402 protein-coding genes and 5 pseudogenes (2 of these 407 only partly in view) are annotated in these 461,373 nt (G+C 71.0%); 138 read left to right on the top strand and 269 right to left on the bottom strand.

Going from position 1 to position 461,373, the window contains the following annotated elements:
- Window positions 1-534, top strand: partial view of a GlxA family transcriptional regulator gene (locus IU476_RS03010; protein WP_324193835.1) — the 3' portion only. The gene continues 486 nt to the left of window position 1, outside the view; the window shows 534 of its 1,020 coding nt (coding positions 487-1,020); its start codon lies beyond the left edge, outside the window; it ends in the stop codon at window positions 532-534.
- Window position 535: 1 nt separating this feature from the next.
- Here IU476_RS03010 and IU476_RS03005 read toward each other — a convergent pair whose 3' ends face one another.
- The 4 genes from IU476_RS03005 to IU476_RS02990 form a co-directional block, all read right to left on the bottom strand.
- Entirely contained in the window at window positions 536-3,103 is a 2,568-nt protein-coding gene (locus IU476_RS03005; RefSeq protein ID WP_195096203.1) for an ATP-binding protein, read from the bottom strand.
- A gap of 229 nt (window positions 3,104-3,332) precedes the next feature.
- The gene (locus IU476_RS36965; RefSeq protein ID WP_324193834.1) at window positions 3,333-4,862 is read right to left on the bottom strand and encodes a DUF4153 domain-containing protein; all 1,530 of its coding nucleotides are present in this window, start codon (window positions 4,860-4,862) and stop codon (window positions 3,333-3,335) included.
- Window positions 4,863-5,449: 587 nt separating this feature from the next.
- Window positions 5,450-6,472, bottom strand: a complete 1,023-nt coding sequence (locus IU476_RS02995) for a HAMP domain-containing sensor histidine kinase (protein WP_228823149.1) — start codon at window positions 6,470-6,472, stop codon at window positions 5,450-5,452.
- Window positions 6,473-6,525: 53 nt separating this feature from the next.
- A complete protein-coding gene (locus IU476_RS02990) occupies window positions 6,526-7,227 on the bottom strand; it encodes a response regulator (RefSeq protein WP_195096201.1) in 702 nt (233 codons plus the stop codon).
- Between the two features lie 259 nt (window positions 7,228-7,486).
- On the opposite strand from IU476_RS02990, the pseudogene IU476_RS37360 reads away from it, so the two are divergent.
- Window positions 7,487-9,182: pseudogene (locus IU476_RS37360) on the top strand (dihydroxyacetone kinase family protein).
- Window positions 9,183-9,195: 13 nt separating this feature from the next.
- Here the strand turns inward: IU476_RS37360 and IU476_RS02975 are convergent.
- Window positions 9,196-9,600 (bottom strand): GtrA family protein, encoded by a 405-nt coding sequence (locus IU476_RS02975; protein ID WP_195097390.1) that lies wholly within the window; start codon window positions 9,598-9,600, stop codon window positions 9,196-9,198.
- 506 nt (window positions 9,601-10,106) lie between these two features.
- Here IU476_RS02975 and IU476_RS02970 point away from each other — a divergent pair.
- Window positions 10,107-10,568 carry an SPW repeat protein gene (locus IU476_RS02970; protein WP_195096196.1) on the top strand — a complete coding sequence of 154 codons (462 nt, stop codon included), beginning with the start codon at window positions 10,107-10,109 and terminating at the stop codon, window positions 10,566-10,568.
- Between the two features lie 69 nt (window positions 10,569-10,637).
- Here IU476_RS02970 and folE read toward each other — a convergent pair whose 3' ends face one another.
- Window positions 10,638-11,231 (bottom strand): GTP cyclohydrolase I FolE, encoded by a 594-nt coding sequence (gene folE, locus IU476_RS02965; RefSeq protein ID WP_195096194.1) that lies wholly within the window; start codon window positions 11,229-11,231, stop codon window positions 10,638-10,640.
- A 215-nt stretch (window positions 11,232-11,446) separates the two neighbouring features.
- Between folE and IU476_RS02960 the strand changes: the two genes are divergently transcribed.
- On the top strand, window positions 11,447-12,136 hold the full coding sequence (locus tag IU476_RS02960) for a helix-turn-helix transcriptional regulator (protein ID WP_195096192.1): 690 nt from the start codon (window positions 11,447-11,449) through the stop codon (window positions 12,134-12,136).
- Between the two features lie 16 nt (window positions 12,137-12,152).
- Here IU476_RS02960 and IU476_RS02955 read toward each other — a convergent pair whose 3' ends face one another.
- Window positions 12,153-12,713 (bottom strand): TetR/AcrR family transcriptional regulator, encoded by a 561-nt coding sequence (locus IU476_RS02955; protein WP_195096191.1) that lies wholly within the window; start codon window positions 12,711-12,713, stop codon window positions 12,153-12,155.
- A 108-nt stretch (window positions 12,714-12,821) separates the two neighbouring features.
- Here IU476_RS02955 and IU476_RS02950 point away from each other — a divergent pair, with 108 nt between their 5' ends.
- The gene (locus IU476_RS02950; protein ID WP_228822972.1) at window positions 12,822-13,370 is read left to right on the top strand and encodes a cupin domain-containing protein; all 549 of its coding nucleotides are present in this window, start codon (window positions 12,822-12,824) and stop codon (window positions 13,368-13,370) included.
- A 153-nt stretch (window positions 13,371-13,523) separates the two neighbouring features.
- On the top strand, window positions 13,524-15,248 hold the full coding sequence (locus IU476_RS02945) for a sensor histidine kinase (RefSeq protein WP_195096190.1): 1,725 nt from the start codon (window positions 13,524-13,526) through the stop codon (window positions 15,246-15,248).
- Between the two features lie 16 nt (window positions 15,249-15,264).
- On the opposite strand, the pseudogene IU476_RS37355 reads toward IU476_RS02945, so the two are convergent.
- The 3 genes and pseudogenes from IU476_RS37355 to IU476_RS02935 all read right to left on the bottom strand — a co-directional run.
- A pseudogene (locus IU476_RS37355) lies at window positions 15,265-15,822 on the bottom strand (Rv1733c family protein); the annotation flags it as partial.
- A 219-nt stretch (window positions 15,823-16,041) separates the two neighbouring features.
- Window positions 16,042-17,268 (bottom strand): cytochrome P450, encoded by a 1,227-nt coding sequence (locus IU476_RS02940; protein ID WP_195096189.1) that lies wholly within the window; start codon window positions 17,266-17,268, stop codon window positions 16,042-16,044.
- A 43-nt stretch (window positions 17,269-17,311) separates the two neighbouring features.
- A complete protein-coding gene (locus tag IU476_RS02935; protein ID WP_228822971.1) occupies window positions 17,312-17,908 on the bottom strand; it encodes a TetR family transcriptional regulator in 597 nt (198 codons plus the stop codon).
- A 106-nt stretch (window positions 17,909-18,014) separates the two neighbouring features.
- Here IU476_RS02935 and IU476_RS02930 point away from each other — a divergent pair, with 106 nt between their 5' ends.
- The 4 genes from IU476_RS02930 to IU476_RS02915 all read left to right on the top strand — a co-directional run bounded on the left by IU476_RS02930 (window position 18,015) and on the right by IU476_RS02915 (window position 19,845).
- On the top strand, window positions 18,015-18,185 hold the full coding sequence (locus IU476_RS02930; RefSeq protein ID WP_228822970.1) for a hypothetical protein: 171 nt from the start codon (window positions 18,015-18,017) through the stop codon (window positions 18,183-18,185).
- 91 nt (window positions 18,186-18,276) lie between these two features.
- Window positions 18,277-18,711, top strand: coding sequence for an SRPBCC domain-containing protein (locus tag IU476_RS02925; protein WP_195096188.1), 435 nt, complete (start codon window positions 18,277-18,279; stop codon window positions 18,709-18,711).
- A complete protein-coding gene (locus IU476_RS02920) occupies window positions 18,701-19,033 on the top strand; it encodes an ArsR/SmtB family transcription factor (RefSeq protein WP_195096187.1) in 333 nt (110 codons plus the stop codon). Before IU476_RS02925 ends, IU476_RS02920 begins: the two co-directional genes overlap by 11 nt.
- A gap of 26 nt (window positions 19,034-19,059) precedes the next feature.
- A complete protein-coding gene (locus IU476_RS02915; protein ID WP_195096186.1) occupies window positions 19,060-19,845 on the top strand; it encodes a DUF899 domain-containing protein in 786 nt (261 codons plus the stop codon).
- On the opposite strand, the gene helR is transcribed toward IU476_RS02915, so the two are convergent.
- Together helR and IU476_RS02905 are read right to left on the bottom strand one after the other, a co-directional pair.
- Window positions 19,840-21,984 carry an RNA polymerase recycling motor ATPase HelR gene (helR, locus tag IU476_RS02910; RefSeq protein WP_195096185.1) on the bottom strand — a complete coding sequence of 715 codons (2,145 nt, stop codon included), beginning with the start codon at window positions 21,982-21,984 and terminating at the stop codon, window positions 19,840-19,842. The two genes, IU476_RS02915 and helR, sit on opposite strands and share 6 nt — an antisense overlap.
- Before the next feature lie 366 nt (window positions 21,985-22,350).
- Complete coding sequence (locus IU476_RS02905; protein ID WP_195096184.1) at window positions 22,351-23,124, bottom strand: VOC family protein; 774 nt, start codon at window positions 23,122-23,124, stop codon at window positions 22,351-22,353.
- A 157-nt stretch (window positions 23,125-23,281) separates the two neighbouring features.
- On the opposite strand from IU476_RS02905, the gene IU476_RS02900 reads away from it, so the two are divergent.
- Window positions 23,282-23,857: a dihydrofolate reductase family protein gene (locus IU476_RS02900; RefSeq protein WP_195096182.1), complete on the top strand. Its 576-nt coding sequence runs from the start codon at window positions 23,282-23,284 to the stop codon at window positions 23,855-23,857.
- Here the strand turns inward: IU476_RS02900 and IU476_RS02895 are convergent.
- Complete coding sequence (locus tag IU476_RS02895; RefSeq protein ID WP_195096181.1) at window positions 23,839-24,549, bottom strand: helix-turn-helix domain-containing protein; 711 nt, start codon at window positions 24,547-24,549, stop codon at window positions 23,839-23,841. The two genes, IU476_RS02900 and IU476_RS02895, sit on opposite strands and share 19 nt — an antisense overlap.
- A 93-nt stretch (window positions 24,550-24,642) precedes the next feature.
- Between IU476_RS02895 and IU476_RS02890 the strand changes: the two genes are divergently transcribed.
- Entirely contained in the window at window positions 24,643-25,587 is a 945-nt protein-coding gene (locus tag IU476_RS02890) for an NADP-dependent oxidoreductase (RefSeq protein WP_228822969.1), read from the top strand.
- A gap of 43 nt (window positions 25,588-25,630) precedes the next feature.
- Here the strand turns inward: IU476_RS02890 and IU476_RS02885 are convergent, their stop codons facing one another.
- On the bottom strand, window positions 25,631-26,041 hold the full coding sequence (locus tag IU476_RS02885) for a winged helix-turn-helix transcriptional regulator (RefSeq protein ID WP_195096180.1): 411 nt from the start codon (window positions 26,039-26,041) through the stop codon (window positions 25,631-25,633).
- A 270-nt stretch (window positions 26,042-26,311) separates the two neighbouring features.
- Between IU476_RS02885 and IU476_RS02880 the strand changes: the two genes are divergently transcribed.
- Window positions 26,312-27,160 carry a pentapeptide repeat-containing protein gene (locus IU476_RS02880; RefSeq protein ID WP_195096179.1) on the top strand — a complete coding sequence of 283 codons (849 nt, stop codon included), beginning with the start codon at window positions 26,312-26,314 and terminating at the stop codon, window positions 27,158-27,160.
- A gap of 62 nt (window positions 27,161-27,222) precedes the next feature.
- On the opposite strand, the gene hemB is transcribed toward IU476_RS02880, so the two are convergent.
- The 7 genes from hemB to IU476_RS02845 all read right to left on the bottom strand — a co-directional run bounded on the left by hemB (window position 27,223) and on the right by IU476_RS02845 (window position 66,948).
- Entirely contained in the window at window positions 27,223-28,200 is a 978-nt protein-coding gene (hemB, locus tag IU476_RS02875; RefSeq protein ID WP_195096178.1) for a porphobilinogen synthase, read from the bottom strand.
- Window positions 28,197-28,988, bottom strand: a complete 792-nt coding sequence (locus tag IU476_RS02870; RefSeq protein WP_195096177.1) for an aspartate/glutamate racemase family protein — start codon at window positions 28,986-28,988, stop codon at window positions 28,197-28,199. The genes hemB and IU476_RS02870 overlap by 4 nt, the downstream gene beginning before the upstream one ends.
- Window position 28,989: 1 nt before the next feature.
- Window positions 28,990-30,141, bottom strand: coding sequence for an FAD-dependent oxidoreductase (locus tag IU476_RS36960; protein WP_324193833.1), 1,152 nt, complete (start codon window positions 30,139-30,141; stop codon window positions 28,990-28,992).
- Window positions 30,138-30,845 (bottom strand): maleate cis-trans isomerase family protein, encoded by a 708-nt coding sequence (locus IU476_RS35845; protein ID WP_195096176.1) that lies wholly within the window; start codon window positions 30,843-30,845, stop codon window positions 30,138-30,140. The genes IU476_RS36960 and IU476_RS35845 overlap by 4 nt, the downstream gene beginning before the upstream one ends.
- A complete protein-coding gene (locus IU476_RS02855) occupies window positions 30,842-31,168 on the bottom strand; it encodes a glutamyl-tRNA reductase (protein WP_195096175.1) in 327 nt (108 codons plus the stop codon). Before IU476_RS02855 ends, IU476_RS35845 begins: the two co-directional genes overlap by 4 nt.
- A gap of 187 nt (window positions 31,169-31,355) precedes the next feature.
- Entirely contained in the window at window positions 31,356-51,929 is a 20,574-nt protein-coding gene (locus tag IU476_RS02850; RefSeq protein WP_195096173.1) for a non-ribosomal peptide synthase/polyketide synthase, read from the bottom strand.
- Window position 51,930: 1 nt separating this feature from the next.
- Window positions 51,931-66,948 (bottom strand): non-ribosomal peptide synthetase, encoded by a 15,018-nt coding sequence (locus tag IU476_RS02845; protein WP_228822968.1) that lies wholly within the window; start codon window positions 66,946-66,948, stop codon window positions 51,931-51,933.
- Between the two features lie 865 nt (window positions 66,949-67,813).
- On the opposite strand from IU476_RS02845, the gene IU476_RS02840 reads away from it, so the two are divergent.
- Both IU476_RS02840 and IU476_RS02835 read left to right on the top strand, forming a co-directional pair.
- Entirely contained in the window at window positions 67,814-68,686 is an 873-nt protein-coding gene (locus IU476_RS02840; protein WP_195096171.1) for a YdcF family protein, read from the top strand.
- 22 nt (window positions 68,687-68,708) lie between these two features.
- Complete coding sequence (locus tag IU476_RS02835; RefSeq protein WP_195096169.1) at window positions 68,709-69,506, top strand: putative protein N(5)-glutamine methyltransferase; 798 nt, start codon at window positions 68,709-68,711, stop codon at window positions 69,504-69,506.
- Window positions 69,507-69,509: 3 nt separating this feature from the next.
- Here the strand turns inward: IU476_RS02835 and IU476_RS02830 are convergent, their stop codons facing one another.
- Window positions 69,510-70,367 carry a LysR family transcriptional regulator gene (locus IU476_RS02830; RefSeq protein ID WP_195097380.1) on the bottom strand — a complete coding sequence of 286 codons (858 nt, stop codon included), beginning with the start codon at window positions 70,365-70,367 and terminating at the stop codon, window positions 69,510-69,512.
- Window positions 70,368-70,437: 70 nt separating this feature from the next.
- Between IU476_RS02830 and IU476_RS02825 the strand changes: the two genes are divergently transcribed.
- The gene (locus IU476_RS02825) at window positions 70,438-71,445 is read left to right on the top strand and encodes a bile acid:sodium symporter family protein (RefSeq protein WP_195096167.1); all 1,008 of its coding nucleotides are present in this window, start codon (window positions 70,438-70,440) and stop codon (window positions 71,443-71,445) included.
- A gap of 1 nt (window position 71,446) precedes the next feature.
- Here IU476_RS02825 and IU476_RS02820 read toward each other — a convergent pair whose 3' ends face one another.
- From IU476_RS02820 to IU476_RS02810, 3 genes are all read right to left on the bottom strand, one after another.
- On the bottom strand, window positions 71,447-71,893 hold the full coding sequence (locus tag IU476_RS02820; RefSeq protein WP_195096165.1) for a hypothetical protein: 447 nt from the start codon (window positions 71,891-71,893) through the stop codon (window positions 71,447-71,449).
- A gap of 145 nt (window positions 71,894-72,038) precedes the next feature.
- Complete coding sequence (locus tag IU476_RS02815; protein WP_228822967.1) at window positions 72,039-73,997, bottom strand: CocE/NonD family hydrolase; 1,959 nt, start codon at window positions 73,995-73,997, stop codon at window positions 72,039-72,041.
- Between the two features lie 44 nt (window positions 73,998-74,041).
- Window positions 74,042-75,262, bottom strand: coding sequence for a winged helix-turn-helix domain-containing protein (locus IU476_RS02810; RefSeq protein ID WP_195096163.1), 1,221 nt, complete (start codon window positions 75,260-75,262; stop codon window positions 74,042-74,044).
- A 103-nt stretch (window positions 75,263-75,365) separates the two neighbouring features.
- Here IU476_RS02810 and IU476_RS02805 point away from each other — a divergent pair, with 103 nt between their 5' ends.
- Complete coding sequence (locus IU476_RS02805) at window positions 75,366-77,036, top strand: FAD-binding dehydrogenase (protein ID WP_324193832.1); 1,671 nt, start codon at window positions 75,366-75,368, stop codon at window positions 77,034-77,036.
- Window positions 77,037-77,067: 31 nt separating this feature from the next.
- Here the strand turns inward: IU476_RS02805 and IU476_RS02800 are convergent, their stop codons facing one another.
- A complete protein-coding gene (locus IU476_RS02800) occupies window positions 77,068-77,751 on the bottom strand; it encodes an HAD family hydrolase (protein WP_195096159.1) in 684 nt (227 codons plus the stop codon).
- 76 nt (window positions 77,752-77,827) lie between these two features.
- Between IU476_RS02800 and IU476_RS02795 the strand changes: the two genes are divergently transcribed.
- Entirely contained in the window at window positions 77,828-78,631 is an 804-nt protein-coding gene (locus IU476_RS02795) for an ABC transporter ATP-binding protein (RefSeq protein WP_195096156.1), read from the top strand.
- 19 nt (window positions 78,632-78,650) lie between these two features.
- Here IU476_RS02795 and IU476_RS02790 read toward each other — a convergent pair whose 3' ends face one another.
- A complete protein-coding gene (locus IU476_RS02790; RefSeq protein WP_195096154.1) occupies window positions 78,651-80,126 on the bottom strand; it encodes an amino acid permease in 1,476 nt (491 codons plus the stop codon).
- Window positions 80,127-80,353: 227 nt separating this feature from the next.
- Here IU476_RS02790 and ggt point away from each other — a divergent pair, with 227 nt between their 5' ends.
- Window positions 80,354-82,288, top strand: coding sequence for a gamma-glutamyltransferase (ggt, locus tag IU476_RS02785; protein ID WP_195096152.1), 1,935 nt, complete (start codon window positions 80,354-80,356; stop codon window positions 82,286-82,288).
- A gap of 65 nt (window positions 82,289-82,353) precedes the next feature.
- Here ggt and IU476_RS02780 read toward each other — a convergent pair whose 3' ends face one another.
- The 4 genes from IU476_RS02780 to IU476_RS02765 form a co-directional block, all read right to left on the bottom strand.
- Complete coding sequence (locus IU476_RS02780; RefSeq protein ID WP_195096149.1) at window positions 82,354-82,863, bottom strand: PH domain-containing protein; 510 nt, start codon at window positions 82,861-82,863, stop codon at window positions 82,354-82,356.
- 1 nt (window position 82,864) lies between these two features.
- Entirely contained in the window at window positions 82,865-83,365 is a 501-nt protein-coding gene (gene ribH, locus IU476_RS02775; RefSeq protein ID WP_195096147.1) for a 6,7-dimethyl-8-ribityllumazine synthase, read from the bottom strand.
- Between the two features lie 43 nt (window positions 83,366-83,408).
- Entirely contained in the window at window positions 83,409-84,659 is a 1,251-nt protein-coding gene (locus tag IU476_RS02770; protein ID WP_195096145.1) for a bifunctional 3,4-dihydroxy-2-butanone-4-phosphate synthase/GTP cyclohydrolase II, read from the bottom strand.
- An 80-nt stretch (window positions 84,660-84,739) separates the two neighbouring features.
- The gene (locus tag IU476_RS02765; RefSeq protein WP_195096144.1) at window positions 84,740-85,348 is read right to left on the bottom strand and encodes a riboflavin synthase; all 609 of its coding nucleotides are present in this window, start codon (window positions 85,346-85,348) and stop codon (window positions 84,740-84,742) included.
- A 463-nt stretch (window positions 85,349-85,811) separates the two neighbouring features.
- Between IU476_RS02765 and IU476_RS02760 the strand changes: the two genes are divergently transcribed.
- Entirely contained in the window at window positions 85,812-86,282 is a 471-nt protein-coding gene (locus IU476_RS02760; protein ID WP_195096143.1) for a hypothetical protein, read from the top strand.
- Window positions 86,283-86,295: 13 nt separating this feature from the next.
- On the opposite strand, the gene rpe is transcribed toward IU476_RS02760, so the two are convergent.
- Complete coding sequence (gene rpe, locus IU476_RS02755) at window positions 86,296-86,958, bottom strand: ribulose-phosphate 3-epimerase (protein ID WP_195097378.1); 663 nt, start codon at window positions 86,956-86,958, stop codon at window positions 86,296-86,298.
- Window positions 86,959-87,114: 156 nt separating this feature from the next.
- On the opposite strand from rpe, the gene IU476_RS02750 reads away from it, so the two are divergent.
- Genes IU476_RS02750 through IU476_RS02740 form a run of 3 tightly spaced genes read left to right on the top strand, consistent with a single transcriptional unit; the run spans window position 87,115 to window position 90,568 of the window.
- On the top strand, window positions 87,115-87,537 hold the full coding sequence (locus tag IU476_RS02750; protein WP_195096142.1) for an ATP-binding protein: 423 nt from the start codon (window positions 87,115-87,117) through the stop codon (window positions 87,535-87,537).
- Entirely contained in the window at window positions 87,537-88,481 is a 945-nt protein-coding gene (locus tag IU476_RS02745) for an RNA polymerase sigma factor SigF (protein ID WP_324193831.1), read from the top strand. Before IU476_RS02750 ends, IU476_RS02745 begins: the two co-directional genes overlap by 1 nt.
- Window positions 88,482-88,492: 11 nt before the next feature.
- A complete protein-coding gene (locus IU476_RS02740) occupies window positions 88,493-90,568 on the top strand; it encodes an NAD(+) synthase (protein WP_195096141.1) in 2,076 nt (691 codons plus the stop codon).
- A gap of 30 nt (window positions 90,569-90,598) precedes the next feature.
- On the opposite strand, the gene IU476_RS02735 is transcribed toward IU476_RS02740, so the two are convergent.
- The 8 genes from IU476_RS02735 to IU476_RS02700 all read right to left on the bottom strand — a co-directional run bounded on the left by IU476_RS02735 (window position 90,599) and on the right by IU476_RS02700 (window position 102,796).
- The gene (locus IU476_RS02735) at window positions 90,599-91,939 is read right to left on the bottom strand and encodes a M1 family metallopeptidase (RefSeq protein ID WP_195097376.1); all 1,341 of its coding nucleotides are present in this window, start codon (window positions 91,937-91,939) and stop codon (window positions 90,599-90,601) included.
- Window positions 91,939-95,787 (bottom strand): Pls/PosA family non-ribosomal peptide synthetase, encoded by a 3,849-nt coding sequence (locus tag IU476_RS02730; protein WP_228823137.1) that lies wholly within the window; start codon window positions 95,785-95,787, stop codon window positions 91,939-91,941. Before IU476_RS02730 ends, IU476_RS02735 begins: the two co-directional genes overlap by 1 nt.
- A gap of 444 nt (window positions 95,788-96,231) precedes the next feature.
- Window positions 96,232-97,542, bottom strand: a complete 1,311-nt coding sequence (locus IU476_RS02725) for an RsmB/NOP family class I SAM-dependent RNA methyltransferase (RefSeq protein ID WP_195096140.1) — start codon at window positions 97,540-97,542, stop codon at window positions 96,232-96,234.
- 388 nt (window positions 97,543-97,930) lie between these two features.
- The gene (fmt, locus tag IU476_RS02720) at window positions 97,931-98,854 is read right to left on the bottom strand and encodes a methionyl-tRNA formyltransferase (RefSeq protein ID WP_195096138.1); all 924 of its coding nucleotides are present in this window, start codon (window positions 98,852-98,854) and stop codon (window positions 97,931-97,933) included.
- Complete coding sequence (gene def, locus IU476_RS02715) at window positions 98,854-99,444, bottom strand: peptide deformylase (protein ID WP_195096136.1); 591 nt, start codon at window positions 99,442-99,444, stop codon at window positions 98,854-98,856. The genes fmt and def overlap by 1 nt, the downstream gene beginning before the upstream one ends.
- Window positions 99,445-99,522: 78 nt before the next feature.
- Window positions 99,523-100,545 carry an esterase/lipase family protein gene (locus IU476_RS02710; protein WP_195096134.1) on the bottom strand — a complete coding sequence of 341 codons (1,023 nt, stop codon included), beginning with the start codon at window positions 100,543-100,545 and terminating at the stop codon, window positions 99,523-99,525.
- 60 nt (window positions 100,546-100,605) lie between these two features.
- Complete coding sequence (locus IU476_RS02705) at window positions 100,606-101,265, bottom strand: PadR family transcriptional regulator (RefSeq protein ID WP_438943962.1); 660 nt, start codon at window positions 101,263-101,265, stop codon at window positions 100,606-100,608.
- Between the two features lie 100 nt (window positions 101,266-101,365).
- Window positions 101,366-102,796, bottom strand: coding sequence for a carotenoid oxygenase family protein (locus IU476_RS02700; RefSeq protein ID WP_195096132.1), 1,431 nt, complete (start codon window positions 102,794-102,796; stop codon window positions 101,366-101,368).
- Between the two features lie 71 nt (window positions 102,797-102,867).
- On the opposite strand from IU476_RS02700, the gene IU476_RS02695 reads away from it, so the two are divergent.
- Window positions 102,868-103,557 carry a TetR/AcrR family transcriptional regulator gene (locus tag IU476_RS02695; protein WP_324193830.1) on the top strand — a complete coding sequence of 230 codons (690 nt, stop codon included), beginning with the start codon at window positions 102,868-102,870 and terminating at the stop codon, window positions 103,555-103,557.
- Between the two features lie 4 nt (window positions 103,558-103,561).
- Here the strand turns inward: IU476_RS02695 and IU476_RS02690 are convergent, their stop codons facing one another.
- Window positions 103,562-104,146 (bottom strand): TetR/AcrR family transcriptional regulator, encoded by a 585-nt coding sequence (locus IU476_RS02690; RefSeq protein ID WP_195096131.1) that lies wholly within the window; start codon window positions 104,144-104,146, stop codon window positions 103,562-103,564.
- A gap of 79 nt (window positions 104,147-104,225) precedes the next feature.
- Between IU476_RS02690 and IU476_RS02685 the strand changes: the two genes are divergently transcribed.
- A complete protein-coding gene (locus IU476_RS02685; protein WP_195096130.1) occupies window positions 104,226-105,062 on the top strand; it encodes an SDR family oxidoreductase in 837 nt (278 codons plus the stop codon).
- Window positions 105,063-105,088: 26 nt separating this feature from the next.
- On the opposite strand, the gene IU476_RS02680 is transcribed toward IU476_RS02685, so the two are convergent.
- Window positions 105,089-105,772 carry a response regulator gene (locus IU476_RS02680; RefSeq protein WP_324193829.1) on the bottom strand — a complete coding sequence of 228 codons (684 nt, stop codon included), beginning with the start codon at window positions 105,770-105,772 and terminating at the stop codon, window positions 105,089-105,091.
- Window positions 105,769-106,941 (bottom strand): sensor histidine kinase, encoded by a 1,173-nt coding sequence (locus IU476_RS36665; RefSeq protein ID WP_324193828.1) that lies wholly within the window; start codon window positions 106,939-106,941, stop codon window positions 105,769-105,771. Before IU476_RS36665 ends, IU476_RS02680 begins: the two co-directional genes overlap by 4 nt.
- A 143-nt stretch (window positions 106,942-107,084) precedes the next feature.
- On the opposite strand from IU476_RS36665, the gene IU476_RS02670 reads away from it, so the two are divergent.
- Together IU476_RS02670 and IU476_RS02665 are read left to right on the top strand one after the other, a co-directional pair.
- Window positions 107,085-107,765 carry a VC0807 family protein gene (locus tag IU476_RS02670; RefSeq protein WP_195096124.1) on the top strand — a complete coding sequence of 227 codons (681 nt, stop codon included), beginning with the start codon at window positions 107,085-107,087 and terminating at the stop codon, window positions 107,763-107,765.
- A 192-nt stretch (window positions 107,766-107,957) separates the two neighbouring features.
- Window positions 107,958-109,022 carry a methyltransferase gene (locus tag IU476_RS02665; RefSeq protein ID WP_195096122.1) on the top strand — a complete coding sequence of 355 codons (1,065 nt, stop codon included), beginning with the start codon at window positions 107,958-107,960 and terminating at the stop codon, window positions 109,020-109,022.
- Window positions 109,023-109,252: 230 nt separating this feature from the next.
- On the opposite strand, the gene IU476_RS02660 is transcribed toward IU476_RS02665, so the two are convergent.
- The 14 genes and pseudogenes from IU476_RS02660 to pyrR all read right to left on the bottom strand — a co-directional run bounded on the left by IU476_RS02660 (window position 109,253) and on the right by pyrR (window position 125,494).
- The gene (locus tag IU476_RS02660) at window positions 109,253-111,691 is read right to left on the bottom strand and encodes a primosomal protein N' (protein WP_195097370.1); all 2,439 of its coding nucleotides are present in this window, start codon (window positions 111,689-111,691) and stop codon (window positions 109,253-109,255) included.
- Between the two features lie 105 nt (window positions 111,692-111,796).
- Window positions 111,797-113,011 carry a methionine adenosyltransferase gene (metK, locus tag IU476_RS02655; protein WP_195096119.1) on the bottom strand — a complete coding sequence of 405 codons (1,215 nt, stop codon included), beginning with the start codon at window positions 113,009-113,011 and terminating at the stop codon, window positions 111,797-111,799.
- A 271-nt stretch (window positions 113,012-113,282) separates the two neighbouring features.
- Window positions 113,283-114,506, bottom strand: a pseudogene (gene coaBC, locus IU476_RS02650) (bifunctional phosphopantothenoylcysteine decarboxylase/phosphopantothenate--cysteine ligase CoaBC); the annotation flags it as partial.
- A gap of 68 nt (window positions 114,507-114,574) precedes the next feature.
- Window positions 114,575-114,928: a DNA-directed RNA polymerase subunit omega gene (rpoZ, locus tag IU476_RS02645; RefSeq protein WP_438943975.1), complete on the bottom strand. Its 354-nt coding sequence runs from the start codon at window positions 114,926-114,928 to the stop codon at window positions 114,575-114,577.
- A gap of 2 nt (window positions 114,929-114,930) precedes the next feature.
- Complete coding sequence (gmk, locus tag IU476_RS02640) at window positions 114,931-115,512, bottom strand: guanylate kinase (protein WP_195096112.1); 582 nt, start codon at window positions 115,510-115,512, stop codon at window positions 114,931-114,933.
- A 7-nt stretch (window positions 115,513-115,519) separates the two neighbouring features.
- Complete coding sequence (gene mihF / locus IU476_RS02635) at window positions 115,520-115,837, bottom strand: integration host factor, actinobacterial type (protein ID WP_068018717.1); 318 nt, start codon at window positions 115,835-115,837, stop codon at window positions 115,520-115,522.
- Window positions 115,838-116,443: 606 nt separating this feature from the next.
- Window positions 116,444-117,268, bottom strand: coding sequence for an orotidine-5'-phosphate decarboxylase (gene pyrF, locus IU476_RS02630; protein ID WP_195096110.1), 825 nt, complete (start codon window positions 117,266-117,268; stop codon window positions 116,444-116,446).
- Complete coding sequence (locus IU476_RS02625) at window positions 117,265-117,576, bottom strand: hypothetical protein (RefSeq protein ID WP_195096108.1); 312 nt, start codon at window positions 117,574-117,576, stop codon at window positions 117,265-117,267. The genes pyrF and IU476_RS02625 overlap by 4 nt, the downstream gene beginning before the upstream one ends.
- Window positions 117,577-117,645: 69 nt before the next feature.
- Complete coding sequence (gene carB, locus IU476_RS02620) at window positions 117,646-120,954, bottom strand: carbamoyl-phosphate synthase large subunit (protein WP_195096106.1); 3,309 nt, start codon at window positions 120,952-120,954, stop codon at window positions 117,646-117,648.
- Window positions 120,954-122,051 (bottom strand): glutamine-hydrolyzing carbamoyl-phosphate synthase small subunit, encoded by a 1,098-nt coding sequence (gene carA, locus IU476_RS02615; protein WP_195097367.1) that lies wholly within the window; start codon window positions 122,049-122,051, stop codon window positions 120,954-120,956. Before carA ends, carB begins: the two co-directional genes overlap by 1 nt.
- Before the next feature lie 11 nt (window positions 122,052-122,062).
- A complete protein-coding gene (locus IU476_RS02610) occupies window positions 122,063-122,572 on the bottom strand; it encodes a PH-like domain-containing protein (RefSeq protein WP_195096104.1) in 510 nt (169 codons plus the stop codon).
- A complete protein-coding gene (locus IU476_RS02605; RefSeq protein WP_195096102.1) occupies window positions 122,572-123,900 on the bottom strand; it encodes a dihydroorotase in 1,329 nt (442 codons plus the stop codon). The genes IU476_RS02610 and IU476_RS02605 overlap by 1 nt, the downstream gene beginning before the upstream one ends.
- Window positions 123,897-124,862 carry an aspartate carbamoyltransferase catalytic subunit gene (locus tag IU476_RS02600; protein WP_195096100.1) on the bottom strand — a complete coding sequence of 322 codons (966 nt, stop codon included), beginning with the start codon at window positions 124,860-124,862 and terminating at the stop codon, window positions 123,897-123,899. Before IU476_RS02600 ends, IU476_RS02605 begins: the two co-directional genes overlap by 4 nt.
- Window positions 124,859-125,494 (bottom strand): bifunctional pyr operon transcriptional regulator/uracil phosphoribosyltransferase PyrR, encoded by a 636-nt coding sequence (pyrR, locus tag IU476_RS02595; protein WP_195096099.1) that lies wholly within the window; start codon window positions 125,492-125,494, stop codon window positions 124,859-124,861. Before pyrR ends, IU476_RS02600 begins: the two co-directional genes overlap by 4 nt.
- 232 nt (window positions 125,495-125,726) lie before the next feature.
- Between pyrR and IU476_RS02590 the strand changes: the two genes are divergently transcribed.
- A complete protein-coding gene (locus tag IU476_RS02590) occupies window positions 125,727-126,593 on the top strand; it encodes an alpha/beta fold hydrolase (RefSeq protein WP_324193827.1) in 867 nt (288 codons plus the stop codon).
- Between the two features lie 7 nt (window positions 126,594-126,600).
- Here IU476_RS02590 and IU476_RS02585 read toward each other — a convergent pair whose 3' ends face one another.
- Window positions 126,601-127,812, bottom strand: a complete 1,212-nt coding sequence (locus IU476_RS02585; protein WP_195096097.1) for a pyridoxal phosphate-dependent aminotransferase — start codon at window positions 127,810-127,812, stop codon at window positions 126,601-126,603.
- 92 nt (window positions 127,813-127,904) lie between these two features.
- Here IU476_RS02585 and IU476_RS02580 point away from each other — a divergent pair, with 92 nt between their 5' ends.
- Window positions 127,905-128,489 carry a winged helix-turn-helix transcriptional regulator gene (locus IU476_RS02580; RefSeq protein WP_195096096.1) on the top strand — a complete coding sequence of 195 codons (585 nt, stop codon included), beginning with the start codon at window positions 127,905-127,907 and terminating at the stop codon, window positions 128,487-128,489.
- A 78-nt stretch (window positions 128,490-128,567) separates the two neighbouring features.
- Here IU476_RS02580 and IU476_RS02575 read toward each other — a convergent pair whose 3' ends face one another.
- Together IU476_RS02575 and IU476_RS02570 are read right to left on the bottom strand one after the other, a co-directional pair.
- The gene (locus IU476_RS02575; RefSeq protein ID WP_195096095.1) at window positions 128,568-129,245 is read right to left on the bottom strand and encodes a YbdD/YjiX family protein; all 678 of its coding nucleotides are present in this window, start codon (window positions 129,243-129,245) and stop codon (window positions 128,568-128,570) included.
- 85 nt (window positions 129,246-129,330) lie between these two features.
- A complete protein-coding gene (locus IU476_RS02570; protein WP_195096094.1) occupies window positions 129,331-130,215 on the bottom strand; it encodes an ANTAR domain-containing protein in 885 nt (294 codons plus the stop codon).
- A gap of 268 nt (window positions 130,216-130,483) precedes the next feature.
- Here IU476_RS02570 and IU476_RS02565 point away from each other — a divergent pair, with 268 nt between their 5' ends.
- Both IU476_RS02565 and sigJ read left to right on the top strand, forming a co-directional pair.
- Window positions 130,484-130,963 (top strand): GAF domain-containing protein, encoded by a 480-nt coding sequence (locus IU476_RS02565; protein WP_195096092.1) that lies wholly within the window; start codon window positions 130,484-130,486, stop codon window positions 130,961-130,963.
- Between the two features lie 131 nt (window positions 130,964-131,094).
- Window positions 131,095-131,985, top strand: coding sequence for an RNA polymerase sigma factor SigJ (gene sigJ, locus IU476_RS02560; protein WP_195096089.1), 891 nt, complete (start codon window positions 131,095-131,097; stop codon window positions 131,983-131,985).
- Between the two features lie 29 nt (window positions 131,986-132,014).
- On the opposite strand, the gene IU476_RS02555 is transcribed toward sigJ, so the two are convergent.
- Window positions 132,015-132,962, bottom strand: a complete 948-nt coding sequence (locus tag IU476_RS02555; protein WP_195097365.1) for an AraC family transcriptional regulator — start codon at window positions 132,960-132,962, stop codon at window positions 132,015-132,017.
- Window positions 132,963-133,068: 106 nt separating this feature from the next.
- On the opposite strand from IU476_RS02555, the gene IU476_RS02550 reads away from it, so the two are divergent.
- Entirely contained in the window at window positions 133,069-134,070 is a 1,002-nt protein-coding gene (locus IU476_RS02550; protein WP_195096087.1) for a zinc-dependent alcohol dehydrogenase family protein, read from the top strand.
- A 10-nt stretch (window positions 134,071-134,080) separates the two neighbouring features.
- Here IU476_RS02550 and IU476_RS02545 read toward each other — a convergent pair whose 3' ends face one another.
- From IU476_RS02545 to IU476_RS02525, 5 genes are all read right to left on the bottom strand, one after another.
- A complete protein-coding gene (locus IU476_RS02545; protein WP_195096085.1) occupies window positions 134,081-134,740 on the bottom strand; it encodes an SGNH/GDSL hydrolase family protein in 660 nt (219 codons plus the stop codon).
- A gap of 23 nt (window positions 134,741-134,763) precedes the next feature.
- A complete protein-coding gene (locus tag IU476_RS02540; protein ID WP_195097364.1) occupies window positions 134,764-136,182 on the bottom strand; it encodes an MFS transporter in 1,419 nt (472 codons plus the stop codon).
- 159 nt (window positions 136,183-136,341) lie between these two features.
- Window positions 136,342-136,482: a hypothetical protein gene (locus tag IU476_RS02535; RefSeq protein ID WP_228822960.1), complete on the bottom strand. Its 141-nt coding sequence runs from the start codon at window positions 136,480-136,482 to the stop codon at window positions 136,342-136,344.
- A gap of 125 nt (window positions 136,483-136,607) precedes the next feature.
- Entirely contained in the window at window positions 136,608-137,114 is a 507-nt protein-coding gene (locus IU476_RS02530) for a nitroreductase/quinone reductase family protein (RefSeq protein WP_195096083.1), read from the bottom strand.
- A gap of 2 nt (window positions 137,115-137,116) precedes the next feature.
- Window positions 137,117-137,794 (bottom strand): HD domain-containing protein, encoded by a 678-nt coding sequence (locus IU476_RS02525; RefSeq protein WP_195096080.1) that lies wholly within the window; start codon window positions 137,792-137,794, stop codon window positions 137,117-137,119.
- A gap of 138 nt (window positions 137,795-137,932) precedes the next feature.
- Between IU476_RS02525 and IU476_RS02520 the strand changes: the two genes are divergently transcribed.
- Window positions 137,933-138,628: a winged helix-turn-helix transcriptional regulator gene (locus IU476_RS02520; RefSeq protein ID WP_195096078.1), complete on the top strand. Its 696-nt coding sequence runs from the start codon at window positions 137,933-137,935 to the stop codon at window positions 138,626-138,628.
- 159 nt (window positions 138,629-138,787) lie between these two features.
- Window positions 138,788-139,984 (top strand): glycoside hydrolase family 76 protein, encoded by a 1,197-nt coding sequence (locus tag IU476_RS02515; RefSeq protein WP_195096075.1) that lies wholly within the window; start codon window positions 138,788-138,790, stop codon window positions 139,982-139,984.
- A gap of 3 nt (window positions 139,985-139,987) precedes the next feature.
- Here the strand turns inward: IU476_RS02515 and IU476_RS02510 are convergent, their stop codons facing one another.
- From IU476_RS02510 to IU476_RS02495, 4 genes are all read right to left on the bottom strand, one after another.
- On the bottom strand, window positions 139,988-140,311 hold the full coding sequence (locus tag IU476_RS02510) for a DUF1048 domain-containing protein (protein ID WP_195096073.1): 324 nt from the start codon (window positions 140,309-140,311) through the stop codon (window positions 139,988-139,990).
- Window position 140,312: 1 nt separating this feature from the next.
- The gene (locus IU476_RS02505) at window positions 140,313-140,669 is read right to left on the bottom strand and encodes a DUF1048 domain-containing protein (RefSeq protein WP_195096071.1); all 357 of its coding nucleotides are present in this window, start codon (window positions 140,667-140,669) and stop codon (window positions 140,313-140,315) included.
- Entirely contained in the window at window positions 140,666-140,974 is a 309-nt protein-coding gene (locus IU476_RS02500; RefSeq protein ID WP_324193826.1) for a PadR family transcriptional regulator, read from the bottom strand. Before IU476_RS02500 ends, IU476_RS02505 begins: the two co-directional genes overlap by 4 nt.
- Before the next feature lie 141 nt (window positions 140,975-141,115).
- Window positions 141,116-141,592, bottom strand: coding sequence for a hypothetical protein (locus IU476_RS02495; RefSeq protein ID WP_195096067.1), 477 nt, complete (start codon window positions 141,590-141,592; stop codon window positions 141,116-141,118).
- A gap of 156 nt (window positions 141,593-141,748) precedes the next feature.
- Between IU476_RS02495 and IU476_RS02490 the strand changes: the two genes are divergently transcribed.
- The 3 genes from IU476_RS02490 to IU476_RS02480 all read left to right on the top strand — a co-directional run bounded on the left by IU476_RS02490 (window position 141,749) and on the right by IU476_RS02480 (window position 143,858).
- Window positions 141,749-142,369, top strand: a complete 621-nt coding sequence (locus tag IU476_RS02490; protein ID WP_195096065.1) for a class I SAM-dependent methyltransferase — start codon at window positions 141,749-141,751, stop codon at window positions 142,367-142,369.
- Window positions 142,370-142,435: 66 nt separating this feature from the next.
- The gene (locus IU476_RS02485; RefSeq protein ID WP_195096063.1) at window positions 142,436-143,062 is read left to right on the top strand and encodes an alpha-ketoglutarate-dependent dioxygenase AlkB; all 627 of its coding nucleotides are present in this window, start codon (window positions 142,436-142,438) and stop codon (window positions 143,060-143,062) included.
- Window positions 143,063-143,144: 82 nt separating this feature from the next.
- Window positions 143,145-143,858 carry an HD domain-containing protein gene (locus tag IU476_RS02480; protein ID WP_195096061.1) on the top strand — a complete coding sequence of 238 codons (714 nt, stop codon included), beginning with the start codon at window positions 143,145-143,147 and terminating at the stop codon, window positions 143,856-143,858.
- 94 nt (window positions 143,859-143,952) lie between these two features.
- Here the strand turns inward: IU476_RS02480 and IU476_RS02475 are convergent, their stop codons facing one another.
- Both IU476_RS02475 and IU476_RS02470 read right to left on the bottom strand, forming a co-directional pair.
- Complete coding sequence (locus tag IU476_RS02475; RefSeq protein ID WP_195096059.1) at window positions 143,953-145,182, bottom strand: FAD-dependent oxidoreductase; 1,230 nt, start codon at window positions 145,180-145,182, stop codon at window positions 143,953-143,955.
- 13 nt (window positions 145,183-145,195) lie between these two features.
- Entirely contained in the window at window positions 145,196-145,753 is a 558-nt protein-coding gene (locus IU476_RS02470; RefSeq protein WP_195096056.1) for a DUF4334 domain-containing protein, read from the bottom strand.
- 256 nt (window positions 145,754-146,009) lie between these two features.
- Between IU476_RS02470 and IU476_RS02465 the strand changes: the two genes are divergently transcribed.
- Window positions 146,010-147,149, top strand: coding sequence for a serpin family protein (locus IU476_RS02465; RefSeq protein ID WP_195096054.1), 1,140 nt, complete (start codon window positions 146,010-146,012; stop codon window positions 147,147-147,149).
- Window positions 147,150-147,201: 52 nt separating this feature from the next.
- On the opposite strand, the gene IU476_RS02460 is transcribed toward IU476_RS02465, so the two are convergent.
- The 4 genes from IU476_RS02460 to IU476_RS02445 are packed head-to-tail and all read right to left on the bottom strand — an operon-like array spanning window position 147,202 to window position 149,713.
- Window positions 147,202-147,459: a YciI family protein gene (locus IU476_RS02460; RefSeq protein WP_195096052.1), complete on the bottom strand. Its 258-nt coding sequence runs from the start codon at window positions 147,457-147,459 to the stop codon at window positions 147,202-147,204.
- Entirely contained in the window at window positions 147,459-147,968 is a 510-nt protein-coding gene (gene nusB, locus IU476_RS02455) for a transcription antitermination factor NusB (protein ID WP_195096050.1), read from the bottom strand. The genes IU476_RS02460 and nusB overlap by 1 nt, the downstream gene beginning before the upstream one ends.
- Before the next feature lie 10 nt (window positions 147,969-147,978).
- Window positions 147,979-148,542, bottom strand: coding sequence for an elongation factor P (gene efp / locus IU476_RS02450; RefSeq protein ID WP_195096049.1), 564 nt, complete (start codon window positions 148,540-148,542; stop codon window positions 147,979-147,981).
- A 49-nt stretch (window positions 148,543-148,591) separates the two neighbouring features.
- Window positions 148,592-149,713, bottom strand: a complete 1,122-nt coding sequence (locus IU476_RS02445; protein WP_195096048.1) for a M24 family metallopeptidase — start codon at window positions 149,711-149,713, stop codon at window positions 148,592-148,594.
- Window positions 149,714-149,911: 198 nt separating this feature from the next.
- Here IU476_RS02445 and IU476_RS02440 point away from each other — a divergent pair, with 198 nt between their 5' ends.
- The 5 genes and pseudogenes from IU476_RS02440 to IU476_RS02420 all read left to right on the top strand — a co-directional run bounded on the left by IU476_RS02440 (window position 149,912) and on the right by IU476_RS02420 (window position 155,117).
- Complete coding sequence (locus IU476_RS02440; RefSeq protein ID WP_195096047.1) at window positions 149,912-150,352, top strand: prepilin peptidase; 441 nt, start codon at window positions 149,912-149,914, stop codon at window positions 150,350-150,352.
- A gap of 250 nt (window positions 150,353-150,602) precedes the next feature.
- The gene (gene aroC / locus IU476_RS02435) at window positions 150,603-151,808 is read left to right on the top strand and encodes a chorismate synthase (RefSeq protein WP_324193889.1); all 1,206 of its coding nucleotides are present in this window, start codon (window positions 150,603-150,605) and stop codon (window positions 151,806-151,808) included.
- A 2-nt stretch (window positions 151,809-151,810) separates the two neighbouring features.
- Window positions 151,811-152,323 (top strand): annotated as a pseudogene (locus tag IU476_RS35835) (shikimate kinase); the annotation flags it as partial.
- 1,198 nt (window positions 152,324-153,521) lie between these two features.
- Window positions 153,522-154,658, top strand: coding sequence for a 3-dehydroquinate synthase (gene aroB, locus IU476_RS02425; RefSeq protein WP_195096039.1), 1,137 nt, complete (start codon window positions 153,522-153,524; stop codon window positions 154,656-154,658).
- Window positions 154,659-154,769: 111 nt separating this feature from the next.
- Window positions 154,770-155,117 carry a hypothetical protein gene (locus IU476_RS02420; RefSeq protein WP_195096037.1) on the top strand — a complete coding sequence of 116 codons (348 nt, stop codon included), beginning with the start codon at window positions 154,770-154,772 and terminating at the stop codon, window positions 155,115-155,117.
- 3 nt (window positions 155,118-155,120) lie between these two features.
- On the opposite strand, the gene IU476_RS02415 is transcribed toward IU476_RS02420, so the two are convergent.
- The 8 genes from IU476_RS02415 to IU476_RS02380 form a co-directional block, all read right to left on the bottom strand.
- Window positions 155,121-155,594, bottom strand: a complete 474-nt coding sequence (locus tag IU476_RS02415; protein WP_228822959.1) for a B-4DMT family transporter — start codon at window positions 155,592-155,594, stop codon at window positions 155,121-155,123.
- Window positions 155,595-155,665: 71 nt separating this feature from the next.
- Entirely contained in the window at window positions 155,666-156,478 is an 813-nt protein-coding gene (locus tag IU476_RS02410; protein WP_195096033.1) for a shikimate dehydrogenase, read from the bottom strand.
- Entirely contained in the window at window positions 156,468-158,036 is a 1,569-nt protein-coding gene (locus tag IU476_RS02405; RefSeq protein ID WP_195096031.1) for an endolytic transglycosylase MltG, read from the bottom strand. The genes IU476_RS02410 and IU476_RS02405 overlap by 11 nt, the downstream gene beginning before the upstream one ends.
- Window positions 158,029-158,643 carry a Holliday junction resolvase RuvX gene (gene ruvX / locus IU476_RS02400; protein WP_195096029.1) on the bottom strand — a complete coding sequence of 205 codons (615 nt, stop codon included), beginning with the start codon at window positions 158,641-158,643 and terminating at the stop codon, window positions 158,029-158,031. The genes IU476_RS02405 and ruvX overlap by 8 nt, the downstream gene beginning before the upstream one ends.
- Window positions 158,643-161,309 carry an alanine--tRNA ligase gene (alaS, locus tag IU476_RS02395; RefSeq protein ID WP_195097362.1) on the bottom strand — a complete coding sequence of 889 codons (2,667 nt, stop codon included), beginning with the start codon at window positions 161,307-161,309 and terminating at the stop codon, window positions 158,643-158,645. Before alaS ends, ruvX begins: the two co-directional genes overlap by 1 nt.
- A gap of 147 nt (window positions 161,310-161,456) precedes the next feature.
- Window positions 161,457-162,800: a replication-associated recombination protein A gene (locus IU476_RS02390; protein ID WP_195096027.1), complete on the bottom strand. Its 1,344-nt coding sequence runs from the start codon at window positions 162,798-162,800 to the stop codon at window positions 161,457-161,459.
- Window positions 162,797-163,033: a hypothetical protein gene (locus IU476_RS02385; protein WP_195096025.1), complete on the bottom strand. Its 237-nt coding sequence runs from the start codon at window positions 163,031-163,033 to the stop codon at window positions 162,797-162,799. The genes IU476_RS02390 and IU476_RS02385 overlap by 4 nt, the downstream gene beginning before the upstream one ends.
- 56 nt (window positions 163,034-163,089) lie before the next feature.
- Window positions 163,090-164,259: a phosphotransferase family protein gene (locus IU476_RS02380; RefSeq protein ID WP_195096023.1), complete on the bottom strand. Its 1,170-nt coding sequence runs from the start codon at window positions 164,257-164,259 to the stop codon at window positions 163,090-163,092.
- Between the two features lie 229 nt (window positions 164,260-164,488).
- On the opposite strand from IU476_RS02380, the gene IU476_RS35830 reads away from it, so the two are divergent.
- Entirely contained in the window at window positions 164,489-165,619 is a 1,131-nt protein-coding gene (locus IU476_RS35830; protein WP_228822957.1) for a DUF2189 domain-containing protein, read from the top strand.
- A gap of 3 nt (window positions 165,620-165,622) precedes the next feature.
- Here IU476_RS35830 and IU476_RS02370 read toward each other — a convergent pair whose 3' ends face one another.
- Window positions 165,623-166,582 carry a DUF389 domain-containing protein gene (locus tag IU476_RS02370; RefSeq protein ID WP_195096021.1) on the bottom strand — a complete coding sequence of 320 codons (960 nt, stop codon included), beginning with the start codon at window positions 166,580-166,582 and terminating at the stop codon, window positions 165,623-165,625.
- Between the two features lie 104 nt (window positions 166,583-166,686).
- Window positions 166,687-168,471, bottom strand: a complete 1,785-nt coding sequence (gene aspS, locus IU476_RS02365; RefSeq protein ID WP_195096019.1) for an aspartate--tRNA ligase — start codon at window positions 168,469-168,471, stop codon at window positions 166,687-166,689.
- Window positions 168,472-168,636: 165 nt separating this feature from the next.
- On the opposite strand from aspS, the gene ypfJ reads away from it, so the two are divergent.
- Window positions 168,637-169,557, top strand: a complete 921-nt coding sequence (ypfJ, locus tag IU476_RS02360) for a KPN_02809 family neutral zinc metallopeptidase (protein ID WP_195096017.1) — start codon at window positions 168,637-168,639, stop codon at window positions 169,555-169,557.
- 78 nt (window positions 169,558-169,635) lie between these two features.
- On the opposite strand, the gene IU476_RS02355 is transcribed toward ypfJ, so the two are convergent.
- The 4 genes from IU476_RS02355 to IU476_RS02340 all read right to left on the bottom strand — a co-directional run bounded on the left by IU476_RS02355 (window position 169,636) and on the right by IU476_RS02340 (window position 174,870).
- Complete coding sequence (locus IU476_RS02355; RefSeq protein WP_195096015.1) at window positions 169,636-170,715, bottom strand: 2-oxoacid:ferredoxin oxidoreductase subunit beta; 1,080 nt, start codon at window positions 170,713-170,715, stop codon at window positions 169,636-169,638.
- Window positions 170,712-172,568 carry a 2-oxoacid:acceptor oxidoreductase subunit alpha gene (locus tag IU476_RS02350; RefSeq protein ID WP_438943974.1) on the bottom strand — a complete coding sequence of 619 codons (1,857 nt, stop codon included), beginning with the start codon at window positions 172,566-172,568 and terminating at the stop codon, window positions 170,712-170,714. The genes IU476_RS02355 and IU476_RS02350 overlap by 4 nt, the downstream gene beginning before the upstream one ends.
- A gap of 255 nt (window positions 172,569-172,823) precedes the next feature.
- Window positions 172,824-173,846: an Rv2578c family radical SAM protein gene (locus IU476_RS02345; protein WP_195096013.1), complete on the bottom strand. Its 1,023-nt coding sequence runs from the start codon at window positions 173,844-173,846 to the stop codon at window positions 172,824-172,826.
- Between the two features lie 31 nt (window positions 173,847-173,877).
- On the bottom strand, window positions 173,878-174,870 hold the full coding sequence (locus tag IU476_RS02340) for an NAD-dependent epimerase/dehydratase family protein (protein WP_195096011.1): 993 nt from the start codon (window positions 174,868-174,870) through the stop codon (window positions 173,878-173,880).
- Window positions 174,871-175,083: 213 nt separating this feature from the next.
- On the opposite strand from IU476_RS02340, the gene IU476_RS02335 reads away from it, so the two are divergent.
- A complete protein-coding gene (locus IU476_RS02335) occupies window positions 175,084-175,410 on the top strand; it encodes a type VII secretion target (protein ID WP_195096009.1) in 327 nt (108 codons plus the stop codon).
- Between the two features lie 3 nt (window positions 175,411-175,413).
- A complete protein-coding gene (locus IU476_RS36660) occupies window positions 175,414-177,054 on the top strand; it encodes a hypothetical protein (RefSeq protein WP_195096007.1) in 1,641 nt (546 codons plus the stop codon).
- Window positions 177,055-177,061: 7 nt separating this feature from the next.
- Here the strand turns inward: IU476_RS36660 and IU476_RS02325 are convergent, their stop codons facing one another.
- Window positions 177,062-178,858, bottom strand: a complete 1,797-nt coding sequence (locus tag IU476_RS02325; protein ID WP_195096005.1) for a hydroxysqualene dehydroxylase — start codon at window positions 178,856-178,858, stop codon at window positions 177,062-177,064.
- Window positions 178,851-180,281, bottom strand: coding sequence for an NAD(P)/FAD-dependent oxidoreductase (locus tag IU476_RS02320; RefSeq protein ID WP_195096003.1), 1,431 nt, complete (start codon window positions 180,279-180,281; stop codon window positions 178,851-178,853). Before IU476_RS02320 ends, IU476_RS02325 begins: the two co-directional genes overlap by 8 nt.
- A 198-nt stretch (window positions 180,282-180,479) precedes the next feature.
- Between IU476_RS02320 and IU476_RS02315 the strand changes: the two genes are divergently transcribed.
- Together IU476_RS02315 and IU476_RS02310 are read left to right on the top strand one after the other, a co-directional pair.
- Window positions 180,480-181,127, top strand: a complete 648-nt coding sequence (locus tag IU476_RS02315; RefSeq protein WP_195096001.1) for a TetR/AcrR family transcriptional regulator — start codon at window positions 180,480-180,482, stop codon at window positions 181,125-181,127.
- 257 nt (window positions 181,128-181,384) lie between these two features.
- Window positions 181,385-182,257 (top strand): TIGR03619 family F420-dependent LLM class oxidoreductase, encoded by an 873-nt coding sequence (locus IU476_RS02310; protein ID WP_195095999.1) that lies wholly within the window; start codon window positions 181,385-181,387, stop codon window positions 182,255-182,257.
- Between the two features lie 22 nt (window positions 182,258-182,279).
- On the opposite strand, the gene IU476_RS02305 is transcribed toward IU476_RS02310, so the two are convergent.
- The 3 genes from IU476_RS02305 to hisS all read right to left on the bottom strand — a co-directional run bounded on the left by IU476_RS02305 (window position 182,280) and on the right by hisS (window position 185,373).
- Complete coding sequence (locus tag IU476_RS02305; RefSeq protein WP_195095997.1) at window positions 182,280-183,287, bottom strand: malate dehydrogenase; 1,008 nt, start codon at window positions 183,285-183,287, stop codon at window positions 182,280-182,282.
- A 97-nt stretch (window positions 183,288-183,384) separates the two neighbouring features.
- Window positions 183,385-184,029: a hypothetical protein gene (locus tag IU476_RS02300; protein WP_324193825.1), complete on the bottom strand. Its 645-nt coding sequence runs from the start codon at window positions 184,027-184,029 to the stop codon at window positions 183,385-183,387.
- 66 nt (window positions 184,030-184,095) lie between these two features.
- On the bottom strand, window positions 184,096-185,373 hold the full coding sequence (hisS, locus tag IU476_RS02295; protein ID WP_195095993.1) for a histidine--tRNA ligase: 1,278 nt from the start codon (window positions 185,371-185,373) through the stop codon (window positions 184,096-184,098).
- 123 nt (window positions 185,374-185,496) lie between these two features.
- On the opposite strand from hisS, the gene IU476_RS02290 reads away from it, so the two are divergent.
- Both IU476_RS02290 and IU476_RS02285 read left to right on the top strand, forming a co-directional pair.
- Complete coding sequence (locus IU476_RS02290) at window positions 185,497-186,369, top strand: peptidylprolyl isomerase (RefSeq protein ID WP_195095991.1); 873 nt, start codon at window positions 185,497-185,499, stop codon at window positions 186,367-186,369.
- 393 nt (window positions 186,370-186,762) lie between these two features.
- Window positions 186,763-187,320, top strand: coding sequence for a hypothetical protein (locus tag IU476_RS02285; protein ID WP_195095989.1), 558 nt, complete (start codon window positions 186,763-186,765; stop codon window positions 187,318-187,320).
- Between the two features lie 81 nt (window positions 187,321-187,401).
- Here IU476_RS02285 and IU476_RS02280 read toward each other — a convergent pair whose 3' ends face one another.
- From IU476_RS02280 to IU476_RS02200, 17 genes are all read right to left on the bottom strand, one after another.
- Window positions 187,402-187,797: a DUF4913 domain-containing protein gene (locus tag IU476_RS02280; RefSeq protein ID WP_324193824.1), complete on the bottom strand. Its 396-nt coding sequence runs from the start codon at window positions 187,795-187,797 to the stop codon at window positions 187,402-187,404.
- A complete protein-coding gene (locus IU476_RS02275; protein WP_195095987.1) occupies window positions 187,794-189,653 on the bottom strand; it encodes a type IV secretory system conjugative DNA transfer family protein in 1,860 nt (619 codons plus the stop codon). Before IU476_RS02275 ends, IU476_RS02280 begins: the two co-directional genes overlap by 4 nt.
- Before the next feature lie 37 nt (window positions 189,654-189,690).
- Window positions 189,691-190,227 (bottom strand): hypothetical protein, encoded by a 537-nt coding sequence (locus IU476_RS02270; RefSeq protein ID WP_324193823.1) that lies wholly within the window; start codon window positions 190,225-190,227, stop codon window positions 189,691-189,693.
- 92 nt (window positions 190,228-190,319) lie between these two features.
- Window positions 190,320-192,014, bottom strand: coding sequence for a peptidoglycan DD-metalloendopeptidase family protein (locus IU476_RS02265; protein WP_195095985.1), 1,695 nt, complete (start codon window positions 192,012-192,014; stop codon window positions 190,320-190,322).
- Window positions 192,015-192,093: 79 nt separating this feature from the next.
- Window positions 192,094-192,402 (bottom strand): transposase, encoded by a 309-nt coding sequence (locus IU476_RS02260; protein ID WP_195095983.1) that lies wholly within the window; start codon window positions 192,400-192,402, stop codon window positions 192,094-192,096.
- A 241-nt stretch (window positions 192,403-192,643) separates the two neighbouring features.
- Window positions 192,644-195,943 (bottom strand): hypothetical protein, encoded by a 3,300-nt coding sequence (locus tag IU476_RS35820; RefSeq protein ID WP_228822952.1) that lies wholly within the window; start codon window positions 195,941-195,943, stop codon window positions 192,644-192,646.
- An 84-nt stretch (window positions 195,944-196,027) separates the two neighbouring features.
- On the bottom strand, window positions 196,028-197,521 hold the full coding sequence (locus IU476_RS02250; RefSeq protein ID WP_195095980.1) for an SCO6880 family protein: 1,494 nt from the start codon (window positions 197,519-197,521) through the stop codon (window positions 196,028-196,030).
- A complete protein-coding gene (locus tag IU476_RS02245) occupies window positions 197,518-198,996 on the bottom strand; it encodes a hypothetical protein (protein ID WP_195095979.1) in 1,479 nt (492 codons plus the stop codon). The genes IU476_RS02250 and IU476_RS02245 overlap by 4 nt, the downstream gene beginning before the upstream one ends.
- Entirely contained in the window at window positions 198,990-199,829 is an 840-nt protein-coding gene (locus IU476_RS02240; protein ID WP_195095978.1) for a DUF8175 domain-containg protein, read from the bottom strand. Before IU476_RS02240 ends, IU476_RS02245 begins: the two co-directional genes overlap by 7 nt.
- A complete protein-coding gene (locus IU476_RS02235; RefSeq protein ID WP_195095977.1) occupies window positions 199,823-200,674 on the bottom strand; it encodes a DUF8175 domain-containg protein in 852 nt (283 codons plus the stop codon). Before IU476_RS02235 ends, IU476_RS02240 begins: the two co-directional genes overlap by 7 nt.
- 76 nt (window positions 200,675-200,750) lie before the next feature.
- Window positions 200,751-201,392, bottom strand: coding sequence for a DUF8175 domain-containg protein (locus IU476_RS02230; RefSeq protein ID WP_228822951.1), 642 nt, complete (start codon window positions 201,390-201,392; stop codon window positions 200,751-200,753).
- A 12-nt stretch (window positions 201,393-201,404) separates the two neighbouring features.
- Window positions 201,405-201,665, bottom strand: coding sequence for a hypothetical protein (locus IU476_RS02225; RefSeq protein WP_195095976.1), 261 nt, complete (start codon window positions 201,663-201,665; stop codon window positions 201,405-201,407).
- Window positions 201,665-201,961: a hypothetical protein gene (locus IU476_RS02220; RefSeq protein WP_024805544.1), complete on the bottom strand. Its 297-nt coding sequence runs from the start codon at window positions 201,959-201,961 to the stop codon at window positions 201,665-201,667. Before IU476_RS02220 ends, IU476_RS02225 begins: the two co-directional genes overlap by 1 nt.
- Window positions 201,958-202,644, bottom strand: coding sequence for a hypothetical protein (locus tag IU476_RS02215; RefSeq protein WP_228822950.1), 687 nt, complete (start codon window positions 202,642-202,644; stop codon window positions 201,958-201,960). The genes IU476_RS02220 and IU476_RS02215 overlap by 4 nt, the downstream gene beginning before the upstream one ends.
- Complete coding sequence (locus IU476_RS02210; RefSeq protein WP_195095975.1) at window positions 202,641-203,519, bottom strand: MinD/ParA family ATP-binding protein; 879 nt, start codon at window positions 203,517-203,519, stop codon at window positions 202,641-202,643. Before IU476_RS02210 ends, IU476_RS02215 begins: the two co-directional genes overlap by 4 nt.
- A gap of 15 nt (window positions 203,520-203,534) precedes the next feature.
- Window positions 203,535-204,494, bottom strand: a complete 960-nt coding sequence (locus tag IU476_RS02205) for a DUF8176 domain-containing protein (RefSeq protein ID WP_195095972.1) — start codon at window positions 204,492-204,494, stop codon at window positions 203,535-203,537.
- 54 nt (window positions 204,495-204,548) lie between these two features.
- The gene (locus IU476_RS02200; RefSeq protein WP_228822949.1) at window positions 204,549-206,144 is read right to left on the bottom strand and encodes a cutinase family protein; all 1,596 of its coding nucleotides are present in this window, start codon (window positions 206,142-206,144) and stop codon (window positions 204,549-204,551) included.
- Between the two features lie 785 nt (window positions 206,145-206,929).
- On the opposite strand from IU476_RS02200, the gene IU476_RS02195 reads away from it, so the two are divergent.
- Window positions 206,930-207,829 (top strand): DMT family transporter, encoded by a 900-nt coding sequence (locus IU476_RS02195; protein WP_195095969.1) that lies wholly within the window; start codon window positions 206,930-206,932, stop codon window positions 207,827-207,829.
- Window positions 207,830-207,861: 32 nt separating this feature from the next.
- On the opposite strand, the gene IU476_RS02190 is transcribed toward IU476_RS02195, so the two are convergent.
- From IU476_RS02190 to IU476_RS02160, 7 genes are all read right to left on the bottom strand, one after another.
- On the bottom strand, window positions 207,862-208,605 hold the full coding sequence (locus tag IU476_RS02190) for an SDR family NAD(P)-dependent oxidoreductase (protein WP_195095967.1): 744 nt from the start codon (window positions 208,603-208,605) through the stop codon (window positions 207,862-207,864).
- A 108-nt stretch (window positions 208,606-208,713) separates the two neighbouring features.
- Entirely contained in the window at window positions 208,714-211,005 is a 2,292-nt protein-coding gene (locus tag IU476_RS02185) for a RelA/SpoT family protein (protein WP_438943973.1), read from the bottom strand.
- 582 nt (window positions 211,006-211,587) lie between these two features.
- Window positions 211,588-212,367, bottom strand: coding sequence for a DUF1460 domain-containing protein (locus IU476_RS02180; protein WP_438943972.1), 780 nt, complete (start codon window positions 212,365-212,367; stop codon window positions 211,588-211,590).
- Between the two features lie 164 nt (window positions 212,368-212,531).
- Entirely contained in the window at window positions 212,532-213,047 is a 516-nt protein-coding gene (msrA, locus tag IU476_RS02175) for a peptide-methionine (S)-S-oxide reductase MsrA (RefSeq protein ID WP_195095965.1), read from the bottom strand.
- Window positions 213,044-213,499: a peptide-methionine (R)-S-oxide reductase MsrB gene (gene msrB / locus IU476_RS02170; RefSeq protein WP_195095964.1), complete on the bottom strand. Its 456-nt coding sequence runs from the start codon at window positions 213,497-213,499 to the stop codon at window positions 213,044-213,046. Before msrB ends, msrA begins: the two co-directional genes overlap by 4 nt.
- Window positions 213,500-213,557: 58 nt before the next feature.
- Window positions 213,558-215,147 carry an ABC-F family ATP-binding cassette domain-containing protein gene (locus tag IU476_RS02165; RefSeq protein WP_195095960.1) on the bottom strand — a complete coding sequence of 530 codons (1,590 nt, stop codon included), beginning with the start codon at window positions 215,145-215,147 and terminating at the stop codon, window positions 213,558-213,560.
- Between the two features lie 196 nt (window positions 215,148-215,343).
- Window positions 215,344-215,787 (bottom strand): nitroreductase/quinone reductase family protein, encoded by a 444-nt coding sequence (locus tag IU476_RS02160; protein ID WP_195095956.1) that lies wholly within the window; start codon window positions 215,785-215,787, stop codon window positions 215,344-215,346.
- 172 nt (window positions 215,788-215,959) lie between these two features.
- On the opposite strand from IU476_RS02160, the gene IU476_RS02155 reads away from it, so the two are divergent.
- Window positions 215,960-216,268 carry a hypothetical protein gene (locus IU476_RS02155; RefSeq protein ID WP_195095954.1) on the top strand — a complete coding sequence of 103 codons (309 nt, stop codon included), beginning with the start codon at window positions 215,960-215,962 and terminating at the stop codon, window positions 216,266-216,268.
- A gap of 7 nt (window positions 216,269-216,275) precedes the next feature.
- Here the strand turns inward: IU476_RS02155 and IU476_RS02150 are convergent, their stop codons facing one another.
- The 7 genes from IU476_RS02150 to IU476_RS02120 form a co-directional block, all read right to left on the bottom strand.
- Window positions 216,276-216,665 (bottom strand): hypothetical protein, encoded by a 390-nt coding sequence (locus tag IU476_RS02150; RefSeq protein WP_195095953.1) that lies wholly within the window; start codon window positions 216,663-216,665, stop codon window positions 216,276-216,278.
- Between the two features lie 87 nt (window positions 216,666-216,752).
- On the bottom strand, window positions 216,753-217,325 hold the full coding sequence (locus tag IU476_RS02145; RefSeq protein ID WP_195095952.1) for an adenine phosphoribosyltransferase: 573 nt from the start codon (window positions 217,323-217,325) through the stop codon (window positions 216,753-216,755).
- 34 nt (window positions 217,326-217,359) lie between these two features.
- On the bottom strand, window positions 217,360-219,063 hold the full coding sequence (locus IU476_RS02140; RefSeq protein WP_195097347.1) for an ABC transporter substrate-binding protein: 1,704 nt from the start codon (window positions 219,061-219,063) through the stop codon (window positions 217,360-217,362).
- Between the two features lie 204 nt (window positions 219,064-219,267).
- Window positions 219,268-220,458, bottom strand: coding sequence for a protein translocase subunit SecF (secF, locus tag IU476_RS02135; RefSeq protein WP_195095951.1), 1,191 nt, complete (start codon window positions 220,456-220,458; stop codon window positions 219,268-219,270).
- 2 nt (window positions 220,459-220,460) lie between these two features.
- A complete protein-coding gene (secD, locus tag IU476_RS02130; RefSeq protein ID WP_195095950.1) occupies window positions 220,461-222,260 on the bottom strand; it encodes a protein translocase subunit SecD in 1,800 nt (599 codons plus the stop codon).
- A gap of 145 nt (window positions 222,261-222,405) precedes the next feature.
- Window positions 222,406-222,837 carry a preprotein translocase subunit YajC gene (yajC, locus tag IU476_RS02125; RefSeq protein WP_195095949.1) on the bottom strand — a complete coding sequence of 144 codons (432 nt, stop codon included), beginning with the start codon at window positions 222,835-222,837 and terminating at the stop codon, window positions 222,406-222,408.
- A 103-nt stretch (window positions 222,838-222,940) separates the two neighbouring features.
- Window positions 222,941-224,434: a flavin-containing monooxygenase gene (locus IU476_RS02120; RefSeq protein ID WP_195095948.1), complete on the bottom strand. Its 1,494-nt coding sequence runs from the start codon at window positions 224,432-224,434 to the stop codon at window positions 222,941-222,943.
- 70 nt (window positions 224,435-224,504) lie between these two features.
- On the opposite strand from IU476_RS02120, the gene IU476_RS02115 reads away from it, so the two are divergent.
- Both IU476_RS02115 and IU476_RS02110 read left to right on the top strand, forming a co-directional pair.
- Window positions 224,505-225,137, top strand: a complete 633-nt coding sequence (locus tag IU476_RS02115; protein WP_438943971.1) for a TetR/AcrR family transcriptional regulator — start codon at window positions 224,505-224,507, stop codon at window positions 225,135-225,137.
- A 74-nt stretch (window positions 225,138-225,211) separates the two neighbouring features.
- Complete coding sequence (locus IU476_RS02110) at window positions 225,212-226,189, top strand: DUF8017 domain-containing protein (RefSeq protein ID WP_195095945.1); 978 nt, start codon at window positions 225,212-225,214, stop codon at window positions 226,187-226,189.
- 6 nt (window positions 226,190-226,195) lie between these two features.
- Here the strand turns inward: IU476_RS02110 and ruvB are convergent, their stop codons facing one another.
- The 4 genes from ruvB to IU476_RS02090 form a co-directional block, all read right to left on the bottom strand.
- A complete protein-coding gene (ruvB, locus tag IU476_RS02105) occupies window positions 226,196-227,281 on the bottom strand; it encodes a Holliday junction branch migration DNA helicase RuvB (RefSeq protein WP_195095944.1) in 1,086 nt (361 codons plus the stop codon).
- A gap of 9 nt (window positions 227,282-227,290) precedes the next feature.
- Complete coding sequence (gene ruvA / locus IU476_RS02100) at window positions 227,291-227,896, bottom strand: Holliday junction branch migration protein RuvA (protein ID WP_195095943.1); 606 nt, start codon at window positions 227,894-227,896, stop codon at window positions 227,291-227,293.
- Window positions 227,893-228,462 carry a crossover junction endodeoxyribonuclease RuvC gene (gene ruvC, locus IU476_RS02095; protein ID WP_195097345.1) on the bottom strand — a complete coding sequence of 190 codons (570 nt, stop codon included), beginning with the start codon at window positions 228,460-228,462 and terminating at the stop codon, window positions 227,893-227,895. Before ruvC ends, ruvA begins: the two co-directional genes overlap by 4 nt.
- A 205-nt stretch (window positions 228,463-228,667) precedes the next feature.
- On the bottom strand, window positions 228,668-229,177 hold the full coding sequence (locus IU476_RS02090) for an O-acetyl-ADP-ribose deacetylase (RefSeq protein ID WP_195095942.1): 510 nt from the start codon (window positions 229,175-229,177) through the stop codon (window positions 228,668-228,670).
- Window positions 229,178-229,278: 101 nt separating this feature from the next.
- Between IU476_RS02090 and IU476_RS02085 the strand changes: the two genes are divergently transcribed.
- Both IU476_RS02085 and IU476_RS02080 read left to right on the top strand, forming a co-directional pair.
- Entirely contained in the window at window positions 229,279-229,593 is a 315-nt protein-coding gene (locus tag IU476_RS02085) for a DMT family transporter (protein ID WP_195095941.1), read from the top strand.
- Window positions 229,594-229,678: 85 nt separating this feature from the next.
- Window positions 229,679-231,109 (top strand): alpha/beta hydrolase, encoded by a 1,431-nt coding sequence (locus IU476_RS02080; RefSeq protein WP_195097342.1) that lies wholly within the window; start codon window positions 229,679-229,681, stop codon window positions 231,107-231,109.
- Here IU476_RS02080 and IU476_RS02075 read toward each other — a convergent pair.
- A complete protein-coding gene (locus tag IU476_RS02075) occupies window positions 231,095-231,301 on the bottom strand; it encodes a hypothetical protein (protein WP_195095940.1) in 207 nt (68 codons plus the stop codon). The genes IU476_RS02080 and IU476_RS02075 overlap by 15 nt on opposite strands.
- A 198-nt stretch (window positions 231,302-231,499) precedes the next feature.
- On the opposite strand from IU476_RS02075, the gene IU476_RS02070 reads away from it, so the two are divergent.
- Window positions 231,500-231,775, top strand: a complete 276-nt coding sequence (locus IU476_RS02070) for a YggT family protein (protein WP_195095939.1) — start codon at window positions 231,500-231,502, stop codon at window positions 231,773-231,775.
- Between the two features lie 2 nt (window positions 231,776-231,777).
- Here IU476_RS02070 and IU476_RS02065 read toward each other — a convergent pair whose 3' ends face one another.
- Genes IU476_RS02065 through IU476_RS02050 form a run of 4 tightly spaced genes read right to left on the bottom strand, consistent with a single transcriptional unit; the run spans window position 231,778 to window position 235,899 of the window.
- The gene (locus IU476_RS02065) at window positions 231,778-232,908 is read right to left on the bottom strand and encodes a hypothetical protein (RefSeq protein WP_195095938.1); all 1,131 of its coding nucleotides are present in this window, start codon (window positions 232,906-232,908) and stop codon (window positions 231,778-231,780) included.
- 44 nt (window positions 232,909-232,952) lie between these two features.
- Window positions 232,953-233,825: an ABC transporter permease gene (locus IU476_RS02060; RefSeq protein WP_195095937.1), complete on the bottom strand. Its 873-nt coding sequence runs from the start codon at window positions 233,823-233,825 to the stop codon at window positions 232,953-232,955.
- Window positions 233,822-234,628, bottom strand: coding sequence for an ABC transporter ATP-binding protein (locus IU476_RS02055; protein ID WP_195095935.1), 807 nt, complete (start codon window positions 234,626-234,628; stop codon window positions 233,822-233,824). Before IU476_RS02055 ends, IU476_RS02060 begins: the two co-directional genes overlap by 4 nt.
- Window positions 234,625-235,899 (bottom strand): amidohydrolase, encoded by a 1,275-nt coding sequence (locus tag IU476_RS02050; RefSeq protein ID WP_195095933.1) that lies wholly within the window; start codon window positions 235,897-235,899, stop codon window positions 234,625-234,627. The genes IU476_RS02055 and IU476_RS02050 overlap by 4 nt, the downstream gene beginning before the upstream one ends.
- A 170-nt stretch (window positions 235,900-236,069) precedes the next feature.
- Between IU476_RS02050 and IU476_RS02045 the strand changes: the two genes are divergently transcribed.
- Window positions 236,070-237,356: an amidohydrolase family protein gene (locus IU476_RS02045; RefSeq protein ID WP_195095931.1), complete on the top strand. Its 1,287-nt coding sequence runs from the start codon at window positions 236,070-236,072 to the stop codon at window positions 237,354-237,356.
- Here the strand turns inward: IU476_RS02045 and IU476_RS02040 are convergent.
- From IU476_RS02040 to IU476_RS02020, 5 genes are read right to left on the bottom strand one after another with little or no spacing between them, the layout of a single operon-like run.
- Entirely contained in the window at window positions 237,332-238,138 is an 807-nt protein-coding gene (locus IU476_RS02040; protein ID WP_195095929.1) for an ABC transporter ATP-binding protein, read from the bottom strand. The two genes, IU476_RS02045 and IU476_RS02040, sit on opposite strands and share 25 nt — an antisense overlap.
- A 13-nt stretch (window positions 238,139-238,151) precedes the next feature.
- Window positions 238,152-239,060 carry an ABC transporter permease gene (locus tag IU476_RS02035; protein ID WP_195095927.1) on the bottom strand — a complete coding sequence of 303 codons (909 nt, stop codon included), beginning with the start codon at window positions 239,058-239,060 and terminating at the stop codon, window positions 238,152-238,154.
- Window positions 239,057-240,025, bottom strand: coding sequence for an ABC transporter substrate-binding protein (locus IU476_RS02030; protein WP_195095925.1), 969 nt, complete (start codon window positions 240,023-240,025; stop codon window positions 239,057-239,059). Before IU476_RS02030 ends, IU476_RS02035 begins: the two co-directional genes overlap by 4 nt.
- 9 nt (window positions 240,026-240,034) lie before the next feature.
- Complete coding sequence (locus IU476_RS02025; protein WP_195095923.1) at window positions 240,035-241,207, bottom strand: amidase family protein; 1,173 nt, start codon at window positions 241,205-241,207, stop codon at window positions 240,035-240,037.
- A complete protein-coding gene (locus IU476_RS02020) occupies window positions 241,204-242,340 on the bottom strand; it encodes an acetamidase/formamidase family protein (RefSeq protein WP_195095922.1) in 1,137 nt (378 codons plus the stop codon). The genes IU476_RS02025 and IU476_RS02020 overlap by 4 nt, the downstream gene beginning before the upstream one ends.
- Window positions 242,341-242,556: 216 nt before the next feature.
- Here IU476_RS02020 and IU476_RS02015 point away from each other — a divergent pair, with 216 nt between their 5' ends.
- Window positions 242,557-243,246, top strand: a complete 690-nt coding sequence (locus tag IU476_RS02015; RefSeq protein ID WP_195095921.1) for a FadR/GntR family transcriptional regulator — start codon at window positions 242,557-242,559, stop codon at window positions 243,244-243,246.
- Between the two features lie 52 nt (window positions 243,247-243,298).
- On the opposite strand, the gene IU476_RS02010 is transcribed toward IU476_RS02015, so the two are convergent.
- Together IU476_RS02010 and pdxT are read right to left on the bottom strand one after the other, a co-directional pair.
- Complete coding sequence (locus tag IU476_RS02010; protein WP_195095920.1) at window positions 243,299-244,051, bottom strand: YebC/PmpR family DNA-binding transcriptional regulator; 753 nt, start codon at window positions 244,049-244,051, stop codon at window positions 243,299-243,301.
- A 106-nt stretch (window positions 244,052-244,157) separates the two neighbouring features.
- Window positions 244,158-244,775 (bottom strand): pyridoxal 5'-phosphate synthase glutaminase subunit PdxT, encoded by a 618-nt coding sequence (gene pdxT / locus IU476_RS02005; RefSeq protein ID WP_195095919.1) that lies wholly within the window; start codon window positions 244,773-244,775, stop codon window positions 244,158-244,160.
- A gap of 240 nt (window positions 244,776-245,015) precedes the next feature.
- Between pdxT and IU476_RS02000 the strand changes: the two genes are divergently transcribed.
- A complete protein-coding gene (locus tag IU476_RS02000; protein ID WP_195097340.1) occupies window positions 245,016-246,701 on the top strand; it encodes an APC family permease in 1,686 nt (561 codons plus the stop codon).
- Here the strand turns inward: IU476_RS02000 and IU476_RS01995 are convergent, their stop codons facing one another.
- Both IU476_RS01995 and IU476_RS01990 read right to left on the bottom strand, forming a co-directional pair.
- Window positions 246,702-247,358: a response regulator gene (locus IU476_RS01995; RefSeq protein WP_195095918.1), complete on the bottom strand. Its 657-nt coding sequence runs from the start codon at window positions 247,356-247,358 to the stop codon at window positions 246,702-246,704.
- On the bottom strand, window positions 247,355-248,545 hold the full coding sequence (locus IU476_RS01990; protein ID WP_195095917.1) for a sensor histidine kinase: 1,191 nt from the start codon (window positions 248,543-248,545) through the stop codon (window positions 247,355-247,357). The genes IU476_RS01995 and IU476_RS01990 overlap by 4 nt, the downstream gene beginning before the upstream one ends.
- Before the next feature lie 109 nt (window positions 248,546-248,654).
- Here IU476_RS01990 and IU476_RS01985 point away from each other — a divergent pair, with 109 nt between their 5' ends.
- Both IU476_RS01985 and IU476_RS01980 read left to right on the top strand, forming a co-directional pair.
- A complete protein-coding gene (locus IU476_RS01985) occupies window positions 248,655-249,350 on the top strand; it encodes a GAP family protein (RefSeq protein ID WP_195095916.1) in 696 nt (231 codons plus the stop codon).
- 113 nt (window positions 249,351-249,463) lie between these two features.
- Complete coding sequence (locus tag IU476_RS01980) at window positions 249,464-250,432, top strand: Acg family FMN-binding oxidoreductase (RefSeq protein WP_195095915.1); 969 nt, start codon at window positions 249,464-249,466, stop codon at window positions 250,430-250,432.
- Here IU476_RS01980 and IU476_RS01975 read toward each other — a convergent pair whose 3' ends face one another.
- Both IU476_RS01975 and IU476_RS01970 read right to left on the bottom strand, forming a co-directional pair.
- On the bottom strand, window positions 250,433-251,080 hold the full coding sequence (locus tag IU476_RS01975; protein ID WP_195095913.1) for a response regulator: 648 nt from the start codon (window positions 251,078-251,080) through the stop codon (window positions 250,433-250,435).
- Window positions 251,081-251,243: 163 nt separating this feature from the next.
- On the bottom strand, window positions 251,244-252,065 hold the full coding sequence (locus IU476_RS01970; RefSeq protein WP_195095911.1) for an acyl-CoA thioesterase: 822 nt from the start codon (window positions 252,063-252,065) through the stop codon (window positions 251,244-251,246).
- 118 nt (window positions 252,066-252,183) lie between these two features.
- Here IU476_RS01970 and IU476_RS01965 point away from each other — a divergent pair, with 118 nt between their 5' ends.
- The gene (locus IU476_RS01965; RefSeq protein ID WP_195095909.1) at window positions 252,184-252,789 is read left to right on the top strand and encodes a nucleoside/nucleotide kinase family protein; all 606 of its coding nucleotides are present in this window, start codon (window positions 252,184-252,186) and stop codon (window positions 252,787-252,789) included.
- A gap of 179 nt (window positions 252,790-252,968) precedes the next feature.
- Here IU476_RS01965 and IU476_RS01960 read toward each other — a convergent pair whose 3' ends face one another.
- Entirely contained in the window at window positions 252,969-253,634 is a 666-nt protein-coding gene (locus IU476_RS01960) for a lysophospholipid acyltransferase family protein (RefSeq protein WP_195095907.1), read from the bottom strand.
- Between the two features lie 107 nt (window positions 253,635-253,741).
- Here IU476_RS01960 and IU476_RS01955 point away from each other — a divergent pair, with 107 nt between their 5' ends.
- Both IU476_RS01955 and IU476_RS01950 read left to right on the top strand, forming a co-directional pair.
- Window positions 253,742-254,302 (top strand): TetR/AcrR family transcriptional regulator, encoded by a 561-nt coding sequence (locus IU476_RS01955; protein WP_195095905.1) that lies wholly within the window; start codon window positions 253,742-253,744, stop codon window positions 254,300-254,302.
- Window positions 254,303-254,442: 140 nt separating this feature from the next.
- Complete coding sequence (locus IU476_RS01950; protein WP_195095903.1) at window positions 254,443-254,628, top strand: hypothetical protein; 186 nt, start codon at window positions 254,443-254,445, stop codon at window positions 254,626-254,628.
- Between the two features lie 116 nt (window positions 254,629-254,744).
- Here the strand turns inward: IU476_RS01950 and IU476_RS01945 are convergent, their stop codons facing one another.
- Window positions 254,745-255,746, bottom strand: a complete 1,002-nt coding sequence (locus IU476_RS01945; protein ID WP_195095901.1) for a LysR family transcriptional regulator — start codon at window positions 255,744-255,746, stop codon at window positions 254,745-254,747.
- A 151-nt stretch (window positions 255,747-255,897) separates the two neighbouring features.
- On the opposite strand from IU476_RS01945, the gene dnaE reads away from it, so the two are divergent.
- Window positions 255,898-259,437 carry a DNA polymerase III subunit alpha gene (dnaE, locus tag IU476_RS01940; RefSeq protein WP_195095899.1) on the top strand — a complete coding sequence of 1,180 codons (3,540 nt, stop codon included), beginning with the start codon at window positions 255,898-255,900 and terminating at the stop codon, window positions 259,435-259,437.
- 7 nt (window positions 259,438-259,444) lie between these two features.
- Here dnaE and IU476_RS01935 read toward each other — a convergent pair whose 3' ends face one another.
- A complete protein-coding gene (locus tag IU476_RS01935) occupies window positions 259,445-260,521 on the bottom strand; it encodes a hypothetical protein (RefSeq protein ID WP_324193821.1) in 1,077 nt (358 codons plus the stop codon).
- Window positions 260,514-261,416: a hypothetical protein gene (locus tag IU476_RS01930; protein WP_195095897.1), complete on the bottom strand. Its 903-nt coding sequence runs from the start codon at window positions 261,414-261,416 to the stop codon at window positions 260,514-260,516. The genes IU476_RS01935 and IU476_RS01930 overlap by 8 nt, the downstream gene beginning before the upstream one ends.
- A 29-nt stretch (window positions 261,417-261,445) precedes the next feature.
- Here IU476_RS01930 and IU476_RS01925 point away from each other — a divergent pair, with 29 nt between their 5' ends.
- Both IU476_RS01925 and IU476_RS01920 read left to right on the top strand, forming a co-directional pair.
- Window positions 261,446-261,613: a hypothetical protein gene (locus tag IU476_RS01925; protein ID WP_195095895.1), complete on the top strand. Its 168-nt coding sequence runs from the start codon at window positions 261,446-261,448 to the stop codon at window positions 261,611-261,613.
- A 229-nt stretch (window positions 261,614-261,842) separates the two neighbouring features.
- Window positions 261,843-262,325: a hypothetical protein gene (locus IU476_RS01920; protein WP_195095893.1), complete on the top strand. Its 483-nt coding sequence runs from the start codon at window positions 261,843-261,845 to the stop codon at window positions 262,323-262,325.
- Here the strand turns inward: IU476_RS01920 and IU476_RS01915 are convergent.
- The 3 genes from IU476_RS01915 to IU476_RS36655 form a co-directional block, all read right to left on the bottom strand.
- Entirely contained in the window at window positions 262,256-263,143 is an 888-nt protein-coding gene (locus tag IU476_RS01915; protein ID WP_195095892.1) for an IclR family transcriptional regulator, read from the bottom strand. The two genes, IU476_RS01920 and IU476_RS01915, sit on opposite strands and share 70 nt — an antisense overlap.
- A gap of 235 nt (window positions 263,144-263,378) precedes the next feature.
- Window positions 263,379-264,281, bottom strand: coding sequence for a pyridoxal 5'-phosphate synthase lyase subunit PdxS (gene pdxS / locus IU476_RS01910; protein WP_195095891.1), 903 nt, complete (start codon window positions 264,279-264,281; stop codon window positions 263,379-263,381).
- 138 nt (window positions 264,282-264,419) lie between these two features.
- A complete protein-coding gene (locus IU476_RS36655; RefSeq protein ID WP_267466397.1) occupies window positions 264,420-264,551 on the bottom strand; it encodes a hypothetical protein in 132 nt (43 codons plus the stop codon).
- Window positions 264,552-264,590: 39 nt separating this feature from the next.
- Between IU476_RS36655 and IU476_RS01905 the strand changes: the two genes are divergently transcribed.
- A complete protein-coding gene (locus IU476_RS01905) occupies window positions 264,591-265,571 on the top strand; it encodes an alpha/beta fold hydrolase (protein ID WP_195095890.1) in 981 nt (326 codons plus the stop codon).
- Window positions 265,572-265,583: 12 nt separating this feature from the next.
- Here the strand turns inward: IU476_RS01905 and IU476_RS01900 are convergent, their stop codons facing one another.
- Window positions 265,584-266,012: a pyridoxamine 5'-phosphate oxidase family protein gene (locus IU476_RS01900; protein ID WP_195095889.1), complete on the bottom strand. Its 429-nt coding sequence runs from the start codon at window positions 266,010-266,012 to the stop codon at window positions 265,584-265,586.
- Window positions 266,013-266,276: 264 nt separating this feature from the next.
- Between IU476_RS01900 and IU476_RS01895 the strand changes: the two genes are divergently transcribed.
- The gene (locus IU476_RS01895; RefSeq protein WP_195095888.1) at window positions 266,277-266,654 is read left to right on the top strand and encodes a hypothetical protein; all 378 of its coding nucleotides are present in this window, start codon (window positions 266,277-266,279) and stop codon (window positions 266,652-266,654) included.
- Window positions 266,655-266,661: 7 nt separating this feature from the next.
- Here the strand turns inward: IU476_RS01895 and IU476_RS01890 are convergent, their stop codons facing one another.
- From IU476_RS01890 to IU476_RS01845, 10 genes are all read right to left on the bottom strand, one after another.
- Window positions 266,662-267,696 (bottom strand): NUDIX hydrolase, encoded by a 1,035-nt coding sequence (locus tag IU476_RS01890; protein WP_195097336.1) that lies wholly within the window; start codon window positions 267,694-267,696, stop codon window positions 266,662-266,664.
- Window positions 267,696-268,820, bottom strand: coding sequence for a glycosyltransferase family 4 protein (locus IU476_RS01885; protein WP_195095887.1), 1,125 nt, complete (start codon window positions 268,818-268,820; stop codon window positions 267,696-267,698). Before IU476_RS01885 ends, IU476_RS01890 begins: the two co-directional genes overlap by 1 nt.
- Window positions 268,817-269,845, bottom strand: a complete 1,029-nt coding sequence (locus tag IU476_RS01880) for a phosphatidylinositol mannoside acyltransferase (RefSeq protein ID WP_195095885.1) — start codon at window positions 269,843-269,845, stop codon at window positions 268,817-268,819. The genes IU476_RS01885 and IU476_RS01880 overlap by 4 nt, the downstream gene beginning before the upstream one ends.
- 36 nt (window positions 269,846-269,881) lie before the next feature.
- Window positions 269,882-270,550 (bottom strand): phosphatidylinositol phosphate synthase, encoded by a 669-nt coding sequence (gene pgsA, locus IU476_RS01875; protein ID WP_195095883.1) that lies wholly within the window; start codon window positions 270,548-270,550, stop codon window positions 269,882-269,884.
- Between the two features lies 1 nt (window position 270,551).
- Entirely contained in the window at window positions 270,552-271,175 is a 624-nt protein-coding gene (locus IU476_RS01870) for an ATP adenylyltransferase (protein WP_195095881.1), read from the bottom strand.
- Window positions 271,172-273,229 carry a threonine--tRNA ligase gene (gene thrS, locus IU476_RS01865; protein ID WP_195095879.1) on the bottom strand — a complete coding sequence of 686 codons (2,058 nt, stop codon included), beginning with the start codon at window positions 273,227-273,229 and terminating at the stop codon, window positions 271,172-271,174. The genes IU476_RS01870 and thrS overlap by 4 nt, the downstream gene beginning before the upstream one ends.
- 133 nt (window positions 273,230-273,362) lie before the next feature.
- Window positions 273,363-274,025 carry a (2Fe-2S)-binding protein gene (locus tag IU476_RS01860; RefSeq protein ID WP_228822947.1) on the bottom strand — a complete coding sequence of 221 codons (663 nt, stop codon included), beginning with the start codon at window positions 274,023-274,025 and terminating at the stop codon, window positions 273,363-273,365.
- 112 nt (window positions 274,026-274,137) lie between these two features.
- Window positions 274,138-274,533, bottom strand: coding sequence for a TIGR02611 family protein (locus IU476_RS01855; protein ID WP_195095877.1), 396 nt, complete (start codon window positions 274,531-274,533; stop codon window positions 274,138-274,140).
- 67 nt (window positions 274,534-274,600) lie between these two features.
- Window positions 274,601-276,823 carry a SulP family inorganic anion transporter gene (locus IU476_RS01850; RefSeq protein WP_195095875.1) on the bottom strand — a complete coding sequence of 741 codons (2,223 nt, stop codon included), beginning with the start codon at window positions 276,821-276,823 and terminating at the stop codon, window positions 274,601-274,603.
- Between the two features lie 294 nt (window positions 276,824-277,117).
- Window positions 277,118-279,322: a SulP family inorganic anion transporter gene (locus IU476_RS01845; RefSeq protein WP_195095874.1), complete on the bottom strand. Its 2,205-nt coding sequence runs from the start codon at window positions 279,320-279,322 to the stop codon at window positions 277,118-277,120.
- A 463-nt stretch (window positions 279,323-279,785) separates the two neighbouring features.
- On the opposite strand from IU476_RS01845, the gene IU476_RS01840 reads away from it, so the two are divergent.
- Window positions 279,786-281,375, top strand: a complete 1,590-nt coding sequence (locus IU476_RS01840) for an amidase (RefSeq protein WP_195095873.1) — start codon at window positions 279,786-279,788, stop codon at window positions 281,373-281,375.
- 75 nt (window positions 281,376-281,450) lie between these two features.
- On the top strand, window positions 281,451-283,166 hold the full coding sequence (locus tag IU476_RS01835; RefSeq protein WP_324193820.1) for a GAF domain-containing sensor histidine kinase: 1,716 nt from the start codon (window positions 281,451-281,453) through the stop codon (window positions 283,164-283,166).
- Between the two features lie 18 nt (window positions 283,167-283,184).
- On the opposite strand, the gene IU476_RS01830 is transcribed toward IU476_RS01835, so the two are convergent.
- Window positions 283,185-283,925, bottom strand: coding sequence for a glucose 1-dehydrogenase (locus IU476_RS01830; protein WP_195095872.1), 741 nt, complete (start codon window positions 283,923-283,925; stop codon window positions 283,185-283,187).
- A 110-nt stretch (window positions 283,926-284,035) separates the two neighbouring features.
- Here IU476_RS01830 and IU476_RS01825 point away from each other — a divergent pair, with 110 nt between their 5' ends.
- Window positions 284,036-285,115, top strand: coding sequence for an NAD(P)H-dependent amine dehydrogenase family protein (locus IU476_RS01825; protein WP_195095871.1), 1,080 nt, complete (start codon window positions 284,036-284,038; stop codon window positions 285,113-285,115).
- A 60-nt stretch (window positions 285,116-285,175) separates the two neighbouring features.
- Here the strand turns inward: IU476_RS01825 and IU476_RS01820 are convergent.
- The 6 genes and pseudogenes from IU476_RS01820 to IU476_RS01795 all read right to left on the bottom strand — a co-directional run.
- A pseudogene (locus IU476_RS01820) lies at window positions 285,176-285,946 on the bottom strand (SAM-dependent methyltransferase); the annotation flags it as partial.
- A gap of 51 nt (window positions 285,947-285,997) precedes the next feature.
- Window positions 285,998-286,981 carry a glycine betaine ABC transporter substrate-binding protein gene (locus IU476_RS01815; RefSeq protein WP_195095870.1) on the bottom strand — a complete coding sequence of 328 codons (984 nt, stop codon included), beginning with the start codon at window positions 286,979-286,981 and terminating at the stop codon, window positions 285,998-286,000.
- A complete protein-coding gene (locus IU476_RS01810; protein ID WP_195095869.1) occupies window positions 286,978-287,715 on the bottom strand; it encodes an ABC transporter permease in 738 nt (245 codons plus the stop codon). The genes IU476_RS01815 and IU476_RS01810 overlap by 4 nt, the downstream gene beginning before the upstream one ends.
- A complete protein-coding gene (locus tag IU476_RS01805) occupies window positions 287,712-288,995 on the bottom strand; it encodes an ABC transporter ATP-binding protein (RefSeq protein WP_195095867.1) in 1,284 nt (427 codons plus the stop codon). Before IU476_RS01805 ends, IU476_RS01810 begins: the two co-directional genes overlap by 4 nt.
- Window positions 288,995-289,636 (bottom strand): ABC transporter permease, encoded by a 642-nt coding sequence (locus IU476_RS01800; protein WP_195095865.1) that lies wholly within the window; start codon window positions 289,634-289,636, stop codon window positions 288,995-288,997. Before IU476_RS01800 ends, IU476_RS01805 begins: the two co-directional genes overlap by 1 nt.
- A 166-nt stretch (window positions 289,637-289,802) precedes the next feature.
- Window positions 289,803-290,744 carry a TauD/TfdA dioxygenase family protein gene (locus IU476_RS01795; protein WP_195095863.1) on the bottom strand — a complete coding sequence of 314 codons (942 nt, stop codon included), beginning with the start codon at window positions 290,742-290,744 and terminating at the stop codon, window positions 289,803-289,805.
- A 135-nt stretch (window positions 290,745-290,879) separates the two neighbouring features.
- Between IU476_RS01795 and IU476_RS01790 the strand changes: the two genes are divergently transcribed.
- The 3 genes from IU476_RS01790 (at window position 290,880) to IU476_RS01780 (ending at window position 294,664) form a co-directional block, all read left to right on the top strand.
- The gene (locus tag IU476_RS01790) at window positions 290,880-292,379 is read left to right on the top strand and encodes an aldehyde dehydrogenase family protein (protein ID WP_195095861.1); all 1,500 of its coding nucleotides are present in this window, start codon (window positions 290,880-290,882) and stop codon (window positions 292,377-292,379) included.
- A 96-nt stretch (window positions 292,380-292,475) separates the two neighbouring features.
- Window positions 292,476-293,828 carry a lanosterol 14-alpha demethylase gene (gene cyp51 / locus IU476_RS01785; protein WP_195095860.1) on the top strand — a complete coding sequence of 451 codons (1,353 nt, stop codon included), beginning with the start codon at window positions 292,476-292,478 and terminating at the stop codon, window positions 293,826-293,828.
- A complete protein-coding gene (locus IU476_RS01780) occupies window positions 293,825-294,664 on the top strand; it encodes an SDR family oxidoreductase (RefSeq protein ID WP_195095859.1) in 840 nt (279 codons plus the stop codon). The genes cyp51 and IU476_RS01780 overlap by 4 nt, the downstream gene beginning before the upstream one ends.
- Window positions 294,665-294,731: 67 nt before the next feature.
- On the opposite strand, the gene IU476_RS01775 is transcribed toward IU476_RS01780, so the two are convergent.
- The 7 genes from IU476_RS01775 to IU476_RS01745 all read right to left on the bottom strand — a co-directional run bounded on the left by IU476_RS01775 (window position 294,732) and on the right by IU476_RS01745 (window position 301,865).
- Window positions 294,732-295,958, bottom strand: a complete 1,227-nt coding sequence (locus tag IU476_RS01775; RefSeq protein ID WP_195095858.1) for a cytochrome P450 — start codon at window positions 295,956-295,958, stop codon at window positions 294,732-294,734.
- A complete protein-coding gene (locus tag IU476_RS01770) occupies window positions 295,955-297,595 on the bottom strand; it encodes an acyl-CoA synthetase (RefSeq protein WP_195095857.1) in 1,641 nt (546 codons plus the stop codon). The genes IU476_RS01775 and IU476_RS01770 overlap by 4 nt, the downstream gene beginning before the upstream one ends.
- Window positions 297,596-297,619: 24 nt before the next feature.
- Window positions 297,620-298,861, bottom strand: a complete 1,242-nt coding sequence (locus IU476_RS01765) for a hypothetical protein (RefSeq protein WP_195095856.1) — start codon at window positions 298,859-298,861, stop codon at window positions 297,620-297,622.
- Window positions 298,861-299,415, bottom strand: a complete 555-nt coding sequence (locus IU476_RS01760; RefSeq protein WP_195095855.1) for a nuclear transport factor 2-like protein — start codon at window positions 299,413-299,415, stop codon at window positions 298,861-298,863. Before IU476_RS01760 ends, IU476_RS01765 begins: the two co-directional genes overlap by 1 nt.
- 3 nt (window positions 299,416-299,418) lie before the next feature.
- Window positions 299,419-299,637: a ferredoxin gene (locus IU476_RS01755; protein ID WP_195095853.1), complete on the bottom strand. Its 219-nt coding sequence runs from the start codon at window positions 299,635-299,637 to the stop codon at window positions 299,419-299,421.
- On the bottom strand, window positions 299,634-300,845 hold the full coding sequence (locus tag IU476_RS01750) for a cytochrome P450 (RefSeq protein WP_195095852.1): 1,212 nt from the start codon (window positions 300,843-300,845) through the stop codon (window positions 299,634-299,636). The genes IU476_RS01755 and IU476_RS01750 overlap by 4 nt, the downstream gene beginning before the upstream one ends.
- Before the next feature lie 144 nt (window positions 300,846-300,989).
- Window positions 300,990-301,865, bottom strand: coding sequence for an SDR family NAD(P)-dependent oxidoreductase (locus IU476_RS01745; RefSeq protein ID WP_195095851.1), 876 nt, complete (start codon window positions 301,863-301,865; stop codon window positions 300,990-300,992).
- Between the two features lie 89 nt (window positions 301,866-301,954).
- On the opposite strand from IU476_RS01745, the gene IU476_RS01740 reads away from it, so the two are divergent.
- From IU476_RS01740 to IU476_RS01730, 3 genes are read left to right on the top strand one after another with little or no spacing between them, the layout of a single operon-like run.
- The gene (locus IU476_RS01740) at window positions 301,955-303,421 is read left to right on the top strand and encodes an aldehyde dehydrogenase (protein WP_195095850.1); all 1,467 of its coding nucleotides are present in this window, start codon (window positions 301,955-301,957) and stop codon (window positions 303,419-303,421) included.
- 35 nt (window positions 303,422-303,456) lie between these two features.
- The gene (locus IU476_RS01735; RefSeq protein ID WP_195095849.1) at window positions 303,457-304,206 is read left to right on the top strand and encodes an SDR family oxidoreductase; all 750 of its coding nucleotides are present in this window, start codon (window positions 303,457-303,459) and stop codon (window positions 304,204-304,206) included.
- Entirely contained in the window at window positions 304,203-305,075 is an 873-nt protein-coding gene (locus IU476_RS01730) for an NAD(P)-dependent oxidoreductase (RefSeq protein WP_195095848.1), read from the top strand. Before IU476_RS01735 ends, IU476_RS01730 begins: the two co-directional genes overlap by 4 nt.
- A gap of 164 nt (window positions 305,076-305,239) precedes the next feature.
- Here the strand turns inward: IU476_RS01730 and IU476_RS01725 are convergent, their stop codons facing one another.
- The 3 genes from IU476_RS01725 to IU476_RS01715 all read right to left on the bottom strand — a co-directional run bounded on the left by IU476_RS01725 (window position 305,240) and on the right by IU476_RS01715 (window position 308,263).
- Entirely contained in the window at window positions 305,240-305,656 is a 417-nt protein-coding gene (locus tag IU476_RS01725; RefSeq protein WP_195095847.1) for a hypothetical protein, read from the bottom strand.
- Window positions 305,657-305,773: 117 nt separating this feature from the next.
- Window positions 305,774-306,574: an SDR family oxidoreductase gene (locus IU476_RS01720; protein WP_195095846.1), complete on the bottom strand. Its 801-nt coding sequence runs from the start codon at window positions 306,572-306,574 to the stop codon at window positions 305,774-305,776.
- A 105-nt stretch (window positions 306,575-306,679) separates the two neighbouring features.
- Window positions 306,680-308,263: a GMC oxidoreductase gene (locus IU476_RS01715; protein WP_195095844.1), complete on the bottom strand. Its 1,584-nt coding sequence runs from the start codon at window positions 308,261-308,263 to the stop codon at window positions 306,680-306,682.
- Between the two features lie 227 nt (window positions 308,264-308,490).
- On the opposite strand from IU476_RS01715, the gene IU476_RS36955 reads away from it, so the two are divergent.
- The gene (locus IU476_RS36955) at window positions 308,491-309,156 is read left to right on the top strand and encodes a TetR/AcrR family transcriptional regulator (RefSeq protein ID WP_324193819.1); all 666 of its coding nucleotides are present in this window, start codon (window positions 308,491-308,493) and stop codon (window positions 309,154-309,156) included.
- A 103-nt stretch (window positions 309,157-309,259) separates the two neighbouring features.
- The gene (locus IU476_RS01705; RefSeq protein WP_195095843.1) at window positions 309,260-310,591 is read left to right on the top strand and encodes a lipase family protein; all 1,332 of its coding nucleotides are present in this window, start codon (window positions 309,260-309,262) and stop codon (window positions 310,589-310,591) included.
- 59 nt (window positions 310,592-310,650) lie between these two features.
- On the opposite strand, the gene IU476_RS01700 is transcribed toward IU476_RS01705, so the two are convergent.
- The 4 genes from IU476_RS01700 to IU476_RS01685 form a co-directional block, all read right to left on the bottom strand.
- Window positions 310,651-311,487: a mycofactocin-coupled SDR family oxidoreductase gene (locus IU476_RS01700; RefSeq protein ID WP_195095842.1), complete on the bottom strand. Its 837-nt coding sequence runs from the start codon at window positions 311,485-311,487 to the stop codon at window positions 310,651-310,653.
- 2 nt (window positions 311,488-311,489) lie between these two features.
- Complete coding sequence (locus IU476_RS01695; RefSeq protein ID WP_195095841.1) at window positions 311,490-312,770, bottom strand: cytochrome P450; 1,281 nt, start codon at window positions 312,768-312,770, stop codon at window positions 311,490-311,492.
- A 195-nt stretch (window positions 312,771-312,965) separates the two neighbouring features.
- Window positions 312,966-313,490, bottom strand: coding sequence for a hypothetical protein (locus tag IU476_RS01690; RefSeq protein ID WP_195097328.1), 525 nt, complete (start codon window positions 313,488-313,490; stop codon window positions 312,966-312,968).
- Window positions 313,491-313,948: 458 nt separating this feature from the next.
- The gene (locus tag IU476_RS01685) at window positions 313,949-314,665 is read right to left on the bottom strand and encodes an enoyl-CoA hydratase/isomerase family protein (RefSeq protein ID WP_195095840.1); all 717 of its coding nucleotides are present in this window, start codon (window positions 314,663-314,665) and stop codon (window positions 313,949-313,951) included.
- 88 nt (window positions 314,666-314,753) lie between these two features.
- Here IU476_RS01685 and IU476_RS01680 point away from each other — a divergent pair, with 88 nt between their 5' ends.
- From IU476_RS01680 to IU476_RS01670, 3 genes are read left to right on the top strand one after another with little or no spacing between them, the layout of a single operon-like run.
- Window positions 314,754-316,301, top strand: a complete 1,548-nt coding sequence (locus IU476_RS01680) for an AMP-binding protein (protein ID WP_195095839.1) — start codon at window positions 314,754-314,756, stop codon at window positions 316,299-316,301.
- A gap of 38 nt (window positions 316,302-316,339) precedes the next feature.
- Window positions 316,340-317,536, top strand: coding sequence for an amidohydrolase family protein (locus IU476_RS01675; protein WP_195095838.1), 1,197 nt, complete (start codon window positions 316,340-316,342; stop codon window positions 317,534-317,536).
- The gene (locus tag IU476_RS01670; RefSeq protein ID WP_195095837.1) at window positions 317,533-318,954 is read left to right on the top strand and encodes a FadD3 family acyl-CoA ligase; all 1,422 of its coding nucleotides are present in this window, start codon (window positions 317,533-317,535) and stop codon (window positions 318,952-318,954) included. Before IU476_RS01675 ends, IU476_RS01670 begins: the two co-directional genes overlap by 4 nt.
- 6 nt (window positions 318,955-318,960) lie before the next feature.
- Here IU476_RS01670 and IU476_RS01665 read toward each other — a convergent pair whose 3' ends face one another.
- Together IU476_RS01665 and IU476_RS01660 are read right to left on the bottom strand one after the other, a co-directional pair.
- Window positions 318,961-319,974: an alpha/beta hydrolase gene (locus IU476_RS01665; protein ID WP_324193818.1), complete on the bottom strand. Its 1,014-nt coding sequence runs from the start codon at window positions 319,972-319,974 to the stop codon at window positions 318,961-318,963.
- 201 nt (window positions 319,975-320,175) lie between these two features.
- On the bottom strand, window positions 320,176-320,829 hold the full coding sequence (locus IU476_RS01660; protein WP_195095836.1) for a TetR/AcrR family transcriptional regulator: 654 nt from the start codon (window positions 320,827-320,829) through the stop codon (window positions 320,176-320,178).
- Window positions 320,830-320,943: 114 nt separating this feature from the next.
- Between IU476_RS01660 and IU476_RS01655 the strand changes: the two genes are divergently transcribed.
- On the top strand, window positions 320,944-321,906 hold the full coding sequence (locus IU476_RS01655) for an SDR family oxidoreductase (RefSeq protein WP_195095834.1): 963 nt from the start codon (window positions 320,944-320,946) through the stop codon (window positions 321,904-321,906).
- Between the two features lie 19 nt (window positions 321,907-321,925).
- On the opposite strand, the gene IU476_RS01650 is transcribed toward IU476_RS01655, so the two are convergent.
- From IU476_RS01650 to IU476_RS01635, 4 genes are all read right to left on the bottom strand, one after another.
- Complete coding sequence (locus tag IU476_RS01650) at window positions 321,926-323,083, bottom strand: thiolase C-terminal domain-containing protein (protein ID WP_195095832.1); 1,158 nt, start codon at window positions 323,081-323,083, stop codon at window positions 321,926-321,928.
- Between the two features lie 172 nt (window positions 323,084-323,255).
- Window positions 323,256-324,431: a Zn-ribbon domain-containing OB-fold protein gene (locus tag IU476_RS01645; RefSeq protein ID WP_195095831.1), complete on the bottom strand. Its 1,176-nt coding sequence runs from the start codon at window positions 324,429-324,431 to the stop codon at window positions 323,256-323,258.
- Between the two features lie 20 nt (window positions 324,432-324,451).
- On the bottom strand, window positions 324,452-325,660 hold the full coding sequence (locus IU476_RS01640; RefSeq protein ID WP_195095828.1) for a CaiB/BaiF CoA transferase family protein: 1,209 nt from the start codon (window positions 325,658-325,660) through the stop codon (window positions 324,452-324,454).
- Window positions 325,657-327,123, bottom strand: a complete 1,467-nt coding sequence (locus IU476_RS01635) for an aldehyde dehydrogenase family protein (RefSeq protein ID WP_195095827.1) — start codon at window positions 327,121-327,123, stop codon at window positions 325,657-325,659. The genes IU476_RS01640 and IU476_RS01635 overlap by 4 nt, the downstream gene beginning before the upstream one ends.
- Before the next feature lie 275 nt (window positions 327,124-327,398).
- Between IU476_RS01635 and IU476_RS01630 the strand changes: the two genes are divergently transcribed.
- Genes IU476_RS01630 through IU476_RS01600 form a run of 7 tightly spaced genes read left to right on the top strand, consistent with a single transcriptional unit; the run spans window position 327,399 to window position 333,244 of the window.
- Window positions 327,399-328,106, top strand: coding sequence for an SDR family NAD(P)-dependent oxidoreductase (locus IU476_RS01630; RefSeq protein ID WP_195095826.1), 708 nt, complete (start codon window positions 327,399-327,401; stop codon window positions 328,104-328,106).
- A gap of 42 nt (window positions 328,107-328,148) precedes the next feature.
- Window positions 328,149-328,343 carry a ferredoxin gene (locus IU476_RS01625; protein WP_195095825.1) on the top strand — a complete coding sequence of 65 codons (195 nt, stop codon included), beginning with the start codon at window positions 328,149-328,151 and terminating at the stop codon, window positions 328,341-328,343.
- 24 nt (window positions 328,344-328,367) lie between these two features.
- Complete coding sequence (locus tag IU476_RS01620) at window positions 328,368-330,050, top strand: thiolase C-terminal domain-containing protein (RefSeq protein ID WP_195095824.1); 1,683 nt, start codon at window positions 328,368-328,370, stop codon at window positions 330,048-330,050.
- A 25-nt stretch (window positions 330,051-330,075) separates the two neighbouring features.
- The gene (locus IU476_RS01615) at window positions 330,076-331,041 is read left to right on the top strand and encodes an alpha/beta hydrolase (RefSeq protein ID WP_195095818.1); all 966 of its coding nucleotides are present in this window, start codon (window positions 330,076-330,078) and stop codon (window positions 331,039-331,041) included.
- Window positions 331,041-331,568: a DoxX family protein gene (locus tag IU476_RS01610; RefSeq protein ID WP_195095816.1), complete on the top strand. Its 528-nt coding sequence runs from the start codon at window positions 331,041-331,043 to the stop codon at window positions 331,566-331,568. The genes IU476_RS01615 and IU476_RS01610 overlap by 1 nt, the downstream gene beginning before the upstream one ends.
- On the top strand, window positions 331,568-332,386 hold the full coding sequence (locus tag IU476_RS01605) for an NAD(P)-dependent oxidoreductase (RefSeq protein WP_195095814.1): 819 nt from the start codon (window positions 331,568-331,570) through the stop codon (window positions 332,384-332,386). Before IU476_RS01610 ends, IU476_RS01605 begins: the two co-directional genes overlap by 1 nt.
- A 57-nt stretch (window positions 332,387-332,443) precedes the next feature.
- A complete protein-coding gene (locus IU476_RS01600; protein WP_195095812.1) occupies window positions 332,444-333,244 on the top strand; it encodes an NAD(P)-dependent oxidoreductase in 801 nt (266 codons plus the stop codon).
- A gap of 38 nt (window positions 333,245-333,282) precedes the next feature.
- Here the strand turns inward: IU476_RS01600 and IU476_RS01595 are convergent, their stop codons facing one another.
- Window positions 333,283-333,471 (bottom strand): ferredoxin, encoded by a 189-nt coding sequence (locus IU476_RS01595; protein WP_195095810.1) that lies wholly within the window; start codon window positions 333,469-333,471, stop codon window positions 333,283-333,285.
- A complete protein-coding gene (locus IU476_RS01590; protein ID WP_324193817.1) occupies window positions 333,468-334,763 on the bottom strand; it encodes a cytochrome P450 in 1,296 nt (431 codons plus the stop codon). Before IU476_RS01590 ends, IU476_RS01595 begins: the two co-directional genes overlap by 4 nt.
- A gap of 145 nt (window positions 334,764-334,908) precedes the next feature.
- On the opposite strand from IU476_RS01590, the gene IU476_RS01585 reads away from it, so the two are divergent.
- Together IU476_RS01585 and IU476_RS01580 are read left to right on the top strand one after the other, a co-directional pair.
- A complete protein-coding gene (locus IU476_RS01585) occupies window positions 334,909-336,057 on the top strand; it encodes an acyl-CoA dehydrogenase family protein (protein ID WP_195095808.1) in 1,149 nt (382 codons plus the stop codon).
- Between the two features lie 35 nt (window positions 336,058-336,092).
- Window positions 336,093-337,343 carry an acyl-CoA dehydrogenase family protein gene (locus tag IU476_RS01580; protein WP_195095807.1) on the top strand — a complete coding sequence of 417 codons (1,251 nt, stop codon included), beginning with the start codon at window positions 336,093-336,095 and terminating at the stop codon, window positions 337,341-337,343.
- Window positions 337,344-337,365: 22 nt separating this feature from the next.
- Here IU476_RS01580 and IU476_RS01575 read toward each other — a convergent pair whose 3' ends face one another.
- Genes IU476_RS01575 through IU476_RS01565 form a run of 3 tightly spaced genes read right to left on the bottom strand, consistent with a single transcriptional unit; the run spans window position 337,366 to window position 340,564 of the window.
- On the bottom strand, window positions 337,366-338,133 hold the full coding sequence (locus IU476_RS01575) for an enoyl-CoA hydratase/isomerase family protein (protein ID WP_195095806.1): 768 nt from the start codon (window positions 338,131-338,133) through the stop codon (window positions 337,366-337,368).
- The gene (locus IU476_RS01570; protein WP_195095805.1) at window positions 338,133-339,401 is read right to left on the bottom strand and encodes an acetyl-CoA hydrolase/transferase family protein; all 1,269 of its coding nucleotides are present in this window, start codon (window positions 339,399-339,401) and stop codon (window positions 338,133-338,135) included. Before IU476_RS01570 ends, IU476_RS01575 begins: the two co-directional genes overlap by 1 nt.
- Window positions 339,398-340,564: a CaiB/BaiF CoA transferase family protein gene (locus IU476_RS01565; protein ID WP_195095804.1), complete on the bottom strand. Its 1,167-nt coding sequence runs from the start codon at window positions 340,562-340,564 to the stop codon at window positions 339,398-339,400. The genes IU476_RS01570 and IU476_RS01565 overlap by 4 nt, the downstream gene beginning before the upstream one ends.
- A 112-nt stretch (window positions 340,565-340,676) precedes the next feature.
- Here IU476_RS01565 and IU476_RS01560 point away from each other — a divergent pair, with 112 nt between their 5' ends.
- From IU476_RS01560 to IU476_RS01540, 5 genes are all read left to right on the top strand, one after another.
- Window positions 340,677-342,233 (top strand): class I adenylate-forming enzyme family protein, encoded by a 1,557-nt coding sequence (locus tag IU476_RS01560; RefSeq protein ID WP_324193816.1) that lies wholly within the window; start codon window positions 340,677-340,679, stop codon window positions 342,231-342,233.
- Entirely contained in the window at window positions 342,230-343,000 is a 771-nt protein-coding gene (locus tag IU476_RS01555) for an SDR family NAD(P)-dependent oxidoreductase (RefSeq protein ID WP_195095802.1), read from the top strand. Before IU476_RS01560 ends, IU476_RS01555 begins: the two co-directional genes overlap by 4 nt.
- 146 nt (window positions 343,001-343,146) lie before the next feature.
- Window positions 343,147-344,130 carry an acrylyl-CoA reductase (NADPH) gene (gene acuI, locus IU476_RS01550; RefSeq protein ID WP_195095800.1) on the top strand — a complete coding sequence of 328 codons (984 nt, stop codon included), beginning with the start codon at window positions 343,147-343,149 and terminating at the stop codon, window positions 344,128-344,130.
- A gap of 13 nt (window positions 344,131-344,143) precedes the next feature.
- Complete coding sequence (locus tag IU476_RS01545) at window positions 344,144-345,337, top strand: FAS1-like dehydratase domain-containing protein (protein ID WP_195095798.1); 1,194 nt, start codon at window positions 344,144-344,146, stop codon at window positions 345,335-345,337.
- 28 nt (window positions 345,338-345,365) lie between these two features.
- Complete coding sequence (locus tag IU476_RS01540) at window positions 345,366-347,057, top strand: class I adenylate-forming enzyme family protein (protein WP_324193815.1); 1,692 nt, start codon at window positions 345,366-345,368, stop codon at window positions 347,055-347,057.
- Between the two features lie 64 nt (window positions 347,058-347,121).
- On the opposite strand, the gene IU476_RS01535 is transcribed toward IU476_RS01540, so the two are convergent.
- From IU476_RS01535 to IU476_RS01510, 6 genes are all read right to left on the bottom strand, one after another.
- Entirely contained in the window at window positions 347,122-347,469 is a 348-nt protein-coding gene (locus IU476_RS01535; protein WP_195095797.1) for a hypothetical protein, read from the bottom strand.
- A gap of 87 nt (window positions 347,470-347,556) precedes the next feature.
- A complete protein-coding gene (locus IU476_RS01530; RefSeq protein WP_438943970.1) occupies window positions 347,557-348,720 on the bottom strand; it encodes an acyl-CoA dehydrogenase family protein in 1,164 nt (387 codons plus the stop codon).
- Window positions 348,720-349,913, bottom strand: coding sequence for an acyl-CoA dehydrogenase family protein (locus tag IU476_RS01525; RefSeq protein WP_195095795.1), 1,194 nt, complete (start codon window positions 349,911-349,913; stop codon window positions 348,720-348,722). The genes IU476_RS01530 and IU476_RS01525 overlap by 1 nt, the downstream gene beginning before the upstream one ends.
- The gene (locus IU476_RS01520) at window positions 349,910-350,686 is read right to left on the bottom strand and encodes an enoyl-CoA hydratase/isomerase family protein (RefSeq protein ID WP_195095794.1); all 777 of its coding nucleotides are present in this window, start codon (window positions 350,684-350,686) and stop codon (window positions 349,910-349,912) included. The genes IU476_RS01525 and IU476_RS01520 overlap by 4 nt, the downstream gene beginning before the upstream one ends.
- Window positions 350,687-350,771: 85 nt before the next feature.
- Window positions 350,772-351,713, bottom strand: a complete 942-nt coding sequence (locus IU476_RS01515; RefSeq protein WP_195095793.1) for an acyl-CoA dehydrogenase family protein — start codon at window positions 351,711-351,713, stop codon at window positions 350,772-350,774.
- A 190-nt stretch (window positions 351,714-351,903) separates the two neighbouring features.
- Window positions 351,904-353,073 carry an acyl-CoA dehydrogenase family protein gene (locus IU476_RS01510; protein ID WP_195095792.1) on the bottom strand — a complete coding sequence of 390 codons (1,170 nt, stop codon included), beginning with the start codon at window positions 353,071-353,073 and terminating at the stop codon, window positions 351,904-351,906.
- A gap of 95 nt (window positions 353,074-353,168) precedes the next feature.
- Here IU476_RS01510 and IU476_RS01505 point away from each other — a divergent pair, with 95 nt between their 5' ends.
- The 8 genes from IU476_RS01505 (at window position 353,169) to IU476_RS01470 (ending at window position 364,255) form a co-directional block, all read left to right on the top strand.
- Window positions 353,169-353,999, top strand: a complete 831-nt coding sequence (locus IU476_RS01505) for a FadR/GntR family transcriptional regulator (protein ID WP_324193813.1) — start codon at window positions 353,169-353,171, stop codon at window positions 353,997-353,999.
- A 438-nt stretch (window positions 354,000-354,437) separates the two neighbouring features.
- The gene (locus IU476_RS01500; RefSeq protein ID WP_228822945.1) at window positions 354,438-356,033 is read left to right on the top strand and encodes an SMP-30/gluconolactonase/LRE family protein; all 1,596 of its coding nucleotides are present in this window, start codon (window positions 354,438-354,440) and stop codon (window positions 356,031-356,033) included.
- A 7-nt stretch (window positions 356,034-356,040) separates the two neighbouring features.
- Window positions 356,041-356,886: an SDR family NAD(P)-dependent oxidoreductase gene (locus IU476_RS01495; protein ID WP_195095788.1), complete on the top strand. Its 846-nt coding sequence runs from the start codon at window positions 356,041-356,043 to the stop codon at window positions 356,884-356,886.
- Window positions 356,887-356,907: 21 nt separating this feature from the next.
- On the top strand, window positions 356,908-358,290 hold the full coding sequence (locus tag IU476_RS01490; protein WP_195095786.1) for an aromatic ring-hydroxylating oxygenase subunit alpha: 1,383 nt from the start codon (window positions 356,908-356,910) through the stop codon (window positions 358,288-358,290).
- Between the two features lie 55 nt (window positions 358,291-358,345).
- The gene (locus tag IU476_RS01485; RefSeq protein ID WP_195095784.1) at window positions 358,346-360,172 is read left to right on the top strand and encodes a flavin-containing monooxygenase; all 1,827 of its coding nucleotides are present in this window, start codon (window positions 358,346-358,348) and stop codon (window positions 360,170-360,172) included.
- A gap of 32 nt (window positions 360,173-360,204) precedes the next feature.
- Window positions 360,205-361,116: an SDR family NAD(P)-dependent oxidoreductase gene (locus IU476_RS01480; RefSeq protein ID WP_195095783.1), complete on the top strand. Its 912-nt coding sequence runs from the start codon at window positions 360,205-360,207 to the stop codon at window positions 361,114-361,116.
- Window positions 361,117-361,124: 8 nt separating this feature from the next.
- Window positions 361,125-362,831 (top strand): thiamine pyrophosphate-binding protein, encoded by a 1,707-nt coding sequence (locus IU476_RS01475; protein WP_195095782.1) that lies wholly within the window; start codon window positions 361,125-361,127, stop codon window positions 362,829-362,831.
- A complete protein-coding gene (locus IU476_RS01470) occupies window positions 362,831-364,255 on the top strand; it encodes an aldehyde dehydrogenase family protein (protein ID WP_195095781.1) in 1,425 nt (474 codons plus the stop codon). The genes IU476_RS01475 and IU476_RS01470 overlap by 1 nt, the downstream gene beginning before the upstream one ends.
- Window positions 364,256-364,326: 71 nt before the next feature.
- Here IU476_RS01470 and IU476_RS01465 read toward each other — a convergent pair whose 3' ends face one another.
- The gene (locus tag IU476_RS01465; RefSeq protein ID WP_195095780.1) at window positions 364,327-364,773 is read right to left on the bottom strand and encodes a MarR family winged helix-turn-helix transcriptional regulator; all 447 of its coding nucleotides are present in this window, start codon (window positions 364,771-364,773) and stop codon (window positions 364,327-364,329) included.
- A 102-nt stretch (window positions 364,774-364,875) separates the two neighbouring features.
- Between IU476_RS01465 and IU476_RS01460 the strand changes: the two genes are divergently transcribed.
- Complete coding sequence (locus IU476_RS01460; protein WP_195095779.1) at window positions 364,876-365,778, top strand: MBL fold metallo-hydrolase; 903 nt, start codon at window positions 364,876-364,878, stop codon at window positions 365,776-365,778.
- Here IU476_RS01460 and IU476_RS01455 read toward each other — a convergent pair.
- From IU476_RS01455 to IU476_RS01410, 10 genes are read right to left on the bottom strand one after another with little or no spacing between them, the layout of a single operon-like run.
- Window positions 365,767-366,939 (bottom strand): acyl-CoA dehydrogenase family protein, encoded by a 1,173-nt coding sequence (locus tag IU476_RS01455; protein ID WP_195095778.1) that lies wholly within the window; start codon window positions 366,937-366,939, stop codon window positions 365,767-365,769. The genes IU476_RS01460 and IU476_RS01455 overlap by 12 nt on opposite strands.
- Before the next feature lie 2 nt (window positions 366,940-366,941).
- Window positions 366,942-368,486 carry an aldehyde dehydrogenase gene (locus IU476_RS01450; protein ID WP_195095776.1) on the bottom strand — a complete coding sequence of 515 codons (1,545 nt, stop codon included), beginning with the start codon at window positions 368,484-368,486 and terminating at the stop codon, window positions 366,942-366,944.
- A 30-nt stretch (window positions 368,487-368,516) separates the two neighbouring features.
- The gene (locus tag IU476_RS01445; RefSeq protein WP_195095774.1) at window positions 368,517-369,752 is read right to left on the bottom strand and encodes a metal-dependent hydrolase family protein; all 1,236 of its coding nucleotides are present in this window, start codon (window positions 369,750-369,752) and stop codon (window positions 368,517-368,519) included.
- Window positions 369,749-370,081, bottom strand: a complete 333-nt coding sequence (locus IU476_RS01440; RefSeq protein ID WP_195095772.1) for a hypothetical protein — start codon at window positions 370,079-370,081, stop codon at window positions 369,749-369,751. Before IU476_RS01440 ends, IU476_RS01445 begins: the two co-directional genes overlap by 4 nt.
- On the bottom strand, window positions 370,078-371,349 hold the full coding sequence (locus IU476_RS01435; RefSeq protein WP_195095770.1) for an aromatic ring-hydroxylating oxygenase subunit alpha: 1,272 nt from the start codon (window positions 371,347-371,349) through the stop codon (window positions 370,078-370,080). The genes IU476_RS01440 and IU476_RS01435 overlap by 4 nt, the downstream gene beginning before the upstream one ends.
- A 28-nt stretch (window positions 371,350-371,377) precedes the next feature.
- Window positions 371,378-372,217 (bottom strand): TauD/TfdA dioxygenase family protein, encoded by an 840-nt coding sequence (locus IU476_RS01430; protein WP_195095768.1) that lies wholly within the window; start codon window positions 372,215-372,217, stop codon window positions 371,378-371,380.
- Window positions 372,218-372,260: 43 nt separating this feature from the next.
- Window positions 372,261-372,599: a hypothetical protein gene (locus IU476_RS01425; protein ID WP_195095766.1), complete on the bottom strand. Its 339-nt coding sequence runs from the start codon at window positions 372,597-372,599 to the stop codon at window positions 372,261-372,263.
- 5 nt (window positions 372,600-372,604) lie between these two features.
- Window positions 372,605-373,885 carry an aromatic ring-hydroxylating oxygenase subunit alpha gene (locus IU476_RS01420; RefSeq protein WP_195095764.1) on the bottom strand — a complete coding sequence of 427 codons (1,281 nt, stop codon included), beginning with the start codon at window positions 373,883-373,885 and terminating at the stop codon, window positions 372,605-372,607.
- Window positions 373,882-374,496: a carboxymuconolactone decarboxylase family protein gene (locus IU476_RS01415; RefSeq protein ID WP_195095761.1), complete on the bottom strand. Its 615-nt coding sequence runs from the start codon at window positions 374,494-374,496 to the stop codon at window positions 373,882-373,884. Before IU476_RS01415 ends, IU476_RS01420 begins: the two co-directional genes overlap by 4 nt.
- Entirely contained in the window at window positions 374,493-375,317 is an 825-nt protein-coding gene (locus IU476_RS01410; protein ID WP_195095759.1) for an SDR family NAD(P)-dependent oxidoreductase, read from the bottom strand. The genes IU476_RS01415 and IU476_RS01410 overlap by 4 nt, the downstream gene beginning before the upstream one ends.
- 316 nt (window positions 375,318-375,633) lie before the next feature.
- On the opposite strand from IU476_RS01410, the gene IU476_RS01405 reads away from it, so the two are divergent.
- Window positions 375,634-376,281: a TetR/AcrR family transcriptional regulator gene (locus tag IU476_RS01405; RefSeq protein WP_195095757.1), complete on the top strand. Its 648-nt coding sequence runs from the start codon at window positions 375,634-375,636 to the stop codon at window positions 376,279-376,281.
- On the opposite strand, the gene IU476_RS01400 is transcribed toward IU476_RS01405, so the two are convergent.
- The 11 genes from IU476_RS01400 to IU476_RS01350 form a co-directional block, all read right to left on the bottom strand.
- A complete protein-coding gene (locus tag IU476_RS01400) occupies window positions 376,241-377,392 on the bottom strand; it encodes an acyl-CoA dehydrogenase family protein (RefSeq protein ID WP_195095754.1) in 1,152 nt (383 codons plus the stop codon). The genes IU476_RS01405 and IU476_RS01400 overlap by 41 nt on opposite strands.
- A gap of 13 nt (window positions 377,393-377,405) precedes the next feature.
- Window positions 377,406-378,551 carry a thiolase family protein gene (locus IU476_RS01395; RefSeq protein WP_195095752.1) on the bottom strand — a complete coding sequence of 382 codons (1,146 nt, stop codon included), beginning with the start codon at window positions 378,549-378,551 and terminating at the stop codon, window positions 377,406-377,408.
- Window positions 378,552-378,554: 3 nt separating this feature from the next.
- Entirely contained in the window at window positions 378,555-379,382 is an 828-nt protein-coding gene (locus IU476_RS01390) for an enoyl-CoA hydratase/isomerase family protein (RefSeq protein WP_195095750.1), read from the bottom strand.
- 196 nt (window positions 379,383-379,578) lie between these two features.
- On the bottom strand, window positions 379,579-380,811 hold the full coding sequence (locus IU476_RS01385) for a CaiB/BaiF CoA transferase family protein (protein ID WP_195095747.1): 1,233 nt from the start codon (window positions 380,809-380,811) through the stop codon (window positions 379,579-379,581).
- On the bottom strand, window positions 380,811-381,575 hold the full coding sequence (locus IU476_RS01380) for an SDR family NAD(P)-dependent oxidoreductase (protein WP_195095745.1): 765 nt from the start codon (window positions 381,573-381,575) through the stop codon (window positions 380,811-380,813). The genes IU476_RS01385 and IU476_RS01380 overlap by 1 nt, the downstream gene beginning before the upstream one ends.
- Window positions 381,575-382,768: an acyl-CoA dehydrogenase family protein gene (locus IU476_RS01375; RefSeq protein WP_228822944.1), complete on the bottom strand. Its 1,194-nt coding sequence runs from the start codon at window positions 382,766-382,768 to the stop codon at window positions 381,575-381,577. Before IU476_RS01375 ends, IU476_RS01380 begins: the two co-directional genes overlap by 1 nt.
- A 23-nt stretch (window positions 382,769-382,791) precedes the next feature.
- On the bottom strand, window positions 382,792-383,160 hold the full coding sequence (locus IU476_RS01370; RefSeq protein ID WP_195095743.1) for a hypothetical protein: 369 nt from the start codon (window positions 383,158-383,160) through the stop codon (window positions 382,792-382,794).
- Window positions 383,157-383,912 (bottom strand): ABC transporter ATP-binding protein, encoded by a 756-nt coding sequence (locus tag IU476_RS01365; protein ID WP_195095741.1) that lies wholly within the window; start codon window positions 383,910-383,912, stop codon window positions 383,157-383,159. Before IU476_RS01365 ends, IU476_RS01370 begins: the two co-directional genes overlap by 4 nt.
- Window positions 383,909-384,622: an ABC transporter ATP-binding protein gene (locus IU476_RS01360; RefSeq protein ID WP_195095739.1), complete on the bottom strand. Its 714-nt coding sequence runs from the start codon at window positions 384,620-384,622 to the stop codon at window positions 383,909-383,911. The genes IU476_RS01365 and IU476_RS01360 overlap by 4 nt, the downstream gene beginning before the upstream one ends.
- Entirely contained in the window at window positions 384,600-386,723 is a 2,124-nt protein-coding gene (locus IU476_RS01355) for a branched-chain amino acid ABC transporter permease (protein ID WP_195095737.1), read from the bottom strand. Before IU476_RS01355 ends, IU476_RS01360 begins: the two co-directional genes overlap by 23 nt.
- Before the next feature lie 16 nt (window positions 386,724-386,739).
- Window positions 386,740-388,119: an ABC transporter substrate-binding protein gene (locus tag IU476_RS01350; RefSeq protein WP_195095735.1), complete on the bottom strand. Its 1,380-nt coding sequence runs from the start codon at window positions 388,117-388,119 to the stop codon at window positions 386,740-386,742.
- A 307-nt stretch (window positions 388,120-388,426) separates the two neighbouring features.
- On the opposite strand from IU476_RS01350, the gene IU476_RS01345 reads away from it, so the two are divergent.
- The 4 genes from IU476_RS01345 (at window position 388,427) to IU476_RS01330 (ending at window position 392,058) form a co-directional block, all read left to right on the top strand.
- On the top strand, window positions 388,427-389,695 hold the full coding sequence (locus IU476_RS01345) for an aromatic ring-hydroxylating oxygenase subunit alpha (RefSeq protein WP_195095733.1): 1,269 nt from the start codon (window positions 388,427-388,429) through the stop codon (window positions 389,693-389,695).
- Window positions 389,679-390,029, top strand: coding sequence for a hypothetical protein (locus tag IU476_RS01340; protein WP_195095731.1), 351 nt, complete (start codon window positions 389,679-389,681; stop codon window positions 390,027-390,029). The genes IU476_RS01345 and IU476_RS01340 overlap by 17 nt, the downstream gene beginning before the upstream one ends.
- 36 nt (window positions 390,030-390,065) lie before the next feature.
- Window positions 390,066-391,193: an acyl-CoA dehydrogenase family protein gene (locus IU476_RS01335; protein WP_195097323.1), complete on the top strand. Its 1,128-nt coding sequence runs from the start codon at window positions 390,066-390,068 to the stop codon at window positions 391,191-391,193.
- Between the two features lie 64 nt (window positions 391,194-391,257).
- Window positions 391,258-392,058, top strand: a complete 801-nt coding sequence (locus tag IU476_RS01330) for an acyl-CoA dehydrogenase family protein (RefSeq protein ID WP_195095729.1) — start codon at window positions 391,258-391,260, stop codon at window positions 392,056-392,058.
- Window positions 392,059-392,364: 306 nt separating this feature from the next.
- Here IU476_RS01330 and IU476_RS01325 read toward each other — a convergent pair whose 3' ends face one another.
- Complete coding sequence (locus tag IU476_RS01325; protein WP_195095727.1) at window positions 392,365-392,859, bottom strand: MTB12 C-terminal domain-containing protein; 495 nt, start codon at window positions 392,857-392,859, stop codon at window positions 392,365-392,367.
- A 49-nt stretch (window positions 392,860-392,908) separates the two neighbouring features.
- Window positions 392,909-393,694 (bottom strand): enoyl-CoA hydratase, encoded by a 786-nt coding sequence (locus IU476_RS01320; RefSeq protein WP_195095725.1) that lies wholly within the window; start codon window positions 393,692-393,694, stop codon window positions 392,909-392,911.
- A gap of 205 nt (window positions 393,695-393,899) precedes the next feature.
- Between IU476_RS01320 and IU476_RS01315 the strand changes: the two genes are divergently transcribed.
- Both IU476_RS01315 and IU476_RS01310 read left to right on the top strand, forming a co-directional pair.
- A complete protein-coding gene (locus tag IU476_RS01315; protein WP_195095723.1) occupies window positions 393,900-394,559 on the top strand; it encodes a TetR/AcrR family transcriptional regulator in 660 nt (219 codons plus the stop codon).
- Between the two features lie 38 nt (window positions 394,560-394,597).
- Complete coding sequence (locus IU476_RS01310) at window positions 394,598-395,413, top strand: acyl-CoA thioesterase (protein ID WP_195095721.1); 816 nt, start codon at window positions 394,598-394,600, stop codon at window positions 395,411-395,413.
- A gap of 484 nt (window positions 395,414-395,897) precedes the next feature.
- Here IU476_RS01310 and IU476_RS36950 read toward each other — a convergent pair whose 3' ends face one another.
- Window positions 395,898-397,370, bottom strand: coding sequence for an ROK family transcriptional regulator (locus tag IU476_RS36950; protein WP_195095720.1), 1,473 nt, complete (start codon window positions 397,368-397,370; stop codon window positions 395,898-395,900).
- 213 nt (window positions 397,371-397,583) lie between these two features.
- Between IU476_RS36950 and IU476_RS01300 the strand changes: the two genes are divergently transcribed.
- The gene (locus IU476_RS01300; protein WP_195095719.1) at window positions 397,584-398,171 is read left to right on the top strand and encodes a hypothetical protein; all 588 of its coding nucleotides are present in this window, start codon (window positions 397,584-397,586) and stop codon (window positions 398,169-398,171) included.
- A gap of 5 nt (window positions 398,172-398,176) precedes the next feature.
- Here the strand turns inward: IU476_RS01300 and IU476_RS01295 are convergent, their stop codons facing one another.
- The 9 genes from IU476_RS01295 to IU476_RS01255 form a co-directional block, all read right to left on the bottom strand.
- The gene (locus IU476_RS01295) at window positions 398,177-398,437 is read right to left on the bottom strand and encodes a hypothetical protein (RefSeq protein WP_195095718.1); all 261 of its coding nucleotides are present in this window, start codon (window positions 398,435-398,437) and stop codon (window positions 398,177-398,179) included.
- Window positions 398,438-398,601: 164 nt separating this feature from the next.
- Window positions 398,602-399,999, bottom strand: a complete 1,398-nt coding sequence (locus IU476_RS01290; protein WP_195095717.1) for a glycosyltransferase — start codon at window positions 399,997-399,999, stop codon at window positions 398,602-398,604.
- Window positions 399,996-400,745 carry an HAD-IA family hydrolase gene (locus IU476_RS01285; RefSeq protein ID WP_228822943.1) on the bottom strand — a complete coding sequence of 250 codons (750 nt, stop codon included), beginning with the start codon at window positions 400,743-400,745 and terminating at the stop codon, window positions 399,996-399,998. The genes IU476_RS01290 and IU476_RS01285 overlap by 4 nt, the downstream gene beginning before the upstream one ends.
- On the bottom strand, window positions 400,735-401,631 hold the full coding sequence (locus tag IU476_RS01280) for a class I fructose-bisphosphate aldolase (RefSeq protein WP_324193811.1): 897 nt from the start codon (window positions 401,629-401,631) through the stop codon (window positions 400,735-400,737). The genes IU476_RS01285 and IU476_RS01280 overlap by 11 nt, the downstream gene beginning before the upstream one ends.
- 3 nt (window positions 401,632-401,634) lie before the next feature.
- On the bottom strand, window positions 401,635-401,934 hold the full coding sequence (locus IU476_RS01275) for a MoaD/ThiS family protein (protein WP_195095714.1): 300 nt from the start codon (window positions 401,932-401,934) through the stop codon (window positions 401,635-401,637).
- 5 nt (window positions 401,935-401,939) lie between these two features.
- Complete coding sequence (locus tag IU476_RS01270) at window positions 401,940-403,319, bottom strand: formylglycine-generating enzyme family protein (RefSeq protein WP_195095712.1); 1,380 nt, start codon at window positions 403,317-403,319, stop codon at window positions 401,940-401,942.
- Window positions 403,306-404,916, bottom strand: a complete 1,611-nt coding sequence (locus tag IU476_RS01265) for a phosphoglucose isomerase-related protein (protein WP_195095701.1) — start codon at window positions 404,914-404,916, stop codon at window positions 403,306-403,308. Before IU476_RS01265 ends, IU476_RS01270 begins: the two co-directional genes overlap by 14 nt.
- A gap of 342 nt (window positions 404,917-405,258) precedes the next feature.
- The gene (gene meaB, locus IU476_RS01260; protein ID WP_195097319.1) at window positions 405,259-406,119 is read right to left on the bottom strand and encodes a methylmalonyl Co-A mutase-associated GTPase MeaB; all 861 of its coding nucleotides are present in this window, start codon (window positions 406,117-406,119) and stop codon (window positions 405,259-405,261) included.
- A 101-nt stretch (window positions 406,120-406,220) separates the two neighbouring features.
- Complete coding sequence (locus IU476_RS01255) at window positions 406,221-407,366, bottom strand: thiolase family protein (RefSeq protein ID WP_195095699.1); 1,146 nt, start codon at window positions 407,364-407,366, stop codon at window positions 406,221-406,223.
- 119 nt (window positions 407,367-407,485) lie between these two features.
- On the opposite strand from IU476_RS01255, the gene IU476_RS01250 reads away from it, so the two are divergent.
- Entirely contained in the window at window positions 407,486-408,250 is a 765-nt protein-coding gene (locus IU476_RS01250; protein WP_195095697.1) for an SDR family NAD(P)-dependent oxidoreductase, read from the top strand.
- 73 nt (window positions 408,251-408,323) lie between these two features.
- Here IU476_RS01250 and IU476_RS01245 read toward each other — a convergent pair whose 3' ends face one another.
- From IU476_RS01245 to IU476_RS01235, 3 genes are read right to left on the bottom strand one after another with little or no spacing between them, the layout of a single operon-like run.
- Window positions 408,324-409,091: an enoyl-CoA hydratase/isomerase family protein gene (locus IU476_RS01245; protein ID WP_195095695.1), complete on the bottom strand. Its 768-nt coding sequence runs from the start codon at window positions 409,089-409,091 to the stop codon at window positions 408,324-408,326.
- A gap of 2 nt (window positions 409,092-409,093) precedes the next feature.
- Window positions 409,094-410,182, bottom strand: coding sequence for an acyl-CoA dehydrogenase family protein (locus tag IU476_RS01240; RefSeq protein WP_195095693.1), 1,089 nt, complete (start codon window positions 410,180-410,182; stop codon window positions 409,094-409,096).
- A complete protein-coding gene (locus tag IU476_RS01235) occupies window positions 410,169-411,074 on the bottom strand; it encodes an acyl-CoA dehydrogenase family protein (protein ID WP_195095691.1) in 906 nt (301 codons plus the stop codon). Before IU476_RS01235 ends, IU476_RS01240 begins: the two co-directional genes overlap by 14 nt.
- A gap of 115 nt (window positions 411,075-411,189) precedes the next feature.
- On the opposite strand from IU476_RS01235, the gene IU476_RS01230 reads away from it, so the two are divergent.
- Both IU476_RS01230 and IU476_RS01225 read left to right on the top strand, forming a co-directional pair.
- Complete coding sequence (locus IU476_RS01230) at window positions 411,190-412,218, top strand: ferredoxin--NADP reductase (RefSeq protein ID WP_195095689.1); 1,029 nt, start codon at window positions 411,190-411,192, stop codon at window positions 412,216-412,218.
- Window positions 412,219-412,303: 85 nt separating this feature from the next.
- On the top strand, window positions 412,304-412,480 hold the full coding sequence (locus IU476_RS01225; protein ID WP_195095687.1) for a hypothetical protein: 177 nt from the start codon (window positions 412,304-412,306) through the stop codon (window positions 412,478-412,480).
- Window positions 412,481-412,522: 42 nt separating this feature from the next.
- Here IU476_RS01225 and IU476_RS01220 read toward each other — a convergent pair whose 3' ends face one another.
- From IU476_RS01220 to IU476_RS01200, 5 genes are all read right to left on the bottom strand, one after another.
- The gene (locus IU476_RS01220) at window positions 412,523-413,611 is read right to left on the bottom strand and encodes a CaiB/BaiF CoA transferase family protein (RefSeq protein WP_324193810.1); all 1,089 of its coding nucleotides are present in this window, start codon (window positions 413,609-413,611) and stop codon (window positions 412,523-412,525) included.
- Between the two features lie 31 nt (window positions 413,612-413,642).
- Window positions 413,643-414,599: an LLM class F420-dependent oxidoreductase gene (locus IU476_RS01215; RefSeq protein ID WP_195095684.1), complete on the bottom strand. Its 957-nt coding sequence runs from the start codon at window positions 414,597-414,599 to the stop codon at window positions 413,643-413,645.
- Window positions 414,600-414,636: 37 nt separating this feature from the next.
- On the bottom strand, window positions 414,637-415,053 hold the full coding sequence (locus tag IU476_RS01210) for a cobalamin B12-binding domain-containing protein (protein ID WP_195095680.1): 417 nt from the start codon (window positions 415,051-415,053) through the stop codon (window positions 414,637-414,639).
- Window positions 415,053-416,630 carry a methylmalonyl-CoA mutase family protein gene (locus IU476_RS01205; protein ID WP_195095679.1) on the bottom strand — a complete coding sequence of 526 codons (1,578 nt, stop codon included), beginning with the start codon at window positions 416,628-416,630 and terminating at the stop codon, window positions 415,053-415,055. The genes IU476_RS01210 and IU476_RS01205 overlap by 1 nt, the downstream gene beginning before the upstream one ends.
- Before the next feature lie 99 nt (window positions 416,631-416,729).
- Window positions 416,730-417,875 carry an XdhC family protein gene (locus tag IU476_RS01200; protein ID WP_324193809.1) on the bottom strand — a complete coding sequence of 382 codons (1,146 nt, stop codon included), beginning with the start codon at window positions 417,873-417,875 and terminating at the stop codon, window positions 416,730-416,732.
- Window positions 417,876-418,157: 282 nt separating this feature from the next.
- On the opposite strand from IU476_RS01200, the gene IU476_RS01195 reads away from it, so the two are divergent.
- The 5 genes from IU476_RS01195 to IU476_RS01175 are packed head-to-tail and all read left to right on the top strand — an operon-like array spanning window position 418,158 to window position 422,798.
- A complete protein-coding gene (locus IU476_RS01195) occupies window positions 418,158-420,506 on the top strand; it encodes a xanthine dehydrogenase family protein molybdopterin-binding subunit (protein ID WP_195095678.1) in 2,349 nt (782 codons plus the stop codon).
- Window positions 420,503-421,378 (top strand): FAD binding domain-containing protein, encoded by an 876-nt coding sequence (locus IU476_RS01190; protein ID WP_195095677.1) that lies wholly within the window; start codon window positions 420,503-420,505, stop codon window positions 421,376-421,378. Before IU476_RS01195 ends, IU476_RS01190 begins: the two co-directional genes overlap by 4 nt.
- Window positions 421,371-421,850 (top strand): (2Fe-2S)-binding protein, encoded by a 480-nt coding sequence (locus IU476_RS01185; protein ID WP_195095674.1) that lies wholly within the window; start codon window positions 421,371-421,373, stop codon window positions 421,848-421,850. Before IU476_RS01190 ends, IU476_RS01185 begins: the two co-directional genes overlap by 8 nt.
- A gap of 10 nt (window positions 421,851-421,860) precedes the next feature.
- The gene (locus IU476_RS01180) at window positions 421,861-422,538 is read left to right on the top strand and encodes an SRPBCC family protein (protein ID WP_195095672.1); all 678 of its coding nucleotides are present in this window, start codon (window positions 421,861-421,863) and stop codon (window positions 422,536-422,538) included.
- Between the two features lie 26 nt (window positions 422,539-422,564).
- Window positions 422,565-422,798: a hypothetical protein gene (locus tag IU476_RS01175; protein WP_195095670.1), complete on the top strand. Its 234-nt coding sequence runs from the start codon at window positions 422,565-422,567 to the stop codon at window positions 422,796-422,798.
- Between the two features lie 178 nt (window positions 422,799-422,976).
- On the opposite strand, the gene IU476_RS01170 is transcribed toward IU476_RS01175, so the two are convergent.
- Window positions 422,977-423,483 carry a hypothetical protein gene (locus IU476_RS01170; RefSeq protein WP_195095667.1) on the bottom strand — a complete coding sequence of 169 codons (507 nt, stop codon included), beginning with the start codon at window positions 423,481-423,483 and terminating at the stop codon, window positions 422,977-422,979.
- The gene (locus IU476_RS01165; protein WP_195095666.1) at window positions 423,480-424,085 is read right to left on the bottom strand and encodes a TetR/AcrR family transcriptional regulator; all 606 of its coding nucleotides are present in this window, start codon (window positions 424,083-424,085) and stop codon (window positions 423,480-423,482) included. Before IU476_RS01165 ends, IU476_RS01170 begins: the two co-directional genes overlap by 4 nt.
- 227 nt (window positions 424,086-424,312) lie before the next feature.
- Here IU476_RS01165 and IU476_RS01160 point away from each other — a divergent pair, with 227 nt between their 5' ends.
- From IU476_RS01160 to IU476_RS01140, 5 genes are all read left to right on the top strand, one after another.
- A complete protein-coding gene (locus IU476_RS01160) occupies window positions 424,313-425,482 on the top strand; it encodes an amidohydrolase family protein (protein WP_195095665.1) in 1,170 nt (389 codons plus the stop codon).
- Between the two features lie 2 nt (window positions 425,483-425,484).
- Complete coding sequence (locus tag IU476_RS01155) at window positions 425,485-426,717, top strand: M24 family metallopeptidase (protein ID WP_195095664.1); 1,233 nt, start codon at window positions 425,485-425,487, stop codon at window positions 426,715-426,717.
- The gene (locus IU476_RS01150; RefSeq protein ID WP_195095663.1) at window positions 426,707-427,828 is read left to right on the top strand and encodes a M24 family metallopeptidase; all 1,122 of its coding nucleotides are present in this window, start codon (window positions 426,707-426,709) and stop codon (window positions 427,826-427,828) included. The genes IU476_RS01155 and IU476_RS01150 overlap by 11 nt, the downstream gene beginning before the upstream one ends.
- Window positions 427,829-427,965: 137 nt before the next feature.
- Entirely contained in the window at window positions 427,966-428,946 is a 981-nt protein-coding gene (locus IU476_RS01145) for an enoyl-CoA hydratase/isomerase family protein (protein WP_195095662.1), read from the top strand.
- 70 nt (window positions 428,947-429,016) lie between these two features.
- Entirely contained in the window at window positions 429,017-431,482 is a 2,466-nt protein-coding gene (locus tag IU476_RS01140; RefSeq protein WP_195095659.1) for a CaiB/BaiF CoA-transferase family protein, read from the top strand.
- A gap of 28 nt (window positions 431,483-431,510) precedes the next feature.
- On the opposite strand, the gene IU476_RS36945 is transcribed toward IU476_RS01140, so the two are convergent.
- The 4 genes from IU476_RS36945 to IU476_RS01120 form a co-directional block, all read right to left on the bottom strand.
- On the bottom strand, window positions 431,511-432,530 hold the full coding sequence (locus IU476_RS36945; protein ID WP_324193808.1) for an NADP-dependent oxidoreductase: 1,020 nt from the start codon (window positions 432,528-432,530) through the stop codon (window positions 431,511-431,513).
- Between the two features lie 9 nt (window positions 432,531-432,539).
- Window positions 432,540-433,121 (bottom strand): GNAT family N-acetyltransferase, encoded by a 582-nt coding sequence (locus tag IU476_RS01130; protein ID WP_195095656.1) that lies wholly within the window; start codon window positions 433,119-433,121, stop codon window positions 432,540-432,542.
- A 12-nt stretch (window positions 433,122-433,133) separates the two neighbouring features.
- Entirely contained in the window at window positions 433,134-433,346 is a 213-nt protein-coding gene (locus IU476_RS01125; RefSeq protein WP_195095652.1) for a DUF397 domain-containing protein, read from the bottom strand.
- 281 nt (window positions 433,347-433,627) lie between these two features.
- The gene (locus tag IU476_RS01120) at window positions 433,628-433,936 is read right to left on the bottom strand and encodes a hypothetical protein (protein WP_195095650.1); all 309 of its coding nucleotides are present in this window, start codon (window positions 433,934-433,936) and stop codon (window positions 433,628-433,630) included.
- A gap of 161 nt (window positions 433,937-434,097) precedes the next feature.
- Here IU476_RS01120 and IU476_RS01115 point away from each other — a divergent pair, with 161 nt between their 5' ends.
- Window positions 434,098-435,267 (top strand): helix-turn-helix domain-containing protein, encoded by a 1,170-nt coding sequence (locus IU476_RS01115; protein WP_195095648.1) that lies wholly within the window; start codon window positions 434,098-434,100, stop codon window positions 435,265-435,267.
- Window positions 435,268-435,368: 101 nt separating this feature from the next.
- On the opposite strand, the gene IU476_RS01110 is transcribed toward IU476_RS01115, so the two are convergent.
- Complete coding sequence (locus IU476_RS01110; RefSeq protein ID WP_228822942.1) at window positions 435,369-435,932, bottom strand: hypothetical protein; 564 nt, start codon at window positions 435,930-435,932, stop codon at window positions 435,369-435,371.
- A gap of 34 nt (window positions 435,933-435,966) precedes the next feature.
- On the opposite strand from IU476_RS01110, the gene IU476_RS01105 reads away from it, so the two are divergent.
- Entirely contained in the window at window positions 435,967-436,380 is a 414-nt protein-coding gene (locus tag IU476_RS01105) for a VOC family protein (protein WP_195095646.1), read from the top strand.
- Window position 436,381: 1 nt separating this feature from the next.
- On the opposite strand, the gene IU476_RS01100 is transcribed toward IU476_RS01105, so the two are convergent.
- Complete coding sequence (locus tag IU476_RS01100; protein ID WP_195095644.1) at window positions 436,382-437,506, bottom strand: ferritin-like domain-containing protein; 1,125 nt, start codon at window positions 437,504-437,506, stop codon at window positions 436,382-436,384.
- Entirely contained in the window at window positions 437,503-443,403 is a 5,901-nt protein-coding gene (locus IU476_RS01095) for a type I polyketide synthase (RefSeq protein ID WP_195095642.1), read from the bottom strand. Before IU476_RS01095 ends, IU476_RS01100 begins: the two co-directional genes overlap by 4 nt.
- 417 nt (window positions 443,404-443,820) lie before the next feature.
- Between IU476_RS01095 and IU476_RS01090 the strand changes: the two genes are divergently transcribed.
- On the top strand, window positions 443,821-445,134 hold the full coding sequence (locus tag IU476_RS01090; protein ID WP_195095630.1) for a cytochrome P450: 1,314 nt from the start codon (window positions 443,821-443,823) through the stop codon (window positions 445,132-445,134).
- A 19-nt stretch (window positions 445,135-445,153) separates the two neighbouring features.
- Here IU476_RS01090 and IU476_RS01085 read toward each other — a convergent pair whose 3' ends face one another.
- The 6 genes from IU476_RS01085 to IU476_RS01060 form a co-directional block, all read right to left on the bottom strand.
- Window positions 445,154-445,987 (bottom strand): ABC transporter permease, encoded by an 834-nt coding sequence (locus IU476_RS01085; RefSeq protein WP_195095625.1) that lies wholly within the window; start codon window positions 445,985-445,987, stop codon window positions 445,154-445,156.
- Entirely contained in the window at window positions 445,984-446,721 is a 738-nt protein-coding gene (locus tag IU476_RS01080) for an ABC transporter ATP-binding protein (protein ID WP_195095621.1), read from the bottom strand. The genes IU476_RS01085 and IU476_RS01080 overlap by 4 nt, the downstream gene beginning before the upstream one ends.
- A 15-nt stretch (window positions 446,722-446,736) precedes the next feature.
- Window positions 446,737-447,219 (bottom strand): MTB12 C-terminal domain-containing protein, encoded by a 483-nt coding sequence (locus IU476_RS01075; RefSeq protein ID WP_195095616.1) that lies wholly within the window; start codon window positions 447,217-447,219, stop codon window positions 446,737-446,739.
- A 103-nt stretch (window positions 447,220-447,322) separates the two neighbouring features.
- Window positions 447,323-448,135 carry an SAM-dependent methyltransferase gene (locus IU476_RS01070; RefSeq protein WP_195095615.1) on the bottom strand — a complete coding sequence of 271 codons (813 nt, stop codon included), beginning with the start codon at window positions 448,133-448,135 and terminating at the stop codon, window positions 447,323-447,325.
- 85 nt (window positions 448,136-448,220) lie between these two features.
- Window positions 448,221-449,288, bottom strand: coding sequence for a hypothetical protein (locus tag IU476_RS01065; protein ID WP_195095614.1), 1,068 nt, complete (start codon window positions 449,286-449,288; stop codon window positions 448,221-448,223).
- A gap of 88 nt (window positions 449,289-449,376) precedes the next feature.
- Window positions 449,377-449,664 carry a hypothetical protein gene (locus IU476_RS01060; RefSeq protein WP_195095612.1) on the bottom strand — a complete coding sequence of 96 codons (288 nt, stop codon included), beginning with the start codon at window positions 449,662-449,664 and terminating at the stop codon, window positions 449,377-449,379.
- A 125-nt stretch (window positions 449,665-449,789) separates the two neighbouring features.
- On the opposite strand from IU476_RS01060, the gene IU476_RS01055 reads away from it, so the two are divergent.
- Both IU476_RS01055 and IU476_RS01050 read left to right on the top strand, forming a co-directional pair.
- Window positions 449,790-450,377 (top strand): dihydrofolate reductase family protein, encoded by a 588-nt coding sequence (locus IU476_RS01055; protein ID WP_195095610.1) that lies wholly within the window; start codon window positions 449,790-449,792, stop codon window positions 450,375-450,377.
- Window positions 450,374-450,787 (top strand): VOC family protein, encoded by a 414-nt coding sequence (locus IU476_RS01050; RefSeq protein WP_195095608.1) that lies wholly within the window; start codon window positions 450,374-450,376, stop codon window positions 450,785-450,787. Before IU476_RS01055 ends, IU476_RS01050 begins: the two co-directional genes overlap by 4 nt.
- Window positions 450,788-450,833: 46 nt before the next feature.
- On the opposite strand, the gene IU476_RS01045 is transcribed toward IU476_RS01050, so the two are convergent.
- Window positions 450,834-451,214: a winged helix-turn-helix transcriptional regulator gene (locus IU476_RS01045; protein ID WP_195095606.1), complete on the bottom strand. Its 381-nt coding sequence runs from the start codon at window positions 451,212-451,214 to the stop codon at window positions 450,834-450,836.
- A gap of 69 nt (window positions 451,215-451,283) precedes the next feature.
- On the opposite strand from IU476_RS01045, the gene IU476_RS01040 reads away from it, so the two are divergent.
- Complete coding sequence (locus IU476_RS01040; protein WP_195095604.1) at window positions 451,284-451,937, top strand: nitroreductase family protein; 654 nt, start codon at window positions 451,284-451,286, stop codon at window positions 451,935-451,937.
- Here IU476_RS01040 and IU476_RS01035 read toward each other — a convergent pair.
- Together IU476_RS01035 and IU476_RS01030 are read right to left on the bottom strand one after the other, a co-directional pair.
- Window positions 451,903-452,241: a DUF222 domain-containing protein gene (locus IU476_RS01035; protein WP_195095602.1), complete on the bottom strand. Its 339-nt coding sequence runs from the start codon at window positions 452,239-452,241 to the stop codon at window positions 451,903-451,905. The two genes, IU476_RS01040 and IU476_RS01035, sit on opposite strands and share 35 nt — an antisense overlap.
- Window positions 452,242-452,285: 44 nt before the next feature.
- Window positions 452,286-453,194 carry a LysR family transcriptional regulator gene (locus IU476_RS01030; RefSeq protein ID WP_195095600.1) on the bottom strand — a complete coding sequence of 303 codons (909 nt, stop codon included), beginning with the start codon at window positions 453,192-453,194 and terminating at the stop codon, window positions 452,286-452,288.
- Window positions 453,195-453,265: 71 nt separating this feature from the next.
- On the opposite strand from IU476_RS01030, the gene IU476_RS01025 reads away from it, so the two are divergent.
- The gene (locus IU476_RS01025) at window positions 453,266-453,679 is read left to right on the top strand and encodes a nuclear transport factor 2 family protein (RefSeq protein ID WP_195095598.1); all 414 of its coding nucleotides are present in this window, start codon (window positions 453,266-453,268) and stop codon (window positions 453,677-453,679) included.
- A 15-nt stretch (window positions 453,680-453,694) separates the two neighbouring features.
- On the opposite strand, the gene IU476_RS01020 is transcribed toward IU476_RS01025, so the two are convergent.
- Entirely contained in the window at window positions 453,695-454,801 is a 1,107-nt protein-coding gene (locus IU476_RS01020; protein WP_195095597.1) for a LuxR C-terminal-related transcriptional regulator, read from the bottom strand.
- Window positions 454,802-454,961: 160 nt separating this feature from the next.
- On the opposite strand from IU476_RS01020, the gene IU476_RS01015 reads away from it, so the two are divergent.
- Window positions 454,962-456,416: an FAD/NAD(P)-binding protein gene (locus IU476_RS01015; protein ID WP_195095596.1), complete on the top strand. Its 1,455-nt coding sequence runs from the start codon at window positions 454,962-454,964 to the stop codon at window positions 456,414-456,416.
- Between the two features lies 1 nt (window position 456,417).
- Here IU476_RS01015 and IU476_RS01010 read toward each other — a convergent pair whose 3' ends face one another.
- The 6 genes from IU476_RS01010 to IU476_RS00985 form a co-directional block, all read right to left on the bottom strand.
- Window positions 456,418-457,620, bottom strand: a complete 1,203-nt coding sequence (locus IU476_RS01010; protein ID WP_195097308.1) for a cytochrome P450 — start codon at window positions 457,618-457,620, stop codon at window positions 456,418-456,420.
- A gap of 75 nt (window positions 457,621-457,695) precedes the next feature.
- On the bottom strand, window positions 457,696-458,934 hold the full coding sequence (locus tag IU476_RS01005; RefSeq protein ID WP_195095595.1) for a cytochrome P450: 1,239 nt from the start codon (window positions 458,932-458,934) through the stop codon (window positions 457,696-457,698).
- 11 nt (window positions 458,935-458,945) lie between these two features.
- Window positions 458,946-459,140, bottom strand: a complete 195-nt coding sequence (locus IU476_RS01000; protein WP_195095594.1) for a ferredoxin — start codon at window positions 459,138-459,140, stop codon at window positions 458,946-458,948.
- 13 nt (window positions 459,141-459,153) lie between these two features.
- Window positions 459,154-460,419 (bottom strand): NAD(P)/FAD-dependent oxidoreductase, encoded by a 1,266-nt coding sequence (locus IU476_RS00995; protein WP_195095593.1) that lies wholly within the window; start codon window positions 460,417-460,419, stop codon window positions 459,154-459,156.
- 47 nt (window positions 460,420-460,466) lie between these two features.
- On the bottom strand, window positions 460,467-461,117 hold the full coding sequence (locus tag IU476_RS00990) for a TetR/AcrR family transcriptional regulator (protein ID WP_195095592.1): 651 nt from the start codon (window positions 461,115-461,117) through the stop codon (window positions 460,467-460,469).
- A gap of 116 nt (window positions 461,118-461,233) precedes the next feature.
- Window positions 461,234-461,373, bottom strand: partial view of an SDR family NAD(P)-dependent oxidoreductase gene (locus IU476_RS00985; protein ID WP_195095591.1) — the end only. Its footprint extends 697 nt past the window's final position; the window shows 140 of its 837 coding nt (coding positions 698-837); the start codon falls outside the window, past its right edge; it ends in the stop codon at window positions 461,234-461,236.

The raw sequence follows: 461,373 nt of genomic DNA, 5'->3' as shown, positions 1-461,373 counted from the left end.
GGCGACATCTGGACCGGCGCGGGAATCAGTGCGTGCCTGGATCTTTCGCTCGCGCTCGTCGCGGAGGACCTCGGCGAGGACGTCGCGCTGCGGGTGGCGCGGCAGCTGGTCATGTACCTCAAGCGGCCCAGCGGCCAGAGCCAGTTCAGCATTCCGCTGGAACAGGTATCGACCACCCGCCGCCTCGAGGACCTGCGCCACCACATCCTGCGCCACCTGGGCGACCGGCTGACCGTCGCCGACCTCGCCGCCCACGCCCACCTCAGCGACCGGCACCTGACCCGCCTGTTCAAGACCGAACTCGGCATGACGCCGTACGCCTACATCGAGTCGCTGCGCGTGGAAACCGCACGGGCGCAACTGGAAACGACCGACGCGAGCCTGGACCGCATCGCCGCCCGCTGCGGCTTCGGCACCACCGACACCCTCGTGCGCGCCTTCCGCCGCCGCCTCGACACCACGCCCGCCGAATACCGCCGCCGATTCCGCACTCCGGGGGCGCCGGAGCGCCCGGCCCGGCCCGCATACGCGTGACTCACGCGGGCGACGGCGAGCAGTCCGCGACGCCGCGCGCGGCCGACTCGGGCAGGAAGCGGCCGATGTGCCCGCGCGAGGCGATCTGCAGTTTGTGCAGGATCGCCGCCATCTGAGCGTCGACGGTGCGGCGCGAGACGCCGCGGCGGGCGGCGATGGCGGAGTTCGTCCACCCGGCCGCGACCAGCGTCGCGACCTCCTTCTCGGCCGCGGTGAGATCGTCCCACCGCGGGCACAGGTCGTGGCGGCCGCGCACCGGCGCCGGCGCGGTCTCGACGGTCAGCGCGCCCAGCGCCAGCCGGTGCACCTCGTGCGACTCCGGCCGCAGGGCCGCGCCCTGGCGCTCGGCGGCCTCGAACGCGCTCTCCCCCAGCACGTCCCGGGCGAGCCGGACGGCCTCGGTGGCCAGGTCGTCGAACGGCCCCAGCTGCGCGAGGTCGACGCCGAGCCCGGCCCGCAGCGTCCGGGTGCCACCCGCGAGCAGCGCGATCTCCAGGGCCACCGCCGTGGTGCGCCGGTCCGCCGCGCGGCCGCCGCCGGTGCGGTCGGTGATCATCCGGGCCAGCGACCACGCCCGGAACTGCACCGCCCACAGCGCGGCCCACTGTTCGCGGGTGTGCAGGACGTGGGTGAGCACCGACCGCTGCACCGCCAGCGCCTCGTCCGCCCGGCCGAGCCGGGTGAGCGTGAGCGACCAGGTCAGCTGCGCCCACAGCCGGGTCCACGAAACACCCACCACCGCAGTGCGATCCAGGTACCGCCGGACCAGCTCGCACGCCTGGTCGCGCGGGCCGAGCAGGGCGGCGGCGAGCGCCGCGAACTGCTGACAGGGAATCGCGCCCGAGACGTTGCCGGCCCGGTCGAACTTCTCCCGGGCCCGCTCGAGCACCGTCACGGCCACCGGCTGCTTGCGGGCGAGCATCAATTCGACGCCCCAGGCGAAGTCGACGACGGCGGGCAGGCCGAGATCGGTCTCCGGCGTCTGCCGCCAGTCGCCGTCCGGCGCGGCCCCGCAGGCGCGGACGCAGTCGTCGAGCAGGGTCTCGGCGTCGCGGGTCTCGCCCTGGCACAACATGATCCACACCAGCAGCGCCATCGCCGTCACCCGCGCTTCGGCCGGTTCCGGGGTGCGGGCGCCGGTCGCGGTCAGCGCGCGCTGGGTCCACAGCCGCATCTCGCGGAAGGACCCTTTGACGAACGGCAGGCGCAGCACCAGCAGGCCGACGCAGATCTCGAGGCCGTGCACCGGGTCGCCGCCCGGGGCCAGGCTGCGCTCGATCGCGATGACGATGTTGTTCCACGCGGCCGCCGCCCAGTCCAGCAGTTCCCCCTCGTGCGGCCCGAAGTAGTGCGCCGCCGCGTGTAATACCTTGTCCCGGTAGTAGTTCCGGTGCCGTGCGGCGCAGCGCTCGTACTCGTCCGCGCCGGGCGCCGACCGCTCCCGCAGCCGCTGCTGGGCGTAGACGCGCAGGTTCTCCGACAGCGAGTAGCGCACCGTCGCGGTCCCGATGTGCCGCGACACCAGCGACTGGTCGGCCAGCCGCTCCAGCGCGGCCTCGGTCTCCGCCGCGCTGAGAGTGACCGGGCCGCAAGCGATTCCGGGTGCCTCCGGCTCGTCCGCGTCCGCGCACACCGCCCGGATCGCCTCGAGGTCCGCGCCGACGTCGAAGGTCGCCGCCGCGGTGTCGGGCGTCGTGTCGTAACCGCTGGCGAACACCGACAGCCGGTCGAAGAGCAGCTTCTCCTTCTCCCCGCACAGCGCGTAGGACCAGCCGATGACGTCGCCGATGCTGCGGTGCCGCTCCTCGCCGCCGTGGGCGGGCGCGGGCCGCCAGCTCAGCCGATGGTCGCTGCCCGGGTCGCCGAGGTGCTCGGCGATCACGGCCAGCGGCTGACGCACGAGACGGCCGGCCGCCAGGCGGATGAACAGCGGGTGATAGTCCATCAGACGGCAGATCCGCGCCGCGATGCGCAGGTCGTCGGCGCCGGTGACCGGCTGCCCGGTCAGTTCGGCGCGGGCGCGGAACAACGTCAGCGCCTGCGCGGGCGGCAGCGGCGGCACCGCGAACCGGTACTCGTCGACCCAGTCGATCGCCTCCCGGCTGGTGGCCAGCACGCACAGGGTGGGTATCGCGTCGAGCAGCCGGGCGATGATCCGGCCGGCGCCGGTCGCCACGTGCTCGCAATTGTCGACGACCAGCACGGTCTGCGGCGGGCGGCCGGTGCCGTCGGCCGCGGACAGCGTCGTGGTCAGCGCCGCCCACATCGACCGGCCCGAGTAGTCGGTCGCCACCACCGAGCGGGCGATCTCCTCCTCGACGGCCGCGTCGCCGCAGTCGGCGGGCAGCCGGGCCAGCCGCGCCCAGTGCACGGGCGTGTTCCGGGCCTTCTGCAGCCGCCGGGTGGCCTCGGCCGCCAGGCGGGTCTTCCCGATTCCGCCCGGGCCGAGCAGGGTCACCAGCCGCGTCTTGCGCAGCAGCAAGGTGACGATCGCGTCCAGTTCGGACTCCCGCCCCACGAAATCGTCTGCCGAGGTCGCGCTTTCGCGCGCGTCGTAGCTCGCCGACATGCGTTCGACACTAGCCGCCGCGAGGTACCGATGCCGGGCGGCAACTCGTCACTAGCGGGAGGTCACAGCCGTACACGCGCGATCTCGGCCGATTTCTACCTAAGCACTTCGCGCGCCCGGCCAGCTACCTATGCGGTGGCCCTCGAACCGGGGCGCGCCGTGGCCTCGCGACGCCCCTGCTCGGAGCCGGTGTCGCGGAACGGTATTCGGCGACGCCGGCACGCCGGGCTCAGCGGGCGCGGGAGCGGGACAGGTTCCAGCTGTTCCAGGTGTCGTCGTCGAGGCGGTGGCGCAGCCGGTCGCGCAGGTCGGCGCGCATCGGGGCCGGGAGGCGGTCGACGGCGGGGACGATGTCGGCCGAGAGCCCGGCGAGATAGCCGGTGTCGAGTTCCTCGCCGTGCTGCCACCGGTCGATATTGCGGTCGGCGATCAGGCCCTCCGGGTTCAGCGTCGCGAGGGCGAGCAGGGTGGCCATGGCGGTGCCGACCGTGACGCGCGGCAGCCAGGTCAGCTCGAGACGCACCACCGCGACGAGCACCAGAACGTACACGACGCCGAGCCACAGCTCGCAGGTCTCGACCAGCAGTCGCAGCACGGTGAAGCCGTAGGCCTGCTGGTAGGTCCACATGCGCCCGAGCGCGGAGGCGAGGATCACCAGGGTGAGCACGGTGACCGCGCACAGCAGCACCCGCAGCCACCGCCGGTCCGCGGCCGCCTCGCGTGCGGCCCAGCGCAGGACGGACAGGATGACGGCGAGCGTGAGGACGGTGACCGCGGACAGCTGCCAGAATCCGCTGCGCGCGTACTCGGCGTAGGTCAGTCCGGCGGTGCGCTGCACGTAGTCGTCGCCGCCGAACAGCGCGACCAGCTGGGCCGCGACGAACGCCGCGAACAGCACCGTCAGCGCGCCCACGGGCAGACCCCATTCCGCCCGGCTCCACGTCCGGCCCGGAACCCGCACGCGCGCACCGGCTTCCGGCGGCGGCCCGGCGAGCAGGTACATCGCGCCGATGCTCGCGGCCGCCGCGGCCGCGAACACCGCGAGCCAGGCCACCACGGAACCGGCGTCCCAGCGCGGCACCAGTCCCCCGACGAGCGCCCCGAACGTGGCGTCGGCGCTGCCCAGCAGCGGCACGAACACCACCAGCAGCGCCGCGGTGACGGCCGCGGAGATCCCGACGCGCCGCGGCCGCGACCCCGCGCCCGCACGCACCCGGGCCAGCGCCCCGAACGCCCAGGCGAGCCCGCCCGCCGCCGCCCACGGCACCGCTATCGCGTCGTAGAGCACGCCGTACACCGAGCGCCGCCCCACCACCGCCAGCGAACCGGCCACCGCCGCCGCGACCACACAGAGCGCGAACAACCACGGCGCCGCCCGGAAGGCGCCCACCGCCAAGAGCGCGGCCGCCGCCCCCGCCCACCACAGGCGTTCCCACGGCCGCCGCTGCGCGGCCGCACCCTCCGGCACGGCACTCCGGGCACGGCGATGCACCACCGTCACCGCGCCCGCCACCGCGACACCCGCCGGCAGCCAACCGAGGCCGGGCCGGTCGATCGGAACGGCCACGGCGGCAACGACTCCCGCGATCCCAGCAGCGGGCAGCACGCCGGGCGGACAGGCCACCCGCCGCCAGCGCGGCGGCAGCGCGTCCGGCAGGCGCATCGGATACGGCGGCACCGCACCCGGCGGCTCGCGGTCCCCGGCCTCGGTTGCGGCATCATGCGCACCCGCAGCGTGGGCGAGCCGTTCCGCTGCCACCGAAAATGGATCTGCCCAAGCCGATTTCGGCGGTTGCGGGACGGTCGTCGTCGCGCTCCGCGACGGGCCGTCCGCCGTCGAGCCCAAGGCAACGGCTACCTCATCTAGACCCGGGGCCGTCGATTCCCCTGTCGCAGTGCGCTTCTCGTACGCGGTATGTTTCTCCTCCGCAGCAGGATTCTGGCTCGCGGCAACTTTCTCACCCGCAGCGGGACTCTCGCCCGCAACCGGATTCTCGCTCGCTGCGGCCTTCTCGCCCGTCGTGGGATTTCGGCCCGCGCCGGGATCCTCGCTCCCCGCGAGATCGTTGCGCGCAGCGGGACTCTCGCCCGCAACTGGATTCTCGCTCGCAGTGGGATTTCGGCCCGCACTGGGATGCTCGCCCTCCGCGAGGTCCTTGTGCGCAGGGGGATTCTCGTTCGCAACAAGGTTCTCGGACGCAGCGGGATTCTCGCTCGCACCAAGGTTTTCGGACGCAGCGGGATTCTCGTCCGATGCTGGTTGTTCGGGCATGGGGGCCTCCTGAGGGTGTGCGTGATCGACCCGGGGCACGACCGGTGCCCGGGTTGGGGAATGGGTAGGGGTGGTTAGGGTTTCGGGGCTGCGGCGGCGGGCAGGATTACGCGGATGCGGGAGCCGGGGTCGGCGACGGCGATGCTGCCGCGGTGCAGGTCGACCACCCAGCGCGCGATGGCGAGGCCGAGGCCGGTGCCGCCGCCGTCGGTGCGGCCGCCGCGGGTGAAGCGGTCGAAGACACCGGCGCGTTCGGCGGGGGGAATGCCGGGCCCGTCGTCCTCGACGTCGATGACGAGATCGTCGCCCGCGGCGTGCGCCCGCATGCGGACCTCGCCGCCCGCCGGACCGTGACGGGCGGCGTTGTCGAGCAGGTTCAGCAGCACCTGGTGCAGCCGGGCGCGGTCGGCGTACACCGTGGCGTCCGCCGGGTCGACCGCGGCGCGGAAGCCGATGCCGCGTCCCAGCGCGGCCGTCATCACCTCGGCCTCCGCCACCACGTCCGCGAAAAGCGCGGCGACGCCGATCTGTTCGCGTTCCAGCGGCATGGCGCCCGCCTCGATGCTGGAGATGTCCAGGAGTTCGGACACGAGCCGGCCGAGCCGCTCGGTCTGCGCGAGCGCGGTCTCGAGAGTCTTGGGGTCGGGCTCGGACACCCCGTCGACGAGGTTCTCCAGCACGGCGTTCAGCGCGGTGATGGGGGTGCGCAGTTCGTGGGAGACGTTGGCGATCAGGTCGCGGCGCTGCTGGTCGGCGGCGGCGAGGTCGGCCGCCATCTGATTGAACGCCACCGCCAGGCGGCCCACCTCGTCGCGCGAGGACGCGCGCACCCGGGTGGTGTAGTCGCCGTGCGCCATGCGCTGCGCGGCCGCGGTCATCTCGCGCAGCGGCCTGGTGATGCCGTGCGCGAGGAACTGCGAGCTCACCAGCGCGATGACCATCGCGGCGAGGGTGGTCATCGGCGGCAGCCAGCCGATGCGCAACCGGAAGTACCCGAACGCCAGCCCGCCCGCGAAAATCATCAGCACGGCCAGTTTGAGTTTCACCGACCGGATCCGGTCCAGCGGCCGGGGCAGCGCGTCCGCGACACGGTCCAGTACCCGCCGCACCCGCCCCTCCCGATCGGCGGCCGGGCGGGCGGCACTCGCGGTCACCGTGTCTCCAAGGCGTAGCCGACGCCGTGCACGGTGCGGATAAGATCCGCACCCAGCTTGCGCCGCAACGCTTTCACGTGACTGTCCACCACGCGCGTGCCCGCCGCGTCGGCCCAGTCCCACACCTCCTCGAGCAGCCGTTCCCGGGCGAGCACCACGCGGGGCCGGCGCGCCAGCCGGGTGAGCAGGTCGAATTCCAGGGGCGTCAGCTGGGCCTCGGTCCCGGCGCGCCACACCCGGCGCTGCTCGGTGTCGATGCGCAGATCGCCCGCCACGAGGATCGCGGCGTCCTGTGCCCCGGCGCGGTCGACGCGGCGCAGCAGCGCGTGCACGCGCGCCGTGAGCACCCGCAGCGAGAACGGTTTCGTCAGATAGTCGTCCGCGCCGACGCCGAGCCCGACGAGCTGGTCGGTCTCGTCGGCCCGCGCGGTGAGCATGAGCACGGGCACGGGCCGCCCGGCCTGGATGCGGCGGCACACCTCGAGTCCGTCGAACCCCGGCAGCATGACGTCGAGCACCACCAGATCCGGCGCGAAGGTATCCGCCGCGGCGACCGCGCCGGGCCCGTCGTGCGCCACCCCGACCGTGAACCCCTCGGCCCGCAATCGCGCCGCCACCGATTCCGCGATGGTGACCTCGTCGTCGACGACCAGAATCCGCCGCGCCGCCACTCCCCCGCCCGGGCCGTTCTCTTCCATGCCTGGGACCCTAGCCACCCACTGTGGAGAGAACCGGTACCAAGTTGTGGAGATTCCGTGTGCCGCACCCGAACACATCTCGCCGCCGACCGACACCAGTGGGTTCTCATGTTCAGATGCGCATATAAACGTAGCGGTCTGAAAAACGGAATCGCCCTCGCGGCACGGGCCACAGCCGGTGTTCGGGGTGTAGTCGTAGTAGGTGGCGAGGGTGAGCACCCCGGCCCGGAGTCGACAGCTGATCGAAGGAGAGCAGCCTATGCGCCGACAGATCGTCAACCGACCCGACGATGCCCCCGAGGAGGCACTGGAAGGACTCGCACTCACCCACCCCGCGCTGATCGCCTACGACCGGAAGGCCGGGCTCGTCACCCGGGCCACGCCCGCGCGGGACAAGGTCGGGCTCGTCTCCGGCGGCGGGTCGGGGCACGAACCGCTGCACGCGGGCTTCGTCGGCGTGGGCATGCTCGACGTCGCCGTCCCCGGCGCCGTCTTCGCCAGCCCAACCGCACTCCAGGTGCACGAGGGGACGGTGGCCGCCGATTCCGGGCGCGGCGTCGTGCAGATCGTCAAGAACTACACCGGCGACGTGCTCAACTTCGCGATCGCCGGCGAACTCGCCGGGGACGACGACGCGGTGCGGACGGAGGTCGTGCTCGTCGACGACGACCTGGCCACCCAGTCCGACGAGGACACACCCGGCCGCCGCGGCACCGCGGCGGTGCTGGCCGTGGAGAAGATCTGCGGCGCGAGCGCCGAGGCGGGCGCCGCGCTCGACGAGGTCGCCGCGCTCGGCAGGCGGGTCGCCGGCAACGCGCGGACGCTCGGGTTCGCCCTGAGCGCCGGCACCCACCCCGGCAGCGCCGAACCGGCGTTCACCCTGGCCGCCGACGAGGTGGAACTGGGCGTCGGGATCCATGGCGAGCGCGGCACCGGCCGGGTGCCGTTCGCCGCGGCCGACGCGCTCGTCGCGCAGGTCCTCGAACCGCTGGTCGCCGATCTGGGACTGGCCCGGGGCGCGGCGGTCGTCGCGATCGTGAACGGGCTCGGCGGCACCTATCCGATCGAACTCGGGATCGCCGCCCGGGCCCTGCACCTGTTCCTCGCCGATCGCGGCATCGCCGTCGCCCGCTCGCTCGTGGGCAGCTACGTGACCTCGCTCGATATGGTCGGGCTGTCGATCACGCTGCTGCCCGCCGACTCCGACCTGCTGCCGCTGTGGGACGCGCCGGTGCGCACGCCCGCCCTGACCTGGTGAAGGACCGACGATGACCGACGAACTCCTGCCCGCCGGCTTCGGCCGCCGCTGGGCCGCGTGCCTGTCCGAGACCTTCCGCGACCAGACCGGCGTCCTCACCGACCTGGACCGCCGCAGCGGCGACGGCGATTTCGGCGCCAATCTCGCCGCGGCCGTGCGGCGCGCCCGGGAGAACATCGAGGCCGACGATCCGCAGGACTACCGCGAGTGGCTGACCGCGGTCTCGCGCGGTTTCCTCGGCACCGGCGGCACGAGCGGTCCGCTGTTCGGCATGTTCTTCCGGGAACTCGCGCGCTGCGCGGACGGCCCCGAGCCCCGGCTGGCGGAGCTGTCCGCCGGGCTCAGCGCGGGCTTGGCGACGGTCCAGCGCTACGGCAAGGCCGAGGTCGGCCACAAAACCATGGTGGACGCGCTCAGCCCCGCGGCCGACACACTGAAATCCTTGGCCGCCAACGGTTCCGAGCCCGCCGAAGCCCTGGCGGCGACCGCACGTTCGGCCGTGGCGGGCGCGTTGAGCACCGCGGGGCTGCGCGCCAAACGCGGGCGCGCCAGCTATGTGGGCGAGGTCGCGCGCGGCGTACTCGATCCGGGCGCGGCGGCCTCCGCGCTGATCCTCCAGGCCGCAGCCGCGGCGGTGACCGAGCCGCCCGCGCCGATCGATACGAGCTGGCTCACCGCCTCCGGCACGGAGGAGTAGTCGACGCCGTGGCCTACCGGTTCTTCGCGAAGACCAGACCCCGCAGCGCGAGGAACCGCAGGCCGCCGACCGCCGCCATGACCGCCAGCGCCGCACCCGCCTGCCCCGCGCCGCCGAGTCCGGGCGCCCAGGCGTCGAGACCGGCCAGGGCCGCCGTGCTGATCAGCAGACCGAGCAGCGCCAGCCCGCCGCCCTCGCACTGCGCGGTGCGCCACCCGACCCGTCCGGCGGCGTGAAAGGTGAGCTGCCGGTGCAGTTCGTTCGCGATCACCGTGCTCACGAGCGAGCCCGCGACATTGGCGACCAGCGGACCCGTCGCGTGCAGGACCGCGAACAGCAGCACGTACGCGATATTGCTGGCGCCGCCGACCAGCGCGAACCGGATCAGCTGCGCGACGGCGTGCTCGCCGCGCAGCATCCCCGCCGCCCGCGCCGAGAACCGGTGCGCGCGTGGGATTCCGCGCGCGGCACGGGACAGGTCGACGCCGGAGCGGTAAGGGGCGATCCGGTAGGTCGGCGTCCCGATGGCGGCCAATGCTGTGCTGTTCACACGGGATACCGTCGCGAACCCCGCTGACACCGCCCTGACCCCGGACTGACACGACCACTGACAGGCGACGCCCGGCGGGCAGCGTGCGCACACCCGCACCGGGCGCGCACGGCGCGGACGAAACGCCGTCGCGTCGTGGCCGTCCTACCCTCCCTCCTAGCGGCACACCCGTCCCACACCGGCAGTTCTGCCACGAAGTCGTTCCGTGTCGAGGGCGCGCCCGCCCCGGACGTCCCCGGCGAAGAGTCGGCAAATACGCAGCGGCACAACGGAATATCGGCTCGCCGCCGGATTCGAGTCGCCGCGAGCGGGTAGACCGAGACTGCCGTCCTCGGGGACGGTGCACCGAACCTGGTTGGGAAGGAGATTCCGACATGGTCAACGACACACGCTCCACCACCTACGACCCCACCCACCCCACCGTCCGCGGCCGCGGCGGCGCGCCCGGTAGCGCGCCGGCGGTCACGATCGACGGGCTGGTGCTGCTGGCCGGGCTGTTCACCGCCATCACGCCGTGGGTGGTGGACGATTTCGCCGACGCTCAGCGGCTGGTGATCCCGAACCTCGTGCTCGGCCTCGCCGTGGCCGTGATCGGCCTGGTGATGACCGCCGCACCCGCGCACGGCTTCCGGCTGAGCTGGGTACTCGTCCCGATCGGCGTCTGGGAGATCGTCACCCCCTGGATCGTCGGTCAACGCCCGGACGGCGTGGTCTGGACGAATGTCGTACTGGGAGCGATCATCACCGCTCTCGGCCTGGCGGCCGCGGGCGTGCTGGTCACCGCCATGGCGACGCTGCGCCGCCCGCACCACGCCCAGGCACAGCCGAGTCACTGACATCCGCCGCCGAGCGGAAAGGTGACGACGTGGACCGCGCACCGCGAGTGCGCGGTCCACGCTCGCGTCCTACGGGGCAATCCCGGTGAGCGAGAAGAACTCCTGGCGGGAGCGGGCGTCGGCGCGCAGCGAGCCGAGCAGCGTGGAGGTGACGGTCGTGGTCCCCGCGGCCTGCACCCCGCGCAGGGTCATGCAGGTGTGCTCGGCCTCGATGACCACGCCCACGCCTTTGGGCTGCACATGTTCGGCCAGCCAGTCGGCGACCTGTTTGGTCAGCCGCTCCTGCACCTGCGGCCGGCGTGAGAAGTGCTCGACGACGCGGGCCAGTTTCGACAGCCCGAGGATGCGCTCGCCCGGCAGGTAGCCGACGTGCGCGACGCCCACGAACGGCAGCAGGTGATGCTCGCACACCGACCGCAGCGGGATGCGGCGCGCGAGCACGAGTTCGTCGTAGCCCTCCTCGTTGGGGAAGGTCGTCAGGTCGAACGGGCGCGGGGTGAACAGTTCGGCGTACGCGCGGGCCATCCGCCCCGGCGTGGCCTGCAGGTGTTCGCTGTCCAGCCGCACACCGAGCGCGGTCAGGAAGGTGCGCGCGGCGTCCTCGGCGACGGTCAGATCGACGCCGCCGGTGTCGTGGACGACGCGCAGTGCGGGTTGCGACATGCGTTCAGCTCCTTCCCGCGCCGAGAACCGGGTGCCGGACCAGAGCCGCGATGCCCATGATGACTCCTGAGAACGAGTGAGGTGGGTCGACGCCGCGCAGGCGCGCTCCATTACACCAACCGATATTGGTGTAATCGCGAAGAGGGGTCAAGAACTCCATCTCATTCCCGTACAGGATTCATTCCACCCCATGGAATGGGCGCTATCGTAGGGCGGTGACCAGTGAAGCCGCCATCGGCGCCATCGCCGCACTGGACGATGATCTGCGCCGGAACATGTACCGGTTCATCCGGCGCGCCGGGCGGCCGGTGACCCGCGACGAGGCCGCCGAGCAGGTCGGCATCTCCCGCAAACTCGCGGCCTTCCACCTGGACAAGCTCGTCGACGCCGGGCTGCTGCGCGCCCGCTACGAGCGCCCCGGCGCGAGCCGCCGCGTCGGCCGGGCGCCGAAGGTGTACGAGCCCGCCGAGACCGAGGTGCGGGTCAGCATCCCCGAACGCCGCCACGAGGTGCTCGCCGACATTCTGGTGCGGGCCGTATCGACCGAGTCCACCGCCGAATCCGCGCGCGCGGCCGCCCTGCGCGTCGCCGCGGACCGTGGCTCCGAACTCGGCCGGGAGCTGCGCGACCGCCTGCGACCCGGGCGGCTGGGTGCCGAACGCGCCCTCACCCTGCTGACCGGCACGCTCGCCGAGCAGGGCTTCGAGCCCGCCCGCACCGGCCCGGCCTGTCTGCGGCTGCGCAACTGTCCCTTCCACCCGCTCGCCGCGCAGGCCCCCAAGCTGGTCTGCGCGCTCAACCACACCTATCTGACCGGGCTGCTGCGCGGCCTGGAGGCCGACGCCGTCCACGCGGAACTTGCGCCCGCGGCCGGCGAATGCTGCGTCGAGATCCGTGGCCGCTGACCGAGCCGCGGCCTTGTCACGACGGCAGGAAGACCGCGACCGCCTCGTCGGAAAGCGCTGTGGCGCGGGCGAATTCCTCGTCGGTCTGCGCCAGGTGCAGCAGGCCGAGGATGGCGGCGTAGGCGATGCGTGCCCGGTCCGCCGCGCGTTCGGGCGACAGGCCGAGTTCGCGGTAGGTGCGCGTCAGGAAGTCCAGCCGGACGCGGTTCACCCGGCGCAGCGCGTCCGCGACCCGCGGGTCGCCGCGGTCGCCGAGCAGACTCACCTGCACCGACGGCGTCAGCGGCTGCACCGACCGCACGACCGCGGCGAGCAGTTCGCGCAGTCGCCGCGCCGGATCGGCGATCGCGTCGAATTCGGCGAGCCCGTCCGCGCCGTGCCCGCGCACCCACTCCGCGAGCGCCGCCTCGATCAGCTCGTCCCGGTTGCGGTAGTGCGCGTAGAAGCTGCCTTTGGTCACGCCGAGGGTCCGGGCCAGCGGCTCCACCGCGACACCGGCCAGTCCGCCGGCGGCGATCGCGCGCAGCGCGGCCTGGGCCCAGTCCCGGGCGGACAGCCGGGTCGACTCGTTCACCACGCGCCAAAGAATACGCCGGGGTATTGACGGTCCGGTGAGCGCGGGATACGGTACCGTATCCATACGGAACCGTATCCATACGTGACAGTATCAAGAGGCGATATCCAGATGAAGCACATGGCAATCCGCCGCGTGGTGACCGGGCACGACGCGGCAGGCAAGGCCCGCGTGGTCGACGACAGCGCGGTCGAGCCCCTCACCACCGACCTGATGCCCGGCTACGCCGTCTACCGGCTGTGGGGGCGCGACGAGCGGCCCACGTTCCCGGACGACGGCGCGCCGCGCCCCGCCGACGCCTACTACCCGCCGCCGAGCGGGTCCCGGTTCATGATCAACACGATCCCGCCGGGCGACCCGGTCCCCCCGCCCGGTCTCGACACCGCGGCGGCCCTGGCGGAGGTCGAGCGGCGGATGCCCGGCGCGATGGCGGTGCTGGAGCCCGGCACGCCGGGAATGCACACCACCGACAGCCTCGACTACGTCCTAGTCGTCTCGGGCGAGATCACCCTGGAACTCGACGACGGCGAACAGCGCGTGCTGCGGGCCGGTGATGTGGTGGTACAGAACGGAACTCGGCACGCCTGGCGCAACCACGGTAACCGGCCCTGCACGATCGTCGGGGTCGCCGTCGGCGCGGACCGCGTCCGCACCGCATAGGGCTTCCCCTCGCGCCGAAGGGGATTCGCGCCGCGGCCGATCGGGAACGCAACGGACATGAGATGCCGAGGTGACCGAGCGGAGTGACGCGTCCCGCTCCCCCGCGTAGACTGTGCCGTTCCGAGTGCTGCTCGAACGAATACGGGTGCCGAGATGACCGAGGATTCGCGCACCGGTTCCTACTCTCTGCGGCAGACCCTCTCGCAGCTGCGGTTGCGCGAACTGCTCACCGAGGTCAAGGACCGCGTCGAGGAGATCATCGACGCCCGCGACCGGATGGACGGGCTGGTCGACGCGATGCTCGCGGTCACCTCCGGCCTCGACCTGGACCACACGCTGCGCACCATCGTGCACACCGCGATCAGCCTCGTCGATGCCCGTTACGGGGCGCTCGGGATCCGCGGCCACGGCGAGCATCTCGCGCAATTCCTCTACGAGGGCATCGACGAGCACACCCGGGCGCTGATCGGCGACCTGCCCGAGGGCCACGGCGTGCTCGGCCTGCTGTTCAGCCAGCCCAAACCGATCCGCCTGGAAGACCTTGCCGCGCATCCGTCGTCGGTCGGCTTCCCCGCCAACCATCCGCCGATGCGCACGTTTCTCGGTGTGCCCGTGCGCATTCGGGACGAGATCTTCGGCAACCTGTACCTCACCGAGAAGTCCGGCCGCCAGCTCTTCACCGAGGACGACGAGCTGATCGTGCAGGCGCTCGCGGCCGCCGCGGGCATCGCGATCGAGAACGCGCGGCTCTACGAGTCCGCCCGCGCCCGGCAGGCCTGGATCGCCGCTACCCGCGACCTCACCACCGAATTCCTCGCCGGCACCGGCTCCGAAGAGGTGCTGGCGCACCTGGTGGACCATGCCCGGCAGCTGACCCGCTCCGACAGCGTCCTGCTGGCCTCGGTCACCGAACCCGGCCTGCCGACCGACGAGATCACCGAACTCGTCGTCACCCACGCGGCGGGCGGCGCGGCCGAGTGCCGCGGCCGCGTCCTGCCACTCGACGACTCCGCGGCCGGCACGGCGTTCCGGCGCCGAGGCGCGCTGCGCCTGCGCGACGTCCGCGAGGGCGGTCTCGCCGACCTGCTGCCCGCGGCCGGGGCCGCCCTGGTGCTGCCGCTGCACACCCCGGACGAGGCGCTCGGGCTGCTGGTCACCGCCCGGCCGCGCGACGCCGCACCGTACGAGAACGAGATTCTCCAGCTGGCGGCGGCCTTCACCGACCAGGCCGCCCTCGCGATGCAGCTGGCCGGAACCCAGCAGCGGATGCGCGAACTCGACATCCTCACCGACCGCGACCGCATCGCCCGCGACCTGCACGACCACGTCATCCAGCGGCTGTTCGCGATCGGGCTGTCGCTGCAGGGCACGGTGCCGCGCACCCGGGTTCCCGAAGTGCGCGAACGACTCTCGGACGCCGTCAACGATCTGCAGGACGTGGTGCAGGAGATCCGGACCGCCATCTTCGACCTGCACGGCAGCGACGCCTCCAGCACCCGGCTGCGCCAGCGCCTCGAAGCGGCGGTCCGCGGACAGGCCGCCGGGACGCCGGTCCGGACGTCGCTGCGGATCGTGGGCCCGCTGTCGGTGGTGCATCCCGAGTTGGCCGACCACGCGGAGGCGGTGGTGCGCGCGGCGGTCGGCCGGGCGCTCGGGCCCGCCGCGGCGTCCACGATCGAGGTCGAGGTCGAGGTCGCCGACAATCTCACCGTCACCGTGTGCGACGACGGCCGCGGCGACCTCACTCCGAGCGGATCGGCCGATCTCGCGCGCCGCGCCGAGTCCTGCGCCGGCGAATTCGCCGTGCGGCCCGGCGCGCCAGACGATTCCGGGCGGCCTCGCGGCACCCGGCTGTGCTGGTCGGCTCCGCTGCATTGAGGCGGTCGGCCCGCCGCCACTCGCGCGCCCAGACGTCGCGGTGCCGGCGGTCGCACAGCCGGGCGGTCAGCCACGCCAGCGCCACCGACCAGACCCAGATCTGCGCCAACATGCCCGCGCCGTAACCGATTCCGCGCCACGCGGCGGCGCCCGGCGGCAGCGGCGGCGTGGTGAGGCGGCCGTCCGGCCCGGTCCACAGCGCCAGCCGGTCACCGGGTTTCGCGGTCCCGGCCACGGCGGCGGTCGCCTCGCCCTCGACTCCGTTCCGCTCCCACCGCACCGCGGCTTCGTATCGGTCGTTGTCGGCGACGGCGTCCGTCGGCATTCGTTCCGGTTCGGTCAGGACCCGCGCTGTCACAACGGTTTTCGCGGAGTTCTCGGCGGCGATCTCGACCCGGGCATCGGTGTAGCGGGCGGTGCCCATCGCCGCGCACACCGGCACGGCGGCGAGGATCGCGACGACCGCCACGAGCCGCACCGCGCCGTCCAGCCGGTCGGTCGGCCGCAGCAGCGGACTGCGGCTCCACGGCGCCACGCGCCACAGCCGCGGTACCACAGCGGGACACCACGACATTCGCGGCGCGGCCGGGCGCGACGGACTCACAGCGGCCGCGCGACCACGCACACCGTGTCGTGGTCGGGAGGAATAGACAGGGGGGCCACCGCTTCGCATCCCTTCCGCGTCGTCGTCCGTGCTCCGATCCAGCATCACCCCTGCCGGACGGCCACCGAGACGGCCGAAAGTCCTCGCCGGGCGGGCCGTCCGACCGCACCCGGACACCCACCCCGCGGGTCAGCCGACGGTGATCGGCAAGGTCTCCCAGCCGCGCACGGTCGTGGTCGACGACAGCGTGATCTCGTCCCACGCGACGTCCCAGCGCGGGAACCGGGCGAGCAGTTCCTCCAACGCGACCTTGGCCTCGAGCCGGGCCAGCGCGGCGCCCAGGCAGAAGTGGGTGCCGAGACCGAAGGTGCGCAGATTGCTGATCCTGCGGTGGATGTCGAAGCGGTCGGGGTCCGGCCAGCGGTCCTCGTCGCGGTTGGACGAGGCGATCAGCAGCATCATCGCGCTGCCCGCGGGCACGGTGCGGCCGTACAGTTCCACGTCGGTCGTCACGTAGCGGGCGATGGCGTGCCCGGTGGGTTCGAAGCGCAGAGTCTCCTCGATCGCGTTCGGGATCAACCGCGGGTCGGCGACGAGTTCGGCGCGCTGGTCGGGGAATCGGGCGAGCAGCGAACCGAGCCAGCCGATCAGCCGGGCCGTCGTCTCGTTGCCCGCGCCGGCCACGACGGAGATGTAGGTCAGGATCTCCTGGCGGGTCAGCGTCCGGGTCGCTCCCGCGGTGTCCACGAATTCCGCGTTGAGCAGTTCGGTCATCAGGTCGTCGGAGGGGTGGTCGGCGCGCCAGTCGATGTAGTCGGCGAACTGTTCGGCGTGCGGGATCGCCGCGTCCACCCGCATCTGCTCGCCGGGCGTGGTGCGCAGGTTCGCGTCGGCGCGGTCGCGGACCGACTCCTGGTCGGCCTCGGGGATGCCGAGCAGCATGCCGATCACGCGCATCGGCACCTCGTTGGCGAACTCGGTCATGAGGTCGAACCGCCGCGCCCCGGCCAGCCGGTCGAGCGAGCGCACGCACATCTCGCGGATCCGCGGCTCCAGCGACAGCACCCGGCGCGGGGTGAACACGCTCTTGAGCAGTCCGCGGTGGATGTCGTGGGCGGGCGGGTCCTCCATCAGCAGGGTGCCGGGCGGAATCTCGATGCCGGCCTTGATGATCTCCAGGATCGGGCCGCGCGAGGAGGAGAAGGTCGTCCAGTCGAGCAGGGCGCGGTCGATGTCGTCGAAGCGGCTCAGGACATAGAAGTCGTGAGTGTCGTTGTAGTACAGCGGCGCCTCGGCTCGCAGCCGCCGGTAGATCGGATAGGGGTCGCGGGCGATCGCGGGGTCGAACGGGTCCCAATAGACCGGGCTCGCGCCGTCTGACGGCAAAATACCCTGGAGCGGTTGCGTTTCGGTCATGATGCCTCCGTGGGCCGGGTGAAAAGGGTTGGGGCGGAGCTGTTCAGCGGGTGGCGTCGTAACCGGCGGTCATCCAGTACAGGGCCCGGTCGATCGCGGGCACGAGGTCGGTGACCTCGATCTCGCCCGCCGCGCACCGGCCCATCAGCCCGTACACCAGGCTGTCGAGGATCGCGTAGAGGTCGTGGATGAAGTCCATGTCGACCTCGGCCAGCACCTCCATCGCCGCCGGGAACACGGCGTCGATGCCGTTGTTCTCCAAGGTCTGCCCGGCGGCCGAGGCGCGGGCGCGGAAGTACGCGGCGAGCAGGCCGGGGTGGCGCTCCCACGGCTCGAAGACCGGGCGCAGCACCCGCATCATCCCGGCGTGCAGCGATTCGCCCGGGCGCGCGGCGAATTCCGGCACGCCCGCGTAGCAGTTCTCGGCCATCCACCAGTCCAGCGCCGCGAGGATGAGCTCGTCGCGGGTGCCGTACAGCTTGTAGATCTTGGTCAGCGAGACCCGCGCCTGCCGGGCGACCTCACGCACCTGGATCGCGTCGTAACCCTCGGACTCGAGCAGCTTCACGACGGTCTCCCGGATGCGTTGTTCGCCGTGTCCCAGGGCCGTTTCCATGACCGAGTCGCGCCGTCCACTCATCCCGGCCTTCCTCTCCGCACACCGGCCGCCACACTCGCGGCAGGGTAATGAGATTACCGTTAGAGAAGATCATCAATACGCTAATCGGAAATTACATTCTCAGTCGGTGGTGGGTTCAGCCCCGACCGCGGTCCCCTTGCTGCGCGAATTGGTCGAAACCAGCCCCGCCAGCGTCGGAAAGCGTTTCGTCACCACGGGTTTGGCCACCGCGCCGACCCCGGAGGGCGTCGCCGCCGCGGCGGATCGCATCGCCGTCTTCCGCGTCGACCCGGCCTGATCCGGCGACGGCTCAGCCGATCGGGACCATTGACGCAACTCAACGGTTGCAATAGTATCGCAACCGTTGAGTTGCTACTTATGGAGGTGTCATGGGATTTCCCGATCGCATCGAGCGGACGATCGAGCTGGCGCACCCGCCGGCGAAGGTGTGGGCGGCGCTGACGACGGCCGAGGGGCTGGGCACGTGGTTCGGCGACGAGGCCGGCATCGAACTGCGGCCGGGCGGCAAGGCGTGGATGCGCTGGGACGAGGGCGGCCACGTCGCGGACATGCGGGTGGAGCGGGTGGAGGAACCGCACGTCTTCGGATTCACCTGGCACATCTTCGGGTTGCCGGAGGAGGACCCGCGCCGCACCTACGTGGAGTTCACGCTGGAGCCGGTGCCGACCGGCACCCGGCTGACCGTGGTCGAGACCGGTTTCGCGCAGTTGCCGGAGGACGCGTACAAGACGGCGTTCGAGGGCAACACCCGCGGCTGGCGCAACGAACTCGGTGAACTGGCCGACTACCTCGATGCGGCCTGATCAGGAGGCGGTGGCCGAACAGGTCTTCGTCGCGCTGGCGGACCCGAGCCGGCGCGCGATCCTCGCGGAGCTGGCGACCGGCGGGCCCGCCACGGCGACCGATCTGGCCGCCCGGCTGCCGATCTCCCGGCAGGCGATCGCCAAGCACCTGGCCCTGCTGTCCGAGGCCGGCCTGGTGACCGCCGAGCACGGTGAGCGCCGCCGGGTGCGATACCGGCTGCGTTCCGCGCCGATGCGGGTGGCGCAGCGATTTCTCGCCGCGCTGGCGCGGGACTGGGACGGCCCACTCACGGCGCTGAAGGACAGTCTCGACCGAGGCTGAGCACGATCCGAATCAGGAGTACCACCATGCAGACACCGCCGATCGTTTCGCGGAACGACTGGGAGACAGCGCGTCTGGCGCTGCTGACGAAGGAGAAGGAGGTGATGCGGGCGCACGACGCGCTGGCGGCCGAACGCCGCCGGATGCCGTGGCTGGCGGTCGAGGAGCAGTACGCGTTCGAGGGGCCCGAGGGCCCCACGAACCTGCTCGGCCTGTTCCAGGGCCGCCGGCAGCTGATCGTCTACCGCGCCTTCTTCGAGCCGGGCGTGCTGGGCTGGCCCGAGCACGCCTGTCGCGGCTGTTCCATGATCGCCGACCACGTCGGCGAGCTCGCGCACCTCAACGCGCGCGACACCACCCTCGTCTTCGTCTCGCGCGCACCGCAATCCGCGATCGCCCGGGTGAAGGAGCGGATGGGGTGGTCGCGGATCCCCTGGTACACCCTGACCGACGCGTTCGACAAGGACTTCGGTGTCGACGAGTGGCACGGCACCAACGTCTTCTTCCGCGACGGCGACAAGGTTTACCGCACGTATTTCGTCAACCGCCGCGGCGACGAGTACTTCGGCAACACCTGGAGCTACCTGGACCTGACGGCCCTCGGCCGCCAGGAGGACTGGGAGGATTCACCGGAGGGCTATCCCCAGACACCGGCTTACACCTGGTGGAATTGGCACGATGAATACGCCGCCCCGGTCGACGCGACCGCCCCGGACTGGCAGGACAAGGTCAGCGCCGCCATCGACCGGGGCGAAGCCGGCCGCCCGAAAACCCCGGCGCCGCACGACTGCTGCGCGCACCCGGAGTCATGAGCTGGTCAGGACGACCAGTTGCCGGGTCGCCCGGGTCATGGCGACGTAGCGGTCGACCGCGCCTTCGATGCCCGACCCGAACGCGTCCGGGTCGACGAGGACGACCAGATCGAACTCGAGTCCCTTCGCCAGCTGCGGGGTCAGGGATCGGACCCGCGGCGTCGCCCGGAACGCCGGATCGCCTATGACACAGGCGATTCCGTCCGGATTCGCGGCGAGCCAGGTATCGAGGACCGAGCGCAGCTCCGACGTGCGCCCGTGCACGACGGGAATGCCGCTGCGGCGGATGGAGGTCGGCACGTTGGCGTCGGGCAGCGCGGCGCGGATGACCGGTTCGGCTGCGGCCATGACCTCTTCCGGCGTCCGGTAGTTGATGCTCAACTCGGCGATCTCGCTGCGCTCCAGGCCGACCCGCGCGAGCCGTTCCCGCCACGACTCGGTGAAGCCGTGCCGGGCCTGGGCGCGATCTCCGACGATGGTGAAGCTGCGGGACGGGCAGCGCCGCAACAGCATTCGCCATTCCGCGTCGGTGAGTTCCTGGGCCTCGTCGACGACGATGTGGGCGAACGGACCGGCCAGCAGGTCCGGCGCAACGCTCGGTAGCGCGGCCTCGTCGACGAGCAGCTCCTGCAGGTCGCCGTGCCGCAGCTGGGTCATGAGACCTTCGCCGTCGTCGTAGTCGTGCGAGGCGATGAGGTCGTCGATCACGCTGGACATGCGTTCGCGTTCGGCGGCGACGGCGGCGGCGTGCCGGCGCTGCCGGCGGGCCGCGTCCGGATCGCCGAGCCGCTGCCGCGCCGCGTCGAGCAGCGGCAGATCGGCGACCGTCCAGCGCTGGGCGTCGGGGCGTTGCAGCTTGGCGACCTCGTCGGGCGTGAGCCAGGGCGCGCACAGGCGCAGGTAGGCGGGCACCGACCACAGGTCCGCGACGAGGTCGGCCGCTTCGATCAGCGTCCAGGATTCGTCGAGCGCGGTGCGCAGTTCGTCGTGCCGCCGCAGCGCCTGCCGGAGCCGGGCGGCCGGGACCGCGCCGTCGCACTTGTCGACCAGGATCGTCAGCAGCAGCTCCCAGATCTGTTCGCGCGCTTCGTTGTGCGGTGTGCCGGGTTCCGGCGCGTCGAACGCCTCGGCCCAGTCGTCGGGGGTGAGGACGAGGTCGAGCCAGTCGGTCGCGACCGTCATCGGCTCGGTGGGCGGCTGCTCGTAGAACCGCACGGCGGCCTCGACGGCCCGCACCATGTCCGCGGCGGCCTTGAGGCGGGCGACGTCCGGGTCCGTTTCGGGCCGCGCGTCCGCGCCCTCGGCGACGAGGTCGCGCAGCGTGCACAGTTGCGCGCTGTCCTCGCCGAGGCTGGGCAGCACATCGGCGACATAGGCCAGGTAGGGCTCGTGCGGGCCGACGAAGAGCACGCCGTGCCGGAGGCGGGGGTCGGAGTAGATCAGGTAGGCGGCGCGGTGCAGTGCGACGACGGTCTTGCCGGTTCCCGGGCCGCCGTCGACGACGAGGGCGCCGGCGGAGCCCGCGCGGATGATGGCGTCCTGATCGGCCTGGATGGTGCCCAGCACATCTCGCATCCGAGCCGAGCGAGTGCCGCCGAGGCTGGCGATGAACGCGGACTGGTCGTCGAGTGCGGCATGGTTGCGCAACCCGTCCGCGGTGAAGACCTCGTCCCAGTAGTCGCTGATCCGGCCGCGGGCCCAGCGGTAGCGGCGGCGGCTGACCAGGCCCGCCGGGTCGGCGTGGGTCGCGGCGAAGAACGGCTCGGCCGCCGGCGAGCGCCAGTCGACCAGCAGCTGGCGGCCCGCGTCGCCCATCAGGCCGAGCCGCCCGATGTACACCGGCTCGGTGTCGTCCGCCCGGACGATGCGGCCCAGGCACAGGTCCAGGCCGAAGCGGCGCAGCGCGCGCAGCTCACCCGACAGCCGCCGCACCATCGCGTCCCGCTCCACGGCCTCCTGCCCGGCCCCGGCGGGCGCCTTGCGCGCGGCGTCGAGGCGGCGGGACAGGTCGGCGACGGAACGGTCGAGGCTCGCCGCGATGGCCGCGAAGTGTTCTTCGTCGGCGGCGATCAGCGCCGGATCCGCCTTCGCGGCGAGATTGGCGGGCAGGTCGAACACGCTGGCGGTCACAGGGGTCAAATCGTCGGCTCCGATCCATGATTTCGTGCGCGGGCCCTGCGGTTGGCACACCTGTTTCCGCAGGTCCCGGCGTAGGCGGGTAATTGTGCGGCACCACCCGGGCCTTGCCGCAAGCCCCCCTGTGCGCTATATGTTGAACATGAGGGGGTTACTCCCCTCCACTCCCCTCCCCCGTTCCCCCAGTGGATTCACTCCGGCCGTACGCTCACCTGATCCAGGGGCGAGACAGCGGCGATCACGACTCGGTGACCGCTACCTGATTTGGTGCCGAAACGTATTGCACCACAGCGGTTCTCGTGAAAGGACAGCCAGCGCAGTCCCGGGATCGGGCCGGTTGCCACCCGCAGCGAACAGCCGACGGGCCGCTCAGAGTATTTGGCTGAGTGCGAGGACGGCGCCGCCCGGGTCGGCCAGCACGGCGTTGCGGAAACCCGGCGCGTCCGTCGGGGGCATGAGGATCGTCCCGCCCAGTGCCACGGCGCGCTCGGCCAGCGCGCGGGTGTCGGCGACCCGCATGTTCACGGCCCAGTGCGGCGGCACTCCCGCCGCGGGGTCGGCACCCGTGGCGACCGCGACGACATCGTCGGGCAGCGTCGGATCCGCCGCTCGGCGCACGCTGCCGGGCAACCGCCACAGGGTGCGGCCGGTGCCGGGCCCCGCCTCGAGCCGCCACCCGAACACCTTGGCGTAGAACACTTCCCCACCGGCGAGATCCGGGGTGTGCAGTGCGCTCATCTGCCACGCGCCCGGAACGTCCACGGCCTCAGCGAACGTCGGCGCGACACCTTCGCACACCCCGATCGCCGCGCCGCTCGGATCCGTGAAAAGCGCTGTGGGCCAGACTGTCCCGGTGTCCGGCAGCAAGTGTCCCCCGGAGGCCTCGACGATCGCCGTGGTCTCGTCGAGGTCGGCCACCCGCACATACGTCACCCAGGCACCACGATCGAGCCAGGCCGGGGCCGGGCCGACACCGGCCACGCGTCGTCCGCCGAGCCGGGCGACGTGGTGGCCGTCGGCGGTCGGCGCGTCGAACTCCCAGCCGAACAGGCCGCCGTAGAACGCCACCGCGGCGTGCGGGTCGGGCTGCAGCGTGCCGACCCAGCAGGGCGCACCCATCGGATACGAGATTTCGTCGGTCATCGCGCGCCTCCTGCTTTGCCCACCAACATATTCGGTAGGGGATGATGCGTCATATCGGTGGACGGTGAATCTTTGTCGGTTTCGTCCAAGACTGTGGGGCCGGCTGTTCCTATGCTGACCGCAGGCCCGATTCGAGGCCGGTACTCAGGAGGAAAAGATGGCACGCGAACTGGTCTACACGGGTTTCATGTCCCTGGACGGCGTGGTGGACTCGCCGGGCGGAAAGGTCGAGGGACACCGCAGCGGCGGGTGGGTGATGGACACCGAATTCGTCCCCGAGGCATTCGCTCTCAAAGGGGAGGAACTCGCCGACACCACCGCGCTCATGTTCGGTCGCCGCAGTTACGAGGCGTTCGCGCCGACCTGGCGCGACTCCGAAGACCACGCCGCGTATAAGGAGCTGCCCAAATACGTCGTCTCGTCCGGACTGACCGAGGACGCGCTGATCGACGGCTGGGGCGAGATCACGATTCTGCGCAGCACCGAAGAGGTCGAGAAGCTCAAGCAGTCCGACGGCGGGCCGATCTACATTCACGGCAGCGCGGAACTGGCCCGGCGGCTGGGCGAGGCCGATCTGATTGATCGGTACAACCTGCTCGTCTTCCCGGTGCTGCTGGGCGCGGGAAAGAATTTGTTCACCCGAGCGGACCGGGACAAGCAGTCCCTGCGGCTGCGGGATTCGGCGAGCTATTCCAACGGAGTCACCAAACTCGTCTACGAGGTGGTGCGCTGACCGGGATCGAGTGCGATCGCGCCGCCGGTCCCGGCCCGCAATTGCTGGGCGGTCCGCCCGACGTACCGGCGCAGCGCACGGGCGAGATGGGGTTCGTCGTAGTACCCGAGTTTGTCGACGACCTGGGCGGCCGTCGCACCGGAGGTCAACAGGATCGCGGCGGTCCGGGCCCGCCCGATCTGCCGGACCCCGCCCTGCGTGAGCCCGGTCGCCGCCCGGAACCGACGCTCGAGCGTGCGCTCGCCGACCTCCGGCGCCGCCCCCTGTAGCGTCGCCGCGACCAGCGGGTCGCGGACCACTACCCCGTCGCGCACGAGCCGGGCGACCAGCGCCTCCGCGTCGTCCGGCCGCGGCGTCTCCCGATGGACCCCGTCGAGGAAGAAGGTCCGGCCGGTCACGTCGGGCAGCACGATGCCGCCGTCGAGCAGCGCGGACGTCGCGGTGGTGCGCAGCGAGGTGCCCACGGCGAACTGGATTCCCACGAACCGGGCGCCCTCGGGAACGGGCGCGGTACCGGTCCGGGTCTCCGGCCCGGTGATCGCCGCCTGGGCGTGCCCGGCCTGCTCCCAGAACACCAGCCCCCAGGTCTCCGAGGCGACCGAGGTCATCTCCGAGACCTCGTCGCTGCGGCAGGTCCACACCGACTCGACCCACGGCGAATCCGACCCGCGCGTCTCGAAATCCAGCCCCACCTCGAAAATCTTAGGCCGACGAACCCGCGTGCGCCTTAGGCACCTCGAAGTGCGTACTTCCTGGTGGAGAGCGGCGCTTCATAGATTCGGGGCATGGCAAAGCAGGAGACGATGCGGGCCGTGGTCGCTCGCGGTTACGGCGGACCGGAGGTGCTCGAGGTCGTGGAGGTCCCGATCCCCGCACCGGGTCGCGGGCAGGTGTCGATTCGCGTCGAGGCCGCGGCGGTCAATCCCGTCGATCTCGTCACTCGCTCCGGCGATCTGGCCGCCGCGGGACTGATGGCCCCGCGCGACGTCACCGGGATCGGCTGGGACGTCGCGGGCGAGATCGCTTGCCTGGGAACAGATGTCACCACGTTCGAGGTGGGGCAGCCGGTCATCGGACTGCGGGATCTGCTCGATCGCGCGCTCGGCTGCTACGCGGAGTACGTGGTGCTCGACGCCGACGCGATCGCGCCCGCTCCGGAGGGAATTCCCGCCGTGGCCGCGGCGACATTGCCGTTGAACGGCCTGACCGCCGTGCAGTCGCTGGACCTACTCGGTGTGGACGACGGGGACACCGTGCTGGTCACGGGCGCCGCGGGTGCCGTGGGCGGTTTCGCGGTCGAACTCGCGGCGCGGCGCGGCCTGCGCGTGGTGGCGCTCGCCGCCGCCGCGGACCACGACTGGCTGCGCCGGGCGGGCGCCGAACGGGTGGTGGACCGGGACGCCGGCGAAGTGGCCGACGAGGTGCGGCGGCTCGTCCCACAGGGAGTGGACGGCGCGATCGATACCGCCGGGCTCGGTGTCCGCGCGCTGGCCGCCGTCCGGACCCGCGGCGCGTACGTCACCGTCGCCGGTAGCCCACCGCCGATTCCCTTGCGGGGCATCACCGTTCACCAGCAATGGATCAGCGCCGACGGCGCCGCCCTGGCCGACCTCGCCGACGCGGGCTTAACCCTGCGAGTCGCGGACACGCTGCCCCTGGACCGGGCCGCCGACGCGCACCGGCGGTTGGCGGCCGGTGGATTGCGCGGCCGTCTCGTGCTGACCCCGTGACCCGCGCCGTGGAGGCCCGGCCGGAAACGCAACGGCCGCATCGCTATTCGGCCGCTTCGGCGGCGCTGTCGTAGCGGCCGCGCGCGGCCAGCACCTCGTCCATATGCGCCTCCGCCCACGTCTTGATCGCACACATCACCGGAAGCAACGAACGCCCGAGCGGTGTCAGCGCGTAGTCCACGCGCACAGGGACGGTCGGGGTAACCGTCCGCGAGATCAATCCGTCCCGCTCCAAATTCCGCAGCGTCTGCGTGAGCATCTTCTGACTGACACTCGCCAACCGCCGCCGAAGATCGCCGTAGCGCTGCGGCCCGTCGGCCAACGCGTTGACGACCAAACTGACCCATTTGTCGGCGATCCGATCCAGCAACCCACGCGCCGGACACTCCGCCAGATAAGCGTCATAAGCCGCACTCGCCGCCCTACGCCGCTCCGCAGCCGTCCGCGTAACCATGCCCATCCTCCCGAGAACCAACCCGGCCCCGACCCTAATCCAGGCATGCCCGGTACCCCTAGTAACGGTTGACCGGCCTGGCGTGGTCTATGGATCATCAACCGAGTGGTATCGAAAACGACGGCGGCACCGGGGCGGCGCCGGGTGAATCGGGTTACCGCATCGACACGGCCGAACACCCGCCGCGCGCGAATGCGACGGGCACGACGCACAGTCTTCAGGTGGGGTGGATGGGCGAAACTTGGCGCGTTCGCCACAACTCTCGCCGCGGTGGGGGCGCTGTGGTTCACGAGCCAGTCGCTGAAGGCGACGAATGATCAACTGGGCCTGGCCAGACAGACCGCGACGACGGATCGATTCGCCAAAGCGGTCGAGCAACTCGGTAACGGCAGCTTGGACATCCGCCTCGGCGGAATCCACCTGATGGAACGGCTCGCCGCGGATTCACCGAATGATCGGCCCGCGATCTATGGCGTCATGACCGCCTTCGTTCGCACCCACTCGCCGAATGTGCCCGAGTGTGATCGCGAACTCCGCGCGGAGCTTCCCATAGACATCGGTGCGGCTCTCACGGTGATCGCGAAGAGGGATCCGGTCGACGCCGGGCCGATTGATCTTTCGCACAGCTGTCTGGCAGGCGCGGACCTGCGCGGAGCAACCTTGCGCGGCGCGAATATTCGCGGGTCGAACCTCGATCTCGCCGAACTCCGCGGCGCCGATCTGTCCGCCGCCGATCTGGACAACGCTCGATTGCTCGGGGCCCGAATGAATTCGGCGAACTTGACCGCGGCCCGCCTGAACTTCACGGACCTGCGTGGCGCCGACCTCACCGACTCGGCGTTGAACCGCGTCACCGCGTACCGCGCGAAACTGTGGCACGCCGACCTGATCGGCGCGCACCTCGACGACGCGTACTTCGCCGAAGCCGACGTCCGTGGCGCGACGTTCGAGCGCCACACCGATCGGGGGACATCGATCCCGGCGTTCGCCCTCGACGACTCCGAGCCGACGACGAGAACCTGCCAGGACGTAACGCTCGGCGGCGCGATGTTCGGTGGAGTCGGATTCGACGAGAAGACCGTGTGGCCCAAGGGGTTCACGCCCGCCGCCTGCCGGTGACACCTCAGCGACGGGCTCGGTGAAGAGCCCATGGCTTCGCGCTGCAAGCCGAGATGGGTTGCCTAGGTGCGCAGGCGGTCGGCGACCTCGGTGGCCCAGTAGGTGAGGATGATCTGGGCACCGGCTCGGCGGATCGCGACGAGGCTTTCCTCGATGGCTCTTTCGCGTTGCAGGATGCCGTGGCGGGCGGCGATCTCGATGGCGGCGTACTCGCCGGAAACCTGGTAGGCGGCGACCGGCACGTCCGCGGTGTCGGCCACGCGGCGCACCACGTCGAGGTAGTGGCCCGCGGGTTTGACCATGACCAGGTCGGCGCCCTCCTCGCGGTCGAGGCGTACTTCGCGCAGCGCCTCCCGGAGGTTGGCGGGGTCCTGCTGGTGCGTGGATCGTGCTCCGGTGAACGAGGATTCGACGGCCGTGCGGAACGGGCCGTAGAAGGCGGAGTCGTATTTGGCGGCGTACGCGAGGATGGTGACGCGCTCGTGGCCGGAGGCGTCGAGGCCCGCGCGCAGGGCGGCGACCTGGCCGTCCATCATCCCGCTCGGCGCCACCACGTGGGCTCCGGCGCCGGCCTGCGCCGCCGCGACCCGGGCGTAGGCGGCGAGCGTGGCGTCGTTGTCGACGTCGCCGTCGTCGCCGAGCAGGCCGACCTGGCCGTGGTCGGTGTACTCGTCGAGATTGACGTCGCCGATGACCACGGTCGCGTCGCCCACCTCGGCCGCGACGTCGCCGATCGCGAGCTGGGTGATGCCGCGCTCGTCCCACGCGCCGCGGCCGTCGGGGTGTTTGCGTTCGGGCACACCGAAGATCATGAGTCCGCCGACGCCGGCCTGCGCGGCCGCCGCGGCCGCTTTGCGCGCACTCTCGCGGGTGTGCTGGACCTGGCCGGGCATGGCCGGAATCGGCCGGGGCTCGTCGATGCCCTCGCGCACGAACAGGGGTTGGACGAGGTCAGAGGGGTGCAGCCGATGTTCGGCCACCAATGCGCGCAGCCCGGTGGTGCGGCGCAGTCGCCGCGGGCGGTCGGCGGGGAAACTCATACTTCGCACTCCAGAATCTGCGCTATGTGCGCCATCAGGTCGGGGGACGGCTGCCGGTGCCAGTAGCCGGTGGTGGCCTCGGCGGTGATGCCGAGCGCGCGGAGTTTCACCAGGTGCTCGGCGGTTTTGACGGCCAGGCCGCCGGGGTCGACGACCGGCAGTCCGCACAGCTCCCGGATTTCCAGGTGGACGAGAAGTTCGTTGGGTATGCCCTCGGCGGGCACCAGCCACTGCGCGCCCGCCGCGGCCGCGCGCTCGGCGGCGGCGGTGTAGGCCGCGACGAACGGACCGAAATCGCCTGCCAGCGCGCGGGATACGAGCGCCGGTCCGTCCTCGACCACGTCGTAGGAGGCCAAGGCGGCGCCCGCGGCGGCGATATTGTCGGTGATCGGCTCGACCAGATGCGGAATGAACCCGATCAGACCGAGCCGGTGCCGCTCCTGCCGCGCGAGCTGCCAGGTGGCCTCGCCGTACCCGACGACCGGAATGGTCGTGCGCACCCGGGCCGCCGCCAGCCCGGGGTCCTGGCCCGCGCCGGTGATCCACGCCGCGCAGCCGTCGCGTTCGGCGGCGACGGCCGTGCGCGCGAAGTAGTCGGCGAACAGGAGTCCGATCTTGCCGTACCCGACCAGGTCCTCGGGTAGTTCGGTCGAGTAGAGCCGCGGTGGCAGCGTGCGGATCTCGATCTCGGTGGTGGGATCGGAGACCTTCGCCAGATGGTCGGCGTACAGCTTGTCGAGCAGCGGAGCGCGCCCCTCGACGGCATGTTTCTGGAACCGTATTCGCATGTCAGGGTTTCCTCAGCGGGTGCGGGGCGGTGTCGAGCATGGCGGCGTTCACGAGGTAGTCCCGAGTGGCCGCGCGGTCGGCGGCGACGGCGGTGAGCGTGGCGACCGCCGCGCGCAGCCGCCCCGGGTCGCCGTCCTGCACACCGGCGACCCTGGCTTCGCTGGCCGGGACGACATGATCCACCAGCACCGCGCGCCGCCGCCGCGACCACTCCGACAACGCTTCCGGCGCAACGTGTTCCGCGAGCACGTCGGCCAGCGTCCGGCCGAGATCGACCGCGTCGTGGATACCGGCGTTCATATTGAGACCGCCCGCGGTCGAGGTGAGGTGCGCCGCGTCGCCCGCGAACAGCACCCGGCCGTGCCGGAACGAGTCCAGCACGCCGCTGGCGAGGCGGTAGCGGTGCACGTCGAAGACGTCCAGGGTGGCCAGGTCGAGCCCGGCCACGCGGCGCGGCGCGGGCTCGTCGGGGGCGAGCCGCAGAATCACCCGCCAGTGGCCGGGCAGCCGCAGCAGGCTGCACGACTGGATCGGGTCACGCACGTAGGTCACCGGCGCCAGGCCCGGGAGCAGGTCGTCCAGCGGTGTGCGGGTGAAGATCCGCAACGCCTCCGTCGGGTAGACCGACCGCGGCGCGGCCACACCCAGCGCGGCGCGGACGGTGCTGTGCGCGCCGTCCGCGGCGACGAGGTACCGGGCGGACCGGTGCGCACCGTCCGCGACGCGCACACGCACGAATTCGCCTGTGTCCGTGACCGTTAGCACCTCGACGCCGAATCGGAGATCGACTTCCGAACGGGTCTCGAGGGCGGCGAGCAGCAGCGCGACCAGCTCCGACTGCTCGACGTGCAGCCGATAGGGGTACCGGGTCAGCCCGGCCAAGGTGGCCATCGCCATCTCGGCGAGTACCGCTCCGGACAGGTCGCGCCACTGCAGGCGGTCCACGACGACGCCCCGCCGCACCAGGGCCGCCGCCACCTCCAGCTCGTCGAGCAGGTCGAGAGTGGCCGGGTGGAAAGTCGCGGCGCGCGAACGCGTCACGGGCCGCGGCTCGCGCTCCAGCACCGATACCCGCACCCCGGCACGGGCCAGCATGAGGGCCGCGACCAGCCCGACCGGCCCGGCACCGACGACGATCACCGCGGCGGTCACGTCGCGACCCGGTCGGCACCGGCGCACCCCAGGCGGGCGGGCAGCCCGGCACTGTTCAGCGCCCACCACACACTGCACGTGTTGGAGGACAATACGATTCGCTCCGCGCGCGCCGTCAGCAACTCGATCGCGCGCAGCGTGCGCATGCCGGTGCCGGTCAGCAGCAGTGCCGCGTCCCGTGGCGGCGCGGCCTGCTCGACCTGGGCGACGAGCTGGTCCGTGTCGACCTCGTAGGGCGCGAAGCGGGTCCCGGCCCGGACCGCGACCACCCGGGTGATCCGCAGGCCCGCCGCCGTCCAGAACCGCTCGGCGCACGCGGTCAGCCACGGCTGGTACGGCGAGACCAGCACGAGTTCGTCGACGCCGAGGTGTGCCAGCGCGCACCTGATGGCCTCCGTGGCCGAGGCGACCGGCAGCCCGAATTCGGTACTCAGCTCGGCACATTCGCGGCGGTCGTCGGCCGGGCCGAGCAGATAGCGCGAGCCGCTGCACGCGCTGACGAAGGCGTCGAGCCGCAGCCCGCCGAACGAGCGGATCGTCTCGGGCAGCGCGGCGTTGTACCCGGACAGGCGCGCCGCCAGCGCGCGGCCGGGCTGTACCGGGAAACGGGTGACGTGCAGATCCGCCCGCGCGCCGAGCAGCCGTGCGAACTCCGGCTCCACCGCCGGATTGGCCGGGGGAACCGCCACACCCACCGCGGTCACGGCGTGCCTCCCGGCTGGTCGTGGACGAAGAGGACGCGAAGGGTGTCGGCGAGCCGGGCGTCGCGGGCCACCCGCGTTCCGAGGTCGCCGAAGAGGCCATCGATCACCCGCTGGATGGCGCGCGCCACTTCGGCGCGGGCCTCGGCGTCGAGTCCGGGCGCCCGGGTGTCCAGGCGCCGCAGTTCCGCCTCGCAGACCGCGCCCAGCCAATGCCGCAGCGACGACAGCGTTTCCGTGGCGTCCCCGTCCGCCCGCCGCTCCCCCGGTGTCGGTGACCTCCGCGCGCCACGAGCGACGACAGGGTCCGACAGCGCCGCGCTCATCGGCGGTCCGGTCGCGACGCCGTGCCTCGAGGGTCCGCGGGTATGCGTCTCACGGGTAGGTCCTCCACTCCCGGCCGCGATGCGCCGGAGGTCGAAGGTTCGACGCCGCTGCCACGACCCAGTCTCGGGCACCGTCGGACCGGGCAGGTAGTAGGGAAATCCCGCTATTGCACTCCCTACGGGAAAGCTACAAGAGGTCGTGCAGGAGGCGGCCTACCGCGTTCATGTTCTCGGGGCGGTCGAAATCGCCGTGGGCGCAGTCGACTTCGAGTACGTTGATGCGCCCGCCGATATGGGGATGCCATGCCTGTTCGAGGTCGGCCGCGGCGTCGGGGAGCCGGTTGCCGTCGGCGTCGAGGGTGGCGCCGACGATGGTCAGGTCACCGTCGTAATGGGGTGAGGTATAGCCCTCCAGCAGTCTGCTGTTGTTGATGAGGACCCGCGCCGCGCGTTGCGCCAGTTCCTGAACGACCGGGGCCTCGAGGTGCTCGCCGAATCGGTCGGCCATCCATTCCTGAAGGGCGGCCATGGCTTCCTGTTCCGAGGCGTCCGGTTGGTCGTCTGCCGGGACCGGCGGTTTGCTGTCGACGACCCCGAGAAATCCGATCGCCTCGCCGCGTTCGGTGAGACGCTGCGCCAGCGCGTGCGCGACTATTCCGCCGTAGGACCAGCCCACCAGAAAGTACGGGCCCGCACTCTGCGTGGTCAGGATTCGGTCCGCGTAATCGTCGATCATCTCCTCGAACGAGACGGCCAATGCCCCGCCGTCCAGCCCGCGCGATTGCACGGCGTGCACGGGCCGGTCGGGCAGGTGCGGTCCGAGGTGCTGGTAGAACCAGCCGAGACCGCCGCCAGGCGGCAGGCACCACAGCGGTTCCCGGGAACCGGAATCCTTCAGCACGAGCACCGGATCGAAATCGGTGCCGAATTCCCGGCCGTCGTCGAACCGGGCCGCCAATCGGGCGACCGTCGGCGCGTCGAATATCGTCCGGACCGGGACCTCCACGTCCAGTGCCGCCCGAATCCTGCTGGTGAGTCGAGTCGCCAGCAGGGAATGTCCGCCCAGCGCGAAGAAGTCGTCGTCGACGCCGACGCGGTCGAGGCCCAGAATTTCGGCGAACAACGCGGCCAGCACGCGCTCGCGTTCCGTGCTCGGCGGCCGGTATTCGTTCGCGGTGCCGAATTCCGGGTCCGGGAGGGCTTTGCGGTCCGGTTTGCCGCTCGACGTCAGCGGCATCGAGTCGAGCACCATCACCACCGCGGGCACCATGAATTCCGGCAGCCGCTCGGCGACCCATCCGCGCACGTCGGCGGCCAGCAATCCGGCCCGGGGATTGGTGGCGTAGGCCGCGACATCCGCGCCCACCGCGTGCGGCGGCAGATAGATGTCGGTGAGCGGCTGCCCGGCGGTAGCCGCGGCGTCGAGGAAGACCGCGTCCATCCGGTCGCTGTCGGCGGACCAGGTCACGGCCGTGCGATACCCGAACCGCTGTCCCAGGGCGTGCAGATCCTCGGGCAGCAACGCCTGTTCCGGCCGCTCGTCGAGGGGGCCGAGGAGGCCTTCGAAATCGACGGGTATCGAGCCGAGATGCGGAATGCCCGTGACGCGAACACCTTCGGGCCGCGGTGTTTCCAGGAGCGTCCGCAACCACGGGTGGTCGCGGAACTCGATTGCGGGCAACTCGGCTACCGATATCCGCGCCGATCCCGGCTTGCGCAGGACCACGTCGTAGCGGTACCGAGTCAGCTCGTTCACGGCGTAGCCACGCTGCAACTGGATATCGACGGCGTCGAAATCGCTTGCGCCGCGGCACAAACCCACGAAATATTCGGGCGAGAGCAGCAATTCCTGCTCGGCCGCGATATCCCGGCGCACCCGGTCGCGGACCTGCTCGGGATCGGCGGCACCGGTGCGCGCGACCTGCACCGCGGTGGCGAATTCCGCCAGCAGGGCGGCATTGCGGACGTCGCCGACGAAGACCGCGCCGCCGGGAACCAGCAGTTTCTCCAGGCGTTCGAGGACTGTCCGGAGATATCCTTCGCCGGGGAAATACTGCACCACCGAGTTCAGCACCACGGTGTCGAAGTAACCCTCGGGCAGGCCGTCGGTGTCGTCGGCGGCTCGCAGGTTCAGAGTGACGCGCGCGCCCCACTCGGCGTCCAGCGCGTCGAGTCGTTTCCGGAGCGTAGCGATGGTGGCGGCGGAGAAGTCCGTCGCCCAATACTCTTCGCAGTCCGGGGCCAGCTGCGACAGCACCAGGCCCGAACCCACACCGATCTCCAGGACGCGCCGCGGCGACAACTCACGAATGCGCTCGACCGTGGCCGCGCGCCATTCCCGCATCTGCTCCAGGGGGATCGGTTCCCCGGTGTAGCTGCTGTTCCAGCCGCCGAAATCCGCGCCGAACGCCGGGCTGTCGCCGGCCTCCCCGGCAACCGTGTACAGGTCGTCGTACACCTGCTGCCACTGCCCCACCAATTCGTCCTGGCCGACCGCCGGCCCGGACTTGTCGGCGACCACATATCCGACCAGTCGCTTGTCGCCGCGCCCGGAGTCGCGCGCCACCACCACGGCCTGCGCGACCGAAGGGTGTTGCGCCAGCGCGTTCTCCACCTCGCCGATCTCGACCCGGAAGCCACGGATCTTCACCTGATCGTCGGCACGGCCGACGAACTCCAGCTGTCCCGCGGCATTCCACCGCACCACATCGCCCGTGCGATACAGCCGCCCGCCGGAATCGAACGGGTCGGCCACGAACCGCGCGGCCGTCGTCGCGGGCCGGTCGTGATATCCGCGCGCCACCTGCGCGCCCGCCACATACAATTCCCCGGCCACTCCGACCGGAACCGGGGAAAGCCCCGAATCCAGCACATACACGCGGGCATTGCCGATCGGGGTGCCGATCGGAACGACGGCACCGGTGTCGTCGCGACCGTCGTACGCGGTGACGTACACCGTGGTCTCGGTGGGGCCGTAACCGTTCACCACGGCGATATCCGGATACTCGGCGGCCAGCTCGCCGAGCACGCTCGCCGGCAGTTCCGCGCCGCCGGAGACGATGCGCGTCAGCGTGCGCAACGGCCTGCCGGGCAGGGTCCCGGCATGGTCGAGCAGCGCCGACAGCAAGGGCGGCGTCACGAACAACCCTGTCACCGAACGGATTTCGACCAACCGCGTGAGCTCCGCCGGATCGGAACGCCGCTCACCCGCGACCACCAGCGCGGCGCCACCGCACAGGGCGGGCCAGATCTCGAGGGTCGAGGCATCGAACGCCATCGACGAATGCATCAGCATCCGTTCCCCGGCACGCACCGGCGCGGCCTGCGCGAGGAAGCACACCACATTGCGGTGCGTGACCTCCACGCCTTTCGGCACACCGGTGGAGCCGGAGGTGTAGATCAGATACGCCAGATTCCCGGGCCGCACCGCCGCGGCCGTGCCGCGCCCCTCGACCTCCGCGCTCTCGAGCATGTCCACATGCAGGCGCTCAATGTCGTTGTCCGGCAGCGTATCCGCGGTGCCGGAGTCCGTCACGACGAGCACGGGGCGCGCGTCGCCGAGGATGAAGGCCAGCCGATCCGACGGATATGCCGGGTCCATCGGCAGATACGCGCCGCCGGCCTTCAGCACGGCCAGCACGGCCGCGAGGAAGTCCGCCGACCGCGGCAAGGCCACGGCGACAACGGTATCCGGCCCGACACCCCGAGAGGCCAGGAGGCGCGCGAGCCGTTCGGCCCGCCGATCGAGTTCGCCATAGGACATCTCGTCGTCGCCCTGGATCACCGCGAGCGCCGCCGGGGTCCGGGCGGCCTGGGCCTCGAACAAGCCGATCAGGGTGGCCTCGGCGGCGATCGGGGCGGCGGTGTCGTTCCACCGCCGCAGCACCGTCTCGCGCTCGTCGTCGCGGAGGACATCGACCGACCCGACCGGCACGTCCGGATCCGAGACCAGCTGCCGCAGCAGCCGCACTAGCCGAGCGGCCATCGCCTCGACCGTCGACCGGTCGAACAGGTCGGTCGCGTACTCGACGAAGCCGTTCCACGCGTCCCCGGCCGGGGCGTCGGCGATATTGAAGAACAGGTCGAAGCGCGCGGTCGCGACGGCGGCGGGATAGGGCCGCAGTTCGACCTGCGGCAACGCGACCGTGGGCAGCGCGTTGTTCTGGAACGCGAGCGTCACCTGGAACAGCGGGTGCCGCGCGGCCGAGCGGACCGGGTTGAGCAATTCGACCAGCAGCTCGAACGGCGCGTCCTGATTCTCGTACGCGGCCAAGGCCTTCGATTTGACCTGGCGCAGAATATCGGTGAACGCCGACGCCGCGGCCACTTTCGCCCGCAGCACCCAGGTGTTGACGAAGAACCCCACCAGGTCCGCGACCGCCTCGTCGGTGCGCCCGGCGATCGGCGAGCCGATCGGGATGTCCTCTCCCGCACCGAGTTTGGCCAGCAGGACGACCAGCGCCGCTTGCAGCGCCATCGAGACCGTCGCGCCCTCGCGAGCCGCCAGGCGTTCCACTGCCGCCCTGGTCTGCGGGTCGATGTCGAACAGCACCAGATCCCCGCGATAGGACGCCACTCGGGGCCGCGGCCGGTCGGTGGCCAGCCCCAGTTCCTCCGGCAGTCCGTCGAGTTCGCGCCGCCAGTACTCGAACTGGCCGGAGACGACGCTGGCGGGGTCGTCGGTGGAACCGAGCCATTCCTGTTGCCACAGCGTGTAATCCACGTACTGCACCGGCAGCGGCGCCCAGTCCGGCGCGTGCCCGCGCAGCCGTGCCGTGTAGGCGGCGGCCAGGTCGCGCAGCAGCGGCGTCATCGACCAGCCGTCGCCCGCGATGTGGTGGATCAGCAGGACCAACACGCTCTCGTCGGGAGCGACCCGGAAGACGCTGGCCTGCAACGGAATTTCGGCGGACAGATCGAATCGTCGCCCCATCGCAGTGGTCACCGCGGCGTCCAGCGCGCCGGGGTCCACGTCGGCGACGGTCACCGGCGGCTCGACGGTGTCGGCGTCGAGCACCCGCTGCGACGGCACCCCGTCGACCTCGGCGAAAACCGTGCGCAGGCTCTCGTGCCGAGCGATGACGTCGCCGAGTGCCGCCGCGAACGCCACCGGATCGAAGACGCCGGTGAGGCGGGCGGCGAGGGGAATGTTGTAGGTGGCCGACGGGCCTTCGAGCCGGTGGATGAACCAGAGCCGCCGCTGCGCGAACGACAACGGCACGACCTCGGGCCGGGGCCTGGGCGTCAGCGGCGGGCGCACCTGCGCGTGCGCGTCCAGCCGGGTCGCCAGGTGCGCCACCGTGGGCGCGTCGAAGACCGTCCGGATGGACACCTCGGTCGCCAGTTCCGCCCGGATCCGGCTGACGAGGCGGGTGGCCAGCAGCGAGTGGCCGCCCAGTTCGAAGAAGTTGTCGTCCACGCCGACTCGATCGAGTCCGAGTACCTCGGCGAACAATTCGGCCAAGACCCGCTCGCGGTCGTCGCCCGGGGCGCGGTATCGCGCCGAGGAGGCGAGTTCGGGCCGCGGCAGTGCCGCGCGGTCGAGTTTTCCGTTGGCGGTCAACGGAATCGACTCGATCACCGTCACCACGGCCGGCACCATGAATTCCGGGAGCCGGTCGGCCACCCACCGGCGGACCTCGCCGCCGTCGACCGGACTGCCCGCTTCGGCGACGACGAAGGCGATCAGCTGTTTGCCGCCGGAACCGGTGTCGCGCGTGGACACCACGGCCTGGGCCACCGAACGATGCTGCGCGAGTGCGGCTTCCACTTCTCCCGGCTCGACCCGGAAGCCGCGGATCTTCACCTGGTCGTCGACACGGCCTACGAATTCCAACTCCCCCAACGCATTCCACCGCACCACATCACCGGTGCGATACAGCCGCCCGCCCGAGCCGAACGGATCCGCCACGAACCGCGCCGCCGTCAACGCCGCCCGGCCGAAATAGCCTCGAGCCACCTGCTCCCCCGCCACAAACAGCTCACCCTCCACACCCACCGGAACCGGCCGCAACCACGAATCCAGCACGAACACACGCACGTTCCCCAGCGGACGCCCGATCGGAACGGTCGCGCCCGCAACGGTTTCCGTGGCGTCGAAGGCCCGGCCGACGGCGAAGGTCGTCGTCTCGGTCGGCCCGTACACGTGCACGAGGCGCGTTCCCGGCGAGTTCCGCAGCGCTCGCCGGAAGACCTCCGGCGGCATGTCCTCGCCGCCGGTCCACACCTCCCGGAGTCGAGCGAGCGACTCGGGATGCTCGTCGGCGAGGATCTCGAACAACCGGGTGGTGAAGAACGCCGCCGTGACCGTGTGCGCGGTCAGCAACCGGGCCAGTGCCGCGACGTCGGCGTGCGCCGCGGGGGCGACGACCACGCGGCCGCCGCCGAGCAGCGGCACCCAGATCTCGTAGGTGGAGGCGTCGAAGGCGACCGAGGAATGCATCAGCACGCGGCCGTGCGCCTCGCCCCGCCACCCGGGTCCGGCCGCGAACGCCACCACGTTCCGATGAGTCACCGCAACGCCTTTGGGCGCGCCCGTGGAGCCGGACGTGTAGATCAGGTAGGCCAGGTGCTGCGGGCGCACCGCCACGACGGGAACGGCACCGGGCACGTCGTCGGTGTCCACGGCGTCGAGCCGCAACCGCGGTATCCCGTTGTCGGGCAGGATGTTCGCGCCGTCGCGGTCGGTGACGACGACCACCGGGGCGGCGTCGGCGAGCACGAACGCCAGCCGATCGGACGGATAGGCCGGATCGATGGGCAGATATCCGCCCCCGGCCTTCAACACCGCCAGCAGCGCCACGATCAGTTCCGGCGATCTCGGCAACGCCACCGCGACCACGGCGTCGGCGACGACCCCGTGCGCGATCAGGTCGCGGGCAAGCCGATCGGCCCGGCGGTCGAGGTCGCGATACGTCAGCTCCGTGTCGCCGCACGCGACCGCCACCGCGTCCGGGGTCGCCGCGACCTGTTCCCGGAACCGCCCGACCACCGTGGTGTCGGGAATCTCGGCGCGCGCCTCGTTCCACCGATGCAGCACCGATTCGCGTTCCCCGTCGCCGAGCACGTCGATCGACCGCAGCACGATATCCGGATTCGACGCCAGCTGTTCGAAGATCCGCGCCAGTCGCCGCGCCGTCGCCTCGGCCGTGGCCCGCTCGAACGTGTCGGTGCGGTATTCGAGATGCACGCGGACGGTCGCGGCGGCATTGACGACCAGTGTCATCGAATAGTGCGACGGCGTCTCGGAATTCACGTCCTCGATGGCGATGCCGCTGTCGGCCGCGCCCTGCCCGATGCCCGCCTGGTCGACGGGATAGGACTCGAAGCCGATGAGCGTGTCGAACAGGACGGGCAATCCCACGCCCTGCTGGATGTCGCTCAATCCGACATGGTGATGATCGAGCAGAGCGGCCTGCCGGGCCTGTAGATCCGTCAGCACGTCGGCGAGGGTGTCGCGCGGGCCGAACCGCATCCGGACGGGCACGGTGTTGATGAACAGGCCGACCATCGAATCCACGTCCGGCACGGCGGGCGGACGGCCCGAGACGGTCGCCCCCGCGAGGACGTCGCGGCGACCGGTGGACACCGCCAGCAGCAGTCCCCACGCCGCCTGGACGACGGTGTTCATCGTGACCCCGAGCGCCCTGGCCCGCCGGCCCAGCGCCGAGACCGTCTCGGCGGTCAAGTCTACGTCGACGCGTTCGACCCCGGAGGACTCGGAAGCGAGTGCGCCACCGGGCATTCCGATGCTGTCGGCGAGAAGCGTGGGTTCCTCGACCCCGTGGAGTTCGCGCACCCATGCCGCGATGCCCGCGTGGTGGTCCTGCCGGTGCAGCCACCGCAGGAAGTCTCGATAGTCGGGGGCTGCGGGCAGGCGGGAGTCACCATCGGAACCGTAGAGCCGCAACAGGTCCCGGATCACCAGCGGCAGCGACCAGCCGTCGAGCAGTACGTGATGTGCGGTGACCACCAGTTCGGATCGCAGCTCGGCCGTCCGGACGAGCGTCAGCCGCAGCAGCGGCGGGGTGGTCATGTCGAAATGCGCATTCCGATCCGCGTCCAGCAGCTCCCGCAGCGCCGCGGCCCGGCCTGCCTCGTCGAGATCCCGGAGATCCACCGCGCGCCAGGGCAATTCCACTTCGTCGAGCACCACCTGAACCGGCGCACCCGCGGAATCGGACGCGAAACCGACCCGCAGCGTGGGATACCGGTCGAGCACGCCCTGACCCGCGGCGCGCATCCGGGCCGGATCGATCCGCCCGGCCAAGCCGAACACCACCTGCATGTGATAGGCGTCGAAGCCGGTGTCGGCGAGCCCGTGGTGGAACAGCAGCCCCGACTGCATCGAAGTCGGCGGCCACACGTCCGCCAGGCCCGGGTATCGCCGTTCCAAGGTCTGGATTTCGTTGTGCGTCAGCTCCACCAGCGGCAGGTCCGTCGGCGTCAATCCGCCCGCGCCGGGTGTCGCGGCGTGGTGTGCCATCCCGAGCACCGCGTCGCGCCACAGCTCGGCCAGCTCCCGCACCTCGGGCCGCGTGAGCACGCCCGCGGGTGCGGCGAAGACCGCCCGCAGTTCCGGTCCGGCATCGGTGCCGACCACCATGGCGCTCACCTCCAGCGCCGACAGCACCGGCATCGCCGCCAGCGCGGGGTCGAGGGGCGTGATCATCGCTCCGGCGTCGGACGAAGGCAGCCAACCGGTTTCGCGCGATCGCCGCTCACCCAGATCCGCCGAGTCGAACCGGCCGAGGTAGTTGAACCCGATCTGCGCGGCCGGGAACTCGCGCAACTCGGCCGCGGTCTCGGGGTTCAGATAGCGCAGCAGTCCGAAACCGATGCCTTTGTCCGGCACCGCCCGCAGCTGCTCCTTGATCGACGCGAGCAAGGTGCCCGCGGCGTCGCCGCCCGCGCGGAGTCCGTCCCAGTCCGTCGCGGCGGCCTTCAGCCGTACTGGGTACACGCTGGTGAACCAGCCGACAGTGCCCGACAGGTCGGCCCCCTGCACGGTATCCTCCTCGCGCCCATGGCCTTCCAGTTTCAGCAGGACCGACTCCTCGGACACGTCGCGCGCCGCGCGCCAGCGGACGAGCGCCGCCGCCAGGGCCGCCAGCAGCCCGTCCTCGACGCTGCCGTGGAACGCCGCGGGCAATCGGGACACCAGGGATTCGGTCTCGGCCACCGGAATCGGCACCTCGACGTGCTGGAGCGTGGCCAGGACATCGACCTCGCGCGACAGCGGCCGCGCGCCCAGCAGCGGATCTGGACCGTCGAGAACCGCACGCCACCACGGGAGTTCGGCCACCCGCTCCGGCCGGGCCGCCGCCTCGGCCAGCCCGTGCGCCCAGCGCCGCAACGACGTTCCAGGCGGCGCGAACACCGGCTCCGCTCCGGCCGAGACGGCCTGCCAGGCGGAAGCCAGGTCCGGCAACAGGATTCGCCACGACACACCATCGACCACCAGATGATGCGCCACGATCGCCAGTCGTCCCGCCCGCTCCGGACCGGCGTCGAACCACACGAACCGCATCATCACCCCGGCCGCCGGCGCCAACCGGCCGACCGCCGCCTCCAGCTGCGCGGCGAGCGCGTCCGCGGCCGGGGGCTCGGCGACCTCGACCCGATGCAGCCACGTCCCGGCATCCACCGAACCGGGCGGGGCGATCTCGAGTCCCGGGCCCCGCTCGTCGTCGACCAGCCGCGACCGCAGCGCGTCGTGCCGATCGAGCAGCGCGGTCAGTGTCGCCACCAAGCCCGCGCGGTCGACACCCACCGGCAGGTCGAGCACCATCGACTGGTTGAAACCGTCGAAACCGGCTCCCAGCTCGCGCACGAACCGTGCCACGGGCAGCAGCGGCAGCCAGCCCACCGCCGCGCCCTCGGGTTCGCGCGGCACCGGATCCGTCGCGCGGCCGCCGGCGACCGCGGCCAGAGCGGCGACCGTCCGCCGCTCGAACACCTCCCGCGGGCTCACGACCACGCCCAGCGCCCGTGCCCGCGACACCACCTGGATGGAACGGATACTGTCCCCGCCCAATTCGAAGAAGCTGTCGTCCGCCCCGACCCGCTGCACTCCCAGCACCTCGGCGAACACGGCCGCCAGCACCTGCTCCTCGGTGGTGTGCGGCGCCCGGTAGCGGGCGGACGACGCCACTTCCGGGGCGGGCAGGGCGCGGCGGTCGACCTTGCCGGTGGCGGTCAACGGAATCGAGTCGAGCACCGTCACCACACTCGGCACCATGAACTCCGGCAGCCGCTGGGAGACGAACTCGCGCAACCTGATTCCGTCGAGCCCGGCCGCGCCGGTGTGGCGGGGAACGACATAGCCGATCAGCTGTTTGCCGCCGGTGCCGGTGTCCAGCGCGGTGACCGCGGCGCGGGCGACCGAAGGGTGCTGCGCCAGTGCGGCTTCCACCTCGCCCGGCTCCACCCGGAAGCCACGGATCTTCACCTGGTCATCCGCGCGGCCCGCGAACTCCAGCTGCCCCCCGGCATTCCACCGCACCACGTCGCCCGTGCGGTACAGCCGCCCGCCCGTACCGAACGGATCCGCCACGAACCGCGCCGCCGTCAGATCCGGCCGGCCGAGATAGCCCCGAGCCAGCTGTGCTCCGGCCACATACAGTTCGCCCTCGACGCCGACCGGGACCGGCCGCAGCCACGAATCCAGCACGTACACACGGGTGTTCGCCACCGGGGCGCCGATCGGCACCGTGCCCTCGACGTCGTCGGGGACGGCGAACGACGTCACGTCGACCGTCGCCTCGGTCGGGCCGTAGAGGTTGTCGATCCGGCCGCCGCACACCGAACGCACCGCGTCGACCAAGCTCGCGGTGAGCGTGTCCGCGCCCGTGTTCACCTGCGTCAGACTCCGGAAGGGCTTGCGCTCCAACGGCTCCGCGTACTCGACGAGTGCCGACAGCAGCGGCGGCGTCGCGAACATCCGCGTGACGGACCGCGTGTCGATCAATCGGATGATCTCGGCCGGATCGGAGCGCCGCTCGGTCGCCATCACCAGGGTCGCGCCGCCGCACAACGCGGGCCAGATCTCATACGTCGACGCGTCGAACGCCACCGACGAATGCGCCAGCACCCGCTCCCCCGGCCCCGCCGACCATGCCTGCGCCACCAGGTTCACGACGTTACGGTGCGTGATGCCAACACCTTTCGGCGTGCCGGTGGACCCGGAGGTGTAGAGGACATACGCCAGGTTCCGCGGGTGCGCCGCGGCCGGGCGCGCTCCGCCGTCCGCCACGCCGAGGTCGTCGAGATACAGGTGCGGTACGGCGTTGCGCGGCAAGCGATCCGCCGTCGGCCGGTCGGTGACCAGCACGACCGGGTCGGCGTCCGCGAGGACGAACGCCAGCCGATCCGCGGCGTAGGCGGGATCGACCGGCAGGTACGCGCCACCGGCTTTCACCACCGCCACCAGTGCCACGAGTAGTTCCACGGACCTCTCCAGCGCCACCGCCACCAGCGTGTCCGGGCCGACGCCGCGGGTGACCAGTGCGCGCGCCAGCTCGGCGGCCCGGGCATCGAGGCGCCGGTACGTCAGCTCGGTGTCGCCGCAGACGACGGCCACGGCGTCGGGAGTGCGGGCCACCCGCGCGTCGAACAGTCCGGCGAGCGTGGTGTCCGGCAGCTCGGCGGCGGTCTCGTTCCAGCGGCGCAGCACCACCTCGCGTTCGTCGCCGAGCAGGTCGATCGCGCCCACCGGCACGGTCACATCCGACGCGACCTGCTCGAATATCCGCACCAGCCGCCGCGCGACGGCCTCGATCTCGGAGCGGCCGAACATGTCGGTGCGGAATTCCAGGCGCAGCGTCAGATCGGGGGCCGCCCCGGCGACGACGGTCAGCGGGTAGTGCGTCGGCGCGGTGGGCCGCAGCTCGGTCAGCTCCAGGCCGCTCGCGGCGACGGCCGCGCCGATTCCGGACCGGTCGACGGGATAGGACTCGAAGCCGATCAGGGTGTCGAACAAGGCGTTCAGGCCGACGGCTCGGTGAATCTCGCTCAGACCGACATGGTGGTGGTCCAGCAGGGCGACCTGGCGGGACTGCAGATCGGTCAGCACGTCGGCGAGGGTGTCGCCGTGCTCGAACCGCACCCGCACCGGCACGGTGTTGATGAACAGGCCGACCATCGAGTCCACGCCCGGCAGCGCGGGCGGCCGCCCCGAGACGGTCGTGCCGGCCACCACGTCGCGGCGGCCGGTGGACGCGGCCAGCAGGATGCCCCACGCCGCCTGCACGACCGTGTTCACCGTGACCCCGAGTTCGGCGGCCCGCCCGCTTAGCGCCCGCGCGGTCGCCGCGGGCAACGGCACCTCGACCTTCTCGACCGCCGCGGGCACGGCGTCGTCGACGCCACCGGCGAGCATCGTGGGTTCTTCGAAGCCGTCGAGTTCCTCGGCCCAGGCCCGCAGTCCCGCACCGGAATCCGAGCGGCGCAACCACGCCAGGAATTCGCGATAGCCGGGTACCGGCGGGAGATCCGCGGGATCGCCGCCGGAACCGTAGAGGCGCAACAGGTCTCGGATGAGCAGCGGCAGCGACCAGCCGTCGAGCAGCAGGTGGTGGGCGGTGAACACCAGTTCCGAGCGTCGCTCGCCGGTCGGCACCAGGGTGAGCCGCAGCAGCGGCGGATTCGCCACGTCGAAGGGCGCGTGCCGGTCCTCGGCCAGCAGCGGCTCGAGCGCCGCGGCCCGCTCCTCCTCGTCGTAGTCGCGCAAATCGACTACGCGCCAGGGCAATTCGACCTCGGACACGACCACCTGCACCGGAGCTCCGCCCGCGTCCTCGGCGAAGCCGACCCGCAGATTCGGATACCGGTCGAGCAGCGCCTGCCCGGCCGCGCGCATCCGGTCGGGGTCCACCGTTCCGGTCAGGCCGAACACCACCTGGAGATGGTAGAAGTCCGGACCCTTGCCTGCCAGTGCGCGATGGAACAGCAACCCCGCCTGCATCGAGGTCACCGGCCAGACCTCCGCCAGACCCGGATACCGCCCCTCGAGGACGTCGATCTCGTGCTGCGCCAGCCGCACCAGCGGCAGGTCCGACGGCGTCAGGCCGCCCGCGCCCGAGCCGACGGCGTGCCGGGCGATGCCCAGTGCCGCGGACCGCCACAGCTCGGCCAGCTCCTCCGTGTCCGCCGGAGCCAGTACGCCCGACGGCGACGCGAACACCGCCCGCAGGACCGGACCGGCGGCGGTGTCGACGACCATCGTGGTGACGTCGACGACGGCCGGCGCGGGCATGGCCGCGTCCTGCGCCGCCGCGGGTTCGCAATCCCCTTGGGCCGGAGTCCATCCCGCACCTCGCAGTCGACTCGGGAGCAGGTCTGTCGAGGTCAACCTGCCGAGGTGGTTGAACCCGAGCTGCCCGGCCGGGTACGGCCGCAGTTCCGCGGCGGTGTCGGGGTTCAGGTAGCGCAGCATCCCGTAGCCGATGCCCCGGTCCGGCACCGCGCGCAACTGCTCCTTGGCGGACTTGATCGAGGCGCCCGCCGCGGGGCCACCCGCGCAGAGCTGGTCCCACGCGGCCGCGTCCGCACCCAGCCGCACCGGGAAGACGCTGGTGAACCAGCCGACGGTGCCGGACAGGTCGGCGCCCGGCACGGTGTCCTCCTCGCGGCCGTGTCCTTCGAGCCGGATCAGCACCGATTCCTCGGACACCCCTCGCGCGCGCCGCCAGGCCGTCACCGCCGCCGCCAGCGCGGCCAGCAGGCCGTCCGCCGCGCCGCCGTGGAACACCGCGGGCAGTGTGGTCGTCAGCGCCTCGGTCTCGCTCGCGGGTAGTTCGACCACCGTCCGGTGCACGGTGCCCATGACATCGAGGCGCGGGTCCAGCGGCCGGGCGCCCAGCATCGGGTCGGGTCCGTCGAGAACCGAACGCCACCAAGGCATCTGCTCGGTCAGCGCGGGCGTGGCGGCCCGTTCGGCCAGTCCGTGCGCCCAGCGCCGCATCGAGGTGCCCGCCGGCGACCACACCGGCCGCGACCCGGACGACACCGCCTGCCACGCGAAGACCAAGTCCGGCAGGAGGATTCGCCAGGACACGCCGTCGATCACCAGGTGGTGGGCGATGATCGCCAGGCGGCCGGAGCGCGCCGGACCGGCGTCGAACCAGACGAATTGCAGCACGATTCCGGCCGCGGGAGCCAACCGGCCGACCGCGGCGTCCAGGTGTCCGGCGGCGACGTCGGGACGCAGACGCTCGGTCGCGTCGACGCGGTGCAGCCATGTCGCGGCGTCGACCGAACCGGGTGGGGCGATCTCGAGTCCCGGGCCGCGCTCGTCGTCGACCAGCCGCGCCCGCAGGGCGTCGTGCCGGTCGATCACCGCCGTCAGCGTCGCCACCAGACCGGCCCGGTCGATGCCCACCGGCAGTTCCAGGGTCATGGACTGGTGGCAGCCGTCGAACCGACCGCCCAGCTCCCGCACGAATCGCGCGGCCGGGAGCAACGGCAGCCACCCCACCGCGTCGCCGTCCGGCTCGTCCGCCACCGCGTCCGCGGGCTCCGCCGCCACCTGCGCCAGGGCCGCCACGGTCCGGCACTCGAACACCTGCCGGGGGCTGACTTCGACGCCGAGTGCGCGCGCCCGGGACACCACCTGGATGGAACGGATGCTGTCCCCGCCCAATTCGAAGAAGCTGTCGTCCGCCCCGACCTGTTCCAGTCCGAGCACCTCGGCGAATACGGTGGCGAGCAGCCGCTCGCGCCGGGTGCGCGGCGCGCGGTGCGGGGTCGACGCGATGAACTCCGGTTCCGGCAGCGCGGCGCGGTCGAGTTTTCCGCCGGTGGTCAGCGGCATCGACGCGAGCACCGTCACGGTCGCGGGCACCATGAATTCCGGCAGTCGCGCGGCCGCGAACCCGCGGACGTCCGCGCCGTCGACCGCCTCGCCGGTCACGTAGCCGATCAGCTGGGTCGCGCCGGTCCCGGTGTCGCGCACCACCACCGCCGCCTGCGCCACCGAAGGATGTTGTGCCAGTGCGGCTTCCACCTCGCCGGGCTCGACCCGGAAGCTGCGGATCTTGACCTGATCGTCGGTGCGGCCGACGAATTCCAACTCCCCCGCGGGATTCCACCGCACCACGTCGCCCGTGCGGTACAACCGCCCGCCCGGATCGAAGGGGTCGGCCACGAATCGCGCCGCGGTCAGCGCGGCCCGGCCCCGGTAGCCGCGGGTCACCTGGGCACCGGCCACGTACAACTCGCCGGGCACCCGCGCCGGGACGGGACGCAGCCGGGAGTCCAGGACGTAGACGCGCGTATTCGCCACGGGCACACCGATGGGCACGACGCCCGTCACGTCGTCGGGCACGCGCGACGCCGTCACGTGCACCGTCGCCTCGGTCGGTCCGTACAGGTTGTCGACGCGGATCTCGCCCCACTGCGCGCGCAGGGATCGCACCAGTGCCGCGGACAGCGCGTCGGCACCGCTGCTGATCCGCCGCAGGCTCCGAAAAGGATTGTCGGGCAACGACTTCGTGTAATCCAGCAACGCCGACAGCAAGGGCGGCGTCGCGAATATCTCGGTCAGCGCCCCGGTCCGCGCCCACCGGGCGATCTCGGCCGGGTCCGAGCGCCGCGCGCCCGCGACCACCACGGCCGCGCCGCCGCACAGGGCAGGCCAGATCTCGTAGGTCGAGGCATCGAACGCCACCGAGGAATGCGCCAGCACCCGGTCCCCGGCGCTCACGGGCCACGCGTGCGCGATCAGGTTGACGACGTTGCGATGCGTGACCTCCACGCCCTTCGGGCGGCCCGTCGAACCGGAGGTGTAGATCAGGTACGCCAGCTGCCCCGGCCGCACCGTCGCGAGCCCATCGGGGGCGAGCCCCGCGGTGACGTCGAGGGCGTCGAGACACAGTCGCGGTAAGTCGTTGTGCGGCAGCGCTTCCGCGGTAGCCGTGTCGGTGAGGACGACCACGGGCGCGGCGTCGGCCAGGACGAAGTCCAGGCGGTCCGGCGGATCGGCCGGATCGAGGGGCAGGTATCCGCCGCCCGCCTTCAGCACCGCCAGCAATGCCACGACAAGATTCGCGGAGCGCGGCAATGCCACCGCGACAACGGCTTCCGGGCCGACGCCGCGCGCGCTCAGCGCGTGCGCGAGCGCGTCGGCCCGGGCGTTCGTCTCCCGGTAGGTCAGCTCGGCGTCCGCGTCGACGACCGCGACGGCGTCCGGCGTCCGAGCGGCCTGCGCTCGGAACAGTTCGACCAGCGTAGTGTCGGCGATCTCGGTGGTCGTGTCGTTCCACCGCCGCAGGATCAGGTCCCGTTCGTCGGCGGCGAGCACGTCGAGGGATCCGATCGGCACGCCCGGTTCCCCGGCCAGCTGCCGCAGCAGCCGCACCAGACGTCCCGCGAGGGCCTCGACCGTGGACCGATCGAACAGCTCGGTGGCGAATTCGACGAGCCCGCCCCAGTCCTGCCCGGCCGGGGCGTCGGCGATGGTGAACGACAGGTCGAACCGCGCGGTGCCGGTGGACGCGGCATAGGGTTCGACACCGGCCCCCGGGAGTTCCAGCCTGGGCAGCGTGTTGTTCTGGAATGCCAGCAGTACCTGGAACAACGGGTGGTGCGCCGCCGAGCGCGCCGGATCGAGCAATTCGACCAGCAATTCGAACGGGACGTCCTGATTCTCGTACGCCCCCAATGCCTTCGCCTGCACCTGCGCCAGCAGCTCGGTGAACGACCCGTCCGGGTCCACGTGCGCCCGCAGCACCCAGGTGTTGACGAAGCAGCCGACCAGCTCGGTCAGCGCCTCGTCGGTGCGACCGGCGATCGGCGAGCCGATCGGGATGTCCTGTCCCGCACCGAGTTCGAACAGCAGCACTGACAGGGCCGCCTGCAGGACCATCGACGCCGTCGCGCCCTCGCGGGCGGCCAGGCGTTCCACCTCGGCGCGCGTGTCGGCCTCGATGCCGAAAGCCACCACGTCCCCGCGGTAGCCGGCCGTCCGGGGGCGGGGGCGATCGGTGGGCAGCCGCAGCTGCTCGGGCACACCCGCCAGTTCCTGCCGCCAGTACTCGAACTGCCTCGACAGCACGCTGTCCGGGTCGTCCGCCGAGCCGAGCAATTCCCGTTGCCACAGTGTGTAATCCACGTACTGCACCGGCAGCGGCTCCCAATCCGGCGCACCGCCGCGGCTGCGTGCCGCGTAGGCGGTCGACAGATCGCGCAGCAGTGTCGCCGCCGACCAGCCGTCGGCGGCGATGTGGTGCAGCAGCAGCACCAGTACGCAGTCGCCGTCCGCACGGAAGACGGTGGCGCGCAACGGAATCTCCGACGCCAGGTCGAATTCGTGGCGCACCGCCGCGGTGACCGCCGCCGCGAGTTCGGCCGCGGTCGTCTCGGTGACCGTGAGCGGCGGCCGGGCGCGGTCGGCGGCCCGGATCCGCTGGGCGGGCACGCCGTCGACCTCGGCGAAGACCGTGCGCAAACTCTCGTGCCGGGCAACGACATCCCCGAGTGCGGCCTCGAGCGCCGGGATGTCCAGCCGGCCGATCAGGCGTGCCGTCACCGGGATGTTGTAGGTGGCCGACGGTCCTTCCAGCCACTGGATGAACCACAGCCGCCGCTGCGCGAACGACAGCGGGATCGGTTCGGGCCGCTGCCGGACGGTCAAGGCGGGGCGGACCTGAACGTCGCTGTCACACCGTCGCGCGAGCCGCGCGACGGTCGGAGCGTCGAACACCGTCCGAATCGGCACCTCGATGCCCAACGTCGCCCGGATCCGGCTCACCAACCGCGTAGCCAGCAACGAATGCCCGCCCAAGGCGAAGAAACTGTCGTCCACCCCCACCCGGTCGACCCCGAGAACATCGGCGAACAGCTCGGCCAGAATCCGCTCGCGCTCGCTGCCGGGTGCCCGGTACGCCACCGCGGAGGCGATCTCGGGAACGGGCAGCGCGTCGCGATCGACTTTTCCGTTGAGGGTCAACGGGATCGAGTCGACCACCAACAAGGCGGCCGGGACCATGAAGTCCGGCAGTCGCCCGGCGGCGAACTCGCGCACCCGGTTTCCGTCGAGTGCGCCGGACGCCGCGTCCGCGACCACATAGGCGACGAGCCGCTTGTCCCCGGATACGGTGTCGCGCAACAACACCACGGCCTGCGAGACCGACGGGTGCTGCGCCAGTGCGGCTTCCACCTCACCGGGCTCCACCCGGAAGCCGCGAATCTTTACCTGATCGTCGGCGCGGCCCACGAACTCCAGCTCGCCGGTAGCGTTCCACCGCACCACGTCACCGGTGCGATACAACCGGCCGCCCGTGTCGAACGGGTCGGCCACGAACCGGGTCGCGGTCAGATCCGACCGGCCGAGGTAGCCGCGCGCCAACTGCGCTCCGGCCACATACAACTCGCCCGCGACGCCGACCGGTACCGGTCGCAACGACGAATCCAGCACGTACACACGGGTGTTCGCCACCGGAGTGCCGATCGGCACCGTCACGTCCACCCCGTCCGGCACGACCGCGGACGTCACGTCGACCGTCGCCTCGGTCGGGCCGTACAGATTGTCGATCCGCACACCGGGGCACAGGGCCCGCACCACATGGACCAGTCCCGCGGTGACGGTGTCGGCGCCGGTATTCACCTGCGCCAGAGTGCGAAAGACGGGCTCCGGCAAGGATTCCGCGTGCTCGGCCAGTGCCGACAGCAGCGGCGGCGTCGCGAACATCTTGGTCACCGACCGCGTCCCGGCCAGCCGCGTGATCTCCGCCGGGTCCGAACGCCGCTCGGTCGCCATCACCAGGGTCGCGCCGCCGCACAACGCGGGCCAGATCTCATACGTCGACGCGTCGAAAGCCACCGACGAATGCGCCAGCACCCGCTCCCCCGGCCCCGCCGACCACGCCTGCGCCACCAGATTCACCACGTTGGCGTGGGTGACAGCAACGCCTTTCGGCCTGCCCGTGGACCCGGAGGTGTACATCACGTAGGCCAGATTCCGCGGGCGCACCGCGACATCCGGTGCGGGCGCGGCACTCTCGGCCGCGTCGAGGCGCTCGACGTAGAGCGGTGCCGCCGTCGGCGGCAGCGTGTCCGCCGTCGCCGGATCGGACACGACGAGGACGGGTTCGGCGTCGGCGAGGATGAACGCCAGCCGCTCGGAGGGATACGCCGGATCGACCGGCAGGTACGCGGCCCCGGCCCGCAGCACCGCCAGCAACGCCACGATCAGCTCCGCGGACCGCGGCAATGCCACCGCGACCACGTCGTCGGGTCGCACGCCGCGCGCGACCAGGTCCGCGGCCAGCCGCGCCGCCCGGACATCCAGGTCCCGATAGGAGAGCGCGTCGTCACCGCACAGCACGGCGGCCGCCGCCGGTGTCCGCGACGCCTGGGCGCACACCAGCTCCGGCAGCGTGGCGTCCGGGACCTCGACGGCCGTGTCGTTCCATCGGCGCAGCAGCAGGTCGCGCTCCGCGTCGTCCAGGACATCGATAGCGCCCACGGCGACATCCGGATTCGCCGTCGCCCACCGCAGCACGCGCACCAGCCGGGCCGCGATCGCCGCCACCGTGGATCGGTCGAACAGGTCCGTGGAGTATTCGACATGGGCGTTCCAGCCGCCGGTCGCGGGTGCGTCACCGATGTTGAACACCAGATCGAACTGGGAGGTCAGGGCGTCCAAGGGATACGGCTCGAAGACGATTCCCGGCAGCTCCAGCGCCGGCGCGGCATTGTTCTGGACGCTCAGCAGCACCTGGACCAGCGGATGGTGCGCCGTGGAGCGGACCGGGTCGAGCATTTCGACCAGCAGCTCGAACGGCAGGTCCTGATTCTCGTAGGCGGCCAGGGCCTTCGCCTTGACCTGGCCTAGAATGTCGGTGAAGCGCGCCCCCGGCGTCACCTCGGTCCGCAGGACCCAGGTGTTGACGAAGAATCCCACCAGCTCGGTCAGCGCCTCGTCGGTCCGTCCGGCGATCGGCGAGCCGATCGGAACATCCTCTCCCGCACCGAGTTTGGCCAGCAGCACGGCCAGGGCCGATTGCAGGACCATCGACACCGACGCCGCCTCGCGGGCGGCCAGGCGCTCCACCGCGGCACGCAGGTCGGCGTCGATTCCGACGACCATGACGTCCCCGCGCGAGCCCGGCTGCCGAGGCCGGGGGCGATCGGTCGGCAGGCACAACTGCTCGGGCAGTCCCGCCAATTCGCGCCGCCAGTACTCGAACTGCTGGGACAGCACGCTGTCCGGGTCGTCCGCCGAGCCCAGCAGCTCCCGCTGCCACAGCGTGTAGTCGACGTACTGCACCGGCAGCGGCTCCCAGTCCGGCGCACCGCCCCGGCTGCGTGCCGCGTAGGCGACCGAGAGGTCCCGCAGCAGCGGCGCCATCGACCAGCCGTCCCCGGCGATGTGATGGATCAGCAGCAGCAGCACGTATTCGGCTGTGCCGCATCGCAGGACGGTGACTCGCAGCGGGATCTCGGCCGCCAGATCGAACGGGTGCCGGGCCGCCTCGGCGATCACCGCGTCCGCCTGGTCGGCGGCCACGTCGGCCAGCGTGATCGGGACCTCGACGCTATCGGCGTCGAGCACCTGCTGGGCGGGCACGCCGTCGACCTCGACGAAGACGGTGCGCAGGCTCTCGTGCCTGGTCACGACGTCAGCGACGGCGGCGGCGAAGGCCGATTCGTCGAGCGCGCCGCGCAGCCGGACGGCCACGGGCATGGTGTACGCGGCGGACGGGCCGTCCAGCCGGTCGATGAACCACAGCCGACGCTGCGCGAACGACAGCGGGATCATCTCAGCCCACCTCCCTGTTCATCCTGCGCAGCGCCGGTCGCCGCGAGGGGGCCAGCTGTTCCCACCGCTGCGCGAGCTGCGCGACGGTCGGCGCGTCGAAGATCACCCGGACCGGGACCTCGACGCCGAGCACCGCCCGGATCCGGCTGACCAGCCGGGTCGCCAGCAGCGAATGACCGCCCAGCGCGAAGAAGCCGTCGTCCATGCCGACCCGGTCGCGACCCAGGATCTCGGCGAACAATTCGGCGAGGACCCGTTCCCGTTCGGTGCTGGGCGCGCGGTAACGCACCGATGACTCGAATTCGGGATCGGGCAGTGCCGCGCGATCGAGCTTTCCGTTGGCGGTCAACGGGATCGCGTCGATCACCATCACCACCGCGGGCACCATGAACTGCGGGAGCCGCTCGGCGGCGAGCCTGCGCAGGTCGACGGGCAGCAGCACGTCCTGGGGGTGGTTCACGTGCGCGGCCGGAGTCGTCACGGCGGCCGCGGGCAGGTAGACGTCGGTCAGCGGCCGGTCCTGCGCGGTGGCGGCGTCGAGGAAGATCGCGTCCATCCGATCGGGTTCCGCGGACCAGGTCACCGCGGTGCGGTACCCGCTTCTCCGGCCGAGCTGATACAGGTCCTCGGGCAGCAGCCCGGACCCGTCGGGGTCGTCGAGGAGATCCGCCGAGACGGGGCGGCCCGCCCGGATCCGCCGGACGGCCTCGGCCTCGCCGCGCAGCCCGGCGCGCGGAATCCCGGTGACGCGCAGGCCTTCCGGATGCGGTTGCGCCACCAGATCGCACAGCCTCTGGCGGTCGTGGAAAGCGACGGCGGGCACGGTGGCGAGCGACAGCGGCTGCGCCGGAGCCTTGCGTAGCACGACGTCGTAGCGGTACCGGGTCAGTTCGTTGACCGCGCGGCCGCGCTCGAGTTCGATGTCGACGGCGGCGAAACCGTCCGCGTCCCGGCACAGGCCCAGGAAGTATTCCGGGGCGATCAGCAGTTCGCGTTCGGCGGACATGGCGCGGCGCACCCGATCCCGGACGAGTTCGGGGTCCTCGCCGCCGTGGCGGGTGATCTCGATCGCGGTGGTGAATTGTTCCAGCAGAGCGAGATTGCGCACGTCGCCCACGAAGACAGCGCCGCCGGGGGCCAGCACTCGCAGCACCCGTTCGAGGACGCGGCGCAGATAGGCCTCGCCGGGGAAGTACTGGACGACGGAGTTCAGCACCACGGTGTCGAAATGGTTGTCCGGCAGGCCGTTCATGTCGTCGGCCGCTTGGGCGCTCGCGAAGACGCGGCCGGCCCAGTCCGCGCCGAGCTCGTGCAGCCGGTGCCGCAGCGTGGTGACGGTGGCGGCGGAAAGGTCTGTCGCCCAGTACTCTTCGCAGTCCGGCGCGAGCTGCGAGAGCAGCAGCCCCGATCCCACGCCGATCTCCAGCACGCGCCGCGGCGACAACTCCCGGATTCGGTCGACCGTGGCCGCGCGCCATTCCCGCATCTGTTCCAGGGGGATCGGTTCTCCGGTGTAGCTGCTGTTCCAGCCGCCGAAATCCGCGCCGAACTCCGTCCCGTCCTTGCCGTTGCCGACGTACAGGTCGTCGTACACCTGCCGCCACTGCCCGACCAGATCGTCCTCGCCGAGCGGTGGCCCGGCCCGGTCGGCGACGACGTACGCGATCAGCTGCTTGTCACCGGAGCCGTTGTCGCGGGCGGTGACCACGGCCTGGGACACAGAAGGGTGTTGCGCCAGTGCGGCTTCCACCTCCCCCGGCTCCACCCGGAAGCCACGGATCTTCACCTGATCATCGACACGGCCCGCGAACTCCAACTCTCCCACCGTGTTCCACCGCACCACATCACCCGTGCGATACAGCCGCCCACCCGAGCCGAACGGATCCGCCACGAACCGGGCCGCGGTCAATCCCGCCCGACCCGAGTAACCCCGAGCCACCTGCGCCCCCGCCACATACAACTCACCCTCCACACCCACCGGCACCGGCAACAACCACGAATCCAGCACGAACACACGCACATTCCCCAGCGGACGCCCGATCGGCACCGCACCGTCGATGCCCGCGACGACTTCGTGCTCGGTCACGCAGGCCGTCGTCTCGGTGGGGCCGTAGCCGTTCACGATCCGGGCTCCGGCGTACTTTGCGTGCAAGGCGCGCACGACGTCGGCGGTCAGCTCAGTACCGCCGGCCACGACCCGCTCCAGTGTTGCTAGTGGTGCGCCGGGCATCGATCCGGCGTGGTCGAGCAGGGCCGACAGCAGCGGGGGGGTCGCGAACATGCTTGTCACCGACCGGGTCTCGATCAATCGCGTGAGCTCCGCCGGATCCGAGCGTTGCGCGCCGGTCAGCACCACCGTCGCGCCGCCGCACAGCGCGGGCCAGATCTCGTAGGCCGAGGCGTCGAAGGCGATCGACGTGTGGGCCAGCACCCGCTCCCGTGCGCTCATCTCCCACGCCTGAAATACCAGGTTCACCACGTTGGCGTGGGTTACGCCGACGCCCTTCGGGACACCGGTGGAACCGGAGGTGTAGATCACGTACGCCAGATTCCCCGGCCGCACCGCGACCCGGTTCCCGCTGCCCGCGCCGTCCGCGGGCGGGGCGTCGAGGTACAGGTGCGGTGTGGCGGTGCGCGGCAAGGTGCCCGCGGTGGCGGAGTCGGTCACGACGACGACGGGCGCGGCGTCGGTGAGGACGAATTCCAGCAGACCCGGCGGGTAGGACGGATCGATCGGCAGGTACGCGCCACCGGCTTTCGACACCGCCAGCAGTGCCACGATCAGCGCCGCCGATCGGGGCAGGGCCACCGCGACGACGGCGTCCGGCCCGACCCCGCACGCGATCAGCCGCCGCGCCCAGTCCTCCGCGCGGGTGTCGAGTTCCCGGTACGACAGGCTCGCGTCCGCGCCGGCGACCGCGACGGCATCCGGTGTCCGGGCGGCCTGCGACTCGAACAACCCGGCCAGGGTGCTCTCGGCGACGGGCACGGCGGTGTCGTTCCGCCGCCGCAACAACAGGTCCCGCTCGCGGTCGCCGAGCACGTCGATCGCGCCCACCGGCGTATCCGGGGCCGACCCGATCCGGCGCAGGATCCGGCGGAACCGGTCGGCCATGGCCTCGACGGTGGGCCGATCGAACAACCCGGTCGCGTACTCGACGAGCGCGTCCCATTCCCGGCCGGCCGGGGCGTCGGTGATGTTGAAGAACAGGTCGAACCGCGCGGTGGCCGTGAACGCCGGGTACGGCTCGATCCGCACGTCCGGCAGTTCCAGCACCGGCAGCGTGTTGTTCTGGAAGGCCAGCGACACCTGGAACAGCGGATGATGCGCCGCCGAGCGCACCGGATTGAGCAATTCGACCAGCAATTCGAACGGAACGTCTTGATTCTCGTACGCCGCCAACGCCTTTCCACGCAGCTGCGCCAGCAACTCGGCGAACGACGACGCCGGATCCACCCGCGCCCGCAGCACCCAGGAATTGACGAAGAATCCCACCAGGTCGGCCAGGGACTCGTCGGTGCGCCCCGCGATCGGCGAACCGATCGGAATGTCCTCGCCCGCACCGAGTTTGAACAACAGCACGGCCAACGCCGACTGCAACACCATCGACACCGTCGCACCCTCACGCGCCGCCAGCCGCTCCACCGCCGCACGGGTTTCGGCATCGATGGTGAACAGGACCATATCGCCGCGATAGTCGGCGACCCGGCCGCGCGGCCGGTCGGTCGGCAACCGCAACTGCTCCGGCACCCCGTCCAGCTCGCGACGCCAGTATTCGAACTGCTCGTACAGCACGCTCTCGGGATCGTGCGCCGACCCGAGCAGATCCCGTTGCCACAGTGTGTAATCCGCGTATTGCACCGGCAGGGGTTCCCACTCCGGCGCGTGCCCGCCCAGTCGCGCCGTGTACGCGGTGGCGAGGTCGCGCAGCAGCGGCGTCATCGACCAGCCGTCGGCGGCGATGTGATGGATCAGCACCACCAGCACGCAGTCCCGCTCGTCGACGCGAATGACGTCGGCGCGCAGCGGTATTTCCGTGGACAGCTCGAATCCGTACCGCACCGCGGCGGTGACCGCCGCGTCCAGTACGGCGGCCTCGACGTCGGTCACGGTGACCGGTGGCTCGACCCGCGCCGCGTCGAGCACCCGCTGTGCGGGCGTGCCGTCGTCCTCGACGAAGATCGTCCGCAGGCTCTCGTGCCGGGCGAGCACGTCACCGAGCGCGGCCCGGCAGGCGGCCGCGTCGAACGCACCGCTCAACCGCACCGCGAGGGCGATGTTGTAGGTCGCCGAGGGCCCCTCCAGCCGGTGGATGAACCACAGTCGCCGCTGCGCGAACGACAGTGGCACCGACTCGGGCCGGGTCCGCGCGGCGAGCGGCGGGCGCACCCGGGCGTCGGTGTCCAGCTCGGTCGCCAGCCGCGCGACGGTCGGCGCGTCGAAGACGGTCCGGATCGGCACTTCCACCCCCAGTACCGCCCGGATGCGGCCGACCAGGCGGGTCGCCAGCAGCGAATGGCCGCCGAGCGCGAAGAAGCTGTCGTCCACGCCGACCCGGTCCAGCCCCAGCACCTCGGCGAACAGGTCGGCCAGCAGCTTCTCCTCGACGCTGCCGGGCGCCCGGTACTCCACGGTCGAGGCGAACTCGGGATCCGGCAGGGCGCCGCGATCCAGTTTCCCGCTCGCCGTCAACGGCAGCGCGTCGATCACCATTACGGCCGCGGGGACCATGAACTCCGGCAGTCGTGTGCCCGCGAATCGGCGCACGTCGGCCGCCAGGAGACCGACCTGCGGATTGTTGGCATGCTCCGCCGGGCTGCCCACCGGTCCGGGTGGCACGTAGACGTCGGTCAGCGAACAGCCTTCGGCGACTTCGCTTTCGAGGAACACCGCGTCCATCCGGTCCGGTTCGCTCGACCAGGTGACCGCGGTGGCGTATCCGCAGCACCGGCCGAGCGCGTGGATGTCCTCGGGCAGGAAACCGCCGCCCGGCCGCTCGGTGGTGGTCGACAGGACGCCTTCGAAACCGACGCCGCAGGTCTCGATGTCCGTGCCGCCGTTGCGGATGCGGCGGGCGGCTTCGACCTCGCCGAGCAGCCCGGCATGCGGGATGCCGGTGACGCGCAGGCCCTCGCCGCGGCGATTCAGGAGCAGTTCGCGCAGCCGGTCCCGCCCGCCGAACTCGACCTCCGGCATTCCGGCGGCCGACAGCGGCCGCGACGGCGCCTTGCGCAGCACGACGTCGTAGCGGTAGCGGCTCAATTCGTTGACCCAGTGGCGGCGTTTGAGTTCGATGTCGACGGCGTCGATCTCGCCTGTCTCGCGGCGCAGGCTCAGGAAGTATTCGGGGTCGAGCAGGAGTTCCTGTTCGGCGGCCATATCCCGGCGCACCCGCCGGGCGAGGGTCGTGATGTCGCCCGTCCCGTGCCGTGCGAGCTGGGCCGCGGTGGCGAATTCCGGGAGCAGCGCCAGATTGCGGACGTCGCCGACGAATATCGACCCACCGGGAGTCAGCAGCCGCAGCGCCTGCCCGAGCACGCCGCGCAGGTACGCCTCGCCGGGGAAGTACTGGATCACCGAATTCAATACCACTGTGTCGAAATGGTTTTCGGGCAGCCCGCGGGTGTCCGCGGCGGTCCGGACCTCCAGCTGTACGCGCGCGGTCCAGTCCTCCCCGAGGTCACGCAGCTGCCGTTCGAGGGTGGCGATGGTCGCGACGGAGAAATCCGTCGCCCGATACTCTTCGCAGTCGGGTGCCAGGCGCGACAGCAGCAGGCCGGTGCCGACACCGATTTCGAGCACTCGCCGCGGCCGCAGTTCCCGGATCCGGTCGACGGTCGCGGCCCGCCATTCCCGCATCTGCTCGATCGGAATGGGCGCGCCGGTATAGCTGCTGTTCCAGCCGGAGAAGTCCGCGCCGAACGCGCCCGCCGCGCCGGTGTCGCCGGGGGCCTCGATGCCGGAATACAGATCGTCGTACACCCTCCGCCACTGACCGACCAATTCGTCCTCGCCGACGGCGGGCCCGCGGCTGTCGGCGACCACGTACGCGACCAGCTGCTTGCCACCGGTGTCGGTCTCGCGCGCCACCACCACCGCTTGCGACACCGAAGGGTGTTGTGCGAGTGCGGCTTCCACCTCCCCCGGCTCGACCCGGAAGCCACGAATCTTGACCTGGTCGTCGGCCCGTCCGCCGAATTCCAGCTGTCCCTGCGGGTTCCAGCGCGCCACGTCGCCCGTGCGATACAACCGGCCGCCCGCACCGAACGGATCGGCCACGAATCGCGCGGCGGTGAGCGCGGCCCACCCCCGATACCCGCGGGCCACCTGCGCCCCGGCCACATACAGTTCGCCCGGCACTCCCACCGGGACCGGCTTCAGCCACGAATCCAGCACGTACACCCGGGTATTGGCCACCGGCCCACCGATCGGGACCGTGCCGGTCACGTCGTCGGGCACGAGCAGTGACGTGACGTCGACCGTCGCCTCGGTCGGCCCGTAGAGATTGTGGACGCGCACGCCCGCGCGGGCCGACCTGAGCGCATCGACCACGTCGGCGGTGAGGGCGTCGGCACCGGTATCGATCCGGGTCAGGCTGCCGAAAGGGTTGCCGGGCAGGGTGTTCAGGTGGTCCGTGAGCGCGGACAGCAAGGGCGGGGTCGCGAACAGGTGTGTCGCCGACTTCGCCTCGACCAGTCCGATGATCTCCGCCGGATCCGATCGCCGCTCGGTCGCGACGACCACCGTCGCGCCGCCGGCCAGGGCGGGCCAGATCTCGTAGGTCGAGGCGTCGAACGCCACCGACGAATGCGCCAGCACTCGGTCCCCGGGCGCTACCGCCCAGGCCTGAGCGATCAGATTCACCACGTTCCCGTGCGTGGCCCCGACGCCCTTCGGCACACCGGTCGATCCCGAGGTGTAGATCACGTAGGCCAGGTGCTGCGGGCGCACCGCGACCGCTCGGCGATCCCGCTCCGCGTGGCCGTCGGCCGCGTCGAGAAACAGCCGCGGTATTCCGTTGTGCGGCAGGGTTTCCGCGGTGGGCCGATCGGTCACGATCACGACCGGCTCGGCATCGGCGAGAACGAACGCCAGCCGGTCGGACGGATACGCCGGGTCGATCGGCAGATACGCGCCGCCCGCCTTGGCCACCGCGACCAATGCCACCAGCAGGTCCGCGGACCTCGGGAGCGCGACGGCCACGGCCGTGTCCGGGCCCACTCCGCGAGAGTTCAGGAGGCGCGCCCACCGTTCGGCGCGGCCGTCGAGTTCCCGGTAGGTGAGTTCGGTGTCGCCGCAGCTCACCGCCACAGCGTCGGGGCGGGTCGCGACCTGGGTCTCGAACAGGCCGACCAGCGTGGTGTCCGGGACCGCGACCGGCGTGTCGTTCCAGCGGCGCAGGACCAGGTCGCGCTCGTCGGGATCGAGCACGTCGACCGATCCGACCGGCGCTTCCGGCGCGGCCGCGACCAGCCGCAGCACTCGCACCAGGCGTCGCGCCATCGCCTCGACGGTGGACCGCTCGAACAGCTCGGTCGCGTACTCCACGAAACAGTCCCACTCCCGGCCGGCCGGGGCGTCCGCGATATTGAAGAACAGATCGAAGCGGGACGTGCCGGTGGACGCGGGGTACGGCTCGGACCGCACCCCGGCCAGATCCACGGCGGGCAGGGCGTTGTTCTGGAAGGCCAGCGACACCTGGAACAGCGGATGATGCGCCGCCGAGCGCACCGGATTGAGCAATTCGACCAGCAATTCGAACGGAACGTCTTGATTCTCGTACGCCGCCAACGCCTTTCCGCGCACCTGTGCCAGCAGTTCGGTGAACGACGCGGCCGGGGCGACTTCGGTTCGCAACACCCAGGTGTTCACGAAGAAACCGACCAGGTCGGCCAGGGATTCGTCGGTGCGCCCCGCGATCGGCGAACCGATCGGAATGTCCTCGCCCGCACCGAGTTTGAACAACAGCACGGCCAACGCCGACTGCAACACCATCGACACCGTCGCGCCCTCACGCGCCGCCAGCCGCTCCACCGCCGCGCGGGTCGGGCGGTCGATGGTGAAATGGGCCAGGTCACCGCGATAGCTCGCGGTCCGTGGTCGCGGTCGGTCGGTCGGCAGCCGCAACTGCTCCGGCACGCCGTCGAGTTCGCGCCGCCAATACTCGAACTGCCGGGACAGCACGCTGTCCGAATCCGTCGCCGAGCCCAGCAGATCCCGTTGCCACAGGGTGTAATCCACGTAGTGGACGGGCAGCGGTTCCCAGTCCGGCGCCCGGTGCTCGAGGCGGGCCGCATAGGCCTGCGACAGATCGCGCAGCAGGGGCGTCAGCGACCAGCCGTCCCCGGCGATATGGTGCATCAGCAACACCAGGACGCACGCGTCGGAGTCGCGGCGAAAAACGCTGGCGCGCAGGGGAATCTCCGTGGACAGGTCGAATCCGTATCGCGCCGCCGCGGTCACCGCGGCGTCCATGTCCGTCGCGGCCGTGTCGGTCACGGTGAACGGCACTTCGGCGCTGCCCGCTTCGAGTACGCGCTGCGTGGGTTCGCCGTCGGCGTCGGCGAAGATCGTGCGCAGGCTCTCGTGCCGGGCGACCACATCACCGACGGCGTCACGCAGGGCCGCGATCTCGGCACCGCGCAGGTCCACCGCCAAGGCCATGTTGTAAGTGGCGGAACGGCCTTCGAGCCGATGGATGAACCACAGCCGCCGCTGGGCGAACGACAGCGGAATCGGTTCCGGCCGCTGCCGGACGGTCAGCGCGGGACGGACCTCGACATCGGTGTCACATCGTTGCGCGAGCCGCGCGACGGTCGGAGCGTCGAACACCGTGCGAATCGGCACCTCGACACCCAACGTCGACCGAATCCGGCTCACCAATCGCGTAGCCAGCAACGAGTGCCCACCCAAGGCGAAGAAGCTGTCGTCCACCCCGACCCGGTCGATTCCCAGAATGTTGGCGAACAACTCGGCGAGGACCCGCTCGCGCTCGTTCTCCGGCGCGCGATAGTCGGCCGTCGCGGGAAATTCCGGATCGGGCAGGGCGGCACGGTCCACTTTCCCGTTGGCGTTCAACGGAATCGAGTCGACGACCGTCACCGCGGCCGGGACCATGAACTCCGGCAGCCGATCCGCCGCCCACCGGCGCACCTGTCCGCTGTCGACCGGGCTGCCCGCGTCGGGGACCACATACGCGAATAGTCGTGTGCCGCCGGAGTCGGTGGCGCGGGCGGTGACCGCGGCTTGCGTCACCGAAGGATGCTGCGCCAGTGCCGCTTCCACCTCCCCCGGCTCCACCCGGAAGCCACGGATCTTCACCTGGTCGTCGGCGCGGCCGACGAACTCCAGCTGCCCCTCGGTGGTCCACCGCACCACATCACCCGTGCGATACAACCGGCCACCCGAACCGAACGGATCGGCCACGAACCGCGCGGCGGTCAGCGCGGGCCGGTCCACATAGCCGCGCGCCACCTGCGCACCGGCCACGTACAGTTCGCCCGCTACGCCCGCCGGAACCGGACGCAACGACGAATTCAGCACGTACACACGGACGTTGGCCAGCGGTGTGCCGATCGGCACCGAGCCCTCGGGCGGTATCCCCGCCGCGAACATCGTGGCGAAGACCGTGGTCTCGGTCGGGCCGTAGCCGTTGGCGATCGGGGCGACGGCGCTCATTCGACGCGCGACCGAGGAGGTCAGTTCCGCGCCGCCGGCGATCAGCCGGGTCAGGCTTCGCAAAGGCTTTCCGGGCACCGCCTCGGCCCGATCGAGCAGCGCCGAGAGCAAGGCCGGGGTGGAGAACATCTTCGTCACCGACCGCGTGTCGACGAGCCGCACGATCTCGGCCGGGTCCGAGCGCCGCTCCGTGGCCAGCACCAGTGCGCCGCCACTGGTCAGCGCGGGCCAGATCTCGTAGGTGGAGGCGTCGAAGGCGATGGACGAATGCGCCAGTACGCGTTCCCCCGGCCCGGCCGACCAGTCTTGCGACACCAGATTCGCCAGGTTCCGGTGCGTCGTGCCCACGCCTTTCGGCACACCGGTGGAGCCGGAGGTGTAGACCACGTAGGCCAAGTTCTGCGGATGTGCCGCGGCCGCCCGGCCCGCCGTCCGGGCCTCCGTGTGATCGACCGTCTCCAGGAACAGGCGCGGTATTCCGTTGTCCGGCAGCGTATTCGCGGTGGCGTGGTCGGTCACGACGGCCACCGGCGCGGCATCGGCGAGGATGAGCGCCAGCCGTTCGGAGGGGTAGGCCGGATCGATCGGCAGATACGCGCCGCCGGCCTTCAGCACCGCCAGCAGGGTCACGATCAGGTCGGCCGACCGCGGCAGCGCCACCGCGACCACGGCGTCCGGGCCGGTGCCGCGCGCGGTCAGCAGCCGTGCCAGACGGTCGGCACGGGAATCCAGCTCCCGATACGACAGGGCCGCGTCGCCGCAGTACACCGCGACCGCGTCCGGGGTCCGGGCGGCCTGCGCGTGGAACATCTCGACCACGGTGCCGTGAGCGATGTCGGCGGTCGTGTCGTTCCAGCGGCGCAGGATTCGTTCGCGTTCGTCACCGCCCAGCACATCGATCGAGCCGATCGCGGCCTCGGGGTCGGCGGTCAGCTGCCGCAGAACCCGCACCAGGCGGTCCGCCATCGCCTCGACCGTGGCCCGGTCGAAGAGGTCCGTGGCGTACTCGACGAACCCGTCCCATCCGATCGTGCCGGGGGCATCGCCGATATTGAAAGTCAGATCGAACCGGGAGGTCGTGGTGGTGAGCGGCCGGGGCTCGACGTGGACGTCCGGCAGATCCAGTGTGGCGAGGGTGTTGTCCTGGAAGGACAGCAGGACCTGGAACAAGGGGTGGTGTGCCGCCGAGCGGGCCGGATTGAGCAGTTCGACCAGCAGCTCGAACGGCGCGTCCTGATTCTCGTACGCGGCCAGCGCTTTCGCACGCACCTGGGCCAGCAGCTCGGCGCAGGTGTCCGTCGGGGTGACGCGCGCCCGCAGCACCCAGGTGTTGACGAAGAACCCGACCAGATCGGCCGCGGCCTCGTCGGTACGCCCGGCGATCGGCGAGCCGATCGGGATGTCCTCCCCGGCACCGAGTTCGGACAGCAGGATCGCCAAGGCCGACTGCAACACCATCGCGACCGTCGCACCCGCGCGAACGGCCGTGCGCTCCACCGCGTTCCGGGTTTCGGGGTCGATGCCGAACAGCACCATGTCGCCGCGGTAGCTCGCTACTCGCGGGCGCGGGCGGTCGGTCGGCAAGGGCAGCCGCTCCGGCAGCCCGTCGAGTTCGCGCCGCCAGTACTCGAACTGGCGGGACACGACGCTGCCGGGGTCGGTGGCCGAGCCCAGCCATTCCTGTTGCCACAGCGTGTAATCCACGTACTGCGCGGGCAACGGCGCCCACTGCGGCGCCCGCCCCGCTCGCCGCGCAGCATACGCGGTCGACAGGTCGCGCAGTAGTACCGCCGCCGACAGCCCGTCTCCGGCGATGTGGTGGAGCAGCAGGACCAGCGCGTGGTCGCCGTCGCCGCAGCGAAAGACGCGGGCGTGGACGGGGATCCGGGTGGAGAGGTCGAATCGGTGCTCCATCGCCGTGGTCACGGCGGCGTCCACGGCCTCGGCTGCCACCTCCGAGATGCGCACCGGCGGTTCCACACTCGCGGCGTCGAGCACGCGTTGCGCGGGCACACCGTCGATTTCGGGGAAGACCGTGCGCAGGCTCTCGTGCCGGGTGATCACGTCACCGAGCGCCGCCGCGAACGCCGCCGGATCGAAGTCACCGGTCAGGCGGGCGGCCACCGGGATGTTGTAGGTGGTCGACGGGCCTTCGAGCCGGTGCAGGAACCAGAGCCGCCGTTGCGCGAACGACAACGGGACGACTTCCGGTCGCGGCCGCGCCGACAACCCCGGGCGCAGCCGCGCGTTCGCGTCCAGGCGGGTCACCAGCTGCGCCACGGTCGGGGCGTCGAAGACCGTCCGGATGGGCACCTCGATGCCCAGCACCGCGCGGATCCGGCTCACCAACCGGGTGGCCAGCAGCGAGTGCCCACCCAGCTCGAAGAAGCTGTCGTCCACGCCGATTCGCTCGAGTCCGAGGACCTCGGCGAACAGTTCGGCCAGCACTCGCTCGTGCTCGCTGCCCGGGGCTCGGTACCGCGCCGACGACGCGAACTCCGGATCCGGCAGGGCGCGCCGATCCACTTTCCCGTGGGCGGTCAGCGGCATCGAGTCGATCACCGTCACCACCGCCGGGACCATGAACTCCGGCAGCCGGTCGGCCACCCACCGGCGCACCGCGCCGCCGTCGACCGAGCCGCCGCGGTCGACGACGACGTACGCGGCCAGCTGGGTGTCGGCGCCGAGGTCACGGCCGGTCACGACGGCCTGCGTGACCGAGGGATGCTGTGCCAGTGCGGCTTCCACCTCGGCCGGTTCGACCCGGAAGCCGCGGATCTCGAGCTGGTCGTCGGCGCGGCCGACGAACTCCAGCTGCCCCTCGGTGGTCCACCGCACCACATCACCCGTGCGATACAACCGGCCACCCGCATCGAACGGATCGGCCACGAACCGCGCGGCGGTCAGCGCGGGCCGGTTCACATAACCGCGCGCCACTTGCGCACCGGCCACGTACAGCTCGCCCGGGACCGCCGCCGGGACCGGCCGCAACCACGGATCCAGCACGTACGCCCGGACATTGCCCAGCGGACGCCCGATGGGGCTGACGCCCGGAATGTCCGGCACCGTCGCCAGATCGAGCCTTGTCACGTGCACCGTGGTCTCGGTGATGCCGTACATGTTGATCAGAGCCGTGCCGTCACCGCCGTCGGCCGCGAACCACGGCCGCACGTGCGTGTCGTGCAGCGCCTCGCCGCCGAACACCACCATGCGCAGCGCGGAATCGGTGCTGCCGCAGCGCGATCGAGCTTCCGCCAATGCCTGGAACGCGGCCGGGGTCTGGTTGAGAACGGTGATCCGCTCGTCCACCACCAGCTCCCACAGCTGCGCGGGGGCACGCACGACCTCCCACGGCACCACCACGACCCGGCCGCCGTGCAGCAGCGCGCCCCAGATCTCCCAGACCGAGAAGTCGAACGCCTGCGAATGACACCACGCCCACACGTCGTCGCGGCCGAATTCGCACCAGGCGGCGGTACTGCGGAACAGCGAAACCGCATTGCGGTGGGTGACGCCGACGCCCTTCGGTGTTCCGGTGGAACCCGACGTATAAATCACATATGCCAGATTTCCGGGGCGTGGTGTGCGCCGCGCTGCCGGTCGGCTCGGCAATTCCCGGTCGTCCTCGTCGAGGAGGACGACCGGAATTCCGGTGTCCGGCAGGGACTTCGCGGAGATCCTATCGGTGAGCAGCACGACCGGCGCGGCATCGCGGAGAACGAATGCCGACCGATCCGCCGGATAACTCGGATCGAGCGGAAGATAGGCGCCGCCCGCTTTCAGCGCCGCCAGCATCGCGACGACGCATTCCGCCGACCTCGGCAGCGCCACCGCCACCACGTCGTCCGGGCCCACACCCTGGGCGGTCAATGTCCGTGCGAGACGCTCCGCTCGCGCGTCCAGCTCGCGGTAGGAAAGCTCGACGCCGCCGGAGATCACGGCCACCGAATCCGGTGCCTGGCGGGCCCGCTCTTCGAACATTTCCACCAGCGTGGCGTCCGTATCGATCGGCACCGCCGTGTCGTTCCACAGTTCGGTGACCACTCGCCGATCGTCGCCGAGAATATCGACGTCGCCGATCGGCACCTCGGGATCGGACATCGCCTGCCGCAGATAGCGCACGACGAAACCGAGATAGGTGCGCAGATCGGCGTCGGTATACGTGCGGGCATCCCCTTCCAGCCGCAGATATCCTCCGCGGTCCGACCCTTTTTCGTAATGGAAGACGATCGACAGATCTCCGCTGTTGCCGGCCGAGTACAGCTGGAGATCCGCGGTGCCACCGGTCATTCGCAGCGCGCCGAAGAACGACATGACATTGACGACCGGGCCGAACGGATTGCCGCCGGTATTCGGTATCCGCCTGTCCCGCAGGATGTCCGGTATGCCGTAGCGCAGGTGCGCCTTGGCGTCGGAAATCGTGCCCTCGATCCGGGCGGCGAGTTCGCCGAGCGTGAGCTCCCGGCTGGAACTGATGGGCAGCGGGACGGTGTCGGAGAGCTGGCACGGCGTCCGGCCGGCGCGGCCGACCCGGTTCGACACCGGCAGCTGCAGGCAGAACTCGTCGCGCAGCGAACAGCGCTGGATGGCGGCCGCGGCGACGGACATGATCAGGTACGGCAGCTTGACCTGCGCGGATCGCGCCGAGTTCAGCAGTTCGCCGAGATCTGCGGCGCTGAAGCTGTAGGTGCGGCCGAGGCGTCCGGGCTCCGCGTCGGCCGCGGCGTGGCCGGGCAGTCGCAGCGGATCGATATCGGCCTTCATGCGCCTGCGCCAGTATTCCCGGTCGAGCGCCCACTGGTCGCGGCGATAGGCGCGATCGTCCTCGACGATCTGCTCGATGCCCACGAAACCGGAAGGCTCCAAGGGTGTTTCGGCCGTCAGCGCACCGTACACGTCCAGCACGCGCTGCGCCCAGGCCACGACGCCCACACCGTCCATGATGATGTGGTGGAAACACACCGACAGGAAATAGCGGTCGTCGCCGACGCGCAGCAGTGCGACCCGCAGCAGCGCGTCGCGCTCCAGGTCGAAACCCGACTCGCGACTGCGGGCCATATGCTCGAAGGCGGCCGCCACCGGATCCCGCTCCGCGGTCAGATCGACGTAGGCAGGCGCCCAGTCTCCGATATCCCGGGGCACGGCCACGAGCTCACCGCCGTCGCGCACGAAATTGACCCGCAGCGCCTCCGACTCGCCGAATACCTGACGTACCGCGGCATCGAGGTGATGGCGGTACAATGCGGCTCGTATATCGATATAACAGAGACAATTATTGGGAATATCCGACAATTCGTGAGCTAACCAGAGTTCATTCTGAATCGAAGTCGAACTGTACATGGCCGACCTAACTCGTGGATTGCATGTCGAACACGCCGTCGCAGTGGGGGTTCCGCACAGAGCCGCTGGATTACACGAGTAATCCAGTGAGCGCATACCGGTCGGCACGAATTGTCCTGCCGCACATAACCGGAGGAGTATTCAGGAAGAGAACACGATCGAGTGAGCTGTGGTGTAGCAGAGGAAGTTACTACCGGTCGTCACATCATGGTCGGTGGGCGAATACTCGGCACGATCGGCGACAATCCCGGGCTACCTCGGATCGCGCCGCTATCACGATAGCAGAGCGTCCGCAGCGCGGGCGAAGACGACACAGCCGGTGTCGCCGGTTCGGCGCGGCGGTCGTCGACACATTCCCGGACGACCGTCCAGGACGGTGCTCGCGTTCTGCGCTCCCCTCCGGAACTCCTTTCGGCTGCGCATCTCCGGCCCCGCCGTTGGAACCCCGTCTGCGCTCCAGAGTTCCTCTCACGCACCGATATGTCAAGGCGCTCAACCCTATTCAGGGTGCAGCCCAAACCGGACGTCATGTCGATCACTGCCGACCTCGACGACCGGTCGGCGGATGTCGCCAGAACGGGGCGGATGCCCGCTCGACGGCAGGCGAGGACGCCTCATACGCGCCCGCCGGCCCGGACAGTGCGTCACCCGCCCGCGTCGAGCGATCGCCGAAGGACGAACCCGCTCGACGCCATGAACACGCCATTTGTGGGCGCTCACGCCTTTCCGCCCGTTACGGCTGGAAATCTCACACCGTCAAATCCGCGCTCTTCCGCGCGGTCGGTCGTATCGTTGGCTCGATTGTCCACAGGCAATTGCCAGCAACACGCGCAAGACCCGCTCCTCCGGAAAGGTGTCGACTGCAGTGAAAATCGCCAGGCGTTTCCGATATCTCGCCGCGACATCGACGGCCGTTCTCGTGCTCGCCGGTCCGGCCGCGGCCACGGCCACCGCCGCCGACGGCCCCGCGCCGCTCTACAACTCCGCTCAGGCCCACTTCCTCAGTGGCAACGACCCCGCCGGGCTGGCCGACCTGCGCGCGCTGCTCGACGGCACGCCCGACGACGCGCAAGCCCTTGCGCTGCAGGCCATCTGGTCGGACTATGTCGGCGACCTGATCACCCGCGAGGACGCGCTGAACCGGCTCGGCGGCCTCGACGGCGGCATGGCCCAGGGCACCCGCAACCTGCTCGGCGCCATCAGCGCCGCCGTCGGCACCCTGCCCAATCCGCTGCCCGCGCTGATCGGGCCGCAGACCGGCATCGTGGTGCTCGGCTACGGACTGCTGCCCGACGGCGCGCTGCGTCCCGAACTGGTCAACCGCCTGCAGGCGGCGTGGCTGCAGGCGATCGCCGCGCCGTGGTCGCCGATCGTGGTGACCGGCGGCAACCCGCAGAACGGCGTGCCCGAGGCGGTGGCGATGGCGGGCTGGCTGATCGGTCACGGCATTCCCGCCAACCGGGTGCTGGTGGAGGACCGTGCCGGGTCGACGGTGCAGAACGCGCTGTTCGGCAGCCGGATGCTGCGCGACGCCGGCGCCACCAGCGCGGTCGTGGTGACCTCGCCGAACCACATCCGCCGCGCGGTCGCGGACTTCATCGTCGCCGGCACCCAGGTGGTCGGCGCGATGACCTCCACCGACCAGCTGGTGTCGCAGCTGCCGCCGCCGAACCGGGCCGCGCAGCGCGGCATCTACCTCGACGCCACCCGCACCTTCCTGCTGCCGTCGGAGCGCTGAGCGTCCGGCGGACAATGGGCGGATGATCGACACCGCCCCGGAGGCCGTCGTCGCCGCCTTGCGTGCCGCCGGTTGTGTTTTCGCCGAAGACGAGGCCGCCCTGCTGCTGGAGGCGGCCTCGTCGCCCGCCGAACTCGACGCTTTGGTAGCCCAGCGAATTTCCGGCATACCGCTCGAACATGTGCTGGGCTGGGCCGAATTCCGGGGATTGCGGGTCGCGGTGACGCCCGGTGTTTTCGTGCCCCGGCAACGCACCGGATTCCTGGTCGAACTGGCCGTCGAATTCGGTCGCGGCGACCATTCCCGCGTGGTGCTCGATATGTGTTGCGGCTGCGGGGCGCTCGGACTGGCGGTGGCGACCGAGCTGGCGCGCAACGGCATCCGGGTCGAGCTGGCGGCGAGCGATATCGAGCCCGCCGCGGTGGCCTGCGCCCGCCGCAACCTCGAGCCGCTGGGCGCGCGGGTCTACGCGGGCGACCTGTTCGCCGCGCTGCCCGCGAACCTGGCCGGTCGGGTGAACGTGCTGCTCGCCAACACCCCCTACGTGCCGACCGCGGCGATCGCCGACATGCCGCCCGAGGCGCGGGACCACGAGCCGCGCACGGCCCTCGACGGCGGCGGCGACGGACTCGACCTCGTCCGGCGGGTGGCCGCGGGAGCACCGGCGTGGCTGGCGCCCGGCGGCCTGCTGCTGGTGGAGTCCAGCGCCGCGCAGGCGTCGGCGGTGGCGGAAGTCTTTGCGCGCCACGGACTGTCGCCGGTCATCGCGGAGTCCGAGGAGCTGTACGCGACCGTCGTCACCGGCCGCCGGGCCGACTGACCGTCACACCCGCTGGAGGCGGCGGGCGCCGGCCTTGATCGCCGCGCACAGCGCCCGCTCCGGTTCCGGCAGGCGGCTGCGGCGGCGCAGCAGGACGAACTCGAGTTCGCCGAGTTCCGGCAGCAGTGGATCCTCGACGGTGAAAAGCCCTGCGGGCAGCAGGCTCTCGGCATGGACGATCAGACCCAGCCCCGCCAGCACAGCCGCGCGCAGACCCAGCTGACTGTCGCTGGTGCACGCGATGCGGCAGGTGCGGCCCTCCCGTTCCAGCGCCCGCAGGGCGATGTGGCGGGTGATACTCGGCGGCGGATAGGTCACCAGCGGCACGGGATCGGCGAAACCCGTTGCGCCGGAACGGCCCGCCCAGACCAGGCGATCGCGCCACAGCAGCTCCCCGTGCCGCTCGCCGGGCAGCCGCTTGCCGACCACCAGGTCCAGTTCGCCCGCGGCCATCCGGGTCTTCAGGTTCTCGCTGAGCCCCACGGTCAGCTCGAGGTCGACGCCCGGGTGGCTGCGCTGGAACTCGAGCAGCACGTCGGGCAGCTCCCGCGCCACGACGTCGTCGGAGGCGCCCAGCCGGATCAGTCCGGTGAGCCGCGACTCGGAGAAGTAGCGCTGCGCCTGTGCCTGCGCGTCGAGGATGGCGCGGGCGAAGCCCACCATGGCGGCGCCGTCGGCGGTGAGCGCGAGATTGCGGGTGTCGCGGCGGAACAGCTCCCGCCCGGCGGCCTGTTCGAGGCGGGCGATGTGCCCGCTGACCGTCGACTGGCGCAGCCCGAGCAGCCGGCCCGCCGCGGTGAAGCCGCCCGCCCGCTCGACCGCGAGAAAGGTGCGCAACAGCTCGGGATCGAACACATTGATCACGATACTCGTTCGGAGATATCGATTACGCCGCCTACCGCGATCAACAGTACGGCCATACTGTACAGGGGTGAAGTTTCTCGCCAAGCTGCGCGTCGACGCCTTCGTGCTGGGTCTGCTGGTCAGCGTGCTGCTGGCGGTCGTGCTCCCGGTGCGCGGCGACGCCGCCGACGTCCTGGCCTGGGCCACCAAGATCGCCATCGGCGTGCTGTTCCTGTTGTACGGCGCGCGGCTGGAGCCGCGGGAGGCGCTGGCCGGGCTGCGGCACTGGCGGCTGCACGCGAGCGTGCTCGCGGTGACCTACCTGGTGTTCCCGCTGCTCGGCCTCGCGCTGCGGGTGCTGGTGCCCGCGGTGCTCACCGACGACCTCTACACCGGCGTGCTGTATCTGTGCCTGCTGCCCTCGACGGTGCAGTCCTCGATCGCGTTCACCTCGATCGCGCGCGGCAATGTGGCGGGCGCGGTGGTGAGCGCGTCGCTGTCGAATCTCGTCGGCGTCTTCGCGACACCGCTGCTGGTCATGCTGCTCATGCACACCGCGGGCGGCGCGTCGGTCTCCCCCGCCGCGATTCTCGCGATCGTCGTGCAACTGCTCCTCCCCTTCGTCGCGGGCCAGCTGCTGCGCCGCCGGCTGCGGCCGCTGCTGCGGCACGCGACGGTCACCCGCGTCGTGGACCGCGGGTCGGTGTATCTGGTGGTCTACGCCGCGTTCAGCGCGGGGATGGTGGAGCACATCTGGAGCGGGCTGTCGCCGTGGTCGCTGGCAGCCGTGGTGGGCGTGTGCGTGGCGCTGCTGGGTGTGCTGCTCGGGCTGACCTCGGCGGGCAGCCGGCTGCTCGGTTTCGGCCGCGCCGACCGCATCGTGGTGATCTTCTGCGGATCGAAGAAGAGTCTCGCGACGGGGCTGCCGATGGCGACGGTGCTGTTCGCCGGGCATCCGGTCGGGTTGATCGTGTTGCCGCTGATGATCTTCCACCAGATCCAGCTGTTCGTCTGCGCCGCGCTGGCGGCGCGCTGGGGGCGGGCGGCCGAACGCGCTGCGGCGCAAGCTGTGTCGCAGCCCGCCGCCGCGGCCTGAGTCACATGCCGCGCACGTATCGCAGCGTGTCCTCGACGGCGGCGAGGTCGAGATCGGAGTTCGGGTCGCTGGCGAGGAAGTCGCGGAATTCCTGCATCGACTCGTCGAGCGTGCTGCGGCGGGCCAGTTTGATCAGTTCCTGCCGGACGTAGTCGCCCAGCGGCGCGCCCGCGGCGGCGGCCCGGCGGCTCAGCACACTCCACGCGTCGGCGGGCAGGTCGTAGGTGTGGATCAGGGCCATGGCGCCCTCGTCGAGCATGGGTGTGGGGTGCTCGGGCCGCTCGCTCTCCAGGAATTCGACGACCGAATCCAGCGGCACGCGGCGCCCGGCGAGCCCCGTCAGCTCGTTGCGCACGTACTCCAGTACCGGCAGCCCGGCATAGCGAGCGCGGCGGCGCAGCACCTCGGCGGTATCGGCGGGCAGATCCTCGATCTCGATGCGCGACATGGCTGCCACGCTATGCGCGCGGCCATCGGCGGGCAAGCGTCGCGGGCGCGTTCGGCGTGCCGCGGGCCACGGGCACCGCCGGACCGGAACGGCGCGAAAAACGTTCTCGCACAGCGGTACCACTATGGACCCGCGGCCCGCACGGTCAGCGCGTCAACGGAAAGGTGGTGGTGCCGCTGTCCCCGGCGGGGATGATCGGCAGCACCACCGACGACGGATGCTCTGCGTCGTGCAGGATCGTCTGCGTGGCGCCCTGGGTGGCGGCGGTGCTCCCGAACGGCTCGCCGGTGTTGGGATTCGGCGCGTACTGCGGGAAGTCGCTGCTCGAGATTTCCAGGCGCAGCCGCGCGCCCGCCGGCACCTGGTAGCTGGTGGGCCAGATCTTGATCGTGTACCGGTAGGGCTGCCCCGGCACGATCGGCGTGGGGTGCTCCAGGGAGTCGCGGAACGCCGCGCGGATGATGCCGTTGTTGAGGTTGACGGTCGACCCGTCGGGGGCGACGGCCACCAGCTTCGCGGTGAAGTCGGTGTCGGGGGCGGTGGAGGCGGCCCACAGGGTCACCTCGGTCGGCCCGGTGAGTTCGGTGTCCGCGGGCATCGGGGCCGTGGTGTAGGTGAGCACATCGGACCGCTGTTCCACCGCGCCCTGATCGAACGGTCCCTGCGGGCCGGTCGACGCGCCGCAGCAGGAATGGCCGCCCGCGCTGGGCACCGGGTTCAGCGGGTCGTAGTAATACCGGTCCGGCTGCTGCGGATCCTTCGGCGCGGCCTCGACCAGCGCGCCCTGCCGCCCGCCGAGCCCCGGGCCGCCGGGCCCGGACAGGTAGTAGGTGGTCCACCGCGTATTCGGCAGCGGCCACGCGGACGCCGTCTTCCACCGGTTCGCGCCCATCACGAAATAGTCGACGGCCGGCTGCCCGGACACCTTCGTGTCGGCGCCCTTCAGGAACCGGTCGAACCACGCCAGCATCAACTCGTTGATCGGGCTGTCCCCGGCCGGGCCCGCGGCCATCTTCGGCGCCCCGACGCCGCTGCCCGGACGACCCCACCCGACGTGGTCCCACGGCCCGATGACCAGGCGCTGATTGCGCCGCGCGTCCTCCGACCCGCCGCGACTCACCATGCCCGTGAAATTCTCGATGCCGCCGGTGAGGAACGCGTCGTACCAGCCCTCGACGTCGAGCACCGGCACCCGCACGTTCTCGTAGCGCTCGCGGATGCTCCAGCGCCGCCAGTAGTCGTCGCGGGCCGAGTGCCGGATCCAGTCGTAGAACCACGGCGCGACCACCGGGTCGTCCGGCCGCAGCGGCGGAAACTGTTGGTAGGGGCGGTAACCCAGCCACCGGGTGTAGTCGGTGCCGTCCGCGAGGAGCTGTTTCGCCGTGGCGGTGTCGCCGCGGTTCTCGGCGGCGGTGCGGCCGATCGTCTCCATCGCCCACGGTTCGACGAAGGCGAGCCGGAACGCGCCGCCGTCGTAGGTCCAGCCGTCGTAATAGTCCGAGGCGGTGTTGGCGGGCACGATCGTCGCCAGGTGCGGCGGCGTGCGCACGGCCGCGAGCCATTGCGTGGCACCGACATACGACGACCCGTACATGCCGACCTTGCCGTTGGAGCCCGGCAGCGCCGCCGCCCACTCCACCGCGTCGTAGCCGTCGTCCAGGTCGTTGCCGAACTCGGTGAACGTGCCGCCGGACTTGCCCTGGCCCCGGATGTCCTGCACGACAACGAGATAGCAGTGCGAGGCAAACCAGTCCGGCGACCGGTACCGGTAGGGCTGGATCTGCGCGGCGTCCTTCCCGTACTGGGTGCGCATCAGGATCACCGGCACGGGATCGGCTGTGCGGGGCCGATAGACGTCGGACTTCAGCACCACACCGTCGCGCATGGCGGCGGGCACGTCGGCCTGCTTCTCGACCGCGCAGGGCCCCTGACCTCCCGCGGGCGGCCAGGCACCGGCCGCCGGAGCGGGCTGCGCCCCGGACGACGGCGCGGACCCGCCCTGTGTGGACTCCGATCCCCCGCATCCGGCGGCGATCAGCACCGCGGCGCCCACCAGGGCGCACATCCGGACGATTCGACTGCGCCGCAGACGGTTCGACGACATTCGACAGACGGTAGCACCGGACCGCCGCCCCCGGAGGCCGATCATTACGGCAGCGCCGCCCGCAGCGCCGCGGCCAGATCACCGCGCTCGCCCGCCTCGACGGTGTCCAGCTCCAGCCAGTCGGCCATCTCCCGCAGCGACCGCGCCAGCGCGGCGGCGACAGAGGGCGAGTCGCGGCCGGGCTCGGCGAAGGCCGCGGGCACCTGGAGACGACCCGAGGCCCGATCGGCACGCAGGTCCACCCGGGCCACGAGTTCGCCGTCCAGCAGGAACGGGAAGACGTAATAGCCGTGCACCCGCTTGGCCTGCGGGGTGTAGATCTCGATGCGGTAGTGGAAGTCGAAGATCCGCTCGGTGCGGGCGCGGAAGAAGATGAGCGGATCGAACGGGCACAGCAGCGCGCCGCCCGCCACGCGGCGCGGCGTCCGCGCACCGGTACGCAGATAAGCCGTCCGGTCCCAGCCCGAAACCTGTACCGGCTCCAGCTCTCCCGCGTCCACCAGGTCGGCGAGGGCGGGCTCGGTCTGGCTGCGGTGCAGCCGGTAGTAGTCGCGCAGGTCCGGCTCGGTGGCGATGCCGAGCGCGGTGGCCGCGCGGCGTACCAGCTCGCGCACCGCGTCCGCCTCCTCGACCTGCCGGGCCAGCACCTCGGGCGGCAGCACGCGCTCGGTGAGGTCGTAGTAGCGCTGGAAGCCGACGCGCTTGTCGACCGACAGCTCGCCGGTGGCGAACAGCAGTTCGCACACCACCTTGGTGTCGCTGTAGTTCCAGCCCCAATGGTCTTTGCTGCGCGGCCGTTCCAGCTCGAGATGCTTCTCCACCTCGCCCGCCGTCGACGGGCCGAGTTCGCGCACCGCCTCGAGCACGTCTTTGGGCAGGCGGGGAGTGCGCTCGACCACCCGCGCCGCACCGCCCCAGCGGCCGTTGCGGAAGCGCGCCATCCGCCAGCGCAGCAGCGGCCAGTCCTCTACCGGAACCAGCGCCGCCTCGTGCGCCCAGTACTCCACCAGCCGCCGCGGCCGCCGCGCGTTGTGACTCCAGGCCAGCTCGTCGAGCAGGGTGCGGTCGTAGCCGCCGATGCGGCTGAACACCGGCGCGTAGTGCGCCCGCACCACGGCGGAGACCGAATCCAGTTGCAGCAGCTGGGTTCTCTCCAGCACGCGCTGGATCGTGCGGCGGGTCGGGGGCGTGCCCGGGCGGGGCGCGGCGAAGCCCTGGGCGGCCAGCGCGGTGCGACGGGCGGCGGCAGCGGTCATGGTACGCACCACCGCACCATGCCACGAGCCACCGACAGATTCCGGTGCGTGCGCCGCGCCGCCGCAACCGATACACTCGTGTATCCATTGCACCGAGCGCGGAGGAGAACCCGTGGCACCGTCGCAGCAGCCGGACGTGATCGTCGTCGGAGCCGGGCTCGCCGGGCTCGTGGCCACCTACGAGCTGACCCGCGCGGGCCGCCGGGTCCTCGTGCTCGACCAGGAGAACCGCAACAACCTCGGCGGTCAGGCGTTCTGGTCGCTGGGCGGACTGTTCCTGGTCGACAGCCCGGAGCAGCGCCGGATGGGCGTGCGGGACTCCCTCGAGCTGGCCTGGCAGGACTGGCAGGGCTCGGCCGGGTTCGATCGCGACGACGAGGACCACTGGGCGCGGCGGTGGGCGCGCGCCTACGTCGAGTTCGCCGCCACCGAGAAGCGGCAGTACCTGCACGATCTCGGCCTGCGGGTGACGCCGCTGGTGGGCTGGGCCGAACGCGGCGGCGCGGCCGCCGACGGGCACGGCAACTCGGTGCCGCGCTTCCACCTCACCTGGGGCACCGGCCCCGAGGTGGTGCGGGTGTTCCTCGAACCGGTGCTGGCGGCCGAGCGGGAAGGGTTGGTGGAGTTCGCCTTCCGCCACCGCGTCGACGAACTGATCGTCGAGGACGGGGCCGTGGTCGGCGTGCGCGGCGGCGTCCTCGAGCCCACCGACCTCGAGCGCGGGCGCGCCTCGTCCCGGAACACGGTGGGCGAGTTCGACTTCCGCGCCCCGGCCGTGCTGGTCTCCTCCGGCGGCATCGGCCACAACCACGAGCTGATCCGCGAGAACTGGCCCACCGAACGGCTGGGCCCGTGCCCGCAGACCCTGATCTCGGGCGTGCCCGCGCACGTGGACGGCCGCATGCTGGGCATCACCGAGTCCGCGGGCGGCCGCATCGTCAACCGCGACCGCATGTGGCACTACACCGAGGGCATCCACAACTGGGACCCGATCTGGCCCGACCACGCCATCCGCATCATCCCGGGCCCGTCGTCGCTGTGGTTCGACGCGCACGGAAAGCGGCTGCCCGCACCGTGTTTCCCCGGTTTCGACACCAACGCCACCATGAAGGCGATCCTGGCCACGGGCTACGACTACTCGTGGTTCGTCCTCACCCAGGCGATCATCGAGAAGGAGTTCGCGCTGTCGGGCTCCGAGCAGAATCCGGACATCACCGGCAAGGACCTCGCGCTGACGCTGCGCAGCCGGGTCGCCAAGGGCGCGCCGGGCCCGGTGGAGGCGTTCAAGCGGCACGGCGTGGATTTCGTCGTCGCCGACACGCTGCCCGAACTGGTCGAGGGCATGAACAAGATCGCGCGCGGCCCGCAGCTGTCGACCGCGGAGCTGGAACGCCAGATCGTCGCCCGGGACCGGGAGCTGGACAACAAGTACAGCAAGGACGCGCAGCTCATGGCGGTCGCCAACGCCCGGCGCTCGCGCGGCGACAAGCTCGGCCGGGTCGCCGCCCCGCACCGCATCCTGGACCCGGCGCACGGGCCGCTCATCGCGGTGCGGCTGAACATCCTGACCCGCAAGACGCTGGGCGGCTTGCAGACCGACCTGGATTCCCAGGTCGTCCGCGCGGACGGTCAGCCGTTCCCCGGCCTGTACGCGGCGGGCGAGGTGGCGGGCTTCGGCGGCGGCGGGGTGCACGGCTACAACGCGCTGGAGGGCACCTTCCTCGGCGGCTGCATCTTCTCCGGCCGGGCCGCGGGGCGCGCGATGGCCCGCCTCCCCCGCTGAACAGCTCCCACGCGACGCGCCGGGGCGGCGGTCAGACGGTCAGCCCGTGCTCGCGCAGCGCCCGCCGCAGTCCGTCGGGGCGGTCGGCGGTCGGCAGCGGGTCGACCCACGCGAAGCGGCAGCCGAGAGCCGTTGCGCCGCCGTCGTTCTCGCGGCTGTCGCCGACCATGAGGGCGGATTCGGGGGCGATGCCCAGGCGCTCGAGGGTCCATTCGAAGATCCGCCGGTCCGGCTTCATCGCGCCGATCTCGTAGGACAGCGCGTACAGCGCCACCTCCCGCTCCCAGCCGAACGCGGCGAACGACGGCCGGATGTCGAAGGCGATGTTGCTGACCACCGCGACCGGAATACCTTGCGTGTCGAGGGATTTCAGGACCGCGTCGGTGTCCGGGTAGGGCGTCCACTCCAGCGGGTCGACCATCCGGGCGTACAGCCGCTCGGCGCGGCCGGGGTCGATGCCGGACTGCCGCAGCACCGCCAGGTACGCCTCGCGATGCAGCTCGGGGCTGAGATCGCGGTGGTCCCAGGCGTATTGGCCGCGTTCGTCGAAGCGCACCAACTGCTCCGGGGCCGTCATCCGCCGCAGCACCTCGGCCGACTCGGGCGCCTCGAGCGTGCGGCCGTCGGTGGTGATCAGGTCGGCCACCCAGCTCTCGTCGCTCTCCAGCCGGAACAGCGTCCCGGAGAAATCGAACAGCACCGCCTCGATGGTCACCGGGCCAGGGTACACAATTCGTCCCATGACACAGATCACCCATCAGCTTGTCTGAGGAGTTTGTTACCGTGGGCAGATGTCCGACACCCCCATCATCCAGGTCGCCGCGGTGGATTTCGTGCGCGCCGGCACGCCGATCCTCGACGCGGTGTCGCTGACGGTGCGCCCGGGCGAGCACTGGGCGCTGCTGGGCCCCAACGGCGCCGGCAAGACCACGCTGCTGAAGATGCTGGGCGCGTTCGAACATCCCACCCGCGGCTCGGTCGAGGTGCTCGGCCATCGCCTCGGCCGTGTCGACATGCGGGAATTGCGCACGGCCATCGGCCATGTCGACCCGCGGCACGCGCCACCGTATCCGCTCACCGCGCACGAGGTGGTCCTCACCGGGCTCACCAACACCGCCGATCTCAAGCAGCGCTGGAATCCCACGGCCGCCGAGATCGCGGAGGCCGACCGGCTCATCGACCTGCTCGGCCTGGCGCACCGGCGCGACGCCCGCTGGCCCACCATGTCGCAGGGCGAGCGCGGCCGGGCCCTGATCGCCCGCGCGCTCATGCCCGCGCCCCGGCTGCTGCTGCTCGACGAGCCGACCACGGGCCTGGACATGGCCGGTCGCGAACAGCTCATCGACCGGATCGATCGGTTGCAGGCCGCGCAGCCGCGGCTGGCCTCGGTGCTGGTCACCCACCATCTCGAGGAATTGCCGCCGGGCACCACGCACGTCATGCTGCTGCGCGAGGGGCGCTGTGTCGCGGCCGGTCCGGTCGAGCAGGTACTCACCGGCAAGAACATCAGCACGTGCTTCGATCACCCGGTCCGGCTCACCCGCACCGGCGGCCGTTGGCAGGTCCGCACCGATCACTCCGTGCCCGCGCGGTGACCCGGAACCGCTTGCGGCGCTAGGTGTCCCGTTCGTCGTCGAGCGGGATGTTGGCCACCACCGGGAACTCGCCGGTGTATCCCGCGCGCTCGTCGGCGATGGCCAGCACCCGCTTGCGCGCGGCGAACCAGCCGAGGATCAGCGCCGGCACCAGCACGGCCAGGCTCGCGACCGTCCACGTGCCGACCGGGTAGTCGAAGCCCATCAGCACGACGACGACCACCAGGAACACCAGGGTCGCGAACCCGGTGTAGGGCGCGCCGAACATCCGGAACGCGGGCCGGTCGGCGTCGCCGCGACGCCAGCGCCGCCACAGTTGCAGCTGGCACAGCACGATCGTGGCCCAGGAGGACAGGATGCCCAGCGAGGCCACGTTCAGCACGATCTCGAACGCGCGCGAGGGCACGATGTAGTTCAGCCAGATGCCGAACAGGGCGATGACGGCGGTCAGCATGATGCCGCCGTAGGGCACGCCGCGCTTGTTCATGCGGCCGGTGAACCGCGGGGCGCTGCCGTTCATCGACATCGATCGCAGAATGCGCCCGGTGGAGTACAGCCCGGCGTTGAGGCTGGAGAACGCGGCGGTGAGCACCACGAAGTTCATCAGCGAACCGGCGTTGCCGACACCGAGTTTCGCGAAGAAGGTGACGAACGGGCTCTCCGACGCCGAGTACGCGGTGTAGGGCAGCAGCAGCGCCAGCAGCACCAGCGAGCCGATGTAGAACACCACGATCCGCAGGATCACCGAGTTGATCGCGCGCGGCATGATCTTCTGCGGATTCTCCGTCTCGCCCGCGGCGGTGCCGACCATCTCCACCGCCGCGTAGGCGAACACCACGCCCGAGGTCACGGTGACCAGCGGCAGCACACCGGTCGGGAACCAGCCCCCGGCCTCCGACACCATGCCCAGGCCCGTCTCGGCGCCGTCGACGGTGAACCGCCCGGCCAGGAAGAAGGTGCCGATCCCGAGGAAGGCGACCAGCGCGACGACCTTCACCAGCGCCGCCCAGAACTCCAGTTCGCCGAACCACTTCACCGACACCAGGTTCACGCTCAGCACGATGCACAGCGCGACCAGCGCCAGCAGCCACTGCGCGACGGGCTGGAACGGACCCCAGTAGTGCAGGTAGGTGGCGATCGCGGTGGTGTCGACGATGCCGGTCATCGACCAGTTCAGGAAGTACATCCAGCCCGCGACGAAGGCGGCCTTCTCGCCGTAGAACTCGCGCGCGTAGGAGACGAACGACCCCGACGACGGGCGGTGCAGCACCAGTTCGCCCAGGGCGCGCAGGATGAAGAACACGAAGACGCCGCACACCCCGTAGACCAGGAACAGGCCCGGTCCGGCACTGGCCAGGCGGCCGCCGGCGCCGAGGAACAGCCCGGTCCCGATCGCGCCGCCGATGGCGATCATCTGCAGTTGGCGCGGCTTCAGGCTCTTGTGGTACCCGTCGTCCTCCGCACCGAGGAACGTCTTTCCCCGCACTTCCGTCATCTGCCGCCTCGGCCCTCCGCGCTCGTCCCGTGAGCGTCCGACGTTACCTGGTCGGTTGCGGAGTTCCGCAGTGCGGCCGGGCATGTCGATCCGATCGCGCCGATTCGACTGCTGACCGACGGCTTTCGCAACCGGACAGAAGTAGCTATCCGGACGCTCCCCAGCAGCGGGAGTGCGCTGGGCGGCAAAGCGCTGCCGGTGTCGGACCCGAGGGTTAAAGTCCGCTCATGAGGCGCACACGACAGCTCTGGGCCGGTGCCACCGCCGCACTGCTCGCCGCCGGCTTGATCACCGGCTGCTCATCCGGTTCCGACCAGCCGACCTCGTGCGCCGACACCCCCAACGGCACGGCGGTCGCCGCCGCGCCCGGGGCGGGCGGCAGCACCGACATCGCGACCAATCCGGAGATCGCCTCGGGCTATCGCGAGAACATGCACCCGGTGCGCACCGGCACCTATGCGGTATCGGCGGCCAATCCGCTTGCCACACAGGCGGCCTGCGGGGTGCTCGCCGGCGGCGGCACGGCGGCCGACGCGCTGGTGGCGGCCCAGATGGTGCTGGGCCTGGTGGAGCCGCAGGCCTCCGGCATCGGCGGCGGCGCGTTCCTGCTGTACTACGACGCGGCGAAGCGGACGGTCGACGCCTACGACGGTCGCGAGGTCGCCCCCGCCGCGGCCACCGAGAACTATCTGCGCTGGGTCAGCGACACCGATCGCACCGCGCCGCAGCCGAACGCCCGCGCCAGCGGCCGCTCCATCGGGGTGCCCGGCGCGCTGCGCCTGCTCGAACTGGCCCACGGCGAGCACGGCAAGCAGCCCTGGCGCGACCTGTTCACCCCGGCGATCGACCTGGCCGACCAGGGCTTCGCGATCAGTCCGCGGCTGGCCGGGCAGATCGCGGAGTCCGCGGCCGATCTGGCACGCGACGACAACGCCAAGGCCTATTTCCTGGAGCCCGACGGCAGCCCGAAGAAGTCCGGCACCACGCTGACCAATCCCGCGATGGCGAAGACGCTGGGCGCCATCGCTTCCGACGGGCCCAACGCGTTCTACACCGGGGCCGTCGCCCAGGACATCGTCGACGCCACCGCCACCACGGCGGGCGGCCGCACCCCGGGCCAGATCACCCTCGCGGACCTGGCGGGATATCAGGCCAAGAAGCGCACGGCGTTGTGCACCGGCTACCGCGACCACGAGATCTGCGGCATGCCCAACCCGTCCTCCGGCGGCATCACCGTCGCCGCCACGCTGGGCATCCTGTCGAACTTCGACCTGGCGTCGCTGCCGCCCACCGCGGTCGACGCCAACGGCGGCACGCCGAATCCGCAAGCCGTGCACCTGATCTCGGAGGCCGAGCGGCTGGCCTACGCCGACCGCGACAAGTACGTCGCCGACGCCGATTTCGTGCCGCTGCCGGGCAACTCCCCCGACACGCTGCTGAACCGGGACTACCTGAAACAGCGTGCGGCGCAGATCAATCCCGACCGGGCGATGGGCACCGCGCAGCCCGGCGATTTCGGCCCGGTCCCGCTCGGCACCGGCCCGCAGCCGCCCGAGCACGGCACCAGCCACATCTCGGTGGTGGACAAGTACGGCAACGCCGCCGCCATGACCACGACGGTGGAGTCGGCGTTCGGCTCGTTCCACGTCGTCGACGGCTTCGTGCTCAACAATCAGCTCACCGACTTCAGCGCCACGCCGACCGCGGCCGACGGCGCGCCGCTGGCCAATCGCCTGCAGCCCGGCAAGCGCCCGCGCAGTTCCATGAGCCCGACCCTGGTCTTCGACCGCGGCGCCGACGGCGCCCGTGGGCAGCTGTCCTACGTCACCGGCTCCCCCGGCGGCTCGGTGATCATCCAGTTCGTGGTGAAAAGCCTGGTGAACATGCTGGATTGGAAGCTGGATCCGCAGCAGGCGGTCTCCGGCGTGGCCTTCGGCGCGGCCAACACCCCGGTCACCGGCGTGGGCGGCGAGCACCCGGCGATCGACGCCACCGCCAAGGGCGAGCACGACCCGCTGGTCCGGCGGCTGCGCGAGATGGGCCACCAGGTCTCGGTGGATCCGCAGACAAGCGGCCTCAGCGCGCTACAGCGGGAGAGCGACGGCTGGATCGGCGGCGCGGACCCGCGGCGCGAGGGCGCGGTAATGGGTGACGGGAAGTGAAGTAGCAGAACGCCGCCCTGCCATCGGCAGGGCGGCGCGGGCTCGAACTCTTCGCTCGAGCCAGCTCAATCCTTCTGATGCGCCGTGTATTTCGCTCCCAAGGCGCGAAAGCGCTCCATCGACTCAGCGGCGTATTCCTTGTCGTTGACGCGGATCGCGAGCATGGGCACGTATTCGTCGCCCGTGAGTTCCAGCCGTGCCCAGGCGCGCTTGTCGGGGATGGCCACGCCGCGAATGTCTTCCCAGCGGAACTCGTTGTCGCCCAGAATATTACGCACCGAGACACCCTGAGCGCCCACTCGCACGCGGGGGCGGGTCAGCAGCAGCACCGCGCCGGCCAGCAGCCACCCGAACACGATGACGGCCACCTGGTCGGCGCCGCGGAAGTTCACACCCGTGGCGCTGTGCGAGGACGCCAGGCCCGCCGCGGTGAACAGCACCGCGATCACCGCGGCCACGATCCGCGCGGTGCGCACCGCGCGCCGCGGCCGCACCTCCAGATCCCACTGCGCCCCTTCGGTTTCCGGCGCCGGGGGCTGCGGGCCGCGCTTCCAGATCCGGACGACGGGCGGCATCTCAGACCGTCTGGCCGGGCCCGACGGCGCTCGGGCGCAGAGCCCGCAGCGTCAGCGCCGCGTCGAGGGCGGCGGCGCAGGCCTGCTCGCCCTTGTCCTCCGCCGAATCCGGCAGCCCGGCGCGGTCCAGGGCCTGGTGTTCGGTGTTGACGGTGAGCACGCCGTTGGTCACCGGGGTGCTCTCGTCCAGCGACACCCGGGTCAGCCCGGCGGTCACCGCGTCGCAGACGTATTCGAAATGCGGTGTCTCGCCGCGGATCACGACGCCGAGCGCCACCACCGCGTCGTGGTCGCGGGCGAGGGCCTGCGCGACCACGGGCAGTTCCATCGCGCCCGCGCAGCGCACCACGGTGATCTCCTCCACGCCGCTGGCGCGGGCCACCCGCTCGGCATTGGCGACCAGCGTGTCGCAGATCTTCGTGTGCCAGCGCGAGGCGACGATGCCGAGCCGCAGGCTCTTGGCATCCTCGAGCGCGAACTCCGGTACGCCCGTACCGCTCATGCGAAGGATCCGCCTTTCGTGTGCTGTCGTCGGATGCGGCGCGCTACTGCGCCGTCTCGCCCAGGTCCAGATCGTCCAGGCCGACCAGGTCGTGGCCCATCCGATCGCGCTTGGTGCGCAGATAGTGCAGATTCTCGGCGTTGGCGCGCACCGGCATCGGCACGCGCTCGGTGATGCTCAGGCCGTAGCCGTCCAGGCCCACCCGCTTGGCGGGATTGTTGGTCAGCAGGCGCATGGACGTGATGCCCAGGTCGACCAGGATCTGCGCGCCGGTGCCGTAGTCGCGGGCGTCGGCGGGCAGGCCCAGCTCGATGTTGGCGTCGACCGTGTCGTGCCCGTTGTCCTGTAACTGGTAGGCCTGCAGCTTGTGCATCAGGCCGATGCCGCGGCCCTCGTGCCCGCGCATGTACAGCACCACGCCCCGGCCCTCGGCCGACACCATCTCCAGCGCGGCGTCCAGCTGCGGGCCGCAGTCGCAGCGCAGCGAACCGAACACGTCGCCGGTCAGGCATTCCGAATGCACCCGGACCAGAACGTCCTCGCCGCCGTCGACGGTGAAGTCGCCGCGCACCAGGGCCACGTGCTCCACGTCGTCGTAGATGCTCTTGTAGCCGACCGCGCGGAACTCGCCGAACCGGGTGGGGATACGGGCCTCGGCGACCCGTTCGACCTGCTTCTCGTGCTTGCGCCGCCAGGCGATCATGTCGGCGATCGAGATCAGCGCGAGCTCGTGCTCGTCGGCGAAGACCCGCAGCTCCTCGGTGCGGGCCATGTCGCCCTCGTTCTTCTGGCTGACGATCTCGCAGATCACGCCGGCCGGGCCGAGGCCGGCGAGGCGGGCCAGGTCCACCGCCGCCTCGGTGTGGCCGGGGCGGCGCAGCACGCCGCCGTCCTTGGCGCGCAGCGGGACCACGTGCCCGGGACGGGTGAAGTCCTCGGGCTTGGCGAACCGGTCGGCGAGGCGGCGCATGGTGGTGGCGCGGTCGGCGGCGGAGATGCCGGTGCTGACGCCCTCGCGCGCGTCCACCGACACCGTGTACGCGGTGCCGTGCTTGTCCTGGTTGATCGCGTACATCGGCGGGAGGCCGAGGCGGTCGCAGTCGGCACCGGTCAGCGGCACACAGATGTAGCCGGAGGTGTAGCGGATCATGAAGGCCACCAGCTCGGGAGTGGCCTTCTCCGCGGCGAAGATGAGATCGCCCTCGTTCTCACGGCCCTCGTCGTCGACGACGACGACCGCCTTACCGGCGGCGATGTCGGCGACTGCGCGCTCGATGGTGTCGAACCTGGTCACGTCTGCTGCGCTCCATCTCGATTAGGTACCAATAACAGTACTGTGCCAGGCCGTCGCTCCCGCCGGGACCGCCGGGAGAGCTATCCGCGCTGCTGCAGCCGTTCCACGTACTTGGCGATGACGTCGACCTCGAGGTTGACCACGGTGCCGACCGGCGCGCCGCCGAGGGTGGTGAGTTCGCGGGTGGTGGGGATGAGCGAGACCTCGAACCAGTCGCCGGAGTCGGCGTCGCCGCCGAGCGCCGAGACGGTCAGCGAGATGCCGTCGACGGTGATCGAGCCCTTCTCCACGACGTAGCGAGCCAGCTTGTCCGGCAGCGAGATTCGCACGACCTCCCAGTTCTCCTGGGGGTCACGGGAGAGCACCGTGCCGGTGCCGTCGACGTGGCCCTGCACGATGTGGCCGCCGAGCCGGCTGTTCACCGCGGCGGCGCGCTCCAGGTTCACCCGCGAGCCGACGGCGAGCCCGCCGAGGCTGGACCGGTCCAGGGTCTCCCCCATGACGTCGGTGGTGAAGGAGTCGCCGTCCACGACGTCGACGACGGTCAGGCAGACCCCGTTCACCGCGATCGAGTCGCCGTGCCCGGCATCGGAGGTCACCAGCTTGCCGCGGATCGTCAGCCGGGCCGCGTCGGCCGACCGTTCCGCCGTGACGATCTCGCCCAGCTCCTCGACGATGCCTGTGAACATGCCTGTTTCTCCTGTCACCCGGTGCCCGCTAGCGCCAACAGCGCGGACCGGCGGCGCTATTCCCGCCGCTGCGCGCCTCCAGCGTAACGACGGCCGCCCGCGCGCCACGTTCGGCCGTCCGGTCGGCCGGTTGCGGACGGCCGTCCGGTCGAGCGGCCGGGAAACCGGCGGCCCGACTTGTACGCGCGACCGGTTCACCATTGTGTTCCGGCGAATTCCGGAATTATCGAGACGTGGATGAAGAATTATCCGAATCGGCGGTCCGGACATTCGCGACTCTCGAAAAAGGCCACCGCGATTTCCTCTTCGGACACGCCGTGAACTGCCTTTTTACCCGGTCGGCGGCGCACTTACACCCGAAGCTTGCGTTCGCGAACGATCGCACGCAATATTGTTATGCAGTTGATTCCCGGCGTTCAATATTCGGATCCACGGTGAACAACGACCCAGATGGGGGTGCGGTGTGACCACGCTTCTCGATTCGACACTCGAGGTTCGCTGCGCGCGGTACCGTCGCGAATTCCAGCTGCCGGCCCGGGTCGATGCCGCCTCCCGTCACATTCTGCTCGGGATCGGCGCGCGCTACGGCGCCATCACCATGCCCGCCGACCTCGGCGAGGGCGTGCTGCGGGAGCTGGCGCGCGAGGGTCTCGCCGGGCCCGTGGTCCACCACCCGCGGTCGCGGCGCTGGACCTTCCTCACCGGCCCGGCCCATCCGGGCGTCCTCACCGCCGCGATCTCGGCCGAGCTGTTCCGGCACTACGCCACGGTCGCCTGCGCCGGCAGCCAGGTGGTGCTGCCCTCCGCCGAGGACGAGCGCACCGGCTACCGCACCTGGGTGCGGGTGCCCGAGACCGCCGACGCGCTGCCGCCCCTGGCCGAGGTCATCGCGGCGACCAGGGCGGTGTGTGCCCGAAAGGTCCCGGCGCGCTGAGCCTTTCGGCTGCCTAGCCCGCCGCCGCCTCGACGGCGACGACCTTCTCGCGCAGCTTCTCCACCGTCGCACCGGGATCCGCGGTGCCGTACACCGCCGAGCCCGCGACGAAGCAGTCGATTCCGGCCTCGGCGGCCTGCTCGATGGTGTCCATGTTGATGCCGCCGTCGATCTCGACGACCAGCCGCAACTCCCCCGCGTCGACCAGGCGGCGGACCGTGCGCGCCTTGTCGAGCACGTGCGGGATGAACGACTGCCCGCCGAAGCCGGGCTCCACGCTCATCACCAGCAGGGTGTCGAAGTGCCGCAACATCTCCAGGTACGGCTCGATCGGGGTGTTCGGCTTCACCGACAGGCCCGCCTTGGCGCCCGCGGCGTGGATGTCGCGCGCCACCGCGACCGGATCGTCGGTGGCCTCGGCGTGGAAGGTGACGTTGTAGGCGCCCGCCTCCGCGTACGGCGGCGCCCAGCGGGCCGGGTCCTCGATCATCAGGTGGCAGTCCAGCGGAATGTCGGTCGTCTTGAGCAGGCTCCGCACCACCGGCAGGCCGAGGGTCAGGTTCGGCACGAAGTGGTTGTCCATCACGTCGACGTGCAGCCAGTCGGCGCCCGCGACGGCCTGTGCCTCCTGCGCCAGATGCGCGAAATCGGCGGACAGGATGGACGGGGCGATCATCGGTGCGGGCCGGTGGAAGGCGGGATTCGAGGAGGACACAGCGCGAAGTGTAGCGGCGCGCGGACCCGCCGCCCGACCTGCCCGTCCAGTCCGCTGGCCGTCTCAATGCAGGCACAGAACGGATTACCCGCGCCGGACTTGGGTAGCCTTGCCAGGGTGATCAATATTTCGGCGGAACAGGGCCTGCGCAGCACCCCCGTGGAGATCGGCGTCGCCGCTACCGTGTCACAGTTGCCGATCGTGCGCGGGCTCGCCGAAACGCTGGTCCTGCTCAGCGATTTCACGCTGGACGAGGTGGCCGACATCCGGCTCGCGGTCGACGAGACCTGCTCGACGCTCATCTCGGTGGCCGGTCCGGGCACCGATCTGCGCTGCCGGTTCACCGTCGGCGACGAGGACCTGCTGGTGCGGGTCACCGGCATCGCCGCCAAGGAGGGGCTGCCCGACCAGCGCAGCTTCGGCTGGCACGTGCTGCGCACGCTGACCGACGAGGTCACCATCACCCAGGAGTCCTACGACCAGACGGCTTCCGGCTTCCCGACCGTCGTGGAGTTCCGGCGGGTCCGGGGGAAGGCGTAGTGGCTGACGAGGACACCGTGTTCGAGTCCGGCGACGCCGACGCCACCCCGCCCGAGACGCCCGGCACGGCCGCCGGAACCGGTCCCGACACGCCCGCGCAGGGCGGCGGGGAGCCCGAGGCGGCCGCCGCGGAAAACGCCACCGACGAGAACTCCGACGACGAGGAGGTCGAGGAGGTCACCCAGTCGGTCACCGGATACGACGACGTCACAAAGCTTTTCGAGGAGCTGGCCGGGTCCGCGGAGGGTTCGGACCGGCGCGCGGAGCTGCGGGCGCAGCTGATCGGCCGCTGCATCCCGCTGGCCGACCACATCGCCCGCAAGTTCAGCGGCCGCGGTGAGCCCTTCGACGACCTGACCCAGGTCGCGCGCGTCGGGCTGGTGCACGCGGTGGACCGCTTCGACATCTCCCGCGGCTCGAACTTCCTGTCCTTCGCGGTGCCCACGATCATGGGCGAGGTGCGGCGCTACTTCCGCGACAACACCTGGGCGATGCGAGTTCCGCGGCGCGTCAAGGAGACTCACCTGCGCATCGGCGCGGCCATCGACACGCTGTCGCAGTCGCTGGGCCGCTCGCCGACGGTCAAGGAGATCGCCGCCGAACTCGAGATCAATCCCGACGAGGTGACCCAGGCGGTCATCGCGGGCAACGCCTACCAGCCCAGCTCCATCGACGCGGTGTCGGTGGGCCGCGACACCGAAGCCTCGCTGCTGGACACCCTCGGCGAGGAGGAGTCGCAGTTCGACCGGGTCGAGGAGTACGTGGCGATCCGCCCGCTGCTGGCCGGGCTGCCCGAACGCGAGCGCCGCATCCTCACCATGCGGTTCTTCGAATCCATGACCCAGACCCAGATCGCCCAGCGCATGGGCATCTCGCAGATGCACGTGTCGCGCATTCTCGCCAAAACCCTTGCCCGCCTGCGGGAGCAGTCGGCACGCGAGTGAGAGGGGACCGCATGACGTCGTTGCCGTTCGATTCGCTGTACCGGCACGGGTTCGCCCGGGTCGCGGTGGCCGTGCCGCCGGTGCGGGTGGCCGACCCGGACTACAACGCCGAGCAGACCCTGGCGCTGGCGCGACAGGCCGCCGAGCAGCACGCCGTGCTCACCGTCTTCCCCGAACTGGGCTTGTCCTGCTACACCGCCGACGACCTGTTCCACCAGGACGCGCTGCAGTACGCGGTCGACGCGGCGCTCGAGCGGGTGGTGGCCGAGAGCGCCGGCATCGACTCGGTGCTGGTGGTCGGCGCGCCGGTGCGCGCGCAGGGTCGATTGTTCAACTGCGGCATCGTGATCGACCGGGGCCGGGTGCTGGGCGCGGTGCCCAAGAGCTATCTGCCCAACTACCGGGAGTTCTACGAGAAGCGACAGTTCGCTGCGGCGCGGGAGAACCTCGACGACCATCTCACCCTGGCCGGGCAGCGGGTGCCGTTCGGGGCGGATCTGCTGTTCGTGGCCTCGAATCTGGACAAGTTCGTCTTCTACGTGGAGATCTGCGAGGACGGCTGGGTCCCGTTGCCGCCCAGCGGTTTCGCCGCGCTGGCCGGGGCGACCGTGCTGGTGAATCTGTCGGCCAGCAATATCGTGGTCGGCAAGGCGGACTACCGGCGGCAGCTGTGCGCCTCGCACTCGGCCCGCAATATCGCCGCCTACCTGTATTCGGCTGCGGGGAACGGGGAGTCGACCACCGACCTGGCGTGGGACGGCCAGGCGGTGATCTGCGAGAACGGCGACCTGCTGGCCGAGGGCGAGCGTTTCGCCGACCACGCGCAGCTGGTGACCGCCGACGTGGACCTGCCGCGCCTGGCCGCCGACCGGCTGCGGATGACCAGCTTCGCCGACAACGTGCACGACCACCGGGAGCGGCTGGCCCGGCTGCGCCGCGTCGAGGTCGAGCTGCCGGTGCCGTCGGGGCCGGTCGAGCTGGCGCGCGAGATCCCGCGCTTCCCTTACGTTCCCGCGAATCCCGCGGTGCGCAACGAGCGGTGCGCCGAGGTGCACCACATCCAGGTCGAGGGGCTGTGCACCCGGCTCGCGGCCACCGGGTCCAAGCGGGTGGTGATCGGGGTGTCCGGGGGCCTGGACTCCACGGTCGCGCTGATCGTGGCCGTGAAGACGATGGACCGCCTGGGCCTGCCCCGGTCGAACGTGCTCGCCTACACCATGCCCGGATTCGCCACCAGCACACGGACTTTGAACGACGCGCGGCGGCTGATGCGCGCGCTCGGGGTGTCCGCGCACGAGATCGATATCCGGCCGTCCGCCACGCAGATGCTGAAGGATCTGAATCACCCTGCGGCCGAGGGTGTTCCGCAATACGACGTGACCTACGAGAACGTGCAGGCCGGCGAGCGCACCTCGCACCTGTTCCGGCTCGCCAACCAGCAGCAGGCGCTGGTGCTCGGCACGGGTGATCTCAGCGAGCTGGCGCTGGGCTGGTGCACCTTCGGCGTCGGCGACCACATGGCGCACTACAGCGTGAACGCCTCGGTGCCCAAGACGCTGATCAAGTACCTGATCGCCTGGGCGGTCGACACCGGGGAGCTGGGCCCGGAGGCCGACGAGGTGCTCTCCTCGATTCTCGCCACCGAGATCTCCCCCGAACTCGTGCCGACGGAAAACGGTGCGTCCGACGGAGATTCGGCGCAGCCGGGGCAGAGTTCGGAGGCCACCGTCGGCCCGTACGAGCTGCAGGACCTGCACCTGTACTTCCTGCTGCGGTTCGGCTATCTGCCCAGTCGCGTCGCCTATCTCGCGCATCGCGCCTGGGTCGATCGCGACCGCGGCCGCTGGCCCGACCTGATCCCCGAGGCCGACCGGCACGAGTACGACCTGCCCACCATCAAGCACTGGCTGGCGGAATTCCTCCGCCGTTTCGTGCAGACCAGCCAGTTCAAGCGGTCCACGCTGCCCAACGCGCCGAAGGTCGGCTCGGGTGGTTCGCTGTCTCCGCGCGGCGACTGGCGCGCGCCCAGCGACGCGGTCGCCACCGCCTGGCTGGACGAACTCGACCGCAACGTGCCCGACAAGTAGAGCGCGCAGCGCTCACCGCGGCGGGCGCGTTCAGCCCGCCGCGCCCACCGGCGGCAGCTGCGGGAGCGGGCGGTCGTAGAGCCAGGTCTCCCAGAGCGGGCGCAGCGAGGCAGTGCTGTAGTGCCCGGCCAGGTCGGCGAATTCCTCGGTGTCGACCGAGGAGTGGCGGTAGCGGGCGGTCCATTCCCGCAGCAGGCCGAAGAATTTCGCGTCGCCCAGCTCCAGGCGCAGGGTGTGCAGGGTGAGGGCGCCGCGCTTGTAGACGCGGTCGTCGAACATCAGCGCTGGGCCGGGATCGCCGACGACGATGTCCTGCGGGCTGCGCGCCAGATTGTGCCGGGCCGCGCGGGCCAGCTGGTCGGCGCTCGGGCCGCCGGACGCCTCGGACCAGATCCACTCCGCGTAGCAGGCGAAGCCTTCGTGCAGCCAGATGTCGCGCCACTGCCGCACCGTGAGGCTGTTGCCGAACCACTGGTGGGCCAGCTCGTGCGCGATCAGCCGCTCCGCGCCGCGCCGTCCGTCGCAGTGGTTGGCGCCGAAGATCGACAGCCCCTGCGCCTCGATCGGGATCTCCAGCTCGTCGTCGGTGACCACGACCGTGTAGCCCTCGAAAGGGTAGGGGCCGAAGCGGTTCCGGAATTCCGTCATCATCCGCGGCTGTCGCTCGAAGTCGTGCTCGAACGCGGTGCGCAGCCGCGGCGGCACCAGCGCGTGCATCGGCACGTCGACGTGCTGGGCCGAGCCGATCCGGTAGCGGCGGTACGGGCCGATCTGGATGGTCGCCAGGTAGCTGGCCATCGGCTCGGGTTGCTCGTACACCCAGGTGGTCTGGCTCGCCTTGGTCTGTTTGCGCAGCAGGGTGCCGTTGGCGACGGCGTGGTAGGGCGAGTCGGTGGTGATCGAGATCCGGTAGCTGGCCTTCGAACTGGGATGGTCGTCGCAGGGGAACCAGGAGGCGGCGCCGTTGGGCTGGCTGGCGACCAGGGCGCCGTCGGTCAGTTCCTCCCAGCCGACCTCGCCCCACGGGCCGCGGACCGGTCGCGGCGTGCCGCCGTACTGGACGACGAGGGCGAGCACGCCGCCCGCCGGGATCTTCTGCGCCGGGGTGACGGTCAGCTTGCCGCGCTGATGCGTGTACTTGGCGCGCGCGCCGTTGACGAAAACCTTTGCCACGCTCAGTGATTGGGACAGGTCCAGGGCGAAGCGGGTGCGCGCGGCGGTGGTCACCGCGGTGATCGCGGCCCGGCCCGCCAGCCGGTTGCTCGCCACCTTGTAGACCAGTTCCAGCTCGTAGCGCGAGACCCGGTAGCCGCGATTGCCGTTCTGCGGCAGGTACTCGTCGATGGGTACCTCGTAGAACTTGTCCCCCATCAGGCCTTGCCCTCCGGCCACGGCGCGATCGGGTTGCCCTGCCAGCGGGTCGAGGGCGGCACGGTGTCGCCGCGCATCACCAGCGACGCGGGGCCGACGGTGGCGCCCGCCCCGATCCGGGCCGCCGGCAGCGCCACGCAATGCGGGCCCAGCGTCGCGCCCGCCTCCAGAGTCACCGTGTCCATGGCCATGATCCGATCATGGAACAGATGGGTCTGCACCACACAGCCCCGCTCCACGGTCGCGCCGTCGCCGAGGGTCACCAGGTCGGCCTCGGGCAGCCAGTACGACTCGCACCACACGCCGCGCCCGATCCGCGCGCCCAGGCCGCGCAGCCAGACGTTCATGACGGCGGTGCCGGTGGCGGCGCGCGCGAACCACGGCGCGGCGACGGTCTCCACGAAGGCGTCGGACACCTCGTTGCGCCACACGAACGAACTCCACAGCGGCTGTTCGACTTTCGCGATGCGGCCGACCACCAGCCATTTCGCCGCCACCGCGCAGGCGCCGGCGAATCCGCCCGCGGCGAGCAGCACCACGCCCGACAGCAGCGCCGCGAACCAGTACCCGGGTCCCTGCGCCAGCGCGGCCAGCGCGCACAGCACCGCCAGCCCGATGCCGAAGGTGACGACCACCGGGATCAGCCGGCACGTCTCGACGACGCCGCGCGCCACCTTCAGCCGCAGCGGCGGGTCGAAGGTGCGCGCGGTGTCGGAGTCGCCCGCGGTGCGGCGCAACCGGACCGGCGGGCTGCCCAGCCACGACGAACCGGCCTTGGCCTTCTCGGGCGCGGCCGACAGCACGGCGACCAGGCCGTTCTTCGGGACCCGGCGGCCGGGCGCGGTCATGCCGGAGTTGCCGAGGAAGGCCCGCTTGCCGACCTTCGCGCCGCCGATGCGCAGCCAGCCGCCGCCGAGTTCGTAGCCCGCGACCATGGTGTCGTCGGCGAGGAAGGCGCCGTCGGCGACCGTGGTGAACTTCGGCAGCAGCAGCACCGTCGAGGCCTCCACGCCCTTGCCGACGGTCGCGCCGAGCAGGCGCAGCCACAGCGGGGTGAGCAGGCTGGCGTAGAGGGGGAACAGGAAGGTGCGGGCGGAGTCCATCAGCCGCTCGGTCGCCCAGGCCTGCCAGCCGATCCGGCTGCGGACCGGGTGGTAGCCCTCGGTGAGGCCGATGCTGAGCAGCCGGACCGACACCACGGTCCCCGCGGCGAACACGCCCAGGCTCAGCAGGGTGGCGACCGGCAGGATCAGGAAGGCGTGCCCGGCCGCGCCCGCAAGCGTCCGGTCGTCGCGGATCCACCACGCGAGGAGCGCGCCGCCGACAGCCAGCGCGGCGATCGGCAGAGCGGCCAGCACCATCGACGACAGGCCGAAGATCGCCACCCAGTGCACCGCGCGCGGCGGGGTGCCGGCCGGCCAGGGGCGGTCGGCCTTGCCGACCTTCACCGCGGGCGAACCGGCCCACTCCTGGCCCGCCTTCACCTTGCCGAACACCGCCGATCCGGGCGCGACCACGGCGTTCTTGCCGATCACCGCGCCCGGCAGCAGCGTCGACCGCGAGCCCACGACCGCGCCCGCGCCGATGCGGACCGCCCCGATGTGCACGCGGTCGCCGTCGATCCAATAGCCCGCGAGGTCCACTTCCGGTTCGACGCTGCATCCGTCGCCGAGTTCGAGCAGGCCCGTCACCGGCGGCAGGGTGTGCAGGTCGACGCCCTTGCCGACGCGCGCGCCCAGCGCCCGCGCGAACGGCACCATCCACGGTGCGCCGGAAAGGTTTTCGGCCCCGCTGGCCTCCGACAGCCGCACCGCGGCCCACAGTCGCAGGTGCGCCGGGCCGCCGCGCGGATAGCTGCCGGGGCCGACGCCGCGCAGCAGCAGCCGGGCGCCCGCGACGCAGATCGCCATGCGGCCGGGCGGCGAGATGAACAGCACGAAGCCGAGCAGCGCCCACCACCACGACAGTCCGGGCATCCACGGCATGGCCCCGGACCAGCTCGCGACATTGGCGACGATGCCCAGCCAGGTCAGCCACTGCAGGCCGGTCAGCGTGGTCAGCGGCAGCAGGGCCAGCAGTTGTGCCCACTGGGCCCGGCGCGGGGTCGGAGTGACGGTGCGCGTGGCGGCCTGCTCGACGGGCGCGGCGCTGTCCAGGAATTCGGCGAGCGCGCCCAGCCGGGGGTGGTCGTACAGATCGGCGACGGTGATCTGCGGGAAGCGTTCGCGCAGCGCGGTCACCAGCTGCGCGGCCGCCAGCGAGCCGCCGCCGAGATCGAAGAAGTCCGCCCGCGGGCCGCCGGCCTCCGCGCCGAGGATCGAATTCCACAGTCCCGCGACCCAGCGCGCGGTCTCGGACAGGTCGGCGTCGGGTGCGGGATCCGGCGCCGCGCCGGGCAGCGGCCACGGCAGGGCGTCGCGGTCCACCTTTCCCGAGGTGCGGGTGGGAAGTTCGCCGAGCACCGCCAGCCGCGGCACCAGCGGTGCGGGGAGTTGCTCGGCGAGCAGCGCGCGGGCGTGGGCGACGTCGAAATCGGGGTCGGCGACCGACAGGTAGCCGACGAGGATCTTGTTGCCCGCCTTGGTCGCTCGCACCGCGGCCGCCGCGGCGGTGACGCCGGGCAGGTGCTGCAGCGCGTTGTCGAGTTCGCCGAGTTCGATGCGGCGGCCGCCGATCTTGACCTGGTCGTCGGCGCGGCCCAGGAAGATCAGGCCCGCGCTGTCGTTGCGGACCAGGTCGCCGCTGCGGTAGGCGCGCTGCCAGCCCAATGTCGGCATGGGAGCGTACTTCTCGGCGTCCTTGCCGGGGTCGAGGTAGCGGGCCAGGCCCACGCCGCCGATCACCAGTTCACCGGATTCGCCCTCCCCCACCGGGTTTCCGGCCGCGTCGACGACCGCGAGATCCCAGCCGTCGAGGGGCAGGCCGATCCGCACGGGCGGCTCGCCGGTCAGCCGGGCGGCGCACGCGACGACCGTGGCCTCGGTGGGGCCGTAGGTGTTCCACACCTCGCGCGCCCCGGATCCGGCCAGGCGCTCGGCCAGTTCGGGCGGCACCGCCTCGCCGCCGAAGATCAGCAGCCGCACCGCGTCGAGGGCCTCCGCCGGCCACATCGCCGCGAGCGTCGGGACGGTGGAGACGACGGTGATGCGCCGGCGCACCAGCCACGGGCCCAGGTCCATGCCGGTGCGCACCAGCGCCCGCGGGGCGGGGACCAGGCAGGCGCCGTGCCGCCACGCCAGCCACATCTCCTCGCAGGAGGCGTCGAAGGCCACCGACAGGCCCGCCAGCACGCGGTCGCCGGGCCCGATCGGCTTGTCCCGCAGGAACATTCGCGCCTCGGCGTCGACGAAGGCGGCGGCGTTGCGGTGGGTGACCGCGACGCCCTTCGGGGTGCCGGTGGAACCGGAGGTGAAGATGATCCACGCGTCGTCGCCCGGGTCCGGGGAGGCGGTGGTGCCGGGGCGCGCGGCGGTGACGTCGCCGTACGGGGTGACCCCGGCGGCGGTGACGACCGCGCTCACGCCGGCCTCGGCGAAGACCAGCCGGGCGCGCTCGTCGGGGTCGTCGGCGTCGACCGGGACGTAGGCCGCGCCGGCGTGCAGGACCGCCAGGATGGTGACGTAGAGCTCGCCGGTGCCCGACGGGATGCGCACGCCCACGCGGTCGCCCGCGCGCACGCCCGCTTCGCGCAGCCGGTCCACGGTGTCGTCGATCTCGGCCAGCAGTTCGGCGTAGGTGAGGGTGTCGGTGCCGTCGTCGAGGGCAGGGGCGTCGGGGTGGTCCAGGGCCGTGGCGGCCAGGATGTCGACCAGGGTGCGCGGCGGGGCGGCGACCGCGGACCGCAGCAGTGGGGACGGCGCGGCGGCCGCCGCGGTCTCCGAGACCTCCGGCTGGAGTATCACGTCCTGTTCACCTTTCCGATCGGCCCCCGCCCGTGCGTTGTTGTCTCACGCCAGGGTTACCGATGCGCAAACACCACACTGCCGTTGTCCCACTCGTCGCCGGGTGCTACCCCGGCCGGCCGGATGTGCGGCCGATTTGCCCGAACCATTGTTCCAGGTCGCGGCGCGGCGGGCGATCGCGGCACGGCCCGCTATCACCGACATCACAGTCGCGCCCCGGACCGGCCCGCGCACGCCGTGGTCGGGTCGGCTCGCGCAGAGCGGCCCGGACCTTGGGGCACGCCGAGTCCAGCCGGTTTCGGGTGGCTCGCGCAGCGCGGCCCGGACCATGGGCGCACGCCGCGGTCAGGCCGGTTTACGCAGCGCGGCCGGACCACGGGGTACGCCGCGTCAGGCCGGTTTACGCAGCGCGGCCAAGAACATGGCGTCGGTGCCGTGCCGGTGCGGCCACAGCTGGGCGGCCGGGCCGTCGCCCACGTCGGTGACGCCGGGGAGCAGATCGCGGGTGTCGAGTTGCTCCGCGCCGGTGCGGCGGACCAGGTCGCCGACCACGGCGACGGTTTCGGGCAGGTGCGGGGAGCACGTCGAGTACACCACCACGCCGCCGGGGCGCAGCAGACCCCATGCGGCGGTGAGGAGTTCGCGTTGCAGCACGGTGAGGTCGCGGACGTCGGCGGGGGTGCGGCGCCAGCGCGCCTCCGGGCGGCGGCGCAGCGCGCCGAGTCCCGTGCAAGGCGCGTCGACCAGGATGCGGTCGTAGCCGGGGGTGAGGCCGCTGTCGCGGCCGTCGGTCACGTGCACGGTGACCGGCTGCCCGGCGGTCGCCTTACGGACCAGCTCGGCGCGGTGCTCGGCCGGTTCGACGGCGTCGACGTGGTAGCCGTCGATGTCTGCGAGGGCGCCCAGCAGAGCGGTCTTGCCGCCGGGCCCGGCGCACAGGTCCAGCCAGCGGCCGGTGTCGGGACCGTCCAGCGGGGCGCGGGTCAGCGACAGGGCGACCAGCTGGCTGCCCTCGTCCTGCACCGCGGCCATGCCTTCCCGCACGGGTTCCAGCTTGCCGGGGTCGCCGCCGTCGAGGTACACGGCGTACGGCGACCAGCGTCCCTCCTCGCCGCCGGTGACCAGGGCCAGTTCCTCGGCCGTCAGGTCGCCGGGCCGGGCGACCAGGTGCACGGCCGGGCGTTCGTCGTCGGCGGCGAGCAGGTCGCGCAACTCGTCGGCGCGCGCGCCGAGGGCGTCGGCGAAGGCCTGCGCGATCCAGGTGGGGTGGGCGTACTCGAAGGCCATGTGCCCCACCGGATCCCGCGGCGCGAGCCGGTCCACCCACTCCGCCGCGCTCCGCTCGCCCGCGCGGCGCAGCACCGCGTTCACGAAACCCGCCTTGCCGCTGCCGGATTCGGCGCGCGCCAGATCCACCGAGGTGCTCACGGCCGCATGCGATCCCACGCGGGTGCGCAGCAACTGGTACACACCCAGCCGCAACACGTCCAGCAGCGGCCCGTCGATCTCGCTCACCTCGCGCCCGGCGCACTCCGCGATCACCGCGTCCAGCACTCCGAGCGACCGGCAGGCCCCATAGGCGAGTTCGGTCGCGAACGCCGCGTCCCGCCCCCCGAGCCGCCGCTCCCGCAGCAACCCGGGCAGCACCAGATTCGCGTACGCGTCCCGCTCCCGCACGGCCCGCAACACATCTCGGGCCACCTCCCGCGGCGCATCCACCGCGGGCCCCGGCTTCCGCCCGCGCGCAGCGCCTTTCGCTCCGCGGCCAGCTGCGGGCGTGCGCTTCGCGCCCCGCGCGTCCCCGGCCGCAGTGCGATCTCTCGAAGCGCGTGCGTCGTCTCGTCCTCCCCCGGAGGCAGCCGACTTTCCCTGTCCGGAATCGCCGTCGCGGCGTGGTCGATCGGTCCGTGCACCACGGGAAGCACCCCGGCCGTCGACATTGTCGCCCGATCGGCGGGCGTCATCGGCGTTTCGGCGCGGTCGGCCCCAACTCTGTTGTCCCGCAGCGCCGCTCACGAGAGAGCGCCCGAGGATGTCTGCGCGAGCAGGAGTTCGGCGGTCACCGGGCCGGACTGCCGGTCCGGGCGCGTCACTCGACCACCGCGCCGGGCTGGAGGCGGGCGCCGCGAGCCCAGTCCAGGGCGGGCATCATGCGTTTGCCCGGTGGCTGCACCTGGTCGAGGCGGACGGCGGTGGTGGCGGTGCCGACGTAGACGCCGCTCTTGCGGACCTCGATGGTCCGGGGCGGCAGGGTCTCCTCGACGAGTTCGACCGGTCCCAGTTTGATGCGCTTGCCTTCCACCTCGGTCCAGGCGCCCGGGGCGGGCGTGACGGAGCGGATCCGGCGGCCGACGGCCAGCGCGGGCTGGTCCCAGCGGATGTGCGCGGCGTCCACGTCGATCTTGGGCGCGTAGGAAACGCCCTCCGCCGCCTGCGGGACCGCCTGGACGGTGCCGTCCTCGATGCCGTCCAGGGTCGACGCGAGCAGCCGCGCCCCGGTTTCCGCGAGCCGTCCCAGCAGGGTGCCCGCGGTGTCGGTGACCGCGATCTTCTCGGTCACCACGCCGAAGACGGGCCCGGTGTCCAGGCCCGCCTCGATCTGGAAGGTCGAGGCGCCGGTGATCTCGTCGCCGGACAGGATCGCCGCCTGCACCGGCGCGGCCCCCCGCCACGCCGGCAGCAGCGAGAAGTGCAGATTGACCCAGCCGTGCCGCGGGATGTCGAGCACCCGCTGTGGCAGCAGCGCTCCGTAGGCCACCACCGGGCAGCAGTCCGGCGCGAGCGCGGTGAGCCGCTCCACGAAGTCGGGCTCCGACGGCTTGGCCGGCGTCAGCACCGGAATGCCGTGCTCGTCGGCGAGGCGGCCGATCGGCGAACGGGTGACCTTGCGCCCGCGCCCGGACACGGCGTCCGGCCGCGTCACCACGGCCACCACCTCGTGCCGCGACGACTCGATCAGATACCGCAGCGACGGCACCGCGGGCTCGGGCGTCCCGGCGAACACGACGCGCATCAGTGGCCCCGCCCCGCCGCCGCGACCCGGGTGGCCGACACTTCGGCCGCCGACATCACCGTCTTTCCCGCACCGAACCAGTCGGATTCACGCACGGCGCGCATCGCCTCCTTGCGGGTCGCGGCGTCCAGCCGGTCCAGGTACAGCACGCCGTCGAGGTGGTCGGTCTCGTGCTGCACGCAGCGCGCCAGCAGCCCCTCGGCCTCGAATTCCACCGCGGCGCCGTCGAAGTCGACGCCGCGCGCCACCACCCGCAGCGCGCGGGTGACGTCGTAGCGCAGGCCCGGGATGGACAGGCAGCCCTCCGGCCCGGTCTGCTCCTCGGCGCCGATCACCTCGTAGGAGGGATTGACCAGGTGCCCGGCGCGGCGGGTGCCCGGCCGGTCGGTCCCGGCGGTGCTGGTGTCGTAGACGAACACCCGCAGGCCGACCCCGATCTGCGGCGCCGCCATGCCGACCCCGCCGCTGCCGTGCATGGTGTCGGTCAGGTCGGTCACCAGCTGGCGCAGTTCCCGGTCGAAGGCGGTGACCTCGTCCGCTCGGGCGCGCAGGACGGGATCGCCGAACAGGCGAACGGGCTGGATGGTCACGAGCAACTCCCGAGCGAGAAGGAAACGGTCGTCTCATTTTACGAATGCGCCGGCGCGACTCCGCCGGGGTTCGCCGGATCAGGTGTGCGCGCCCAGGATCACCTCGGGAATCCCGGTGCCCAGCGGCACGAATCGGCACTCCGGGGCGCGCGCGTGCGCGGGGTCGAGGGCGTTGAGCAGCAGTTGCCACACGAGCGGGTCGTACACCAGGTGGAAGTGCCCGGTCAGGTCGACCGGGCAGGTGTCCTGCAGCAGGATGTTCACCGCGCCCGGCCCGCGCAGCGCCATGTTCTCGTTCGGCTGGATCATCTCGTCGACCCGGCTGCCGATGGTCGTGTACCGCACGCCGGGCACCGTGTCGCCGCCCGCGTTCAGCGCGCGCATGAACGGCGACCCCGCCGCCTGCTGCACCGCCGCCGACGAGGTGACCTGCTCGAACGCCCACCACAGCCCGGGGATCGCGTCGGCGAGGGGCACCAGGCCGTACATGACGCCGCCGTAGCTCGGCGACGCCAGCCCGATCCACTGGCCGACCGCCGGAGCGCCCCCGAGTTTGTTGACGTAGTAGCGAGTGACGTTGGCGCCCTGGGAGAATCCGACCAGATCGACCTGCGGCGCGCCGGTGGCCGCCCGCACCCGGTCGACGAATTCGCCGATCTGCCGGGCGGACAGCCACATGTCCTCGGTGCCGAAGTCGCGGATCGCGTCCGGTCTACCGCCGTAGTTCACGGCGAAGACGCAGTAGCCGGCTCGCGCGAGCACCGGGCCGACGGCGGCCCAGTCGGTGTAGGCCGAGGCGTCGGTCCCGTGCGCCAGCACGACGGGGCGCGGATGGTCGGGACCGGGACGGCAGGCGAAGTCGTTGGTGCCGGCGGGCGTGGCCGACGGATGGGTCTTGGTGTACCAGGCCGCTGTCATGTGCTCGGGCTGCGGCGGGCCGGGATCGGTGGGCACCACCGGCGGGCGGTAGCCGCCCGGCGCGGGCGGGTCGGCGGTGGACGCGCCCGGCCCGAGGGCCAGCGCGCCCACCAGCACGCCCGTCACCGCGATGCGCCACCACTGTGGTACCTCCCGAACTCTGCGGCGGCTCCGTTGTCCCATCTCACGATCATTACCGCACCGAGCGGCAATCGAGCGCCGGGACACGGGCTTTCGCTGCCGTCAGTTCCCGGGGGTCTCGTCGTCGGCGAGGATCCGGTACAGCGAGCGGCGCGCCTCGGTGAGCACCTCGGCCGCCTTGGCCGCCTGCTCCGGCGTACCGGCCCGAGCCACCTGCGCCACCGCGCCCATCAGCTGGCCGACCAGCTCGCGCAGGTCCAGCGCCTGGTCCCCGACGCCGTCGCGGACCTCCTGCCAGGGATCGCCGAGTTCGTCGCGCTGCGCCTGCACGTATTCGGTGCCGGACTCGGTCAGCTTGGCGGTCTTGCGACCGGCGACCTTCTCGATGAGCACCAGGCCCTCGTCCTCGAGCTGCGACAGCGCGGGATAGATCGAGCCCGGGCTCGGACGCCAGACGTCCTCGCTGCGCTCGCGGATCTGCTGGATCAGTTCGTAGCCGTGCATCGGCCGCTCCTGCAGCAGCAGCAGGATGGCCGCGCGGACGTCGCCGCGCCGCCCCCGCCCGCCGCGTCCGCGACCGCGGCCGAACGGACCACCGCCGGGTCCGAAACCGGGCCCGAATTCCGGACCGAAGGGCCCGAAGCCGGGACCGAAACCATGCGGGCCGTGCCCGCCGCGCGGATGCCGGCGGAACTGCTCGCGACCACCGGGCCGCTGGCCGCGCCAGCGCCCGCGCATTTCCATGTTCTCCATGTTTTCCATGGCTGCCTCCTCAGGCTTGTTCGTTCTTTGACAACATCGACGATATATCGGCAATGCATCTTCGACAAGGGTGAGGTGGCACACAAACCGACCGGGCGGCTCAGTCGGCCGGAAGCCAGCTGCCGTGGAAACCGGCGGGCACGCGGTGCGGGAGCTGGACCGCGCCCACCGTCTCGAGCGTGCCGGCGTCGAGGATCGCGAGTTCGCTGCGATCGGTGGCGGCGTCGTAGACGAAGCCGAGCAGCACGCCGTCGTCCTCGGCGGCATCGGGCGCGGAGGGCTGGAAGACGAACTCCCCCAGGCCTTTTCCGGCACCGAACGACCGGCTCGCGGTGGTGCCCGCGACCAGGTCGTGCTTGTAGAGCACCGAATCGCCGTCGCCGCCGCCGAGCACCGCGGGCGCGTAGCCGTACCGGTGGCGCCTGCCCACCCGCCGCTCGTCCACGCGCGGGAACTCCTGGGCCCGGTCGTCGAAGCAGTGCTGGCGGACCTTGCCCGCGGACAGGTCGACCTCCCAGCGATCCAGCCTCGGCGCGCCGTCACTGGGGCCGAGACGGTCGGCGTCGAACATCTTGGGATGCCGCACCACGTCCAGAACCACGGTGTCGCCGTCGTCGTAGGCGTTGAGCGGGTGGAAGACGTAGCAGGGCTCGATGTCGAACCAGCGGACGTCGGCATTGCCGCCCTCGCGCGGCATGACGCCGATTCTGGCCTGGTACTTGGGATTCCACGCGTACGGCAGCCGCCGGTCCCGCGCCGGTCGCGCCTGTTTCGCCACGGGCGGGTTGGGCAGCCGGACGCGGCCGATGAAGGCGGACAGCAACAGTCGCGCCGGCAGCCGCAGCCCGCGCGGCACCGCCATCTCCGCCGACAGGCCCGGATCGAGCGTGACCGGCAGGTCGTAGAGCACCACGTACTTCTCGGTGAGCGAGAAGTCGTGCATCATCGGCGCGCCGCCGACGCGGATGTCGACGGTGCGCCGGGCCCGGCCGTCCACGCCGATCACCGAGTACTGCACCGTGTTTCCGGCGCGGAAGGAGTACGACACCGCGTGCAGCTCGCCGGTCTCGGGGTCGCGTTTGGGGTGTGCGGTGTAGCCGCCGCTGAGCGTGCCGCCGAAATCGCAGACGCCCATCGTCTCCAGTTCCTCGCTCAGTTCGTAATTGGCCAGCCCGGCCTCGACCAGCGCGAGGGTGCGCCCCGCGTGCCCGATGACGTGGGTGTTGGCGCCGACCCCGGACACGCCGCGCACGACGGGCGGCTCGCCCAGCGCCGCCGAGGTGACCGGGCCGCGCACCCAGCGATTGCGGTACCACTCCGCCCGCCCGTCGCGCAGCCGCACGCCGTGCACCATGCCGTCGCCCGAGAACCAGTGGTAGAGCGCGGGATCCAGGTCGCCGACCGGGTTCGGGCCGTTGCGCAGGTAGCGCCCGTCCAGATACTCGGGGACGGTGCCGGTGACCGGGAGATCGGTCAGCGTGTACTCCTGCCGCAGCGGCGCGAAGGTGCCTTCGAGATAGCGATTGCCCATGTCAGGCTCCCCACGTGAACATAACCGAGTTATGCGGATTAGAATAACCTCGTTATGGAAGCGAGGCAACCGTGAATTCCCGCCCCGAGGAGACGATCCGGCGCCGCGGCGCGGCCATGCGCGACCGGCTGGTGGCCGCCGGTCTGCGGCTGCTCGAGGAGGGCGGCCCCGAGGCCTTGCAGACCCGGCGGGTGGCCGCGGCGGCCGGCGCCTCGACGATGACGGTCTACACCCACTTCGGCGGCATCACCGGGCTGCTGAAAGCCGTTGCGGCCGAGGCCTTCGCGCGTTTCGGGGCGGCCCTGGCGAGCACCGCGCCGACCGACGACCCGGTCGCCGACTTCTTCGCGATGGGGTACGCCTACCGCGAGTACGCGCTGGCCAGCCCGCAGCGGTACCGGCTGATGTTCGGGCTCACCGCCCAGCAGACCGAACACCCCCTGGGCCGCGACGTCACCGACGCGCCGGTGGTCGACGTGGTCGGCGCGGAGACCTTCGAGCAGCTGGTCGGGGCGGTGGCGCGGATGATCGACGGCGGCCACCTGAGTCCGCAGCCGGTCCGGCAGGTGGCGGCGCGCATGTGGGCCCTGATGCACGGCACCGTCATGCTGGAGCTGAGCGGCTACCTCGGCACCGAGAACCACGGCCCCGCAACGGTTCTCGGGCCCGCGACGGTGGACCTGCTGGTCGGCATGGGCGGCGCGCGCGCCGAGGTCGAGCGGTCGCTGCGGCGCGCCGGGGAGCTGGTCGCGCGGGAGTGACCGCTCAGCCGGCGAGGCCGTCGATCCAGCGTTCCAGCCGGCGACCCTCGGCCGCCATCAGCTCCGGATCGCGAAAAGTGTTGGTGAGCAGCGAGATTCCTTGATAGGACGCCACCAGGGCGACCGCCAGCTCCGCGGCGTCGGCGCGGCCCATGGCCTCGAACTGGACTCGCACCCAGTCGATGAGCCGGCGCACGACCACGGCCAGCTCCGCGTCCAGGCCGTCGCGGCGCTTGTCCAGCTCGGCGGCGAGAGTGCCGGTGGGACAGCCGAAGCGCGCGGCCACGTCGCGCTGGTCGACCCAGCCGCGCACGAGCGCCTTGAGCCGCTCGGCGGGCGCGTCGAGCCGTTCGAGTTCGCCGATCATCTCGTGCAGATAGGCGTCCTGCGCGCCGATCGCCGCCTGGACCAGCTGGTCCTTGGTCTTGAAGTAGTAGTACACGTTGCCGACCGGCACCTCGGCGACGGTCGCGATGTCCGCGATCGTCGTCTTCTCCACGCCCCGTTCGTGGAACACCCGCGCCGCCGCGGCGACGAGGCGCTCGCGCTTGCCGCCGCGGGTCGCCGTTCGCCCGCCTGAGTCAGTCACCCGACTAACTATAGACAAACCCGCCCGCGGGCTCTACTGTACATTTAGTCAGCCAACTAACTCAATCAGGAGACGAACGATGATCGTGGTGACCGGAGCGACCGGCAATATCGGCGGCACCCTCGTGCCTGCCCTCGCCGAGGCGGGCGAGAAAGTGGTGGCGGTGTCGCGCGGCGACCGGGAGGTGCGTCTGCCCGAGGGCGTCGAGCATCGCCGCGCCGACTTGGCGAACATCGCGGACCTGCCGCCCGCGTTCGCCGGCGCGGACGCGCTGTTCCTGCTGCTCAGCGGCGAATTGGGCGTGACCGGCCCGGCGCCCGCCGAGATGGTCCGCGCGGCCGCCGACGCCGGTGTGCGGCGGCTGGTGTTCCTGTCGTCGCTGGCGGTGACGACCCGGCCGGGGCGGGAGCGGCTGGTGGAATTCGAGGCCGCGGTGCGGGATTCGGGGCTGGAGTGGACGATTCTGCGGCCGGGCGGGTTCTTCTCCAACGCGTTCGCCTGGGCAGCGTCGGTGCGCGCCGAGCGCACGGTATTCGCGCCGTTCGGGGATGTCGCGCTGCCGCACCTCGACCCGGCCGACATCGCGGAGGTGGCGGCCGCGGCCCTGCGGTCGGCCGACCATGCCGGGCAGACCTACACCCTCACCGGCCCCGAACGGCTCACGCCGCGCGACCAGGCCCGGGTGCTCGCGGCGGCCCTCGCCGAGCCGGTCCGGTTCGTCGAGCTGACCCGCGACCAGGCCTTCGCCGCGATGACGGAGTTCATGCCGGATCCCGTCGCGGAGGACACGCTGTCCATCCTCGGCGAGCCGGTCCCGGCGGAAACCGCGATCAGCCCGGACGTCGAACGCGTACTCGGCCGTCCCGCAAGGGGTTTCGCCGAGTGGGCGGATCGCAATATCGCCGCGTTCCGCTGACGGGTCCGGGACTCCCCCGCGCTGTGTTACTCCGGGTGGGCCAGGCCGTGGCGGTAGGCGTAGCGGACGGCGTCGGCGCGGTTGCGGGCGCCGATCTTGGCGAAGGCGTTGTTGATGTGGGTCTTGACCGTGGTCTCCCCCACGAACAGCGCGGCGGCGATCTCGGCGTTGCTCAGGCCCCGCCCGATCAGCCCGAGCACCTCGGCTTCCCGCCCGGTCAGGCCGTCCGGGCGGGAAGCGGCCGAGCGGTCCGGCGGGTCGGGGGTCTCCGGGCGGGCGAGCGCGGCCACCAGCCGCTGCGACACGGCGGCGTCGAAGGTGGACTGCCCCGCGGCGGCCGACCGGATGGCGGCGGCGATCTCCACACGACCGGCGTCCTTGGTGAGATACCCGCGGGCCCCGGCGCGCAGGGCGCTCACGATGGAGTCGTCGTCGGCATAGGTGGTCAGCACGAGAACCGCGGTGGCCGGGTGGTTTTCGGCGATGCGGCGGGTGGCCGCGACACCGTCGAGCACCGGCATCCGCAGATCCATCAGCACGACCTGCGGCGCGTGCTCGGCCACCGCGCGCACCGCCTGCTCGCCGTCGCCGACGGCGCCGACCACCGCGATCTCGTCGACCAGCCCGAGCAGCGCGACCAGGCCCTCGCGCATGACCTGCTGGTCGTCGACCACCAGGACCCGGATCGGGTCGCCCTGCCGCGCGCTCACTCCGGCACCTCCGCCGCCACCAGCCATCCGTCGCCGTCCGGGCCGGCGGACAGGGTGCCGCCGACCAGCGCGATCCGCTCGCGCATGCCGGTCAGACCATACCCGTCCGGTCCCGTCGACTCTTTGGCCGCCAAGGGGTTTCGCGTCGTCAGGCGCACGCGGTCGGGCAGGAATTCGAGCGTGACCGCCACCGCTTCGCCCGGGGCGTGCTTGCCGGCGTTGGTCAGCGCCTCGCGCGCGGTGCGCAGCAGCGACACCGTCGCGGCCGGGCCGATCGAGCGGGGCGGGCCGTCCACGCGGCAGCTCACCCGCAGATGGTGGTCGCGCCGGTAACCCTCGACGAGTTCGTGCAGCGCCTCGGGCAGCGGCGGCACGTCGCTGCGCAGCGCGGCCACCGCGCCGCGGGCCTCGGCGAGCCCGTCCGCGGCGAGCCGGCGGGACTGCCGCAGCCGGGCCAGCGCGCCCGCCACGTCGCCCTTCTCGCCGAGCAGCCCCTCGGCCACCTCGAGTTGCACGGTGAGCGCGCCGAGCGAGTGCGCGAGCACGTCGTGCATCTCCCGCGCGATGCGCGCCCGCTCGTCCAGCGCGGCGGCGCGCGCGTGCTCGTGCTGGGCGCGGCGCGTCTGTTCCAGCAGCAGTTCGGTCTCGCGGACCCGCAGCCGGTACTGCCGCCGGTACAGGCCGAGCAGCAGCAGGATGACGAGGATCGCCACGTGGGCGGCGATCGAGGCGGCCGACCGTTGCGCGAGCAGGCTGGTCGCGACGAGGAGCGCGGCGCAGGCGGCGAAGAGGGTCAGGATGGTCGTGATCCGGGACAGGATGTGCTGGGCGAAGACGCTGACCGCCACGCACAGCAGGACCGTCATCGACGAGTCGGGCGCCGGTCCGGCCGCCGCCGCGCTGACCAGCGCACAGCACGCGAGCGCGGCGAAGGAGAGCCGCGGCCACCGGGTGAAGCTGCCCGCGAACACCAGCCAGCAGGCGTAGGTGCCGCCCAGGACCCACCACAGCCAGGCCGGGGTCGGCGGGTCGTGGTTGAACAGCACGTTCACCGCCAGCAGCGCGTTGCCGATCAGTCGCATGAGCACGCTGGACTCCGGGTCGCCGCCGAGCAGTACCCGGCCTGCCCGCCGTAACCGTCGGCTCGCTGTCCCTCGCGGTGGTTCCACCCTCAGCATTCTTGCCGCCGGGCCGGGTGGGGGGCTCGGCCCCTGGGTGGAGACCTGAATCTCCACCCGCGCACCGAGGCGTCGGGGGCCGGTGGGTCGATAGCGTTCCGGTATCCGAATGCCGCTTCCCCCAGGAGTTTTCGATGACCGACATCGCACCGGCCGCACCCGTCGCGGGCGCACCCAGTTCCGGCCGCACCCGCAATCTGGTGTTCGCGGCCGTGAGCATCGGGTTGTCGCCCGTGCTCTACTACCTGTTGACGGCCGCCGGCTACTCCGATTACGCGGCGCTGCTGTGCTCGACCGTGGTGTCCGGCTTGTGGGCGGCCGGGGTCGCGGTCGGGCAGCGCCGGGTCGACGGGCTCGCCGCGTTCGCCTTCGCGCTCAACCTGCTCGGTCTCGCGCTGGGGCTGGTCGCCGGTGACGAGCGGATGATGCTCCTCAAGGATCCGGTCAGTTCGGCCGTCGTGAGCGTGCTGCTGCTGGGTAGCTGCGTGGTCGGGCGGCCCGCGATGTACGGCCTGGCGCAGCGTCTGCACGCGCCCGGAGCCGACCAGGCCGCGCGCTGGGATGTCCTGTGGCACAGCGACTCCGAGGTCCGCCGGGAGTTCCGCCGGTCCACGGCGGTGTGGGGTGCCGGGCTGGCCGTCGACGCCGTGCTGCGGTCGACGCTGATCTTCACGCTGCCGGTGTCGGTGTCGGTCGGGCTGATGAATCCGGTGCAGTGGGTGATCATCGGCGCGCTGGTCGCGTACACCGTGCGGAGCCGTCGGCGGCTGGACATGAAGTCGCGGCTGGGGCGCGAGGTCGCGGTGGCGCGGTAAGCCTGGTGCTGTCCGGATTACTCAGGTGCCGGGTTATTGCTCGGTGGCGCCAGGCCTTGGTCCCAGCCGGGGATGACCTCCCCCGCGCCACAGTTCTCCGGCCGCTGTGGGGATGGGCGCGTTCCCAATCGTCCAAGTGCATAGGCCCAGCGGCGAATAGTCTCGGGCACAACGAGCGTGAGAGGAGAGGCCGTGAGCGGCACCGCGAACGATCAGGAACATCCGGTGGCGGCGTGGGATGCGGCGTGGGCGGTGCTCGCGCCGCTGACCGATCTCGTGACGCCGATGGCGATGCGCGTCGCGGCCACGCTCGGGCTCACCGATCTGCTCGGCGGCGACACGCTCCCGGCCGCGGAACTGGCGCGCCGCAGTAACACCGACCCGGACGCGCTGGAACGGCTGCTGCGCCATCTCGCGTGCCGCGGCGTCTACATCGAGCCGGAGCCGGGCCGGTTCGCGGTGAACGAACCCGCCGCACTGCTGGCCGCCGATCATCCTGCCGGAATGCGCGGGTGGCTGGACCTGGACGGCTTCGGCGGGCGGATGGATCTGGCGTTCACCGGCCTGCTGCACACCGTGCGCACCGGGCAGCCGGCCTGGGAGACGGTCTTCGGCGCGCCGTTCTGGCGCTACCTCGACGAGAACCCGCACGTGAGCGCGTCTTTCGACGCGGTTATGGCCGCCGGGGCGGACTATCTTGCCGACGCGGCCGCCGCCTACGACTGGTCGCGCGCGGGGCACGTGGTCGACGTCGGGAGCGGCACCGGCGCACTGATCGCCGAGGTGCTGGCCGCCGCCCCGGACCTCCGGGCCACGCTGGTGGATCTGCCCGACACCATCGAGCGCGGCCGCGCGCACCTCACCGCCCGCGGGCTCGACGACCGCTGCGAATTCGCCGCGCAGAGCTTCTTCGAGCCGCTGCCCGCCGGCGGCGGCGCATACATCCTCAAACGCGTACTACACGACTGGAGCGACGCCGACGCCGTACGCATCCTGCGCCGCTGCGCGGAAGCGGCCGGCACCCACGGCCACGTCGTCGTGATCGAGGGCAACGGCAGCTCCGGCGCCGACCCGGCCGTCCTCGCCGAAATGGACCTCCGCATGCTCGTCCTCAGCGGCGGCCGCGAACGCCCCGCCGACCACTACGCCGCCCTGGCCACCGAAGCGGGCCTCACCGTCACCGAAACCCGCACCACCCCACTCGGACACGTCGTCCTCGACTGCCGCCCCGCAAGTCCAGCCCCCGCCCGGCCGTGAGATAAACCGCCGTTCCCGGTTCCGCGCCATCCAGCTCAGGCGCCCGTGTTCGACCGCTGCGTGGCGACCTCGGTGCGGGCCTAGTTCTCGAGAGAACCGCCGAACCCGTTTGCGCGCAACGCTGTTCGGTGCAGACGGTCGTGCGCGGGGCGCGGGTGATCGCTGAGGGCGGCCGCGATTGCGATGCTGCTCGGCGGCGGGCGGAGCGTAGTGCGTGATGTGAGGGGCGGTCAGCCGATGTCGATCGGGTCGATCTGTACTCGCAGGGGTGCGTCGGAGCGGTGGGTGCTGCGGACGGCTTGGGCGGCGGTGAGGGCGCGGGAGAGGGCGGCGGCCTGGGAACGGTCGGCGCGCAGGATCATGCGCTCCACTTCGGCGGGGGAATCGCCGGAGGAGAACGGCTTTCGCGCGCCGGGGGGCAGGGGTACCGGGCCCAGAATCTCCACGCCGTCGGGAAGGTGTGCCTCGCCGAGCAATTCGGCGATGGAGTCGGTGGTGCCGTCGATGGCGGCGAAACGGACCGCGGGCGGGAAGCGGACCTCGGTGCGGGACTCGAGTTCGAACCTGGCGTGGCCCACCGGATCCCAGCGCACCAGCGCCTGCACCGTGGGCACCGACGGCTCGGCCATCACGACGACCTGACCGGACGCGCGCACCAAAGCCGCCGCGGACATCCAGCGCCGCAGCGCGTCCTCCGCGGCGCGCAGGTCCGCGCGGCCCAGCAGCGCCCAGCCGTCGAGCAGCAGCGCCACACCGTAACCACCGGGAACCACCGGTTCGGCGCCGATGGTCGCGACCACCACCTGCGGCTCGTCGGGCACCGACGTCAGCACGCTCGCGCCGCCGGAGCCCCGGATCGGCACCTCGGGAAACGCCCGGCCCAGCTCCTCCGCCGTGCGCGCCGCCCCGATCACCACCGCCCGCAGCGCCCGCGAGCCACACGTCGAGCAGCGGAACACGGGCTCGGTCTTGCCGCACCACCGGCAGCTGGGGCTGTGCGCCACCGGCCCGGAAGCGCTGCGCGACACGGCAACACCGAGCTCACGCGCCGACGCCGGACGCTGCGCCCCCGCCCCGCCGCTGTCGCCGTCGGCCAGGGCCAGGGGGCCGTTGCAGTGGCGGCAGCGGGCCGGAGTCCGGCATTTCGCGCAGGACAGGGCGGGGACGTAGCCGCGACGCGGAACCTGGACCAGGACCGACTGGCCTACGGCGAGGGCCTTGCGCGCGGCGGTAAATGCCACCGCGGGGATGCGCACGGCTCGGGCGACGGGGTCGCGTTCCAGGGCGAAGTCGCTGTCGCCGGGGGCGCTGATGCGCGGGGCGCGCTGCCGCACCACCGCGCGGTCGGCGACGAGGTCGTGCGCCCAGCCGGACGCGACCACCGCCTGGATCTCCGCGGTGCGCGCGAATCCACCGGCCACGAAAGCCGCGCCCGTCTCGTGCGCGCGCAGCATCGCCACTTCCCGGGCGTGCGGATACGGGGCGCGGGGTTCGGCGTAGGTGTCGTCGCCGTCGTCCCAGATCGCGATCAGGCCGAGGTCCTGCGCGGGCGCGAAAACCGCACTGCGCGTGCCGATCACGACCCGCGCGGTACCGCGCAGCACCGACAGCCACCGCCGGTACCGCGCCGCGGGCCCGAGCCCGGCCGCCAACCCCACCGCGGCCTCCCCCACCAGTTCGGCACACGCCGCCGCCACCCGGTCCAGATCCCGCTGGTCCGGCACGACCACCACCGCACTCCGCCCACTACCCACGACCACCGCCGCCAACTCCGCCAGCCGCCGCGCCCAATCCTCCCCCGGCAACGCCTGCCACCCAGCCCGCGGCCCTTTCCCCCTCGCGAGCGCCTCCAGGAACGACATGCCGTGCCGATAGCGATCCCACGCCGAGTACCGCGAAACATCCACCGCGGCAGCGGCTTTCCCACCGGTGATCTGAGGGTTCGTGTCTTGCCCTGCCTCGCCCACTGCGGCATGGCTCACCGCCGCAGGCTCACCCGCCGCCGAGGCTTCTCCCCTCGGCGAAGTCTGCTCTCCAGCCACAGCACCGCCCGGCGCGTCCGGCCGGACCACAGCGGCACGGCTCGTCGCACCAACCTCGCCCACTGCGGCACGGCTCAGCGCCGCAGGCTCGCCCACGGACTCATCCATTGCGGCGTCCTCACGCACCGCTGGAGTCTCATCTGCCGACGCGGCCGCGTCGGCGGACGGAGGCCCCTTTTCGACGTCGGCTGCGCTCGTGCCGGTCGTTGCGCCGACTGCTTCCGTCTCGCTTTCGGCGACTTCGGTTGCGTCCGAAGGTCGGTCGCCCATAGCGGGGGATGACGGGGGCGGAAGTTCTTGGGTGCGGGGCTTTTCCGATTCCACCTTTGCGTGGCGCGGGGGGATGGCGAGGCGGAGGACGTCGGCTCGGGTGCCGGTGTAGCGGGCGGCTACGGCGGTGACGAGACGCAGGATCTCGGGGGTGAGGACTTGTTCGCCGGAGACGACGCGTTCCAGCTTCATCAGTTTGCCGGTGTGGTCGGTCTCGTCGAGGCGGGCGAGGAGGAAGCCGTCGATCAGGCGGCCCGAGAAACGCACGCGGACGCGCACGCCCGGCTGGGCGAGCGCGTCCATGTCCGCGGGGACCAGGTAGTCGAAATCCCGGTCCAGATGTGCCGGTTCCAGCATCGGCAGCACGCGCGCGATCGGGCGCACCGGCGCCACGGCCCCGGCGGAGGCGGCAGCCCGCTTCCCCGCTGGGGTCGCTGCCGCCTCGGGCCCGGCCTCGGTCAATTACTGCCCGACGGCCGCGCGCAGCTTGTCGGCGCGGTCGGTGCTCTCCCACGGCAGGTCGATATCGGTGCGGCCGAAGTGGCCGTATGCCGCGGTAGGTGCGTAGATCGGGCGCAGCAGGTCCAGGTCGCGGATGATCGCGCCCGGACGCAGGTCGAACACCTCGGCGATGGCGGCCGAGATCTTGGCCGGATCGACCGTCTCGGTGCCGAAGGTCTCCACGAACAGCCCGACCGGGGCCGCCTTGCCGATGGCGTACGCCACCTGCACCTCGACCCGCTCCGCCAGCTCCGCCGCCACCACGTTCTTGGCGACCCAGCGCATGGCGTACGCGGCCGAGCGGTCCACCTTCGACGGGTCCTTGCCGGAGAACGCGCCGCCGCCGTGGCGGGCCATGCCGCCGTAGGTGTCGACGATGATCTTGCGGCCGGTGAGGCCCGCGTCGCCCATCGGGCCACCCAGCACGAACTTGCCGGTCGGGTTCACCAGCAGCCGGAAGTCCGAGGTGTTCAGCGGCTCGGGCAGTTCCAGGTCGGCCAGCACCGACTCGACGACCTTCTCCCGGATGTCGGGGGCGAGCAGGTTGTCCAGGTCGATGTCGGCGGCGTGCTGGGTGGACAGCACCACGGTGTCCAGGCGGACCGGCTTGGTGCCGTCGTACTCGATGGTGACCTGGGTCTTGCCGTCGGGACGCAGGTACGGCAGCACCCCGGACTTGCGGACCTCGGTCAGCCGCCGCGACAGCCGGTGCGCGAGCGCGATCGGCAGCGGCATCAGCTCGGGGGTCTCGCGGGTGGCGTAGCCGAACATCAGGCCCTGGTCGCCCGCGCCCTGGCGCTCGATCTCGTCGTCGGAGCCGCCGACGCGGGCCTCGTGCGAGGTGTCCACGCCCTGGGCGATATCCGGCGACTGCGCGCCGATGGCGACGTTCACGCCGCAGGACGCGCCGTCGAAACCCTTTGCCGAGGAGTCGTATCCGATCTCGAGCACCTTCTCGCGCACGATGGTCGGGATGTCGGCGTAGGCCTCGGTGGTCACCTCGCCGGCGACGTGCACCTGGCCCGTGGTGACCAGGGTCTCCACCGCGACGCGGCTGCGGGGGTCCTGCGCGAGCAGCGCGTCGAGGACGGAATCGCTGATGGCATCACAGATTTTATCCGGGTGACCCTCGGTCACGGACTCACTCGTGAATAGCCGGCTACCGGACGTGCGCACAGTTGTTCCCTCTCCCTCAACGGGTCTGTCGTACCGGTTTGCGACAGTAGCGAACTCGCGCCACCGCACAACCCTTTACCTCAGACTATTCCAAACCACCGACGCGGTGCGGTCCCAGCGCCCCACGGTAGTGCCGTCTACCAGCGATTACCGTGAGCGCCACCCGCTACCGCCTCCACAGGGCTCCGTTTTGGCAGTCGGTGCACATTCGCGTGCGATGCCATTGTGCATCGCGCGCGTCCTTGCATGCTAGGCCGAAACCGATTGCGCCTCAGCGCAACAGCGGACCCAGCGCGTCCAGCACGCGGCTGGCGAGCAGGAGCTTCGACCCGTGGTCGAGCGCCTGTTCGGTGCCGTCGGCACCCAGCAGCCAGCCGTCGTTGTTGTCCACCTCGAACGCCTTGCCCTCGCCGACGGCGTTCACGACCAGCAGGTCGCAGCCCTTCCGCTTGAGCTTGGCGCGCGCGTGGGTGAGCACGTCGCCGTGCTCGTCACCGGTCTCGGCGGCGAAACCGACGATGGCCAGGCCGGGCAGCTGCCCGTCGTGGCGGGCCTGGACCAGCCCGGCCAGGATGTCGCGGTTCTTGGTGAGGTCGATGCGGTCGGGCTCGTCGACGCCCTTCTTGATCTTCGCGGCGGCCACGTGGGTGGGCCGGAAGTCGGCGACCGCGGCGGCCATGATCACCGCGTCGGCGCCGGCGGCGTGCTTGTCGACCGCGGCGCCGAGCTGCTCGGCGGTGGTGACGTGCACCAGCTCCACCGCGGCCGGCGGCTCGAGGCCGACGGTGTTGCCCGCGACCAGCGTGACCTGCGCGCCGCGCTGCGCGGCCAGCCGGGCCAGCGCGAAACCCTGCTTGCCGGAACTGCGATTGCCCAGGAACCGCACCGGATCCAGCGGCTCGCGGGTGCCGCCCGCGGACACCACGACCCGGCGGCCCTCGAGGTCGCGCGGCACCGCGTCGGACCGTTCGAGCAGCAGCGACGCCAGCGCGAAGATCTCCTCCGGTTCGGGCAGCCGGCCCGGGCCGGTGTCGGCGCCGGTGAGCCGCCCGGCCGCCGGTTCCATCACGATCGCGCCGTGCGCGCGCAGCGTGGCGACATTGGCGGCCGTGGCCGGGTGCTCCCACATCTCGGTGTGCATGGCCGGCGCGAACAGCACCGGGCATCGCGCCGTCAGCAGTGTCGCGGTGAGCAGGTCGTCGGCGCGGCCCATGGCCGCGCGCGCCATCAGGTCGGCCGTGGCCGGCGCGATCACCACCAGGTCGGCCTCCTGGCCGAGGCGCACGTGCGGCACCTCCGGCACGTCGGCGAAGACGCCGGTCTGCACCGGATTGCCCGACAGCGCCTCGAAGGTCGCCTGGCCGACGAACCGCAGCGCCGACTCGGTGGGGATCACCCGGACGTCGTGCCCGGTCTCGGTGAACTTGCGAACGAGCGAGCAGGCCTTGTAGGCGGCGATTCCGCCGCCCACGCCGACAACGATCCGCATCTGACTAAGCCTCTTCGTCCGGTGGAGATGGGTGGGCGGTGCCGCCGGCGCACCCGCCGCGGCGAACCGCTAGCTCATTCGCCTTCGGAATGCTCGAGCAGGTCGGCGTGGATCTCGCGCATCGCCACCGACAGCGGCTTCTCCTGCAGACCGGGCTCGACCAGCGGGCCCACGTACTCGAGGATGCCGTCGCCGAGCTGGTTGTAGTAGTCGTTGATCTGACGCGCCCGCTTGGCCGCGTAGATGACCAGCGCGTACTTCGACGACGTGCGCTCGAGCAGCTCGTCGATCGGCGGGTTGGTCAGGCCGACCGGAGTGTCGTACGCGGGCGCGGTCTTGGTGTCGCTCACTAGGGAGGCTCCTGCGGGTCGTGGTGGGAAAACGGGGTCTTGCGGCACAGTCGGCGGGCGACGGGGCGATTCCGCCACCCTCATCTCGAATTTGTGCTAACGAACAACGATACCAATTGCTCACAGGCGCTGGTCAGGTCGTCGTTCACGATCACGGTGTCGAACTCGTCACACGCGGCGAGTTCGGTGCGGGCGGTCTGCAGCCGGCGCTCGATCACCTCGGGCGATTCGGTGCCGCGGCCGGTCAACCGCGCGACCAGCTCGTCCCAGCTGGGCGGGGCCAGGAAGACCAGCAGGGCCTCCGGCATGGTGGTCCGGATCTGCCGCGCCCCCGCCAGATCCACCTCCACGAGTACGGGCCGGTTGGCGGCCAGCGCCGCCCGTACGGGCGCGGCCGGTGTCCCGGACCGCTGCAGGCCGCCGTGGATGTCGGCCCACTCGAGCAGTTCCCCCTGTTCGATCATGGCGTCGAACTCGGCCCTCGTGACGAACCGGTAGTCCCGGCCGTCGACCTCCCCGGGCCGCGGGGCCCGGGTGGTGGCCGACACACTGAAGACCAGGTCCGGGAGTCGTTCGCGAACGCACCGGACCACGGTGGATTTTCCGACGGCCGAGGGGCCGACCAGTACTACCAGCCGACCCTTCTGCGAGTGCTCGACCACCCTCGGATCAGGCTTGGTCGAACTTCGCCAGCAACGCCTTGCGCTGGCGATCGCCCAGGCCCCGCAGGCGGCGGGTCGGCGCGATCTCCAGCTCGCTCATGATCTCCGCCGCCTTGACCTTGCCGACCTTGGGCAGGGCCTCCAGCAGCGCCGACACCTTCATCTTGCCGAGGACCTCGTCGGTCTCGGCATCCTTCAGGACCGTCTTCAGGTCGGTGCCGCCACGCTTCAGGCGCTCCTTGAGCTCTGCCCGAGCGCGGCGAGCGGCAGCCGCCTTCTCCAAAGCAGCGGCGCGCTGCTCGTCAGTCAGCTGGGGAAGGGCCACGGTTCCTCCGTCTCATCGTTCATTGCTTAATCTCCCGCCGGTAACCCGGCGGTCTGTGCGACCGTACCCACGCGGCGTGCCGATTGCGAACCCACCCCCCAGGTCAGCGCGGGATTCGGGCAAGCCGGCGGGCTCTCGGGCGCCTCGTCGCGCACACTCGAGCCGGTAGCGCCGATCCTACCGCCGGATCGCCGCGCAACCGCGTGGCCTGCGGTTTTCCGGCCCGGTACCGGGCAGCTGACCGGTTCGCGGGACGAGCGGAGCGGTCGTAATCCACCCGTTATCGCGCGACCAGGACTTTTCTCGATTTTTCGGCGTGTCGCGCGTTTTCGTGCCTGCGTGTCGCGCGGCGAGCGACCTGATCGGGGTCACGGGGCGCGGCGCCGATTCGACCCGGGGGCAGCGAATCGGGGCCTCGCCGGGCCGCTGACAGCGGAAAACACACGGGTGTAGTTCCCGAACTCGCCGGGTACTCAACAAGGTTCAGCGGGGCAATGTCGGCAAACGGACCAGTCTCGTTCTTGCGAGACCGGTCTCGCCCCGTAAAACAGCGGAAGGCCCCCGGAAAACAACCGTGCCGCGGTGGTCACCCACCGCGGCACGAGTTCAGTTCTGCAGAAAGGCGAAGTCGTCGTGCAACTGCCCCAGCCGCTCGCGCAGGGCGGCCACCTCGGGCCCCGCCCGCAGCAGCTCGCGCGACACGTTCGGCAGCACGGCACTGTGGCTGCCCGCCGGGACCAGCGTCCGCACCGCCTCCGCTCCCCCGCCCTGCGCGCCGATGCCCGGCATCAGGATCGGGCCGTTGAGCAGCGACAGGTTCGGGATCTCGCGCAGCGTGGCGCCGACCACGACACCGACCGAGCCGAACTCCGCGCCCACATTGCGCACCGCGGCGTCGTCGACCATGCCCTGGGCGACGGTGCGGCCGTCGGCGGTGACGGTGCGCTGCAACCCCGCCGCCTCCGGGTTGGAGGTGGCCGCCAGCACGAACAGTCCCCGCCGGTTCGCCTCGGCCAGCTCCAATGCCGGTGCGAGCGAACCGAATCCGAGGTACGGCGACACCGTGACGGCGTCGCTGGCCAGCGGCCCGTCCCCGAGCCAGGCGGCGGCGTAGGCGGCCATCGTGGAGCCGATGTCGCCGCGTTTGGCGTCGGCGAGCACCAGGGTGCCGGCGTCGCGCAGCGCGGCGAGGGTGTCCTCGAGCACCATGAAGCCGCCGGAGCCGTACGTCTCGAAGAACGCCACCTGCGGCTTCACCAGCGCGACCTGCCCGCCGAACGCCTCGACGCAGGTGTCGGCGAAGCGCTTCAGACCGTCGATGTCCTCCGAGAGCTCCCAGGCGCGCAGCAATTGCGGATGCGGATCGATGCCGACGCACAGCGGGCCGTGCTCGCGCATCGCCCGGCGCAACCGCGCGCCGAACGAGGTCATCGGTGGGCTGCGGCGAGCCGCGCGCGGGCTTCGGGCACCCCCGCGAGCCGGGCGTCGGACGCGGTGGCCGCGAGTTCGCGGTCCGCCGCGGCCAGTTCGCGGTCGATCGCGGCGAGTTCGCGGTCGATGGCCGCCAGCTCCCGCTCGGTCGCCGCCGCCTCGGCGTCGATCGGCGGCTCGCGATCGATGGGCGGATTGGCGCGGAAGCCGACGGTGCTGTACCCGCCGACCTTGCGCATCAGCCGGACGTCCCCGCCGCCCGGCGCGGACCCGGGGGCGCTGTCGAACGCCCGGCGTCGCGGCTTCACTCGTCCCGCGCCTACCGGCCGCGGTCCCGCGCCAAACCCGATGGTTGCCACCGTTGTCTCCTTCTGAACTCAGGCCCGAAGTACGGCGTGCAGCTCCTGCAGGGAGCGCACCCCGATACCGCCGTTGATCGTTGCCTCGATACCCTGCACGGCCGCGGCCGCGCCCTGCACCGTCGTAATGCACGGAATGCTCACACCCACCGCGGCGCTGCGGATCTCGTATCCGTCCACGCGCGGCCCCGAATTGCCGTAAGGGGTATTGAACACTATGTCGATTTCCCCCTCCTTGATGCGGTCGACGATCGTGGGCTCGCCCGACGGTCCCGGCTCGGAGTGCTTGCGCACCGGTTCGCACGGAATCCCGTTGCGCCGCAGCATTTCCGCGGTGCCGTCGGTGGCCAGGATCCGGAAGCCCAGATCGTGCAGCCGCTTGACCGGGAACACCATCGCCCGCTTGTCGCGGTTGGCGATGGAGACGAACACGGTCCCCGCGACCGGCAGCGAGCCGTAGGCCGCGGCCTGGCTCTTGGCGAAGGCGGTGCCGAAGTCGGCGTCGATGCCCATCACCTCGCCGGTGGACTTCATCTCCGGCGAGAGCAGCGAGTCGATGCCGGTGCCGTCGGGGCGGCGGAACCGGTGGAACGGCAGCACCGCCTCCTTGACCGCGACCGGCGCGTCCAGCGGGGCGTGCCCGCCGTCGCCCTCGGCGGGCAGCATGCCCTCCTTGCGCAGCTCGGCGATGGTGGCGCCCAGCATGATTCGCGCCGCGGCCTTGGCCAGCGGCACCGCGGTGGCCTTGGACACGAACGGCACCGTCCGGCTCGCCCGGGGGTTGGCCTCGAGCACGTACAGCACGTCGTCCTTGAGCGCGTACTGCACATTGAGCAGGCCGCGCACGCCGATGCCCTGCGCCAGCGCGGCGGTGGAGCGGCGCACGGCCTCGATGTCGCTGCGGCCCAGGGTGATCGGGGGCAGGGCGCACGCCGAGTCGCCGGAGTGGATGCCGGCCTCCTCGATGTGCTCCATCACCCCGCCCAGGTAGACCTCCTCGCCGTCGCACAGCGCGTCGACGTCGATCTCGATGGCGTCCTCCAGGAACCGGTCCACCAGCACCGGGTGCTCCGGGCTCAGCTCGGTGGCGCGGGAGATGTAGCCCTCCAGCGAGTTCTCGTCGTAGACGATCTCCATGCCGCGCCCGCCCAGCACGTAGGACGGGCGGACCAGCACCGGATACCCGATCTCGGCGGCGATGCCCTTCGCCTCGTCGAAGGTGGTGGCGGTGCCGTACTTCGGCGCGGGCAGCCCGGCCGCGACCAGCACGTCACCGAATTCGCCGCGGTCCTCGGCCAGGTCGATGGCCGCCGCGGAGGTGCCCACCACGGGTACGCCGGCGTCGGTGAGCCGCTGCGCCAGGCCCAGCGGGGTCTGGCCGCCGAGCTGCACGATCACGCCCGCGACGGTGCCGGACGCGCTCTCGGCGTGGTACACCTCGAGCACGTCCTCGAAGGTGAGCGGCTCGAAGTAGAGGCGGTCGGCGGTGTCGTAGTCGGTGGAGACGGTCTCGGGGTTGCAGTTGACCATCACCGTCTCGTACCCGGCCTGCGAGAGGGTCTGCGCGGCGTGCACGCAGGAGTAGTCGAACTCGATGCCCTGGCCGATGCGGTTCGGCCCGGAGCCGAGGATGATGACCTTGTCGCGCTCGGGCTGCGGCGCGACCTCCGACTCCGCGGCCGGGTCCAGCTCGTAGCTGGAGTAGTGGTACGGCGTCTTGGCCTCGAATTCCGCGGCGCAGGTGTCGACGGTCTTGTACACCGGGCGCACGCCGAGGCGGTGGCGCAGCTCGCGCACCCCGGACTCACCGGCCAATTCCGGTCGCAGCGCGGCGATCTGGCGGTCGGACAGGCCGTAGTGCTTGGCCCGGCGCAGCAGCCGCTCGTCGAGGACCGGCGCGGCGAGGATGTCGATGCGCAGGTCCACCAGCGCGGCGACCTCGGCCACGAACCACGGGTCGATGCCCGAGGCGGCGGCGACGTCCTCGATGCTCGCGCCCAGCCGCAGCGCCCGCTCGACCTGATAGATGCGACCCTCGGTGGGGGTGCGCAGATCCTCCAGAATCGCCGCGGGGTCGGTCCAGTCGCCGTCGGGCAGGGTCCAGAAGCCGGTGGCCTTGGTCTCCAGCGAGCGCAGCACCTTGCCGAGCGCCTCGGCGAAGTTGCGGCCCAGGCTCATCGCCTCGCCGACCGACTTCATAGTGGTGGTCAGCGTCGGGTCGGCGCCCGGGAACTTCTCGAACGCGAACCGCGGCGCCTTGACGACCACGTAGTCGAGCGTCGGCTCGAAGCAGGCCGGGGTCTCCTTGGTGATGTCGTTGACGATCTCGTCGAGGGTGTAGCCGATGGCCAGCTTGGCGGCGATCTTGGCGATCGGGAAGCCGGTCGCCTTCGAGGCCAGCGCCGACGAGCGCGAGACGCGCGGGTTCATCTCGATGACGATCAGGCGGCCGTCGCGCGGGTCGACCGCGAACTGGATGTTGCAGCCGCCGGTGTCCACGCCGACCTCGCGCAGGATGGCGATGCCCAGGTCGCGCATCTTCTGGTACTCGCGGTCGGTGAGGGTCATGGCCGGGGCGACGGTCATCGAGTCGCCGGTGTGCACGCCCATCGGGTCGACGTTCTCGATCGAGCACACCACCACGACGTTGTCGCGGCCGTCGCGCATCAGCTCGAGCTCGAATTCCTTCCACCCCAGGATGGATTCCTCGATGAGCACGTTGGCCGTCGGGGACGCGGCCAGGCCGCCGCCGGCGATGCGGTCGAGGTCCTCGTCGTTGTAGGCCATGCCCGAGCCCAGCCCGCCCATGGTGAACGAGGGCCGCACGACCACCGGGAAGCCCAGTTCCGCAACGGTTTCGCGGACCTCTTCCATGGTGTAGCAGACCTTGGAGCGCGCCGACTCGCCGCCGACCTTGGCGACGATGTCCTTGAACTTCTGCCGGTCCTCACCGCGCTGGATGGCCTCGAAGTCGGCGCCGATCAGTTCCACGCCGTACTTCTCCAGCACGCCGCGCTCGTGCAGCGCGACGGCGGTGTTCAGCGCGGTCTGGCCGCCCAGCGTCGCGAGAATCGCGTCGGGGCGCTCCTTCTCGATGACCTTCTCGACGAATTCCGCCGTGATGGGCTCGACGTAGGTGGAGTCGGCGAACTCCGGGTCGGTCATGATGGTGGCCGGGTTCGAGTTGACCAGCGAGACGCGCAGTCCCTCGGACCGCAGCACCCGGCACGCCTGGGTGCCCGAGTAGTCGAACTCGCAGGCCTGGCCGATCACGATCGGGCCCGAGCCGATCACCAGGATGTGGTGTAGATCCTCGCGGCGGGGCATCAGGCTCCTTCCATGAGACCGGCGAAACGGTCGAAGAGATAGGCGGCGTCATGGGGCCCGGCGGCGGCTTCCGGGTGGTACTGCACGGAGAAGGCGGGGCCGTCGACCAGCCGCACGCCCTCGACGGTGCCGTCGTTGGCGCAGGTGTGGCTGACCTCGGCGGGGCCGAACGGCGTATCGAAGCGCTGCCCGGCCTCGCCCTCGAGCGCGAATCCGTGGTTCTGCGCGGTGATGGAGACCTGCCCGGTGGCGTGGTCGATCACCGGCACGTTGATGCCGCGGTGGCCGAACTTCATCTTGTAGGTGCCCAGCCCGAGCGCGCGGCCGAGGATCTGGTTGCCGAAGCAGATGCCGAACAGCGGGATCCGTTCGCCCAGAACGGCTTTGGTGAGTTCCACCGCGTCGTCCTGAGTGGCCGGGTCGCCGGGTCCGTTGGACAGGAAGACCCCGTCGGGCTGCAATTCCTTGATCCGGTCCAAGGTGACGCCCGAGGGCACCACGTGCACCCGGATGCCGCGCTCGGCGAACATGCGGGGAGTGTTGGTCTTGATCCCGAGGTCGACCGCGACCACGGTGAACCGGTGCTCGCCGGCGGGCTCGATGGTGTAGACGTCGTCGGTGCTGACCTCGCCGGCCAGGTCGGCGCCCAGCATCGAGGCCTGGCCGATGACCCGGCCCAGCAGCTCCTCCACCGAGGCCTCGGCGGCGGCGCCGGAGAAGATGCCCGCCTTCATCGACCCGCGGGTGCGCAGGTGGCGGACCAGCGCGCGGGTGTCGATCCCCGCGATGCCGACCACGTCCTGGCGGCGCAGTTCCTCGGGCAGCGAGGTGGTGGCGCGCCAGTTGGAGACCCGGCGCGCGGGGTCGCGCACGGCGTACCCGGCCACCCAGATCTTCGTCGACTCGTCGTCCTCGCCGTTCCAGCCGGTGTTACCGATCTGCGGCGCCGTCGCCACCACGATCTGCCGGTGGTAGCTGGGGTCGGTCAGCGTCTCCTGGTACCCCGTCATCGCGGTGCAGAACACCGCCTCGCCCAGCGTCTCGCCCTCGGCGCCGAAGGCCGAGCCGCGGAATACGCGCCCGTCCTCCAGCACCATCACCGCGTTGCTCACGTGTTCTCGTCTCCCGTCTTCGTGCCGGTCGCGCTGTTGGTCCACGCCGGATACACCGTCTTGTCGTCACCGCGGAATCCGGTGTCCACCTCGGTCCCGGTCGGCAGCGTCCAGCGAATTACCAGCACACCATCTTCCGTCATCACCTTGCCCGCGTGGCCGCGTTCGGTGCGCACCGCGGTCACCGATTCCTGCGGAATCCAGAGCGCGGCCGCGCCGTCGCGTTCGAGCAGGATGCCGCGCTCGAACCGGGTGAGTTCCGCCGTCGCCCGGAATCCCAGATCGCCCACCGTGATCCGCTGGATCCAGCTCGGCGCGAGGGTGCTGCCCAGGTACAGGCCCGTCGTCGGTTCCAGCAGCTGCGCGCCGAGGTCGGCGGGCACCGCGGGCAGTTCGCCGATCGAGGACGCCTGCCTGCGCGCCTTCCGCTGCCACGCCCCGTACATCAGCCACAGGCACAGCGCGAACAGCGCCACGAACGCGAGCACCCACAGTGTTCGCTCCATCAGGATCTCTCTCTCGCCGCCGACGCGCCGCGCTCGCGCTGCCGGGCCTTGCCGTCGCGGGCGGTGACCCGGCCGCGCAGGAACGTCGCCGTCACCCGCGCGGGCAGGGTCATCGCCTCGTACGGCGTGTTCTCCGAAATGCTCGCGAGCTCCGTTGCCCGCACCGTCCACGAGGTGGCCGGGTCGATCAGCACCAGGTTCGCCGGTTCGCCGACCGCGAGCGGCCGGCCCTGATCGTCGAGTCCCGCGATCCGCGCGGGGTTCTCGCTCATCACGCGGGCGACGCCGCGCCAGTCCAGCAGCCCCGGCTCGACCATCGTCTCGACGACGATCGACAGGGCGGTCTCCAGGCCGAGCATGCCCGGCCGGGCCGCGGCGAACTCGCAGCACTTGTCCTGCGCGGCGTGCGGCGCGTGGTCGGTGGCGACGCAGTCGAGCACGCCGTCGGCCAGCGCCTGGCGCAGCGCGGCCACATCGGCGGCCTCGCGCAGCGGCGGGTTCACCCGGTTCACCGCGTCGTAGGTCTCCAGCCGCGAGTCGTCCAGCAGCAGGTGGTGCGGGGTGACCTCGGCCGTGATCGAAATGCCTTGGCCCTTCGCCCATTTCAGCAGCTCCACGGTGCCCGCGGTGGACGCGTGGCAGATGTGCACGCGGGCCCCGGCGTCGCGGGCCAGCAGCGCGTCGCGGGCCACGATCGACTCCTCCGCGGCACGCGGCCAGCCGGCCAGACCCAGCCGCGCGGCGGTCGGTCCCTCGTGCGCCACCGCGCCGTCGGTCAGCCGCGGCTCCTCCGCGTGCTGGGCGATGAGCACGCCGAGCGAGTTCGCGTATTCCAGCGCGCGGCGCATGATCAGCGGGTCGTAGACGCAGTGGCCGTCGTCGGAGAACATCCGGACCCCGGCCTCGCCGGCGGCCATGGTGCCCATCTCCGCCAGCTGCTTGCCCGCCAGCCCGACGGTGACCGCGCCGACCGGGTACACGTCGACCAGGCCGACCTCCTGCCCGCGCCGCCACACGTGGTCGGTGACCACGACGCTGTCGGCGACCGGGCTGGTGTTGGCCATCGCGAACACGGCGGTGTAGCCGCCCAGCGCCGCTGCGGCCGAACCGGATTCGATGGTCTCGGTGTCCTCGCGGCCGGGCTCGCGCAGGTGGGTGTGCAGGTCCACGAACCCCGGCAGCAGGTACTGCCCGGTGCCGTCGACCGTCTCGGCCTCGACCACGCCCAGATCCGTGCCGATCTCGCGGATCTCGCCGTCGGCCAGCAGCACGTCGACCGGGTCGCCCGCGCCGTACAGGCGCACGTTCTTGATCAGCACGTTGCTCACGCCACTGCCTCCCCCGCCCCGATCAGCAGCCGGAACAGCACCGCCATCCGCATATGAACTCCGTTGGTAACCTGTTGCAGCACAGCGGCTTTGGGTGAATCCGCCACCGACGCCGCGATCTCCATGCCGCGCAGCATCGGGCCCGGGTGCAGCACCACCGCGTGCTCGTCCAGCAGCGCCAGCCGCCGCTCGTTCAGCCCGTAGTTGACCGAGTACTCGCGAGCCGACGGGAAGAATCCGCCGTTCATCCGCTCGGCCTGCACCCGCAGCATCATCACCGCGTCCGCGCCGGGCAGTTCGGCGTCCAGCGCGTGCGACACCCGCACCGGCCACCCGTCCACCCCGACCGGCAGCAGCGTACGAGGCGCGACCAGCACCACGTCGGCGCCGAGAATGCTCAGCAGGAACGCGTTCGACCGCGCGACCCGGCTGTGCAGGATGTCGCCGACGATCACCACGCGCTTACCGTCCAGGGTACCGAGGCGCTGGCGCAGGGTCAGCGCGTCGAGCAAGGCCTGGGTGGGATGCTCGTGCGTGCCGTCGCCGGCGTTGATCACCGCGGGGCCCGGTCCGGCGAAACCGCCCGCGCCGGAAGCCATTTCACCGAACCAGCGGGCGATCTGATGCGCCGCGCCGGAGGCCGGGTGCCGCACGATCAGCGCGTCGGCGCCGGCGGCGTGCAGGGTCAGCGCGGTGTCGCGCAGCGATTCGCCCTTGGACACCGAGGAACTCGACGCGCTCACGTTGATCACGTCCGCGCTCATCCACTTCCCCGCGACCTCGAACGACACCCGGGTGCGGGTGGAGTTCTCGAAGAAGACGGTCATCACCGTGCGCCCGCGCAGCGTCGGCAGCTTGCGCACCTCGCGCCCGAGCAGCGCCTGCTCGAACCGCTGCGCGTCGTCGAGCAGTTCGGTGGCCGCCGCGCGGTCCAGATCGGTGACCGAGAGCAGATGCCTCACTGCTCCCCTCCCTGGTGCAGGTACACGCCGTCGCGGCCGTCGTGTTCGGTCAACAGCACGGAGATGTCCTCACTGCGGGAGGTGGGCACGTTCTTGCCGACGTAGTCGGCGCGGATGGGCAGTTCGCGGTGGCCGCGGTCGATCAGCACGGCCAGCTGCACCGCGCGCGGGCGGCCGAGATCGCGCAGGCCGTCGAGCGCCGAGCGCACGCTGCGGCCGGAGAACAGCACGTCGTCGACGAGCACGACGAGGGTGTCCTCGATGCCGCCCTCGGGGACCGAGGTGCGCTCCAGCGGCCGGTGCGGGCGGTTGCGCAGGTCGTCGCGGTAGAGGGTGATGTCGAGCGAGCCCAGGGCCGGGCGGACGCCGGAGAATTCCTCGATCCGGTCGGTCAGCCGGGCGGCGAGCGTGGTGCCGCGGGTGGGGATTCCGATCAGCACCACCCGGGGCGCGTCGGGATCGGCGGAATCCAGGGCGGTCTTCTCGATGATCTGGTGCGCCATGCGCGCGATGGTTCGGCCGACATCCCGGGGCGACAGCAACTCGCGCCCGGCCTCGACCCATTCGGGGTCGTGCCGCTGCGAATACTCGCCGGCATTCGACCTGGCTGCCCGGTCTTCGGGCACAGCCATGCCGACCTCCTTCCCCGCCTCGCAGGACGGTCCGTTAAAGGATGTCTTTCGAGCAGAGAGCCTAGCAGCGCGCCCGCAAACGCACGGCATCGGGGGTGCCGCTGTGAGCGCCGCCACCTGCGCGGATGCCGACACATGGCGCGTCCCGGCCGCCGGGAAGCGCGGCGGGCGCGTGCCGCACAGCGGTTCATACGGTGCATACCCGAACTGCAACCTGTGTCATGCTCGACGGGTGAGCAACGATGCCGACTTCAGCGAACCGCGCCGACTCACCTTCCGCGGCCAGGGCGGAATCCGCCTCGCCGCGGACAGCTGGGGTCCCGACGACGGGCCGCTCGCGGTGTTCCTGCACGGCGGCGGCCAGACCCGGCACTCCTGGAAGGACTCCGGCGCCGCGCTGGCGAAGGTCGGGCTGCGGGCGGTGCTGCTGGACGCGCGCGGGCACGGCGAGAGCGACTGGGCCCCGGACGGCGACTACACCCGCGAGGCCATGACCGCCGACCTGCTCGGCGTCCTGGCCGAACTCGGCCGGCCCGCGATCCTGGTCGGCGCCAGCATGGGCGGGCTGACCAGTCTGCTGGCCACCGCGCGGCCCGGCCACGAGCTGATCGCCGGCCTGGTCCTGGTCGACGTGGTGCCGCGCCCCGAGCACAAGGGCGTGGAGCGGGTGCTGAAGTTCCTCGGCGGCCACCCCGAGGGTTTCGCGACCCTCGACGAGGCGGCCGACGCGGTCGCGGAGTACCTGCCGCACCGCGCCCGCCCGCGCACCACCGACGGCCTGCGCCGCAATCTGCGGCAGCGCGCGGACGGCCGCTGGTACTGGCACTGGGATCCGGCGATGATGGCCGGCCGCGGCGAGGACATCGAACTGCACACCGCGGTGCTCGAGGACGCGGCCCGGCAACTGACGATGCCCGTGCTGCTGGTGCGCGGGCGGCTGTCGGACGTGGTCAGCGAGCAGGGGGTGGCCGAATTCCGGCGACTGGTCCCGCATCTCGAGTACGTCGAGATCGGCGGCGCGGCGCACACCGCCGCCAGCGACGTCAACGATCAGTTCTCCGACGCCGTCGTCGATTTCGTGCGCGCCCACCAGGGCTGAGACGACCTCACTGGCGGTAGGTGGCGAGGAAGCGGCCGATGCGCTCGATGATCGCCTCCAGTTCGTCGGCGTGCGGCAGAGTGACGATCCGGAAGTGGTCGGGCCGTGCCCAATTGAAGCCCGTGCCCTGCACGATGTGCAGCTTCTCCTGCAGCAGCAGGTCCAGCACGAAACGCTCGTCGTCGTGGATCGGGTACATGTCGAGGTCGATGCGCGGGAAGGCGTAGAGCGCGCCCTTGGGCCGCACGCACGACACCCCCGGGATCGCGGTGAGCGCCTCCCAGGCGCGGTCGCGCTGTTCGCGCAGCCGCCCGCCCGGCAGGGTCAGGTCGTGAATGCTCTGGTAGCCGCCCAGGGCGGCCTGAATCGCTTGCTGCGCAGGAACATTCGCGCACAGGCGGAGCCCGGCGAGCATCGTCAGGCCCTCCAGGTAGTTCGCCGCGTGCTGGGTGGGGCCAGACACCACCAGCCAGCCGGAGCGGAAGCCCGCGCAGCGGTAGGTCTTCGACAGGCCGGAGAACGTCAGGCACAGCAGATCCGGGGCGAGCGAGGCGGTGGCGACGTGGTGGAGGTCGTCGTAGAGGATCTTGTCGTAGATCTCGTCGGAGAACACCACCAGGTGATGCCGCCGCGCGATCTCCAGGATGCCGCGCACCACCTCGGGCGGGTACACCGCGCCGGTGGGGTTGTTCGGATTGATGATGACGATCGCGCGGGTGCGGTCGGTGACCTTCGCCTCGATGTCGGCGAGATCCGGGTACCAGTCGGCGGATTCGTCGCACAGGTAGTGCACCGGGCGGCCGCCGTTGAGGGTGGTCGCCGCGGTCCACAGCGGGAAGTCCGGGGCGGGCACGAGCACCTCGTCGCCCGTCTCGAGCAGCGCGGTCATCGCCATCATGATCAGTTCGGAGACGCCGTTGCCGAGGAACACCTCCTCGACGTCGACATCGTGCACGCCCAGGGTCTGGTAGTACTGCACCACCGCGCGCCGCGCCGGGAGCAGGCCCTTCGAGGCGCAGTAGCCGCTCGACGCCGGCAGGTTGCGGACGATGTCCTGCAGGATCTCCGCGGGGGCCTCGAAACCGAACAGCAGCGGGTTGCCGGTGTTGAGCTTCACCACGTGATGGCCCTCGGCCTCCAGGCGCGCCGCCTGCTCGGCCACCGGTCCGCGGATTTCGTACGAGACACCCGTCAGCTTGCTCGACTGCTTGACCTGCATGAACATCCCTTCTCGGTGCGAACGCCGCCCACTCTACTTGGAAACTCCAAGTATGCACTTGGATTTTCCAAGCGCCCGGCTAGAGTGGGGTCGTGCCACGCCGAAGCTACGACCACTACTGCGCCGCCAGCCGCGCCCTGGATGTGGTGGGCGACCGCTGGAGTCTGCTCGTGGTCCGCGAATTGTGTTCTGGCCCGCGCCGTTACAGCGATCTGTTCGCCGACCTGCCCGGCATCAGCACCGACGTGCTGGCCGCGCGGCTGCGGGAACTCGAACGCGACGGCATCCTGACCAAGCAGCGGGTCGGACCGCGCGCGACGACCGCGGTCTACGAACTCACGCCCGCGGGGCTGGGCCTGCGCCCGGTGCTGGAGGCGTTGTCGGCGTGGGGAACTGGGCGGCTCGGCGAACGCCGGCCCACCGACGCCGTGCGCGCGCACTGGTTCGCGCTGCCCCTCGGCCGCGCCGTCGCGCGCCGGATCACCCGCGGCACGGTCACCGTGCGGATCGGCGAGACGGTGTTCCACCTGATCGTCGGCGACGCGGGGGTCACCCACCACGACGGCCCCGCCGCGACCGCCGATCTCGAACTCCACCTCGATCTGGCCACCGCCACCGCCGTCGCCACGGGCACGCTGGACCTCGCCGACGCGGCCCCGGGCGCGCAGTGGCCGTGAGGACGTGACGCGCCGGCCCCCGGCATGATGCCGGGAGCCGACGGTTGTGCCGACCGTGCGACCCGTCGAGGCCCGGGGCTACTCCGCCGGGGTCACGGCGCGGGTGTCGGCCCACTGCGCGGGCGCGGGGCCGAAAGCGTTGTGGACGTTGGTGATCACGCTCTTCGCCAGGGCGCGGTTGCCGGCCGCGCCGATGATCGCGCCGAGGCCGGCGGGCAGCGTCTTGCCGAACAGGAGGACGCCGCGTTTGGCGATGAACTGCACGATGAAGCGTTTCGCCAGCGTGTTGTCGATGGATCGGACCACCGGCAGGCGGTCGGCGACCACGGCGGCCCAGTCCTTCGCCGACTCGCCGGCGCGCTTGCCCAGCAGTTCCGCGCCGCTCTCCCCGACCACCACGCCGACCACCACGGCGCGGCGTTCGCGCGGCGACATCGATTCGATGCCGTGCACCGCGCCGGTCGACAGCGCGTAGAACGCCGAGGCCTCCAGGAAGAACACCGAATCGGCGGCGCTGACCCCCAGCCCGATCAGCGTCCCGATGCCCGGCACCGCGGCGCTGAGCCCGGCCACCGTGCCGCTGGCCATCACCAGCAGCAGGTAGCGCGACTCCAAGCCGCGCACCAGGTCCTCGGGCGCCCGGTCCGGGTGGCGGCGCCGCATCCGGGCCACGTACTTCTCGGCCAGCGGCACCTGCAATCCGGTGCCTCCGCGAAGGACCAGCTCGACCGATTTCTGCAGCGCGCGTTCGAACATCCGGGTCTCCTACTCGTCGACTCGCCCGAGAATACGAGTAGCCCGTGGTGCTCGTGTCACACCGACACGCGCACGCGGCGACGAGTCAGCGCAGGTCGTCGCCGTCGAGAATGCGCCGGGCGAGCGCGGGGAGGTGCTCGCCGGTGACGAACGAGCGGGCCCGCATCAGGGCGAGCGCGGTATCGGCCGGGCAGCGGTGTTCCGCCGCGATCATGCCGACGGCCCGGTGCACGAGTGCCAGCGCGTCGGCCTCGTCGGAGGCGGGGTGCGGCAGGCCGAGGCCCGGGTCGGCGGCATCGACGAGGATCGTGTTGGCGAGAGCGTCGGCGAGGAGGACGGCCGCCGAAGCGGTCGCGTCGTCGAGGTGCGGGCGGGCACCGAAGGCGCACAGCGCACCCGTCGTGTGCGGATCGGTGCCGGGCAGCGGGACCGCGACGACGGCGTTGATGCCCAGGTCGGCGACGGCCGGCCCGAACATCGGCCACCGGTCGGTCAGCTCCGCGCCGCAGGCCAGCACGGGGCGCTGCGCGGCGACGGCGGCGCGAGCGGGACCGTCCCCGAGGGACAGCTCGATATCGTGCGCGGCTTCGGACCGCCGGTCCGACGCGGCGATCATGATCTCGCTGCGCCGCCGGTCGAACAGCGTCAAGGTGGCACTGTCCACATCGAGTTCGGCGGCGACCGCGGCCATCAGTACCGGCGGCACCGCGCCGCGCGGACCGGTGCGCCACTGCCGCAACTGGTCGGCGTGCTGCAGATACAGGCGGGCACAGGCGAGGTGGCGGTGCTCGATCCGACGGTGCCGCTCGGCCAGCCGCCACTGTGTCTCGCCCAGGATGGTCGGCGTCCGTCCGGCTCGGGCCTCGCACTGCGCGGCGACCAGGCCGGCGCGCGCCGCGCGCCGCAATTCGCCGAAGAGACGCTGCCAGGCCCGGGCCTCCGGATCGTCGTCCTCCGCGTTTGACGCCACGTCAGCCCGGCTTCCTCGTCGTCATCGGCGCCGGGCACGGCTATCGACTCGGCCCGGCAGGCACAACCGCTGTCGATGATGGCAGACGAAGGCGGGCCGCGCCGCCCCGGCTACAGCGACGCTCCAGCGTGTCGGCGCCGGTGGTGGTTTGATGTCGCACCGAGACGGCAACGCTGCCTTCGAGTTCGGCTCTCGGCACGCCGCGGCGACGCGTGCTCGGCAGCGAGCCGGCTCGTCGACCCACGACGGAGGAACGGAGCGGATCCGCATGCACACGCCAGCCCAGCACGGCCATTCCGCGCTCGGCCGCACCGCCGACTGCGCCCGGCTGGCCTCGGCCATCGCCGCAGCGCTACCGGGGCGACCCGCGGTGGGTATCGCGGCGGTCGGCGGCGGCGGTCTGCACACGGCCGCGGCGTCGAGCCCGCGCGCGCGCCTGCTGGAGGAGACACAGCTGATCCACCTCGGCGGCCCCGGGCGCGACGCGGCCGCGGGCGGCCGCCCGGTCCTGGTCGCCGACATGGTCCTGGAAACCCAGTGGGACGCCGACTTCCGCCGCGACATCCGGATTCTCGACGTGCGCTCGCTCTACTGCCGGCCCGTCACCGGCGGCACCGGCACCCTCGGTGTCCTCACGCTGTACGGCACCCGGCCCAACGCCTTCGCCCCCACCGTCGACCACTTGCTACGGCCCTTCCAGTCGCCGCTCACCGACGCGCTGCGCCGCCTGCGCTCCCGGTCTCGCTGAGGGCTGTTCGAAACGCTCCCAGGCGGTTCGCCGGGCGCCCTGGCGCCGCGGGCTTTTTCCGGCCGCCTCACAATTCGGTGCGCTGTTTCGTCGATTCTGGTGAGGGCGCGACGACCGAAGGAGCCGACACCATGACCGATCCGCAGCCGCGCACGGTGTTCGACGAACGCCGTCAGCTGATCAATCTGGCCTATCGCCTGCTCGGCTCGCTGGCCGAGGCGGAAGACGTGGTGCAGGAGACCTACGCGCGCTGGTACGCGCTGCCGGAGGCGCGGCGGCAGGAGGTGGCGGCGCCCGGCGCCTGGCTCACCACGGTCGCCAGCCGGCTCTGCCTGGATCTGCTCGGCTCGGCCCGCGCCCGGCGGGAACGCTATGTGGGCGAATGGATTCCGGAGCCGGTGCCCGACGGCGCCGAGTGGCCCGGCGGTTCCGCGCTCGCCGACCCCGCCGACCGGGTGACCCTCGACGAGTCGATCGGCATGGCCTTCCTCGTGGTGCTCGATGCGATGACGCCGGCGGAGCGAGTGGCGTTCGTGCTGCACGACGTGTTCCGCTACAGCTTCGCCGAGGTCGCCGACATCGTCGGGCGCACGCCCGCGGCCTGCCGCCAGCTCGCCTCCTCCGCGCGCCGCCGCATCCGCTCCGCGCCCGCGCCGACGCCCACCCGGACCGCCGAGGTGGTCCGCGGTTTCAAACACGCCTGGGAGAGCAAGGACATCGAGGCGCTGATCGGCCTGCTGGACCCGCAGGCGATCGCGACGTCCGACAGCGGCGGCCTGGTCCCGGCGTTCCGGCAGCCGATCGAGGGCGGCGAGCGCATCGCCCACGCCTGGCTCGAGATCGCCGCTCGCGCCCCGGAGGTCACGCTGCGCGAGCGCACCGTCAACGGCCAGCCGGGCCTGGTGGCCGAACTCGCGGGCACCGTCGTGTCGGTCTACGCCTTCGAGGTCGACGGCTGGCAGATCACCCGCATCTGGGTGGTCCGCAACCCGGAGAAGCTGCGGCACTGGGCGGCGGGGTGAGCGGCCTCGCCGCAAGCGAGCCGCGCGGTTCACGCACTGCCGACCAGGTCCAGCGGCGCGGTTCGGTAGCGGCCCGGCGCTGTGCCGTACTCGCGTTTGAAGGCCTTGGCGAACGCGAATTCCGAGGTGTAGCCGACCCGTTGGGCGACCGAGCGCAGCGGGATGTCGCCGGAACGGAGCAGTCGTCCGGCCAGCGTCATGCGCCACCAGGTCAGATACGCCAGCGGGGCGCGGCCGACCAGCTCGGTGAAGCGGCGCGCGAAGGCGGCGCGCGACAGCCCGGCCAGGGCGCCCAATTCCGCTACCGTCCAAGCACGTTCGGGGTTGGTGTGGATCGCGCGCAGGGCGTCGGCGACGGGACGGTCGGCCAGGGCGGCGGCCCAGCCGGTGTGCGGGGTGCCGTCGTCCTGCACGCCCAGCCACCACGCGCGCAGGATGTACAGCAGCAACGTGTCCAGCAACGACACCACGACGGCGTCCGAACCCGGTTGCGCCTCTTCGAGTTCCGCGCCGAGCAGCTCCACCGCCGCCCGCAGGGAACGCTGCGACCCCACCCGGGCGGGCAGGTGCACCACCTCCGGCAGGTCGGCGAGCAGCGGGTGCGCGCGCCGGCGATCGAGCCGGTACGCGCCGCACAGCATGACGGTGACGGGAGCGTCGGGCGGCGGAGACTCGCGCACGGGCGGCGGCCAGGACCCGTCCGGCAGCGGCCGCACCTCGCGCAGGGGCGCGGCGGGGTCGCTGGCCAGGGCGTGGCCGCGACCGTGCGGCAGGAACACGATGTCGCCCGGCCCGAGCGGAATCGGCTCGTCCTGTTCACGCGGCGGGAGCAACCAGGCCGAACCCTGCAGCACGACATGGAATCCCGCGCCGTCGGAGGCGGGGAAGCGCATGCCCCACGGCGCGTACCGGTCTTGGCGCGAGGAGTGCGGACGGCCGGTGCGCATGGCCGCGACGGCGCCGCTGAGAACATCCAGACCCATATCCGAACGATAGCCGTCCCGCGATCGGCGAGACGAACGGATATTTCCGCGAGACTTCCACGCATAGATCATCTTCGAGCCGATCCATACCGTCGAAGGCATGACAACCGACACGAGCACCGCACGCACCGTCGTCTTCCACGAACTCGGCGACCCCGACGTGCTGACCATCGAGGACCTCGCGCTGCCCACCCCCGGGGCGAAGGAGGTCCGTCTCCGCGTCGAAGCGCTCGGCCTCAATCGCGCGGAGGCGCTGTTCCGGGCGGGCACCTACTACTACCTGCCGACGCTGCCCGGTTCGCGGCTCGGCTACGAGGCCTCCGGTGTCGTCGAGGCCGTCGGCGCGGAGGTCACCGAATACACTGTGGGAGACGAGGTTCTGACCGGCCCCAATATCGAGATGAGCGCGGCGGGGGTGTACGCCGAGCGCGTGGTGCTGCCGGTGCACTCGGTGGTCCCGCGCCCGGCGGGCCTCGACGCGGTCACCGGCGCGGCGACGTGGCTGACCTACTCCACGGCCTACGGCGGCATGGTGGAGACCGGCGGCCTGCGGCCCGGCGACCACGTGCTGATCACCGCCGCCTCGAGCGGTGTCGGCATCGCCGCGCTGCAGACCGCGGCCCGTCTCGGCGCGATCCCGATCGCGGTGACCAGAACCGGCGAGAAGAGCCGGCAGCTCCTGGACAACGGGGCGGCGCACGTGATCGCCGCCGCGGAGACGGACGTGGCGGCCGAGGCACGCCGCCTCACCGGCGGCACGGGCGTGCAGCTGATCTTCGACGCCGTCGGCGGCCCCGGTCTGGCCGAATTGGCCACGGCCGCAGCCCAGGACGGCACCATCGTCGTCTACGGCTGGCTCGACCGCCGCCCGATGGCCATGCCCATGAACTGGCCGCTGCACGTGCACGGCTACGCCAACATGGAGCTGTCGGCCACCGCCGCGGGCCGCCGCCGCATCGATCACTGGATCGCCTCCGGCATCCGCGACGGGGTGCTGCGTCCCCAGGTCGGCGCGGTCTTCGACGGCCTGGACAGCATTCGCGACGCCCACCGGCTGATGGAGTCCAGCACCCACACCGGCAAGATCGTCGTCCGGCTCTGACCGGCGCGGGTCACCGCTGCGCGCCGATCGTGTACGCGAGCCGTTCGACGACCTCGGTGGCCAGCACCGCCTGACCCGATGTCGAGAAGTGGATCCGGTCCGCGCTGAGCAGGTTGTCCCGGTCGTTGAGGGGGTGATCCCACATGTCGACGACCACGGCGTCGTACTCGGCGGCGACGCGGCGGGTGAGGTCGTTCATGGCCCGGATCCGTTCATCCCAGTCCGAAAACGCTGGCACGGCAAAGGCTTTCCCGAGGGTGAAGGTGGTGAGCAGGGCGCGCGTACCGGCCGCGAGGTCGTACATGCGCCGCATCGCCTTCTCGATCTCCTCGAAATCGAGGCGGCGCCGCAGGATGTCGTTCGCGCCGCACGGCAGATGCAGCAGGTCCGGGCCGAATTCGCGAATGCGGTCGAATTGCCGGTCCACGGTCTGCTCGGTGGTCGCCCCCACCTCGGCGGTGTTGAGATAGCGCAACTCGGGGCGCACGCGCCGCAGCACCGCCGCGACCCGATCGGGCCAGCCCTGGTTCGCGTACCCGGGCGTGGGGTCGCCCACGCCGCCCGACAGGCTGTCGCCGACCACGCCGAACCGTCGCCAGGGCGCGTCGAAAAGCAAAGCGGCGGCGGTGGTTTCGGACAGGCAGAGCGGGTCCGTGTGTTCGGTGATCATCGAATTGTTCCTCTTCGATCCGATTACGCCCGGCGGGCGCGGGGCCTGATTCCGAGGGCCGTCGCCGCGCTCGCCGCGGCGACGAGGGCGACGAACACCCAGCCGTGCCGGAACGCGCTCAGCATCCGGTCGTCGGCGGCGTCGAGCGAGCCGAGCAGGGCGATCAGCACGGCGACGCCGAGTACGTAGCCGAGCTGGCGGGCCGTGTTCACCACCGCGCTGCCGGTGGCGGAGCGGTCCGGCGGCAGATCGACCGCGGCGGCGGCGATCATGCTGGGCAGCGCCAGGCCGATGCCGACACCGGAGACCACCCAGCCGGGCAGCACCTCGAGGCCGTACCGCACCGGCGTGGCGGCGCTGACCAGCACGAGCGCCACACCGGCCGCGAACAGCGCATTGCCCAGCGCCACCACGGCTCCCACCGGAATCCGGGTGATCAGCCGCTGGCCGACGGCGGCGAAGATCGGCACCATCGCCGGGCCCGGAACCAACGCGAGGCCGGTGCCGAGGGCGTCGAAACCGGCCGCGTTCTCCAGCCACAGGGCGATGCTGAGGAACCACGCCCCGAACGCGGTGCAGAAGGCCAGCACGGTGACGTTGGCCCACCGGAACGTCGGCACCCGGAACAGCTCCGGCGGCACCACCGGATCCGGGTGCCGCCGCATCCGCGCCACGAACAGGACCGCGCCGACCGCGGCGACGACCAGCGCGCCGACCGTTCCCGCACCGGCCCACGACCATTCGCCGCTCTGCACCAGGCCCAGCGACAGCGCCCCGATCGCCACGATCAGCAGCGCCACTCCCAGCAGGTCGGGCACCCGCGCCGGAATCCGCTGGTGCAGATTCGGCACCAGGAGCACGGCCGCGATCCCGGCCGCCACGCCCACCGGCAGATTGATCAGGAACACCCAGCGCCACGACGCCTCGACCAGCGCCCCGCCGACCACCGGCCCGAGCGCCGCGGCGAACGAACTCGTCGTCGCCCAGATCTTCACCGCGCCCGGCACCCGCGCCGGCGGCAGCACCGTCAACAGCAAGCCCAGGCTCGCTGGTGTCAGGGCGGCGGCCCCGATCGCCTGCACTACGCGGAAGGCCACCAGCGCCCACAGCGACGGCGACGCCGCCGCGGCCACGCTCGCCAGCGTGAACACGCCCAGCCCGGCCAGGAATCCAGCCTTGCGCCCGAACCGATCCGAGAAGCGCCCGGCCGGAATCAGCAGCGCCGCATAGACGATCGCGTATCCGTTGAGCACCCAGCTGACATCGGCCAGCGAGGAACCCGGATACGACTCCGCGATCTTCGTGAACGCGACGTTCACCACGAACACGTCCAGCATCGCCATGAACGCGGCCGCGCACAGCACCCACACGATCGCGGTCGAGCGGTCCCGGACCGGTCGCGACGGCGTCGTCTCGGTGGTCGCGGTCCGCTCGGCTGCCATGCCATCCATCGGGCATCCCTTCTCTTCGGCACCGGTTCGGCGGCACGCGCCGAACCTCGCGTAAGCATACGGTCGATCGTATGTCTTTTGCAACGGCGCGTGGAAAGAACCCGGGAATCGCCAGGTGGGTAGTGGTGCAGACCGAAGATCGGGACTGCTCTACGAGCTCTCGCGCGACAGCAGCGTGAGCAGCAGATCGAAGGTGCCGGACATGTCGACGGTGTCGTCGAGCAGCCATTGCAGTTGCAGGCCGTCCATGACGGCGATGAGCAGGCGCGCCAGCGCACCCCGCCCCGCCACGACAACCCCTGCACCGGACTGACCTGCACACCCACCGACCTACCGGCGGCCCTACCCAGGCTCTGAATACGTTGCGCGGGAATCGGTTTCGATGCGCAGCAGGCGTCGGCTGCCGCGTCGCGCCGTCATTCGGATGGTGTCACCGGGTCCAGTCGGACGATGGGGATCGTTCGACCGGCCGCCGCGGCGATCCGGCGGAACTTGGCATAGGGCGCGAAGACCGCACCTCCGAGGCGCCACAGTCGTTCTCGCTCGGTGGCGTCGCGCACGACGGAGGCGCGCATCGGCAGGCCGTCGAATCGAACGTCGGGGTTCTTCCGCAGGTTGTGATACCAGCCCGGGTTGTGCGGACGGGCGCCGTTGAGGGCGATGACGACCACCTGCTCGCCGTCGTGGAAGTACAACACCGGATTGCGGCGCGGCACACCGGTTCTCGCACCGCGCGTTTCCAGGAATGCCGTGGGCAACAACACCGGAAGCCCGAAGCGGCCGCCGGTCGCGCGCAGCACGTACGGGTCGAGTTTCCAGAAGACGCGCGGCATGAGACGCCGGATCGGTTCGGAGCCGACGAGTCCGGCGAACGCGCGATAGAGCCGGCCGCGACGGCGGTGGGGATCGACGTATCTCGGCACGGCTAGTCCTCGAAGGGCGCGGTGGCGATGGTGAGGTCGGACAGGCCGTAGCGGTGGAACAACCACATCCGGCCGTGCGGGACGGCCGCGGCTTCGGCGCGGACGCGGCGGGCGCACTCGCGTTTGAACCCGGTACGCGGAAACTGCGAAATGACTTGGGTGCGAATGTTTTCCGGGATGTCCCACAAGCGCAGGCCGACGACGTCGAGGGCCGCGGCGGACGCGAGCAGAAACGCCTCGGGCCCGGCGTCGAGGGTGACTCCCGGGGTGTGGTGCATGCAGATCGCGTCACCGAGGAGAGCTCGGCGGCGGGGTTCGAGGTGGTGGCGTTCGGCGACGTCGGCCGCGATGTCGCTGCCTCCGACGGTGAAATCGATCCCGGGCGTTCGGGTCGGCCAGCAGGCGTCGTGCAGCAGCGACGCGACATACACTGCCTCGCGGTCGAATTCGAGCCGATGCACCGCGGCGAGCGCCGCGGCCCAGGCGTAGGTGCGCCGGGAGTGCTCGAAGACCGGCGGCGACAACAGTTCTCGCGCGGTGTCGTGCGCGTCCCGCGCGAGCACCGAGTCCGGGGCGGCCAGCTCGCCCGGGTCGACGCGGACGCCGTGGGCGGGATCGCGGCCGAAGGCCAGCCGCGCCCGCCCGGGCACGCTGGCCGGATGGCTGGGACCGTTCGTCATTCGAGTCTCCCGAACGCCGTCAGGACGGGTGAAGGGGCGGTCCGATACCGCCCACGCTCACGGTAACAGAAGTTCTCGAAGTCTAGAGAACTTTTTGAAGTACGGTTCGTTTCCTCTCCATGCTGCTACGGTCGGGGTGTGGCGCGACGTTCGTACGAGCAGTTCTGTGGACTGGCCCATGCGCTGGACGTCGTCGGCGAGCGGTGGACGCTGCTGATCGTGCGCGAACTGATGTCCGGTCCGAAGCGGTACTCCGACCTCGCCGCGGCCCTCGAAGGCATCGGCACCGGCTTGCTCGCGGGCCGCGTCCGGCAGCTCGAGACCGACGGCATCGTCCGGCGCAGACTCCTCGACCCCCCGGCCACCGCGGTGGTGTACGACCTCACCGCCACCGGCCGCGAACTGGCTCAGGTGGTGATTCCGCTGGCGCTGTGGGGCGCTCGGCATTTCATGGGCGAGGAACGGACGACGCCCGGCGAAAGTTACCGCGCCGAATGGACACTGGTCTTCCTCGCCGACGCCATCGGCCGCGCGGCACCGCCGAACCTGGCCGCCGACTACGACTTCCACATCGACGACAGCACCGCCCGCCTGCGCATCGCGGCGGGACAGGCCGCCGTCGTCCCCCGCGACGACACACCCCCCGCCGCCGAATTGCGGTGCGACTCCGCCACCGTGGCCGCCATCGCGGGCGGCCGGACCACCATCCCCGACGCCGTCGGCGACGGACGACTCCAGGCCGAAGGCGATCCCGAGGCGCTGCGCACACTGCTCACACTCATGGAGACGCGACTGAACGGCTACCGCGGACCAGTCGAGAACGCGGGCGGGTAAAGGCGTCATCGACAACATCGCCGCACCGCTCGGACGGAACCCCGGACCGGTCCCCGGGCGTGTGACGTTGCCGTCGTCGGCGCGCCGGGACGGCGGTCGCGGGATAGCATGTGGCCGCAGGTTTTCCGGCTTCGGTGAGCGGTAGAGGAGTCCGCGCGGATGGATCGCCGGAACGGTGGGATCAACCGGCGCGGTTTGCTCGTCGCGGCCGGGGCCGCGGTCGCCGCCACCGCGATGGCGCAGCCCACCCAGGCGGTGACGGCCACGCGGCAGCTGCCGGCCGGACCCGAGCCGCCCGCGACCCGGGCGGACCTCGCCGAACGGGCGATCGTGCAGCGGCATGTGCGCATGCTCTGGGGGCGGCCGCGGCGGCGGCTGGGCACGCTGGTCTGGCCGGCGTCGGTGCTGGAGCACTCCTTCGCGCGGTGGTGCTACTGGTGGCAGGCCCAGCTGCTCGACTGCGCGGTGGACGCCGCGCACCGCGCCCGCACCCCCGAGCGCATCGACCGGGTCGTCGCGCTGGCTCGCGGCATCCGGACCCGCAACCTCACCGGTTGGACCAACCGGTACTACGACGACATGGCGTGGCTGGCGCTCGCTCTCGAACGCGCCGACCGGCTGCTCGGCATCCGTTTCGGTGACGCCGTCGGCGAGCTGCGCGCCGCCCTGATCGACGGCTGGCACCCGATCGGCGCGGTGCCCTGGCGCACGGGCGACGACTTCTACAACACCCCGGCGATCGGCCCGACCGGCATCGCCATGGCACGGCTGGGCGAATTGTCCCGGGCCAGAGCGCTTTCGGAGTTCCTGCACACCCGATTACGCGACGCGGACAGCGGTCTGGTCCTCGACGGCGTCCACGAGCCCGGCGGGCGGGTGGAGCGGACCGTCCACACCTACTGCCAGGGCGTGGCCATCGGGTTGGAGGTCGAATTGGCAAGGCGCACGAACGAACCCGTCCATCACCGGCGCGCGTCGGATCTGATCGCCGCCACCGGGGAGCGGCTCACCGACGCGGGCGTGATCGCGGCGGCGGCCGGGGACGACTCCGGGTTGTTCATGGGCATTCTCGCCCGATATCTCGCCGAAGCCGCTCTGTCCCTGGGCGATTCCACCGCCGCGCGGATTGTGCACGCCTCCGCGCGGGCGGCGTGGCGGCACCGCGCCGAGGTGGACGGGCTCCCCCTGTTCGGCGTGGACTGGGCCCGGCCCGTGACGGTGCCGGACCCGCCGGGAACCTTCCCCGCCGATCCGTCCGCCACCCTCCCGGCGAACCTGAGCCGCGACCTGTCGGTGCAGTTGAGCGGCTGGATGCTGCTGGAAGCCGAGCAACGGCTCACCGCGGCCGGACGATGAGCGTCAGTCTCCGGCCGACTTCTTCGCCGCCACCTTCTCCTGGTAGAGGTCGGCATAGGTGCGCGAATCCTTGATCAGCCCGTCGCTGAACGCCGCGACATCGGTGCCGATCAATTCGGTGACGCCTTTGCCGGCCGCGACTCCTTCTTCGAAGAAGTCGACGACTCCCGACAGGAGATCGCCGTCGGCCAGATCGACCGGACCGACCTTGAAATAGTATTTCTGCATTTCCTCGTACACGATGCGGTAATCGGGCGGCAGCGCCTTGACCCGCGCCACGTGCGCCCGCCACTCCCGCTTACCCTCGATGATGTCGCGGATGCCCACGTTATCCTCCCAGCCGGGCCAGTTTCCTCGCCACGTTCGTATTCAGCTGCTCGCGCCATTTGTCGCGGTAGCTCTTGGCTCCTTCTTCGCCGGCGAGCGCCGCGCAGAAGCCGTCGACGTCGTCGCCCAGCACCTCGTGAATGTTCTGGCCGTCCGCCGCCGCCTCCTCGAGCAGGCCCAGGGCGCCGTCGAGAATGGGCATCAGATTGCGGCCCGTGAAACCCGAGTAGGGCGAGAGGCGGGCCTGGATCTCTCCCCACGCCGTGCGGTACTCGGCCGGCAGCGCCTCGGCCCGGGCTTCGAAGGCCTTGTATTCGCGGGTGAGGTCGCTGCCGGTGATCGTCTCCCAGAAATTCATTTCTTGCTTTCCTTGAGCTCGTTGATGCGCGACGAGACGTATTCCCATTTCGTCCAGAAGGTCGCCAGTTCGCTGCGTCCCTTGTCGTTGAGCGCGTAGAACTTACGCGGCGGGCCGACCTCGGAGGGTCGTTTCGACACATCGACCAAACCGTTCTTCTCCAGCCGCACCAGAATGGTGTAGACTGTCCCCTCGATGACATCCGCGAAACCGAGATCGTTCAGCCGCCGGGTGATGGCGTAACCGTAGGTCTCCTCGCTGTCGATGATCTCGAGGACGCAGCCTTCGAGCGTGCCTTTCAGCATCTCCGTCAGATTGTCCGTGGTAATCCCTCTTCTCATCGCGCTATTCAGTGGTACCGACTACCACTAGACTGTAGCACACAGTAGTGGAGGCGCCGCGTGCCGAGGACGCGACTCGATGCGACGAGAACTACCGAGGCAAAGTCAGTACGGCGCGGGGACGTCGATGATCAGTTCGGCCGGAGTGGGATTCGTGCTCACCTGCACCGCCACCCGGCCCGAACCGGCGAGCGTGAAAAAGGCGGCGTGCCAGCCGTAGTGGCCGTCGTACTGGGTGGTACGGGTGTCGGTGCTGCTCACGCCCGTGTCCAGGTTGCGCATGGTGACGGTGGCCGAGATTTCGCAGCCGCCCGGCGACCCGGACAGCGAGCCGAGCGGGTTGGGATCCGGCGTGAAATTCACGGTCACCCGTGCCGAACTATCGATGAAATCCGCGAATTCGCGCGCCTGCTGCCCCTGACTGGACGACACCTCGGCGGCGACGTTGCCCGAACATCCCGGGCCGTCGACCCGGGCGGGGTCGAACGACAGCGAATCCGCCGCGGCCGGACCGGGCGGTAACGCGAACGCCAGAATCGGCAGGATCGACGCTGCCGCGATCTTCAGTACGCCTCGCTGCATGATTTCCGTCCTTCCTCGCATTCGCGGGAATCGGGCAAGTGGATGGCGAACCGGCCCTTCACGGTACCCGGCACCCGGCGGCGCCGCCCGGCGAGTCGCCGGAAACGACCTTGATGGCACAGTGAACCCGGAGCCCGGCCGAGCGAGGAGGAGACCATGAGCGGACGCATCCCCAGCCAGTGGGAGGAGATCACCGCCGCCGATCCCGCGCATTCGACGTGGTACGTGGAGCGGTTCCGGACATTGGCGGCCGAGGGCGAGGACATCGTCGGCGAGGCGCGGCTGATCGACGCCATGCTCGGCCGCGGCGGACGGGTGCTCGACGCCGGCTGCGGTCCGGGGCGCGTGGGCGGGTATCTGCACCGGGCCGGTCATGTCGTGGTCGGCGTCGACGTCGACCCGGTGCTGATCGCCGCCGCGGAGCAGGACCATCCCGGCCCGACCTGGCTCGTCGGCGATCTCGCCGAATTGGACCTGCCGGAACGCGGGATCGCCGCCGACTTCGATGTCATCGTGTGCGCGGGAAACGTGATGACATTCCTGGCTCCCGCGACCCGCGGCGCGGTGCTGTCCGGCTTCGTCCGCCATCTCGCCCCGGCCGGCCGGGTGGTGGTGGGCTTCGGCGCGGACCGCGGTTACGAGTTTCCGCGGTTCCTGGCCGACGCCGAGGCCGCGGGGCTCGCGGTCGACCTGCGCCTCTCGACATGGGACCTGCGCCCGTTCACCGACGAGTCCGATTTCCTGGTCGCGGTGTTCTCGCGCCGAGCGCGGGGATGACCTTCTCGCCGTAGACTCGACCGGCGGAGCTTGAACATATGTTCGATAGAACGTAGATTCGACGGCATGTCGACACCGCTACAGGGCTCGCTGCTGGACGGGTTCGGGGAGATCGGGCTCGGCTCGCTGCGCGGGGTGCGGCGGACGGTGCTCGGCGACGGGGCCTGGGTGGATGTGCTGCCGGGCTGGTTGTCCGGCAGCGACGAGCTGTTCGAGCGGCTCGCCGCGCGGGTGCCGTGGCGGGCCGACCGCCGACAGATGTACGACCGGATGGTCGACGTGCCGCGGCTACTGCGCTTCTACGGCGAGTCGGAGCCGCTGCCGGACCCGATTCTGGACGAGGCCCGCGCGGCATTGAGCGCCCGGTACCGCGCCGAACTCGGTGAGCCGTTCCGCACGGCGGGCCTGTGCTATTACCGCGACGGCAACGACAGCGTCGCCTGGCACGGCGACAACCTCGGCCGCGGCGCGACCCACGACACCATGGTGGCGATCGTGTCGGTCGGCGCGGCGCGGGCACTGCTGCTGCGCCCGCGCGGCGGCGGCGCCAGCGTCCGGTACCAGGTCGGCCACGGCGATCTGATCGTGATGGGCGGCTCCTGCCAGCGCACCTGGGAGCACGCCGTGCCGAAGACCCGGCGGCCCGCCGGGCCGCGCATCAGCATTCAGTTCCGTCCCCGCGGCGTCCGTTAGGCACCCGGAATTCAACCCGCGTCCGCCGCGGCGCAAGGAAGCCATAAGCGGATCCGTCGGACCGGACCGATAGATTGGCCTCATGAATACAGTTGGGGCGGGAATCCTCTCGGTGATGCCGTTACACACCATCTCCGACGTACACGGGGAGAGCGGGCTGCGGCAGCGCCTGGAGCTGGAGACCGAGAAGCTGCCCGAGCCCGAGCGGGTCGCCGCGGCCCTGCGCCTGGCCGCGGACCTGCACCGCGAGGACCGTTACGGCCGCGAGCCGTACCTCAGTCACCTACTGCGCGTGGCGATTCGGATCGTCAGCCACTACGAGGTCCGCGACACCGACGTGGTGATCGCCGGCCTGCTGCACGACGCGGTGGAGGACCACGGCCCCGAGTTGGCCGGCGGCCGAACGGGTCCCACCACCGACGCGGCCCTCGCCGAGTTGCGCGAGCGCTTCGGCGACCGGGTCGCCGCGCTGGTCGCCGCGGTCACCAATCCCCCGCGCGACCCGGAGCGGGATCGCTACGCGCAATACCGCGAGCACGTCTCCGCCAGCCTGGACCGCGACCCGTGGGCGCGCGTGGTGAAGATCTCGGACTTCACCGACAACGGCGTCGGCATCCTGTACGCGACCGGCCCGGCGATGCACAAGCTGGCCGTCAAGTACCGCCCGCTCACCGACGTCTACCGCGAACTCGTCACCCGCGCCGACACGCCGCTGGCCGACCACGTCAAGGACCACATCCTGGACCAATTGGACCGCGCCGACGAAAGATTCGACGCCATCCTCGACCGCGGCTGACCGTCCGCCCCCACTACAGCGGGGCTACAGCCGCCGAACTCCGGTGACAGCGCTACGGCCGCGGCACTACAGCCTCACCACTACCGTCGTCGCACTACGGGCGGCGCGCGAAGGCGGGTGCGTGTTCGGGCAGCACCCCGCGCGCGACGAAGAACGGCGGGATGCCGCGGACTATCGGAATCCGGCGGAACATGCGCAGCGGCAACGGAACTCGGTTCGCGTCGGAGAGATTCACCCGGCCCGACACCGCGGGCGCGATCACCCCCGCGTGCAACACACGCTGTACGGACTGCGTCACGACCGTCGGAAGCATGCGGCGGCGCTGCACCCGCGCCAGATCGGCGACCGTGACCTGCCGCGCCACCAGCTTCGGCGCGAGGATCCGCGCGGCGGCCACGGCATCCTGCACGGCGAGATTGATGCCGACCCCGCCGACCGGCGACATGGCGTGCGCGGCGTCGCCGAGGCACAGCAGCCCGTCGGTGTACCAGCGGTCGAGCCGGTCGAGCTGCACGTCGAGCAGTTTCACCTCGTCCCAGTCGCGCACCGCGTCCACCCGGTCCGACAGCCACGGCACCACATCGGCCATGCCGCGCAGGATTTCGCGGACCGGACCCTGACGCAGCGCCGCGTCACCACCTTTGGCGATGAGCGTGGCGCATTGCCAATAGTCGCCGCGGTCGAACAGCAGCGCCACCCGGTCCGCCGTGAGCACCGGCACCGCGCCCGCCGGATCGATGTCGTGCCGTGGGATCCGGAACCACCACACGTCGAACGGCGTCGCCCAGCGCCGCGAACCCAGTCCCGCCGCGGCCCGCAGCCGCGACGAACGCCCGTCGCAGGCGACAGTGAGATCGGCCGAGATCTCCCCGGCCACACCGTCTTTCGTGCGATAGCGGACGCCGGTCACCCGCCCGTCCCGGTACACCAGGTCCGTGGCCTCGGTCTCGCGCCGCAGCCGGAAGCCCGGCTCCCGCTCGGCCGCCCGGGCCAGCAGATCGAGCAGGTCCCACTGCGGCACCATCGCGATGTACTTGTGCCGCCCGGGCAGCCGCGCGAACGACACCAGCGGCTGCATGCGCCCGCCGATCGGGATCTGCGCGGTGGTCAGCCGCCGCTGCGGCAGGCGCGCGAATTCCGCGCCGAGGCCCAGTTCGTCGAGCAGGTCCAGGGTGGTCGGATGCACGGTGTCGCCGCGGAAGTCGCGCAGGAAATCGCTGTGCTTCTCCAGCACGGTGACGTCGAGTCCGGCGCGGCCCAGCAGCAGGCCCAGCACCATGCCCGCCGGGCCGCCGCCGGCGATCACACAGGTCGCTCGATCCATCGGGCGCGGGAGGTCAGGAGCGGTCGCGGCGCAGGATGAAGAAGTACGGGTCGGTCATGCCGCGCAGGTCCATCACGCCCAGCAGCGTCTCGTCGTCCACCAGCCGGAACACGTCGATGATCGGCAGGTGGTCGTAGATCATCGCGGCACTGACCTGCTCGCGGTACTCGAGGTTGCGCAGCCGGGCCCGCGCCGGCTTGGTGCGCACCAGCGGCCGCAGCACCGGCAGCAGTTTGCGCACCGAGCGGACGCCCGCCGCGGGGATCCGGCCCACCAGCGCGAGCGGCACCCGGCGGGGATCGACGGGGAACACCGTGCCGTCCGATCCCGCGAACAGCAGCGGCTGCACCTGGTCGGGGGCGTCGAACTGCTTTCCGTACCACCCGGATTCGACCAGCACGCCCGCCCACGGATGGCCGGTGTCCAGTTCCTCGCCGCGCCAGCGGCCCGTGGTGACCTCGTCCACGCGCACGGCGGGCAGGCTGTCGAACAGCTCCCAGGCCTGCTCGGGCGTGCAGCCGCCCCGAATCAGCTCGCGCAATCGCACCGTGGGCGTGTCGACGCCTGCCATCCCGTCCTCCTCGACCTCGAGAGCAACTGACGCATCTCGCCTCACACTATCTCAGACCGGTCCGGACACGGACGTGACCGAGACCACGTCGGCCGCCGCTGGACCTCGAGTGCGGTTGAGGGACCAGCATGAGGGGCGCACCTCGATCTCCCGGGCCGTCCGAGGCCCGGGCCGCGCCCCCGCCGGCCCACGTACACCCACGGCGGGGGCGCCTCGGTCTCCGGGTCGCCGCGCGCGGCGTGACTAGGCTGGCCCTGTGCAGACCAGCCTTCTTCCGCACGTGGCCGCCGCCAACGACCTGACCGGGCGCTGGTGCGCGGCGGCGGGCACCGGCGATTTCGTGCTGTCCGGCTGCGGGGTGTGGCCGCTGCTCGGCGTGCTGGCGGGGGCGGCGAACGCGCCCGCCCGCGCGGAATTGGCCGGGGCCGTGGGACTTTCGGCCGACGACGCGCAGGCGGCGGCCCTGCGGCTGCTGGCCGAACTCACCGAGGCGGAGACCGTCGCCGGGGCGCTCGGGGTCTGGCTGCGCGCGGATGTCACGCCGCGCACGGAGTGGGTGCGGTCGCTGCCGGAGGGTGTGGTGGAGCGGCTCACCGGGCAGGCCGCGCTCGACGCCTGGGCCGACCGGCACACCGGCGGACTGATCGACCGGTTCCCGGTGCAACTCGACGCCGACACCCTGCTCGTGCTGGCGACCGCGATCGTCGCCCGGACCTCGTGGCTGCAGCCGTTCCACGACGACGTGCTCGAACCGGAGTCGGGCCCGTGGCGAGGACATCGGGGTCCGGGGCTGTCCCGGTTCTCCCACGAACTGGGCGATGCCGCGCTGCTGGACGGTCCGGAACCGGTGACGCGCGTGGTGGTGCGCGGGATTCGCGACCTCGACGTACATCTGCTGCTCGGCGACGGCGCGCCCGGCGACGTTCTCGGCACCGGTCTGGGTGCGCTGGACGGCTCGATCGACGCGCGCACCCACCTGCCGGTCGGCGCCACCGGTCCGGGACTGGTCGTGCGGGAGACCCGGGCGGTGGCGGACACGCTGCGAATTCAGGTGCCGCCGTTCACGATTCGCTCCAGCCACGACCTGATGGCGCACGCGGACCTGTTCGGTCTGCGCACCGCCGCCGACGGCAGCGCCGACCGCTTCCCCGCCATCTCCGACACGCCGCTGTACGTCGCCGACGCCGCGCAGGACGCGCTGGCCCGCTTCACCCGCGAGGGTTTCGAGGCCGCCGCGGTTACCGCCGTGGCACTGGCCCGGGCCGCCGCCCTGCCGCGCCCACGCCGGGTCACCGAGATCGCGGTGGCGTTCGACCGGCCCTTCGGGTTCCTGGCGGTGCACCGGCCGACCGGGCTGGTCATCGTCGCGGGGTGGGTGGAGCAGCCGCCGGGCTAGGGAGCGTTCTCGTGCCGAGAGCCTGTGCGGCACTCGGTGACTCGCGCCCGGATCAGCCGGTGATCTCCCACTCGTGGACGGTCAGCTGCGAGGAGCCCGTGGTGTGGACGGGGTCGGTGAAGACCAATTCCCGTGCGGCTTCGACGTTTTCGGCGAGGACGACGTAGGCGCCGCCCGAGCCGTCGGTGAAGCGGCCGGTGCAATCCAGTTGGCCGCGGGCGCGGACGTCCGCCAGCCAGTCGCGGTGCGGGCCGATGACCGCGTCGTCCCAGCGGGCCGTGCGCATCGCCAGGACCAGATACTTGCGCACTACCGGTCGCCGTCCGGCCGGGTGGCGCGGGTGGCCGCCGCGGCGGCGCGCACCTGCGGCGCCACCTGCACGACCCGGCCGAGCACGCCGTTGACGAAGCTCGGCGAATCGTCGGTGGACAGCTCCTTGGCCAGTTCCACCGCCTCGTCGACCGCCACCACCGGCGGCACGTCGGCGGCGTGGAACAGCTCCCACACCGCCACCCGCAGGATGGCGCGGTCCACGGCCGGCAGCCGTTCCAGCGTCCAGTCCTGCAGGTAGGACTCGATGGTGCCGTCCACCCGGTCGAGGTCGTCGGCGACGCCCTCGACCAGCGTGCGGGTGTACGGGTTCACCGGCGCGACCGATGCGTCGCCGCCGGCCAGCTGCTCCCGCTCGGCGAGCAGCTCGGCCGGGTCGATATCGCGGGCCTCGGCCTCGAACAGCAGGTCCACCGCGCGGCGGCGGGCCTTGTGCCGGGCACCCAGTTTCTTGTACGGGGCCTTGCGGTCCCCGGGCTGATCGGTCACAGTCACCAGGCTAGGCGTTGACGCGGCCGAGGTAGCCGCCGTCGCGGGTGTCGATCTTCAGCTTGTCGCCGGTGTTGACGAACAGCGGCACCTGGACCTCGGCGCCGGTCTCCACGGTGGCGGGCTTGGTGCCGGCGCTGGACCGGTCGCCCTGCAGGCCCGGTTCGGTGTGGGTGACCAGGAGCTCGACCGTCACCGGGAGCTCCACGTACAGCACCTCGCCGTCGTGCATGGCGACCTGGACGGCCATGTTCTCCAGCAGGAACTTCGCGCTGTCGCCGAGGATCTGCTCGCCGATGTGGATCTGGTCGTAGGTGTCGCCGTCCATGAAGATGTAGTCCGAACCGTCGTGGTACAGGTAGGTCATGTCGCGCCGGTCGACGGTGGCGACCTCGACCTTCACCCCGGCGTTCCAGGTCTTGTCGACGACCTTGCCGGACACGACGTTCTTCAGCTTCGTCCGCACGAACGCCGGCCCCTTGCCCGGCTTGACATGCTGGAACTCGACGATCTGCTGCAGGTTGCCGTCGATTTTCAGCACGAGGCCGTTCTTGAAGTCGCTGGTGTCCGCCACTGTCCTCGGGTCTCCTTGTGTGTTTCGAACGCAGTTCGGTCGACCGCGGTCAGTCGACCACGGTCAGGTCTTTGGTGGTCAGGGTGAGCAGTTCGGGATCCCCCTCGCGAACCACGAGCGTATCCTCGATCCGAACACCGCCGCGGCCGGGGAAGTACACACCTGGCTCGACGGTCACCGCCATGCCTTCGAGCAGTGTACCCGTGCCGGCTTTGGCGATTCCGGGTGCTTCGTGGATCTGCAGGCCGACGCCGTGTCCCAGACCGTGCACGAACAGCTCGCCGTGTCCGGCCGCTTCGATCACCGCCCGCGCCGCGCCGTCCACGTCGGCACACGCGGTGCCCGGCGCCAGCGCGTCGCGGCCCGCCCGCTGCGCGGCCCGCACCAGCTCGTACACCTCGCGCTGCCAGTCGGCGGGCTCGCCGAGCACGAACGTGCGGGTCATGTCGGAGTGGTAGCCGCCGACGACCGCGCCGAAATCGAACTTCACGAAGTCGCCGGTCGCGAGTACCGCGTCGGTCGGACGGTGGTGCGGCACGGCCGAATTCGCGCCCGCGGCGACGATCGTCTCGAAGGACACGGCCGCGGCGCCGTGCTCGAACATCAGCCACTCCAGTTCGCGCGCCACCTGGCGCTCGGTGCGCCCGGGGCGCAGGCCGCCGCGTTCGAGCAGGGTGGCCAGGGCGGAGTCGGCGGCGGCGCAGGCGGCGCGCAGCTGCTCGACCTCGTAGTCGTCCTTGACCATGCGCAGCTGTTCGACCAGGCCGCGCGTCGGCACCAGTTGCAGCCCGCAGCCCTGCTCCAGGAAGGCCTGGTGCTGGTCGACGGTGACGACGTGGCTCTCGAACCCGACGCGGCCGGTCTGCCACTCCCCCGCCACTTCGAGAATGCGGCGGGCGCAAGCGCGCGCGATCTCGGCCCGCAGGTCGGGCACCTGTTCGCCCACCTGGGTGGCGTAGCGGCCGTCGGTGCAGATCACGGTGCGGTCCTCGGCGTCGTTCCAGGAGTAGACCAGCAGCGCCGCATTGGAACCGGTGAACCCCGTGAGATACCTGATGTTGACCAGGTCGGTCACCAGCAGGGCGTCGACGCCGTTCTCCACCAACAGGTTCCGCAACGCGGCCCGGCGCGCCGCGTGGTCGGGACGCCTCGCGTCGTGATCAGCAGACATGAATCCCACGCTACCGCTGCCGGTCCGCGCCGCCGCATCTCACCCGGCGCCCGGTCATCGCCGGGCAACCGCGCGGTACCAGGGCGAACGGCCCCGCGCGCGGCGATGCGGACCGCCGGTTGTTCACATGCGCCGGATTCATCCACATTTCGCGTTCGGCCGTTCCGCCGCTCGAAGATCCGGGCAACGATGAGTGCCATGACCACCGTCGCCTTCGGAACACTCGCCGCCTGGTGTGCGGCCTTGAGCGCCGTCGACCTGCGCGAGCGGCGACTACCGAACGTGCTCACCGGAATCGGCGCCCTCGCGGTGTTCGGCTATGCGCTGGCGACCGATCGGCTCGCCGCCGCGGCCGCCGGAGCACTGCTGCTGGCCGTGCCGTACGCGGCCGTCCACCTGGCCGCGCCCGCGGCGTTCGGAGCGGGTGACGTGAAACTGGCGCTCGGCCTGGGCGCGGCGGCGGCCTGCGGCGGCGGATCCGCATGGGTCTGGGCGACGATCGCGGCTCCGATACTCACCGCGCTCGCGGGCGGAATCGCCTACCTACGCTGCCTGATTCGCGGCTCCCCGCCACCGCGCGCCCTGCCGCACGGACCCTCGATGTGCGCGGCGACCCTGCTCGCCTTGACGCTCACATGACGCGACGGCTGCCGAGGTCGACGGTTCGGGTTGCTCGCGGTGAGCTGCGTCGCGCAGACGAGGCCTCGGAGTCCGGAGAGGAGGTGGCGGGGCGCTCGGTCGGCCGGACAGCGTAGGGGCTTCCGGACGGTGGGCGGCGCGCGCATCATCGGTGGTAGCTGCCCCGCGTCGGGGGCGGCAGGCGCCTACCGGCGCGGTCGCCGCGGGCCGGATGTCCGGGGAACGGTGCTGACGTGGAAAGATGGACGTCGTGTTGCGCTGGATTACTGCTGGTGAGTCTCATGGTCCCGCCCTCGTCGCGATCCTCGAGGGGATGGTGGCCGGGGTGGAGGTGACCTCCGCCGATATTGCCGCGCAGCTGGCGCGTCGCCGGCTCGGCTACGGCCGCGGGGCGCGGATGAAGTTCGAGGCCGACAAGGTCACCGTGCTCGGCGGGGTGCGACACGGGCGCACCATGGGCGGTCCGGTGGCGATCGAGGTCGCGAACTCCGAGTGGCCCAAGTGGACCGAGGTGATGGCCGCCGACCCGGTGGACGAGGCGGAGCTGGCCGAGCTCGCCCGCAACGCGCCGCTGACCCGGCCGCGGCCCGGCCACGCCGACTACTCGGGCATGCTCAAGTACGGCTTCGACGACGCCCGCAACGTGCTCGAGCGTGCCAGCGCCCGCGAGACCGCCGCCCGCGTCGCCGTCGGCACCGTGGCGCGGCAGTTCCTGCGGCAGGCGCTCGGCGTCGAGGTCGTCTCGCACGTGGTGTCGATCGGCGGCGCGGCGGCCACGGCCGGCCTGGTGCCGACCGCCGCCGACCTGGCCGCCGTCGACGAGAGCCCGGTGCGCGCGTTCGACAAGGACGCGGAGGCCGCGATGATCGCCGAGATCGAGGCCGCCAAGAAAGAGGGCGACACCCTCGGCGGCGTCGTGGAGGTCGTCGTCGACGGCCTGCCCGTGGGGCTGGGTTCGTTCGTCAGCGGCGAGCAGCGGCTGGACTCGCGGCTGGCCGCGGCGCTGATGGGCATTCAGGCCATCAAGGGCGTCGAGGTCGGCGACGGGTTCGAGACCGCGCGCCGCCGCGGCAGCCAGGCCCACGACGAGATGCGGCCCGGCCCGGACGGCGTGCTGCGCTCCACCAATCGCGCGGGCGGGCTCGAGGGCGGCATGACCAACGGCGAGCCGCTGCGGGTGCGGGCGGCGATGAAGCCGATCTCGACCGTGCCGCGGGCACTGGCCACCGTGGACATGACCACCGGCGACGAGGCGGTGGCCATCCACCAGCGGTCGGACGTGTGCGCGGTGCCCGCCGCGGGCGTGGTCGCCGAGGCCATGGTCGCTTTGGTCGTGGCCCAGGCGGCGCTGGAGAAGTTCGGCGGCGACTCGCTGCCCGAGACCGTCGGCAACATCACCGGCTATCTGAAGCGGATCTCCGCGCGCCCGCACGTCCCGGGCGCCGTCCCCTCGTGATCGTGTCCACCGATCCGCGCCGCCCGTGCGTGGTGCTGATCGGGCCGCCCGGGGCCGGGAAGTCGACGATCGGCCGCAAGCTCGCGCGCGAACTGGGCGTCGAACTGTACGACACCGACGCCGGGATCGAGGACGAGACCGGCCGCACCATCCCCGAGATCTTCGCCGCCGACGGCGAGCCGGAGTTCCGCCGCATCGAGGAGCGTGTGGTGCGGCGGGCAGTGCTCAACCACAAGGGCGTGGTGTCGCTCGGCGGCGGCGCGGTGCTCTCCGACGCCACCCGCGAACTGCTGCGCGAACGCACCGTGGTGTACCTGGAAATCAGTGTGGCAGAGGGACTTCGGCGCACCGGCGCCAATTCCAACCGGCCGCTGCTGGTCGGCGACGACCCGGGTGCCAAGTACCGCGCGCTGATGCGTGAACGCCGGCCGCTCTACCGCGAGGTCGCCAGCGTCCGGGTCCGCACCGACGGCCGCAGCCCCGGCCGCGTGGTCCGCAATATCCTCGCCAAACTCGGCCTGGAACCGGCCGAACCCACTCCCCCACCTACCCGCCCCGCCGAGGGCGAGGGCCCGTCCCGCCGTTCCCGCTCGCGACGCCGCCGCCGCAACCGCGCCGCCGCGGCAGCCGCAGCCGACACGAGCCCCAACGCCGAGCCGAAGACACCGCCGCCCGCGGAACAGCCGTCGGCCACCCCGCAACCGAACGCCCCAGCGCCGCACACGGATTCGGCCACGGAGCAGACCACACCGAAGCGCCGCTCCCGCCGCTCCCGCCGAGGCGGCCGCCGCCGCTCCCGCAGCACCACCCCCACCCCACACACAGCCACCACTCCCGACACCGGCGTCTCCGCCGAACAGAACCCGCGCAAAGCACCCCACCGGCCCGACACGGATTCGCCCAACGCACACAGCGACCGGACCACCACGCAGCGGGCCGACACGAACCCAACTGCCGCGCAAACCGATCGGACCACCACACAGCGGGTCGACACGAACCCGGCCACCGCGCACGCGGACCGGACCACCACACAACGCACCGACACGGACCCGACCGCCGTGCACGCGGACCGAACCGCCAAGCAGCGGACCCACACGGACCCGGCCAGCGCACACACGGACCGGCCTGTCGATCACGGGGCCGATGCGCTCCGGAAACCCACCACTCGCGCGGCAGGTAGAACCGCGGCGGGCACTGCCCGCACCGTGGCCGATGGATCAGCGGGATCCGGCGGCGAGGCCCGTTCGCGGCGGCGGCGCAGTGTGCGTCGAGCTGTGGGCGCGCCCGGCTCCGATGCCGAAACCGTGGTGGGACAGTGCGGTTCGGGCCCTGATCCGGATGGCGATCGGCATCCCGCCGACGGCGTGCGCCCCGTCCGCGACGCCAGCCCTACCGGCGATCCCCGCCTCATCGGCGACGCCCGCACCACCGGCGACGCCCGCACTACCAGCGAAGCCCGCCCCACCGGCGACGCCCGCCCCGCCGGCGACGCCCGCACCACCGGCGACCCGCGCCCCGCTGGCTCGGACACGGTTGCCGCACCTCCCCGCGGCCGCTCGCGGCGTTCGGCCGCCCGAGCCGCGGGTCCTCCCGAGGGCTCGGCGCCCGGCCGCAAAGCCGTGGTCCCGGGGGCGGGCGCTTCCACCAACGGTTCGCCCGGTGCGGGGGTTCCGGCGTAAATCTATGAGTACCAACAGAATCGGAGCAGCAAGTATGACCGAGCCGACTCGCATCGAGGTTCGCACCGCCGACCCGTATCCGGTGATCATCGGGCGGGGACTGCTGGGCGAACTGGTCGAGCAGGTGGCCGGGCAGCCCGGGGTGCGTACCGTCGCGATCTTCCACCAGCCGCCGCTGACCGAGACCGCGGAGGCGGTGCGGCAGGCGCTGGCCGACGCCGACCCGGGGCCGGCCGGGGAGAGGATCGATGCGCACCGGATCGAGATTCCCGACGCCGAGGCGGGCAAGGACCTGCCGGTCGCCGGGTTCTGCTGGGAGGTGCTGGGCCGCATCGGCCTCACCCGCCGCGACGTCGTGATCAGCCTCGGCGGCGGGGCGGCGACCGACCTGACCGGTTTCGTCGCCGCGACCTGGATGCGCGGGGTGAAGGTCGTGCACGTGCCGACCACGCTGCTGGCGATGGTCGACGCGGCCGTCGGCGGCAAGACCGGCATCAACACCGAGGCCGGCAAGAACCTGGTCGGCAGTTTCCACGAGCCGACCGCGGTGCTGGTGGACCTGGTGACGCTGGAAACGGTGCCGCGCAACGAGATCGTGGCCGGAATGGCCGAAATCATCAAGGCGGGCTTCATCGCCGACCCGGTGATCCTCGACCTCATCGAGCGCGATCCGCAGGCCGCGCTCGACCCGACCGGCGAGGTCCTCCCCGAACTGGTGCGCCGCGCGATCCAGGTCAAGGCCGACGTGGTGGCCGCCGATCTCAAGGAGGCCAGCCTGCGCGAGATCCTGAACTACGGCCACACCCTCGGCCACGCCATCGAGCGGCGCGAGCGCTACCGCTGGCGGCACGGCGCGGCGGTGTCGGTGGGCCTGGTGTTCGCCGCGGAGCTGGGCCGGTTGGCGGGCCGCCTCGACGACGCCACCGCCGAACGCCACCGCAGCATCCTGGCCAGCGTGGGCCTGCCCACCACCTACGACGCGGACGCGCTCCCCCAGCTGCTGGAAACCATGCAGACCGACAAGAAGACCCGTTCGGGCGTCCTGCGTTTCGTCGTCCTCGACGGTCTCGCCAAGCCGGGCCGCCTCGAAGGTCCCGACCCGAGCCTGCTCGCCGCGGCCTACGCCACGATCGCGCGAGACGAGGCCCCCGGCGGCGGCGTGCTGCTGTAGACGGCCGCATCGCGGCGGAGTACCGAACGCGGTCCGGATCGGTTGCCGGACGGCCCGTGCTCGGCGATGCTGGGCGGTGACGAATTCTCCACCGCCGCATCAGGAGTCATCATGCCGGTCCTGCCCGCGCGTATCGTCGCCGTCCCGGTCAGCCTGTGGCTGCTGGCCGCGCTCGCCGTCGATGCCGACTATCGAGCGGACAATATCTTCGCCCTGCCGGACGCGGCGTTCTCGCTGGTCCTGCTGATCTCGGCGGTGCTCCCGGCGCGTCTCGCGGTGCCGGGCCTGACCGCCGGGTTCTTCTTCGGATCCGGCGTGGTCACGGTCGCGGCCTTAGACCGTTTCGCCCGCGACGAGCCGACGCAGGGAATTCTCGATCTCGTGGTCGCCGCCGTCTATCTCGGCGTGGCCGCGCTGCTGGTGCTCCGCGCTCCGGCACGTTCGGCGCGGGTCGCCTGAGACCTACAGCGCGGAGGCGGCGTTCGGCGGCGGGGCGGGCTCGACCTTCTTGCTCTCCCGCCCGACCAGGAACCGGCCCAGCGCGACGCCCACCATGGCGGGCACGAAGATCAGCAGGATGATGAACGAGGCGCCGGCGGTGATCTCGAAGGCGAGGCCGTTGTCGCCGAGGTCGAACTTCGGCAGGAAATCCAGCACCCAGGCCACCACGCCGGCACCCAGGCCGCCCGCGATGCCCGCCATCAGCCAGCGCATGGTGAGGTCGGCACCGCCGCGCTCGGGATCCGGGTTCGCGCGGCGGTCGCCGCGTCCGTCGAGCAGGCCCCACGCGACCACGGCCGCGATCAGCACGATCAAGCACAGGATCCGCAACCACGAGCCGTGCGTCGGCCAGTAGATCATTCCCCAGCCCAGCACGGTCCGGAGGACCACTGTCAACGCCCCGAGCACGATGGCGCGCAACACCCACGCATTCATATCGATCACCTTAACCTGTGCCACTCGGCCACCGAATTGGAACTGGTTCTAAAACCGTCGATCGGGTCCGATCACGTCTCGAGGGCCGCCGCCATCGCGGCCCGCGGCGCGGGCTGCCCGGTGAACTGCTCGACCTGTCCGTAGGCCTGGTGCAGCAGCATCTGCAACCCGCTGATCACCGTGCCCCCGGCGGCCCGCACAGCTGCCGCCAAGGGCGTCGGCCACGGGTTGTAGATGGCGTCGAGGACCACCGGCGCGGCCGCGACCGCCGCCGCCACGGGCGCCGCGCCGTCCGCGGGCACCGTGCTGACCGCGACGTCGGCCCGCGCGCACACGGCACGCACCGGCGCGTCGTCGAACCCGACGAGTTCCGCGGACATGTCGAGCCGCCGCGCGAGTGCCAGCGCGTTCGCCGCCCGCCCGGCGTCGCGCGCGAGCACGGCCACCTCTCGCACGCCGAGTTCGGCCAGCGCGAGCAGCGCGGGCCGCGCGGTCCCGCCCGCGCCGAGCACCACCGCCCGGCTCGCCCGCTCGACCCCGGCCGCCTGCAACGCGCCGCGCACGCCGTCGACGTCGGTGCAGTCCGCGCGCCAGCCGCCGTCCGTGCGTACCAGCGTGTTTGCCGAACCGGCGAGCACCGCCCGCTCGGTGACCTCGGCGGCGTACTCCAGGGCGGCGACCTTGCCCGGCATGGTCACCGACAATCCGACCCACTCCGGGCCGAGGCCGTCGACCAGCCCGGGTAGTCGCTCGGCGGTGCATTCGATGCGCTCGTAGGTCCAGTCCAGGCCCAGTGCCCGGTACGCGGCCAGGTGCAGCTGCGGTGAGCGCGAATGCGCGATGGGGCTGCCGAGCACGGCCGCCCGGCGGCCGCTAGCGCCCACTGTCGAGAATCCCGCTCTGCTGCGCGCGTTCGATATTGCGCAGGTGTTCGCTGTAGCTGTCGGTGAACATCGTGGTGCCCTGCTTGTCGACGGTCACGAAGTACAGCCACGCGCCCGGCGCGGGAGTCTCCATGGCGCGCAACGCCTCCAGCGACGGCGACGAGATCGGCGTCGCGGGCAGCCCGGGCATGGCGTAGGTGTTCCACGGTGTGCGCTTGGCGCGGTCGGCGTCGGTGGTGGCGACCTCGGTCTTGTCGAGGGTGTAGTTGACCGTGGAGTCCAGTTGCAGTGGCTGGTTGGCGGCGAGCCGGTTCACGATCACCCGCGCCACCTTCGACATGTCGTTGGGCAGCGCCTCGCGTTCCACCAGCGACGCCGCGATCAAGGTCTGGTACGGGGTCAGGCCGCCGGTCGCGGCGCCCGACTGCATCAAGCCGGTCGACTCGTAGCCGCGCGTGCTGTCGGTGACCAGCTGGGCGAGGATCTGCTCCGGCGTGCCGCTCGGATCGAAATCCCAGGTGCCCGCGGCGATCAGCCCTTCGAGCTGGCGGGTGCGGTCGGGAACCTGGCGCACCGAGTCCATCGCCCACGCGGGCACGCCCAGCGCCGCCAGGTCGGCGCTCGCGCCGGCGGCGTCGAGCTGCTCGTAGGTGACGCACTTCTTGGCCGCGCCCGTGCCCAGGCAGCTGGCGTCGGCGATCTTGCGGTAGATGCCCTCGTTGCGGGCGCCGGTGTTGACGTCGGTGGAGTCGTGCAGGCGCTTGCCCTCCGAGATCACCACGTTGCCGACCCGGGCCTCCTTGCTCATCAGCGCCGTCACCGCTTCGGAGCCCTTGCTGTGGGTGGGCACCGAGTAGAAGCCCGGCTGCACCGAGGTCATCTTCGAATTGCGCACGGCCGCTTCGTAGAACGCGCCGGAGCTGGCGACCACGCCCTTGTCGAACATGGTCTCGGCGATCTGTTCGGCGGTGTCGCCCGACTTGACCCGCACCACCACGGGCGGTCCGGCGGGGCCGGCGAAGTCCTCGGGCCCGCCCAGCTTGCCGATGAACTTGTAGCCCGCGTAACCGCCGGCCGCGACGAACAGCACGACGAACACGCAGCCGAGGATCCACAGGTTGCGGCGGCGGCGCTTGCGTTCGGCCGCCTTGCGGGAGGCGACCCGCGAGCGTTTGCCGCGTGCCGACTGCCCGCGCCCCGAGGGCCCGCGTCCGGATGGGCTGCGGGAGGATCGCCGCCGCGGCGGCTCCTCGCCGTCGTCCTCGTCGCGAACCGGGCGACCGCGCGCCGGGCGCTTGCGTGTCCCCGCGCTGCGCTGGCCCGAGCGGGGCGGGCGCGGCGGCGGCACCGGCTCGGGCTCCTCGTCGGTGTACACGGGGATGACGGTGGTGTCGTCGTCGTAGTCGTCCCAGTCGTCCTCGACCGGTGCGGCGTGCCGGGATCCGCGGCCGCGCGGGGCCCGGTCGTCCGCGCCCCACCCGCTGTCGCGACGGCGGTATCGCCGCTCCTCGACGCTCTGCCGATGACGTTCCTCGGCTCGCGCCCAGCGGTCATTCATCCGACCACCCTGCCGCCTGCTCCCCGGCCGCCTTCAACACCGCACTCCGTTCGTCCAACCATCCCTGCAGGATCGATACGGCCGCCGCCTGATCGATCATCTGCCGCTGGCCACGCGCGCGAACTCCGCTGTCCCGCAATGCACGTGCAGCTGACACCGTAGTCAAACGTTCGTCGGAAAGTCGTATCGGCACTCCGGGAATCATCGATCGCAAACGATCGGCGAAGGAGATCGCGAGCTCGGCGGAGGTGCCGTTCTCCCCGCGTAGCGTGCGGGGCAGGCCCACGATCACCTCGACGGCCTCGTACTCCCGCACAATTTCGGCTATCCGGGCCGCGGCGGTGTCCCGGGCGGTGTGCGCGCCCTGTCCCTTGCGTCGCCCGCTACCCGCCCGCGACACCGTCTCGACCGGCGTCGCCAGGATGCCGTCGGGATCGCAGGCGGCGACGCCGACGCGTACGGTGCCGACATCGATGGCGATCCGGCGGCCGCGGCCGGGGTCCGTCGCGGCGCTCGGCCGGTCGGCGGTGACCGCCGCGGCACCGCGCGGGGTCCGGCCCCCGGCTCCCGGGGGCTCCGGCGACTCCGCGCTGTCGGAGGCGTCCATCAGGCGGCCAGCTCGGCCACCCGCGCCCGCACCGCGGCCAGCCCGGCCGCGATTCCCGACGGGTCCGACCCGGCGCCCTGCGCCATCTCCGGTTTGCCGCCGCCGCGGCCGGCGATGCTCGGCCCGAAGCTGCCGACCAGATCGCCCGCCTCGAGGCCGAGTTCCTGCGCGGGCTTGTTCACCGCGACCACGAAGGGCACCTTGCCGTCGGCATTGCCCAGCAGCACCACCACGGCGGGCTCGCCGCCGAACCGGCCGCGCACGTCGGTCGCGAGGCCGCGCAGATCGCCACCGCCGACACCCTCGGGCGCGGCGGCCGCCACCAGCAGCACCCGCCCCACTCGCTCGGCGTCCTCGACGAACTTGCCGGCCTGCGCCAGCACGGCCTGAATCTTGCTGCGCTCCAGCTCCTTCTCGGCCACCTTCAACCGCTCGACCAGCTGCTCGACGCGCGCGGGCACCTCCTCGCTGGGCACCTTCAGCGACGACGCCACCCCGGCCAGCAGCGCGCGCTCCTTGGCCAGGTACCTGTAGGAGTCCAGGCCGACGAACGCCTCCACACGCCGCACGCCCGAACCCACCGACGACTCGCCGAGCACGGTGATCGGGCCGATCTGCGAGGAGTGCTCGACGTGGGTGCCGCCGCACAGCTCCATCGAGAACGGCCCGCCGATCTCCACGACCCGGACCTCGCTGCCGTAGTTCTCGCCGAACAGCGCCAGCGCGCCCATCGACTTGGCCTTGGGCAGGTCGGTGACGAAGGTGTTGACCGGGAAGTCGGCGCCGACCGCGTCGTTGGACACGGCCTCGATGTCGGCCTTCTGGTGCTCCGACAGCTGGCCCTGCCAGTTGAAGTCGAAGCGCAGGTAGCCGGGCTTGTTCAGCGATCCGGCCTGGACCGCGTTGGGCCCCAGCACCTGTCGCAGCGCGGCGTGCACCATGTGGGTGCCGGAATGGCCCTGGGTGGCGCCGCGCCGCCAGGCCGGGTCGACCTGGGCGAGCACGGTGTCGCCCTCGGTGATCTGGCCCTGCTCGACGGTGGTCTTGTGCACCCACAGCTTCTTGGCGATCTTCTGCACGTCGTTGACGCGCAGCTTCACGCCGGTCGCGGTGATCGCGCCGCGGTCGGCGATCTGTCCGCCGGACTCGGCGTAGAGCGGGCTGCGGTCCAGGATGACCTCGACGTCCTGGCCCGCCGTCGCGGTCGGCACCCGCACGCCGTCGGCGAGCAGCGCGAGAACCTGTGCCTCGGTGGTGAGTTCGTCGAAGCCGGTGAACTCGGTGGCGCCGCGGTCGACCAGTTCCTTGTAGATCGACAGGTCGGCGTGCGCGTGCTTGCGGGCGGCCGCGTCCTCCTTGGCGCGCTGGCGCTGTTCGGCCATCAGCGAGCGGAAGCCCTGCTCGTCGACCTCGAGCCCGGCCTCGGCGGCCATCTCCAGGGTGAGGTCGATCGGGAAGCCGTAGGTGTCGTGCAGGGTGAACGCGTCGGATCCGGCGATCTTGCGGCCGCCCGCGGACTTGACCTCGGCCACGGTCTCGTCGAACAGCTTCGACCCGGTGGTCAGCGTCTTGAGGAAGGCCGTCTCCTCGCCGACAGCGACATTCTCGATGCGTTTGAAGTCGGTGGACAGCTCCGGATACGAGGGGGCCATCAGCTCGCTGACGGTCTTCATGAACTCGCTCATCACCGGCTTCTCCGCCCCGAGCAGCCGCGCGGAGCGGACGATGCGGCGCAGCAGCCGCCGCAGCACGTAGCCGCGACCGTCGTTGCCGGGGTTCACGCCGTCGGAGATCAGCATGGCGGCGCTGCGAGCGTGGTCGGCGATCACGCGGAAGCGGACGTCGTCGGCGTGTTCGACGGCGTACTTCTTGCCGGTCAGCTCCTCGGCCTTGGTGATGATCGGGCGCAGCAGGTCGGTCTCGTAGACGTTGTCGACGCCCTGCAGCAGCATGGCGACGCGCTCGACGCCCATGCCGGTGTCGATGTTCTTCTTCGGCAGCGTGCCGACGGGAGCGTGGCCCTCCTTGGGGCTCAACTCGCCGCGGATGTCCTGCATGAAGACGAGGTTCCAGATCTCGAGGTAGCGGTCCTCGTCGGCGACCGGGCCGCCGTCTTTCCCGTATTCGGGGCCGCGATCGAAGTAGATCTCCGAGCAGGGACCGCCCGGGCCGGGCACGCCCATGTCCCAGTAGTTGTCCTTGCCGTCGCGGAACTGGATGCGCTCCTTGGGGATTCCGGCGACGCGGTGCCAGATCTCGGCGGCCTCGGGGTCGGATTCGTAGGCGGTGACCCAGATGCGCTCCGGGTCGAAGCCGAAGCCGCCCTCCTCCTGGGACTTGGTGATCAGCTCCCAGGCGAAGGTGATGGCCCCCTCCTTGAAGTAGTCGCCGAAGGAGAAGTTGCCGGCCATCTGGAAGAACGTGTTGTGCCGGGTGGTGACGCCCACCTCGTCGATGTCACCGGTGCGCACGCACTTCTGCACGCTGGTCGCGCGCGCGAACGGCGGCGCCTCCTGTCCCAGGAAATACGGCTTGAACTGGACCATGCCCGCGTTGACGAACAGCAGGTTGGGGTCCGGCAGGATCAGCGAGGCACTGGGGACCTCGGTATGCCCGGCACGGACGAAATGCTCCAGGAAGCGCCGTCGAATCTCGTGGGTCTGCACAACCATCCAGCCTACCGGGCACCGTCCAGCGGGTTTTCGTCGGTGGGCCGGTGAGCGGGACGCCTACGACCGCCGCGCGGTGGCCCGGCGTCGGGCCGGCCAGCGGTCCCGACCCGCTCGCGGCGACGACCGCCCACCGGTGCGGCTTCAGCGCCCGCGCACGATGCGGCGCAGCTTGGTCACCCGGGGCCCGACCTCGCGTTCGTAGCCGTGGTCGGTCGGGCGGTAGTACTCCGTGCCGACCAGTTCGTCGGGTGGGTACTGCTGGGCGAGCACGCCGTCCGGATGGTCGTGCGGGTACTTGTAGCCCTGCGCGTTGCCGAGTTGCGCCGCGCCCGCGTAGTGGCCGTCGCGCAGGTGCGGCGGGACCGCACCGGCCTTGCCCGCGCCGATGTCGGCGAGCGCGGACCCGATGGCGGCGGCGACAGCGCCGGATTTCGGTGCGGTGGCGACGTGGATGGTGGCGTGCGCGAGGGCCAGTTGCGCCTCCGGCATGCCGACCAGCTGCACCACCTGGGCGGCGGCGACGGCGGTCTGCAGGGCGGTGGGGTCGGCCATGCCGACGTCCTCGCTGGCCTGGATCATCAAGCGGCGGGCGATGAATCGCGGGTCCTCGCCCGCGCTGATCATCCGCGCCAGGTAGTGCAGGGCGGCGTCGACGTCGGAGCCGCGCAGCGATTTGATGAACGCGCTGATCACGTCGTAGTGCTGGTCGCCGGCGCGGTCGTAGCGCACGGCGGCCTTGTCGACGCTGGCCTCCACCAGGTCGACGTCGACGGTGCCGTCCGGCGAGGATTCCGCGGAGGCTTCCAAAGCCGTGAGCGAGCGGCGCGCGTCGCCGCCCGCGATGCGGACGATGTGGTCGAGGGCGGCTTCCGTGACCGTGTACTGCCCGCCCAGTCCGCGCGGATCCGCGATGGCGCGCCGCAGCACGGCGCGAATGTCGTTCTCGGACAAGGAGTGCAGCTGCAGCACCAGCGAGCGCGACAGCAGCGGCGACACCACCGAGAACGACGGGTTCTCCGTGGTCGCGCCGACCAGCAGCACGACCCGGTTCTCCACCGCCGCCAGCAGCGCGTCCTGCTGGGTCTTGGAGAACCGGTGCACCTCGTCGATGAACAGCACCGTCTGCTCGCCCGACAGCAGCCGCCGCCGCGCGAGGTCGATGACCGCGCGGACCTCCTTCACGCCCGCCGACAGCGCCGAGAGCGCCTCGAAGCGGCGGCCGGTGGCTTGCGAGATGAGCGAGGCCAGGGTGGTCTTCCCGGTGCCCGGCGGACCGTAGAGCAGCACGGACGCCGCTCCCGACCCCTCGACCAGTCGCCGCAGCGGCGATCCGGGGCCCAGCAGATGCTGCTGCCCCACCACCTCGTCGAGGCTCGCCGGACGCATCCGCACCGCGAGCGGAACATGTTCTCCCGCACCGCGGAATTCGACCGCCCCGCCGCTCGCCGGTTCCGCGCCCGGCGCCTCGAACAATCCGTCGCTCACGCCACCCCCTCGCCACACCGCAGCGCCGCACCCGCGCTCCACCACAGCATCGAGCCCGCGCCCCACCAACGCATCGCACTCTCGTCACACGACAGCGCCACGCGCGCACGGCACCGCCGAACCGGCTGCATCCGGTCGGGCCGACTGGACAGGCGCGCGGCCGTGACGACACCGGGGTGTAGCTCCTCGATGTCAGGCGGCCGGGCGTCGATTCGCTGGAAAGGCCCACTCACAGGTCATCACCGTACCCACCGGGTCCGACATTTCCGGACGACGCGGGGCGGGCCGGCTATTCCTCCCAGTACTCCTCGAGCGTCGCCGACACGTGCTCGGCGAAATCGCCCAGTGTGTCGTCGCCCGTGCAGCGGGCGTCTTCGGCGAGGGCGGCCCAGCGGTTGATCAGGGCGGCCGAGCGCGGGACGGACAGCCCGTGCTCGCGGGCGGCGGCGATGCGGGCGTGGTCGGCGGGCAGGAACCAGAAGGTGCTCAGCCACACCCAGATCAGCCGCGCCTCGAGGATGCGCTCGGCGAGCAGGTCGTCGTCGGCGAGGGCCGGCCACACGCCGACCACCTCCGAACGCCACGCCTCCACCATCTGGCGCGCCCGCTCCCGCGAGAGTTCCATATCGCACAGGCAGCCGGGGAACGAGACCAGCGCGTAGGCGATGTCGAGGGTGGCGTCGCGGAAGCCGCCCCACTCGTAGTCCAGGAAACGCGCGCCCTCGTCGTTGAGAATCACGTTGTCGGGGCACAGATCCGACGGACTGAACGCGCGGAAGCGACCCGCGGAGAACAACCGGTTACCGCGCACGATGCGCTCGGCGATCTCGCCGGGCACCTCGATCCCGAACTCGCGGGCCAGCAGACCCGGCACCTCGCCGATGGCCGCCTCGGCCTGCTGGGCGATGCCGTCGATGCGATGCACCACGTCCACCCGGCGCAGCAGCGCCACGAAATCCGGCTCGCGGCCGACCGTGGCGGCGTGCATGCGGCCGAGCGCCTGCGCGAACGCCATCAGCGAATTGCGCGTGCTCGGCTCGGCGCCGGTCTGCAGCACGGTGGTGAGCGAGGTGTTCTCGCCGAGGTCGCTGAGGATCAGCAGGCGCTCGGGGAGGTTGTGCGCCAGCAGGTAGGCGCCCGGACGGTGTGCGCTGCTCAGCGCGGTGGTGAACTGATACGACACCGCCTCGCGCAGGAACGCGGAGTCGATGCTGGCGACGCCGGGCGCGAGTCCGCCGATGCGCCGATCCTGCGCGGCGCCGCGGACCTGCTTCACGATCAAGGTCCGTGGAAGTGAAAAGGCGTTCTCCGCAACGCGCACGCGCAGTACCGTCGTCCTGCCACTTCCGCTGAGTTCGATCGGATCACTCAGCTTTACCGGAGCACCCATTCGCTTTGTGAGCAACTGTTGTGCCGCGGACACGACTTCGGCGGCGCGTTCGGCCAATAGTGCGGTCATCGGCTCCCAAGTTACTCGCATCAGGTCACTTTCAGCGAGCGGTTCGGCAACCTTTCGCGCGTCGCCCGGCGTGTCACCGCCGAGCGCTCGCCGCCGCTGCCGGATTGTGGTGGTGCGGCACCGGGACATCCGGGCCGTCGTTGCTTGACACATCCTGGCGGGTCCGGTTGTCTCGTCCTCAACTGCCGTGCGCCACACCGAAACCCAGGTGATCCGAAAGGTCCCCACGATGACCGACACACCGCACTCCGGTCCGGCGCGCCGCGAACCGGCGTCGTCCGGCGACACTCCGGCGGAGGGTGGTGGCGCGTCCGCCGCGCCGGAAACCGGACAGCCACAACATTCCGGACAACCCCGGCCGCCGCAGCCGCCGCCGGTCGCCGGTGGCACACCGGTGCCGCCCCCGCCGGGCGCGAGCCGCCCCGCCCAGCCCGCGAATCCGGGTGCACCGCAACATCCCGGCACGCCTCCGGCGAACGTGCAGGACACACCGCCGCCCCCACCGCCGGTCGCGGGCGCGGTACCCATACCGCCGCCGCCGAGTTCGGCGCCCGCCCAGCCGGCGCACGGCGCGCCGCCGCCGGGCACGGCGCCCCTGGGCACGGCCGACCCCTACGGGTCGCCGAATCCCATGTACGGTCCGCCCGGTTCGGCGCCGCCGCAGGACTACGCGCCCGGCGGCTACGGGCAACCCGGACCGGGTTATCCGCAGCAGCCCGCCGGCGCGCCGCTCGCGCCGATGGCCGGGTTCAGCGTTCCCGACGCGCTGGGCTACGGCTGGAACCGGTTCCGCGCCAACCCGATTCCGTGGGTCTCCCTCACCCTGGTCGGGTTCGTCGCCTACCTCGCGGTCACCGTCGTGATCAATGTCGGCGACGTGCGTTCGCTGCTGCCGCTGCTGCTGATCTTCCTGGTGGTCTCGATGGTGGTCTGGCTGTTGCAGGCGGCGATGATTCGCGGCGCCCTGTACGAAACCGACGGCACCCCACCGGATTTCCAGGCCTTCTTCGGCTTCGTCAACGCGGGCAACGTGCTGCTCACCGCGCTGCTGGTGTTCGTCGCCGCGTGGATCGGCGCGATCCTGTGCGTCTTCCCCGCGCTGATCGTCGGCTTCCTGTGCATGTTCGCACTGCATTTCGTGATCGACCGCGACGAGGATCCGTTTACGGCCATCAAATCCAGTGTCCGGCTGGTGGTTTCGAATATCGGCTCGACGCTGCTGCTGGCGGTCACCGTCGCGCTGCTGACCTTCGTGTCCACCCTGCTGTGCGGCATCCCGCTGCTGGTGGTCGGCCCGGTCACCGCGATCGCGGTGACCTACGCCTACCGCGTGCTGGCCGGCGGCCTGGTCACGCCCTGAGGCTCAGGCGCGGCCGAACAGCCCGCAGCGCTTGATCCGGTGGATCGGCCCGCCCTCGCTGCCGTGGGCGGGCCGCAGCCACAGCACCAGCACGCCCGCGACGACGATGCCGATCATGTTCACCGCGAGCTGCCCGATCGATTCGAGCGCCATGTCCCACTGGCCGAGCGTGGCCGCCACCGCCGCGAAACCGGCGGCCGGGATGGTGGTGACCGAGATGAACACGCCGACCAGCGCCGCCGACCGCGAACTGACCAGCGACAGCATGTCGGCCGCGCCCGCCAGCAACGCGACCACCAGCGAGAACGGGCCGACCTCGTAGATGAAGTCGACGTTCTGGATGTCGTCGAGGCGCTGCAGGGTGATCCAGCCCAGCCGCTCCCACAGCAGCGAGGCCAGCACCGCGATGCCCATCGCGACGGGGAAGCCGATCAGCAGCGCCAGCGCCGACCGCCGCGCGAGCCGGAAGTCCCTGCGCACCAACGCCACCGCGATCGCGGCCAGCGGCCCGAACTCCGGACCCACCACCATCGCGCCCACCACCGTCACCGGCGAGTCGGTCGCCACGCCGACCACCGCGAGCAGGCAGGCGATCGTCATGAAACCGAGGAAGGTGGGACTGAGCGTGGACTCCTCGTGGGTCTGCGCGACCAGTTCCTCCCACACCACCGCGTCCGACGGGTCGCCGGGCGCGGACTCGACGGCGCGCTCGGCGGCGTCGGACAGCGCGGTCTCGACCGGGTCGAGCGTGATGCCGCCGGACTCCTTGATACCCAGCGCCGTCAGCGCCGCGAGCACGTCGTTGGCGCATTCGCGCGCGACATCGGCCTCGATCAGATCGCCGGCGGGGTCGATCGCCGCGCCGCGCTGCACGGTCACCAGGGTCGCCCCGGGCTCGGCGCGCAGCGAAGCCAGCGCGGCCTCGGTCGTGTCGGGCGGGCAGATCACGCGGACGTGCAGCACCGTATCCCCTTGCGGTCAGCGAATTCCCGGCACCGGACGATGCCGCCGGTGCAGAGTAACGGCTCCGGGACCGGGCACGCACGCCGCGGCGTGCCCGCGGCCCGCTATTCGGCGATCGGGTTGCCGTCCTCGTCGAGCACCACGTCCAGTCCCGCCTCCTTGCGCTGCTGCGCGGTGATGGGGGCGGGCGCGTCGGTGAGCGGGTCGACGCCGCCGCCGGACTTGGGGAAGGCGATGACCTCGCGGATCGAGTCGACGCCCGCCAGCAGCGCGGTGATCCGGTCCCAGCCGAAGGCGATGCCGCCGTGCGGCGGGGCGCCGAAGGCGAAGGCGTCGAGCAGGAAGCCGAACTTCTCCTGCGCCTCCTCGGGGCCGATGCCCATCACCTGGAACACCCGCTGCTGCACGTCGCGGCGGTGGATGCGGATGCTGCCGCCGCCGATCTCGTGCCCGTTGCAGACGATGTCGTAGGCGTAGGCCAGCGCCGCGCCCGGGTCGGTGTCGAAGGTGTCCAGCGACTCCGGCTTCGGCGAGGTGAACGCGTGGTGCACCGCCGTCCAGGCCGAATGGCCCAGGGCCACATCGCCGCTCGCGGTGGCGTCGGCGGCCGGCTCGAACATCGGCGCGTCCACGATCCACACGAACGCCCAGGCGTCCTCGTCGATCAGGCCGCACTTGCGCGCGATCTCGCCGCGCGCCGCGCCCAGCAACGCGCGCTGCGCCTTGGGCTCGCCCGCCGCGAAGAAGACGCAGTCGCCGGGCTCGGCGCCGACGTGCTTGGCCAGGCCCTCGCGCTCGGCGTCGCTGAGGTTCTTCGCGACCGGGCCGCCGAGCGTGCCGTCCTCGCCGACCAGCACGTAGGCCAGGCCGCGGGCGCCGCGCTGCTTGGCCCAGTCCTGCCAGGCGTCGAGCTGGCGGCGGGGCTGGCTCGCGCCGCCGGGCATCACGACCGCGCCGACGTACGGGGCCTGGAACACGCGGAACGGCGTGTCCGCGAAGTACTCCGCGCATTCGGTGATCTCGAGACCGAAGCGCAGATCCGGCTTGTCCGACCCGTAGCGGCGCATGGCCTCGGCGTAGGTCAGGTGCGGGATCGGCGTGCTGATCTCGTGGCCGACCAGCTTCCACAGCGCCGCCAGGATGTCCTCGGCCAGCAGGATCACGTCCTCCTGGGTCACGAAGCTCATCTCGATGTCGAGCTGGGTGAACTCGGGCTGGCGATCGGCGCGGAAGTCCTCGTCGCGGTAGCAGCGCGCGATCTGGTAGTAGCGCTCCACGCCCGAGGCCATCAGCAGCTGCTTGAACAGCTGCGGGCTCTGCGGCAGCGCGTAGAACTTGCCGGGCTGCAACCGCGCCGGCACCAGGAAGTCGCGCGCGCCCTCGGGAGTGGACCGGGTCATGGTCGGGGTCTCGACCTCGACGAACGCGTGCTGGGCCAGCACCTCGCGGGCCGCGGCGTTGGCCTTGGAGCGCAGCCGGATGGCGTGCGCGGGACCCTCGCGGCGCAGGTCCAGGTAGCGGTACTTGAGCCGGGTCTCCTCGCCGGGCTGCTCGTCGAGCTGGAACGGCAGCGGCGCGGACTCGTTGAGCACCACCAGTTCCGTCGCGTTCACCTCGATCGCGCCGGTCGGCAGGTTCGGGTTCGCGCTGCCGTCGGGCCGCTGCTCGACCACGCCGGTGACCTGCACGCAGTACTCGGCGCGCAGCCGGTGCGACTGCTCGGCCGGCTCGCCCTCCCGGAACACCACCTGCGCCACACCCGACGCGTCGCGCAGATCGATGAAGATCACGCCACCGTGGTCTCGCCGCCGGGCCACCCAACCGGTGAGGGTGACGGTCAGACCGGCGTGCTCGCTTCGCAGCGAGCCGGCCAAGTGGGTGCGCAGCACGGGGTTCCTTTCGACGGCTCGACGCACCGGCGCGATGTGACCAGGTGCAGGGCCCATCGTAGTGAGACACGTGGGGTGACCGGAAACCGATATCCGCGCCGCCGTGTCAAGCTTGTGAACGCGAGCGCGCGACCATCGGCCGACAGAGTGCGAGAGGCGACGAGGATGACCTTCAACGAAGGGATGCAGATCGATCCGGATCGGGTGTCCTCCGGGGGACCCGGGATGGGCGGCAAGCTCGCGCTCGGCGGCGGGGCCGGCGGCATCGTCGTGCTGGTGCTGGCGTTGCTGTTCGGCGGCGACCCGGGTTCGCTGCTCGGCCAGTTCACCGGCGCGGGCGGCGACTCGTCGCAGCAGGGCACGGCCAAGACTCCCGCGCACTGCAAGACCGGCGCCGACGCCAACAAGTACGTGGACTGCCGGGTGGTGCTGACCGCGCAGAGTCTCGACAACGTCTGGGGCGCCCAACTCCCGCAGCAGACCGGCCGCAAGTACTCCCCGCCGAAGGTCACGCTGTTCACCGGCGCGGTCAACACCCGCTGCGGGCAGGCCAGCAGCGCGGTCGGGCCGTTCTACTGCCCCGCGGACCGCACCGCCTACTTCGACACCAGCTTCTTCCAGGAGCTGGTCGACAAGTTCGGTTCCAGCGGCGGCCCGCTGGCGCAGGAGTACGTGGTGGCGCACGAGGTGGGCCACCACATCCAGAACCTGCTCGGCGATTCCGGTCGGGCGCAACGGGATCCGAAGGGTCCGGAGTCCGGGTCGGTGCGGCTGGAGTTGCAGGCCGACTGCTACGCCGGGCTGTGGGCCAGCTACGCCGACAAGCAGCCGGCCCCCGGCAGCAACCAGCCGTTCCTGAAGCCGTTGACCGACAACGACATTCGCGACGCCCTCTCGGCGGCCTCGGCCGTCGGCGACGACCGCATCCAGAAGGCCGCGACCGGCCGGGTCAACCCCGAGGGCTGGACGCACGGGTCCTCCGAGCAGCGGCAGAAGTGGTTCCTCGCCGGGTACCGCACCGGACAGGTCAAGGCGTGTGACACGTTCGGCGCGGCAAGTCTCGACAATCCGCCCATGGGTCGCTGACCCGGCATTCCCGCTCGGGCGCGGGCGCCCGGCACCGGCTCGGCAGAATCGAGGACGACCCGCGGTCGTCGCCGCGGCTCAGCGGACGGTCCAGGTCTCCTTGCCGGTGAGCAACTCCTGCAGCGAGTTCTCCGCCACGAGTTTGCGTTCGCGGGCCGTGGCCAGCTGGGTGCGCACGCCGTCGTCGTAGGTGGGGCGCGCGACGCTGCGGAAGATGCCGATCGGCACGTGCGAGAGGTCCTGGGCCGAGAGCCGGGACAGGGCGTAGGCGTATTCCGGGTCGTCGGCGTAGGCGTCGTGGACCACGATCTCGGCCGGGTCGACCTCCGCCGCCGACACGACCGCGAGCCCGAATCCCTTGCGCACCACCGCGAATTCGCCGTCGGCCCCGAATCGGATCGGCTGCCCGTGCCGCAGCGGGATCAGGTGCGAGGCGGCGTTCTCGCGGCGCAGGGCGTCGAAGGAGCCGTCGTTGAAGATCGGGCAGTCCTGCAGGATCTCCACGAACGAGGTGCCGCGATGCTCGGCGGCCGCGCGCAGCACCTCGCCGAGTCCGGCGCGGTCGGAGTCCAGGGCGCGGGCCGCGAAGGTCGCCTCGGCGCCCAGGGCCACCGACAGCGTGTTGAACGGGTGGTCCACCGAACCCATCGGCGTGGACTTGGTGACCTTGCCGCTCTCCGAGGTGGGCGAGTACTGGCCCTTGGTCAGGCCGTAGATCCGGTTGTTGAACAGCAGGATCGTCATGTTCACGTTGCGGCGCAGCGCGTGGATGAGGTGGTTGCCGCCGATGGACAGCGCGTCGCCGTCGCCCGTCACCACCCACACCGACAGATCCGGGCGCGTCACGGCCAGGCCGGTGGCGATGGCGGGTGCGCGGCCGTGGATGGAGTGGATGCCGTAGGCGTCCAGGTAGTACGGGAAGCGGCTGGAACAGCCGATCCCCGAGACGAACATCAGATTCTCGCGGCGCAGGCCCAATTCGGCGAGGAAGCCGCGCACGGTGGCGAGGATGACGTAGTCGCCGCAGCCCGGGCACCAGCGCACCTCCTGGTCGGAGGTGAAGTCCTTGGCCTTCTGCGGACCCGCCGCGCCGGGCACGCCGGACAGTCCGGTGAGCCCGAGATCGGTGCCGACGAGCGAGGTGTCGACGATGGTCATCCCTTACCCCCGTTGCGATACGTGGCCCGCGCCCGCGCGGCGAAGGCCTTGTCGTGTTCGAGTTCGGCGATGGAGCCGTCGAGCGCGGCGTCGATGACGCCGACGAGTTCCTGCGCGGAGAACGCGGTGCCGGCGACCTTCGTCCACGGCTGCACGTCGACCAGGTAGCGGGCGCGCAGCAGCGTGGCCAGCTGGCCGCCGTTCATCTCCGGGCACACCACCGTCCGATAGCGGCGCAGCACCTCGCCGGTGTTGGCGGGCAACGGATTCAGATGTCGCAGGTGCGCCTGCGCCACGGGTACGCCGCGCCGCCGGGCGCGCCGGCACGCCTCGCCGATCGGGCCGAAGGAACTGCCCCACCCGAGCAGCAGTAGTTCCGCGCGGCCGTCGGGATCGTCGACCTCGAGGTCGGGGACCGCGATGCCGTCGATCTTGGCCTGGCGCAACCGGACCATCAGCTCGTGGTTGGCCGGATCGTAGGAGATGTTGCCGCTGCCGTCGGCCTTCTCCAAGCCGCCGATGCGATGCGCGCGGCCCGCGGTGCCGGGCACGGCGAGGGGGCGCGCCAAGGTCTCCGGGTCGCGCGCGTAGGGCAGGAATTCTCCCGGCTCCTCCGACTCCCCCGCCTCCGGTTCGAAGCCCGGGTCGATGGGTTCCAGCTCCGCCACGGCCGGGACCGCCCACGGCTCCGAGCCGTTGGCGATCGCGCCGTCGGAGAGCAGTAGCACGGGCGTGCGGTAGGTCAGTGCGATGCGGGCGGCCTCGACGGCGGTGGCGAAGCAGTCCGCGGGCGAGCGCGGGGCCAGCACCGCGACCGGGGACTCGCCGTTGCGGCCGTACAGTGCCTGCAGCAGGTCGGCCTGTTCGGTCTTGGTCGGCAGGCCGGTGGACGGGCCGCCGCGCTGCACGTCGATGATCAGCAGCGGCAGCTCGGTCATCACGGCCAGGCCGATGGTCTCGCTCTTGAGCGCCAGGCCCGGGCCCGAGGTGCTGGTGACGCCGAGCGCCCCGCCGAGCGAGGCGCCCAGGGCCGCGCCGATGCCGGCGATCTCGTCCTCGGCCTGGAAGGTCGTGACGCCGAAGTTCTTGTGCTTGCTCAGTTCGTGCAGGATGTCGGAGGCCGGGGTGATCGGGTAGGTGCCCAGGAAGACCTGGAGTCCCGACAGCTGCCCGGCCGTCACCAGTCCGTAGGCCAGCGCGGTGTTGCCGGTGATCTGGCGGTAGGTGCCCGGCGGCAGCGTCGCCGGGGCGACCTCGTAGGTGGTGGCGAAGGCCTCGGTGGTCTCGCCGTAGTTCCAGCCCGCGCGGAACGCCAGGATGTTCGCCTCGGCGATCTCGGGGGCGGCGGCGAACTTCTCGCGCATGAACTGCTCGGTGCCGCCGATCGGCCGGCCGTACATCCACGACAGCAGGCCGAGCGCGAACATGTTCTTCGCGCGCTGCGCGTCCTTCTTGCCGATGCCGGTCGGTTCGGTGGCGGTCAGCGTCAACGACGTCATCGGCACGCGGTGCACGACGAAATCGGACAGCGTGTCGTCGGCGAGCGGGTCGCCGGCGTAGCCGACCTTGGACAGGTTGCGCTTGGTGAACTCGTCGGTGTTGACGATGACGGTGGCCCCGCGCGCCAGATCCTCCAGGTTCGCCTTCAGCGCGGCCGGATTCATCGCGACGAGCACATCGGGCTGGTCGCCCGCGGTGAGGATGTCGTAGTCGGCGATCTGGATCTGGAACGACGACACGCCGGGGAGGGTGCCCTGCGGCGCGCGGATCTCGGCCGGGAAGTTGGGCATGGTGGCCAGGTCGTTGCCGAAAGCGGCCGCCTCGTGGGTGAAGCGGTCCCCGGTCAGCTGCATGCCGTCGCCGGAATCCCCGGCGAAGCGGATGACGACCTTCTCGATCTTCTCCGCCACCGCGCCGCCGGGCGCGGTCGCCGCGGGTGCGGCCGATTCCGCTGCGGCAGTGTCACTTCGACGTTCCTCGTCAGCCATGCGCCTGCATCACTTCCTCGTCGGTATGAGGTACCTCACGCCAAGTTACTCCCCCGCCGCCCGGACACACCCGAGTTACGTGCGGTCCAACAAGATTCGGCGGATCACCGCGGTACTGCGTCAGGCGAACAGCGCCAGCTGCGGATCGGGCCGCGGCGCGCGTTCCGGCCGATGCGGGGACGCGGAGTCCGGCGGCCGGTCGCGCCGCAATCCGTGTCGCGCGAGCAGTGGCTCGACCCGACCGCGCAGCCACGCGGAGTACTCCGGTGTGACGTACGCCCCACGACCGTACAGCTGCCGGTAGCGCCGCAGTAGCGCCGGGTGGTGGGTGGCCAGCCACTCCAGGAACCAGCCGCGGGTGCTGCCGCGCAGATGCATCGGGAACGCCACCGCGCTCGCCGCGCCGGCCGCCGCGATCTCCCCGAACAGCGCGTCGAGGTGGGCGCTGCCGTCGGTCAGGCAGGGGATGACGGGCGCCACCATCACGTGCACGGCGAAACCGGCCTCGGACAGCGCCCGGATCAGCTCCAGCCGCGCCCGCGGCGACGGCGTGCCCGGTTCCAGGCCGCGGTGCAGGTCCAGGTCGAGGATGGCGAGGGACACCGCGAGGCTCACCGGCACGGCGCGGGCGGCCTGGGTGAGCAGCGGCAGGTCGCGGCGCAGCAGGGTGCCCTTGGTGAGCAGGGAGAACGGGGTGCCCGACTCGGCCAGCGCGCCGATGATGCCCGGCATCAGCCGGTAGCGCCCCTCGGCGCGCTGGTACGGATCGGTGTTGGTGCCCAGCGCCACGCCCTCGCGCCGCCACGAGCGCCGGTGCAGTTCGCGGCGCAGGACCGCGGCGATGTTCGTCTTCACCACGATCTGGGTGTCGAAGTCGCGGCCCGCGTCCAGCTCCAGATACTCGTGGGTGCCGCGCGCGAAGCAGTACCGGCAGGCGTGCGAGCAGCCGCGCATGGGGTTGATCGTCCAGTCGAACGGTAGCCCCGAGCCCGCCGGCATCTTGTTCAGCGCGCTCTTGCACAGCACCTCGTGGAAGGTGACGCCCTCGAACTCCGGCGTCCGCACGCTGCGCACGAAACCCGCGCGCTCGAGGCCGGGGAGCGCCCCGTCATCGGCGTCGAGGGTCTGGTTCTGCCACCGCACTCCTCCAGTCGAACATGTGTTCTAAGGGCTGTCAAGCAAGGCTGGGTGTCTCCGGCCGCAGCGTCGCGCCCTGATAGAAGGCGATGAGGTCGCTGACGGTCTCCCGCGCCGGGCGCGGTGCGTAGCCGAGGTCGGCGCGGGCCTTGCCGCCGTCCACCACCGGCGCCGACAGCAGCGCGCCCATCGCCGCCTTCGACACCCGGTCGCTGCCGAACAGCTTGGCCGCCGGTTCCAGCAGCGGCAGCGCCGCGGAGATCACCTTGGGCGGGATCGCGAACGCCGGCCCGCGCCTGCCGTTGACCGCCGCGGCCATCCGGCTCACCTCGAGCATGGTCAGCATCTCGCCGGTCAGCAGATAGTTCTCGCCGGTCCGGCCACGTTCTCCGGCCAGGATCAGCCCGGCCGCCACGTCGCGGACGTCGACCAGGTCGAAGCCGCCGCCGATCATCACCGGCACCCGGCCGCGGGCGCAGTCCCACAGCGTGGTGTTGATCCGGGAGTCGGAGTGGTCGACCGGGCCGTAGACGCCGGTCGGATTGCAGACGACCGCGTCCAGCCCGGCGTCGATCACCTTGCGCAGCTCGATCTCGCCCTGCCATTTGGACCGGTCGTACACGGGCAGACCGGGATCCACCGAGCGCGGCGAGTTCTCATCTATCCGGCCACCGCAGGTGTACTGGTTGAAAGCGTGGATGGAGCTGGCGTGCACCATGCGGCGCACACCCACCGCGCGGGCCGCCTCGGCGACCACCCGCACGCCCTCGGTGTTCACCCGCCAGGCCAGGTCGTTGCGGTGCGCCAGGGTGATCACCGCGACCAGGTGGTACACGATCTCCGCCCCGTCCAGCGCGGACCGCATCGACTCCGGGTCCAGCACGTCGCCGGTCACCCACGCGACGCCGGGCACGGGCGCGCCCGCCGGCCGAACCCGATCGATGGCGGTGACCTCGTGACCGCCGTCCACCAGCCGGTGGAGCAGATTCGTACCGAGGAAGCCGGCTGCGCCGGTGACTGCGACCTTCATGGCACCGAGGATATAGAACCCGTTCTAATTTGCAACAAGTTCTAGTTTGTTCCATTCCGGGGTGCGGGAGCGCTCGTCCGCTCGAAACGTGTCCCGCAGGTCAGCTATATTGAGGCCCAGCCCCGCCGGTCACCGGCCGGTCGGGCCCGGCAATCGACGACCGACCGGACGTGCACGAAAGCTGATGATCACGAAGATTGGGGGGCAGATTCGATGACGGACAATGTCTCGGCCGAGACCGACGCGGTCCGCGCATTCGCCGCGACGCACGAGGGTGTCGCGGGTCAGATCGCTGCCGCGGGGGATATGGACGCCGTCAGCCACGTCGCCGCGATGACGCCGGTGTTCGGCGTCATCGGCGCGGACTACCTGGCCATGTTCGCCGCCGCGCAGGTGCTGCACTGCAAGGACATCAACGAACTGTCGGACAAATGTAATCACTTGGGGCAGTCCGCGTTCGGCACCGCCGCCATCTTCGACGACACCGACTCGACGTGGTCGGGCGCGCTCGGCGCACTCGGCAACCAGATCGGGGGCTGACGCGTGCGCACACTCGATTCCGGGCACGACAGCGGCGTCATCGGCGCACCCGCGGCACCGGCCGCGCCCGCGCCGCCGGCCCCCGAGCCCGCCTTCGCTCCCGCGGCCCCGCCGGGTCCCATCCAGGACGTGCCGCTGGGCCAGCTGCCCGCCGACGTCCCGGCGCCCGAGCCGCCCGCATTCCTGCCCGCCCGCAAGGAGTTCGAGGACGGCTCCCCGCTGACGGGCGTGCCGCACGCGCCCGGCCTGGGCCACGGGCCCGGCCTCGGCGTACCCGACGGCGCGGCGATCCAGCCCGCCGGGCTCGCCGATCCGGCGTCCCCGCTGCTGGGCGCGGCGCACAGCGCGATCGACAACGCGGGCGCGGCACTGGGCGGCGGCCCGCAGAGTCTGCTCGGCGCGCACGACGCGGTGAACAACGCCGCCGCGGGCGTCGGCGGCGCGGCCGCGGCCGTGCAGCAGGCGGCCGCGCCCGCGGTCGCCACGGCGGCGGCGCCCGGCGCTGCCCTGCCCGCAGATCCGGCCGCGGCCCTGATGAGCGGTGCCGCGCTCCCGGCGCTGCCCGGTGTGGACCTGCTGTTCAAGCCGTTCCAGGATCTGTTGTCCTCGTTCGGGACCGGCGTGCTGGGCGCGCTCAACCCGGCCACGCTGCTGAGCCAGTCCTCGCAGGTCATCCAGAGCGCCATGCAGGTCGGCCAGGGGGCGTTGAAGAGCGTCGACCAGGTGTGGCAGGGGCAGGCCGCGCGCAACGCGCAGAGCGCGGGCCAGCAGACCCAGGCGCACGGGGAGGACACCGCCCAGCGCGGCTTCGACATCTCCAAGCTCACCGAGGAGGCCGCGAGCGTGGTGCAGCGCGGCAACGTGCAGCTCACCGCCGTCGTGAATTCGCTTGCGGCACAGGCCTCCGCGCTCGCCCCGGTGATCCTGACCCCGCCCGCGCAGGCGACGCTGATCGGCATCGCCACCGAGCACCTGGGCCAGGCCGTCACGATCGTCAACGCCACCCGCGGCGAACTGGCCGGCTACACCGGCCAGCTCTCGGGCGTGGTGCAGCAGATCCTGGGCGCCGGCGGCGGGCCGAACCCGGCCGAGGTGGCGCAGGCGGTGGCCCAGAACGTGGGGCAGCCGATCATGGAGCAAGCCCAGCAGCTCGTCTCCGGCGGCGGCGCCGACACGATGGCCGCGGGCCTCGGCGATTCCGCCACCGGCGCGGGCTCGGCCGCCACGCACGCCTCGTCCTTCGGCGGCAACGGCGCGCACGCCGGTTCGGGCGGCGGCTTCGGCGGTGGCGGCGGTGCGGCCGGAATCGCGGGCGGCCTCGGCGCGCTGGCGAGCGGCAAGCCCGGCGGTCCGGGCGCGTCGATCCCCGGCGGCGTCAAGCCCGGCGGCATCCCGGGCCTGCCGTTCGGTCCCGGCATGCCGGGCACGCCGGGCCAGGGCATGGGCTCGGGCTTCATGGGCGCTCCCGCGGCCGCGGCGGGCCGGGGCAGCAACGAGGACGAGCACGGCCGCACGGTGCAGCCGTACCAGAGCCCCACGGGCAACACCGATCTCACCGGCGCGCTGGGCGAGACCACGCCCGAGGTCATCGGCCAGACCCACCACGACGAGATCATCAACGACTACGAGATGGATCAGCTGTAGGCGGGCCTCACACGTCCAGGATGTGCGGGAGCCCGGCGCGGTAGCGGTCGGCGTCGAGCCGCTTGGCGGCCTCGAACGCCGGCAGCGCCACCAGCGGGAACACCGCGGCCCGCGAGCCCGGGTCGCCGGCGGCGTCGAGCACGGCGTTGGCGGCCGCGCGCCCGGATTCGTTGGCGCCCTCCATGGTTGCCAGGTCGATGTGGCTGCGCACGTGGTCCCCGCCGAAGAACAGGTTCGGGATCGCGCAGTGCGCGTGCGGCCGGTGCTCGTAGGAGCCGACGGTGTTCACCAGCAGCGGCGTCTCGTTCTCCGCGATGCCGCCGGACCAGCTCACGCCCGGGTCCAGGTGCCAGGAGTGGATGTCCTCGTCGCGCAGCCAGCCCGTCGCGGTGTTGAGCCACTCCTTCAGCTGGGCCCACACCTCGGCCGAGATCTCTTGCGCGGTGCACTGTTTCGCGGAGCGGCCGTACAGGATGCCGGGCGTGTCCCAGTCGGAGATGTCCACGGAGAGGCATTCCCGCACGCTGCCGTCGCCGTAGCGCGCCGCGAAGTCCCCGACCCACATCGGCGCCTGCCGCAGCGCGGTGAGCGCCCACGGTGAGCCGAGCGCCGCGATGTGCCCCTGCGGGAGTTCGGTGGGGCGGCGCAGGAAGAACTGGATGCCGACCATCCAGTCGGTGAGCAGTTCCCGCATCCCGGCCAGCTGCGGGTCCGCCTCGAGGATCCGGTCGTCGAGCAGCGGCACCGCCTTGTCCACGGGCACCGCGCACACGTAGTAGTCCGCGTCGACCCGCGCGGTCGCTCCGGCGGCGTCGGTGACGGTCACCGAGTCGATCCGCCCGCCGCTCAGGTGCAGCGCGCTCGCCCGGCTGCCCAGCACGAACCGCACGCCGAGCGAGCGCAGATAGGCGACCCACGGATCGATCCACGCCTCGTTGGTCGGGCGGTTGAGAATGCGGTCGATGCCGCCGGAGAACTGCGGGATGGCGCCGGTCGCGGCCAGCACCAGGGCCTCGCCGATGGTGCCGATGGTGCGGGCGGAGCTCAGATGCGGCTTGGCCGCCACCGTGATTCGGGTGAGCGCGTTGACCAGGTAGTCTCGGTACGCCGCGGACTTGCCCGCGGCGTGCATGATCCGCTCCCAGGTCACGTACTCCCACTGGCCGAACCGGCGTTCGTCGCTGGAGGTGAACCACATGGTCATCTGCTTGCCGAAGAACGCCAGTTCGTGCGGCGGCAGTTCGGGGACGAAGCCGAACGCGCCGACGATGGTGTTCTGCAGCAGCTGCGGGGTGAGCTGGTCGATCGAGCCGATCTCCACGGGCGCGAAGATCGGCGGCCGGCCGCGCACGCCCGCCACCGTCCCCTCGACCCGGATCAGATTGTCCAGCACGCCGTTCGGGTTGCCGGGGAACGGGATTCGGCGCATGGTGTCCGGAACGTGTTGGTAGCAGCCGGGAAAGAAGCGGAAGCCGTGCTCGCCGGGCAGGTCCAGGCGCCCGCCCGTGCCGGTCCCCGGCACTCCCATGCTGCGGGCTTTGCCGCCCAGGTACGCCGGCTCGTACACCGTGACGGGGTAGCCGCGCTCGGCGAGTTCGTGCGCGGCCGACAGCCCCGCCATGCCGCCGCCGAAGATGGCGACGGTGCGGCCGCCGGGCCCCGGTGAACGGCGGCGCGGTCCGGCCGCCGCGGCCGGACCGGACACCGAAGGCGTGGCCGCGAGCGCCACTCCGGCGGCCAGTGTTCCGCGCAGTACGTCGCGGCGAGCGATCCGGGCCGGGGTCGCCGGCGGCTGGTCAGGCATGGTCTTCTCCCGAACGGACAGGGGTGGGGCGGGTGGAGCGCGGCCCGGGAGCCGCGAGTGACGGGACGATCGGTGGCGTGTCGGCGCGCAGCGCGGTGTGCGTGGTGACCCATTCGGCGGCGTTGTCGCGCACCTGCCGCGCCACGTCGGCGACGACGGGCACCGGGTCGTGGCGGCCGCGCCACAGCGCCCCGGCGACCAGGCGGGCGGTGCGGACGGGCGCGTTCAGCTCGGCCGGGCGGCGGGTGCGGGAGAAGATCCCGGTGACCAGCTCGCCCAGCTCCGGGTGGCGGGTCGCCGTCCGGTAGAGCTCGATCTCCAAGGGGCGCATGGCTTCTCCGCGGGCCAGGCGGTTGGTCCAGTGGTAGATCTCGCGGCATTCGCGCACCCGCCGCCGCTCCCACTCCCGCACCGCCCGGTCGAGCCGGGCCGGGTCGTCGAGGACCGGCACGACCGCCTCGCCCAACAGCCGCCCGTAGTGCAGCGCGTCCCGAATCCCCTGCGCGGTCACGGGATCCTTGAAATGTCCCGCGTCGCCGGGCAGCGCCCAGCCCGGTCCGGCGGAGTGGCGGAAGTAGGACGACAGCCCGGTCGCCGAGCGCACCCGGCCTACCCGTTCGCAGCCGGACAGTCGCGCGCCGAGTTCCGGCAGCCGCTCGACGGCGGCGGTGTAACGGCGCTCGGCCTCGCCCGGCCGCAGCGGGCCCGGGTCGGCGGGCGGCTGCACCAGGCACAGCAGCAGCCCGCCGTCACACGGGAAGGCGGTGCCCAGGTCCGCGCCCGCGCGCCACTGCGCGGCGATCCGGCGCCAGCTCGTGGCGTCGTCGCGCCAGTAGGCGAAGTAGCAGTCGCGGCCGCTCGGAACCTCCGCGAAGGGCCGCTCGGCGCCGACCAGCCGCGCCACGGTGCTGCGCCGGCCATCGGCCCCGACGACCATGTGCGCCTTGATCTCTCGGGCCGCACCGCCCGCGTCGGCGTAGCGCACACCCGCACAGCGCGTACCGTCCCAGACGATCTCGGTGACGCGGCACCGCTCGCGGATTTCCGCGCCCGCCGTGCGGGCCGTGCGGACGAGCACCTGGTCCATTCCGGCGCGCCGCACGCACATCGCGTAGTCGATCCCGTCGACCGCCGGGAACGCGGTGGCGATGGCGTGTCCCGCTCCCCCGGCGAAGGCCCGGTTCAGTGGCGGCGCACCGAGTTCGGCGACGCCCGTGAGCGCGCCGAGGCGGGCGAGTTCGGCCACGCCCGAGGGCCACAGCAGGTGGGTCGACAGCGTGTCGGACGGAAAACGCGCGCTGTCCAGGACGATCACCCGGCGCCCGGCGCGGGCGAGCGTGGCCGCGGTCGCGGCGCCGGCGCACCGCGCCCCGACCACCACCACGTCGGCCCGCTCGGTCGCCGCCCCGGCACCGTCGCCCATACGCACCGCCTCGGGCATTAGGTCTCGGACACTATGTCCGATCGATAGTGCGGCGGTGAGCCCGGATTGTCAACGCCCTTCCCCGCCCTAGCGAGGTGCTGTCCGGGACAGTGCGCGGCCGCCTAGTCGGCGCGAGTTCCGCGCCCGCGGCGGGCACAATGGGCACATGGCACGTGCGAACGGAGGACCACCGGGCCCATGCCGTCACTGACCCGAGTTCCCAGACATGCGCGCAAACCGGCCGACGACCGCCGCGCCGAGTTCGAGCAGCGGGTGCTCGTCGCGGTGGAGGAACTGCTCGCCGAGGGCACGCCGTTCACCGAGATCGCGGTGCAGAAGATCGCCGCGGCCTCGAATTCGGCGCGTTCGACGTTCTATCGCTACTTCCCGGACAAGAGCCAGCTGCTGATCCGGATGGCCGAGCTGGCCACGGCCGACCTGTTCCGAGCGGCCGAATTGTGGTGGAGCACCGAGCACACCGACCGCCGGGCGGGGGTGGCCCGGGCCATCGGCGCGATGATCGCCGGCTTCCGCCGCCACCGCTACCTGCTGCTGGCCCTGAGCGAGGTCGCCGCGTACGACCGCGACGTCGGCGCGTACTGGCGCGCCCGGGTCGCGACCTTCACCGAGATGGTCCGGGCCCGCCTCGAGACAGACCGTGCGGCCGGGCGGGTCAGCGCGGATCTCGACCCGGCGGCCACGGCGCTCGTGCTGACCTCGATGGTGGAGCGTTCGATCAGCGTCGCGTTCTCGGCCGACACGGGCCTGGGCGACCGCGAACTCGCCGCCGCCCTCGGCCGCGCCATCTGGCTGGTCGTGTATGGCGACACCCCGGACGCGCGCTGAAGCGCCCCGAACATCGGTAGAACACGTTACACAATCGCGGCCGGACCACAGCTGAGGCACCCGCCGCGAGAAACCTCGACCCACGCCTCCGCACTCCCGACTTACCGCTTCTGCCAGCGCAATAGACGCCCGGAAACGACCGCGTCCGCCGATCCGGTGACATCCCCGATTCGTCCGGGCTACGATCTCGGCTAAATTGGAATTCGTTCTAGTTATGCCGTCCACGCCGGGGCGGCGCGAGCCGAGAGGATGCCTCGATGCGCTTCACCTATGCGGAGGCGATGACCGATCCCGCGTACTACATTCCGCTGGCCCAGGCCGCGGAGGCCGCCGGTTTCCACGGCATGTCGGTCGCCGACAGCATCGCGTATCCGGCGGAATCGGATTCGACGTACCCGTACACGCCCGACGGGTCGCGCGAATTCCTCGACGGCAAGCCGTTCATCGAGACCTTCGTGCTGTCCGCGGCGCTGGCGGCCGCGACCACCACGCTGCGCTTCAACCCGTTCGTGATCAAGCTGCCGATCCGGCCGCCGGTGCTGGTGGCCAAGCAGGCCGCGTCGCTGGCGTACCTGAGCAACAACCGGTTCGCGCTCGGCGTGGGCATCAGCCCGTGGCCGGAGGACTTCGAGATCATGGGCGTGCCGTTCGAGCGGCGCGGCAAGCGGATGGACGAGTGCATCGAGGTGGTGCGCGGACTGAGCAGCGGCGAGTACTTCGAGTACCACGGCGAGTTCTACGACATCCCCAAGATCAAGATCACGCCCGCGCCGACCGAGCCGCTGCCGATCCTGGTGGGCGGGCACAGCGACGCCGCGCTGCGCCGCGCCGTGCGGCTGTGCGACGGCTGGATGCACGCCGGCGGCGACGCCGACGACCTGGACCGCATGCTGGCCCGACTCACCGAACTGCGGGCGCAGAGCGACCGCACGGGCCCGTTCGAGATCCACGTCGCCTCGCTGGACGCCTACACCCCCGACGGCATCAAGCGCCTCGAGGACAAGGGCGTCACCGACGTGATCGTCGGCTTCCGCTATCCCTACACTCCCGGCCCGGACACCGAGCCGCTGGAAACCAAGATCTCCAACCTGCAGCGCTACGCCGAATCGGTCATCGCCAAGTGCGCCTGACCCCGGCAGCGACCCGCGGCGGTCAGCGGCCTTTGGCGAAGCCCAGGTCGATGACCGCGTCGCGCTCGGCGCGCAGCTCCGCGACGCTGAGATCGATGCGCTCGCGGGCGAATTCGCCGATCGACAGGTCCGGGACGATCGTGTACGCGCCGTCCGCGCAGGTGACGGGGAACGAGCTGATCAGGCCCTCGGGCACGCCGTAGGAGCCGTCGGAGGGCACGGCCATCGACACCCAGTCCCCGGCGGGCGTGCCCAGCACCCAGTCGTGGATGTGGTCGATCGCGGCGCTGGCGGCGCTCGCCGCGGAGGACGCGCCGCGCGCCCGGATGATGGCGGTGCCGCGCTGCTGCACGGTCGGCACGAAATCGTCACGGACCCAAGCGTTGTCGTCGACCACGTCGAGGGCCGGGCGGCCGGCGACGGTGGCGTGGTCGAGGTCGGGGTACTGGGTGGCCGAGTGATTGCCCCAGATGGTGACGCGGTGGATGTCGGCGGCCGGCACGCCGGTCTTCGCCGCCAGCTGCGCCAGGGCGCGGTTGTGGTCGAGACGGGTGAGCGCGGTGAACCGCTCGGCCGGGACGTCGGGGGCGTTGCTCATCGCGATGTAGGCGTTGGTGTTGGCGGGATTGCCGACGACCAGCACCTTCACGTCCTCGGCCGCGCTGGCGTTGATCGCCGCGCCCTGATCGGTGAAGATCGGGCCGTTGGCGGCGAGCAGGTCGCCGCGCTCCATCCCGGCGGTGCGCGGGCGGGCGCCCACCAACAGCGCGATGTTCGCGCCGTCGAAGCCGGTCCACGGGTCGTCGCTGATGTCGACCGAGCGCAGCAGCGGGAACGCGCCGTCCGCCAGTTCCATCGCCACGCCCTCGAGCGCGCCGACGGCGGCGGGCACCTCGAGCAACCGCAGCCGCACCGGGGTCCGCGCGCCGAGCATCGCGCCCGAGGCGATCCGGAACAGCAACCCGTAGGCGATCTGACCGGCACCGCCGGTCACGGTGACGGTCACGGGCGGGCGGGCGGCACTGCTCACGACAACTCCTGTTCCTCGGCGACCTCTGGCCCCACCCTAACGAGGCGCACCGCGACCGACCGCATCCCGTGAGCAAGTAGACAGGCGCGGGCTCGGCTCAGCCCAGGTTCGCGATCTCGCTGTCGGTGAGGACCACCGGCTGCACGATGTCCTTGGCACGCACCAGCTGCACCGCGCGATACAGCGGGCGCTCGCCCAGCGCGGCGTCGCGCGCCTCGGCCCGCAGCTGGCCGACCAGCAGATCCGAAACCGCCAGCGCCGCAGCCGATCCCGCACCGGCCAGCGCGTCGGCGAGGCTGCGCAGACCGAGGATGTGCAGCTCCCGACCGCTGCCGGCGTCGGTGTACATCGCCAGCGGCACCACCTGCCGCGCCCGATTCCCGGTGAGACGCAGCACGATCCGGCTCAGGCGCCCCGGATAGACCAGCACCTCCACGCCGTCCGCCGCGGCGATGTCGAGCCGACGCCGACCGAACAGCGTCTGCGCCTCGATCACGCTGCCCGCCAGCCACATTCGCCGCCGCTGCACCGACACGGCGTAGAGCGCGGTCGGCGCGCCGAGCATCACCCCGGCCAGCACCGCCACCGGCCAGCCGACCAGCAGCGCCAGCAACAGCGCGGCGACCACGCCCACGCCGCACGCCGCGAGGGTCAGCCGGCGCAGCATCGGCGCGTACACCTCGGGGGCGATGAGGTCCAGGCCGACCCGTTGCGGCCGTGCGGGATTCGAGGGTTCAGTCACGCGCGTCCACATTCATCCGATACGGGCCGGCGCCCGGCCGCACCGGGCGCCCTTGCCGTGACGGTACTACCGATCCACCGCCAGGGCGGCGGTGACGGCGGCGACCGCGTCGTCGAGCGCCACCTGCTGCTGATCACCGGTGGCCAGATCCTTGAGACCGATCTCCCCCGCGGCCAGATCCCGATCACCGAGCACCAGAGCGTATTTCGCGCCCGAGCGGTCCGCGGCCTTCATCGCGCCCTTGACCCCGCGCCCGCCGTAGGCGAGGTCCACCCTGATGCCCGCGGCCCGCAACCGGCCGGCCAGCTCGACCAGGCGGCCCTTGGCGGCCTCGCCCAGCGGCACGCCGAACACGTCCACCTGCGCCGGGTCCGCGGCGGCCTTGCCCTCGGCGGCCAGCGCCAGGATCGTGCGGTCGACGCCGAGACCGAAGCCGATGCCCGACAGCGGCTGCCCGCCCAGCTCGGCCATCAGCCCGTCGTAGCGGCCGCCGCCGCCGATGCCCGACTGCGCGCCGAGCCCGTCGTGCACGAACTCGAAGGTGGTCTTGGTGTAGTAGTCCAGGCCACGCACCATCCGCGGGTTCACGACGTAGCGGACGCCGAGCGCGTCCAGGTGCCCGAGCACCTGCTCGAAGTGCGCCTTCGCCGACTCGGACAGGTGGTCGATCATCAAGGGGGCGTCGGCGGTCAGCGCGCGCACCTCGGGCCGCTTGTCGTCGAGCACCCGCAGCGGATTGATCTCCGCGCGCCGGCGGGTCTCCTCGTCCAGCGGCAGCCGGAGCAGGAACTGCTGCAACAGCTCCCGGTACTGCGGACGGCAGGTGTCGTCGCCGAGCGAGGTGATCTCGAGCCGGAACCCGTCGAGCCCCAGCGCCCGGAACCCGGCGTCGGCCACGGCGATCACCTCGGCGTCGAGCGCCGGGTCGTCCACGCCGATGGCCTCCACGCCCACCTGCTGCAGCTGCCGGTACCGGCCGGCCTGCACGTTCTCGTACCGGAAGAACGGGCCCGCGTAACAGAGCTTGACGGGCAGCGCGCCGCGGTCCAGGCCGTGCTCGACGACCGCGCGGATCACCGAGGCGGTGCCCTCGGGCCGCAGGGTCATGCTGCGGTTCTTGCGGTCGGGGAAGGTCCACATCTCCTTGCTGACCACGTCGGTCGACTCGCCGACGCCGCGCACGAACAGCCCGGTCTCCTCGAAGATCGGCAGTTCCACATGCCCGTACCCGGCCAGCCGCGCGGCGTGGACCAGCGCGTCGCGCACGGCGACGAACTGCGCGGACGCGGGCGGCAGGTAGTCCGGGAAACCCTTCGGGGCGGTGAAGCTGCTGGTCTTGGTCACGATCGTCCAGTCTCCCCCACCGCACCGCGGATAGTCCAACCGGACCCGTCGCACAGAGACGGCTCTCAGGTACTGATGGCACACTCTTAGGCCGTAAGCAGACCGACACGGGAGGAATTGGTAGTGCCGAGCAACGAACAGCGGCGACAGGCGGCCAAGCGCAAGCTGGAGCGACGACTGGCCCGGCAGGCCGAGCGCAACCGCAAGCGCAAGCGGCTCGCGATCGCCGGATCCGCGCTCGGCGTGGTCGTCGTGGTGGCGGCCGGGGTCGGGATCTACTACCTGACCCGCGGCGACGATCAGAACGCCGCCGCGGCCAGCCCGGACACCTCGCAGTCGGAGACCCCGCAGGCCCCGCCGCCGCCGGAGGTGAAGGCCAAGCCCGCGACGGTGAACTGCTCCTACCACGACGCCCAGGCCCCGGCCGTCAAGCCGGTCCAGAAGCCGAAGGAGACCGACGTCTCCTCGACCGAGGCGCACACCGTGGCGATCCAGACCGCTCAGGGCCCGATCGGGATCAAGCTCGACGCCACGGAATCGCCCTGCACCGTCAACAGTTTCGTGAGCCTGGTGAATCAGGGCTTCTACACCGGCGCGCCGTGCCACCGGCTCAGCACCAAGGGCCTGAAGATGCTGCAGTGCGGCGACCCGGGCGGGGACGGGCGCGGCGGCCCGGGCTACGCGTTTGCCAACGAATACCCGACCGATCAGTTCGACCCGCAGGAGCTGGAGCTCAATCCGACTCCGGTGCAATACAAGCGCGGCGTCGTCGCGATGGCCAACGGCGGCCCGGACACCAACGGCAGCCAGTTCTTCCTGATGTACGGCGACAGCCAGCTGCCGCCGCAGTACACCATCTTCGGCACCATCGACGAGGCCGGGCTGCAGACGCTCGACAAGATCGCGGCGGCCGGCGACGACGGCTCCTACGATCCGCGCCCGGGCGGCGGCAAGCCCAACCTGCCGGTCACCTTCGATTCGGTGAAACTCGCCTGAGCCGCAAACCCCTACTGCCACGCCGACTCCGGGCCCGGCGGCGCGCCCCCCGCGCCGCCGCCGGACCCGCAGGTCGCGGGAGCCAGGACATCCGGTTAGGTCATCCTCATAACGAAGAACATCCGGCGCTTCTGCCACCTTGCCGGAATTGTGCGATATATGCTTTTGGTGCACGGCCCCAGTAAGGCTGCCCTGCGTTTTCGCTGGTAACCTCGAAGAACGGAGTACGAAGCGGCGTAGTACCCGCCCTACCGGGCGGTCTGTGCCGAAAAGTGCTCTCGGTGTCCGCGTTTGCAGGCGGGACAGCGTGCGCGAACCACCGTTCGGGTGGCGTTGTCCTTGACGAAGCACCACAATCATCCATAGTGATCACTGCAGCATCGGGGAGCAGGCATGGCCGAGGAACTCGACGACATCGGTCGCGAAACGGCGGCTTTGATGAGGCAAATGTTGCAGCTCGCGACTCTGGTCGCGCTGCGCACCCGGGAACGTGGCCAACGTGAGGCCGAGGCGCGCGTGAAAGTGACTCAGGAGCGAGTCAAGGAGGCCCGGGAGCGCATGCTCCGGGACGCACGCGAGGCCAAGGCCAAGGATCCGCGCAACCTGGAGCTGGCGCGGATGCTGGAGAAGCCCGTCCTGGGCCGGGGCGTATCCCTGGAGAAGGACCGCTTCGCCGAACGAGCCACCGCCGCACGCGGTGCCGCGCAGGCCGCGGCCCGCAGCAAGGTCCGCGAACTGGAACGGTACGACTCGGTGGAGCGCCGCCAGGCCCTGGCCGCCCACCTGTCCCGGATCGGTGTCGCCCCGGAGCTGGCGGCGGTCCGCATGCTCATGGAGGTCAGTCAGGCGCACCCGCCGCAGGCGGCGGTGCGCTCCCGGCCCGACGAGCCGCCGAAGGTCACCCGCGCACGGGAGATCGAGGAGCGCGGCCGCGAGCGCGTGCGGCACTGAGGATTTCGCCGTTCCGTCATTTCCCGCCACACGCGGAAAACGAGATTCGGCGGCCTACGCCGAATCTCGCTGCCCTCGTGCTCAGGACCGAAAATCCCCCGCGGCCGGGTCGATGGTCGGATTTCCGAACAGCCCCTGCTGCGGCGATTTCAGCGGCAGCGGATTGAGCATGTCCTTGTGACCGTTGCGGACACTGCAATATTTGAACGGCCCGCGCGGATCGAACAGTTTCGTCATATGCGGATCGGCGTGGTCGAGAAACCACACACTCATTCCGGTCTGACCGTCCTGCCGCAGATATTCCCATGCCCGCCACAGCGCTTCGAGGCGCATCGCGGCCTCGGCGTGCTTCCACCATTCCGGGCACCACACGGTGTCGGTGAGATCGGTGACCTGCCGGCGGTAGACCAGGCTCAGATAGTTCTCCACGAACTCGACCACGGTCGAATAGATCATGTCCTGTTGCTGGTCGGTCACAGCGGGCGAACCTCCTCGGGCTGACCGTAGGTGTCGGGCGGGGTCGGCGCGTCGGTCGCGTTGCTGCGCTCGTCGACCAGATCGGTGAACGTGGTGCGCTGCCGCTGCGGATCGTGCTGTTCGATCGAGCGCCGCACCTCGGCAGCGTACTCGCCCTCCCACCACGGCACGACGCGCACCAGCGTCGCCGGAGCACCCGAGGAGAACACCACCGCGCGACCGCGCGGCAACGTCACCAAGGCGTTCACGTTCAGTGTGCGCGAGGAACCCAGCGACCGCGAATAGCTCTTGCCGCCTTTGGATTCCGAGACCGAGGAGGAGATCGAGTCGTAGTCGCCGATCGCCTCCGAGCGCGCGGTCAGGAACTTGATGTCGTCCACGCCGCTGCCGAGCACCTTGATGTTGGCGGCGGCCCACAGCGCCTCCATGCCGGCCTCGCCCCAGCAGCGCGCGCCCTGCGCCCACGACTGCAGCACCGTCATGACCACGATGCCGCGCGAACCGAAGTGGCTGTACTGCTTGGGCAGATCCTTCCAGCGCACGATGTTCGCGGCCTCGTCCAGCACGGCCAGCAGCGGGATGGGCAGGCGGCCGCCGCGCGACAGCGAACCCTCGTACATCGCGCGCTCGATCACGGCCTCGGTCAGCGCGCTCACCAGCGGGCCGGCCGATCCGCGACCCTCCAGCGACAGGCAGTAGAGCGTCCAGTTGCCGGTGAGGAATTCGCGCTCGTCGAGCTGGTAGCGGGAATCGCCGTTGCCCCGGGCCACCCAGGGGTGCACGTTCGACAGCTTCAGGCAGCGGATCATCTTCTTGGCCGTGCCGAAGATGCCGCTCTTGGTGCGGCCCTCGGCGTTGTACTGCTGGGCCAGGCCGGAGGCGGTGAAGTTGAGGCCGTAGGCGGTCACGCCGTGCTGCACGGCGGCGTTGCGCAGGATCTCCACGGGCTCACCGTTGTTCGGGTCGGTGACCCACTCCCAGACCTGCGTGATCGGGTACTTCGCGACCGAGGCCGCCAGGAACAGGCCCGCCAGCAGGTCCTCGGCCTCGGGGTCGAAGTAGGTGTCGCGGGTGTCGTCGGAACCGTCGTCGCCGTCGGCGAAGTGCCCGGCGAGCCGGGAGGCCCGCATCTCGCAGCCCTCGCGCGGCGCGTCCACCCAGGCCAGCGGATCCCAGAACCACGTCGGCGGCTCGCCCGCCACACCCTGCGGATCGAAGACGAAGGTGCGGGAACCCTTGGCCTCGCGGACATCTCGCGTCGCGTCCACCACGTCGCGCTTGTTCGAGGTCGCCAGCACCGGGCCGACGGCGGAGAGGATCGCCGGGATCACCCGGGAGGTGGTCTTGCCCTGGCGCGGGCCCCAGATGTCCAGGTGCAGATCCTCGTACGAGCCGTAGAGCGGGACGCCGTCGGCCACGGCGATGCCGATCGGCACGCCCGGCGCGTCGTCGTAGCCCAGCCGCACGCCCAGCTGCTCGGCCTTCTCCCGCGCGCCCTCGGCGGTGAGCGCGCGGATCGCGCCGCCGTTGCCCATGTACTGGGCCTTGTCGTCGACCGGGAGCTTGCCCTTGCCCTGGTTCTTCTTCATCCGCCGCCGCACCACCACGGCCGCGACGATCGCGAGGACCACCAGCAGCAGGATCACCGTGGACGCGCGCGGCCACTCCAGCTTGCCGCGCGCCAGGCCGGCGACGATCGCGATCGGGTTGATCGGGACGTCCTGCTTGGTCACCGACAGGTGGTTGCCGAGATGCAGTGCGAGCCACACGATTCCGACGATCGCGAAACCGATGTAGATCAGATACAGGGATACGTCCGGCCCCGGATCCGCCGGATCCTTCACCTTCTTCGCCATCTCCGCCTCCTGGGGTGACCGTGTACGTGGGTGTCGCTCAACGGAATCCGTCGAGCCGCCAGCCGTCGGGGGTCCGCACGACGGTGGCGATGACCGTCGCCGGCGGCAGGGGTTCGCGCCTGCCGTCCGGGTAGACGACGGTCTGCTCGATTCCGATCTTGTACTGCTGGTGGTCGGGGTCGCCCGCGGTGGGCGCCTTCTCCCCCGACGCGAAGGCGAAGGCCTGCACCGTCGCTCCCGCCTTGCCCCACTCCGCCCAGCGCAGTGTCGGTTTCGGGGTCTCGGCGGCGCTCGGCGGCGTGTCCAGGGTACGGATCAGGCTGGGGCCGAGCCACTTTCGGGCGCGAGCCAGCGAGGCGCCCTGATCCTCGGCGGCCGGGCGCCAGGTGTAGATCTCCTTGATCGCGGCCACCGCCACGCCGTCGGGTGTGGTGGGATCCGGTGCGGGGGCGGCCTCGAGCTGCCGGACGGTGGACGTGGGTGTGCGCACCGACTGATCCGAGCCGCCGCCGCACGCGGCGGTCAGCATCGCGACGCCTGTCACCAGCACCACCACCATGTTCGCGTGTCTCACCGTATTCTTCCAGGTTATCCGGCGGGGCCGGGCGATTGGCGGCAGCGGCGCGGATCCGGTCCCGGCGTGTCCGTTTCGCGTGCGTGTCTCGTTCACAGCACCCTCCGCAACCGGCCGTCGCCGGGCACCGGCGCCTCGCGCACGCCGGACGGGTCGGCGGCCTGGATCATCGTGCTGTTGCCCACGTAGACACCGACTTCAGCGGGTCCGCGCGCACCGAAGCGGGAGAACACCAGGTCGCCGGGCTGCGCCTTGTTCGCCGGGACCTCCGCGCCCATCTCCCACTGCTGTTCGGCGGTGCGCGGCAACGACACCTGGCCCGAGGAGGCGGCGAACACCGCGGCCGCGGTGAGTCCCGGGCCGTCGAGCCCGCCGCCGGTGGGCCCGGCCGGTCCGCCGCCGCCCCACACGTACGGGGTGCCGAGCCACTGCTCGGCGGCCTGGACCACGTCGGCACCGCTGCCGCGGCCCGAGGGCTGGAACCGGCCCAGCGCGCCCGGCGCGCGGTACTGCGCCTCCATCGCGAGGATGTTCGCCACGTACGGCTGGGTCTCGGAGAGGTGCGCCGCGTACTGATTGGGCATGCCGCCCGAGGCCAGCACCGCACCCTCGCCGGCGTTGTAGGCCGCCAGCGCCAGCGGCACCACGTCGCCGCGCACCTTGCCCTCGCCGATCCAGCGCTCCACCTGATGCGCGATCGAGCACATGTAGCGGCCCTGCGCGATGATCGCGTCGCCGTCGTCCCACAGGCTCGCCGACCCGTTGCCGTCGGCGTCGAGCAGATACGGCTGACCGTCGTCGGGGTCGGTGGCGCGCGCGGTGCTCGGCAGGAACTGCGCCAGGCCCTGCGCGCCGGCCGGGGAGGTCAGGCCGCGGCGGAAGCCGGACTCCTGGCGGCCCTGCGCGGCCAGGATCGACGGGGTGATCTCCGGGCACAGCGAACCCGCACGGCGATACCAGATTTCGAGGTCGGGGGGCACCTTGCCGTCGGCCAGGGCGCCGCCGGCGGTGCCGAAGCCGCGCAGGCACTGCGGGTTGGTCGAGTACGGCCACGCGCCGCCGCCGTTCGGGGTGGGCGCGCCGTCGAGCCAGGGCAGCGGGTCGATCTGGTGCCCGCCGGCGAAGCGGCCGCCGGGCACGATCTCGAAATGCAGATGCGGGCCGGAGGATTCGCCGGCCGAGCCGACCGCGCCGATCAGGTCGCCCGCGCGCACCGTCTGCCCCACCCGCACCCGCACCCCGCTGTCCCATTCGTGCCCGTACACCGCGGAGAACGGGCGGCCGTTGACGTCGATGGAGTCGATGACGATCCAGTTGCCGAAGCCCGAGGCCGGGCCCGCCGCGACGACCACGCCGTCGGCGACGGAGAAGATCGGGGTGCCGTCGGCGGCGGCCAGGTCGACGCCGAGGTGGCTGCCGCCGCGCGCGCCGAAGGTGTCGGAGACGGTGAACGAGCCGCCGGGCAGCGGCCAGGTGCGCCGGATCGGCGCGTTGCCCGCGGCCAGCGAGGGCGTCGCGGTCGCGGCCGACTTCGTCACGGCCGCAGGCGCGTTCGTCACGCCCGGCGTCTCGGGGCGCGTCGCGGTGCCCGAGCCGGTGACCGAGGCCGAGGAGGCCAGCGCGCGGGGATCGCCGGGCGGGTAGCCGCCCAGCGACGGCGCCGACGACGCGGGCACGGTGGCGGTGTCGCACTCGTCCTCCGAAGCCGGCACCAGCACCACCAGCACCAGCGTGACCAGCGCGATCACACTCCCGAACCCCGTCCACAGCAGGGTTTTCGCGTTCACCGCGCCCCCGGGGCACAACGACGTTCGCGGGGAGCGGGACGAGAGGCGGCGGAGACTGCCGCGAGGCCGAGGGCTGGGTTCATGTGATGCGTTTGGCGTCGTTGAGGGTTTCCACGAGGGTGCGGTTCATCTCCGCGGCGGCGGCCAGCTGCTGTTGCAGCAGGGCCACCTTGCGGCGCAGCGCGGAGGCGTCCATGCGCTCGAGGCCGGGGCCCTCGGCGGCGCGCACCCAGTTGCGCACCGAGTTGGTGTGCACACCGATCTGCTCGGCCACCACCCGGCAGGCCTCCGACTCGCTGCGGAGCTTGCCGGTGAGGGCGATCACCTGCTCCACCGCGGCCTGGCGCACCTCCGGCGACACTCTTCGATAGGACCTGTGCGGCATCATCCGACGAACCTCCCGATGCTCGGCAGCCGACTGAGCGAATAGTGTTGCGGCACAGCCGTTTCGCGGCTCGGCTCAGGCCCGAACCGGCTGTCTTCCCCGACCTGCCGGCAACCGTGCGCACCACGCTGCGCGCCCGGCCCGTTCCCCGGCGGCCGCGCGGCCGGCCGGCGCCGGCGCGCGGTGGCGGAGGGGTGCACGCCACCGCCCGGCGACCCTGCCGCGGCGGCGACCGCACCCCGCCTCACGCGGCGCTCCCCTCGTCCCCGGTCCGCGACGTGGATTCGGTGAACTCGCTGAAGCGCTGGTTGGTCTCGTGGATTCCGCTCTCCCGCTCGGACACGGTGAACTCCATGTGGAACGGGATGCCCGGGCGGCGGTCCTCGCCGATCTTGAGCAGGAACTTGCCGGTGCCCGGTGCGGGCGGGCGGGCCTGCCCGGGTTTGAGCGCCTCGCCGGTCAGGGCTTGGGGCGCCGACCAGCTGGTGACCATCTCCTCCTCGGCGGAGGTGAATGGGATCGTGGAGTCCAGGCGCTTGATCTCCTCGGGCGGCAGCGCGCCGAAGATCTTGGCGCGCGCGCGTTCCAGGAAGCCGAGCGCCTTGGCGATGGCCGCCTCGGACCCGAGCGACTGGAGGTCCTTGATGGTGTGGCTGATCATGATCAGCGAGGTGGCCAGGCCGCGCTGTAGTCGGGTCAGCTCGTCGACGCGGTCGACCATGAAGTCGCCGAGGCCGAGCACCTGCCACAGCTCGTCCATCACCACCTGGAAGTAGCGCTGCGGGCCGAGTTTGGCGTCGGCGAGGGTGTGCGCGGCCTCGACCGAGGCGAATCCGTCGGCCCAGCAGGCCAGCATGACGGCGGCCTTGAGTTTCTTGTCGCCGTTGGGGATGTGCGAGACGTCGATGCAGACGGCCACCGCCGAGGTGTCGATCGGGGTGGTGGTCTGGCCGTTGAACACCGCGCCGAACGGGCCCTGGGTCAGCGCGCGCAGCGAGCGGCGCAGGCCCTTGGTCGCCTCGTGGTACTCCTCGGGGCTCTCCGCGCCGGCGTCGAGCATCAGCTCGTGGCCGCCGCCGGTGATCACGTCGGCGAGGTTCTCCATGATCGGCGGATTGTCGGGGGTGTAGCCGCTGCCCTCGCGGTAGAGGATGCGCAGCGCGGTGGAGATCAGCGTCTCCTCGTAGTCGCGCACCCGCGCGCCGCGGACCAGTTCGACCAGACCGGCGATGAGGGTGACCTGCCGGGCCCGGAGTTCCTGCGTCACTTGCAGTTTCAGCGCCGGCATGTCCTCGAGGCGCGGCACGATCGAGCCGAGCACGCCGCCGGCGAGGGGGTTCAGCACGCCGTGGCCGTAGCCGAGGTCGATGACCTGGCCGCCGACCATCTCCACCATCTTGCGGTAGTCGGGTTTGACGTCGGCGAGGATCAGCGGCGTGATGCCCTGCGCGACACCGCCGAGGACGATGCGGCGCACCAGCGAGGACTTGCCGAAACCGTTGAGGCCCAGCACGAACAGGCTCGGCGCGGTGATGAAACTGCCGCGCATGAACCAGTTCATCGGGTCGAAGCAGACCGGGGCTCCGGTGTGCAGGTGCGAGCCGAGCGGGGTGCCGATCAGCGGCGCGCCCGCGCCGACCGACCACGGCCACAGGCCCGCGACCTGCGCGGTGGTGGCGCGGTACTCGACCGGGCGGCCGACCACGCTCATGCGGCCGCCGCCCGGGCCCATATACCCTCGGTCGGTGAGCGGCTGGGCGTCGCGCTCGAAGCCGTCCTCGACGATCGCCTCGTAGCGGGCCATGGCGTTGGCCCGGCGCAGATCGTCGGTGCGGATGCGGAAGGCGGCCCAGGCCGCGCGCAGCCCGCCGCGCTCGCGGGCGATGGCCTCGTAGCGGGCGCGGGTGGCGTCGTCGAGCAGAGCGGGGCCCTGATTCTTCGGCCGCGCACCGGTATTCCGCGCCGACCCCCGCTTCCCGGAGCGCGTATTCGTGCGGGAGCCCGAGAAGCGCGGCGGGACAGGAGCATGCGCCAGCCCCTCCCCACCCGCCCCGCGCCCGGTACGCTCGCCGCGGCGACCGTTCCCGCGCGAAGCCTCGCGCCCGCTCCCGGACAGCCGCTGCCGCTCGGGTTTGTCGTCCGAAGCACGGCGGCGCTGCGCGGAGCGCGCAGCGGCGGTCTCCCCCGCCGACGGCTCCCGGCGACCACCTCTGCGGTCGGTGTGCTCCGCACGGCCAGCCCCACCTCGACCGTCGCGCCGCGCTGCGCCGGAACGGGATTCGGCCTCACCCTCGAGCGGGCGGCGCGGCGCGCCGTTGCCGCGCAACGGCTCGGACAACGGGGCCTGCACCCACTGGGGATCCAGGGGGTAGCCGGTTTCGGGCGGCGTTCCTCCCGTCCCTGCGCGCTCCGCGGCAGGCGCGTCGGCTAACCCGTTGCCGCCTACCGCTTCCGGATTCTCTCGATCTACTCGGTCCACAGCCGTCTCCCGCCTCGCGCGGTCGTCTTGCCCGGTTCGCTCACCCACGCCCGCCGCCGGGACGTTCCCGGCCGACTCCGCCGACCCGCGCTCATGCGTAGCCGGAACCCGCGATTCCACACGCGCGGACTCACCGGACTCGAGCGCGAGTCGCGCCGAAGCACTTGTGCCCGTGACGGAGTCGGCAGCGGACGTGGTGTTGTGGGAAGCCTCGCGCGCGGTGTCGTCGGCTGCCACCGAGGCGGGATCACCGATCTCGTGGCGGGACGAGTCACGCACGGGGACAGGGGGTTCGGCGTCGCCCGTTCGGGCATCCGAGGTTCCGCGGGTGGTGGTGGAGGGTGGCGCGGGGGTGGTGTCCGGGTTCGTGGCGGGCGAATTCGCTTGTGCGGTGGGGGTTTCGTGCGGGCGGCGGGGGGTCGTGGCTCGGCGGTCGGTGCCTCGTGCCGGTTTTCTGCCGTGGTGTCGTTCCGGTTCGGTGTCGGGGCGGCTCGGGCCCTCGAATTCCACTCGGGCCGAGCGTTTTCCGGCGGTTCGGTCGCGGTCCTCGCCGCGGGTCTCGGCGCGCGGGTCGTCGAGGGGGCGGGACGGTTCGGCTCGGGTGTCGTATTCCGCACGGGCGCCGCGGGATTCCCGGGCGTCGGCGGACCTGCGGGCCACCTCGCGACGGTCGCCGCGGGAGGAGGTCGCGTCGGGGTCGCCCGAACGGGCGGTGCGGCCCTGGTCCGTGCTGCCGACGGGGTGGCGCGCTTCGGCGCGCGCGGTGCGGGATTCGCCTGTCTCCCGGCCGATCCGGCCGCGGCGGCCGGACTCCGCCGCCGCGCCCTGTCCCGGTTCCCCGGGGGCACGGCGGCGCACGGGGCGCATCGGGACCTCGTCCCAGTCGGCAGGCCAGTCGGCCGAGTCGGGCTCGCCGGGCGTGTACGCCTCGAGTTCCCACTCGTCCCCACGACCGCGCCGCGTGTTCCGCCGCGCGGGCACCGGGTTCTCCGGGTCCACCACCCGCTCGCGGTAGCGCGGCGGCTCGCCGCGCGACCGGACCGGTGGCTCGTGCTCACCTGCCATGAACGCTCACTCCTCCGCCTCGCCGGCACTCGGCTCCCTCGTGCGCGCGGCGCCCTGTGTTCTCGGTTCGCTCGCCGCGTGCACTCAGCCCGCCAATGCTTTCGGAATGGTCGCGTGCTCCGGCAGGATGACGCCGCAGCCGAGCGAGGCCGCGAAGGCCGCCGCCTGGTAGCGGTAGCACCGCCGGATCTTCAGCCGCGCCTGCGTGGACAGGTCGCGGGTGATGGCCTCGATCCGCGGCAGGTCGCCGCGCAGGGGTTCGGTGATGGTCACCAGCGCCCCGAAGCGGGTCACGCCGTGACCCCGGGCCTGCTCCTCGCGGGCCTGCTGGGTGGCGCCCACCCGCAGCGTCGCCGACGCCGACACGACGCCGCGCTCGCTCTGCTGCGCGACGAGCGCGTTCTTGTAGTCGTCGTCGACGATCTCGGCGGCGTCGGCCGCCGAATGCGGGCGGTACACGATCGCGATCCGCTTGCGTGGCACCTCGGGATTCGGCGCCAGCAGGCGCTGCAGCACCCGCTCGTCGACCGCGCCCTCGGGCGCGGTGTCCATCTCCCAGGTGACCGAGCGGCCGCCGTCGTGCAGGAAGTGGTCCCAGCGCTCCTCGTGCGAGATCGGGCCCGCGTCGGCCCAGTCCAGGCCGTGCCCGCCCGGCTCGCCGACCGACACCTCGAGATCGGCTTGCGACGCGGGATCGTAACTGCGGCGGATGAATCCGATCACCTCGTCGGCCGACATCGGCTGCGCGCGCACGCCCGCCTCGGCCAGCGCCGCGCAGATGCCGGGCAGCCGGCGGCCGATCTCGACCGCCTCCTCCGCCGGGTTCTTGCGGCGCTCGGCGGTGGTGGCCTTGAACGTGATCGCCACCCGCGGCAGCAGTTGCACCCGCTCCTGCGGCAATTCGGTGGCCAGCTCGAACATCACCTGCTGCGCCAGGTCCGGGGCGTCCGCGCGGGTGATCGTGGACACCTCGGTGAGCAGCCGGTTGCCGGTCTCGGGCACGGTGTCGATCACCGGGACCACGGCGATGATGTCGGAGGTCTGGCCGAGCGAGGCCAGGAAGGTGCCCCACGCCGCCACCCAGCGATCGATGACCGGCTGGTCCACCGCCTCGTGCCCTTGCGGCCAGGCCCGCAGCACCACCGTGTACTGGGCGAACTGCGGCAGGTGGATCATGCCGAAGCTGTAGCCGCCCGCGTCGATGCCCTCGTACAGCTTCGACGGCGCCATCAGGCCGGGCAGCCGCGCCACCCCGCCGGGGACGCGGGAGAATCGGCCGCCGCGGTAGACGTGCTCGCCCCTGCTGCGACCGCGCAACCAATGGAACATCATCAATCCCGTCTCGTATCCGGAGCGGCCCCCCGTCCGCCACACCAGTGGAACCATCACGACCGCGCCGATGCCGGCGACGAAGAACGCCGGTTTCGGGCCCGCGGTCAGAGCCGTCAGCAACGCCGCGATGACGACCACGAAGCCCAGCACCGTCTCCCCCCAGCGCAGCCCGAAAAGGCCTGCGCTGCGGGGCTTCTGCCACAAACCGTACGAACGCCGCTCGTAGGTGGTGTCGGTGGTCGTCATCGCGGAATGGTGCTCCTGCCGAGGTCGGGTGAGCGGTTGGCCCAGCGGTCGCCGGCGACGTCACCCATGGCGGCGTCGGCCCGGTTCAGGCCGCCGCTCGCGGCCCGGGCGGTGGCGATCCGGTTCATCGCCCGCGACGCGGTGCTCGACGGCGCGGGAGCCGAACCGCGCGGGCTGCCCGCGGGATTCGCGGCCGTGCCGCCACCGCCGCCGCGACCCCGCGGCGGGACCGGCCGCGGGCCACCGCCGCCGCCACCGCGCGGGCCGGTGCCGCCGGGCGGACGCTGCCCGCCGCCGCGGCCGACGTACCCGGGTGCGCCCGCCGAGGCGGTGCTGCGCACCCCGACCGCCTTGGTGCCCACCGCGCCCAGCGCCGCGGCGCCCAGCAGCACGCCGCCGGTGGCGCCCAGACCCGAACCGCCGGTGCCGATCATCGCGACCGTCGGCGCGACCAGGCGCATCAGCGCGGGCAGCACGAACGCCACGCTGCACAGCAGCACGATCGCGACCAGCATGCGCTGGGCCTGCTCGGCGTCGGGCAACCCGGCGGTGGAGGTCAGCTCGTCGGTATTGCCCACCGCGATGAACGCGATCATGTACACGATCGCGGCCACCGGTTTCCACAGCATGAACGCGATGATCCAGCTCAGCAGCTTCGGATAGGACTGTTTGCCCATGCCGGTGCCCGACGCCGCGGCCGCCAGCGGCAGCATGCCCGCCGCCACCACCAGCAGCCCCTGCCGCACGATGGCCAGCACGATCTGCGCCAGCGCGCCCAGCAGGCCGACCACCGCGATGATCAGCACCAGGCCCGGCGAGAACGCCTGCAGCTTCGCGGTTTTCACCATGAACTCGGCGATGTTCTTGGCGTTGCCGTCGGTGGCGTCCTGAATCACCCAGGCGGAGAAGCGGTCCGAGGCCTGGGTGCCCGCCACGATGACCGCGCCCAGCATCCAGGAACTGAACACCACCCGGGCGAACATCCGGAACGACTCACCCGCCTCGTTCAGCGCCGCGCCTCTGCGCGCCTCCGCCAATCTGGCGCCGGACAGGATCACCGACACCATGAGTAGCAGTATCTGCGCTTGATAGGTGTAGTCGTTGATCTTCTGGAACAGCGCGCCGCCGTCGCTGATGCGTTCGTTGGGCACCTTCATCCAGAAGGTCAGCGCCAGGATCAGCGCCTGCCCGAGCCCGTTCATCAGCGAGTCGACCACCTTGCCGAAGGTGGAGTCCCACGCCTTGTCGCGCACCGCGCTCGCGGCGTCACCCGGGTGGGTGGCGGCGTTGCCCGCCTTGCACGCGGCCGAGGCGGCGTCCCCGAGGGAGATGCCGGGCAGGCCGAGACCGTCGAGATCGTCGTGGATCTCGTTGCACGCCGGGTCGAAACCGTATTGCTGGCCGTAGGCCACCGTCGGTGTCGCGACCATGACGGTGAACACGACCGCAAGGATCGTGACGAGACGCCTCACCATGTCGTCCACCCCTCGATGCTTCGCAGTGAATCGATCCGGACCAGTTGTTGCCCGTCCACAGCCGTCAACTTCCACTCGTCGTCACGCCGGACGACCGCAAGACGCATGCCCACCCATGTCGGTTGGCCATCGATGACTTCTCTTGCCTTCCTTGCGAATTCGACCACCGCACGCTCGTCGGTGTAACTGTCCACGCGAAAGGCGTCCGAGGCGTAGAGCAGCGGTGTCAACTTCTCGGGCAGGTGCGCGGACACCTTGCCCGCGGCCACCTGCCGATCGTATTCGGCCAGGTACTCCGGAGACACCGCCACGAGCCGCAGCAGCAGTTCGCGATCGGTCGGATTGGCGTTGGTACGCCAGAAGTGCTGTTCCGCGGCCAGCACCGCACCCTGCGGCGTGTGGGCGAACCCCACCGCCGCCCGGCCCTCGATCCGGGCCGGGCCGTCGGAGCCGGAGAAGCGCACCACCGGGCCGCCGAAGATCCGCTGCCACACGCCCGCACCCCGCGCCGGGGCGGGCGCGGCGGTCTGCCACCGCGGGTCGCCGGGCCGCTGCCGGGCCGCCGGTTCCTGCGGAAGCGCTTGTCCCGCAGGGTCGTCCGGGATGTCGACGCGGCGGCCGAACAGGTCCCGGTCCGGTGCGCCGAAGCCGGCCGCGGCGGGCTCGGCCACCGCGCTGGTGCTCACCACCGGGCGCGGCGCGCCGCCCGCCGCCGGGGCCGCACTCTCCCGCCGCGTCGTCACCACCGTCACCGTCACCGCGAGCGCCACCGTCAGCACCGCCGCGAAACCCAGCAGGCGCAGTGAGGGTCCGCCACCCGGTCCGCTCACCATCGCGTCCACCCCGCGATCGAGTCGATGTACTCGGCGGGCGAGCCGTTGGCCTCGGTCGGCTTGAGCCGCCAGTCCCCCGCGTCCCACACCATGACCAGCCGGATCGCCGCCCACACCTGCTTGCCGTCGTTCACCGGGCCGCGCGCGGCCAGCCGCACGATGGCCATGTCGTCGGCGTAGTTCTCGACCTTGAACGCGTCCGGGGCCACCAGGTACTTGGTGATCCGCTCCGGCTGCTGCTGCGGCAGCTTCCCGGCGCGCAGCGCCTTGTCGTAGGCGGCGAGCTGCTGGTCGGACACCCGCACCTGCGCGGTGTACAAGGCCCGGTCGGCCGGGCGCGCGTTGAGGCGGTAGGTGATCTGCGCCGCGGCCAGCGCCGCGCCCTGCGGGGTGTGCGAGTACCCGACGGCCAGGCCCTGTTCGTCCAGGCGCGCGGGACCGTCGCTGGTGGAGAACGGGACCGAGGCGCCGTAGACCCGCTGCCAGCCGCGCGGCTCGGTGGTGCCGGCCGGGGCGGCGGTCAGCCAGTCGTCGTCGGTGGGACTCTTCTCCTTGGACGGATCCTGCGAGAGCGGTTGTCCGGCAGGGTTGTTCGGCACGTCCACGCGGCGGCCGAACAGATCGACCTGGGGCGCGGCGAAGCCGGTGGCGCCGGTGGACCCGGTGCCGGCGGCCGGGGACGGCAGCGGCTCCGCGGGCTTGTCGCCGCCCGAATCGCCCCGCCCGACGTACATGAACACCCCCACGACCACGATCAGCGCCAGCACCGCGGCGGAGGCGATGACGCCGAACGACATGCCGCGCTCGTCGGCGGAATAGGTTCGGGTCGCGCTCTTCTCGCTCATGGCGCCCCCGCACCGCGGTTCGGCGCCGGCCCGGCCGGCGGCACGGTCGCGCCGAGGATTCGCGCGCTGCGCTCTCTCATGCCGGGGCCTCCAGGGTCACGATGTCGGGGGGAACTCGATCGACGGCATCGACCGGGCGCGCGGTGGCGTCCGGTTCGGGCAGGCGTAACCTCCAGTCCTCCCCGAACCATTCGACGGTGGTGTGATTCACCGCGCGCGAGCCGTCGGAGTATTCGGTGTAGACGTCCACGTTCGATCTGTCCTGGGTATAGGCGGTGACGCGGTAGCCGAGCACCCGCGGCGCGTACTGCCGCGCCGCGGGACCGGTGATCGAGAGCTGCACGCGGGCGACGGCCCACTCGTCGCGGGCCGGGCCCGGCACGAGTTCGCGCGCGACCACCGACGACCACTGGCTGTCGGTGGCCACCGACAGCCGCACGGTGTGGGTGATGGCCGCGACCGCCGCGCCCGACGGGGTGTGGGCGAAGCCGGTGGCGGCGCCGTCCCGGTCGTCGCGGGGGCCCTGATCGGTCACCGGCAGGGCGACGCCCTGGTACGGCTGCCAGCGCACACCGCTGGGCGGGCGCGCCGGATCCGGATGCGACGCACCGCCGCCCGCGCCGCATCCGGTCGCCAGTACGGCGACACCGAGCACGCCCGCGGCGGCTCGGCGGATGCGTTCGGTGTGCGCGGCGGGGTCGATCTCGGCCGATGTCATGGGCTCAACCGTTCACGTCGGCAGCAGGGTCAGGGCGATCGCGCTCGCCGAACTCGCCACGACCGCGCCGATCAGGCTCATCACGATGCCGTGCGAGGCGTCGTTCACGGCCATGTCGTCGCGCATGGCCGACCACAGCCGGCCGGCCGAGATGATCATCCAGGCCAGGCAGAACAGCAGTACCACCCACAGCAGCCAGTTGATGAGCTGCATGACGGGCTCGACCACGTCGGCCGGCATCTGTTTGTAGGCGAGCACGGTCGCGGCCGTCATCAGCTACCGATGACCGCGTTCATGATGGTTCCGGCACTTGTGGCGATGATGCCGCCGATCATGGCGCCGGCCACCATCTTCGGCGACTCCAGGCCGCCGCCGGTCCACTTCTCCCATGCGAATTTGCCTCCCGCGTAGGTGATGCCCAAGATGCCGGACAGCAGTACGAACCATGTGAAGTACCGCACCAATTTCAGCAATTTCTCCGAGGCCGGGGGCGCCTCGGGCGTCGGATTTCCGACCTGTGCGAGCACAACGCCGTACGTCTCGTGCACGGCGGCCAGGATGGTACTCATCGAGCGTCCTCTTCTTCTTCCAAATGCGAACTGCTGGTTACTTTTTCGCGAATCAAGCCGACGATGCTCGCGCCGAGCTCGTCGACGTCGTGCGGGACCTCTTGCAGCGGATCGAGCTTGCGCTTCTTCTGCTGCGGCGGCGGGTCGGACGGCGACCACACCGGCAGTTGATCGGGCTCGACGAGCGTCCACTCCTCGTGCCACGGCACCTGCCACACCCGGCCGGCCAGCGAGCCGACCACATCGCGGTAGCGACGGATCTCCGCGGGCATCCGGCCCGGGCGCGCGGCCACGGTGATCAGGCCGAGGACCTCGCTCGGCCCGGCCAGCCCGGCGCGATGCTGGCGCAGCAGATCATGGGCGCGGGCCAGCCCGGCGATCGTCTCGCGGGCGACCAGCACGACGAAGGGCGACTCCCGCTCGAGCACACCGGGCCAGCGCCGGTGCGAATCCGCCGCGGGCGCGAGCACGTGCGCGAGGGTGCTGGCGCCCGCGCCGCCGTGCACGCCGAGCAGCCACACCAGCGGGGCGCGCCCGGCGCCGGGCACGGGACGCTCCCACACGGGCGCGCGACGCGACTCGGGCGGGGCGACGACGCCCGCCGCGCCGGCGGGACCGTCCGCCCCGGCCGCGGATGCGCCGGGTTCGGGGGTGTTGCGATGTTCCTTCATGGCCGCGGTCATGATGCCACTCCCGCGACGAGGGTGCGATAAGCCCTGCGAGTGTCCGCCCCGAGCTCGTTGTGGCGCACCAGTTCTCCGCGCGCCAGCTGCGGGTCGTAGGGGATCTCGCGGATGTCGCGGACCCAGCCGGTGAGGTGTTCCCGCAAATGTTCGGCGATCGTGGGCTCGTGGCCGGGCAGCTGGTGGGAGACCACGATGGTGGTGTCGCCGACGATGCCGCCGCCCTGGCCCTCGGCCGGGCCGCCGAACTCGTCGTCGAGCCATTCCAGGGTGACGCGCAGGCGGTTGGCGGCGTCCACGCGGGCCGGAATCGCCAGTACCAGAGCGACATCGGCGTCCTCGAGCAGCGGGCGCAGCTGCCGGGCGGCGATCGGGCTGCCGCCGTCGTAGACGGGGGTGTAGCCGGCGTCGGCGACCGCGCGGGCGACCGTGAGGTAAGTGGCGCGGCGGCGCAGCGGGGCGGCGTCGCGCCACAGCAGGCCGATGCCGGAGCTGGCGTGCGACAGGCACTCCTTCAGCGGGGCGGGCTCGTCGTCGCCGCGCCCGTAGAGCCACTGCTGCAGGCTGATCGGGCTCAGGTGCTCGTCGGCGCCGCGCAGTGCCAGGTCGCTGCCGGCCGCGGTGGCGTCCACGGCGACGGTCGGCGCTCCCGCCGCCGCGAATTCCCCGGCGATGCCGAGCGCGGTCGTGGTGGCCCCGGCGCCGCCGCAGCCCCCGACCACCAGAATCGAACGCGGCGGGGCGGGTTCGTCGCCGTCGTCGCCGCGCCGGCCTTTCCGTAACCGCACCACCGGAGCCTTGGCGCGCGGGTGACGGCTCGCCGGGTCGCCCGCCTCGGGCGCCTCGTCGAGCCACCGGCTCCAGTCCTGTCCCATCTCTCAGCTCTCCTCTTACCCGGCCGCGATGCTCGTGATCAGGGTGCGGCCGTCGATCACCGCGGTGGTGACCGTCTGCTTGTCGTAGGTCTTCGGCACGCCGCCGGGGCGGCGTTCGGTGACCTCCACCGAGTACTTGTCCTCGGCGACGGTGAGGACGCGCACGCAGTGCACGGTGCCGAACGGGACCGAGTCGATGCCGCGCTGGATGACCGACGCGGGCGAGATCGCGGCGCCGGGCGCCACCACCTCGCGCGCCCGCTCGGCGGACCGTTCGACGTAGTACGAGTGCTGGAACCACATGATCGCGTCCGGACCCGAGCCGGTGCCGCCCGGTTCGGCGCCGCGGATGACCTGGTCGGCGCGCTCGGTGGGGCAGAAGCCGACCGGTGCGCCGTCGGAGGTGGCCGCGGTCAGCCGCACGGCGGGGGTGGCGGGGCCGCTGGAATGCGTTGGGCCGCTGCGGGAATGCAGCAGGTAGAGCGCGAGAGCGCCCGCGATCGCGAGCAGCAGCACGGCCGCCCCCAGCACGAGCGCGGTGCGCCACGGACCCGGCCGGGTGCGCTCGCGCAGCGTGTGCGGAGTGTGCGGCGAGGCCGCCGCGCCCGGGCCGTCGCGGCCGATGCGGCGGGGCAGGCCGACGTGGGGCGGGATGTCCTCGTCCTCGTCGTCCCACGGGAACTGCACGACCGCGCCGTGCTGTTCCGGATAGTCGTCGTCGGGGCCCGGGGCGTGGCCGCCCACCCAGTCCGTCCAGCCGCCGACGAATTCGCTGGGGCGGGTGGCCGGTTCGTCGCCGAACGCGATGTCGAACGGCTCGGGTTCGGTCTCGCGGATGTAGTGCGGGTAGCGGGCCGCGCCGTCGGCGTCGTCGGCGAACAACGACGGCTGCGCGCGCGCGGGCGGCGGGGCCGCCGCGGCGGGCGGCTCGAGCGGCGGGTACCAGCGCGCCAGATCTTTGTACGACTTCAACATTCCCCCATCCCCGCTGAGCCAGGCACGTGCAGCATCGTCGGACCCTCTCGGCGATCAGTTCGTGGAGAACGGGTAGTTGTTGTCAGGGGTAGCGGGGGCGGACGTCGGGCCCGTCCCAAACGGAAATTGTCCCGTACGCGACGAATTCGGCGAACTCGACGCGCCGGGCGGCGGCGGCAAGATTCCGGTAATCACGCTGTTCGAAGTACCTTTCGGGGCCTCGGGAACGCCGTTCGACCCGGCCAGGTCCCGGGCCGCGGCGGCGAACCAGTCCGCGACGAAACGCACCGGCGCGTCGCCGTTGGCGTCGACCGCCGCGGTGGCGTATGCGCCGTGCCGCTGGACGGTGTCCCAGTACCGCACCCAGGTGGCGGTGTCGAGCAGATCCTTGTTGTCGGTGATATTTTGGACGACCGCGTCGAACGCCTCGTTGACCAGTCGCGACACCGTGGTCGGCGGCACCAGCTGGGTGACCGCGCCGGTCAGTTTCGTGGCGAGCAGCACGAGCGCCACCGGCGGGTCGGTCAGTGCCGCGCGCGCCAATTCACTGATGGCCGCGGGGTTCAGCACCGTGCGAATCGTCGTGCCCACCGCGTTCAGGCCGATCATGCCCATCTTCAGCATGGCGCGCATCGGGTCGGCGAGCGCGAGGCGGGTGCGCGGGTCGGAGGCCTCGGCGATGCGCTGGGAGATCGACTGCTGCGGCTCGTAGGACAGCGAGGCGGGCGCGGTGCCGCGCACATCGGAGTTCACCACGGCGCTAACGGTCTTGATCGAGGTGAAGGCCAGCGCCTGGGAGATGGAGGTCAGCGCGGCGATCGGGTCGCCGCCGGAAAGTTTGGACTGGCCCGCGACATTCGTGACGGCGCGCAGGATCGGCGCGCCTGCCGGGGCGTCGCAGGCCAGGTCGCCCGCGGCGCAGAAGCTCGCGACACGGCCGGTGAGCGCGCCGAAGTCGGCGGCCCGGTCGCGGTCGGGGCCGATGCCGCCGCCGGTGGCGGGTTGCTGGGCCAGCACGCGCAGCGCCGCCACCCGGTCGCCGGCGGTGCCCGGCGCGGCATCGGGGGTGGCCCTGCCGGGGGCGCCCGGGAACAGCGGGGCGCCGGGGTTGCGGGTGGGATCGGCGAAAAGCGCCACCGCCGCGACCTTTTCCGGGGGCAGCACGCCCCGGCCCGCGCCCACCTCCTGGGCGAACAGCGACGCCACGTGCGCGCCCTGGGAGTACCCCACGACGGCGAACCTGGTCCGCTCGCAGCGCTGGGCGATCTGCCGCGCCATGCCGCGCAGTCGCGACAGGCCGCCTTCCAGCGATTCCGAATACGGCGCCGTGCCACCGGGAACCGCGCCGCCGAAGCCGGATTCGTACGGCACGTAGGCGCGTTCGACGAGGCCCTTGTCGGTCGCGCGGGCCAGCAGGGGCAGGAAGACCGAGGACAGCATGCCCGTGTCGGTGGTGGGGGCCGCGTCGGGCGAGGATTCGCCGGTGCCCTGAATCCCCAACGCGTACAGTGCCGGACAGGTGTCGATCGCGAGGGCGGTGGTGGGGCCGGCGGGTTGCGCCTGCGCGGGCGCGGCCCCGAGCGAGGCGACCGCCACGACGGCGAGCGCGGCCGCGGCGGGCATGCTCCAGGTTGTGCGCGTGGCCAGCAAGACCTGACCCCCTTCACCAGCTGTATGCATCAGTTCGGAGGGCCGAGTGCGCGGCGACCCGTCGTCGACGATCGCCGCGGAGCGACCGCCACGTGTTCGAGTTGCCGCCCTTGCCGCGCGAGCCCGAAACCCAATAGACCGTAACAGAATCGAGCGAACAGCGCAGTGCATCCTGCATATTGCGAATGGGGCCTCGAGATAATCCACGGTGAGCCCGGGAAGCGACCGAAAGAATTCCTGTCCCGGCCACCATGTTCCGTGACTTGTGGCAACCACCCGGCCACCACCAGTGGGAATCCCGCACGCGGAGAGGCGATCTCGGCCCTCCCCCACCCCCGAATCCCGGATTCACCGATCGTTTGCCACGCCACTTCCCGGTCCGCCCGAGAATGCCACAATCCCCCATCCCCCGCACCTTTTTCCGCTTCGCCGGAATTACGCTGCCCGACCCCGCCCCGGCCACTCACGCGCCCTGCCCCTTTCGCACAACCGTGCCATGGGCCTGGACACGGACGGCCGCTACCGTCGCGGCACTTGCGACAGCGTGCCTGCCACGCGAGCGTGCCGTACCGTCCGGGTAGGGGCCCGTGGACAGCACCGTGCCCTGGTCGACCAGACCGGGCCGCGCCGAGGATCCGGTGCGCGGGTTCGTGCGGACACGCCACGGGCCGCGCGCACGTCGACGCAGACCTACGACCAATCCACGCCGAGCGCACCGCGGCGTGTACCGGACACGCACGCGGGGCTGCCGGGGCGGTCGGTCACTCGGCGGGCAGACTGGGGTGGTGGCGGATCTTCCGGTGGCGGCGGTGGGGTGTGCGTTCGCGGGGGCGGTGTTGTTCGCGGTGTCGGCGGTGGCGCAGCAGCGGGCCGCGGCCGAGGTGCCGGAGGGGGAAGCACTGCTGGCGCGGTTGGTGCGCAGTCCGCGGTGGTGGGCGGGGATCGTGGGGGACGCGGGCGGGTTCGCCTTCCAGGTGGCGGCGCTGGCGCTGGGGTCGGTGCTGGTGGTGCAGCCGATCCTGGTGAGCGCGTTGGTATTCGCGCTGCCGCTGGCGGCGCACTACAGCGGGCGGCGGGTCGGCCCGCTGATGTGGGCGCAGGCGGGCGCGCTGTCGGTGGCGCTGGCGGTGTTCCTGATCGTCGGCGATCCGACCGAGGGCGTCACCGACGCGCCCTGGCAGCGCTGGGCGGTGCCGCTGGGGCTGCTGCTCGCGGTGATCGCGGTGGCGGTGGGCGTCGGCCTGACCGCGCGGGCCCCAGCACTGCGGGCGCTGCTGCTGGGCACGGCCGCCGGGTTGCTCTTCGGTCTCGCCGCGGCGCTCACCGGGCACGTTACCGAACTGTTCGAGGACGGCCTCGGCGCGGTGGTCACCGCGTGGCAGCCCTACGCGCTGGTCGCGTCGGGACTGGTCGGCCTGTATCTGCAACAGCGCGGCTACCAGGTCGGCCCGCTGTCCGCGTCGCTGCCCGCGTTCACCGTCGCCGAGCCCTTGGGCGCGGCGTTCATCGGCATCACCGTGCTGGACGAACGCCTGCGCAGCGGTCCGGTGGGGACCGTGTTCGTCTTGTTGTCGGTGGTCGTGATGGCGGTGGAAGCGGTGCGCCTGTCGCGCGCGCAGGCCGCCCCCGCCGCCCCGGTCACTCCCGTCGGCACTCGGCACGCCGACACCGAGCACGGCCGGTAGTTCCACGCGGCCTTTCGGCACTACCGATCTCGCTACAGGAAGCTGCCGCCGCCGTTCACGCCGAGGGTCTGTCCGGTGAGAAAAGCGTTGCCCGCCACCATGAGTACCGCCTGGCCGATTTCCTCCGGCCTGCCGATGCGGCCGATCGGCAGGCGGTCGGCGACGCCGGAGGCTTTCAGCGGCGCGGCCATCTCGGTGTCGATCAGGCCCGGCGCGACGGCGTTCACGGTGATGCCCTCGGGCGCGAGGCGGGCGGCGTAGCCGCGGGTGAGCCCTTCCAGGCCCGCCTTCGACGCGTTGTAGTGCACGCCGATGCTGCCCGCGCCGCGCGCCGCGACCGAGGAGATGTTGACGATCCGGCCCCACCCGCGCTGCCGCATCCCGGGAACGACGGCCTGGATGCACAGGAACGCCGATTTCAGGTTGGTCGCGAGGGTCGCGTCGAAATCGTCCTCGGTGAGGTCGTCGAGCCCGCGCACGGTGGCGATTCCGGCATTGTTGACCAGCACGTCGATCGGGCCCAGCGCCGCCTCCGCCTGCGCGACCATCGACTCCACCTCGGCGCGCACCGCGACGTCGGCCCGGACCGCGACCGCCCTGCCCCCGGCGCGCTCGATGTCGGCGACGGTGGCGGCGGCCTCGTCCGCCCGGCTGCGGTAGTTGACGGCGACCGCCGCGCCCGCGCTTGCCAGGGCCGCCGCGATGCCGCGTCCGATACCGCGCGAGGCGCCCGTGACCAGCGCGGTCCGGCCGCTCAGTTCAGCATGTCCAGTCATGCGCCCACCGTAGGTAGTGGAGTGCGCTCCAAGTCAAGGCGAGCACGCCCCGGCGCGCCGCCCAGGGTCGGGATCAGCAACAACGAAAACCCTTGGGCGGCAACCCGTTCAGGCCGCGGAGGTGACCCGGTACACGTCGTACACGCCCTCCACGTTGCGCACCACGTTCAGCAGGTGACCCAGGTGCTTCGGGTCGCCCATCTCGAAGGTGAACTTGCTGATGGCGACTCGGTCGCCGGAGGTCATCACCGATGCGGAGAGGATGTTGACCTTCTCGTCGGCGAGGACCTTGGTGACATCGGACAGCAGGCGGGTGCGGTCGAGCGCCTCGATCTGGATGGCGACCAGGAACACCGACGACGGCGACGGCGCCCACTTCACGTCGATGATGCGCTCGGCCTGAGCCTGCAGCGAGTCGGCGTTGGTGCAGTCGGTGCGGTGCACGCTGACCGCGCCGCCGCGGGTCACGAAGCCCATGATCTCGTCGCCCGGCACCGGGGTGCAGCACTTGGCGAGCTTGGCCACGGTGCCCGGGGCGCCCGGGATCTCCACGCCCGCGTCGCCGCTCACCCGCTGGCGCGCGGGCAGGGTGGACGGCGTGGACCGCTCGGCCAGCTCGTTCTCGACGTCGCCGACGCCGCCGAGCTGTGCCATCAGCCGCTGGACCACGGTGTGCGCGGACACCTGGTTCTCGCCGACCGCCGCGTAGAGCGAGGAGATGTCGGCGTAGTGCAGTTCGTGGGCGAGCGCGCTCATCGCGTCGGCGCTCATCAGCCGCTGCAGCGGCAGCCCGGACCGGCGGACCTCCTTGGAGATCTGCTCCTTGCCCGCCTCGAGGGCCTCCTCGCGGCGCTCCTTGGCGAACCACTGCCGGATCTTGGCCTTGGCGCGCGGGGACACCACGAAGTTCTGCCAGTCCCGGCTCGGGCCGGCGTTCTGCGCCTTCGAGGTGAAGATCTCGACGACCTCGCCGTTCTCCAGCTGGCGTTCCAGCGCGACCAGGCGGCCGTTGACCCGCGCGCCGATGCAGCGGTGCCCTACCTCGGTGTGCACCGCGTAGGCGAAATCGACCGGGGTCGACTTCTGCGGCAGCGTGATCACATCGCCCTTCGGGGTGAACACGAAGATCTCCGGCGACTTCAGGTCGAAGCGCAGCGACTCCAGGAACTCGGCGGGGTCGGCGGCCTCGCGCTGCCAGTCGAGCAGCTGCCGCATCCACGCCATGTCGTCGACCTCGGTCGAGTCGTTGGAGTGTTTGCCCCGGGTCTCCTTGTAGCGCCAGTGCGCGGCGATGCCGAACTCGGCGGTGCGGTGCATGTCCTGGGTGCGGATCTGCACCTCGAGCGGTTTGCCGTCGGGGCCGACCACCGTGGTGTGCAGCGACTGGTAGACGCCGTAGCGTGGCTGCGCGATGTAGTCCTTGAACCGGCCCGCCATCGGCTGCCACAGCGAGTGCACGACACCGACCGCGGCGTAGCAGTCGCGCACCTCGTCGCACAGGATGCGGATGCCGACCAGGTCGTGGATGTCGTCGAAGTCCTTGCCCTTGACGATCATCTTCTGATAGATCGACCAGTAGTGCTTGGGGCGGCCCTCGACGATGGCGTTGATGCGGCTGGCGGCCAGCGTGTTGACGATCTCGGCGCGCACCTTGGCCAGGTAGGTGTCGCGCGAAGGCGCGCGGTCGGCGACCAGGCGCACGATCTCGTCGTACTTCTTCGGGTGCAGGATGGCGAAGGCCAGATCCTCCAGCTCCCACTTCACCGTGGCCATGCCCAGCCGATGGGCGAGCGGCGCGATGACTTCCAGCGTCTCGCGGGCCTTCTTGGCCTGCTTCTCCGGCGGCAGGAAGCGCATGGTGCGCATGTTGTGCAGGCGGTCGGCGACCTTGATGACCAGCACGCGCGGGTCGCGCGCCATGGCGATGATCATCTTGCGGATGGTCTCGGCCTCGGCCGCCGCGCCCAGATTGACCTTGTCCAGCTTGGTGACGCCGTCGACCAGGTGGGCGACCTCGGCGCCGAAATCGCGAGTCAGCTCCTCCAGCGAGTAGCCCGTGTCCTCGACCGTGTCGTGCAGCAGGGCGGCGACCAGCGTGGTGGTGTCCATGCCCAGCTCGGCGAGGATGTTGGCGACTGCGAGCGGGTGGGTGATGTACGGGTCGCCGGACTTGCGGAACTGGTGCGAGTGCTTCTCGTCGGCGACGTCGAAAGCGCGCTGCAACAGCTGCAGATTGGCCTTCGGGTACAGCTCGCGATGCACGGTGGCCAGCGGCTCGAGCACGGGTTTGACCGCGGCGATCCCGCGCTGACCGGTCATCCGCCGGGCCAGGCGGGCGCGGACGCGGCGCGAGGCGGAGGTGGGGACGGCCGCCGGGGTGCCGGGCTGGCGCATCGGCATATTGCGCGGGCTGGGCGACGCGGCCGGTTCGCGCGCCGACGGCACCGAGGCGGCCGGGGTGGCGTCGGCGTCCGCGCTCGATTGCCCGGCATTCGCCTTCTCCAGATGCTGAGTCATGCCACCACCTCTCCCGGCTCGATCGGAACACCCTATCCGACCGTCCAACGGCTCAGACCACCAACTTTAATCCGCTCGTCCGACACGTGCCGGATCCGCCGGAAATGCGTCCTCCGGTCCGGACACCGCGACACCGCCGCCGGCGACGCCCCCGCGAACGACCACGACTCCGCGCCCCCGGCCCACAGATTCGCTGGATCATGGCTGATACCCGCGCCCCGCACTTCGGACGAACACCGGCCACCCTATAAGCGATTGACAGCCGTTCCCACCTGTGGCCAGCTGAGCAGCACGAACGAGCAGAACCCCGCGCCCGGCGGTGTGCCGGTGCGCAATGTCTCGTATCCGGTCATCCGGGCACCCTACCGCGTATACGAGCTGTCGGCGGCGACTCGGGGAGAACCGAAAATGTTTGGGTGACAAGCTGTCTCGACGTGCATCGGGAGTCGCGGGCACCACGGGGGGCTACTGCGGGCGGAGGACCAGGATGCCGGGGGTGGTGGCGACGTAGTCGGCGAAGGGGGTGTCGACGACCTGGTTGTTCTCGGCCAGGGAGGAGGCGTTGCGGAAGACCGGGCCGGAGGGGGTGGCGACGAAGATGCCGACGTGGGTGACGTCGAGGCCGGGCTCGTCGGCGTAGGCCCCGATGTAGTCGCCGGTGCGCAGGCCGCGCACGACGCCGTCGTCCACGGCGGCGGCGGGCAGGTAGGTGATGTCGCGGTCGACCACGGGCAGGCCCGGAAGATAGGTTCCGCCATCGCCTTTCGCGTTGAGGCTCTTGGTGACCGTCACGGCGGCGGGGCTCAGCGTCGCGGTGATGTCGGCGGCGGCCACGCGGGGCGTGTGCGACCAGTCGCTGAAGAAGTGTTTGCGGTGGGCGAAGTCGACTGTGCCGTCGGCATAGCGGGTGTCGGCCAGGTTCGCCACGAATTCGTCGCGGTCGGCCGAGCGGCTCAGCGCCTCGACATAGTCCAGATAGGTGAAGCAGTCCACCCGGCGGAAGTCGGCGACCAGCTGTTCGGGCTCGGTGGCCGAGCCGATCAGGGTGTCGGCGCCGTAGGGCGTGCCGAGGAACTGCCGCGACAGCAGTTCGATCAGCTCGCCTTTGTCCCGCGGCCCCGCCGCGGCCTTCGCCGCCAGCAGCTCATCGATGCGGCGGGCGGTGTAGTCGTCGAGCGTCACCGCGGGTGCGGCCACCGCCGCCGGCACCGCCACGATCAGGCCGCACAGCAGCGCCGTCATCATCAGAACTGCGCGGGCCACGGTGCCCACGGTGCCTCCCGGACGAGACGAGCATTCGGTTCGCGGCCCGGCGCAACACCGGGCCGACCGCACCGAGGCTACCCCGCCCAGCTACCGCGGCACGCGAGGTCGCGCACTTCGATGCGAAGCGCGCGACCTCGCGGCGACTACTGCGCGGTGGCCTGCCGCCGCGGCAGCTTCCAGCCCGGCCGCGGGAAGTGGCAGGTGTAGCCGTCCGGGTACTTCTGCAGGTAGTCCTGATGCTCGGGCTCGGCCTCCCAGAACTCACTCGCCGGGGTCACCTCGGTGACCACCTTGCCCGGCCACAGCCCCGAGTCCTCGACGTCGGCGATGGTCTCGAGCGCCACCTTCTTCTGCTCGTCGGTCAGATAGAAGATCGCCGACCGATAACTGGTGCCGATGTCGTTGCCCTGGCGGTCCTTGGTGGTCGGGTCGTGGATCTGGAAGAAGAACTCCAGCAGCGCCCGGTAGTCGGTCCGCGCCGGGTCGTAGCGGATCTCCACGGCCTCGGCGTGGCCCGGGTGGTTGCGATAGGTGGGGTGGTCGTTGCGCCCGCCGGTGTATCCGACGCGCGTCGACACCACCCCGGGCTGCTTGCGGATCAGGTCCTGCATGCCCCAGAAACAGCCGCCGGCCAGGATCGCCCTCTGCGTGTCGCTCACGCGTCCTCCTTCGTGAAGAGAGTTCGGTACTGCCCATATCCTTGCGCCTCGAGGTCGTCGAGGTGAACGAACCGCAGCGCCGCCGAGTTGATGCAGTACCGCAGCCCGCCCGCGTCGCGCGGCCCGTCGGGGAACACGTGCCCCAGGTGGCTGTCGCCGTGCGCGGACCGCACCTCGGTGCGGACCATCAGATGGCTGAGGTCCCGCTTCTCGACCACACTGCCGCCGTCGATCGGCTTGGTGAAACTCGGCCAGCCCGAGCCGCTGTCGAACTTGTCGACCGAGGCGAACAACGGTTCTCCGGACACCACGTCGACGTAGATGCCCGGCTCGTGGTTGTCCCAGTACGCGCCCGTGAACGGCCGTTCGGTGCCGTCCTCCTGGGTGACGTGGAACTGCTCCGGCGACAGGGCGGCGAGGGCCGCGGGATTCCGGTTGTACTCCTGTGCCACATGACCTCCTCGGTTGGCTCCCCCTACAACACCGGTCGCGGGCCGGAAAGTCCCGCGGCTACCCCGGGTCCTCCACCAGGCCCGCGTCGGTGAGTTCGATCCGGCGGGTCACCCCGATCTCGTCGAGGAAGCGCGGATCGTGGCTGACCACGACCAGCGCGCCCTCGAATCCGGCCAGCGCCTCGGTGAGGTGGCGCAGGCTCGGCAGATCGAGGTTGTTGGTCGGTTCGTCGAGCAGCAGCAGTTTGGGCGCGGGGTCGGCGAGCAGCAGCATGGCCAGCGCCGCGCGCAACCGCTCGCCGCCCGACAGCGCCGCGGCGGGCACGTCGGCGTCCGCGCCGCGGAACAGGAAGCGCGCCAACCGGGCTCGCACCTGTTCGGCGGAGGCGTGCGGCGTCGCCGCGGCGACGTTGTCGAACACCGACCGCTGCTCGTCGAACACGTCCAGGCGCTGCGGCAGCAGCCGCCACGGCACCTTCGGCGGCTCGGCGACGAGACGGCGCAGCAGCGTCGTCTTCCCCGCGCCGTTGCGCCCGGTGAGCGCGATGCGTTCGGGACCGGTGATCGTCAGTGAGACGACGGGTCCGTTCGCGAGCGTCACCTCGTCCAGGTCGACCACGTCCTGGCCCGGATACAGCCGGGTGTCGGGCAGGTCCACCCGGATCTCGCGGTCGTCGCGCAGCAGTTCCTGCGCCTGTTCGAGCTGTTCCTTCGCGTCCTCCACCTTGGCGAGGTGATTGTTGCGCAGTTTGCCCGCCGACACCTGGGCCTGTCGTTTGCGTTCGGCCATGATGATCTTCGGCTCGCGCTTGGAGTCCCACATCTTCTGCCCGTACCGCTTGCGGCGGTCCAGTTTGACGCGGGCCTCCACCAGCTCGCGCGACTGCTTGCGCACATCGCTGCGGGCGTCGCGCACGGCCGCGCGGGCCGCCTGCTGTTCGGCGTCCACGATCCGCTCGTAGGCGTCGAAGTTGCCGCCGAACAACCGGATGCCGCCCTGCCGCAGTTTGGCGATCGTGCCGACGCGGTCGAGCAGGCCGCGGTCGTGGCTCACGGTGAGCACGGTGCCGGGGAACCCGCCCACCACCTCGTAGAGGCGTTGGCGCGCAGCGGAATCCAGGTTGTTGGTGGGTTCGTCGAGCAGCAGCACGTCGGGCTCGCGCAGCAGTTCGGCGACCAGTCCGAGCAGCACGGTCTCGCCGCCGGAGAGGGTGTCGAGGCGGCGGTCCAGCTGGGTCACCTCGCCGGCCAGGTAGTGCAGGCCGAGGCGGCCCAGCAGCGCCACCGCGTGTTCCTCGACGTCCCACCGGGCGCCGACGGTCTCGAAGTCGGCTTCGGCGCCCGCGCCGGATTCGATGCGGTGCAACGCCTCTCGCACCGCGGCGATGCCGAGGACGGCGTCCACCCGCTGCCCGGGCGCCAGGCCCAGGTCCTGCCGGAGGTAGCCCAGCCGGCCGGGCACGGTGATCGAACCGCGCGCGGGGCGCAGGTCGCCCGCGATCAGCCGCAGCAGGGTGGATTTGCCCGCTCCGTTCGCGCCGACCAGGCCGACGTGGCCGGGGCCGAGCACGGCGTCGAGGCCGTCGAAGACCGGGGTGCCGTCGGGCCAGGCGAAGGTGAGATCGGAAATGGAGACAGTGAGAGACATGTGCGGCTCCAGGGAGGTGGCATGGATACGGCGCGCGAACGCGGGCCGCTCGGGGCTACCTCAGCAGAGCAATGCACGACTCCGATCGTCGGAAACAAGACTTCTCCAAATTAGCCGAGCCACGGAATCGCGCGCAAGACCTTTTTCCGGGACCCGCGTCACACCGATCCGGGCCGCAACCGAAAGCCCTTGCGGCTCAGTTGATCCGGAACACCGGGAAGCCCGGCGCGATGGCGGCCAGCTCCTCGTCCGAGGCGTCCTTCGTGACGCCTTCGAAGAATTTGCCGACCTCCCAGCCCCACTTGCGCAGGTACAGCCGCAGCACCGGCACCTTGTCGGCATCGGGCACCTCGGTCACGGTGAACGCCTCGGTCTTGCGGCCCAGCCGCAGCTCCCCGCCGCCGGCCACGCGAATGTTGCGCACCCACTGCGTGTGCCCGCGCGGCGCCACCAGGTAGCGCGCGCCCGACTCGTCCACCAGCAGGTTCACCATCGTGGTCCGCCACTCCCCCGACTTGCGGCCGCGCACCGCCAGCAGCCGCGAGCCGGCCACGCTGATGCCGAGCTTCGGCAGCGTGTTGAAGATCTTGTTCATGATCGGGTCGATGCCGGTGGGGGCGATGTACCGGGTGGCGTTCATGGTGACCATTCCTCGCCTTTGTGAGCAGTGCTCTCGATAGAGAGGACTATGCCGCATCCGCGCGCGGATGTCAAGAGCAGTGCTCTCCAGGGCTGCCGGACAACATCCGAGGCCCGAAAACGTCAAGGGGACTGTCTGTTTCGAGTGCGCCGAGAGCGGGCACGTCCCAGACATGTACAGATACCGAACATACCGAAGTACCCATACCGGCTCGGGGACGGCCGCGGCCGTCGTCAGCGCGGTCGGCGGCCTGTTCGCCCTGATCGAAGCCGTTTACATCCTGCTGCTGGTCTTCGAGGCCAACCAGGCCAACAAGTTCTTCAGCTTCGTCAAGGGACTGGCCGAACCGCTGGCGCTGTTCTTCCCGGGCCTGTTCAACACCGGCAACTTCAAGCTCGACGTGATCATCAATTACGGTCTGGCAGCGGTGTTCTGGATCCTGGTGACGGGCCTCATCGCACGCCTGCTCGCCCGGTTCTGACCCGCGGTCAGGAATCCAGCCGGTGATGATGGAGGAATTCGAAGACCGGTGACCACCGCCCGGTGAACACGTCCTCCTGCCGGCCGACCGGATGTTCGCCCGCGCCGCCCTGCTGCTCGCACATCACCCGGGCGCGATGACGCCCCGGCGGCACCGGCCCGGAATTCAGGTCCACCGTCCCGTCCGCGCCGACCGCACGCCACGGCATGCCGACGCCGGTGCCCTCGATGCGGCACGCCTGGCCCGGCTTCGCCTCGGTGACGTGCGCGGTGACCGTCGCGCCGCCGCGCAGCACGGCCGAGGGGCTAGCCGAGGCCGTGGCGGCACCGACGGCGAACACGAGGCCCACCGCGCAGGCGACGGCGGCGGAGAGCTTGGTGCGCTGGGATCGAGTCATGGGCTGGGCCGAGCATAGCGACAGCCGTGTCGGCCCACAACCACGGCACGCCGGGGGGTAGACCTCGGCCGCCGCGGGCTCGCGCGCCTACAGGCGCACGATGGACGTGAGCGGGTAATCCCCTTGCCGCTCACGCCCGCCCAGGAAGCTCAGCTCCAGCACCACCGCGGCGGCGACCACCTCGGCCCCGGCCGAGGCGAACAGTTCCGCGCTCGCCGCCAGGGTGCCGCCGGTGGCGAGCACGTCGTCGAGCAGCAGCACCCGGCGACCGGCGAGATCGATGCCGTCGGCGGGGATCTCCAGTGCGGCCGAGCCGTATTCGAGGGTGTACTCGCGCGAGATGACCGGGGGTGGCAGCTTGCCCGCCTTGCGCACCGCCACCACCCCGGTGCCCAGCGCGGCCGCCACCCCCGCGCCGAGCAGGAAGCCGCGCGCGTCCACCCCGGCCACCAGATCGACCTCGGTGGCGCACGATCCCAGGCAGTCGATGACCGCGCGGAAGCCCTCGGCGTCGGCGAACACCGGCGTCAGGTCGGCGAAACGCACACCCGGGGTCGGGAAGTCGTCGTGCCAGCGGGTCAGCCGCTGCACCGCCGCGGCCGCCAGCGCGAGCCGTTCGCCCGCGGTCTCCTCGGTCTCCACCATGCCGTGCTTGCTCATCTGCACCCACTCCTCATCTCGCGCCGGCACCCGCTCAGCGCGACAACACCCAGCGATCCATGTTCCACCCCGCACCCGCCTTGGTCGGGTTGGCGATCCCGTCCTCCATGCCGTCACCGAAGGCGATGGTGCGCGGCGTGGCGAACAGCGGGATCGACGGCATCTCGTTCCACAGCAGATTCTCCGCCTCGCTGTCGAGACCCAGCACCGTGGCCGAATTGTCATCGGCGGCAAGCTGATCCGCGATCGCATCGTAACGCCCGTTGCCGAAACGCCCGAAATTCAGACCTTCGCCGGTGCGCAGCGCGGCGGTCGCCTCGACGCCCGGCAGCGAGCCCGACGGACCGGGCGCGGCACCGGTGCCGCCCAGCACGGCGTCCACCTTGCCCTCGCCGAGCTGGCTGGGAACGAAATCCGGTGCGCCGGCGTCGATCACCGTGACGCCCGCCGCCCGGCACGCGTCGGCGACGGCCGCGACCGTCTGCGCGCGGCGATCGTCCGGCGCGCGATAGCCGATGCGCACCGTCGGATTCTGCACCCCGGCCGCCGCCAGCGCCTTCTGCGCGGCGGCGGCGTCGCCGGTGCGGTACTTGTCGGCGGGGCCGGTGGTGGCCGCGTAGTAGACCGAATCCGCCTGCACCGTCCGGGAATTCAGCGGTCCCGCGCCGAGTCCCGACTCGTGGTCGAAGCCGGGGTGCCCGAACTTGTCGAACAGCGCCTGCCGGGGCACGCACAGCGCGAACGCCCGCCGCGCCGCCGCACTGCCGAACACGCCGGCCGTGGACAGTGTCAGTTGTTCGGCGCCGCGGCCGGGCAGGTGCTCGACCGAGAAGCCGTCCAGGTTCAGGTCCGGCACCGATCCGGCGCCGATGTCGACGACGCCGACCTCGCGATCGGACACCTTCTTCTTCAGGTCGGTGCCCTTGGGCCACACCACGATCCGCGGCGTGCGGGCCTGGTTGCCCCACCACTTCTCGTTCTTCACCAGCACCAGGCCATCACTGTCGCTGTAGGAGTCGATGCGGTAGGGGCCCGACGACGGCAGCTGCTCGGTATCGATCTTGCCGGGCGTCAGGTTCCAGCCGGTGTTCCAGAACTGGGCCAGCCGGTCCAGCGCGTTCGGGTCCCCGGCCTGCACCGCCGCCACCACGTTCGAGACCCCGGCGGCCTTGGCGGCGATGTGCGCGGGCATCAGGTCGCCGGCGTTGAACAGCGTCCGCCACGCCGAGAAGTGCCGGTTGGGCCGGAACACGACCGTCGCGTCCTTCGAGCCGGGCTGGCACTCGACGCGCTCGATATCGGAGTAGCCGGCGGTCCAGGCGGCGTCGAACAGCGGCACCGGGCCGCCCGGCGCGGGCCGGGTGAACCGGCCGCTGCGCGCGGCCCATTCCAGCACCAGGTCGTCGCAGGAGGTGGCGACGCCGTCGGAGTAGGTGGCGTCCGGGTTGAGCCGGTATTGGATCGTCTGGGTCTCCCCCGGCACCTCCTTGGCGGTGCCGAAGTCGGTGTCGGCGACCGGTTGTCCCTCCGGGCCGGTGTAGAAGAACCCGGTCAGCACCCGCGAGAACACCCCGGCCGCACCGCTGTTGGCGCCGAGCGTGGTGCCGCCGTTGTAGGTGGCCGGCACGGCGTCGACCGCGTAGCCGATCGAGGGCACCTGGTTCTTGCTGCCGCAACCGGCGAGCGCCCCGGCCGCGAGCGCCCCCGCCGCCAGCACGGCGGCCGCCCGGAACCCGATCCGCCGCGATCGACGCGGCCCCTCGGATCCGGGGTATCCGCCGGGCGCTTCGTCGTTACGCACACTGCCTCCTCCGGGCCCGTAGTCGACCGCGGAGCGCGCCGGACCCTTCGCCGTTCCGCAAGCTGACTGCTCCGGGCCCGGGGCGGACACGCGCCGAATCCCGCGCCCGGAACGGGCGTCCCCGCCCGTCCCGACGCACGCTCAGTGCCTTCTCTTGTTCCGCTTCCCGCTCGGCCGGGCGCCGGGTCTCGGTGCGCCGGAACCGGTTTGACGCGGCCGGGCGACGCCGGTGGCCGCGCTCGCGCGCTGCGCCGCGGCCTCCCCGACGCGCGCGCTGCCGACGGCGGACCGCTTGGCGAGCACCTTGCGGGTGTGCGCGGCCACCGGCCCGAAACGCTCCTTGATCGACACCAGCAGCGGCACCGCGAAGAAGATCGACGAGTAGGCGCCGACGATCATGCCGACCAGCTGCACCAGCGCCAGGTCCTTCAGCGTGCCCACGCCCAGCAGCCACACCGCGATCACCAGCATGCCGATGATCGGCAGGATGCCGATCACGGTGGTGTTGATCGACCGCATCAGGGTCTGGTTGGCGGCGAGGTTGGCCTGTTCGCCGTAGGTGCGGCGGGTCAGGTGCAGCACCCCGCGGGTGTTCTCCTCCACCTTGTCGAACACCACGACGTTGTCGTAGAGCACGTAGCCGAGGATGGTCAGCAGGCCGATCACGGCCGCGGGCGTCACCTCGAACCCGACGATCGAATAGATGCCCGCGGTGACGATCAGGTTGAAGAACAGCGAGGCGATCGCCGCGATCGACATGTCGCGCTCGAACCGGATGGCGATGTAGATCATCGTCAGCAGCACGAACACCACCAGGGCGATGAGCGCCTTGCGGGTGATCTGCCCGCCCCAGGTCTCGCTGATCTCGGCGACGCTGATCGCGTTGCGGCTCACCGCGCCGCTGGAGTCCTTCGGGTGGAAGGCGTCGAACAGCGCGTTCTGCACCTGTTCCTGCTGCGCGGAATCCAGTGTGTCCGACCGGATCTCGAACGAGGCGGCGGCGCCGGAGCCGACCTTCTGCACGGTCACCGGGTCGTGGCCGATGGCCTTGTTGTAGGCGGACTCGACCTGCGAGGTGCTCACGCCGTCGGCGGCCGGCAGCTGGATGCGGGTGCCGCCGGCGAAGTCGATGCCGAGGGTGAACCCGCGCACCACGATGCTGGCCAGCGCGATCACCACCAGCGCCAGGCTCAGCGCGTAGTAGAACCGGCGGCGGCCGACGATCGCGAACCCGCCGGTGCCGGTGTAGAGCCGTTCGAAGAAGCCGTGCTTGGGCATCCGGTCGGTGGGCTCGTCGACGGGTCCCGCGTCGAGGACGGAGTTGTTGCTCATGCTCACGCCTCCTTTCCGGCCAGCACGCCCGCGGCGGCCTTGCGTTCACGAGCGAGCTGCTGGACCGCGCCCAATCCGTTGACCGAGGGTTTCGCCCAGAACGGCGAGCGCGAGGCCATCATCATCAGCGGGGCGGTGACCAGGTACAGCACGACGACGTCGAGCACGGTGGTCAGGCCGAGGGTGAACGCGAAGCCCTTCACCTGCCCGGCGGCCAGGATGTACAGCACGGCCGAGGCGATCAGGCTGACCGTCTTGCCCGACAGGTTGGTGCGCTGGGCGCGGGCCCAGCCGCGCGGCACCGCCGAGCGGAAGCTGCGGCCCTCGCGCATCTCGTCCTTGATGCGCTCGAAGAACACCACGAAGGAGTCGGCGGTCATACCGATGCCGATGATCAGACCGGCGATGCCCGCCAGGTCCAGGGTGAAATTGATCCACCGGCCCAGCAGCACGATGATGCCGTAGACCGCGAAACCCGAAGCGACCAAGGAGAATCCGGCGAGGAAGCCGAGCATCCGGTAGTAGAGCAGGCAGTACAGCAGCACCGCCACCAGGCCGATCGCGCCCGCGATCAGGCCCGCCTTGAGCGAGGACAGGCCCAGCGTCGCCGACACCGTCTGCGCCTCGGAGGTCGCGAACGACAGCGGCAGCGACCCGTACTTCAGCTGGTTGGCCAGCTCCTTGCCGGTCTGGGCGTTGAAGTTGCCGGTGATCTGGGTGCTGCCGCCCTGCTGCGGGCCCTGCTGCACCTGCGGCGCGCTGATCACCTTCGAGTCCAGGGTGAAGGCGATCTGCTTGTAGACGTACTCGCCGGTGAGCGCGGCCCAGGCGTCGGCGTTCTTGAAGGTCAGGTCAACCGCCCACCGCGACTGCTGGGTGTCGAACTGGGCGCTGGCGTCCTTGATGTCCTGGCCGTCGATGCGGCTCTTGTCCAGCAGGTACACCTGGGCGCCGTCGGTCGAGCAGGTGACCAGCGGCAGGTTCGGGTCGTCGTTGCCGGTCAGCGGGTCGGGCTTGTTGCAGGTCATGGTCGCCAGGGCGAGCTGCTGGATCTGCGGGTCGGTGCTCTGCCGCAGCTCCTTGGCCTTGGCGATCTCCTGCTGGGTCTGCTGCGCCGGGGTGAGGCCGCCGGGCTGCGGGGACGGCGTGGTCGGCGGGGCCGGGTTGTCCGTCGGGGTTGGTGCCTGGGCGGGGAACACGCGGTTCTGCGCCGAGCCGCCGGTCGCGCCCGAGGGCTCGGTGCCCGCGCTCGCGCCGGATTCCGTTGCGCCCGTGTCGGATTGGGTACCGCCGGTCGCGGAGGGCTCCGGCGCCGGGGTGCCCGTCTCGGGCGCGCCGCTGGGCGGCGGCGACTGATCGGTCGGCGGGGCGGTGCCGGGCGTCTGCGCGCCGCCGGGCTGCTGGGCACCCGCGCCACCCTGCGGCTGGGCGGCCTGCAGCACCGGGCGGATGTAGAGCTTGGCGGTGGTCGCCAGGGCCTTGGCCTGCTGGCCGTCCTCGCCGGGAACGGTGATCACCAGGTTGCTGCCGTCGATGACGACCTCGGACCCGGCCACGCCGAGCCCGTTCACCCGGGATTCGATGATCTGCTGGGCCTGCTTCAGGCTGTCCTGGCTCGGCTTGCTGCCGTCGGGGGTGCGCGCGGTGAGCGTGACCCGGGTGCCACCCTGCAGGTCGATGCCGAGCTTCGGCTCCGCGGACTTGTCACCGGTGAAGAACACCAGCGCGTAGATCACGGCCAAGAGCAACGCGTAGACGCCGAGCAAGCGCAGTGGATGCCCCGTTCCCTTGGAAGGTGGCACAGTACTTATCTCCTAGGCGGTGTCGAGTGGGACGGCGGTCGCACCGAGGCGGTGACGCACCGGGACGGCCGTGACGAAGGGAACGCGCGGGCACGCGCCGACGCCCCCGCACCGCGGGCACGCGGCGATGCGAGGGCGCGAGCGGTCAGTCCTTGCCGAGCCGGGTGGCCGTGTCCTCGGCCGACTCCTCCGTCGCCCGGGCGGACTCGGCCGGAGCCGACGCCGCGGGCGGCTCGGCGGCGGGCTGCTCGGGGGCGGTGTCGTCCGCCGGCGCGTCGTCGGCGGCGGCAGGCGCCGCGGCCGCGCCGTCGGTGGCGTCGGTCTCCTCGGTGCGCACGTCGCGGACCGCGGCGCGCAGCCAGGTGGTGACGACGTCCTCGGCGATCTCCAGGTCGACGGTCGTCTCGTCGGCGTCGACCACGGTGCCGTACAAACCCGACGTGGTGGTGACGCGGTCGCCGATCTTCAGCGCCTCCTGCATGGAAGCGACCTTCTCCGCCTCCCGCTTCTGGCGGCGGACACCGAGGAACATCGGCACGAGCAGGGCTACCAGCAGCAGCGGAAACAGCAGTTCCATCGTCGTAGTCGGTCCCTAGTCTGTGGGTTGGGATGGGTATTTACCCACACAGTCTGCCAGTCCTGCGCGATACCGCCACACCCGCACCGCCCGGGCGGCGCGGCTACGCCGCCTGCTCGCCGTAGGTGTAATCGTCGAGCGGGAAGCTCACGGCCTCGCGATGGGTGGTCAGGGTGCTGTTGGGGCGCAGCAGCGCGGCCTCGCCGTGCTGGTTGAAGTAGTAGCTGCGGGCGGTGGCGCAGTCGCCGCCGTAGAACACCGACGAACCCAGCTTGCGGGTGACGTAGTCGAGGAAGCGGGCATTGGCCTGCTCGGTCACCTCGAACACCTCCTCGCCGCGGCGGAACAGCTCGCCGAACAGCCGGCCCATGTGCTTCATCTGCGCCTCGATGGTGGTGAAGTAGGACAGGCCGCTGTAGGAGTACGGGCTGTTGAGGCTGAGGAAGTTCGGGAACTTGGGCACGGTGATGCCCTCGTAGGCCTGGAAGCGGTTGTCGCGCCAGAACTTTCCGAGATTCACCCCGTCGCGGCCGATGATCTCGAGGGCCGGGAAGTTGACGTCCCACAGATTGAAGCCGGTGGCCAGGATCAGGGTGTCGATCTCGGTCTTGCGGCCGTCGGCGGTGACGATGCCGTCGGACTCGAGGTGGTCGATGGACTCGGTCTCGAGCCGCACGTGGGGTTCGTTGAAGGTCTTGAAGTAGGTGTTGGAGAAGGTGGGCCGCTTGCAGCCGAAGTCGTAGTCGGGGGTGAGCTTGCGGCGGGTCTCGGGGTCGTCCACCTGCGCCCGCAGGTGCGCCTTGGCCAGCAGCGCCGCGGCCTTGTTGCCGAACTTGGCCTGCTTGTAGTGCAGCACCCCGGACACCATCAGCAGTTCCAGCGCGCCGGTGTTGACCAGCCGCGCGGCCTTCTGGGTGAGCGGCACCCGGGCGAACAGCTCCTGGACCGGCTTGGGAATGCGGGTGTCGACCTTGGGCACCACCCAGATCGGGGTGCGCTGGAACACCGTCAGCTCCGCGACCCGCTTCGCCGCCTCGGGCACCAGCTGCACCGCGGTGGCGCCGGTGCCGATGATCGCGGCCTTGCGGCCGGTGAGGTCGACGCCCTCCTCCCACGCGGTGGTGTGCAGGATCTTGCCCTCGAACGAGTCGATGCCCGGGAACGGCGGGGTGTAGGGCTGGGACAGGAACCCGGTCGCCGCCAGCAGATAGCGCGCGGTCAGGGATTCGCCGCCCTCGACCGACACGACCCAGTGCCGCTGCTCCTCGTCCCAGCGGGCGCCGCCGACGGTCTGCCCGAACCGCATCCGGCGGCGCAGATCGTATTTGTCGGCCACGTGCTCGGCGTACCGCTTGAGTTCCGCGCCCGGCGCGAACAGCCGCGACCAGTACGGATTCGGCTCGAAGGAGTACGAGTAGGTGACCGAGGCGATGTCCACGGCCAGGCCCGGATACCGATTCACATGCCAGGTGCCGCCCAGATCGGCCTCGCGCTCGAGGATGACGAAATTGCCCAGGCCGAGCCGGTCCAGCTCGATGCCCGCGCCCATCCCGCCGAACCCCGCCCCGACGACCACGGCGTCGTACTGAGGTGCCACGTCGAACCTCCCTGTTACCAGAAGTAGCTATTACAGAATGACACATCATTCCGTTGCGGAACACCGTATCATCGGCTCCGTGCCGAAGCCATCCACCCATCTCGAGCGTCGCAAGGCCGAGCTGCGCCAGGAGATCATCGACACCGCGTTCGCCTGTTTCGCCGAAAAGGGTTATCACGCAACGGGAATCGCGGACATCGCCGGCCAGCTGGGTATCGGGCACGGCACCTTCTACCGCTATTTCGCCAACAAGCGCGACATCATCGACCACGTCATCGACGACCTGGCCGCCCGCATCATCGATTCGCTGGGCACCGACAACGCCCCGGACGCGGCGACCACGCTCGAGGAGTACCGCGCGCAGGTCGAGCGCATCGGCGCCGCCCTCAATCACATCTTCCTGGAGGATCGCCGCGTCTCGCAGCTGCTGCTGTTCCAGGCGACCGGCATCGACAGCGAGCTGACCCAGCGGCTGTACGGCCTGCTCGACACCGCCGACGCGCTCACCGCGGGCTATCTCGAGCACGGTGTCGAATTGGGTTATCTGCGCGCCGATCTCGACACGGCCAATACCGCGAAGGCGGTGACGGGCATGATGCTCGCCGCCGTGGTGCACGGGCTGCGCGATCCCGATCCGGGCGCGGCGGCCGCGCTGACCGAGGCGATCCGGCGGGTGCTGATCGACGGGGTGCGCCGGGACTGAGCTCGGCGAGCGCGACGGGTCCGGTGGCCTACTATGACCACGCGGATCAGCGCCGGGGACAGAGGAAGAACAGCGTGACAGAAGACCCACAGTGGTGGAATCAGCCGACAGCGGGCGCCGGACAGCAACCACCCTCGGGACCTCCGCCGTACCCCCCGCCGCAGCAGCACGGATATCCGCAGCAGCCGGCGCAGCCGTACGAGTATCCGCCGCTGGAGGCGCAGCAGCCGTATCCCGGCGGGTATCCCCAGCCGGGGTATCCGCAGCCGTACGGCACTCCGCCGCCGCGCAATTCGCAGACCGGGCTGATCGTCGGGCTGCTGCTCGGCGGGCTGGTGCTGGTGCTGGTGGCCGTCGGTGTCGTTGTGGCGGTGAACAAGTCGTCGCAGGACGACGACACCGCGACGGCATCCGGTAGCTCGTCGGCCCGCGCGACGAGCGCCGCCGCCACCAGCAGCGCCCCGCCGACCACCACCGCCGCGCCGCCCACGACGGCGCAGCAGGGCTCGACCACGGCCGCCGTGACGCCCGGCTTCCAGGGCGTCGCGGTGCCCTCGCGCGGGATCGCCTACGACGTGCCCGCGGGGTGGAAGGTCGACAAGGAGAGCATGATTCGCGGTTTCGAGGACGGCAAGGGCAACCGGATCTCGGGCACCGGCACGGCCGTCGACGGCCAGGACTACTGCCCGTCGTCCAATCGCACGACCGCCTTCGTGAGCCGTTCGGAGCGGCCGGACCTCGCCACCGCCGCGACCGACGTCGGGCGGATGGCCGCCACCTACGGGTTCAACAGTCCCCCGGACACCGCCGCGACCCCCGCCTCCCCGCTGACCACCGGCAGCGGCATCGCCGGGCAGCTGGTCGAGACCTCCGGCAGCTGGCACCCGGACGACCCGGCCTGCACCACCACGCGGTTCTCCGTCTACACCTTCGCCTTTCCGGGCCCGCAGAATCCGATGCTGGTGCTGACCATCGCCGCCGATCGCGGCGTGCCCGGCGAGGTCACCCCCGAGGTCGCCCGGCAGATCTTCGGCAGTGTGCGGAAGCTCTGAGCGCGGTCAGGAGTCGAACAGGTCCAGCGTCGGGTGCGGTTCGCGCCCGCGGACCTCGATGGAGCCGAACACCAGATCCGGCGGCGGCACCAGGCCCAGGTGCTCCCAGGCGGCGGCGGTCGCGACGCGGCCGCGCGGCGTGCGGGCGACCATGCCGGCGCGGACCAGGAACGGCTCGCACACCTCCTCGACGGTGGTGGCCTCCTCCCCCACGGCGACCGCCAGCGTCGAAACGCCCACGGGCCCACCGCCGAAGCTGCGGACCAGCGCGCCCAGCACCGCCCGGTCGAGGCGGTCCAGGCCCAGGTCGTCGACGTCGTAGACGGCCAGGGCGGCGTGCGCGATCGCGCGGGTGATGACGCCGTCGGCGCGCACCTCGGCGTAGTCGCGCACGCGGCGCAGCAGCCGGTTGGCGATGCGCGGCGTGCCGCGCGATCGGCCCGCGATCTCGGTGGCGGCGTCGTGTTCGATCCGCACGTCGAGGATGCGGGCCGAGCGCAGCAGGATCAGCTGCAGTTCCTCGGGCTCGTAGAAGTCCATGTGGCCGGTGAAGCCGAACCGGTCGCGCAGCGGGCCGGTCAGCGCGCCCGAACGGGTGGTCGCGCCGACGAGCGTGAACGGCGCGATATCGAGGGGAATCGAGGTGGCGCCGGGCCCCTTGCCGACCACCACGTCGACCCGGAAGTCCTCCATCGCCAGGTACAGCATCTCCTCGGCGGGGCGGGCCATGCGGTGGATCTCGTCGATGAACAGCACGTCGCCCTCGACCAGGTTGCTCAGCATGGCGGCGAGGTCGCCCGCCCGCTCCAGCGCCGGACCGGAGGTGATGCGCAGGGCCGAGCCGAGTTCCGCGGCGATGATCATGGCCATGCTGGTCTTGCCGAGGCCGGGCGGGCCGGACAGCAGCACGTGATCCGGTGTGCCGCCGCGCTGTTTGGCGCCGCGCAGCACCAGCGCCAGCTGTTCGCGCACGCGCGGCTGGCCGATGAAGTCGTCGAGCGACTGCGGGCGCAGGCCGGCCTCGATCTCGCCGTCGGAACGCAGATAGCTTGCGCTGACCGGGGATTCGGTCTCGTCGTGCGGTTCGGTCATGCGCTGGCCCTACTTGTTCTTGCCGAGCAGGCCCAGCGCCGCGCGCAGCGCCCGGGAGGTGTCCAGGGCGGGCTCGTCGGCGAGTACGGCGTCGACGGCGGGCTCGGCCTGCTTGGCGGGGAAGCCGAGCCCGACGAGCGCCTCCACCACCTGCTCGCGGACGGGGGTGACGACGGGCGCGGGGCCGGTGCCGGGCGGACCCGATTGCACCGGAACGAGATTCACCTTGTCGCGCAGTTCCACCACCATGCGCTCGGCGCCGCGCTTGCCGATGCCGGGCACCCGGGTCAGGGCCGCGACGTTGCTCTCGGCCAGCGCCTTGCGCAGCGCCTCGGGCTCGAGCACCGCGAGCACCGCCATCGCCAGCCGCGGGCCGACGCCGCTCACCGTCTGCAACAGGCCGAACAGGTCGCGGGCCTCGGTGTCGGCGAAGCCGTAGAGCGTCATCGAGTCCTCGCGCACGATCATCGCCGTGTACAGGCGCGCCTCGTCGCCGCGGGTGAGCCCGGCCAGGGTGGAGGGGGTGGCGTTGAGCCGATAGCCGACGCCCGCGGCCTCCAGCACCGCGTGGTCGAGCCCGATCTCGAGCACCTCGCCGCGCACCGACGCGATCACCCGGTTACCGCCTTTCGTTGCTGGGCCAGCCTTTCGGCGTATTTCCGCTGTGCCTGCGCCGCCTGGGCCTCCGCCTTCGCCATGCGCTCCAGCATCGGGGCCCGCCAGCAGTGACAGATCGCCAGCGCGAGCGCGTCGGCGGCATCGGCCGGCTTCGGCGCCGTGCGCAAGCCTAGGATCTTGGTGACCATCGCCGTCACCTGAGCCTTGTCCGCGGACCCGTTGCCGGTGACCGCGGCCTTGACCTGGCTGGGCGTGTGGAAGGCGACCGGGATGCCGCGGCGGGCGGCCGCCAGCGCGATCACGCCGCCGGCCTGGGCGGTGCCCATCGCGGTGCGCACGTTGTGCTGGGAGAAGACCCGCTCGATCGCGACCGCGCCCGGGCGGTGGGTGTCCATCCAGTGTTCGGCGGCGTCGGAGACCAGCAGCAGGCGCTGGGCCAGGTCCATGTCCGGCGGGGTGCGCACCACGTCCACGGCGAGCGCCGTGACCTGCCGGCCGAGCCCGCTCTCGACGATGCTCACACCGCACCGGGTGAGCCCCGGGTCGACGCCCATCACCCGCACGAAAAGCACCCCTCCACATCCGCGAACAGTTGTTCGAAGTCTAACGGACCGGGCCCCGCGACCGGGTCATCGACACGGGCGGGATCGCGGGCACCCCGCCGCACGTCTCACACCCGCAGGGTCGCGGGTAAGCCCACGCTGACAGCGACAGAGTGGCGCGCAGGCGCACCCTGGCAGCCGGCCGACAGACTTCGCCGGGATTTCGTCAGGGCAGGCGGGCGGCGAAGGCGGCGTGGGCGTCGGCGGAGAATACGACGAACCGGATCTGCGCCACCGGGGTCTCGGTGGCGCGCACGGTGTCCACGGCGATGCGGGCGCCGTCGTCGAGCGGCCAGCCGTAGACGCCGGTGGAGATCGCCGGGAACGCCACCGTCCGCGCGCCGAGTTCCGCTGCCACGCGCAGGGATTCGCGGTAGCAGGACGCCAGCAGCGCGGAGCGGTCGGTGCTCGCCGACCAGCGCGGGCCGACCGTGTGGATCACCCAGCGGGCGGGCAGCGCGCCGGCCGTGGTCGCGACCGCCTGCCCCGCGGGCAGGCCGTCGGCGTACGTGGTGGCCCGCAGTTCGCGGCATTCGGACAGGATCGCCGGTCCGCCGCGGCGGTGGATCGCCCCGTCGACTCCGCCGCCGCCGAGCAGCGTCGAATTGGCCGCGTTCACAACGGCGTCCACGTCCTGCTCGGTGATGTCACCGCGCACCAGCACCAGTTCGCTCATAGCCCGAGTGTGCCCCGCCGGGACGGGTCCATGCCCCGACACCGCCGACGCGACCCACACCTGCGCGGATGCGCCGCCGCCGTCGCCTACCGTGATCGGCTATGGCCTGGATTCTGCTCGTGCTGTCGGGATTCATGGAGACCGCCTGGGCGACCTCGCTCGAGGCGTCTGAGGGTTTCAGAAAGCCGGTGCCGACCGTCGTCTTCGCGATCACATTGGCGCTGAGCATGGCCGGGCTGGGGCTGGCACTGCACGAGATCCCGGTCGGCACGGGATACGCGGTGTGGGTGGGCATCGGGGCAGTCGGCACCGCGCTGGTCGGCATGATCTGGCTGGGCGAGCCGGTGTCGGTGTCGCGCATCGTGTGCCTGCTGCTGATCGTCGCCGGGGTGGTGGGGTTGAAGCTGTTCCACTGAGCGCGGCCGCGGATTCGCAGGCGATTCACAGCGCATCTCGAGGTAGCGCACCGACAATGTCCCGGTGTTCCTCGCGCCGATGGATGTGCCGCCGCCCGCGCCGACCGGCACCGTGGCACCGCCGCCACCGCCGCCGCTGCCCTCGTCGAATCCGCACCCCCACAACGGTTTCCAGCACGGCGTCGCGCTGCTGCACGGCTGGCTGCCGCTCACCGTCGAGCTGATCGCGCTCGCCCTGCTGCTGCTCGCGGTCGTGCGCGGCCCGCGGCGCTGGTGGGCGGTGTGGCTGCCGGGGTGCGCGGCGCTGGGTGTCGCCGGTGCGGTGGCGGCGTGGGCCTATATGAACAACGAGGGCCTGGCCTCCGATCCCGCGCCGCCGCTGCTGTGGGTGTGTGTCGGCGCGACCGTCGGGTCGCTCGCCGTCGCGGTGGCGGGCTGGCGGCACGCGCGCTGGTGGCGGCGCGCGGCGGCGGTGCTGGCGGTCCCGCTCACGCTGCTGAGCACGGGCGTGGTGCTCAATCAGTGGGTGGGCTACTACCCCACCGCGCAGTCGGCGTGGAGCGCCCTCACCGCCGGGCCGCTCCCCCACCAGACCGACCTGGACGCGCTCGCCGCGCTGCGCGGCACCACCGTGCCGACCGGCGTGGTGGTGCCGGTGCGAATCCCCGACTCCGCCAGCGGATTCGAGCACCGCACCGAATACGTGTATCTGCCGCCCGCGTGGTTCGCCGGGGATCGCCCGCCCGCCCTGCCGGTGGTGATGATGATCGGCGGCGAATTCAACACGCCCGGCGACTGGTTGCGCAGCGGCCAGATCATGCCCGATGTCGACCGGTACACCGCGAGCACCGGCGGGCGGGCGCCGATCCTGGTGTTCGTCGACGCCAGCGGCAGTTTCAACAACGACACCGAATGCGTGAACGGCCCGCGGGGCCGGGCCGCCGACCATCTCACCGGCGATGTCGTGCCGTATGTGGAGTCGACCTTCGGCGCGGCGCGGGACCCGGCGAACTGGGCGGTCGTCGGCTGGTCGATGGGCGGCACCTGCGCGATCGACCTCACGGTCATGCACCCCGAGCTGTTCCACACCTTCGTCGACATCGCCGGGGACCTCGGACCCACCGCGGGGACGAAAGACCGTACGGTGCAACGACTCTACGGCGGCGACGCCGCGCAGTGGGATCGGTTCGACCCGCTCACGGTGCTGGCGAAACACGGTCCCTACTCCGGTGTCGCGGGCCTGTTCGACGATCTCACCCCGCCCCGGCGGCACGGCGCCACCCGGCGCCCGTCCACCGACGACGACGCGGCGGGCCTGCACGGCCGCGACGGCGTGGTGGACACCGGCGAGGTCGGCGCGGCCGAGAAGCTCTGCGCCGCAGGAAGACTCGACGGCATCGACTGCACGGTCCACACCACCACCGGCGGGCACACCTGGCAGTTCGCCGCGGCGGCGTTCGCGTCGTCGTTGCCGTGGGTGTCGGCGCGGGTCGGCGCGACCTCAGTCCTCGGGTAACGGGATCAGCACCAGGTGCTCGGGCAGCGCCGCCGGCGAGGTCGTGCAGCTGCTGCGCCCCGCCACCAGGCTCACCCCGCCCCCGTGCGCCACCAGCCATCTGCCGCACACGCAGCGCAGATATCGAACCGTCCGGTGCGAGGAGACGTGCATCGGTGCGGGCCACGAGCAGGACGGGCAGGCGACGGACATACCCAACCCTGCGTAACGACCGACCGTTTTTCAATCACCCCGGCGGCGTGGCGGCCGAACTGTTCGGCGCGCGCGGCACTTTTCCGCGGGCCGCGCCGTTCATACTGGTAGACCACCCGACCGCAGATCAGGAGCCCGCATGAGGCAACACTCGACTTCGCGCCCGCGCCGCGGGCCGGCCCGCATCGAGGTGGCGTCGTGAGCCTCGTCGGAGCCGTGCTCGGCTACCTGCTGACGGTCTTCCTGCTGCTGCTCATCGCCCGGCTGATCGTGGACTGGGCGGAAATGCTCGCCAACCGCCCGAGCTGGCTGTGGAAGGTGCGCCGCTTCACCCACGCCGCCACCGAACCGGTGATCGCCCCGGTGCGGCGGGTGCTGAAACCGGTCCGCCTCGGCGGCGTCGCCCTGGACTTGGCGTTCACGGTGGTCTTCCTGGCCGTCCTGATCCTGCGCTCGGTGGCTTTCAGCCTGTAGCGCTAAGGCGTCGGCGGCAATCCCCGCACCGGGTCGATGAATTCGTTGGTCACCAGGTCGCCTGCGGTGAGCCCGTCGGGTACCTGCTGGCCGCGGACGCGCAGCACCGGCGTCACGGCGGCGATGACGCGGTCGACGCGGGCGGTGTCGAAGTTCCCGAGTGTCGCGTCGGGTCCGTTGCCGACGATGTGCTCGGCCAGTTGCCGCCGCACCGAGTCGGCATTGCCGGCGGCGGTCATCGGCGGGCCGTCCGGGATCGTCTGCGCGATCCGCAGCAGCGCGTCGTTCACCGGTCCGGGGTCGGTGGCGTAGTCGATCTGGGCCTGTTGCAGCAGCGGCACCAGCTTCGCCAGGCACGGCCGCAACTTGTCGAGTTCACCGCGGCGCACCGACCAGGCGTGCGGATAGATCTCGTACCCGGCCTCGTGCACCAGCAGGTACTTCGTCGGTTTCTGCCAGCCCTTGACGTCGTGCTCCCACCGGTAGGGCTCGTTGGAGACGTACCCCTGCTGCATCACCCGGCCGTGCTCGGCGACGAACCGGCTGGGCGTGCCGTCGAACGAGGCGTCGGCCTGTTCCGGGCGCACGTACCCGTGCGCGATCAGGTAGTCCATGAAGACCTTCCCCTCGCTGTACACCACCGGCGCGCCGGTGGCGGCCACGTCGCGCCACGAATTGACCTGGTACGTCGCCGGATCCCACATGACGATCTGCGGATTGACGTCCAGCGACGCGAAGACGCCCCGCACGGGGAACTTCTCCTGCGACCGGATGGCGTCGTCGGTGGGCACGAAGCCCAGGGTGATGCTCGGGTCCTGATACATCTGCGCCGGGACCGGCTGCCCGCCGAGGAACGGCCCGCCCAGGCGGACCTCGACGTTGACGCCGGTGTCGCCCAGCGGACCCGTGTACGCGCCCTTCTTCACGTCGACGGTGCCGTCGGGACCGACCAGCTGGAAGGCCGCGGCGCGTTCCGGCGTCGCGTACCAATCCGTTTGGATGACGACGGTGGCGGGGCAGATACCCGCGAGCGGGCCCTGTCCGGTCGGCGCGGGGGTGGTGGTGGCACTGGTGCACGCGGCCAGCACGGCCGTGCCGCCGAGCGCGAGCGCGGCGAGGATGCGTTTGTTCACGAGCGTTCCTGATGTTCGAAGTGATGGGGAGAGAGGGTGTTTCGCTATGCGCCGCGGCGGCGGCCGTGCGCCCGGTCGACGCGGCCGGCCAGGAAGTCGAAGAACCAGAACAGCAGCAGTCCGATCAGCGAGGACAGCAGCAGCGCGGTCAGCAGCTGCTCGGTCGCCAGCCGCTGCCGGTAGACGTCGATCATCCGGCCGATGCCCGGTTCGCCCTGGCGGAAGAAGAAGTCCGCGACGATCGACCCGATCACGGCCATGCCGCCGGAGATCTTGAATCCGGAGATCATCGCCGGAAGGGCCGCGGGCAGTTGCAGTTTCACCAGCCGCTGGCGCCGGTTCGCGCCGTGCAGGGTGAACAGGTCGTGTTCGGCGGCGGCCACCGATTTCAGCCCGAACAGCGTATTGGTCACGACCGGGAACAGCGAGACCATCACGCACACGATGACGCGGCTGCCGAATTCGTAGCCGAACCAGAACCCGAACAGCGGCACCACCGCCAGGATCGGCACCGTCTGCAGGATCACCGCGTACGGGTACAGCGAGTACTCCGCCCAGCGCGCCTGGCTCATCACCACCGCGAACCCGACGCCCAGCACGATCGCGACGGCGAGACCGGCCAGCGCGATCTGCACCGTCGACCACAGCGCCGTCAGGATCTCGGTGCGCGCCACCGGGTCCAGCAGGCCCGCGGACAGCACCCGCTCGGGCGGCGGCAGCAGGAACCGCGACTGCTCGGGCAGCAGGTAGTGTCCCGCGACGTACCACGCGGCCAGGACCAGCACGAGGACGACGACCGGCGCGACGAGTCGCATCGCACCGGGACGGCCGCGGCGGGGCGAACTTCCGCGCAGACGCGGAACCCGCTGGCGCGCTGCTACTTTCGCGGTGGTGACCGCGTCACCCGCCGCCGTCATGCCGCACTCTCCCGCTCGGCCCCGTGCAGCGCCGCCGACACCGCGCCGGCGAGCTCCCCGAACTCGGCGGTGAAGCGGACCGCCGGATCGCGCGGAAACGCCAGGGGCACCGGGATTTCCGCGGCGACCCGGCCGGGCCGCCCGGTGAGCACCACCACGCGGGTGGACAGGAACACCGCCTCGGCGACCGAATGGGTGACGAACACCCCGGCGAAGCCGTCGCGCCGGAACAATCTGCTCAGCTCCTCGTTCAGGCGCTGCCGGGTGATCTCGTCGAGGGCGCCGAACGGCTCGTCGAACAGGAACAGCTCCGGCCGCAGCGTCAGCGCCCGGGCGATCGAGGCGCGCATCCGCATGCCGCCGGACAGCTGCGCCGGTTTGTGTTTCTCGAATCCGGCCAGACCCACCCGGTCCAGGGCGTCCAGGGCGGCCGCGCGGCGCGCGCGGCGCTCGACACCGGCCAGCTCGGCGGGCAGTTCCACATTCGCCAGCACGCTGCGCCACGCCAGCAGCGTGGCCTCCTGGAAGACGTAGCCGAGCCGCCGGGTGGCGACGCCGACCGCGCCGGAGGTCGGCCGTTCGAATCCGGCCGCCAGCCGCAGCAGGGTCGACTTGCCGCATCCCGAGGGGCCGACCAGGGAGACGAATTCGCCCGGCCGGACGGCGATGTCGACGTCGTGCAGCGCCTCGGTGCCGTTGCCGAAGGTCAGGCCCACGTGGTCGAAGGTGAGGGCGGGCGCGTCCGGCGGATCGCCGGCCGGTGCCGCGGTCGCGGGGGCGCTCGCGGCGGTGGTGGTGCTCATGACGTCAGTCCTATCCGCTGGTCGTTGCTGTCCTCGGTCCGTGCGATTACGCCGCTGTTTCGTATACGATCACCGGCGTCGTCGAGTGTTCCGGCACGAGCTACCACCCGTCCGCCCTTGACCACCAGCCGCCGCGGCGGCACCGCGACCACGGCCGCCGCGGGAGTGGGCGCGTCGACGGCGCACAGGTCGGCGGGCGCGCCGGGCACGAGACCGTAGCGATCGAGCCCGAGAACCCGTGCGCCGCCGTAGGTTCCGGCGGCGAGCGCGAGTTCGATCTCGGCGTCGGCGACGAGGCGGTCGCGGTAGGCGACGGTGGCGATCCGGCGCAGCATGTCGCCGTCGCCGTAGGGCGTCCACAGATCGCGGATGCCGTCGTTGCCCAGGGCCAGTGCGGCATTCGCCGCGTCCAGCACCCGCACCGGCGCCACCGGGGCCTCCCCGACCGCGCAGATCACCAGTGCCACACCGGCTTCGGCCAGGTCGTCGGCGACGCGGCGCTGCTCGTCGGCGGGCAGCGCGCCCAGCGCGTAGGCGTGGCTGATCGCGACGCGGCCCGCCAGCCCGGTGGCCCGGGTGCGCTCGATGATCAGATCGAACTGCCAGGCGCCCAGCGAACCGCCGTCGTGCAGGTGGATGTCGATCTTTGCGCCGTAGCGCTCGGCCAGCCCGAACACCACGTCGAGGTGCGCGACCGGGTCGCGGTCGTGGCCCGCCGGGTCCAGCCCTCCGACCACCTCGACGCCGTCTGCCAGCGCCGCGGCCAGCAGCTCGGCGGTCCCCGGCCTGGTGATCAGACCGCCCTGCGGGAAGGCGACGAGTTCGACGTCCACGCGCCCGGCGTGGCGGGCGGCCGCGGCCCGGACCGCGTCGACGCCGCGCAGCCCGACCTCGGGGTCTATGTCCACATGACTGCGCACGTATGCCGTTCCCGCGCACACCATCTCGCCGAGCAGCGCCGCGGCGTACTCGGCGCTGGGCAGGCCCAGTTCCGCCCGGCGGCGCTCGCCGTTGGCGATGCGCCCCGCCAGTGTCCGGCCGCCGGTGTTGGGCGTCCACGGACCGCCCCACAGGGTCTTGTCCAGGTGACAGTGCGTGTCGACCAGGCCGGGGAACACCAGCGCGCCCGCCAGCTCGATGGTCGCGACGCCCGGTGCCGACAACCCGGGACCGATCGTGTCGATGCGGCCGTCGCGGATCAGGATGTCGGCGGGGTCGGCGGCTCGGCCCGGACGCCAGGGCCGGCCACCGGTCAGTAGCAGGTCGGTCACAATTCTCACCCTTCTCGAGCAACGGGTAGGGGGCCCGTTCGCGGTGTGGCGCGGCGGCGAGAGTTGGTGCGCCGCGGAGTGCTTCGTAACCTCGGGGAAGCATCGGCCGTCCCGGAACGAAACACACGGGTCGTATACAACTGGGGACGTCCGACTCCCGGGAGGCACCCATGGCCGATCTCATCCTGCGCAACGCCCGCATCGCCGACGCGGCCGAAACCGTCGACATCGTCGTGGCCGCCGGCCTCGTCACCGCTGTCGAGCCGCGGTCCGCCGCGCGCGCCGACAACGAGATCGACTGCGCGGGAAGGGTTGTCATCCCCGGGCTGATCGAGTCGCACCTGCATGTGGACAAGGCGCTGCTGGACGCGGAGCGGCCGAATCCCGACGGCACCCTGGCCGGGGCGATCGCGGTCACCGCCGAACTCAAGCGCGGCTTCACCGTGGAGTCGATCCGCGAGCGGGGCCGCCGCGTGCTGGACGCGGCGATCGGCCACGGCACCACGCTGGTGCGTGCCCACCCCGACGTCGACCCGATCGTGGGGCTGCGCGGCGTCGAGGCGCTGCGGGAGCTGCGCGAGGAGTACCGCGGCCGCCTCGACCTGCAGATCGTGGCGTTTCCACAGGAGGGGATCCTGCGCGCGCCGGGCACGCTGGAGTTGTTGCGCGCGAGCCTGTCCGCGGGCGCGGACGTGATCGGCGGGTGCGCCTACAACGAGGCGACGGTCGCCGACTGCCGCCGCCACGTCGACCTCGTCTTCGAGCTGGCCGCGGAATTCGGGGTGCCGGTGGACATGCACGCCGATTTCGCCGACGACGGCGCCGACCCGCGCTTCACCATGGCCGACTACATCGCCGAGGCCACGGCGCGGGCCGGCATGGGCGGCCGGGTGACCCTCGGGCACATGACCTCGCTGGCGGGCCTGCCGCCGGACCGGCGCGCCCGCACCCTGTCCCGGCTCGCCGACGCCGGGGTGGCGGTCGTGCCGCTGCCCGCGACGGATATGCACCTCGGCGGGCGGCACGATCGCGTCAACGTCCGGCGCGGCATCGCCCCCGTGCGCGAGCTGTGGGCAGCCGGTGTCGTTACCGCCTACTCCTCCAACAACATTCGCAACGCCTTCACTCCGTACGGCAACGCCGACCTGCTCGACATCGGGCTGTTCCTGGTGCAGACCTGCCACCTCACCGGCCCCGGCGACCTGGGGCGGGTGCTCGACATGGCCACCACGCAGGCGGCGCGGGTGACCGGCGTCGCCGACAGCTACGGAATCCGCGTCGGCGCGGCCGCCGATCTGGTGGTGCTGTCCACGCGCCGGGTCGCCGACGTGCTGCTGGACCGCCCCGATCGCTGCTATGTGCTCAAGGCGGGCCGGGTGGTCGCCCGCACGACGCGGTGGCACGAGCTGGCCCCGGCGCCGGTCCCCGGCCATCACGCCGCCCGCTCGTTGCCCTGATGCACCAGGGCGTCGATGCGGCGCTTGTAGTCGTTGAAATCCGCTGCGGTGGCGTCCCTTTCGGGCGGCAGGTCGATAGCCAGGATCTGCCGGATGTGCCCGGCGTTGCCGTGCGCCGCGCCGCCGGCCATCACGACCACCCGGTCCGCCAGGTACACCGCCTCGTCGATGCTGTGGGTGACGAAGACGACCGTGACGCCGGTGTCGCGGTGGATCCGCGCGAGTTCGGCCTGCATGGCCGAGCGGGTCAGGGCGTCCAGCGCGCCGAACGGTTCGTCCATCAGCAGCACGGCGGGCCGGTTCGCCAGGACCCGCGCGATGGCGACGCGCTGCTGCATGCCGCCGGAGAGCTGGTGCGGGAAGGCGTTCCGCATCCGCGTCAGGCCGACGGTGTCCAGGCAGCGGTCGGTGGTCTCCCGGATCTCGGCCCGCGGCCGCCGGGCCTGTCGCGGGCCGTAGGCGATGTTCTCGGCGACGGTGAGCCACGGAAACAGCCCGTAGTCCTGGAACACCACGCCGCGGTCGGGCCCCGGCCCCGCGATCGGCTCGTCGCCGACCGTGGCCGAACCCGCGGTGGGGGCCTCGAATCCGGCGAGGATGCGCAGTAGCGTGGACTTGCCGCAGCCGCTCGCGCCGACGACGCAGACGAATTCGCCCGCGGCGATGTCCAGGTCGACGTCGGCGACGGCGGGTACGGCGGCACCGGGGTAGCGCTTGCCGAGCCGTTCGAGGTGCAGGCGGGCGGGCAGCCGCGGGCGGCGCCGAGTGGAGTAGATCTTCATCGCGAATCCTGTCTCAGGTGGTCTCGGGCAGCAGCGGACGCCGCCGCGCGCACAGCCGGATCAGCAGCAGGAGCAGACGGTCGGCGAGGAACCCGGCCAGACCGATGACGATCATCACCGCGACGATGAGATCGGTGCGGGACTGCTCGCGCGCCTGGGTGATCAGCGCGCCCAGACCGACTCGGATGCCGACGGTTTCGCCGACGACGAGGATCACCCACGACAGTCCGAGGGCGATGCGCAGCCCGGCGACGATGCCCGGCACCGCGGCCGGCAGCACCACCTTGTACAGCGTCTGCGCCGGACGGGTGCCCAGCATGGCCGCGGCCTCGACCAGGCGCCGGGGCACCGCCTGCACGCCGGCGATGGTGTTGAGCAGGATCGCGAACACCGCGGCGAGGAAGACCAGGAAGATCGTCGAGCGGTCCCCGAAGCCGATGATCAGCAGCGCCAGCGGCGCCCACGCGGTGACCGGGATCGGCCGGATCAGATTGACGGTGGGCTCGATCATCTTGTAGATCGGCCGCGAGCGCCCCATCACGATGCCCAGCGGAATGGCGAGCAGGGCGGCGAGCGCGAAGCCTTGCAGCACGCGCACGGTGCTGGCGTACAGGTGCAACCACAGGGTGCCGCTGTAGGAGTCGTCGATCAGGCCGCCCGCGGCGAGGTCCGCCAGCCGCCGGGCGACGTCGAACGGCGTGGGCAGGTAACGCATCTGGATGCCCAGCGGCAGCGTCCAGCCGCCGTGCACGCCGCGGTCCCATGCCAGCACCAGCAGCGCGGGGACCGGCAGCGCCCACAGGACCGCCGCCGCGCGCTCCCGGTAACGGTCCGTCGGGAGCCGCCGCGTGGCGCTACCGGTGACCGGAACCGCTGGGGCGGCGGTCTTTTCGGTGTCGGCGGGTGCGGCGGTGCGGGTCATCGCGCACCCGCCGTCGCCACCAGGCCGGTATCGAACACCGCGGCCGTGTCGGAGGCACCGGACAGCTGGTCGAAGGCGACCATCTGCGCGGCCAGCGCCGCCACCTGCCGCCGGTACTCCTCGTCCAATTCCCAGCGCGGCGTGACGTTCTCGATCGAGAGGGCGGCGACGGCGGGATCGACGCCGAAGGTGTCGGTCAGACCCCGCGCCCAGGCCGCGTGGTCGGCGCGCATCAGTTCGACGGCCTGCACGAAGCTGCGCACGGTGCGCTGCGCCCGCTCGCGGTCGCCGGTGAGCATCCTGCCGCTGGTGCCGAGCACGATGTTGACGCCGCCGATCGCGGTGTCGTACGGCGAGAGCAGTTGCCGCGCACCGGCTTTCAGCGCGAGCGAGACGCCGGTCTCGGCGCCGAGGAAGGCGTCGATCCGCCCGGTCCGGTAGGCGTTCACCATGTCCGAGTAGGCGAGGTTGACCAGCTGCACGTCGGTCGCCGGGTCGAGTCCGTGGGCCCGCAGCGTCAGCTTCAGCAGGATCTCCTGGGACGAACCGGCCGGGTAGCCGATCTTCTTGCCGCGCAGCGATTCCGGGGTGGTGAGCTCGGGGCGGCCGACGAATCCGGAGCCGCCGTTCGCGGCCGAGGCGACGATGCGCACGTCCTGCCCGGCGGCGGCGCCCGCCAGCATCGCCGGCGCGCCCAGCACGCCGAAGTCGACCGCGCCCGCGGCGAGCGCGTTCTTGATGTCCGGCGAGTTGTCGAACAGCACGATCTCGTAGCTGGTCCCGGCCGGGGCGAAGCGCTGCATGAAATACGGTGCGTACAGGTGCGGCTGGCCGCGCAGGGTGCCGATGCGCAGTGCGTGCGGGTCGCCGCCGGCGCTGTCGGGGGTGGCGAGGCAGGCGGTGAGCCCGGCCAGCGACACGACGGCGACGCAGGCCGCGAGCACGGCGCGGAGTGGGCGTTTCATGACGGTTCCTTACGGGACGGCGGACGCCTCGGCCAGGGCAGCGGCGCTGCTGCTCGCCAGGCGGATCAGGGAGCGGTCGGTGTCCGGCGCCCCCACCAGACAGAGTCCGAGGGGCGTCCCGCCGGCGCGCGACAGCGGCAGGGTGACGGCGGGCAGACCGGCGAGCGAGGCCAGGCAGGTCAGCCGCAGGGTGCGCGCCCGCGCGAGTTCGCGGCCGGGCACCGCGACCGTGCGCGGCGGGGGCGGCGCGGCGACGGTGGGCAGCACCAGGTTTCGGCCCGCCAGGCGGTCCCGCAGCCGCGCGGCCGCGTCGGCGAGCACGCGCCGGGCCGCGTCGGCCGCGGTGCGAGTCACCGTGGCGGCGTAGGCGAATCGCTCCGCGACCTCGGTGTCGAGGGCGTCCGGGTGAGCGGTGATCCAGGGGCCGTGGCTCGCCCACGCCTCCGCGGCCTGCACGGTGCGGAAGGCGTCGTACCAGGCGCCCGGATCGGCGTGCAGGGACAGCGGTTCGGCGTCGAGCGCAGCGGCGGCGGCGAGGATGGCCGCGGCCGTGTCGGCGTCGGCCACCGCGCACACGTCGGGATCGACCACGAGCCGCGCGCTGTCCGAAACTCCTTTGGGCAGCAGGTGTTCCGCTACGGCCGCCAACGTGTCCGCGTCGCGGGCGAGCCACCCGACGGTGTCGAAGGAGGGGGCCAGCGGCAGTAGCCCGGCGGTGTCGACGCGCCCGTGGGTGGTGCGGATGCCCCACAGCCCCTGGTACGCGGCGGGTACCCGGATCGAGCCCGCGGTATCGGTGCCGAGCCCGATCGTCACCTCGCCGCGGGCCACCGCGACCGCGGGCCCGCTCGAGGAACCACCCGGAACCCGATCGGGCGCAAGGGGATTGACCGGCATGCCGTAGCGGCCGTTGCCGCCGGTGATGCTGTAGGCGAATTCGTCGGTCTGCGCGATGCCGGTGACCTCCGCGCCCGCGGCCAGCAGCGCCGCGACCGCCGCGGCGTGCCGGGTCTCCGGCGCGCGGCTCGCGGGATAGGCCCGCACCCCGGCCCCGACGGCGAATCCGGCCACCGCGAACAGATCCTTCACCGCGACGGTGTGGCCGGTCAGCGGCCCGCTGCCGAGCGCGGGGACCAGCGGCGCGCCCCGGGCCCGCCAGACCGCGGGATCGGCGGGGGTCATCGGGCTCGCTCCAGCACGCGGCGGGCGAACTCGCCGCGCGCCGCCGCCCCGAAGTCGGCGACGCGCACCGCGCCGTGCACGCCGCGCACCCGGTCCACCGCCTGCGAAACGGTGAAATCCGTTGCGGCGCTGAGGTACAGATACGCCTGCCGCGGCTCGGCGTCGAACAGCGCGACGACCAGTTCGACCGCGTGGCGCACGCAGTGCGCGAGCGCCACGTCCAGGTCGGCGTCCAGCCCGGTCGGCACGACGAACCCGTGCCCGGCGGCGAACGGGCCCACCTCGCCGCGCAGACCGTCGCGCACCTGCTCCGCCGGGACGACGTCCAGGGTGAGCGTCGCGCGCAGCGGCGCCTCGAACGCGGTGAGCGCCACCTCCCCGTCGCCCTGGGCGTAGTGCGGGTCGCCCACGTAGAACAGGGCCTCCGGAACCTGCACCGGCAGAAAGAGAGTCGCGCCGGGAGTGAGCAGCCGGATATCGAGGTTGCCGCCGTGCGGACCGGGCGGCACCGAGTCCGCGCGGCGGTCGGTGGCGGTGGCGACGCCCATCAGCCCGAGGAACGGCGACAGCGGAAACCGCGCCCGGCGGGCCTCGTCGGCGCGGATCGGCATGTCCCCGAACCACTGTCCGTCCCGTTCGCGCACCGTGCAGAACTGGCCGTAGTCCCCGTCGAAGCCGGGGCGACCGGCCAGCACGCCGCGGCCGTGCCGCGTCGAGATCACCCCGTACGGCGCGCGCATCACCAGGTCGTCGATCCGCACGGCGAGCAGGTCGCCCGGCCGCGCGCCCGCGACGGCGATCGGCCCGGTCACGATGTGCGGGCCCGCGCCGCGCTCGCGGCGGCGCGTCGCGGTCACCTCGACGGCGTCGCCCAGCACCTGGTCGCGCGCCACCCCGTGCCGCCCGAAGTAGGCCACCGGATCCGAGCCCTGGTCCGCGAGGATGCCCTCGTGGCTGACGGTGTCGACCAGCACGGTCGTCCCCGGCGCCACCGTCGCCACCGGAATGTCGGCGGCACACGGCAATCGGCCCCACAGCACGCGCCCCGGGTCGGCGGGCACGTACACCGCGCCGCGGTCGACGCCCTCGCCCGACTGCAGCACCGGAAATGCCGCCGGACGTTCCTCGACCATCGCTGTCACCTGCGCCCCTTCCGTCCGTGGCCCATATTGGTCGGACCACTTATCGACCGACGATAAGAGCCCGCAGCGCCCGGCGCGATGCGAGCGAGGGAACGTAATCAGCGATTTACCGCCGCGAAATACCTTGGCGGACCAGCCGCGCGACCGAATCCGAGTCCTGGTCTACGATTGGTCCGACCACAAGAGCGACGAAGTACAGGGGGCGGGATGACCGCATCGATACCGCCGCTGCGCCGCGCGCACAGCGTCAGCGCGGAGGTGGCGGCCCATCTGGAACGGTTGATCGTCACCGGCGAGCTGCGCGCGGGCGACCGGCTGCCGCCGGAGCGGGAGCTGGCCGCGCGCATGAACGTGTCCCGATCGTCGTTGCGGCAGGCCATGTTCGAACTGGAGTCGAAGAAACTCGTCGAGCGGCGGCAGGGGCGCGGCAGCACGGTCGCCGACATCTCCCGCGGCGCGGCGGAACTGCACGACAGCCTGGCCGATCCCGATATCGAACTCGGTTACGCCACCGAACTCCGCGATCTGGTCGAACCGCGCATAGCCCAACTGGCCGCGGTGCGCGCGGTGGAGTCGAATCTGCTGTCGCTGCACCGGGTTCTCGACCGCTCCGACGACACCCTGTCCCCCGGCGAGTCCATGCGGCTCGACATCGAGTTCCACACCCTGCTCGCGCACGCTGCCCAGAATCCGCTGCTGGTGACGCTGTGCACGAAGACCACGGAGTGGACCGAACGCACCCGCGCCCTCTCCCACCGCACCCGGCTGGGCCGCCGCGTCTCCATCGACGGGCACCGGCTGGTCTACGACGCGGTCGCGCGCCACGACGGGCCCGGGGCCGCGGCCGCCATGGAGCAGCATCTGCGGGAGGTCCGCGAGGTCAGCGCCACCCGCTGACACGCCGCAGGCCGCCGCCCCGGGCGGGGCAGGCGGCCTGCGGGCGCGGAACTCAGGCGTCGAGTTCGGCGAGGACCTCGTCGGAGACGTCGACGTTGGTGAACACGTTCTGGACGTCGTCGCTGTCCTCGAGGGCGTCGACGAGCTTGAAGACCTTGCGCGCGCCGTCGGCGTCGACCGGGACCGTGGTGGAGGGCGCGAAGCCCGACTCCGCCGAGTCGTAGTCGATGCCGGCCTGCTGCAGCGCGGTGCGCACCGCCACCAGATCGCCGGGCTCGCTGATGATCTCGAAGGACTCGCCGAGGTCGTTGACCTCCTCGGCGCCAGCGTCGAGCACCGCGAGCAGCACGTCGTCCTCGGACAGGCCATTCTTCTCGAGCGTGACGATCCCCTTGCGGCTGAACAGGTACGACACCGAACCCGGGTCGGCCATGTTGCCGCCGTTGCGCGTCATCGCGACCCGCACCTCGCCCGCGGCGCGGTTGCGGTTGTCGGTGAGGCATTCGACGAGCACCGCGACACCGTTGGGGCCGTAGCCCTCGTACATGATGGTCTGCCACTCCGCGCCGCCGGCCTCTTCACCGCCGCCGCGCTTGCGCGCCCGCTCGATGTTGTCCAGCGGCACGGAGTTCTTGCGCGCCTTCTGGATAGCGTCGTACAGCGTCGGGTTGCCGTCCGGGTCACCACCACCGGTCCGGGCCGCCACCTCGATGTTCTTGATCAGCTTCGCGAACAGCTTGCCCCGTTTGGCGTCGAGGGCGGCTTTCTTGTGCTTGGTGGTGGCCCATTTGGAGTGGCCGCTCATTCCCTACTTCCTTCAAGGTCGGTGTGCTCGGATTCCGGTAGACAACTTGCCCAGTCTACTGCCCGGCCCGTCGGCCGCCGCCGGGCGGATGCGCCGGAGCGCGCGGTCAGGCGGGCCGCACGGCCGCGCGCTCGCGCACGGAGTCCACGAACAGGCGGTGCACCCGCAGGTCGCCGGTCACCTCGGGATGGAAGGAGGTGGCCAGCACGCCACCCTGGCGCACCGCGACGATCCGCCCGGCCGCCGGGCCGGACGGCACCCGGGCCAGCACCTCGACGCCGTCGCCGGCCCGCTCCACCCACGGGGCCCGGATGAACACCGCGCGCACCGGGCCGTCGTCGAGCCCGGCGAAATCGAGGTCGGTCTCGAAGGAGTCGACCTGGCGGCCGAAAGCGTTGCGCCGCACCGTCATATCGATGCCGGACAGGGACTGCGCGTCGGGCCGGGTGTCGAGCACCTCACCGGCCAGCAGGATCATGCCCGCGCAGGACCCGAACGCGGGCATGCCCTCGCGCAGCCGCTGCCGCAGCGGTTCGAGCAGCCCGAACACCTCGAGCAGCTTGCTGATGGCGGTGGATTCGCCGCCCGGCAGCACCAGGCCGTCCACCGCGGCCAGCTCCGCCTCGCGCCGCACGCTCACCGGCTCGGCGCCACAGGCCGCCAGCGCGTGGAAGTGCTCGCGCACATCGCCCTGCAATGCCAGTACACCAATGGTCGGTTTCACGAGTCGAGCATACGAGCCGGCGGCGTCGTGCCTGTTCGCGCCCGCGACGCGGGTGACGCCGCGCACCCGGGCGTCAAGGTTCCGCAAGGAAACCGGTCGTGCGACCGGGACGGGGGAACACTCGCGGCTGTGACCGAAGTACTGCCGAAACCCGAGCCCGCGCCCGCGGCCGTCCGTCCCGCGGCCCGCCCGCGCGGGCTCACCGTGCCCACCGGCCTGGCCGGGTTGTCCCTCGACGCGATGGCGTCGGTGTCCTACGGCCCCGAGGCCGTCGTGCTGGTGCTGGCCGCCGCGGGCAGCGCCGGGCTGGGCCTGACGCTGCCGGTGACGCTGGCGATCGTGGCGCTGCTCGCGGTGCTGATCGCCTCCTACCGCCAGGTGATCGCCGCGTTCCCGGACGGCGGCGGCGCCTACGCGGTGGCGCGGCGGCATCTGGGCCGCCGCACCGGCCTGGTCGCCGCCGCGTCGCTGATCGTGGACTACGTGCTCAATGTGGCGGTGTCGATCGCCGCGGGCACGGCCGCGCTCACCTCCGCCTTCCCGGCGCTGCGGCCGTACACGGTGTGGCTGTGCCTGGCCGTGCTGGCGGGTGTGACCGCGCTGAACCTCGCCGGGATCCGCGAGAGCGCCCGGGCGTTCATGGTGCCGACGGCGGTGTTTGTGGCGGGCATTCTCACCGTGATCGCGGCCGGGCTGCTGCGTGCTGCTCCGGCGGTGGCCGCGACCGCGCCCGCCGTCACCGCCGATGCCCGCACGGTGGGAATCCTGTTGCTGCTCAAGGCCTTCTCCAGCGGTTGCGCGGCGCTGACCGGCGTGGAGGCGATCGCGAACGCGGTGCCGAGCTTCGAGCCGCCGCGGGTGCGCCGGGCGCAGCGCGCCGAGGTGGCGCTGGGCGTGCTGCTGGGTGTGATGCTGCTCGGGCTGGCCGCGCTGATCGGCAAATTCCGCATCCACCCGGACGCGGGCGCGACGGTGCTCTCGCAGCTGACCGAGGCCGCCCTCGGCCACGGAATCGGTTACTACGTCGTGCAATTCGCGACGGTGGCGCTGCTGGCGCTGGCCGCCAACACCTCCTACGGCGGGCTGCCGACCCTGACCAAGATCCTCGCCGAGGACGACTGCCTGCCGCACCGCTTCGCCGTCGCGACGCCGCGGCTGGTGTACCGCTACGGCGTCCTCACCCTGGGCGGGTCGGCGGGCGTGCTGCTGGTCGCGTCCGCGGGTGACATGAACGCGCTGGTGCCGCTGTTCGCGATCGGGGTGTTCGTCGGCTTCACCCTCGCCCAGGCCGGGATGGTGGTGCACTGGCGGCGCCAGGGGTCCGGCGGCCGGCGGTTGGCGCTCAACGGTTTCGGCGCGCTGCTGACCGGTCTCGCCGCACTCGTCACCACCGCGATGAAGTTCACCGCGGGCGCGTGGCTGATCGTGCTGGTGCTGCCGCTGCTGGTGTTCGCCATGGAGCGCGTCCGCACCACCTACCGCCGCATCGACGACAGCCGCGGCCCCGGCCGCACGCCCGCCCCGCCCCGGGCGACCGACGCGGTGATCGTGGTGCCGGTGTCGCAGGTGTGCGAACTCAGCCGCGAGGCGCTGTCGACGGCGCTGTCACTGGGCCGGGACGTGGTCGCGGTGCACGTGTGCCTGCCCGGGGAGGACACGGCCGCCTTCACCGCGGCGTGGGCGGCCTGGCATCCGGACGTGCCGCTCGAGGTCATCGACGCCGGCACCGGCTCGGTCGGCGACCCGGTCGCCCGTTTCGTGCGCGACAACTTCGCCGGCCGCCGCAAGGTGGTGCTGATCGCGGAGGTCGATCCGCCCGCGGGCTGGGACCGCGTGCTGCCCAGCCACCGCAGCGACGAACTCGAACGCCGCCTGCGCCGGCTCCCCGACACCGTGGTCTGTCACCTGCGGGTGCAGACGGCCTGATCACGAAGCGCCGCTCGGGTATCCGGCCTCGCGCGCGAGGATCGCGGCCTGCACCCGCGACTGCACACCGAGTTTCGTGAGCACCCGGGAGACGTGCGTCTTCACGGTGGTCTCGCCGATGTGGAGCCGCACCGCGATCTGGGCGTTGGAAAGGCCCTCGCCCAGGCAGCCCAGCACCTCGCGTTCGCGGTCGGTGAGTCCGGCGAGGAGATCGGGTTTCGGCTCGGCGGGCGGGCCGGTGGTGGCGAAGGCGGTGATCACCGCGCGGGTCACCTCCGGGGCGAGGACCCCGTCCCCGGCCGCCACCGACCGGACGGCGGCGATCAGCGCCCCGCTGGACACCGATTTGAGCAGGAAGCCCGACGCCCCGGCCCGCAGCGTCCGGAACACGTACTCGTCCAGGTCGAAGGTGGTGAGGACGAGCACGCCCGCCAGACCCTCGGCGGTGATCTGCGCGGTGGCGGTGATCCCGTCCACGCCGGGCATGCGCACGTCCATCAGCACCACGTCCGGGCGCAGCGCGCGGGCCTGGGCGACCGCGACGTCGCCGTCGGCGGCCTCGCCGACCACCTCGATGTCGTCGGCGGCGTCGAGGATCATCCGCAGCCCGGCCCGGATCGCGCCGTGGTCGTCGGCGATGAGCACCCGAATCGTCATACCACCTCCGGTGTGTCGCGGATCGGCAGCCGGGCGGTGACCACCCAGTCGGCGGAATCGGTTCCGGCGCGGAAACTTCCGCCGAGCGCCGCGGCGCGCTCGTGCATGTTGAGCAGCCCGCGCGGGGCGTGCCCCGACTCGCCGCCGCCCGGTGTGGGCGGCAGGCGGTTGCGGACCGCGAGGTCCACCGCGTCCGGCCCGGCGGCGACCGTGATGTCGACGTCGCGGCCCGGCGCGTGCTTCATCGCATTCGTCAACGCCTCCTGCAGGATTCGGTAGGCGGCCTGGTCCACCGCGCTCGGCAGCGTCACCTCGGCACGCGAATCCCGCACTCGCACCACGGTTCCGGCGGCGCGCGCCGCGTCCGCGAGCAGTGGGAGCTGGGCCAGGCCGCGGGGTGCGGCCGCGCCGTCCGCGCCGCCGTCGTCGCGCAGCAGCCCGATCATGGTGCGCATCTCCTGCAGCGCGCTGACGCTGTTGGCCCGGATCGAGCCGAGAATCCCGGTGACGGCGGCGTCGGGATCGGTGCGCGCCAGCACGCCCAGCGCGGCCTCGGACTGCAGGGCGATGGCGGACAGGTGCCCGGCGATCACGTCGTGCAGGTCGCGGGCCATGGTCCGGCGCTCGTCGGCGATGGCGGCGCGCCGATCGAGGTCGGCGACCAGCGTCAGCGCCTGCGCCCGGGTCCGTTCGGCGGCGGCCAGCTCCTTGTGGTGACGCACCGCCAGCGCCCACCACACCGACATCCCGGCGAAGACCGCGGCCGCGGCGACGACCACCGCCGCGGCCTGCCAGCTCCCGGTCACCACCAGTACGACGAGCGCGAGCGCCGCCGACACCGCGGCGCACCCGATCGCGACGGCGCGCGCGAGCCGGCGGCTGCCGTACAGGCACGCGGCGTAGATCAGATCCGAGTAGACGAGCCACACCGGCACCGTGGGACCGAGCGCGAAATCTATTGCCACCGGGACGATTCCGAGCACCAGCGCCATCAGGGGCGCCCGCCGCCGCAGCAGCGACGCCGCGCACAGCAGCGCCAGCAGCCCGAACCGCGCGGCCAGCGGTGTCGCGCTCGGGCCCGTCATCGGATACAGGCCCGACACGTACAGCACCGCGCCGACGGCGAACGCGAACAACGCGACCGCCGCGTCCTTCGCGGTGGCCGACAAGGAGTCCCAGTGCCGCATCGCACCATCACAGCACAGCCGGGCCCGCGCCCGGGTCCGCCGAAGTGATGACCGGCGATCGATCCGACAGCCGACGCCGTGCCCGGCCCGCGCACGCGACGCTGGCAGCGTGATTCTGATTCCGGCCCTGGTCGGCCTGGCGCTGGTCGACAGCACCAGCATCGGCACCCTAGTCGTCCCGATCTGGCTGCTGCTGGCTCCCGAGCGGCCACCCGCGCGGCGGCTGCTGTGCTACCTGGCCGCCATCGCGGTCTTCTATTTCGCGCTGGGCGTGCTGCTGCTGACGCTCGCGGGCGCGGGACTCGACCGGTTCGGCGCGCTCGCGCACAGTCCCGTGGTCCTGGTGCCGCAGTTGCTGCTCGGCGTCGCGCTGTTCGCGGTGTCCTGGCGCTTCGACTCGAAGAAGCGCCGGGCCCGCGGCGAACCCGACCGGACCGCCGCCTGGCGCGCCCGCACGCTGCGACGGCAGTCCTCGGCCGCGGGGCTGGCGGCGCTCGCGATCGGCGCGGGTGCGCTGGAAGCCGTGTCGATGGTGCCCTATCTCGCGGCGATCGGGCTGCTGGTGTCCGAGCACGTCGCGGCGGGCCCGGCGGTCGCGCTGCTGGCCGGGTACTGCGCGGTCATGATCGCGCCCGCGCTGCTGCTGACCGCCGGGCGCACCCTGCTGCATTCGACCATCGAACCGCTGCTCACCCGGATCGACGGGTTCCTCACGCGCCATGCCGACAGCGCCACCGGGTGGGCGCTGGCGATCGCGGGCATCGTGCTCGCCCGGGGCGCGCTCGGCGGACTCGCGGGCGGCTGACCGTGGGCGCGCCGGCCCGGCTTTCGGGGACCTTCGTCCCACTGCCCGCGTCCCCGGCGGCGGGCACGCTGGTCGGTGAGTCGACAATTCGATCGGGAAGGACGCTCCGAAGCATGGCCGATGCGCTGCCGGACGACGAAACCCTCGACATCGCCCTGGGCATGGCGGTCCGAGCACCCTCGGTGCACAACACCCAGCCTTGGCGCTGGCGGATCGCCGCCGACCGGCTCGAGTTGTACGCCGACAGCGACCGCCACCTCCCCTGCACCGACCCGGTGGGACGTGCCCTGGTGGTCAGTTGCGGTGCGGCGCTGCACCATATGCGGGTCGCGCTGACGGGCCTCGGCTGGACGCCCACAGTGACCAAACTCCCCGATCCCGACCGCCCCGAGCTGCTGGCGGCGATCACCACGACACCGCGGCAGCCGACGGACGCCGACATCGAGATGACCGCCGCGATCCTGCTGCGCCAGAGCGACCGCCGCCGCTACGCCGACATCCGCGTCCCCTACGGCTACATCCGGACGGTGTCCTCACGGGCCAACCGGTACGGCGCGGCCGCGCGGCACGTCCCGGCCACCCTGCGCGAGCGGCTGGCCGATTCGGTCCGGTGCGCCGCGACCCGGCACGCCGACGATCCTGCGTACCTGCGGGAGCTGGTGGCGTGGAGCGGACGGCACGGCGGCCCCGACGGCGTCCCGTCGCGCAACACGCCCCCGCCGCGGCCCGGCGACGAGATCCCGAGCCGCCTGTTCGCCGATCCGGAACTCGCCGACGCCACGGGCAGCTCCGACGCCGCGGAGTGGCTGGTCGTCTGCACCGCCGGCGACGACCGCCGCTTCCAGCTCTCCGCCGGCGAGGCGACCAGCGAACTGCTGCTCACCGCCACCGACCTGGGCCTGTCGACCTGTATCCAGACCGAGCCGCTCGGCATGCCCGACCTGCGCCGCGACATCCGGCACGCGGTCCTGCACGACTGCGCGTTCCCGCAGACGATGGTGCGGATCGGCTGGGTGCCGAGCAACACCGCCCCGCTGCCGACCACCCCGCGCCGCGCCGTCGCCGACGTCCTCGACCGCTGATCACCCGCCGGCCCGGCTCAGGCCCATCCGGGCCGCGAGCACGGCGGCCTCGGTGCGGCCCTGCACGTCGAGTTTGCGCAGCACCCGGGACACGTAATTGCGAACGGTCTTCTCCGACAGATACATTCGCTGCGCGATCTGCCGGTTGGTCAGCCCGCGGCCGAGCAGCCCGAGCACGGTCCGCTCGCGGTCGGTGAGGTCGCTCAGCGGCCCGTCCCGCAGGTCGGCCTGGGCGCGCAGCGCCGCCACCACCGCGGCCGTGGCGCGCGGATCCAGCAGCGACCGGCCCGCCGCGATCTCCCGGATGGCCGCGACCAGTTCCGGCCCGCGCACATCCTTGACCAGGTAGCCGTCCGCGCCGGCGAGCACCGCCCCGATCATGGACGGCTCGTCGGCGAAGGCGGTGAGCATCAGGCAGCGCACGCCCGGCGTCGCGGCCAGCAGGTCCCGGCACAGGTCGTCGCCGTGGCCGTCGGGCAGCCGGTAGTCCAGCACCACGACGTCGGGATGTACGGCCGGCACCCGCGCCCGCGCCGCGGCGCAGTCGGCCGCCTCGCCGACGAAGGTGAGCCCGGGGGCCTCGTCGATGATGTCGCGCAGCCCGCGCCGGACGATCTCGTGGTCGTCGACGACGAACACATCGACCATCGCACCCTCCTCCCGTCGACGAGGGGCCGGTTGCCGCGCCCAGCATGGACGTACCGCACGGCGTGGGCCGGATGCGTGACCTGTGTCCACGCGCGTCGGCAGCACGCCAGCTATTGAATGGCTACCCGAGGTGGCCGCCCGCAAACGACGTGCCGCCGGCGCCTCAGGCCTCGCGCAGCTTGCGGATCAGGCCCTCCTGCACGACCGCAGCGACGAGCTGGCCGTCCTGGTTGAAGATCCGGCCGCCGGTCAGCGCGCGCCCGAAGCCGGCCGAGGGCGAGTCCTGGTCGTAGAGCAGCCAGTCGTCGGCGCGGAAGGGACGCAGGAACCACATGGCGTGGTCCAGCGACGCGTTCTGGGTCGGTTCGTCCGGGTGGATGACCTTCGACGAGCCGAGCAGGGTCATATCGCTCATATAGGCCAGCGTGCACACGTGGAACAGCGGGTCGTCGGGCAGCGAGTGCCGGTAGCGGAACCACACCTGCTGCTGGGCGGCCAGGCCGTCGCGGCGCGCCACCCGCTCCTGCGGGATGGTGCGGATGTCCCAGTGCTCCCACTCCCGCATGGCCCACAGGCGTTCCGGGCTCATCGACGTGCGGGCGTCCGGAAGATCGTGCGGCGCAGGCACTTCCGGCATCTCGTCCTGATGCTCGGGCCCCTCGTCGCCGCTGTGGAACGACGCCGACATGGTGAAGATGGCCTCGCCGTTCTGCACGCCGGTGACGCGGCGGGTGCAGAACGATCGCCCGTCGCGGATGCGCTCGACCAGGTACACCGTGCGCTCCTGCGGGTTGCCCGGGCGCAGGAAGTAGCCGTGCAGCGAGTGCACCTGGTACGACGGCTCGACCGTGCGCACCGCCGAGACCAGCGCCTGTCCGGCGACCTGGCCGCCGAAGGTGCGCGGCAGCTGGGTCTTCGTGGACGCGCCGCGGAAGATGTCCCGCTCGAGCCGCTCGATCTCGAGGGCCTCTTCGATCGTCGCCATCAACCGTCCTTCCGGGAATGAACCCGATCAGGTTAAACAATGGCGAACCTCCGGCGACGCCCGGCTCGCCGCGTGGTGACCCGCGTCTCGGGCGCGGCCGCGCGGGCATCATGGTCCGGTGCCCCCGTACGCGCCGATCACCGCCGACGCCCTGCTCGATCTCGTCACCGACCGCGCACTGGGCCTGCCCGAACCGGCGGTCGTCGCGATCGACGGCGCGGACGCGGCCGAGCCGGTCGCGTTCGCCCGCGCGCTCGCCGGGCGGCTGCCCGCGCGGGGCCGCCCGTCCGGTGTCGTCGCCCTGCACGACTACGTCCGGCCGGCCTCGCTGCGCCTGGAATTCGGCCGGGACGAAACGTCCTACCGCACCGCGTGGTTCGACTACGCGGGCGTGGAACGCGAAGTGCTGCAAGGGTTGCGGGTGCGCCGCCGGTGGCTGCCCGCGCTGTGGGACGAGGCCGCCGACCGCTCCGCGCGCGCCGCCACGGTGCCCGCCGCGGCCGACACCGTCCTGTTCGTCGCCGGGCCGATGCTCCTGGGCCGCGGCCTCGCCTTCGACCTCACCGTCGAACTGCGCCTGTCCGAGGCCGCACTGCGCCGCCGCACCGCCCCGCCCGACGCCTTCACCGTCGACGCCCTGCTGCGGCACCGCCGCGAAACCCCCGAAGAGCCCGGCATACTCGTCAACTGGGACCACCCCGACCGCCCGGCCGTCCGCACCTGACGCAGGCCGCCCGCCCTCGGCCGCCGTGACAGGCCGCGGCGGCTCGGCCGACCCGGGGAGCCCACGCGCGCACGGCCGACCCGAGAACCCGCCAGCACACAGCCGGACCGGGAACCCGCCAGCACACGGCCGGGCCGCGAATCTGCTCGCGCTCGGAGCCCGGGGCAGCCGCGGGGGCGTCAGCGTGTCGGCGTGCGGTCGAAGTGGGCGGCGTAGCGGTCCACGTAGTGGCGGCCGGAGCGGCGGGCGAGTTCGGTCATCAGGGCGTCGGTTTCGGTGCGGACGGTGGTGCGGTCGAGGGGCGGGAAGGTGCGCGGGCGGCCGAAGACGATGCGCACGCGGCCCGGGCGCAGCAGGCGGCGGCCGCGGCGGTTCACCCGGTCGGTGCCCGAGAGCGCCACGGGGACCAGCGGTGCCCCGGTCCGCATCGCCACCCGGATCGCGCCGGTGCGGCCGCGGTAGACCCGGCCGTCGGGTGAGCGGGTGCCCTCGGGGTGGATGCCCCAGGCCCCGCCCGACTCGAGGATGCGCACGGCGGCGTCCAGGGCCGCGGTGGAGGCCGCGCCGCCGGAGCGGTCCACCGCTACCTGACCGGTCGCGGTCATCACCCAGCGATCGATCCGGCCCCGCCAGCCGCGCCGGGTGAAGTACTCGTCCTTCGCGAGGAAGGTGATCCGCCGGGGCAGCACCAGCGCGAGGTACAGCGAGTCGATGGCGGCCAGGTGGTTGGCCGCCACGATCACCGGGCCGGTGCGCGGGACATGGTGCAGGCCTTCCACTTTCGGCCGGCCCAGCAGCCACAGCAGCGGCCCGATCAACACATACTTCAACAGCCGATACGCCATCGGTGACCTTTCCGGAACGAGTTGCGTAGACAGTGTCTACCAGACTGCGTAGACACTGTCTACGCAAGCTGCCGGGCATCGTGCCGCGCGTGCGCCAGAATGTCGCCATGGGTATCGAGGAACCGCTGCGCGATCGGCTGGTGACCGCCGGCGTCGAGCTGCTGGAGGAGTCCGGCGTCGCCCAGCTCGGCCTGCGGTCGATCGCGCGGCGGGCGGGCGTCTCGCACGGCGCGCCCCGCCGGTACTTCCCGACGCACGCGGCGCTGCTGTCGGCGATCGCCGCGCGCGGATTCGCCGATCTGCGAGCCGGTTTCGAGGCGCATGCCGGACAGCCGCCGCGCGCCCGGGTCGAGCGGATGACCGCCGACTACGTCCGCTTCGCCGCCGCCCGCCCGGAGATGTTCGCGCTGATGTTCCGCCACGACCTACTGGAGGGCTCGGGCGAAAGACTGCGTCACCGAACGCTGCCGCTCTATCGCGAGTTCACCGATTTGGTCGCCGCCTGCGCACCCGGCGACACCGACCGCCGCGCGCTCGAATTGTGGGTCGGTGTCCACGGCACGGCGGTCCTGGTCGCCAACCGCAGCCTCGCGCTCGTCGCCCCGGGCGCCGATCCGCTCCGGCTCGCCGCCGATCTCGTCGAGCGCCACCTCGGCCCCGGGCGGTAAACCCGCTCGCCCGGTGAACGTTCTCACAGCCGCGCGGGGATCCCGGCGCGGGGAGTTAAGCGTTCGTTATCCAGGTGGAAAGGATCGGCCCGGATGCTCGTGGACGAGGGTGTGTGGCCGAGACGGATGAGGGAGCAAGGGTGAGCGGGCAGCTACCGGCGTCGCGGGCGCAGCGGAATTGGGATGTGCTGGAACGGGTCGAGGTGGCCGAGGCGTCCGGCACCGTGCGAATGATCGTCGCGGACAACTGGTTGCATCCGGTGGTCGTCCACGACGAGCCGGCGATCCTGCGCGCCTACACCGCCGCGCTGGAGGCGTCGGCCTAGGCTGCTCCGGCGGCGGCCCCGCCTCCCGCAGTCCCGCCGAGCGAACCGGCCGGTGACGACGGCGGCTGGCTGCCGTCGCCTCCCCCGCCGTTCTGAATGGTCGCGAACCAGGTCGTTCACCGCAGGAACAGCGCCCGATCCGGTTCGGGGATCCAGCATTCCGCCGCGATGTCCCCGTTGTAGTTGTCGCGGAAGTACTCGATCAGCGGCGGCAGCCCGGGGTGCGGGTTGGCCGTCGACCACAGCAGGGCGTGCGGGTAGGCCGGTGTCGGGTCCACCACGGGCACGCGGCGGATGTGCGGGTGCCACGGCGTGCGGAAGCCCTCGCCGGTGAAGCTGACCAGGGTGTCGGAGACGGCGAGGCGGTCCAGGATGTCCTCGATCGGTTCGGGGCGGTCCCCGGCTTCGACCGTGATCCCGCTGAACTCCGACAGGTGCCGGTAGTAGTCGGCCCATTCGGAGGGCACCACCGTGCCGGGCACCCAGGCCGGGAACGGCCGGATGTCGGCGAAGGTCACCGCGGCCCGCCCCGCGAGCGGGTGCCCCTTGCCGACGATCAGGTGCAGGGGTTCCAGATACGAAGGCACCGCGGCGATTTCGGACGGCAGCGCCCGCGGCCCGCCGTACGCGCGGGCGAAGGCGGCGTCGACCCGGCCGCCGACGAGGGTGTCGTGCGCGGGCCCGTACGCCCGCGCGGTGGCGGGCGGCCCGAGCAGCAGGGCGTCCCGCGTCGTGGTGAGCACGTTCGAGACGACGATCTCGGTGTCGCGCTCGGGATGGCGGTACAGGTAGAAGCGCAGCGATTCCATCTCGGCCGCCCGTTCGCCGAGCACGGCCACCCGCAGCGGGCGCAGCCGCTCGCGGACCGCCGCCACCGCGTCGTCGGCCGCGCCGAGCAACGCGCGCGCGTGCGGTAGCAGCCGTAGCCCCGCGGCCGTCGCGACGACGCCCGCGGGCACCCGGTCGCACAGGGCCGCCCCGAGCTGGCTCTCCAGCTTGGCGACCCGCTTGGACACCGCCTGCTGGCTGATGCCGAGCACCGCCGCGGCATGGCTGAACTGCCCCTCGTCCACCGCGGTCACGAACGCCCGGACCGCGGCGAGATCCAGATCCGTCATCACACCTCCGACTACAACCGACGGTTGTGCATCGTAGCGTGTCCCTTGTTCGACTCGCATACCCTCTCCCTGGTCGTATCAGGTCGAAAACCACGGCCGGACACGAGATTTGCCTTCCGTGACCGGCTCCGACCGACCACGGGGTGATTCGATGAGCGGCGCGTCCTTCGTCCATCTGCACAACCACACCGAGTACTCGATGCTCGACGGCATGGCGAAGGTCGCGCCGCTGTTCGCCGAGGCGGAACGGCTCGGCATGCCCGCGGTGGGCATGACCGACCACGGCAACATGTACGGCGCGGCGGAGTTCTTCCGGCAGTCCCGGCGGACCGGCATCACGCCGATCATCGGGATCGAGGCGTACGTCGCACCGGAATCGCGGTTCTCCGCCCGGCGCGTGCGGTGGGGCGATCCGTCGCAGAAGGCCGACGACGTCTCGGGGTCCGGCGCCTACCTGCACCTGACGATGTTCGCGAGAAACGCGGTGGGACTGCGCAATCTGTTCACGCTGTCGTCGCGGGCCTCGTTCGAGGGGCAGCTCGGCAAGTGGCCGCGCATGGACGCCGAGCTGATCGCCGAGCACGCCGAGGGCGTCATGGCGACCACCGGCTGCCCGTCCGGCGAGGTCCAGACCCGGTTGCGGCTCGGACATGTCGACGAGGCCTACGCGGCGGCGGGCCGCTGGCGCGAGATCTTCGGCGCGGAGAACTTCTTTCTCGAGGTGATGGATCACGGCCTGGCGATCGAGCGGCGGGTGCGCGCGGACCTGCTCGCGATCGGCGCGAAGGTGGGCCTGACGCCGTTGGCCACCAACGATTGTCACTATGTGCGCAAACAGCAGGCGGCGGCGCACGAGGCGATGCTGTGCGTGCAGACCGGCAGGACGCTGTCGGACCCGAACCGCTTCCGCTTCGGCGGCGACGGCTACTACCTCAAGTCCGCCGCCGAGATGCGGGCCCTGTGGGACGAGGAGGTGCCCGGTGCCTGCGACGCCACCCTCGCCGTCGCCGAGCGCGTCGAGCCCTACGACGACATCTGGGAGTTCCGCGACCGGATGCCGGTGTTCCCCGTGCCCGACGGGCACACCCAGGACAGCTGGCTGCGCCACGAGGTGGCCGCGGGCCTGCGCTGGCGGTGCCCGGCGGGCGTCCCGGCGGACTACCTGCGGCGCGCCGAATTCGAGCTGGACATCATCCGCGACAAGGGTTTTCCCGCGTACTTCCTGGTCGTCGGCGACCTGGTGGCGCACGCGCGCGAGGTGGGCATCCGGGTCGGGCCGGGCCGCGGCTCGGCGGCCGGGTCGCTGGTCGCCTACGCGCTGGCCATCACCAATATCGACCCGATCGAGCACGGCCTGCTGTTCGAGCGGTTCCTCAATCCCGAGCGGCCCTCGGCGCCCGATATCGATATCGACTTCGACGACCGCCGCCGCGGTGAGATGATCCGCTACGCCACCGAGCGCTGGGGCGCGGACAAGGTCGCCCAGGTGATCACCTTCGGCACCATCAAAACCAAAGCCGCGCTGAAGGATTCGGCGCGCGTGCATTTCGGCCAGCCCGGCTTCGCGATCGCCGACCGCATCACCAAGGCGCTGCCGCCCGCGGTGGCCGCCAAGGACATTCCGGTCGCGGGCATCACCGACCCGGCGCACGAGCGTTACGGCGAGGCCGCCGAGGTGCGTGCCCTGCTCGACGCCGACCCGGACGTGCGCCGGATCTACGACACCGCGGTGGGCCTGGAAGGCATGGTGCGAGGCGCGGGCGTGCACGCCTGCGCGGTGATCCTGTCCAGCGAACCGCTGATGAGCGTCGTGCCGCTGTGGAAGCGGCCGCAGGACGGGGCGGTCATCACCGGCTGGGACTATCCGTCGTGCGAGGCCATCGGCCTGCTCAAGATGGATTTCCTGGGGCTGCGCACGCTCACCGTGATCGGCGACTGCCTGGCGAACATCCGCGCCAATCGCGGCGTCGAGATCGACCTGGACACCCTGGGTCTCGAGGACGAGCGGACCTACGCCATGCTCGCGCGCGGCGACAATCTCGGTGTCTTCCAGATGGATTCGGCGGGGATGCGGGAACTGCTGCTGCGGATGGCGCCCACCGAGTTCAACGACCTGGTCGCCTCGAACGCGCTGTACCGGCCGGGCCCGATGGGGGTGGGCGCGCATTGGGCCTACGCCGACCGCAAGAACGGCCGCGAGTCGGTCACCCCGATCCACCCCGATCTCGACGAGCCGCTGCGCGACATCCTCGCCGAGACCTACGCGCTGATCGTGTATCAGGAGCAGATCATGCAGCTGGCGCAGCGGGTGGCCGGGTACTCGCTGGGTCAGGCCGACCTGTTGCGCCGGGCGATGGGCAAGAAGAAGCCGGAGGTGCTGGCGCAGGAGTTCGAGAACTTCCGGGACGGCATGCGCGACAACGGGTATCGCGACGAGGCGGTGACCGCGCTGTGGGAGGCGGTGCTGCCGTTCGCCGGGTACGCGTACAACAAGTCGCACGCCGCCGGCTACAGCCTGGTGATGTACTGGACCGCCTACCTCAAGGCGAACTATCCGGCGGAGTTCATGGCGGCGCTGCTGACCTCGGTCGGCGACGACAAGGACAAGTCGGCGATCTACCTGTCCGACTGCCGCAAACGCGGCATCCGGGTGCTGCCACCCGATGTCAACGAGTCGGCGGCGACGTTCACCTGTGTGGGCCCCGACATCCGGTTCGGGCTGGGCGCGGTGCGCAATGTGGGCGAGCCGGTGGTCGAATCCATCGTGCGCGCACGGGAATCCGGCGGGGCGTTCACCAGCTTCTCGGACTACCTGGCCAGGACCGACACGGTCGCGGGGAGCAAGAAGGTGGTCGAATCCCTCATCAAGGCGGGCGGTTTCGATTCGCTGGGCCACCCGCGGCAGGGTCTGCACCTGGTGCACGGCGACGCCGTCGACGCGGCGATGGGCACCAAGAAGGCCGCGGCGCGTGGCCAATTCGACCTGTTCTCCGGCGCTGCCGACGAAACGAGCGCTGCCGCTGCTGTTTTCGAGATTCCGGTGCCCGACCAGGAATGGGACAGCCGCACCCTGCTGGGGTTCGAGCGGGAGATGCTGGGGCTCTACGTTTCCGGACATCCGCTCGACGAGGTGGCGCGGGCGCTGGCCGCCCGCTGCGACACCCCGATCGCCGCGCTCGCCGAGGGCCGGATCGGGCACGGCAGGCAGGTGGTGGTCGGCGGGCTCGTGGCCGCGGTCGACCGGCGCGTCACCAAGAAGGGCGAGCCCTGGGCCATCGTGCGCCTGGAGGATCTCGAGGCCACGACCGAAATCCTGTTCTTCCCAGGCGCTTACGCGGGAGCGGCGAGCGCCCTGGCCGAGGACGCGGTGCTGTTGGTCACCGCCCACGTCAGCGTCCGCGACGGCCGCACCTCGGTGCTCGGCGACCACGTCACGGTCCCCGACCTCGCGGGCTTGTCGGCGGCGCACCCGCTGACCGTCACACTGTCCGTGCCCGCCTGCACCCCCGCCCGCGTCCGCGCCCTCCGCGAAACCCTCCAGCACCATCCCGGCCCCACCGAGGTCCGCATCCGCCTCCTGACCCGGACCGGTCCCCAACTCCTCGCCGTCGCCCCGCACTTCCGCGTCCACCCCTCCCCCGCCCTCATGGGAGAACTCAAGGCCCTCTTCGGCCCGTCCTGCCTCCAGTAGTCCTGGGTCAGCAGGTGGGTGGGACGCCGCGCTGGGTGCCGTATTCGATGCGGGTGGCACCGGGGCCCTTGCGGGGCAACACGATTGCCGCGCCGTCGCGGCGGGTCCAGGTGCGCGGGACCAGGACGAGGTTGTCGGCGGTGGTCATCATCAGCACCAGGCCGTCGTAGCGGTAGTGGTAGGCGGCCTCGGGGTCGGTGCAGCGCACGGCGGTGACGCCGCGGGCGGTGAGGGAGAGGTTCTTCTCGCTGTAGATGGTGATGCCGGGGTCGCCGGGCAGGGTGGTCCGGACGAATTCGGCGGCGCGGCCGCGGCCCACGCCCATCGAGTAATCCGTTGCGCCCCAGAAGAACGCGCCGCCGACCAGGAGCAGGACCAGACCCCATTCGACCGGGGTGCCGGTGTGCGCGGTGGCCGGCTCGGACTCGTCGGCCGTCTGGCGGCGGCGGGCGCGCACCACGCCCCACGGGAGCAGCACGCCCAGGATCAGGCAGATCGGGGCGACGCCGAGCGGGCGGTTCAGCGGCGTCGTGGTTTCGGGCAGCAAACGGGTGAACCCGTTGAGCAGCAACAGGACTCCGAGCACCGACAGCAGGACCAGCAACCAGCGCGGCCAGGCGGCGCGCCGGATCCGCGCGGGCAACACCGCCCACGCCCACAGCAGCGCCAGCGTGCTCGCACCGCACAGGGCCAGCGGAATGAAAAGACCGTCGGCGCTGCGCATCACGTAATCGGTGGTACTCAGCCCGAGCGCCGCCGAATCCACCCCGAAATATCCGAAGAACCCCCGCGCGTGAAAGAACCCCCAGTAGAACAACAGTCCGGCCAGCAGCGTCGCCGGTGCGACGAACTGCCCGAGCACAGGCGCGATCACAGCCAACCCGGCGAACGCCGACGACCGCTCCCCTTGCCCGGCAACGGTTTCCGCCGCCGAACCCTTACGCAGCGACGGCTCGCGCCGCACCTTCCCCCGCGGCCGCCGCACACGCGTCCGCGCGGCCGAACGGCCCGGCACAGCGTCCCCGTTCCCTTCCGCAACGGCGACCTGCCGCGGCGTCGAACGCGCGGATTCCTCGTCAGCCACCGGAATTCCCCGTGGTGGTCGCCGGTGTGGTGCGTTCGGTGGTGGTCGTCGGGCGGGCCACCTCGGGCGCGACGGGCGGGTGCGGGGCCTGGGTGGTCGTGGTGGTCGGGAGCGGTCGCGGCGTGGTCGTGGTCGGTGGCACGGTTGTGGTGGTTGTAGTCGTGGGGGGTGGAGTGGTCGTGGTGGTGCCGGTCGCCTGGCACTTGATGCCGTAGACGGACACGGTGTCGGGTGGCTTGTTGCCGCCCAGGGCGGTTGTCGGGGGGAGGCCACTGTCCTGGGGCGGGAGGCGTTTGCTGATGCCGCCCTCGCCGAACTGGGCGAGCAGCAGGCCGTCGTCGGGGACGGACCCGGTGCCCTGCGGCGGCTGGTCCGGGCACGGCGGCGGCGGGATCTTGCCCTGCACGTCGACCACCTGCACCGGCACGCAGTCGTCGGGCATGCCGTGCGCGCGGCAGCCGGTGCGCACGGTGCCGCGGATCTGCGCGGCGACGAACGCGGCGAGCGTCGTGCCCGGGTTGTAGGTGTAGGTGCCGAGGTCGATCGGAAGCCCGCGCACCTCCACCTCCGGCGACTGCCCGCCGGGATTGCCCGGCAGCCCGCCCGTGCCGCCCGAACCGGCGGGATTGCCGGGCACCCCGCCACCCGGATCCCGCCTGCCGCCGGGACCGCCGGGCACACCACCCGCCCCGGGGCCGGGGCCGGGGTTGGGGCCGGGTCCGATATTCGGTTCGACGGTCCCACCCGGGCCGCCGGGCTCCCGCCCCGAAACCTGCGTCGTCACAGTGTGACTCGCGACCACACTGTCCACCGGAGCGTCGCCGCGGCACCCGGGCAGCACCAACAGGCCCGTCGCGGCGCACACGCCCACGACCGCCACGAGCACGCCCCGCATCGACGCCCTCGGGCCCGCGAAGCGTCGCGGTGCGCGACCCGGTGGGCGTCGCCGGAAAGCCGCTCGCGCGCACTGTCGTCGCCCGCGCGTCGGGCGCGCGGAGTGCCGCGGTGCGCAACCTGGTGGGCATCGCCGGAAAGCCGCACGCGCGCACCCGCCACACCTGCCCGGCCTGCCCCGCCGGATCGTTTCGATGATGCGCATGACTCGTCCACCCCGGTTCCGCGCGAATGCTGTCGCCTCAACAGTCGCTCCCGCCCGCCGGATGCGCATCGCCGTCGTGTCACTGAGTGACACGCCGGGCGAATCCGTGCCCGGCGCGCCCGAGGGAGGAGCACCGAATCACTCAGTGGCACGACGGGATCGCGCGCACCCGAGCCGCGAGTGAGGATCGATGCGCCGCACGGACGAGACACAGGGGGCCGCATGGACCCGAGCGAACTGGCCCGCATCCCGAAGACGACCTACACCGTGCTGGACCGCGGCATACCCACCACCGCCCAGGCGGTCACCATGCCGCTCGGCGCGGCGTACGCGCTGCCGCACACCCTCGCCGGGACGGATCCGACGATCTCGGGCCACTGGACCGGCCGCGCGCTGCCGGCCCGGTTCCGCCGCCGGAACCTCGCGGAGATCGACCTCACCGACCTCGCCCTCACGATGCGGTGGCTGGTCCGCACCGAGGCCGGCTACCTGTGCGGCGCCTGGCTGGACGTCGCGACGCTCGCCTTCGCGCCGATCACCGTGGCGGTGACCTACCGGCAGCCCGCCCCGGCCGAAAGGTTCGGCTACCGCATCGAATTCACCGGCTCGATCGCCCTCGACCACCGCGCGGGCGGCTACGCGCTCGGTTTCGCCGGGAGGTTCGGCTCGTCGGGCCCCGGCGCGTTCACCGTCGGCCAGCTGTAGCCGATTCCGGTGCGGCGGTGGAAGACCGGCGTGTCCCACGGCCGATCGTCCGCCGCGGCGGCCGCGGAACCCAGCTCCACCTCCAAAGACCGTGCGGCCCTGCGCAGTTCGCCGGGCAGACCGCGGGCCTCGAGGTGCGGCCCGCGGCCGGTGATGCCGAGCGCGCCGACCAGCGCCCCGTCGCGGTCACGCAGGACGGTGGCCAGACAGCTCCAGCCGAGCACCGACTGTTCGTCCTCGCGCGCGAATCCGGTCTCGCGCGCCCGGGTGAGCAGATCTCGCATGCGCCGCCGGTCCACCACCGAGTAGCGGGTCAGCGGCCGCCAGCCGCTCGCGAGGACGGCCTCGGCGCGCTCGGGCTGGTGCGCGAGTTGCAGCCGGCCGGAGGCGAGCAGCACCATGCTGGGCCCGAGCGCGGCCATGCCGGGCCACCACGAGACGCGCATCGTCGCGATGTGCGGGCGGCCGAACGCGGCGCCCGCCATGGTCAGCTCGCCGCCGTTCAGCGTCGCGAACCAGGCCAGTTCGCCGCGCGAATGCAGGTGCAGGTCCTGCAGATACGGCTGCACGGCCAGCGTGCGGCCGTTCTGGTACGCCGACTGCAGCCCCTGCTGGATCAGCCGCTGTCCGGCGGTGTACCCGTCGGGCGTGCGCGCCAGCATGTCGCGTTCCACCAGGTCGTTCGCGATCCGGCGCACGGTCGCCTTCGGGATACCGGTGCGCCGGGTCAGCACCGCCAGCGGCAGCGGCCCGGCCGCGTCGGTGACGACGTCCAGGATCGCCACCGCGCGGCCGATCACCGTGTGGTCGTCGGCCATGCTCGCCATCCGATCGCCGCCACGTCACACATCGCCGGTCCCTCCGTCACGTCGGCACGTGCCCGAGATCAGTGTCGGCCCGATCGGCATCCGGCGCACGCGTAATCGGCTACTCGATCCCCGCCACCGCGCCGGATCAGGTCGAGGCACCCGGGCCGCCGGGCCCGGCCCGGACCCGCGAAAGCCCTCCCGGCGACCGGCGCCGGAAGGGCGGTGCGAGCGTGAAAAGCCTTGCCTACCAGCCGCGCTCGGCGAGCCGGTGCGGCTCGGCGATCTCCTCGACGTTGATGCCGACCATGGCCTCGCCCAGTCCGCGCGACACCTTCGCCAGCACGTCCGGGTCGTCGTAGAAGGTGGTGGCCTTCACGATGGCGGCCGCGCGCTGAGCGGGGTTACCGGACTTGAAGATTCCGGAGCCGACGAACACGCCCTCCGCGCCCAGCTGCATCATCATGGCGGCGTCGGCGGGGGTGGCGATGCCGCCCGCGGTGAACAGCACGACCGGCAGCTTGCCGGTCTCGGCGACCTCGCGGACCAGTTCGTAGGGCGCCTGCAGTTCCTTGGCGGCCACGTACAGCTCGTCCTCCGGCAGCGACTGCAAGCGGCGGATCTGCTGGCGGATCTTGCGCATGTGGGTGGTCGCGTTGGAGACGTCGCCGGTGCCGGCCTCGCCCTTGGAGCGGATCATGGCCGCACCCTCGGTGATCCGGCGCAGCGCCTCGCCCAGGTTGGTGGCGCCGCACACGAACGGCACGGTGAACTGCCACTTGTCGATGTGGTGCTCGTAGTCGGCGGGGGTCAGCACCTCGGACTCGTCGATGTAGTCGACGCCGAGGCTCTGCAGCACCTGCGCCTCCACGAAGTGGCCGATCCGGGCCTTGGCCATCACCGGGATGGACACCGCGCCGATGATGCCGTCGATCAGGTCCGGGTCGCTCATGCGCGCCACGCCGCCCTGGGCGCGGATGTCGGCGGGCACCCGCTCCAGCGCCATGACGGCCACGGCCCCGGCATCCTCGGCGATCTTGGCCTGATCCGCGGTGACGACGTCCATGATCACACCGCCCTTGAGCATCTCGGCCATGCCGCGCTTCACGCGGGCGGTGCCGGTCGTCGAGGTGGTTTCGGGCGTAGTCACGGCAAACTCCTGAGCATCGGGGTACGACAGGGGACGCCCCGATTCTAGGCGGGCGGATCAGGCCACTTGATAGCCAGTCCGGCAGCACTGGACTGCTCCGCCCGCGCGCTCCGCTATCGCGCCGCTATGCCGCCCGGGTCAGAGCGGATCGACGACGAACAGCTGCGCCCAGTAGGTGGCGGCGTCGTTTCCCAGGTAGGGCAGCAGGAAATCGTAGAGCAGGTAGGACATCGGCATTCGGTACTTCACCTCCAGATACCGGTTCGCCACGGTGCGCTCTCGGCAAACCGCTTCCGACGATATCCGAACATGACATTCCCCACAGACGTTCGCGCCGCGGCGCGCGGCCGCCGCGGACTCGAAGACGGGGAACCGGTGCCGACCGCCCCCGGCTTCCGCTCCGGAAACTATTGTGGAGCCGTGGAATTCGAGGAGATCGTGGTCGAGACCGACCGCCTGGACTTTCCGGCGCTGGCGGTCGGCGACGGGCCGGTCGTGGTGTGCTGGCACGGGTTCCCCGATCATCCGGCGACCTTCGGGCCGCTGGCCGAGCGGCTGGTGGCGGCGGGGCGGCGGGTGGTGGCGCCGTTCCTGCGCGGTCACCATCCCGCGACGGCGACCGCGCTGACCTATGCCGACGGCATCACCCTCGCCGCCGATGCCGCCGCCGTCGCGGCCGCGCTCGATCCCGGCGGCGTGGACATGATCGGCCACGACATCGGCGCGGGCATGGTCGCCCGGGTCGCCGCGGCCTGGCCGCAGCGCGTGCGCCGCGGCATCACGATGGCGGTGCCGCCCCCGGCCACGCTGCGCGCGCTGTTCACCGACCCCGCGCAGCTGCGGCGCTCGTTCTACATGTGGCTGTTCCAGGTGCACGGCGTCGCGGAGGCGGTGCTGAGCGCCAACCGCGACCTCGTCGACTACCTGTGGGCCACCTGGTCACCGGGCCTGGACCCCGGCGCGCACCGCGCCCGCGTGCACGCCCTGTACGGCGATCCGGCGGGCATCGCCAACGCCCTGCGCGTCTACCGCGCGAATTTCGATACGTCCCTGCACGATCCGGCCCTGGCGGGCCTCGCCGCCACCACCGAGGCCGCGGCCCCCGTCCCGCTGCTGGTGCTCGCCGGCGCCGACGACGGCTGCCTGCCGCCCGCCGCGTTCGCCGACGCCCACACCGGCCTGCATCCCGGCTCCCGTGTCGAAATCCTCACCGGCGCAGGCCATTTCCTGCACCTCGAACAACCCGACGAGGTGGCCCGGCTCGCCACGGAATGGTTCGGCGCGCCGTGACGCGCACCCCGGCTAGCGCACGGTGTCGGAATTGCCGACCGCGCTGGCCGCGAGATACTCGACACCGGTGACGATGTCGGGGTGGATGCGGATGATCCGGTCGCGCGGGCCGGGCAGGACCGCGGGGAGGGCGCGGCGGCAGCGGTCGATCTCGGCGCGGTCGGTCAGTTCCTCGGCGGCCCCGGTGACGATGACGCACCAGCCGAGCAGGGTGGCGTGGTCGATGGTGTCGGCCTCGTACGCGACCACCTGGCGGTCCGCGCTCAGCGTGGTCCCCGGGTTGGCGTAGATGACGATGGTGTCGTCGACGACGGCGTGATTGACCGGCCGGATGGTCGGTAAGGCGTAGCGGGAGAACACCACTCGTCCGAACCGCACACCGGCGAGCAACTGCAGCGACTGGACCGCGGACAGTTCCCGCGACCCGAGCGTTTCCTCCACGGCACCACCCCGGTGCTTGTCGAACCTGTTGCGCCACCGATAATTCCACGCCGCCGAACCGGTGGCGAGGAAAATCGGGAACCGACCGAGAAGTATGGGGCACCGAGAGACGGTCGGCAGGGGCCTACTGCCGTTAGGGACCTACGGCCCTAGCGCCGACCTTACCCGATCGTAAACTTGAATCGACATCCTTGTGCGCACATGACATCCCGAATCGCACGCCGCGACTGGGGATTTCGCTCGACCGCGATTCAGGAGAAGGACATGGACGATGTCCTGCTGCCCGATCGGCCGACCAGGTCGGCCGTCGACACGACGCTGCCTCCGCGCGGGGTCTTCGACCCCGTCCCCGTGCCGTCCGGTGACGCCGTGGCGTTCGCCGATTCCAGTGACCGCCTGGTCCGGCACCTGTTCGACGTCGGCTTGCAATTGCACACGCTCCGTGCGGCTTTCGAGCGCCCCGGCGAGACCACGGCCGAACACCGCGCCGCCGGCGACGCGATGGGCACCCTGCTCGACGACCTGGACATGCTGATCCGCGACGCCGGCCTGGCGATGCTGGCCATGAGCATGGACCGCACCGCCGGCGAACCCGCCCCGGCCCGGCGGCGCCGCACGCGCGGCGCGCACGGGCACCGCTGAGCGGCGCTCAGCGGATCGAACGCACCTCCGGCTCGGTGTCGCTGCCCGCGACCGCCGCCGCCTCGGCGAGCAACTGGTCGAGGTGATAGGGGTATACCGTCTCCCCCATCCCGTCCAGCCGCACGATGTCCGCGGCGGTGCACCACCGGGTGTCGGTGACGCACCGGCGTTCCCACAGCGTCGGATTCGCCGCCTTCGGCTCGAACGCCGTGGTGCGGGCGACGAAGAACAGTTCCTCCGAGCGGACCAGTTCGCCGTCGAAGGGGAAGACCGCGACCCGCCGCCAGATCGGCCCGCGCAGGGCCGTGGAGTCCAGGGCGCGCCCGGTCTCCTCCCACAGTTCGCGCACCGCGGCCGCGCGCAGCGTCTCGCCGCGCTCGACCCCGCCGCCGACGGTGAACCAGAACGGCAGGTCCGGTGTGCGAGGATCGTGGCCGCGCATCAGCAGCACCCGGTCCTGCTCGTCGAGCAGCACCACGCGCGCGGAGGTGCGCACGGTGTCCACCTCGAGCCCGGTGGTGGCCGCGGCGGTGACCCGTTCGGCGATCTCGAAATAGGTGGGCAGCGGCGCGGTGCCGCCCAGGTGCAGCAGCCGCACCGGCCGCCGCGTGCGCAGCGCGAGGGTGTCGCGCACCGCGTCGTTGTGGAAGCGGCGGGCGATCAGCACACGCGCCTCGGCGTCGGCCAGTTCGGCCACCAGCTGCGGCGGCAGCAGCGTGATGTCGATGCCGGACAGGGCCGCGGCCAGCTGGTTCTCGGCGGTCTCGCGGTCAGCCCAGTCGGCGCGCTCGGCCCGGTCGGCCAGGGCGTGCAGTTGCCGGGCCTGCTCGCTGCCGGGCTCGGCGGCGGCCAGCGACAGCGCCACCGCCCGCGCCACCACCGCGCGCCGGGCGAGCGCCGCCTCCAGCGCGTGCCGGGCCTGGTCGCCGCGCACGTGCAGGCGGTCCAGCCGGTTCGCCGTCGAGTACGCCCAGACGCCGGCGGCGACGATCAGCGCCGCGATCAGCGCGAGGACGAGAATCGTGGTCGCGGAGAAGGTGATCATCCGGCGGCCCGCACCCGGGTGTCGCCGACGGTGACCGTCTCGTACACCCGCAGGATCTGTTCGGCCACGACCGGCCAATCGTATTCGCCGACCACCTGATTCGCGGCCCGGACCAGGTCCGCGCGGCGGCTCGGGTCGCTCAGCAGCTCGTCGAGCGCGGCCGCGAGCCGGGCCGGGTCGCCGATCGGGACGAGCAGGCCCGCGGCGCCGTCGCGCAGCACCCGCCGGAAGGCGTCCAGTTCGCTGGCCACCACGGCGGTGCCGGCGGCCATCGCCTCCACCAGCACGATGCCGAAACTCTCGCCGCCGAGGTTGGGCGCGCAGTACACGTCGGCGCTGCGCATCGCCGAGGCCTTCTCCGCGTCGGAGACCTGGCCGAGGAACCGCAGGTGCCCGGCGAGGTCGCCGGCCTCGCGGCGCAGCCGTTCCTCGTCGCCGCGGCCGACGATCAGGATCTCGACGTCCGGGTGGCGGCGCGCCAGTTCGGGCAGCGCGCCGAGCAGCACCGCCATGCCCTTGCGGGGCTCGTCGTAGCGGCCCAGGAACAGCACCGTCCCGCCCGGCCGCGGATATCCCGCCAGCAGGGGGGCGTGCGCGAAGGCGGGGACGTCGACGCCGTTGGGGATCTCGACCGCGTCGCCGCCGAGCGCCTCCACCTGCCAGCGCCGCGCCAGCTCCGACACCGCGATGCGGCCGCTGATCTTCTCGTGATACGGCCGCAGCACGCCTTGAAAAGTGCTGAGCACCAACGATTTCGTGGTCGAGGTGTGGAAGGTCGCCACGATCGGGCCCTCGGCGATCTTCAGCGCCAGCATCGACAGGCTCGGCGCGTTCGGCTCGTGGATGTGCAGCACGTCGAAGTCGCTGTCGGCGATCCAGCGCCGGATCCGGTTGTAGGCGGTGGGCCCGAACGACAGGCGCGCGACCGAGCCGTTGTAGGGGATGGCCACCGCCTTGCCCGCCGAGACCACGAAGTCGGGCAGCGGCGTGTCGTCGGAGGCCGGCGCCAGCACGCTGACCCGGTGCCCGCGTTCGATCAGCACCTCCGCCAGCTCCACGACATGGGACTGCACCCCGCCCGGCACGTCGAAGGAGTACGGGCAGACCATGCCGATCCTCATATCGCCTCGTCTCCCGCGGCCGCGCCGTCCCGCGCGATGACCTCCGCGCCGGCCGGATCGCCCGCGCCGAGTGCCGCCTGGGCCGCGGCGATCCGGGCGCGCCGGGCCTCGGACAGGTCCGCCTCCCACAGCGGCTGCAGCATGTGCCAGTCGGCGGGGTGCCGGGCGATGTGGGTCGCGAACCAGTCCGCCAGCGCCTGGGTCGCCGGGCCCACACCCGCCGAGACGTCCAGCGGCGCATCGGTTCTCAGGCCCCAGCCCTCGCGTCCGGCGGCGTCGACGGTGTACCAGGCGTGCACGGGCAGCAGCGCGGCACCGGTCTCGATCGCGAGTTTGGCCGCGCCGGCGGGCATCCAGGTGCGTTCGCCGAAGAACGTCACCCGCACCCCCTTGCCGGTCAGGTCGCGCTCCCCCATCAGGCAGACGATGCCGTTGCGCCGCAACCGGTCCGCCAGTTGCGGGAACGGCGGCTGCTCGCCGCCGGTGAGCGGGAACACCTCGAAGCCGAGACTCTCCCGATAGGCGACGAACCGGTCGAACAGCGATTCCGGTTGCAGCCGTTCGGCGACGGTGGCGAAGGTGCCGTAGTGCTGCACCAGCCACACCCCCGCCATGTCCCAGTTCCCGGAGTGCGGCAGCACCAGCACCACCCCGCGCCCGCGCGCCAGGGCCGCGTCCACGTGCTCGATCCCGATCGCCGGCGGCATCAGCGGAGATCTCGCCAGCGTGGCGTGGTCCAGCGTCGGCAGCCGGAACGCCTCGCGCCAGTAGCGGGCGTAGGACCGCATGCTGTCGCGGACCAGCTCGTCGGGCACGGCCATCGGCTCGACGCCGAGCACGCGGGAAAGGTTGCGCCGCAACTGATCCGGTGTGCCGCTGCGATGCGCGGCGCGGTTCGCCCGCCGTCCGGCCCAGTCGCCGCCGGCGTCGAACAGCCGGCGCGCGGTGCGCTCGGGCAGGCCGCGGACCACCCGCCACCCCGCCGCGTACGCCCGGTCGGTCAGCGTGGATCTCAAGTCGCTCATACGGTGGCCCCTATGCGGCCGGCGAACGGAAGGCGATCACTGACCGGCCTCCTGCGTCTTACCCGGCACGGCGAGAACGTCACGGGCCCCGGCGGAATTGCGCACGGCCAGCACCCGCTGGCACACCGTCACGACACTCAGCACCGCCAGCACGTACATCGCGAGATACACCGCGTAGGACAGCCATTCGATGTCCCAGTAGCCGCCGATGCCGCTGAATCCGGCGCCGACGAGCACGATCACGAGACGGTCCGGCCGCTCGATGAGCCCGCCGTCGGCCGAGAGCCCGCTGGCCTCCGCGCGCGCCTTGGCGTAGGAGATCACCTGCGAGGTCACCAGCACCACCAGGGTCGCGACGAACAGGTGCTTGCTCTGCGCGTGGTACACCGACCACCACGCCAGCGCGCCGAACACCGCGCCGTCGGCGATCCGGTCGCAGGTGGCGTCCAGCACCGCACCGTATTTGGTGCCGCCGCCGCGCGCCCGCGCCATCGCCCCGTCGAGCATGTCGAACATGACGAAGAACCAGATCACCATCGTGCCCCAGAACAGGTGCCCGGTGGGAAACAGCGTCACCGAGGCCACGATCGAGGCCGTGGTGCCGATCAGCGTGACCGCGTCGGGCGTGAGCCCGGTACGCACCAGCGCCTTGCCCAGGGGCGCGGTCGCTTTGGCGAACGTCTCACGACCGAAGAAGCTGAGCACGCTATTCGACCTCCCACGAACCGGCCAGCAGGGCCCTGGTCTCCCGCAGCAGCTGCGGCATCACCTTCACCCCGCCGACGACGGTGATGAAGTTCGCGTCCCCGCCCCAGCGCGGCACGATGTGCTGGTGCAGGTGGTCGGCGAGCGAACCGCCCGCCACGCCACCGAGATTCAGGCCGACGTTGAAGCCCTCCGGCCGCGACACCCGCTTCATCACCCGGATCGCCCGCTGGGTGAACGCCATCAGCTCGGCGCTTTCCTCGGCGGTGAGGTCCTCGAGGTTGGCGACCCGGCGATAGGGCACCACCATCATGTGGCCCGGGTTGTACGGGTAGAGGTTGAGCACCGCGTACACCCATTCGCCGCGCGCGATGACCAGGCCGTCCTCGTCGGACATCTTGGGGATCTCGGTGAAGGGGTGCCCGGGGGTCGTGGGCTCGGCGGCCTCGTCCGCGCCCGCCTTGCGCGCGTCCCGGTCGGCCACCGCGCCGGTGATGTAGGACATCCGATAGGGCGTCCACAGCCGCTGCAGGCGGTCCGGGTCACCCGCGCCGGTGTCCACGATCGGATCCGGGCGGGCCGAATCCCGCTGCGGCGCGGCCTCGTCCACGGTGCGTTCGTTCATTGCCCACCGGTCCGGATCTCGAATCCCGCCGCCGTCGGCGAGGCGTTCTCGCGCCGCCGGATCCAGTCGACCACGGTGGCCACCGCGTCGGCGACCGGGACGCCGTTGACCGTGGTGCCGTCGCGGAACCGGAAGCTCACCGCACCCGCGGTCACGTCGCGCTCGCCGGCCACCAGCATGAACGGCACCTTCTGCGCGGTGTGGTTGAAGATCTTCTTCTGCATCCGGTCGTCGCTGCGGTCCACCTCGGCGCGCACGCCCGCGGCCCGCAGCCGCGCCACCACCTCGTCCAGATGCGGCACGAAGTTGTCGGCGACCGGGATGCCGACCACCTGCACCGGCGCCAGCCACGCCGGGAACGCCCCGGCGTAGTGCTCGGTCAGCACGCCGAAGAACCGCTCGATCGAGCCGAACAGGGCGCGGTGGATCATCACCGGGCGCTTCTTGGTGCCGTCGGAGGCGGTGTATTCCAGCTCGAACAGCTCCGGTTCGAAGAAGTCCAGCTGGATGGTCGACATCTGCCAGTTGCGGCCCAGCGCGTCCTTGGTCTGCACGGAGATCTTCGGGCCGTAGAACGCGGCCCCGCCCGGGTCCGGAACCAGTTGCAGGCCGGAGGCTTCCGCGACCTGCGCCAGCGTCGCGGTGGCCTCCTCCCACAGCTCGTCGGAGCCGACGTACTTCTTCGGGTCCTTGGTGGACAGCTCGAGGTAGAAGTCGTCGAGGCCGTAGTCCTTCAGCAGGTCCAGCACGAACCGCAGGATGCTGGTGAGTTCCTCGACCACCTGCTCCTGGGTGCAGTAGATGTGCGAGTCGTCCTGGGTCATGCCGCGCACCCGGGTCAGGCCGTGGATGACGCCGGACTTCTCGTACCGGTACACCGAGCCGAATTCGAACAGCCGCAGCGGCAGCTCCCGGTACGACCGGCCGCGCGACCGGAAGATCAGGTTGTGCATCGGGCAGTTCATCGGCTTGACGTAGTAGTCCTGGCCGGGCTTGCGGACGGTGCCGTCCTCGTTGTACTCCGCGTCCAGGTGCATGGGCGGGAACATGCCGTCGGCGTACCAGTCCAGGTGCTTGGACACCTCGAACAGATGCGCCTTGGTCAGGTGCGGGGTGTTGACGAATTCGTACCCGGCGTCGACGTGCCGCTGGCGCGAGTAGTCCTCGAGCTCCTTGCGGATGATGCCGCCCTTGGGGTGGAACACCGGCAGGCCCGAGCCCAGCTCGTCGGGGAAGGAGAACAGGTCCAGTTCCAGGCCGAGCTTGCGGTGGTCGCGCTTCTCGGCCTCCTCGAGCAGGTGCAGGTAGGCGTCGAGGGCCTCCTGCGACTCCCACGCGGTGCCGTAGATGCGCTGCAGGTCCTCGCGGTTCTGGTCGCCGCGCCAGTAGGCGGCCGAGCTGCGGGTCAGCTTGAACGCGGGGATGAACTTGGTGGTCGGGATGTGCGGGCCGCGGCACAGGTCGCCCCAGACCTTCTCGCCGCTGCGCGGGTCGAGGTTGTCGTAGATGGTCAGCTCGTTGCCGCCGACCTCCATGATCTCCGGGTCGTCGATGCCGGACTTGTCGCCGATCAGCTCCAGCTTGAACGGCTCCTTCGCCAGCTCGACGCGGGCCTCCTCGACCTCGACCACCCGGCGCGAGAACCGCTGCGCGCCTTTGACGATCTTCTTCATCCGCGATTCCAGCTTGGCCAGATCCTCGGGGGTGAAGGGGCGGTCGACCTGGAAGTCGTAGTAGAAGCCGTCCTTGATCGGCGGCCCGATGCCCAGCTTGGCCTCCGGGAACTCCTGCTGCACCGCCTGCGCCAGCACGTGCGCGGCCGAGTGCCGGATCACGCTGCGGCCGTCCTCGGTGTCGGCGGCGACCGGTTCGACCTCGACGTCGGCGTCGGGAGTCCAGGACAGGTCCTTGAGGTTGCCCTCCGGATCGCGCACGACGACAACGGTGTCGGGGCCCTTGGTGGGCAGGCCCGCCTCGCGCACCGCGGCGCCCGCCGTCGTCCCGGCCGGCACCCGTACGAGGGCGGTCGAGGTGGTGCGGGCTGAGGTGGTCACGGCTGCGCTCTCCTTGGCGTTCGGGCGGGCGGGGTGCCCGCGGGTGTCTGCGGACACGCGGAAGTGCCCGGCGCGACCATGCTATCGGGAGCATCCCGAGCATGCGCCGATGGACCGGCTTGTCGCGCCGGGATCAGGCGTCGGCCGCCAGGTCGGCCAGCAGCCGCCGGCGTTCGGCGGCGGGGCGTTTCGGGCAGGAGGTGCACATGTCGCACCCCGGCACCTCGAACACCAGGCAGCACGAGATGCGCCGGACGAAGGTGCGCGCGCCGACGTCGGTGAACCGCGGCACCGGCAGCCGCCCGGCCACCTCGCGGGCCAGCCGCGCCCCGGCCTCGCCGTCCCCGGCGTCGAGGGCCCGGTTGCCGATCGCGTCGGCGACGATCGCCCACAGCGACGCGACGCCCGCCCCCGAGACCTCCGCGACGGCGGGGATGATGCGCCCCAACGTGTTTCGCAGCGCGGGCCCGACGGCCGCCGGGTCGGGTTCCGCTCCGGCGACCGGGTCCGCGGGCAGCACGCGTTCCACGCCGCCGTCCGGCCGGATCTCGCATCGCAGGTGTTCCAATTCGGGCAGGGCGGCGGCGCGGCCCTCGGCGTAGGCGGTGGCGATCGGATCCACCAGCGACGACGCCGCCATGCACCACCACAGCGTGCCCGCGACCCGCGAATTGCCGGTGCCCCACGAGATCCCCATGTCGGCGATGCGCTCCCCCAGCCACTGCGGTCTGGTCAGCATCGTGCCCGGTACCACCGCACCGTGCGCCGCCGCCACCGCTTCCGCGACCATGTCCATCCGACTCCGCTCCAGCCGATTCCACCGATTGCCGCACCTACCACCTTGGCACTGCCGCGCCAAGCCTAGAACCCGCCGCGACCCGGGTCCGGCAGCCACGCGGCGCGCGCGGTCAGAACAGGGGGCTGTGCAGCCAGGGCACGTCGAGGCCGAACCAGTGGCCGACCGCGCCGAAGGTGTTCAGGAGCCAGAGGGTGAGGAGTACTACGGCCACGGTGAGGAGGGCGCCGAGGGTTTTCACGATGAGGCCGCGCCCGGCGTACCAGTCCATGACGCGACGGTAGCGCTCGCGGGTCCATTGCAGCAGGCGGTGGGCCCAGACGAATTCGGTCGCGAGGATGCCCAGGCCCGCGAAGACGATCAGCCAGCCGGGGCCCGGGTAGGGAATGGCGACGATCCCGGCCGCCAGCACCGCGACACCCACCACGCCGACCACGATGCGGTAGACGAGGTTCAGCGTCGGCCGCTCGGCGACCGACGCCCGGAACCGCTGGAACTCCGAAACCATGATCACCACCCTACGGAAGGGCGGCGGGTGCGAGGCCGTCGCCGCCGACGGCCCCGCACCCGTGTCGTCACACCGTGACCGGCGCTGCCGGCTGGTCGGCGATCTCGCTGATGCCCTCGGCGGTCACCTCGAGCACGTTGGCCGAGGAGATGTCGAAGAACAGCCCCGAGACCGTGAGGCCGCGTTCGGCGACCGCCTGGCGGATCACCGGGTGCGCCTGGAGCGTCTCGACCTGCACGGCGACATTCACCATGCTCAGCTGCGCGGCCTCGTCGTAGCCGGCGGCCGCGGCCGCCGCCCGGATCGGGTGTCCGGCCTGGTAGGTCTCCAGGCTGGGCCGGCCGTGCGCCAGCCAGTTGTCCAGCCCCGGACCGGCCGAGGCGCCCGACAGCAGCGCCTGCATCGCGCCGCACGACGAATGCCCGCACACGACCACATTGCGGACCTGCAGGTTGTCCACCGCGAAGGAGATGGCCGCCTCGAGCGACGTGTCCGACCCGTCGGCGGGAATGAGGTTGCCGACGTTGCGGACGGTGAATAGGTCACCGGGCCCGCTGTTGGTGATCACGTTGGGCACGATCCGCGAGTCGGCGCAGGTGAGGAACAGCGAGTGCGGATCCTGCTTGTCCCGCAGCTCGTCCAGATGCGGCCGTACCACGTGCGCGTGACTGCGGTGGTAGGCCGCGACACCGGCGGCGACCGGGTTCTCCGAACGCTCCTGCCACGGGCCGAGCACCTCGTCGAGCAGCCCGCGGGCCCGGCCGCGCTTGGGCGGTCCGGTCAGGGCGTGTTCCATGCGCGCCGTGCCGATTTCCACGAATTCGACGGTGCCGCCGGTGTTCTCGTGTTGGCGGGCCCAGTCGTGGATGGCTTCGTAGGCGGCGTGGTCGAGGAAGTCGACGGTGAGTTCGACGAGTACGTCGGTGCCGGTGGGGACCTTGGCCAGTTCCTTGGTCAGCTTCGGCAGCGCCAGGAAGGTGCAGGTGCCGTCGATACTGACGATCCACCGCTCCGTGCCGGTCACGGGTGCGGCGTGCACCGAGACCCGTACCACCCGCCACAGCAGCAGCACGAACGCCAGCGCCAACCCGATCAGCACACCCTCGAGCAGGTTCAAGAACACGACCGCGGCCATGGTGACCGCGTACACCGCCAGATCCCCGGTGCGCCGGGCGAGGCGGATGTGGGCCAGTTTCACCAGCTGCACACCGACCACGATCAGCAACCCGGCCAGCGCGGCTTTCGGGATCTGCTGCACCACCGAGACCAGCGCGATGGAGAACACCAGAATCCACACTCCGTGCAGCAGCGCCGACGCCTTGGACTTCGCGCCCGCCGCGACATTGGTGGAACTGCGCACGATCACCCCGGTGACCGGCAACCCGCCCAGCAGCCCCGAGGTCACGTTCGCCGCGCCCTGGGCCATCAACTCCCGATCGAAATGGGTGCGGGGCCCGGTGTGCAGCTTGTCCACCGCGACCGCCGACAGCAGCGATTCCACACTCGCGATCAACGCGATCGTCAGCACCGCCAGCACGACCGCACCCCAGTCCCCCGAGGGCAGTCCGGGCAGGCCGATTGCGTCGAACAACGATCCCTCGATCGCGATCCGCACCGGATCCCCGGGCAGCACCAGCGACAACACCGTCCCCACCAGCACCGCCACCAACGGACCCGGGATGATCTTCACCCGCGCCGGCATCCACCGCCACGCCACGATGATCCCGATCACGATCAACCCGATCACCACATCGGCACCGTGCAAGTGCAGCAACTGACCCGGCAACTCGGTCAGATTCTCGAACGCCGAACTGCGTGAGGACCCGCCCAGCAGCACATGCACCTGCTGCAACGCGATCGTCACCCCGATCCCGGCCAGCATCGCGTGCACTACCACCGGCGCGATCGCCAACGCCGCCCGCGCGATCCGCGAGAGCCCGAACACCACCTGCAACAGCCCCGCCGCCACCGTGATGAAACACGTTGTCTTCCACCCGAACTGATGAATGGTCTCCGCGACCACCACCGTCAATCCCGCCGCCGGCCCGGACACCTGCAACGGCGCACCGCCCAGCACCCCGACCACGATCCCGCCGACCGCGGCCGCGATCAACCCCGCGGCGATAGGAGCATCCGACGCGATCGCGATACCCAGCGACAACGGCAAAGCGACCAGAAACACCACGATCGACGCGGGAAGATCATGGCGCGTAACAGAAGACAGACGATCAGACCACGATCTCTCCGGCGAGAGGTCCGATCTGGACGTGGTATCGGTGTCGGTGGACATATTGCTCCTTCACCAGGACCGGGTGCGGCCGATCCGGTTGGTCGAACATGTTCTCCAGGCATCGAAAGCAGCTGTGCGACGACGCTGTCCCACAGTCACCCGGAAGTAAGGCGAGATTAATAGTAAAGACTTAGCAAAGCCTGAGAAAAGGATATTCAGCTCAGGACACTTCCGCATCCCGAGGTGACGGCCCTCACACCGTCGCCTCCGACGCAACAACGCCCCGGGTGCTCACCCCGGGGCGTTGCCCGACCTACCGACCCCCGGCCGTCGCCCGCGGCCGGAGGTCCCCCCTCACACCGGTAGCGCCGTGACTTGCCTTGGGGCGTCCCCGATCTCGCCGATTCCCCCGGCGTGGATCTCGATGACGCGGGCGGTCGCGATGTCGAAGAACAGACCGGACAGCACCACCCCGCGCTCCTCGATGCCGCGGCGTACCACGGGGTGGTGCGCGAGCACCTCGAGCTGGATCGCGACGTTCACCATGCCCAGCTGGTCGACCTCGGCGAAGCCCGCGGCCGCGGCGGCCACCGCCACCGGATGCCCGTCGCGGAACCGTTCCAGCGCGGGCCGGCCGTGCACCAGCCACGCGTCCAGCCCGGAGCCGGACACCCGGTCGTGGTACAGCGCATCCATTGCGCCGCAGGAGGAATGGCCGCACACCACCACCGAGCGCACGTCGAGCTTGTCGAGGGCGTAGACCAGTGCGGCCTCCACGGAGGTGTCGCGGCCGTCGGCCGGCACCAGGTTGCCGATATTGCGGACCGTGAACAGGTCGCCCGGCCCGGAACTGGTGATCACGTTGGGCACGATCCGCGAATCGGCACAGGTGATGAACAGCGAATCCGGATTCTGGCCGTCCCGCAGCTCGCCCAGGTGCGGGCGCACCACGTGCGCGTGGCCGCGGTGGTAGGCCGCCACGCCGGCGGCGATCGGGTCGGTGCGGGCGGTGCGCCGCCACGGGCCCAGCGTCTCGTCCAGGATGCGGCGCGCGTGGCCGCGGGTGGGCGGCCCGACCGCCAGGTCGGCGATCCGCGCCGCGCCCATCTCCACGAATTCGACGGTGCCGCCGCAACTCTCGTGCTGCCGGGCCCACTCGTGCAGCACCTCGGAGGCGGCGTGGTCGACGAAGTCCACGGCCATCTCGACGGTGACGGGCGCGCCGACCGGGATCTCGGCCAGCTCACCGGTCAGCCGCGGGACCGCCATGAAGGTCATGGTGCCGTCGACGGTCACCACCCACCGCGCGCCGACCGGGCGGGCGGTGATCGTCACCTTCGCCACCCGCCACAGCAGCAGCGCGAAGGCCAGCAGCAGTCCGACCAGCATGCCCACCAGCAGATTGCCGAACACCACGACCAGCACCGTCACCGCGTAGACGATCAGGTCGCCGGTGCGCCGCGCGAGCCGGATGTGGGCCAGCTTCACCAGCCCGATGCCGATCACGATGAGCACCCCGGCCAGCGCCGCCTTGGGAATCTGGCGCACCACCTCCACCAGCGCGACCGCGAAGATCAGCACCCACAGGCCGTGCAGCATGGTCGAGACCTTGGACCGCGCACCCGCTTTCACGTTGGTGATGCTGCGGACGATCACCGCCGCGATGGGCAGGCCGCCGAGCAGCCCGGAGGTCATGTTGGCCAGGCCCTGGCCGATCAGCTCGCGGTCCAGGTCGGTCCGCTGCCCGGGGCGCAGCCGGTCCACGGCCACCGCCGACAGCAGCGTCTCCACGCTGGCGATGAGCGCGATCGTCACCATGGTCAGCGCGATCGCGGCCCAGCCGCCGTGCGGCAACTGCGGCAGCGCCAGATCGTCGAACAGCGAGCCCGACAACACGATTCGCTCGACACTGGTCGGCACCACCATGGCCAGCGCGGTCGCGGCGACCACCGCGGCCAGCGGCGCGGGCACCGCGCGCACCCGCGGCGGCAGGTACCGCCAGCCGAGCAGGATGGCGATCACGACGCCGCCGACCAGGGCGTCGCCGCCCTTGACCACCGCCAGCTGATGCGGCAGCTGCACGATGCTCTGCCACGACGAACTCAGCGACTGCCCGCCCAGCAGCACGTGCATCTGCTGCAGCGCGATGACGATGCCGATCCCGGCGAGCATGCCGTGCACCACCACCGGCGCGATGGCCAGCGCGCCGCGCGCGATGCGGCCGAGGCCGAACAGGATCTGCAGCAGGCCCGCGCCCACGGTGATGAAACATGTTGCCGCCCAGCCGAACTGGTTGATGCTCTCGGCAACCACCACGGTCAGGCTGGCGGTCGGGCCGCTGACCTGCAGGGCGGATCCGCCGAACAGGCCGGCGACGAGTCCGCCCACGACGGCGGCCAGCAGGCCGGCGGCCACGGGGGCGCCGGTGGCCACGGCCACGCCGATGGACAGGGGTAACGCGACGAGGAAGACCACCACGGAGGCGGGTAGATCGTGGCGAAGCACCACGGAAAGACCGGGGAGCGACGTCCGTCGGGCGGGATCGGTGTCGGTCGACATTTTTCTCCTTCGCCGAACCGGGAGCGCCGGTTCGGTCCATCGGGTCAAACATGGCCTGGCATCGAAAGCTGGCGGGCGAAGCCGTGAACAGCCGAGACGCTGTGCAACTTCGAGCGGATGCCCCCAGAGCGCGGAGACGGGCCAATAGTAAAGAACGCGCAAAGTAGTTGGAAAGGGTTTGCAGTAAGAAAGCCTCGACCGCTATCGAATCGTGATCTCCGCCAAAGCCTTTCCTCAGGAACACGGCCGTACCAGGACTTATGCGACCGACCGGTCGCATTACGACACGGTAGCTGAACGACTGCCCAGTTCCGGGCCGCCGTCACCCCGACCCCTATGCTTGATCCGCTTCACCCGCTCGGCACAGCGCGGTAACGCCCGAGTGAAGTTCGGCCGACATCCTCAGCAATCGGCCACCGGCACACGTCCGGGCGACCGGTGACGACGCATCCAGGAGGCACGATTGGCACCCGGCACCACGATTCCGTCTCCGCCGCGCCGCACCGCGCGGACGTCGCGGCGCACGTTCCTCGCCGGCGCCGCCGGCCTCGGGCTCGCGGTGCCCGCGCGCACCGCGGCGGTCGCCCGCGCGACCCCGGCGCAGTCCCCGGCCGAGATGTCGATCGACCAGGTGCGGCGCGCCTTCGACGCGGGCACGCTCAGCTCCCGGGAGCTGGTGGACGGGCAGCTGGACCGGATCGCCGCCTACGACAAGGCCGGACCCGCGATCAACGCGTTCATCACCGTCGCCGCCGACGCGCCGGACACCGCCGCCGCCCTCGACCGCGAGCGTGCCGCGACCGGCGAACGCGGTCCGCTGCACGGCATTCCGGTGGCGCTCAAGGACAACATCGACACCGCCGACCTACCCACGACCGCGGGCAACGCGTTGTTCCGCGACTACGTCCCCGGCGCCGACGCCACCGTCACCCGCCTGCTCCGCGAGGCGGGCGCGCTCGTCATCGGCAAGACCAACATGCACGAGTGGGCGATGGGCTCGACCACCGTCAGTTCCCTGGGCGGGCAGACCCGCAATCCCTACGACCCCACCCGCACGCCGGGCGGCTCCAGCGGCGGCACCGCGGCGGCCGTCGCCGCCGGGTTCGCCACCGCCGGGCTGGGCACCGACACACTGGGGTCGATCCGAATCCCCGCCGCCCGCAACAACTGTGTAGGCCTGCGCCCCACCGCGGGCCTGGTCAGCCGGGCCGGGATCATCCCGCTGTCGACCACCCAGGACACCGCCGGTCCGATCACCCGCACCGTCGCCGACGCCGCCCTGCTACTCGACGTGCTCGCCGGGCCGGACCCCGCCGACCCCAGCACCCTGGGTTCGGGCCGGCCGGAGCGCAGCTACATCTCCTTTCTCGATCCGAACGCGTTGGCGGGCACCAGGATCGGCATCGTGGACGATTTCTTCGGCGATCCCGCGGACCCGGGGTGCGCGGCCACCAACGCGGTGGTGGAGCGCGCCATCGGCGACATGGCCGCGCTGGGCGCGCAATTCGTGCACATCGGCGAGCTGATGCCGCTCGCCTCGCTCGCCGCCGAACTCACCGAATACGAGTTCCGCCAGGCCATCGACGACTATCTGGCGCGGTCGGGCCCGACGCCGCCGGCGCGCAGCCTGTGGGAGATCATCGCGTCCAACACCACCGTGCCCGACGTGCAGGCGCTGCTCATCGCCTACCTGCCCTTCACCACCGAATCACCCTTGTACCAGGCGGCGTCCGCCGCCCGCGCGGCGATGATCCGGTACATGCTCGGCGTACTCCGCGACAACCGCCTCGACGCCCTGCTCTACCCGACCACCCACACCCCGGCTCCGCCGATCGACGCCCCCGGCCCGCACCACACGCTGGAGATGCTGGCCGAGGGCCGCAGCCCCGTCACCGGCCTGCCCGCGATCACGGTGCCGGCGGGCTTCACCGCCGAGAACCTGCCGATCGGCGTCGAACTGCTGGGCCGCCCCCTCGACGACGGCAAACTGCTCGCCATGGCCTATGCCTACGAACAGGCCACCCACCACCGCACCCCGCCCCCGCTGCGCTGATTCGTCGCGAGATGTGCGGTGTGCGTACAATTTTCGGAACCGAGTTCGGACCCGCTGGACAACAGGACTGCCGAAGTGACCGACGATTCGCGACCCGGTTCCTACTCGGTGCGGGAGACGCTGTCCCAGCTGCGGTTGCGCGAACTGCTCACCGAGGTGAAGGACCGCGTCGAGCAGATCATCGACGCCCGTGACCGGATGGACGGGCTGGTCGACGCCATGCTCGCGGTCACCTCCGGCCTGGAGCTGGACGACACGCTGCGCACCATCGTGCGCACCGCGATCAGCCTGGTCGACGCCCGCTACGGCGCGCTGGGCGTGCGCGGCCACGAGGGCGGGCTGTCCCAGTTCCTCTACGAGGGCATCGACGAGCACACCCGCGCGCGGATCGGCGACCTGCCCGAGGGCCACGGCGTCCTCGGGCTGCTGTTCAACCGGCCCCGGACGATCCGGCTGGCGGACCTGGCGACCCACGCGTCCTCGGTGGGCTTCCCACCCAACCATCCGCCGATGCGCACGTTTCTCGGTGTGCCCGTGCGCATTCGAGACGAGATCTTCGGCAACCTGTACCTCACCGAGAAGTCCGGCCGCCAGCCGTTCACCGAGGACGACGAGCTGATCGTGCAGGCCCTCGCCGCCGCCGCGGGCATCGCGATCGAGAACGCGCGGCTCTACGAGTCCGCCCGCGCCCGGCAGGCCTGGATCGAGGCCACCCGCGACCTCACCACCGAATTCCTCGCCGGCACAGCCGAATCCGAGGTGCTCGCACACCTCACCGAGCACGCCCGGCACCTGACCCGTTCCGCGCAGGTGTATCTGGCCGTGGCCGAGGATCCCGGCATGCCGCCCGAGGACGTCGGCGACCTGGTGATCACCCACGGCTCCGGCGCCGCCGACGACCACGCGGGACACCGTCTCCCGCTGGCCGATTCGGTGCTGGGCCGGGTCTTCACCCTGCGCACCGCGCAGCGCGTGGAGGACGCCCGCCAGACCGATCTCGCCGAGATCTTCCCCGGCACCGGCCCGGCGCTGGTGCTGCCGCTCTACACCCCGGACGCGTCGCTGGGCGTGCTGATCACGTTGCGCCGCTTCGAATCCGCGCCCTACGACGACGAAATCCTGGCGCTGGCCTCGTCTTTCACCGACCAGGCGGCGCTGGCGATGCATCTGGCCGAGACGCACCGGCAGATGCGCGAGATCGATATCCTGACCGACCGCGACCGCATCGCCCGCGATCTGCACGACCACGTCATCCAGCGGCTGTTCGCCATCGGCCTGTCGCTGCAGGGCACGGTGCCGCGCACCCGCGCGCCGGAGGTGCAGACCCGGCTCACCGACGCCATCGGCGACCTGCAGGACGTGGTGCAGGAGATCCGCACCTCCATCTTCGAGCTGCACGGCGGGAACACGCAGAGCACCCGGCTGCGCCAGCGCATCGAGCAGGCCGTCGGGCAGCAGACCGCGGACACGGAGATCCGCACCTCACTGCGGGTCACCGGACCGCTGTCGGTGGTGAGCGCCGAACTGGCCGAGCACGCGGAAGCCGTTGTGCGCGAGGCGGTCGGCAACGCGGTGCGGCACGCGAAACCGAGTGTCGTCGACGTCGAGATCGATGTCGCCGACAACCTCACCGTCACGGTCACCGACGACGGGCACGGGCAGCCGCCGGACACCGCCCGGGGCGAACTGGCCGACCTGGCCCGCCGCGCCGAGTCCGGCGGCGGCGAGTTCACCGCGGGAGCCGCGGCGCCCCGGGGCGCCCGCCTGCGCTGGTCGGTCCCGCTGCACTGAGCGGCACCGGCCGCGGGCTCAGGACGTCTTGTGCGGGACCCCGGTCACCAGGCCGCCGTCCACCACGAATTCCGAACCGGTCGCGTAGGCGGACTCGTCGCTGGCCAGGAACAGCACGAACGTGGCCACCTCGGCCGGCTCGGCCGGGCGGCCCAGCGGGATGGTGACCAGGTCGTCGGGAATGTTCTCGGTCATCGGCGTGCGGATCAGCCCCGGATGCAGTGAGTTCACCCGAATCCCGTGCGGCGCCAGCTCGAGTGCCGCGGACTTGGCCAGCCCGCGCACGCCCCACTTGGAGGCCACGTAGCCGTGCGCCCAGGGCGCGCCCCGCAGCCCCTCGATCGAGGACACGTTGACGATCGACCCGCCGCCCGCGGCGATCATCGGGTCGACCGCGGCGCGCATGCCGAGGAACGTGCCGGTGAGGTTGACGTCGAGGATCCGCCGCCACTGCGCCAGGTCGAACTTGCGCAGCGGGCTGCCGTTCACCACGCCCGCGTTGTTGACCAGCACGTCGAGCTTGCCGAACTCCTCGACGGCCGTGGCGACCGCGACATCCCAGTGATCGGGCTCGGTGACGTCGAGGTGCACGAACCGGGCCGCCGCGCCGATCTCCTCGGCGAGCGCCTTGCCCTCGTCGTCGAGGATGTCGCCCACGACCACCCGCGCGCCCTCGGCCGCCAGCAGTCGTGCGTGTGCCGCGCCCATCCCCCGGGCGCCACCGCTGATCAGTGCCACTTTGCCGTCTACACGTCCCATGGCGCGACGCTACCATACGAACTAGAACATGTTCTAGACACTGTTCCGGAACGGTGCTCGGACCGCAATGGTGGACCGAGCGCCAACCCTGTTGGCAAGAGGAGACATTCATGCCCATCCGCGTCGCGCACCTCGGCACCGGCAACGTCGGCCGGCTCGCCCTGATCGAGCTGATCACCAATCCGCAGTTCGAGCTGACCGGCGTCTGGGTGGCCACCGCCGACAAGATCGGCAGGGACGCGGGCGAACTCGCCGGGCTCGACGTGACCACCGGTATCCGCGCGACCGGCGACCTGGACGAGATCATCGCCGCGCGCCCCGACTGCGCGGTCTACTGCGCGATGGGCGACACCCGCCCCGGCGAGGCGGTGGCCGACTGCCGGACGCTGCTGGCCCGGGGGATCAACGTGGTCGGCTCCGCGCCCGGCGTGCTCCAGTACCCGTGGCAGGTCATGCCGGACAAATACATCGAACGGGTGGAAGAGGCCGCGCGCGAGGGCAATTCGAGCCTGTTCGTGAGCGGCGTGGACCCGGGGTTCGTCACCGACCTGATCCCGTTCGCGTTCGCCTCGACCTGCCGGCGGATCGAGCAGATCCGATGCACGGAGATCGCCGACTACGCCACCTACGACGGCTCGACCGTCATGTTCGACGTGATGGGCTTCGGCAAGCCGCTCGACGAGACCCCGATGCTGCTGCAGCCGGGCGTGCTGAGCCTGGCCTGGGGCACCGCGATCCGGCAGCTGGCCGCCGGGCTGGGCATCACCGTCGACGAGATCACCGACACGTCCGTGCGCGAACCGGCGCCCGAGGCGTTCGACGTCGCGGCCGGGCGGATCCCCGAAGGCGGCACGGCTGCAGTGCGTTTCGAGATCCACGGCCTGGTGGGAGGTCATCCGGCGATCGTCGTCGAGCACGTCACCCGCCTGCGCGGCGACCTGCGCCCCGACTGGCCACAGCCGGCGCAGCCGGGCGGGTCCTATCGCGTGGAGATCACCGGCGAGCCGTCCTACACCGTCGACATCTGCCCCACCAGCCGTCACGGCGACCACAATCACGCCGCCATCGCCGCGGCGGCCGGGCGCATCGTCAACGCGATCCCGGCGGTGGTCGCCGCGCCGCCGGGCATCCGCACCACCCTGGATCTCCCGCTGATCACCGGGCGCGGCGTGTACTCGCCGCCGCGGTGACGCGCGCGGGCCCCCGCGGCCGCGGTCGCGGGGCCCGGCCGCGTTCAGGGGCTTGCGGGCGACCGCCGCGTAGCCGGGCACCTTGGCATCCATCGACGGCGGCGGCTCGACCGGCGCCCGCCACCGGTGGATGGGCACCACGCCGGGTTCGAGAAGGTCCATCCCCGTAAAGAATTCGGCGATCTCCGCGCCGGTGCGCGGGTGGCAGTACAGGCCCCGTTCCTCGTACACCCGCACCGTCGCGCCGACGCCCTCGGGATCGAAGTCCGCGGTCAGGTGGGTCATGACCAGGTACGAGCCCGGAGCCAGTGCGGCGGTGAGGGTTTCGGTGATCTCGTAGGCCCCCGGCACGAAGTTCAGCAGGGCGATCATCGACAGCGCGACGGGCTGGGAGAAGTCGAGGGTGCGGCGCGCGCCCTCGAGGATCTCCGCCGGGCGGGTGGCGTCGGCCTGGATGTAGTCCGTCTTGCCCTCGCGGGTGCCGACCATGAGCGCCCGCGCGTGCGCGAGCACGATGGGGTCGTTGTCCACGTACACGACCCGCGACTCGGGGGCCTGCTCCTGCGCCACCTGGTGCAGATTCGGTTCGGTGGGGATGCCGGTGCCGATGTCGAGGAACTGGCGCACCCCGGCCTCGCCCGCCAGGTACCGGGTCGCGCGGTGGATGAACGCGCGGTTGGTCCGGGCCGCCAGGCGCACCTCGGGCAGCGCCTGCAGGACCTGCTCGGCGGCCTCGGCGTCGACCTGGTAGTGGTCCTTCCCGCCGAGGTAGTAGTCGTACATGCGCGCGACGTGCGGCTCGTACTGGTTCAGGTCGGGCGTCCGGTCCATGAAGGTCAAGATACAAGAACCGCAACGGGTTCCGGCCCGGCACCCGTCGCGCTAGTCGACCAGCTTCTCGCTGCGCAGCCAGTCGTAGGCGACGTCGGCGGGGTCCTCGCCGTCGATGTCGACGCGGCCGTTGAGGTCCTGCATCAGGTCGTCGGTGAGGTGCGCGGAGATCGTGCCGATCAGCTCGCGCAGCTGCGGGTACCGGTCGAGCACGGCGCCGCGCACCACGGCCGTGCCGCTGTAGGGCAGGAAGAACTTCCGGTCGTCGTCGAGCACCACCAGGTTCAGGTTCTTCACCCGGCCGTCGGTGGTGTAGATCATGCCGAAGTGGCAGGGCGCGCCCTTGGCGGTGGCGGTGTACACCACGCCGGAGTCCATGCGCGTGACGTTGCCGGCCGGCACCCCGTTGGGATCGTTGTAGGGGATGCCGTACTTCTGCAGCATCGGCACGAAACCGTCGGAGCGGCTGAAGAATTCGTCGTCGACGCAGAAGGTGCGGTCGGCGACCTGCAGCGCCGCCACATCCGACAGCGACTGCACCCCCAGGCGTTGCGCGGTCGGCGTGGACGCGCCGAAGGCGTAGGTGTCGTTGAAGTTGGCGGGCGGCAGCCACTCCAGGTCGTGGTCGGCCTTCTCGATGTCGTGCACGCGCTGCCACAGCTCGTGCGGATCGGCGATGGTCTCGGTCTGGTTGTGGTAGTTGACCCAGCCGGTGCCGGTGTACTCCCACAGCACGTCGGCGTCGCCGTTGAGCTGCGCCTGCCGCGACGACGCCGAGCCCGGCGCCCCGGTCATGTCGCGCACCTCGGCGCCCGCGGCCGCCAGGTAGGTGGCGGTGATCTTGCCGAGCAGCACGCCCTCGGTGAAGCTCTTCGAGGTGACCACGAGCGTCGCCCCGTCCAGGGGGCGCTCCCCGCCGGGCAGCCGCGCGTCGTGGAAGGTCCCCGACGAACTCACCAGGCCGCAGCCCGCGACCAGTGAGATCGCCGCGGCCAGTGCGGAAATCGCGGTGCCCAGGCGCGCTCGTGAGCTCATGAGATACCTCGCGGGGTCGCGGCCAGTTCGACGAGCCGGCCCAGCCAGTCGATGGTCAGCGCCAGCAGACCGACCAGGATCGCGCCGGAGACCAGCAGTTTGGGCAGGAACAGCGTGACGCCGGTGGTGATCAGCGTGCCGAGGCTGGTCGCGCCGATGAACGTGCTCAGCGTCGCGGTGCCGACCAGGATCACCAGCGCGGTGCGCACCCCGTTGAGGATCACCGGCACCGCGAGCGGCAACTCCACCTGGAACAGCGTGCGAGCGCCGGAGTAGCCGATGCCGCGCGAGGCCTCGATGGTGCGCCGATCCACCTGCCGCAGCCCGACGATGGTGTTCTGCAGGATCGGCAGGATCGCGTAGACGACCAAACCGACTATCGCCGTGCGGAATCCGGTGCCCAGCCAGAACGTGAACAGCACCAGCAGCCCGACCGCCGGGGCGGCCTGGCCGATGTTGGCGATGTTCACCGCGAGCGGTTCGAGCCGCTTCAGCGCCGGGCGGGTGAGCGCGATGCCGAGCGGAATCGCGACGACGACCACGATCAGCGTGGCCACCACGGTCAGCTTGATGTGCGACAGGATCGTGGTCCGCAGGTTGTCCCAGCCGAGGGACGCCTGCTCGGTCGGGGTGAAGGTCGCCGACCGGTACCACAGGACGTAGCCGATGCCGATGATCAGGATGAGCAGCGGTTCGAACCACACGTCCATCGGGAGGCGGCGCAGGCGCTTCACGACGGCTCGCCCGTTCCGGGTTCCTCGTCGGCGGCGACGACCGGCGTGGGCTCGTTCTCGCTGCCGTCGACGTAGGTCTCGTAGGACCGCCGCGCCTCCTCGGGATTGCCGTCGGCGAGTTTGGCCTGGATCATCTCGGTCACCGCGGCGATGCCGAGCGACCCGACCACCGCGCCGCGGCCGTCGGTGACCAGCGTCGCGCCCTGGCTGGCCGCCAGCATCGCGTCGAGGGCGTCGTTGAGGGTGGAGGACCGGGCCACGACCGGCAGCCGCCGGTCGAGATAGTCCGAGACCTCGGGCTTGCTGGCCAGTTCGTCCAGCGTGGGCCACGAGCGCGGCCGGCCGGCCCGGTCGACGACGACCACCCAGGTCTGCCCGGCGGACCGCGCGCGCTCGATCACGCTGCCCGACGGCTCCCCCACCCGGGCGGTGACCACGTCGTCGGTCGCCACGTCGCGCACCCGCGACACCGTCAGGTACGCCAGCTTCGCGCCGGAGCCGACGAACTCCTCCACGAACGGCGTGGCCGGATTGGTGAGGATCTCCTCGGGCCGCGCGTACTGCTCGACGTGCCCGCCCTCGGACAGGATGAGCACCTTGTCGCCGAGTTTGGTGGCCTCCTCGAAATCGTGGGTCACGATCACGATGGTCTTGCCGAGTTCGTGCTGGATGCCGATCAGGCTGTCCTGCAACCGGACTCGCGTGATCGGATCGACCGCGCCGAACGGCTCGTCCATCAGCAGCACGGGCGGGTCGGCGGCCAGCGCGCGGGCGACGCCGACGCGCTGCTGCTGGCCGCCGGACATGTCCTTGGGCAGGCGGTCGGCGAAGGTGGCGGAATCGAGGCCGACCAGATCGAGCAGATATTCGGTGCGCTCGGCGATGCGCTGCTTGTCCCAGCCGAGCACCCGCGGGATCGCGCCGATGTTCTTGGCGACCGACCAGTGCGGGAACAGGCCGCCGGACTGGATGACGTAGCCGATCGACTGCCGCAGCTTGTCGGGGTCCTCGCGGGTGACGTCGCGGCCGCCGATGAAGATGCGGCCCTCGGTCGGCTCGATCAGCCGGTTGATCATCTTGAGCGTGGTGGTCTTGCCGCAGCCCGAGGGCCCGACGAACGCCACGATCTCGCCCGCCTCGATCTCGAGGTCCAGGCGCTCCACGGCCGGGCGCTGTTGTCCCCGATAGCGTTTCACCACCGAGTCCAGCGTGATCGACGCGCCGGTCACGTTGCGTTCCGGGTCCGCCGCGGCGGGCCGGCCGGTCACATCTGCGGTCATCACAGTCCCTTTGCGATCGTGAGGCGTCCGAGCAGGACGAGCAGCGCGTCGAACACCAGCGCGATGACGACGATGAGAATGGTGCCCGTCAGCGCCATTTCGAGGGCGTTCGCGCCGCCGAGGCGGGACAGCCCGTTGAAGATCAGCGAGCCCAGTCCCGGGCCGAGCACGTAGGCGACGATGGCGGCGACGCCGACGATCATCTGGGTGGAGACCCGGATGCCGGTGAGGATCACCGGCCAGGCGATCGGCAGTTCCACGGTGAGCAGGATCCGCCAGCGCGAGAAGCCGATGCCGCGCGCGGATTCCACCACCGACGCCGGCACCGAGCGCAGCCCCACGATCGCGTTGCCGATCACCGGCAGGGCCGCGAAGAACGCCAGCATGAGGAACGAGGGCACCACGCCGAGCCCGAACGGCACCAGCAGCAGCGCCAGCAGCGCCAGCGACGGGATGGTCAGCGCGACCCGGCTCGTGGTCAGCGACAGCGAGGCCAGCAGCGGCGTCCGGTACACCGCCACCGCGATGAGCACCGCCACGACGGTGCCGACCAGCACCGTCTGAAATGCCAGGGAGGCATGCTGATACGTGAGAAAGGCCAGCGTGCCGCCTCGCCCTCGGACGTAGTTCCACAGATCCACGGGATTCCCCTCGTCAGCCGAACACCCGGTCGGTTCGGGCCTGGGACGCGCGAGTCGTCACAGGCTAATCGACGCGCGCGGTCCGATCCGGACGACGCGCGGCACGGCACCGCCCGCGTCCGGTGCCCGGCCCCGGCGCACGACCAGCCGGACGCCGGGCGCGCGCTCAGGCGGCGCGCGCCTGCGGCACCGCGGCCGAATAGTGCTCCGCGCTGCCGGAGATCACCTCGCTGGGGCGGCCGTCGACGCCGACCGGGATCTCACCGGCGAGGGTGATGCGGGTGAGCCTGCGGTGCTGCGAGCCGTCGTAGTCGTCGATGGCGTAGTGCTGGGTCGCGCGGTTGTCCCAGATGGCGACGTCGCCGAGCGACCAGTCCCAGCGGGTGGTGTGCTCCAGGCGAGTGACCCGGTCCTGGAACAGCCGGAACAGCGCGTGCGACTCGTTGCCGGGCAGGCCGACGATCCGCTGCACGAAATTGCCCAGCAGCAGCGCGCGTTCGCCGGTGTCCGGGTGCACCTCGACCACGGGGTGCTCGGTCTCGTAGTAGGTCGACTCGAATTCGCCGCGGTAGGCCTTGATGGTCTCGCCCTGGTGGTTGTCCTCGGCGGTGGCGGCGTAGTCGTACCGGTTGGTGTGCCGGGCGCGCAGGCTCTCGGCCAGGCGCTTGAGCGGTTCGGGCAGCGAGTTGTAGGCGGCGACGGTGGAGGCCCAGGTGGTCGAGCCGCCATAGCTGGGCAGCGACACCGCGCGCAGGATCGACGCCTTCGGCACCCGGTCGACGAAGGTGACGTCGGTGTGCCAGCTGTTGGAACGGCCCTGGTGCGAGTCGATGGCCAGGCTCTTCACACCGGCCGAGGTGACGGTCGGGTGCGGAATGGTCGGCGTGCCGAGCAGTTCCGCGAATTCGTACTGGCCGTCCTCGGTGAGGTGGTGCTGGCCGCGGAAGAAGATCACCTTGTGCTCGGCGAGCGCGGCGCGGATGGCGGCCACGGTGTCGGCGTCCAGGTCGCCGCCGAGGCGGACCCCCTCGATCCGCGCGCCGATGTGGGTGCCGAGCTTGACCACCTGCACGGCGGTCCGGGCGTCGGCTGCGTTGTCGACGGACATACCGGGGACCTTTCACTCGAACCTGACGATCGATCAGACGAAACCACCCCGGTCCCGGCCCGGCCAGAATTACGCGCACCCGGATCGAAACCACCTGCGTCGCCGCCGGTCGCGGCGCTGCGGCACTGTGGTGGGATGACCCTCGCCGACGAACCGCTGCTGCGCGCTCCCCATCTCTACCTCGACGGAGAGTGGGTGCGCGCGAGCGGCGGCGGCGCCCGGGAGATCCGCGACCCCGCCGACGGCCGGGTCGTCGCCGTCGTGGACGAGGCCGATCCCGGCGACGCCGCCCGCGCCGTCGCCGCGGCCCGCGCCGCCTTCGACGCGGGCCACTGGCCCGCCACCCCGGTCGCCGACCGCGCCGCGCTGCTGCTGCGCGTCGCGGATCTGCTCGACGACGCCCACCGCGACGAGATCGCCCGGATCGAGACCGTCGACACCGGAAAGACCCTGCGCGAGAGCCACATCGACATCGACGACGTCATCGCGGTGTTCCGGTACTACGCCCACCTGGTCGGCACGGACGCCGACCGCCTCGTCGACACCGGCGACCCGGCCGTGATCAGCCGCGTGGTGCACGAACCGGCGGGGGTGTGCGTGCTCATCGCCCCGTGGAACTACCCGCTGCTGCAGATGTCGTGGAAGATCGCGCCCGCCCTGGCGGCGGGCTGCACCGTGGTGGCCAAGCCGAGCGAGGTCACGCCGCTGAGCACGATCGCCCTGGTGCGACTCCTCGAACGCGCGGGAGTTCCGGCGGGCGTGGTGAATCTGGTGCCGGGCGGCGGCGCGACGGTCGGCGCGGCGCTCACCGCGAGCCCGGACGTCGACCTGATCTCCTTCACCGGCGGCGCCACCACCGGATCGCGCATCGCCCGCGCCGCCGCCGAGCACTTGACCCGCGTGGCCCTCGAACTCGGCGGCAAGAACCCGCACCTGGTCTTCGCCGACGCCGACCGCGACAGCGCTGTCGACGCGGTGCTGACCGGCGCGTTCCTGCACTCCGGGCAGGTGTGCTCGGCCGGCACCCGGCTGATCGTGCAGGACTCGGTGGCCGACGAGTTCGTCGCGGCCCTCGCCGAGCGCGCGGGCCGCATCCGGGTCGGTCCCGGCCTGGACGCCGCGAGCGAGACCGGGCCGCTGGTGTCGCCGGAGCATCGCGCGAAGGTGGAAGCCTATGTCGCGCTGGGCCTTTCCGAGGGAGCGACGCTGCGCGCGGGCGGCCGCCGCCCCGGCGACCCGCGGCTGGCGGACGGCAGCTTCTACCTGCCGACCGTCTTCGACCACTGCCACCGCGGGATGCGGATCGTGCGGGAGGAGACCTTCGGCCCGATCCTCACCGTGGAGCGGTTCGGCACCGAGCAGGAGGCGATCGCGCTCGGCAACGACACCGACTACGGCCTCGCGGCCGGAGTGCGCACCGGCGATCCGGCGCGCGGCGAGCGCGTGGTGCGGGCGCTGCGGCACGGCACGGTGTGGCTCAACGACTTCGGCGTCTACACCCCGGCCGCGGAATGGGGTGGATTCGGCCGCTCGGGCACCGGCCGCGAACTCGGGCCGGGCGGGCTCGCGGAGTACCGGGAGACCAAGCACATCTGGCACCACACCGCCCCGCGACCGGGGCACTGGTTCGCCTGACCGGGCCGCGTGTCTTGCCCGCCGCCGCTCGGCGTAGTACCGTCCAGACACATGTCCAGGTTACTGTCTGGATTTCCACACCGGGAGGATTGGACGATGACGTTGGTGAAGCCGCGGCAGGTCTCCGGGGGCGAGCACGAGCACGGGCATCTGGAGGAGTTCCGCACCGATCCGATCGCGCTGATGCACCGGGTCCGCGCGGAGTGCGGCGACGTCGGCTCGTTCCGCCTGGCCGACAAGGACGTGATCCTGCTGTCGGGCGCGGAGGCCAACGAGTTCTTCTTCCGCGCCGCCGACGAGGACCTCGACCAGGGCGCCGCCTACCCGTTCATGAAGCCGATCTTCGGCGAGGGCGTGGTGTTCGACGCCAGCCCCGAGCGGCGCAAGGAGATGCTGCACAACCAGGCGCTGCGCGGCGAGCACATGCGCGGGCACGCGGAAACCATTGCGCGCGAGGTGGATCTGATGCTGTCGCGGTTCGGCGACAGCGGCGAGATCGACCTGCTGGAGTTCTTCGCGGAGCTGACCATCTACACCTCCTCGGCGTGCCTGATCGGGGTGAAGTTCCGCAACGAGCTCGACGAGCGCTTCGCGCACCTGTACCACGAGCTGGAGCAGGGCACCGACGCGCTGTGCTACGTCGACCCCTACGCCCCCATCGACAGCTTCCGCCGCCGCGACGAGGCCCGCGCCGAACTGGTCGAGCTGGTGCAGACGATCATGAACGGCCGCGTCGCGAACCCGCCGCAGGGCAAGGACGACCGCGACATGCTCGACGTGCTGGTGTCGATCCGCGACGAGCAGGGCAACCCGCGCTTCTCGGCCAGCGAGATCACCGGCATCTTCATCTCGATGATGTTCGCCGGGCACCACACCACCTCGGGCACCGCGGCCTGGACGGTGATCGAACTGCTGCGCCACCCCGAGCGGCTCGCGCAGGTGGTGACCGAGCTGGACGAGCTCTACGCCGACGGCAAGGACGTCAGTTTCCATGCGCTGCGCCAGATTCCGCAGCTCGAGGCCGTGCTCAAGGAGGTGCTGCGGCTGCATCCGCCGCTGATCATCCTGATGCGGGTGGCGCGCGACGAGTTCGAGGTGTGCGGCCACCGCATCGAGCCGGGCGACCTCGTCGCGGCCACGCCCGCGGTGTCCAACCGGCTGCCCGAGGACTTCCCGGAACCGGACCGCTTCGACCCGGGCCGCTACCTCGATCCGAACCAGGAGGATCTGGTCAACCGCTGGACCTGGATCCCGTTCGGCGCGGGGCGGCACCGCTGCGTCGGCGCGGCCTTCGCGCTCATGCAGCTCAAGGCGATCTTCTCGATCCTGTTGCGGGACTGGGAGTTCGAGATGGCGCAGCCCTCGGACAGCTACCGCAACGACCACTCGAAGATGGTCGTGCAGCTCCAGCAGCCGTGCACGGTCCGCTACCGGCGGCGGGTGCGGTGAGTTCCCGCGCCGGCCTGGCGGGGCGGGTCGTCGCCGTCACCGGCGGCGCGCGCGGCATCGGCCGCGCGATCGCCGCCGAACTCGCCGGGGCGGGGGCGCGCGTGGTGATCGGCGACATCGATCCCGACGCCCTCGCCCGGGCGAAGAGCGAACTCGACGTGGCGGCCGCACTGCCCCTGGACGTCGCCGACCACGCGTCGTTCCGGGACTTCCTGGCGGGCGCGCGGGACGCGGCCGGTCCGCTGGACGTCCTGGTCAACAACGCGGGCATCATGCCGGTGGGCCGCTTCGCCGCCGAGGCGGACGCGATCACCCGGCGCATCCTCGACATCAACGTCTACGGCGTGCTGCTCGGCACCAAACTGGCACTGCCCGCGATGCTGGAGCGCGGGCGCGGCCACGTAGTCAACGTCGCGTCGCTGGCGGGCACCAACCCCACCCCGGGAATGGCGACCTACTGCGCGAGCAAGCAGGCCGTGCTCGGGTTCACCGACGTCATGCGCCTGGAACACCGCGGCACCGGGGTGCGCTTCTCGGCGGTGCTGCCGACCTTCACCCGCACGGAACTGATCGCGGGCACCCGCGCGCCCATGGGCCTGCTCGCCGACCCCGCCGATGTCGGACGCGCCGTGGCCCGCCTCGTGGTCCGGCCGCGCCGGCGGGTCACCGTCACCCGGACCGCCGGGGTGCTCGCGGCGTTCAACGGTCTCACCCCGCGCCCGGTCGGCGAGTTCGTCGCCCGCCGGCTCGGCGTGCACCGCATCTTCACCGACGAGATCGACCACGCCGCCCGCCGCGCCTACGACGACCGGCTCCAGACCCCGCCGAAAACCTGAGCGGCACAAGCGTTTCAGCGCGCGCACGGGCGGGGATCCACCGGATCCCCGCCCGTCGCCGTGCCGGTCAGTGGTAGGCGACCTGCCAGTGCTTGACGCCGTTGATCCAGCCGGACCGCAGCCGCACCGGGTCGGCCACCTGCCGCAGCCGCGGCATGGCGTCGGCGATGGCGTTGAACATCAGGTCGATCTCCAGCCGGGCCAGGTTGGCGCCCACGCAGAAGTGCGCGCCGGTGCCACCGAAACCCAAGTGCGGGTTGGGGTCCCGCAACACGTCGAAGGTGAACGGGTCGTCGAAGGCGGCCTCGTCGAAATTGGCCGAGCTGTAGAACAATCCGAGCCGCTCACCCGCCCGGATCCGCTGCCCGCCCAGCTCGACGTCCTGGGTCGCGGTGCGCTGGAACGCCGTGACCGGGGTCGCCCACCGCACGATCTCGTCCGGGGCGGTGCGCGGGCGCTGCTCGCGGTACAGCTCCCACTGTTCGGGATGGTCGACGAACGCCTTCATGCCGTGGGTGATGGCGTTGCGCGTGGTCTCGTTGCCCGCCACCGACAGCAGGATCACGAAGAAGCCGAATTCGTCGGAACCCAGTGCCTCCCCGTCGATGTCGGCGGTCACCAGCCGGCTGACGATGTCGTCGGCCGGCCGTGCGCGCCGCTGCTCGGCCATGTTCCAGGCGTAGCCGAGGATCTCGGTGGACGCCACGACCGGGTCGCCGTATTCCGGATCGTCGTAGTTGAGCATCTGGTTCGACCAGTCGAACAGCTTGTGCCGGTCGTCCTGCGGGACGCCCAGCAACTCGGCGATCGCCTGCAGGGGGAGTTCGCACGCCACCTGCTCGACGAAGTCACCGCTGCCGGACTCCTTGGCCGCGTGCACGATTCGCTCCGCGCGCTCGGTCAGCGCCGCCCGCAGGCTCTCCACCGCGCGCGGGGTGAACCCCTTGGAGATGATGCGGCGGATCTTGCTGTGCTTGGGCGGGTCCATGTTGACCAGCAGCGCGCTGGTGCCGGCCAGCTGCTCGGCGGTGGCGAAGCCGGGCAGCCGGATGATCGAGCCCTTCTGCTCGGAGGAGTACACGTCCGCGCGGCGCGAGATCTCCTTGATGTCCTCGTGCCGGCTCACCACCCAGTACCCGCCGTCCTCGAACGGCGCGGCCTGCGCGGGGGTCTGGGCGTTCCACCAGACCGGCGCGGTGCGCCGCAGTTCCGCGAATTCGGCTACGGGACTGCGGTTCTCCCACAGGGCGGGATCGGTGAAATCGAATCCGCTCGGTATCGACGGGGCTGTCACTGTTCCTCCTCGCGTCCGCGTCGTTGCGAAGCGCTCACGACGTGGTCCGGTGCCCGGGCCGCCGCGTAGGCCTCGGCCGCGCGGTAGTCGGGCTTTCCACTGGGTGTGCGGGTGACGACGTCGGTCACCCAGATCCGGCGCGGCAGTTTGTAACCGGCCAGGTGGGCCCGCACATGCTTTTCCAGCGCCGCGAAGTCGATCTCGGCGCGGTCCCGCGCGGCGACCACGGCGGCGACCTGGTTGCCCCAGCGCTCGTGCGGCACCCCGATCACCACCGCGTCGTAGATCGCCGCGTGCGCCTTGACGACGGCCTCCACCTCCTCGGCGAAGACCTTCTCGCCGCCGGTGTTGATCACCATGTTGCCGCGGCCGATCAGGGTGACCGAGCCGTCGTCCTCGACCCGCGCCCGGTCGTCGGTGACCACGACCCGCTCGCCGTCGACGGTGCGGAACAGCTTGTCCGTCTTGGCCGGATCCTTGTAGTACCCGATCGGCACGGACCCGGTCTTGGCCAGCCAGCCCTCGCCGCCCGCCGCCACCGGCCGCGCGTCGTCGTCGACCACCACCGCGCCGCGCCCGGTGCGCACCCGCGGCCCGCGGGCGGGATCGTCGTCCTTCTGGGCGAAACCCATTCCGCCGAAACCGGTTTCGGAAGAGCCGATGGAGTCCGACACCAGCGCCTGCGGAAACCGTTCCAGCAGTTCGTTCTTCACCGGCTGCGACAGCAGCGCCGCACCGGAGGCCACGACCAGCAGCGAGGACGTGTCGACCGGCGCGGCGCGCAGTGCGTCGAGCAGCGGCCGGGCCATGGCGTCGCCGGTCAGCACCAGCACCTGCGGGCGTTCGCGCGCCACCGTGCGCCACACCTCGTGCGCGTCGAACGCCGGCAGCAGGATCGTCGCGTTGCCCGACCACAGCGCGGTGAAGGTGGGCATCATCGCCGAGGCGTGGATCAGCGGCGGCAGCACCAGCCAGGTCATCGGCGGGTGCTGCGCGCCCACCCGGGACTGCTGGTATTCGTCGGCGACCGGTTCACCGGTGTAGAAGTCGATGCCGCCGCCGAGCACCCGCCACATGTCCTCCTGCCGCCACATGACGCCCTTGGGCAGGCCGGTGGTGCCGCCGGTGTACATCACGAACAGGTCGTCGGCGCTGCGCTCGATCGGCTCGCGGTCCGGCGGAAACCCTTGCAGCGCTTGCTCGTAGGGCACCGAACCGCTGTCCGCGCCGGAGCCCTGGTCGTCCTCCACGACCAGCGCGTGCCGCAGGCCCGGCACCTGCGGGCGCACCCGGTCGACCAGCGGCGCGTAACACCGGTGGTGGACCAGGATCTCCAGGTCGGCGTTGTCGTAGAGGTAGCGCAGTTCCTCCGCGCCGTAGCGGTAGTTGATGTTGATCGGCACCGCCCGCACCTTGAAGCAGGCGATCAGCGTCTCCATCGTCTCGATCGAGTTGTGCAGCTGGAACCCGACGTGCGTGCCGGGTCCCGCGCCGATCGAGGCGAGGTAGCGCGCCAGCCGGCCGGCCCGGGCGTCGAGCTCCGCGAAGGTGATCCGGCGGTCGCCCTGGATCAGCGCCACACGGTCGGGCATGGCGTCGACGGCGTGCTCGAACAGGTCGGCGAAATTGTTCGGCATGGGTGATTCGGCCCTCTCCCGGGGTTACACGACCGACAGCGGCAGCGGGATGCCGCGATCGGCGAAGGCGAAGTCGGCGCCGGTGCTGAAGCGGGTGATGGCGACCTCCGGCGCCTCCTTGAAAGGCGCTGCGGCGGTGGTGATCTCGACGGTCAGCGTGGCGTCGTCGGCGGCGCGCGGGCGCGCGGTGAAGCGCGGGTTCACCGCCCGGACCATGGCGTCGACCGGTTCGAGGTGCTCGGCGTCGAGCAGCGCCGGCCACGCGCCGTCGCGCACGCCGCCGCTGCCGCGGTCCAGCCGCAGCACCAGGCTCTCGCCGCCGGGCTCGAACTCGACACCGATGTAGGGCACCGGATTCCAGGCCGGGTGCAGCGCCAGCACCCGCGCCAGCGCCGCGAGGTCGGTGCCCAGGCCCAGGGCCTTGCGGATCCGCTCGGCGGTGAGCCCGGCGATGCCGGTGAACTGCTTGCGCCCGATCTCGCGGGCGCGCTCGTCCCCGCCGCGCTCGCGCACCGCGATCACGAAGCCCAGCGTCAGCAGGTGCTGTTGCAGGCACACCTCGTCGGCCATGCGCACCAGCGCCGACCGGGAGAAGTCCGCGAACCGGATGTCGCTGAGCAGCGGGCCCGAATAGTCCGCTCGCCCAGGATCTTCCGGGTCGATCGGGTCGAGCTCCACCAGCGCCGCGGACGAGTTCTCCACCAGGGCGGCGTGTGCGGGCACCGCGGGCGGCTCGTGCGCGGGGTCGATGGCCACCGTCCACGCGCACACCGGCACCCGGTCCGCGGGCCGCCGCGGCGGCCGGTGGATCGGGCGCACCTGCGCGTGCGGATTGGTCGCCAGCGCGGTCGCGTCGAAGGTGGGGTCCTCGATGGTGTGGCACATCGCGACGACGTAGTCCTCGCCCATCGGCTCCACGTCGGCGAGCGCACCGCAGTGGTCCAGCCAGAACTCGCCGTGATGCGCGTCGTCGATGCGGAACCGGAAGTCCATGAACTGCGGCGGCGCGCCGATGTCGAGTTGCAGGCCCTTGAAGATCGTCTCCACGCCGTCGCCGGGAATCCGCAGCGCCGCCCGCATCCGCCGGGTGTAGACCGGGCTGGCCAGCTGCCACTCCTCGATGGCGATCTCCGCCATCCCGTCGCGCCCGAAGGCGGCGATCGAATGCGCCATGCCCGAGCGGTCGATCAGGTGCCCGCACAGCAGCAGCTCGGGCACCAGCACCGCGAGCTGCTCGCGGGTCAGGTCGGCGTAGCGGCTCGACATCAGTTGTCCCACAGCGGCGCCGGGGCCGTCCCGATCCGATACCACCCGGGCAGCGGCCCGGCCGCCGACCGCTCGATGCGCTTCTGCATGCCCGGCGACAGCGCGTTGGCGGTGATCATCTCCAGGAACAGCGCGGAGACGTTGCCGAAGTCGAAGAAGTCGCGCTGCCACGACCACTGGAAGTCGCCGCCGTAGCGGAACCAGCTGCCGCCGATGCCCTCCGGGCTGTAGGGCCGGCCGTCGTCGCGGGACTTCTCGTTGATCTGCTTCCAGAAGCCGATCACCGTGCCGGAGCGGTCGTCGATCACGAACTCCTGGTACGGGTAGGTCCAGCCTTCCAGGCCGTCCATCTCCTGACCCAGCGCCAGGTCGCGGATCTCCGCGCGCCCGACCGCCATGAACTCCTGGGTGGGGCCGTAGTTCCAGCCGTAGGTGGCGTCCTCGGTGTACATCTCGGCGAGCGGGCGCCAGTCCCCCAGCTCCTCACAGCGCTGGTTCTCCGCCACCCAGCGGCGCACCATCTCGTCGAGTTCGTCGCGTGCGAATCCGGTCATGAGTCATCCTTCGTCTTCCGGGGTGCGGTCGTCCTCGACGACCGACAGCGCTTGGGTGGGGCAGTAGCGCACCGCGTTCTCGACCTCGGCGCGGTCACGGTCGGTCGGCGGGTGCCGCAGCTGCGCCTTGCCGTGCTTGGGCACGGTGAAGATCTCCGGCGCCTCGGCCTGGCACACGGCGTGGCCCTGGCACAGGTCGAGATCCACCTCGATCCGGGTCATGACGAAACCTCCACGGTCACCGGCAGTTTCGCGAAGCCGCGCACGTTGGTGGAGTGCACGCGCTCGCTGCCTTCCGCGTCGACGCGGTAGTCGCGCACGCGGTCGGCGAAGGCGCGCAACGCGATCGTGGCCTCCAGCCGGGCCAGATGCGCGCCCAGGCAGAAGTGCACCCCGCTGCCGAAGCTCACCAGCCCGCCCTTGTCGGGGCGTTCGATGTCGTAGCGGTCGCCGTCGCCGAACACGGCGGCGTCGCGATTGGCCGAGCCGATCAGCAGCAGCACCTTCGATCCGGCCGGGACCACCCCGTGCTCGTAGTCGAGGTCGACCGCCGCCGAGCGCGCCACCATCTGGCTCGAGGTGTCGTAGCGCAGCGTCTCCTCCACCCAGGCGCCGACCAGGTCGCGGTCGGCGCGCACCTTCGCGTACTGCTCGGGGCAGCGGCCCGCCCAGTACAGCGCGTTGCCGAGCAGTTTGGTCGTGGTCTCGTTGCCGGCCACCACCATCAGGAACATGAAGCCGATGATCTCGTCGTCGGTGAGCTTGTCCCCGTCGATCTCGGCGTCCACCAGCGCCGAGGTGAGATCCCCGGTGCGGGCGCGGCGGCGCTCGGCGACCATGTCGGCGTAGTAGCCGACCAGCGTCAGCGAGGCGTCGATGGCGGCGGCGGGGACGTCGAGCACCCCGTCCTCCCGGTGCACCACCAGGTCCGCGAGCCGACGGATCTCCGCGCGGTCGGTCTCGGGAACGCCCATCAGCTCGGAGATGACGTCCATCGGCAGCTTGCCCGCCACCTCCTCGATCCAGTCGAAGCGCTCCCGCGCCAGCGCCGGTTCCAGGTACTGCCGGGTCAATTCCTCGATGCGGCCGGTCATCTCGGTGACCCGGCGCGGGGTGAAGCCCTTGAACACCAGCTGGCGCATGCGCAGATGGCGCGGATCGTCCATCGCCAGGAACGACATCGTCTTGTGCGCGTGCGGACCCCACGCCGCCGGGTCCAGCGAGACGCCGTTCGCGCTGGACAGCCGGGTGCTGTCGCGGAACGCGGCGATCACGTCGGCGTGCCGCGACAGCGCCCAGAAACCCAGCTCCGGATTGTGGTACAGCGGGGCCTCGGTGCGCAGCCGCCGATAGACCGGGTACGGGTCCTCGTGGAAGCCGTAGTCGTACGGGTCGAAGACCAGCGGGTGCACCGACGACGCCGCCGTCATCGGGACCGCTCCGGTAATGGGAACGGGTTCACATCGCAATTCATCGGCACCTCTCAGCGAGACACAAGGCCGGACACCTGTCTGGAAAATACCACTGGACCGATGTCTCGACAACGGTGCTTTCGGAGTCGAAGCCGCCCGGACTCAGCGGCCCACCATCCGGGCGAGGTCGTCGACGGTCCACGGCGGCTGGTCGGCGTGGTCGCGGTAGCCCAGCGGCGTCGCCACCGGCCGCTCGAATCGGCCCACGAAACCGCCTGCGGCGATGAGGATCGCGCCGCTCACCTCGCGCGCCGCGTCCGACGCCAGATACAGGTACAGCGCCGCGGCGTACTCCGGGGGCGGCGCGTCGAGCGAGGCGCGCGCGGTGGCCTCGTCGAGCAGGCCGCGCCGGTGCAGGTCGCGGATGTGCGCCTCGAAGTCCGCCCCGGTCGACAAGCGGGTCTTCGCGCCCGGGCACACGACGTTCGCCCGCACGCCGTACTCCTTCAGATCGGCCGCGACGGCCAGGGTCAGGCTCGCCACCGCGCCCTTCCCGGCCGGATAACCGGTGCCGCCGTAGTCGCCGAGGTAGGCGAACGACCCGGTATTGACGATCGACCCCGATCCCCGCGCTGCCATCCGCGGCGCGGCGGCGCGGCAGGTGTTGAAGACCGTCGCCAGGTGCGCGTCCAGCAGTTCGCGCCAATCCCCTTGGCGCACATCGAGAATCGAGGAGCGCGGCGGCTCGGGCACGGCGGCGCAGTTCACCAGGACGTCGATCGCACCGTACTCCGCGACACACGTCTCGACGAGGCGTTCGGCGACGCTCTCGTCGGCCGCCGACCCCGCCAGCGGCACCGCTCGGCCGCCGGCCGCCCGGATCGCCGCGGCGGCCCGGTCGACGGCCGGCGCGGTGCGGGAGTTGACCACCACGCCCGCGCCGTGCGCCGCCAGCGTCTCGGCCACCGCCCGGCCGATCCCGCTGCCGCCGCCGACCACCACCGCGCCGGTTCCCGCCAGTAGCCGTTCGTCGCCCATGCTCGCTCCTCCCGCAACGCGTTCTTGTACCGCAACAGGTTATCGAACTATAGTCCGTACAGGTGTCCAGACAGATCTCGGAGAATTGCATGAGCAAACTGTTGCCCAGCGCGGAAGGCTCGCTGCTGTTGGTCGGGGGCAAACTGGTGCCGGGCGGCGCCGGGGTGTTCGCGACGCGGAATCCGGCGTCCGGGGAGGTGTTGGGGCAGGCCGCCAACGGCGACGCCGGCGATATGGACGCGGCGATAGCGGCGGCGCGGTCGGCGTTCGACGACACCGACTGGTCGCGCGACCACGCGTTCCGGGCGGCGTGCCTGCGCCAGCTGCGGGATGCCTTGCGCGAGCACATCGAAGAGCTGCGCGAGCTGACCATCGCCGAGGTGGGCGCGCCGCGCATGCTGACCAGCGGCCCGCAGCTGGAGGGCCCGATCGGCGATCTCGGCTACTTCGCCGACCTCGCCGAGAATTACTCGTGGGAAACCGATCTCGGCGTCGCGTCGCCGATGGGCATCAAGTCCGGCCGGACGCTGCGGCGCGAGGCGGTGGGCGTGGTCGGCGCGATCACGCCGTGGAACTTCCCGCACCAGATCAATTTCGCCAAGCTCGGCCCGGCGCTGGCCGCGGGCGCGACGGTGGTCCTGAAGCCCGCGCCCGACACCCCGTGGTGCGCGGCGCTGGTCGGGAAGGTGATCGCCGAGCAGACCGACATCCCCGCCGGGGTGGTGAACATCGTGACCTCCGACGACCACGCCCTGGGCGCGCAGCTCGCGGGCGACCCGCGCGTGGACATGGTGTCGTTCACCGGCTCGACCGCCACCGGCAAGGCCGTGATGGCGACGGCGGCAACGACTTTGAAGAAGGTGTTCCTCGAGCTGGGCGGCAAGTCGGCGTTCATCGTGCTCGACGACGCCGACATCGCGGCCGCGTCGAGCTACGCCGGGTTCTCGGTCTGCGTGCACGCCGGTCAGGGCTGCGCGCTCACCACCCGGCTGCTGGTCCCCCGCGCCTCCTACGACGACGCGGTGCGCGCCGCCGCCAAGGCCATGGCGGGGATCGAGCCGGGCGACCCCACCGAGAGCGGCACCGTGTGCGGGCCCCTGATCTCCGAGCGGCAGCGCGACCGCGTGGAGCGCTACCTCGAGATCGCCCGCGCCGAGGGCGGCACCGTCGTGACCGGCGGCGGGCGGCCCGACCGTCCGGGGTGGTTCGTCGAGCCCACCCTGATCAGCGGCTTGCCCAACACCGCCACCGCCGCGCAGGAGGAGATCTTCGGCCCGGTGCTGGTGGTCGTCCCGCACGACGGCGACGACGACGCCATCCGGCTCGCCAACGAATCTCCCTACGGGCTCTCGGGCGCGGTGTGGGGCACCGACCCGCAGCGCCTCGAACACGTCGTGCGCGGCGTGCGCACCGGCACCCTCGGCGTGAACGGCGGCATCTGGTACGCCGCCGACGCACCGTTCGGCGGGTACAAGCAGTCCGGCATCGGCCGGGAGCTGGGCGTCGCCGGATTCGAGGAGTACACCGAGACCAAGCTCGTCGCCACCGCCGTATAGGCACCCGAACCCACTGCCGCAGAAAGGCTTTCACCATGGCTCGTTTCACCGGACGATCCGCGATCGTCACCGGCGCCGCCCAGGGCATCGGCGCCGCCTACGCCCAGGCGCTGGCCGCCGAGGGCGCCCGCGTCGTCGTCGCCGACCGCAATGCCGAGAAGGGCGAGGCGGTCGCCAAGCAGATCACCGCCGACGGCGGCACCGCCGTCTTCCACACCGTCGACGTCGCCGATCCCGAATCCGCCACGGCCCTGGCCGAATTCACCGTCGAGCGGTTCGGCGGCATCGACCACCTGGTCAACAATGCCGCCATCTACGGCGACATGAAACTCGACCTGCTGCTGACCGTCCCGTGGGACTACTACAAGAAGTTCATGAGCGTGAACCTCGACGGCGCGCTGAACGTCACCCGCGCGGTATGGAAGCCGATGTCGAAGAACGGCGGCGGCTCCATCGTGAACCAGTCCTCCACCGCCGCCTGGCTCTACTCCGGCTTCTACGGCCTGGCGAAGGTCGGCATCAACGGGCTGACCCAGCAGCTGGCCACCGAACTCGGCGGCTCCAAGATCCGGGTGAACGCCATCGCTCCCGGCCCGATCGACACCGAGGCCACCAAGACCGTCACCCCGGGCACCATCGTCGAGGACATGGTGCAGCGACTGCCGTTGAAGCGCATGGGAACTCCGGGCGACCTGGTGGGCGCGTGCCTGTACCTGCTGTCCGACGAGGCGAGCTGGGTGACCGGGCACATCCTCAATGTCGACGGCGGGCAGATCATCCGATGACCGCCGCCACGGTCGGGTTCATCGGCCTCGGCAACATGGGTGCGCCCATGGCCGAGCGCCTGCTGTCGTGGCCGGGCGGGCTCGTCGTCTGCGACACCCGCGCGGAGGCCTTGGAGCCGTTCGTCTCCGGCGGGGCCGAGGCCGCGTCGTCGGCGGCGAAGCTGGCCGAGCGCGCCACGGTGATCTCCATCGTCGTCGTGGACGACGCGCAGGTGCGGTCGGTGGTTGCGGGGCCGCAGGGCATTCTGGGCACGGCCGAGCCCGGCACCGTCGTCGCGGTGCACTCCACCATCAGCGACCGGACCGCGGTCGAGCTGGCGGCCGAATGTGCCGAGCACGGCGTCGAATTCGTCGACGCGCCCATCAGCGGCGGCGCGGCGGGCGCGAAGAAGGGCGATCTCGCGGTGATGGTCGGCGGCAGCGAGGCGGCCTTCGCGAAGGTGCGGGAACCGTTCGGCAGCTTCGGCGGGCTGGTGGTGCACGCGGGCGAGGTGGGTGCGGGCACCCGCATGAAGCTCGCCCGCAACCTGCTGCACTTCGTGTCCTTCACCGCGGCCGCGGAGGCCCAGCGGCTCGCCGAGACCGCCGGCCTCGACATCACCGCGCTGGGCAAGGTGGTCCGCCACTCCGACGCCATCACCGGCGGAGCCGGCGCGATCATGTTGCGCGACACCACGGCTCCCGTGGCGGCCGACGACTTCTGGCACCCGATCCTCGGCCATGTCCGGGACCTCGGCGAGAAGGACCTCGCCCTGGCCCTCGACCTCGGCGCGCGCCTGGGCGTCGACCTCCCGCTGGCCCGGCTCGCCCTGCACGGCCTCGGACCGGGGCTGGGCGTCGGCGAAGGCGACACCGCGCGCGATCACTGAACGGACCCACACCCCGTCGCGCAATATCGTTGTGCCGGAAGCCCTTCCGGTGCGGTGGGTCACCGCGCGACGGGGTATTCGCCGTCCGAGAATTGGGGCGTCCGGGGTTCGGCCGCATGGAGGTACCAGCCGTCTGGAGTATCGGCCGTCCGAGGCATCGCCCGTCAGAACAGCGCGAGTAGCACCAGTACGATCACCAGGCTGCTGACCAGTCCCGCCGCCACCTCCACGGCGAGATACCGTCCCGAGTAGGTGCCTTGCGTCCACAGCGCCCAGACCGGCGCGCACACCCGCAACGCCGCGAACAGCGTGGCCAGGGCCAGCGCCCCGACCAGCGAATTCCACGGCAGCAACGGATGCAGCCAGGCATACCCGACGGTGATCACGTACACCTCGAGCTGATCCCCCAGCAGCCGCGCCCCCAAACCGCGCGAACCACCCCGCCCCGCCCCCGCAGCACCCGTCTTGCCCTGGGCGGCATGCACTCTCGCCACCCAGGGGTTCCCGTACAACACCGCCATGGCCACGGTATTGACCACACCCGCGACCAACCCCCAGCCCACTATCTCCAAGCCCAGCATGCCCGGATTCTCGACACTCCTCCGCCAATTCCCAGCCCTGGCGACGATTGCCGCCGAGGCCGGGACACCGAGTCACGCACCCGGGGCGTTGCCGTCCGGACCAGGACGGGACGAAAATTATTCTCCCGCGGCGGTTTCCGGGAGTTCGCGCAGCGGGGCCTCCGGCTGCACCTCGACCGTGACCAGATGCGCCCCGCGCGGGGTGCCGACCACGGCCACGACGGCGGCGGCCATGTCGGAGGCGCGCAGCAGGTAGGGGTGCCGGGCGAAGCCCCACTTCACCCAGTCCTCGATCAGCGGGCCGACGACCTCGGCCGGCGCGTCGCCGCCCATACCGGTCTTGGTGGGGCCGGGGCGCACCAGCGAGGCGCGAATTCCCGTGCCCTCCAACTCCATTCGCAGCTGTTCGGTCAGCGCCTCCAGGCCCGCCTTGGACGCGCTGTAGGCGCCCGTGCGAGGCCGCGGGTCGGGAGCGCAGTCCGAGCCGATGATCACGAAATCGCCGCGGCGGCGCTCGATCATGCCGGGCAGCACGCGGTGCGCAAGCCGCTGCGGCCCGATCAGATGCACACCCACCTGCGCGGCGAACCGCTCCGGATCCATCTCGTGGATCAGCGAGAACTCCAGGTCGCCCGCGCCGGACACCACGATCTCGGTGGCCCCGTGCGCCGCCTCGGCCGCGGTCACGAACTCGTCGACCGACGCGCCGTCGGTGACGTCGAGGCGGTGGGCGAGCGCCTCGCCGCCGTCCGCGCGGATCTTCTCGGCCAGTTCCTCGCACTGGTCGACGCGGCGCGCGCCCAGCGCGACCGGGTGACCCAGCGCGGCCAGCGCGACGGCGGTGGCCGCGCCGATGCCCGAGGACGCTCCGGCGATCAGCACGGGACGGCGAACGGGATGCGGCTCGAAACGTGGCATGGCTTGCCCTTCTACTCCATGGACGGCAGGCCCGGCGCAGGGCTGGAACACATGGCCGGACACCTGTCCGAACAGTAGCATGGGCCCGTGGCGGGCGACAACGGATCAGATGACCGTGCCGACGTCCCGCGCGACCAGATTGTCCAGTGCCCGTTCGGCGAGGGCCGCGATGGTCATCGACGGATTGCACGCCGCGCAGTTCCCCGGCATCAGCGCGCCGTCGAGCACGTAGAGCCCGCGCTGCCCCAGCACGCGGCCGTCGAGATCGCACACCGAGCCCATGCTCGCCCCGCCCAGCGGATGCCAGGTCGAGGGGAATATCGCGTTGGTGTCGGTGAGCACGCTCGCTGAGCCGGCGATCCGTTCCACGGTCGGCCCGATGGTGCCGTTCTGCGCGATCTCGTCACCCGCCGCAGGCCAGTACAGGCGGGCCTCGTCGGTGGCCGAGTCGTAGCGGAACCGCCCCCGCGCGGCGCTGACGCCGTAGCCCACGAGCATGGTGCTGTGCGCGTCGACCTGCAGCGGCGGGATCGATGCCTGGATCACCGTGCTGGCCGTCGCGGGATCGCTCCAGTTCAGACTGCCGTAGACGACCGGACCGCCCTGCGCCGCACCGACAGTGTCCTCGAAGCAGGTCCAGGCGTAGATGCGGTCGGCGTTGGTGCCCCAGCCGCCGCCGAGCTCGTCGGGCAGGTCGGGGATCTGCCCCTTGCCCCCGGCCCGCACCAGGAGCCGGGTGGTGTTCAGGCTGCCGGCCGACAGCACCAGCGTGTCGGTGGTGAGAATCTTGTTCTCCAGCAGGGCACCGGAGGTGTCGGTCCGATCCACGTACACCGTCCACCGGCCGTCCTTGGCGCGCTCGATGTCGGTGACCCGGTGCAGCGGCTCCACCGTCACCCGGCCGGTGGCCTCGGCGGCGGCGAGGTAGGTGACGTCGACCGAGTGCTTGCCGCCGTTGTTCACGCCCATCGCGCCGTCGCCGTTGGTGTAGGACGGCTTCATCCGGCCGCGCAGTTCGTCGAGCGCGTAGTTCCAGTCGATGGGCATGGGGATCTTCGACAGCGGCAGCCCGGCCCGCCGCACGTGCTCGGCGAAGACCCGCGCGGCCCGGTAGTTCGGGTGGGCGATCAGCTCGTCGGGCGCCTCGGCCAGTCGCAGCATCCGCGCCACCCGCGGGTAGTGCACCCGGTCCAGCGTCGCCCAGTCCAGCTCCTCGGGGAAGTGCGTATCGAACACCTCCCGCGACGGTTGCAGCGACATCCCTTGATACACCAGCGATCCGCCGCCGACGCCGGCCGCGCACAGCGCCGTCATGTTCTCCCCCGCCACGGCCTCCACCAGCCCGGCGTACGGCTCGAACGCCACCGGCACGCCGAACAGCTGCGGCGCGGACCCGTACCAGAGGATGCGCTTGTCCGGGGCCGTCGCGTGCGGGAACGTCTCCGCGTTCGGCCCGGTGGGCCAGCGCTTCCCGCGCTCGAGCACCAGCACCGGGACACCGGCCTCGGCCAGGCGCAGCGCGGTGACGCCGCCACCGAAGCCGGAGCCGATCACGATCACCCGGTGGTCCTCGCGCACCGCGCGGATTCTCGCCGGGCGGGGATCGGCGCGCGCGAAGCCGGGGCTCGCCGCCGCCGCTCCCGCCGCGAGGGATCCGGCGAGGAACGAACGGCGAGTGAATGCGGACACGACTGACCTCCAGAACACAGACGGAAACGCCCCGCGGGAGTGCCGCCGGCACGCCGCGCGCACGCGCGGTCGCGGCCGGCGACCCGGGAACGCGCCGGCAGGTGCTGCGCTCGAAAATGCTGTTCCCAGGGCGGGATTCGCAATCTAGACACTCCGGCCCGAAACTGTCAAGGATTGCGGCGGACCCGGTAATCCGGTTATCGGAATAACTACGTTACTGTTGTCGCGTGGACAGGACGGGCAATCAGGAAGCGGCCGCGAAGATCGTCGACACCGTGCTCGACCTGCTCGAATCCGACGGCTACGACGCGGTCCAGCTGCGCGAGGTCGCCCGCCGGGCGCGGGTCTCGCTGACCACGGTCTACAAGCTGTACCCGACCCGCGACGACCTGATCCTGGCCGCCGTCGAACAGTGGCTGGCCACCAACACCTACGTCACGCTGCCGCCGGCGCCCGCGGGCGAGTCCCTGCGCGACGGCATCGTGCGCCTGCTCCGCTATGTGTTCGAGCCCTGGGAGCACCACCCGCGCATGCTCGAGGCCTACTTCCAGGCCCGCTCGGGACCGCGCGGAAACCGGCTCGACGCACAGGGTTTCGACGCCATCCTGCCCGCCGCCAGCGCCCTGCTCGAGGACCTCGACCCCGACTACGTGGCCGATATCGGCATGGTGCTGACGAATATGACCTACGCCCTGATCGGCCGGTTCGCCGCGGGCTCGCTGGAGATCACCGAGATCCTGCCGGCCCTCGAGCGCATCGTCTACCGCCTCACCACCAACAACGAACCGCTCGCCGCCCGCAGCCGGCACGCGGCACCCGGCGAGGCGCCGACGCTGGTGCTGCGGCCGTCGTTCATCTCGCCCTACGACCCGGGACCCGGCAACAGCGGGTAGCGCTGTGAGGATTCACAATCCGGATTGGACGGTAACCATGTTACTGTCCATTTCGCCGCGCTCCGGCCCGGCGCTTCCGTGATTCGTACAGCGAAAGAAGACCATGCAGCCACAGCATCGTCGCCGTCGGCCTGCCCGCCGCCGAGGCCGCCGCGCCTCGCGCGCCGCCGCACTGACCCTGGCCACGTGCACCGCCGTCGCGGTGAGCGGCCTCACCGCCGGACCGGCCGCGGCCGCCGACTTCTACACTCCCCCGGCACAATTCGCCGCCGAGCCCGGTGCGATCATCCGCACCGAACCCGTCCCCGTGCTGCTCGCGCCGCCCGGCGCCGACGGCCGGTGGCCGCTGGCCGGGCAGCGCGTGCTCTACACCTCGCAGACCCAGGACGGCAGCCCGGTCCCGGTCTCGGGCATCTTCCTCGACGCGACCGCGCCGTGGCACGGCGCGGGCCCGCGCCCCACGGTCGTCATCGCGCCCGGCACGGTCGGCCAGGGCGACCAGTGCGCGGTGTCGAAGGCGATCTCCACCGGGCTCTACGCCGACACGGAGAAGCTGAGCATGTCGGCGAACCAGGAGGCGCTGTCGGCCGTCGCGTGGAATGCCTTGGGCGCCCGCGTGTTCGTCACCGACTACATCGGCATGGGCACCCCGGGCGTGCACACCTACGCCAACCGGGTCGAGCAGGCGCACGCCGTGCTCGACGCCGCACGGGCGGCCGCGGCCCTGTCGGGCAACGAGCCCGGGACGCCGCTGGCGCTGTGGGGCTACTCGCAGGGCGGCGGGGCCACCGCGGCCGCGGCGGAACTGCAACCGCGCTACGCCCCGGAGTTGAATCTGAAGGGGACCTGGGCGGGCGGCCCCACCGCGGATCTGGCGGAGGTCATCCAGCGCATCGACGGCAACCTGATCTCCGCGGCGATCGGCTTCGCCGTCAACGGTTTCCTGGCCCGCTACCCCGAGCTGAGCGCCGCGCTGGACAGCCGGGTCTCCCCCGCCGGGCGGGCGCTGCTGACCGGGCTGGCGAACGAGTGCATCGCCGATGTCATCGTCAAGCAGCCCTTCACCCGCACCACCGACTTCACCGCCGACCACCGGCCGCTGCTGGACCACCTGCGCGAGGTCCCCGAGGCCGACCGCATCGTGCGCGAGCAGCGGATCGGCACGCTCACCCCGGCGAGCCCGGTGCTGGTCACCAACGGAATCAATGACGACACCATCCCCTACGCCCAAGCCCGCCGGCTCGCCGAGGACTGGTGCGCGACGGGCGCGACGGTCACCTTCCGCACCAATTCCTTGCCGCCGATCGCCCCGGGGGCGGTGCTGCCCAACCACTTCGGCCCCGAACTGATCGACGGTTACGGGTCGAACAACGCGATCGGCTACCTGCTCGACCGCTTCGCCGACAAGCCGCTGCCCGGCTGCACCTTCGACTGACCCACGCGTGAAAACCGTTCGGGCCCACCGGTTCTCCGGTGGGCCCGAACGCTGCGCCCCTACTTGAGCAGGCTGCCCCCGTCGACCGGCAGCGTGACGCCGGTGACGTAGCGCGACTCGTCGGAGGCGAGGAACAGCACCGCGTTGCTGATGTCGACCGGCTCCACCCAGCCGATCGGCAGCACGTGCATGAACTGCGCGACCGGGGCGAAGTCCTCCTTGGTCGGGTTCTCCAGATCCGGCCGGAACAGCTTCATCGTGCCCTCGTTCATGAACATCGGCGTGTCCACGTTCGTCGGGTGCACCGAGTTGACCCGGATGGAATGCTGGCCCAGCTCGACCGCGAAGGCCCGCATCAGCCCGACCACGCCGTGCTTGGCGGCCACGTAGTGCCCGGTGTTCGGGTAGGCCTTGAGCCCGCCCACCGAGCTGGTCAGGATGATCGAGCCGCCGCCGTTCGAAATCAGGTGCGGCACACCGGCCTTCGCGGCCTTCCAGACGCCGCCGAGGTTGATGTCGATCATCGTCTGCCAGTCCTGCTCGCTGGTCTGGTCCAGCGTCGCGCCGCCGTTGCCGATGCCCGCATTGGCCACCACCACGTCGAGCCGGCCCAGTTCCTCGACGCCGCTGTCCACGACCGCTTTCAGCGCGTCGTAGTCGCGCACGTCGACCTCGGCGGTGACGATGCGCCGGCCCAGGCCCTTCACCAGGTCGGCGGTCTCGGCCAGATCGTCGGGCGTGGACGCCGGGATCAGGTCGGTGCCGCTGACCGGCTTGCACACGTCGACCGCGATGATGTCGGCGCCCTCCTGGGCCAGCCGCACGGCATGGCTGCGGCCCTGGCCGCGCGCCGCGCCGGTGATGAACGCGACCTTGCCGTCTACCCGTCCGGACATGGTTACCTCGATTCGGGGGTGAAGGTGATGTGCAGGTCGGACAACCCGCGCAGGATGTAGGTGGGTTCGTAGTCGTAGCGGCGCGCGCCGGCCGGGCCGTGCCGCTGTTCGTCGATGCGGATGTCCAGCATCCGGTCCAGGATCCGCTCGATCGACACCCGTCCCTCCGCGCGGGCCAGCGGGCTGCCGGGGCAGGTGTGCGCGCCCCGGCCGAACGCCATGTGCTCGCGGAAGTTCTTGCGGTCCAAGCGGAATTCGTGCGGCTGCTCGAACCGGCGCGGGTCGCGGTTGGCGGCGCCGGGGCAGACCATCACCGTCGACCCGACCGGGATCTCGACCTCGCCGATCGTCGTCCGCCGCTTCGCCAGCCGGAAGCCGCTCTTCACCGGGGAGTCCATCCGCAGGGTCTCCTCGACGAAGGCCGGGATCAGGCTGCGGTCCTCGCGCAGCCGCTGCTGCACCTCGGGATGGTCGCCCAGCACCCGCAGCGCCGCGCTCAGCAGCTTGGCCGTCGTCTCCTGCCCGGCCGCGAAAAGGAATGTCGCCGAACGCACCACGTCGATGACCTCGGGCGTGGAGCCGTCGGGGTACTTCGCCAGCGCCAGCGAGGTCAGCACGTCGTCGCGCGGATGCTCCCGCCGGTCGCTGATGTAGGCGGCGAACTTGTCGTCCAGCCATTCCAGCGGATTGGACACCAGCACCTCGTCGTCGAGGGCGCCGACGCGCGCGCCGGGCCGGTCGGCGCCCAGCACGGTGCGGAACTGCCGGTGGTCCTCCTCCGGGACGCCGAGCACGTCGGCGACGACCAGCAGCGAGAACGGCTTTGCGTATTCGGTGAGGAATTCGCAGCGGCCCTGCGCGAGGAATTCGTCGAGCTGGCGATCGGCCAGCCGCCACATGAACTCCTCGTTCTCCTTCAACCGGGCCGGGGTCAGCAGCCGGGCCAGCAGCGAGCGGGCGTAGGTGTGCGCCGGCGGGTCCATCGTCACCATGTGCTCGAACATCGGCATCTGCGTGCGGTGCTGTTCGATCAGCGCGCCGATGTCGTCGCCCTCGATCTCGAACGGCAGCGGCGGGAACGGGCCGCCCACCGAGATCACCGACGAGAACAGGTCGGCGTCCTTGAGCACCTCCACCGACTCCTCGTACCCGGTGACCGCGTACACGCCGTGGTGGGGCTCCCGCGTCACCGGGCACTTCGAGCGCAGGTGGTCGAAGTAGGGATGCGGGTCGGGGACGAGCGTGGGATCGGTGAAGTAGTCCACCGAATCGAAGTCAATCATGCGGAGAACTCCTGCGTTCATCGTGGCAACCGTTAGCGATGGTAACACAATTACCACAGAACGGGAATCCCATTCTCATACTAACGCAACAGCAGATTCACCACCGTGGATCGATACCCTCGCCGCACGCCGAGCGGGCCGCAGCATCACGAAAGACGCTGCGGCCCTGGCGGTTTACTCCGAGACGGAAAAGGCTCAGACGCCGGCGGCGGGCCGTGCCGACACCAGGTCGCCCGCGCGCCGGCAGTCCGACCCGAGTTCGCCGGTCGAGAAGGCCTCGGTCGGGCCGACCTGTTCGGCGGGGAAGCCCGCGGCCGCGAGCGCGCACGCCTTGAAGGCCCGCGCGGCCACGCTCACCCGGTGCTGCACGGGCGCGACGCGGTCGTCGAGTTCGCCGGGCAGCCCGCCACCCCAGACCGCGACCTCGACCAGGCCGCGTTCGAGACATTCCAGGACACCCGCCCGCACCCGGCCGTCGGCGCGGAAGGTCTCCGCCGCCACGGCGACGGCGTCGGGCCAGGTGTCGTGCAGCGGCACGGCCAGCGACTGTTCCAGATCGAGCACCTCGGCGCCGAGAATGCCCAGCGGCCGCACATTCGCGCAGTCGGAGACCAGTACCGTCACCTCCCAGCCCGCGTACGTCCGGTCGAACAGCCAGCCCCCCACGTGGCGGATGACCTGCTCGGCACTCGGTGCGACGACCGCCAGTCTGTGGCGCAGCGGGCGGCGCCGCGCGTTGGCCCGCCAGCGCGCGGCCGAATTCAATTCCCGGACACCGTGTTCGATGGGATCGACGGATCGTGCAGCCATGGTTCTCATCCCGCCTCTCGAATGTGACGATCGCGGCAGGTCCAACGGCCGGGCCACACTACGGGCACCCCGCCGTCCGGCGGTCGGCCGGCTCGGCGCACAGCCGCGTCGCGGTGGCGGTGTGCCGGGAAGAGCCGACGGTCGCTCCGGTGGACGCACGGTGGTCAGGGCCGGTGACCGTAGTGCCGCGTCGCCCCACGGGGGAATCTACCGGTGAACACGGTAACCCGGTTACCCACTCTCGCGATGCGGTCCCGGCTCGTGCACTTATGTGATCTACGTCACTCTGAAACGTTATTATGCAACATAACTACCAGCACGCGGGCGGGCCGGTACAATGGTTCCTCCGCAGCACTCCTCGGCCGAAATCATTTGGCGCGGTTCATCACTCGTTCGGCGGCGGTCCAGTGCTCCTCGGCGGCCCACAGCCGCGCGAACGCCGTGACCGCCTCGGCCGGTGGTACGCCCGCCACCACCCGCTTGATCTCCGCCGCGGGACCGCTCGCCAGCGACCGGGCCAGCGCGCGCCACCCCGCGTCGAACTCCGCGCGCGGCAGTACCCGGTCCACCAGGCCCGCCCGCTCGGCGGCCGCGGCGTCGAGAATCGTCCCCGAGCCGGCGAGCAGCAACGCCCGGCCGCGGCCGACCAGGGCGGCCAGCCGCTCGGCCCCGCCCCACGCGGGCATGATCGCCAGCGACACCTGATTGAAGCCGATCCTGATGTCGTCGGCGGCGACGCGGATGTCCGCGGCCACCGCGACCTCCGCGCCGCCGCCGAGCGCGTGCCCGTTCAGCGCGGCCACCACCGGCCCCGGAAAGGCCGCGAGCCGGTCGCAGATGCCGCGCATCCGCCAGGCCATCTCCGCCGCCTGCGCCTCGGTGCGCAGCGCGGCCAGCTCCTTGAGGTCACCACCGGACACGAAGGCGCGGTCGCCCGCCCCGGTGAGCACGAGGGCCCGGGCCCCGGCGGCGGCATCGATCGCCGCGTCCAACCGGTCCATCGTGTCCGGGGCGATGGCGTTGCGGGCGTGCGGGCGATTGATGGTCACCACCGCCAGACCGTCGTCCAGCTCGAGCTCTACCATGTCTTGTTCTCCCCTTGGGAAATGTGGTTCTCTAATTGGGAGAGTAGCGTAACGGGAGTTGCGCCCGAGGTCCGACGGGAGTTCGACGATGCGCACGATCCCCCTCGAGCTGGTCCGGCGCTACCGGGCCGAGGGCTGGTGGACCGACGAGACGATCGGCGACCTGCTGGCGGAGGGCCTGGCCGCCGCGCCGGACACCGCCTTCCGCATCCATTCCGCCACCCGGCCCTGGTCGGGCACGTTCGGCGAGGTCGAGCGGATGGCGCGGCGGCTGGCGGCCGGCCTGCGCGGTCGCGGCGTCGAACCCGGCGACACCATCGCCTTCCAGCTGCCCAATTGGATGGAGGCCGCGGCGGTCTTCTGGGCGTCGGCGTTCCTGGGCACCGTGGTGGTGCCGATCGTGCACTTCTACGGCCGCAAGGAACTCGGCTACATCCTGGACGCGGCGCGCCCCGAGGTCTTCGTCACCACCGACCGCCCCGACCTCGCCGACCTGCACGAGCACATCCCGCTCGTCGCGGTGGTCGGCCGCGACTTCGAGGAGTTCCTCGATCCCGAACCGCTGACCGGCACACTGCCCGTCGACCCCGCCGCACCGGCGCTCGTCGCCTACACCTCCGGCACCACCCGCGCGCCGAAAGGCGTGCTGCACAGCCATCACACGCTCGCCTACGAGACGCGGCAGCTGGCCGGCATGTATCCCGCCGATCGCGGCGACCAGCTCACCGCCGCCCCGGTGGGCCACTTCATCGGCATGATCAACGCCCTGCTCATCCCCGTGCTGGACCGGGTGCCGATCAATCTCACCGACGTCTGGGACCCGGCCGCGGTGCTGGCCCTGATGACCTCCGACGGGCTCACCGTCGGCGGCGGCGTGCCCTACTACCTGACCAGCCTGCTCGACCATCCCGACTACACCCCCGCGCACCTGCCCTACCTGCGCTACGCGGGGCTCGGCGGCGCGCCGGTGCCCGCGGCGGTGACCACCCGGCTGGCGGCGCTGGGCATCGTCGTCTACCGCTCCTACGGCAGCACCGAGCATCCCTCGATCACCGGCTCCCACCACACCGCGCCGGCGGACAAGCGGCTGTTCACCGACGGCACGGCGCTGCCGGGCGTCGAGGTGCGGCTCGCGCCGGACGGCGAAATCCTCAGTCGCGGACCGGATCTGTGCCTGGGCTACACCGATCCGGAACTCACCGCGGCCGCCTTCGACGCCGAGGGCTGGTACCACACCGGCGACATCGGCGTCCTGGACGCCGACGGCTACCTGACCATCACCGACCGCAAGTCCGACATGATCATTCGCGGCGGCGAGAACATCAGCGCGCTCGAGGTCGAAGAGGTGCTGCTGACCCTGCCCGGCGTGGCGGAGGCGATCGCGGTGGCCGTGCCCGACGCCCGGCTGGGCGAGCGCACGGCCGCGGTGCTGCGCCTGCACCCGGGGCACGCCGCGCCCACCCTCGACGCGTTGCGCGCGCACTTCGCCGCGGCCGGGACCGCCAAGCAGAAGTGGCCCGAACACGTGCACGTCGTCGCCGATTTCCCGCGCACGGCCAGCGGCAAGATCCAGAAGTTCGTGGTCCGCCGGGACCTGGCGGCGGCCCGCCGCGAAGGCATTGCGGCTCACTATTGAAGAGAATAACATTCTCATAGAACGACAAGGAGGATTCCATGACGAAGGTCGAGCTGCCCTACCAGCTCTTCGACGCGGACAACCATCTCTACGAGACCAAGGAAGCGCTCACCCGGCACCTGCCCAAGGAGTACGAGGGGGCGATCCAGTACGTCGAGATCAACGGCCGCACCAAGATCGCGGTGCTCGGCCAGATCAGCGAGTACATCCCCAACCCCACCTTCGAGGTCGTCGCCCGGCCCGGCGCCATGGAGGAGTACTTCAAGCACGGCAACCCGGAGGGCAAGAGCCGCCGGGAGATCTTCGGCAAGTCGATGAAGGCGATCGACGCCTTCCGCAACCCGGAGGCCCGGCTGAAGGTCATGGACGACCTCCAGTTGCAGCGCGCCCTGATGTTCCCGACCCTGGCCAGCCTGGTCGAGGAGCGCATGCGCCACCACCCCGAGCTGATCCACGCGGTGATCGAGTCGCTGAACCGCTGGATGCTCGACGACTGGGGCCAGGACGGCAGCTTCGTGCATTCCGGGCGCATCTTCACCGTCCCGGTGATCACGCTGCCGATCGTCGAGCGCGCGATCGACGAATTGAACTGGGCCGTGGTCGAACACGGCGCCAAGGCCATTCTGGTGCGCCCGGCGCCGGTGCCCGGCTTCAAGGGCCTGCGCTCGTTCGCGCTGCCGGAGTTCGATCCGTTCTGGAAGCGGGTCGTGGAGCTGGACGTGCTGGTCACCATGCACTCCTCGGACAGCGGCTACTCGCGCTTCGACGCGGAGTGGGACGGCAACAACCTGGAGATGCTGCCGTTCCAGACCAACACCTTCGCCATGACCAACCAGTGGCGGCCGGTCACCGACGCGGTGGCCTCCTGGGTGTGCCACGGCGCGCTGAATCGGTTCCCGGAGTTGAAGATCGCGGTGATCGAGAACGGCTCGGCGTGGCTGGAGCCGCTGTTGCAGCAGCTGTCGGACGTGTACAAGAAGGCGCCGGAGGGCTTCGGCTTCCGCGACCCGATCGAGGCCATCAAGCAGAGCCTCTACGTCAGCCCGTTCTGGGAGGAGGACCTGGAGCGGCTGTCGCAGGTCATGGGCGCCGACCACGTGCTGTTCGGTTCCGACTGGCCGCATCCGGAGGGCCTGGCCGAGCCGGCGCGCTACATCCACGAGATCAAGGACATGCCGCTGGAGAACCAGGCCAAGATCATGGGCGGCAACCTGGCGCGGCTGCTGAAGGTATGAGCTGGCAGACCATCCCGGAGATGGTCCTGAGCACCGCCGACCGCTTCGGCGCGGCCGAAGCGGTCGTCGACGGTGAGATCCGCTGGAGTTTCCGCGAACTCGCCGATCGGGTGCGCCGGGCCGCGGGCGCCTTCGCCGCGACCGGGATCGGCACGGGCGACCGGGTCGCGGTGTGGGCGCCCAATTCGGCGGAGTGGATCGTCGCCGCCTTCGGCGCGCTCACCGCGGGCGCGGTACTGGTGCCGGTGAATACGCGGCTCAAGGCCGCGGAGGCCGCCGACGTCATCGGCCGCAGCGGCGCGAAACTCGTACTGGTGCAACAGGGTTTCCTGGGCGCCGAGTACACCGCCGGGGTGCCGGTGATCGACCTGAAATCCGATTTCCTCGGCAGCGGAACGCCTTTCGAGGCGGAGCTGGCGGGCACCGACATCGCCGACATCGTCTACACCTCGGGCACCACCGGCCGGCCCAAGGGCGTGATGATGAATCACGCACAGACCCTTCGCCTCTACGCCGAGTGGTGCGATCTGGCCGACCTGCGGGCGGGCGACCGCTATCTGCTCGTCAACCCGTTCTTCCACACCTTCGGCTACAAGGCGGGGCTGATCTCGTCGCTGATCCGCGGCGCGACCATGCTCCCGGTCCCGGTGTTCGACGTGGATCGGGTGCTGGAACTCGTTGCGCGGGAACGGATCACCATGCTGCCCGGGCCGCCCACGCTCTACCACTCGCTGCTCGCGGCCCGGGGCGAGCACGACCTGTCGTCGCTGCGGGCGGCGGTCACCGGCGCGGCGGACATCCCGGTGGAGCTGATCCGGCGGGTGCGCGAGGAACTGCCGTTCCGGTCGATCATGACCGGCTACGGGCTCACCGAGGCCGGCACCGCCACCGCGTCGCGCCCCGGCGACACCTTCGAGCAGATCGCCACCACCGCCGGGCAGCCCTGCGAGGGCGTCGAGGTGCGCATCGCCGGCGACGACGAGATCCTCATCCGCGGGTACAGCGTCATGCAGGGCTACCTCGACGACCCGGAGGCCACCGCCGCGGCGATCGACGCCGACGGCTGGCTGCACACCGGCGATCTGGGGCGGCTCGACCCCGAGGGCCGCCTGATCATCACCGGCCGCAAGAAGGACATGTTCATCGTCGGCGGCTTCAACGCCTACCCCGCCGAGATCGAGGGCTTCCTCCTGGAACACCCCGCGGTCGTCCAGGCGGCGGTCGTGGGCGTCCCGGACGAGCGCCTGGGCCAGGTCGGCCGCGCCTACGTGGTCAAGCGCGGCACCCTCACCGAGCGCGAACTCATCGCCTGGTGCCGAAATCGCATGGCGGGCTTCAAGGTTCCGCGTTCGGTGCGCTTCCTCGACGAACTCCCGCTCAACGCCACCGGCAAGGTGATGAAGGACCGGCTGCGCTGACCGTCACTATCCGACGGTCGTCTTCGCCCAGTCGATGACTGCCCGCTGGTAGTCGACGGTGTTACGCGCGAGGTTGACGGCGTGCCCGCTGCCGGGGAGCACAAAGGCCTCCAGGCGCGCGGCCGGGCCGAAGTACGGCGCCTCCGCGGCGCGCAGCGTCTCCGAACTCGCGCACACCGCGTAGCCGACGCCGCACGACAGCCGGTCCAGGCCGCCGTCGACGATGAGGACCGGGGCGTCGATGAGACCGGACATGCCCGGGAGGGTGGACAGCAGCCCGTCGGGATACTCGGTGAGGGAGAAGGCCTCCTTGGTCTTCTCGTCGAGCGCGAGGACCTCGGGATCGACATCGTCCGGCGCGTAGAAGTCGTGCAGGCGAGTGCCGGGACGCGAGACGAGATACTCGGAATCGTAACCGCGGCCGGCGAATTCGGGTTCGTCGACGGCTCGGTGGTAGGTGGAGATGACGCCGAGGGTCTCGCCGATGTTCAGCGAGTGCGAGTACCCGGTCAGCACCACGCCGTCGACGTCGTGGTGGGCGCTGGCCTCCATCACCGAGGTTCCCGAGGTCAGCGAGTGGCCGACGGTGACGACCTTCCGGAACGGCTCGGCGCCGGCCAGGCCCTGCCGCAGACCCTGCACGATGCGGTGCAGGGCGTCGGCGGTGGCCGAGGCCGTCAGCGAGAGCGCGGGCGGCCGGGTGCTGGCGCCGGTGCCGAGCCGGTCCACGACGAGTGTGGCGTAACCGGCGCGGTTCATCGCCTGCCGGAAGTTGTAGGTCTCCGGCTGATACGCGAAATCCCAGTACGCCCCGTTGTAATTGGACCCCGACATCAGCACCATGACCGTGTCGGCCGGTCCGCCCGCGGGCCGGCACAGCGTCGCGGCCAGCTGCCCCTGCGGCACCGGCACGGCGAAGGAGCGGCAGGCGTCCGGCTCGTCGGCGCGCGCCACCACCGTCGCGAACGAGAACAGTGCCGCCGCAAGGCATACCGCCGCAATCCGTACCGAGGCTCGCACGGAGGCTCCTTCTTGTGAGAGCGGAGATGCCCACTCGGACACCAAGGCCGATCGTCGGTGAGGCACGTTATCGGCCGCCACTGCGACACGCAAGACTCTCACTCGACCAGGTCGCGGCCACTCCCTCGCACGAAACCCGGAACGCGCACTCCGCCATAACCTTTCGCTGTCGAGGGCGTTCGATCGCACGGATCGCGGCGGTCAGCTCTCCCGGCCCAGCAACCCCGTCACGATCAACTCGGCGAGGGCGCGCGCAGTGCGCTCCTGGCTTTCCCGGGTGACCGGCGCGGTCCGGCCGAGCCGCTGCGCGAGCGGCAGTTGGACCAGCGCGGCGACGGGGCTGATCACGGCGAAGAACAGCACGTCCAGCGGCACGGCGGGCATGCGTCGCGCCGCCATGAGCCGGTCGAGGGCCGGGATCATCGGGTCCAGCGTCGGGCCCACGTAGTTGTCGTACAGGTAGTCCAGGCGCTCGGACTCGCGGGCGAATTCGTCGGCGAGCAGACGCCCGAGCAGCGGCGTCTCGACGGCGGCCCGATAGAAGTGGGTGATCACGGCCCGCACCCGCGCGGCGTCGTCCAAGTCGGCCGCCAGCAGTCGGGCGCGCTCGCGCTGGTCGCCCGCGAGCGCCGCGTCCACCACGGTCCGCCAGAAGTTGGCCTTGGAACCGTAGCGGTCGGTGATGAAGTTGTGGCTGACGCCGAGCCGGCGCGCGAGTTCCCGCACCGAGGTCCCGTCGTAGCCGAGTTCGGCGAAGGCCTCGATGCCGCGCCGCACGATCTCGGCCTCGGACGGCACCGGCCGCGTGCCCGCCCCGGGCCGCCCCGCTCCTCGCACCGACTTCCGCACCGCCATGCCCCGCATTCTCCCGATATTCCGTTCCGGGCCCGCCCGCGGCCCGCTTGACACCTGTCAGAATACGCCTAATCTGACAGGTGTCAGAACGGCTATCGGATGGGAGCCCTCGCCATGGCACGAACCACACCGGACATCGCGGTGCCCGATCTCACCGGCAAGCTCGCCGTGGTCACCGGCGCGAGCGACGGCGTCGGCCTGGGCCTGGCGACCCGGCTCGCGGGGGCGGGCGCGGAGGTCGTCATGCCCGTCCGCAATCCGGCCAAGGGCGAGGCGGCCGTCGCGAAAATCCTTGCGCTGCACCCGGATGCCCGCGTCTCGCTGCGTGATCTGGACCTGTCCTCACTGGCGTCCGTCGCGGCTCTGGCGGACCGGCTCGCCGAGGAGGGCAGGCCGATCCACTTCCTCGTGAACAACGCCGGGGTGATGACGCCGCCCGCGCGGCAGACCACGAAAGACGGCTTCGAGTTGCAGTTCGGCACCAACCACCTCGGGCATTTCGCCCTGGTGGCGCGGCTGCTCCCGCTGCTGCGCGCGGGCCGGGCGCGGGTCACCTCGCAGATCAGCATCGCCGCCGACGAGCGCGCCATCAACTGGGACGATCTCCAGTGGGAGCGCAGGTACAACGGCAACGGCGCCTACAGCCAGTCGAAGATCGCGTTCGGCCTGTTCGGTCTCGAACTCGACCGGCGCAGCCGCGCCGGGGGCTGGGGCATCACGAGCAATCTCTCCCATCCGGGGGTGACGCCCACCAATCTGCTCGCCGCCCGTCCCGAGGTCGGCCGCGACCACGATACCGTGCTGGTGCGGCTCATCCGCGCCCTGTCCGCGCGCGGCATCCTGGTCGGCACGGTGGAGACGGCCCTGCTGCCCGCGCTCTACGCCGCCACCTCCCCCGCGGCCGAGGGCGGACGCCTCTACGGCCCCAACGGTTTCCGGCACCTGTCCGGCGCGCCCGCCGAGCAGGAGCTGTACGCACGCCTGCGCGGCGCCGACGACGCCCGCCGCGTCTGGGAGATCTCCGAGGAGTTGGTCGGCTACCGATTCCCGGCGGTCCGCACGCAAGCGCCGGCCTGAGCGACGCGGCCCTCTCCGGTCAGCGCGGCCCTTCCAGGATCGTCACCGCCGAGACCGCGGTGGGCCCGCCGAGGTTGTGCGCCAAGCCGATTCGCGCGCCGTCGACCTGGTTGCCGGCGGTCCCGCGCAGTTGCTCGAACAGCTCGACGCACTGGGCCACGCCCGTCGCGCCGGGCGGGTGGCCCTTGGACTTCAGGCCGCCGCTCGGGTTGACCGGCAGGCTGCCGCCGACGGTCGTGACGCCGGCCTCCAGCAGCTTGTGCGCCTCGAAGCGGTCGGCGAAGCCGAGGTCCTCGTAGCTGATCAGCTCGATGCCGGTGAAGAAGTCGTGCACCTCGGCGACGTCGACGTCGGACGGGCTCAGGCCCGCCATCGCGAACGCCGCCCGGGCCGCGCGGACCGTGGCGGGGAAGGTGGTCATGTCCCGCTTGTGCTGGTGCATCACCGAATCCAGGCCGAGCCCGACGCCGCGGATCCACACCGGGCGATCGGTGTAGCGGTCCACCACGTCCTCGGCGGCCAGGACCAGGGCGGCCGCGCCGTCGCTCTGCGGCACGCAGTCGTAGACGCCGAGCGGGTCCGCCACGATCGGGGCCCGCAGCGCCTGCTCCAGGGTGATCTCGAAACGCAAGCGCGCCTTCGGATTACGGGCGCCGTGCCGGTGGTTCTTCACCGCCACCATGGCCAGATGCTCGCGGGTGGCCGGAGATTCGTAGAGGTAGCGGTTGACGTGCAGCGCGAATCCGGCGGGGCCGAACAGGCCGAGCTGATAGTCCCAGGCCGGGTCGCGCATCAGCATGCCCCACTCGCCGAGCAGGTCCTTCTGCGCGGTCTCGCGCAGTTTGTCCGCGCCGATCACCAAGGCCACGTCCACCGCGCCGGACGCGATCGCGAACAGCGCGTTGCGCACCGCGTCGTTGCCGGTGGCGCAGGAGTTCTCGATGTGTGTCACCGCGAGCCCGGGCAGGCCCAGCGCGTCGGCGAGCACCCCCGAGGGCGGCCCGTCCGTGGTGCCCATCGCCCCGAACCACGCGGCCTCCAGCTCCGCCGGCCGCAGCCCCTTGTCGACCGTGGCCGCGCACTCCGCGAACGCCATCGGCAGCAGATCCTTGATCCCGAGCGCGAAATGCTCCGCGAACGGCGTCATCCCCGCCCCCACAACAGCTACCTTCCGCATCCTGAACCCCTTGTGCCACAGCGCTTTCCACGCCCCGATCGCAGCGCCTCGCCGCCACCCCCGCCGACCCGCCGAAGACCATTCCCCCTCATACCGCCACCCCGGCCGGTACGCCGTGCGGCCGACCTGCTCATGCCACCCCGCGCATCGGCACGCTCAGTTACCTTCGCGCTCAACCCGACTCCCCCGCCGGTTCGAACGCGTAGCCGTAATCCGGTACGCCGGAGCGCACCGCCACGCGGCGCAGCACCATGCGGCCGCGGTCGCCGATGCCGACGGTGCCGGGGTCCGCGCCGGTGACCTTGGCCAGGGCCCGCACGCCGACGTCGTCGAGTTCGACCATGACCAGGGAGTACGGGCTGCGCGAGCCGGGCACCGGGATCCGCACGGTGGTCTCGGCGTAGACGGTGCCGGTGCGCGGCAGCGGCACCAGGGTGTAGTCGGTGCTGAGGGTCCCATCGGCGCCGAGCCGGTAGCGCGGCGGGAAGTCCAGTTCGCCGCTGTCGCCGTGGCGTCCGGCCTCCCACCGCACCTTGGCCTCGAACGCCCGCTCGTAGGCGGCCAGCGAGATCGGCAGGTCCCCGCCCGGGATGTACTCGCCCTCGGGCAGGCTCCGCGCGGCGGGCTCGCGGCGCCGCACGCCGACCGGCCCGGCGACCACCGTGACCCCCGACAGGTTCGCCTGCTCCACCCCGACCAGCAGCCCGGCCTGGCCCCACTCGGCCATCCACGCCAGCGCGAACAGCCCGGAACTGGCGCCCAGCGTCGGCAGCCGCGGCGGCGTGAGGCATTGCGCCGCAGCCTGTTTGTGGTCGACGCCCGCCACGGCCACCGGTGTGTCGAGCCAGGCCGCCGACAGCGACGCCACCAGCCCGCGTTCGTGCAGCAGCCGCGGATCCCCGTAGTCGTGCACGGCACCGACCGCGTTGCGGGTGCGGGCGGGCAGGCTGCGCGCCACCCGGGAGGCGATGCGCACCTGCACCCCGTCGCGTTCGGACACCCACGCCGCCGCCGCGCCCGCCGGCGCCAGGTCGACGCCGATGACCAGCGTGCGGGGCCGCGCCGAACTCAGCGCGTCGAGCGTCGCCGGGGCGCCGCCCAGCCGCTCGATCACCTCGAGTTCCGGGTCCAGCCCGAGCCCGGCCAGCAGCACCGCGGCGTTGCTGCTCTCCACCAGCGGCAGCTCCCGGCTGACCAGCACCACCCGCTCCACCGGCACGCCCCCGGCCAGCGCCGCGCGCCCGGCCTCGACCGCCAGGGTCACGGCGTCCTCGTCGTCGCCGGGCACGCGCGCGTCCCGGCTGCCCCAGCAGGGCAGATACGTTCCCATCGCCGCGATGTAGGGCATCGGTGCCTCCTCCGCGCGCCCTAGGCGACCGCGCCGGCCGCCTTGAGCGCGATGATGCGGTCCCAGTCCAGCCCGAGTTCGAGCAGGACCTCCTCGGTCTGCGCGGCGAAGGCGGGACCGGGCCGCAGCTCCGGCGCGCTCACGTCGAACTGCACCGGGCTGGACACCAGCTCCAATTCGCCTGCGGGCAGCAGGTATTCGTTGGCGCGGATCTGCGCGTCGGCGGCGACCTGCCGCGAGTCCTGCACCGGCGCCCACGGCCCGGCCAGGGTGGCGAAGCGCTCGGTCCACTCGGCCAGCGTGCGGCCCTTGATGACCTCGCGCAGGATGTCCACGGCGTCCGCGGTGTGCTCGGCGATCTTCGCGGCGTCGGCGAAGCGCGGGTCGTCGGCCAGTTCGGGGCGGTCGATGTGACGGCACACGTCGGCCCAGAACTTGGCCGGCTGCAACATCACGAACGACAGGTAGCGGTCGTCGGCGGTGGCGTACAGGCCCGACAGCGGATTGGTGGGCGCGCCGTGCGCGCCGGGCACCGGCGCCACCATCGGCTCGTCCTGATACGCCGAGAGCGCCACGGTGTGGCCGATCGACCACAGTCCGCTGCCCAGCAGCGAGACGTCGACGACCGACGGCTCCCCGGTCCGCTCCCGCTTCAGCAGCGCGGCCGCGATGCCCCCGGCGAGATTGGTGCCGGAGATGGTGTCGCCGAACGCCGGTCCGGGCGGCTGGATCATGCCCTCCACGCTGGGCGGCGTGACGGTCGCCGCGACGCCGCCGCGGCACCAGAAGGCGGTCATGTCGTAGCCGCCGCGCTCGGATTCGACGCCGCGCGGCCCCAGCGCGCTGCCGCGGGCGTAGACGATGCTCGGATTCACCGCGCGGATGTCGTCGAGGTCGATGCCGAACTTGGCGCGCGCCTGCGGCAGGAAGCTGGTGAGGAAGACGTCGGCACGCCGCGCCAGGTCGAGGATCACCTCGCGCCCCTCGGCGACCGACATGTCGACGCCGATGCTGCGCTTGCCCCGATTGGCGTGCTCCACATTGGGATTCGGGTCGCCCTCGACCTTGAACGCGCCCACCTGCCGCAGCCCGCGCTGCGGGTCGCCGGTGACGGCGTGCTCGACCTTCACCACGTCCGCGCCCCAGTCCGACAGCACCGCGCCCGCGGACGGGACGAACCCGTACATCGCGACCTCGAGCACCCGGATGCCCGCCAGCGGCTTGCTCACGACACCACCTCCGCGAGGGTCTTGGTCTCCAGGAACTCCTCCAGCCCGAGCCGCCCCATCTCGCGGCCGATGCCCGACTGCTTGTAGCCGCCGAACGGCGCGTCGGGGTGGAAGTAGTTGCCGCCGTTGACACTCATGGTGCCGGTGCGGATGCGCCGGGCCACCGCCTTCGCCCGCTCGGCGTCCGCGCCGAAGACCCCGCCGGACAGCCCGTAGATGGAGTTGTTCGCGATCCGCACGGCATCGTCGTCGTCGGTGTAGGGAATCAGCGCCAGCACGGGGCCGAACACTTCCTCCTGCGCGATCTCGCTGTCCGGGTCGACATTCGACAGCAGCGTGGGCTTGTAGAAGTAGCCCGGGTCGACCTTCTCGCCGCCGGTGACGAGGGTCGCGCCCGCCTCCACCGCACGCCGCACCAAGCCGTGCACCTTGTCCCGCTGCCGCTCGCTGATCAGCGGTCCCATATAGGTTTTCGGGTCGCCGGGGTCGCCGTAGCTGATGTGCGCGAAGTTGGCGGCGATGAGGTCGGCGACCTTGTCGTGGTCCGCCCGGGGCACCAGCACGCGCGTCGTGAGCGCGCAGCCCTGCCCGGCGTGACTGGCCACGCTGAACGCCGCGAACAGGGCGGCCTTGGCGTAGTCGGCGTCGTCGAGCAGCACCAGCGCCGACTTGCCGCCCAGCTCCAGGAAGACCTTCTTCAGCGTCGCGCTCGCGGCGGCCATGATCTGGCGGCCCACCGGGGTGGACCCGGTGAAGGTGACGACGTCGACGTCGGGGTGGGTGGTCATCCGCTTGCCCACCTCGACATCGGAGCCCGACAGCACGTTCACCACGCCCGCGGGAATGTCGGTGTGGCGCGCGATGATCTCGCCCAGCGCCAGCGTCGCGAGCGGCGTGTCCGGCGCGCCCTTGAGCACCACCGTGCACCCGGCCGCCAGCGACGGCGCCAGCTTCGCCAGCGCGAGCTGGTGGGGGTAGTTGTAGGCGGCGATGGCGGCCACCACGCCGGCGGCCTCCTTCTCCACCCAGCGCCGGTGCCGCTGGCCGCGGATCTCCACCTCGCCGAGATCCTCGGTGAAGGAGTAGTCGCCCAGCAATCCGGCGTAGTAGCGCACGATCTCGAACGGCGTCTCGAGCTGGTTGCCGTGGGTGAGCATGCGCGTCGCGCCGACCTCCCGGATGGTCAGCTCGCGCAGCTCCTCCACGTTGTCGCGCAGGGCCTGGTACAGCTGGTTCAGGCAGCGCGCCCGGAACTGCGGGTTCGTCGGCCAGTCGGTGCTGTCGAAGGCCCGCCGCGCCGCCGCGACGGCCGCGTCCACCTCGGCCACGCCCGCCTCCGGCGCGTGGCCGTACACCGCGCCCGTCGCGGGATCGAGCGAGGCAAGCGTCCGTTCGGTCTCGACCAGCTGCCCGTCGATCAGCAGCCGCCGCGCTACCGCTACCGCCTGTTCCTGCGTTGACATCCCGTCTCCTCGCCGATCTGTGGAAACTTCATTCTCAATATCAGAGAATGTAACATTCATACGCCTGGGCCGTAACAACTCGCCACAATCCGCCAGCGCGCGGGCGATTCCAGGAACGGGCGTGGTCACGGGACCGCAACCACCCGACACCGCGACCCTTGCGGACCCGAACGAGACGAGAGTACGGTTCTCATACTCGGAAGGGAGATTCTTGTGCTCGACACTACCCGCGCTCCCGCGACGGCCGACCGAACCACCGGAGAAAGGCGCACAGCGTGAAGACGGCAGTGGTCACCGGCGGCGCCTCCGGCATCGGCCTGGGCATCGCGCAACGCCTGCGCAGCGACGGATTCCACGTCGCCGCACTGGATCTCAACCCGCCCGCCGACGACGATCTCGCCTTCCGCGCCGACGTCACCGACCCCGAGGAGATCGCCGCGGCGCTGACGGCCGTGCGCGACAAGCTGGGCCCGGTCACGGTGCTGGTGAACGCGGCGGGCGTGGACGGCTTCAAGCGGTTCCAGAACATCTCCTTCGCCGAGTGGCAGCGCGTCGTCGACGTCAACCTCAACGGCGTATTCCATTGCGTGCAGGCGGTATTGCCGGACATGCTGGCGGCGGGCTGGGGGCGCATCGTCAACATCTCGTCGTCGAGCACGCATTCGGGCCAGCCGTTCATGTCGCACTACGTGTCGGCCAAGTCGGCGGTCAACGGGCTCACCAAGGCGCTGGCGCTCGAACTCGGGCCCTCGGGCATCACGGTCAACGCGGTGCCGCCCGGCTTCATCGACACCCCGATGCTGCGGCGCTCCGAAGAGGCGCGCCGGCTGGGCGGTTCGGTCGAGGACCACATCCAGCGCACCCCGGTCCGCCGCGTCGGCACGCCCGCCGACATCGCCGCCGCCTGCGCGTTCCTCATCTCCGAGGAGGCGGGGTACATCACCGGCCAGATCATCGGCGTCAACGGCGGGCGCAACACCTGAGCCCGGCGCGCAGCCGCCGTCACATCCGAGAGGAACCACATCGTGAAGGTCCATGTCGATCAGGAACGCTGCCAAGGGCACACGCTGTGCGCGATGATCGCCCCGAAGGCGTTCGAGCTCAGTGAGATCGACGGCCATTCGTCGCCGGTCGACGAGACGGTCCCCGACGATCAGCGCGAGCAGGTGCGCGAGGCCGTGCACTCCTGCCCCGAACGCGCCATCGCGATCACCGAATAATCCGCGACAGCACGAGGAGACGCCGTGGCCGACCAGACCCCGGCAGCGCGGGCCGAGCCGTCGGGGCGGCCACTGCCGCTGCTCACCCCCGACACCGAATTCTTCTGGACCGCGGGGGCCGACGGCACGCTGCGGATCCAGGAGTGCCGGTCCTGCGCCGCGCTGATCCACCCGCCGCAACCGGTGTGCCGGTACTGCCGCGGGCACGACCTGGGCGTGCGGGAGGTCTCGGGTGCGGCGGTGCTGTCGAGCTTCACCGTGAACCACCGCTTCGCGGTGCCCGGCCTGTCGCCGCCGTACGTGGTGGCGCAGGTGGCGCTGGTGGAGGATCCGCGAGTTCGGTTGACCACCAACATCATCGACGCCGACCCCGACGAGCTGGCGCTGGGCATGCGGCTCGAGGTCGTGTTCCGGCAGGACGACGACGTCTGGCTGCCGCTGTTCCGGCCCGCCGCCGAGCCGGGCGCGCCCGCGCCGCTGCCGGTCGACGAGATCGATCCGGCCCGGTTCGGCGAGTACGTGCGGCCGATGATCCGGCAGGCGAAGTTCGAGGACGAGGTCGCGCTGACCGGCATCGGCATGTCGCGGCTGGGGCGGCGGCTGATGGTGCCGCCGCTGGAGTTGACGGTGGCGGCGTGCGAGCGCGCCGTCGCCGACGCCGGCCTGACCCTCGACGACATCGACGGTCTCGCAACCTATCCCGGCGGCGGCAATCTGGGCGGTTTCGGCGAGGGCGGCGTCACCGCGCTGGCGGCCGCGCTCGGCCTGCGGCCCACCTGGCACAACGGCGGCATCGAGACCTTCGGCCCGGGCGGTTCGGTGATCGCCGCGATGACGGCGGTGGCGGCGGGCCTGGCCCGGCACGTGCTGTGCTTCCGCACCCTGTGGGAGGCGACGTTCAACGAGCTGATGAAGACCGGCCGGATCACGCCGTCGGGCGGGCGCACCACCAGCTGGATGACGCCCTTCGGCGCCACCTCGGCCGCGCACACCCTGGCGCAGAACGCGCAGCGGCACTTCCACCGCTACGGCACCACTCGCGAGACGCTCGGCTGGATCGCGCTCAACCAGCGCGCGAACGCCGAGTTGGAACCGACCGCGGTCTACCGCGACCCGCTCACCATGGACGACTACCTCACCGCCCGCCCCATCACCACGCCGTTCGGTCTGTACGACTGCGACGTGCCCTGCGACGGCGCGATCGCGGTGATCGTGTCCGCGCGCGACGCCGCGCGGGATCTGCCGAATCCGCCGGTGCTGGTGGAGGCGGTGGGCACCCAGATCGTCGAGCGTCTCGAGTGGGACCAGAGCACGCTGACCCACGAACCGCAGGTGCTCGGCCCGGCCGCGCACCTGTGGACGCGCACCTCGCTGCGCCCCGGCGATGTCGACGTCGCCGAACTCTACGACGGGTTCACCTTCAACTGCCTGTCCTGGATCGAGGCGCTGGGCTTCTGCGGCATCGGCGAGGCGAAGGATTTCCTGGACGGCGGCAAGGCCATCGCCCGCGACGGCGTCATCCCGGTCAACACCCACGGCGGCCAGCTCTCGCACGGGCGCACCCACGGCATGGGCCTGGTGCACGAGGCGATCGTGCAGTTGCGCGGCGCGGCGGGCGCCCGGCAGGTGCCCGGCGCGCGGGTCGCGGTGGTGTCGAGCGGCGGCCTCACGCCCGGCGGCGTGATGCTGCTGCGGACGGAAGACTGATCGCCGTGAAAGCGACTGGCGCGCAATGACACTGACGCAACCCGAACTGCTTCCGGCGGGCGCGCCCGAACCCGAGGCCGTGGTCGCCGAGGTCGGCGGCATTCCGGTGTCGGGCCTGCTGGCCGAGGTGCCCTCGCCGCGGGCGGTGCTGGTCGCGCTGCACGGCGGGGCCACCACCGCGGCGTATTTCGACTGCCCCGGCCATCCGGAACTGTCGCTGCTGCGGCTCGCGGCCCGGCTCGGCTACACGGTGCTGGCCCTGGACCGGCCCGGCTACGGGAGTTCGGGACCGTTCGCGGATCGGCTGACGCCGGCGCGGCGGCGCGTCGAGCTGATGTACGGCGGCGTCGAGGCGCATCTCGCGGGCAAGCCGCGCGGGGCGGGCGTGTTCCTGCTGGCGCATTCGGCCGGCTGCGAACTCGCGCTGCGCATGGCCGCCGAGGATCCGCGCGGACGCGACCTCCTCGGACTGGAACTGGCCGGGACCGGGCGCACGCATCACCCTGACGCGCAACGCATCCTGTGGGCTCCGCGGCCGGCGGGCACCCGCCCGGCCGGGCTGGGCGCGCTGCTGTGGCGGCCCGCCGAGCTGTATCCGCCGGAGCTGGTGGGCGGCGCGGCCATCGGCGTGCCCGGCCCGCGACTCGAGGCCGCCGCGATCACCGACTGGCCCGAGCGGGAGCTGCCGCGGCTGGCGGCGCGGGTGCGGATACCGGTGCGCTGGACGGTCGGCGACCATGAAACGGTGTGGCGCAACGACCCGGAGGACCTGACCGGCATCGCCGCGCTGTTCTCCGCGGCGACGCGGGTGGTACTCAATCTCCAGCCGAACACCGGGCACAACATCAGCCTGGGCCACACGGCGGCGGCCTACCACCTGAAGCTGCTCTCGTTCGTGGAGGAGTGCGTGGTGGCCGCGGCGACCGGCGGGTTCTCCGGTCCCGCAACACAATTCGACGGCGGCGCGAATGCCGCCAGGGAGGTGGGGTAATGGCGGTCGGCGATGTAGCGCTGCTGCTGCTGCGACTGGTCGTGGGCGGCACCATGATCGCGCACGGCGTCAATCACTGGCTCGGCGGCGGGAAGATCGCGGGCACGGCAGGGTGGTTCGCCTCGCTCGGACTGCGCAACGGCGTCCTGCAGGCGTGGCTGAGCGTGCTCACCGAGGTGGCCGCGGGCGTGCTGCTGGCGCTGGGGCTGCTCACCCCGTTCGCCGCGGCGGCGATCGTGTCGGTGATGCTGGTGGCCGGGCTGCTGGCGCACCGGCGCAACGGGTTCTTTGTGTTCGAGGAGGGCTACGAGTACGTGCTCGTGCTGGCGGTCGTCGCGCTGGCGCTGGGCCTGCTCGGTCCCGGGTGGCTGTCGGTGGATCACGCGGCGGGCATCGAGATCACCGGATGGGCGGGCGGCGGTATCGCCCTGATCCTGGGCGTGGCCGCCACCGCCGGGCTGCTCGCCGTCTTCTACCGCCCGGCCCCTGCCGAAACGACGACCGCTGTGCAGGACGAGGTGCGCTGATGCGAGTCGGATTCATCGGACTGGGGAGCCAGGGCGGGCCGATGGCCCGCCGCATCGCCGAGAGCGGCCACCCCACCACGCTGTGGGCGCGCCGGGCTTCCTCGCTCGAGCCCTTCGCCGACACCCGGGCCGCCACCGCCGACTCCCCCGCCGACCTGGCCGCCCGCAGCGACCTGGTCTGCCTGTGCGTGGTCGGCGACGACGACGTGCGCGAGGTGCTGACCGGCGAGCGCGGTGTGCTGGCCGGGCTGGCGCCGGGGTCGATCGTCGCGGTGCACTCCACCGTCCACCCGGACACCTGCCGGGCACTCGCGGAAACCGCTGCCGCGCAGCAGGTCTCGCTCATCGACGCGCCGGTGAGCGGCGGCGGCCCGGCGGCGGCGGCCGGCACCCTGCTGGTGATGGCGGGCGGTGCGACCGAGGCCGTCGAGCGCGCCCGCCCGGTGTTCGAGACCTACGCGAACCCGATCGTGCACCTGGGTGACGTCGGCGCGGGGCAGGCCACCAAGCTGCTCAACAACCTGCTCTTCACCGCGAACCTGTCGACCGCGATGAGCACGCTGACGCTCGGGAAGGCGCTGGGCATCAGCCCCGACCGGCTCGGCGAGGTGATCACGCACGGCACCGCGAACAGCTTCGCGCTGGGCCGGATCACCGCGGCGGGCGGCACGCTGGACCGCTTGGCCCAGCACGCCGGTGACCTGCTCCGCAAGGACGTCGGTCTGGTCGCGCGGCTGGCGGAGACGGCGGGCGTGGATCCGGGCATCGTGCTCGACGCCGCCGACGCCACCCTGGCCCTGATGGACCGGACGCGCTGACCGGCGCGTCCCGAGATCGCTTGCGCGCCAATGCCGGAACCACCTGAGGAGACTCCCGTGCCGATCGGATTCGTGGGCGTCGGACGCATGGGGCTGCCGATGGTCCGGCGGCTGGCGGGTGCCGGACACACGGTCCGCGCGCTCGGCCGGTCCGCCGAAACCCGCGCTGTCCTCACGGAATTCGGCGCGCACCCGGTGGAGACCGTCGACGGCCTGCGCGACGCCGACATCGCCGTGGTGTGCGTCTTCACCGACGACCAGGTCCGCGCGGTGTGCCTGGACGGCCCGCTGCTGGCCACGCTGCCGCGCGGCGCGACACTGATCCTGCACACCACCGGCAGTCCCGACACCGCGGCCGCCGTCGCCGCCGCGGCCGTCCCGCACGGCATCGAGGTCGTCGACGCGCCGGTGAGCGGCGGACCGCACGACATCGCGGCGGGCACGCTGACCGTCTTCGCCGGCGGCACCGACGCCGCGGTGACCCGGGCGCGAGAAGCGTTGTCCGCCTACGCCGATCCGATCCTGCACGTCGGCCCGCTGGGTTCCGGCCAGCGCGTCAAACTGGTCAACAACGCCTTGTTCGCCGCCCAGATCGGCCTGGTCGCCGACGCGGTCCGCTTCGGCGCCCAACTCGGCCTCGACGAATCCGCCCTGCTCGCCGCCCTCACCCACGCCAGCGCCGCCGGCCGCGCCCTCACCGGCATCGCGGCCCGCGGCACGGTCGCCGCCTTCCGCGCCGCGGTAGGCGAATTCCTCCGCAAGGACGTGACGGTAGCCCGCGCCCTCGCCGCCGAACTCGGCGGCGACCTCGGCCTCCTGAACACCGCCATCGAAACGGGATTCGCCGAAGACGACTAAGCAACGCTATCCGTCATCCCGGCACGCCCCATCCTTGTCTACTCGATCACGATGGCCCGCTCCGGGCAGGCCTGCTCCGCCTCCCGCACCGCCTGCTGATGCTCCTCGGGCACATCGGTGACGGTCACCTCGGCGTAGCCGTAATCGGTCAGATCGAAGACCTCGGGGCACAATCCGAGGCACACGCCGTGGCCACGGCACCGGTCGTCGTCGACGGTGACCTTCATCGGGCGCTCTCCTTCACGTCGAACTCCAGGTGCAGCGAGGTGAGCCCGCGCAGGATGAAGGTCGGCAGGTAGTGGAATTCGCGGGCGTCGGCGGGGCCGTGCACGCGCTCGTCGATGCGCAGGTCGGTGGTGCGCTCCAGCAGTCTCTCGATCGCCACCCGCGCCTCCGCGCGCGCCAGCGGGGCGCCCGGGCAGGTGTGCACGCCGCGCCCGAATGCCAAGTGCGAGCGCGCGTTCGAGCGCGCCGCCTCGAACGTGGTGGGATCGTCGAAGCGCCGCGGATCCCGGTTGGCGGCCCCGTTGACCACCATCAGCACCGTCCCGGCAGGCACCTCGGTGCCGCCGAGGGTGGTGGCCACCTTCGCCAGCCGGAAGTCGCCCTTCACCGGGCTCTCCATCCGCAGCGACTCCTCGATGAAGTTCTGGATCCGGCTGCGGTCCTCGCGCAGGTACCGCTGGATGTCGGGCCGCTCCGCCAGCAGCTTCAACGCCGAACTCAACAGGCGCACAGTGGTTTCCTGGCCCGCGGAGAACAGGTTCGCCGCCACCCGCACCACATCGATCACCTCGGGCTGCCGGCCGTCGGGGAACGTCGCGGTGGCCATGCTGGTCAGCACGTCACCGGTCGGATGCGCCCGCCGGTCCGCGACATACGCGGAGAACCGCTCGTACAGGAACTCGATCGGGTTGTGCGACATGCCTTCCCCGTCGGTGCTGCCGACGCTGGAGCCCTCGCGGTGCGGATCCCGTTGCAGCGCTTGCAGGAACTCCTCCTGGTCGGCCTCCGGCACGCCCAGCAAGTCGGCGATCACGTAGAGGGTGAACGGTCCCGCGAACTCCCGGATGCAGTCGCCCCCGCCGCCGGCCAGGTACCCGTCCAGCAGCTTGTCGGCGATGTCCCACATCGCGGCCTCGTTCTCCTTGAGCCGCTTCGGGGTGATCAGCCGCATCAGCAGGGCGCGGTGGTCGGTGTGCGCGGGCGGGTCCATCGTGGGCAGCTGGTCGCTCATCGGCAGCGCGTCGCGATGCTCGGCGATCAGCGCGTTCACGTCCGAGTTCTCGTCCAGCGGCACCGGGAAGCCGGGGAACGGCCCGGTCACCGAGATGCACGAGGAGAACCGCTCGACGTCGTTGTAGACCTCGAGCGCCTCGTCGTACCCGGTCACCATCATCACGTCGTGGTGTTTCTCGCGGGTCACCGGGCATTGCGCGCGCAACGCGTCGAAATACGGATACGGATCGTCGAGCAGTTCCCGACCGAGGAAGAAGTCCAGCTCTTCGAAGTTTTTCACGGCGCGACGGTTCCCTTCGACACTCCGGCCGGAACACCGCCCGGCCCACGTTGCCAGTTGACTTCCACGTTTGAGAATCTGCCTCTCATCTGTGAATATGAGATTTCCATAAGTCCAGCTCCGCGTCAACCAGAGGACCGGCCCCATGCCCCCAGATCCCACCGCGGACCAGCGGTTCTTCCGAGAGACCACGCGCGATTTCCTCGCCGAGACCATGCCCGTGAGCGTCGTGCGCGCCCTCGCCGACGCGGGCACCGGATTCGACCGCCACTGGTGGCGGCGCGGCGCGGAACTGGGCTGGACCGCCATGCTGGTACCCGAGAGTCTCGGCGGCGGAACGGTTTCCGGCCGGCCGATGACCGAACTCGCCCTGATCGCCACGGAACTGGGCCGGGCCTGCGCGCCGGGACCGTTCGTCACCACCAGCGCGGTCCTGGCGGGCCTGGCCGCCGACTCCGAATCGCGCGCGGACCTGATCACCGCCGTCCTCGCCGGTGACGAGGTGGTGAGCTGGGCGATCTACGAACCCGGTAGTGGCTTCCAGGCCCTCGCGGCCGAAGCCGCCACCGACGCCCCAACCACTACCCGCGCCGAACCCGACGGTGACGGCTACCGGCTGACCGGCGTCAAGGACCGTGTCGAGGCGGCCGATCAGGCGGACCTGTTCCTGGTCACCGCGAGCACCGCGCGGGGCCCGATCCAATTGCTCGTGCGCGCCGACGCACCGGGTGTCACGGTGACCCCCGGGTGGACCCTGGACCTGGTGCGCCGCACCGCGCGCGTGTCGTTCGACGACGTCGCGGTCGCCGCCGACGCGGTGGTCCACACGGGACCCGAGGCCGCGAAAGCCGTTCGCGCACAAGCGTGCACCGCCGCCATCCTGACCGCGGCGGAGATGGTCGGCGCCACCGACCGGGCGCTGGACGCGACCCTGGGCTGGCTGACCGACCGCTACACCTTCGGCCGCCCGCTGGCCTCCTACCAAGCCCTCAAACACCGCATGGCCGACAACAAGACCTGGCTCGAGGCCTGCCGCGCGACCGCGACCGCCGCCGCGGCGGCCTGGGACGAGGACCCGGCGACGGCCGCCGAGGCGGTCAGCGTCGCGAAATCCTATGTGGGCGCGAAGGCCCCGGTGATCGCCCAGGACTGCGTGCAGTTGCACGGCGGCATCGGCGTCACCTGGGAGCACGACCTGCACCTGTACCTGCGCCGGATCACCCTGGGCCGGGCCCTCTACGGCACCCCGGAGGAGCACCGCCGCCACATCACCGACCTGCTCGCCGCCGCCTGAGCCGCGGCGACACCCCGAGGAAAGGCACCGCCGCCATGGCCACCGACCTGGAGACCGCCACCGCCGTCGAACCCGTCGCCGATTTCCGCGCCCGCGCCCGGATCTGGTTGCGCGACAACCTCCCTCCCGCGCCGCCGCCGGAGACCGAGTCCTACACCGAGGAGGCCTGGGCGCGCGCCCGCCGGTTGCAGCGCACCCTCCACGACGGCGGATTCGCGGGCCTGTGCTTCCCGGCCGCCTACGGCGGTCAGGGCTTGACCCCGGCGCATCAGCTGGCCTTCACCGAGGAGTCCATCCCCTACGAGATGCCGCTGCTGCTCAATGTGCCGACGCTGGCCATCTGCGCGGCCAGCCTGCTGGAGCTGGGCACCGAGGAGCAGAAGCGCGCCCACCTGCCCGCCGTGCTGCGCGGGGACGAGGTTCTGGTGCAGTTCCTGTCCGAACCGCGCGGCGGCTCGGATCTGGCCGGCCTCACCACCCGCGCCGAGCGCGACGGCGAGCGGTGGATCCTCAACGGCTCCAAGATCTGGAGCTCCGGCGCGTACGCCGCCGACTACGGATTGTGCCTGGCCCGCACCAACTGGGACGCGCCCAAGCATCGCGGCCTCACCCTGTTCCTGGTGCCGGTGCACGCCGAGGGCGTCACGGTGCAGCGGATCAAGCAGGTGACCGGCTCGACGGAGTTCTGCCAGGAGTTCTTCGACGATGTCGCGCTGGGGCCGGACGCGGTGCTGGGCCGGGTGGACGAGGGCTGGGACGCGGCGTCGCGGCTGCTGAACCACGAGCGGGCCGCGCTGGGCGGCACCTCGCCCTACACCAGCGGCGCGCGCCCGCACCTGGGCGGCGAGGTGGACCGGCTGCTGCGGCTGGCCCGCGACACCGGGCAGCTCGACGACCCCCGCACCCGCGAGGACATCGGCGCGGCGCGCGCCATGAACGTCGTGCGCGATCAGCTCATCGACCATGTCACCGCGGCGATCACCAGCGGTGCGCTGCCGCCCTCGGCCGGCGCGATCACCCGCCTGTTCAGCGCCGAGAACGCTTGGCTGCAAACCGATACGGCGGTGCGCATCGCCGGGTCGATGGCCGCCACGCGGGCGCCCGGCGACCCGGCCGACACCGAGAAGATCGGCCTGGACTACCTGTTCCGGGCGGCGTGGAGCCTGGCGGGCGGCAGCACCGAGATGGCCCGCAACGTGATCAGCGAACGCGTGCTGGGCATGCCGCGGGAGTACGCCGCCGACCGCGACGTGCCGTTCAATCAGGTCGAACGCGGCCGCCGGTGAGGAAACCGTCCGACGCCCGCGCTCACCGTCCTGTCCATTTCGGCGTGCGCTTCTCCGCGAAGGCCCGCGGCCCCTCCTGCGCGTCCTCGCTCGTGTAGCACTCGACCGAGGCGTGGCGGGCCGCCTGGAGGGCCGCCGAGCGCCCCATCTCGGTGGCGAGCATGACGGTGTCGCGGGCGGCCCGCACCGACAGCGGTGCGCCCGCGAGGATCTCGCGCGCCAATTCCAGTGCGGTGTCGAGCAATTCGCCGGGTTCGGCGAGCCGGTTCACCAGGCCGATCTCGTAGGCGCGGCGGGCGTCGATCGGCCTGCCGGTCAACAGCAGCTCCATCATGATCCGCTGCGGGATCATGTGGATCAGCGGCGCGGCCCACGGCGAGCTGCGGCCCACCTTCACCTCGGTCACCGCGAAGGTGGCGGTGGTGCTGGCGACGCACAGGTCGCAGGCCTGCGCGAGCATCCACCCGCCCGCGAACGCGGCGCCGTTGACGGCCGCGATGGTCGGCTTGGTCAGTTCGACGGTGTCGTAGGGCACCGGGAACATCTCGCGCGGCGGCACGCCCATGCCGGTCGCCACCATCTCCGCGAGGTCGCCGCCCGCGCAGAACGCCTTGGTGCCCGCGCCGGTGAGGATGGCGACGCGCAGCGCCGGGTCGTGTTCGAACCGGTGCCACGCCGCGAACAATCCGGCGCGCACGTCGGCGGCCAGGCAGTTGCGGCGTTCGGGACGGTCGATGGTGAGGACGGCGATGCCGTCCGGTCGGGCCTCGAAGCGCACGGCGTCGGACATCAGAAACCTCTCCGCCGGATCAGGGCGGCGGCCCGCTCCAGCTCTTCGCGAAAGTCGGGGTGCGCCACGGCGATCAGCCTGCGCGTGCGTTCGGCCAGGGTCTGCCCGGCGAGTTCGGCCGCGCCGAATTCGGTGACGATCACGTCCACGTCGCTGCGCGCGGTGGTGACCGGACCCGACAGCGCGGCGGTGATGCGGCTGACGGTGCCGCCCTTGGCGGTGGCGGGCAGGGCGATGATCGCGTGCCCGCCCCGCGACCGCGCCCCGGCCCGCACGAAGTCCACCTGTCCCCCGGTGCCGCCGAGATAGGCCGCGCCGCTCTGTTCGGCGTTCACCTGCCCGGTGAGGTCGACTTCCACCGCGGAGTTGACCGTGACGAGCCGGTCCAGGCGCGCCAGCACGGCCGCGTCGTGGGTGTACGCGGTGGTGCGCATCCCGATCGCCGGGTTGCGGTCGGCGAACCGGTACAGCCGCTCGGTGCCGATCAGCGCCCCCGTGATCGTCACGCCCCGGTCGATCTCCTTGCGCGCGTTGGTGATCACCCCCGCCTCGACCAGATCCACCACGCCGTCGCCGATCATGCCGGAGTGCACGCCGAGGTCGGTGCGGTCGTGCAGCGACCGCAGCAGCGCCTCGGGCACCGCGCCGATGCCGGTCTGCAGCACCGCGCCGTCCTCGACGTAGGCGGCGGCGAACGCGGCGATGGTCTCGTCCACCGGCCCGATCGGCGCGGGCGGCACCTGCACCGGCGGCCGGGAAACCTCGACGGCATAGTCGATTTCGGAGCACCACAGCCGCTCTCCGGCGGTCCGGGGCACCTGGTCGTTGACCTCCGCGACCACCACCCGCGCGGCCCCGACCGCGGCCCGCACGTAGTCGCTGATCAAGCCGAGGCTGTGCGCGCCGTCTTCGTCAGCGGGACTCACCTGGACGAAAGCCACGTCGCAGCCGAGGATTCCGGCCTCGAGCATCGGTCCGACCCGGCTCACATGACACGGCACGATCGACAGCCGGTGCGCCTTGCTCACCGCCCGCAGCGACCCGATGGCCCCCATGCTCGACAGCGCGAACGCGTCGGTCGCCGCCGGCGTGAAGATTCCGGAGAAGCTGGTGGCGACGAAGACCGACAGCTCGCCGATCTCGCCGCCCTGCGCGATCAGCGCCTCGAGCAGCGTGGACGGTTCGCCGCAGGCCTGCCCGACGACGATGCGGTCAGCGGGCCGCAGGATCTCCCGCAAATCCGGCTCGCCCGCGAGCACCACGGTCATCCCCGCACCCGCCCGTTCGACCCGGCCGCCCGCACCTCGCGCAGCACCTCGTCGGTGTCCGCGCCGAGCCGCGGCGCGGGCCCCGCGACCCGTCCCGGCGTGCGCGAGAACCACGCCGGCGGACCGGGGAAGCGCACCCTGCCGTGCGGGGTGTCGACGGTCTCGAAGAACCCTGAGTCGAGCAGGTGCGGATTGTCGAACAGCTCGTCCAGCGAACGCACCGGCGCGGCCGGGATGTCCAGTCCCCGAAGCAGTTCCAGCCACTGCGCGGTGGTGCGCCCGGCGAACGTCTCGGCCAGCAGCGCGTACACCGTGTCGATGCGGGCCGCGCGCTGCTCCAGCGTCGCGAATTCCGGTCCGGCCCAGGGCGGCCGGACCGCGTCCACGAACGCCGCCCACTGCTTGTCGTTGTAGACCAGCGCCGCGATGTGCCCGTCGGCCGTGCGGTACGGCTTGCGATTCGGCGTCACCGCGCGCGGATAGGCCGCGCCGCCCAGCGGCGGGTCGAACAACGCTCCGTTCGCGTGCTCCACGAGCATGAACGCGGCCATCGTCTCGAACATGGCGACCTCGACCTCCTGGCCCTCCCCCGTGCGCTCGCGGTGGAACAGCGCCATCGTGGTCGCGTAGAGCGCGGTCAGCCCGGCCACCTTGTCCGCCATGATGGTTCCCACGTATCCGGCGGTGCCGGTGAGCTGCTGCTGGACGTGCGGCAGGCCGCATTCGGCCTGGATGGTGTCGTCGTAGGCGGTCAGGTCGGCGTCGCGGCCGCGCCGCCCGTAGCCGTAGCAGTTGGTGTAGACGATCGCCGGATTCACCGCGGCGACCTCCGCGTAGGAGAACCCCAGGCGGGCGATCGCCGCCGCGCGCATCGAGTGGATGAACACGTCGCCCCCCGCGACGAGTTCGCGCAGCTCCGCCTTGCCTGCCGCGGCGCGCAGATCCAGCACCACACTGCGCTTGCCGCGGTTGACGTTGACGAACACCCCCGCCATTCCGCGTTCGGGACCCACCGAGATGTAGCGGGTGTTGTCGCCGGCCGGCGGTTCGATCTTGACGACCTCCGCGCCCATGTCGGCCATGATCTGCGTGCAGTACGGACCCATGACCATCGCCGTCAGATCGATGACCCGGATTCCGGACAGCGGACCTGCCTGTTTCATCGCCACGTCCTCGTTCCCGACCGAACCGGGCCACCGGGCGCACGGCCCTCGTTCTCGGCGCTTTCCGGTCTATCTGATGAATCTTTGTAAGGATAGTGATATCAAGGACTGCGTGGACACTGTCAATGGCGAAGGCCTCCGGGCGCCGCTGCGGCCGATCGCCCGGGTGCTGGACGCGGCCCTCGCCGCGCGGCCCGACGCCACGGCCGTCGAAGCCGCCTCGGGCGCTTGGAGTTACGCCGAACTCGACGAGCAGGCCGAGCGCGCCGCGGGGGCGCTGTGGTCGCTCGGCGTGCGCCCGGGCGATCGGGTGGCGGCCTGCCTGCCCAACGATCTCGCCATCGTGGCGGCCTTCCACGGCACGCAGCGGCTCGGCGCGGTGTGGGCGGGCATCGGCGAGGCGCTGTCGGCGAGCGAGCAGCAGCATCTCGCGGACCTGTGCGAACCGTCCGTCGTGCTCGCCGGGCCCCGCTGCCTGGTGGAGTCGCCGGCGACCGTCGACCCGCAGCGCTGGGCGGCATTGCTGCGCAACGCTTCTCCCGCGCCGCGCGTCGTCGAGCAGGACCTCGACGCCCCCGCCGGTATCGCCTTCACCAGCGGCACCTCCGGCACCCCCAAGGCCGTCGTGCACAGCCAGCGCAATCTGCTGCTGCCCGGCGCGGTGCTGGTCGCCACCCGCGGCTGGGGCCCGGACCTGCGCAAGGGCGACAGTTTCCCGTTCACCGTGCTCAACATGCTGGTGCTCTCGACCTTGCTCACCGCGCAGGCCGGCGGGTGCGCGGTGGTGATGGACCGCCGCGACGTCGACGGCGTCGCGGAATGGATTGCCGCGCACCGGGTCACGGTGTGGAACGGCGCGCCCGCCCAGCTCTACGACCTGGCCCGCCGCCCGAACGTGGACCTCGGATCGCTGCGGGAGGTCTGGAGCGGCGGCAGCGACACCCCCGACTCGGTGCGCGACGCGTTCGCCGCGGCCCACGGCCCGGTCCCCCGCGCCACCTACGGGCTGACCGAGGCGCCGACGGTCGTCGCGATCGACCCGCCCGGCACGGCCTGGTCTCCCGGCGCGAGCGGCACGGTGCTGCCGCACTACGACGTCGCCGCCTACGCCGAGGACGGCCGCCGCCTGCCGCCCGGCGAGCCCGGCGAATTGTGCCTCGCCGCAGCGACTTCCGGCCCGTGGGCCGGGCTGTGGACCCCGCTGCTCGGGTACTGGGCGGACGGCCGGGTGCGGCCCGCGCCGCCGGGCCCGGTCCCGTCCGGGGACATCGGCACCGTCGACGCCGAGGGCCGCCTGTCGGTCCTGGACCGCAAGAAGCTGATGATCATCCGCGGCGGCGCGAACATCTACCCGCTCGAGATCGAGCGGGTCCTCGGCGCCCACCCCGGCGTGGCGAAGGTCGCCGTGTGCCCCGTGCCCGACGACCGGCTCGGCCAGAAGGTCGCCGCCCTCATCGAAACCGCCGACCCCGCCGTCGATTTCGCGGACCTGGCCGCACTGTGCCGCCGCGAACTGGCCGCCTACAAGGTCCCCGAGATCTGGTGCCGGGTCGACGCGCTGCCGACGAACGCCATGGGCAAGATCGAACGCACCCGCCTCGCGGAACTCGTTCCCCCGAACACGGCCGCGCCCACCGCCGCCGCGCGCACGACCGGGAGTCGGCCGTGACCGCGCCACCGGACCGGATCGGCCGGCTGTTCGGCCTCGACGGCCGCGTCGCCCTCGTCACCGGTGCGTCGTCCGGGCTGGGCGAGGCGGTCGCGGAAGCGCTGGCGGCCCTCGGCGCCCGGGTGGCGGTGGTGGCGCGGCGGGCGGACCGGCTGGCCGAGCTGGCCGCGCGCGTCGAGGGCCTCGCGGTGCCGTGCGACCTGACCGAGGAGCTGGACATGGTGGTCCCGGCGGTCGCCGCCGCCCTGGGCGCGCCGGAGATTCTGATCAACGCCGCCGGGAACCGCTTCGGCGACGCCCGGGCCGAGGACGAGACCCCGGACGCCATTCAGCAAACCTTGGCGCTCAACCTGATCGCGCCGTTGCGCCTGGCGCAGGCGGTGTTCCCGCACATGCGCGCGGCGGGACGCGGCGCGATCGTCAACATCTCCTCGATCAGCGGCCGCGTCGGCGTCCCCGGCATCCCGCAGGCCTCCTACGCCGCCGCCAAGTCCGGGCTGTCCGGGCTCACGGCCGAGCTGGCAGTGCAGTGGGCGCGGCATTCGATCCGGGTGAACACCGTGGCGCCCGGCTTCTTCCGCAGCGAGATCACCGGCAGCCTCTACGACGACGACCGCGGCGCGAACTACCTGCGCCGCAACACCCCGCTCCCGACCGAGGCGAAACCCGAGGACATCGTCGGCGCGGTGCTCTGGCTCGCGAGCGACGCCGCCCGTTACGTCACCGGCCAGACCGTCGTCGTGGACGGCGGCTGGACCGCGCGCTGACCGACGCCGCCCACCGGGCGGTTGACACCCACCACCAGGAATGGAAGCATTATTCGCACCATCGGAGAATATAATTCTCGCACACGTAAACGGTATGCACGGCGCGAGAAGGTCGTCCGATGGCGGAGAAAGGAACTCGCTCGCGAATGTTCAAGGCACTGCTCATCGAAAAAGGCGACGCGGGACCGCAGGTCGCCCCGGCCGACGTCCGCGACACCGATCTCCCCGACGGGAATGTCGCCGTCGACGTCGCGTACTCCACCCTCAATTACAAAGACGCGCTGGCCATTACGGGCACTTCGCCGATCGTGCGCTCCTACCCGATGGTCCCCGGCATCGACCTCGCGGGCGTGGTCACCGAGAGCACCCATCCCGACTGGTCGGCGGGTGACGAGGTCGTGCTGAACGGCTGGGGCGTCGGCGAGAGCCACTGGGGCGGCCTGGCCCAGCGCGCCCGGGTCGACGGCGACTGGCTGGTGCCGCTGCCCGACGCCTTCACCGCGCGCCAGGCGATGGCGATCGGCACCGCGGGCTACACCGCCGCCCTCTGCGTCGACGCCCTGCTGCGCCACGGCCTCCGCCCCGATCAGGGCGAGATCCTGGTGACCGGCGCGACCGGCGGCGTCGGCAGCATCGCGATCGCGCTGCTCGCCGCGGCGGGTTTCGGCGTGGCCGCCGCCACCGGGAAGGCCTCGGAGACGAACTATCTGCTGCACCTGGGCGCGACCACCGTGCTCGACCGCGCCGAACTCGCCGAGCGTGGCAAGCCGCTGCAGAAGGAGCGCTGGGCCGGCGCCGTCGACACGGTCGGCAGCCACACCCTCGCCAACGTCTGCGCGCAGGTTCGCTACGACGGCGCGGTCGCCGCCTGCGGCCTGGCGCAGGGCATGGACTTTCCCGCCACCGTCGCGCCGTTCATCCTGCGCGGCGTGACGCTGCTGGGCATCGACAGCGTCCGGGCCGCCAAGCCGCGCCGACTCGATGCGTGGACCCGCCTGGCCCGCGACATCGACTCGGCCGCACTGGATTCCATCGCCGCGGAGATCACGCTGGGCGAGACGATCGCGGCGGCCGACCGGCTCGTCGCCGGGACCGTGCGCGGGCGCTTCGTCGTCGACGTGAATCGCTGATCGGGAGGATGTCGTGAGCAAGAAGACGAGCGAGTCCGGCGTGGCACTCGATCTCAGCGACGTCGACCACCGGGTCGGCAAGCCGGTCGGCGGCGGTCAGCTGTGGGATCCGTGCAGCACCTCCGACATCCGCCGCTGGGTTATGGCGATGGACTATCCCAATCCGCTGCACTGGGACGAGGAGTTCGCGCGCGCGTCCCGCTACGGGGGGCTGGTCGCGCCCCAATCCATCGCCGTGGCGCTGGATTACGGGCACGGCGCGCAACCGGCCTGCGTCGGCCACATCCCGGGCAGTCACCTGATCTTCGGCGGCGAGGAGTGGTGGTTCTACGGCTGCCCGGTGCGCCCCGGCGACAAGCTGTTGCAGACCAGGAGATTTCACGACTACAAGATCGTGGACACCAAATTCGCGGGCCCCACGATGCTCTCGCGCGGCGACACCACCCACACCAACCAGCACGGCGCGCTGGTCGCGAAGGAACGCTCGACCGCCATCCGCTACCTCGCCGAAGAGGCGCACAAGCGCGGCATGTACAACGACCGGAACGGCACCGTGAAGACGTGGACGGCCACCGAACTCACCGAGATCGAGGCGCTGCGCCACGAGTGGATCCTGTCCAACCGGGCGGGCGTCTCACCGCACTTCGACGAGGTGAAGGTGGGCGACCGGTTGCCGCGCAGGGTGATCGGGCCGCACAGCATCGCCAGCTTCACCACCGAGTACCGGGCGTTCCTGTTCAATATCTGGGGCACGTTCCACTGGACCGCGCCGCCGGGGATCGAGGATCCGTGGATCTATCAGGACCCGGGCTGGACCGACGGTTTCGCCTTCGACGAGGAGGGCGCGCGCATCGATCCGCGCAAGCGGGACGGCCTGTACGTCGGCCCCTCGCGCGGGCACATCGACGGCGAGAAGGCCGACGCGGTCGGGATGGCCCGCGCCTACGGCTACGGCGCCACCATGGGCGCGTGGTGCACCGACTACCTGGCCTACTGGGCGGGACCGGACGGCATGGTGCGCCACACCAAGGCGAATTTCCGGCTGCCCGCGTTCGAGGGCGACGTGACCTACTTCGACGCCGAGATCGTCGGCAAGGACACCGATTCGGTGTGGGGCGTGCCGCTGGTGCAGGTGCGGCTGCGGCTCACGAATCAGGATTCCGGCGTGCTCGTGGACTGCACGGCCGAAGTCGAACTGCCGTACTGACGCGGCCCGAGGATCAGGAGAGCCGGTCGTGACCATCGAAACCGCTTCCGGGGCAGGCGATCCGGTCGCCATCGCGGCCGGGCCGCCGCTGGCCGAGGAACCGGGACTGGGGCCGCTCACGCTGCCCGGGTTCCTGCGCGAGGTGACCGAGCGCTACGGCGACCGGGAGGCCCTGGTCGCCGACGGCGCCCGCTGGTCCTACACCGAGCTGTGGGAACGCGCGAGCGCCGTGGCTCGTGCGTTGCGCGGGTGCGGCGTCGGCAAGGACGGCCGGGTCGGGGTGCTGATGACCAATCGTCCCGAATGGCTGGCCGCGGTGTTCGGCACGGCGCTGGCCGGTGGGGTCGCCGTCACCCTGAGCACGTTTTCGACGCCCGCGGAGCTGGATCATCTGCTGGCGGTGTCCGGGGTGTCGGTGCTGCTGTTCGAGCGTGCCGTGGCCGGAAAGGATTTCGCGGACGTCCTCACCGGACTGGAACCGGCGGTCGGTGATTCGGCTCCCGGCGCGGTGCGGTCCGCGAAATATCCGTTCCTGCGCCATCTTTCGGTCGTCGGCGACGCCGCGGGCGGGGCGATCGAGACCTGGGAGACGTTCCTGGCGCGCGGGGACGGCGAGCCGCAGGAACTCGTCGACGCGGCCGCGGCGTCGGTGCGGCCGAGCGACACCGCCGTGATCTTCTTCTCCTCCGGGACCACCAGCAAGCCGAAGGGCATTCGCAGCGCGCATCGCGGCGTCGCCCTCCAGATGTGGCGGTTCCGCCGCATGTACGGCTTCGGCCCGGACGATCACGTGCGCTGCTGGACGGCCAACGGCTTCTTCTGGTCCGGCAATTTCGGCATGGCCCTGGGCGCGACGCTGGCCGCCGGCGGCTCGCTCGTCCTGCAGTCGACCTTCGACGCCGCCGAGGCGCTGCGGCTCATGGCGGCCGAGCGGGTCAACTTCCCGGTCGCTTGGCCGCACCAGTGGGCGCAGCTCGAGGGCGCACCCACGTGGGCGACAACCGATCTCGGTAGCCTGCGTTTCGTGGACGTGTCGACCCCCGCCGCCCGGCACCCCACCGTCGCCACCGACTACACCGAGCCCGGCCACGCCTACGGCAACACCGAAACCTTCACCATCACCACCTGTTTCCCGGCCGGCACGCCGCCGGAGACGATCGCGGGTAGCAGCGGCGTCCCTCTGCCCGGCAATACGATCAAGATCGTGGATCCCTTTTCCGGCGCGGTCCTGCGCCGCGGCGAGCGCGGCGAAATCTGTGTCAAGGGCCCGACATTGATGCTCGGCTACCTCGGCACCCCCTTGGACGAAACCCTCGACCCCGACGGCTATTTCCACACCGGCGACGGCGGCTACCTCGACGACGCGGACCGCCTGTTCTGGGAGGGCCGCCTCACCGACATCATCAAAACCGGCGGCGCCAATGTCTCCCCCCGCGAGGTCGACGAAACCCTCCTCCCCTACCCCGGCATCAAGGTCGTCCGCACCGTCGGCATCCCCCACGAAACCCTCGGCGAGGAAGTCGTAGCCTGCATAGTCCCCCACGCCGACACCGACCTGAACCCCGACCACCTCCGCACCTACCTCCGAGAACGCCTGGCCCCCTACAAAATCCCCCGCCACATCCTCTTCTTCGAAGAATCCGACCTCCCCCTCACCGGCAGCGCCAAAATAAAATCCACCGACCTCCGCAAACTCGCCACCGCCCGCCTCAGCACCTAGCGCTACGTCAGGGTTCCTTCCGTGATGAGGATGCGGAGGTGGCGGTGGTCGAGTTTCCCGGAATTCAGCCGGCTCGCCAGTGGGCCTGGTCGGGCACGGTGGTTGGGAAGATGCTGTAGAAGAAGTGGCCCGGTGCGAGTTCGTTCATGTCGTGCCAGGCGCCCATGGGGTCGCGCTGGTAGAAGTCGGGTGTGCCGGTGCCGTTGTCGTAGCAGACGATGTCGGCGGTGCCGAACGGGCTCCAGTACACCGCGGCGCCGGGCCGGGGTGGGTCGAGCGGCGCGCGGAACAGGTGGCTGCAGGGCGCGATCTCGGGGTCGTAATACGACGGTGCCGCACCCGCGGACGGCGCCAGCGCGACGACTCCCGCGACGGCGGCAGCGGACAGACCGGCACGGACGATGGTTCGCACGATTGTTGCTCCTCCCTGAACACAACGGACTACACCTATGTCTGCAAACCGTCAGCGAACGTTAACGCCGCGGGTATGCCCGGCATACTATGCGCGATCGCCGCCGTATCCGCGCGCCAATTCCGCGCGGTGCCACGCCGGATTTCCGAAGAGCGAACGGTTGAGGGTCGCGCGTTTGAGGTAGACGTGCAGGCCGCTCTCCCAGGTGTAGCCGATCCCGCCGTGCAACTGCATCGCCTTCCCGGCGATGTCCACCGCCGCGGCGGTCGTGTAGGCCTTGGCCATCGACGCGGCGGGTCCCGCGTCCGGTGTGCGGTCGACCTGCGCGCGCACCGCCGCCGCCACCAGCTGCCGGGCCACCGAGAGCCGCACCAGCATATCGGCGCAGGCGTGCTGCACCGCCTGGAACGACCCGACCGGCCGACCGAATTGCTCCCGGACACGGACGTATTCGACGGTCGCGTCCAGCATCGCCGCCCCGATTCCGAGGCTGTCGCAGGCAGTGGCGAGCGCGGCGCGCTCGTGCAACAGCCCCAACGCTGTCTCCGCGTCACCGTCGAACCGCAGCACCGTCTCCGGCGCGACCGTCACGCGCTCGGCGACCACTCGGCCGAAGACCCGGGTCGCGTCGACCACGGGTTGATCGACCACCGTCATCCCCGCCGCCCCGGGCTCCACCACCGCCACCGCGACCGAACCGTCCGGCAGCCGAGCGGGAATCAGCAGCAGATCGGCAAGCGGCGCGTCCGCGACGAACGCGGCGCTCCCGGACAATGTCGAAAGTCCGCCGTCGGCCGTAAGCCGAAACGCCGCGCCACCCGAACCGATGAAGCCTTCAACGCGGGCAGCACTGGCGTCTTCAGGCCCGACTCCCGTATCGCCTGACATGCCCCGCGTGCCCCCGCGCTCCCCCGACAACGCAACCACCGGCACCACCTCTCCCCCCACCACCTGCCGAATGAGCCTGTCGCGCAACACCCCCGGCCCACACGCCCCCAGCACTCCCATACTCACCACGGCGACAGACGAGAACGCCGTCCGCGCCGCGGCCCGCCCGACCTCCTCCAGCACCACCGCGACTTCCGCGAAAGTGGCCGCCGCCCCGTCGAATTCGGCCGCCGCCTCCAACCCGAGCCACCCGGACGCGGCCATACGAGACCACTCGACCCCAGACTCACGATCGGCCTTGCCGAGCAGCCCCCGCGCCACCGCCCGCAATTCGTCGTGGATCTCGGCGAATTCGTCACCCATCATGCCCCCGCCGGTTCCCTGGGCAGCCCGAGCCCGCGCTGCGCGATGATGGTGCGCTGGATCTCGCTGGTCCCGCCGGGAATGGTCCATTCCCACGACCCGACGAAATCGAGCACCCACGCACCGGACTCCCAGCCGCCCGACATCGGTTTCCGCAACACCGTCTGCGCGAACAGCCCGCCCACCTCGGCCCCGAAATCCATGACCCGCTGCAACAATTCGCTGTAGTACAGCTTCACGATCGACGCGTCCGCGGGCCCGGCGGTGCCCGCGGCGTGCCGCTCCACCAGATCCCGGCACAGCGCGCGCAACCCGGTCAGCTCGATCTCCAGCCCGGCCAGGCGATCGGCCACCACCGGATCGTCGAGGGCCCGCACGCCGCCGTCCGGGCGCGCGCAGGCCTCGACCAGCCACCGAAATCCCGCGTTGCCCAGCCGTTCCGCCAGCTCCAGCATGGTCAGCCCGCGTTCGGCCCCGAGCGTGCGCTGCGCCACCCGCCAGCCGTCGTTCTCCGCGCCCACGAGTCCGTCCGCGGGGATTCGCACCTCGTCGAGAAAGATCTCGCAGAAATGCGATTCGCCGGTGGCCTGCCGGATCGGCCGCACTTCGACTCCGGGCGAACGCATGTCGAGCAGAAAGTACGAAATACCCTGCCGCTTGGCGGCTTCGGGGTCGGTGCGGGCCAGCAGCAGACACCAGTCGGCGTACTGCGCGCCGCTGGCCCACACCTTCTGCCCGGTCACCACGTAGCCGTCGCCGTCGCGGCGGGCGCTGGTGCGCAGCGCCGCCAGATCGGACCCGGCGCCGGGTTCGGAGAAGCCCTGCACCCAGATCTCGCCGTCGAGAATCGCGGGCAGATGCCGCCGCCGCTGCCGCTCGGTGCCGGCGGCCAGCAGCGTCGCCGCGGCGTGATGCACCGACACGAAGGCCAGTACCAGCCGTGGCGCGTCGTGGGCGGCCAGTTCCTGGTAGAGCACGATCTGTTCCGCGACCGGCATGCCGCCGCCGTACTCGCGCGGCCAGTGCGGCACCGCGTAGCCGGCGGCGCGCAGCCGCTGGAACCAATCCTGTTGGAAGCGCACGAATTCCGCGTCCGCCGCGCCGGTCTGGGTCTGCCGCCAGTCCTTCGGCACGTGGGCGCGGCACCAGTCCCGGACCTCGGCGCGGAACTCGTCGAGCGCGCGGCCGCTCATCGCGCCCGATCCCGCAGCGCGAGCAGCCGTTCCCGATGTTCGGGCGTCCGCATACTGGCCACCTCGGCGGCGAACCCCGCCTGCATCGGCCCGCCGAGCGCCTGCGAGAGGTACATGTTGACCACCCGCTTGGTGCCGCGCAACGCCTCCGGCGGCTGCGCGGCCAGCCGCCGGGCCAGCGCCCGCGCGGCGTCGAGCAGATCGCCGGGCGCCACCACCCGGCTCGCGAGCCCCACGGCGACCGCGGTCGCGGCATCGATCCGGTCGCCGGTGTACAGGAACTCCCGGGTCCGCAGGATCGGCGTGAGCAGCGGCCAGAACGCCGCGCCCCCGTCCCCCGCGACCAGCCCGACCGCGACGTGCGGGTCGGCCAGATACGCGCGCTCCGACATCAGGACGACATCGCACAGCACCGCCAGACTGGCGCCCAGCCCCATCGCCGCCCCGTTCACCGCGGCGATCACCGGCAGTGGAAATCGCAGCATCTCCTCGATGATCCGCGCACCCTCGCGAATGCTCGCGTCCCGCGCCACCGGATCGTCGAGAAACGAAGTGATCCAATCCAAGTCGCCCCCCGCGCTGAACGCCCGCCCCGCCCCGGTGAGTATCACCACCCGCGCGTCCCGGTCCGCGGCGAGCCGCTCCCACACCTCGGCCAGCGCCCGATGCAGCTCGGCGTTCACGGCGTTCAGCTCGTCGGGCCGGTTGATCACGACGAGACGCACCGGCCCTTCGGCCGTCACGGTCAGCACGGCAGACAGCTCGCCACTCATCGTGCCCGCCCGGCGCGCCCGGCGACCGACCCGGCCGCGCGGCACCGTCCGGGCAGTACCCGAAACGCTCGGTACAGTTCGCCGCTCATCGCCCGTACACCTCGCCCTCGAACAACCCCGCCGGCCCCGCCCGCCCGGCCAGCCGCGTCAGCAGCTCGTCGGTCCCCGCCGCGCCGACCGGCAGCCACCGCAGCGGCAGGCTGTGCCGCGACAGCCACGACAGCGGCGACTCGTCGCAGAACCCCAGCGCGCCATGCAGTTGATGCGCGACGCGGAACACCGTGTCCGCGGCCGTCAGCATCGCCGACCGCAGCGTCAGCGCGTCGACCAAGGCGTCGTCGCGTTCCTGCTGCACGCTCCACAGCGCGTAGCGCGCGAGCAGGTCCGCGCCGCGCCGCTCCACCTCGGCATCGGTGAGCTGGAACTGCACCGACTGGAATTCCGCCAGCGGCCGCCCGAACTGCTCACGCACGAGCACGTGCTCACGCGCCAGCTCGACGGCCCGGTCCAGCATGCCGAGCAGCGTCCAGCACGAAAGCACCAGGGGCAGAGCAGGATCCGTATGGCCATCGAGTCGTTCCATGTCCAGTGGCGCGACGAAGGCCGTCTCCCGTGCCGCACCGACGGGCGGCCGCGTCACAGCCGCGCCGCACACACCATCGAGGGTGACCGCCGCCCAGCGGAGATCGAGATGCGCCACGGCCGCAACGGGTTCCGTGCCCGCCACCACCAGCAGCCCGTCGACGTCCAGGTCGACCGGCCGGGCCAGCCGCTCCGCCACCGGATACGGCGTCGCCCAGTACCCCGCCCCGCGGCACAGCGCCGCGGCCGCCTCGAGTTCCTCCGGGTCCCGCCGCGGCTCGAGCTCCCAGGCGCCGAGCGCACCGAGCACCGGCGCGATCAGCGATTCCCGGCGCTGCGGCGCGATCTCGCCCGCCCGCACCAGCTCGTCGCCACCGGCGGCGCCCAGCGCGCGCACCACCTGCCTGCCGAATTCGGTTGCCTCGCTGGACAGTTCGATCCGCATCGCCGGCCCCGCGGGTCGAAACGGTGTGGTCGTCATAGGACTCCGATCAGCCTCGCCGCGCCACCGCGGCGGCCGCGCGCTCCGAGGCCGCCACCCCCGCTCATGCCGCCTCGCCCGCTTGCCGCCTCCCGCTCAGCAGCGAGTGACGCATCCATCGGGCGACCCCACGCTCCGGCGCGCCCACCCCCGCTCATGCCGCCTCCCCCGCACGCCGCGGCCCGCCGAGCAGCGAGCGCGCGAGCAATATCTGCTGCATCTCGATGCTCCCCGACGCCACGGTCGCGGCATTCGCGTAGCGCCAGTGATCGTCCACGGCGCGCCGGAAGCGCCGCTGCGCCGCACCGTCGCCCGTGACGAAGCCAGCGAGTTCGGTGAGTACACCGGCACTTTCCTGGTCGAGGCGGGTCACCGCGATGCGGTAGGCCGCGGTGTCGGCCGGCGACACCCGTCCCGCGCTCTGCGCCGCCACCACCTGGTACGCCAGCAGCCGGGCCCGCCGCGCCCGCACGAGCGCACGCGTCCACCGCGCGTGCAACTCGGCGGGCACGTCCCCCCACCGCGGGCCCAGCACCTCCGGCGCGGCGCGCAGCAGCCGGTCACAGCGGGCGTACCGGGCGATGCCGACCCGTTCGAAGGCCAGCACCTCGCCCACCATCGACCAGCCCTCGTCGACCCGGCCGAGCACGTCGGCCTCGGTCGCCCGCACGCCGTCGAGGAATACCTCGTTGAGATGATGCGGCCCCAGCATCGACCGGATCGGCCGCACCTCGATCCCCGGATCCGACATCGGCACCAGGAATACGGTGAGCCCCTGCTGTTTCCGCCCCGCCGAAGAGGTCCGCGCGAGCAGGAAACACCATTGCGCCATGGTCGCGTAGGAGGTCCAGATCTTCTGTCCCGAGATGCGCCAGCCGTCCCCGTCGCGCCGCGCGGCCGTGCGCAGCGAGGCCAGATCCGACCCGGAGTCCGGCTCGCTGAAGCCCTGACACCAGATCACCTCGCCCCGCGCGATCGGCGGCAGATGCTTGCGCTGCTGCTCGGGCGTCCCGTGCCGCATGATCGTCGGCCCCACCCAGTTCACGCCCATGTACTGCGCGCCGCGGGGTTCGTGGTGCGCCCACATCTCCTCGCGCACCACGGTCTGCTCCCACACCGAGGCGCCGCGCCCGCCGAACTCCTCCGGCCAGGCCGCGCAGAGCAGGCCGCGATCGGCGAGCACCCGGCAGAAGCGCTGGGCGACAGCCAGATCGGCGGGATCGTCGGTGAACGCGCCGAGATACTCGGCGGGGACCTCCTCGGCTATCAGCCGCCGCAACTCGGCCCGGAGCCCCGCGGCGGACTCACCCATCGTGAAGTCCATTGCCGCACAGTACTTCAATCCTCATAAGGATAGCAATATTTGTACGGTCAGCCTGCGGTTGACTACACTGCCCCAATGACCGAAAGGCGAGGCGCGTGACGACGACCCCCGGCCGGCCCCGCATGACCGCGGCCAGGCGCGGCCGAGTGCCGCAGCGGCGCATCGCCGAAACCGTTGCCGCCGAACTGCGCTCGCGCATCCTCGCCGGCGACGACAGTTACCGGTTGCCCACCCAGGACCAGCTGGTGCAGGACTTCGGCGTCAGCTATCCCTCGATCCGCGAGGCGCTGCGCATCCTGGAGACCGAGGGCCTGGTCACGGTCCGCCGCGGGAATGTCGGCGGCGCCGAGGTGCACCGCCCCGACGAGACGTCGGCGGCCTACCACCTGGGGCTGTCCCTGCAGGCCGCGCGCGTCACCCTCGGCGATCTGGCCGCGGGCCTGCGGATGCTGGAACCGATGTGCGCGGCCGAATGCGCCGCCCGCCCGGATCGCGCCGAGACCGTCGTGCCCGCGCTCACCGAGAACGTCGACAAGTCCGCCGACCTGGTCGGCGACGGCGTGGCGTTCACCCACACCGCCCGCGAATTCCACGATCTGATCGTCTCTTTCACCCCGAATCTCACGACGCGCTACGTGGTCAGCACCCTGGTCGCGCTGTGGTCGGCGCAGGAGGAGGCGTGGGCGGAGGCGCTGACCCGCCGCGGCGAGTACCCGTCGCCGGACGAGGCGGCGGAGGCGGTCCGCACCCATCGCCGCCTGGTCAAGGAGATCGCCGCGGGCCACGCCGCCGAGGCGGAGAAGCTGTATCGCACGCACCTGGCGGCCACGCAGGCGCTGGTGCTGGAACGCTTCGACAACGGCGTGGTCAACGCCTCGCCCACCGGCGCGCGGCTGGCCGTGCGGTCGCCCCGCACCCGCATCTGAGCGCACGCTCACCTCGAGCCCGCCGTAGCACCGGAGGGCGTCTTTCCTTGCCGGAAGCGTGTCCACAGCCACGCCGGTAATCATATTCTCCATATATGAGAACAGATTATCGCGCCACGCTCTCGGCGCAACCCGGATCTACACGCGCACGCGAGCACGCGCGCCGCAGCACTCACCCACCGCGGCGGCCCGCTGAATTATTTGCGCCACTGAGCTTTCCGGCACACCACGGAGACACGCGCCGAACACACAGCCACGCCCTCGCCCACAACTACTCCTCGGTATCAACGCGTCAAGTATTGCTATCCTTATGAGGATTAAAGTAGCGTGATGCGCGTTACACGCCCTGCGGCAGACCGGCCCGAAACGACGTTTCCGCAAACCGCAGGTCGCCGATACAGCCCGACAAACGACCTTCTCACTCCCGGAGGCCCCGCCTTGACCACAGGGGCGCGCTACAGCGGCACCGCATCCATCACTCTCGCCGAGGGCCTGACCCTGCGGCGGCTCACCCCGCCGAGCCGGTTGTTCGGCGCGAACGGCCTGCGCACCGGCCCCGACGGGCGCGTCTACGTGGCCCAGGTGGCGGGCAGCCAGATCAGCGCCCTCGACGTCACCACCGGCGACCTCGAGACCGTCAGCGCCAAGGGCGGCGACATCGTCGCCCCCGACGACCTGGCCTTCGACCCCGACGGCAACCTCGTCGCCACCGAGTACATGGACGCGCGGGTCAGCGTGCGCGGCACCGACGGCCGCACCCGGGTGCTGCGGGCGGACCTGCCCGGCGCCAACGGCATCACCGTCCACCGCGGCCGGTTGTTCGTCAACGAATGCCGCATCGGCGGCCGCCTGATGGAGCTGCCGTTCGACGGCGGCGCGCCGCGCGTGCTGCAGGACAACCTGCCGATGCCCAACGCCATGGAGGTGGGCCCCGACGGCCTCCTCTACTACCCCGTCATGGGCACCAACGACATCTGGCGCATCGACCCCGACGGCGGCACGCCGCAGCGGGTCGCGGGCGACCTCGGCGCACCCGACTCGGTGAAATTCGACGCGGAGGGGTTCCTGGTCTCCACCCAGGCGGCGTCCGGCGAGGTGCTGCGCATCGATCCGCGCACCGGCGAGCGGCAGGTGCTGGCCCGGCTCGAACCCGGACTGGACAACTGCGCCTTCGTCGGCGACCGGTTGTTCGTGTCGCACTTCTCGGGCGCGATCACCGAGATCCGCGCCGGCGGCGAGACGCGCGCCGTGCTGCCGGGCGGCCTGCTGTGGCCGCTGGACCTCACCGTCTCCCCGGACGGCCGCCTGTTCATCGCCGACGGCACCTTCTTCTACGAGCTGCGCGACGGCGAACCGCACACGGTCGCTTCGCTTTTCAGCCCCGGCAATCCCGGGTACGTGCGCGGGGTCGAGGCCGTCGGCCCGGGCGAGTTCCTGTGCGCCACCTCTACCGGGCAGGTCCTGTACTTCCGCCCGGGCAGCGACGGCGAGCCCGAACCGGTGGCCGACGGTTTCGATCAGCTCTACGGCATCGGGCGGTCGCCGGGCGGCGCGATCGTCACCGCGGACCTCGGCACCGGCCGCGTGCTGTCGGTGCGGCCCGGCGGCTCCGAGGTGCTGGCCTCAGGTCTCGACGCGCCGATGGGCGTCGCCTTCGGCCCGGACGGCACGGTGCTGGTGTCGGAGTCCGGCGCCGGCCGCGTGGTGTCCCTGGACGGCGCGGGCGTCGGCACGGTGGTCGACGGTCTGGTGAATCCCCAGGGAATCCTGGTGCGCGGCAACCACTTGCACATCGTCGACGCCGGCGCCAAGACGCTGGTCCGCGTCGACCTCGAGACCAAGGCCCGCACCACGCTCGCCACGAACCTGCCCGTCGGCGCGCCGCCCGGCGTGGTACCCAAACCACTGCTCGGCACCCCGCCGTTCTCCGGCCCGATGGGCCCGTTCGCCGGCATCGCCGCCGGCCCGGACGGCACGCTCTATCTCTCCGCCGACGCCGAGGGCAGCGTGCTGGCCCTGCAGGCGGAAAGGTAAGCGCGCCATGGCATTCGACGGACTCGGGCTCGACGGCCGCATCGTCGTGGTCGCCGGGGCGGGCGGCGGCGGCATCGGCACCACCGTGACGCGCAAGGTCGCCGCGGCGGGCGCCACCGTGATCGCGGTCAGCCGGTCGCCGGAGAATCTGGCGAAACACATCGAACCGCTTGCCGCCGAGGGCCTTTCGGTGGTTCCCGTCGCCGCCGACGTCGCCACCGACGAGGGTGTCGCGACCGTGCTCGAGCAGGCCCGCCGCGCCGACGGCGAGCTGCACGGGCTGGTCAACGTCGCCGGCGGAGCCGCGCCGTCGACCTGGATGCCCTCGACCCGGGTCACCCGGGCGGACTGGCGCGCGCTGCTCACCCAGAACCTGGAGACGATGTTCTTCATGAGCCAGGCCGTGGCCGCCGAACTGAAGTCGCGCGGCCGCCCCGGGTCGATCGTGTCGATCTCCTCGATCAGCGGAATGAACACCGCCCCTTTCCATATCGCCTACGGCACCGCGAAGGCCGCGCTGGTGTCGGTGACCCGCACGATGGCCGTCGAACTGGCGCTCGACGGCATCCGGGTGAACGCCGTCGCCCCCGGGGTCACCGAGACCCCGGCCTCGGGCACCTATGTCGACGAGGACCCCGGCCGCGACCGCCGCGCCATCGCCATGGGTCGCCGCGGCACCCCCGCGGAGCAGGCGGGACCGATCTTGTTCCTGCTCTCGGACCTCTCGACCTACATCACCGGCCAGACACTGCTGGTCGACGGCGGCCTGAACCTCAAATGGACCCACCTCGGCGACGACAACACCTCGCTGTTCCTGAAGGACGAGTCGTTCCGCGCCGCCATCACCCGCTGACACCTTTCCGAGGAGGACGTCATGACCGAAACCGTCGACAACGTCACCGAAACCCCCGCCGGGACAACGGAACCGCTGTCGACACCGCTCAGTATCGGTGTCGAGGCGTACATCTCGCCGGAGTACGCCCGCGCCGAAGGGGACCGGCTCTGGGCGAAGGTGTGGCAGCAGGTCGAGCGGGTGGAGGAGCTGCCCCGCGTCGGCGACTTCCTGACCTACGAGATCCAGAACGACTCGATCATCGTCGTGCGCACCGCCCCGGACACCTTGCGCGCGTACCACAATGTGTGCGCGCACCGCGGTCGCCGCCTCGTCGACACCCCGCCCGGCGCGCACGACGCCCGGGGCAGCCGCAAGCAGTTCGTCTGCGGCTTCCACGGCTGGCGCTACGACCTCGAGGGCCGCAATACCTTCGTGGCCGAACGCGAGGACTGGCCGTGCGGGCTGACCGAGCGCAACGACGGGCTGAATCGGGTCCAGGTGGACACCTGGGGCGGCTGGATCTGGATCAACATGGACCCCGACGCCGGGCCGCTGCGGGAATACCTCGAGCCCGCCGCCGGCCTGCTGGAGCATTTCGAGTTGGAGAGGATGCGCTACCGCTGGCGGCGGTGGCTGACCTTCGACTGCAATTGGAAGGTCGCCTTCGAGGCGTTCATGGAGACCTATCACGTTCCCTACACCCACCCGGAATTCATGAATTTCGGGCAGTTCCTGGGCTGGGCGCGGGCGCAGGGCAAGCACAGCAACATCGGCTACGACGCGCCGAAGGGCATGGAGGAGAACCAGGCCAAGGTGCGCCTGGGCGCCGGTCCCGACGCGCGCGTTTCGACGGCCACCTTGCAGAACTTCACCTGGGAGAACGCCAACACCAACACCACCCGCACCCTGGTGGATGTCGCGAACCGCCTGGTCGACGAGCTGCCCGAGGGCACACCGGCCAACGAGGTGCTGCGCTACTGGCTCGACACCGCGCGCTCGGAGGACGAGGCGCGCGGCGTGGTGTGGCCGAAGGTGGATCCCGACATCGTCGCGCGGGCGGGGACCGCGTGGCAGATCTTCCCCAACTTCCAGATCGGCCACGCGCTGAACAACATGCTGTGCTACCGCTTCCGGCCCTATGGCGAGGACCCCGATCGGTGCGTGTTCGAGGCGGCGGTGTTCGAACTGTTCCCGCCCGGCGAGGAGCCGCGGACGGAATGGGAGTACACCCCGGCGGGCGACCCCGCCTGGCGCACCGTGCTGCCGCAGGACTTCTCGAATATGGCGGCCGTCCAGAAGGGCCTGAAATCGCGCGGTTTCACCGGCGCGAAACCCAATCCCTACCGCGAGCGCAGCATCGTCAACCTGCACCACAACCTCGCCTCCTACCTGGGCACCGGCGAACCGCGCGAACTGTCCTGACGGCGAACTCCCTACTTCCCCAACACTTCCCGAGCTAGAGATCTAGGAATTCCGAATGCAGCAGTGCGAGCCCACGGTGACGCCGGAGGTCGACAAGGAGGCCCTGCGCGCGAAGTATCTGGCCGAGCGCGACAAGCGGCTGCGTCCCGAAGGGCAGAACCAGTACCTCGAGGCCGAGAACGAATTCGCGGATTTCTACGAGAGCGACCCGCACCTGCCGGTCGTGCCGCGGGAACCGATCTCCGCCGATATCGAGGTGGTGGTGCTCGGCGGCGGTTTCGCCGGGCTCATCACCGCGCACCGGCTGCTGCGCGCGGGCGTGACGGATTTCCGGATCGTCGAACTCGGCGGCGACTTCGGCGGGGTCTGGTATTGGAACCGCTACCCGGGCATCCAGGTGGATTCGGATTCCTACACCTATCTGCCGCTCCTCGAGGAAACCGGTTACATGCCGACGGAGAAATTCACCCGCGGCGACGAGAACTACGAGCACGCCCAGCGCATCGGCAAACAGTTCGGCCTCTACGACAAGGCGATATTCCACACCCTCACCCGCTCGCTGGAATGGGACGAGGACATCCGGCGCTGGCGGATCGGCACCAATCGCGGCGACGAGATCCGCGCCCGTTTCGTCGTGATGTGCCAGGGCCCGTACAACCGGCCTAAATTGCCCGGCATCCCCGGGATCACCGAATTCGAGGGGCACACCTTCCACACCGCCCGCTGGGACTACGAGTACACCGGCGGGAACCTGCACGGCGGGCTGGACCGGATCGCCGACAAGCGGATCGCCATCATCGGCACCGGATCCACCGCGGTGCAGGCGATTCCGCATCTGGCCCGGGGCGCGAAACACCTCACCGTGTTCCAGCGCACACCGTCCTACATCTTCGAGCGCGACAACTATCCCACCGATCCCGAGTGGGTGAAGACGCTGCGCCCGGGCTGGCGCGCCGAACGGCAGCGCAACTTCCACAATGCCGCCTTCGCGTTCTACAGCCCCGGCGAGCCCGACCTGATCTGCGACGGCTGGACCGAGGTGGCCCGCAATCTGGCCGCCAAGCTGAACGAGACCAACGGCTGGGCCGCCCTGGCCGATCCGCAGAAGTTCCTGGAGCTCAAGGAGATCGAGGACTACCGCTCCATGGAGCGGCTGCGCCGGCGCGTGGCGGAGATCGTCGAGGACCCCGAGACGGCGGAGAAGCTGAAGCCCTACTACCGCAACATGTGCAAGCGGCCGGTCTTCAACGACGACTACCTGCCCACCTTCAACCGGACCGACGTCACCCTGGTCGACGTGTCGGATACCAAAGGCGTGGAACGGATCACGCCCAAGGGCATCCTCGCGCACGGCGTGGAGCACGAGGTCGACTGCATCATCTTCGCCAGCGGCTTCGAGATCACCACCTCGCTGGACCGGCAGTACGACATCGAGCCGTTCACCGGCCGCGACGGCCGCTCGCTCTACGAGCACTGGGGCAAGGGTTTCCGCACCCTGCACGGCATCACGACGCACGGCTTCCCCAACATCTACTTCACCGGGTTCATCCAGGGCGGCGTCACCGCGGCGACGACCCTGATGTTCGAGCAGCAGGCCGACCACATCGCCTACATCGTCGCGCAGGCGCAGCAGCGCGGCGCGACGGTCGTGGAACCCACCGCGGCGGCCGAGGCGGGCTGGGTGCGGACCATCCGGGAGAACACCATCGACAACAGCACGTTCGTCTCCGAATGCACGCCCGGTTACTACAACAGCGAAGGCGAGCCGAACGGCCGCTCGTTCCTCGGCGATCCGTTCTGGGGCGGCTTCTACGTGCTTGAGGAGATGTTGCGGGCGTGGCGGGACGCGGGCGATCTGGACGGGCTGGCCCTCGAACGCTGAGCCCGGCCACCCGCAGAGAGGAACCGAACATCTTGCGAGAACTGAGATTCGACGATCGCGTCGCCGTGATCACCGGCGCCGGACGGGGTCTGGGCCGCGCCTACGCCGAACTCCTGGCGTTGCTGGGCGCCAAGGTGGTGGTCAACGACGTCGGCGGCACCACCCGCGGCGACGTGTTCGAGGCCGACGTGGCGGCGGAGGCGGCGCGGGCCATCGAGGACTCGGGCGGCGAGGCGGTCGCCAACACCGACTCGGTGGCCACCGCCGCGGGCGGGCGCGCGATCATCGAATCGGCCCTCGACCACTACGGCCGCCTCGACATCCTGATCCACAACGCCGGCAACGTCCGCTACGGGTCGCTGACCGAGCTGAGCTACGAGGATTTCGAGGCGGTCGTGGACGTGCACCTGCGCGGCGCCTTCCACGTGGTGCGGGCCGGTTTCCCGGTCATGAGCGAGGCCGGGTACGGGCGAATCGTGCTGACCTCCTCCATCGGCGGCCTCTACGGCAACAAGGCGGTCGCCAACTACGCGGTGGCCAAGGCCGGGGTGATCGGGTTGTCCAACGTGGTCGCACTGGAGGGCGCAGAGGTGGGCGTCAAGTCGAACGTGATCGTGCCCTCCGCGCTCACCCGCATGGCCGCGGGCATCGACACCTCCGCCTATCCGGACATGCGGCCGGAACTGGTGGCGCCCACGGTCGGGTATCTGGCGCACGAAACCTGCACGCTCACCGGCGAATTGCTGGTGTCGATCGCGGGCCGGGTGGCACGCGCCTACCTCGCCGAGACACCGGGGGTGTATCAGCCCTCGTGGACCGTCGACGAGGTCGCCGCACGCATCGAAGAAATTCGCAACACCGACGACTCCTGGATCCTGCCGCCCGCGTCGGCCCATGTCGACCACATCGGCAGAAGCTTCGCGATGGCCAGGGCAGGGAAGTGAGGACGAGCATGGCAGTCAAGGTTTACGAACGCATTCTGGACCTCTTCGAGGCCGAGGGCATCGACACGCTGTTCGGTATTCCCGATCCGAATTTCGTGCATCTGTTCCACCTCGCCGAAGAGCGCGGCTGGAGGGTCGTCGCGCCGCATCACGAGGAGTCGGCGGGCTTCATGGCCGAGGCGGTGTCGCGGATGACCGGCAAGCCCGCGCTCGCCATCGCCACGCTGGGCCCGGGGATCGCCAACCTGGCCGGCTCGGTCATGTGCGCCAAGGTGGAGAACTCCCCCATCGTCTTCCTGGGCGGGCAGCGGGCCCGCATCACCGAGCAGCGGGTGCGGCGCGGGCGAATCCAGTTCGTGCGGCAGGCGCCGTTGCTCGAGAACTCCGTGAAGTACAGCGCCAGTATCGAATACGCGGACCAGACCGACGAGATCATCCGCGAGGGCCTGCGCAAGGCGCTGTCGGGCACGCCCGGGCCGGTGTACATCGAATACCCCTCGCACGTCATTCTCGAGGAGATCGTGGTGCCGCCGGCGTTGCCGCCCGAGGCCTATCGGCTCGTCGGCCAGACCGCCGGGCCGGACAGGATCGCGGAGGCGGTGCGGTACATCCGCGCGGCGAAACAGCCGATCCTGCTGGTGGGTCACGGGGTGCACACCGCGCGGGCCGGGGAGTCGGTCAAGGCCCTCGCCGACCTCGTGGCGGGACCGATCCTGCAAACCTCCGGCGGCACTTCCTACCTCGCGGGGCTGGAGGACCGCACGTTCCCGTACGGGTTCTCCAAGGCCGGGCTCGAGGCGGTCGTGCAGTCGGATCTGGTGCTGGCCCTCGGCACCGAACTCGGCGAGCCGGTGCACTTCGGGCGCGGACGGCACTGGGTGGCGAACGAGGCGAACCGGAAATGGATTCTGGTGGAACAGGATCCGGCGGCGATCGGGGTCAACCGGCCGATCGACGTGCCGCTCGTCGGCGACCTGCGGGCCGTCGTGCCGCAGCTGGTCGAGGCGCTGCGCGACACCCCGCGCACACCGACGCCGGAGCTGCGGCGCTGGATCGAGCAGGACGCCGCGCAGCTGGCGGAGCTGGCCGAGACCGCACCGTCCGGCGCGTCCCCGGTGCACCCGGCGCGCATGATCGTGGAGGCCACCAAAGCCTTTCCGCCGGAGGGCATCATGGTCCGCGACGGCGGCGCGACCACCATCTTCGGCTGGACCTATTCGCAGGCCAAACCGCACGACGTGATCTGGAACCAGAACTTCGGGCACCTGGGCACCGGGCTGCCGTACGCGGTCGGGGCGTCGGTGGCCGACGGCGGCAAGCGCCCGGTCATGCTGGTCACCGGCGACTCGTCGTTCCAGTTCCAGATCGCGGAGCTGGAAACCGCCGCGCGACTGGGCCTTCCGCTGGTCTGCGTGGTCGGCGTCGACTACGCGTGGGGGCTGGAGGTAGGCGTCTACAAGCGCACGTTCGGGCACGGCTCGCTGGAGACCGGCGTGCACTGGAGCAAGGACGTGCGGCTGGACAAGGTCGCCGAGGGCTTCGGCTGCTACGGCGAGTACGTCGAGCGCGACGAGGACATCGCCCCCGCCGTGAAACGCGCCTATGCCAGCGGCAGGCCCGGCGTCATCCACGTCGCCGTCGACCCGAAGGCGAACTCGGAGGAGATGCCGAGCTACGACGAATTCCGTACCTGGTACGCGGAAGGACAGCAGTGATGCGCGAGTATCGGACGTTCTACATCGGCGGGGAGTGGGTCGACCCGGCGCGGCCGCAGACCTTCGACGTGGTGAACCCGGCCACCGAGGAGGTCGCGGGGCGGGTGGCGAGCGGGTCCGCCGAGGACGTGGATCGCGCCGTGGCGGCGGCGCGCGCGGCGTTCCCGGGCTGGTCGGCCACGCCGGTCGCGGATCGAATCACGCTGCTGCGCACCATCTCCGAGGAGTACGGCAAGCGCCGCGCGGATCTCGCGGCGGCGCTCACCGAGGAGATGGGCGCGCCCGCGGCGCTGGCCGGCGGCTTCCAGGTCGACCTCGGCGCGGGCCATCTGGCGACGGTGCTCGACATCCTCGAGCACTATTCGTTCGAGGAGCAGCGGGGCGCCACGCTGATCGTCCGGGAGCCGATCGGCGTGTGCGGGCTGATCACGCCGTGGAACTGGCCGTTGAACCAGATCGCGGTGAAGGTGTTCCCGGCGCTGGCCGCCGGCTGCACCGTGGTGCTGAAGCCGTCGGAGCAGTCACCGTTCAGCGGGCAGATCTTCGCCGAGATCCTCGCCGCCGCAGGGCTTCCCGCGGGCGTGTTCAACCTCGTGCAGGGCGACGGGCTCGGGGTGGGCGCGCCGCTGTCGGCGCATCCCGGCGTGGACCTGATCTCCTTCACCGGCTCCACCCGCGCGGGCATCGAGGTCGCCAGGAACGCCGCGCCGACCGTCAAAAGGGTCACCCAGGAGCTCGGCGGCAAGAGCCCGAACATCGTGCTCGACGACGCCGACCTCGCCGCCAACGTCGGCAGCGCCGTCGCGACCCTGATGAACAACTCCGGCCAGACCTGCAGCGCCCTGTCGCGCCTGCTGGTCCCGCGCACCCGCATGGACGACGCGATCGCGGCCGCCCGCGACGCGGCCGCCCAACTGTCCGTGGGCGATCCGACCGGCGACGTCGCCCTGGGCCCCGTGGTGTCCGGCGCGCAGTTCGACAAGATCCAGGCTCTCATCCGCAAGGGCATCGACGAGGGCGCCACCCTGGTCACCGGCGGCATCGGCCGACCCGAGGGCCTGACCAAGGGCTACTACGTCAAGCCCACCGTCTTCGCGAACGTCACCAACGACATGACCATCGCCCGCGAGGAGATCTTCGGCCCGGTCCTCACCATCCTCGCCTACGACGACCTCGACCACGCCGTCGCCATCGCCAACGACACCGAATACGGCCTGGCCGCCAACGTGGCCGGCGCCGACCTAGCCCGGGCCCGCGCCATCGCCCGCCGCCTCAGTGCCGGCTGGGTGACCATCAACGACGCCTTCGACTTCCACGCCCCCTTCGGCGGCTACCGCAGAAGCGGCAACGGCCGGGAATGGGGCACCCACGGCTTCGAGGAGTACCTGGAGACCAAAGCCATCCTCGGCTACGCCCCGGAATAGGCTGGGCCCCTTGACGTTCGGCACGGCCGCAGCCCGCCGCCGACGATCCCGCGATGCGTTGCGCGTCCTGCTCAGCGCGCGGAAGCGGCGCGGCGCGGGGCGGTGACGGCTTGTTCGAGTAGGGCCTGCAGGGCGTTCTGCTGCGCGGGGTCGAGGCCGGACAGCGGGGAGTCCTGGGCGAGGAGTTCGAGCAGGCGTTCGCGGAGTTCGGTCCCCGCGGCGGTCAGGACGAGTTGCCTGGCCCGGCGGTCGGTGGGGTGCGCGCGGCGCTCGAGGAGCTCCTTCTTCGCGAGGTTGTCGACGATGAAGGTGGCATTGGACGGTTCGCAGCTCATGCGTTCGGCGAGTTCGCGCATGGTCATCGGACCGGTCAGCTCGCGCAGAGCCGTCGCCTGGGCGGCCGTCAGACCGAGGGCGACCGCGCGTTCGCGGACGTGGTCGGCGATCTGCTGCGCCAGGCCGTTCACCAGGCCGCACAGCTCCCGCTCGGCGACTACCTGCGGTTCCCGGGAGGTCATGGGTCCATCCTAGCGAATCCATCAAGCCAGTATATTTACAGCTTGAACTATTCAACCTTGATGCTTATGGTGGTGCTCCGAAGCCGAAGAAGGAGACCGACCATGACACGCATCCAGGCCGACGAGCGACTGAGCCGTCCGGGGAGGATTCGTTCGATCCGGCTGGGCGAGACGACGGTGTCGTTCGTCCCGGACGGGGCCGTGCAGGGCAAGCCGCGCGAGTGGCTGCCCGACAGCACCGCACAGACCTGGGCGGAGCAGCCCCAATACCTCGATGCCGCAGGATATCTGGTAGCGAGCATCGGGGGCCTGCTCGTGGAGCATGCCGGCCGGGCACTGCTGATCGACGCCGGTTTCGGTCCGCAGTCGATGCCTGCCGAGCCGGGCGGTCCCAACGGCGCCATCTACGGCGGCGCACTCCTGGACAGCCTCGCCGAACTCGGCCGCGGCCCGGGCGAGATCGAGGCGGTGGCGTTCACGCACCTGCATCCCGATCACATCGGGTGGGCCTGGCATCCCGCCGACGGCGGCGACCAGCCGGTGTTCACCGAGGCGGAATATCTTGTGCCCGAGCCGGAATGGACTCATCGCGAGCTGCTGGAAGCGGGCGGGACGACCGCCGAGATCGCAGCCGTGCTGGCACCCCGCGTCCGCACGGTGACCGCGGGGCACGAGATCTTCCCCGGCGTCGAGGTACAGATCGTCGACGGCCACACCTCCGGACACGCGCGCTACGTGATCACCGGCGGCGGCACTCGCCTGATCGCCTTCGGCGATTCCCTGCACTCGCCGATCCAGGTCGACCATCCCGAATGGTCCTGCGTCTACGACCACGACCCGCTCCGGGCCGCCGAGCAACGCCGCCGACTCCTCGCCGAACTGGAACAGCCCGGCACGATCGGCTTCGGCAACCACTTCGCCGACGTGGTGTTCGGCCGAGTCCGCCGGACGGGCCACGGCCCGGGCTGGCTGCCGCTGGACGAGGACGAGTTCTCAGCGCGGTAGGCCCAATATCCGCTGGGCGATGATGTTGCGGTGGATTTCGGAGGTGTCGCCGGCGATGGTGTGGGCGAAGGTGCGGGCGTAGCGTTCGAACCAGGCGGGGGCGGTGGGTTCGGGGTTGAGAGGGCTGAACCGGGCGGTAGTGACGTTCGAGTAGAGGCCGTCGGAAGCCGTTGTGGCCAGGGCGCTTTCGGTGGCGGACTGGACGGCTTCGGAGCCCAGGAGTTTGAGGACGGACAGCCCGGCGACGTCGGTGTCGCCGCGGGCGGCGCGGGACAGGGCGGCCGAGCCGAGCAGTCGCAGGGCGTAGGCGTCCAGGACCAGGGTGGCGTAGCGGTCGGCGTCCAGTGCGGTGGCGGGGTGGAAGTGGTCGAGCAGGTGGCCGAGGCGGTCGGCGTAGCTCAGCCACAGCAGGGTGCGTTCGTGGCCGAGCGAACCGTTGGCCACCGACCAGCCCCGATGGAGTTCGCCCACCAGGTTCTCGGCGGGCACGACCACCTCACGGAAGAAGACCTCGTTCAGGTCGACGTCGTGTGTGCCGGTGAGGGCGGCGAACGGCCGCCGTTCCACGCCCGGCGTGTCGGTCGGTATCAGCAGCGCCGAGATCCCGCGGTGCTTGGCCGCGTCGGGGTCGGTGCGCACGAACGCGAGCAGCACGTCCGCGTCGTGCGCCCCGGAGGTCCAGATCTTGTGGCCGTCGACGACGAACCGGTCGCCGTCGAGCACCGCGCGGGTGCGCAGTCCGGCGAGATCCGAGCCCGCGCCGGGTTCGCTCATGCCCAGCGCGCCGGTGCGTTCCCCGCGCAGGATCGGAATCGCCCAGCGCTCTTGCTGTTCCGGCGTGCCGAACGAGATCAGCGACGCGGCGACGATGCCCAGCCCCTGCGGATTGAAGGTCTGGTAGATCCCCCGCTTCGCCAACTCCTCCTGGTGCACATACTGTTCCAGGACCCCGGCGTCGCGGCCGCCGAACCGCGGCGGATAGCCCGGAACCAGCCAGCCGTGCTCGAATTGCACACGCCGCCAGCGCCGCGCCCACTCGGGGAGGTGGGCCGTGGAGCGGGCCGTCTCGACCGCCTCGGCCGCCGCGGGCAGGTGTTCGTCGAGAAAGGCCACGAACTCGGCGCGGAATCGCTCCACGTCGTCGTCGAAGTGCAGTCGCACGGCTATGCTCCGCTCCGCTCGCCGGTCCCGGGGGCCACGGACACCGATTTGGTGTCGAGGAATCCGTCCAGTCCTTCCGGCCCGAATTCGCGGCCGATGCCGCTGGCCTTCACGCCGCCGAAGGGCGCGGCCGGATCCATGCTGTAGGCCTGGTTGATTCCCAGTGTGCCGCTGCGGATTCGGCGCGCCACGGCCAGTCCGCGAGCGACGTCGGCGGTCCAGACCGATCCGGAGAGCCCGTAGTCGGTGGCGTCGGCGAGGCGCACGGCGTCGTCCTCGTCGTCGTAGGGCACGACGCCGAGCACCGGCCCGAAGATCTCCTCCTGGGCGATCCGCATGGCATTGTCGACGTCGACGAACAGTGTCGGCCGGACGTACCAGCCGCGGTCGACGCCGTCCGGTAATCCACTGCCGCCCACCAGGAGCCGGGCGCCCTCGCGCCGCCCCAGCTCGATGTACTCGCGAACCCGAGACCGCTGGCGTTCGCTCACCATCGGCCCGACCTGAGTCGCCGGGTCGAAAGGATCACCGACGCGCAGATTCTCGACCATGCTCGCCAGCGCGTCGACGAACTCTCGGCAACGACTGCGCGGCAGCAACACTCGCGTCTGCGCGACGCACGCCTGCCCGCTGTTCATCAACCCCGCCACCGTCATGCCGGTGGCGACGGTCTCCGGGTCGGCGTCGTCGAGCACCACAGCCGCGGACTTGCCGCCCAGCTCCAGCCCGACCCGCCGCAACGCGGACCCGCACGCGGCGGCCACTTCTCGGCCCGCCGCAGTGGAACCGGTGAACGACACCTTGTCGACGCCCGGGTGCGCCACCAGGTAACGCCCGACCTCGCGGTCCCCCGGCACGATACTGACCACCCCGGGCGGCAGATCCAGCCCGTCCAGCAACTCGGCCATGACATAGGCGTCCAGGGGCGTCTCCGGAGACGGTTTCACCACGACGGCGCACCCCGCGAGCAGCGCGGGCACCAGTTTCGCGACGATCAGGAACATCGGCATGTTCCACGGGACGATCGCGGCGACCACCCCGACCGGCTCCCGCCGCACCAGCACCTCCCCGCCGAACGCCCCGGCCCGGGTCTCACACCAGGGATGCCGCGCGGCGACATCGGCGAACGCCCCGATCATCGCCCCCGGCAGCCGCGCGTGCGCCGACCGGGAGAAGGTGATCGGCGCGCCCATCTCGGTGGTGATCAGCCGAGCCAGCTCCTCCTGCCGCGGCCGGTACCGCTCGGCCAGCTCACGAACCGCGGCGACGCGCTCACCGGGATCCAGCCGCGGCCAGGGCCCGTGATCGAAGGCCTCGCGCGCGGCCGCGACCGCCCGATCGATGTCCGCGTGGCTCGGCGCGGGAACCCGCGCCACGACTTGTTCGGTGTGCGGCGAGATCACGTCGATGATCTCGGCTGTGCTCGGCGCGACCCAGCTCCCGCCGATGTACAGATGTGGCCGCGGCGTGACGGCAACGTCGTTCACCGTGGCCCGAACCGAGTGCGCCGCGCGGCGCTCTCGCGACGGAACCGAACCTTCGGCCATGACCATGTCTCCTGATTCGAGCCGAAACACTCACGGCTGCTTGACGATCCGGCCGTCCTTCATGACGAACCGGACGTCCTGCAACACGGTGATGTCGGCGGTGGGATCGCCGGGAACGGCGATGATGTCGGCGAGCAGCCCGGCGGCCAGGCGACCCCGGTCGTCCACACCGAGGAGTTCGGCCCCGACGACGGTGGCGGCACGCAACGCCCGCGCCGGCGTCATGCCCCGATCGACCAGTGCCCACAGCTCTTTGGCGTTGTCGCCGTGCGGGACGGCGGGCGCGTCGGTGCCGCAGGCGATCTTGACTCCGGCGGCGATGGCCTTGCGCAGCGTCTCCCGGGCCCTCGGGAAGACCTCCGCGGCCTTCTTCTGCAGCGCCGGAGCGGCTTTCGACACATCCAGTCCCTCGGACAGATAGCTGGTGGGCACCAGGAACGTGCCGTGCTCGACCATCATGGCGATGGTGTCGTCGGTGGCCAGCGACCCGTGCTCGATGCAGTCCACCCCGGCTCGGACGCACGCCCGGATCCCGGCGTCGCCGTGCGCATGTGCGGCGACGCGGACGCCCGCCCGGTGTGCCTCGTCGACGATCGCGGCCAGTTCCTCGTCCGAATACTGTTGCGCCCCAGCGACGGTGCCGTGCGACATCACCCCGCCCGACGCCGAGATCTTGATCACCTCGGCCCCGTACTTGATCTGGTACCGCACGCATTCGCGAACCTCGGGCACGCCATTGGCCCGCCCCTCCGCCACGCTCAACGGCATGATGTGCGGGGCGAGCCGCTGGAACATCGTGGGGTCCAGGTGCCCGCCGGTCGGGGTGACGGCGTGCCCGGCCCCCACGATGCGCGGCCCCTCCACCCAGCCCTGCTCGATGGCCCGGCCCAGGTCCACATCGAGCAGGTAGCCGCCGGTCTTCACCATCAGCCCGAGGTTGCGGACCGTGGTGAATCCGGCGTGCAGGGTGGTGCGGGCATTCACCGTGGCGCGCAACGTCCGGTACACCGGGTCGTCCTGCACGCCGTGCATCGCGTTCGGCAGCCCCGACGGAGTGTCCGGCCCGCCGATGAGCAGGTTGATCTCCATGTCCATCAGCCCGGGCAGCAGCGTGACGTCGCCGAGATCGAGGACCTGCGCGTCGGCGGGCGCCTCCGCCGGGTCGACGGCCGCTATGAGGTTGTCCCGCACCAGGATCGAGGCGGGCTTGTGCACCTCACCGGTGTCGACATCGACCCAGCGGTCGGCACGCAACAGGATGCTCACGGGTTCGGCTCCAGCACGCACTCCAGCGCCGCCACACCCGTGTCCGGAATGCGGGGCTGGCTCCAGACCTCCACCGGGAAGGACACCTGGATCATCGAATACAGCAGGTACAACAGGTTCCGCACCTCGTCGGGCAGGTCGTCGAGCGCGAATTTGTCGCAGTAGGTGAGCACGTCCTCCGCGCGGGCGGTGATCGCGTCGTAGAACCGCTGCATCTCGTCCATGCCGCTGGCCAGGCGCTCGGCGTAGCGCTCGGATTCGCTTGCCAGACACCACTTCCCGGCGAACGGTTCGAGATCGGCGAACTCCGCCGGCAGCAGGCCGCTCATCGCCGCGCCTCCGCCCGCTCGCGCCGGTACTCCTCGACCCAGTCGCCGGCCACCTTGTGCAGGTGCCGCAACAGGATTTCCTGATCGTTCAACGGAAAGGCCGTCACCGCACGGGATTCCAGCATGATCTGCGTCGCCTCCAGCGTGCTGCTGTCCTGCAACCCGTACTCCTTGAACGTCACCGCCGCCATCTCGTGCGCGACCCGCTCGCGCGCGGTCCGGGCAGGCGGGAAGTACAGATTCCCCTCGAAGACGTGCGTGTTGTGCGAGGTCGGCCAGTAGTGATAGGTGAGATACCACCCGCCGGACCAGATCAGGATCACGAAATTGGGCCACAGCTGGAACGAGTCGAGTCCCCACGGATCGCAGCCCGCGGGGTTCAGGCCCGGCGGCATCTCCCCCAGATCCGGTGTGTCCCAAGGCCCGAACAGTCCGCTGCGGGTGATGTCCTCCATCGGCTTGCGCATCTCGGGATCGAGTTCCCAGGTGACCACGCCCGAGGTGCTGACCAGCCGGTGCGGTCCGTCGAGCCGGTAGTGCGGCGCCTCGAAACCGGCGGCCTGCGCGGCCATGGAGTAGTTGTCCGGCGTCTGCTTCCCGTGCAGCACGGGCGCGTGGTAGAACTCCTGGAACGCGTCCATGTACAGCTTCCAGTTCGCCCCGACCTCGGACCGGTAGGTGAACCGCTCGGTCAGCTTGTCGAACGGATACCCCTCCAGCCCGCCGACCATGGGCCCCAGGAACTCTCGCAGCGTCTGCCGCGGCTCCCGGTCGAGATTCACGAAGATGAACCCCGCCCACACCTCGCAATGCACCCGCACCAAGCCCAGCGCGTTCTTGTCCAGGTCGAAGAACTCCTCCTCCTGCTGGACGAAGTTCAGTGAGCCGTCGAGGTTGTAGCGCCAGCCGTGGTACTTGCAGGTGAACTGGCGGCACGTCCCGGCGACCTCCTCGCGCGGAAACTCGTGCCACACCAGCTTGTTTCCGCGATGGCGGCAGATGTTGTGGAAGGCGTGGACGGTCCCCTCGCGGTCGCGCACCACGATCACCGAGGTGTGCGCCGCCGCGATCTCCTTGGTGAAGTAGCTGCCGGTGCGCGGAAGCTGTTCCACGCGACCGACATTGAGCCAGGCGCGTTTGAAGATCGCCTCGCGTTCGAGCTCGAAGAACTCCGGCGTGACGGAGTCCTCGTAGGACATCGGCGCGGTGCCGAGTTCGGGATAGTGCTGGGTCCAGCTGCCTTCGGCGGGCTTGGGCCAACGAGGCATGGTGTTCTCCTGCCGTGGTGGGCTGTGGTTATCGGATCGGCTCGTCGCCGAGCACGGTGGTGCGCAACATCTCTCGCGGCGAATCCGGCTCGTACAGCGCGGCGCGGTGGATCACGCCGCGGTTGTCCCAGAGGACGGTGTCGCCGACCGACCACTCGTGGCGGTACACGCGCTCGGGCGCGGTGCACCTGCGCAACAGCTCGTCCAGCAGCGCCCGGCTCTCCCCCGGGTCCATGCCGACGACGTGATCGGTGGACGCGCCGAGCACCAGCGACCGCCGCCCGGACTTGTGCGTCCAGACCAGCGGATGCTCCTTGGACGGGCGACTGCGCCACACGGCCAGCTGCTCGGGCGTCGGATCCGGTGTGACCAGCCGCTGCGACGCCTCGAGGGAATGCACCACCCGCAGCGTCGCCAGCCGCGTCCGCTCGGCGTCGGAGAGATTGTCGTAAGCCTTGTAGGTGGAGGCGAATTCGGTCTCGCCACCGGCGGCGGCGACGGCCTTGGCGGTGAGCATGGTGGCCATCTGCGGGTAGGCGTCGTCCTGCGGGGTGCAGCCGTCGATGTGCCAGTCGAAGGTCGCGCGCAGATAGCTCGCCGACGAGTTCTTGGAGGTGTCGAGGCTGACCCGGTAGATGCCCTCGACCGGATGGTGACCGGGCTCGGTGTCGATCTCGCCGAGCCGGCGGCAGAACGCCACCTGCGTCTCCGGATCCAGGTGCAGCCCCCGGAACACCAGCACCCCGCACTCCTCCAGCGCCGCGAGCACCGCGTCGGCCACGGCGTCGTCGGACAGCAGCTGCTCCCGGTCGACGCCGGTGATCTCCGCGCCCACGTCGTGGCTGAGTTTGTCGATGGTGATCGTCATGTCGAATGTCCTTCCGGCCCGCGAACGGTTGCGGGACTGGGGATTACGGCAGCGGCTCGGCGACGCGGCGGATCTCGGCGTCGGCGCTGTCGGTGGGTTTGACCTGCTGGAAGATCTCGACCGCCATGGCGACCATCACCAGCGAATACACCAGCTGCAACAGATGCAGGGCGTCGTCCGGAAGTTCCTCGAGCGGGAATTTGTCGCAGTAGGCGATGGCCTCCTCGAGCCGGGGCAGGAACGCGTCGTGGAAGGCGATCAGTTCCGGCAGCGAACTCGCCGTCCGCCGCGCCCACCGCTCGGCTTCGGTGGCCAGGCACCAGGTCGGCGCGTACGGCTCGAATTCGGCGAATTCCGGTGGCAGTAACGTGGTTTCGGCCATGTCGCTCACGCCTTCGCCGGGTCGCGCCGATACTCGCCGACCCAGTCGGCGACGGCCTGGTGGAAATGCCGCACCAGGATCTCCTGGTCGTTCACCGGGAAATGGGTCAGCCCGGCGGTGCGGTAGGCCGATTCCAGCGCGGTCTGGGTGCCGGTCAGCATGCCCGCGTCCTGCAACGCGAATTCCTTGAACACCACCGAGGCGACCTCGTGCTCGATCCGTTCGCGGACCGTGCGCGCCGGCTGGTATGCCAGCACGCATTCGAACCGATGCGAGTTGTAGGAAGTCGGCCAGTACCGGTAGAGCAGATACCAGCCGCGATAGATGAGGATCTCGATATTCGGGAAGATCTGGAAGTTGTCGATGCCCCACGGTTCGACCCGGCCGGGATTCAAGCCGGGCGGCATCTCACCGAGATCCGGCGACTCCCACGGCCCGACCAGGCCACTGCGGGTGATGCGCTCGATCGGGTACATGTATTCCGGCGGCAGCGTCCAGCGCCGGGCGCCGCCCGTGGACACCATCCGATGCGGGCCGTCCACCTGGAAGTGCGCGCACTCGAACCCTTTTCCGGTGCGCACGGGATTGGGGATCTGCTGCGGATGCAGGCCCGGGACGTGGTAGTACTCCTGGAACGCGTCGGCGAACAGTTTCCAATTGCTCCGATTGTCGGCGGTGAAGACGTACCACTCCGTCATCTTCTCGAACGGGTAGCCGTCGAGGGCGGTGACCATGGGCCCGAGGAATTCCCGCAGCGTCTGGCGCGGGTGAGGGTCCAGATTGACGAAGACGAAGCCCGCCCACACGTCGCAGTGCACGGGCACCAGGCCGAGATCGTCCTTGTCGAGGTCGAAGAACTCGCCCTCCTGCTGCACGAAATTCAGGGAGCCGTCGAGATCGTAGCGCCAGCCGTGATATTTGCAGGTGAACTGGCGACAGGTGCCGGCCACCTCGGCGCGCGGGAATTCGTTCCACATGAGCTTGTTGCCGCGGTGGCGGCACACGTTGTGGAAGGCGTGGATCTCGCCGTCGCGGTCGCGCACCACGATCACCGAGGTGCGCGCGGCCTCGATCTCCTTGGTGAAGTAGCTGCCGGTCCGCGACAGTTGTTCGAGGCGGCCGACATTGAGCCAGGCGCGCTTGAAGATCGCCTCGCGTTCGAGTTCGAAGAATTCCGGCGACACCGAATCCTCGAACGAGATCGGCGACGTGCCGAGGTCGGGATAATGCCGGGTCCAGCTGCCCTCGGCGGGCTTGGGCCATTGTCTCGCGGTCGTCTGAGTCACGGTCGTTCCTCCGTTTCCGGTCGGGCAAGGGTCGGCGGCGGGGCCATGCCGGGGTCGAGTTGCAGGCCGACGCTGTTGCACACCAGCGCGAGGCACAGGTACGAGCCGGCGACGAACAGCACCTCGAGTACCTGCCGAATGTCGAAGTGCGACACCAGATCCGACCAGGTGTCGTCGTCGACGCCGTGGTGGTCCAGCAGCTGGTCGGTGGCCGTCAGCAGAGCACGGTCCGCCGCGCTCCACTCCGTGTCCCGCGGTCCGCGGGTCACGGCCTCGATCTGCGCCGCGGTGACGCCCGCGCGCGCCGCCAGCCGCACGTGCTGCGCCCACTCGTAGGTCGCGCGGCTGCGCCAGGCCACCCGCAGGATGATCAGTTCCCGGTCCCGGGCCGGGAGCGCGGACCGTTCCAGCAGCGTCCCGTTGTAGCCCAGCCAGGCCGCGGCCAGCTCGGCGTGATGGCCGAGGACGCCGAGGATGTTCGGCATCGGCGGGGCGTCGGGTTCGCCGGACAGGTAGCGGTCGGCCAGGCTCACCTTGCCCCGCAACATGTTTCGCGCGTATTCGTCCCACTGCTCGGGCGGGAGCGGGGTCAGCCGGGGCGCCGCGGTCATATGACGGCCCCGCCGTTCACGCCCAGCACCTGGCCGGTGATGTAGCCCGCCGCGTCCGAGCAGAGGAACAGGCAGGCCGCCGCGATGTCGTCGCCCGTGCCGAGGTGGCCCACCGGGATCGCCCGCGCCATCGTGGCGTTGTCGGGCAGGTGACCGGCTTCCTGCGAGCGGCGCGACATGGGCGTGTCGATGCCCGAGGGCGGAATCGTGTTCACGGTGATGCCGCGGGTCGCGTACTCGCGGGCCAGCGCCTTGGTCATGGCGACGACCGCGCCTTTGGCGGCGGTGTAGTGCACCATGCCCGGCGAGCCGCGCTGGGCGCTGGACGAGGAGATCGTCACGACGCGGCCCCAGCCCGCGGCGATCATGTCCGGGACGGCGGCCTGCACGCAGTGGAAGGTGCCGGTCAGATTGACCTCGACGATGCGGTGCCACTCCTCCGGGGTGATCTCGGTGAACGGCGCGAATCCGACTGCGCCCGCGCTGGTCACGAGAATCTCCACGGGGCCGAACTCGGCGCGGACCTTGCCCAGCGCCTCCTCGACCGTTCGGCGATCGGTCACGTCCGCCGCGCACGCCATCGCGGTGCCGCCGCCGGACCGCAGTTCCTCGGCGGTGCGCTGGGCGGCGGCGGCATCGATGTCCAGGACGGTGATCCGGTAGCCGTGGGCGGCGAAGGCGCGGCAGATGGCCGAACCCATGCCCGACGCGCCGCCGGTCACCACGGCGACCCGGCCCTGCGCGACCCGACCGTCTACGGCGCGAGCGCCTGCGTCCCGGCTGGGATCGCGCGGACGGTCGGTGGTTTCGAAGCTGCTCATACTGCGGACTCCTCTGCTCGGGGAGCACCGGGGGACTCGACCGGTGAACGGCGCGCGCCCGCGGACCCGGATCGGCCGGAGCGCCACCGCGTCCGAGCTCCCCGGAACACCGGCGAAGCCTCGCTCCACCGAGTTAATCGACTGCCTAATTTAGGCGAGTGATTAAGATATACGGCAGGTCGTTCGCGCCTGTCAATAGCGTTCGGGCGGACGGCTTTCCGCGCCCGCCCGGCAGGCCGCCCACCAGCCCGGCCGTACACTGAGCTGCACCGAACGCGCGGCACTCGACCGCCGCGCGCCCCCAGGAGGCCACCAGATGACACCGGGCCGCACCGCCGACCCCGAGAACTCCGCGACGCGCGCCGCGCTGCTCGACGCGGCGCAGCAGATCATGCTCGAGGAGGGGTACGCCGCGGTGAGCACCCGGCGGCTGGCCGCCCGCGCGGGCGCGAATTCGGCGCTGGTGTACTACTACTTCGGCACGATGGACAACCTGTTCGTCGAGTTGTTCCGCCGCGGCGCCGAACGCAGCTATCAACTCCAGGTCGAGGCACTGGCCTCGCCGCAGCCGCTGTGGGCGCTGTGGGACTCGATCCACGAACAGTCACAGAACGCCCTGACCATGGAATTCGTCGCCCTGGCCAACCACCGCAAGACCATCCGCACCGAAATCGCGGAGTCCTCCACCCGCTTCCGCACCCTCCAACTGGAAGCGGTGACCAAGGCCTTCGCCGACTACGGCTACGAATCCGACACCTACACCCCCGCCGCCGTAGTCCTGCTCATGTCCAGCATCTCCCGCTTCCTCCGCATGGAAGAAGCCTTCGACGTAGACACCGGCCACCCCGACGTAGTCCGCCTCATCGAAACCTTCCTCCACGACCTCGAGGGCCCCCGCCGAACATCCACCGCGACAGCGGATTTCAGGACAGCCCCAGATCCCGGGCCACGATCATCTTCATGACCTCGCTGGTGCCGGCGTAGATGCGCGCCACTCGGGCGTCGGTGTAGAGGCGGGCGATCGGGTATTCCATCATGTAGCCGTAGCCGCCGAACAGTTGCAGGCAGCGGTCTACGACGCGGGCCTGGACTTCGGTGCAGAAGAGCTTCACGCGGGCCGCGTCGGCGCCGGACAGCTCGCCGTCGACCAGGTCGCGGACGGCGCGGTCGATCATGGTCTGTGCCGCCTCCACCTCGGCGGACATCGCGGCCAGTTCGAACTTGGTGTTCTGGAACGAGGCGACCGGCGTCCCGAAAGCCTTGCGCTGCTTGGTGTAATCGATGGTCGTGGCGATGGCGGCGCGGGCCTGCGCGACCGAGCCGACGGCCACGGTCAGCCGTTCCTGCGGCAGGTTGCGGCCCAGGTAGCCGAACGCCGCGCCCTCCTCGCCGAGCCGGTTGGCCACCGGCACCCGGACGTCGGTGAACGACAGCTCCATGGTGTCCTGCACCTTGCAGCCCATCTTGTCCAGCATCCGCCCGCGGGCGAACCCGGGCATCCCGTCCTCGACGACCAGCAGCGTGAGCCCGGCGCGACGGTTGTCCGGATCGGTGGCCGTGCGGGCGACCACGATCACCAGATCCGCGAGCAGGCCGCCGGTGATGAACGTCTTGGCCCCGTTGAGGACGTACTCGTCGCCGTCGCGCACCGCGCTGGTCCGCATGCCCGCGAGATCGGACCCGGTGCCCGGCTCGGTCATGGCGATGGCGGTGAGCAGCCGCCCCGCCGCCAGGCCGGGGAACCACCGCTCGCGCTGCGCGGCGTCGGCGTAGTCGAGGAAGTAGGGCAGGATGACGTCGAGCTGGGTGCGCACGGTGCCGAGGGTGACCAGCGCGCGGGCAGCCTCCTCCTGCAGAACCACGTTGTAGCGGTAGTCGCGCAGCCCCGCGCCCCCGTACTCCTCGGGCAGCGCGAAGCCGAGCAGCCCGAGTTCGCCCATCTCGGCGAAGATCTCCAGCGGCAGCACGCCGGACTTCTCCCACTCGGGATAGTCCGGCACGATCCGCTTCTCGACGAAATCCCGGGCCAGCTCCCGGAACGCCTCGTGATCGGCGGTGAACAGTTCTCGTCGCACGCCGTGCCTCCGTTCAGGAAATCAGTTCGACGACGGTGGCGTTCGCGGTGCCGCCGCCCTCGCACATGGTCTGCAGCCCGTAGCGAATCCCGTTGTCGCGCATGTGGTGGATCATCCGGGTCATCAGCACCGCGCCGGAGCCGCCGAGCGGATGTCCGAGCGCGATCGCGCCGCCGAGCGGATTGGTCAGCGCGGGGTCCGCACCGGTCTCGGCGAGCCACGCCAGGGGCACCGGGGCGAACGCCTCGTTCACCTCGAACACGCCGATGTCCGACAGCGCCAAACCCGCTTTCCGCAAAACCTTTTCGGTAGCCGGGATCGGCCCGGTGAGCATCAGCACGGGATCGGACCCGGCGACCGCCCCCGCGCGGTACCGCACCAACTGGGTCAGGCCGAGTTCGCGGGCCTTCTCCGGGGTGGTCACCACCAGCGCGGCGGCACCGTCGGAGATCTGCGACGAGTTCCCGGCGTGGATCACGCCGTCCTCGCGGAAGGCGGGCTTCAATCCGGCGAGCTTCGCGGCCGTGGTGCCGCGCCGGATGCCCTCGTCCTCGGTCACCACGCCGGAAGCTGTTGTCACGGAGACGATCTGACCGGTGAAGGCGCCCGCGTCCTGCGCCGCGGCGGCACGCTCGTGCGAGCGCGCGGAGTACTCGTCGAGTCGGGTGCGGGTGAATCCCCATTTCTCCGCGATCAATTCGGCCGAGAGGCCCTGGTTGAAGGAGAAGTCGTCGTAGCGTGCCAGCGCTTTCGGCCCGTACGGCTGTCCCGAGGCGCGGGCCGCGCCGAGCGGCACCCGGCTCATCACCTCGACGCCCCCGGCCACCACGACGTCCTGCTGCCCGGACAGCACGGCCTGCGCGGCGAAATCCAGTGCCTGCTGGCTGGATCCGCACGCCCGGTTCACCGTGGTGCCCGGAATGCTCTCCGGCCAGCCCGCCGCCAGCACCGCGTAGCGCCCGATATTGCTGGACTGGTCGCCGACCTGGGAGACGCAGCCCCAGATCACGTCGTCGATCACCGCCGGGTCCAGGCCGGTGCGCTCGGCCAGCGCGGTGAGGACGAGGGCGGACAGATCCGCCGGATGCACCCCCGACAGCGCACCGTTGCGTTTGCCGACGGCGGTGCGGACCGCTCCGGCGATGACTACCTCACGCATCTGTTATCTCCCGTTCTCGGACTCTCGCCCCGGCCGGATCGGCGGGCGCCGGACCGTCCAGCGCCCGGTGAAGCGGGGTTCGCGCCGCTCGGCGAAGGCCGCGAACGCCTCCGGGGCGTCCGCGGTCGCGAAATTGAGGCCCTGCGCCCCGGCTTCGGCCGTGAGCGCTTCTCGCAGTGTGGAATTCGCGCCGGCGTGCAGCAATGCCTTGGTCTGGGCGAGCGCCACCGGCGGACCGGCGGCCAGCCGGGCGGCCAGATCGGTGACGAAGCCGTCGATCTCGTCGGCCGCCACCACCCAGGTCACCAGGCCCAGTTCCCGGGCCTGCTCGGCGTCGACGGTCTCGGCGAGCAGCGTGAGCCGCTTGGCCTGTTGCAGGCCGACCAGTCGCGGCAGCAGCCACGACCCGCCGAGGTCGAGGGTCAGCCCGCGCCGCGTGAAGATCTGCGCGAACGTCGATTCCGGGGTGGCGGCCACGAGATCGCAGCCCAGCGCCAGATTCCAGCCCGCCCCCACCGCGACCCCGCACACCTTCGCGACCGTCGGCTGTGGAAGCTCGTGCAGCAGCAACGCGACATCGGTGAGCGCGCGCATCCGGTAGATCGGATGGTTGTTGTCCGGAACCGAAATATCCGCGCCCGAACAGAACGCACCGCCCGCCCCGGTGAGTACCACCGACCGCACGGAGCGGTCGGAAGCGGTGTCGCGCAACGCATCCGCCAACGCGGCCCACAGTTCGGCATCGAGGGCGTTCTTGCGATGCGGGCGATTCAGGGTCAGCGTCCGCACGCCGTCGCGGTCCTCACACAGCAGGACTGAATCAGTGGTCATCGTTCGTCCCCGTCCCGAACTCGCGACCACCCGCCCCCGTCATTCCGGCACGTTTTCGGCCGGAATCCAGCCCGGCCAAGTGCGGAACGGGGTGGAAATGGATCCCGGCCAAGAGCATGCCGGGATGACCGAGGGTGGCCGAGCCGGGGATGGCGGAGGGGGTGCCGACGGGCGTCAGTCGGTGTCGACATCGCACTCATCGGGTGGGGCCGATCGCACCCGAGGCACGCAATCGCGCGAGTTCGTCTGCACTGCATCCCAACTCGCTCAGCACAGCGTCGGTGTGCGCGCCGAGCGCGGGCACCGGGCCCATCGGCGGGTCGTAGCCGTCCAGGATGGCGGGCGGCAGGAGCGAGGGGATCGGCCCGCCGGGGGTGTCGATGGTGCGCCAGCGGTCGCGTTCGGTCAGTTGCGGGTGGTCCAGGACCTCGCTGGGGCGGTTGTAGCAGGAGTTGCCGATGCCGGCGTCGTCGGCGGTCTTCTGGATGTGCGCCAGGTCGTGCCGCGCGCACCACGCGCCGATCGCCTCGTCCAGTTCGGCGCGGTGCCGCACGCGCTCCGAATTCGTCCGGAAGCGTTCGGCCGCAGCGAGATCCGGGCGGCCCAGGAGCTCGGTCGCGAGCCGCTGCCACTCGCGGTCGTTGGTGGTGCCGAGCACGACGGTGCGCCCGTCGGCGGTCGGGTACGCGCCGTAGGGCGCCACAGCGGGCGAACTCATGCCGAGTGGCTCCTGGTCGACGCCGGCGTGCCGCGCGTAGGTCAGGTGGTAGCCCATCATCTCGGCCATGGTGTCGAACAGGCTCACGGCGAGGGCACCGCCGTGTCCGGAGCCGCGGGTCCGCCCGTGCAGCGCGGCCAGAATCGACAGTGCGGCATACAGACCCGTGGTGACGTCGGCGACCGGCGGCCCCGGTTTCGCGGGGGCGTCCGCGGTGCCGGTCACCGCGCACACGCCGGACTCCGCCTGCACGAGCAGGTCGTAGGCCCGCTTGTGCGACAGCGGTCCCCCGGCCCCGAAGCCGTCGATCTCCACCGCGATCAGGTCCGGATAGCGCGCGGCGAGATCCGCGGGCGCCAGCCCCAGCCGCCCGGTCGCGCCGGGCGCCAGATTCGACACCAGCACGTCCGCCCGTGCCAGCAGCCGGTGCAGAAGCGCCACTCCCGCATCGGTTTTCAGATCGAGGGTGACCGACTCCTTGCCGCGGTTGACCCAGACGAAATGCGCGGCCTGCCCGTGCACCACCTCGTCGTAGTAGCGGGCGAAGTCGCCGCCGGCCGGATTCTCGATCTTGATCACCCGGGCGCCGAAATCGGCCAGCGTGCGGGTGCACATGGGCGCGGACACCGCCTGCTCCAGGGCCACCACAGTGAGCCCCGCCAGCGGTCCGCCCGCACCGGGTGACGCCGCGCCGCCGGTGTGCCCGCCCATCAGATCACCGTGCCGCCGTCCACCGGCAGCACCTGCCCGGTGATGAAGGAGGCCGCGTCGGAGGCGAGGAACACGAACGCGCCCGCCACCTCCTCCGGTTCGGCCCAGCGGCGCAACAGGATCCGGTCGAGCATCTGCGCGGAGAACTTCTCGTTGGTGCGGATCGTCTCGGTCATCGGCGTCGCCGCCAGCGGGGCGAGCGCGTTGACCAGAATGTTCTTGCGCGCCAGCTCTTTCGCCAGCGACTTGGTGATGCCGATGACGGCGGCCTTGGCGGCGGAGTAGTTCACCTGCCCCAGCGTGCCGACCAGACCGGCGGCGGAGGTGACGTTGATGACCCGCCCGGTGCCGTCGGTGGGCAGGTAGTCCAGCGCGGCCTGGGTGCAGTTGACGGTGCCCAGCGCGTGGATGTCGAACAGCCGCCGCACCGAGTCGGCGGTGGTCTTCGCGAACATCGCGGGCGCGGTGACCCCCGCGTTGTTCACCACGATGTGCAGCGCCCCGCCGCCGAGCGCGGCGGCGCGTTCGGCGGCGGCGTCGGCCGCGGAGCGGTCGGTGACGTCGAACGCGAAACTCGCCGCGGTGCCGCCGTTTCCGGTGATCTTCTCCGCGACCGCGGCGGCCGCGCCGCCGTCGAGGTCGGTGACGAGCACGGCCGCGCCCGCGGTCGCCAACGCCTGCGCGACGGCCGAGCCGATGCCCCCGGCCGCGCCGGTGACCAGCGCCGCGCGGCCGGTGAGGTCGAACAGTCCCCGCTGGGTCATCAGTAGCTCCTCGGCAGTCCCAGGGTGTGCGAACCCAGGTAGTTCAGGATCATCTCTTGGCTGACCGGGGCGATGCGCATCACGCGCGCCTCCCGGAAGTAGCGCGACACGTGGTACTCCTCCGCGTACCCCATGCCGCCGTGGGTCTGCAGCGCGCGGTCGGCGGCGGTGAAACCGGCGTCGGCGCACAGGTATTTGGCGGTATTCGCCTCGCGCCCACAGGGTTTGCCGTTGTCGTAGCGCCAGGTGGCCTTGCGCAGCACGAGTTCGGCGGCGTCGAGGCGGGCCAGCGAGTCCGCGAGCGGGAACTGGATGGCCTGGTTCATCCCGATCGGCCGGTCGAACACCACGCGTTCCTTGGCGTAGCGCACCGCCCGGTCCAGCGCCACCCGGCCCAGCCCGAGCGCCTCGGCGGCGATCAGCATGCGCTCGGGATTGAGCCCGTCGAGCAGATACCGGAACCCCTGCCCCTCCTCGCCCACCCTGTCCGCCACCGGGATGCGCAGATCGTCGATGAACACCTCGTTGGAGGTGACGGCGTTGCGGCCCATCTTGGCGATCGGCCGGATGTCGACGTGGTCGCGGTCGAGATCGGTGAGGAACAAGGTCATGCCGTCGGTCTTCTTGGTGACCTCGTCGTAGCTCTGCGTGCGGGTCAGCAGCAGGATCTTCTCCGACTCGAGCGCCTTGGAGATCCACACCTTGCGCCCGTTCACCACGTAGTGGTCGCCGTCGCGGCGCGCGAAGGTCTTGATGCGCGGAGTGTCCAGTCCCGCACCGGGTTCCGTCACGCCGAAGCAGACGTGCAGGTCCCCGGTCGCCACCCGCGGCAGGGTGCGCCGCTTCAACTCCTCCGAGCCGTGCACCACCACCGGATGCATCCCGAAGATCGACATGTGGATCGAACTCGCGGCGTTCATGCCGCCGCCCGAGCGCGCGACCTCCTCGGCCAGCAGCGTGGCCTCGGTGATGCCCAGGCCGTGGCCGCCGTACTCCTCCGGGATGGTCAGGCCCAGCCAGCCGCCGGCGGCGATGGCCTGGTAGAACTCCGTGGGGAACTCGTGGTCGCGGTCCTTCTCCATCCAGTAGTGGTCGTCGAATTTGCGGCACAGCTCGGCCACCGACGTCCGGATCAGCTCCTGATCCTCGGACAGTGCGAAATTCATGCCTGCGGCACCCGTGTCGTCGGACATCTGCTCACCTCCCTCTCTGCGGCTCAGGGCGCCGTCCCGACCCCGTCCAGCCGAATCTCGCTGCCCGCCACGCGATTTCCCAGCTCGTCCAGATCGTGGGACTGGCGGGCCAGCCAGAAGCGCAGGAAATTGGTCAGCGAGTAGCGCAGGAACAGCGCCGACCCGACCACGCTCGCGGCGACCCCGCCGAGGGCGAGGGTGATGGCGTCGCGCTGGGCCAGCGGGTCGGTGGTCCCGTGCGACATGACGTACGCCAGCACCGCGATCACCGGACCGGCCACCATCAGCACGACGCCCAGCCGCAGCCACAGCCCGGAACGACCGGCCGCGGGATCGGGAATCTTCAACTCCTGCAGTTCGCGGACGAACCGGTCCGCGCGTGATTCGGTCATGTGGGACTTCCTAGGTAGAGGGCTGCCAACTCGTCACGGATCGCGTCCGGGTGTCCCTGCCGCGAGACCCGCCCGCGCACCAGCACGGCGGCGTGGTCGGCGAGGCCGAGCACCGCGGCCGCGAACTGCTCGACCACCAGCACCGCGACCCCCTGCCGGGCGATCTGGGCGACCTCCTCGTAGAGCTGCCCGACGACCAGCGGCGCGAGCCCCATGGACAATTCGTCGAGCAGCAGCACCGCCGGGTCGGTGGCCAGGCCGCGGGCCAGCGCCAGCATCTGCTGTTCGCCGCCGGACAGGGTGCCCGCGATCTGCCCGGCGCGCCTGCCGAGGATCGGGAACCGGCCGAACGCGATCTCCTCGATCTCCGCGCGCGGACGGCCGGTGAAGGTCATCATCAGCAGGTTGTCGCGCACGGTGAGGTTCGGGAACACGCCGCGCCCCTCGGGAATCAGGCACACGCCCGCCCGGGCGAGGTCGCGGGGCTGCGCGCCGGTCACCTCCCGCCCGCCGAGCAGCAATCGTCCCGAGGCGATCGGGTGGATGCCCGCGATCACCTTCAGCGCGGTGGTCTTGCCCGCGCCGTTGGGTCCCAGCAGCGCCACCACCTGCCCGGCCGCGACGTCGAGGTCCACGCCGTGCAGCACCGTGATGGCGTCGTAGGCGGCCCGGACCCCGCGCAGGGCGAGCAGGCTCGTGGCGGCGGTTTCGGTTGCCGCCGAGGGCGTTTCGACGGCGCTTCGTACGTTCATACGTCCCCCAGGTAGGCGGCCAGCACGACCTCGTCCGCGCGGATCACCGCGGGCGGGCCGGACGCGATCACCTTGCCGAGATCCAGCACGAACACCTCGTCGCACACGTCCATCACCAGGCCCATGTCGTGTTCGACGAGCAGCACCGCGGTGCCGTCGTCGGCCAGCGAGCGCAGCAGGCCGCCGAAGCGCTCGGTCTCGGTGTGGTCCTGGCCGGCGGCGGGCTCGTCGAGCAGGATCAGGCTGGGCCGCGCCGCGACGGCCCGCCCCACCTCCACCAGCCGCGCGGTGCCGGTCGGCAGGTCGTCGGCGCAGGTGTCGGCGACCTCGTGCAGGCCCAGCCGCTCGATGATCTCGGTGACGGTCCGGGCGGCGTGCCGCCGGTGCCTCCCGAGTTCGGCGGCGACCAGCAGGTTGTCGCGAACGGTCAAGCGCCCGAACAACTCCAGGCGCTGGAAGGTGCGCGCCAGGCCGTGCCGGGCGCGCCGCGCGGGACCCAGCCGGGTGACGTCGGCCCCGCCGATCGCCACCCGCCCGGTGGTCGGTGTGCGCAGCCCGCAGATCACGTCGAACAGCGTGCTCTTGCCCGCGCCGTTGGGTCCGATCAGTCCGGTCACCGCGCCGCGTTCGGCGCGCAGCCCGGCGCCGTCGAGCGCCCGGTTGCCGCCGAAGACGACGGTGACATCGTCAACTTCCAGTAGCGACGGCACGTTCCAGCACCTCCCCGTCCGTCGTGGTCCACGGTCGCTTGATGCCCCACCACTCCACCGGCACCTCGACCGGTCCAGGTTCCGGCCGTGCCCGGACGCCGTGCCAGATTCGCGCGGCGATCGCGGCCACCACCGCGCCCGCGGTGAACAGCCACCCGTCGACGACGTCGATCAGGCGCAGGCCCCACAGCCCGAGCAGCACCAGGATCAGCGCCGGCGCGACGACGCGGTCGCGCAGCATCGGGAACCAGTCCTTGCGCAGCGGGGCGATCGCTCCCTCGCGCAGCACGCCGCCGCCGAAGGCGATGCCGCCCAGCGACGGCAGCACCTGCGCGAGGTTCTGCAAGCCGGGCCACAGCACCGGGATCACGTTGAGCGGCCCGGCGAAGACGAGACCGGTGAACAGCCCCGCGCCGACCGCGCCCAGTCCGGCGATGGTGACGATCAGGAAGATCGGCAGCCCCGCGACGAGATTGAACTGGTCGGGCGCGACCGCCCGCAACTGCATGCCGTACAGCGCGCCGCCGAGTCCCGCGATCGCCGCCGACAGCGCGAACACCAGCACCCGCGCCGCCAGCAGGCTGCCGCCGAGCGTGGCGTAGGCGGCCTCGCTGTCGCGCAGCGCGATCAGCCGCCGCCCGAATCGGCTGCGCCGCAACAGCGCGATACCCAGGCCCGCCGCCGCCAGGCACACCGCGGCGAACACGGTGATCTGCGCGGTGCCGGTCAGCTTCAGCCCGAACAGGTTCGGGCCGACCAGCGACACCGACCCCTGATCGAACAGCGAGATCCGCACGCCGAGCAGCTCGAACGAGGGCAGCGTGAAGATCCACCGATCCAGCACGACCGCGAAGGCCGCCGTCGCCAGGGCCATGTACACCCCGGACAACCGCAGCGCCGGTATCGCGACCACCGCGCCCACGATCCCCGCGATGCCCATCGCCGCGAGCAGCGCCCACCACTGGCCGTCGGGCCCCAGATGCGCGTAGGCCACCGCGCCGATCCCGGCGAGACTGAGCTGGCACAGCGAGATCTGTCCCGCGAACCCGAGCAGCGGCACATAGGACAGCGCGATCACGCCCCAGGCGAACATGGCCCCGTAGGTGATCAGATCGGGTTCGCTGAGCACGGTCGCCAGGAACAGCCCGAACACCACGATCCCCGCGGCGAACGCCAGCGAGCCGTCGAGCGTCGGCAGCGGAACGGCTTTCAGCTTGCGGTCGCGGCCGCGCAGCCGCCCGTGCGGGAACACCAGCAGGGCCAGGAACAGCAGCAGCGCGGGCGCGGCCAGCCGCAGGCCGGGCAGGTAGGCGTTCTGCGGGAGGTATCCGGTGAGGTAGCTCTCCATCAGCCCGACCACCACCGCGCCGGCGAAGGTCATGGGCAGATTGCGCAGGCGGCCGAAGATGGCGGCGGTGTAGGCGCTGACGATCAGCAGCGACAGCTGCGCGGCGTCCAGCGCCACGGTCGGCGCGATCAGGATGCCGCCGACCGCCGCCAGTTCGATGCCCAGGATCCAGGCGATCCGGTTCGCCCGCCGCGGATCCGCGCCGGTCAGCCCGACCAGCGCGCGGTCGTCCACGGTCGCCCGCATCTCGGCCCCGATCCTGGTGCGGAACAACAGTATTCGCAGCACCACCGCGACCGCCACGGCCACGCCCATGGTGAGCGCCTGATGCCAGGTGACGGTGACCGCCCCGAGGTCGATCGAGGACTTGTCGGCGAAGAACCGCGGCAGCGACCGCGACCTGTTCGGATCCCAGATCCAGCGGGCCAGCACGATCAGGCCGCTGAGCAGGGCGATGGTCATCACCAGCTTCTCGGCGTCGCCGAGGCCCTGTGTCGGCGCCAGCGCCTTGCCGAACGCCAGCCCGAACAGCGGCGCGAACACCAGCAGCACGGCGACGACGGCCATCGGCACCGGCCACCCCCAGCCGACGGTCAACTGCCAGTACACGAACGCCGAGATCATGCCCGCCGCGCCGTGCGCGAAGTTGAACACACCGGTGGTGGTGTAGGTCAACACCAGTCCGCTGCCGATCACGGCGTAGATCGCCGCGGTGCTCAGACCGACGATCCCGAACGCGAGGAACTGCTCCATCAGTGCGCGAATCCCGTCACTTCAGCTCGCTCCGGCTCTTGCCCACATCGGCCAGGGTGGTCGGCTTGCCGAAGTCGCGGATGTACTTGTACGGGGTGAAGCCGCACCGGAACACGCCGTTGTTCGGCTTGAAATCGGCTGTCTCCCAACCCTTCGCGGTCGCCTTCTGCACGTTGAAGCAGCGGGTCTGCTCGGCCAGCGGCCTGGACAGGTCCACGGGCGCTTGCAGGCCGCCGCCGGTCCAGGCGGTCTCCTTGCTCGCGGCGTCGTAGACGCACGCGCGGGTGAGATTGTCACCGCAGCCGGTCGCGGACTTGGCGAACAGCAGCCAGGACTGGAAGGCGCGCAGCACCTGGAAGGTGATGTCACCGTCCGGCGCGTACTGCTCGAACAGGTCCTGCAACTGCCGCACCGCCGGCACCTGCGCGGCCGCGTCGAGCGGTGCGGTGCCGCTCATGTCCAGGACGTTGTTCTGCGTGCCGAGCGAACTCTTGGCGGCGTCGAGGAACATGTCGTTGTAGGAGTTGGCGTTGGCGTCGATCCAGTCCAGCTTGTAGTTCATGCTGGTGAGCACGTCCTCGAGCTTGGCCAGGTAGCGGAAGTCGCCGAAGAAGATCAGGCCCTTGACGTTGTTGGACTTGATCGCCTGCGCGTAGGGCGTCCAGTCCGAGACGCCCGCGATCGGGTACAGCTCGTTGTAGACGATCTTCGCGCCGGCGGCGGTGAGCGATTCGCTCATCTTGTCGCCCATGACCTTCGTGATGGGCGAGTCGCCGTTGATCATGCCGACCGCGCCGGCCGAATCCGGGTAGGCCTCCTTGATCAGCCAGTCCTGGAAACCGCTGTACGGGTTCACCGACTCCGACGCCGAGGACCCCGCGCCCAGTTGCAGATCCGAGGCGGTGTTGGCAGTCTGGGTGACCTGCGCGGGGAACTCCGGCAGCAGGCACGACAGCCGGTCCTTCACGCCCAGGCCGTCCAGCGCCGCGCTGCCGCCGACGAGGAAGAAGTCCTCGCGGCAGGCGTCGAGCATGCGCTGGCGCACCTCCATGAGCTTGGTGTCGCGCAGCTTGTTCACGAGCTTGCGGCCGTTGATGCCGCCCGCGGCGTTGCACCAGGAGGTGAACACCTTCGCGGCGTCGACGAAGTCGGGGTTCTTCGTGAAGCCGATGTCGGAGAACATCCCGACCTGGATCTCGCTCGCCGTAACACCTTGCGCGGACGCGCTTTTCGCGGTGCCTGGGCCGCAGACCTTCGTCAGGTCGCCGAAGTCGCCCGAGGCGGTGGCGGTGCCCGAACTCTCCTCGCTGCCGCGGCTGCCGCCCTCCCGGGCACAGCCCGCGGCCACCAGGAGCGCGAGCGCGAGCAAGGCGACGATTATGCGCTGCGGTTTCACCGTGGTTCCTCCATCCGTGAGCCGCTCGGCGCCCGCCGCGATGCGGGGCGCCGAGGGTCTCTCGCCGGTATGGAAACTATCTTCTCAGAATTGGATAATCAATACACGAGCTTTGGAGAGCGCCGACTTCGCCGCATCGCGGGCGCGGCGTTGACACGATGACAGCAGCGTGGAAACCTAATAGCCGAAAATGAGAATATGATTCTCGCACACTGGTCCGCGGGGCGGCCGCCTCCGGACGGGCACGGCCCGCCGGTCCGGGTGCCCGCACCTGCGGCGCATCCGCCGGACTACGAAAGGTAATCCGTTGGCACACTTCACCAAACCAGCGGCGGGGAGCTGGACCGAGAACTATCCCGAGCTGGGCACCGAGCCGGTCGACTACACCGATTCCATCGACCCGGCCTTCTACGAGGACGAGCGCCAGGCGATCTTCCGCAAGAACTGGCTCAACGTCGGCCGGGTCAACCGGCTCCCCCGCGCGGGCAGCTACTTCACCAAGGAACTGGCCTGCGTCGGCACCTCGCTGATCATCGTGAAGGACACCGCGGGCGTGGTGCGGGCGTTCCACAACATCTGCCGCCACCGCGGCAACAAGCTGGTGTGGGACGACTACCCGGGCGAGGAGACCGCCGGCACCTGCCGCCAGTTCACCTGCAAGTACCACGCCTGGCGCTACAGCCTCGAGGGCGAGCTGACCTTCGTCCAGCAGGAGAAGGAGTTCTTCGACCTCGACAGCGGGAAGTTCGGGCTCAAGCCGGTGCGCTGCGAGGTGTGGGAGGGGTTCATCTTCGTCAACCTCGACGAGCACGCCAAGCCGCTCACCGAATACCTGGGCGGCTTCGCCAAGGGCCTGGAGGGCTACCCGTTCGAGCAGATGAGCGAGGTGTTCAGCTACCGCGCCGAGATCGGCAGCAACTGGAAGCTGTTCATCGACGCGTTCGCCGAGTTCTACCACGCGCCGATCCTGCACATGAAGCAAGCGGTCAAGGACGAGGCCGACAAGCTGGCCAACGTCGGCTACGAGGCGCTGCACTACGAGATCGACGCGCCGCACTCGATGGTGTCCTCGTGGGGCGGCATGGCCCCGCCCAAGGACCCGAGCATGGTCAAGCCGATCGAACGGGTGCTGCGCAGCGGGCTGTTCGGTCCGTGGGACCGGCCCGACATCGAGGGCCTGGACCCGCTGCCCGAGGGCATCAACCCGGCCAAGCACCGGGCCTGGGGCGTCGACGAATTCGAGTTCTTCCCGAACTTCTCGCTGCTGTTCTGGGCGCCGGGCTGGTTCCTCACCTACCACTACTGGCCGACCGCGGTGGACCGGCACATCTTCGAGGCCAGCCTGTACTTCGTGCCCGCCCGCAACGCGCGGCAGCGGCTCGCCCAGGAGCTGGCGGCGGTGACCTTCAAGGAGTACGCGCTGCAGGACGCGAACACCCTGGAGGCGACCCAGACCATGATCGCCACCCGCGAGGTCACCGAGTTCCCGCTCAACGACCAGGAGATCCTGCTGCGCCACCTGCACAAGACCGCCCAGCGCATCGTGAAGGAGTACCGCAATGGCAGCGCGAAGTAACGGAGCCGGGCCGCAGCTGCCCGCCGAGTTCGCCGACTGGGAACGCTTCTCGGACTGGATCCTGCCCACCGAGCCGGAGCGCTACCGCAAGCGGCTCGCGTCCTCGATGGAGGAGATGCAGACGCTCTACGACACCCTCTTCCCGCGTCTCGAGGCCGCCCTGGACTTCTGCGACAAGTACGAGTGGGACGACCTGCCCGACGAGGTGCGCAACCTGTTCCACCTGCTCCAGTCCCTGGTGATGGTGTCGTTCCCGGTCGAGGTGTGGAAGCAGCCCCGGGTGCCCGATTCCGGCGCGGCCTACCTCGACATCGTCCGCGAGCCGGTGGTCTGAGCGGTGTCGACGGTGCGGGCTGCCGGGCCGGAGCCGATCGCGAACCGCCGTCCCGGGGCGAGTGACGCTGCCGCCCAGCAGGTCTCGGGCTTCCGGGACGGGCTGCGCGCGTGGCTGGATGCCAACGACCTGACACCCGGGCCGGACCACTCGCTGGACGGGCAGGTCGAGCAGCTGCTGCGGGTGCGGCGGGCGCTCTACGACGCGAAGTGGATGCGTTACGGGTGGCCGGCCGAGGTGACCGGGCTCGGCGGGCCGGCGGCGCTGCGCGCGGTGCTCGGCGAGGAGGTGGCGTCCCGGGATCTGGCCGAGCCGGGCATCTATTCGATGATCGAGGTGCTGGCGCCGACGATGATCGGCTACGCGCGCCCCGAACTGGCCGCGGCGACGGTGCCGCTGCTGCTGTCCGGGCGCGAGCAGTGGTGCCAGGGCTTCTCGGAGCCGGGGTCGGGCAGCGACCTGGCCTCGCTGAGCACCAGAGCCGTTGCGCGCGGCGAGGATTGGGTGGTCAGCGGCCAGAAGGTGTGGACCAGCCTGGCCCAGTACGCCGCCCGCTGCGTGCTGCTCACCCGCACCGGGCCGGGCCACGACGGGATCACCGCCTTCTTCGTCGACATGGACTCCCCCGGCATCACCGTGCGGCCGCTGCGCACCATGCACGGCGTGGACGAGTTCGCGGAGGTCTTCTTCGACGACGTCGTGGTTCCCGGGGACCGGATGCTCGGCGCGCCCGGCGACGGCTGGCGGGTGGCGATGGATCTGCTGCCCTACGAGCGGTCCACCTGCTTCTGGCACCGAATCGCCTACCTGTTCACAAGATTGGACCAGGTCCTCGCGCAGACCGCCGCGCCCGACGACGCCGACCTGGGCGCGGCGTATCTCGCCCTGCACACGGTCCGCTGCCGCTCGCACGCCACCCAGCGCCGTCTCGCCGCCGGCGCCCGCCTCGGCGCGGAAACCTCGGTCGACAAGGTGCTCCTGGCCACCGCCGAACAACGCCTCTTCGACACCGCCCGAGACCTGCTCCCCGGTGCCGTGGAGTTCACCGACCCCCGCTGGCGCACCGAATTCCTCTACTCCCGCGCCGCCACCATCTACGGCGGCACCGCCGAGATCCAGCGCAACATCATCGCCCGGCGACTGCTGGACCTGGGGAAGGAATGACCATGGCGGCTCGCGCTTCACGCACCGCGACAACGCGCCGTTCTACTGCTGAGGAGAAGTGGGCATGACCGAGTTCGACGCGGGTGAGGTGGAGCTGCTCGCCGCGACGCTGCGTAAGACGATGGGCGGGGCGAGTGGGGCGGAGCTCGATGCCGCGCTGGCCGAGCTGGGGTGGGGGGAACTGCTCGCCGAGGTGCCCGAAGTGGCTGTGCCGCTGGTGTGTCGGCTGTTGGGGGAGACCGGCGCGCACGCGGCGGTGGTCGAGGATGTCGTGCGGCATGTCGCGGGATGGACGGAGCCCGGGCCGGTGCCGCTGCCGTTCGCCGGTGGGGCGTGGGTGGTGTGGGACCGGGCGAGCCGGCCCGGTGACGGCGTGGACGAGGAACTGCCGGTGCGCACCGTCGAATCCGGAGCCGCGCTGCCGGACGCGGCGCTGGCCGCCGGACGCCGCGCGCTCGGCTGGTGGCTGCTCGGCACCGGCCACGCCATGCTGCACCTCGCACGCCGACACGCCTTGGAGCGCAAGCAGTTCGGCCGGCCCATCGCCTCCTTCCAGGCGATCCGCCACCGCCTCGCCGAAACCCTGGTCGTCCTGGAAGGCGCGGAGGCCACCCTCGCCCACGCCGACACCGACCTCGGCGCACTGCTGGCCAAGGCCGCGGCCGGCCAGGCGGCCCTCACCGCCGCCCGCCACTGCCAGCAGACCCTCGGCGGCATCGGCTTCACCGCCGAACACGACCTCCAGCGCCACATCCGCCGCACCCTGGTGCTGGACGGGTTATTCGGCAGCGCAAGGGAACTCACCCGCGAAGCGGGCGCTCACCTCCGCGCGATCGGCTCCGCCCCCCGCCTGGCCCAACTCTGACCCCGCCCAGCACCCCACGCCTCGCGCCGCTCTCCGCACACCCCGGGCCGAACGCTCTGCGCTGCATGCGTTCGCCGCATGCTCTGCGCTGTAGGCCTTCGCTGCACGCCCTGCGGCTCGCGTCACATGCCTCGCGGCCCCGCACGCCTCGCGGGGGGACCTCGTGCACTCCCGCGCACCGCATCTCGATTCGTGACAGGCGCGAGTGTGCGGCGATGGCAGTTACGCGTCGCCGCACGGAAAGCGTTGCCGCACAGCCCGGCTGGTTCGGTGCCGGGGTGCGGCACCGAACCTTGCGGGCTCGGCTCAGCAGACGGGCGAGGTGCCGCCCTGGATGGCCAGCAGGGCGCAGAAGGTGGCGGTGGCGACCTTCCACTTGCCGGCTTCCTTCACCGCCTGGCCGGTCTGGTCCGGCAGCATCGGGTTGCCGCCGATCAGCAGGGTGTAGGTGACGTCGGCGTGGTCGGCGTCCACCGGCTTCACCGCGGAGACGGTCACCGACGTGCCCTGCGCCTGCGGGTTGGCGGCCTGCGCGTCGAGGATGGGGCGGAAGACGTCGCCGTTCTGCACCACGGCGGCCTTGTCCTGCGGCGACGTGGCGCCGGCGAAGAAGGTCGTGTACACGTCCGTGACGGCCTTGGTGGTGGCCGGGTCGGCCTGGCCCGCCGTGGCGCTGGTCGAGGCCGGCGTGGACGACGCGGCGGTGCCGGACTCGTCGTCGGAGCAGCCCGTCAACGCTACGGCCGCGACAACGGCCGCGCCGCAACAGATCGCGGCCCGGCGAAGGATGGAATCGCGCATGAATTTCCTCGTTTCGATAGGGAACAGCGGTGGCGCGGGGACCCGCGCGCTATTTCGTCTTCGCCTTCATCTCCTCCAGCGCGGCAAGGATCGGGTAGCCGCTCACGCTGAGGGCGTTGCCGTGGCCGGTCTGGTGGATGTCGAACACGGATTGGATCGCGGCGTAGAAGCCCTGCACATCCAGCGTCTGATTGACCGCGCGCTTGGCCTGCCGCAACCCGAACGGCGGCATGGCGGCGATCCGGGCGGCCAGCGCCCTGGTCCGCTCGTCGAGTTCGGCGCGGGGCACCACCTCGTTCACCATGCCGACCTGGCGGGCCTCCTCCGCGGTGACCGAGCGGCCGGTGAACAGGATCTCCTTGGCCTTGCGCGGGCCGAGTTCCCAAGTGTGCCCGTGGTATTCGACGCCGCCGATGCCCATCATCACCACCGGGTCGGAGAACTGCGCGTCGTCGGCGGCCACGATCAGATCGCACGGCCAGCACAGCAGCAGCCCACCGGCGATGCAGCGGCCCTGCACGGCCGCGATGGACGGCTTCGGGATATTGCGCCAGCGCAGCGAGTACTCCAGGTAGCGGCGGGCCTCGGTCTCGTAGATCAGCTGCAGGGTGATCTCGGTGATCTCCTCGCCGCCGGTGGCCCGCATGTCGTGCCCGGACGAGAAGTGCTTGCCCTCCGCCCGCAGCACGATCACCGCCACGTCCTCGTCCGCCGCGGCGCGCACCCACGCGGCGTCCAGCTCGTCCAGCAGCTCGCGGTTCTGCGCGTTGGCCGCTTCGGGGCGGTCCAGGGTGATGGTGGCGATGCGGTCGGCGGCCTCGTAGCGGATGTACACGTGGTGCTCCTCAACTCCGGAAAGACCGAGCCGGCAGGCCTGGACGCCAGCCTCGGCTCACGAGTGAGGCGAGAATAACATTCTCTACACAGGAAAGGTAAGTCTCCTACAAAGAGATTACTTACGCTACGAACCGGTTTGAACATGCCATTCTCCGGTACAGTGCATTCATGTTCTCTTCACATGGCCGAGAACCGGGGCGCCGGTGACCACGCCGAGCGAGAAGCCCGCCTGGAAGCAGCGCGCCGTCGAGCGCTCGCTGCGCACCGCCAAGCTGCGCGCCGAGCAGCGCGTGCAGCGCTTCCTCGATGCCGCCCAGGCCATCATCACCGAGAAGGGCACCACCGATTTCACCGTGCAGGAGGTGGTGGACCGCTCGAGACAGTCGCTGCGCAGCTTCTACATGCAGTTCGACGGCAAGCACGAGCTGCTGCTGGCCCTGTTCGAGGATGCGCTGAGCCGCACCGCCGATCAATTGCGCGCCACCGCCGACGGGCAGACCGAACCCCTCGAGAAGTTGCGGGTGGCCGCGGAGTTGCTCTTCGAACTGTGCCGGCCCGACCCCGCCGCCCGGCGGCCGCTGTTCACCGATTTCGCGCCGCAGCTGCTGATCTCGCATCCCGGCCACGTCAAGGTCGCGCACGTGCCGATGCTGACGCTGTTCACCGAGCTGATGGAGCAGGCCAAGGCGGCCGGCCGGCTGCGCGCGGAGGTCAACTCGCGCCGGTCCTCGGCCATGCTGATGCAGACGGTGATGTTCATCGCCCAGTCCGCCGGCGCCTCCGCCGCGGATACCCAGCACCCGATCACCGCGGCCGAGGCGTGGGACTTCTGCGCCCACGGATTCGCGCGGCGCGGAGAATAGAGTTCTCGTTCACGAGAGTGTGACTTACACTCGGTCTCATGCCCGATTTGTGGAGTGATCTCGTCAGCTGCCTGGACCTCGACGCGGTACCGGCGACCGACGCGGCCGATGCCCTGTTCGAGGGCCGGAACCTGAACCTGGCCTACCACCGGGTGTTCGGCGGTCAGCTGCTCGCCCAGTTCGCGCGCGCGGCCGCGGCCGCCGTACCGGACAAGGCGATCAAATCGCTGCACGCGATCTTCGTGCGCGAGGGGAATGCGGGCGAGCCGATCCGCTACCGCGTGCACCGCCACCACGCCGGGCGCTCGTTCGCCACGGTCTCGGTCGTCGCCGAGCAGTCCAAGGGGGTCGTGGCGACGGCCTCGGTCTCGCTGCACGCCGAGGAGCCGGGCCCGGATCGCCAGACCGTCGCGGCCGTCCCCGCGCTGCTGTCCGCGGAGCACAAGGCGCAGTGGGATCTGCTGCCGTGGGAGACTCGTACGGCCGTCGATCTCGAGGACTCCGGCTCGGCCGCACCGGAATTCGAGTTCTGGATGCGCACCCCGGCGGCCGACCCGGCCCTCGCCCCCGCCCTCGCCGCCTACGCCACCGACCTCACCCTCATCGGCACGGCCCTGCTCCCGCAGCAGGGCTACACCCAGAGCGGCAACGGCACCGCGTTCTTCTCCGCGGTCACCACCCACACCCTCTGGTTCCACCGCGCCTTCCGCACCGACGACTGGCTCCTCCTGCGCCAGCACAGCCCGATCCTCGCCCACGCCCGCGCCTACGGCCGTGGCGACATCCTCACCGAGAACGGCACCTTGGTCGCCTCCTACGCCCAGGAGGCCATGGTCCGCCTGCCGCAGGAGTGAGCCAGATCGAGGCCCGCCAGCCGGACACGCGGCGAGGACCCTCGACAACCTCCCCATGGAGAAGAGATCAGAGGGCCCTCGAAAGTCGGGCGGGATGCCGGAGAGGCAATCTACCGGTCGGACGTGTCCCCGTGCCGGGAGTCCCGGCCGAGCGGGATCGTGGCGTGCCGGGTCGGCTGACCGACGAAGCACCGAGTATCCGGAGAGTCGGCGGACAGTCGGCCCGGCACCTCCCGGAACGGAATCTCAGCAGCGATACCGGCGTGCCCGTGGATCGAGCACGACATGATGATCGACCCACCTGCCGCCATGGTCATGAAGGCGAGCAGAACGGTTTGTCCGATATCGAATCGCCGACGTTGCCGGACGCGAGACTTCTTGTGCACCACGGTTTGATCTCCTAACCCGCCGGACCGACAGCGGAATAATGTAGGAGTTATGCTACATCGACTAGGAGCTAGCACCTAGGTACCGCTCAGGGGGCTTAACCCTCGAGCGCGCACTCGTCCAGTTCGAGCGCGTGCTCCAGAAAGCCTTCCAGCACACACTTCGCGGCCGCGGTCGCGCGGAGATTCGGCTGATTCTGGTCGTCTGTCGGGAACGTTCTCGTCATGAGTTCACGAGGGCCGGTGAAGCCCGCGGAGATCTCGCGCCGGGCCGCTTCCAGGTATCCGGCGGCGGCGGTGCCAGGCGACGCCTCCGCCAGCGGCTGCGGGAGATAGAGAATCACCGTGGCAGGATCGGTTGTGGTGCAGGCACATTGGATGGCCCATCCGAGCACGGCGCCGGCTTCCTCGAACACCCTGGCCGCTTGGTCGGTGTCGACCAGCACCGCTTCGTCCAGCGTCTTGCAGCCCAGCTCGCGCAGGATGCGCATGGGTGAACCCACAAGGTCGACGTGGCGGCCGCTCTCGTCGCCGCACAGGCACACCATGTTCGGTACGACACGGGGGCTCTCTCCGCTGCTCAATCGACCGACAGCCAGGTGCCCGACCTCCATGGCCCGCCCGCTGCTCCCGCGCCGCACACGGCCGTCCATGACCAATCCGCCCCCGGTCCCGTGCTCGAATACTCCGATCACGATCAAATCCAAGACCTGGTATCGCAACCACTGAATCGCGTGGACGGCCAAAGCATTGATGTCGTTCTCGATCAGGATGGGCACTGTGCCCTTGTTCTGCGGGTCGAAATGCTCGCGCAGCATCCCTCCCAGGTTCTGAGGCGGGGCGGAACCGTCCCGCAATAACGGAATAACCAGGTCGCCGTCGACCGGCGCGGCGACCTCCACACCAACTCCGAACAATTCGACCGTCGCCTCGATCCGACCGTTACCGGCTCCCCGATCGAGTTGCGGACCGCCGAAGGTGCTGGAGTTCTCCGCGAGCACCCGGCCGTGCCGCTCCATGAGTTGCCGTATCACCGAGGCGATCTCGGAGGCGAGCCGAATCCAGTGCATCGACTCCTCCTGCGGTGCTGCGTCGCCCGGGAGACCCGCCTGCCAGCTCACCCGACGGTGGCCCAGCAATTGCGTCGTACCGTCCAAGCTCGTCAGTACGATCGATATGCCGGCCGGCCGGCCGTCCCGCAATGCGACGTGCACTCCCGCGGTGACCAATCTCGAGCTGAGTTTGAGGCGCGTGGTCGGTCGTCGATCACGCTGGTGAAGAGTCGCGCCGTACTCCAGGTAACCCGCGTCGAGGAGGACCTTGACCGCCTTGCTGACCGTTGCCTGCGGAATCTCGAGCCGATCCATCCGGCGCGCGGCCCTCGGATCGCCCTCGTGGATCTCGAGCCGTGAAATGTCGTGGGGCGCCGCACGAGCGACGCGAGCCAGCACCTGGACGATCGCGTCGCGACCGACCGTCGATTCCGCTCGCTCCCCTGCAGTCCTGAGCTTCAGCGCCACGGCCTTCTTCGGCCACTGTGCGAGCTTGACCTCGAACGCCTCGTGCACCACAGTTGCCGCGCTCCCGTCCTCGTGGGATGAGCATCCCGAGTCGATACTCTACTTCAGTTGTTCACTTCCAAGTAAATATTCGTACTGAATATCAGATGCGAGAAAGTTTTAGAAAATCATGACGAAATAAGTATCAGTAGTGGGTTATTCTGGACGAGCCGGCACCAAAAAGTGCAGGTCGAATCAAGTTCTCGGCCCGAAGGGGGCCCACCGATGGACGGCGTATCGGATTCCGCACACGCAGTCGGCGAGATGAACAACCCGCAACGCGTGGGCGCCTTCCTCCGCGAACGAGTCGAACTCGCGAACGGCTGCGCCGCTCTCACCTCCGCGTTACCGAGCGGCTGGAGCTATCGCGCTGCTCTCGACGCCTGGCCCGCGGACGGTGGCTGCGGACTCTTCTCCTTCGTTCATCAGCGGTGGAAGAACCGGCCCGAGGAGTCGAACGACGAACTCGGCGAACTTGCCGCGTCTCTGGCCAATATCGCGATCTCGATTCTGTTGCACCCCGGATGGTGCCTACCGATCCGCCGATCGTGCGCCTATGCCAACATCCGGATCGGCACGGCCGTCGAACAATGGATGCTGCGAGTACAGAGCCGCGAAGCCGTCGTGGTAGCACTGGAACCGCAGGCACTGCCCGGTTTCACGGCCGACACGATCGGCCCCTCCGTGATCGCCGAAACGGAGCGATCGCTGCGTATCACGATTTCGAGCGCGTACGTGGCCACACCGCGCCGCTTGGCTCGCACCGGACAAGGACCGACATCCACCGGCCGTGCACTGACGAATTTGCGGTGAAACGGTCAGCGCCGCTTCTTCCTTTCTCTGTTCAGTACGGACATGAGCCCGGCACGTTCCTTTTCCATCGCCTCTTGTTCTTCTGCGAACTGAGCCTCCAAGGTGTCGGCTTCGGCCACCAACGCCTGTCTGATGAGCCCCGCGATGAAAACGTTCAGCGGCACCCCCTGCAACCGGGCCAATCGCTTGGCACCGGCCGCATCGACCCAGGGAATCTTGACGTTGAGTTGCACGGAGTCCGAGCCACTCTCGGCCTCTTGCGACATGGCGAGTACCTCCCGTCGAGCGACGGGCGCGGTGACCTCGACCCTCATCGTCGAAATCGGCCACCGGCGCCGGTCGCTGCACCAAGACTACGGCATATAGCCTAGGTCCTACCAGATGCCGAGGGGCCCTCCACTGTCACAAACACATTTCGTCGATCCCGAGCTCAGGTGTGGAGCAGAGCGTTGTACAGCCGCATGTAATCCGACAGCTCACGCTCGACCAGGAAACGCTCTTCGCAGGTGCGCCTGGCCGCCGCACCGAGTTCGGCGGCCAGGCCGGGCCGATTCAGCAACTCGAGTACGCTCTCGGCGAGGGCTTCGTCGTCGTGGGGATCTACGAGTAGCCCATCGATCCGGTCGGTCAGCTGCGTCGCCGGCCCTCCCACCGCGGACGCGACGATAGGCCGGGCCTTCCACATCGCCTCGGTGACAGTGAGCCCGAATCCCTCGGCGAAGCTCTTCTGCAGGATCACCGTCGAACAGCGTTGCGCCGCATTGACCGTCAGGGCGTTGGCCAGTCGATCGCGCAGTGACAACACCGCCAGATGAGTCCGCGCGCGAATCCCGGGTGCCAGTTCCTTCCGCATCGCGCAGACCTGCTCGAAGACCCCGGCACCCTCCGGATCGTCCGGGATGTCGGCCGGATCGGGCCCGAGCAGCAGGAGATGCGCGGACGAGCGCGGAGCTATCCGCTCCGCGAAGACACGCAACACCCCGGTCATGTCCTTGAGTGGATCCCAGCGCGAGACCTGGGTGATCAGCTCGGCTCCCGGCGGCAACGCGGCATCCTGAACGACCCGTCCGATACCGCCCGCAGCTCCGAGCCGGTGCCTCGCGGGCCCCAGCAGCCCTATCCCACCGAGTAGATCGCGGCACTGCTCCGCGGTGAGATCACGATTCTTCTCCGCGCCCGGGTCGATCGACGGCGCGATGGCCCACGTCTTCGCCGCGGGCTCATAGGACGGCGCGTAGTCCAGGGAAGTGAACACCACGAGTGGAAGCGCGGAGACGAAGGGCCGCAAGAACTCCCACGTTCTCGCCGTCACCGCACCGTCCTCCTTGGTTCCGATGTGGCAGCGCCATACGACTCGGGCCCCGAGTTCGAGCAGCCGCGGCGCAACTCCGACGGTCTGGGGATCGTGCAATACGACCAAGTCGCCCGGTGCGATGGGTACCGCCGCCAGCGCGACAGCGACCGAGGCTGTGACCCGGCGGTACAGTTCGGCGTCGGTCGCGCTGAAGGGGCCGGCGCAGTTTCCGTGCAGACCGTGATGGATCCGCTTGGTCAGCTGAAAGAACTCAGCCTCCGCGTCCGTGACCAACCACTCGGTCGGAAGACCCAGTGACTTCTGATGCCCGATCGACGCCCACAGCAACTCGGCGACACCACCACCGAGCGCAGTGCTGCTCACGTGCCAGATTCGCGAGCGCCCGACGCGCCGCGAGAGTTCCGTCGCCGCGGCGACGACATCGGGTGACCAGTCACGCCCGCGCGTAGGGGAAACCGGTACGTGGGTGATGTCACGTTGCACGTCGAATTCGGTACGCGGCCGCGCGGTCATCGGACGACCACCTGTTCCGCTGTCAACCGGAATCCCCGTTCGACGTCCCGGCGGATGACGAGGTCCGCACACGTTGCCACGACGACATCGGCGCCCGACAAGGCTGCCGCGTCTTCCCCGTACGCCAGTGCCACCACGCGGATTCCCGCACGCTTGCCTGCCTCGATTCCCGACTGCGCGTCCTCGATCACGACGCAGTCCAGGGTCGTTCGGCCCAGGCGCCGCGCAGCGAGTAGATACCCGCTCGGATCGGGTTTGCCGACATCGACAGCGTCGTTGCCCACCAATACCCGAGGCTCCGGGAGGCCGGCAGCGCGCAGACGTATCTTCGCCAGCCAGGTGGGAGCGGAGGTGACAACCGCCCATTCGTCCTCGTCGAGCTCCTCCAGCAACGTCCTCGCACCACTGCACGGCTCGATGTCGGCGACGTCGGTACTCTGCCGCTGCTCCAACCGCGCCGCTTCTAGTTCCGCGTCCAGTTGTGGCGCCACGGCACGGATCGTGTCCACCGACCGCCGTCCCGGGGTCGCGGCGACGACGGTATCCGCATCGAGGTGATGGTCGCCGGCCCATTGCACCCATGACCGACGCACCGACGCACCGGAGTCGACCAGGACGCCGTCCAGGTCGAAAAGTATTGCCGAACAGAACAATTCGACGGTCACTGGGCCACCAGCCAGCGCCCGCGAATGGGGGCCGAGAGCATTATGAGGGACACACTCCTTACACCTTTCGTCAACCGGCATGGCCGATGATCGGGTCACTGAGCACGTGATGCAGCTTTTCGGCGAGCGCCAGCGCCTCGCTACGATCTCTCTCCAGGAAATTGCGGCCGAAGATCAAACCGAGAACCCCGGCCTTCACTGCGGTCTGCGCGCGATCCAGCAACTTGTCGGCATCGGCACGCTCACCGCCGGACAACAGTACCAGCGTGCGACCGGCGGATCGCACGATCGCAGCAAGTTGTTCGGACGCGGAGAAGGGGCGACGATAGGCGGGCGGCACCTCGGTTGCGGGTGCCTGCGAGGGCCAGTTCACCTTGACCACATCGGCCCCCAGTTCCGCGGCGACGCGGGCGGCATAATCGATGGCGTAGAACGAGTCTCGGCCGCCCTTGCGTGCGATCGCCGAGCCCCGTGGATAGGACCAGACGATCAGTGGCATGCCGAACCGTTCGCAGTCCTGGCGCACCGTTCGCAACGCCGCGAAATCCTCCGACTGTCGCGGTGATCCCACATACAGCGTGTACCCGACGGCGTCGGCGCCGAGCGAAACTGCTTCCTCCACAGTGGAGTTCAGCGGCGAGAGCGGCTCGTCGTCCGGCGGTATCTCCGTCTTCCCGTTCAATTTCACCACCAGCGAGACGCGGCCCGCGAAGGCGGCATAACTCTTACGCGCGTGACCGATGTGCAGCGCCACCGCGTTGAAGCCACCAGCGACCGCCAGGTCGAGCACATAGCCGGCATCGGACGACTCTGCCTGTGCGGCAAAGTCTCTGGGACCATGTTCGAGCCCGTGGTCGTACGGCAGCAGCAGCGCGGTGCCGTCACCGGCCCCGTGGCAGTACAACATTCGCCGCAATCGTGTCAGCTTGCCGGGCCCGAGTCCTCGCCCCGTCAGTTCCGGCGCCACCGTTCAACCACCCGCGATCTGGGTGAACACGAACAGTTGATCGCCGTTTCGCAGGCAGGCGAGCCGATCGGGCCGACGGTAGATCTCGTCGTTGACGGCCAGCAGGAACCCCCGGCGCAATCGGCCGTCCTCATCGAACAGATGCTTGGCAAGCCGATCGAACCGCAAGCTGATCTCCTGCACCAGACCCAGCCAGCTATCGGCTGTGACAGTGATCGATCGACTGTCGGTGGGCGAGGCCGCCCCCTCGTCGGCGTCGTTGAGATAGGTCACGAGCGAGGTGGCCAACGTGACGACAACCATGCTGTTTACCTCCTTTCATCGCCGCCGCGGCGAGCGAGCCGAAAGCCGAGATCTGCGGCGGAGTATCCGGCCGGGTCGTGCAGGCGAAAACGCGTGCGGCACATCTCCGCCAGCGCCAGGAAACCGCCGCCGCGTGCAACTTTGTGCGGCTCATCGGTGAGTGCGGTACCGTCGCCGTCCCCCGCGACCGGATCGCGCCGCGGCGCACTGCCGTAGTAGTCGAAGAAGTACGTGTCGTGGCACCATTCCCAGGCGTTGCCGTGCAGATCGAACAGCCCCAGGGGATTCGGATCACGCGCGCCGACCGGATGCAGCCGGCGTTCGGCGTTCTCCGCGTACCAGGCATATCGGGGCAGTTGCTCGGCCGCGCAGCACCATTGCCCGGAGCCGCCTGCGCCACAAGCGAATTCCCACTCCGCCTCGGTGGGCAGTCGACAGCCGAACCAGGCGGCACAGAGCGCGGCTTCGAACCAGGAGATGCCGACAACGGGCATGTCCTGTGATGCGGCCGCAGCGGTCCGTTCGGGGTCGAGCAGAGAATACAGTTTGTTCGTCAGCAGGTAGCGCGACATCCGAAACGGAGTCAGCACCACCCGGTGCTGCGGTGTCTCGCCGCAGAAGTGTTCGATCTCGTCGGCGGCTGTCCCCATGGTGAACGCGGTTTCGGGGATCGCCACCATGTCGGCCGCCACGAACCGTTCATAGCGGTCCTCGGCATCTCGAAGAAGCCCGGTGGTCACGTAGTCGTGGAAGAACTCGGGATAGCGCCCCGCGCCTGTGATCGCCGCGAGTATCACTCGTGCGTCACGGCACCGGGGCAACCCACTTCTGTCCAAGGACAGCGCTGCGCGCCAATCATCGAGCGTGCCGGCGGCGGCCGGTCCGGACGGCAGGTGGTGATCGAGGCCCGGAATCGACAACCGCACCTCTCGGACCCCGCCGTCCGATGTCGCGAACGCTCGCAACTGTGGCAATTCGACGTTGCGCAGCGAGATGATCAGATGTAGAGGCGAAACGGACCTACTCACGTGCAGGTCGTAGTCGATACCGGAGAAGTTGCCCGGATGGCGTCGGTGGGTATGGAAAACCGCCACTTCATGGAGATTCCGGCGCATGATGTACTGCTGAACACGCCAGGACTCGTCTTCGTCGGCGACGAATCCGGCGTCCGGGTGATCGGTGAAGTACCGGCCGCGCGCTTCGAATCGCTCGCGCCAGCGGTCGTCGTTTCGAATATTGTTCTCGAACCCGATGAATTCGGTCGGTCGACGGCGACCCGACGCCGCGAGCAGATACCCGAATGATTTGACCGGATACCGCGCCCGCACGTACGACAACAGCGAATTCGCCAGTGCCGCCGGCAAAACCAGTTCATCGTCGGTCATCACGCGCACACTCATTCGGTGTGAAGAAGACTGTTTCCGCCGGCGTGGCCCCGGGAGTCGCCGCGATGACGTCGGGCCGACCGATCGACAGGTGTTCCAGTAGGCGGTGCACGATGTCCGCGTGCTCGGCGACACCGATCTTCTCGGCGACGGTGAGCGCTGTCATGGGCCCTCCGGCCCGGGCCAGACACGCCAATGCGTCCTTCTGCAATTCCAGAATTTTCACGGCCACGTGTTTGTCGACGCCCGGCTGGTCGTAAGCATTGACGTCGATCAATTCGGCGTACAACCCCACAGCACGTTCGAACAGCGCCACCAGCCCGCCCAACGAGTGTTCGTCCGAGTCCGGCAGCATGATGACGATCGACGGTCTTCCTCGTTCGCTGAGGGCGCGCATCGTGCCGAGCAGCCCGCCGAAGAGATGGCCGTCCAGCGTGTCGGAAGGATCGATGCCGCGCGGACAGGCCCCCCGTGCGCGATGGGTGCCGATGAACATCACGAACGAGTCATCGCGTCCTTCACGCAACTGCTGCAAATACGAGTGTTGGTCGCTGACGCCCTTGTGGCCGTAGACGGTCAGTCCTTGGTGCACGATGCGACCCGTTCGATCGACCCGCTTACCGACCGACTCCATCACCAATTGCTGTATCCATCGAGTCAGTCCGACGAGTTCATCGCGATACGGCAGCACCACCATGTTCCGTTCGCCGATGCCTCCCCCGAGCCAGAACCATGTCAGAGCGAGCAGGGCCGCCGGATTCTTCTCGATCGCGGTCACCCGGGTGCATTCGTCCATCCGGGCGGCGCCCGCCAGGAATTCCTCCGTGCGCACACCGAGCAGAGCCGCCGGAAGCAAGCCGACCATCGATGTCACCGAGTACCGGCCCCCGACCCACTCCCACAACGGGAATGTCTGCAGCCAGCGGTTGGCGAAGGCGCGCTCGGCGAGATCGCTCCCGGCCATGGTCGTCGCCACCGCGTGTGCGGCGAACGTCGCTCCGGCATCGGAATAGGCACGTTCCAGTGCGAGCATGACGTGCCACGGTGTCGGCGTGATACCCGACTTCGACACTACGGACACCAGCGTCTGTCCCAAGCCACCCACGAGGTTGCCGATCACTCGATCGACACCATCGGGATCCGCGTTGTCGAGAACCTGGACGCACACATCGTCGGACCGATGGCGCCAGGCGTCACAGAGCATTTGCACGCCGGTGGCCGACCCGCCGATTCCGACGTGGATCAGATTGCGAAAACGCCCGCCGACTCCGCTCAGCTCACCTGTGCGGACCCGATCGGCGAACCCGCCGAGCAGTGCCCAACTATTTTCTAGCGCGGCTGCTGTGCGGCGGTCCGGCGCACGAGCCGGCGCTCGCAACCAATAGTGTCCGACACGACGGCCCTCATCGGCATTCGCGATATCCCCGTGTTCCAGTGCTGCCATCGCGGCGAACGCGCGAGCCATCGGTTTCGCCATTGCTTCCGGGTAGCTGATCGGAAAATCAGCGCCGCTCACATCGACGCTGATACCGGAGGATGGGTCGGCGAAGAGGAACGTACAGTACTTTTCCCACCGACTGTAGCTTCGTTTGGTCATGTCGCCCAGCGATTCCTGCCCGGTCGCTCACGCAGCGGCACCCCTGCGTGCCCCGGTTCGCGTCATACCGTCCAGACATGCAAATGGTATCGGCACCGGGAACTCTACGCTGCTGTTTCGAACAGAGTTCCGTTGCCGCCTAATATTTTTCGCACACGACGTTCCGGCGTGGGAAATACGCCGGTCGCATCGCTACTCGATTCGGGACCGACCGCTCGGATCATTGTCGTTCACGCCGGTGAAGTCACCGCCATGAACCATCCATTTCGCATGGTGCGAATTATCTGCAATTGTGTCGCACTCGGCCCACTGACGATCCGGTATGGCGATGGCGCGGTGATCTCAATGCTCGAACGAGAGAAGGGTTTTCGCGGCGCGATACACATCGCACTCGCCGGTGGCCACGGCGGTGGCGAGGCGGTCCAGGTCGGGGTGGGTGCGCAGGCGGGTGTGGGCGAGGGACAGGATTTGCGCGCGGGCTCGGGCCGTGCGTCGCTCCGGGGTATCGGTGCGGTGGTGGGCCTCGATGGCGTCGGCGAGGTCGGTGATGCGCTCGCCGCGGGAGGCCGCGAGGGTGAGGACGGGGGCGGCGGATTCGGCGCGGAGGTCGCGGACGGTCCGGTCCGCGCCGGGGCGGTCGGCCTTGTTGACCACGAGGAGGTCGGCCACCTCGAGCAAGCCGGCCTTCGCGGCCTGAACGGCGTCGCCCGCACCGGGATTCAGGATCACCAGGGTGGGATCGGCGACGGCCGCGATCTCGATCTCGGACTGGCCGACGCCCACCGTTTCCAGCAGCACGATGTCGTAGCCGAGGGCCCCGAGCAGCTGGATCGCGGCGGGCACGGCGGCGGACAGGCCACCCAGGTGGCCGCGCGTGGCCAGCGAGCGGATCAGCACGTCGGGGTCGTCGATGTGCCGGGCCATCCGGATCCGGTCACCCAGCAACGCACCGCCGCTGTAGGGCGACGACGGATCCACCGCGAGGATCGCCACCCGCAGGCCGCGTTCGCGATACACCGTGGCGAGCGCCGCGATCGTGGTCGACTTCCCCGCGCCGGGCGGGCCGGTCACCCCGACCACCCGCACCGGCACGGGTGCCAGCGCCGCCCGCACCTCCTCGCGCCGCTCCCCCTCCACCAGGCTGAGCAGACGCCCCGTCGCCCGCGCCGAACCGTCCCGCGCCTGCGCGACCAACTCGGCCACCGACGCCCCGATCACACCGGAAACCGCTGCGCGGCAGTCCTTTTCCTCGTCGGTGCCGCCGCGGCGGTCGCCGATGTCGGGATGTCCGGAATCGCCTCTACTCACGCAGCGGGCACCTCGATGACCGTGGCCGAGCCCATGCCGCCGCCGGCGCACATCGCCGCGATGCCGAAACCCCCTCCGCGCCTGCGCAATTCGTGGACCAGGGTGACGATCATGCGGGCGCCGGTGGCCGCCACCGGGTGGCCGAGGGAGCAGCCGCTGCCGCTGACGTTCACGAGGTCGGGATCGAGGTCCAGGGCGCGGATGGTCGCGACGGGCACCGAGGCGAACGCCTCGTTGATCTCGATGACCCGCGCCGACGACAGCGAGATACCCGCCCGGGCAACGGCTTTGGTGATGGCCTCGATCGGGGCCAGCCCGGTTTCGGCCGGGTCCACGCCCACCGACGCCCAGGACCGGATGTAGGCCAGCGCGGGCAGCCCCAGCCGTTCGCTCGCGACGGCCAGCGCCGCCGCGCCGTCGTTGGCCCCGCAGGCGTTGCCCGCGGTGATGGAGAAGCCCTCGATCTCCGGATGCAGCACCTTCAGCCCGGCCAGCTTCTCCAGCGAGGTGTCGCGGCGCGGGTGCTCGTCGGTGTCGAAGAGCCCGTGCGGCGTCCGGATCGGGACGATCTCCTCCTTGAACCGGCCCTCGTCGATGGCCGCGATGGCGTTGCGGTGCGAGCGCAGCGCCCAGGCGTCGAGTTCCTCGCGGGTCAGGCCCGCGCGCACGGCCGCGTTCCAGCCGACGGTGATGGACATGTCCATGGCCGGGGCGTCCGGGCGGTCCGGGTGGCTCGGCGACACCCAAGGATCGATCCATTCGTCAGGCCCGACCCGGAACCTGGCGCGCGGCGCGGTGGAGTCGGAGTTCACCCCGCCCGCGATCACGAGTTCGTCCATGCCGGCGCGGATTCCGGCGGCGGCCGTCTGCACCGCCGACATGCCCGCCGCGCAGTGCCGGTTCAGCGCCAGCCCCGGCACACCGGTCAGCCCCGCGGTGACCGCCGCGTGCCGGGCCACCACGCCGCCCCCGTACCGCCCCTCGCCCAGGACGACATCGTCGATCCGCGCGCCGTCCAGCCCGTCGGCGGCGGCGCCGACCACGTGGCGGGCCAGGTCGAAGGCATTCGTGTCACGCAATGTGCCCTTGCGGGCGGTCCCGATGGGGGTCCGCAGCGCGGACACGATGACGGCTTCAGGCATTCGATGGCCTCCAATTCGGCGACGGGTACTCGGCGCGACCGCTCGGGTGCTCGTGCGAAACCCGGCGAGAATGCTATTTTCTCAATAGGAGAGCCGTAGTTGCAAGATAGGATTATCACATGCAGATCAGTGGAAGCTCCGCACTCGTGGTCGGCGGCACCGGAGGTCTGGGCGAGGCCACGGTGCGGCGCCTGCACGCCGCGGGGGCCAAGGTGGTGGTCGCCGACGTGGCCGACGACAAGGGCAGGCAGCTGGAGACCGAACTCGGGATCCGCTACGCGCACACCGACGCGACCGACGAGGATTCGGTGCTGGCCGCCATCGCCGAGGCGGAATCGCTGGGGCCGCTGCGCATCTCGGTCGACACGCACGGCGGCCCGGCCACCGGCGGCCGGCTGGTCGGCAAGGACGGCTCGCCCCTGGCGCTCGACGGGTTCCGCACCACGATCGAGTTCTATCTGACCGCGGTGTTCAACGTGCTGCGGCTGACGGCCGCGGCGATGGCCAGGACCGAGCCGCTCGACGAGGGCGCGCGCGGCGTGATCGTGAACACCGCCTCCATCGCGGCGTTCGAGGGCCAGACCGGCCAGATCCCCTACGCCGCGGCCAAGGGCGGCGTGGTCGGCATGACCCTGGTCGCCGCGCGCGACCTGTCCCCGCTGGGCATCCGCGTGGTCACCATCGCCCCCGGCACGGTGAACACCCCCGCCTACGGCCAGGCGGCCGACAAGCTCGAGGCCTACTGGGCCCCGCAGGTCCCCTTCCCCAAGCGCATGGGCCGCTCGGAGGAGTACGCCAAGCTGGCCACCTCGATCGTGGAGAACGACTACCTCAACGGCGAGGTGATCCGGCTCGACGGCGCGCTGCGCTTCCCGCCGAAATAGTTTCGCGACGGCCGAGCGCCCGCGCAGGTCCCGGAACAGCGGTGCGTCCCGGGACCTTCGGCCGTGCCCGCCCTCACTCGCGGGGGGCCGTGAGTTTCGCGATCACCGCGCGGAAGTCGTCAGTCTGGAACGACAGGTCCTCGGCGGTCGTGGCGTAGTCCAGGGTCGCCAGCACCGCGCGCTCGAGATGCAGATTCAGCAGCCGCTTGGTGCTCTCCACCGCCTGCTGGGGCAGTTCCAGAATGCGCTTCGCGCACGCCAGCGCCTCGGACAGCGGATCGGCGACCACATGATTGACCAGGCCCATCTCCCGCGCGCGCTCGGCGACGATCTTCGCGCCGGTGAGCGCGTACTCCTTGGCCAGCAGCAGGCTGGTGTGCAGCGGCCAGGTCAGCGGCCCGCCGTCGGCGGCGACCAGCCCGACCTGCACGTGCGGGTCCTTCAAATACGCGGTCTCGGCGATGTAGGCGATATCGCTCAGCGCGACCAGGCTGCAGCCCAGCCCGACGGCGGGCCCGTTCACCGCCGCCACCACCGGAATTCGGCAGCGCGCCATCCCGAGCACGATGTCGCGGCCGTGCGCGATCGTCTTCGCGCGCAACCCCGCGTCCCGGCTCAGCTCGGCCAGGTACGCGAAATCGCCGCCCGCGGAGAACGCCTTGCCCGCCCCGGTGAGCACCGCGACGCGCGCGTCCCGGTCCTCCGACAGCCGCGGCCACAGCCGGGCCAGGCCGCTGTGCAGGTCGTCGTCGACGGCGTTGAGCGCGTCGGGCCGGTTCAGCGTGATGATCCGGATCGGGCCGTCGGACTGGACGTCGATGACGTCCGGGAGGTCGTACATGGTCAGACTCCTAGTCCGAGAATGCGGGAGGCGATGATGTTCTTCTGGATCTGCGAGGTGCCGCCCATGACGCTCTGGGCGCGGCTGTAGAAGTAGCTGCCGAGCAGTTCGGGATCGTCGGTGCCGGGGACCGCGAGGGCCGCGTGGCCGACCGCCTGGTCCACCCAGGTCATGAGCAGCTTGTCCAGCGAGCCGTCGGGTCCGTGCACCACGCCGTCGAGCTGTTCGGACAGCCGGCGGCGCACGTGCAGGCGCAGCATCTCGGTCTGCACCGCCGCCCACGCCAGGTCGTCGGGTGCCGGGCCGTCGAGCCGGGCGGCCAACTGCCGCACCAGCTTTCCGTACCGGGCCGCGTAACCGAGGGTCGAGGGCTCGCGTTCGTGGCCGACGACGGTCATGGCCAGTTTCCAGCCGTCGCCGGGCGCGCCGACCATCTGATCCGCGGGCACGCGGGCGCCGTCGAAGCGCACCTGCCCGAACTCGCGGGTGACCCCGCTGATCATCCGCAGCGGCCGCTGCTCGACGCCGGGCTGCTTCATCGCGATGACGAACGCCGAAATGCCCTTGTGCCGCGGCACATCCGGGTCGGTCCGGGCCAGCAGCAGACACCAGTCCGCGACGTCGGAGTAGCTGGTCCAGATCTTGTGGCCGTGCACGACGTAGTGGTCGCCGTCGCGGGTCGCGGTGGTGGTGAGCGAGGCCAGGTCCGATCCCGCGCCCGGTTCGCTGAAGCCTTGGCACCAGCGTTCGGTGCCGTTGATCATGCCGGGCAGGAAGCGCCGCTGGAGTTCCTTGCTGCCGTGTCGGCCCAGGCCCTGCACCAGGTAGCCGAGGCTGGGCCGCGGCGGCGCGCCGGCGATCGCCAGTTCCTCGTCCACGATGACGTCGTAGACCGGCGGAAGTTCGTGCCCGCCGAACTCTTTCGGCCAGGACGAGCCGAAGAACCCGGCGGCGTAGAGCGCCTGGTGCCACTCGCCCTGGCGGGCCCAGTACTCGTCGCCGGAGGTGGGGAACGTGCCCGCCGTATCGGCCAGCCAGGCACGCAGTCGCGCCCGGAACTCGGCCTCCTGCGGGGAATCACGAAAGTCCAAGATCGATCTCCTTCAGACGGGCGGGGAACAGTTCGGTCGAGACCAGCGCGCGGCGCAGGAACAGGTGCGCGAGGCAGTCCCATGTGTTGCCGATGCCGCCGTGCACCTGGATCGACGCCTCGCAGACGGTGCGGGCCATGCGGGCGGTGTAGACCTTCGCGACCCGCGCGGCCCGCAGCGCCGCGGCGGGCTCGAGTTCGTCGACCGCCCACGCGGCGTGCCGCAGCACGCTGATCGCGCCCTCGATCAGCGCCTGGTTCTCGGCGAGCAGATGCGCCACGGCCTGGTAGGAGCCGATCGTCGCGCCGTACTGCTCGCGCGTCTTGGCGTAGTCGACGGCCAGATCCTGCGCGCCGCGCGCCGCGCCGAGCAGGTCCGCGGTTGTGACGGTGAGCGCCAGAGCGTGCCAGCGGGTGGCCTCGTCGGGCGTCGATTCGCCTGCGGCGCTGGGCTCTTCGGCGAGCGCGGCGGTCCGCCGGGTCAGGTCGGCGCCCGGAATCTCGGCGCCGAGGCGGGCGGTCAGGATCCGCGTACCGTCCAGGATCAGCGCCCGATCGCTGCCCCGGGCGTCGACGGCGCGATCGCCGACCGCGACGGTCCACCCGCGCGCCTCGCCGGCCGGGCGGCCGGGCAGGCCGTCGGCCAGCACCGGTCCCGCGAAGGCGACGTCGACCAGGCCCCGCGCGAACTCCTCGGCCACGATCGCCACCTCGACGCCGGAGGCGCCGTCGGAACGCAGGCCGCGCCAGCCCGCGGTGTCGACCGCGCGCTCGAGGCGCGCCCGGCGGACCTCGTCGTCGAGTTCGGCGACCGAGCCGGGGCCCAGGTCGTCGGCCAATTTGGCGGCGGCGTCGCGCAATTGCCGCTGTTCGCTGGTCAGACGGACGTCCATGGCGCTCCTCGGTGGCTCGGCGCGGTGCTCGAGAACATATTTGAGAGATACCGTCTCATACGTGAGAATATAATTCTCATAGTACTAGAATCTACATACCAGGAGGACGCGGTTCATGGCCAGACCCCCGATGTTCCAGCGGGCCACCGTGACTCGGATCGTGAAGGAGAGCGTCGACGCCCGCACGTTCGTGCTCGCCCCGCACGAGGCGCCGATCTCCTACCGGGCCGGGCAGTTCTGTACGTTCCGGGTGCCGGTGGACGGCGCGCCGCTCTTCCGTTCCTATTCCATGTCCAGCGCGCCGGAGACCGACGACGAGCTGAGGACGACGGTCAAGCGAGTGCCCGGCGGCAAGGTCTCCAACTGGATGCTGGACAACCTCGCCGAGGGCGACGAGGTCGAGATCTCCGGGGCGGCCGGCCGGTTCTGCCTGCGCGAGACCGATGTGCCGCTGCTCGGATTCAGCGGCGGCAGCGGCATCACGCCGATCATGTCGCTGACCAAGTGCGCGCTGGCCACCACCGGGCGGCGGGTCCGGCTGCTGTGCGCCGACCGCGACGCCGACGCGGTGATCTTCGAGACGGCGCTGGCGGATCTGGTGCGGCAGTATCCCGATCGGCTCGAGGTGGTCCGGCATCTCGACGCCGACCGCGGTTTCCTCGACGCGGCGGCGGTCCGCGCCTTCGTCGGCGCCGACGCGCACGCCGATGCCTATGTCTGCGGCCCCGAGCCGTTCATGGAGCTGGTGGAGCTGGCCCTGCCGGGCCCTGGGCTGGTGTTCAGCGAGCGGTTCGGCGCTCCGGCACCGGTGGTGGAGACCGGCGCGGCCGTCGAACCGCCTGCCGCACAAGGGGTCGCACCGAGCGAGCCGGGCACGGTCACGATTCGCCTGAACCGCAAGAAGAAGACCGTGCCGCGCAAGGACGGCGAGACGCTGCTGGAGAGCGCCCGGCGCGCGGGCCTCACCCCGCCGTTCTCCTGCGAACAGGGCAACTGCGCCACCTGCATCGCCAAGGTGACCGCGGGCAGCGCCACCCTGCGCCAGAACAACGCCCTCACCGACGACGAACTCGCCGACGGCTACGTCCTCACCTGTCAGGCCGTGCCCGACACGGAGTCGATCACGGTGAACTACGACGAGTGACACCCGACGCGCGTATACCTACGGACGTATACCTAAAAGAGATACGGATGCGCGTCCGGCGGCTGCGGTTCCATCATCGGATGCCATGCAGGACCCTCACCCGGTCGCCCGGCTTCTCGAAGACGGCAGTATCGCCGTGCGGTACACCGTGCCCGACGCGGGGGGCGGCGATCGCCGTGGTGACATCGTCTACGCCCCCGACGATCCGGACTATCCGTTCTGGGCCGCGCAGCTCGCGGCAGCACGAGATCCCGAGCCGTGATCCGCGCCGGGTCGCGCCCACGCGGCGCGCGATCACAGGGCGCTAACCCGCGATCGCGTCGCCGTGCTCGCCCAGGCGCGGCGGCGGTGCGTACTCGGACCGGTATCCGGACACACGAATCGGGTTGCCCACCAAGCGGTATCGACCCGCCGTGACTACGGCCTCCGGGCTGGCCGCCAAGGCGGCGGGGAGGTCGCGGACAGCGGCGGCGGGGATGCCGAGGGGGCGCAAGCGGGCCTCCCAGTTGACGGCGGTGTCGGCCGCCAGGGCGGTGGTGACGGCGGCGAGTACTTCCTCGCGGCGCGAAACCCGTTCCGCCATCAACTCGAAGCCGTCGACGCCCGCCTCGGTGGCGAAACTCTTCCAGAAGCCGTCGTGCGTGACGAACAGCGCGAGATGCCCCGCGGCGGTCGGGAAGATCTGCGCCGGAACGTAATACGAGTGCGCGCCGAACGGGCGGCGCTGCGGGCGCTTGCCGTCGTTGAGGTAGGCGGCGGCGTGATAGTTCAACTGGGACAGCATCACCTCGTACAGCGACACGTCGATCTGGCCGCCGCGCCCGGACACGATCTGCGCGAGCAGGCCCAGCGCGGCGGTGAGGCCGGTCGAGTTGTCGGCCGACGAATAGCCCGGCAGCGTCGGGGGACCCGCGGGATCGCCGGTGAGCGCGGCGATTCCGGCGGCGGCCTGGATGACGTAGTCGAAGGCCGGGTCGTCGCCGCCGTGCAGGCCGTAGCCGGTGATGGCGACGCACACGATCCGCTCGTTCCAGCGTCGCAGCGCGTCGTAGGTGAGGCCGAGCCGCCGGATCGCCGACGGCTTCAGATTCACCAGCAGCGCATGGGATTCCGCGACGAGTTCGCCCAGTCGCGCGCGGCCGGGGTCGCTGTCGAGTTCGAGTCGGATGCTGCGCTTGCCGCGGTTCAGGCTCGCGAAGTAGCTGTCGCTCACCTGCCGGGAGATGTCGCCGCCGGCGGGTTCGAGTTTGGTGACCTGCGCGCCGAGGTCGGCCAGCATCATCGTGGCGTACGGCCCGGCGAGCATGGTGCCGACCTCGAGTATCCGGATCCCCGCCAGCGGCCCCGCGCCCGCGCCGTGCCGTTCGTCCGCCGATCCGGGTGTGTCCGTCACGGCTCCTCCTTCCCGCCGTCCGGCCTGCGGCTCAACGCAATTCGCGGGCCAGGCCCGCGATCATCTCCCGGGTGCGCTGCTTGGACGCGACCAGTTCGTCGCGGGTGTCGCCGATCGGCAGCAAGCGCACCGAGATGTCGGTGGCGCCGGCGTCGGCGTAGCGGCGCAGTCCGGCCGCGATCTCGGACTCGTCACCGGCGAGGCACAGATCCCCGATGTCGCGGGCGTCGCCCTGCTCGAGCAGCCGCTGATAGTTCGGCGACACCTCGGCCTCCCCGAGAATGCGGTTCGCGCGCGCCCGCGCCTCGGCCACGCGGCCCGGTTCGCACAGGCACACCGGCAGTCCGGCGACCACCCGCGGCGCGGGACGGCCCGCGTCGGCGGCGGCCTTGCTGATCTTGGGGACGACGTGCTCGGAGATCGCGCGTTCGTCGGCCATCCACAGCACCGTGCCGTCGGCCTGCTCGCCCGCGATCCGCAGCATCACCGGTCCCAGCGCGGCGACCAGCACCGGCACCGGGGCCACCGGCCCGAGATCGAGCGGGTTGTGCACCGTGAACGTCGCGTTCTCCACGTCCACCGAACCGGGGCCGCTCAGCCCGGCGCGCAACACCTCGAGGTAGTCGCGGGTGTAGGCGGCCGGTTTCTCGTAGGGCAGGCCGAGCATGTCGCGGATGATCCAGTGGTGCGAGGGCCCGACGCCCAGCGCCAGCCGTCCCCCGGCCGCGGCGTGCGCCGAAAGTGCCTGGCGCGCCAAGGCGATCGGATGCTGCGCCTGCAACGGCACCACCGCGGTGCCCAGCTCGATCCGGGAGGTGCGCAGGCCCATCGCGGCGACGGTGATCAACGCGTCGAAATCGGTGGGTATCTGGGGAATCCACGCCGTCGCCAGGCCCGCGGACTCGGCCCATTCGATGTCGCGCAGCATCCGCTCCAGCTTGCGCCCGGTGTCGCCCTTCTCGGGCCCGATCATCACTCCGATGCGCACGTCGCCTCCACTGTGGCTGGATTGATTCCGCGGCGGGTCATCTCGCCGCGCTTCCGGTCAGCGCGCGGATCTCGGTGACGAGAGTTTCCAGCGGGGTGCTGGTCGGAAAGACCGCCGCCGCACCGCATTCCAGGAGTTTCGGCACATCGGCCCGCGGGATGGTGCCGCCCACGACGACCGCGATGTCGCCGGCATCGGCGGCGCGCAGCGCGTCCACCACCCGCGCGGTCAGCGCGACGTGCGCGCCGGAGAGGATGCTCAGGCCCACCACGGCCACGTCCTCCTGCAGCGCGATCGAGACGATGTCCTCCACGCGCTGGCGAATCCCGGTGTACACCACCTCGAATCCGGCGTCGCGCAGCGTTCGCGCGACGATCTTGGCGCCGCGGTCGTGCCCGTCGAGGCCCGGCTTGGCGACCAGCACGCGGGCGGGACGCTGTTCCGATTCGGCCATCAGAACACCACCGGCTGCTGGAACTCGCCCCACACCGCTTTCAGCGCGGCCGTGATCTCGCCGACCGTGCAGTACGCCTTGGCACAGTCGATCAGATGAGGCATGAGGTTCGCGTCTCCCTCTGCGGCCAGCGACAGGGCGGTGAGCGCGTCGCGCACCGCCGCGGCATCGCGTTCGGACTTCACTCGCGCCAAGCGCTTCAATTGCCGCTCGCGGCCGTCGGCGTCCAGTTCGTAGGTGCCGATGTCGGGCGCGGGCTCGTCGGAGACGAAGCGGTTGACCCCGACCACCGGATGCTCGCCGGACTCGACCGCCTGATGCAGCCGGTAGGCCTCGTCGGCGATCAGGCCCTGCAGATAGCCGTCCTCGATGCACCGGACCATGCCGCCGTGTTCCTCCAGGTCGTGCATGATCTCGATGATCTTGGCCTCGGTGGCGTCGGTGAGACCCTCCACGAAATAGGAGCCGCCGAGCGGGTCGGCCACCCGCGTCACCCCGGTCTCGTAGGCGAGGATCTGCTGGGTGCGCAGGGCGAGGGTCGCCGACTCCTCGCTCGGCAGCGCGAACGGCTCGTCCCAGGCGGCGGTGAACATCGACTGCACGCCGCCCAGCACCGCGGCCATCGCCTCGTAGGCGACGCGGACCAGGTTGTTCTGTGCCTGCGGCGCATACAGCGACGCGCCCCCGGCGACGCAGCCGAACCGGAACATCGAGGCCTTCGCTGTGGTCGCGCCGTAGCGCTCGCGCACGATGGTGGCCCAGCGACGCCGTCCCGCACGGTATTTCGCGATCTCCTCGAAGAAGTCGCCGTGGGTGTAGAAGAAGAACGAGATCTGCGGCGCGAACTGGTCGATGGTCATCCGGCCGCGCGCGATCACGGTGTCGCAGTAGGTGACTCCGTCGGCGAGGGTGAACGCCATCTCCTGCACGGCATTCGCGCCGGCGTCGCGGAAGTGCGCGCCCGCCACCGAGATCGCGTTGAACCGCGGCACCTCGGCCGCGCAGAACTCGATGGTGTCGGCGATCAGCCGCAGCGAGGGCTCCGGCGGCCAGATCCAGGTGCCGCGCGAGGCGTACTCCTTGAGGATGTCGTTCTGGATTGTGCCGGTGAGCTTCTCGCGCGGCACACCTTTCTTCTCCGCGGCCGCGACGTAGAAGGCCAGCAGGATCGCGGCCGTGCCGTTGATGGTGAAGCTGGTGCTGATCTCGTCCAGCGGGATGCCGTCGAACAGCACCTCGGCGTCGGCGAGCGTGTCGACGGCGACGCCGACCCGGCCCACCTCCTCGCTCACCTCGGGATCGTCGGAGTCGTAACCGCATTGGGTGGGCAGATCCAGCGCCACCGACAGACCCGTGCCACCCTGCGCGAGCAGGTAGCGGTAGCGCTGGTTGGACTCCTCCGCCGTGCCGAAGCCGGAGTACTGCCGGAACGTCCACAGCCGTCCGCGATATCCGGTGGCGAAGTTGCCGCGGGTGAAGGGATAGGCACCCGGGGCGGGCGGATCGCCGCGCCGATGGTCCGGCCCGTAGACCGGATCCAGCGGGATGCCGGACGAGGTGTGCACTTGGTTGTCCATCGTTGAATATGCTACTTCCGAAAATGGAGAATGCCAATACCACTATTGGTGAACGCCAGCTCACAGCGGTGCCCGCGGAGGTCGGCGGGCGCGGGGAGATCACGTCGCGGCAACACGTCGCGGGGTCGGAGATCCCTGCTCCGAGTGGATCGGCCGCTCGGTCGTGGACAGCGGCCGCGCGGAGCCGCCGCGGCGCACGGCGACGATCTCCGCGCCGATCGCCACGGCGGTCTCCTCGGGGGTCCGGCCGCCCAGCTCGAGACCGATCGGGGAACGCAGCCGGGCCAATTCGGCGTCGGTGAGCCCGGCGGCGCGCAGCTGGGCGCGGCGTTCCCGGTCGGCGCGGCGCGAACCCATCGCACCCACATAGGCCACCGGCAGCCGGAGGGCGGTGCTCAGCACGGGAATGTCGAACTTGGGGTCGTGAGTGAGGACGCAGAGCACGGTGCGCGCGTCGACCGGCGTCGCGGCGAGGTAGCGATGCGGCCAGTCCCGCACCACCTCGTCGGCCGCGGGCACCCGCGCCCGGTCGGCGAACGCGGGCCGCGGCTCGCACACCGTCACCCGATACCCCAGCAGTTTCCCCACCCGGCACAGCGCCACGGCGAAATCCGTTGCGCCGAAGACGATCATGCGCGGCGGCGGCGCGAAGGAGTGCACGAACACCGTCCGCTCCCGGTCCGCGCAGCCGATCACCCGCAGCCCCGTCGCACCGGTGTCCAGCATCGCCAGCGCCTCCCGCGCCACGGCGGGATCCAAGCCCGCACCGACCCAACCGATGTCACCCACCTCCCCCGCACCGCGGCGATTCGTCTCTCCCCCACCGGTTTCCGCTCCGACCCGCAGCGTCGTGATCGCGCCCGTCTCCAGGTCGCGGACCACGGCCGCGGGGTGGGCGGTGTCCGACGCCGCCTCGATCGCGGGATAGGAGTCGGGGGTGACGCGCTGGACGAAGACGTCGAGTTCACCGCCGCAGGTGAGGCCGACGGCGAAGGCGTCGTCGGCGCTGAAACCGAAGGTGCGGCGGGCGGGGGCGCCCGAGGAGAGGACCTCCTGGCACAGCTCGTAGACCGCGCCCTCGACGCAGCCGCCCGACAGGCTGCCGCGCACGGTCCCGGCCCGGTCCACCGCCATCGTGGCCCCCAGCGGCCGGGGCGCGCTGCCGCGCACGCCCACGATCGTGGCGAGCGCGTAGACGGTGTGCGCGGCATGCCAGCGCATCAGCTCCGCGGCGAGTTCGCGCACGGTGACCTCCCGGCGATCGTCGGCCGCACGGCGGTGTGGCCGGCTCCCGTCTCGAATGCGGGCGACCCGGGCCCGAACCTGAGCGAGAATGGTATTCTCATAACATTCTAGCGTCATACTCATATTCGACATATATGACATTGACACTGCGGGAACGCTAATGCTAGACACATGCTCAGCAGGCGCTCGGTCCGTATCCGAGGCGAACAGAAGGATCAGCCGGATGTTTTCGACCAGACCGTTGCCCGGCGGCGCCGGGCGGCGCGGGCGGCGAGCCGCCCGATGAGCACCACGGAAACCGCCACCAGCACCGTCGTCGGCACGCGGGTGCCGCGCCTCGAGGACGCCCGCCTGGTCACCGGCGCGGGCACCTTCGTCGACGACGTCACCCGCCCCGGCATGGCGCACGCCTGCTTCGTGCGCAGCCCGCTGCCCCGCGCCCGGATCGGCGAGATCGACGTGTCCGCCGCGCTCGAGCTGGACGGGGTGCTCGCCGTCTACACCGCCGCCGACCTCAACCCCGGCGCGCACGAGATCTCCTACGACCTGGACATGGCGGGCATGCCGCCCATCCCCCGGCCGCCGCTGGCCGAGGAGGAGGTCCGGTTCGTCGGCGACCCGGTCGCGCTGGTGATCGCCGTCGACCGGTACGTGGCCGAGGACGCGGTCGAGCAGATCGTCATCGACTACGACCCCCTGGACCCGGTGGTCGACTACACCACCGCCGCCGAGTCCCCCAACCTGGTCCATGCCGGTTTCGCGGGCAATTCGGCCGGGGAGATGGGCGGCCGCCCCGCCGCGGACCTGGCGCCGATCTTCGACTCGGCCGCACATGTGGTGCGGCAGGAGATCTTTCAGCAGGCCTATCTGCCGGTGCCGATGGAAACCCGCGGCGTCGTCGCGGAGTGGTCGGCGCCCACCGCGGAGATGACGATCTGGATCTCCACCCAGTCCCCGCACGAGGTGCGCGCGTTCTGCGCCCGGCTGCTCGGCATCGACGAGCACCAGGTCCGGGTCATCGCCCGCGACACCGGCGGCGGCTTCGGGCTCAAGCAGCTGCCCCTGCGGGAGGAGACCTGCGCCCTGCTGGCCGCCCGCAAGCTCGGCCTCGCCGTCAAGTGGATCGAGGACCGCCAGGAGAACCTGATGGCCTCGGGCATGTCCCGGCACGAGCACGCCGAGGTCGCCATGGCGTTCGACGCCGAGGGCACCATCCTGGCCGCGTCCATCGCGCACGTCCAGAATGTCGGCGCCTATCCGACGCCCTCACCGATCGTCGGCGGCATCCCGGTCGGCATGCTGTTCCCCGGGCCGTACCGGATCACCGAGGCCTCGTTCCACGCGAAGTTCCTGTACTCCAACACCGTCGGGCGGGTGGCCTATCGCGGGCCGTGGCAGTTCGAGTCGGTCAGCCGCGAGGTGCTGCTCGACCACGCGGCCCGGCAGCTCGGCATCGACCCGATCGAGCTGCGGCGGCGGAACATGTTGCGGCGCGACGAATTCCCGCGCGCCAACGCCAACGGCATGCCGCACGACCACGTGTCGCCGCTGGAGACCCTGGAGCAGGCGATCGAGATGCTGGACTACGAGGCGTTCCGCGCGGACCAGCGCGCGGCCCGCGCCCAGGGCCGCTATCTCGGCGTCGGCACCTGCACCTATCTGGAGCCGACCACCGGCGCCAGCCCGTTCCTGGCCACCGAGGGCGCCACCATCCGGATCGAGCCGAGCGGCAAGGTCAACGTCTACGTCGCGGGCGGTTCGGCCGGCAACAGCCTCGAGACCACCGTCGTGCAGCTCACCGCCGACGCGATCGGCGCGACACTCGCCGACGTGCGAACCATCCAGGGCGACACCGCGATCACCCCGTTCGGCGGCGGCACCGGCGGCAGCCGGTCGGGCTCGATGACCGCGGGCGCCATCGAGCAGACCGCCTCGGTGCTGCGCGAGAAGATCCGCGCCATCGCCGCGCACCGCCTGAACACCACGCCGGAGGAGATCGAGTTCGCCGCGAGCCGCGCCACCGTGCGCGGCAACCCGGAGGCCACCCTCACCCTGGCCGAGATCGCCGATATCGCCTATTTCCAAGCGGATTCGCTGCCACCGGGCATGTCGCCCGGCCTGGAGTCCTCCGGGCGGTACAAGACGCCGCAGATCGCCATCTGGGCCAACGCGACCCACGTGTGCACCTGCGAGGTCGACATCGAGACCGGCCAGGTGACGCTGCTGCGCTACATCGTCAGCGAGGACTGCGGCCCCATGATCAACCCGAGCGTGGTGGAGGGCCAGATCTACGGCGGCACCGTGCAGGGCATCGGCGGCGCGCTCTACGAGCACCTCGCCTACGACGAGAGCGGAAACCCCGTGGCGACAACGTTTCTGGACTATCTGCTGCCCACGGCGGCGGAAGTGCCGACCATCGAGGTCGGGCACGTCGAGACGCCGAGCCCGGGGCCCGGCAGCTTCAAGGGCGTCGGCGAGGGCGGCGCCATCGGCTCCACCCCGGCGGTCCTCAACGCGGTCGCCGACGCGCTCGCGCCGTTCGGCGTGGAGATCCGTGAGCTGCCGCTGTCGCCGTCGCGGATCGTCACCATGATCGAGCGGGCCCGCGCCGCCGGGGAGGGGAACCGATGAAACCGGCCGCCTTCGAATACCACGCGCCGTCCACCGCGGCGGAAGCCGTTGCGCTGCTTGCCGATCTGGGCGACGAGGCCAAGGTCATCGCCGGCGGCCAGAGTCTGGTGCCGATGCTGGCGCTGCGACTGGCCGTCTTCGACCACCTCGTCGACCTCCGCCGGCCGACCGAGTTGCGCGGCATCGAGTCCGGGCCCGACTCGATCCGGATCGGCGCGGGCACAACGCATTCCGCCGTCGGCGAGTCCGAGGAGGTGCGCCGCGCGGTACCGCTGCTGTCGCGGGCCACGCCGCTGATCGGGCACTTCCAGATCCGCAACCGCGGCACGATCGGCGGCGCGATCGCGCACGCCGACGCCGCGGCCGAATACCCCGTGGTCGCGCTGACCCTCGACGCCGGGATCGAGGCCTTGTCCGCGCGCGGGACACGGACGATTCCCGCCGCGGAGTTCTTCACCGGCATGTGGACCACCGAGCTGGCCCCGGACGAGATCGTCACCGCGATCACCTTCCCGGTGTGGCGCGGCCGCTGCGGTTTCGCGATCGAGGAATTCGCCCGGCGCAAGGGCGATTTCGCGATGGCCGGGGCCGCCGTGGCGGTGCGGCTCGACGCCGACTCGCGCGTCGACCGGTGCGCGATCGGCCTGTTCGGACTCGCGCCCACCCCGGTGCGCGCGTCCGGGACCGAGGCCGAGCTGGCGGGCCGCCCGATCGAGGCGATATCCGCCGAGGAGGTGGGCCGTTCGGCGACGAGCGGGCTCGACTCCGTCTCCTCGGACGTCCACGGCTCCGCCGACTACCGGCGCCGGGTCGGGGCGGCAATGCTGGCGCGCGCCTGGCGGCGCGCCGTACAGGAGGCGAGCAATGACTGAGGTCGACATCGAGGTCCGCGTCAACGGCGCGCGGCGCACCGACCGGGTGCCCGCCCGCCTGACCCTGGCCGACTATCTGCGCGAACGCTGCGGCCTCACCGGCACCCACCTGGGCTGCGAGCACGGCGTCTGCGGCGCCTGCACGGTGCTGCTGGACGGTGCCGCGGTGCGTTCCTGCCTGGTGTTCGCGGCGCAGGCCGACGGCGCCGAACTGACCACCGTCGAGGGCGTGGCCGGACCCGACGGGGAACTGTCGCCGGTGCAGGCGGCCTTCCGCGACGAGCACGGATTGCAGTGCGGCTTCTGCACTCCCGGCTTCATCGTGTCGGTCACCGCGTTCCTGCGCGACAATCCCGACCCGACCGACGCCGAGATCCGCGACGCCGTCTCCGGCAACCTCTGCCGCTGCACCGGATACCAGGGCATCATCCGCGCGGTGCGCGCCGCGGCCGACGCGAACCACACCCTGTGAAGGACTTCCCATGAAACTCGACAACACCTTCAGCATCCCGGTCCCGGCCGCACAGGCCTGGTCGGTGCTGCTCGACCTGGAACGCATCGCGCCCTGCGTGCCCGGCGCCACCATCACCTCCCGCGAGGGCGACGACTTCCACGGCAAGATCAAGGTCAAGCTCGGACCGGTCGGATTGAGCTACAGCGGCATCATCAAGGTCGTGTCGCAGGACGAGGCGGCCGGTATCGCGGTGCTCGAGGGCCGCGGCCGGGAGACCCGCGGCAACGGCACCGCGAAGGCGACCATCACCTGCAAGCTCGTCGAATCCGACGGCGCCACCGACGTTTTCGTCGACACCGACCTGTCGATCACCGGCAAGCCGGCGCAGTTCGGGCGCGGTGCGCTGGCCGATGTAGCGGGCACGCTGATCGGCCAGTTCGCCACCAATCTGGCCGACGAGATCACCGCGGCGACGCCCGCCGCGCCACCCGGCACCGTCTCGGCCTTTCCCGGCACGGCGGAGAACGACTCCGCCGCAACGACTTCCGAGAGTCCCGCGCCGCGCAAGGCGGCCGAGCCGATCGACATCCTCGCCGCCGCGGGCGCGAACAACGCCACCCGCTACGGCGGCCTGGCCGTGCTGCTGGTCGCCGGCCTACTCGTCGCGCACTTCCGTCGAAAGCGAGTCGCCCGGCTCGCGCGGTGAGGCAGGACGATGACATGATCGCGCCGGTGAGTAACGAGGTTACCGAGTATCGGGGTGCGGGCGGACCGGCCGCACGGAAACCGCGGCGGGTCCGGCACATCCGGATCGAGACCGGCGCGTTCGCCATGGACTACCAGGCCTGCGCGGAACAGATCGCGGACATCATGGCGGAGCTCGCGAGCGTGGGCTTGGTGGTTACGGTCGACGACGAGGTATCCCCGGACCTGCCTCCCCTTCCCTGCGGCGCGCTCTGGGACTGAGCCGCCGGACTTTCGCCCCACGCAACGACTCCCCGCGGCATTACGCAGCGCGCGGCACAAACACCCTGCCCTGCTGCGCATCCCGTCGATGCGCGGCACAACTCCCCTGCCCGGCCGCGCGTTTCGATCACGCGCGGCACAAATTCCCCGCCCGCTCGCGGCGGGCGGGGACGGCGAATCAACCCACCGGGCTCAGGTCCGCGCCGATCGACGGCGCGGCCGACACGCCGCTGCGGAACACCTCGGTGGCCCCGACCGCGGCGGACGGCACGGCGGCGGCGGTGAGGGCCTGGGCCTTGAAGGCCTGGGCGGCCACGCTCAGCCGGTGCAGCACCGGATCGACCCGGTGCTCCGGCGGGGTCCGCCAGCCCTCACCCCAGACCACGACCTCTATTCCGCCGTCTCCCAACGCTTTCAGCAGGCCGCGCCGCGCGCGCGGGTCGCCCTCGCACACCTCGCACCCCACTGCCAGCGCGTGCGGCCGCCGCCCCTGCCCGCCCGCGGCGAGCACCGATTCCAGGTCCAGGGTCTCGGCCCCGAGGATGCGCAGCGGGCGCGAATCCGACAGATCGGCGAGCAGCACCGTCACGTCCCACCCGGCGACGGCGCGGTCGAACAGCCAGCCCCCGGCGTGCTCGACCACGTCGACGATGCTGGTGGCGACGACGTCGAGGCGGTACCTCATCGTTGCGCGTCCGGTCTTAGGTCGCGGGCCAGCGACCGGGTGTACTCGTTGAACACCTCGGTCAGCGGGATCGAGTGGTCGAGCAGCCATGAGATCTCCATTCCATTGATGAAAGCGACGATTTCGATAGCCCGGATGTCTGGATCGAGGTCGGGCCGATACCGTCCGATCTCCTGGTTGCGCCGGATGATGTCGGCCACGATGCCGACGGCGATCTTCCATCGGTCGAGCAGGCGGTCGTGCAGGGGAGCGTCGGGCATCAGGTTCTCCACCAGCATCACCACGAAGGTCCCCACCAGCTCCGGCGAGCGTTCGATCCGCTCGGCGACCTTGCCGATCTCCACGATCAGGTCGCCGCGCAGGTCGGTGCCCTCGAGGTCGGCGGCGTCGCGGGCGTCCAGCACCGCGTGTAACAGCTGGTCCTTGGAGGGGAAATGGTGTAACAGTCCGGCCGGGCTCACCCCCGCTTCGCGGGCGATCTGGGCCAGAGTCGTACTACGCCAGCCGTTTCGGGTGAGCAGCCGCTGGGCGACGCGCAGAATGCGCTGCCGGCGGTCTTCGCCCTTGGCGAGCAGGGAGGCGTAGGGACGGGGAGTAGTCACGAGACGCTCTCTTCCACAAACCTAGTGAACACACAGTAGGTTGGTTCGGCCGATGTGACAAGGGTCTCACCGCACATCGATCCCTGCAGCACTTGACGGTAATGCCATTCTCGCAGTTGAGACACCAGAAGTGGCCCGCGTATAGCCGACTTATGTATACGCCACTCTCCTGTTGTGATAATTTTATTCCCATACCGCGACACGAACAGCTCCGATGGAGGGTCAAGATGTCGGTTTCGACCAGCAGTGCTTCGTTGTACCCGCCGGGCGGTTTCGGGCCGCCCAAAGACCGCCGCGGTCACGCCGAGGGCTCGGTGGGCCTGCCCGCCGGCACCGAGGTGTTCTCGGCCGACAACCACATCTCGCTGGCCGACGACATCTTCTACGAGCGGTTCCCGGAGAGCATGAAGGACCGCGCGCCGCGGATCTGGTACGAGGACGGCGCCTACCAGATCGGCCGCAAGGGAAAGTCTTTCCTGCCAGGCGATTTCAGCAGCGTCCTGATGCAGTACGACCCGCTCGACGGGTCCGGCAGCGCCAATATCGAAGCGCGGGCGGCGGATCTGCGCGCCGACGGCATCGCCAAGGAGCTCGCGTTCCCGAATGCGTTGCTGGCGTTGCTGTTCTACCCGGACAAGGAGGTCCGGGAGCTGGCGTTCCGGGTGTACAACGAGTACATCGCCGATCTGCAGGAGCGCTCGGGCGGCTCGTTCTACGGTGTCGGCCTGATCAACTGGTGGGACCCGGCCGGCGCGCGCCGCACCCTCGACGAGCTGAAGTCGCTGGGGCTCAAGACATTTCTGCTGCCGCTCTCGGCCGGCAAGGACGACGACGGCAAGGTCATCGACTACGGCAGCACCGCGATGATCCCGGTGTGGGACGCGATCGAGGAGTCCGGGGTGCCGGTCTCCCACCACATCGGCGAATCGCCGCTGTCGGCGCCGTGCGAGGTCAACTCCGTGGTGGTCGGCATGATGCACAATGTCGCGCCGTTCCGGGAGTTGTTCTCCAAGTACGTGTTCAGCGGCATCATCGACCGGCATCCGGGGCTGAGCATCGGCTGGTTCGAGGGCGGCATCAACTGGGTGCCCTCGGCGATCCAGGACGCCGAGCACATGAACGCCTCCTATCAGCACATGTACAACCGCCCGATCGAGCACGAGGTGCGGTACTACTGGGACAACCACATGCGCGCGTCGTTCATGGTGGATCCGCTGGGCCTGTCGCTGATCGACCACATCGGCCGCGACCGGGTGATGTGGTCCTCGGACTACCCGCACAACGAAAGCACCTGGGGCTATTCGGAAAAGTCCCTGGCGGGCGTGGTGGCGGCGGTCGGCCCCGAGGACGCCGCCAAGATCGTCAGCGGCAACGTCACCGACTTCCTGGGCCTGTAGCCATGACGACTTCCACCACCGGCGCGCCGTCCCTCGTGATCCCCGAGACGCCCGATCGGGCGCGCCTGCGGCGCGAGACCGGGGCGCGGCTGCGCTCGGTCATGGCTCAGCAAGGCGTCGACGCGCTGGTCCTGCTCAACAACAGCAATGTCGTGTACGCCACGGGCACCAACTGGCCGCTCGGCGACGCCGGGTTGTCCCATGTCGAGCGGCCGGTCGCGGTCGTGGTCGCGGGCGACCCGTGGCCGCATCTGTTCCTGCCGTTCCGCGAGGGCACCGCCGAGGAGTCCGACCTGCCCGCCGACCATCTGCACGGGCCGGTGTATCTCGAATTCGACGAGGGCGTAGCGGAATTCGCGAAACTGCTCGCCGGCCTGATCCCGTCCGGCTCCACCGTGGCGGTCGACGAGTGCACCGGGGCCATGCGCCGGGCGCGGAGCGGGCTGTTCCCCGGCGGGCCGCCGTCGGACGCCGCGCTGGTGGTCGGTCCGGCGAAGCTGATCAAGACGCCCGACGAGATCGCCTGCATCCGCACCGCCGCCCGCATCACCGATCGGGCGATGGTCGATGTGCAGGCGGCGCTCGCGCCGGGGCGGCGGCAGATCGATCTGTCCGCGCGGTTCATCCGCCAGGCCTTCGAACTGGGCGCCACCGCCACCATGCTGGAGGCGATCTGGCAGGTCATGCCCGACACCAAGGCGGAGGGCGTCTGGACCACCCACGGCGACCTGGCGCTGCCGCTGCTGTCCACCGAACGCGAGCTGCGGGCCGGGGACGTGCTGTGGACCGACGTCAGCATCACCTACGGCGGCTACTGCTCGGACTTCGGCCGCACCTGGATCGTGGGGCGGGAGCCGAACGCGCGGCAGCAGAAGCAGTTCGAGCGCTGGCACGAAATCCTCACCGCCGTAATGGATGTGACACGCGCCGGGGCGACCGCGGCCGATCTGGCGCGCGCCGCGACGGCCGCCAACGACGGAGTGAAACCTTGGCTGCCGCACTTCTATCTCGGCCACGGGATCGGGGTCAGCGCGGCCGAAACACCCATGATCGGCACCGATCTCGGTCCCGAGTTCGACGAGAACTTCGTGTTCGAGCCGAACATGGTGCTGGTGCTGGAGCCGGTGGTCTGGGAGGACGGCACCGGCGGCTATCGAAGCGAGGAAATCATCGTGATCACCGAGGAGGGCTCGATCGCCCTCACCGACTACCCGTATGCGCCCTATGGCCACTGAGGTGATGCCCGACGATCGCGCCCTGCGGCATGGGCGGCGCGATCGCGCACTGGCACAGATGCGAGCCCATGACCTGGACATCCTCGTCCTCGGCCGGCAGGCCAACGCCCGCTACCTGGCGGGCGCGCCGCAGTTGTGGGTTGCCGGGACCCGCCCGTTCGGTCCGGTGGCGACCGTGGTGCGCGACACGGGCGCGGTGCACCTGCTGAGCACTTGGGACGAGGGCATTCCCGACGACATTCCGCACGAGCACCTCTACGGGCTCGCATGGAATCCGATGACCACCATCGGGGTGCTGCGCGACATCGAGGGCGCGGCCACCGCGAAAAGGGTCGGCACGGACGCGCTCTCGCCGAGCTTCGCGAAGCTGCTGCCGCTGGCGTTCCCGAATGCCGAACTGGTCGACGGGGAGCAGGCCATGCGCACCGCGCGGCGGGTCAAGACGCCCGAAGAGGTTGCGGTGCTGCGCAATACGCTGCGGGTGGCCGAGTCGGGGCTGGCGACCACGGTTGCCGCGCTGGCGCCGGGCGGCAGCGAGCAAAGGCTGATCGGGGTGCTGCTGGAGGCGATGACCGCCGGTGGGGTGAGTACCCCGGCGTCGCAGGATTCGGTGTGGGTGACGTCGAAGGAGCACCCGTGGCGTCGCGCCGGAGCCGACCGGCTGGTGCGATCAGGCGATCTGGTGGCGATCTCGGCCGGTGTCCTCGGCGACGGGTACATCGGCGAGGTGGGACGGACCTATCCGGTCGGCACCGCCGGTCCCGACGCCGCGCAGCTGTACCGGCGCTGGGATGCGCTGTGGGACAGGCTGATCGAGGTCTGCCGACCCGGCGCGGCGGCCGGGGAACTGCTCGCCGCCTACGAGCGCGCGGGCGAACCGCTGCCCGCGATGCCGGTCGCGCGAGGGCTCGGCATGGGCTTCGACCCGCCGGTCGTCTCGCCGCAGCTGCGGGCCACGGCCGACGCCGAGCGGCTGGAGCCGGGCATGGTGCTGTCGGTCACCGGCTACGTGTGGCAGTCCGGCGTCGGCGCGGTGTTCGGCCGCGACGCGGTGCTGATCACCGACGACGGTTGTGAAGTGCTGACCACCGCACCGCATTGGGAGCACTAGGACTCGTCCGCTACGGGGCGGCGACCACCTCCCTACCTGTCCGCTACAGGGGCCAGGCAGCGACCACCTTCCCGCCTGTCCGCTACAGGGGCGGTAGCGACCACTTCCCTACCCTCTCCGGCAAAGGAGCCCGACCCATGCCCGGTTCAGAGCAGTCCGCGGGGAATTCCGGCCGGCCACCGGCCGAGGAGATCATCCGCTACGCCAAGGATCCGAAGACGCGCATCGCGACCATCACCTTCGACCGTCCCGATCAGCTCAACGCGCCCACCGTGGCGGCGCGGCTGCGCTACGCCGACCTGCTGCACCGCGCGAGCGTCGACGACGAGGTGAAGGTGCTGGTCGTGCGGGGCGCGGGCGACGACCTCGGCAGCGGCGCGGACCTGCCCGAGTTCATGGCGGTGCAGAACTCGCCCGACCAGGGTCCGCGGCTGGCCGAGTACAAGATCGGCCCTGACGAGGTGCGGTATCCGTCGAAGGAGTCCTTCCGGCACGGCGCCACCATCAGCCAGTGGTACGCCAACGCCCAGGCCGGCTGCCGCAGCTTGCAGGAGTTCAAGAAGATCAGCATCGTCGAGGTGAAGGGCTACTGCTACGGCTGGCACTTCTACCAGGCCGCCGACGCGGATCTCGTGATCTCCTCGGACGACGCGCTGTTCGGGCATCCCTCGTTCCGGTACTACGGCTGGGGCCCGCGGATGTGGACGTGGGCGCAGACCATGGGGCTGCGGCGGTTCCAGGAGATGGTGTTCACCGGGCGCGCGTTCAGCGCGCGGGAGATGTACGACTGCAACTTCCTCAACAAGGTCGTGCCCCGCGCGGAACTCGAGGCCGAGACCGAGAAGTACGCGCGGGCGTGCGCGCGCAACCGGCCCACCGACACGGTGTTCATGCAGAAGATCTTCTTCGAGGTTATGAAGCAGCACCAGGGCGAGTACATGGGCAGCCTGCTGAGCGGCTTCTTCGAGTCGATGGGCGGGCACATCCACGCCGACGACGACGAACTCATGCTGGACAACGCCTTCGACAACGGGCTGAACAATTCGGTGAAGGACAACGACGCGCAGTTCCCGCCGGAGTTCCGGCTGAGCAAATCGGGCCGCGACGAACCGGAGTAGCGGGCGCTGTCCGGAAGTTCCGTGGCGACACCGGAACCGGTGCGCCGCACGGCGAAAGTCGGTGGGAGACATGGCATCGAGAAGTTCCACACCCGACGGGCAGGCCGTCGAGCCGCCGCTGCGCGGGTGCGTCGTGGTGGACCTGTCGAGCGGCATCGCCGGGGCGTACTGCACGAAACTGCTGCGCGACGGCGGCGCGGAGGTGGTCGCGATCGAACCGCCGGAGGGCAATGCGCTGCGGCGTTGGTCGGCGTCGGGCGCTGTCCTCGACAACGGTTGTGACGGTGCGTTGTTCAGCTTCCTGGCCGGCGGGAAGGCGAGTGTGGTCGCCGATCCCGCGGTGCCCGCCGATCTGGACCTGATCGCCGAGTTGCTGGGGTCGGCCGACATGGTGATCTGGTCGCCGGGCTCACGGCTCGCCGACCACGAGCGGTTCACCGCGGCGGCGATCCGGCGCGCGCACCGGCATCTGGTGGTCACCGCGATCACGCCGTTCGGGCTCGACGGGCCCTGGAGTGGGCGCGCGGCCACGGAATTCACCCTGCAGGCGTGGTCCGGCGGCATCGTCGGGCTCGGCCGCGGCGCGCCGGAGCAGGCGCCGGTGCACGTCGGCGGGCGGGTCGGCGAATGGTTCGCGGGGGCCTACGCGTCCGCGGTGGCCATGACCTCGCGGCTGCGCATGCTCGGCTCGGGCACGGGCGAGCTGGTGGATCTTTCGATGCTGGAGACCCAGATCCTCGGTCTCACTTACTTTCCCGTGTCGTTCTTCGAGGCGCTGGGGCGGCCGTTCCGCACCGAGCGGCGGCTCAGCGTGCCGGGGGTGGCGGCGGCGGCCGACGGGCTGGTCGCGCTGGGCTGCGGCACCGCGCAGCAGTGGTTCGACCTGTGCGCGATGGTCGGGCACACCGAGTGGATCGATGCGGACGGCGACCTGTCGATCACCGAGCGCGCCGGCAAGCACGCGCCGGAGATCTTCGCGTGGCTGGCCGAGCAGCCGGCCGAGGTGATCCGCGACCTCGCGACCGCGTTCCGGATTCCCAACGGCCCGGTTGTCAACGGGGCCAACGCCACCACCATGGATCATCATGTCGCGCGGCAGGCGTTCACGGTGAATCCGCGCGACGGTTTCGTGCAACCCGGTCCGCCCTACCGCACCCGGCCCGGTCTGGTGCGCGGTCCCGCGCCCGCTCCCCGGCTCGGCGCGGACACCGAGCGGTACCGTGCCGTCCGGGCGCCGCGCCGCGCCAGGACCGCGAAGGTGCGCCCGGATCCGTTGCCGTTCCGGGAACTTCGCGTGCTGGACCTGACGACGTATTGGGCGGGGCCGTCCTGCACGCATTTTCTCGCCATGCTCGGCGCGGAGGTCATTCATGTCGAGTCGGCGGGTCGGCCGGACGGCACGCGGCTCATCGCCGGGGTGCCGGCGTCGGAGGAGCAGTGGTGGGAGAAGTCGCCGATCTTCTCCGGGCTGAACACCGGCAAGAAGGGCATCACCGTCGACTTCCGATCCGAGCGCGGGCGGGAGCTGTTGCAGCGGTTGGCGGCCACTTGCGATGTCGTCGTGGAGAATTACACGCCGCGGGTGCTCGAGCAGATAGGACTGGACTATCCGGTGCTGCGCGCACTGCGCCCCGACACCATCATGGTGCGTATGCCCGGATTCGGTCTCGACGGGCCGTGGCGCGACAATCCGGCCTTCGCGTACATCATCGAGGACACGTCGGGGCTCACCTGGCTCACCGGGCACCGGGACCGAAATCCGTTGGAGCCGTACTCGATCGGCGACCCGAACGCCGGTGTGCACGCCTTGAACGCGTTGCTGCTGGCCTTGGAACACCGTCGCACGACCGGGCGCGGGGTGCTGGTGGAGGCCGCGATGGTCGATGCCGCTCTCAATGTCGCCGCCGAGCAGGTGATCGAGTACTCCGCCTACGGCGCGCTGCTCGAACGCGACGGCAACCGCGGTCCGGCGGCCGCGCCGCAGAACCTCTACCGCGCCGCCGGGCTGGACGAATTCGGCAGGGCGGACTGCTGGGTCGCGATCGCCGTGGCCACCGACTCGCAGTGGCGCGCACTGCGAACCGCGCTCGGCGACCCGTTCTGGGCGCTCACGCCGGAACTCGCCGCCGCCGAGGGACGCCGCCGCCACCACTCTCTGATCGACGAGCATCTGGCCGAATGGTGCGCCGCGCGCGACAGCGACGAGATCGTCCGAACGCTCTGGGCCGCAGGGGTTCCCGTCGCCAAGGTCATGCAGCCGCACCGGCAGGTCGAGTTGCCGCAGCTACACCACCGCGGTTTCTTCGAGCCCGTCTCCCATCCCGTGGCCGAAACCGCCCGTCACAGCACGGTTCCGGCGCGCTTCTCCGCGGGCCCCGACCGGTTCCACCGCTCCCCTGCCCCGCTGCTCGGGCAGCACAACGTTGAAGTGCTCACGGGCTTGGGGCTTTCCGAGGCGGAGATTCGTTCGCTGGAAAGTGAAGGGGTTATCGGTGGCTTCCCTGCTGTCGTTCGTACGCCGGTGAAGTCCGAATAATGCTGGAGCGCATTGCCATCGCGTTGCTCTAGTAGGGCGCGACGCGCACCAGTTGCTTGCCGAGGTTGCCGCCCTCGAAGACCGCACGCAATGCGCTCGGCGCGGATTCCAATCCGCCGCTGACGGTTTCCGCGATGGTGAGGCGGCCCTGGTCGTGCCAGTCGTGCAACGCGGTGAAGGCTTCCGGGAAGCGGTCCAGGTAGTCGAGGAAGATGAAGCCTTCCATGCGCGCCCGTTCCATGGCCAGGCGCATGTAGTTCCGCGGCCCGTGTGAGGGGTCGGTGCCTTGGTAGCCGGTCGAGATGGCTCCCGCCAGCACGACGCGAGCACGGCGGGCGAGGTGCGCGAGACCGTGTTCGAGGATGCGGCCACCGACGCCGTCGAAGAAGACGTCGATGCCGTCCGGGGCCGAGCGGGCCAGACAGGCGTCGATATCGTCGTGCTTGTAATCGATGGCGGCATCGAACCCGGCTTCATCGACGATCCAGGAACATTTGCGCGACCCACCAGCGATCCCGATAACCTTGCAGCCCAATGCTTTCGCGATCTGTCCCGCGATGGACCCGGTCACCCCGGCCGCCGCCGACACCAGCACCGTCTGCCCTGCCTCGGCACGACCGACATCGGTCATTCCGAAATACGCCGTCAACCCGGGCGCGCCATACAGACTCAACATGAGCGTCGGCGGCACACCCTCGGGAATCACATTCAGCCCGAACAACCCACCCTCGGACGCCACCACATAGTCCTGCCACCCCACCACCCCCGCCACCCAACTCCCGACCGGATACCGCGAATCGCAAGACCGAACCACCTCCCCAACCCCACTCCCCCGCATCACCTGCCCGACCGCCACACCTTCGATGTAGTTGTCGCCATCGTTCAACCAGCCGCGCTGCGTGGGATCAATACCCAGCCAATGCACCCTGACCAGAGCTTCCCTCTGACCCAGCACAGGCACAGACGCACTCCTCAACTCGAAGTCGTCATCCCGCAAACAACCATCCGGCCGCCGCCGCACCACCCACTGCCGATTCACATCCACCACCGGGCGATGCTAAGTCAGTGCCGCTGCCCCCTTCGAGCCATTTATCGTCCGCGGTCTCGCCAACTCGTCCATGACGGGCGAGTCGGCGAATGACTGTGTCTGTCCGATAAGGCACCAACCCCACGACTCGTAGACTTCGCGTGCCGGATTCCCCACCCGCACGAGCAGGTAGGCCAGCGGTTCCGGACGTTCCGAGAGCAGAGCGTCGTGGATGCGGCGGGCGTAACCTCTGCCCTGCGCCATGGGATGCACAGCGAACTCGCGGAATATGTAGACCGGCCCGGATGCTGCCCGGCCCAGCGCGGGAAACGCATGCGTCGCCTTGTCCCACACCTCTTCCGGCCGACGGTACGGCGTCCCGAACGCGTATCCGATCAAAGCCCCGTCGACCCTTCCCGTCACCAACTCGAACTCGGGTATCGGGGCATAGATCTGATTCAGACGCTCCCAGAACCTATCGGGCGCGTACCACGGGTCCCCTTGCTGATCTCGATGAGAAGCGAGATAGACAGATTTCAATTCGTCGGCCAAGCCCAGCGTGCCGACCGCGTCGTACCGTGCGAGAACGAGTCCAGAGGTCGCTTCGCTCACGATCAAACCTTCTCACACTGCCGACAACGCGAGTGCCCCGTTGCGAATGCTGCCGACGAACGCATCCCACTCGAAGGGCGTGAAAGCCAGAGCCGGACCCGAGGGGTTCTCGGAGTCACGAACTCCGACCACACCATCATCGAAGAAAGCAACCTCCACGCATTCTTTACCTGCCTGACTACGGCTACTCTTGAACCAGTGTGCTCCGCCTCGGTCGACGCTCACGCTTGCACGCTCCTCTCCCAACCTGCACCGCTACAAAACAATTCAGCGATTCCGCCCTGAATCCGGCTTGACTCGTCCGGCTTCGATCAAGGTTCGGAATGCCGTCCGCTTGCGGGGACAATCCTCCGTCGCGCACTCCCGATGCTGCTGCATGATCGCGTGCGCCCGAGCGAGCGAAATCGGCCCGAGGGGCGCGTCGTGCGTCCATCCGAGCGCGCTCTGCTCTTGCCCGATCCGATCGCGGATGCCCTGCACGGTGATTTCATTGCGACTTCGCCACCTCATACGGTACATCCCTCTCGAATGAGCGACCAGCGTGCGAAAGTTAGTCTCGGGGAGAGGGTTTCAACGTCTGTGATGTTCATCAAGCCGTTCAGCGTGAGTGGCGTCAGATGCGCGGGCGACAAGGTGATCACAGCGTCCACGTCGGCGCTGCGTACCTGGTCGATCAGCGGAATCAGCGACGGTTCCGGCCAGACGATCAGATAACCGAGGCGGCGCGCGAGCCGCCCGACTTGGGCACGGTCCCAGACCGGCGCGGTACTTACGTCCGGATCCACCCACCCCAGCGCGGTAGGACGATATCGCATCGCTGTCTCCTGTTCCTCACGACTTCCTGGTGGCACCCGTCGCAGATGGTCCCGATCGGGTGTGCCCGTCGTCCGGTTCGCCGACGGCTGCTGAGTCAAGAGATTGGCAGCGCGGGGGGCCGCGGAGTGACACAGAAGTGCTACTGGCGCACCATGGGCACATGAGGGCTCAGCACGCAGGGGAAGCGATTGCTCGGGAGCGGAAGCTGGCCGGGCTGTCGCAGCAGCAGTTGGCGGACCGGTTGCGGTACAGCGCGAGCATGTTGCGGGCGGTGGAGCAGGGGCGGCGGCCGGCCAGCCCGGCGCTGCTGGCTGCCGCCGCGCGCATCCTCGGTGTGGAGCCGGAGCTGTTGACCGGTCAGCCGTATCGGGATGTCCTGGACGCGGACGGTCCATTGGACGGGCTGTCGGAGCTGCGGGCGATCCTGTCAGAAGGCGAGTATGTGCGCGGCACGGAACCCGGTACCTATGAGGAGCTGAGCGCCGAGCTGGCCGCCGTCAACGATGCGGACAGGGCGGGCCAGAGTCGTCGAGCGCTCGCAGCATTGCCCGGCCTGATCCGAAAGCTTTATGGTGCAGTGGATCTCGACCCACAGCCGCGCGTGTACGCGCTCCTCGCAGGCGCATACAACGCTGCCGACCGCCTCTGCCGACGCTTCGGGCACATGGCGCTCACGGTGCCCTCCATCGACCGATTCGATTGGGCCGCAGCGCGATCCGGCGATCCGTTGCACATTGCGCTCGGCAAGATACTCCGCACCCGGCTGTTGATGTATCACGACAGCACGCATATCGCGCTGCGTTTGGTCGACGAGGTCGTCGGGGCGATCGACGGTCCCAGTGAGGGAGAGCTGTCGGTCAGGGGCGCAGCGCATTTAGCGGGAGCGGTTGCCGCCGCCCGCGCACGGCGTGTGGACACCGCACGAGACCACCTCACGGCGGCGCGGGTGTTGGCGGCCCGTCTCGGCCACGAAACGCGTTCGTATGAAACGCTGTTCGGTCCGATGAACACCGAAATTCATGCCATCGGAGTCGAGTTGGAAGCGGGCGACCCGGGAATCGCGGCCCGAACGGGCTCCGAGCTGATCCTTCCCGATTCCCTCGCACGATCCCGGGCCGGACATCACTGGCAGGATGTGAGCCGCGCCTGGCTGATGATCGGAAAGCCGGACCAAGCCTTGGCGGCGCTGAACAAGGCACGCCGAGTCGCACCCCAGCAGACCCGGCTGCACCCGTCGGTGCGCGAAACCGTCTACGGCATCGCGGCAGCTCAGCGCCGACGCACCGACAGCCTCCAGGGCTTCGCGGCCTGGCTCGGCGTCGGGGTCTGAGCGTGAATGCGCCCCCTGTCACGCGAGGCGGTTCGCGGCAGGGGGCACATTGATCGGGTAGACGCTCTATCGATCCTCAAACCCGTCCTGGTGGGGTCGGCTCAGCTCTCGGCGGGTTCGATGTATCGAGCCCAGTGCGGTAGGCGGTGGCGGCCGAGTTCCCGCATTACTTCCAGGCGTTCTCGGTAGCGCGCAATATCGGGGGTTATCGCACGGAACCAGAAGGACACGCTGGCCCATGGCTTTTCGGGGTCTTCGCCTTCGGTGAGGAGGTGGACGGGCGGGTCGTCCAAGCCTAGGTCGGGACCGTCGATGACGTGGAATGTGTACGACTGGTGCTCGACCAGAACGAGCGAGCCCTCGGGATCATCGAGGGGTGCGCCCCAGGTCGGCAGGGTCGCGAGCAAATGTGACTTCGCCTGCCGAGATACCTGATCGACTCCGAGTGAGCTGCCCGGCAGCCACAGGCCGTGATTCCGGCCGATCAGCCGGAGCACGGCGCGAACGGCGGCCGGGACCGCGCGGGCACCCTGTTCGCCTGCCCAGGCATCGATGTCCTCGTCCGACGCGCCGCTCACCGATTCCGGCCGTAGGCCGTCGCTCACCGCCGAGGTGAAAATAGCGCGAACCCGCTCGGCACCTTCGTCCCTGGGCAAACCCACCACTGCATTCTCCCATTGCTCGTTCTACGCTCGCAGCGTGCATCTGGAGCTGATCACGATCATCGTCGACGAGTACGACTCCGCTATCGAATTCTTCGTCGGCAAGCTGGGTTTCGACCTGGTCGAGGACTCGCCGTCGTTCACGAACGACGGGCGGCCCAAGCGGTGGGTTGTCGTTCGGCCGCCGGCGGGAGACACCGGGATTCTGCTGGCTCGGGCGGACGGCGACAGGCAGCGCGAGGCGGTGGGTGAGCAGGTCGCGGGGCGCGTCGGGTTCTTTCTCCGCGTCGACGACTTCACCGAGAAATATCGGCGGCTGGTCGAGTCCGGCGTGACGTTCGTGACCGAGCCGCGCACCGAAAAGTACGGCCAGGTGGCGGTTTTCCTGGATATCGCCGGAAACCGGTGGGACCTGCTCGGACCGGCCGGACCGTCGGCGGTAACTCGATAACCTACGACTCCGCCCCCTGCCGAATTGCCTCCTTCACCTCCGCCACGCGTTCCGCTTCCTCCGCCGCGAAGCGCTCGGCGTCCAGCCGTTCCGCGGTCTCCTCGTCCTGGACCATCAACAGGTCGAGGTTCGAATCGCCCAGGTCGAAGACTCCCATGTCGACATAGGCGCGCTGCAGACGTTCGCCCCACAGCCCGATGTCCTTGACGCACGGCACGATCCGGCTGAACAGAAGCTTGCGGAACAGGCCCAGGGACTTCGACTCCTCGCTCAACTTCCCAGCCTCTCGCCGCGGAATGCCGAAGTTCTCCAAGACCTCGTCCCCGCGCAGCCGGTCGCGCATCAGGTAGCAGCCCTCGATGACGAACTCCTCGCGTTCGCGCAGTTCGGCGTCGGTGAGTTGCTTGTAGTAGTCGCGCAGGGCCATCCGGCCGAAGGCCACGTGCCGGGCCTCGTCCTGCATGACGTAGGCCAGGATCTGCTGGGGCAGCGGCTTGTCCGTCGTGTCCCGGATCATGCCGAAAGCGGCCAGCGCCAGTCCCTCGACCAGCACCTGCATGCCCAGATACGGTATGTCCCAACGGGAATCGCGCAACGTATCGCCCAGCAGAGCTTGCAGGTGGTCGTTGATCGGGTACAGCATCCCGACCTTCTCGTGGAGGAAGCGCGCGTAGATCTCGGCGTGCCGGGCCTCGTCCATGGTCTGGGTCGCGGAGTAGAACTTCGCGTCGAGGTCGGGCGCGGACTCCACGATGCGCGCGGCGCAGACCATCGCACCCTGCTCGCCGTGCAGGAACTGGCTGAACTGCCAGGAAGCGTAGTGGCGGCGCAGGTCTCGCTTGTTCTGCTCGCTCATCCTGTCCCAGTAGGGGGTGCCGTAGACGACCATGCCCTGGTCGGGGACACCCAGCGGGTCGTACGGGTCGACCTCGAGGGACCAGTCGATGCGCTTGGCGCCGTCCCACTGCTTGTCCTTGCCCTTCTGGTAGAGGGCCAGCAGCCGGTCCCGGCCGTCGTCGTACTCCCAGGTGAACCGTGCCTGTCCGGTCGACTGGACGCTCCAGTCCGGGGCGGCGGGATCCGTCGTGTAGAGCGGTCGCTTCGAATCCGGATGGTTGCTGATCATCGCGCGGCCGGCTCGGGTAGGTAGCCGTTGGCCGCGAAGAAGCGCAGGTGCGCGGCGAGCGTGTCGGAATCGATAGGCGGGCAGGGTCGTTCGAGTCGCCGATGGGTGGCGGCGCTGTCGTAGACGGCTCGGTCGGCGAGGTCGGTATCGAGCATGAGGCGGAGAAACGTTTCGAGTACGGGCTGTGCGGCGTTGCCGTCGTCGGCTCGAATTCGTTCGGCCCATGCGCGCGGCGCGACGTCGTCGAGCCGGTATCCGTGCGCCCGGGCAGCGGATACCAAGTGCGCGAACGGGGTACGAGCGGCGTTGGTGAGATGGTAGGTGCCGCCGAGAGTGTCGGGCCGGGCGGCGAGCGCGAGAACCGAGCGGGCAGCGTGATCGACCGGGATGATGTCGTCACTGGCGGTGACCGGGTGCGGCACCGCGCCTATCCGAATGCAGCCCTTGATGATTCGCCACATAAGGTCGTTGTCCTGGCAGGCGCCGCGGTGGCGGTCGCCGAAGACGCGGGACAGGCGGTAGATCGACACGGGCAGGCCGCGGTCGCGCGCGAGCCCGACGAGTTGCTCTGCGGCCCACTTGGTTTGAGCGTATCCGGTGAGCAACGCGGTCACGGGCCCGGTCGGGGTGTGTTCGCAGGCTGGCGGCTGCCCGGCGGTCCGAGCCGGGAACACGCCGATGGTGGAGACGTGGTGGACGGGAACGCTGCGGTGCCGGGCGGCCAGGCGCAGGATCTCCTCGGTGCCCGCGACATTCGCGGGCGCGACGTCGGCGTAGCGGTGCAGCACGTCGACGGCCGCGCCGACGTGCACGACCGCGTCGGCGGTGCGGGCGAGCCGTTCGTAGGTGGCGGTGTCGAGACCGAGGCCGGGCGCGGCCAGATCGGCGGGCACGGCGACGACCCGGTCCGCTTCCCACATCAGACCGTAATGGCGAGCGGTGTCGAGCAACCGTTGACGCGCGTGTTCGGCGTCGTCGGCGCGAACCAGGCAATGCGCTGTCGCGGTGGAGCTTTCGAGAAGATGCCGCAACAGGTGGGCACCGACGAACCCGGTGGCTCCGGTCAGTAGGACGTGCCGCGCCGCGTCGAGGGGCGTGGCGGTGATCGTCCCGGCGGGGGTGATGTCCTCGGCGAGCCGGATCTCGGTGGGCAGATCGGCAGGGGCGGTCGAGGCGGTCCCGCAGAGGAGAGCATCGAGGTGCGCGGCCAGGGCGTGCGGGGTGGGGTGCTGGAAGATGTGACTGGTGGGCAGCCGCTCCTGCAGCCCGACGGCGCGCGTGAGACGGTTGCGCAGGTCGAGCGCGCCGAGGGAATCCAGCCCGACCTCGATCAGGGGTGTGTCCGCGGTGACACGTTCGGTGGTGTCGTGTCCGAGCGCGGCGGCCGCATGCCGACGGATCAAGGCGACCAGGGTGGCGCGGCGGCGGTCGACGGGTAGCCGAGCCAGGTCGTCGCGGGCCGGTGCGGCCTCGATGGCGGTCTGCGGCTCTGTCGAATCCCGCTCGGCGCCAGGCGGTTCGAGCGCAGCGCGGGCCTCGGGGATGTCGTCGAGCAGCGGGCGTGGTTTGGTGGCGGTATAGGCCGGGGCGAAGCGGCGCCAGTCGACATCCGCCACCGACAGCACGGTGTCGTCGTCGGCGAGCGCGCGGCCCATCGCCGCGAGCGCGAGGTCGGGATCCATCGCCGGGATTCCGCGCTGGTCGAGCACACGCCGCACCTCCGGACGGGCCGCGAGTCCTGTGCCGCCCCACGCGCCCCAGGCGATGGAGGTCGCCGTCTTCCCGGTGGATCGGCGGTGTCCGGCCAGTGCGTCCAGCGCGGCGTTGGCCGCGGCGTACGCGCCGTGGCCGCTGCTGCCCCAGACCCCGGAGTTGGAGGAGAACAGGACGAACGCGTCGAGCGGATGCTCGGCGAGCAGGTCGTGCAGATGCAGCGCACCGGCGACCTTCGCGCTCGTCACCGCCGTGAATTCGGCGACGGTGAGGTCGCGGATCGGGCGCTCGGGAGCGATGCCCGCGGCGTGGACGACGGTCGTCACACGGTCACCGGCCTGCCACAGAGCCGCCAGCAGGTCGGCGACCGCGCTACGGTCGGCCACATCGCACGCGGCGAAAGTGACTCGCGCACCGGCTCGTTCGAGTTCGGCGCGCAGCGTCGCCGTACCGGCGGCCCTACCGGCGTTGCGGCTGACCAGCACGAGATGCTCCGCGCCGCGCGACGCCATCCACTGCGCGACGCGGCGTCCCAGGCCCCCGGTACCGCCGGTGATCAGCACCGTGCCGCGGGCACGCCAGCTATCCGCGGTGCCGCCGGAATCTGCGCGGACGAGGCGTCGACCGTAGGGTCCGGTGTCGCGCAGCGCGATCTCGTCCTCACCACCGTGTCCGTTCACGATCGCCGCCAGGTGGACGATGCCGGTCTCACACGGTTCCTCGGGAAGATCGATCATGCCTCCCCACACGTCGGGGTGTTCGAGCCCGATGACCCGCCCGACACCCCAGAGCTGCGCCTGCCGCCAATCCCGCAGTGCGCCAACGGAGTCGAACGCGCCGCGGGTCACCGCCCACACTCGCAGCGGGCGGCGCGAATCCAGCACCGCTTGCGTCAGCACCACGGTGGCCGGTGCGCCGACGGCGTGCTCGCCGACCGGCTGGTCATCGAGGGCCAGCAGGGATACGACGCCGTCGACACCCTCGTGCATGCCCAGCTGCTTGGTCCACAGCGTGCGGTCCGGCGCCGTGGTGTCGAGGTCGACGATCGGTGCGGCGCCGTCGGCGGTTTCCAGTGCCGCGGCGATCCGCGCGGCGAGCACGCGGGCTCGGTCGTTGCCGGTCGGTGTGGCCACCAGCCACTTCCCGTGTGCCGGACCGGTAGGCGTGGCCGGCAGCGCACGCCAGGCGATCCGGTATCGCCATCGGTCGACTGTCGCATTCCGGTCACGACGGTGCCGCCACGCCGCCAGTGCCGGAACAAGCTCCCGCAGCGGGATATTCGCGTCGACCCCGAGATCACCCGCCAAGGCGTCGACGTCACCGCGGTCCACTCGATCCCAGAAGGCCGCGTCGGCGACGCAGCCGCCCGACGCGGCGACGACTGTGGCGGAGTTCGACGCCAACCAGAACCTTCGACGCTGAAAAGCGTAGGGCGGCAAGGTGATCAGCCGTCCCGCAGGCAGGATCCGGGTCCAGTCCACATCCACCCCGCGCACGTACGCCTCCGCCGCACTCCGCACCAGCCGGTCCACGCCGCCCTCGCCACGGCGTAGCGAACCCACCACCACGACGGACTCGTCCGCGGCATCGCCGTCGGTCGCCGCGGACCGGACGATGTCGTGTACCGCGGGCAACAGCACCGGATGCGCACCGACTTCGATGAAGGCCCGATAGCCCGCGCGGGCCAGGACCTCGACGGTGTCGGCGAACAGGACCGGCTGCCGCAGATTGTCGTACCAGTACCGCGCGTCGAGGTGGCGGGTGCGCATCGCGTCGCCGGTGAGCGTGGAATAGAACGGGATGTCGCCGTCGCGGGGATCGAGGTCGGTCAGTCCGGTCCGCACCTCGTTCTCGACCCGCTCGACCTGCGGCGAGTGCGAGGCATAGTCCACCGGGATCCACCGGGCGCGCACGCCGCGACCCTCGCAGGCCCGGAACACTTCTCGCAGACCTGCCACCGGTCCGGCGAGCACGGTGGCGGCCGGACCGTTGACCGCCGCCACGTCCACGTCGACGCACGGCGCGGCCAGCTCCTCGGCCTTCGCGCGCGGCACCGCCAGTGCCAGCATCGATCCTTCGCCGCACAGTGCCCGCACCGCACGCGACCGCACCGCCACCACCCGCGCCGCGTCGGACAGGCTCAGGCCACCCGCGATATACGCCGCGGCGATCTCGCCCTGCGAATGCCCGACCACCGCGGCCACCGGCACGCCCCAGGACTGCCACACTCGCGCCACACCCACCAGCACCGCGAACAGGACGGGTTGCACCACGTCCACCCGCTCGACCACGCCGCCGCCGGGCAGCGTCGTCGTCGGCATCGGCTCGCGCCCGAGCACCATGTCCGTGACGGAGAACCCGACCAGCGGATCCAGTTCCCGCGCACACGCGGTCACGGTGTCGCGGAAGACCGCACTCGTCTCCCACAGCTCACGGCCCATCCCTGGCCACTGGGTGCCCTGCCCCGGAAACACCAGCACCACACCACGTTCCGCGCCGGACACCACCGAACCCGACACCACGTCCTCCGCGTGATCGCCGTCGGTCGCACCCGCCACCGTGTCCAACCCCGCCAGCAGAGCGCCGAGGTCGCGGCCGATCACCACCGCGCGATGCTCCAGCCGCGACCGCCGGGCCAGCGACACCGCGACGTCGGCCACCACGTCACCCGCACCGGGCGTCGGTGCCGGCGGCAGGTCCCGCACCTGCCGCGCCACCCCGGCCGCCTGCGCACGCAACGCCGCCTGCCCCCGCCCCGACACCGTCCACACGACGACATCGCCTCCGACACCGCACAGTTCGCCCTCCTCCCCCGCACCTGCGGACCGGTCAGGTGGGCAAAATCCCTCGGCGTCAACAGGTTCCGGCTCTTCGAGAACGACGTGCGCGTTGGTTCCGCTGACGCCGAACGACGACACACCCGCCCGGCGCGGGGACGGCCCGGCCTCCCACGGCCGTGCCGCCGACAGGACCGACATCCCGCTGGCATCCCAGTCCACGCGCGGGGTCGGCTCCTCGGCATGCAGGGTCCGCGGCAAGGTTCCGTGCCGCATCGCGAGCACCATCTTGATCACTCCCCCGACGCCCGCGGCGGCCTGGGTGTGCCCGATATTCGACTTCAACGACCCGAGCCACAACGGCCGCTGCCGACTGTGCGCCCGGCCGTAGGTGGCCGCGAGGGCGTGCGCCTCGATCGGATCACCGAGCCGCGTCCCCGTACCGTGCGCCTCGACGACGTCCACGTCCGCCGGCCGCAGCCCGGCCTGGGCCAGTGCCGCCCGGATCACCTGCTCCTGCGCCGGGCCGCTCGGCGCGGTCAGCCGTTTGCTCGCCCCGTCCTGATTCACCGCGCTGCCGCGCAACAGCGCCAGCACGCGCCGCCGGTCGCGCCGCGCCTCCGACAACCGTTGCAGCAGCAGCACTCCCGCGCCCTCGGCGAAACCGGTACCGTCCGCACCGGCGCCGAACGCCTTGCACCGGCCGTCCGGCGCCAGGCCGCGTGCCCGCGCGAACTCGATCAGCGGGCCCGGCCTGCACAGAATCGTCACGCCGCCGGCCAGCGCCATCGAGCACTCACCCGCGCGCAGCGACTGCGCGGCCAGATGCAGCGCCACCAGCGACGACGAGCACGCCGTATCCACCGAGATCGCCGGCCCGGCCAATCCCAGGCAATACGCCACCCGCCCCGAGGCCACACTCGTGATGTTGCCGGTCACGATGTGCCCTTCCAGGTCGCCGCGCCCACCCCCGTACATCGGCAGATACTCCTCGTTGATGATTCCCGCGAACACCCCCACCGCCTCGCCGCGCAGCGACAACGGGTCGATCCCGGCGTATTCGATCGCGTCCCAGCAGCTTTCGAGGAACAACCGATGCTGCGGATCCATCGCCAGGGCCTCTCGCGGCGAGATCCCGAAGAAGTCCGCGTCGAATCCGGCGACATCGTCCACGAAGCCGCCGAATCGCGCGTACGTCCTACCCGCCGCGCCCGGATCCGGGTCGTACAGATTCTCCACGTCCCACCCCCGATCCACCGGCAGACCCCCGATCACGTCACCACCGGCGGCCACCACGTCCCACAACCGCTCCGGCGACGTCACACCGCCCGGAAACCGGCACGCCATGCCGACGACCGCGATCGGCTCCACTCCTCCGGTCTCCGATCCTCGCTGAGCCCCAGCCATCACAAGTCCTCTCGAAGCAACGCCGACAGAAACCGGAAAGAGGTACAGCCCGACGCCTTCGCGAACGTCGACAACGACCGCCGGCCACACCAACCCTCGACCGGCGGGGCAGCGCCCCGAACTGCACGAACAGAACAATCGCGACAAACCTATCCACGGCCACGAGCGGACAACCGGATTTCCGATCGGATCGGCGGTTCGACCAGCGCGGCCGCCCGCCCGCCGCCACGTAGTCGGCCGGCTTCACCGCGCTCCCGGCCGCGGCCCCTCCTCCGGACAGGCAGGTTCGACAACCACGAGCAACCGTCGGCAAGTATCATCGGACTTTGCGGGACAGACGTTTTCGCTTGTCACGTCACCTTCGTGTGCATGCAGCCCGAGGTCACGTGTGGATCGACAACGGAAGGGCAAGAGACAGTGGATATTCGCGACGTCCCGTGCGGTCCCGGCCGTCTACCCGTCATCGGGCACGGCTGGCGGATGTGGCGTGATCCGGTCCGGTTCATGGTGGAACTGGCCGACGTCGGGAAGATCGCGCGCGTCGAGATCGGCAGTCGCGTCGTCTATGTCATCACCGATTTCGAGCTGCTCCACAAGGTGCTGGTCGATAGCTCAGATTCCTTCGAGCGCGGGCTGCTCTTCGACCGCATCCGGCTCATATTCGAGGAGTCGCTGATCGTCTCGGACGGTCAGCAGCACCGGGATCTGCGTCGGCTGCTGCAGCCGGCGTTCCATCGCACCGAGCTGGAAAGCTACGCGCACACCATAAAACGCAATGCGGACGCGTTGGCGAGTTCGTGGCGGCCGGGTCAGGTCGTCGAGGCTCGTGCCGCACTGCTGGACATGGTGATCACCAACCTGCTGGGGTCCTTGTTCTCGCACGAACCCGACCCCGAGGAGCTGCGATTCATCTCGGGTTTGATCCAGGACATCGGCGGGGGCGCCATTGTGGGCAGTGTGCTGCCCAAGAAGCTGGCGAACCTGCCCTTGCCGGTGAACCGCAAATTCCTCTCCGCCGGAACGCAATTGCGGGAGTACTGCCAGCGGCTGCTGGTGGCGCGCCGGACCAGCGGTGAACGCCGGAACGACCTTCTCGACATCCTGCTGTACTCGTCGGAAGATGCGGACCGTAGCGACAAGTTCCTGGCAGAGCAGGCCGTGACGGTTCTCTTCGGCGGAATCGACGCCTCGACCGCCACGCTGACCTGGGCGCTGTACGAGCTGGCACACCGCCCGGAAGTGGCTGCGAGACTGCAGAAAGAGATCTCCGCGACCACCGAACTCGGCCCTCGAGGTCTCGACGAACTCGACTACCTGAACCGGTTCCTGAACGAGGTCACGCGGATCCATTCGCCACTGCTACAAACCAGACGCACCGTCACCGCGGTCGAGCTCGGCGGTTTCACCTTCCCCGCCGGGACCGATATCGGCTACAGCATCGCGGCTGTGCACCGGAACCCGCAGATCTTCGCCGAACCGGACGCATTCGACCCCGATCGGTGGCCGGCCTCGGCGGCCCGGTCGAAGTGCCGGAGCTTCGTCCCGTTCAGCATGGGCAGTCAGATGTGCATCGGAAACAACTACGCCTGGATGGCATTTCAGACGACGCTGCACAGCCTGCTGTCGAAATGGGAGTTCCAGCCGGTCGCTACCCGGAAACTCGGACGCGCCATGGGCCCGATCCCCGGAATCGGCAAGCTACCGCTCGAGGTGCACCCGATCGCCGGATGAATCCGGGACTCTCCGGTGCTCAGGCTGTTTCGATGAGCCTCGCCCTGCGACGCCCGGACATCCGGCGAGTGAGGATCGGCAGGACGGCTGTCACGACGAACAGAGCGATCGCGATGACGACGAAGTAGACCAGAGATCCGTTGCGCCCGAAGCGAGGGACGAAGGCGACTTCCTGGCCGGTCGCGGCGACGGCGTTGAGGAACGGGGCGTACGCCTGCAGGGTGTACCCGTGGGGCAGCAGATTCATGGAGTTCTCGGCCACGTAGACCCAGAACAGGAGAACGGCGACAGCGGCGGACGGCGTGCGAATCAGCGACCCGACCGCGACGCCCACACCGCAGGCGGCGAACGCGTAGCAAGGGACGGTCCAGAGGAACCGAATACCCGCCGAGTCCGTAATGTCCACGGCCCCATAGATTTGCGGGAACTGGTGCGGCAGCGTGACCATGACGACCACGAGCAGGACAACTGTCGAAATCGCCGTGATGATGCCGTAGTAGATCCACCGGGCCAGCGCGACCGTCCAGGGCCGGGGAAACAGGAACGCGTTGAGATCGCTTGTCTGGCCGCGCCATTGACTGGCGTGGGCGTAGGCGGCGGTGACCATCATGACCGACACGGACAGCGTGATCACCCAGTACACGGAATTGGTAGTGGAGACCGTGGCGACGTAACTCTGCCCGGGGAGATCGGCGAGTCGTTCTGCGACAGCGGCTATTCCGAACGTGACGACCAGCGGAAGCGCGAAGGTGACCGGGACCGCGGCGGTCCACAGGAAACTGCGCCCGGTGGTGCGGGTCCACTCGGCGGCGATGCCGCGACGGATCAGGGTAACCGGACCGGAGCCGTTCACGGGGCCACTCCCGAGGTGGCGTCGGCAGGCAGCCCGGCGATGCGCAGATAGGCGTCCTCGAGGCTGGTCTCGCCGGGCTCCAAGGTGTCCATGAGCTGGGTGTACGGCTGGTCGGCCAGGACGCGGTGGTTTCCGATGACCACGATGTGGTCAGCGTTGCGTTCGACCTCGTCGAGCAGGTGCGTGGCGACCAGGACGCAGGTCCCGGCGTCGGCGAGCCGGCGCAGCAGTCCGCGTATCCAGCGGATGCCCGCGATGTCGAGGCCGTTGAGAGGTTCGTCGAGCAGCAGGGTCCGAGGCTCGGAGAGCAACGCGGCGGCGATGCCGACACGCTGGAGCATGCCCAGCGAATAGTGCCCCAGCCTGCGGTCGGCGACCCGGCCGAGATCGACGATCTCGAGCACGTCGCCGACCCGGCCGGCGGGCAGCCCACGGGCACGAGCGATCCAGCGCAGGTGCCGGCGCGCCGTGTGCCGTGGGTCGAAAGCCCGGTAGTTCAAATGCATTCCGAGAGTTGCCGGTGTGGTGTGGTGGGCCCGGACGAGGGTGCCGTCGACCGTGACGGTGCCCCGCGCGGGCGCGATGACGCCGCAGATACATCGCAGCAGCGTGGTTTTGCCGGTGCCGTTGAGACCGATCAGGTACGTGAGCGCCCCGTCGGCCACGGTCAGTTCGGGGACCTCGAGGACGGTCACGCCGGGGTAGCTCAGCGTGAGGTCACGGATGTCGATCACAGCGCCGGCAGCCGGTCAGAAATCGCAGGCCATCGCCAGGCCCACGGCCTTGACGCCCTCGCACACGGAACTGTTGGACAGCTTCCAGACGCCGTCGATGCGCTTCCAGACCACGCGCGCAACCAGATCCGGCTGTCCAGCCGTCTTGCTGCGCAGCATCGCGGTGTGCACGTTGCCGTCGTGGGTTTCGGGGCCGGTGATGTCGTTCGACCCGCGCGGCGCCCGGTACAGGCCGATGTTGTAGAGGGTGCGCGCGACCACGACCGCGCGCATGCCGCCTTCCATATTGGCGGCCTTTGCCTCGTCGGAGGCGGGTGTCTCGATCAGGAACGCGACCTGTTCGTCGAGATCCTCCAGGGTGGGAACCTCTTTGGTGATGAGGAACTGGGCGGGGGCGCCGGAAGCGGCAGGGGCATTGACAACCGAAGCGCCGGTTGTGACCGCGGCGACCGTTGCGATCGTCGACACGACACCAGCGACAATTTTGAGGGTCTTCATATTCTCATCCTCTGATCGACTGGGGCAGCACCTGATGCACGCTCGAATGTGCAGGCGGCCAACGAATTGACGGGTACGAGACTACTCCTGTTCACGCGGATACTCAGGGTTTGCGGCCGATGGCACCGACCATGACCATCCGAGTCTCCGGCAATCCCGGGCGGAGCCACTGCTGCACCGGCACCACACCGGGCTCCAGCAGTTCGAAGCCGGCGAGGAAGGATTCCGTCTGCTCGGTGGACCGGAAGGCGACCTGCGCGGAAGTAGCGGCGGTGTTGGTGAGCACCTGAAGTATCTCCGGGGAGGACTCACTGGAGCCGTGGGTCATCGCCAGGTAACTGCCGGGCGCCATTCGATCGCGTAAGGCGGCGATGATCCCGGCGGGGTCCTCGTGGTCCATCACGTAATGGAGCACGCCGATGAGCGTGATGGCCACCGGTTTGTCGAGATCGATCAGGGCTTGGTCGCTCAGCTGATCGAGGATCTCGTGGGGACGGCGAATGTCTCCCTGCATCACCGCGACATCCGGTGGATCGGCCAGCAGCGCCTCGCAATGGGCGACGACGAGCGGGTCGTAGTCGACGTACACCACCCGCGACGACGGCTCGATTTCGTGGGCCACCTCGTGCACGTTGGGGTCGTTCGGCATTCCCGAGCCGAGATCGATGAATTGCCGGATACCGGCGTCGGCGGCCATCTCCACCGCCTTGCGCAGAAAACCCCGGGCGAACCAGGCCAGCGTCTTGATTTCCGGTGCGCGCGACAGCATTTCGTGCGCCATGCCGCGGTCGACCTCGTAATTGTCCTTTCCGCTCAACAGGTAGTCGTACACCCGGGCGGAGTTCAGCTGACCAGGGTCGAACGGTTGCGGCGTACGGTCGGCTGCCGACGTGGGCCCTTCATCTCCTTCGACCACGGGGTAACCGTAGCCTATCGCCACCTCGGGCGGATACCCCTCCGGAGATCCGTTGCGCCCCAAAGGTGGTGGGCCGCCGCAAGTGTCACAAATCGGTCTCGGCCAGAGCGACCGCGTGTGCTACCGCGGACCGTGCCCGTTCGACGGTCTTGTAGCGGCCCAGACCGCAGGGCGCGGCGACGTCCAGCGGGCCGCCGTAGGCCGACTCCGCCGCCGCCAGTCCCTGCCGTGCTTGCGCGAGCGGCTGGGTCGCGTGCGCGAGTCCGGCGACGAGCCGTGTGGCAGCGGGCAATTCGAGGTGTGCCAGGGGCGCGTAGTAGCGCGGCCGCACCGGTGCCTGTTTGCCGTCGCCGATGGGCATGTGGACGAAATCGAGATGCCGTCCCGCCGGCCAGTATCGCGCTACCGCGTTGGCCAGTGCGACGACCGACGCCGTCGATCGCGGCGACACGACCGGTTTGTCGTCGAGGCTCCCGTAGCAGAGGTGCACTCCGAAACGGGCACCGTGGGGCGAGCGCGCGACCAGGCGTGCGATCGCCCGGCCCGCGAGGGTGGCCGGGCCTTCTCGCAGGCCCCGGGGCAGCCGCGCGCAGAGCAGCGTCTCCGCGGCCAGTTCGAGTTGGAAGACGACGTTGTCCCCCAACATCTCGTGGATTCGGACGATTTCCCTGACGGTGGCGTCGAGAATCGGGCGGTAGTAGGGGAAGCCGCGGTCACCGCGGCCGACACTGCCTCGACGCCACGTGAGCATCCGCGCCTCGAAGGCGATGAAACCGATGACGAAGGGCGTCGGAATCCCTACCTGCAACCGCAGTCCGGGATCGGTCCGGCGCAGCTCGGCGAACGCCGCGAGCGCACGCCGGGTCTCCTCCGCGTAACCGAGCGCGGCGTCGACATCGCCTTCGCCCAGCGAGTGGCCCGGCCGCAGCCGAAAAGTGTTGCGGGAGCGCAACGTCGACCAATCCCCCCGACGCACCGGCGCCAGCGCCGGAATCTCGTCGAGCCGGTCGATGATGGGCCTGATGTACCACTGGGCCCGATAGGGATCCGCTTCCCCACCGGGAACTACCCCGTCCAGATACTCACCGGCCGTCTCGACGGCGAACGCCATCGCCTTCTCCGGACTGTCCAACTGTGCGGGCAAACTGCCCACGAAGTGAACCCTGCGCTTCGGCTGCACGGCGTCAGTGTCGCACACAGTTACCGCCGAGGGATCGCCAGCGGGTCGGGCAGCGCTGCCGTCAGTCGAACACGACGCCGCGGATCCGCGCGGTGTACTGCCCCGCCCTCTCCAGCGCGTCACCCGCCGCATCCAGCTCGATCAGCGCTTCCCCCAACACTTCTCGCGCCCCGGCGACGCAATATCCCGGGGTGATCAACGCCGCGGCACCGACGGTATCGATGATCAGACCCGACTCGGGCAGAGCCCCGTACCGCTCGGACAGTTCGGCCACCGCACGACGCAACTCGTTCACCCGCGACAACAGTTGCCCGCGCTCACTTTCCAGCTCGATCGGATCCATCACCATGCGCTCCAGTCTGCCTCGGCCGGAATTCGCCCGCCCCCGATGAGTTTGCCTGCCGGACGGAGTCTGTTCTTCGACGGCTCCTGCTCTGACAGGTGAGGGGAGCGTTCCTACCTCATGGAGGGCAGATGGCGGGCGGGACGAGCAGTCCGATTCGGTTGTATATGTCGATGTCGCTCGACGGGTATATCGCCGGGCCGGATGATCGGGCGGGGCAGGAACTCGGGCGGGGCGGGGGGCGGCTGTTCAATTGGCTCGACGATCGGGAATCCGAGGGGCCGAGCGGGCAGGTGTATCGCGAGGCGCTGGGGACCGGCGCGTTGATCTCGGGGCGGCGGACCTACGAACTCGCCGGGCGGTGGGGCGGTGATCATCACGACGGGGTGCCGATCTTCGTCCTCACCCGCCACGAGGGCGTGCCGTTCGGTCACGCGCGGTTCGTCACCGATGTCGAGGAGTGCGCCCGGCTGGCTCGCGCGGCGGCCGGTGGTCGTCCGGTCATGGTGCACGGGGCGGGCGCGGCCCAAGCGCTGCTGCGCGCCGGACAGCTCGACGAGATGGAGATCCACCTGGTCCCCGTCCTCCTCGGGGAGGGCCGGCGACTGTTCGACCATCTCGGCGGCGACCGCATCGAACTCGACCTCGTCCGACGGCTCGAGGACCGAGATGTCACGCACCTGCGCTACCGCGTGCGGCGAACCGAGGAGACCGCGTGAAGACACTGTTCGTCTCGTACCGCGTCACCGACCTGGACCGCTCGCTCGCGTTCTACACCGCTCTGGGCTACGTCGAATTGGGCAAGGTCGACCTCGGCGGCGAAAACCGGCTCGTCCTCCTGCAATTCCCCGGCGAGCCGGCGGCCTCACTGGAGTTGGTCCACCGCCCCGCCGACGGCCGTGTCGACATCGGCAACGGTTTCGACCACCTCGCGATCGAGGTGGACACACTCGCCACCACCCTCGAGCGGTTGACCTCCGCCGGCCTCGCACCGGGCCCCATCCAATACCCGGCCGGCCCGCAGGGCCCGAAGACGTCGTGGCTCACCGACCCGGACGGCTACCGGATCGAGTTGGTGGAGTGGCCGCCCGATCAGCCCGGCGGCATCACCGCCGCCGACTTCTCCTGAGCGCCATGCGTTTCAGTGGTCAGCCTCGGCTGCCCGTTCGTCCGCCTCAAGCCCGCGCTGCTCGGGCTCGGGCGGATTCGATGGTGTTGATGTTGGTTTCGATCCATTCGCGGAGGGCCGCGATGGGGGTGCGGAGGCTGTGGCCCAAGGGGGTCAGGGTGTATTCGACCTTCGGGGGGACGGTGGGGTGGACGGTGCGGGTGAGGAAGCCGTCGGTCTCGAGGTCGCGGAGGGTCTGGGTGAGCATCTTCTGGGAGATGCCCTCGATGCGGCGCTGGAGGTCGGTGTAGCGCAGGGTGCCCTCGGCGAGGGCGTCGACGATGAGCACCGTCCACTTGCCCGCGATGCGATCTAGCACCTGGCGGGTGGGACAGCGCGCGGAGTAGACGTCGGCGGGCAGACCGGACGACTCGACATACGTACGCACACGAACGAGTGTAGCGCACCAAAAGGTGCCTTCTTCCGAAAAGGGCGTCACTCTCCAATAGTTAGATATATGGAGAGACAAGCACTTTCGGTTCCCGAGGCCATTCGCACCCGCCGCACCGTGCGCCACTATCGGCCCGATCCCGTCGACCCCGCACTCCTGGAGGAGGTGCTGGAACTGGCGGTGCAGGCGCCCAGCGCCTGGAACATGCAGGACCGCTCGATCGTCGTGGTGACCAGCGAGGCCGGCCGGGAACGACTGTCGCAGGCCGCCTTCGGCCAGCCGCACCCCCGCGAAGCCCCCGTGGCACTGGTTTTCGTGGCCGACGCGACGGCGTGGGAGGCGCCCAACACCGACATCGCCGCGGCAGCCGAGCGCAACGGCGCCTGGAACGCCGAGTTCACGGCGCTGTTCGACAGCCGCGCCGAGTACCACGACCTGCGCGAGCGCGGCCTGCTCCGCGAGAACGCGGTGAAGAACGCCATGATCGCCGCGACCTACACCATGCTCGCGGCCGCCTCGCTCGGCCTGGCCTCGGCCCCGATGAACGGCTGGGATCCCGATCTGGTCAAACGCGCGATCGGCATCGAGGACCGCGACCACCTCGCCATCGCCGTCATCGTGACGATCGGCCACGCCGCCACCGCGCCGCGCCATCCCGGCCGCAGGAGCCGGGAACGGATCGTGTTCAGCGAACGCTATGCCGCACAGGCGACAGCGTGATTCCGGCCCGCCACACCTTCCTGGCCCGCGAACGGGGGCGCGGCGCGGCGTACTCGATTCGCCGGCGCGCCTCGGCATCACTGATCCGCAGTAGATCGCTCAACAGCTCCGCGGTGTCCCGGTAGCCGGTGTCGGCGGCTAGGCCGCGGCGCTCGGCCTCGGCGACGGCCGCCGCCATCGCCGCGCCCAACCGGCGGCGGTGGCGTTCGGTTTCGACGAGGGTGCGCAGCAGGTCGACATCGGCCAGTTCGGGCCATCTCCGCGCCGGAGCATCCGGTGCCAGTGCAGTCGAATGTGTCTTCACGGGCGTGAGCTTACCTCATCATCGAACATATGTTCGACATTCGGCTAACGCAGGCGTTGCCGGACTTCGGCGGCCAGGTCAGCGGCGGTATCACGCAGGGCCTCGAGGAAAAGTTCTCGCGGGGCGGCCGGATCGCCGCCGCGGTGGAGGACCGAGGTCGGGCGGACCGCGTCGGGGTGGTCGATGCGGATCAGGGCCAGGCCCGGCGGCAGCACCGGGACCGCGATGCCGGGGACCACGGTGCTGCCCATGCCCGCCACCACGAGTCCGAGTTTGGCGACCCAGTCGCGCGCGACGAGGGCGATCTCGGGTTCCGCGGCGGCGTCGCGCCAGGCGCCGAGCAGGGTGGTGTTCACCTCGGTACTGCCCGCGATCCAGCGCTCGCCGCGCAGTTGCACGGGCGTGACGCTGGTCCGGCCCGCGAGGTGGTGGTCCGGCGGAACCGCGACGAGCAGCGGATCATCCAGAAGCGGATGGATCTCGGTGTCCGGGAGCGGATTTCGCATCCCGGTCACCACCGCCAGGTCCAGTCGCCCGCGCGCGACGGCGGTCGCCAGGCGCGGGCTGGTGCCCTCACGCAGCGGTACGCGCGCGAGGCGGGGCGCGGTGGCGGCGATCGCCCTCGGCACCAGCGCGGCCATGGCGGTCGAGAACGCGCCGACCCGCAGCGTGGCGGGCGGATGCGCGCTCAGCTCGTCGAGTTCCTGCCGCGCGGCACCGAGCCCGCCGAGCACGGTGTCGGCGTGGCGCAACACGATTCGCCCCGCCGCGGTGGCTCGCACGCCGCGGGCGTGCCGCTCGAACAGCGCCCGGCCGGCCGCCTGCTCCATGAGCGCGATCTGCCGGGACACCGCCGACTGCGTGTAGCCCAGATTCTCCGCGGCGGTGGAGAACGACCCGCACCGAGCCGCCTCCCGGACCACTCGCAAGCCGACGACCGTGAACTCACCCATGCCGAATACTCATATCAGGTATGCGACACTCTCGCTTGTCGCATACCTATCGGCTTCCTAGCGTCGTACCCATGAGCGCAGCAGCGAACAAGAAACTGGTCGAGGACATCTTCGAGCAGATGGCGCAGGGCAATACCCGGGCGATGAGCGAGGCCATGGCCGACGACTTCCGCTGGATCTTCCCCGGCGATTGGTCATGGTCGGGTGTCTGGGAACCGAAATCCGTGGTGCTGAACCACCTTCTGCGGCCGTTGATGACCCAGTTCAGCGCGTACCGCAGCGAGGCCGAATTCGTGATCGCCGCAGACGACCGCGTCGTCGCCCAGGTCCGCGCCCACGCCCGCACCACCGCGGGCGAGCCGTACGAGCAGACCTATTGCTTCGTCTTCCGCATAGCGGACGGCCGTCTCACCGAGGTGATCGAACATTGCGATACCGCGTTGGTCGAGCGCGTCCTGCAACCACTCCGCCGAGTCGGCGACTGACTATCACCGACGGGCCTAATTCCGCTCGACCCGGACGGTGTTGCGGGCCGCGAACGGCTCCTGGAATTCGGTGAACAGCCGCGCGACCAATTCGCCCCGGCTGCCGACGCCGACCTTGTCGAAGATGGCCTTCACGTGGTCGCGGACGGTGTGCGGGGACAGGTGCAGGCGGGCGGCGATGTCGGCGGTCGGCAGGCCGCGGGCGATGAGGTCGACGACCTCGAGTTCACGGCGGGTCAGTTCGTACGCGGCGGTGACGAGGGCGGCGACCTCGGAGGGTTTGGCGGGTTCGATGACCAGCGCGGTGGTGCTGCCGGCGCCGTCGGCGGCGCGCAGGCAGGACGCGTGGCAGACCAGCCAGCGACCGGTCGCGGCCCGAATCCGGATGCGGGCGCTGCCGCCGGTGAGGCGGGCGCGGCCGGCCGTGCTGAGAATCCACACCGGCAGCGGCAGTTCGATGCCGAACGGTGTGGTGGTCGACGGGCCGGGCGGCATCTGCGCCAGCAGGTGCCGGGCTTCGTCGTTGAGCGACAACAGGTTTCCCGCGGCGTCGAAGAGCAGCATGCCCGGCGCGCCGGTCGTGTCGGCCGGGGTCGGCGCGCTCGACGGTTGCACGAAGGACCGCAGCCGCTGGGCGAGCGGCGCGGACAAGGCCGAGACGAGCGCGACATCGGTCGCGTCGAAGTCGGCACGTCCGCGCTCGCGGAACAGGCTGAGCTGCCCCCAGGGCTGGCCGTCGACGCGGAACACCGCGCGCAGTTCGTCCGCGAAACCCCTGGGCCGCATGAAGGTCCGGTAGAGCGGGCTGCGCGCCGGGTCGCCCCCGGTCACCGCGCGCAGGCCCGCGACCGGGACCGGCGCCCGCGCCAGATCCCGGAACCGATTGACGTGCTCGGCGAAAAGCTCAGCCTCCCAATAGGTTCCGCAGCCGCCCTCGTGCAGGTTCTCCACCCGCACCGGGGCGGTGGTCAGTCCGTTGATCGGGTCGGTGGCCACCCATACCGCGGCGTCGAACGACGAGAGGCGCCGCAGGCGCGCGGAGGCGTTCGCGAACAGCGTCTGCGGATCGGTCGCGCCCGCGATCTCGTCGAGCAGCGCGGTGACCGCACGGCTTGTGGTCATGACGCCGATCCTGCTGGACGCGTCGCGTGCCGGCCATCCCTCATGTGAGGGGGAACCCGTGCCGCCGCGGCGGAATTCCCCTCGTTCGGGGGATGGGGCCGGGCGCCGCCGCCGAGGACGCTGGTCGACGCACCGGACGGTGCTCGAAAGGAGAGGTGCCATGCGTATCGGGATCGTGGGGGCCGGAGCGGCCGGGGTAGGCCTGCTCGACGCACTCGCGGCGGCGGGCGGGAAGCCCGGCGCCGTCACGGTTTTCGACGGCTCGCCCGCCCGGTGGCGGGGGCGGGCGTATCAGGCGGACGCCGAGGCGGTGCGGGTGAACGCGCCGCCGATGATCATGTCGATCCGCGCCGGGGACCCGGCGCACTATCAGCGCTGGCTGGCGGCGCGGACCGACCTCGCCGGGTACCTCGACGAGGCGCTGGGGCAAATTCTGGTGCCGCGGGCTCGCTACGGCGACTATCTCGAGGACACGGCGCACGCGGCCATCGACGAATTGCGCAGGGCCGGTTGGCGAGTCGATGTGGTCGACGCCCGCGTCACCGGATTCTCCCGGGACGGTGCGGCAGTGCTGCACACCGAGGACGGCGACCGGGTACGGGTGGATCGCGCGGTGCTGGCGGTCGGGAACGGCCGCCCGCGCGACCATTACGGCCTCACCGGCGCACCCGGCTATGTCGACGAGCCCTATCCCCTGGCCCGGACGGTCGGCGGCATCGCGCCGCAGGCACACGTCGGAGTGATCGGCAGCGGCCTGACCGCCGTGGACATCGCCGTGACGTTGGTGGCGAACGGGCACACCGGCCCGATCAGTTTCCTGTCCCGCACGGGCACATTGCCTTTCGTCCAGAAGCGCCCGGTGCGGCTCGAGCCGCACCACCTCACGGCCGAGGCGATCCGCGCCGCGGCCACCGACGGCAGCGTGTCCTTCGGCCGGCTCGCGGACCTGCTGCGCGCCGAACTCGCCGATCTCGGACAGGATTTCGACGTTTTCGCCGCCGAGATCCTGGCCTCCGAACCACCCGTCGACCGGCTGCGCCGCCAACTCGCGGAGGTCGGCTCCGCGCAGCACGGCTTGCGGCTGCTCACCATGGCCATTCGCGTGGCCGGGCCGACCGCCTGGCCCCTGCTGCCGGAATCCGATCGAACCATGTTGCGGGAGCGGCATTTCCGCACCCTCAACAGCCTCAGCTCGCCGATGGTCCCGCACAATGCGCGAATACTGCTGCGCCTGCTGGATTCGGGTCAGCTGCGCCTGCGGCCGGGCGTCACCAAGATCGAGGCACGCGCCGGCGGCGGCTTCACCGTCACCGACGAGACCGACCGGACCGCCGACGTCATCGTCAACGCCGTCAACCCGCCCGCCTACACCACACCCACCGACACCGAACCACTGATGACCGCACTACTGACGACCGGCGTCGCCGAACTCGAACCCACCGGCGGCGTTTCCGCCGACCGCCACACCCGCGCCCTCCTGGCACGCGGCCGCCCGGACCCCACTTGGCACGTCCTCGGCAACCTGGCCGCCGACGCCATGCCCATCGCCACCAACCCGCCCGGACTAGCCGCCGAGGCCCACCATCTGGCGCGCATCCTCACGGCGGGCGCATGACTCAGAATGTGGTGGCGGGCAACGTTTCCCAGCCGCGGACGGTGGAGGTGGGCGACAGGCGGGCGTTGTCCAGGTCCACCTCCCAGCGCGGGAAGCGGGCCAGGATCTCCTCCAGTGCGATCCGGCCCTCCAGCCTGGCCAGCGCGGAGCCCAGGCAGTAGTGCGTGCCGACGCTGAAGGTCAGGTGCTGGCGGGTGTCGCGGTGGATGTCGAAGACGTCGCCGTCGGGCGGGAACTGCCGCTCGTCGCGGTTGGCGGCGCCGATGAGCAGCATCATGACGCTGCCCTCGGGCACCGTGCGGCCGTGCACCTCGACGCCGCGGGTCACGTAGCGGGCGACATGCGGTGCGGGCGGCTCGAATCGGAGCAGTTCCTCGACCGCGTTGGGGATCAGGCGCGGATTCTCCACCAGTTGCGCCCGCTGGTCGGGATGCTCGGCGAGCACCTTACCCGCCCAGCCGATCAGCCGCGTCGTGGTCTCGTTGCCCGCGCCGGACACCACGTTGACGTAGGTGAGCAGTTCCTCGCGGGTCAGCCGCCGCACCGTGCCGGTCTCGTCCTCGAATTCGACGTTCAGCAGTTCGGTCATGATGTCGTCGGAGGGATGCTCGACCCGCCAGTCGATGTACGCGCCGAACAGTTCGCCGCCGATGAGCCCCTCCTCGGCGGCCTTCATCGGCTTGCCCTCCTCGGTGCGCATCTGGGCGTTGGCGAAATCCCGGATGGCCTCCTGATCCTGCTCCGGGATGCCCAGCAGCATGCCGATGGTCCGCATCGGCATCTGCGCGCCGATGTCGGCGATGAAGTCCAGCCGCCCCGACCCCACGTGCGGATCCAGGCTGCGCGCGCAGAACTCGCGGATCTTGCCCTCGAGCTCGCGGATCTTGCGCGGAGTGAACATGCGCGACAACAACTTCCGGTGGATGTCGTGGATCGGCGGATCCTCGAAGATCAGCACGCCGGGCGGCATCGGGAAATCGGCCTTGATCAGCTCGAGGATCGCGCCGCGCGCGGAGCTGTAGGTCTTGTGGTCCAGCAGCGCCGCGTTGACGTCCTGCCAGCGGCTCAGCGCGTAGAAGTCGTGCTGCTCGTTGTAGTAGACGGGCAGTTCGTCGCGAATCCGCTTGAACATCGGATAGGGATCGGCGTTGAGGCGCACGTCGTACGGGTCGTAGTAGACGTCGCTGGCCGCGCTGGTGGTCACAGAGATCTCCATATCTGAGAGTGTTATTCTCGACAAAGCACGAGAGAAGGCCCGAACGGCTTCGGCCTCCGACCGCTACCAGGTGACGGGGAGTTCGTAGATGCCGTAGGCGAGACGGTCGTGTTTGAACTCGACCTTGTCGAACGGAATGGCAAGGCGCAGTGTGGGAATGCGGCGGACCAGGGTGTGGAAGACGATCTGGAGTTCGGCGCGGGCGAGTTGCTGGCCGACGCACTGGTGCGGGCCGAAGCCGAAGGCGACGTGCAGGTTCGCGGGGCGGCGGAGGTCCAGTTCGTCGGGCCGCTCCCACTGCTTCTCGTCCCAGTTGGCGGGGGCGAGGTCGAAGATGAGGCCGTCGCCGGCGCGGATGGTCTCCCCCGCGATCTCGATGTCGTCGATCGCGACCCGGCGCTGGCCGTTCTGGATGATGCTCAGGTAGCGCAGCAGTTCCTCGACCGCGCCCGCCACCACCTTCGGGTCGTCGGTGTCGCGCAGCAGGGCGAACTGTTCCGGGTTCTCCATCAGCGCGAGCGCGCCCAGGGAGATCATGTTGGCGCTGGTCTCGTGCCCGGCGATGAGCAGCCCGGTGCCCAGCTGCGCGGCCTCGCGCATGTCGATCTCCCCGGCGCGGACCCGCTCGGCGATATCGGTGACCACGTCCTCGGCCGGTTCGTCGAGCTTCTTCTTCACCAGCTCGACCAGATACCGCGCCAGCTGCGAACGTCCTTCCGCCGCTTGCTCTTTGGTCGCGAACCGGTCCACGTTCATGGTGGCGTGCAGCTGGAAGAACTCGTGGTCGTCGTAGGGCACGCCGAGCATTTCGCTGATCATCAGGGTCGGCACCGGAAGGGCCAGTGCCGCAACCAGATCCGCGGGTTGCGGGCCGTCCAGGATCTTCTGGATGTGCTCGTCGGTGATCTGCTGGATCACCGGGCGCAGCGCCTCGACCCGCTTGAAGGTGAACGGCTTGGTGAGCATTCGCCGGTACCGGCTGTGCTCCGCGCCGTCGGTGGTGAACAGCGATTTGGGCCGGCTGTGCTTGATCGCGGCCATGCCCTCGTTCCAGTGCGGGAAGCCGTCGCGGTGATCGTCCACGCTGACCCGCGGATCGGACATCAGCGTCTTGAACTCGGCGTACCCGGTGACCAGCCACGGTGTGCTGCCGTCCCAGATCCGCACGCGATTGAGCGGCTTCTCCCGGCCCAGGCGCAGCGCCTCCGCCGGCGGCGCGAACGGGCAGCCGGCGGACCGGAGCATCGGATAGTCGGGGATTCCCGCCGTCGCGGCGGTGGTGTCGGTCAGTGTCTCGGACACGGTGGCTCCTGTTATTCCTCGACGTGGATGGCCATGGCGGGGCAGACCGCGGCCGCCTCGCGGACGTCGGCGGCAAGTTCGGCGGGCGGGTGCTCGTCGAGCAGTTCGACGACGCCGTCGTCGTCGCGCTGGTCGAACACGGCCGCCGCGTGCATGACGCAGTGCCCGGCGGCGATGCATTTGTCCTGTTCGACAGTCACCTTCATCGAGACCTTCTTCCTACGGGTGCGCTGGGGTGAGCGACTCGCCGCGCACGCGCTGCGCATCGACGAGATGCTCTCGGTGCAGGCGAACCTGTTTGGGCATGTTCCAGCCGAGCACGGCGGTGATCGCGCCGCCGCGCTCGTAGCGGGCGACGAAGCGGCCGGTCGCCGGGTCACCCTCGACGACCGTGGCGTGCGCGTCGGGGGTGATGGTGCCGTGCACCTGGATCTTGGTGTCGAACTGGTCCGTCCAGAAATACGGGATGGGGCGGTAGACGCGGTCCGCGCCGACGATATTGGCCGCGACGACGCCCGCCTGTTCCGAGGCGTGCGTCCGGTTCTCCAGCCGCACAGCAGCTTTCGCGACCTGATCGTGCCAGCGGGCGACGTCGCCGACGGCGTAGACGCCCGGCGCGGCCCGGCAGCTGTCGTCGCACACGACGCCATTGGCAAGGGTCAGCCCGCTGCCCGCGAGCCAATCGGTGGCGGGCACGGCACCTATAGCGACGACTACCAGATCGGCGGGCAGCGTCTCGTCGGTCTGCAACGTCACCCCGGTGACTGCGCCGTCGCGATCGGTGAATCCGGTGACGCCTGTACCCAGTCGCAGCCGGACGCCGTGGCCGGTGTGCAGCTCGGCCAGGCGGGCCGCGGCGAACTCGCCGAGCTGGGTGACCATCGGCGCGGACAGCGGGCCCGCGATCGTGACGTCCAGGCCCAATTGCCGTGTGGTCGCGGCGATCTCGGCACCCAGGACGCCCTCCCCGACGACGACCACCCGAGGTCGCGGCGGGGCGTCTTCGAGCGCCTGCTTTCCGCGACCACCGGGCGTCAGCTCGTCGCGCAAGGCCAGCGCGTCGTCGAGGGTGCGCAGCACGTGGACACCGCGGAGCCCGGGCGCGGTGGGCAGTGTGCGCGGCGTCGCGCCGGTGGCGATCACGACCGCTTCGGTGGCCGTGATCGAACCGGCCGTCGAGACCACCGTGCGCCCGGCCACGTCGAGCGCGAGTGCGCGGTGCCCGAGTATCAGGTCCACATCCAGCTCGGCCAGCATGCGCGGGGCCCGCAGCAGGGTGCGTTCGGGACGCCATGTGCCGGAGAGAATTTGCTTGGACAGCGGCGGACGATCGTAGGGCAGGTGCGGTTCCGCGCCGAGCATCGTGATCGCGCCGCGGAAACCGTGGCGGCGCAACGCTTCCGCGGTCGCCAGGCCGGACGCCGAGGCGCCGACGATGAGGACATCGGTGCGCCGGCCGCGCGGTGCCCGAAAAGGTCTCGTCATAGCGCGCTTTCCTTTCTGCGCGGCGTCGGCGCGCCGCGGGACGGCGGTCATCGCGTGACCGGTGCGAGGTAGAGCCCGGTGATCGCGTCGACCAGGCCGGTCGCGGTGTCCTCCCAGCTCGAGGGGCGCAGCAGGGTGTCGTCGGCCAGTGCGCGCTCGCGCTCGGCGCAGGTGTGCACGATCAGCAAGCGCGCCATGGCGTTTCGCTCCCGGCGCAGCCGCGGCGACAGGTCCGGCAGGCTGCGCTGCAACCCGTCGACGACGCGCACCAGCGACCGGGACGCCAGCGACTCGTCCGACATCAGGTCGCGGAAGACCGGGTCCGGTTGCAGCTGCGCGCTGAAACGCGCGTACCAGGTCGGGTTGCCCAGCGCCGCAAGGTGTTCGGTGACCGGCCGGACCAGGCAGCCCACCCAGACCCGCAGGTCGCGGGACTCCCCCGCCCGCGCCACCAGCTCCCGGCACAACTGCTCGGTGTGCGCGTGGTGCTTGCGTACGATGGCGCGGACCAGGTCGGCCTTGGTGCCGAAGTGGTAGCCGACCGCGGCGTTGTTCCCCTGTCCCGCCGCCTCGCTCACCTGCCGGTTCGACACGGCGGCGATCCCGCGCTCGGCGAACAGCCGCTCCGCGGCGGCGAGTATCGCCTCCCGGGTGGTGTGCGCCTGCACGGCGCGGGCGGATCTGTCGACTGTGGCCATCCTCGGTTCCTTCGGAGCACCGGCCTGTGAATCATGTTCTCTATTTTGGAGATCGATACTTCCAGTGAACGCCGCGCGAGAACTTAAGTCAAGCAGTTGAATTAGCGCGGGCATGGTCACGCGCGGGCGGTGACGGACTGCTCAGCGGGCTTCTTGCGCGGCTTGAGCGGCTTGCCCGCCACCGTGCCGCCGTCCACGGGCAGCACCGTCCCGGTGACGTACGCCGATCGGTCGCTGCCGAAATACAGCACCGCCT

The organism is Nocardia blacklockiae (genome assembly GCF_015477355.1).
Taxonomy (GTDB): Bacteria; Actinomycetota; Actinomycetes; order Mycobacteriales; family Mycobacteriaceae; genus Nocardia; species Nocardia blacklockiae.
The sequence above is the reverse complement of the archived record's forward strand: the minus strand, read 5'-3'. Positions and strand labels throughout refer to the sequence as shown.

Bases quoted from the DNA above. Each gene is read 5' to 3' on its own strand.
- IU476_RS01300 (WP_195095719.1), top strand. From the start codon at position 397,584: ATGGACGGCGTATCGGATTCCGCACACGCAGTCGGCGAGATGAACAAC.
- IU476_RS01510 (WP_195095792.1), bottom strand. From the start codon at position 353,073: ATGGACTTCACGATGGGTGAGTCCGCCGCGGGGCTCCGGGCCGAGTTG.
- IU476_RS01120 (WP_195095650.1), bottom strand. From the start codon at position 433,936: ATGCGATATCGTCCTACCGCGCTGGGGTGGGTGGATCCGGACGTAAGT.
- IU476_RS01575 (WP_195095806.1), bottom strand. From the start codon at position 338,133: ATGTCCGACGCCGTGCGCTTCGAGGCCCGACCGGACGGCATCGCCGTC.
- IU476_RS02245 (WP_195095979.1), bottom strand. From the start codon at position 198,996: ATGGTGAGGCGTCTCGTCACGATCCTTGCGGTCGTGTTCACCGTCATG.
- IU476_RS01960 (WP_195095907.1), bottom strand. From the start codon at position 253,634: ATGGCGTATCGGCTGTTGAAGTATGTGTTGATCGGGCCGCTGCTGTGG.
- IU476_RS02235 (WP_195095977.1), bottom strand. From the start codon at position 200,674: ATGAGCGAGAAGAGCGCGACCCGAACCTATTCCGCCGACGAGCGCGGC.
- IU476_RS01390 (WP_195095750.1), bottom strand. From the start codon at position 379,382: ATGACCACTGATTCAGTCCTGCTGTGTGAGGACCGCGACGGCGTGCGG.
- IU476_RS01745 (WP_195095851.1), bottom strand. From the start codon at position 301,865: ATGGGCGACGAACGGCTACTGGCGGGAACCGGCGCGGTGGTGGTCGGC.
- IU476_RS02795 (WP_195096156.1), top strand. From the start codon at position 77,828: ATGTCCGACACCCCCATCATCCAGGTCGCCGCGGTGGATTTCGTGCGC.
- IU476_RS01210 (WP_195095680.1), bottom strand. From the start codon at position 415,053: ATGGCCGAATCGGAACAGCGTCCCGCCCGCGTGCTGGTCGCCAAGCCG.
- IU476_RS02480 (WP_195096061.1), top strand. From the start codon at position 143,145: ATGAATACAGTTGGGGCGGGAATCCTCTCGGTGATGCCGTTACACACC.
- IU476_RS03005 (WP_195096203.1), bottom strand. From the start codon at position 3,103: ATGTCGGCGAGCTACGACGCGCGCGAAAGCGCGACCTCGGCAGACGAT.
- IU476_RS01020 (WP_195095597.1), bottom strand. From the start codon at position 454,801: ATGACCACAAGCCGTGCGGTCACCGCGCTGCTCGACGAGATCGCGGGC.
- IU476_RS01470 (WP_195095781.1), top strand. From the start codon at position 362,831: ATGCGCGAGTATCGGACGTTCTACATCGGCGGGGAGTGGGTCGACCCG.
- IU476_RS01405 (WP_195095757.1), top strand. From the start codon at position 375,634: ATGACACCGGGCCGCACCGCCGACCCCGAGAACTCCGCGACGCGCGCC.
- IU476_RS02525 (WP_195096080.1), bottom strand. From the start codon at position 137,794: ATGACGAACGGTCCCAGCCATCCGGCCAGCGTGCCCGGGCGGGCGCGG.
- IU476_RS02220 (WP_024805544.1), bottom strand. From the start codon at position 201,961: ATGAGTACCATCCTGGCCGCCGTGCACGAGACGTACGGCGTTGTGCTC.
- dnaE (WP_195095899.1), top strand. From the start codon at position 255,898: ATGAGCGGCGCGTCCTTCGTCCATCTGCACAACCACACCGAGTACTCG.
- IU476_RS01170 (WP_195095667.1), bottom strand. From the start codon at position 423,483: ATGAGGTACCGCCTCGACGTCGTCGCCACCAGCATCGTCGACGTGGTC.
- IU476_RS01585 (WP_195095808.1), top strand. From the start codon at position 334,909: ATGCCCCCAGATCCCACCGCGGACCAGCGGTTCTTCCGAGAGACCACG.
- IU476_RS02205 (WP_195095972.1), bottom strand. From the start codon at position 204,494: ATGTTGAAGTCGTACAAAGATCTGGCGCGCTGGTACCCGCCGCTCGAG.
- acuI (WP_195095800.1), top strand. From the start codon at position 343,147: ATGTTCAAGGCACTGCTCATCGAAAAAGGCGACGCGGGACCGCAGGTC.
- IU476_RS02155 (WP_195095954.1), top strand. From the start codon at position 215,960: ATGTACAGATACCGAACATACCGAAGTACCCATACCGGCTCGGGGACG.
- IU476_RS01725 (WP_195095847.1), bottom strand. From the start codon at position 305,656: ATGCTGGGCTTGGAGATAGTGGGCTGGGGGTTGGTCGCGGGTGTGGTC.
- IU476_RS01655 (WP_195095834.1), top strand. From the start codon at position 320,944: ATGGCACGAACCACACCGGACATCGCGGTGCCCGATCTCACCGGCAAG.
- IU476_RS01740 (WP_195095850.1), top strand. From the start codon at position 301,955: ATGAGCAAACTGTTGCCCAGCGCGGAAGGCTCGCTGCTGTTGGTCGGG.
- IU476_RS01660 (WP_195095836.1), bottom strand. From the start codon at position 320,829: ATGGCGGTGCGGAAGTCGGTGCGAGGAGCGGGGCGGCCCGGGGCGGGC.
- IU476_RS02565 (WP_195096092.1), top strand. From the start codon at position 130,484: ATGCACACGCCAGCCCAGCACGGCCATTCCGCGCTCGGCCGCACCGCC.
- IU476_RS02670 (WP_195096124.1), top strand. From the start codon at position 107,085: ATGACCGACATCGCACCGGCCGCACCCGTCGCGGGCGCACCCAGTTCC.
- sigJ (WP_195096089.1), top strand. From the start codon at position 131,095: ATGACCGATCCGCAGCCGCGCACGGTGTTCGACGAACGCCGTCAGCTG.
- IU476_RS01995 (WP_195095918.1), bottom strand. From the start codon at position 247,358: ATGACGATTCGGGTGCTCATCGCCGACGACCACGGCGCGATCCGGGCC.
- IU476_RS01930 (WP_195095897.1), bottom strand. From the start codon at position 261,416: ATGCGGGGCGTGCTCGTGGCGGTCGTGGGCGTGTGCGCCGCGACGGGC.
- IU476_RS02185 (WP_438943973.1), bottom strand. From the start codon at position 211,005: ATGCCGATGCGCCAGCCCGGCACCCCGGCGGCCGTCCCCACCTCCGCC.
- IU476_RS02925 (WP_195096188.1), top strand. From the start codon at position 18,277: ATGGGATTTCCCGATCGCATCGAGCGGACGATCGAGCTGGCGCACCCG.
- IU476_RS02035 (WP_195095927.1), bottom strand. From the start codon at position 239,060: ATGACCCGCACCGCCGCACCCGCCGACACCGAAAAGACCGCCGCCCCA.
- IU476_RS01530 (WP_438943970.1), bottom strand. From the start codon at position 348,720: ATGGGTGACGAATTCGCCGAGATCCACGACGAATTGCGGGCGGTGGCG.
- IU476_RS01520 (WP_195095794.1), bottom strand. From the start codon at position 350,686: ATGAGTGGCGAGCTGTCTGCCGTGCTGACCGTGACGGCCGAAGGGCCG.
- IU476_RS01180 (WP_195095672.1), top strand. From the start codon at position 421,861: ATGAAACTCGACAACACCTTCAGCATCCCGGTCCCGGCCGCACAGGCC.
- IU476_RS01765 (WP_195095856.1), bottom strand. From the start codon at position 298,861: ATGTCGAGCCGCTACGCCGACCTGACCCGCGAGCAGCTCGCGGTGCTG.
- IU476_RS01290 (WP_195095717.1), bottom strand. From the start codon at position 399,999: ATGACCGCGCGGCCGCGTACCGAATTCGACGTGCAACGTGACATCACC.
- IU476_RS01515 (WP_195095793.1), bottom strand. From the start codon at position 351,713: ATGCGGATCGAACTGTCCAGCGAGGCAACCGAATTCGGCAGGCAGGTG.
- IU476_RS01410 (WP_195095759.1), bottom strand. From the start codon at position 375,317: ATGAGCAGCTTCGAAACCACCGACCGTCCGCGCGATCCCAGCCGGGAC.
- IU476_RS02355 (WP_195096015.1), bottom strand. From the start codon at position 170,715: ATGACCATCGTCGACACCTCGCTCGTCGGCACCGATCTCGGGCTCACC.
- IU476_RS01615 (WP_195095818.1), top strand. From the start codon at position 330,076: ATGACACTGACGCAACCCGAACTGCTTCCGGCGGGCGCGCCCGAACCC.
- IU476_RS02550 (WP_195096087.1), top strand. From the start codon at position 133,069: ATGACAACCGACACGAGCACCGCACGCACCGTCGTCTTCCACGAACTC.
- IU476_RS02285 (WP_195095989.1), top strand. From the start codon at position 186,763: ATGGCCGAGGAACTCGACGACATCGGTCGCGAAACGGCGGCTTTGATG.
- IU476_RS02505 (WP_195096071.1), bottom strand. From the start codon at position 140,669: ATGAATTTCTGGGAGACGATCACCGGCAGCGACCTCACCCGCGAATAC.
- IU476_RS35830 (WP_228822957.1), top strand. From the start codon at position 164,489: ATGACCGACACACCGCACTCCGGTCCGGCGCGCCGCGAACCGGCGTCG.
- IU476_RS01895 (WP_195095888.1), top strand. From the start codon at position 266,277: ATGGACGATGTCCTGCTGCCCGATCGGCCGACCAGGTCGGCCGTCGAC.
- IU476_RS02015 (WP_195095921.1), top strand. From the start codon at position 242,557: ATGACCGCATCGATACCGCCGCTGCGCCGCGCGCACAGCGTCAGCGCG.
- IU476_RS01565 (WP_195095804.1), bottom strand. From the start codon at position 340,564: ATGAAACAGGCAGGTCCGCTGTCCGGAATCCGGGTCATCGATCTGACG.
- IU476_RS01450 (WP_195095776.1), bottom strand. From the start codon at position 368,486: ATGGCCGAAGGTTCGGTTCCGTCGCGAGAGCGCCGCGCGGCGCACTCG.
- IU476_RS01205 (WP_195095679.1), bottom strand. From the start codon at position 416,630: ATGGACAACCAAGTGCACACCTCGTCCGGCATCCCGCTGGATCCGGTC.
- IU476_RS01225 (WP_195095687.1), top strand. From the start codon at position 412,304: ATGCAGGACCCTCACCCGGTCGCCCGGCTTCTCGAAGACGGCAGTATC.
- IU476_RS02855 (WP_195096175.1), bottom strand. From the start codon at position 31,168: ATGAGCGCGGCGCTGTCGGACCCTGTCGTCGCTCGTGGCGCGCGGAGG.
- IU476_RS01825 (WP_195095871.1), top strand. From the start codon at position 284,036: ATGCCCATCCGCGTCGCGCACCTCGGCACCGGCAACGTCGGCCGGCTC.
- IU476_RS02850 (WP_195096173.1), bottom strand. From the start codon at position 51,929: ATGATCCCGCTGTCGTTCGCGCAGCGTCGGCTGTGGTTCATCGACCGG.
- ruvX (WP_195096029.1), bottom strand. From the start codon at position 158,643: ATGGACGCCTCCGACAGCGCGGAGTCGCCGGAGCCCCCGGGAGCCGGG.
- IU476_RS02820 (WP_195096165.1), bottom strand. From the start codon at position 71,893: ATGTCGCGCATCGAGATCGAGGATCTGCCCGCCGATACCGCCGAGGTG.
- IU476_RS01650 (WP_195095832.1), bottom strand. From the start codon at position 323,083: ATGCGGAAGGTAGCTGTTGTGGGGGCGGGGATGACGCCGTTCGCGGAG.
- IU476_RS01025 (WP_195095598.1), top strand. From the start codon at position 453,266: ATGAGCGCAGCAGCGAACAAGAAACTGGTCGAGGACATCTTCGAGCAG.
- IU476_RS02000 (WP_195097340.1), top strand. From the start codon at position 245,016: ATGGCGTCGGTGTCCTACGGCCCCGAGGCCGTCGTGCTGGTGCTGGCC.
- IU476_RS02705 (WP_438943962.1), bottom strand. From the start codon at position 101,265: ATGGAAAACATGGAGAACATGGAAATGCGCGGGCGCTGGCGCGGCCAG.
- IU476_RS02835 (WP_195096169.1), top strand. From the start codon at position 68,709: ATGATCGACACCGCCCCGGAGGCCGTCGTCGCCGCCTTGCGTGCCGCC.
- IU476_RS01270 (WP_195095712.1), bottom strand. From the start codon at position 403,319: ATGACCGACGATGAACTGGTTTTGCCGGCGGCACTGGCGAATTCGCTG.
- IU476_RS02950 (WP_228822972.1), top strand. From the start codon at position 12,822: ATGAAGCACATGGCAATCCGCCGCGTGGTGACCGGGCACGACGCGGCA.
- IU476_RS02790 (WP_195096154.1), bottom strand. From the start codon at position 80,126: ATGACGGAAGTGCGGGGAAAGACGTTCCTCGGTGCGGAGGACGACGGG.
- IU476_RS02060 (WP_195095937.1), bottom strand. From the start codon at position 233,825: ATGACGGCGGCGGGTGACGCGGTCACCACCGCGAAAGTAGCAGCGCGC.
- IU476_RS01185 (WP_195095674.1), top strand. From the start codon at position 421,371: ATGACTGAGGTCGACATCGAGGTCCGCGTCAACGGCGCGCGGCGCACC.
- IU476_RS02025 (WP_195095923.1), bottom strand. From the start codon at position 241,207: ATGACCCCCGCCGATCCCGCGGTCTGGCGGGCCCGGGGCGCGCCGCTG.
- IU476_RS01525 (WP_195095795.1), bottom strand. From the start codon at position 349,913: ATGAGCGGCCGCGCGCTCGACGAGTTCCGCGCCGAGGTCCGGGACTGG.
- IU476_RS01990 (WP_195095917.1), bottom strand. From the start codon at position 248,545: ATGCGGCACTGGGACTCCTTGTCGGCCACCGCGAAGGACGCGGCGGTC.
- IU476_RS01735 (WP_195095849.1), top strand. From the start codon at position 303,457: ATGGCTCGTTTCACCGGACGATCCGCGATCGTCACCGGCGCCGCCCAG.
- IU476_RS01095 (WP_195095642.1), bottom strand. From the start codon at position 443,403: ATGGCTGGGGCTCAGCGAGGATCGGAGACCGGAGGAGTGGAGCCGATC.
- IU476_RS02230 (WP_228822951.1), bottom strand. From the start codon at position 201,392: ATGACATCGGCCGAGATCGACCCCGCCGCGCACACCGAACGCATCCGC.
- IU476_RS02165 (WP_195095960.1), bottom strand. From the start codon at position 215,147: ATGTCTCTCACTGTCTCCATTTCCGATCTCACCTTCGCCTGGCCCGAC.
- IU476_RS01145 (WP_195095662.1), top strand. From the start codon at position 427,966: ATGCCCGGTTCAGAGCAGTCCGCGGGGAATTCCGGCCGGCCACCGGCC.
- IU476_RS01275 (WP_195095714.1), bottom strand. From the start codon at position 401,934: ATGGTTGTCGTCACGTTGGCCACCTCGCTCGTGACCTATCTCAACGAC.
- IU476_RS02340 (WP_195096011.1), bottom strand. From the start codon at position 174,870: ATGAAGGTCGCAGTCACCGGCGCAGCCGGCTTCCTCGGTACGAATCTG.
- rpe (WP_195097378.1), bottom strand. From the start codon at position 86,958: ATGATCGCCCCGTCCATCCTGTCCGCCGATTTCGCGCATCTGGCGCAG.
- IU476_RS02935 (WP_228822971.1), bottom strand. From the start codon at position 17,908: ATGAGTGGACGGCGCGACTCGGTCATGGAAACGGCCCTGGGACACGGC.
- IU476_RS01855 (WP_195095877.1), bottom strand. From the start codon at position 274,533: ATGGTTTCGGAGTTCCAGCGGTTCCGGGCGTCGGTCGCCGAGCGGCCG.
- IU476_RS02275 (WP_195095987.1), bottom strand. From the start codon at position 189,653: ATGGCGAAGAAGGTGAAGGATCCGGCGGATCCGGGGCCGGACGTATCC.
- IU476_RS02085 (WP_195095941.1), top strand. From the start codon at position 229,279: ATGGCCTGGATTCTGCTCGTGCTGTCGGGATTCATGGAGACCGCCTGG.
- IU476_RS02310 (WP_195095999.1), top strand. From the start codon at position 181,385: ATGCGCTTCACCTATGCGGAGGCGATGACCGATCCCGCGTACTACATT.
- IU476_RS01060 (WP_195095612.1), bottom strand. From the start codon at position 449,664: ATGGTGATGGATCCGATCGAGCTGGAAAGTGAGCGCGGGCAACTGTTG.
- IU476_RS01435 (WP_195095770.1), bottom strand. From the start codon at position 371,349: ATGCCTCGTTGGCCCAAGCCCGCCGAAGGCAGCTGGACCCAGCACTAT.
- IU476_RS01385 (WP_195095747.1), bottom strand. From the start codon at position 380,811: ATGGGCGGGCACACCGGCGGCGCGGCGTCACCCGGTGCGGGCGGACCG.
- IU476_RS02335 (WP_195096009.1), top strand. From the start codon at position 175,084: ATGACGGACAATGTCTCGGCCGAGACCGACGCGGTCCGCGCATTCGCC.
- IU476_RS02020 (WP_195095922.1), bottom strand. From the start codon at position 242,340: ATGGTCGAGGAACGTCCGGCGGCATTTCCGGTGCTGCAGTCGGGCGAG.
- IU476_RS02845 (WP_228822968.1), bottom strand. From the start codon at position 66,948: ATGTACAGTTCGACTTCGATTCAGAATGAACTCTGGTTAGCTCACGAA.
- pyrF (WP_195096110.1), bottom strand. From the start codon at position 117,268: ATGACCTCGTTCGGCGCGCGGTTGCGCCGGGCGATGCGCGAGCACGGC.
- IU476_RS01970 (WP_195095911.1), bottom strand. From the start codon at position 252,065: ATGGCGACGATCGAAGAGGCCCTCGAGATCGAGCGGCTCGAGCGGGAC.
- IU476_RS01700 (WP_195095842.1), bottom strand. From the start codon at position 311,487: ATGTCCGGACGGGTAGACGGCAAGGTCGCGTTCATCACCGGCGCGGCG.
- IU476_RS02090 (WP_195095942.1), bottom strand. From the start codon at position 229,177: ATGAGCGAACTGGTGCTGGTGCGCGGTGACATCACCGAGCAGGACGTG.
- IU476_RS01370 (WP_195095743.1), bottom strand. From the start codon at position 383,160: ATGACCGAATCACGCGCGGACCGGTTCGTCCGCGAACTGCAGGAGTTG.
- IU476_RS02660 (WP_195097370.1), bottom strand. From the start codon at position 111,691: ATGCTGGAACCGGCACATCTGGACCGGGATTTCGACTACCTGGTCCCC.
- IU476_RS35820 (WP_228822952.1), bottom strand. From the start codon at position 195,943: ATGGCAGGTGAGCACGAGCCACCGGTCCGGTCGCGCGGCGAGCCGCCG.
- IU476_RS01920 (WP_195095893.1), top strand. From the start codon at position 261,843: ATGGACCCGAGCGAACTGGCCCGCATCCCGAAGACGACCTACACCGTG.
- IU476_RS02610 (WP_195096104.1), bottom strand. From the start codon at position 122,572: ATGGAGCGAACACTGTGGGTGCTCGCGTTCGTGGCGCTGTTCGCGCTG.
- IU476_RS01355 (WP_195095737.1), bottom strand. From the start codon at position 386,723: ATGGAGCAGTTCCTCGCGTTCGGGATCGTCGGTCTGAGCACCGCGGCG.
- IU476_RS02055 (WP_195095935.1), bottom strand. From the start codon at position 234,628: ATGAGCACCACCACCGCCGCGAGCGCCCCCGCGACCGCGGCACCGGCC.
- IU476_RS02700 (WP_195096132.1), bottom strand. From the start codon at position 102,796: ATGGGCAATCGCTATCTCGAAGGCACCTTCGCGCCGCTGCGGCAGGAG.
- IU476_RS02890 (WP_228822969.1), top strand. From the start codon at position 24,643: ATGGCAAAGCAGGAGACGATGCGGGCCGTGGTCGCTCGCGGTTACGGC.
- IU476_RS02710 (WP_195096134.1), bottom strand. From the start codon at position 100,545: ATGGGACAACGGAGCCGCCGCAGAGTTCGGGAGGTACCACAGTGGTGG.
- IU476_RS01750 (WP_195095852.1), bottom strand. From the start codon at position 300,845: ATGACGGCGGCGTCGTCGGTGCACCCGCTGGTCTTCGACCCGTACGAC.
- IU476_RS02500 (WP_324193826.1), bottom strand. From the start codon at position 140,974: ATGCTGAAAGGCACGCTCGAAGGCTGCGTCCTCGAGATCATCGACAGC.
- IU476_RS02215 (WP_228822950.1), bottom strand. From the start codon at position 202,644: ATGACCGCGGCCATGAAGGAACATCGCAACACCCCCGAACCCGGCGCA.
- ribH (WP_195096147.1), bottom strand. From the start codon at position 83,365: ATGAGCGGTACGGGCGTACCGGAGTTCGCGCTCGAGGATGCCAAGAGC.
- IU476_RS00990 (WP_195095592.1), bottom strand. From the start codon at position 461,117: ATGGCCACAGTCGACAGATCCGCCCGCGCCGTGCAGGCGCACACCACC.
- IU476_RS02945 (WP_195096190.1), top strand. From the start codon at position 13,524: ATGACCGAGGATTCGCGCACCGGTTCCTACTCTCTGCGGCAGACCCTC.
- IU476_RS01720 (WP_195095846.1), bottom strand. From the start codon at position 306,574: ATGCCACGTTTCGAGCCGCATCCCGTTCGCCGTCCCGTGCTGATCGCC.
- IU476_RS02240 (WP_195095978.1), bottom strand. From the start codon at position 199,829: ATGGTGAGCGGACCGGGTGGCGGACCCTCACTGCGCCTGCTGGGTTTC.
- IU476_RS02045 (WP_195095931.1), top strand. From the start codon at position 236,070: ATGGCCGATCTCATCCTGCGCAACGCCCGCATCGCCGACGCGGCCGAA.
- IU476_RS01230 (WP_195095689.1), top strand. From the start codon at position 411,190: ATGGCCAGACCCCCGATGTTCCAGCGGGCCACCGTGACTCGGATCGTG.
- IU476_RS01610 (WP_195095816.1), top strand. From the start codon at position 331,041: ATGGCGGTCGGCGATGTAGCGCTGCTGCTGCTGCGACTGGTCGTGGGC.
- IU476_RS01845 (WP_195095874.1), bottom strand. From the start codon at position 279,322: ATGTCGACCGACACCGATCCCGCCCGACGGACGTCGCTCCCCGGTCTT.
- folE (WP_195096194.1), bottom strand. From the start codon at position 11,231: ATGTCGCAACCCGCACTGCGCGTCGTCCACGACACCGGCGGCGTCGAT.
- IU476_RS02225 (WP_195095976.1), bottom strand. From the start codon at position 201,665: ATGACGGCCGCGACCGTGCTCGCCTACAAACAGATGCCGGCCGACGTG.
- IU476_RS01030 (WP_195095600.1), bottom strand. From the start codon at position 453,194: ATGGGTGAGTTCACGGTCGTCGGCTTGCGAGTGGTCCGGGAGGCGGCT.
- IU476_RS01255 (WP_195095699.1), bottom strand. From the start codon at position 407,366: ATGCCTGAAGCCGTCATCGTGTCCGCGCTGCGGACCCCCATCGGGACC.
- IU476_RS01830 (WP_195095872.1), bottom strand. From the start codon at position 283,925: ATGGGACGTGTAGACGGCAAAGTGGCACTGATCAGCGGTGGCGCCCGG.
- IU476_RS02905 (WP_195096184.1), bottom strand. From the start codon at position 23,124: ATGACCGACGAAATCTCGTATCCGATGGGTGCGCCCTGCTGGGTCGGC.
- IU476_RS01250 (WP_195095697.1), top strand. From the start codon at position 407,486: ATGCAGATCAGTGGAAGCTCCGCACTCGTGGTCGGCGGCACCGGAGGT.
- pyrR (WP_195096099.1), bottom strand. From the start codon at position 125,494: ATGGCTGTGCCCGAAGACCGGGCAGCCAGGTCGAATGCCGGCGAGTAT.
- IU476_RS01580 (WP_195095807.1), top strand. From the start codon at position 336,093: ATGGCCACCGACCTGGAGACCGCCACCGCCGTCGAACCCGTCGCCGAT.
- IU476_RS01675 (WP_195095838.1), top strand. From the start codon at position 316,340: ATGACGAAGGTCGAGCTGCCCTACCAGCTCTTCGACGCGGACAACCAT.
- IU476_RS01295 (WP_195095718.1), bottom strand. From the start codon at position 398,437: ATGTCGCAAGAGGCCGAGAGTGGCTCGGACTCCGTGCAACTCAACGTC.
- IU476_RS01155 (WP_195095664.1), top strand. From the start codon at position 425,485: ATGACGACTTCCACCACCGGCGCGCCGTCCCTCGTGATCCCCGAGACG.
- IU476_RS01235 (WP_195095691.1), bottom strand. From the start codon at position 411,074: ATGGACGTCCGTCTGACCAGCGAACAGCGGCAATTGCGCGACGCCGCC.
- IU476_RS02585 (WP_195096097.1), bottom strand. From the start codon at position 127,812: ATGCAGGTCAAGCAGTCGAGCAAGCTGACGGGTGTCTCGTACGAAATC.
- IU476_RS02915 (WP_195096186.1), top strand. From the start codon at position 19,060: ATGCAGACACCGCCGATCGTTTCGCGGAACGACTGGGAGACAGCGCGT.
- IU476_RS01880 (WP_195095885.1), bottom strand. From the start codon at position 269,845: ATGAGCGACTTGAGATCCACGCTGACCGACCGGGCGTACGCGGCGGGG.
- IU476_RS02685 (WP_195096130.1), top strand. From the start codon at position 104,226: ATGATCGTGGTGACCGGAGCGACCGGCAATATCGGCGGCACCCTCGTG.
- IU476_RS02180 (WP_438943972.1), bottom strand. From the start codon at position 212,367: ATGATGACGGCGCTGCTGTGCGGCCTGATCGTGGCGGTGCCGGCGGCG.
- IU476_RS01495 (WP_195095788.1), top strand. From the start codon at position 356,041: ATGGCATTCGACGGACTCGGGCTCGACGGCCGCATCGTCGTGGTCGCC.
- IU476_RS02540 (WP_195097364.1), bottom strand. From the start codon at position 136,182: ATGGCAGCCGAGCGGACCGCGACCACCGAGACGACGCCGTCGCGACCG.
- IU476_RS01475 (WP_195095782.1), top strand. From the start codon at position 361,125: ATGGCAGTCAAGGTTTACGAACGCATTCTGGACCTCTTCGAGGCCGAG.
- IU476_RS02325 (WP_195096005.1), bottom strand. From the start codon at position 178,858: ATGCCTGACCAGCCGCCGGCGACCCCGGCCCGGATCGCTCGCCGCGAC.
- IU476_RS01705 (WP_195095843.1), top strand. From the start codon at position 309,260: ATGCAGCCACAGCATCGTCGCCGTCGGCCTGCCCGCCGCCGAGGCCGC.
- IU476_RS02900 (WP_195096182.1), top strand. From the start codon at position 23,282: ATGGCACGCGAACTGGTCTACACGGGTTTCATGTCCCTGGACGGCGTG.
- yajC (WP_195095949.1), bottom strand. From the start codon at position 222,837: ATGGAACTGCTGTTTCCGCTGCTGCTGGTAGCCCTGCTCGTGCCGATG.
- IU476_RS02490 (WP_195096065.1), top strand. From the start codon at position 141,749: ATGAGCGGACGCATCCCCAGCCAGTGGGAGGAGATCACCGCCGCCGAT.
- IU476_RS01395 (WP_195095752.1), bottom strand. From the start codon at position 378,551: ATGCGTGAGGTAGTCATCGCCGGAGCGGTCCGCACCGCCGTCGGCAAA.
- IU476_RS00995 (WP_195095593.1), bottom strand. From the start codon at position 460,419: ATGACGAGACCTTTTCGGGCACCGCGCGGCCGGCGCACCGATGTCCTC.
- IU476_RS01605 (WP_195095814.1), top strand. From the start codon at position 331,568: ATGCGAGTCGGATTCATCGGACTGGGGAGCCAGGGCGGGCCGATGGCC.
- IU476_RS01770 (WP_195095857.1), bottom strand. From the start codon at position 297,595: ATGCCGAACAATTTCGCCGACCTGTTCGAGCACGCCGTCGACGCCATG.
- IU476_RS02320 (WP_195096003.1), bottom strand. From the start codon at position 180,281: ATGGGCGACGGTGCCGGGGCGGCGACCGAGCGGGCCGACGTGGTGGTG.
- IU476_RS01915 (WP_195095892.1), bottom strand. From the start codon at position 263,143: ATGGCCGACGACCACACGGTGATCGGCCGCGCGGTGGCGATCCTGGAC.
- aroB (WP_195096039.1), top strand. From the start codon at position 153,522: ATGACCGAGCCGACTCGCATCGAGGTTCGCACCGCCGACCCGTATCCG.
- IU476_RS01380 (WP_195095745.1), bottom strand. From the start codon at position 381,575: ATGACCCAGCGGGGACTGTTCGACCTCACCGGCCGCGCGGCGCTGGTC.
- IU476_RS01055 (WP_195095610.1), top strand. From the start codon at position 449,790: ATGGCGGGCGGGACGAGCAGTCCGATTCGGTTGTATATGTCGATGTCG.
- IU476_RS02735 (WP_195097376.1), bottom strand. From the start codon at position 91,939: ATGGGGGACAAGTTCTACGAGGTACCCATCGACGAGTACCTGCCGCAG.
- IU476_RS02940 (WP_195096189.1), bottom strand. From the start codon at position 17,268: ATGACCGAAACGCAACCGCTCCAGGGTATTTTGCCGTCAGACGGCGCG.
- IU476_RS01340 (WP_195095731.1), top strand. From the start codon at position 389,679: ATGGCAGCGCGAAGTAACGGAGCCGGGCCGCAGCTGCCCGCCGAGTTC.
- IU476_RS02030 (WP_195095925.1), bottom strand. From the start codon at position 240,025: ATGAAACGCCCACTCCGCGCCGTGCTCGCGGCCTGCGTCGCCGTCGTG.
- IU476_RS01695 (WP_195095841.1), bottom strand. From the start codon at position 312,770: ATGATTGACTTCGATTCGGTGGACTACTTCACCGATCCCACGCTCGTC.
- IU476_RS01730 (WP_195095848.1), top strand. From the start codon at position 304,203: ATGACCGCCGCCACGGTCGGGTTCATCGGCCTCGGCAACATGGGTGCG.
- IU476_RS01790 (WP_195095861.1), top strand. From the start codon at position 290,880: ATGACCCTCGCCGACGAACCGCTGCTGCGCGCTCCCCATCTCTACCTC.
- IU476_RS02145 (WP_195095952.1), bottom strand. From the start codon at position 217,325: ATGAGCAAGCACGGCATGGTGGAGACCGAGGAGACCGCGGGCGAACGG.
- carA (WP_195097367.1), bottom strand. From the start codon at position 122,051: ATGGTGCTGGAGGACGGGCGCGTATTCCGCGGCTCGGCCTTCGGCGCC.
- IU476_RS02870 (WP_195096177.1), bottom strand. From the start codon at position 28,988: ATGCGAATACGGTTCCAGAAACATGCCGTCGAGGGGCGCGCTCCGCTG.
- IU476_RS02420 (WP_195096037.1), top strand. From the start codon at position 154,770: ATGCCGGTCCTGCCCGCGCGTATCGTCGCCGTCCCGGTCAGCCTGTGG.
- IU476_RS02190 (WP_195095967.1), bottom strand. From the start codon at position 208,605: ATGACTGGACATGCTGAACTGAGCGGCCGGACCGCGCTGGTCACGGGC.
- IU476_RS02470 (WP_195096056.1), bottom strand. From the start codon at position 145,753: ATGGCAGGCGTCGACACGCCCACGGTGCGATTGCGCGAGCTGATTCGG.
- IU476_RS01805 (WP_195095867.1), bottom strand. From the start codon at position 288,995: ATGACCGCAGATGTGACCGGCCGGCCCGCCGCGGCGGACCCGGAACGC.
- IU476_RS02765 (WP_195096144.1), bottom strand. From the start codon at position 85,348: ATGTTCACAGGCATCGTCGAGGAGCTGGGCGAGATCGTCACGGCGGAA.
- IU476_RS02485 (WP_195096063.1), top strand. From the start codon at position 142,436: ATGTCGACACCGCTACAGGGCTCGCTGCTGGACGGGTTCGGGGAGATC.
- IU476_RS02315 (WP_195096001.1), top strand. From the start codon at position 180,480: ATGCCGTCACTGACCCGAGTTCCCAGACATGCGCGCAAACCGGCCGAC.
- IU476_RS01945 (WP_195095901.1), bottom strand. From the start codon at position 255,746: ATGACGGATCTGGATCTCGCCGCGGTCCGGGCGTTCGTGACCGCGGTG.
- IU476_RS02405 (WP_195096031.1), bottom strand. From the start codon at position 158,036: ATGAATGACCGCTGGGCGCGAGCCGAGGAACGTCATCGGCAGAGCGTC.
- IU476_RS01040 (WP_195095604.1), top strand. From the start codon at position 451,284: ATGGAGAGACAAGCACTTTCGGTTCCCGAGGCCATTCGCACCCGCCGC.
- IU476_RS01330 (WP_195095729.1), top strand. From the start codon at position 391,258: ATGACCGAGTTCGACGCGGGTGAGGTGGAGCTGCTCGCCGCGACGCTG.
- IU476_RS02040 (WP_195095929.1), bottom strand. From the start codon at position 238,138: ATGAAGATCTACTCCACTCGGCGCCGCCCGCGGCTGCCCGCCCGCCTG.
- IU476_RS01595 (WP_195095810.1), bottom strand. From the start codon at position 333,471: ATGAAGGTCACCGTCGACGACGACCGGTGCCGTGGCCACGGCGTGTGC.
- IU476_RS01430 (WP_195095768.1), bottom strand. From the start codon at position 372,217: ATGACGATCACCATCGACAAACTCAGCCACGACGTGGGCGCGGAGATC.
- IU476_RS01760 (WP_195095855.1), bottom strand. From the start codon at position 299,415: ATGACCGGATTCGCACGCGACGAACTCGACGAGATGGTGCGCCGCTGG.
- IU476_RS02260 (WP_195095983.1), bottom strand. From the start codon at position 192,402: ATGATGCCGCACAGGTCCTATCGAAGAGTGTCGCCGGAGGTGCGCCAG.
- IU476_RS01140 (WP_195095659.1), top strand. From the start codon at position 429,017: ATGGCATCGAGAAGTTCCACACCCGACGGGCAGGCCGTCGAGCCGCCG.
- IU476_RS02575 (WP_195096095.1), bottom strand. From the start codon at position 129,245: ATGTTCGAACGCGCGCTGCAGAAATCGGTCGAGCTGGTCCTTCGCGGA.
- IU476_RS02815 (WP_228822967.1), bottom strand. From the start codon at position 73,997: ATGTCGTCGAACCGTCTGCGGCGCAGTCGAATCGTCCGGATGTGCGCC.
- IU476_RS02415 (WP_228822959.1), bottom strand. From the start codon at position 155,594: ATGAATGCGTGGGTGTTGCGCGCCATCGTGCTCGGGGCGTTGACAGTG.
- IU476_RS01465 (WP_195095780.1), bottom strand. From the start codon at position 364,773: ATGACCTCCCGGGAACCGCAGGTAGTCGCCGAGCGGGAGCTGTGCGGC.
- IU476_RS01670 (WP_195095837.1), top strand. From the start codon at position 317,533: ATGAGCTGGCAGACCATCCCGGAGATGGTCCTGAGCACCGCCGACCGC.
- IU476_RS01635 (WP_195095827.1), bottom strand. From the start codon at position 327,123: ATGTCAACGCAGGAACAGGCGGTAGCGGTAGCGCGGCGGCTGCTGATC.
- IU476_RS01115 (WP_195095648.1), top strand. From the start codon at position 434,098: ATGAGGGCTCAGCACGCAGGGGAAGCGATTGCTCGGGAGCGGAAGCTG.
- IU476_RS02250 (WP_195095980.1), bottom strand. From the start codon at position 197,521: ATGACGACCACCGACACCACCTACGAGCGGCGTTCGTACGGTTTGTGG.
- IU476_RS01310 (WP_195095721.1), top strand. From the start codon at position 394,598: ATGCCCGATTTGTGGAGTGATCTCGTCAGCTGCCTGGACCTCGACGCG.
- IU476_RS02150 (WP_195095953.1), bottom strand. From the start codon at position 216,665: ATGACTCGATCCCAGCGCACCAAGCTCTCCGCCGCCGTCGCCTGCGCG.
- IU476_RS01850 (WP_195095875.1), bottom strand. From the start codon at position 276,823: ATGTCCACCGACACCGATACCACGTCCAGATCGGACCTCTCGCCGGAG.
- ggt (WP_195096152.1), top strand. From the start codon at position 80,354: ATGAGGCGCACACGACAGCTCTGGGCCGGTGCCACCGCCGCACTGCTC.
- IU476_RS02475 (WP_195096059.1), bottom strand. From the start codon at position 145,182: ATGGATCGAGCGACCTGTGTGATCGCCGGCGGCGGCCCGGCGGGCATG.
- IU476_RS01460 (WP_195095779.1), top strand. From the start codon at position 364,876: ATGACACGCATCCAGGCCGACGAGCGACTGAGCCGTCCGGGGAGGATT.
- IU476_RS01680 (WP_195095839.1), top strand. From the start codon at position 314,754: ATGCGCACGATCCCCCTCGAGCTGGTCCGGCGCTACCGGGCCGAGGGC.
- IU476_RS01645 (WP_195095831.1), bottom strand. From the start codon at position 324,431: ATGCCCTACATCGCGGCGATGGGAACGTATCTGCCCTGCTGGGGCAGC.
- IU476_RS01245 (WP_195095695.1), bottom strand. From the start codon at position 409,091: ATGTACGACCTCCCGGACGTCATCGACGTCCAGTCCGACGGCCCGATC.
- IU476_RS01015 (WP_195095596.1), top strand. From the start codon at position 454,962: ATGCGTATCGGGATCGTGGGGGCCGGAGCGGCCGGGGTAGGCCTGCTC.
- IU476_RS02515 (WP_195096075.1), top strand. From the start codon at position 138,788: ATGGATCGCCGGAACGGTGGGATCAACCGGCGCGGTTTGCTCGTCGCG.
- hemB (WP_195096178.1), bottom strand. From the start codon at position 28,200: ATGAGTTTCCCCGCCGACCGCCCGCGGCGACTGCGCCGCACCACCGGG.
- IU476_RS01285 (WP_228822943.1), bottom strand. From the start codon at position 400,745: ATGCCGGTTGACGAAAGGTGTAAGGAGTGTGTCCCTCATAATGCTCTC.
- IU476_RS02990 (WP_195096201.1), bottom strand. From the start codon at position 7,227: ATGGAAGAGAACGGCCCGGGCGGGGGAGTGGCGGCGCGGCGGATTCTG.
- carB (WP_195096106.1), bottom strand. From the start codon at position 120,954: ATGCCCCGCCGCGAGGATCTACACCACATCCTGGTGATCGGCTCGGGC.
- IU476_RS02440 (WP_195096047.1), top strand. From the start codon at position 149,912: ATGACCACCGTCGCCTTCGGAACACTCGCCGCCTGGTGTGCGGCCTTG.
- IU476_RS02350 (WP_438943974.1), bottom strand. From the start codon at position 172,568: ATGCAGCTGACCGGGGACCGCTTCACCCACGAGGCGGCCGCTTTCGGC.
- IU476_RS01375 (WP_228822944.1), bottom strand. From the start codon at position 382,768: ATGTCCGACGACACGGGTGCCGCAGGCATGAATTTCGCACTGTCCGAG.
- IU476_RS02975 (WP_195097390.1), bottom strand. From the start codon at position 9,600: ATGCTGCGCGGCGAGCACGCCGTCGCGCAGCTGATCCGGTTCGCGCTG.
- IU476_RS01975 (WP_195095913.1), bottom strand. From the start codon at position 251,080: ATGGTCGATGTGTTCGTCGTCGACGACCACGAGATCGTCCGGCGCGGG.
- secF (WP_195095951.1), bottom strand. From the start codon at position 220,458: ATGAGCAACAACTCCGTCCTCGACGCGGGACCCGTCGACGAGCCCACC.
- IU476_RS01905 (WP_195095890.1), top strand. From the start codon at position 264,591: ATGACATTCCCCACAGACGTTCGCGCCGCGGCGCGCGGCCGCCGCGGA.
- fmt (WP_195096138.1), bottom strand. From the start codon at position 98,854: ATGCGCGTCGTGTTCGCCGGGACGCCCGAGCCCGCGGTGCCGTCGCTG.
- IU476_RS01570 (WP_195095805.1), bottom strand. From the start codon at position 339,401: ATGACCGTGGTGCTCGCGGGCGAGCCGGATTTGCGGGAGATCCTGCGG.
- IU476_RS02920 (WP_195096187.1), top strand. From the start codon at position 18,701: ATGCGGCCTGATCAGGAGGCGGTGGCCGAACAGGTCTTCGTCGCGCTG.
- IU476_RS02380 (WP_195096023.1), bottom strand. From the start codon at position 164,259: ATGACCGCACTATTGGCCGAACGCGCCGCCGAAGTCGTGTCCGCGGCA.
- cyp51 (WP_195095860.1), top strand. From the start codon at position 292,476: ATGACGTTGGTGAAGCCGCGGCAGGTCTCCGGGGGCGAGCACGAGCAC.
- IU476_RS02885 (WP_195096180.1), bottom strand. From the start codon at position 26,041: ATGGTTACGCGGACGGCTGCGGAGCGGCGTAGGGCGGCGAGTGCGGCT.
- IU476_RS01265 (WP_195095701.1), bottom strand. From the start codon at position 404,916: ATGACCAAACGAAGCTACAGTCGGTGGGAAAAGTACTGTACGTTCCTC.
- IU476_RS02010 (WP_195095920.1), bottom strand. From the start codon at position 244,051: ATGAGCGGCCACTCCAAATGGGCCACCACCAAGCACAAGAAAGCCGCC.
- IU476_RS01870 (WP_195095881.1), bottom strand. From the start codon at position 271,175: ATGAACGAACGCACCGTGGACGAGGCCGCGCCGCAGCGGGATTCGGCC.
- IU476_RS01160 (WP_195095665.1), top strand. From the start codon at position 424,313: ATGTCGGTTTCGACCAGCAGTGCTTCGTTGTACCCGCCGGGCGGTTTC.
- IU476_RS01075 (WP_195095616.1), bottom strand. From the start codon at position 447,219: ATGAAGACCCTCAAAATTGTCGCTGGTGTCGTGTCGACGATCGCAACG.
- IU476_RS01795 (WP_195095863.1), bottom strand. From the start codon at position 290,744: ATGTCCGTCGACAACGCAGCCGACGCCCGGACCGCCGTGCAGGTGGTC.
- IU476_RS01440 (WP_195095772.1), bottom strand. From the start codon at position 370,081: ATGAGCGGCCTGCTGCCGGCGGAGTTCGCCGATCTCGAACCGTTCGCC.
- ypfJ (WP_195096017.1), top strand. From the start codon at position 168,637: ATGACCTTCAACGAAGGGATGCAGATCGATCCGGATCGGGTGTCCTCC.
- IU476_RS02970 (WP_195096196.1), top strand. From the start codon at position 10,107: ATGGTCAACGACACACGCTCCACCACCTACGACCCCACCCACCCCACC.
- IU476_RS02740 (WP_195096141.1), top strand. From the start codon at position 88,493: ATGACGTCGTTGCCGTTCGATTCGCTGTACCGGCACGGGTTCGCCCGG.
- IU476_RS01980 (WP_195095915.1), top strand. From the start codon at position 249,464: ATGGCCGATGCGCTGCCGGACGACGAAACCCTCGACATCGCCCTGGGC.
- IU476_RS02160 (WP_195095956.1), bottom strand. From the start codon at position 215,787: ATGAACGCCACCCGGTACATCGCCCCCACCGGCATCGACCCGATCATG.
- IU476_RS01150 (WP_195095663.1), top strand. From the start codon at position 426,707: ATGGCCACTGAGGTGATGCCCGACGATCGCGCCCTGCGGCATGGGCGG.
- IU476_RS01955 (WP_195095905.1), top strand. From the start codon at position 253,742: ATGGGTATCGAGGAACCGCTGCGCGATCGGCTGGTGACCGCCGGCGTC.
- IU476_RS01815 (WP_195095870.1), bottom strand. From the start codon at position 286,981: ATGAGCTCACGAGCGCGCCTGGGCACCGCGATTTCCGCACTGGCCGCG.
- IU476_RS01425 (WP_195095766.1), bottom strand. From the start codon at position 372,599: ATGGCCGAAACCACGTTACTGCCACCGGAATTCGCCGAATTCGAGCCG.
- IU476_RS02545 (WP_195096085.1), bottom strand. From the start codon at position 134,740: ATGATCACCGAACACACGGACCCGCTCTGCCTGTCCGAAACCACCGCC.
- IU476_RS01415 (WP_195095761.1), bottom strand. From the start codon at position 374,496: ATGACCGCGGCGCCCCGGCTGACCCCGCTCCCGCCCGAGCAGTGGGAC.
- IU476_RS02075 (WP_195095940.1), bottom strand. From the start codon at position 231,301: ATGTCCGTCGCCTGCCCGTCCTGCTCGTGGCCCGCACCGATGCACGTC.
- IU476_RS01000 (WP_195095594.1), bottom strand. From the start codon at position 459,140: ATGAAGGTGACTGTCGAACAGGACAAATGCATCGCCGCCGGGCACTGC.
- IU476_RS01685 (WP_195095840.1), bottom strand. From the start codon at position 314,665: ATGGTAGAGCTCGAGCTGGACGACGGTCTGGCGGTGGTGACCATCAAT.
- IU476_RS02495 (WP_195096067.1), bottom strand. From the start codon at position 141,592: ATGCAGCGAGGCGTACTGAAGATCGCGGCAGCGTCGATCCTGCCGATT.
- IU476_RS01195 (WP_195095678.1), top strand. From the start codon at position 418,158: ATGAGCACCACGGAAACCGCCACCAGCACCGTCGTCGGCACGCGGGTG.
- IU476_RS01190 (WP_195095677.1), top strand. From the start codon at position 420,503: ATGAAACCGGCCGCCTTCGAATACCACGCGCCGTCCACCGCGGCGGAA.
- IU476_RS01100 (WP_195095644.1), bottom strand. From the start codon at position 437,506: ATGATCAGCAACCATCCGGATTCGAAGCGACCGCTCTACACGACGGAT.
- IU476_RS01485 (WP_195095784.1), top strand. From the start codon at position 358,346: ATGCAGCAGTGCGAGCCCACGGTGACGCCGGAGGTCGACAAGGAGGCC.
- IU476_RS02780 (WP_195096149.1), bottom strand. From the start codon at position 82,863: ATGCCGCCCGTCGTCCGGATCTGGAAGCGCGGCCCGCAGCCCCCGGCG.
- IU476_RS02210 (WP_195095975.1), bottom strand. From the start codon at position 203,519: ATGGGACAGGACTGGAGCCGGTGGCTCGACGAGGCGCCCGAGGCGGGC.
- IU476_RS01325 (WP_195095727.1), bottom strand. From the start codon at position 392,859: ATGCGCGATTCCATCCTTCGCCGGGCCGCGATCTGTTGCGGCGCGGCC.
- IU476_RS01365 (WP_195095741.1), bottom strand. From the start codon at position 383,912: ATGAACGTACGAAGCGCCGTCGAAACGCCCTCGGCGGCAACCGAAACC.
- IU476_RS01885 (WP_195095887.1), bottom strand. From the start codon at position 268,820: ATGAGGATCGGCATGGTCTGCCCGTACTCCTTCGACGTGCCGGGCGGG.
- IU476_RS01755 (WP_195095853.1), bottom strand. From the start codon at position 299,637: ATGACCCGGATCGAGGTGGATCTCGACCTGTGCCAGGGCCACGCCGTG.
- IU476_RS02445 (WP_195096048.1), bottom strand. From the start codon at position 149,713: ATGTCTGCTGATCACGACGCGAGGCGTCCCGACCACGCGGCGCGCCGG.
- IU476_RS01490 (WP_195095786.1), top strand. From the start codon at position 356,908: ATGACCGAAACCGTCGACAACGTCACCGAAACCCCCGCCGGGACAACG.
- IU476_RS01860 (WP_228822947.1), bottom strand. From the start codon at position 274,025: ATGGACATGGTCGCGGAAGCGGTGGCGGCGGCGCACGGTGCGGTGGTA.
- ruvB (WP_195095944.1), bottom strand. From the start codon at position 227,281: ATGACCGAACCGCACGACGAGACCGAATCCCCGGTCAGCGCAAGCTAT.